The sequence below is a fragment of the Pseudomonas sp. S150 genome (assembly GCF_004526365.1).
Taxonomy (GTDB): Bacteria; Pseudomonadota; Gammaproteobacteria; order Pseudomonadales; family Pseudomonadaceae; genus Aquipseudomonas; species Aquipseudomonas putida_A.
Genome location: NZ_CP038207.1, coordinates 1,666,728 through 2,116,815, shown reverse-complemented (window position 1 = coordinate 2,116,815; position 450,088 = coordinate 1,666,728). Strand labels below are relative to the sequence as shown.

Below are 450,088 nucleotides of genomic sequence, written 5' to 3'. Positions count from 1 at the left end.
CAGCGCAGCCGCCGCCAGCAGCGCGCCCCAGGCGAGGCGGCGTTTCGGCGTAAAGGGGCGCAATGCCAGATATAACCCTGCCAGCAACAGAAAATGCCCAGCGAGGGACAGATGTACGCTCATGCGGACGATCATCGCCGGAATGAACAAAAACATTCCTGCACCAAGCAAACGCAACGCCACGTCGCGACTGAACAGGCCAATCAGCTTCCAGGCAAACCAGCTCTGCAGAATGAAACACGTCAGTAGCCACAGGCCGAAATACTGGAAGGGTTCAGGCAACAGGGCTGAGAACGGTTTGAAGATAAAGGCGAACAACGGATTGGAATCCGAGAAAATTATCCCGTTACCCAACTCCAGCCCATAGCTCGGGTTAAGCCCCAGTGGAAACGTCCAGGGCGAATGACGAAAAAAAACCCAACCCTGATAGTGCGTGGCGGGGTCGCCGTCGCCCAGCCATGCAATGTTCATCGGGTTCAAGGCACGTGGGCCGACCACAATGAAAAACGCCAGAATTCCCAAGAGCACGGGCAGCAGCGCAGTCGCCCGATGTGTTGCGGAGAGCTTCATCGATACGTCCAGAAGTTGTGCAAGACAAACGTGAATGCCGGAATCGTCAGCGCCACCGCGACAATGCCCAACAGATAATTCAACCCGGCCACCTGCGCGGCCCACGCGACAAACATCGCCAACAGAAAACCGCACGCCGATACCAATAGAAATCGCAGCAACGTTCTGCCGTGCAACCGAGCCGAGAAACTCCAAGTGGTATTGATCAAGTAGGACACCACCGTTGCCACGGCAAACGCCACTCCGTTGGCCAGCGGCGGTTGCGGCGCAACGAAATTGATGAACAGCACAGCCACCAGCGCATGCAGCGCGGTGACGAACAGACCGGTCATGGCAAAGCGCAGACCGCGCTGGATCAGCGTTTTCCTTTCAACTGAAGTCACGGTTTTTGCGCCAGCACGAACACGCTCAGCCCGGCCAGACGGTTGTGGCTCATCAGCGGCAGTTCGAGGCTGCACAACGTCTTGAGCACGCCGTTGACCAAGGGATGATGGCGTTTGAGCTGAGACTGCGGCGCTGCGGCCTGCGGCCCTTTGGGCAGCAAACGCAACGCCGCCGCGATCGGAAACACCGCGCCGAAATAGTAGGCACCGCGCTGCACGCTCAAACCGGCATCACGGGCCAGGGTTTCAAACTGCGGCAGGGTGTAGCGGCGCTTGTGTTCGAGGAAGTCGTCGTGACCGCTCCACAGGAACTGAAACGCCGGCACGGTCATCAGGAAACGGCTGCCGGACGGCACCTTGTCAACGTAAGCCTTGAGTAGACCGAGGTCATCGTCGACATGCTCCAGCACATCCATGAGCAGCACCAGATCAGCGTCGATGGCGTCGATATCGCGGCGGTAATGCACCGGTTTGCCGACGGTGGTCGTATCGGAATCGGCGGGGTAACTGATGTCGACGCACCACGCTTCGCGCGCATCGGTTTGAGTCAGCAGGTGATGGGAGAAGAAACCCGAGCCGGCGCCCACGTCGAGAATCCGCGTAATCGGTACATCACCGAGCAGACGACGAGTCGCCGCCGCTTTGGAGCAGTAATACCAATGCTCACCGATGCTGTCGCCGAGGATATCGGTTTCCTTGAGATCCATGTTTCAGTCCTTGGGGTCGTAGACGCGACGCACCAGAAAAACCGGCCGGCGTTTGGATTCGATATAAGTGCGGCCGAGGTACTCGCCGAGTACGCCGATGCCAATCAATTGCAGGCCACCGAGGAACGTCACGGCCACCATCAGCGAGGCATAACCGGGCATGTCGACGCCGTGGATCAGCGTGCGCAACACGATAAAAATGGCAAAGGCGAAGGACACCAGCGACACCGCGGCGCCGATGTAAGTCCAGATCCGTAACGGTTCGGTACTGAAACTGGTGATGCCTTCCAGGGCAAAATTCCACAGCCGCCAGCCGTTGAATTTGCTCTGCCCCGCCACGCGCTCGGGCCGCTCGTAATCAACGTGGGTAGTCCGAAAACCGACCCAGGCGAACAGGCCCTTCATGAAGCGCCGGGACTCGGGCAAAGTCAGCAAGGCATCGACTACACAACGGTCCATCAGGCGGAAATCGCCGACGTTTTCCGGCAGCGGTTGCTCGGCGATCTTGTTGTGCAGGCGGTAAAACCAATGCGCCGACGTCTGCTTGGCCCAGGTGTCGCTGCGGCGGCTAACGCGATGACCGAGCACCACTTCATAGCCCTCGCGCCATCGCTCGATCATTTGCAGAATGACTTCGGGTGGGTCCTGCAGATCGGCATCGATAGGCACCACAATCTGCCCATTGGCGATTTGCAATCCCGCAGACAACGCCGCCTCTTTGCCGAAGTTACGGCTCAGATCGACGATGCGCAGCCGCGAGTCGTGCCGCTGACGATCCAGCAGCCGCTCAAGTGTGGCATCAGTGCTGCCGTCATTGATGAACACCAGCTCCAAAGCAATTGAGGCTTGGTGCTGGAAGACTTCATCGATGCGCAGAATGAACGCGTCGAGACTGTCCTCCTCGTTAAAAACCGGGACAACCAGCGATAACGTGACCCGTGTGGCCTGTGCCGTTCCATGCTCAGTCAATGGAGTGCTCTTTTTATAGTGTTTGTCGGTCGTCGAAGCATTTTCAACGCCATGAGCCGTCCCGTATTAAGCAGTAGCGTCGATAGCCTTGCAAGGTGCAAAGGGCGACATTCTGGCCAATCCAGACGCCGATGCGTGCGCTCTAGCCCGCACTCTTCAGAAACATCTGCCAACGATTGGAAACAAATACCCGATAGCGAAAAAAACTCGCTCCGCTAGGCTTGCGACGATGCGCCACACAGGTTGTCGCAAACACCATCGCAAGGAGCGAACCGAATGTATTTCGAGATCTACAGGCAATCCCGAGGCACCCCGAGCACCGGCAAAGGCCAATGGCGCTGGAGACTGCGGGCGGGGAACCACGAGACGATTGCCAGTGGCGAGTCGTATGTGAACAAGGCCGATTGTTTACACGTGATCGAGTTGATCAAGGGTGTGCAGGGGGAGACGCCGGTGAAGGAAATCTGATGGCGCCGCGTCCTACAGCCTCTTCCTTTTTCGTCTGAAGCACTGGCAAAGCACTTTTGCGCCCCTACGCTGTTCAGCGTACGGGGCCATCCAGCCCTGTTTTGCCAAATGACGTTCAAACTCAAAAGGAGCCGCACCATGGCTAGAGACAAAGCGAAAGACGACAAGCACTTCAACTGCACCCAAACACACGAAGCCGACTACGTCGCCAGCCTCTATCCGCACGCCAAGGACGAAGTGAAAACCTTCCTGGCCTCGGCTTGCAAGGACAACACCCTGCGCAACTCGACGCACAAGGAAGTGTATGACCTGATCAAACAGAAGCTCGGGCATCCGCAGCCGTGAGTGGCTGAGGCGGGTGTTTGGTAAAACTCGCAGATACAAAAAAGCCCCGTAGCTTCTCAGCTACGGGGCTATTTGCTCTGTTCGGGAACGACGTACAACCTCCAGACCAGAATCAAGCTAGGCATGGGCCTCTCGGTCAAGAACATCCGCAACCCACTGATTAATGCTTTTTTGAGCCAATTGCGCTTTTACGGCAACAGTCGCATGAAGAGCTGGCGCCAAACGCAGACTGAGATTGCCCGAATAAGGCTTTTGAGGAGCACGGCCCAGTTTTGCGCAAGTCTCCAGATAGTCAGTAACAGCCTCTTCGAACGCTGACCGAAGCTCTTTTACAGATTCGCCATGAAAACCTACAACGTCCTTGATCCCAGCGATATGACCAACAAAAAGACCGTCTTCATCACTGTATTCAATTCGGGCCGCATACCCGTTGTAATTCATCACGTTCATGGAGTGACTCCTGCTTGTTCAAGAAAAGCCCGAGCATCACGAACCTGATAGGGCTTTGCTTCTTTATCCGGGTGAGGTCGGTGGAACGTAGCAACCACACCTCTTAATTCAAACCGAACTCGCGAACCATTGCCTTCCACGGTTCTGGCCCCGACCGCATTGAACAGAGACTCGATGCGCGCCCATTCCAACGTGGCGGGTGTGGGTCGTGAAAATATAGCTGCGAGCGTACCGAGTTGTTTGTTGTTCATAGTATTACACCATGATACCGCGCAGGAAAAATTGACAATCGCGATTCATATCGCTGATCCATGAAGCGCCCCCTTGAACAAGCGGACAACGCCACCCTCCAAGCTTGAAAACGGCGTCTTTTTATCCGAATCCGGTCAATATTGGGCACATAGGTCAGGATAAGGAGTGATTGGAAATAGAGCTGTAGGTAGACTCCGAGAGTTACGTACGAACCGGCATCAATCGAGTCACATCCGATTATCGAGTTTTCAACCTCGGGTTCCGGCGACAGGATTTGCTGATTACTCAAGCGAGCAGAAACAAAAAAGCCCCGTAGCTTCTCAGCTACGGGGCTTTTTCTATATATGGCGGAGAGATAGGGATTCGAACCCCTTCCCGTCTCCTTGTGGACCGCTTGAGGCCAGCGGCAGCAATGCTTTTACACTTTTGCGATGGCATCTGGAGGCCTATACCGGCCCTGAGCCTGCCCTAATTTTGCCCTAAACCGCGTACACAACGTCGCTTCAATGCTCTGGGAAAAAATGGGGCTGATAGCGTGAGTGGACCGGCGATGTTCGCCGAGGGCTTTATTTGAGGAGGGCACGTACCACGATCGTTTTCCTTGCCCAAAGTACTGTATGCATATACAGTTTGAAAACGAAATGGCATCAGGAATTTTTCGATCTGCGCCGTCGCCTGCAAACAGGCAGCACTTTGATACTCCCGGTACCTTATGCCGATTTCGACATGGTAAACGGAGCCTACCAGGCAAAGATTCACTCTACGAGGAGCTATGGATTCGCCCTCCTTGATCCCTTACGGATTCGGGCAATCCCGTGCAAAAACTCCCCTGTGAGTCTATAGTCGCCGGTGAATGTATCCGTTTCTACTATTCAGCCCCCCTGTAGCGGTTAATAGTTGAAAGCTACGGGAGCATACTCTCTTTTAGGAAGCGCTTGATTCTTCATGAAAATTGCCTCGACCGACCGAGTTATCTACGGGAAAAACCCTCTGGCAGAGGTTGTGTGCCAGATTCGGTTTCAGCCTTTGGAAATCTCCGATGCCTCGCTTGAGCAGCTTCAGCACTGCTTCAGTGAGAGTGGTTACAGCCAACGGAACGACGAAGTTTCATTCAACGTCGTACTGGAAGCAGCTGAGGACGGTTCTCCACCTGTTCCCCGGACAAGCACTGGCTCTACGATTCGTCACTATTCCAAAACTGACGGGACCTCGAAGGTTTCCATCGGTCCAGAATTTATCGCATACACTTCTACGACTTATCAGAGCTGGGATTCATATGCTCCTGAGTTGTTGAGGGCAGTTTCCTATTTAAATCAAGAAGTTGAAAAGCTGCGTGTAACGCGTATAGGTCTTCGGTACAAAGATGTCATTGAACGCTCAGTGTTAGGCCTTGATGGAACGCCTTGGAATGAGCTTATCAAGCCGTTTCTCTTGGGCCCCCTTGCCCGAAACGCTTTGTTGGACGAAGATGACTTTGACGAAGATTCGATTGAAAGTCAGGTGTCCCAGTCGCTTATACGCCTCGATGAGTGCAAGCTGCTTCTGCAGACTTCACTACTAACCTCTATGGCTGATGGCGCTAGGGCATTCTTGATAGACGCTGATTTTTTTCATGAGGCTGATGGAACAGATGAATCCAGCAATATTATGGAGTCTTCTGAGGAGTTAGAAGCTCTGCTGGAAACTCTGCATAGCAATGCAGGGGCCCTGTTCCGACGCGCAATTACGGAGAAGCTGCATGATGCACTCATCCCTCAGTAATACCTGGTTTCCGGAGATTTCTAGCCGGGAAACTCAGCAGCGCTATCGGACCAAAGTGGATCTCAGCCATGCTTTCGGCATGCCGGAACTGAGCCAAACCCTACGCCAGTTTCGAGAAGTAGCCTTTATGGTAGGTAGCTTCTATTCCGGAGCTGACACGACCCTCAAGGGATACGTCAGGTCCGCGCAGGAGGTATCGACTTACAATAAGCTGCGGACTCTGGTGTCCTCCGAGAACAACCTTTCGGACATCGACAGTTTAACTGTGACCGCAGAGGCTGCGCTCGAGGCAGTTGCTGAATTCGGCCCTGAGATTATTCCTACTAAGGATCTCATCGGCTTACAGATTCATGGAGAACATCTGGCAACACTACTGCGCGCGACTTATGCATGGCGTGACGAAATCTCTGGCTGGAACGAGGCTCTCGACGTCGCCCGTCACGCTTTGTCAGATCAAGGCGTTGATCCTGACGATGCACTCTATGGAATGGTTAAGAGCCTATAAATGGTATTCGGCAGCGTAAACGATGTTGTCTTACCCGAGCACGGGATCGCGCTTGCCCTTTTCCATAGTGACTTGGGCGGGGGGCATCTTGGAATTTTGTTCAACGAGAAAGGTAACAAGCCCAAGCTGATGGAACTCGGGTGGCATCACAAGCTATTCGTATCGGATCTCCCCCACCCTAAGTGCGGGGTAGCCATTCCTCTGGCCCTACCCCCAGCCGCAAGCAAGGGAGTGGTAGCAGTTGTCCGAGCAATTTCTCGAAAGCTGCCAAAGATTTCCTATGGAATCGATTTCATTGCTTCGAAAGGCTCGTTCAACGGCTCTGTCTATACGCCTCCAAAGGGAAGCAATGGCCTCACTTGCGCTTCTTTCGTGCTAGAAGTAATGAGATCAGCTGCAGTTTTGCTCATTCATGAGGATTCTTGGGAACCTTCCCCCTCCAATGCAGAGTGGGCGGCAGAGGTGGTAAAACTTCTGAGAGAGCATGGCGCAGAAGAAAAGCATATTGAAGCGGTTGAGAAAGGCATGAGTAACTTACGGCTGATACCGTTTGAATTAGCAGCTGCTGCTACCCTGCCAATTGAACAGCGACCAGCTACGTACACCGCCGTGCAACAAATCGCTGGTGAACTGAGAAATCATCTCAATCGACTTTGTCCATTGCTGCCGCAACCAATAATGCTGGGTATGTTGCGGGCAGGGTGACGACCTTTGACTTTCGATCGGCCAATGACCACGCCCGCAAAAACTACATCACTTTAGCACTGAGAAACTTGGTCATCTTGGCTTCGGTCAACAAGGGGAAGCGGCTTCCCGATGCTTCGGCTTAATGTGCTAATTGCAAGAGACCTTCCATAATTGATCAAGCTTGGTTGTATAGCTCTGACTCATCATCTCGCGCCGCATTGCCCAATCGGGATTGATCGGCACACCCGCAGACCGCAGTGTTCCCCTACCCCACCTCTCGTTGATCTTATCCAGCACCGTCATCAGCTTCGTCGCCTCGGCCGATTGCGTGGTGGCAAATAGATCCTCGGTGAATTCACCAAGCTGGCACAGGTTGACGAGCATCACCTCTGCCTTGCTGTATTTGAATCCCGGCCGGAATACGCGCTCGACAGCGTTAACGGCGGCGTTTGTCAGCAGGCGCACATCATCCGTGGGATATGGCAGTTCGATCAGGACGCCGTTTGCGTACGTGGCCTCGTCCGGATTAAACATGCCGGTGCGAATGCTGACGCGGATCTTCTTACACAGCGAGTTCTGGGCCCGCAGTTTTTCCGAGGCGCGCATCACATAAGTGGCGACGGCCTCCTTGATCGGGGCCAACTCCGTAAGGCGCTTTCCGAACATCCGGCTGCAGCAGATCTCCTGCTTGGGCGGATCCGGCTCGTCCAATTCAAGACACGCAATGCCAGCCAGCTCTCGGGCGGTTTTCTCGATCACCACGCTGAAGTTTTTCCGTAGCATCCAGGCATCCGCCTTGACCAGATCCATCGCAGTCTTGATGCCCATTCCATCCAGATGCAGCTTCATGCGCCGCCCTACTCCCCAGACCTCAGCCACGTCCGTGTTGCGTAGCACCCAGTCGCGTTTGACCGGGTCGCAGATGTTCACGACGCCACCGGTTTGCGCCTGTAGGCGTTTGGCAGTGTGATTGGCCAGCTTGGCCAGGGTCTTGGTGTGCGCGATGCCGACGCCGACAGGGATGCCTGTGCAGCGCAGCACCTGTCTTCGGATCTTTCGGCCGAGGCCGTCCACGTCGTTGATTCCGGTGAGGTCGACGAAGGCTTCGTCGATGCTGTAGACCTCGACGGCCGGCACCATTGACTCGATCAATGTCATGACGCGTTCGCTCATGTCACCGTACAGCGCGTAGTTCGAGGAGAACGGGACAATGCCGTGTTGCTTGAGTCTGTGTTTGATCTGGAAGTACGGCTCACCCATTTTCACGTAGGGCTTGGCGTCGTAGCTGCGGGCGATGACGCAGCCGTCGTTGTTCGACAGCACCACGATGGGCACTTTGGCCAGGTCTGGTCGGAACACACGTTCACAGCTGGCGTAGAAGCTGTTGCAATCGATCAGGCCGAATACCGGCAGCGGCTTAGACATGGCTGCGCACGCTGCTGGTTATCACACCCCAGATCGCCAGCTCGTCACCTTCAAGGACGTATCGCGGCGGATACTTAGGGTTTTCTGACATCAGGATAACTTCTCTACCGCGAATGCACAGGCGTTTGCACACGGGCTCATTGTTCAACAATGCAATAACGATGTGTCCGTGTGCTGGCTCGATTGATCGATCGACAATGGCCAGGTCTCCCTCAAAGATCCCGACACCTTGCATGCTTTCACCAGTGAGCGACACCAGGTAGACGTGTGGCGCACGAATGTTCAGCACTACGTCCAACGAGATTTGCGCTTCGATGTGATCCGCTGCCGGCGACGGAAATCCGGCAGGCACGCGGAAGAGACACAGCGGCACCTGCGAGCCGCCCTCACTGATAGGACCTAGAATTGAGTAACTCATGACGCACGACTTCCAATACTGTACGAATATACAGTTAACTTTCTGAAAGCCTTGCGGTCAATTTTTGTAGGAAATATCAGATAGGCGGGCAGGCAATGTGCGGACGACTCTCGCAGTACGGCGGCATTCACGACTTCGTTGCCGCCTTGAGCATGCCCAATGCTCTCGTCAACCACATCGGGGATCTAACGCTCGAACGCTACAACGCAGCTCCCACTACACAGCTTGCGCTCTTTCACCAGGAGGAAGGATTTCTGCATGCAGATATGGTCCGCTGGGGATGGCGGCCGCATTGGGCGAAAGATCGTGCAGCCCCCATCAATGCTCGAGTAGAGAAAGTCGCGCATGGCCCGTTTTTCCGTGCCGTCTGGCCGCATCGAGCGATTGTCGCGATCAACAACTGGTTCGAATGGTTGGATGAGGGCGGACCCAAAAAGCAGCCCTACCTGATTCGTCGTAAGGACCGGGCGCCGATCCTTTGCGCTACCATCGGCCAGTACCCCAACTCCAAACATCCGCCAAGTGACCACGACGGGTTCGTTATCATCACCGCCGATAGTGCCGGTGGCATGGTGGATATCCACGACAGACGCCCAGTCGCGCTCTCGCCTGAACTGGCTCGGGAATGGCTGGACCCAGTCACACAAAAAGAACGCGCCGAACAACTGGCGATGTTCGAAGGTGAACCAACGAAAGCATTCGAATGGTTCAAAATTGACCGGCGCATCGGTAATGTGCGCAATCAAGGAGCCGAGCTGGTCAATCTACGATCCTGTTCCGAAGGCGATCATTTTTGCTAGGTGGGGTAACCGGAGCCGTTAATCGGAGAAACCCCAAAAGATTATAGCCCTCATACACTCCCCCGATTCCATTCCGATGATCGACTGTCGTAGATATCCATTGAATGAATAACGCTTTGAAGAAACACCTGCTGACTTGGTCACCGACGAAAAATATTTGCTGGTAAACTAAAAATGAATAAAACGCTCAGCTTTTTTTTTGAAGCACTTAATAGACAAGAAAAAAAATTCCTCCCCAAACTTGAGGCGGACAACCTAGGCCTGTATATACGATCCGCGATCAATGAGCTGGATTGGTACCACTACAATATAAGTAGAAAGGAAAGCCCGTCTTACGATGAGACGGAACAATATTACATCATGAAACTGGGAGTTGGCCGTCTTATACAACTATCATTGGATGCACGACCAACGTTTGACGTGCCAACAATCATGTTTACACGAAAAAAAGAGATAACAATTCCTGTACTAGAGCTTGCTGCCGGCTTGGGCTTTATAGAACACGGCCGTCGCGTTGCACAAACTGTCTCGACTGGCCTTTGCAACATTGAAAGCCCAGATGGAAAAGAATTCATCATCACCTTACCTCCAAAGCTACCAGATGACGAATACTACGAGCGAGAACTTGCAGAGCACTATAGACGAGAGTCCATCAGGCATTTCAATGACACTCGACATTCCATATTTGAAGAAGATCTCGAATCAGATATAGAAAAAATCCTAGAAGAATTGGTCTTCCCCTTCTGCACTCACTTTATAGGGTACGGCGGCGACTCACTACTAGATCATTACTTTTACAGCGTTGCATTTGGCAAACTCCGAACTCTTGAAGGATATGACACCTTTAACCACGCGACACGCTTCGGGGGTATCCAGCTCCAAAATTATGTCATAGCGTTAAACTTCACAAACTCCATATCAATACGACATGAGCGCTTTGCTGAAGCACTTGTAAAAAAAGACCCTAGTATAAAATTAGAAAACATACTCACTATATCAGCTGAAACAGAAAGCTTTATTAAAGTCTTGAGAGATGCAATCAATATTTTTGGCGCTGACAACTTGGACTTCGAAGGAGTTAGCATAGAGGACACTCAACGCATATTTGAAGTCCTTTCATGCAGTCGGAAAAATACTGCTTTACTCGCAAAACCCGGATCCCCTTTCCCCCATCTGATTCAAAGCACGGATCAAGGCTTTATAAGGTCTCTTACTGGTGCAGGCAGCAACACGATGTTACTTCTGCTTGAATCGTTGCGATATCATTACCCAAAAGACTACGACAAAAACCAACAATCTCGTGAAAAATCGATGCAAACCGCTATAAAACGAGTTCTAAATGATGGATTTGAGGGGCTCGAGTACCTCGAAAATATTAAAATAAAGATGGATGGAAAGGTAGTAACAGACATCGACCTAGTAGTCTTGGAAAAGACTTCAGGAACAGTATTTCTTTGTCAGTTGAAATTCCAAGAGCTTTATGGCGACGACCTACACTCAAAACAAATCCGAGGAAAGCGTTTAAAAGAAGAAGCCACTCGTTGGCTTGCCAGCTTAAATGAATGGATTGAACATGTAGGGGAGGCCGGCGTCAGAACCTCTCTTCGGTTACCTAAAGGGTTTCCGAAACTTAACTTATTCAGACTCATCATAGCAAAACATTACAGCTATCCTTTAAAGGATTTAACCCGTCAAAAAAACACGGCACATGCAAACTGGTATCATTTCTTTAACTCCGTAGAACTGACAAAACTAGAAAAACACGCCAGCACAAAGTCATTATCAGATCTAATATCGACAATAAAGAAAACAGAACAACCACATGGTCCTAAAGCGCACAATGACGAACCACTGAGCAACGAGTACATACTAGACGATGATTTGAAATTCAAAATAATCCATAAAACAGATAGTTGTTAACATCTGTCTAAGCTTCACTCCTATCCCTCGTTAGCCTTAGGGGCAAGTGTCAATTATTATTCATAGATGAAACCGCATTGGCGTAGGCCTGACAAGCCGCAAGGGCAATCAGCCCCCGGTCGCCGTCGTCGGTGATGTCGATAATTCGTTGAGCATGCGCCGGGTCAAGTTCGGCTCTTGTGGGGCCATGAACCACGCCGCCGGTAGCGGGGGTGGCTGACAACGATCCGTTGCCGGCGCCGGGGGTGGCGTCGAGTAGGACTGACAAGCGCAGATCAGCAGTGGCAAGGCGGTCGCGCAGGCGACCTTGATCACGTTGGACATCGCTCAAAGCTCGGTAATGGGTTTGTTCACTGGTTGCCAGGCGCTGCTCGAGCGCGAGACGTTTGTCTTGTTCGGCACGCTGCTGCTCGGCCGACGCGAGGGTGATCTGATTGAGAACTTCGGTGTGCAGGCGGCCCTGTTCGGCGAGCTGTTCGCCATAACGCCAGTCTTGGACTTGCCAGGTGATGGCAGCGGATCCGCCGGCCAGAGTGGCCAGCAGCGCCGCGTTGAACAACAACCGATACGGCGCCGGGATTATTTCGCCGAGGCGCATAGTACCGCCCTCGCCCGCTCCCACAACTGCAAGCGATCCTGCAGACCATTCAGCCCGCCGTTGATCTTTCGCGTGATGGCTTCGAATTCGTGTCGATCCGCCAGAGCATTCAGCTCCCGAACCCACCAGAACCACGCGGCCGACTCGGCGGCCCACTGCGGTAGCTCCAGCAACTCAGGCGTACGCAACAAACGCTCGTCGCCGAACAGCGCCAAGCTGCAGCGCAGGTAGTTGTTGTGGCCGGTGATCTGTATCAGCCCCCGGCCACGGTAGCGCTGGCCATCGCCGTCGGCCTCGGGCGTGTTGCCCAGCCGTGCGGCCAGAGTCCCGGTGTCATACTTGCTCAGGTACTGGTCGCCGCCCAGTTCGCGCACGTAATTCAGCTCGCCGGATTCGTGCCCGACCTGGGCGAGAAACGCAGCCTGCCGCTGCGGTGTATTGATCTGCCGGCGGACCATCGCAGCATTGAGCGCAGAAACAAAAACGCCCGCTTGGCGGCGGGCGTTGGGCATGATGCGTTGGAGCTGTTGCTCTGTCAGTGACATGGGGTTCTCCTCGGTTGTGGGACTTCGGCGCTACTGCTTGATCTGAACAACCTTCAGATCCTTCGCCGGCTTTTTCTTCTTGCCTTTGGCTTTCGCCTTGCCCTTCTTGCCGCCGTTGCACTCGACCGTCGTGCTCCAACCAGCCTGGGTGAACACCTGCTCCACGGAGTCGACCAGGTACTCGCCATCAAGTCCGACCTTGAAGCCTTGGGCGTTGATCGATCGCTCAGCAAACAGGTCGGTACGACCTTCCATCTCCAGTCGGACACCGGCCGTGGATCGATTGAATGCAGTGAGGCGGGCTTGGGCAGCAGCTTCGGCGGCTGATTTGTTCGGGTAGATGTGCCGGTCGGTGTGCACCGGCGGCAAGCCGTCTGGTGATTCGTCGTTGTCGAGAGTGACCACGGCGAGCTTGCCGGTCTTCTTGTCCTGGTGCTTGGCCGACACGGCTTTGTGGGTGTTGCGGTCACCAAGCCTGAACTGAAAGCGGCTGACGTCCCGACGATGGATAGTCACTGTTCCCAGCACTTTGCCCGATGCGCTCTCCCCGCCCTGACGTGGCATCACCAACAGCTTGCCATCGGCCACCTTGGCCGTGCAGTCGTACTGCTTGGCCAGACGCGTGATGAAATTGAAGTCCGATTCGTTGAGCTGATCGGCGCGGGGCACCTTGGTCTGCACTGGGCAGACCGCCTGCCATCCGTTGCGAGCGGCGACGTCGGCGACGATCCGCGACAACGGCACGTTTTCCCAACTGCCGCTGCGAGTGGTCTTGCCGCTGCCACGCATGTCGCTGGCCTTGCCGGTGATCACCAATGTGTCCGGCGGGCCGGACAGCTCGATCTCATCAACGACGTAGCGGCCGATGCGGGTCAGTCTGGTTTCTGCGTAGCCCAGGTAGATCTCGATGCTGGCCCCACGCGAGGGCAGAACCACCGCACCGTCGCGGTCATCGATACGCAGCTCGAACTCGTCGGACTCCATGCCGGGTTTATCTGTGGTTTTCAGCTGCAGGAGGCGGTCATTGATCCGCTGGGTGATGTCGGCGCCGTCGGCCACGACACGAAAGATTGGGGTCATTGTTTCGTCCAATAAAAAGCCCGCACAAGGCGGGCTCAGTGGTTTCTACTTTCTGCTGGTCAGTCGATCTTGACGATGGTCAGGCTGTCCTCTCCCACAGCAATAACGCTGTTGCAGACGGGACAGGCAAACACATCGTTCTTAGGATCAACCGGTAGCGATTTGGTGCATGCCGGGCAGTTGCCGACAAGCTGGGTCTCTCGAAAACCAAAAGTCTTGAATAGCACTGCTCCCATCACCCCAATAGCGAGGAGCCATCCGAGTACAGGAATAAAGGCCAGGAGGATCGCACCGATGGTGCCGAAGATGATCCAGTTCAGCCTGTAGTTGAGCTCCCCCCAAATGCTGCGTTTTACTTTCCTTAACTCTGTTGATCTTTCCATGAGGAGCGCCTTAGTCATTCGCAAAAATGACAAGCTTATCGGCGCCCGACGGGCAGGGCAAACCCTGCTAAATCGTGCTCGACATTGCACTCAACCCCACAACATCACCTCACTCTCGTCGGGCGCCGGCAGATCCGGCAGCTCGATCACGATGCCGGCGCGATACGGTTGCGGCTCGTCGGCCAGGCCCTGATTAGCATCCAGCACCGCCTCGACCGTTCCGTTTAGATGCCCATAAGCGTGGTAACACAGGGTATCGAGCAGATCTCCGTCAGATGTTCTGCAGGTCATCGCCATAACGCACAAACTCCAATGTGAACGCCTGCTTGCGCGGGATACCGCCCTGCAGCAGCGCGCTCTGTTCTTCATCGACGCTCTTCAGACACCAGGTGCCGAGCACGTCGCCATAGCCGGTGGTCAGCGTCAGCGGCAGTTGCTGAGCGCCGAGGCTGCGCAGGGTATCTAGTTGCTTGATGCCGCCCTTGAACCCCGGAAAGATCGCGCCTTTAAGGGTGATCTTTTCCTCACCGATGCCCACCGCTTGCTGCGCCGGTCGCCGGGTCAGGCGTTCCTGCGAAGCCCAGCGGTATTCAGTCGAGCGCCGCAGCTCGTCGAAGGCGGCGGTATCCAGGTTGAAGTAATACGGCACCGCTTTGGGGTCCAGGGGCTGCACGATCAGCAGATGCGGGAATGGCTTCACCGCTTCCGGTACCGGCGTCGTGTCACCGGCAAGCGATCCGGTCGGCAGGATGTTCCCCAGCGACGGGCTAACCTTGCCGGCGATCTTGTTGATCGCGGTCGACGCCCGGGCAGCCTGTTCCTTCAGTTGGCCCATGCGCTCATCGATCTCTGACACAGCTCGCGTAGCTTTGTTGTAAGTGGCCACCACCTGCCCGACCTTAGCCTGGGCGGCGTTCACCCCACGCATCACGCGCTGCAGCTTTTCCCCGATTGCCGGACCGACAATCGGGATGCCTTCCAGCTCCGCGGCCGCACCGCTGATTTCGCTGATCGCGCCGTTGACCGGTCCCATCATGCCGTCCAGGCTACGCCGACCGGTCTCCCCTGCTGCTGCCAGTTGCTTGAGCCCTGACTGCAGTTGTTCCATGTAGGCCATCAGCCCTCCTTACACATCCGGTTGGTCGTACAGTTGGCGGTTCTGCAGCTGCTGCGTGGCCTGCTGCATTTGCTGCGCGATGAAGGGCTGCAGCTCCCGCGCCATCTGCGCCGGATCCTTGGCATCGCCCTGCACGGTAATATGCAGCGGCGCCGAGATCTCGACCCGTTGTTCCATCTTCGGCACCTCAGATCTGGCGACAGGCGTTGGTGCGGCCAGCAGCGCAGGCGGGACCGGGGCACTGGCGGGCGCTGCCAACGACCGGGCCACATCGCCCATCGCTGCAGGAGCCAATGGACCAGAGCCTGGCTTGGGATCGAAGGACTTGGCAATGTCGCCCATCACCGGCGGCAGGCTTTTTCCGGCGTTGGCCATCATCAATGGCCCGGCGTCCGGTACGCGCTTGAGCGACTCGTCGGTGCCGAACAGTTTTTTGCCCAGAAAACCTCCCGCCGCATCGCCGCCCATGTAACCGAGGTATCCGCCAATCAAGCCGCCGACGATGTTGCCAATAATCGGGACCGCCGTACCGATGGCAGCACCGGCGGCCGCGCCGGCCAAAGTACCTGCCAGTCCACCCGCTGCCTCGCCGTAGCCTTCGGCCTTTTCGTCCTGAGTCTCGGCATTCTGGTAGGTGTCATAGGCTTTGAAACCGGCGTCGACGACCGCGAGCATCGCCGGCCCCTTGACGCCGTCGGCGATCTTGCCGCCGCGCCCACCGCCTCCGCTGCCGCCGCCCTTACCACCGTTGCTCTTCTTGCCATCGCCGCCATCCAAGTCGCCGGCATCCAGCCCACCCCCAGCCCCTGGCAGGTTGGTGACGATCACCTTTTGCGGAATATTCGGGTTGCCCATCAAGGTGCCACGCCCAAGGTTCATCAGGCCCTTGCCGACCTTGAACGCGCTGACGGCGCCCTTCAGCGCCACCAGTCCAGCGACGGCCGTACCAATGCCCAGCGTGACCCGTGGAAACTCATCGGCAAAAACCGACAGCTTGCGGCTGACGTTGTTGATGCCGTCGGCCACGGCGTCGGTGACCGGTCGGATCGCATCGCCGATACTGCGCATGGCTTCGTCCATGGACTGGGCCATCTCGGACCATTTTTGTGCAGACGTCTGCCGGCGTTCAGCCAAGTTCTTGTCGAGGATCCCGGTGGCTCCGGCCGAGTCCTTTTTCAGCTGGTTGTACAGATCCTTGTTCTGCATGTACGCGGTCAGGGCTGCTTTCACCTGCATGTCAGCGAACAGGTCACCGGTGCGCAAAGCCTCTTCCAGCGACTTCATCATGGCCTTGGCCTTCTCGGGATCGGCCTCTTTACTGATCGCCGCTGTGGCCTTGGCCATCTCGGCAGCCCGCTTCGGATCGGTAGCCTGGATGTATTTCTGGGCCAGGGCAAAGCTGGATTCCAGTGTCGACATGCCGTTTTGCAAACCGGTCTGCATCGAGCCCTTGTAGTCGATACCGGCCTTTTTATAGGCGTCGACCGTCTCGCCGGAACCGATTTTTTCCATCCAATTCTTGAGGTTGTTCGCGGCCTCGTCCGAACCGCCGGCCGTCTTCATCTGCACCTGAAGCATGGCGCCCAACTGCGTCACCGAGTCCATGCCGGTGATGCCCAGCTTGCCCATGCCGGCCAGCAGCTCAGGAAACCACCTGGCCATGTCGAGCGCTTCGAAGCTGCCTGCCTGGCCCTGATAGGCGATGGCTTCCAATGCCTTCTCCATCACTTTGGGGTCAGTGATCTTGGCGTTCTGCCCCAGGGCATTGATCATCTTGGCCGTTTCGGAGCCTTCCGATCCTTGGCCTATGGCAAACTTCGCCGCCGTCGGGGCGTAGGCCAGCGCCTTGTCCAGCTCCATGCCGGCACCGACCAGGGCGTTGACCACTTCGGCCACCTGATTGCGAGCCATGCCGGTATCGCGTGACGTGTCGATCACGGTCTTGGACAGCTGGGCCTCTTCCGGTGAGTTGGCAATGTTGGCCTTGATCGCAATGTCGCGAATGATCGCACCGTAGTCCGCACTGACCTTGGTCGGTATGGCGGCTGCAGCGGTCAGTGCACCGGCCTGACCGAGGGTGCTTTTCAGGCCGGACCGGCCCTCCTCGATCTGCCGATGCCCCAGCGCTTTCAATTCAGCGCCGGCGGCCACGCGCCCCATCGTGGCGTAAGCCTTGCTCAACCGCCCCACCTCAACGCCCTGTTTCTTTAGCAGCGCGAGGTTCTTTTCGTACTTGGCCAGTAGCTTGTCGGCGCCTTCGGCGCCGGTCGTATGCGCCTTGCGCCACTCATCGCGCAGACGCATCGTGTCGCCGATGGTGTTCTGCAGGACTCGGGCCTTGCTGCCAACCGAATCCAGATGTTTGATCTTGCTTTCGACGTCCTTGAACGCTTTGCCTACCGTCGGATCGACGGCGCCGCCAATGACAAAGCCAAGCGCGAGGTTCTTCGCCATGAGCGTGCCTTATGCGTCGGAAAGTGTTGAGCGGTGGCTCAGTCAGAGAGCCACCACACCAGTTCGTTGAAGGGCATGGCCGTGATCTCAGCCGCCGAGAAACCGGTCTCTTTGGCCATGCGTTTGGCCAGAAGCTTCAACGTCGAGCCGTCGCATTTACTCGTCCGTGACCAGGCGAAAATAGCCCGCCTGCAGGCGCAGGTAGTCGACCATTTTCAGTCCCATCAGATCTGCTTCGGGGGTCTGGGTCAGCGAAGCGAACAGCGACATTTCACGTTGCTCCGCGTCACCGTTGGACGACGCTTGTGCCGCCCGAACATCCCGCACGCAGGGCGCGCGCATCATCAGCGTGTCGACGGTCACACCTGACAATTCGGTTGGGTACTTGAGGCTAATCCGAAAGCCATCGTCGGACAGTTGAAGCCATTTAGGCAGGGGCGTTTCAGTGGTCGATTGCATGTCTTGCTTCATGGTTGGATTTCCTTAAAGGCCCAGGGCCGAACGTTCGTCTGCGAGCTGGTCGACACCGTCGATCACCAGCACCATGCCGACCATGTCGATCTCGTAAATCAATCGACCGCCGACTTCGAGCTTGTAGTAGGTCAGCGCCATGTTGTGTTTGGTCTCGGCTTTCTCACCGGCCTTCCAGTCGCCCATGTCGACCTCTTTCAGGCCACCGCGCATGGTGACGATGACCGGGGTGACCTTGCCCTGGAGGCCCTTGAACGTGCCGCGAAATACGGCATTGCAGGCGGTGCGGTCGGACAGTCCGAACCACTTCAGCGCCTCACGGCGCACGCCGTTGGTGGTGAATCCGGATTCAAGCTTTTCCACTCCGACCGGGATCTCGATCTCGCCGGCCATCCCGCCGCCCCGGTAGGTTTCGGTTTTCAGCACGACCTTGGGCAGGGTCACGCTCGGCACATCGCCGGCAAAACTCACGCCGTCGATAAACGCCGCGCAGTTGGACAAAACTTCAGGTTTCATCAGGTGGCCTCCTTAGGCGGCTTCAAGCACTTCGGTCATCCATTGGTTGGTGACTTCGAAGAGAAAATTTGGGTTCTCGGCCGGCGGTACGTCGGTGAAGCGGATTCGCCAGTACACCTTGCCCTGCTCGATCTGGCTGGCTGTGTTCAGTTCTTCATCGGCGAACACTTCGAAGTTGATCACCGCGCCCTGATTTTTCAGGTCGCGCATGAAGGCTTCCAGGCCGTCGGTAACGTCCTTGACGTAGGTCTTGGTGATCGAGCGGTCGACCGCCCATTTGTGGCCGGCCTGCACCGCGTCCATGAGAATGAACAATGTGCGTACACGGGTGACGAACGCCCATTTCGGATCGCTCGACAGGGTGCGGTTGCCCCACAGCCGGTAGCCGTCATCGCGAATGATCGTGGTGATATTGGCGTTGTTGAGCAGGTTGGCCCGGCAGGTTTCGTCGCCGTCCAGGTACTCGACCGCGCGAGTGGTACCGGTGATGCCAGTGAGCTCCTTGTTCGAAGGCGAGGCCCAGAAACCGTAGGTCGCGTCAGTCCAGGCAAACAAGCCGGCGGTCCATGCCGATCCCGGCGCATCAACCGTCTTGCTGGTATCGGTGTCCCAGAACTGCACGCCAGGGTCGACCATGAACAGGTTGCGGCTGCCGAAGTTATCGGCGTAGGCCATGGCGGCCTCATCGGTGGTGCACGGTCCATCGATGATGGCGATGGCTCGCAGCTTCTGCGCGAGACCGTCCATCGCCGTCGCTATCGCCTGAGTGGCCGAATGACCGGGTGCGATCAGCAATCGCGGCTGGGCGTTGAACAAGCTCTTGCCATCGAGCAGCGCCTGCAGGCCAGTACGCTGACCTGACACCAAGACGCCACCGATGATCGCCGAGGTCTGCAGCGCCGGGTCGTCCATCTTCGGCACACCGATAGCGACGATTACCGCCTTGGCCTTGGTGTAGATCGCCTGGCAAGCCTTGGTGATCGCAGCCCCCGCGCCGAAGGCGGCAATGGCCTCGCGCTCGGTGGTGATCAATTTGAGCTCGCCGGCCTTGGCGGTACCGCCGCCAACTAGCCCAGGGGTGAAGGTGTCGCACAGGCCGATGATCGACGAGGACGGCAGGGAGATGGTACGTGCGCCGGTATCGACCGAGGTGGTCGTGACGCCGTGAAAGAAACTCATAGAGGTCAGTCTCCAGAATGACAAAGCCCCGCATGAGCGGGGCAGTGAAGGTGTTCGTTTTACACATGGCAGAAACAAAACGCCCCGTCAGTGCGGGGCGTTTATTGGACTTGCTCGATCAGCCAAGGCGGCGCGAGTGGGCGGTGATCGACCAGGGGGAATTGCTCGCCTTGCGGCCAGTCGCGCAGCAGGCGGCGGTAGCCTTGCAGCTCGGCATATTGCTTCGGCGTGATCGAGGTCGACCCGCCTTCCTCGACCTCGTCGCGATGGCGTGCAACCAGAAGGTCAGTAGCCGCCAATTGTCGATCCCGCCAAACACGCTCAGCGGCAGCCAGCACCTCAGCGCTAGGCGGTGGCCGATCAACTAGGATAGGGTCGCCGAACTCGTCAGCAGCGACGACCATCCCAGCAGATTGGCCAGCCAGAATTGCGCGACGGCGCTCATCGGAAACCTCAACGCCATCATCTGGAATCACCTCATTGATGGTGCTGTCATAAAAGCCAAGCTCAACCGCACTGAAGAAGATCACGATCAATATCCCCATACACGCCAAAATACGGACTGAGTTATCGCAACGTTCGGCCCCGTGTTCGCGTTGACTAAAAGAGTGCTGAGACTGCTGCCGTTCCTTCTCACGCCTGCGGTGGAAAACTCAGCAGCGCCTGCTGCTGCCGCGACGGGTACAGAGACCAAGGCCCCGAGAATCGCGTTAGGGAATGCGACGGGAAGAACAACGGTCTGCTCGTTGTTGTCCGCAACGGCCACGGCTCCCCACTGCTCGATCAGACCCGAGGGGAACTTTTGGTACCCGTTACCAGCAAGCAACGAAGCGCCTGAGCCACCAACCGCCGAGTAGACTCCGTTGCCAAATACAATGAACTCCATCATCACCCCAGCAGCGAGGACGATGGTAGGCCCTGACGGGGTGTTGTTCGCACCGGCGATGGTTCCGCCACCGGCGACCACCACCGCGACCGCGCCGGTTGTTGACGCAGCGATAGTGAATTTAGATCCGAACGGCAGCGTTGTTGTAGCCGGTAGAGTTACCGTTGCGGCGCCGGTTATCGTGATGTACTTACCCACATCACTCAGGGGTAGCACGGTCGAACCTGAATAAACCGAGACACCCGCGAGGCTACCCATCGAGCGCTGCACAAATTCGGTTGTGGCAAGTTTCGATGAGTTATCAAATTGCGGCTGTGTGTTGGCAGTCGGGTTAACCAATGCCGGAGCGTTGATTGGCGCAAAGCCTTGCGTCACGTTCTGAAACGTCAGCGCCGTGGTGCCCAGAACGATTGCCCCGTCCGTGATCAACTGCCAACGAGTATCAGCCTGGGTTGCGCCTTGCTCGACCGACACCAGCAGTGCCGAAGTCACTTCGGCATTGTTGTCAGCGTCCGTCGCCCTGGCCCACGCACCCGTCGCCGGCACAACGTATATGCCATTGTCTTTAGCCAAGGTTTGGTTTTTCGCCAATACCCGATCACCGGCCGCCAGCATGACACCGTCGACGATCTGCAACCCCGTTAACGCGATATTACCCGTGGTGGCGACGCGCACGGACTGCTTGCTGTCGAGCTTGTACAGTTCTTCCAGAATCTTCGCGTCGACGTACTCGCGAGTCGCCAGCACCACCGCCGGGTCAATCTTGAGCGTGATGTTACCGGTACTGGTGACAACGAAGTTCATCCGCACGATCTGCGTGCGGCCCGAGCCCTGCGACAGCAGAGGCTTGAAGCTGGGCGCACAGTTGGCCACCGCTACCAGGTCACCGTCCGAGTCGTACAGTCCGATCTCACGGATCCACTTACCGCCCTCATCGGCCGGGATAACCTGTTCGGCGATGATGATCGCCGGATTGTTCGGGTCGACCTTCAGCTGATTCAATGGCCGGCGCCGCCATTCGTTGATCAGTTTGGTTTGCAGTCGATCAGGGATGGGATCGGTGCCGTTAGCATCGCCAACGCCCATTTGGCTGATCAGCCAGGGAACACCGAGTGCATCGGCATTCGCTTGCTTCGCCTCTCCGACCTTGGTCAGGATGGCGAAAAATTGCGAGTTCGCATCAATCATTGGTAAACGTCCAGAGTGTCTACGGAGTGTTCGCGCCCTACCACGCCAAAGCTGCCGGTGACTTCGATGTCACGCATCACGGGTGGGTACACGTCGATTACGTCGCCTTCGTACAGGGCGACACTGATGTTCAGGTTGCCTTGGGTTTCGAGGCTGATGGCGAGTCCGGTGAGTTGCCGGCTGACCGGTTTGGCGTCGTCGATCAAGCGTTCGAGTTCGAGGTACATTTCCTCGGTGATGCCGGTGTCGAGGACGCCGACCTTCAAGGCGAAGGTACCCGGCACCCCTTCCGGCACGGTCTGCCACCACTCCAGCACCTCGATCAGATAGCCCAGCGGCTCGACCACCCGACGTAGCGCACCGATGGTGCCTTTGTGCTTGTGGATGTAGAACGAGGCCTTGATCGCGGCGCGCTTGACCGGTTCCGGCCACTCAGGATCCCAGCGGTCGACCGACCAGGCCCAGGCCAGATGTGGTAGCAGATGCACCGGACAGGTGTCAGGGTTGTACAGCGTGCGCAGCGGGATCAATGTGGTTTCGGCGAAGGCTGCCTCGATACCCCGTTCCAAGGGCGTGCTATTGAGCGGTAGGAGACTGCGCATTCAACCTCCCAGCACGACGGTGTAACCCGTGCAGTAAGCGGCCTGCGCCTTTGTGGGTTTTAAATCCTGCCAATCCTTGAGCTCGACCCGGCCGACGCCGGCGACATGCAGCTGCGCATCGACACCGGACCGGGCCACCTCGACGCCCAGCCGGCGCCGGGGATTGATCCAGGCTTCCAGTCGGCGGATCGCCTCCGTAAGCGCCGCGTCATTCTCCGGGCCGGCACCTTTCATGTGCAGCACGGCGTCGACGCGATACCGCAGGATCTCGGCGCCGCGCACGGTGACGCGGTCGCCCACCGGCCGCACGTCATCGTCATTCACAGCCGCAGCGACAAGGGCCAGCAACTCCAGCCCAGCCGTGCCGTCGCCTTCCAGTCCCAGCACCGTGACGTCGACGCAGGCCGGCGCCGGGCTTTCCGCCGTGGCGTCAGCAACCAGCGCCGAGGCGTTGCGGGCATGCAGGATGTAGCTGTTGCGCGGGCCGGCCGTGGTCAACCCTTCATAGGCCAGTTGCACCCGTTCACGCAATGCATCGTGGGACTCCATCACCGCCTCAACCGGCGGCACGGCCAACGGATCCGCTGCCTGGATTACCAGACGCTTGAGATTGACGTTGGCGGCCAGGTGATCCAGATCAGTGCCGGTGGCATAGGCCAACAACTGGGCCTTGGCCGCGTCGTTGACTCGCGCCCGATTGCCGAGCTTGATGTAGCTGCCGACCTCCAACAGCTTGGTCACCGGGTCGCTCTCCAGCGAAGCTGTCCAGTTCTGCCCCATGTGCCCACGGAACATGCCCAGCGCTTCGCTGTAGGTATCCTCAAAGTCCAGCGGCTCCAGCACGTCCGGCGCCGGCAGCTCAGACAGATCTACCAGGGTACTCATACCCACACCTCCAACGTGCCGCGTTCACCGAGGTATTCGCCGCTGATCTTGAAATTGATTTTGCCGCCAAGGACGGAGACAACCACGATGCGCTCAAGCTTGAGTCGCGGCTCCCATTGGTTGAGCGCCCGCACGGCCTCAGCCTGCGCCGCGCTTTTCCAACCTTCGTTGATAGGCAGGTCGACCATGCGCCGCAGCTTGCTGCCGTACTCCGGCCGTTCGCGACGGCTTAGCAGCGGTGTGCCGAGGATGTCCGCAACCGACTGACGTAAATGCTCGATACCGGAGATGGGCTGCCCGGTGTGGCGATCCATTCCGATCATCGGTTCTACTCCTTGAAATGCTCGTATTCAGGGTGGGCCTTCAGGTATTTCAGCGCGACGTCATCGCCCGCCTCGACCGAGACCAGGCTCTTGATCACGGGAAGCGTGCGACCATCCGGAAGGATCACCGTGCGCGAGGTGTACAGGGTGTCGCGAAAGGTGAGCGACGAGGCGGCCGAGATCGGCTGGATAACAGCGGCAGAATCCTGCGTCGTTGAATCGTCTTGAGGTTTGGTCATGATTGCTCCGGGCATTAAAAAGCCCGCGCTGGGCGGGCCGGATTGAAAGATTCGCTAGTGCTTGTGGTGGTTGCTGTTGCCGGTGGTGTCCAGAATCGCGCCGTCGCTGGTGATGTCCCCGGTGACGTGCAGCAGTCCCTCAATATTGACCGGCCCCTTGATGTTCACCGTGGCTTGGAGATCGATCGTTCCCGACTTCACCGTGACAGCGTTATCGGTGACCTCGGCCTGGGTCGCCCCGACCTTGATGGCGACCGTGCCGGTCGGCAGGGTGATGCTGTAAATGCTGTCCTGCCAGTCGTACACCAAGCGCCCGCCATCCTCGAAATGCCAGACTTCGACATGGTCGCGGTTGTCCGGTGGTGGGCCGCCGTTACCGTACAGGCCAGGAATGAAGGTGCCCTGCGCCACGTCGCCGCTGGCACTGATCAGGGTGCCCTGCTCGTTCAGGCTGGGCGCTCGCCAATGCCGCGCCTTACCAGCCGCGATGCTGTGCCAGCGCACCCAGCCGCTGACCCATTCGCCGTCCGAGACACGGCAGGCTGGTGGTGAAGCGGTAAGGTCGACTGCAACCACGTAGCAGTCTTTGACCAAGCCGGCGAGCATGCGGTCGTGCTGCGCGGCGACGTAACTGGCACTCATGGCACGTCCTCCGGACGGAATGGGCCATCGCCTGGTTCGATGTTCAGCAACAAGGTGCCCGGTGGCTGATCCGGCCATGGCCATTCGGCGTCACCGAGGTAGATCTGCTGCGTCCACACCACGACCCAGACGGTGTAGCCGTCCAGCTCGGGTTTGGTCCAGTCGGGCATGGCCTGCACGAACTCGGCCGGTTCGACCGCCACACCCCAGCTCTGCATGCGCAGTAGCGCGCCAAGATGACCGGCCAGAAACACCGCCTGCTGATGGTGATCCGGCTGGATAGGATCGGTGATCACCCGCGCCTCGAACTTACAGGCCAAACCGGTCTCGCCCGTTCCCGGGTCAAGGCCTGGTTCCATCTCGGCCAGTTCGATCAGCACCGCCGGCAACGGTAGGCGATCCAGGTCATTCGGCCACATGGCCACGGCCTGCAGACCCGGGAAGTGATCCTGAATGCGCCGCTCAATGGCTTGATACAACTGCTCAAGACTGAACGGCTCGCCGACTTGATTCGTCACGTCATTTCCCCCTCAGGTGCTTCTGCAGCTCAAAGTTGAGTTCCTGCTGCAGGACGTGCAGCAACTGTTCGTCGGCCTTGCGGATCCAGCTTTCGAAGTGTGGCCGCGCCTGCTCCAGCGACACCTTGGCTTTTGCCAGAGGAAAGCGGCTGCCGTGTTCGGCGATCCAGCCCGAACTGGCCCCGCCCGCCCCGCTGACATCACTGTCGGGGTAGTCACTGGCGTCGAAATGCTTGCTGGCCGTGCGGATCCAGACATCCGCACTGTTGCCGTAGACCTTCTTGAAGAACGCCCCCTGAAAGCGCCGACCTGCCACCGACACACCGGACCGACTCTGCCGAGGACGACCGATGCGGCTGGCTTCCATGGCGTTGAGGCCGAACCACAGCTTGCCGCTGTTCGCACCACCGCTGACCGGGTAAGCTCGCAGCCGCTGCCGCACAGCAGCAACCGCAATACGCTCCTGTCGGCCAACGGCGCGAGCGATTTGCGTGGCGAGCCAGCGCAGGGTTTTGTTGATGGCTCGCCGCTGTGCCGCAGCAGCGGCCTTGGGCACCAGAGCGGCGAAATCCTGAAAGGCTTTCAGATCTGCCGCCGAGGTCTGCAAGGAGATCATCCCGCCGCCGGCCGAGGGTTTGAAGTAGCTACCGACACTCATGGTCGTTTCCTCAAGATCAAGGCGACCAATCCGTCACCGCCCGGCTCCAGCTGCATCAGGTCGTAGTCACCGCCCCCATCCAACGCCGGCAAATCAACGGTGACCAGCAGCCCTTTTTTCAGGCCGTGCGAATCACGGACACGGATCTCGAACTTCGGCTCGCGCAACGCCGTTTTGAGGCTGCCCATCTTGGGTTGCATCCACGGTGCCGCGAACATGCCGAGCACCGGTTCGTCGTAGCCCTCGATCCGGGCCGTGTCGCCGAGGGTTTCGAACACCGTGTCGTCGATGTCTTCCAGCAACTCCCGGAATGCCATGGTTAAAGCTCCAGGAGAATCTGCGCCCGTGGTCGTGTGCACAGGTGCAGCGGATTGGACTGGGCTTCACCGGCCATGCCTTTCTTGAACGGCAACGGTTCGATCATGCTGTAATACGGAATGCCTTGGGTATTGACCGTTTCCATGTAATCAGCCGGCGCGAACACCGAGATGTACAGATCCGGGACGCCTTCTGGGATCAGCAGCGCCTTGTCGTCGTGCACGAACGACACACCGGCCACCTTGCCACGGTAACGTTCCCAGATGATGCCGCCGAATTCGAAACTTTCGCGAGCATCGCCGCGCAGGGCTGCTGCCTGCTGGCTGTTGAGGTAGGTCTCCTTGACCGACTTGTGAACGATCAACTTGTTCCAGAAGTTCTTACCGCAGAAGGCGCGAGCCCCAGTACTGGTCACGCTACCGAGCGCATCTTCCTGCATATCCAGGGCTTCACCGCATTTAACCCGCAGCTCAGTGCTCGGATCTGCCAACCCCATCGGCAGCTTCTGACGTTGCACCCCGAAGCGGTCATAGAGGTCCAACAGGACCGTCGAGCCATCGGCGTCGAGGATCTGACCATTCAATGCGCCCATACGCTGGAACTCGTGCGTGGCGTCCAACTGGCGCCGCGCCTTGGCCAGGCGTGCATTAACTACGTCCTGCACAGCCTGCAGCTCAGTGCGGGTACCGAAGGCGCGGATACCTTGAATCTCGTCAGCCTTGATGGTGAAGCGCTCCGGCAGGTGCACGGTGTTGAACGGGATCAGATTGCGCTTGCTGCCTGCGACCACCAGGCCGGACGTGCCACGCTCACCCGCCGGCACCAGGGCCAGAGTGTCGCCGTCCTTTTCAATCTGCACGGTCAGAGTGGTGATGCCTTCCTCGCGAAACAGACCCAGCGCGCTGATGCGCCCCGGCAAGTAAGGCTGATCGTTGAGTGCAGCGGTCAGCGAATCGACGCTGAAAGCTTCGTCGTCAAAAATGGCGATATCGGCCATGGGTACTCTCCAGAAACGAAAAATCCCGCACACGGCGGGATGCGTACAAAAGAAGGATCGACTTAGCGGACGATCACGAAATGAGTGGCGAGGGCTTTCTCGGCGGCCGGATCCAGGCCGGTCAGGTGTGCTTCGCTGACCTCGGCCAACCGCACCACGGCGCGACCGCGACGAACGACGTCCGATTCGCCGAGTGGGCCGTAGAGAATGGCGACGGCGTTTTCCGTGCCGTCTTCGGCGGTCGGGTTGTATGGGGCGAACTCACTGGTCGTAGCCACCAGGCCGAGGATTTGACCCGGCTCTAGCGCCGGACCAGCCGCAACATTGATGGCTTCTCGCGAGATGGTCCCGGCGCCCTCGGACAGCAGGAACTCGCCTGCATGCATCGGTTCGCGTTTGATGGTCATGGTCTTGCTCCTTTAGAGGCTTGAGATTGAGCGGCCTGACGTGCCGCCCAGATCGACGGCGGATCGGGTTGTTTGGCTTGAATTTTGGGAGCCGGGTCTTCGTTCTGTGGCAGGCTGTTGTCGATCTCGAAGCCTCCGCCCTTCCCGACGACTTTGTCGAAGAGCCGCGCGCGTACGGCGCTGGTATCCAGTCCGGCCTGCACAAACTCCACCGCAAACTCGGGCAGCCGGGCGGCTACGCACAGATCGCGAATCGATTTGGCCTGAGTGATGGCGACCTTCACGGTCGCCTCATCGACCAACTTGGTGGTGGCCAGCAGTGGCTCGATGAGGTTGCTCATTCCGCCTTGGTTACAAGACTTGCTGATCATCAGAGCCAGCGCCGCCGCATCCGCACCAGGCTCTGGTGGATCAGGATCGTCGATTGCCGGCTCGGTCGGTTTCTCGGGCTCGTTGAGCAGATCCAGCAGCGCCTGGGGCGTGTGCTGGTATTTCTGCATCACCGTGCCCTGCCCCAGGCATGCCTTGATCTGCACACCGTCGCCAACTTCGTCAGCCAACCCGAGGGCCACCGCTTCACGGGCGGTGAGCCAGGTTTCGGCATTGACCAGGCGCCGCAATTCGACCTCGTCGATGTTTGGCGCCTTGGCCTTGTAGGCCGTGATGATGAGCTCCAGCGCTTGATCCAGCGCGGTCGCCACCTTGCGCATATCCTCGGCATCACCCGAGGCATATGTCCATGGGTTGTGAATCATCAGCGCGGCGTTTTCTGCCACCACCACCCGATGAGCGCCGCAGACTGCAACGCTCGCGGCACTGGCCGCGAGAGCATCGACCCGGCCGGTGCAGCGCTCGCCCAAACGCTTCAGGGCGTTGTGAATAGCCAGGCCGTCGAACAGATCGCCGCCGATGCTGTTGAATGCCACGACAATCGATGAAGTCCCGTCATCCAGGGCGGCCAGATCGCGCACGAACTGATTGGCGGTAATGCCCCAGGTGCCGATCTCGCCATAGACGTACACCTCGATAGTGCGTTGTTCGGCTTCCCCGCTAGCCCGGAGGCTGTACCAGTGTTTGTCTTGCACGGGCAGTTGCCCGTCGAGTTTGTTGAAGATCCGTAGTGGGAGCGGCGGTTTCATGGTTTCTCCTGGTCGTCAGGGTGTGCATCGACCTCGACGAGCGTTCGGTAATTGAGGCCCAGGGTGCGGGCACGTTGGGCGTCAGCCGCGTTCTCCGCGTCGACGGCTTCGGCGTCGTAGCCTGTGCGCAGGCACATCTCACTGCGCGAGGCGAATCCGGCGTTGACCTCCAGCATTCGCGCTTGCACGTCCTGTACTGGTTGGATGTAGGCCCAGCCTTGCGGCACCCAGCGAGTGCGCAGAAATTCGCGGCGGCGACTGGCGTAGTCCGGTAGGTCAATCACCCCAGCCAGCACGGCCATGTCTAACCACGCGGCGCGTACCGGCCGGCAGAGCTGGTGGATGTAGACGTTGAATTGCAGCTGTTCGAGTCGGCGTCGGAACTCGTTCAGCACCACTCGCAGCGCCCGGTCGTTGATGCCTTTCATGTCACCGGTGAGGATCTCGTAAGGTGTGTCGGTGCCGGCTGCTGCGGCCATCAGTTGCTGACGCATGAAGTCCGGGTAGTTGTTGCCGGCGTCCGGTGGTTTGGAGAACTCGACCTCCTCACCGGCGCCCAGCTCCTGCATGGTGCCGGGCTCCAGCGCGACCATCGGCGTAAAGCCGTCGCGGTCGGTGGCGATCAACTGGCCGGTGACCGGGTCACGAGGTACCTGCCCCATCTCCGGCGACGGACGCTTGATGAAGCCGGCGAACAGATTGGAGACCTCCTGCCGGAACAGCACCGCGTCGTCGTAGTTGTCCAGGCTGCGCAGCCGCTTGAGGACTGGCGACATACGCGGCACGCCGCGTAGCTGGCCCGGCTCCAGTGGTTCGAAGATGTGCAGCACCTGGGTAGCCGGCACGCGTACCAGTTGGTTGTAGCCGCTGTTGAGCGATGACGCATCACGCGGATGCGAGCGGTACATCCAATAGGCCACACGCTTGCCGGCTGGGTTGAACTCGATCCCGGCGCGGATGATGTTGCCGTCGCGGGTGGTTTCAAATTTATCGTGCGGTACAAACTCGGGTGCAAGGGTCTGCAACTGCAGCGGCACGACCAAGCCCTCGTCGAGACCACGCGGACGAAGCCGGACAAAGCACTCGCCCGCCGTTTCGACGGTGCGAGCCACGAGCGCCTGTTGACCGTAGAAGTCACATAGGCCGTCAGCGTCGGACTCGTCGGCCCAGTCCTCCCACAACTCCTGCAACAGGTTGCGCAGTTCTTCGTCCTTCACCTCCGGGCGCGGCGTGATGCCGGTGCCGATCAGGTTGCTGACGCGTTTGTTGATCGCGTTGGCCGCATACGGGTCATTGCGCACCGCTGCGCGCGATCGGGCTCGCAGGTTGCGTAGCGCCGGGGTGTTGATGCTGTTGATGCCGTTATCGGAAGCATCCCAACTGGCCGAACGACGGCCCTCTCCGGCGCCTTCGTAGCTGGCCTTGATGTTCGATGGCAGCAAAAATCCGCTACGCGTCAGGGCCGGAAATTGTCGAGACATCAGATTCCCTTGCCTCCGTGACTGAGCCGCACGACACGCGAGCGCGGAGCGGCAGCGCTGATTAGCGAACTGCGGATTTCTTCACGTGCGCGGAGCAGTTCGTCGACGTCGCGGTATTCCACCGTTCGGTCGCTGTAGCGCACGGTCTTTTCGCCACGCGCAATCGCACGCTCGATAGCTTCGAGGTGTTTCTGGGTAAAGGACATATCAGCGTCTCTTCAGATAACCGCTCGTAGAACTGCGGCGTTGAGGGGGTGTGGCTGGGCGTGTCTGCACGACCGGCGCAGCAGGTGGTGGCGATGCCGCGACTTGAGCCTGTCGCACAGCAGCAGGTTCAGGTGTTTGGCTTCCATCAACGCGCTCACCCTGAACCGATTTGACGCCAAGCGCGTCGTCGAACAGACCGGACTGGGCAAGTGCCTGACGCACCCGATCCCAGTCGTGTTCCTGGTAGCGGTTGATGCCGAGGTAATGAGCCATCGCGAGGCAGTACACCATCAAGTCGAGCGCTTCGTTGCGCTCGGCCTTGCCCTTGATCCATTCGATGCGTTTGTGGCCGCGTATGTAGCGCACGACCTTACGCTCGGCGACGCACTGGGCGAAGAACTCGTCCGGCAGGTCATTGGCAAAGTGCAGCGAACCCGGTCCGTCCGGGAACGGGTAGCGGTTGTAGATCCAGTCTTTGGCGGTGTCAGTACCAACGAACCACAGCTCGGCGCCGTTGCGTTCGGTTTGACCCTTCCAAGTCACGTCGACCAGGGACGGGCGCTGAGCAATGACCGGTCGGCCCGGCTTGCTCGCGCCCTTGATGGCAAAGATATTGCGCCAGCGGCGAACGCGGCAGAACTGATAAACCTCGTCGGTGTGGTGACCGCCGGAGTCGACGCCAACAGCGAGAATCGCCAAACCGACACCGCAAGGATGCAGATAACGAGCCTTGAGTTTCTCGTCCAGCACTGCCCAGGTGCGCTCGTCGGCCGGATCGCCCCAGATGACCTGGTGATCGACCACCCAGCGCTCCATGCCGACGCCAAAACCCATCACCATCATTTCCAGGCGATTAGCCTGAACGTCGACGGCGCCGGTCAGCATCAGCACACCGGCCGGCATCGTGCCGAGGGTGTAGACCTCCAGCCGCGCCCGGGCGATCAGCACCTCAGCCTTGGTCTGTTCCTGCGCACTGTCCCATACCTTGGCCAATCGGGTGTTGTAAAACACCTGCATGGGTTCAAGATCACCTTTGCTTTGAGCGGTTTTGGCCTTCTCGAACTGCATGGCCAAGGTGCGCCAGTCCATCCAGCCGGGTGGTGAATAGAGAGCGTTGAGGTGGAATCCAACTGTCTCCCCATCGCCTTCAGCATGCGCACGCCATTCGCCTTGAGCAAGCATTTCGCCCTTGTGGTGCTCCTCGATCAGCACATCACATTCGGCTCCAGCACATTCGTAATGCACGGTGCTGAAATCGTCGCTGTAATGCAGACGCTCCCACTCAAGTACCTGCATATGACCGCAGTCCGGGCATGGCACGTAGTAGTGACGTTGGTCGCTACCTTCAAACAGATCCGCTATCCGTGAAGCACCTTTGATCGTTGGCGAACTGGAGAAATAAAACTTGGCGTTACGACCAAAGGTACTCGCTCGGGTCTCCGCCAATTCGATGGGATCCCCCTCTTCTCCGATGTCGACTTCCCAGCGGTCAATTTCATCACCGTAGATGTAGCGCGCCGACAGCTCCGACAGGTTGGCCGCAGAACCAGCAGTGGTGACGTACAGCGAGCCACCCTCGAACTCCTTGGTGTCCATCGTGTTGACTGCATCACGCCCGGTCGCGATTCGCTCGCGTAGAACAGGTGTGGCTTTGATGGTCTTTCCGATCCGTGACGACACCCGCTTAGCCAGGCCCAAGCTCGGCAGCAAGGTCAGGATATTTGATGGCGCCATGTGGATCAGCCCACCTATCCAGTTCAGCGCAATCTGGGTTTTCATCAACTGCGAAGCCACCATCGTGACTACACGTTTACTGCGATGTGCCGGTGACAGGCAACGCATAGGCTCGCGAGCATATGGCGTCCGGGAAGTGCGGTACCGACCTGGCTCGGCAGCACCTGTGTCGCGCGGTATGCGCATGTACTCGTCAGCCCATTGATCGACCCACAGCTCAGGCTCAGGGCGCAGACCACGGAAGTACGCCGCCCGGTAAACCTCGGCACCGTCTGCAAGTTTGGCTTCCATAGGATCAGTTTCCGAGGGTTAGGGCGTGGTTGAAGTCTTCAGTAGAGAGGCGCTCAGCTTCTTCAAGCGCTTGGCGGATCTCAGTTAGGAGGTGCTTTTCAATGTCCCAAGTGCTGGTCATGGCTGACAGCACGGGGGCAAGTTTGGGTGGCAAGCTCAGTAGCAAATCGCGAGTTATGCGCCCGCTCGCAAAAGCAGCTTCGTCGACGACTTCCCGATCAACCAATTCACCGGCGATCTTTTGAAGGTCAGCCTCGGCCCTCTCAGCCTGCGCTAACGCCAAGCGTGTTTTAGCTTGGTGGTAATCCGGCGCAGCTTGCGGGGCGGAAGTGGGAAGCGCGGAAGCGATCCACGGCTGCTGGCCCGACGTAGTGGTCACCGGTGCGATTCGGGTACCTGAATTGCTGCGTGCTGGATCCCCCGTCATTTCCAAATACTGATCGGTGGCTTCGACATCGATCTTGCCATCCGAGGCGTAAATCAATCGGCCTTGCTTGGCCAGTTTGCCGACGTACTGGCGAGACCAACCTTTGCTGGCCGCGTATTCCGTTCGGCTCAAAACGGTCATGTAAACCTCCTGTCAACCTAGGGCCGTCAACCTATGTCAACCTCTGTCAACCAACGTGAAAAAATCGGCCAGTCGCAAGATCCCGCGGGTTTCCGACCCCGTACCCTTCGAATAACCCCAGGGTCCCCGGCGGTTTCAGGCTGGTCCGCCGCCATTCGGCGGGACATCGCACACGCCAAGCCGCTTGGCAGCCCAGCGTTCGTACAAGCCGATGGCAACATCTGCACCAGCCATTGCCGTGAGACACCCCAAGGCGCCCGCCGTCCAAAGCGACATGCCCGCCGCGATCATCAGCATCATTGCCGAGACTCCGCAGACAATGCAGGCACCGGATCGCAGCGCGAGCCGACGTATCAACGCCCAGCCCCGGGCACCATCCTTGTCTGCTCGCCACATCTCACCGGATACGCCGCCGATCAGAGCCAGGACGATCACCAACCAGATCGGCATTTCTGCCAGCGCTTGCTGCTCATTTGTCATGTTGTGCCTCAAGTGAAGGAGCATGCCGAACACAAAAAAGAAAACCCCGCCGGAGGGCAGGGTTTTCAAAGTCGCGGCATACGCCAGGACGAAGTGCACAGCACGTGCTCGGGGTAGCGCCAAGGCGCAAAATCCATATCGTGGAGACTTTTTACCCCCTGAGTACGGAACCGAAAAGGGGGCATTTTCGGTTATCCAACTTGACGCAACTTTGACGCAACTTTGAGGAGACTTTGAGGTAAAGCACCCCGACCAACGGTCAGCCACTTACGTGCATCTTTACGCTCGGTCAGCACCTCAAAGAGTCGCACATGAAGACGGTGCACAAGATCGTAGTAGGTTTGCTTCGCCTTTGAGACGTAGCCCAATTCATGCATCTGCGCTGCCCATGTCGGTGCAGGGTCAAAGCCGTAACGCATAACTGCCAGCTGTTGCAGCCTTTCGCCCCGACCATCTTGCCGGGCGATCTCGGAAAGGGCGGCACCAATTTCCTGCGCAATTGCATCTGGACCCGCACCACCGCCGAGAAGGATCCGAGAACCGGGTGTGCCTCGCGGCGCGCAACCGCCCCATTCCATGATCGTCGCCATCGGGCTACCCATGCCTCCGGCTTCACCGCCGTGTCGGCATTGCTCGCCCCAATGTTTCAGCAATAACTCCATCGCCTCAATCATTGCCCTGCCCCCCGTAAAACCCAACCCGACACAGAAATACCCCAACCCGACACAAACCCAACACACATAAATCCCTTTAAACTCAATGCTTCAATCAAACTTGAGTTGAGTGTGTTGGGTTTGTTGGGTTTATCAGTCTTCGCATAAGAAAAAATTCCTTCCGTTGAATTCGTTGCAAAGAACGTCATGCATGCGCGTGCGCGACACAAAACCCAACACACCCCACACAACACCCGCGAAGGCATGTAATTCGGGCACTCAAATTGTGTGAGGTATTCAAAATCAACCCGACACACACTCAACACACCCAACACACTTTTAAAAATAGTCATGCTGCAAGCGCCTTGATGTGATCCCAGCTGTCTACGTGCCAGCCCGCCAGCTTGGCCTTCGCCCGCCAGTTCTCCACCTGCTTGCCCAGCTCTGCCGCCTTGAGTGATGGGGGCGGGGAAGCATCCAGATCCACAGGAAAGAAAAACGCGCCGAAGCGACGGTTATTGCCGTCAGTCCAAGGTATCGCCCGCGTTTTATCCACCTCAGAACTGATGAATAGAGAGAACTTAGTCTGACTCATCACGTGCTCTTTGTTGCGCTGACACCATTCGAGAAATAACGAATAGAGGTCGGTCGATAGACACGGTCCCCAAAGCCCATGCCCCAGCTCGCTGTACTTCCACAGATGCAAGAATGTTTGCCAGCCGGCCCGACTCAAGGCCACCAAACGCTCACGCGCCTCGGTCGATGGTGGCCGCGTGCGCTGGTTGAAGTCCCCTAGATCGACCGACAGTAACCAACCGTAGAGCGCCGCCACCCCACCCTGCTCCAGTTCACGACCAATCGCCTTTTGCCTTGCGACTGGCAGGGTCTCCATAGGCCACATCACCAGCATTCGTCGATCACTGTCGCTGATTGGCCACGGAAGAATCTCGTTGCTGAGAAATACCGCATTCATATGGTTGGCTTCTTCCCAGCCATTAATGAACTTCGACTCCATCCGCACCGTTTTACCAGTGATCAAGTGCTTGATCTTGCCCACCTGGTTGTAACGCTGATCGCGACTGACCACCTCTTCGAATACGGACCACAATTTGCGGCTTTGCCACGCGTTGAAACTGCTTTCCAATTGCGTCTGACCAACAGTCGCCGCGTATTGGCCGTAAAGCATGCCGAGTGCGTCAGCGAACAAAAGGCTCTTGCCCGAACCTTCCATTATCGAATGCATCAACACAGCGGTATCCATCTTGGCGCCCAGGTGCTGCAGCGGATACGCCAGCCAGCGAGTTAGCCAGTCGGTTGCAGCTTCATCGTGGTTACATAGAAATGAAATCAGCCAACGCAGGTTGGCACACGCTGCATCATCCCTGACTGGCTCAAGCGGCAACCCGTCAAAGGTATTGATGTACACCGCAGGATCCTTCGTCATGGTCGGATCAAACACGATGTGTTCAACATCGACGGTGCGGCGTTCGCTGCTGTTCAGCCACAAGGGGTAAGTGTCACCCAGCGCCATCTTCACCGCGCCCTCGGCTATACGCCGCTTCTTTTCGCGATCCCAAACGTCTTTGGTGCCATCGATGTAAACGTAACGATCGGTTGGAGACATCCCGAATGCACCGCCCTTCTTCCCAGCCATGCGGCGCGCCTGCTCGATCTCGCGAACATGGTCGTCAGAAATCAGTCTCTTTCCGGTGTCGTCCAACCAGGCTTTGGCCAGTGGCTTGCCCACACGAGCTTCGAAGGCGGACTTCTTCATTACCTTCGATTGGTCGCAATCCCACACGTGCGTGGTGCCTTCTACCAGCGCAAAACGACGCAGAATGTGGTCCAGCGTTATGACCTCCCCCGCCCCCCCATCAGGAGCAGGAGCGGCCTCGCTGGACGGGCGTGTTTCGTCGGAGGTCGGCCCGCTCAATTCACCGGATGGGGTGGGGGGAAGATCATTAGGATCTGGACGGGCGGCGTGTTGCATGCCCAACATTCGCGCAGCATCCTTCACAGCCTTCGACTGGTCGCCGCCGTGCTCGAGTAAGCAGAACACTTCAAAGGCGTCGTTCTGATGTCCGTTCGCGAGAGGATCAGCACCGTGGTGCGAATAAACCTTGCCCTCACTGATAGTCACCCCTGGCAGACCGGTGCTGCTTTGAGGGTACAGCCACTTATTGCCTCGCTTGATGTACCCATGGGAGCGAAGAAGTTCCGCAACATCGTGACAACGGTTGAATTCATCAATTACCGAGGGCCGTTTGCCGCCACCGAGCGCAGGACGCTTTGGGGCTTTGACCGGTGGCTTCGGTGACGCAATCGCCCATGGACACGCAGCTTCAGCATCTCGCTTAAAAAACTCCCAATTCTGCCAAATGGTAAGCAACTCTTTGGTCAGCGTGGGCAGCCCGTCAGTAGCACTTGGAGCGGTTTTCCAGATGTAAGGTTTGCCGGTACCGGGATGAATTGATGGTGGAAATACGTCTTGCACCAGTCCCGCACGTAGCTCAAAGACCGTGAAGCGTTTGAACGGCTCGGCTTCGGTTCGTGCAGCAGCTTCTGCGGCAAGATCACCCTGCTCTTTCGCAGCCTTGGCCTTGTCCATCAATCCTTTGAAAATCAAACCATCCGGGTCTTTTTCATTCGGCCATGAAAGCGAGTGACGCGTGAGTTCGATGCCTTCCGGGACCTTGAACACCACCCGGAATCGCAGCGGATTCCCGACAATAGTCGGGAACACAACTGCCATCGCATCAAGGTCCAGGCCCAACAGTTCGTACAGAACATGTCGCGTCCACTGAACGTCATCAACATCCAATGAACAAACGCGGCTCGGCCCCAGCACGACGCCAAGGTTGTGATTTGGGTTTCGTTGCCAGAACGCCTCGGCCGTGTCGGCGTCGGTGATATAGCCTCCGGGCTTATTCCACCCTAGGCCTTTCGGAGCCTTTTCACCTGGATCAATCGATACAAGTGCCAAGTCAAAAGTACTGATGTAACGCTTTGCCCATGTAGCGATGGCTGTTCCTTTGCCCGATTCACTCATCGCCGGGCCTCCCGCAGCTCCTGACAAGAGACGCAGGTCTCGCAACCTTCAACCTTCTGCTGTCGTAGCAACGGGATTGGTTCATCGCAGTCGTCACAGAACTGCGCGCTTACGCGGCTCGATGGCACGCGGCGATTACGATGAATAGCAACATCAAGCAGGTATTGCGCCTGCTCGTTTGCGCGGTCGATATCATCAGCCATTGATGCGATCCTCCATCGCCTGACGAGCACCCGCCATGATGCCGAGGACTTCGCGAATCACATCCATTCCGTACTTTTCGAGATCCACGACTTCATGAAGCTCCCAGACGTTGTCCGCCGCGCCGTCATGCATCTTGGCCACGAATTCACCGGTTTCCCCGAGTAGCTTACCGACCGCTTTCAAGGCGTCACGGGTTGCCGGTACGGGCACGGGCCGGTACCAAACCGCACCTGCTGGTCGCATCAATGCGTCCAGCAGGCGTGGATCAGCGGTCAGCCTGATCACTTCCTCAAGCTCATCTGGATTCAGCCAGCGGCGTTCTTCATCGAGCTTGAGTTTCTTCTGGAGGGTGTCGTTGTCCAACACCATTTCAAAGGCAAGGGCGGTAATTCCGCCCTTATAGTCACGACCAGCGCGATAGATCGCTTGGCGTAGAGGCAGGACCGGACCAGCGTCCGGCAAAAGATCTGTGCGACTCATAACCGTAAATCCCCTATTTACGGTGTAGCCATAGCCCAGGGTAAACCCTATCCTACGACCACGACCGATGTGCATGTGCTGTGTATCGTCGTAGCTGGGCTGGGGGATTCTTTGGTGAGAGGCCCCAGCTCAGCACCTTTTAAGCTGCCGACTTAAGATCGGCCGCTTCTTTCTCTTGGGTGTATAGGCATTCGATTGCCTTACCCGTTACGTACCGAACATCTGCACCTTTCGCGGCGCGATTGATAGTCGGCTGGGTTGTTCCTACGCGATCTGCAATAACTCTCTGGGACAAGCCAGACCGAAGCAGCTCCGCAAGCATTTCTTGGATAGTCATATCGTTCACCGATGCGCTTTCGCATTGGACGCCACAATACACAAACGTATTGAATGATTCAATACACTCGGCGATACGTTTTTGAATCAAGGCAGAGAAAAAGTGATCGGAGACCGCATCGCCCAACGCATGCAGGAATTGGGGCTGTCAGAAGGCGAACTCGGCCGACGCTCCGGCGTTCCGCAACCGACGATTCATAGAATTGTGACGAACGCAGTAACCAGCCCACGCCATGAAAATATCGAGAAGATCAGCAAAGCCTTGAAGGTCAGCAGCAACTGGCTTTGGAAGGGAGGCGAACACAAAGACCCGATGATTGATCAGGGCGCGCCATCTGCGAATGAGACCAACGTTGAACCTGGGCCAGCTATTAAAGGCTACGTCCCTCTCATCTCTTGGGTTCAAGCCGGCGCATGGTGTGAGATTGAAGACGTTAGGACCCTTGATGATGCGGAGATATGGCTACCATGCGCCGCATCCCATAGCAGCCAAAGCTATGCCTTGCGAGTACGTGGACTATCCATGTTCAATCAACATGAACGTAGATCCTTTCGAGACGGAGACATCATCTTTGTTGATCCCGCGAAAGATGCGGAGAATGGTTCTCTTGTAATTGCCAAGCTCATAGATAGCCAAGAAGCAACTTTCAAGCAATTGGTGATGGAGGGCAGTCGCCGGTTTCTGAAACCGCTGAATCCAGCATGGCCAGAGCCGATCATTGAGTTAGGGGCCGACGCGATCATTTGTGGCGTAGTGTTTTCGAAGCTTGAAATTTTCTAATACGTAACCCAAAACAGGCCCGCAGCGATGCGGGTTTTTTTTGCATCGTGAAAAAATCAATTCAAATTCGTATTGACTGAATCAATACGTATTTGTATCGTTTGCATCGTAAATCTCTCACCAAAGAGTACGGACATGCAAACAACACAGCACAACAACACTCGTTGCCCGGTGTACCTACACCCATCAGCGTGCACTAACCCAGAAGCCGTAAAAGAGATTCAAAAACGCACCGGCCTACTGGTAATCGTCGCGCCTGGCACTCGCTTAGCACCGGCAAAAGTCAATGTCATCACTCACGGATGCGGACCGTTCGGGGGTGATGCAGCATGAAGCCTCTTTTAATTGGCATCGCTGGCGTTGCCCGCTCAGGTAAAGACACCGCCGCGCAGCATCTGGTAAGCCACCATGGATTCCAGGCTTACGCGTTCGCTGACCCACTGCGTGACGGTCTGATGCACATCCTCAACTTGAGCCCTTGCGACTTCGACGGTGCCCAGAAGGAACTGCCGCTGCCATGGCTCGGCCGATCCCCTCGCCAGTTAATGCAATCACTTGGCACCGAGTGGGGCCGCAACAACGTGCATCCCGAACTCTGGCTGCTGCTTGCGGAACAGAATCTCGACCTACTCGCTCGCACCCACGACGAAACAAGCGGCTTTGTCGTCAGCGATGTGCGGTTCGAAAACGAAGCGGACTTCATCCGTAAACGTGGCGGCGTGGTGATTCACATGGAGCGGATAGCAGCTCTCACCGTCAACCAGCACAGCAGTGAAAACGGTGTCGTGCGCAACCCGGGAGATATCTGGCTACCGAATGATGGGCCGTTCGAAGAGTTGTTCACCAACCTAAACCATATTGTGGACACCCTGCACACCCGTGCTGCGGCGGCCTGAGGCAGCGTTATGACAAACCGCACCCTGGACGAATCCGCCGCATTGCTCGGACTCAAGCCCCGCGCCTTCCGCACCAGGTTGCGCGAGCTGGGCATTCTCAACAGCAGTGGCGATCTAGCCAGCCAGCACCGTGATCGCGGCTATCTGTATTCGGATCCGCGCAGCACGGTGATTCCGTCCCTCAACAAGTGCCGTCATTACTCCGTGGTGATGGTGAAGGAAGAAGGGATCGAATGGCTGGCCAAGAAGCTAGGAATCATCATTACCAAAAAGGACGCCGCTGCATGAAAACCAACAACCTCAATGCCTACACGCAAGCCCTCGGCGCCCTGAAGCTGATCCCGATCTACTTGAACTGCCCGGGGGTAGTCAGCCGCGCAACGCTCGTTGGCGCCTCGACGGAAGCCATTCAACTACTGGAAAGCATGCCCGTACTAAGCACCGAGCTGGCCGAGGTATTCCGCTGCGTCAACAACGTGATCCTTGACGGGCAAGTTGCCTACGTTACGCCGACCAACTCACCTGAGTTCCCATTCGGCGCCGTGGTGGCTGACGCCAAGGGCAACATCTGCGCGGCTGCCATGGGCAAAAGTAAAGAAGGCCTCGCCGAGCTGATTCGCCTCAAGTTGCTGCCCCCATCGGAGGGGTACGGGGAGAACGCAGCGTGAGCAACACACTAGAACAATTGCGACGTCAGTTCGCGACTCCATGCCCGACCTTGGCAGCAGTTCGGGAACAGTACTTCGCACACATTCGCACCGACCGCTACCTACTGGCCGAGATCAAGGCAGGTCGTATCGCGCTGGTCGTGAAGCGTTTGCACGGGTCGGCTCGCGCACAACGAGTGGTGTACCTGCACGACTTGGCCGAGTTCCTCGATGCCCAAGCGGCAAAGCAAGCGGCTTGATTTCAACGGTCGCCTCTGCCGTCCAGAGGCAAACAAATCGCACATCAATAGGCACAGCACATGAAACCTACGGACACGGCCGAATTCATCGGCGAACTCAACGCAGGCGTCTTCGCCAATCAGATCGGTCACGCCCTTTCTGAAGTGGCATCGGGAGTTGTTGATAACGGCAAGGTCGGCTCGGTCACCCTGACCTTCACCTTGAAGCAAATCGCCAACAGTCATCAAGTCACCGTGAATCACAAACTCGCCTACAAGGTGCCTACCAAACGCGGGAGCCGTACCGAGGACACTACCCTCGATACCCCGATGCACGTTAATGAGGGAGGTCGCCTGACTTTGTTCGCCGAAGCCCCCCGCGCCGGTCAGCTATTCAACCGCGACGACGCACCGATTCACGCGAAGTCCTAAACCGTTCGATTCCAAACCTCTCACCAAAGGAAGTCGATTCAATGGAAGCCAAAGCAATTCAGTTGATTCAGGACACCGCCGTTCTGGCCTATGCCAAGCCGCTGGATACTTTCACCCCAGCGTTGGTTTTGCCGTCTGAGCAGAAGATCCACAGCATCGAGAAATTTCAAGCCGCTCGTAGCCGGTTCCGCGGCGCGCTGACCACTCACTCGCTGCTGGACTTCGGCAAGTACGTAATGACGCAAAGTGCCGAGGCTGTAGCGTCTGGTTTTGTGGACGCCGAAGCAATGTCGTGCACAGTCATTTTCAACCTCGGCGACACCAAGTCACCAGGGCACGGCGACTTCACCGCCACCCTGAACTTGAGAAAAACTGCTGCGTTCCGGGCGCTGGAGCGTGCAGCCTCCATTCAGTTCGCGCAGAAAGAACTCAGCGACTGGATCGAGGATTGGGCATCGAATCTCCAAGCCCTCGCGGCCGATGACAGCCCCATCGATTTGCGTAAAGCCGCAAGCGCCATCCGCTCCATCAGCATCGAGCAAGCACGCAAGAGCGAACATATCGTAGGTGACCTAAGCGCCTCTCGTTCAGCGATGGACCAGATTGAGGCCAAGTCCTCAGAAGGGTTGCCTGCTGAATTCCTGTTCACCGTCGAGCCATATGAAGGGCTGAATGTCCAGATCATCCGCCTGCGTGTAGCAGTTCTCACCGGCGGGGACAAACCCCTGCTCCGCCTGCGCTGGATTGGAGAAGAACAGCTTCGCGAAGACTTGGCACAAGAATTCAAGGAAGTCGTGCAGCACGAAGTTGGTGGCGGCGCGAAGTTAACTATCGGCAGTTTCAACCTGGGCTAACCAACACGCAATCCCCCTCCGCCGGCCTCTCACCAAGCATCCCGACGGAGGGATCTACTGAGGTTCACAGCACATGACCACAATTCAAATTACCGCACTGATTGTCCTAGTCGCCTTAGCCGGGCTGCTCGTCTGGGGTGGCTACATCATGGGCCGAAGCGACGGTTTGAAAACAGGCCTTCTCGAGGGCGAAGACATCCAGCGAGCTACGAGCGCCAAAAACATCCGCGAACTACAGGCCTCACTGCAGTTCATCCAGGACGATCACACGCGTCTGGCGCAAACCTGCAAACGACTTGAAGCGTGTCAGGTCTTCGGAGTGGTCGAGCACCAGACGCTGGTCGCAATCGGCGAGATGCTGCGGATCGCCGCCGAGACCTTCAGCGCCTTTCGTACAGGCAAGAAGCTTGAGCGTGATGCCCGGTCCCTGCGCGATCAGGTGCTTGCGATGGCTGCGCAGTTGCAACCAGGAATTGAGGGCAACAAAGTCGGACAACCACTCTCCAGCGCCGCGCAAGTCACTGTGGAGGCTGCGTGAATGAGCTGGCTCTTTTCGCAGGCGCTGGTGGCGGAATACTCGGCGGACACCTCCTCGGCTGGCGCACCGTCTGCGCCGTTGAGCGTGATGCCTACGCCGCACAGATTCTGGCGCAACGACAAACCGATGGACTGCTCCCGCCTTTCCCGATTTGGTCTGACGTGTGCAGTTTTGACGGACGCCCCTGGCGAGGCCTTGTTGACGTGGTTTCGGGAGGATTTCCTTGTCAGGACATCTCGGTTGCAGGCGCCGGCCTGGGTATCGCCGGCGCCCGCTCCGGACTGTGGCGGCAAATGGCACGAATTACCGATGAGGTACGACCGCGCTACGTCGAACTGGAAAACTCACCATTGCTTGTGGGAAGAGGACTTGCCGTGGTGCTCGGTGACCTTGCCGAAATGGGGTATGACGCGCGATGGGGTGTTATCGGAGCAGCTGACCTCGGTGCCCCTCATCAGCGCGACCGGATCTGGCTCATCGCAGAAGACACCCGCCAGACGATGGCCAACACCGGTGGCGAGCATGGCAAAGGGATCCTCCCCCGCCGCACTGACTCGCCGATCCGGGGCCGACCGTTCGAACGATCGCCTGGATCATGCCGTGATGGCACTGGATGGTGGTCATCTGAACCCGGAATGGGCCGAGTGGCTGATGGGGTGGCCCATCGGGTGGACCGACTTAAAGCCATTGGCAATGGACAAGTTCCACGAGTGGCAGCAACAGCATTTTATGAGCTTACCAAGGGTAAGCACTGAGGTGGCCGCATGAGCGCAGCAGAGAAAATCGATTTTCAGATCACACCCGGTGCTTGGTTTCGGCAAGACCTGCTTTATCCGGTGTTCGGACTCAGCACTGAAGCTGTTCGAAAGTATCGTTCACGCGGGCTGTGGCTGGAGGGCAAGCACTACCGTACAGACCCAGCCAATGTGCTGGTTTACAACAAGGAAGCAATTGAAAAGTGGATGGCAGGTCAACCATGAGTGACAAGATGCCAACAGGTGTCGAGATGAACGGCAAACAGCTGCGCATTTGGTTCATCTTCAATGGCCAGCGATGCCGGGAACCGCTAGATGGGATCTCGAAGGTAAACAAAGCTGCAATTGCCTATGCAGACAACAAACGCCGCACAATCCTTGCAGAGATTAAAGAGGGCCGCTTCGACTATGCGGCTCACTTTCCCAACTCTCCCAGGGCAGCAATGTTCACAGGAACAGGCGGGCCATCTTTGAAGCGCACCGTGAAGGAAGGTATCGATCGATGGCTGGAGGTCCAGCGCGCACTCAAAGCATCAAGCACCGTCGTTAACTATGTCAGCAAGGCCAAGCACGTCGAAAACAAATTTGGCAAACGCCGAATCGTGGACATCAGCAAGAGCGATATCGAACTGTTTCAAGCACAACTGCTGAAGCAAGGCTTGTCCCCAAAGACAGTAAACGACATCTTCACTGTCGTCCGAGGTGTCTGGGCTGACGCCTTCGGCGACGGTATCTTGAAAGCCAACCCACTGGATCGAATCAGCAACGTCGGCTCAGACGTCGACCTTGAGCATGCCGATCCCTTCAGCCGCACCGAGATTGATTTGATCGGCAAAGCGGATCCGGAACGACGACCTGATACCAGGATGATTGAGTTCAACTGCTGGGCCGGGCTATCGCTATCCGAGCTCATCGCACTCGCTGTGGAGGATATCGACCTTGATGCTGGCTTGGTGCAGGTCCGACGCGCGCTAGTCGTGGGCGAGTTTAAAGTCCCGAAAGAACGCTCCCGGGTGAGAGTCGTCGAGCTGATAGACCCTGCACTGGAACTGATGCGAGAGATCGTTGCTGCGGCCAGGGAAGCCCCCGTCGAAGAGATCACCGTTATCCAGCGCGACAACATCACATCGAAGAAGATGAAAGTCAGATTTCTTTTCCGCAGCTCTTCCAGCGGCTTGATGTGGAGCGGTAAGACACTGAGCAATTGGTTTACCACGCATCTGAAAAAAGCCGATGTGCGTCACCGAGGTGCCAATCAGTGCCGGCATACGTTCGCCAGCCAAATGCTTTCAAGCTATGTGCCTGTCGAATGGGTGGCCAGACAGCTCGGACATGCCGACACTACAATGGTGCGAAAGCATTACGGTAGATGGATACCAAAAGACACAAAGAGTATGGCGGGAATAGTTTCAAAAATGCTTGGATTTAGAGTTGATGAGTAAGGTTGTGAAAAACCACAACTTACATAAATTTTTCAGCAACCCGCCTCGAAATTTTGATACTCCATCCAATCCAATGCCGCCTCGAAAAACTCAGTGACCCTCAATAAGAGTGCAGCCATATACAGGTCCATTTCTTTTTCATATGCAAAATACGCAGTCACATCTTGGATGTTTGATGTGATTTGAGTCGCGTAGTCTGCATTCGGATTGACAGGCTGCACACCATACTCATCGGCAAGCAGCCTGATCTTATCCGTGAGCACAAGCCAATTAAGGGCGTGCTGTGGGGATAAGCCTACAGCCAGACTGAGAGCATGCTGGAAATCTTGGTACCGAGAGTGTCCAGTCTGCATTGCAAATTTGAGTTGAAGAAACGCAGCACCATCATCAAGAGTATCGAGAGTAGATTTAAGCTTCGAACGCTTGAGGACAATTAAATCGAGTGAGCTGAGAGACCTCTCATGACCAAATATGCTTGCCTTATCGTATGCATCGACTACAGACGCAACCAGCAAATTCAAAACCCGCAAGGTTTCAACCTTCTTGCGGTGACTCGGCAACAGCTCAATAATCACATAGAACACATATGCAGATATGAGTCCGACAAGCAGATCGCTGGTGACACTGATCGTTGCGTCTGCACATAGAAATGCGGCAATAGCTCCGCCTTCCAGAAACTGCAACAAGGGCAACCTAAGGTTTACCAAGCAAAGTAGTGCGAACACCACCACTACAGCCACCAACAGCCACCGCTCTCGTGCTTCCTGCCAAACCCACATACATAACTCCCTGATACGCCGAAATGTCGCGCGCGCCCTCGCCATTAGCGTAAGCCCAATATCACTCCTTCGGATTACCTGGAGCTTACACGGGCTTAGAGCGTCCTCTCGATGCCATTTTCTGCCCTAAAAATGCCCTAAACGAAAGCCCAGAAACGAAAAAGCCCCCGTAATCATCAATGATTACGGGGGCTTCGTCTTGTTCAATAATGGCGGAGAGATAGGGATTCGAACCCTAGGTACCGGTGAAGGTACAACGGATTTCGAATCCGTCCCATTCGGCCACTCTGGCATCTCTCCAACGGCGCGCATCATAACAACACTTCTGCCGAAAGCAAACCCTCTTTCGAAAATTTTCTTCGTGCTATCAGATGCTTGCGTCGATTAAAGCGGTACACCCAGACGATTGGCGACTTCTTCGTAGGCTTCGATGACGTCACCGAGGCCCTGGCGGAAGCGGTCTTTGTCCATCTTCTTCTTGGTGTCCTTGTCCCACAGGCGGCAGCCGTCCGGGCTGAACTCGTCGCCGAGGACGATCGAGCCGTCGCTGAACACGCCGAATTCAAGCTTGAAGTCCACCAGCAGCAGGCCTGCGTCGTCGAACAGTTTGCTCAGGACTTCGTTGACCTTGAGCGACAGTTCTTTCATGCGTGCCAGTTGCTCGGCGGTGCCCCAACCGAATGCCACGACGTGGGATTCGTTGATGAACGGGTCGCCCTTGGCGTCGTCCTTGAGGAACAGTTCGAAGGTGTACGGGTTGAGCTTCATGCCCTCTTCGACGCCCAGACGTTTTACCAGGCTGCCGGCGGCGTAGTTACGCACGACGCACTCGACCGGGATCATGTCCAGCTTCTTCACCAGGCACTCGTTGTCGCCCAGCAGCTTGTCGAATTGGGTCGGAATGCCGGCCGCTTCGAGTTTCTGCATGATGAAGGCGTTGAACTTGTTGTTCACCATGCCTTTGCGGTCGAGCTGCTCGATGCGCTTGCCGTCGAACGCCGAGGTGTCGTTGCGAAACAGCAGGATCAAACGGTCAGCGTCGTCGGTCTTGTAAACCGATTTGGCTTTGCCGCGGTAGAGTTCTTCACGTTTTTCCATGATGGGCTCCGCTTGCTAAGTAGATGGGCTAGGCGATATGGCGCCAGTCGAGCCCTGAATCTTGATCGGCCAGTTGCAGCCAGTCCGGGTCGCACCCGAGGGTGTCGACGAAACATTGCCGGGCCAGCTGCGGCAGGTTGTTCTTGCTGCTCAGGTGGGCCAGAACCAGATGCTGCAAGCCCTGCCACCCCAACTCGGCCACCAGGAATGCCGCCTGATGGTTGTTCAAATGTCCCAGCTCGCCGCCCACCCGTTGCTTGAGAAAGTACGGATAGTGACCACGGGCCAGCATGTCGCGGCAGTGGTTGGACTCGATCATCAACGCATCGAGATCCCGATAGCCGTCCAGCACCCGCTCGCAATAGGAACCCAGGTCGGTCAGCAGGCCGAAGCGCCGCTGCTCGTTATCACTGAATACGTACTGGGTCGGCTCCTGCGCATCATGGGCCACGGCAATGACCCCGATGTTCAGTGCGCCGATCTGCAGCTGCTCGCCGCCGGCCAGAAAGCCTGCGGGTTCGATCGGTTTGCGCATCCCGCGCAGTGTGCCGCGACTGAGGTAGACCGGCAGATTGTAGCGCCGAGACAGCAAACCCACGCCATGCACGTGGTCGGCATGTTCGTGGGTTACGAGTATCGCGCTCAGTTGCGCCGGGTGAACCCCCAGACGCAACAGGCGTTTTTCGGTTTCCCGCAGGGAAAAACCACAATCCACCAGCACATAGGTATCAGCGCTGGCGATCAGCGTGCCGTTCCCTTGGCTACCGCTGCCGAGAACGGCAAAGCGCATGTGATCAGCCCAGGTTGTCCTGAATCACGCTCAACACTTTGCGCGCCACATCGGCCGGCGCAACGGTATTGATGTTCTTCTCTACGGTCACCTGAACGTTCTCACCGACCTTGCTCAGGCGAACCTGATAACGCTCGGCGCGGGCTTCAACTTCTTCCTTGGTCGGCGCACTGCCGAACAGGCTGCTGAAGAAACCAGGCTTGTCGTCTTTCTTCTCGGCTTTCTCGGCCAGGTTGATGTAGTACAGGCCCAGGCTGCGGTTGATGTCTTCAACGCGCCACTGACCTTGCTCCAGCGCACGACCGACGCTCGACCAGGCACGATCCAGGTCCGGACCGACGTTCAGTACCGGGTTGCCACTGCCGTCTTCGCTGAGGCTGACACGGCTCGGGGTATCGAAGTCACGCGAAGCCAGCATCGACACCGAACCACCCTTCTCGGAGATCCGGCTCATGCTCGCGAGCATGTCGTCGACCAGCGCTGCGTCCAGGCCAGTGTTGACCGAACGGTTGGTGAAATCGACGTCGGCGGTGCTGCCGGCAGGACGCTCGGCGCTGACCACGTAGATTTCACTGGTGTTGCGCTGCACGCCTGGCTCGATACGCACCCGCACGCGGGTTTCGCTGTCGGCACCGACACCGGCGGCGCTCAGGCGCTTGGCCATGGCGGCGGACAGTTCGTCGGAATGCTGCCAGGTGGTGGTGAATTCGCCGGTTTGCGGACGCTGTTCATCCAGCCGAAAACCATTGTCCTGGAAGAACTGTACCGCCACTGGCCAGACTTCGGCCGGCGGGTGCTGGGCCACGACCCAACGCGAGTCACCGCTCTTCTGCAGCGAGTAGTCGGTCGCCTCGGCAACCGCCGTCAGCGGTTGCGGGCGCGGTACCACGTATTCGCCCTTCGCCGTGTCATCAGCCACGTTGCGCGGGATCGGCAACAGCGGATCCAGACGCTTGGAGGTGCTGACATTCGGTGGCAGTTGCATCGGTGCAGTCTGTTGCGCTTCCAGGTAATCGCTACCACGGTCACGGAAATAACCTTCCGGGCCCCAGACCCATCCGCAGCCACTGGTGCTGGAGACAATCAAGGCAAGTGCGGAAAGTCCGGCCATTCGCTTCATGCGTTGTACTTCCTCAATTAAACCAGGACGCTGCACTGGCGCAGGGCCGTGCGAAGCGTTTCATGACAAGGAGCGCTCAGCCAGGTCAACGGCAGGCGGATGCCTTCGTGCATCAGGCCCATTTCAACCAAAGCCCACTTCACCGGAATCGGGTTGGCTTCGATGAACAGGTCCTTGTGCAGCGGCATCAATTTTTCGTTGATCGCCCGTGCGGTCTCGGCGTCGCCTTTCAGCGCGGCCTCGCACAGGTCAGCCATTTCGCGCGGGGCGACGTTGGCCGTTACGGAGATGTTGCCTTTGCCACCCAGCAGGATCAGCTCGACCGCGGTCGGATCATCGCCTGACAGCACGATGAAGTCCTTGCTCACGCCGTCGATGATGGCTTTGGCGCGTTTCAGGTCGCCGGTGGCTTCCTTGATGCCGATGATGTTCGGCACGGTGGACAGGCGAATTACGGTCTCGGCCTGCATGTCGCAGGAGGTGCGGCCGGGAACGTTGTAGAGAATCTGTGGAATGTCGACGGCTTCGGCAATGTGCTTGAAGTGCTGGTACAGGCCTTCCTGGGTCGGCTTGTTGTAGTACGGAACTACCAGCAGGCAGGCGTCGGCGCCGGCTTCCTTGGCGTTGCGGGTCAGCTCGACGGCTTCGCGGGTCGAGTTGGCGCCGGTACCGGCGATCACCGGAATGCGCCCGGCTACCTGTTTGACCACGGCTTTGATGACGGCGATGTGTTCTTCTACATCAAGGGTCGCCGACTCGCCGGTAGTACCGACCGCGACAATGGCATGGGTGCCGTTCTTGAGATGGAAGTCCACGAGTTTGCTGAGGCTGTCCCAGTCAAGACGCCCTTGTGCATCCATGGGAGTGACCAGTGCCACCATACTGCCCGCAATCATGAAACCGCTCCTGCCGGAAAAAGAGAGCGGTAATGGTACTGGCGCCAAGATGCTTGCACAAGCGAAGTACTGCGCCGCCATTCCCCTTGGCGTCGGTTTTCGCTACCCTTCAGACTTTGATCGGTACAGATCAGCTTGTACGCCGGGTTCCAGCCTCCCCTTTCGGCCTCCCAGGCCCCGTTCCAGTGTCGCTGCTGCACGCTCCGCCTTTATTGGAGCGAATTGCGAGCCACGGCCCGGGGCTTTCTGAACGGGCACGCGCAGACGCTTCCCGACGGCCAACGCCCATCGACCTACCGACCGCTCATCGCTTTAGGAATGCTGCATGTCCACCCCCACAGTTCGCGAACAATTCCTTGTCATCAGTGCCCTTGGCGCCAACCCCATGGAGCTGACTAACGTCCTGTGCCGCGCCAGCCATGAAAATCGCTGCGCCGTCGTCACCTCCCGCCTGACTCGCCATGGCGAATGCAGCGCCCTGGTGCTGGAAATCTCCGGCAGCTGGGACGCGCTGGCCCGCCTCGAAGGCAGCCTGCCGACCCTGGCCAAGCGCCACGCATTCACCGTCAACGTGGTACGCAGCGCGGCCCTGGAAAATCGTCCACAGGCCCTGCCGTACGTGGCTTATGTCAGCTCGGCGTATCGCCCGGACATCATCAACGAGCTGTGCCAGTTCTTCATGGATCACAACGTCGAGCTGGAAAACCTGACCTGCGATACCTATCAGGCCCCGCAGACTGGCGGCACCATGCTCAACGCCACGTTCACCGTAACGCTGCCGGCCGGCACCCAGATCAGCTGGCTGCGCGACCAGTTCCTGGACTTCGCCGACGCGATGAACCTGGATGCGCTGATCGAACCTTGGCGCCCACAAAACCCAATGTAAGGAAGCTTTCATGGCCGTTGTCATCGACCAACCGGTTGCGGATTTCGAAGCACCTGCCACCAGCGGGCAGACCGTCAGCTTGTCCGCCCTGAAGGGCAAGCAAGTGGTGATCTACTTCTATCCGAAGGACAGCACCCCCGGCTGTACCACCGAAGGCCAGGGTTTTCGTGACCAGTACGCGGCGTTCCAGGCCGCTAATACCGAGATTTTCGGTATCTCCCGCGACAGCCTGAAGTCTCACGAGAACTTCAAGTGCAAGCAGGAATTTCCGTTCGAGCTGATCAGCGACAAGGACGAAGCCGTCTGCCAGCTGTTCGACGTGATCAAGCTGAAGAAACTGTATGGCAAGGAATATCTGGGCGTTGATCGCAGCACATTCCTGATCGACAAGAATGGTGTACTGCGTCAGGAATGGCGCGGCGTGAAAGTGCCGGGGCATGTGGATGCTGTGCTGACTGCGGCTCAGGCGCTGAACAAGGCCTGATATTTCTGCGTCGTTTTCACTGACGCCTTCGCGAGCAAGCTCGCTCCCACATTTGGAATGCATTTCAAATGTGGGAGCGAGCTTGCTCGCGAAGGGGCAATAAGCCTCAGCGAATAGCTCGGCTCTAAAGCAATGGAGCCACAACCGGCTCCTTGCGCGGCCACGCATCCAGCACGGCCTTGAACAGCGTCGCCAGCGGAATTGCGAAGAACACGCCCCAGAACCCCCACAACCCGCCAAACAACAGCACCGCACAAATGATTGCCACCGGGTGCAGGTTAACCGCCTCGGAAAACAGCAACGGCACCAGCACGTTGCCATCCAGGGTCTGAATGATCCCGTAGACCGCCATCAGATAGATGAACTGATCGCTCCAGCCCCACTGGAACAACGCAATCAGCAACACCGGCACGGTCACCACCACCGCGCCGACGTACGGCACCACCACCGACACCCCGACCAGCAACGCCAGCAGCGCCGCATAGTTGAGGCCGAGCGCGACGAACGCGATGTAGGTCACGCCGCCACAGATCACGATCTCGATGACCTTGCCACGAATGTAGTTGGCGATCTGCCGGTTCATTTCCTGCGCCACGCGGGTGATCAGCGCTCGCTCACGGGGCAGATAGCCGCGCACCCACTCGCCGATCATGGCCCGATCCTTGAGGAAGAAAAACACCAGAATCGGCACCAGCACCAGATAGATCATGATGTTGACCAGCAGCGGCAGGCTCGACAGCGAGAAGGTCAGCGCCCATTGGCCGAACTTGCCGATTTCGCCACGCGCCGCTTCGATGGCCTGCAGCACCTGCTCGTCAGAGACCAGATGCGGATAGCGCTCCGGCAGCAACAGCAGCAGCGACTGCCATTTGGCGAGCATGCCCGGAAGTTCGTTGAACAGCGTGATCAACTGATGCCACAGCAACGGCAAGACCACCACGATGAACACCAGCAACACGCCCATGAACAGCGCAAACACCAGCCCCACCGCCGCCGCACCAGGCAAGCGCATGCGTTCAAGAGCGAGCACCAGCCCCTGCATCAGATACGCCAACACCATCCCGGCCAATACCGGGGCGAGCATGCCACCGAGCGTGAGCACCGCGGTGAAGGCGAGAAACAGCAGCACCGCCAGCACCACCGCTTCTTCGTCGGAAAAGTAGCGCTGAATCCAGTCGCGTAACACTTTGAACATCAATAATCCTTAGGTCTTTTACGCTGTCGGCTTCAGGCTTTTTTCAACCAGTAACGGTAGACGCCTGCTTCGTTTTCTTCGCGCAGCAGCGTATGACCGGCCAGACGGGCAAAGGTGCGGAAGTCGCGCTGCGAACCCGCGTCCGTGGCGATCACCTTGAGCACCGCGCCGCTGGGCAGCTTGTTGAGTTCCATCTTGGCCTTGAGCAACGGCAACGGGCAATTCAGGCCACTGGCGTCCAATTCACAGTCATGGGCTACAGCGTCAGTCATTGCGTCACTCCGGTTCAGGTGGTTGAGGCGCCTAGAATATCTGGTCGCAAGCCCGGTGTCCGGCTACAGTAAGGTCTTTGTCTTCTAAGGCTTTGTGCATGACATTTCTGCGCCCTACCCTGCTGACGCTCGCTTGCCTGCTCGCCTCACCGGGCTTTGCCGACGATCTGCCGTCACTTGGCGACGCCAGTTCTGCCATTGTCTCTCCGCAACAGGAATACCAGTTGGGCCGCGCCTGGCTGGCCATGTTGCGCAGTCAGGTTGCACAGCTCAACGATCCGCAGCTCAAAGACTACGTCGAATCCAGCGTCTACAAGCTGGTGGAAACCAGCCAGGTGACCGATCGTCGCCTGGAATTCATTCTGATCAACAGCCCGCAACTCAACGCTTTCGCGGCGCCGGGTGGCGTGGTCGGGGTCAACGGTGGCCTGTTCCTCAACGCGCAGACTGAAGGCGAATACGCCTCGGTACTGGCCCACGAACTGGCTCACTTGTCACAGCGCCACTTCGCGCGCGGCGTCGAAGCTTCGCAGCGCATGCAGGTGCCGATGATGGCGGCGCTGCTCGCCGGGATCGTGATTGCCGCCGCCGGTGGCGGTGATGCCGGGATCGCGACCATCGCCGGTACTCAGGCCGCAGCCATTCAGTCGCAGCGTACCTTCTCGCGCCAGAACGAGCAGGAAGCCGACCGTATCGGCATCCTCAATCTGGAAAAGGCCGGATACGACCCGCGCTCGATGCCGACCATGTTCGAACGTCTGATGCGCCAATACCGCTTCGACGCCAAGCCGCCAGAATTTCTGCTGACTCACCCGGTGACCGAATCGCGTATCGCCGACACCCGTAACCGCGCAGAACAAGCGCCAGCGGGCGGCATTGAAGACAGCATGCGCTATCAGTTGATCCGCGCCCGCGTACAGCTGATCTACGAAGAAACCCCGGGACTGGGCGCCAAGCGCTTTCGTGCACAACTGGACGAGAACCCGAAGAACGACGTGGCGCGCTATGGCCTGGCGATCGCCCAGATCAAGGGCGGCCAGCTCAATGAAGCCAGGGAGAATCTCAAACAGCTGCTGGCCAAGTCACCCAACGAGATCATCTACAACCTCGCGCAGATCGACCTGGACATTACCAACAACCGCCTGCCGGATGCGCAAACGCGGGTTGACCGCATGCTCACGCAATATCCGGGCAATTACCCGCTGAATCAGGTTCGGGTCGATCTGTTGCTGAAACAGAATCGCACCGCCGACGCCGAGAAAGCCCTCGACAGCTTGCTCAAATCCCGTCCGAACGATCCGGACGTGTGGTATCAGGTCGCCGAAACCCGTGGCCTCTCTGGCAACATCATTGGTCTGCATCAGGCCCGCGCCGAGTACTTCGCGCTGGTCGGCGATTATCGTCAGGCGATCCAGCAGCTTGATTTTGCCAAGCGCAAGGCGGGCAGCAACTTCCCGCTGTCCTCGCGGATCGATGCACGCCAGCGCGAGCTGATGGAGCAGGAGCGCATGATCAAGGACATGATGGGCTGAGTTTTCATCAGCGATATAAAAATTTCAGGCATAAAAAAACCGCCTCTTTCGAGGCGGTTTTTATTTCACCGCAACCGGGTTATTCAGCCAGTTTGAAGGTGATGAAGCTCGCGCGACCTTCACGCAGGACGCGCATCGACACCGAACGATTCTTCGGCAGCGCCTTGGCGATCTCGGCGAACTCTTTGGTGGAGCCAATGGCCTGGTTGTTGAGGTGAGTGATCACGTCACCCGGTTGCAGACCGATCAAAGCCGCAGGACCGTCCTGAACTTCCTTGATCACCACTCCGCCCTTGAGGTCGTAGGTTTTCTTCTGCTCAGCGGTCAGTTCCGCCACCGAAACACCGAGGCGGTTGCTGCTGCTTTCCGCACCCGACTTCGGCAGTGCAGCCAGCTCTTTGTCCTCATCCGGAATCGCACCGACAGTCAGCTCGACATTCTTGCGTTTGCCGTCACGGATCACTTCGAGGCTGGCCTTGGCGCCCGCTTTCAGCGCACCGACCAAGTGTGGCAGGTCGGCGGACATGACGATCGGCTGACCGTTCATGCTCAGGATCACGTCGCCCACTTGCAGGCCACCCTTGGCTGCCGGACCGTCATCCTGAATCTGCGCAACCAGCGCACCGGCCGGCTTATCAAGACCGAACGACTCGGCCAGATCCTTGTTCACTTCCTGGATGACCACGCCCAGCCAGCCGCGGCTGACTTTGCCACCGCTTTTCAGCTGATTGGAAACGTCCATCGCCACGTCGATCGGAATGGCGAACGACACACCCATGAAGCCACCGGAACGGGTGTAGATCTGCGAGTTGATCCCGACCACTTCACCGTTCAGGTTGAACAGCGGGCCACCGGAGTTACCCGGGTTGATCGGCACGTCGGTCTGGATGAACGGCACGTAGTTTTCGTTCGGCAGGCTACGGCCGACGGCGCTGACAATGCCTTGGGTCACAGTGTGGTCAAAGCCGAACGGAGAACCGATTGCCACGACCCACTGACCCGCCTTCAGGTCCTGGGACTTGCCGAGCTTGAGCACCGGCAGATCCTTGCCATCGATTTTCAGCAGGGCCACGTCGGAGCGAGGGTCGGTACCGATCAGCTTGGCTTTCATTTCACTGCGATCAGCCAGACGCACGAGGATTTCGTCGGCATCGGCAATCACATGGTTGTTGGTCAGGATGTAGCCATCGGAGGAAATGATGAAGCCCGAACCGAGCGATTGCGCTTCACGCTGACGATCGCCGCGCGGCGAACGCTGCTGAGGCGGCATGCCGCGCTCGAAGAACTCGCGCAACATCGGCGGCAAGCCTTCCAGGTCAGGCATCTGCTGGTTCACCTTGCGGTCCGGCAGCTTCTGCGTGGTACTGATGTTCACCACTGCAGGCGAGGCCTGTTCAACCAGTTGGGTGAAATCCGGCAGGTCGGCCGCCTGGGCAGCGGGGACAGCCTGACCCAGCACCAGCACGGTGGCGAAAATGGAGAGATAAGACTTCAAGCTAAGTATCGACATACAGCTCCCGTTACGACGAGCAGGGTTAAGCGATATGGAGCAAGGAACACCGGGAACCGCGGGCCGGTATTTTTGTTCCGGGAACAACAGACAAGGCCAGAGCCGTGAGGCTCTGACCTATAAAAAACTTTCGGGTGATTTGCAAATGAAAATGCTGAGCAAACATTTCATCTACGTCTCGAAGAAGAAGTGGAAATGACTGAAATCAGCTCACTGCTTGCTGGTTGCAGCGCCATCGTTGCGCATCGAAAGGGCAATCCTCTCGGCCGTGCCGATTGGAATTTCGCCGACCACCGTCACCATCATCTCACCCTCAGGCGTAGTGAGGCGGCGGGAAACTGCGACAGTCGGCCCCAACTGCGTGCGGGTATCGGTCACTGTTGCACCGTTCAACGGCTCAAGAAACACTGAAAACCGCGCCAGCCCGTCGTCATACATCAGGCTGCTGACTTGAGTTTTGGTTTCGGAATCTTTGTGTGAAGTACTGCTGGTCAGCACGAAACCCGGAGGCAGCCAGTCGGAATGCCAGACCTGAGCCGTTTTCACGGCAGACGCCTTGTCACTATCAATAGTGACGGCCTTGCACTCGGCGCCAGCTTGAAGGTCTTTGTCCGACGGGACATCAGCGGTATCGAGGCTGGTGAACTGGAAACGCTCGAGTAGCTGCCCTTTATCGTTGAGCAACAACGACTTCAGTGGCAATCCGGTCTGTTTATCCAGATGCAGTTCGAAACCATAACGATGCTGGTCGCGAGGCGTCAACGATACGATGACCGCATCACGCCCGGCCACGCGCGACTTGCCGATGACGGCAAGCTCATACCAGTTTTTCAGCTTTTGGGGATCAAGCGAACGAGCGGTCGAGTTGGGAGAGTCTCCCAACCCCGCAATCAGAGTGCCGCTGACGCATTGAGTATGCCCATCAACACGCACGACTTCCTGAGCCGAGCCGTCGAGCTGAAGTAAACGCTCGCGGACCTGACCACTCTGAACACGATGCCAGATATTGTGGGTAGAAAAACTACCGTTACGCTCGTATACGAAAGTGCCTTGAAAGCTTTGCTGCTGCTCGGCCTGACCCAGGCGGATCAACCAGTCCTGGGCCTCGTCGGCATGGGCTGGAACAATGAACCAGCCGCTAAGCAGAAGCGAAAGTAGAGGTATGGCGCGCATGATCCTCCTTAACGGTTTTCCATGCTTGCTGCACGCGCATAAGGCAGAGCGCTTTCAGTACCTTTCAATGCAGCTTGCTGGGCATGCTGACGCAGATAGCCTGGCAGACGCTGATCGTGCCAGCCTGGCTGACCTTGCAGGACGCCATTGGCCATCGGGCCTGTGGTTTCCGAGCTTTCTTTGTAGCCTGCCAGAACAGCCGGGCCTTTGACCTGAGGCGCAACCAGCGAAGGCTGATTGGACTGCTGGGCCAGTTCGACGCCAGCGATTTCGTCCTGGTTGTACAGGCGCACACCAGCCAGTACCGCAACGGTCACCGAAGCCGCAACGGCCAGACGACCCAGATTGCGCCAAGGGCCGCGGGATACTTTGGCTGGAGCCGTTTCGTCTTCCAGCGCAGCAGGAAACTGCCGCAGCAATGTCCAGACGCGGAAGCAGCAGATCCTTGTGCATGGCTGCCCGAGCGATCTGATAACGAGCCCAGGTCTCACGGGTTTCAACATCGTCCAGTGCATTGATCACTCGACGCAATTCCAGTTCGTCCGCTTCGTTATCCATCACTGCGGACAGCGATTCCTGCAGGGCTTCACGACTCATGGCGTCCTCTCTTGGCTGTCGCCGCTGTCTCAGTTTTCCTGCAACAACGGCTGCAGGGCTTTATCGATGGCCTCCCGGGCGCGGAAAATCCGGGAGCGCACGGTACCCACCGGACACTGCATGACGCTCGCAATGTCCTCGTAACTCAGACCATCGAATTCACGTAAAGTTAAAGCCGTACGTAAATCCTCTGGCAGTTGCTGAATGGTTCGATGGACGGTGCCTTCGATCTCATCCCGCAGCAAAGCGCGTTCCGGCGATTCGAGATCCTTCAGGCCGTGATCGCCGTCGTAGAACTCTGCGTCTTCAGAACTTACATCGCTATCCGGCGGCCGGCGGCCGCGTGAAACCAGATAGTTCTTTGCCGTGTTGATGGCAATGCGGTAAAGCCACGTATAGAACGCGCTGTCTCCGCGAAAGTTTCCTAGCGCTCGGTAGGCCTTGATAAAGGCTTCCTGAGCCACATCCTGGGCTTCATGGGTGTCGTGCACGAAACGCACGATCAACCCGAGAATTTTGTGCTGATATTTCAGCACCAGCAGATCGAAAGCTCGCTTGTCGCCACGCTGAACGCGCTCGACCAGCTGCTGATCCTCTTCCTGGGTTAGCATGAACACTCCTCGATAAGCATGGAGGAGGCTTGCATAACTAAACGACCAGACTTGCAAACATAGACTCGGGCTTTTCGCAAAAGTTCTCCCCCTCCAGGCAAGTTTCCTGCGGGCTCTGATTTGGCACGCACGAAAAACGCAGCGCGGGATAAACCGGCTGCGCGAATAATCTTGTCATCGGTTCGCCGGCAAAAACCCAATCGCAGGTTCTGCATTGAAGCCGACACTGTCCCGTGCTTCTGGCAACTGACTATTGATCTTGGGCCTCTGGCAAAAGTTCCAATTATTTATAGCCGTGCTGAAGCGACATTGAGCAACCGCGTGCTGAAAAAGCCTGTTTCATCCTCGATACAGTCGCCTTTTCCCAAAACGACAGAAAAAAACGTCCGACGAAACGTCAAGCTTTTGTCGTCACAGTAGTTTCACAATGCCATACGAGCTCGGCTATTGTGCCGCTCCACCCCTCTATATACTAGTGGGCTGTGTGGCTGTCTTGACTCGCCGATCCAGCTGTCCTGCGCCACCCCCGATCCGGGTCGCTTTGAGCGGAATCCTGAAATGAGCCAACAGTTTCAACACGATGTTCTGGTGATTGGCAGCGGCGCTGCCGGTTTGAGTCTCGCGCTGACCTTGCCGGGTCATTTGCGCATTGCCGTATTGAGCAAAGGTGATCTGGCCAACGGCTCGACTTATTGGGCCCAGGGCGGCGTCGCTGCCGTGCTGGACGATACCGATACTGTCGAATCCCACGTCGACGACACCCTGAACGCCGGCGGCGGTCTGTGCCATGAAGACGCGGTGCGTTTTACCGTCGAGCACAGCCGCGAAGCCATCCAGTGGCTGATCGACCAGGGCGTGCCGTTCACCCGCGACGAACAGTCCGGCACCGAAGACGGCGGTTTCGAATTCCACCTGACTCGCGAAGGCGGCCACAGCCATCGACGCATCATCCATGCCGCCGACGCAACCGGCGCAGCGATTTTCACCACCCTCCTCGCCCAAGCCAGAGAACGCAGCAACATCGAACTGCTGGAGCAGCGAGTTGCCGTTGATCTGATCACCGAACGCCGTCTGGGCATGAGTGGCGAGCGCTGCCTCGGCGCCTATGTGCTGAATCGCGCGACCGGCGAAGTCGACACCTACGGCGCACGCTTCGTGATCCTCGCGTCCGGCGGCGCCGCCAAGGTCTACCTCTATACCAGTAACCCCGACGGCGCTTGCGGTGACGGCATCGCCATGGCCTGGCGCTCGGGCTGCCGAGTGGCGAACCTGGAATTCAACCAGTTCCACCCTACGTGCCTGTATCACCCGCAGGCCAAGAGTTTCCTGATCACTGAAGCCTTGCGTGGCGAAGGCGCGCACCTGAAGCTGCCCAACGGCGAACGGTTCATGCCGCGCTTCGACAAACGTGCCGAACTGGCGCCACGCGACATCGTCGCCCGCGCCATCGACCATGAAATGAAGCGGCTGGGCGTCGACTGCGTCTATCTCGACATCAGCCACAAGCCTGAAGCCTTCATCAAAAACCACTTCCCGACCGTCTACGAACGTTGCCTGGGTTTCGGCATCGACATCACCAAGCAGCCGATTCCGGTCGTACCGGCAGCGCACTACACCTGTGGTGGCGTGATGGTTGACCAGCACGGTCGTACCGACGTGCCGGGGCTGTACGCCATCGGCGAAACCAGCTTCACCGGCCTGCACGGGGCCAACCGCATGGCCAGCAACTCGCTGCTCGAATGCTTCGTTTATGCCCGCTCGGCGGCTGCGGATATTCTTGCGCAACTGGATGACGTCACCGCGCCAACCGCCCTGCCCGAGTGGGACGCCAGCCAGGTCACCGATTCCGACGAGGACGTGATCATCGCCCACAACTGGGACGAGCTGCGCCGCTTCATGTGGGACTACGTGGGGATCGTGCGCACCAATAAGCGCCTGCAACGAGCGCAGCACCGCGTGCGTCTGTTGCTGGACGAGATCGACGAGTTCTACAGCAACTATAAAGTCAGCCGCGACCTGATCGAGCTGCGTAATCTGGCGCAAGTCGCCGAACTGATGATCTGCTCTGCCATGGAGCGCAAGGAAAGTCGCGGTCTGCATTACACCCTCGACTACCCGAACCTGCTGCCCGAGGCGCTCGACACTATTCTGGTGCCGCCCACCTACGCCGGCTGAACTTGAGCCGCACTCGCAGGCGTCGGTGCACATCCGCTGCCTGCGAGTCTCGCGGTACACAGATCGAGCGCACCCGCCGCTCCCCGCGCAAACGAAAGCGCAGCACCACGATCAACGGCAACGCCAGGCTGTCAGGGCGCAGCTGGACTGCTTGCCAGCCGCCCGCCTGATTCCACAATTGCCAGCCATCGGCATCGCGGCGCAATCGGCAAAAAGCCTGCGGATGCGTCAGCAGAATCTGCCGTGGCAACACCCACACGGCGTGCAGCAGACAGGCGAAGGCCCCGAGCAGACAGGCCCAGAGTGGAATCGACAGGAGAAACAACACACCCAGCGCGAACGCCTGGGTCAACAGATACGCCGCCAGCAACTGCCGAGAGGCATGCCAGCGGCATTCGAACGTATTACTTGGGCTGAACACGGTCCAGGATCATCCGGACCATGCGCTGCAGCTCAGGGTCTTCGGACTCACTGCGCTCCATGAACCAGCCGAACATGTCCTGATCCTCACAGGTCAGCAGACGGACATACAAGTCGCGATCGACCTGGTTGAGGTGCGGATAGACCTCTTTCACGAACGGCACCAGCAGTACGTCAAGTTCCAGCATGCCGCGGCGGCTGTGCCAGAAGAGGCGATTGAGTTCAACTTGTTCGACCATGGAGCCCTCCTCAAATAGGCGCGCAGTATACAGCCCCGGCGCGGGTCGCACAGTCGGCTTTGGTCGGGCACCACCGATCCTTTATCAACTACCCATTTCAACAACGCGCCCTTATGATGTGCCCCAGACTTTTTTACCCTGCGATGACCCATGGCCGATTCTGCTTTTTTCTGCACCCTGTCTCATGAAGGCGTACTCGCGGTTCGCGGCGTGGATGCCGGCAAATTCCTGCAAGGCCAATTGACCTGCAACATCAATTACCTCAGCGACAGCCAGGCCAGCCTGGGCGCGCGCTGCACGCAAAAAGGCCGGATGCAGTCGAGCTTCCGCATTCTGCTCGAAGGTGACGGCGTGCTGCTGGCAATGGCCAGTGAACTGCTGGAGCCGCAACTGGCGGATCTGAAAAAGTACGCGGTGTTCTCCAAGTCCAAACTGACCGACGAAAGCGCCGCCTGGGTGCGTTTTGGCCTGGAGCACGGCGACGCCGCGTTGGCCAGCCTGGGTCTGAGCCTGCCAAGCGAAACCGACAGCGTAGTGCGCAGCGCAGGCCTGATCGCTATTCGCGTCTCGCCGGATCGCGCCGAACTCTGGGTACCGGCCGATCAAGCCGACGCCATCAAAGCCAAGTTGGCCACCGCCCTGCCTGAAGGCGAATTGAACCAATGGCTGCTGGGGCAGATTCGCGCCGGTATCGGTCAGGTCATGCCGACCACCCGCGAGTTGTTCATCCCACAGATGCTCAACCTGCAGGCCGTCGGTGGCGTGAGTTTCAAGAAAGGTTGCTACACCGGCCAGGAAATCGTCGCGCGCATGCAGTACCTGGGCAAACTCAAGCGTCGCCTCTATCGCGTAGAACTTGACGCGACTGAACTGCCAGAGCCGGGCACCCCGCTGTTCGCCCCAAGCCACAGCAGCGCCATCGGCGAAGTGGTGATTGCCGCCCGCGCCGCAGAAAAGATTGAACTGCTGGCGGTGTTGCAGGCCGAAGCTGCCGAAGCGGGTGATCTGCACCTGGGCGACCTCGAAGGGCCAGCCCTGCATTTGCTCGACCTGCCCTACGAACTGGATCGCGACCGCGAAATCCAGCGCTGATCGCAGCTTTTGTTGCAACACCCTAGAGAATCTACATGAGCGAGCTGGCGGATAAGGTCCAACAGGATTTGGTTGAGGCCATCGATAACGATGACCTGGTTCTGCCAACATTACCGGAAGTGGCCCTGCAAATTCGCAAGGCTGCCGAAGACCCGGAGATCAGTGTCAGCGACCTGAGCAAAGTGATTGGCCGCGACACGGCGCTGTCGGCACGCCTGATCAAAGTGGTCAACAGCCCGTTGCTGCGCGCGACCCAGGAAGTCACCGACCTGCACACCGCGATCACCCGACTGGGAGTGAACTACAGCAGCAACCTGGCGATCGGTCTGGTGATGGAACAGATCTTCCACGCCCGCTCCGAGGTGGTCGAACAGAAGATGCGCGAAGTCTGGCGCAAGAGCCTGGAGATCGCCGGCGTCAGCTACGCCCTGTGCCGTCGGCACACCCAACTCAAACCTGATCAGGCGGCGTTGGGCGGGCTGGTGCATCAGATCGGCGTATTGCCGATCCTGACCTACGCCGAAGATCACTACGAACTGCTGTCAGACCCGGTCAGCCTCAACCATGTGATCGACCACATTCACCCGCTGCTGGGCGACAAGCTGTTGCGGGTCTGGGAATTTCCCGAGCAACTGGTGGCGTTGCCGGGGCTGTATCTGGATTTCAAACGCGACTCGGCGCACCTCGATTACGTCGATCTGGTGCAGGTGGCGAGTCTGTATTGTCACAAGGACAGCGATCATCCGATTGCGCGGATTGACCCACTCAGCGTGCCGGCGTTCAGGAAGCTTGGGATCGATCCGGAGAACAAGGAGTTGTGCGCGGATCTGGAAGAATCGCGGACGATGTTTTACTGATCCGGAACCGCGGCGCGGCCTTCGCGAGCAAGCCCGCTCCCACAGGGGATTTGTGTACGGCGTGGACCCCCTGTGGGAGCGGGCTTGCTCGCGAAGAGGCCCGCACCAACACCACATTTATCCAGCAATAAAACTCACCCGAACCTTCAAACCGGCCTGTTCTCCATCGTGCAAGGTGATCTGCGCCAGATGCGCCCGGCAGATCTCTCCGACAATCGCCAGACCCAACCCTGACCCCGCGACCTGCTGATTGCGCCGATAGAAGCGTTCAAACACCCGATCACGCTCCTCCAGCGGAATCCCCGGCCCGTCATCTTCAACTTCAAGCACCGCCGGCGCCGCGACCCGCAGAATCACGTTGCCGCCCGGTGGCGTATGCGCCAGCGCGTTGTCCACCAGATTGCTCAGCAGCTCATTGAGCAACGTCGGCTCACCGCGCAGCCACACCGGCTCATCCGCCTCCAGAGCCAGCGCGACTCCGCGCGCATGAGCCAACGGCGCCATGGCCATGCCCAGTTCGCGGGCCAACTGACTCAGATCGAGCAGTTGCGCGCCGCCCTCGGCAATCGCCCGGGCACCGTTTTCCACCCGCGCCAGCGACAGCAGTTGATTGGCCAGATGGGTCAGGCGATCAGTGCTTTGCGCAGAGGATTCCAGCGTGCTGCGCCAGGTTTCCGCTTCAGACGAACGCAGCCCCAGTTCCAGCCGCGCCTTCAACGCCGCCAGTGGCGTGCGCAGTTCGTGGGCGGCATCGGCGATGAACTGCGCCTGCCGCTCGAACTGCCCGCGCAAGCGTTCGGTGAAGTGATTGAGCGCGCGCACCAGCGGCCACAATTCATGTTGCACTTCCACCAGCGGCAGCGGCCGCAAATCATCCGGCTGACGCTCCTCCACCGCCGTGCGCAAACGCTCCAGCGGGCGCAGCGCGGCACTCACCGCGAACCACACCAGCAAGAGGGCGCCGATCGCGAGCATGCCCAGACGCAGCAGCGTATCGGCCGCCAGACTGCGGGCCATGCTGACCCGCGCCTCATCGGTTTCCGCGACACGGATTTCCGCCATGCCATTCATGTTCGGCTCGGTGACCGCTTTGAGCAGGCTGACCACGCGCACGTTCTGCCCGCGATAGGTCGCGTTATAGAAGCGCGCGAGCGCTGGATAATCGTCAGTTCTTGGCGTACCGGGTGGTGGTCCGGGCAGGTTTTCGTAGCCGGAAATCAGCTTCTGGTGAATGTCGTTGACCTGGTAGTAAATCCGCCCGGCGCTGTCGTAAGCGAAGGTGTCCAGCGCCACGTAGGGCACGTCGGCGCTGAGCGTGCCGTCGCGCTGCGACAGGCCGGCGGCAATGGTTCGCGCCGAGGCCAAAAGGGTTCGGTCGTAAGCCGTGTCGGCAGCTTCGCGCCCGTTCCAGTATGCGCTCAGACCACTGGCGAGCATCAACACCACCAGCAACAACGCGAGGTTCCACAGCAACCGCCAGCGCAGGCTGCTGGGCTTATGCATCGCGGCTTTCCAGCAAGTAACCAAGGCCACGGAAGGTCACGATCGCCACCGGTTGGCCGTCGAGTTTCTTGCGCAGACGATGCACGTAGATTTCGATGGCATCGGGGCTGGCTTCTTCGTCGAGACCGAACACCTGTGCGGCGAGTTGCTCCTTGCTCATCACCCGGCCCGGGCGGGCGATCAACGCTTCGAGCACGGCTTGTTCGCGGGAGGTCAGAGTCAGCAGTTCTTCGCCGAGACTGAAGCGCCGGGTGTCGAGATCGTAGGCCAGCACGCCGCAGCGCTGCTGACGCTCGCCACCGAGCACACTGCGCCGCAACAGGGCTTTGACCCGGGCTTCGAGCTCGGTCAGTTCGAACGGTTTGGCCAGGTAATCGTCAGCGCCGAGATTCAAGCCGTGTACGCGGTCCTTCACATCGCTGCGCGCTGTCAGCATCAACACCGGCAGGTTCTTGCCACGTGCGCGCAGGCGCGCCAGCACCTCGAAACCGTCCATGCGCGGCAGGCCGACATCGAGGATCGCCATCGCGTATTCCTCGCTGCCCAGCGCCAGGTCGGCGGCCACGCCATCGTGCAACACGTCCACGGTCAGACCGGTGCTCTTGAGCGCCTGGGCGACGCTTTCGGCCAGTTGCAAATGGTCTTCGACGAGCAGAACACGCATGGATCTCTACCTCATTCAGGGATGGCCGACGCCATTCTTTGCCGCGGAGTTTACAGCCGCAACCGCCGCTGTGAAGCCCGAAACCCGCGAAATCCAGCTGAAAGGTTAGTGAAAGGTTAGCCCGTTAGAGTCCGGTCACGGACAGTTTCGACTGCCGTCGCTGCTGCCACACAGCGATACGAAAAACGCCTCGAGCGTTTTCGACCAATAAGAACAATAACGGAGTACACCCGCATGCCGTCCTTGCAGACCAAGGCTTCTACGCCTGTTCGTCCTTCTCGTTTGCGCCACGCCACCCTCGCCAGCACCGCTGCCCTAGCCGGTTTCTCACCGTTGAGCTACGCCGACTTCATCAAAGACAGTTCCGCCACCTTCGAAACCCGCAACATGTACTTCAACCGCGACTTTCGCGACGGCACCAGTGCCCAGCAAAGCAAGCGTGATGAATGGGCGCAGGGTTTCATGCTCAACCTGCAATCGGGTTACACCGACGGCACCGTGGGCTTCGGTGTCGATGCGCTGGGCATGCTCGGGGTCAAACTTGATTCGAGCCCGGATCGTACCGGCACCGGCCTGTTGCCGACCCACGATGACGGGCGCGCGGCGAGCGAATACTCGAAAGTCGGCCTGACCGGCAAAGTGAAAATCTCCGCCACCGAACTGAAAATCGGCAGCCTGATTCCCGAACTGCCGATCCTCAAACCGAATGACGGGCGCATCCTGCCGCAGACGTTCGAAGGTGGTTTGCTGACCTCCAAAGAGATCAAGAACCTGACCTTCACCGGCGGGCGTCTGGAGAAAGCCAAGGATCGCGACAGCACCGATTTCGAGGACATCGCCCTCAACAACAAGAACAGCCGCTTCGCTGGCACCGTGGCCGGCAAGCATTTCGATTTTGCCGGCGTGGACTACAAGTTCACCGACAAGATCACCGGCAGTTACCACTTCGCCCAGCTCGACGAAGTCTATAACCAGCACTTCTTCGGTCTGGTCGCCTCGCGGCCGATGGGCCCGGGCACCTTCGCCACTGACCTGCGCTTTGCGGTCAGTGACGATCAGGGCGCGGCCCGTGGTGGCGAGATCGACAACCGCTCGCTCAACGGTCTGGTCAGCTACGCCCTGAGCGGCCACAAGTTCACCGCCGGTTATCAGCACATGTCCGGCGACAGCGCGTTCCCCTATGTCGATGGCAGCGACCCGTACCTGGTCAACTTCGTGCAGATCAACGACTTCGCCGGCGCCGAAGAACGCTCCTGGCAGGCGCGTTACGATTTCGACTTCGCCCGCCTCGGCATCCCTGGCTTGTCGTTCATGAGCCGTTACCTGAGCGGTGACAACATCAAGCTCAAGAATGGCGAAGAAGGCAAAGAGTGGGAGCGCAACACCGAGATCAAATATGTAGTACAAAGCGGCGCCCTGAAGGACGTTGCCGTACGCCTGCGTAATGCCACCTACCGTTCCAACTACTCCGCTCGCGATGCCGATGAAGTGCGTCTGCTGGTGAGCTATAGCGTTGCCCTTTGGTAATTCAGTACGTCCATAACAACAACTCCCAAGGAGACATAGATGAACTTATCACTGCGTAAAGTTGCTCTGGCCGCTGGCGTCATGCTGTTCGCCGGCCAATTGATGGCCGAACCGAAACGTCCGGAATGCATCGCCCCGGCCTCCCCCGGCGGCGGTTTCGACCTGACCTGCAAACTGGCGCAAAGCGCGCTGGTCAATGAAAAACTGCTGACCAAACCGATGCGCGTGACCTACATGCCCGGCGGTGTCGGTGCGGTGGCGTACAACGCGGTCGTCGCCCAGCGCCCGGCCGATGCCGGCACGCTGGTGGCGTGGTCCAGCGGTTCGTTGCTGAACCTGGCGCAAGGCAAGTTCGGTCGTTTCGACGAGACCAACGTGCGCTGGCTGGCCGCCGTCGGCACCAGTTACGGCGCCATCGCGGTGAAGAGCGATTCGCCCTACAAGACCCTCGACGATCTGGTCAAAGCCTTGAAGAAAGATCCGAGCTCCGTGGTGATCGGTTCCGGCGGCACCGTCGGCAGCCAGGACTGGATGCAGACCGCACTGATCGCCAAGGCTGCCGGGATCAACCCGCGTGACCTGCGTTACGTCGCCCTCGAAGGCGGCGGCGAAATCGCTACTGCACTGCTCGGCGGTCACATCCAGGTGGGTAGTACCGACATCTCCGACTCCATGCCGCATATCCAGAGCGGTGACATGCGGCTGCTCGCGGTGTTCGCCGATAAACGCATCGACGAACCGGAAATGAAAGACATCCCGACCGCGCGCGAGCAGGGCTACGACATCGTCTGGCCGGTGGTGCGCGGTTTCTACCTCGGGCCAAAAGTCAGCGACGAAGACTACGCCTGGTGGAAAGACGCCTTCGACAAACTGCTGGCCTCGGACGACTTCGCCAAGCTGCGCGATCAACGTGAACTGTTCCCGTTCGCCATGACCGGCCCGGAGCTGGACACCTACGTGAAGAAGCAGGTCGCGGACTACAAAGTGCTGGCCAAAGAGTTCGGCCTGATTCAGTGATCGTCTCTGTCTAGCGGCTGCGGCCTCGCGCATCGAGGCCTCGGCACAGGAGTTTCCCATGCTCTTACAACGCATTTTCGCCTCGGTGCTATTGCTGGCCTGCGTCGGCCTGGCGCTGATGGCGTGGCCGTATCAAGCGGCTTTCTCTTACGAACCGGTCGGCCCGCGCGCCTTTCCTCTGCTGATGCTCGGCCTGATGGGCCTGGCGCTGCTGTACATGGTGTTCCGCCCGGCACCGATCAAACACAGCGAAGACGAGCCGCCGCTGGATCGCCAAACCCTGACCAAGATCGGCATCTGCGTGCTGTTGCTGCTGGTGTTCGCCGGCCTGTTCGAACCGCTGGGCTTCATCCTCAGCAGCATCCTGATCGGCATCCCGATGGCGCGCCTGTATGGCGGTCGCTGGTTGCCAAGCATTGTGGTCACGACATTGATGGCCATCGGTCTGTACCTGCTGTTCGACCGTCTGATGGACGTTCCGCTGCCGCTGGGCCTGCTCGACGTTCTGGAGAACTGATATGGATACTCTCGGTTATTTGGGTCAGGGCTTCGGCGTCGCGCTGAGCCCGTACAACCTGGTCACGGCCTTGACCGGCACGCTGATCGGCACCGTGGTCGGGCTGTTGCCGGGCCTGGGTCCGATCAATGGTGTGGCCCTGCTGATCCCGATCGCCTTCGCCCTCGGCCTGCCACCGGAGTCGGCGCTGATTCTGCTGGCGGCGGTGTATCTGGGCTGCGAATACGGCGGGCGGATCAGCTCGATCCTGCTGAACATTCCGGGCGAAGCCTCCACCGTGATGACCACCCTCGACGGCTATCCGATGGCGCGTCAGGGTCTGGCCGGTGTCGCGCTGTCGCTGTCAGCATGGAGTTCGTTCATCGGTGCGTTCATCGCCACCTGCGGCATGGTGCTGTTCGCCCCGTTACTGGCGAAATGGGCGATTGCCTTCGGCCCGGCGGAATACTTCGTGTTGATGGTGTTCGCGATTGTCTGCCTTGGCGGCATGGCCGGTGATCGTCCGCTGAAGACTTTTATTGCGGCGCTGATCGGGCTGTTTCTGTCGACCGTTGGCATCGACGCCAACAGCGGCGTATACCGCTTCACCGGCGACAACATTCACCTGACCGACGGCATCCAGTTCGTGGTGCTGGTGCTGGGGCTGTTCTCGGTCAGTGAAATCCTCCTGCTGCTGGAAAAAACCCATCGCGGTCAGGAAGCGGTGAAAGCCACCGGGCGCATGATGTTCAACTTCAAGGAAGCGGCGTCGGTGTTCGTGGTGAACATACGTTGCGGCCTGCTGGGTTTCATCATGGGCGTGTTGCCGGGTGCCGGCGCGACGTTGGCCAGTGCCGTGGCCTACATGACCGAAAAACGCATCGCCGGTACCGGCGGCAAATTCGGTCAGGGTGACGCCCGTGGCCTCGCCGCTCCGGAAACCGCCATCGGCGCTTCGGCCTGCGGCGCACTGGTGCCGATGCTGACCCTCGGCGTACCCGGTTCGGGCACCACCGCCGTGATGATCGGCGCGCTGTCGCTGTACAACATCACCCCGGGGCCGCTGCTGTTCCAACAGCAACCGGACATCGTCTGGGGCCTGATCGCGTCGTTGTTCATCGCCAACATCATGCTGGTAATCCTGAATATCCCGATGATCCGCATCTTCACCCGCATCCTCGCCGTGCCGAACTGGGCACTGGTGCCGGTGATCGCGATCATCACCGGAATCGGTGTGTATGCGGTGCATGCGACCACCTTCGACCTGTTCCTGATGGTCGGCATCGGCATCTTCGGTTACATCCTGCGCAAACTGGATTTCCCGTTGTCGCCGGTGCTTCTGGGGTTCATTCTCGGCGGGCTGATGGAGCAGAACCTGCGTCGTGCGCTGTCGATTTCCAACGGTGCGCTGGAAATCCTCTGGTCGAGCCCGATCACTTTCGGCGTGTGGATCCTGACCGCGATCATGTTGCTGATGCCGCTGCTGCGCATCTGGCGCAAACGTGCGGCGGCGCAACGCGCCATCGCCGATGTCTGATCGCTCCTCCCTCAGAAGCTGGTGGGCCACCCCGCTGGTCGGTCTGCTTGGCGGTTTTATCGCCAGCCAGATCGGCTGGCCACTGCCGTGGATGGTCGGCTCGTTGCTGGCGATCATCCTCGTGCGCTGCCTGACCCCGTGGCAACTCACGGAAATCCCCGGAGGGCGTAAATGCGGCCAATGGATTGTCGGCATCGGCATCGGCCTGCATTTCACCCCGTTGGTGATGGAGCAGGTGCTGAGTCATTTCGGATTGATCTTCTTCGGTGCCCTGGTCACCAGCCTGTCGGCGGTGGTCGGCGTGTGGTTGATGCGCCGTACCGGCGAGGATCGTGCCACGGCATTTTTCTCGAGCATGCCCGGTGGCTCAGGTGAGATGGTTAACCTCGGCGCACGCAATGGCGCGCTGCTCAGTCATGTCGCGGCGGGGCAGAGTCTGCGGGTGCTGGTGGTGGTGCTGTGCGTGCCGGCCGCGTTCAAGTATCTGCTGGGCGACGGCACACCGATTTCCCACGCCGGCAACGTCGATTGGCGCTGGCTGGCGATTCTGTTTCCCACGGGCGCCCTGCTCGCCTGGCTCTGGCAGCGTTTGCGTCAGCCCAATCCGTGGCTGTTCGGGCCGCTGCTGGTCAGTGCCACGGTGAGCATTGCCTGGGATTTGCACATCGGCCTGCCGGACGGTGGAAGCCAGATCGGCCAGTGGCTGATCGGCAGCGGCCTGGGCTGTCACTTCAACCGACAGTTCTTCCGCCGCGCGCCGTCATTCATGGGGCGTACATTGATCGGCACGGCGCTGACCATGTTGATCGCGACCTTGGCGGCTTTAGGTTTGAGTGCACTGACCCATCTGGATCTGCGTTCGCTGACGTTGGGCATGATGCCCGGGGGGATTGCCGAGATGAGCCTGACGGCGGAGACCCTGCAACTGTCGGTGCCGCTGGTGACGGCGATGCAGGTGATGCGGCTGCTGTTTGTACTGTTTCTGGCGGAGCCGTTGTTCAAGTACTGGAACCGTAATCCCGAGTAACACTGATATACCGAGTTGCCTTCTTCGCGAGCAAGCCCGCTCCCACATTGGTTATGTGCATGCCGCAAAACCAATGTGGGAGCGGGCTTGCTCGCGAAGCGGCCGGTCCGGTCAGCCGATCAAATCGGCGGCAGCCGCCACTCGATCGGCGCTTCACCATTCTGCTCAAGAAACTTGTTGGTCCGGCTGAAATGCCCGCATCCGAGGAAGCCACGATAAGCCGACAACGGCGATGGATGCACCGACGTCAGCACCAGGTGCTTGGTCGCGTCGATCAGCTTCTGCTTGCTCTGCGCATGCGCGCCCCACAGCATGAACACCAGATGCGGCTGGCGTTCGCTGACCACCTCAATGATCCGGTCGGTGAAGAACTGCCAGCCCTTGTCCTTATGCGCGTTGGCATTGGCCCGCTCGACGGTCATGGTGGTGTTGAGCATCAACACGCCCTGATCGGCCCAGCTCTGCAGGTAGCCGTGGTTGGGGATATCGATGTTCAGGTCGCGTTTCAACTCTTTGTAGATGTTGACCAGCGACGGCGGCGCCGGCACGCCCGGTTGCACCGAGAAGCACAAGCCATGGGCCTGGCCCGGACCGTGGTACGGGTCCTGGCCGAGGATCACCACTTTGACTTTATCCAGCGGCGTCGAATTCAGCGCGTTGAAAATCAGCGGGCCCGGCGGGTAGATTTCCTTGCCGGCCGCCCGCTCCTGCTGCAGAAAATTGCGCAACTCTGCCATATAAGGCTGGTCGAATTCAGCACGCAGTGCCTCCTTCCAGCTCGGTTCGAGTTTGATACGGTCGTCAGCAGTCATGGTCATACCCGGCAAAAACAATGGGGCGAACCCTAGGAAAGCCGACCACGCTTGTCAATTGATCTGACACAGATCCGGCACTTTCCCACACAGCGATCATACTGATCGTTCAAATTCCCGATCGAGGTCACGATGAATCTGCACTTCGAAGAACTCACCGGCACCGACGGCGCCCGCCTCGGGATCGCCAGCCTGGATGCTGAAAAGTCGCTCAACGCGCTGTCCTTGCCGATGATCAACGCCCTGAGCGACAAACTGAACACCTGGGCCAAGGACCCACAAATCGTCTGCGTGCTGCTGCGCGGCAACGGCGCCAAGGCGTTCTGCGCCGGCGGCGAAGTGCGCAGCCTGGTGGAGGCCTGCCGGGCCCATCCCGGTGAAGTCCCGCCACTCGCTGCGCAGTTTTTCGCCGCCGAGTATCGCCTGGACTACAGCTTGCACACCTACCCCAAACCGCTGATTTGCTGGGGCCACGGTTACGTGCTCGGCGGCGGCATGGGCCTGTTGCAAGGCGCGAGCACGCGGATCGTCACGCCGAGCAGTCGCCTGGCGATGCCGGAGATCACCATCGGTCTGTATCCGGACGTCGGGGCCAGTTGGTTTTTGTCACGGTTGCCGGGCAAGCTCGGCTTGTTCCTCGGTCTGACTGGTGCACACATGAACGGCCGCGATGCGATCGATCTGGATCTGGCCGACCGTTTCCTGCTTGAAGAGCAGCAACCGCAGCTGATCGAAGGCCTGCTGCAACTCAACTGGCAGGAACAGACCGACATGCAGCTCAACAGTCTGTTCAAGGCCCTGCAACAGGAAGCCGTCGGGCAGATGCCCGAGGCGCAATGGCTTCCGCGGCGCCAGCAGATCGATGAACTGCTCGACGTCAGCGACGTCACCTGTGCCTGGAAAGCCATCAGCCTGCAACGCGACAGCAGCGACCCGCTGATCGCCCGCGCCGCGAAAACCCTGAGCGAAGGCTCACCGCTGACCGCGCATCTGGTCTGGGAACAAATCCTCCGCGCCCGGTATCTGTCGCTGGCCGAAGTGTTTCAGATGGAATACACACTGAGCCTCAATTGCTGTCGGCACCCGGAATTCAGCGAAGGGGTACGGGCGCGATTGATCGACAAGGATCAGAAACCGCACTGGCATTGGCCGGACATCAATAACGTCCCGGACGCGGTGGTCGAGGCGCATTTTCACAAGGTCTGGGAAGGTCGGCATCCGTTGGCGGATCTGACGCAATACTGAACGCCCGGTAAATCGCAGGCACAAAAAAAGCGGCGCTCAATGCGCCGCTTTTTTGTTTGTGGATGATTACCAGCGACCGCCTCGCCCGCCGTGATCACCGCGGTTACCGTGATGATCACGGCCACCCCGGTCACGATCCCAACCCCCACCACGGTGCCCGTCCCAGCGCCCGCGATCGTTGTCGTGCCAGCGGCGGCTCTCGTAGTAGCGTGGCGCTGGCTGGTAGTAACGCGGCGCCGAGTAGTAACGCGGAGCCGGTTGGTAGTAACGCGGGGCCGCCTGGTAGTAGCGCGGGGCCGAGTAATAGGTGCTGCCGCCGCTGTAATAGGTGCCGCCATTGTTGTAGTACGCCGGAGCGGGTGAGGTGTAGACCTCCGAGCTGTAATAACTGTCTGCGTAGGAGTAGGGAGCGCAACCGGCAACGGAAAACATCATCGCAGCAAGTAGAAGAATTCGTCGATACATGGCGGCCTCCTGGACCGCGGGTAGCCACACCAGCGACGCTGGCAGGCATCAGTCGGTTATTCGGTGACTGACGAAACATCTGACAGCGTTTTCCGAATCTGGTGCGCTTCCGTAACAAGTTGAAACATGTGATTGATGAAATCCTGTTCATTTGGAAACCACTGTCATTCAGCCGCTGATCAGTGGTGCCCACCGTGATAGCCGCCGCCGTGATAACCGCGTCCGTAACCGCCGCGATAGCCGTAGCCGCCGTAGTAATAATGAGCACCGCCGTAGTAACGCGGTCCGTAATATCCGCCGTAGTAATAAGGCGAGTAGTAGCCGGGATAATAAGACGTGGCGGGATAAGCATCGTAGGGACCGGCATAGTAATAACACCCGGACAGGCCTGAACCGAGCACCGCTCCCAGCAGCACTCGACGTAACAGTTTTGAAATACCCATGACGGCCTCCTGAAAGACCCACGGCCGCAGCAGGACAGCGCAGCCGACACAGTTTTGACTGTCAGGTCCGGGGCAAGTGCCGGGCGCGCAAAGGCTTCAGATCAGCGGTGTCAGTCACACTGAAAATCCTCTGTGGGAGCGGGCTTGCTCGCGAAAGCGGTGGGTCAGTGATGAATCACTGACTGACAGGACGCCTTCGCGAGCAAGCCCGCTCCCACTGTTGACCTGCGTAATGCCCAGGAATACATCGGTGCCACCACCGTACATGCTGATGACACCTTGCATACCCTGCTGTCTCGGGCCGATCATGCGATGTAGCAGGCCAGACAAACTGGCCGTAACCGCAATTGCGTGGAAATGCCTTACTCGTCCTATGCCTGATTCCGACATCAAACCCGACCTCTGCCCGGCCTGCGGCGCGCGCAACGACTGCAGCCTGGCTGACCCGCGCACCGCCGACCAGGCTTGCTGGTGCTATGCCGTGAGCATCGATCCGGCAGTGCTTGAAGCCTTGCCCGCAGCGCTGCGCAATCAATCCTGCCTATGCCCGCGCTGCGCTCAGGTCGAAGCGCAACTGCAAGCAGCGGTGCGGCCGATCCCGTAAGATACGCGCCCCTTTATCCGCCGATTCCTGACCATGCGCGTCGACCGTTTCCTCAGCAACCTGCCCCGCTACAACCGTCAGCAGGTTCGCCTGTTGCTGGTGGAAAAGCGCGTGCGGATCGACGGAAAAGTCGTCAGCGACCCGCACAGCGAAGTGTTGGAATTCAGCCGCGTCGAAGTCGACGAAGAAGTCTTGCAACTCGGCAAACCGGCACGCTACTTCATGCTGCACAAGCCGCCGGGGTGCGTCAGTGCCACTCGCGATCCGCAGCACCCGACCGTGCTTGATCTGATCGATGAACCGGACAAGGACGACCTGCACATCGCCGGTCGCCTCGACTTCAACACCACCGGGCTGATGCTGATCACCAACGATGGCGGCTGGTCGCGACGGCTGACCCAACCGCAGACCAAACTGCCGAAGGTCTATTACGTCGAGACCGAACAGGAGATCGGGCCGGAGTATGCAGTCACGTTTGCCGAGGGCATCTACTTCGCCTTCGAAAACCTGACCACGCAACCGGCGCAACTCGATGTACTCGGCCCGCGAGTGGCGCGCCTGAGCATCGTCGAGGGTCGCTACCATCAGGTGAAGCGCATGTTTGGTCACTTCAACAACAAAGTGTTGCGCCTTCACCGCGAATCCATGGGCCCGCTGTCGCTGGATAACGCGCTAAAACCGGGCGAGTACCGCGCTTTGCGCACCGAAGAGATCCATTTGTTCTAAGCCGGCGACCGCTCAGCAGAAGTTGTCGAACAATTTACCAAAGGCACTTGCGCGATCCCTTTCCCACTGCTTGAATCAGGACGTCGGCCAAATTGTGACCGATTAGTCACACCATACCTCTAAGAAACTTTTTGCCGGTCGTCAGCCCTCTGGGTTGCGCCTCAGCCGGCAGACTGCCCGCCAATAACAACACCCGTCGACCGCAGTCATGGATCGACATGGGCCAAGCAAATTCCAGGCGTATGCCTACCTGTCACAAAGCTCGTGCAATCTCTATTTGCGCGCATACCCGCTTGCTTGCCAGGAGTCTTATGACATGAGGCCAGAAATCGCTGTGCTGGATATACAGGGTCAGTATCGGGTTTACACGGAGTTCTATCGCGCAGACGCCGCAGAAAAGACCATCATTCTGGTCAACGGCTCGATGGCCACGACTGCGTCGTTTGCACAGACTGTGAAAAACCTGCACCCGCAATTCAACGTGGTTTGCTACGACCAGCCCTACGCGGGCCGGTCGAAAATCCACAATCGTCACGAGAAACATCTCACCAAGGAAGTCGAAGGGCAGATCCTGCTGGAGCTGATCGACCACTTCGGCGCCGAACATGTGCTGTCGTTTTCCTGGGGCGGCGCAGCCACCCTGGTTGCCCTGGCCCATCAGCCGCGGCGTATCGAGAAAGCCGTGATCAGCTCGTTCTCGCCGGTGATCAACGCACACATGCTTGATTACCTGGAGCGCGGTGTCGATTACCTCGGCCAGCGCGACGGCGACCGCGTCGGGCACCTGGTCAACAGCACTATCGGCAAACACCTGCCGTCACTGTTCAAGCGCTTCAACTATCGCCACGTCAGCAGCCTGGCCGAGCACGAATACGGGCAGATGCACTTCCACATCAGTGACGTGCTGCACAGCGATCGCCAGTGCTATTTGAATGCGGCGAAAAAGATCAACGTGCCGGTGCTGTTCCTCAACGGCGAATGGGATGAATACACCGCCGCCGAAGACGCCCGGATATTCGGCAACCATGTGGCGCACAGCACCTTCACCACGCTGCAGGCCACCGGCCACTTCCTCGACATGGAACACAAGGCTGCATGCCGCGATAGCCAGAACGCCTTGCTCGGTTTCCTGAAACCCTCACCGCAGTCGAGCCGAACGCGTTACGCGTTCGTTCAGGATCACCATGCATTGGCCATTTGAAAAAGCGTCGTCGCGAGCGAGTCTGTGGGGTTGAAAAACCAGCATTGATTGCCCTGCAGATTTGCCCGCGAATGACCGTTTTCAATGCTGTAACGCGCTGCGAGCAAAAGAAAAACTTCAAATCTGCGCCCGACTCTGGTACAAAGTCAGCCGCTCTGAGCGGGTATAGTTTAGTGGCAAAACGAAAGCTTCCCAAGCTTTAGTTGAGGGTTCGATTCCCTCTACCCGCTCCACTCAATCAGGTCCCACGTCGTGTTATGACGGGGGATGCAGGAACAGAAAAAACCGGCCTACAGGGCCGGTTTTTTTGTGTCCGGGATTTGATGTCGGCTACTTGGTCGGCACCGAACCATTATGCAACACACCGTTTATTGCAGATGCACCAGCCCTCTTTACGCTTTGATCGTTACTAACGACGAAGCGCTGCCTGCTCAAAGGGATGATCCCCATGCATGGGCTTCCCAATCGGTATTAGCAGAGCCGCTCTTGGGCTTTGACTGATTGGAAGGCGCGGCAGTTCGGTAAGTCCGAAGCACCGCCGGTAAATCACCTTTCACTCAAGAGGGTTTCCATCAGTGCAGGAAAACAAAAAATCTGGAATGACGGGGGAAGAGCAGGCTATCTGGAATGATGCGATCAGGTTTGCTCGATCAAACAAGAAGGCGATTGGCAAGCGGCTCACGGCGCAAACCAAGTATCCACCCGAAGAAGAACCTGTTTCGGTTTTCATGGCGGGGTCGCCGGGCGCTGGCAAAACGGAGGCGTCATTAGCTCTGCTGAACCTTTTCTCCGATACGCCCATCTTGCGAATTGATCCAGACGAACTCAGATATGAATTTGAAGCCTATCAAGGTGGCAATGCCTGGCTTTTCCAAGGCGCCGTTTCGATTCTGGTTGGAAAGCTGATTGATCTGGCTCTGGATCGAAAGCAATCCTTCCTGTTGGATGGAACACTTTCGAATATCGAAATCGCAAGGAAAAATGTGCAGCGGTGCCTCCACAAAGGGAGATTTGTGCAAATTCTCTACGTCTACCAAGACCCTAGCCTGGCCTGGTCCTTTGTCAGAGCCCGCGAGGAAGTTGAAGGACGCAGGATTCGACCGGAGCATTTCGTCGACCAATACTTTGCAGCGCGTGACGTGGTAAACACGCTTAAGCTAGAGTTTGGCAAAGACCTGCATGTCGATCTGCTTGTGAAGCATATTGATAATTCTGGACGCCTCTACAAGGCTGGTGTCGACAAGATTGACTACCATATCCCCGAGAAGCATACGAGACACGAACTGATGGCCATGCTTGGGATCAATTACGGAGCAACCGCATGAAACTCGGATCCACAAAGGAGTCCACGAGTCCATTCGCAGATTTCATTCGCAATGCGAAATCGGAAGAAAAAAAGCGCGTTTACAGCGAAGTGCTGAGCGAAGCCACCAAAAAACAGAATGATCTGATGTTGGCGGCGCGTGAAAAGCAGACCTGATCACATCACTGATATTCAAAAAGCCCGGCCCTTTGCCGGGCTTTTTTATTCTCACTGTTCCGACATTACAGATCCACAACACACCGACGATTCTCACCTTCCCCACGACCCGCTAGCATTTCCCCCATCACCCACCACCCTCCCCCTGCGCGGCCATCGACGAATACGCGTTTTGACTTTCGAGGGACTCCATGGCGCGGCCTCTGTGCCGCTGATGACCGAACTCAAAAGAGTATTTCCCCCATGACGCAAAATATTTACGACGACCCGGAGTTTTTCCAGGGTTACAGCCAGATGAACCGCTCCATCGGTGGCCTCGATGCCGCGCCGGAGTGGCCGGCACTCAAGGCCTTGCTGCCGTCGATGCACGACTTGAACGTGGTCGACCTCGGCTGCGGCTATGGCTGGTTCAGCCGCTGGGCAAGTGAGCACGGCGCCGCCAATGTGCTGGGGCTGGATGTCTCGGAAAAGATGCTGGAGCGCGCGCGCGAAACCACTGCGGCGGCGAACATTCGCTATGAACGTGCCGACCTTGAACATCTCGACTTGCCGGCCTGCAGTTTCGATCTGGCCTACAGTTCGCTGGCGCTGCACTACATCAAGGATCTGACCGGACTGTTCGCTCATCTGTACGCGGCGTTGAAACCGGGTTCGCATTTTGTGTTCTCCATCGAACACCCGATCTTCATGGCCCCGCGCAATCCAGGCTGGCTGGTCGACAGCGATGGCCACAAGCGCTGGCCGCTGGACAGCTATCAGATGGAGGGCGAGCGGGTGACCCACTGGCTGGCCGACGGGGTGATCAAGCAGCACCGCACGATGGGCACGCTGTTGAATTCGTTGATCGCGGCGGGTTTTGCCATTCGCCATGTCAATGAATGGGGGCCGAGCGATGCGGAGGTGGCGGCGCAACCAGCGCTGGCTGAAGAGCGGGAACGGCCGATGATGATGTTGGTGGCGGTGCAGCGCTAATCTGATCTGAGCAAACAATATGTGGTGAGGGGATTTATCCCCGATGGTTGCGTAGCAACCGCTTAAAGGGCCTGCTGCGCAGTCCATCGGGGATAAATCCCCTCACTACAGGTGGCTGAAGGCTGGCTTCAGCGAGTCGCGACGATGAACAGCCGCGGAAACGGCAACAGCACCGAACGATCAGGCAACGCCGGATACGCCTCGGCAACTGCAGCCAGATACTGCTGGAGATACTGCGCCTGCTCCTCTTCGCTCAGCGGGTTCAAAAACGGAATCAAGCCACTGCCCTTGAACCACTCCACCACCCCCGCCGCTCCACCTGACAACTGATGGTGATAGGTAGTACGCCACACATCGACCCGCGAGCAGTGCGGACGCAACATCGAGAAGTATTCGCTGGCACTCGCCATGTCGGTGCGCTGCCCGGCGGCGCCAGCCAGTTTGGCGGCCCATGGGCCATTGGCGGCGACTTCACGCATCAGTCGGTGGGAAGGCTCGTTGAGGTTATCCGGCATCTGGATCGCCAGACTGCCACCGTCCGAAAGTTTAGCCGCCAACGCCGGCAGCAATGTCGCGTGATCCGGCACCCATTGCAGCACTGCATTGGCGAAGATCACATCGAACGGCCCTTGATCCGCCCAACTATCGATTTCTGCGACCTCGAACTGCAACTGCGGCAGGCGCTTGCGCGCGGCGTTGACCATGTCTGGCGAACTGTCGAGCCCCCTGACCTGGGCCTGCTCAAAACGCTGCACCAGCAGCTCGGTGGAGTTACCCGGACCGCAACCGATATCGACCACCGATCGCGCCTGAACCGTGGGAATCGCCGCCAGCAGATCACGTGCCGGGCGGGTGCGTTCATCTTCGAAAGCGACGTATTGTCTGGCGGACCAACTCATTGCGTTCTCCTGTCGGGACATTCCTGCGGTTCGTCACAATACAGGCAGCGCTGCGCGCAGTTCCAGACAGGCTTATTGCAAGGGATGTCTTCACCCTCACAATTATTGGCAGACGTCATTTGTAAGTAGAATTTTCATCGCGCCCCGGATGTCTGAATTTCAAGCTCTCCCAATAAGGAACATCGCAATGAAATTCGCGAAAATCTCCCAGACCCTGGCCCTCTGGGCCGGTAGCCCGAAAACCTTCATGGGCGCATTGATCCTGATTTTTCTGTGGGGTTTGAGTGGGCCGATTTTTGATTTCAATGACACCTGGCAACTGATCATCAACACCTCGACCACGATCATCACTTTTCTGATGGTGTTCCTGATCCAGAATACGCAGAACCGTGATACCGACATCCTGCATCTGAAGCTTGATGAGTTATTGCGGGTGAACAAGGAAGCGCAGAACGCAATGCTCGGCCTGGAATCGCTGGATCTCAAACAACTCGAGGCGCTGCGCAAGCATTACCGCAGCTTGGGCGAGAGTGAGGTGTTCAACCTTGAAGGGCTGGGGGAGAAGAGCAAGCCGAAGCAGGATTTGAATGACTGCTAAGTAAAGTTGAACAAAGCAAAAGATCGCAGCCTGCGGCAGTTCCTACACCGTTCTATGTAGGAGCTGCCGCAGGCTGCGATCTTTTGATTGGCAGTTGGTGTCAGCGACTGGCTTGCAGCGCCCGCGCCATTTCCAGATGGCTTTGCAGTTTTGGCAGTGTCTCGTCGGCAAAGGCCTTGATTTCCGGCACGTCGGTAGACTGCGCTTCCTGCTGGATCTGCTGGATGGCCTCTTCGGTCGCCTTCACCTGGCTCGCGGCGTAGGCCTGGTCAAAGGTTTCACCGTCTTTGACCTGAGGAATCATGGTCTTGGCCTTGTCGGCGATTTCTTCACGGGGCGCGACCGGCAGATCGAGTTTCTTCGCGATCTTCGCCAGATGCTGGTTGGCCGTGGTGCGGTCATTGATCACGACAATGGTGTAATCCTTGACCTCTTTGGATTCGGATTTCTGGTGCGCCAGACGGCTGGCTTCGATGTCGGCCATGCCTTTGGCGGACGCATCGTTGATGAAGTCGGCAGGCGACTGGGCGAATGCTGTGCCCGCGAACAATCCCAACAGTGTGGCAAAACTGAAACGACGTATCTGGGTGGCCATCCGGCTCATGGTCGCGCCCTCCTATCTCTGCAAATTCAAGCGGGGGCTTGCGCCCCCGCCTCTCAATCAAAACTACCTCACCGACTACTTCGACTTCTGAGCTGGCTTGCGGCCCATTTCGGTTTTCGCAGGCTCTTTGTCGACCGTCGTGGTGGTGGTTTTCCCACCTTTGCGACCGGCTTCAGACGCCTTGGTTCGATCGTTGGCGAAGTTTCCCGAGTTCGAGTTTCTTGAATTAGGCATGATTCTCTTCCTCTTGGTGTTGATCGTTGGCGAGCAGATGCCCGCCTAGATTGAGAATTGCCGGACTGCCAAAGGTTTAGAAAAGTTGCCCGCGCCGCGACGAACGGCGCGCACTGTTTCAGCTATCCACCGCCCGATGATTGAGGCGTTTGGCGGCGTACATCGCTTGGTCGGCATGCCGGAACAATTGTTGCTCCTCACTGCCATGTTCGGGATAACGGGCCACGCCGATGCTCGGTTCGATGTACAGGTTGTGACCGTCCAGGCGCATCGGCTGCACCAGCACCTGGCGGATTTTTCCGGCCACGATGTCGGCGTCTTCAGCGGCGTGAACGCTGTGCAACAGCACCACGAATTCGTCGCCACCGATGCGCGCCACGGTATCGGTGTCGCGTACGCAGCCCTTGAGCCGACTCGCCACCGTTTGCAGCAGCATGTCGCCGACCGCATGGCCAAAGGTGTCGTTGACCTGTTTGAAACGATCCAGATCGACATACAGCAGCGCCATGTTTCCCGAGGTTTCACGGGCAGCGGCCAGCGCAGCCTTGAGGCGGTCTTTGAGCAACCCGCGATTGGGCAACTGGGTCAGTTGATCGTATTGCGCCATGCGCTTGAGCCGCGCGTGCAGCTGCTGGCGCTCGATGGCGGTGGCGACCTGGGCGCAGACGTATTGCAGCAGTTCCTTGTCCTGCTCGGTATAACGCTCACCGCCCGGCAGGCTTTTGACGATCAGCGCACCGATGGTGCCGTTCTTCGAATTCAGCGGCACACCGAGCCAGCACGGTGAGTCCTGCCCCGCCACCAGCGCGGCGAAGTCGGGCGAGGCGTCGGGGCTGTCCGGCGTCAGCAGAATCGGCTGACCGCTGCGGATGACCTCCGCACACAAACGCCCGGTAACGGTGCCCGGTTGCTCGGGCTGCAATTCGTGATCGTCGACGTGATAGGGAAAATTCAGCTGCGCACAGTGCTCGTCGTACAGCGCCACGGAGAAATTCAGCGCCGGCAGCCATTCGCCGATGATCAGGTGGATGCGTTTGAACAGCGCCAGCAAGTCTTCGGCGACATGCGCCGCCTCGGAAATCGCATACAGCGCAGCCTGACGCGATTCCGCCTGCTTGCGCTCGGTGATGTCGCGGGCCACGGCGATGCGTAGCTGATCGACCTCCGACCAGCGCGCCGACCAGAGGATGTTGACGATGCGGCCATCCTTGCGCACGTAACGGTTTTCAAAGTTGTGCTTGGGTTCGCCGCTCATGATGTCGTGGGCGGCGGCCAAGGTGCGCTGGCGGTCTGCGGGATGCACCAGTTCGATCATCGAACGGCCGATCAACTCGTCAGGCGTATAACCAAAAATACGCTCGCAGGCAGCACTGACAAAAACGAAACGGCCCTGCCTGTCCACCGCGCAGACGGCATCGAGCAACAGGTCCATATAACTCGCCAACGGCGCGGAATTTCGGCTTTCCATGGTTCAGCGTGGGTGTCCGGACAATGCAGCACTGTTCAACCATCCCTGACCCTTTGTTCACGCATCCCTGCACACAACTTCAAGCCTTGTTCGGCAGCAATCCCGGTAGTGCGTGCATCAGTGCGTTGATCGCAAAACCGATGAACATCACGCCACACAAACGCGTGATCATCAGCTCGTGGCGCTGATACAGCGTGCGCACCCGTCGGGCGCCGACAACGCCGATCAAGATAGCGTAAGCCAGCAATCCGCCGAGAAAGCTCAGGGCGATCAGCGCCGGCAACATCGACCAGTTGAGCAGTTCGGCGCGGCTCGACAGCAGCGCGGTAAACGTCGCCACCGCCACCGGGTACGCCTTGGGATTGGTCAGGCCGAACAGGATGCCGTGCCAGAACGGCTGACGCGCCGCGCCCTGCGGCTGATCAGCGCTGCGCCGCTGGGCTCGCACTGCGCGCCAGCCAAGCCAGAACAGGTACAAGCCGCTGAGCACACCCAGCACATCGAATGCGGTGCTGCCGATCTCGCGGGCACCGACGATGGCGATCAGCGCGGTGCTGCACCAGACCACATCGCCAAGCAAATGCCCACAGAGAAACCCGGCCCCGGCCCGTCGCCCATGCGCCGCGCCAATGCCGAACACTGCCAGAACGCCCGGCCCGGGCGTGATGCCGTAAATGAAACCCGAGGCCAGAACGGCCATTAGCAGCGATGGAGTCATGAAAAACCTGCTGGCGCCAGTACAAATGATGGCCAGTCTATATCAGCCCAATGTGTCTGATCACGACGCGTCGTAAAAACGCATGCCCGTGTACGGTTTCAACCGACAGGCTGCCAGTCGCGAAGCCAGATCACCGACGTGAACCTCAAGCTTGTGGCCATCAGGGTCAAGAAAGTAGAACGACGCACCTTCGCTGCGGTTGTCGCGCCATTCCTTCACATTCGCCGCTTTTAGCGTCTGCACAAACAACGGAAAATCTGCCTCGGCGAGGCTGAACGCGTAATGGGTGTAGTCGACAGACGGCTCGGTGGTGCGCTGCGCATCCAGCGACAGACACAACCACAGCCCCGGCAGCGACAGATAGGCACCGGCGTCCCACGAGGCTTCGACGCGCAGACCCAATACATCGCGATAGAACGCCAGGCTGCGGGGCAAATCACTGACGGCGAGGGTCAGGTGGTTGAGGCCGGTGAGCATGGTTCAGTAACCTCTGAGATCTTCAGGGACGTTGTACTGCTGGCCATCGTACGTCAGGGTGATCTGTTTTTTCTTCAGGTCGGTGTTTGTCGAAACGCACTGATTGCCGGACTTGGTGTTTTTCATTTTGCTGCCGGTGGTGGTGACGATCAGATCGGCGAAACCATTGTGGCTCGTTGGAGCGATCTCGAGGGTCCGGCGGATTTTTTTGCTGTAGCCCTCGCAGTCATTCACGAACTCACCGTTGTCCTTGAAGACCACCAGGCCTTCAAGCACCGGACGCAACTCGTCGCCCTCGCGAACATACAGCGCCAGATCGGTTTTCTCGTAGGGAATGGCATGGGAACTGTGGACGAACTTCGCGCGCAGACCAAAAGCGCGGATATCCGGCGTCAATCGGTAGCGCGCCGTATCGATGCGTACATCATCCAGGCGCACGGCATCAGAGTTGTAAGCGCCCGGTTTACGGTAGGTGGCGATCGGTTTGGCGTTGCTCGCATTGAGCAGCGCCAGATCCAGATCGAACGCCCCGGCATCGTCGCCGCCAGAATCGGCCAGATAGGTGGATTTGACCGAAATCGCCTGACTCGGGAACGCCGGCCAGACGTTGCAGCGTGACATGGATTTGCCGTCGAAACTCTTGGTGGTGCAGGCGGCGTGGACTTGGGTGGTGATGGCCAGCAAACCGAGGGCGATCAGGAGTCTGGTGGGGTTAAGCATGGTTCTTCCTTGATAAGTGTCGTATTTGGCTAGCGGGTTACAGGCCTTGGAAACCGTTTGGCAAAACGTAGGATTTTCCGTCGTAGTGCAATGTTGTCAAAACGGGTTTGTTGTCAGTGGTTTTAGTTTTACATGCGTCTCCCGTCCCCACACTTGTTGTGTCTTTCTCCAAGGTTTTGACAATCAGATCTGCATAGCCGTGAGAGCTCGTTTTAGCGATTTCTACCGTTCTTGAAATCTCATATCGCTCGCCTTCGCAGTCACCATCCCACTCGCCGCCATACCGATAAACCACTAATTTATCCAATACCGGGCGCAATTTTTCGCCCTCTTTCACGTAGAGCGAAAGCAGGTTTTCTTCCATCGGATTGATCCGGGATCCATTAGTGGATAACGCACGTACGCCAAAGGCACGAAGTTCGGCAGTCAGTGCGTAGCGAGCCGTATCGAGCGTTATTTCTCGCAAACTGACGCCATCCAATACAAATGCAGCCGCTTTGTAATAAGTCGCAATGGGCTTCGATTGAGCGGTGTCCAGAACGGACAAGTCGAAATCGTAGGTACTCAGCGCTTCTGGGTCATCAGATGGGGATCCGCGCTTAAACTGTGCAGTGGCGTTGATGGTTAATCCTGGATATGCAGGCCACTCCTTGCAGACAGAAAGATCCAGATCTCCTGCCATCGGTGTTGGTACGCAATCAGCCAATACCTGACCTGCCATCAACCACCCACTCAGGGCCACCCAGCCGATCCATCCAGACTTCACTGTCACATCCCACTCCTTGATAACGTTTTCAGCCGCGCACTATCCCCTCCTCAATCCGGCGATTCAACCAGTTCAACGCCTGATCCCCACCCCGGCGCTTATGCCACGCCAGCACAAACGTGAACGGCGCGATCTCGAACGGTGGCGGCAGCACGATCAGCTCCTGTTGATCAATCTCGCGCACGCTGCGTGACGACACCGTGAGAATCAGATCCGTACCGCTGATCAACTGCGGCGCGACGTTCCAGTGCGGCAGGCTGATGGCGACGCGGCGGCGTTCGCGCAATGAGGTCAGCGCCCGTTCGATTTCCGGGGTGCCGCTGCCGCGCATTTCCAGCAGAACATGCGGGCGCGACAGGTAGGTCGGCAAATCCAGTACGCCGTCGGCCGGCAAGCTGCGGCGATCCAGCAGGCAGACGTAGCGTTCTTCAAACAGCAAAGTGCTGCGCAATTCGTTGGGCATTTCCGGGAACACCCCGGCGGCCACGTCGATGTCACCGTTGAGCACACCCTCCAGCATGCCCTCGCGGCTGGCATGGCTGATTTGCAGGTCGATGCCCGGGGCCTCGCGGCGCAAGGTGCGGATCAGCCCGGGCAGGATGATGGCCGCGCCGTAGTCGGACATCGCCACACGAAAGGTTCGCCGCGCAGTGGCCGGATCGAACGTGTTCGGCGCCAGCAGCGACTGCACCTGGGCCAACGCTTCGGCCAGTGGCGCAACCAGTTCCAGCGCCCGCGCCGTGGGCACCAGCGTCGAACCGGCGCGCACCAGCAGCGGATCGCCGAGCAAGTCGCGCAGACGCGCCAGCGCATGGCTGACCGCCGGTTGACTCAGGTGCAGCCGCTCAGCAGCGCGGGTGACGTGTTGCTCGCTGAGCAAGGCATCGAGGACCACCAGCAGGTTCAAATCAATACGGCGTAGATCATTCATCTCGTGCATGTTCTGGATGATAAAACGGAATTTAAATCTGCGCGACGAATACTCTAGAGTCCAGAAAAACCTGTTGGAGAGTGATCATGAGTACGTTGCAGTGGGTCGGTTTATTGCTGCTGGCCGCGTTTGCCGGCGCGGTGGTGCCGTTTCAGAGTGCGATCAACAGCAACCTGGCGCGGGGCCTCGGCCATCCGCTATGGGCAACGTTGGCCTCATTGCTGGTGAGTGTTTTGGTGCTGTTGCCGGTGATTCTGGCGTTGCGCCTGCCGCTGCCGTCGCTGGGTTTTATCAGCAAGGCGCCGTTGTGGATGTGGGCTGGCGGTGCGTTCGGCGTGTGCTTTGTGGCGCTGGCGGTGATGTTGCTGCCGAAGCTCGGCGCGTCGGGGTTTGTTGCGCTGGCGTTGGCCGGGCAGGTGATTGCGTCGATGGTGCTGGATCACTTCGGGTTGTTTGGGCTGGTGGAGAAACAGCTGTCGATGTCGCGGGTGTTGGGCGCGTTGTTGCTGATTGGCGGGGTGGTGTTGATTCAGTTTGGTGGGGCGGCGAGCAGGAATCTGGCACCTGCCGGGTAGGATTCGGAGGCGCCCGACACCGGGAGTGTCATAAATTTTGTGTTCGGGCATAACATGTCGCAGAGGTGCATGTATGCCGACCAAAAAGAGACCGGCCCGAGAGGCCCAGCGTGACCTTCCTTCCATTCCCCAAGAGCTGATCGACCAGTTCGTCAGCGGCCCGATGAGTGCCGACGCTATTCAGGATGCCGCGATGGCGTTTAAGAAAGCGCTGATCGAGCGAGCCCTTGGCGCCGAGATGGGGCACCACCTTGGTTATCCTCAGGGCGCGGAGCGCCCTGAGGATTCGAGTAATCAGCGTAATGGCAGAAGCAGCAAGACCGTGCTGACCGAAGACGGCCCGTTGCGTCTGGATATTCCCAGAGACCGCGACGGCAGTTTCGCCCCGATCCTGATCCCCAAGCACGAGCGCCGTTTCACGGGTTTCGACGACAAAATCATCGCCATGTATGCCCGTGGCATGAGCGTTCGCGAGATTCGTGCTTTCCTCTCGGAACAGTACGGCACAGATGTCTCTCATGACTTCATCAGCTCCGTCACCGATGCGGTTCTGGAGGAAGTCAGTACCTGGCAGCAACGCCCGCTTGAGCCCATGTATCCGGTCATTTTCTTCGATGCTCTGCGGGTCAAGATCCGTGACGAAGGCGTGGTTCGCAATAAGGCCATCTACTTGGCTCTGGGCGTGCTGCCGGATGGGACCCGAGATATTTTGGGGATCTGGATCGAGAACACTGAAGGTGCCAAGTTCTGGATGAAGGTCTTCAATGACCTCAAAACCCGGGGCGTCGAAGACGTGCTGATCGCGGTAACTGACGGGCTCAAAGGTATGCCGGAGGCTTTGAGTGCGGTGTTTCCAGAGACAACGCTGCAGACATGCATCGTCCATTTGATCCGCAACAGCCTTGATTACGCGGCGTGGGACAAGCGCCGTGAACTGGCCAAGGCCCTTAAGCCGATTTATCAAGCTCTCAATGCCGATGTCGCCGAACAGGCTCTGGACGCCTTCGAAGCGGGGCCGTGGGGCAAGCAGTATCCGACGATAGCGGCGGCTTGGAGACGCGCCTGGGAGCGGGTTATCCCATTTTTCGTGTTCCCACCCGCGATACGCAAAGTGATCTACACCACCAACGCGATCGAAAGCATCAATTCGCAGTTACGCAAGATCATCAAGACAAGAGGCCACTTTCCAACCGATGAGGCGGCGACAAAACTGATCTGGCTGGCGCTGAAAAACATCACCGCCAACTGGGGCAGCGCCGCCCATGACTGGAAAAGCGCCATGAATCAGTTTGCGGTTTTATATGGAGACCGATTCATCAGGCCGAACTGGTGAAATGAAGGCCTGCCTGACGGCAGGCCATTACCGGCCCGCACACAAAAAATCTGACACTCTCCCGACACCGCATCAGAACATCGCCCTACAAGCAAATATCCAATTCCGCTCAGTATTGCAGGAAGTGTCTGATTCAGGCCCGAAGTCGTGTTCCGTAAAGTCTGGCAATACACACAAATTGCAACGACCCACGGATTGCCACGCTTAAGGGATGCCCTGATGAACCATATACAGCAAGCACCAAACCTTTATTCCAATTATCGAAAAGTCATCGCCCTGGCGAACCAGGACTGGGAAAACGCCGAGCTCGGCAAAGTCGCCGGGCTCAATGTCGAGGTCATGGGTTCCAACCACCTGCTCGATCAATACGGACGGGAGTTACAACACTTCTGTACCACGTCCTACCTTGGCCTTGATCACCACCCAGCCCTGCTCCAAGGTGCAATCGCCGCACTGCAGGAAACTGGCACCCTGCGCGTCGCCAACTCGAAAAATCGCTGCAAGCTGGGGATTCTCGAAAAATACGAAACCGAGCTTTCGCAGTTGTTCGATGCAGTGTGCCTGACGACCCTGTCCTGCAGCGCTGCAAGTGCGGGGATCTTGCCGCTGCTGGCCAGCGGTGTATTGACCGAGAATCGCCCGCCAGTGATGGTCTTTGACCGTCAGGCGCATTACTCGATGAATCACTTGAAAGCTGCATGCGCCGACGAAACCCGTGTGATGACCTGTCCGCACAACGATATGAATTTTCTAGAAAAGATCTGCCAGCAATATGGTCGTGTGGCCTATATTGGCGATGGCGCCTACAGCATGGGCGGTGTGTCCAACATGGAAGGCCTGCTGTACCTCAAGGATCGTTACGGGCTGTTTCTTTATCTGGATGATTCACACGCGTTGTCAGCCGTGGGCCATAACGGCGTCGGTCTGATACGCCCGAGAATCCAGACGCTGGAAGATGACTGCGTGATCGTCGCGTCGCTGGCCAAGTCATTTGGCGCCAGTGGTGGACTGGTGATGCTTGGCAACCAGCGCCAGAAAAAAATCATCCAGCGTTATGGCGGCCCGAGCAATTGGTCACAAAGTCTCAACTGTGCGGCAATCGGCGCCGGACGAGCGTCAATTCGTCTACATTACACCGCCGAATTCGCCGCTCTACAGGCCTGCCTCCAGGCTAATATCCGCCTCTTCGACAGTTTGATCAGTACAGAGCAATGCCACAGCGCGATGGCAATCCGCTTGATCGACTGCGGCCAGGCGGATCTGGCCAATCGCATCGCCAGCGAGCTGGCCGAGCAAGGCTTTTTCACCAGCGCAGTATTTTTCCCGGTAGTTGCCCAAGGTAAAGCGGCCATTCGGGTAACCTTGCGTGCTGATATGGAGCCGTCGCTGATCCGACGTTTCTGCGATGTAGTCAGCGAATTGTTGCGCACACACCGCGTCGATTTCGACATCTGAGCCAGGGACGATCGATGAACGCCAGCGCCACCCTTCTTATCACCTGCTGCACTGTGTTCCTCGCACAGTTGGGCATGAGTATTTACCTGCCAGCGCTGCCGGAGATTGCCGGCCATCTGCATGCAGGGCCTGCGCAAGTGGCGTGGGGTTTATCGATTTATCTGGTCGGCATGGCGCTGCCAATGCTGCTTTGGGGATCACTGGCCCAGCGTATCGGGCGCAAACCTGTGTTACTCGCAGCATTGGGGCTGTATGGCGCGGCGAACCTGGCGTTGCCGCTGGGTTCGACGCTGGAGTCGTTCCTGTTACTGCGCCTGATTCAGGGCGTCGGCGCCAGCGGGATTTCGGTGATGGCACGGGTGCTGATTCGCGACAGTTTTCGCGGCGACCTGCTGGCCAAAGCATTGTCATGGATTTCGATTTCGTTCGTGGTGGCTCTAGGCATCGGCCAGTACCTGGGTTCGATCATTCAGGTCACGCTGGGCTGGCAGGCAATCTTCTACTTGCTCGGCATCACGTGCCTGCTGATGGCCATGATCGTATTCCGGGTCAATTTTGCGACATTGGAGGAGGCGCAAACCAATGCTTCGGCATGGCTGATTTACCGGCGCATCCTGATCCATCGCGCGTTCCTGTTGCCGGCACTGGCCGGAGGCCTCGGCTACGGGGTGATCATCGCCTTCAACACGGCTGCGCCACTGATCCTGCAAGGACCGTTCAATTGGTCTACGGTGGATTACGGTCTGCTCGGCTGGCCGATCAGTGCGGCATACTTTCTCGGGGCACTGGTGGTCAATCGCTTCGTTCTGCGCACGGGTCAACACCGGTTGATGACGTTGGGCGTGGTGCTGGTGATGGCGGGGTGCGGAGTAATGCTGCTGGGCAGTCTGACAGCCAGTTCCATCGCGCTGATGCTGTGGCTGCCCTATTGCGTAGCGGTGTTCGGACAATCGCTGAACTACCCGATCAGCCTGTCCCGTGCCAACGATGGCGCACCGATTGCGGGTGCTTACGCAATGGCGTTGAGCGGATTTATTCATCAACTGATGGCGGCAATGATCGGCGCGATTGCCAGTCTTGTCGCTAGCCCTTCGGCGTGGCCGCTGGCACTGTTATGCAGTTTGCTTGCAGTCGGCGCGATGCTCTGTGTGACATTCACGCCGACGCGCGTCAGCCCTTAAAACGCATTACGGAAAATCTCCTCGATCTGCCGCTGATCCGCCGCCCGTGGGTTGGTCAGGCCGCATGCATCTTTCAACGCATTGGTGGCAAGCACTGGAATGTCGCTGAGCTTGGCGCCTAGTTCACGCAGGCCACCCGGGATCTCGACGTCCTTGGCCAGACAACGGATCGCGTTGATCGCCGCCTGAGCGCCCTCTTCCGGGCTGAAACCACGGATGTCCGCACCCATGGCGTGGGCGACGTCAGTCAGGCGTTCGGCACAGATCAACGCGTTGAAGGTCTGCACATGCGGCAGCAGCACGGCGTTGCACACGCCATGGGGCAAGTCGTAGAAACCGCCCAACTGGTGGGCCATCGCGTGCACGTAGCCAAGCGACGCGTTGTTGAACGCCATGCCGGCGAGGAACTGCGCGTAAGCCATGTTCTCGCGCGCCGCAAGGTCGCTGCCGTCACGCACCGCCAGGCGCAGGTTGTTGCTGATCAGGGTCATGGCCTTCAGCGCGCAAGCGTCGGTGATCGGGTTGGCCGCAGTCGAAACGTAGGCTTCGATGGCGTGGGTCAGTGCGTCCATGCCGGTGGCGGCCGTCAGGCTTTTCGGCATGGCGACCATCAGGGCCGGGTCGTTGACCGACAGCAGCGGCGTGACGTTGCGGTCGACGATGGCCATTTTCACGTGGCGCGATTCGTCGGTGATGATGCAGAAACGGGTCATCTCGCTGGCAGTGCCGGCGGTGGTGTTGATGGCGATCAGCGGCAACTGCGGCTTGCTCGATTGATCGACGCCTTCGTAGTCGCGGATCTGCCCGCCGTTGGTCGCACACAGAGCAATGCCCTTGGCGCAGTCATGGGGCGAACCGCCGCCCAGCGACACCACGAAATCGCAGCGACTGTCCTTGAGCAGCGCCAACCCGGCCTCGACATTGGCAATGCTCGGATTCGGTTTGGCGCCGTCGAAGATCACCGAATCGATGTCCTGCATCGCCAGTTTTTCGGCAAGCATGGTCGCCACGCCGGCCTTGGCCAGCCCCGCGTCGGTGACGATCAGCGCCTTGCGAAACCCATAGTTGCGGATCGCAACCATGGCCTCGTCGAGGCATCCGTTGCCCATGATGTTTACGGCCGGAATGAAAAAGGTGCTGCTCATGCGCGTCTCCTGACTGGAGCCGAATCGACTGCTCCGATACGGCGGATGTGCACAGGATTGACCGATCGGTCACCACCGATGTTGATCTGGCTCAATGCCCGCTCGTGATAAAGTCGCCGTCCATCCGCCCTTTGTTTTGAGACTGCCCACGCAATGACCGATTTTCTGGACGTCGATGCCACCCTCGAAGACTGGAGCGCCCTGCGCGCCACCGCCGACTTCAACGGTCTGCTGGTGGGCAATGGCGCCAGCCGCGCGGTGTGGGACGATTTTGGCTATGACTCGCTGTTCGAAAACGCGCGCACCGTGGAAGAGAAACCACTGAGTCCGTCGGAACTGAGCGTGTTCGACGCGATGCAGACGCGCAGCTTCGAGCAGGTGCTCGGTGCGCTGAAAACCACCAGCCGGGTCAACAAGGCCCTGGCCGTCAGTTCGGCGGCACCGCGCAATCGCTACTACGCGATCAAGGAAGCGCTGATCAACACCGTACACGCCGTGCACATTCCCTGGCGCCTGGTGCAGGCCCCGACTCTGGCCACGCTCAATGAAGAACTGGCGCGGTATCGCACGGTGTTCACCACCAATTACGACCTGCTCAGCTACTGGGCGATCCAGCACCGCAGCGAGGCGATCGACGACCTGTTCAACGGTCCCGATGCCAGTTTCGATCTGAGCGCAAGCAGCAGCGCCAAACCGCGTCTGCTGTACCTGCACGGCGGTCTGCACCTGGTGCGCAATCAGGACGGCACCGCGCGCAAACTGACCTCGACCGAGGGCACCCTGCTCGGCAGTTTTGCGATCAACAACACGATCAAGACGCTCGACGACGTGCCGCTGTTCGTCAACGAAGGGCCGAGCGCAGACAAGCTCAAGACCATTCGCAGCTCGGATTATCTGTCGTTCTGTTATGAGCAGTTATTGGGACACGCGGATAACCTGTGCATCTTCGGGCATGCGTTGGGCGAGCAGGATGCTCACATCGTCAGGGCGCTGCGCCTGGCGAAACCGGCGAGCGTGGCGATCTCGATTTATCCGCGCAGTGCGGCGTTCATTCAGCACCAGAAGCGGCATTACGCGAAGGTGTTCGAGGGCACCGGAGTTGTGTTGCGGTTTTTTGATGCGAAGACGCATGCGTTGGGGAGTCCGAAGCTTTCGGTTCCCGTCGAGATTTGATGTAAGCAGTACTGATGCCTTCGCGAGCAAACCCGCTCCCACCTTGGAATGCATTCCAAATGTGGGAGCGGGCTTGCTCGCGAAGCTTTTTCTGGCGGCTCATTCTTCCGAGCTGTGCACCACCACCAGCAACTGCGCCTGCACCTCGCCCACCGATCTGATCCGGTGCGGCTTCTGCGCATTGAAGTGCAGCGCATCGCCACGCTCCAGCAGCACCCGCTCGTTCATGAAATCCACTTCCACCTGCCCTTCGTGGACGAACAGAAACTCCTCGCCCAAGTGTTCTTTGAAGGTTTTGTCGGTGAATTCGCGCGGCGGGTAGATGATGAACGGCAGCAGGTTGCGCTCGCTGACCTGATGCGCCAGCACCGCATACCCCGGGCTCTGATCGTTGGCTGCCAGTGACTGGCGTTCGTGGCTGCGTACCAGGCTATAGCTGTCGAGGCTGACGTTGTCTTCGGAGAACAATTCCTCGACCTTCACGTTCAGTGCCTTCGCCAGTTTCAGCGCGGCCGCAATCGACGGGGTGTTCAGCCCGCGCTCGACCTTCGACAGATAACTCTTGGTCATGCCGGATTTTTCCGCCAGCGCCTCAAGTGTCACGCCAAGTTTTTTTCTCAACAATTTCAAACGGATAGACATGCGCAGCAGTTATTCCATCAAGGAAACGACGATTGATGCTTGCTTATGACACTTTGTGTCATATAGGCTCTTTAGTGTCATTTGCAATCACCCAAAGGACACAGACATGGCCAAGACATTAGCACTACCCAAAGCGCAACTGGTCAAGCAAGCGCTGACCCAGATGCAAAACACCCTGGCGGATAATACGTGGACTGACCGGCAAAAGCTGGCGCTAACCTGCCGGATCCTGTTCGCGAGCGGTCATGACTCCGGTCTGGCCGGACAGATCACCGCCCGTGGCCCGCAACCGGGGACCTATTACACTCAGCAACTGGGCCTGGGTTTCGACGAAATCACCGCGAGCAATCTGCTGCTGGTCAACGAAGACTTGGAAGTGCTTGAAGGCCACGGCATGGCCAACCCGGCCAACCGTTTCCACAGCTGGGTCTACCGCGCCCGGCCAGACGTGAACTGCATCATCCACACACACCCGACGCACATTGCCGCACTGTCGATGCTGGAAGTGCCGCTGCAGATTTCCCACATGGACCTGTGCCCGTTGTACGAGGACTGTGCGTTTCTCGAAGGCTGGCCGGGCGTGCCGGTGGGTAACGAAGAAGGCGAACTGATCGCCGGTGCACTGGGCGACAAGCGTGCGATTCTGCTGTCGCACCACGGCCAGCTGTCGACCGGCAATACGATCGAAGAAGCGTGTGTCATCGCCCAACTGATCGAGCGCGCCGCCAGACTTCAGTTGCTGGCGATGGCCGCCGGCACCATCAAACCGATCATTCCGGCGCTGGGTCGCGAGGCCCATGACTGGGTGTGTCGAAACCCAAGCGCCACGCCGCCGCTTTCAACTACTACGCCCGGCAGAACCTGCGCCAGCACGCCGATTGCCTGAACTGATTTCAGCTTTTTCCGGAGACTCATCATGTCCAATATTCACGGCATCATCGGCTACACCATCACCCCGTTCGGCACCCACGGCGAAGGCCTCGATCTGCCGGCGCTCGGCCAATCCATCGATCGTCTGATCGACAGCGGCGTCCATGCCATCGCCCCGCTCGGCAGCACCGGCGAAGGCGCTTACCTCAGCGCGACGCCGAGTGGGATCAGGTCGCCGAGTTCAGCATCAAGCACGTGGGCAAACGGGTGCCGACCATCGTCAGCGTCTCCGATCTGACCACCGCCAAAGCCGTGCGCCGCGCGCGCTTCGCTGAAGCCCACGGCGCTGACGTGGTGATGGTGTTGCCGGCGTCGTACTGGAAGCTCACTGAAGCGGAAATCCTCGCGCACTACCGCGCCATCGGCGACAGCATCGGCGTGCCGATCATGCTATACAACAACCCGGCCACCAGCGGCACCGACATGTCGGTCGAGCTGATTCTGCGCATCGTCAATGGCGTGGAAAACGTGACCATGGTCAAGGAGAGCACCGGCGACATTCAGCGCATGCACAAGCTGCAATTACTCGGTGAAGGTCAGGTGCCGTTCTACAACGGCTGCAATCCGCTGGCACTGGAAGCGTTTGCCGCCGGGGCGAAGGGTTGGTGCACCGCCGCGCCGAACCTGATCCCGCAACTGAATCTGGATCTGTATGCGGCTGCGCTGGCCGGTGATCTGGTTCGGGCACGTGAGTTGTTCTACCGCCAGTTGCCGCTGCTGGACTTCATCCTCAAGGGCGGTTTGCCGGCGACGATCAAGGCCGGATTGCGCGAGACGGGGCTGGAGGTTGGCGATCCGCGCTTGCCAGTGTTCCCGTTGAGTGACACCGGCAGACATCACCTCAAAGCGCTGCTCGACGTTTTGCGCTGATGAAAAAAATCCCGCCCGGAACACTCCGGGCGGGATTTTTCCTGCCTGTCGGTCAAAGACTGGCGGCGTGCTTCATCGCTTCGCGGTGGAAGGGCTGATCCTTCAGGACCTGCGCAATGAACGTGTCAGTGATCAAGCGCACATGTTCGAACTGCCCGCCCGAGGCGTTAAAGGCGCCCCGCCAGGATTCAGTGTGATTGTGCACGGCATAGACACCCAGTATCTCCTTGCCATGGCTGAGACTGAACACCACTGTGCTGTCGAAGCTCACCGGTACCGGCACCAGGAACAGCGTGAAGGCACTCAGGAACAACTGAGGCTGAAGCGCGCCGACATCGCTGTTGGCGACTACCAGAACGTTGTAGCCATCCTCGCTTCGACCGGCGCGAACTTCGTCGAAAGTGCCGCGCCGACGCAGTTCGTCTCGCAACATCCAGCTCGGCAGACCGAGCACATTGACGTTGATCGCCGGCAGTTGCTGGCTGTAGTCGACGTCGGGGGCCTTGAGGCTGTGGGTCGCCTGACAACCACCCAGCAACATGAGCAATCCCAGAAACAGAAGCTTGAGGCGCATTAGAGTTTTCCTGACAACATGGCTTTATAGACAGAGGCGCTGGGGCCGTTTTCTTCGCGAATGAACGGCGTGGCGGTGTCCAGATTCGGCATGTCCAGACGCTGCAATCCTGGTACTTGCGGGTATTTGGCACGAACCAGCGCCGCATCACGTTCAAGATGATCGCTGTGCAGGAACAGGCATGACAGCTGAAGACCGATCAGGCACCCGGCGCGAAAATCGCCGATGTAATAAGCCTTGCCCGCCTCGAGTTGCATGCCGATGGTGAAGTCTTCACGGCTCCACGTCACCGACTGCCCATGATCGAAACGCACGTTGTAGATCTCGTAACGACCGGGTTTGAGCGGCATCACAAACAACGTGCCGATGCCGTGATCGGTCTCGCGTACATCTCGCTCGGTTCGGGCGTAAAACTCGTTGTGCAGGCGTGCAGTGGCGAAATCATCGCTTCCACGCTTACGGATCATCAGCATTTGTTCCTTCGCTGAAAACCTCGTCTTGGGCCAGATGCCGACCACACCTACCACATAAGCCACGCCGGAATCGGCGGTTGGCTTGAGTTCATCGTCAATGTGGGTGGGTGACATGCTGTAGCAACCGCTCAGGCCGAGCAGCGCCGTCAGAACAGCGAAAAAGCGAATCATCAAAGGAAAAACTCTCGCGTAAACATTGAAAAACACACGAAAGAGTATTGAACGCCGCCCCTTCCATGGATTGGTCGCGAAGGATAAGCGATGTAGTGGCACATAGCCAGAATTCAGTCGCCATTGTTTTGGCGACTGAGTCGTGGAGTTATTTCAAAGCACCGGCAACGTCTTGTCCTTGATCACTTTGCTCGGCCCGTTGGCCTTGACGCTGGCGATGCCTTTGGCGCACGCGGCGTCCGTGGAGTACGACTCGCTGCTGCCGATGATCTGATGGTTGGCGGCCTTGAGGTTGAAGTATGGGTGGCCATCCTTCGTCGATTTCTTCTCGTAGCGTTCATCCAGCGGGCTATTGGTCTGCACCGAAGCAATGCCGCTGTCGGCAGCCGCGCGGGTGGTGTAGAGCTCGCTGGTGAGAATGGTTTCAGCGTTGGCGGCCTTCAGCACAAACCTGAACTGGCCGTTGCTGCTTTTGCTCACTTCGTACCATCCGGACATGCTCGTTTCTCCTTGGCGGTTGAAAGGTTTTGCGCCAGTGAGTAAAGACCAGCCCAAGATTTCTGTCGCCTGTAATGGCCTCTTCGCGAGCAAGCCCGCTCCCACAGGGTTCTTCAGCGGCCACAAAACTTGTGAGCACCTGAGAAACCTGTGGGAGCGGGCTTGCTCGCGAAGGGGTCAACTCGGTCGGGGCTATTTCACCCCCGCCCGCACCACCGACAATTGCGGCTCCGTCACCCGCCGCTGACTCAGATACCGCGTACAACTCACCCGCAGGAACGAGGCAAAATTCACCACCTCCCCGCGATAATCCATCACCTCTTCATACAGCTTGGCGATCAGTTGATTGGTGGTCATGCCATCGACTTCGGCGATTTCGCTGAGGATGTCCCAGAACTGGTTTTCCAGGCGCAGCGTCGTCACCACGCCGCAGATGCGCAACGAACGCGAGCGGGATTCGTAGAGAATCGGGTCGGCCTTGACGTAGAGCTCGCACATCGGCGGATCCTCGTTACAGGGTGATCTTGGTGCCGAGCAGGCCGAGGAAACCGGCCAGCCAGTTCGGATGCGCAGGCCACGCTGGCGCAGTCGCCAGATTGCCTTGAACGTGGCCGTCGGTCACCGGGATATCGATGAACGTGCCACCGGCCAGGCGTACTTCCGGCGCACAGGCCGGATAGGCGCTGCATTCGCGACCTTCCAGAACACCCGCCGCCGCGAGCAACTGCGCGCCGTGGCACACAGCGGCAATCGGTTTGCCAGCCTTGTCGAAGGCGCGCACCAGCTCCAGAACTTTTTCGTTCAGGCGCAGATATTCCGGCGCTCGTCCGCCGGGGATCAGCAGCGCGTCGTAATCGGCCTCGGCGACCTTGGCGAAATCAAAGTTGAGGGCAAACAGGTGACCCGGTTTCTCGCTGTAAGTCTGGTCGCCTTCGAAGTCATGGATCGCAGTGCGCACGGTCTTGCCCGCAGCCTTGTCCGGGCACACGGCGTGCACGGTGTGACCGACCATTTGCAAGGCCTGGAACGGCACCATCACTTCGTAGTCTTCGACGTAATCGCCGACCAGCATCAGGATTTTTTTCGCGGCCATGGGGAGGACTCCTCTGGGAATGGGCTTGCAGGAGTATTCAAAGTAGACCTTATCCGTTGGGGCGGGTAACAACCGGCTACTACGCCTCCCCGCCTTTGTGGCGAGGGAGCTTGCTCCCGCTCGACTGCGCAGCAGGCGCAAAACCTGTTTGCACAGTTTTCATGAAAAAAGCGGGGGCCGCTTCGCAGCCCAGCGGGAGCAAGCTCCCTCGCCACAGGGGATCCAACTGTATGGATAACTCTGTGCCTGGCTGTACCAGCCCGAGCGCCCCGGTTTATGGCTTGATTAAGGCAATCCCCTGCCACCTTCTATTCTGGTTCCCCATCATGTCCTCGCGCGAAAACACCGGCATGGCCCTCGGCCTGCTCGGGGTTGTGATTTTCAGCCTGACCCTGCCCTTCACCCGGATCGTGGTGCAGGAACTGCATCCGCTGCTCAACGGCCTCGGCCGCGCGCTGTTCGCGGCGATTCCCGCGGCAGCGTTGTTGTTATGGCGACGCGAGAAGTGGCCGAGCTGGCAGCAGATCAAAGGCCTGAGCCTGGTGATCGCCGGGGTGATTCTCGGCTTCCCGGTGCTGTCGGCGTGGGCCATGCAGACCTTGCCGGCGTCCCACGGCGCGCTGGTCAACGGTTTGCAGCCGCTGTGCGTGGCGCTGTATGCGGCGTGGCTGTCCCATGAACGCCCATCGAAAGCCTTCTGGGCCTGCGCCGCACTGGGCAGTGCGCTGGTGCTCGGCTACGCGTTGTACACCGGAGCCGGGAGCATTCAGGCCGGTGACTTGTTGATGCTCGGCGCGATTGCCGTCGGCGGTCTGGGCTATGCCGAAGGTGGCCGGTTGGCCAAGGAAATGGGCGGCTGGCAGGTAATCTGCTGGGCGCTGGTGCTGTCGACGCCGCTGCTGATCGGGCCAGTCTTGTATCTGGCGCTGCAGCATCACGGTGCAGTGTCAGCCAAGGCCTGGTGGGCCTTCGGCGCTACGTGGCACTGTTCTCACAGTTTCTCGGCTTCTTCGCCTGGTACGCCGGGCTGGCGATGGGGCGGGATCGCGCGGGTCAGTCAGATTCAGTTGCTGCAGATCTTTTTCACCATCGCGTTTTCGGCGCTGTTCTTTGGTGAACATGTCGAGCCGATCACTTGGGTGTTTGCCTGCGGGGTGATCGCAACGGTGATGCTCGGGCGCAAGACCGCAGTAAAATCAAATGCGGGAGCGAGCTTGCTCGCGAAGGGGCCGTAACAGTCGACATCATCGTTGACTGTCAGTCCGCTTTCGCGAGCAAGCCCGCTCCCACAGGATCAGAGGTAGCCATCCGAACGCAGCAGCGTTTCCAGACAGTGCTCGCTGATGTTGTAGAACGCCTTCAACTCGGCAATCTTCACCAGCAACTGAGCCGGGTCCACCGGCTCGGCGCGTTTCACCGCCAGAATCATCTTGTTCTTGTTGGTGTGTTCCAGCGAGATGAATTCGAACACTTTGGTCTCGTAACCGCAGGCTTCGAGGAACAGCGCGCGCAGGCTGTCGGTGACCATTTCCGCCTGTTGGCCCAGGTGCAGACCGTATTGCAGCATCGGCTTGAGCAGCGCCGGGCTCTGGATCTGCAGGCGGATCTGTTTGTGGCAGCACGGCGAGCACATGATGATCGACGCGCCCGAGCGGATGCCGGTGTGGATCGCGTAGTCGGTGGCGATGTCGCAGGCATGCAGGGCGATCATCACGTCCAGTTCGCTCGGTGCCACGCTGCGCACGTCACCGCACTTGAACACCAGGCCCGGGTGTTCCAACTTGGCCGCGGCGGCGTTGCACAGGTTAACCATCTCTTCGCGCAGCTCGACGCCGGTGACTTCGCCTTCGGCCTTGAGCGTGTTGCGCAGGTAATCGTGGATGGCGAACGTCAGGTAACCCTTGCCCGAGCCGAAGTCCGCCACCCGCACCGGTTTGTCCAGCGCCAGCGGTGACGAGGTCAGCGCGTGGCTGAAGACTTCGATGAACTTGTTGATCTGCTTCCACTTGCGCGACATCGCCGGGATCAGCTCATGCTGCGCGTTGGTCACGCCCAGATCCTTGAGGAACGGTCGGCTCAAGTCCAGAAAACGGTTTTTCTCACGGTTGTGCTCGGCGGACGGCGCTTCACGCAATTGCTGAGGTTTGCTCTTGAACAGTGAACTCTTGCCCTTTTTGCTGTATTCGAGCTGGGCTTCGTCGGTCACGGTCAGCAGATGCGCATTCTTGAACGCGGCCGGCAACAGCTCGGCAATCACCGCCACGCCTTCGCTCAGCGGCAGATTCTTGGTGATGTCGCGGGTCTTGTAGCGATAGACAAACGACAGGTGTGGCTGCGCCTTGACCGTCACCGCTTTGATGATGATCCGCTGCAGATCCGCCTCTTCACCCACGTACTTGGCCAGCACCAGTTTGATGAAGCCGTTGTGTTCGAGGCTGGTTTGCAGCAGCTCGATGAACTGGGCGTGATGATCGGGCGCGGGTTTGGCAGACGGCGCGGATGGGGCGGTAACGGACATGAACAAGCGGCCTCGGGCGGGGCGAAACGGGAATGGCGAGTATTTTAGGGGGGATGGGGGTTGGGGACACGTTCTTATTTACCCAACGGCTTTAAAAGCGCCCTCACCCTAACCCTCTCCCGGAGGGAGAGGGGACTGATTGGGGGATATTGAAGAGGTTCACCGACTTGAAAGAGTGCCTTTGAATCCATAATCGACTCGGTTTCTAAGGCCGATGTCGAGCGCAAGACATCTCGGTCGGCTCCCTCTCCCTCCGGGAGAGGGCTGGGGTGAGGGGCTTCTAGGCCAGCACCACCAACCGATTGGGTAATTCATTCCTCACCTGCGTCACCGGCACGTGCACCTTGAGCAGTTCCCCACAGGCCTCGATGCAGGTGACAAAGCCCTCGAGCGTGCGCCCCTGCCGCACCTGCTCGGTGAACGCGGCGACAATCGCGTCCCAGCTTTTGTTGTCCAGCCGCCGGGAAATCCCCTCGTCCACCAGAATCTCCACGTAGCGCTCGGCCTCGCAGACAAAGATCAGCATCCCGGTGCTGCCCACGGTGTGGTGCAGGTTCTGTTCGAGGAACTGCCGCCGCGCCAGGTTCGATGCCCGCCAGTGGCGCACGCGGCGCGGGATCAGATGGGTGGTGATCTTCGGCAGGCGAAACAGCAGGCACAGGACGATGAACAGCCCCCATTGCACCAGCAACAGGCTGTGCATGGTCAGCCAGCCAGTCAGGTAATGGACGATGCCCGGCACCAGCAGCGCCAGCAGGCTGGCCCACAGCAGCGGAATGTACGCGTAGTCATCGGCGCGGGCCGCCAGCACGGTGACCAGTTCGGCATCGGTATCGCGCTCGACCCGGGCGATCGCTTCGGCGACTTTGCGTTGTTCGTGTTCAGTCAGTAATGCCATGTCGAAAAGTGCCTGATCATTATTGTTGTGTGTTCACCAGCCGCCGGACGAACCGCCGCCGCCGAAACTGCCCCCGCCGCCGCTGAAGCCCCCGCCTCCACCGCCACCGCCAAATCCACCACCGCCGAAACCGCCCCCGCCTCCGGAGCCGCCACGGCCGGCGGGAAGGATACCGAGCATCTGGCAGACAAACACGGTCAGGATGAACAACACCACCAGAAAAACGAACAACAGCGGATGACGCGAGACAAAATCGCTCTGCGGATCGCCGCTCGACTCGTACACCGTCGATGGTTCGTCCAGAGGATTGCCGCCGAGCACCACCAGCATCGCCGCCACGCCGTCGCTGATGCCCTTGCTGAAATTGCCGGCCTTGAACGCCGGGGTGATCACTTGATGAATGATCACCGAACTCTGCGCATCGGTCAGCCGATCCTCCAGACCGTAACCGACTTCGATGCGCAGTTTGCGCTCGTCCCGGGCGACGATCAGCAGCGCGCCGTTGTTCTTGTCCTTCTGGCCGATGCCCCAGTGCCGGCCCAGTTGCACGCCGTAATCCTCGATGGTGGTGCCCTGCAGATCAGGCACCGTGACCACCACCAGTTGCTCGCCGGTGGCCTGCTCGTGAGCCTGCAATTGCTGGCTCAACTGGGCGCGCACCGACGGCTCGAGCATCTGCGCCTCGTCCACCACCCGCCCGCTCAGCGCCGGGAACGTCAACTCGGCCCGGGCGCTGACGGCGAACAGCCAGAGCATCAGCACCAGGCCTATCTTCAACACACGCATGGGCAACCTCGAATCAGAACTTCACTTCCGGGGCCTTTTCCGCACCGGGGGTGGTGGCTTCGAAGGTTTCGCGAATCGGCAGGTCGCTGTACATCACGCTGTGCCAGAGGCGCCCGGGAAACGTGCGGATCTCGGTGTTGTACTTCTGCACCGCCAGAATGAAATCGCGCCGCGCCACGGCAATCCGGTTTTCCGTGCCTTCGAGCTGCGATTGCAGGGCAAGGAAGTTCTGGTTGGCCTTCAGGTCCGGATAACGCTCGGAGACCACCATCAAACGGCTGAGCGCACCGCTCAACTGATCCTGAGCCTGCTGGAACTGCTTGAGTTTTTCCGGATTGTCGAGGGTGCTGGCATCGACCTGGATCGACGTCGCCTTGGCCCGCGCCTCGACCACGGCGGTCAGGGTCGCCTCCTCATGCTTGGCGTAGCCTCTGACGGTCTCCACCAGGTTGGGGATCAGGTCGGCACGGCGTTGGTACTGGTTCTGGACCTGGCCCCAGGCCGCCTTGGCCTGTTCATCGAGGGTCGGGATATTGTTGATGCCGCACGCGGTCAACAAAGTGGCAAGCACCAGTAACGTGGCGACCTGCAGACGCGAGCGGTAGGTTGGACTGACATTCATCAAAGTGATGCTCCCTGGCATATTTCATAAAAAACCGACCGTGAAACTTTCTGCATCAGCGGTTGGGGCATAATCGGCCGCGCCACTGGATTGCAACGGGCCGATGGGCTAAAAAGAGGCCCTGCGCAAACGCAGCCGAGTGTCGGCGGGCGTTTTTGGCTCGGTCATTTTGAGCCTGCACCCGAACAACAATAGTCGCTCCCTAACTTTTGGCTGGCCGGCATTGCATTGCCGCTTGGGCCCTTGAGAAAAATATTCATGAAGAAGCTGTGTTTGCTGGGCCTGTTCGTCAGCCTGGCCAGTCATCAAGTATTGGCCGCCACGACCCCGGTACCCCTGGAAAACAAGGACGCGTTCATCAGCAATCTGATGAAACAAATGACCCTCGATGAAAAGATCGGCCAGTTGCGCCTGATCAGCATCGGCCCGGAAATGCCCCGTGAGTTGATCCGCAAAGAGATCGCCGCCGGCAACATCGGCGGTACGTTCAACTCGATCACCCGCCCGGAAAACCGTCCGATGCAGGACGCGGCGATGCGCAGTCGCCTGAAGATTCCGATGTTTTTTGCGTACGATGTGATCCACGGTCACCGTACGATTTTCCCGATTCCGCTGGCCCTGGCATCGAGCTGGGACATGGACGCCATCGGTCAGTCCGGGCGCGTTGCCGCCAAGGAAGCCGCGGCCGACAGCCTCGACATCACCTTCGCGCCGATGGTCGACATCTCCCGCGATCCGCGCTGGGGCCGCAGCTCCGAAGGGTTCGGTGAAGACACCTACCTGACCTCGCGCATTGCCAAAGTGATGGTCAAGGCCTATCAGGGCGACACGCCGAGCGCGGCTGACAGCATCATGGCCAGCGTCAAGCACTTCGCCCTGTATGGCGCGGTCGAGGGCGGGCGCGACTACAACGTCGTCGACATGAGCCCGGTGAAGATGTACCAGGACTACCTGCCACCGTACCGCGCGGCGATCGACGCCGGTGCCGGCGGGGTGATGGTGGCGTTGAACTCGATCAACGGCATTCCGGCCACCGCCAACACCTGGCTGATGAACGACCTGCTGCGCAAGGACTGGGGCTTCAAGGGCCTGGCCGTCAGCGACCACGGGGCGATCTTCGAGCTGATCAAGCACGGCGTGGCCGCTGACGGTCGTGAAGCGGCGAAGCTGGCGATCAAGGCCGGCATCGACATGAGCATGAACGACACCCTGTACGGCAAAGAGCTGCCGGGGCTGCTCAAGTCCGGCGAGATCGAGCAGAAAGACATCGACAACGCCGTGCGCGAAGTGCTCGCCGCCAAGTACGACATGGGCCTGTTCAAGGACCCGTACCTGCGCATCGGCAAGGCCGAGGATGATCCGGCCGACACCTACGCCGAAAGCCGTCTGCACCGCGCCGAGGCCCGTGACGTGGCACGCCGCAGCCTGGTGCTGCTGAAGAACCAGAACGAAACCCTGCCGCTGAAGAAAGACGCGAAAGTCATGCTGGTCGGTCCATTGGCCAAGGCGCCGATCGACATGATGGGCAGTTGGGCGGCGGCCGGTAAGCCGGCGCAATCGGTGACGCTGTTCGACGGCATGAGCTCGGTGATTGGCGACAAGGCCAACCTGATCTACGCCCGTGGCGCGAATATCACCAGCGACAAGAAGGTGCTGGATTACCTGAACTTCCTCAACTTCGACGCCCCGGAAGTGGTCGATGATCCGCGCCCGGCCAACGTGTTGATCGACGAAGCGGTGAAAGCGGCCAAGGACGCCGACGTGATCGTCGCCGCTGTGGGCGAATCCCGTGGCATGTCCCACGAATCCTCCAGCCGCACCGACCTGAACATCCCGGAAAACCAGCGCGAGCTGATCCGTGCCCTGAAAGCCACCGGCAAACCGCTGGTACTGGTGCTGATGAACGGCCGTCCGCTGACCATCCTCGAAGAGAACCAGTCGGCTGATGCGATTCTGGAAACCTGGTTCAGCGGCACCGAGGGCGGTAACGCCATCGCTGATGTGCTGTTCGGCGACTACAACCCGTCGGGCAAACTGCCGGTGACCTTCCCGCGTTCCGTGGGCCAGATCCCGACCTACTACAACCACCTGAGCATTGGCCGGCCGTTCACGCCGGGCAAGCCGGGCAACTACACCTCGCAGTATTTCGATGACACCACCGGTCCCCTGTTCCCGTTCGGTTACGGCCTGAGCTACACCCAGTTCACGCTGAGCGACATGGCGCTGTCGTCAACCACGCTGAACAAGACCGGCAAGCTCGATGCCAGTGTCACCCTGAAAAACACCGGCAAACGTGACGGCGAAACCGTGGTGCAGCTGTACATCCAGGACGTCGCCGGTTCGATGATTCGCCCGGTGAAAGAACTGAAGAACTTCCAGAAAGTCATGCTCAAGGCCGGCGAACAGAAAGTCGTGCACTTCACCATCACCGAGGATGACCTGAAGTTCTACAACGCCCAGCTCAAGTACGCGGCCGAGCCTGGCAAGTTCAACGTGCAGATCGGCCTGGATTCGCAGGATGTGACGCAGCAGAGCTTTGAGTTGCTGTAATTATTCAGTAACCAATGCCCGTGTGAAAGGGGCCTTTGTGGGAGGGGGCTTGCTCCCGAATGCGGTGTATCAGCTAAATTAATGCTGAATGACATGCCGCCTTCGGGAGCAAGCCCCCTCCCACATTGGAATCCACTGGGTTCGGAATTGGCGTTAACCGCGTCTATCGAGAATGTTGACCACCAGCCGATCCACCCAACCCCAGATCCGCTGCTTCACTCGCCGCCACAACGGCCGGCGCTGCCACTCCTCCAGACTGACCTGCTGGCTCAGACCGAAATCCTTCTCGAAACTCTGCACCACCGCTGCCGTCAACGACGGGTCCAGTGCCTCCAGATTCGCCTCCAGATTGAAGCGCAGGTTCCAGTGATCGAAGTTGCACGATCCGATACTCACCCACTCGTCCACCAACACCATTTTCAGATGCAGGAAGCACGGCTGGTATTCGAAGATCTGCACCCCGGCCTTGAGCAGGCGCGGGTAGTAGCGATGGCCGGCGTAACGCACCGACGGGTGATCGGTGCGCGGCCCGGTCAGCAGTAACCGGACGTCGACACCGCGAGCAGCGGCCTTGCGCAGCGAGCGGCGGATTTTCCAGGTCGGCAGGAAATACGGGGTGGCCATCCAGATGCGCTTCTGCCCGCTGTTCAGTGCACGAAACAGCGACTGCAGAATGTCGCGATGCTGACGCGCATCGGCATAGGCCACACGGCCCATGCCCTCACCCATGTCCGGAACCTTGGGCAAGCGTGGCAGGCCGACATGCGCCGACGGTTTCCACGCCCGGCGATGGCGGTTGGCGATCCATTGGCGGTCGAACAGCACTTGCCAGTCGAGCACCAGCGGGCCGTTGATTTCCACCATCACTTCGTGCCACTCGCTGCTGTCCTGCCCCGGTGTCCAGAATTCATCGGTAACACCGGTGCCGCCGACCACCGCCAGACGCTGATCGACCAGCAGCAATTTGCGGTGATCGCGATAGAAGTTGCCGACCCAGCGCCGCCAGTTCAGGCGATTGTAGAAACGCAGTTCGACCCCGGCTTTGGTCAGGCGCTGACGCAGGTGCAGGGTAAACGCGAGGCTGCCGTAGTCATCGAACAGGCAGCGTACCCGCACGCCGCGCTCGGCGGCCTGCACCAGCGCCTGAACCACGGCCTCGGCACAAGCGCCCGCCTCCACCAGATACAACTCCAGTTCGACCTGCTCCTCGGCGCGGGCAATTTCCACCAGCATGCGCGGGAAGAATTGCGGGCCGTCAATCAACAGTTCGAACCGGTTGCCGTCACGCCAAGGGAACACCGCGCCGCGCATGTCAGCGCGCCGTGAAAATCAGCACCGCACCCACCGGTACCGACAGACTGATGGCCGACAGGCCGGCCAGGTTGCGCAGGGTTTCCAGCCCCGGCGCCAGATCGAAATCCTCGGCGTTGATCACCACCGGCTCCAGGGTCACCACTTGAAAACGCCGGTCGTCGAGACGGGTGGCCAGCAACTCTGCCGGGTATTCATGTTGCTTGCCGTGCAGGTTGACGGTCAGCGGCAGACGCAATTCCAGCTGCGCACCGGGGGCCAGATCGTTGATCGGGCGCAGGTCGATCCGGGTGCTGATGGTCGCCTCGGGGAATTGCTCGATCTGGAACAGCTCCTTGCGCATGCGCTCGTCGCGCAGCGGGATGCCGCTGTTGATCGAATCCAGCTCGACTTCGACTTCAGCGCGGCCATCCGGATCGACCTTGCCGTGCAGCACCAGAAAGCGCTGCACTTCAGAAATGTGGGCGTTTTTCGTGCTGACGAACGACAGCCGCGACGACTCGCCATCCAGATACCAGTTGGCCTGCGCCGGCAGCGCGGCGGCAGTCAGCAGCAGACTGGCGAAGGCTGTATAGAGGGAGCGGTTGAACATTGAATACTCGTGGGGGCGATAAACCTGCACGAACCTTAACCGCCCACGCCGTTATTGCAAACTGATCGCCGCAAATCTATCGATTGGTGAAACCTCCTGTGGGAGCGGGCTTGCTCGCGAAGGCGGTGAATCAGTCAACACAAATGCTGAATGGCACACCGCATTCGCGAGCAAGCCCGCTCCCACAGGGTTATCTATTGACTTGAGGATTGAGGCGGCAGCCCTGCCGTTCGCTCAGCCACTGCGCGCGGTTGCTGCGGCCCATGCCGCTGACGGTGATGGTTTTGCTCGCGCTGTCATCGCTGAATTCGCTGGTTGGCAGCCACTGTTTCACATAACCCCGGCAATATTCGGCATCGTTGTTCATCACGTAACGACACGAACAATATTCCTTGGCCGTGTAGGCGCTGATGATGTCGGGGAACGCCCAGAGGTTTGCCCGTTCGAGCCAGATCCAGCCGAGCAGCACGATCAGCGCCAACAGCAACACCCGCTTCAACAGTTTCATGGCTGCACCGCCTTGAGCACGCGTTTGAGCAGCTCGTTGTGGCGATAGCTGCCGTCGCGGTCATCGGCGTAACGCACGATCACCAGTTTCTCGCTGGGGATCACATACAGCGCCTGGCCCCAGTGGCCGAGGGCGGCGAAGGTGTCGGGCGGCGCGTCGGGCCACGGCGCGGCGGCGCCATCCGCCGGGCGATTGAGCCACCACTGACCACCGGGCACCGCTTCGTCCTGATGCGCCTTGTAGCCGGCAAAGGCAGTGCGGTTGAAAGCGACCCAATCCTTGGGCAGCAATTGCCGGTCGTGCCAACGTCCGTCGCGGGCCATCAGCAAACCGACCCGCGCCAGATCCCGCGCCGTGAGATAGGCATAAGAGGACGCGACAAACGTACCGCCGGCATCGGTTTCCCACACGGCGTGGCGGATGCCCAGCGGCTCGAACAACGCGGTCCATGGATAGTCAGGATAACGCTGTGGGCCAACCATGTTCTTGAGCGCCGCCGCCAGCAGATTGCTGTCGCCACTGGAGTAACGGAACGTCTGCCCCGGTGGCGCATAAGCATCGTGATCGGCAGTGAACGCTGGCATGTCGCGGTGCCCACGGGTGTAGAGCATCGCCACCACCGAGGATTTCAGCGGCGCGTATTCGTAGTCTTCCTGCCAGTCCAGCCCGGAAGCCCAGTGCAGCAGATCCGCCACGGTGATCGCCGGATGTTTTTCCAGCGCCGGATAAAACTTCGAAACCGGATCATCCAGTTTGAACAGGCCTTCGCCATACGCCACGCCGAGTACCGTGGCCATCAGGCTTTTGCTGATCGACCAGGTCAGGTGCGGGGTCTCGGCACGGGTCGGGCCGGCGTAGCGTTCGTAGATCAACTGGCCGTCGCGGATGATCAGCAGCGCGTCCGTGCGGATGCCCTGGCGGGTAGTGTCGTCGCGGGGTGGGAAGGCGTAGGTCTCTAATGCCTCGACCGCTGCGCCGCTGATTTTTGCGCCAGTCGGCCATTGCTCACCGGGCCATTGCTCGGCCTGGACCGTGAAGCTGATCAGCAGCAGAAACAGGGACAGGCTTTTGCACATGGTGAGGGCTCTTGGGGAGAACCTGCTGAGGGTAGTCTTGCCACATGACAGATGTGTGGTGTTTTTGCCACCGCCTTCGCGAGCAAGCCCGCTCCCACATTTGAAACGCTTTCCAAGGGTGGGAGCGGGCTTGCTCGCGAAGAGGCCAGTCAGCCCACCGCCAAAGCCTTGGCCAAGCGTTTGGCCCGCGCCCCCGCTGCCAACTGCATCACCCCCTGATCACGCTGCCACATCTGCGCCCACTCCGGATTACCCGCGCGCAACGCCTGATCGATCTCGCCCTTCAGCGCATCAAACTGCGCAAACAACCCGCCCAACAGCACATGCCCGGCCGGGTTGTTCGGTGGTTGGCGACTCGCTTCCGCGCACCCGGCCAACAGCGCCAGCAAGCGCAGTTGCAGCGGCTGCGACCAGCCGCTGTCCTGACCGACACCGTACAGCCACGCGGTCATCGCGCTCAGCACGTAGACATCTTCCAGGCTGCGAAACGGCTTCACATAAGCATCCCAGCCATCGCCCGCGAGCAATTCGCACAACGCGCCGTCCAGATGCAGCCGACCGTGACTGATGTCCGGCATCAGCGGCAGCGCCGGGAGTTTTTCCACGCGCACGCCGGGCTCGCCGGGATAGACCACCGCCAGACTCAGGCGCGGCGTTTCGCCGGGTTCTTCACTGCGCGCGGCGACGAGCAGCCAGTCCGCCGCGTCCCCGGCGGTGACGAAATCCTTTCGCCCGTTGAGGCGCAAATCCGTCAGGCGCGTCTGCATGTCCGCCGGGCGCAGGCTGCGCTGTTCGGTCGCACACAACGCGCCAAGACTCGGCGGCGCGCTCGGCCAGAGCATGCGCAACGCCGCCTGATACCCCACCAGAAATGCCAGCCCCGGCGTCGCCATCCGACGCCCTCCGGCCACCGCCAGTTCGAACGGTGTCACGTTGCCCACTTGCTGCAACAAGGTGGCGAAACCTTCCGCCAGATCAGCGACGGCGGGCAGACGTTCATGACTTTCGAGCAGGCTGGGCCAGGGCATAAGAGGCTCCTTGAGGGCTGTCATACAAGCATCACCAAACGTTCACGGTGATGACACCGGGGCTACATAGCCTGACTTTGCACAACATGGCTGCATAAAGAAAGTCGATCGGCTGCAACCCACGACGGGTTCAAGGCCCGTACGGAGATTCAAATGACTCAGATCGCCCGCATCAGCGACACCGGCAATGAACGCCGCCTGCAAGCCGAACGCCTGATCGGCGCCGAGGCCTTGCAGCAAGCCCAGGCCTTGCGCTTCAGCGTATTCAGCGGCGAGTTCAACGCCAAGCTGAAAGGCGCGGAACTGGGTCTGGACATGGATGACTATGATGTTCACTGCAGCCACATCGGCGTGCGTGACCTGAACACCGGGCGTCTGGTCGCCACCACCCGTTTGCTCGATCACACCGCCGCCAGCAGCCTGGGCAAGTTCTACAGCGAAGAAGAATTCAGCCTGCACGGCCTCGCCCATCTGCAAGGCCCGATCCTCGAAATCGGCCGCACCTGCGTCGACCCGGCCTACCGCAACGGCGGCACCATCGCCGTGCTCTGGGGTGAACTGGCCGAAGTGTTGAATCAGGGCGGCTACAGCTACCTGATGGGTTGCGCGAGCATCCCGATGCAGGACGGCGGCGTGCAGGCCCACGCGATCATGCAGCGTCTGCGCGAGCGTTATCTGTGCACCGAACACCTGCGCGCCGAGCCGAAGAATCCCCTGCCGTCGCTGGACATTCCATCGAACGTGATCGCCGAAATGCCACCGCTGCTCAAGGCCTACATGCGTCTGGGTGCGAAGATCTGCGGCGAGCCGTGCTGGGACGAAGACTTCCAGGTCGCCGACGTGTTTATCCTGCTCAAGCGCGACGAACTCTGCCCGCGCTACGCCAAGCACTTCAAGGCGGCCGTGTGATGAGCCGGTTGCGCGTGTACGCGCGGATCACGCGGGTGCTGCTGGTGGTGGCGCTGGGCTTGACCATGGCCAGCGTCTTCGGCGTGTTCGAACGTCTGGGCCTGGCGCACTCGATGCAACGTCGGCAGCGCTGGTCGCGGTTTTTCATGGCGCGTTTGAGCAATGCCCTGCCCTTTCGCGTGACCGTGCACGGCGAGCTGCCGCAGCAACCGATGCTGTGGGTCAGCAACCACGTGTCATGGACTGACATTCCGCTGCTGGGCATGCTCACGCCGCTGTCGTTTCTGTCCAAGGCCGAAGTACGCACCTGGCCGGTGGCCGGCTGGCTGGCGGCGAAGGCCGGCAGTCTGTTCATCCGTCGCGGTTCGGGTGACAGCCAGTTGATCCGCAAACAGATGACCCGTCACCTGCAAACGCAACATCCGTTGCTGATGTTCCCGGAAGGTACCACCACCGATGGCCGCTCGCTGCGCACCTTTCATGGTCGCCTGCTGTCGGCGGCAATCGATTCGGAGGTGATGCTGCAACCGGTGGCGATCCGTTATCTGCGCAATGGCGAAATCGACGCGTTGGCGCCGTTCATTGGTGACGATGACTTGCTGTCGCACCTGATGCGTCTGTTCAGCAACGACTGCGGCGATGTCGAGATTCACGTGCTCAAGCCGATTGCCTGCGTCGGTCGCGAGCGTGCAGCACTGGCGTTCGAAGCACAGCAGGCGGTGCAGAAGGCGTTGTTTGGTGAGGTGGCCAAACCTGCCGAACCGCGTCGCGCCGGCGAATTGATCGCCGCCTGAAACACAGATCCCCCCTGTGGGAGCGGGCTTGCTCGCGAAAGCGGTGGTTCAGCCAATGCACATGTTGAATGACCTACCGCATTCGCGAGCAAGCCCGCTCCCACAGGGGGTTACTGCGTTGTCGACGTTTGTGCAAATTCTTGAAGCTGCGGATAGAACAAACGGAAATCCTCACTCAGCGGCTCGTACAACCGCCGCAATTCCTGCATAGCCCCCGCCAGCTCCTCAGGCCGAGTCAGACGCCGCGAGATCCCGCGCAGCACCTGGTCCAGCACTTCGAATTCCTGATACGAACCCAGCCAATCATTGGCAACCATGTGCGGCGCGATTTTCGCCAGGCGTTCTGGCAATTGCCGTTCATTCGACAGCACCCGGTAAACATCGCGGGTGAAATGTTCCAGCGGCTGATCGGCGTACAGCGTCCAGTCGCGGGCCAGGCAATGGTCGAAAAACACATCGAGGACAATCCCCGCGTAACGCCGCCGGGTCTCGGTGAAACGCCCGAGGGCGATGTCCACCAACGGGTGGCGATCGGTGAATACATCAATGCGCCGATGCAACTGAATCGCCGCTTCAATCTGCGGTGCAAATTGCCCTTGCAGGCGTCCTTTGACGAAATCGCCATACAGACTGCCGAGTAATTGCTCGGGGTGCTGGCCTCCGAGGTGTAAATGTGCGAGATAGTTCATGGGCGCAGCTTAGCACTGCGCGCTTTCATCGTTACAGCACACGTATCGTTATAACCCGATATACCGATTTATGCGGTCGTCAGATCAAATTCATATTGGTATATCGCGAAATACCGATTTAAAGTTCGCCTCATCGCGATATAGCGCTACACATCACGAGCATAAAGCCATGAACCTCGACCTCGACGAAATAATAAAAGCCCTGGCACACCCAGTACGGCGAGACATTCTCATCTGGCTGAAAGACCCCAAAGCCCAGTTTCCTGAGCAGATACACAACCACGAGTACGGCATCTGCGCCGGGCAGATCGATCAACGCTGCGGCCTGTCGCAGTCGACCGTCTCCGCCCACCTGGCGACCCTGCAACGCGCAGGTCTGATCAGCAGCCAGAAAGCCGGCCAGTGGCACTTCTTCAAACGCAACGAGGACGTGATCCAGGCGTTCCTCGACGCCATCGTCAAAGAGCTCAGCGCTCCCACAAGGAATTGATTCAAATGCCCCTCTCGCTACTCATTCTGGCCTTGAGCGCCTTCGCCATCGGCACCACCGAGTTCGTCATCATGGGCCTGCTGCCCGATGTGGCGGCCGACCTCGGTGTGTCGATTCCCGGCGCTGGCTGGCTAGTGACCGGTTACGCCCTGGGCGTGGCCATCGGTGCGCCGTTCATGGCACTGGCCACCGCCAGACTGCCGCGCAAGGCCGCACTGGTAGCGCTGATGGGCATTTTTATCGTCGGTAACCTGCTGTGTGCCATCGCCAGTGACTACAACGTGCTGATGTTTGCCCGTGTCGTCACGGCGCTGTGCCACGGTGCGTTCTTCGGTATCGGTTCTGTGGTAGCTGCCGGGCTGGTGGCGCCGAACAAGCGCGCATCCGCCGTAGCGCTGATGTTCACCGGCCTGACCCTGGCCAACGTCCTCGGTGTACCGCTGGGCACGGCGCTGGGTCAGGAAGCCGGCTGGCGCTCGACCTTCTGGGCGGTGACCGTGATTGGTGTAGTGGCGCTGATCGGTCTGATCCGCTTCCTGCCGGCCAAGCGTGACGAGGAAAAACTCGACATGCGCGCCGAACTCGCCGCCCTCAAAGGCGCCGGCATCTGGCTGTCGCTGAGCATGACCGCGCTGTTCGCCGCGTCGATGTTCACCCTCTTCACCTATGTCGCGCCGCTGCTCGGTGATGTCACCGGTGTCTCGCCAAAAGGCGTGACCTGGACCCTGCTGCTGATCGGCCTCGGTCTGACGGTGGGCAACATCATCGGCGGCAAACTGGCGGACAAGCGTCTCGGCGCGACCCTGATCGGCGTGTTCGTGGCGATGGCGGTGGTTTCCACCGTGCTGAGCTGGACCAGCGTTGCGCTGATCCCGACGGAGATCACCCTGTTCCTCTGGGCCACCGCTTCGTTTGCCGCCGTCCCGGCGCTGCAAGTCAACGTGGTGACCTTCGGCAAGGCCGCACCGAACCTGGTGTCGACCCTGAACATCGGCGCTTTCAACATCGGCAACGCCCTGGGCGCCTGGGTCGGTGGCAGCGTCATCGCCCACGGTTTCGGCCTGACCAGCGTGCCCCTGGCCGCCGCCGCGCTGGCCGTGCTCGCGCTGCTGGTGACCCTGATCACTTTCCGTCAGAACGGCGACGCCGGTCTGGCCCCCGCTACCCACTGATTAACCACTTAACTGACGAGGGTTGTACACATGGCAACTATTTTCGATCCGATCAAACTGGGCGACCTCGAGCTGTCCAACCGCATCATCATGGCTCCGCTGACCCGCTGCCGCGCCGACGAAGGCCGCGTGCCGAACGCGCTGATGGCTGAATACTACGTACAGCGCGCGTCGGCTGGTCTGATCCTGTCCGAAGCCACTTCGGTGACGCCGATGGGCGTCGGCTACCCGGACACCCCGGGCATCTGGTCCAACGACCAGGTGCGCGGCTGGACCAACGTGACCAAAGCCGTGCACGCTGCCGGCGGCAAGATCGTCCTGCAACTGTGGCACGTCGGCCGCATCTCGCATCCGTCGTACCTCAACGGCGAAACCCCGGTCGCGCCGAGCGCCATCCAGCCTAAAGGTCACGTCAGCCTGGTGCGTCCATTGGCCGACTATCCGACCCCGCGAGCTCTGGAAACCGCTGAAATCGCCGAGATCGTCGAGGCCTACCGCACCGGTGCCGAAAACGCCAAAGCCGCCGGTTTCGACGGCGTGGAAATCCACGGCGCCAACGGCTACCTGCTCGACCAGTTCCTGCAAAGCAGCACCAACCAGCGCACCGATAACTACGGTGGCTCCCTGGAAAACCGTGCGCGTCTCCTGCTGGAAGTGACTGACGCAGCGATCGACGTCTGGGGCGCCGGCCGTGTCGGCGTGCACTTGGCACCCCGCGCCGATTCCCATGACATGGGCGACGACAATCTGGCCGAGACTTTCACTTATGTGGCTCGCGAGCTGGGCAAGCGCGGCATCGCCTTCATCTGCTCCCGCGAGAAAGAAGGCGCCGACAGCCTCGGCCCACAGCTGAAAGAAGCTTTCGGCGGCGCGTACATCGCCAACGAACGCTTCACCAAGGACAGCGCCAATGCGTGGCTGGCTGAAGGCAAGGCTGACGCGGTAGCGTTCGGCGTACCGTTCATTGCCAACCCGGATCTGCCGGCACGCCTGAAGGCCGACGCACCGCTGAACGACGCACGTCCCGAGTTGTTCTACGCGAAAGGCCCGGTCGGTTATATCGATTATCCAACGCTGTAAACAACAACAACTAACAAGTAAGCCCCGCCTCGAAAGAGGCGGGGCTTTTTTTATTTTCATACATTTAAAGATTCGCCATCAGAACAATATAAACCTAAGCTCCGCCCAGCAACTCATCAATTACAACCCACCAACTTAATCAAGCAAGGTTATATAGAAATGAATGATACAGATCCAAACAAACTTACATTCCTTCTGCAAATCACCAATGCCACGGACTCTACTTTCTGGCTTGACGATGCCTCTCCAAAGCACCCACCCTTGACGCGTATCGACAAGATCCTCCCTTACCAGACCGTCTTTATGCTGTTTGAAGGAGATCCTCATCTGAAACAGGACATCGTTATTGATTACGATATCAAAAAAGAGGTATTCAACACTTACATCTGCTACACCAACTACAAGCAGAAAGTACGGTTCGACACTACGCTCAGTTATTGCTACCGACAAATGGCGGGGCACAGGGCTCCAAAAGTCGAACTTTTCTGGGATACCAACGCGTTCTCTGTTGGCGCCGAACCCATCACCTGCGGCGCAGCATTGGAAAATGAAAACCCGGTTTACCCTTACAGCTATAAGATGATCGCATTCATGACGCCATCGGCCTGATAGAGAGTTACCTGCTCATGCAGTAACGGTACGGACTACGCTGACATTATAGAGGCGCGAGCAAACTAAAGGCCGTGGCTCGAGCCCATCGGAAGTAACGCAGCCTGGTGGTGAGGATCGGGCAAAGGGAACTCAAAAACGAAACGGATCGGTTGGTGCGTATCGGCTGCTCGGCGCCCTTTTAGCCCGAGTCGTTAACATTCATTCACACAGTCGACACAAAACCCCTACAAAATACGTAGCTCGCTACCTATCAACCTGGCCATCGTACGTATATAAAAGCACTCCATTACAAAAAGACTTGAAGCAGGGACATTTCCCCGCTTCAAGTCTTGACACGGACAGATTTAATTACGCATTTTGTTTCATTTGCGCAGGCTAGGGCTCAGGCGCAGCATATCAAGCCCTGTATCGACCCAGCGCTCGGCTTCGGCATGCAATTGAAAGCTGTCCGGCGCCAACAGCCATCCATACAGGAGGCCATCGATATACGCATGAATGCTGATGGCCGCCCGGGCAGTGTCGAGATCTTCCGGCAACTGGCCGCGATTGACCGCATTACGCAGGGTCAGACCGATGCGCAGGTTGCAATCGAGACTGGCCGTGCGGCGCTGCTGGCGCAGATCGCACATTTCATCGGTGAATTCGCACTTATGAAACAGAATCTCGTTGATGCGACGGGTCTTCGGATCCAGGGCTACCTGATGAAACAGATGGATCAACAGCTTGCGCATGCACCCCAACGGGTCGAGTTCGTCCTCGCTCTCGCTGGCCTTGGCCAATTCATCCAGCGGTTCATGCAGGCTGTCGAGCATCGCCTGCACCAGATCGGCCTTGTTGCTGAAATGCCAATAGATGGCACCGCGCGTCACGCCGGCCATCGTCGCGATATCCGCCAGGGTCGTGCGGGCCACACCCCTTTCATAAAACGCTTTCTCGGCCGCTTCGAGAATCTGGCTGCGCGTTTCCTGAGCTTCCTCTTTGGTACGACGGACCATGGCAGTAAAACCTCAAACAGGATGTTTCAGGGATGGCTGAATATCCGCTGAATAAAGAGGGGGCTGATCTCTCACGAATCGGCTCCCCGGCCTACAATTTCAAACCTTGCGACGCATTTTGTAACAGGGTGGGTACGACGCCAAGCTATTTACAAACAACCATGAACGTAAGTATATTCCTTAGCAAGCTACTTATCCACTCGACCCGATTTTTTTACCCTTTCACACTTCTTGTGCGCAATGTGCGCGCCTGACCCGAGGATCTTCATGCAATTCAAGCCAGCTGTTACCGCTCTGGTCACTGCCGTCGCCCTGGCATCGCTGCTCAGCGGATGTAAAAAGGAAGAAGCGGCCCCAGCCGCTCCGCCTCCTCAGGTCGGCGTCGTCACCCTGCAACCACAAGCGTTCACCCTCACGTCGGAACTGCCGGGGCGCACCAGTGCGTACCGCATCGCTGAAGTTCGACCACAGGTCAACGGCATCATTCTCAAACGTCTGTTCAAGGAAGGCGGCGACGTCAAAGCCGGCCAGCAGCTGTATCAGATCGATCCGGCAGTCTATGAAGCGACCCTGAAAAGCGCCGAAGCCAACCTGCGTTCGACCAAGTCGATCTCCGACCGCTACAAGCAACTGGTCGACGAGCAGGCCGTGAGCCGCCAGGAATACGACACCGCCGTCGCCAATCGCATGGAATCGGAAGCGTCGTTGCAGAGTGCGCAGATCAACGTGAAATACACCAAGGTCTACGCGCCGATCTCCGGCCGTATCGGCCGTTCTTCGGTGACCGAAGGCGCACTGGTCAGCAATGGTCAGGCCGACGCGATGGCGACGATCCAGCAACTGGACCCGATCTACGTCGACGTCACCCAGTCCTCGGTTGAGCTGCTGGAACTGCGCCGCGAGCTGGAAAGCGGTCGTCTGCAGAAAGCCGGCGACAACTCGGCAGCGGTCAAGCTGACCCTTGAGGACGGCAGCCAGTACAAGCTCGACGGTAAGCTGGAATTCTCCGAAGTATCGGTTGATCCGACTACCGGTTCCGTGACCCTGCGCGCCGTGTTCCCGAACCCGGATCACACCCTGTTGCCAGGCATGTTCGTCCGCGCCCAGTTGCAGGCCGGGGTCAACGCCGCGGCCATTCTGGCGCCGCAACAAGGCGTGACCCGTGACCTCAAGGGCACTCCGACCGCACTGGTCGTCGGCCCGGACAACAAGGTTGAACTGCGTCAGCTCAAGGCCAGCCGTACCGTTGGCAGCCAGTGGCTGATCGAAGATGGCCTGAAAGCCGGCGATCGTCTGATCACCGAAGGCCTGCAATATGTTCGCCCAGGTGCTCAGGTCAACCCGACCGAAGCGACCAACGTAGCCAAGAACCCGGCCCCCGCTCAAGCAGCTGACAAAGCCGCTGGCGGCAAAGGGGAGTAACTCATGTCGAAATTTTTTATCGACCGTCCGATTTTCGCCTGGGTAATTGCCCTGGTGATCATGTTGGTCGGGGCATTATCGATCCTGAAATTGCCAATCAACCAGTACCCGAGCATTGCACCGCCGGCCATCGCGATCTCCGTGACCTACCCGGGCGCTTCGGCGCAAACCGTGCAGGACACCGTGGTCCAGGTGATCGAGCAGCAGCTCAACGGTATCGACAACCTGCGTTATGTGTCCTCGGAAAGTAACTCCGACGGCAGCATGACCATCACCGCGACCTTCGAGCAAGGCACCAACTCCGACACCGCGCAGGTTCAGGTTCAGAACAAGCTGAACCTGGCCACCCCGCTGCTGCCGCAGGAAGTGCAGCAACAGGGTATCCGCGTCACCAAGGCAGTGAAGAACTTCCTGCTGGTGATCGGCGTGGTGTCGCGTGACGGCAGCATGACCAAGGACGACCTGTCCAACTACATCGTGTCGAACATGCAGGACCCGATCTCGCGGACCGCCGGTGTCGGTGACTTCCAGGTCTTCGGTGCCCAGTACGCGATGCGCATCTGGCTCGATCCGGCCAAGCTGAACAAGTACAACCTGACGCCAGCTGATGTCAGCGCCGCGATCTCGGCGCAGAACGTCCAGGTGTCTTCCGGTCAGCTCGGCGGTTTGCCGGCGCTGCCAGGTCAGCAACTGAACGCCACGATCATCGGCAAGACCCGTCTGCAGACTGCCGAGCAGTTCAAGGCGATCCTGCTGAAGGTCAATCAGGATGGCTCCCAGGTCCGTGTCGGCGACGTGGCCGACGTCGGTCTGGGCGGTGAAAACTCGAGTATTTCCGCCCAGTTCAACGGCAGCCCGGCGTCCGGTCTGGCGGTAAAACTGGCCAACGGCGCCAACGCCCTCGACACCGCCAAAGCGCTGCGCAAGACGATTGACGACCTCAAGCCGTTCTTCCCGCAAGGCATGGAAGTGGTGTTCCCGTATGACACCACTCCGGTCGTGACCGAGTCGATCAAGGGTGTGGTTGAAACCCTGGTCGAAGCGATCGTGCTGGTGTTCCTGGTGATGTTCCTGTTCCTGCAGAACTTCCGCGCCACCGTCATCACCACGATGACCGTACCGGTGGTATTGCTCGGTACGTTCGGCATCCTCGCCGCCGCCGGTTTCAGCATCAACACCCTGACCATGTTCGGTATGGTGCTGGCCATCGGCTTGCTGGTGGACGACGCCATCGTCGTGGTGGAAAACGTCGAGCGGGTGATGGCCGAAGAAGGCCTGTCACCGAAGGAAGCGACCAAGAAATCCATGGGCCAGATCCAGGGTGCCCTGGTCGGTATCGCCCTGGTGCTGTCGGCGGTACTGTTGCCGATGGCGTTCTTCAGCGGCTCCACCGGTGTGATCTACAAGCAGTTCTCGATCACCATCGTCTCGGCCATGGCCCTGTCGGTAATGGTTGCACTGATCTTCACCCCGGCGCTCTGCGCAACCATGCTCAAGCCGATCGCCAAGGGTGACCACGGCACGCCGAAAAAAGGTTTCTTCGGCTGGTTCAACCGCAATTTCGATCGCGGTGTCAGGAGTTACGAGCGCGGTGTCGGCAACATGCTGTCGCGCAAAGCCCCTTACCTGCTGGCGTACCTGCTGATCGTCGTCGGCATGATCTGGCTGTTCACCCGCATTCCAACCGCGTTCCTGCCGGAAGAAGACCAAGGCGTACTGTTCGCCCAGGTACAAACCCCGGCCGGTTCCAGTGCCGAACGTACTCAAGTCGTGATCGACGAGATGCGTACCTACCTGCTGGATAAAGAGGCGGGCGCGGTGTCCTCGGTGTTTACCGTTAACGGCTTCAACTTTGCCGGTCGTGGTCAGAGCTCGGGTCTGGCGTTCATCATGCTCAAGCCGTGGCACGAGCGTGATTCGAGCAACAGCGTGTTTGCCTTGGCACAGCGTGCGCAGCAACACTTCTTCAGTTTCCGCGATGCGATGGTGTTTGCGTTCGCCCCGCCTGCGGTACTGGAATTGGGTAACGCCACCGGTTTCGACGTGTTCCTGCAGGACCGCGCCGGTATCGGTCACGAAAAACTGATGGAAGCCCGCAACCAGTTCCTCGGCATGGCCGCGCAGAGCAAGGTGCTCTACCAGGTACGTCCGAACGGTCTGAACGACGAGCCGCAATACCATCTGGAAATCGACGATGAGAAAGCCCAGGCCCTGGGTCTGAGCCTCTCCGACATCAACAGCACCCTGTCGATCTCCTTCGGTAGTAGCTACGTCAACGACTTCATCGACCGTGGTCGGGTGAAGAAGGTTTACGTGCAAGGTCAGGCCGGTGCGCGCATGAGCCCGGAAGACCTGAAGAAGTGGTACGTGCGCAACAGCGCCGGGACCATGGTGCCGTTCTCCGCGTTCGCCAAGGGCGAGTGGATCTACGGTTCGCCGAAACTGGCCCGTTACAACGGCGTCGAAGCGATGGAAGTGCTCGGTTCTCCGGCGCCGGGTTACTCCACCGGTGAAGCGATGGCCGAAGTCGAAGCGATTGCCAAGAAGCTGCCGGCCGGTGTCGGTATCTCCTGGACCGGTCTGTCCTACGAGGAACGTCTGTCGGGCTCGCAAGCGCCAGCGCTGTACGCCCTGTCGCTGCTGATGGTGTTCCTGTGTCTGGCGGCGCTGTATGAAAGCTGGTCGATTCCGATCGCGGTCATGCTCGTGGTACCGCTGGGGATCATCGGTGCGCTGATGGCCACCAGCCTGCGCGGGCTGTCCAACGACGTGTACTTCCAGGTGGGCCTGTTGACGACCATCGGTCTTGCGGCTAAAAACGCCATTCTGATCGTCGAGTTCGCCAAGGAGCTGCATGAACAAGGGCGCAGTCTGCGCGATGCGGCGATCGAAGCGTGCCGCATGCGTCTGCGACCGATCATCATGACCTCGCTGGCGTTCGTCCTCGGTGTAGTACCGTTGGCGATCTCCACCGGTGCCGGTTCGGGTAGCCAGCACGCGATCGGTACTGGCGTGATTGGCGGTATGCTCACGGCCACGATCCTGGCGATCTTCTGGGTCCCACTGTTCTTCGTCACGGTTTCGTCCATCGGCCAGCGTAAAATCGCGGACCCGGACGAGACGACTGAAACTCCTAAAGAGGCTGGCCAATGAGCAAGTCGCTACTCTCCATCGCAGTCGCCGCCTTCGTGCTGAGCGGTTGCTCGCTGATCCCCGATTATCAGCAGCCTGAAGCACCGGTCGCGGGCCAGTACCCGCAGGGCCCGGCGTACTCGCCGGCCCAGGCTCCGGCGCAAGCCGCTGCCGAGCAGGGCTGGAAGCAGTTTTTCCATGACCCGGCCCTGCAACAGCTGATCCAGGTATCGCTGGAAAACAACCGCGACCTGCGCGTCGCGGCGCTGAACATCGACGCCTATGCGGCTCAATACCGCATCCAGCGTGCTGACCTGTTCCCGGCGGTTTCGGCCAATGCCAGCGGCAGCCGTCAGCGGGTTCCGGCCCGTGCCTCGCAGACCGGTGAAGCGAACATCAGCAGCTCCTACACCGCGACCGTCGGCATCAGCGCATACGAACTCGACCTGTTCGGTCGGGTGCGCAGCCTGAGCGAACAAGCGTTGCAACAATACTTCGCCACCGAAGAAGCGCGCCGCAGCACCCAGATCAGTCTGGTGGCCAGTGTCGCCAACGCGTACATGACCTGGCAGGCCGACAAGGAACTGCTCAAGCTGACGCAAGACACCCTCGGTGCCTTTGAAGAAAGCTACAAGCTGACCAGCCGCAGCAATGAAGTCGGTGTGGCCTCGGCGCTGGACCTGGCGCAGTCGCGCACCTCGGTGGAAAACGCCCGGGCGCAACTGGCCAAGTACACCCGTCAGGTGGCTCAGGACGAAAACAGCCTGACCCTGCTGCTCGGCACCGGCATCCCGGCCAATCTGCAAGCGGCCAAACCGCTGTCGGATGACCTGCTCAGCGATGTACCGGCCGGTCTGCCTTCGGACCTGCTGCAGCGTCGTCCGGACATCCTCCAGGCCGAGTACAACCTGAAAGCGGCCAACGCCAACATCGGCGCCGCCCGTGCAGCGTTCTTCCCGAGCATCAGCCTGACCGCCAACGCGGGCAGCCTGAGCCCGGACCTGTCCGGTCTGTTCAAGGGCGGCTCGGGTACCTGGCTGTTCCAGCCGCAGATCAACCTGCCGATCTTCAACGCCGGCAGCCTGCGCGCCAGCCTCGACTATGCCAAGATCCAGAAGGACATTGGCGTGGCGAACTACGAGAAGTCGATTCAAACCGCCTTCCAGGAAGTCGCCGACGGCCTGGCTGCCCGCCAGACCTACACCGAGCAGTTGCAGGCGCAGCGTGACTTCGTCGCGGCCAACCAGGATTACTACCGCCTGGCCGAGCGTCGTTACCGCATCGGTGTCGACAGCAACCTGACCTTCCTCGACGCCCAGCGTCAGTTGTTCAGTGCGCAACAGGCACTGATCACCGACCGCCTCGCGCAGCTGACCAGTGCGGTCAACCTGTACAAGGCCCTGGGTGGTGGCTGGAATGCGCAGACCGCGCAGAACGAACCGCTGAAAGAAGAAGCACCGAAGATGAAGCTGTTCTGATCCTCCGGTGAACACAAGGAGCCCGCCACTTGGCGGGCTTTTTGTTGCCTGTCAGAAATATTGTGGCGTCTGAGCCGGCCTCTTCGCGAGCAAGCCCGCTCCCACTTTTGGAATGCATTTTCCTGTGGGAGCGGGCTTGCTCGCGAAGAGGCCCTGATAGACGCGAGAAAAAACCCGGCTCAATCTTGCGTTCGATAATCGCCCAAAACCCGCTTTGCCCGATTGAATCCCGCCCATCGCCCCCCGCACCATTCGCTCCACAAAACCAATAACAACAGGTTCGACACCATGCTCCCGCGCCCTGTCCCGTCCGGCTGATCGCCGCCGCTTCATCCCTGATTCTGCAAGCTCGTGCCCGCCCCGAAAATGGCGGCAACGGCTCTGTTCGACCTAAAAAAAATAACAAGAGACCCTGCGATGACTCATCCAACTGCGCCGTACGCACTCCCCGGCCTGATCGCCCTGGCCCTGACCGGCGTCGCCCTCCCCGCCGCAGCCGAAGAAGCCGGTTTCGTCGAAGGTGCCAAGGTCAACCTCAACCTGCGCAACTTCTACATCAACCGCAACTTCACCAACCCGACCAAGGCTCAGGGCAAGGCTGAAGAGTGGACGCAGAACTTCATCCTCGACGCCAAATCCGGCTTCACCCAAGGCACCGTTGGCTTCGGCATGGACGTGCTCGGCCTGTACTCGGTGAAGCTCGATGGTGGCAAAGGCACCGGTGGCACGCAACTGCTGCCGCTGGATCACGACGGGCGACCGGCGGACAACTTCGGCCGCACCAACGTCGCGTTCAAGGCCAAACTGTCGCAGACCGAAATCAAGGTCGGCGAATGGATGCCGGTGCTGCCGATCCTGCGTTCGGACGACGGCCGTTCGCTGCCGCAAACCTTCCGTGGCGGGCAGATCACCTCAAAGGAAATCAACGGCCTGACCCTGTATGGCGGGCAGTTCCGCGCCAACAGTCCGCGCGATGACAGCAGCATGAGCGACATGTCGATGTTCGGCAAAGCGGCGTTCACCTCCGATCGCTTCAACTTTCAGGGCGGCGAGTACGTTTTCAACGAAAAACGCACGCAGATCGGCCTGTGGAACGCCGAACTCAAGGACATCTACAGCCAGCAATACCTCAACCTGACTCACAGCCAGCCACTCGGCGACTGGACGCTGGGCGCCAACCTCGGCTTCTTCTACGGCAAGGACGACGGCAGCGCCCGCGCCGGCGAACTCGACAACAAGACCTGGTCGGGGATGTTCTCGGCCCGCTACGGCGGCAACACCTTCTGCGTCGGCCTGCAAAAACTCACCGGCGACAGCGCCTGGATGCGGGTCAACGGCACCAGCGGCGGCACCCTGGCCAACGACAGCTACAACTCCAGCTACGACAACGCTCAGGAGCGATCCTGGCAGGTGCGTCACGACTACAACTTCGCCGCCCTGGGCATCCCCGGCCTGACCCTGATGAACCGCTACATCAGCGGCGACAACGTGCACACCGGAACCATCACCGATGGCAAGGAATGGGGCCGCGAATCGGAACTGGGCTACACCGTACAGAGCGGCGCCCTGCGCGACCTCAACGTGCGCTGGCGCAACTCGACCATGCGCCGCGATTTCAGCAACAACGAGTTCGACGAGAACCGCCTGATCATCAGCTATCCGATCAGCCTGCTCTGAACCCGCACGCCGGCGCTGCACGAGCGGCGCCGGCATCAACCACTGGTCAGCCGGACTGGCGATTTGTCGAGGCGCAGATACAGTCAACAGAGTGTGTAAATTCTCCAGCCTGCTGTAGGAGCCCTTAGTTTTCTTCCGTTATCTCCGGATGCTGTACGCGAAGCTGCCTTGGCCACGGAGGTCAGGTATGAGCAAGCGAATAGTTATCGTCGGTGGCGGTGTAGGTGGAACCATGCTGGCCAATCAACTGGTCGGCAAGCTGTATCCCGAAGTTCTACGCGGCGACGTCTCGATTACATTACTGTCCAGTTCCCCCGATCATTACTACAAACCTGCGTTCATGTACGTGGCGTTCAGTCAGTTCTTCGAAGAGGAACTCAAACGTCCGGAACGCTCTTTGTTGCGCCCGGAAATCAGTTTCCACGTTGAAGAAGTCACCCGTTTCGACTTTCCCGGGCAGCAATTGCGCACCCGTAACGGCAAGCGCTTCGACTATGATTTTCTGGTGATCGCCACCGGCTGCGTGCCGGCGCCGGAACGCATCGAGGGTCTGCAAGAAGCCGGCGACCACTTCTATCAATACCTTGCTGCCCGGCAGTTGGCGCAACGCCTGAACACCATCGAAAAAGGCCGGATTTTCATTACCGTGTCCTTCCCGCAGACACCGAACGTCCCGCACCAATGCGGAATCGCGCCCGTGGAAACGACATTGATGCTGGATGACTTGTTGCGTCGCCGGGGCGTTCGCGAGCAAGTGGAAATCATCTACACCTACCCGACGGTTGCCCAGCTATTGCGCAATTGTCTGTTCTTGCAGCGCCCCACGGGTGAAATTCTGCCGAGCATTTTTGCCCGGAAAAACATTCAATTTCAGCGCGGCTTCACCCTGAGCCATGTGGATCCTGATGCAAAAATCGTCTACTCAGCCGAGGGCGATGAGCAACCCTTCACTATTCTGATGGCTACTCCACCCATCCAGGCCGTCGAGGTGGTGCGTGAGTGCGGCATCTCACACGCCGCCAATGATGAAGGATGGCTGCCGACCAATCACGAAACGCTGCAGGTCTACGGTCTGGAGAATGTCTACGTGATCGGCGACACCGTCGACCTGCCGGTCAGCAAGGCCGGCGGCGCCTGTCATAACCAGGCGCCGGTGATCGCCAACAACATCACCGCCCAGATCCGTCTTGGCGCACCCAACTCGGTATACGACGGTCGGGTACAGGCGGTAGCCCAAATGGGCCTGAATGCCGGGATGCCACTGTGGTACGACTACGCCCACGATGTGTTGCCGACACCCCCGACCAAATTGGGCGGTCTGCTCAGAAACGGTTTCAATCGCGGTCTTTACTGGGCGGTGGCCCGGGGAATGCTTTGACCCTGCACAGGGAGGAGTGATTGCTCATGAACATGCCCAAGGAAATGTCAGGCACGCCCGGGTTCACTGCCTTGATGGCAAAACTGCAACCGTTAATCGATGGCGGACGCCTGGAGAATATTGTCGACCTGCTTTCCCTGGTTTCCGATATCGCCGATCTGCTCGACGCGGCCATGGTGGAAAAACTCGCGCAATTGTTCGAGAGCGGCACAGCCGCCACCTGGACAGTCAGTAATGCAGTGCGCGTGGCCAAAGCCGAAGTATCGGCACAGTCAGCGGCGCCGGGCACTCTGGCGTTGCTCAAACTGCTGAATGAAGAGGACACACGCAAAGGCGTGGCCGTTGTCCTGAAAACCCTCAACGTCATTGGACGACAACTGTAAATCCGCCAGAGAGGACCTCCTCATGAGCGCCAAACTCGAAACGGCAGGGAACGCCTGCACCCACTGGGACGCCAAGGCGTACCAGCAGTTTTCCCGTCTCAGGCAACGCCCGGTCAACGAATTGCTCGACCGTATCGATCTGCCCGACCCCAGAAGAATTTGTGACCTGGGCTGCGGCACCGGCATCGCCACTCAACTGCTGGCCGAGCGCTGGCCGCGTGCGCAGTTGCTGGGTGTCGACAGCTCGCGGCAGATGCTTGATCAGGCCCGGTGCCTGCCGATCAACGCTCAATGGCAAGAGTGCGACCTGCTCGACTGGCAACCCGAACAACCGGCCGATCTGCTGCTCGCGGCGGCGGTGCTGCATTTCATTGGCGATCATCAACACCTGCTGCCGCGCCTGCTGGGGTATCTGCGCCCCGGTGGCTGTCTGGCGGTGCACATGCCGGACTGGCGCGATGCCTTGTGGTATCGACTGATGCTCGACACCCTCAACCATGCCGGACCGGGACACACCCCCATCGGCACACCGCAACTGCGCCGATGCATGGCGGCGCGGCCGTTGTTGACACTGGAGGACTACTATCGCTTGCTCGCGCCGCTGACCACGTCGCTGGAGATCTGGGAAACCGAGCAATTGCAGGTGGTTGGCGGCAAATCGCCGGTGTACGACTGGGTGAAGGTCTCGGCGCTGCGGCCGGTGATGCAGACGCTGACGTCACAGGAACAGGCGCGGTTTATCTACCACTACCTGATGCGGGTGCATAAGCATTACCCGCCCGAGAAAAACGGGCAGACTCTGTTTCCGTTCAAGCGGATTTTCATTGTCGCCAAGGTCTGAGTGTCTGTGCTGATTGATGCATCACGGCGTCTGCCGCTTTCGCGAGCAAGCCCGCTCCCACAGGGAAATGCATTCTAAATGTGGGAGCGGGCTTGCTCGCGAAGGCGTCAGTTCAGGCACCATCACTCCCGGGATTCGACTCCCAGCTCATCCCACACCGACTCCGCCAGATGAAACGTGGCATTCGCCGCCGGGATCCCGCAATAAATCGCGCTCTGCATGATCACTTCCTTGATCTCGCTCCGGCTCACACCGTTGTTGGCCGCCGCACGCAGATGCAATTTCAGCTCAGCCTCGCGGTTCATCCCGATCAGCATGGCGATGGTGATCAGGCTGCGCGTGTGCCGTGGCAGGCCCGGGCGGGTCCAGATGTCGCCCCAGGCGTGACGCGTGATCATCTCCTGGAATTCCGAGTTGAACTCGGTCAGCGCATTCAGGCTGCGATCAACGTGGGCATCGCCCAATACCGCGCGGCGTACTTGCAGGCCTTCGTCGTAACGTTGTTTCTCGTCCACAAACTTCCCCTCACTGAGCGTTCAGAAACGCCAACACACGATCACTGAAAGCGGCACCGGCCTGCACGTTGGACAGGTGCGCAGCATAGAACTCGGCGTACTCGGCGCCGCGCACATGCTCCTGAATGAAATGCCCGCCGGACGGTGGCGTCACCGCATCTTCGGTACCCGCGATCACCAGAAGCGGCAGGTTGATCGAGGCCAGTTGCTCACGGAAATCGGCATCGCGCACCGCCGCGCAATTGGCCGCATAACCTTCAGGCGAAGTCGCCGCGAGCATGTCGGTAATTTTCTTCGCCGCGGCCGGATTGGCAGCGGAAAAATCAGGCGTGAACCAACGGGCAATCGACGCATCACGCAATGCGACCATCGCTGCCGGGCCATCACGCAACACGGTTTCGATGCGCGGATTCCACACCGACGGGTCGCCGATCTTCGCGGCGGTGTTGCACACGATCAATTTGTGCAGACGATGACCGGCATTGATCCCCAGCCACTGGCCGATCAACCCCGCCCATCGACAATCCGCAGAAATGCGCGCGTTCGATGTGCAGCGCATCCAGCAAGCCGAGCACGTCGCGGCCCAGTTGCTCGATGCTGTAAGGCCCCGGCGTCACCAGCGACTGGCCGTGACCACGGGTGTCGAAACGCAGCACCCGGAAATGCTCGGTGAATGCCGGCATCTGCGCGTCCCACATGTGCAGGTCGGTGCCCAGCGAGTTGGACAGCACCAGCACCGGTGCGTCGACCGGGCCTTCAATAACGTAATGCAGTTCGCCATCGGCGAGTTGAACGAAAGCCACAGCCCTCTCCTTTCAGACAGACAATGCGTTGTGTTCGGCCACTGCGCGCTCGACCCAGGCTTGCGCCTGGCCGAGGTAATGCGCGGGGTCGAGCAGATGATCGAGTTCGGTGCTGCTCAGTTCGGCGGTCACTTGCGGCTCGTCGCCGAGTACCGCACGCAGGTGGCGCTGTTCGGCCACCGCACGTTTGCAGCATTGTTCGAGCAGGTGATGCGCGGTGTCGCGACCGACCCGTTGCGCGAGGACGATGCTCACCGCTTCGGCCAGCACCAGCCCTTGGGTCAATTGCAGATTGCGCGCCATGCGTTCGGCATCGACCTCCAGACCATCGGCCAGCAGGCGCGCCTGTTGCAGCGCACCGGACACCAGGCAGCAGATCTCCGGCAGGGTTTCCCATTCGGCATGCCACAGCCCGAGGCTGCGTTCGTGCTCCTGCGGCATGGCGCTGAACAGCGTCGAGACCAGCCCCGGTACCCGGGTCGCCGCGCCGATCAACACCGCTGCGCCGACCGGATTGCGCTTGTGCGGCATGGTCGACGAACCGCCCTTGCCCGGCGCCGACGGCTCGAACACTTCCGCCGCTTCGGTCTGCATCAACAGACTGACGTCGCGCCCGAGCTTGCCGAGGCTGCCGGCGATCAAACCGAGTACCGCGCCGAACTCGACGATGCGATCACGCTGGGTGTGCCACGGTTGTTCCGGCAAGCTCAGTTGCAGCTCTTCGGCCAGCGCCTGGGCGATCGGCAATGCTTGCTCGCCGAGTGCCGCGAGGGTGCCGGAAGCGCCGCCGAATTGCAGCACCAGCAGCCGTGGTTTGAGTTCGCGCAGTCGCTGACGGCTGCGGGTTACCGCGCCGAGCCAACCGGCAATCTTCATCCCGAGGGTCACGGGCGTGGCGTGCTGCAGCCAGGTGCGCCCGGCCAGTGGCGTCGCCGCATGCCGTTGGGCTTGGGTGGCGAGCGAATCGGCCAGCGCTGCCAGATCGCTTTCAATCAGCTCCAGCGCCTGCCGCAATTGCAGGACCAGCCCGGAATCCATCACGTCCTGACTGGTAGCGCCCAAATGCACATAGCGCTCGGCCTCGGCACTGCTCGCGGCGATCTGCTTGCCCAATGCCTTGACCAGTGGAATCGCCGAGTTGCCGGCCGTGGCAATCGCCTCGCCCAGCGCCGCGAAGTCATACAGACCGGCATTGCAAGCGGCGGCAATCGGCGCCACGGCAGACGCCGGAATCACCCCGACCCGCGCCTCGGCACGGGCCAGCGCCGCTTCGAAATCGAGCATGGCCTGCACCCGGCCCTGATCGCAGAACACCTCGCGCATGTCGCGGGCAGTGAAGTAGGCATCGAACAATTGATTGCCCGGTCGCTGAGTCATAAACAGTCCTTGCCGGCGCGGGCCAATGCGGCCCGCGCACATCGGTTTACAGATCGTGGTGCAAGTACGCCGCCTGTTTCGGCAGGCGCAGGCTGAACAGGAACGCCACCGCCATCATCACCGTGACGTACCAGTAGAACGCGTTTTCCATGCCCCCGGCCTTCAGGCTCAGGGCCACGTATTCCGCCGAACCGCCGAAGATCGCGTTGGCCACCGCATAGGCCAGACCGACGCCGAGGGCGCGGACTTCCGGCGGGAACATTTCGGCTTTCACCAGGCCGCTGATCGAGGTGTAGAAACTGACGATTGCCAGCGCCACGGTGATCAGCGCAAAGGCCAGAATCGGGCTGCTGATGCTTTTCAGGCTCAACAGGATCGGCACAGTGAACAGCGTGCCGAGCGCGCCGAACCAGAGCATCGAATTACGTCGGCCGATCTTGTCGGCGAGCATGCCGAACAGCGGCTGCATGCACATGTACAGGAACAGCGCGCCGGTCATGATGTAGCTGGCGGTCTTGGCGTGCATGCCGGCGGTGTTCACCAGGTACTTCTGCATGTACGTGGTGAAGGTGTAGAAAATCAACGAGCCACCGGCGGTGTAACCGAGCACGGTGATGAACGCGGCTTTGTGATCACGGAACAGCGCGCGGATGCTGCCGGCGTCCTTGTTCTCGCGCATTTCCTTGCTGGTGGTTTCTTTCAGGGAGCGACGCAGGAACAGCGAAATCACCGCCGCCACCGCACCGACCACAAACGGAATGCGCCAGCCGTAAGCACGCAGTTCATCTTCACTGAGGAACTGTTGCAGGATCACCACCAGCGACACCGCCAGCAGTTGCCCGCCAATCAGCGTCACGTACTGGAACGAGGCAAAAAAGCCGCGCTGGCCCTTGAGCGCGACTTCACTCATGTAGGTCGCGGTGGTGCCGTACTCGCCACCCACCGACAGGCCTTGCAACAGCCGCGCGAACAGCAACAGCAGCGGTGCCCAGACGCCGATGCTGGCGTAAGTCGGCAGACAGGCGATGAGCAGGGAGCCGAAGCACATCATCAGCACCGAAATCATCATCGAGGTCTTGCGGCCCTTCTTGTCCGCCAGCCGCCCGAAAATCCAGCCGCCAATCGGGCGCATCAGAAACCCGGCAGCGAACACCCCGGCCGTGTTGACCAGTTGCACCGTGGGGTTGTCGGAGGGGAAAAACGCCGGGGCGAAATAGATCGCGCAGAAGGCGTAGACGTAGAAGTCGAACCATTCGACCAGGTTGCCGGACGAGGCACCGACAATGGCGAAGATGCGCTTGCTGCGCTCCTCGCCGGTGTAATGAGCGGTGGTAGTGGTCATTGTTTTTTACTCTGAAGGGACAGGTGAGAGTCTAGACACACTTCGCAACAGTCCCGTTCCACAGATACATCCACGAGGCATTACACAACCCCTCCTCTGAAAGAGGGCTTGTGGCGAGGGGATTCATCCCCGATCGAGTGCGCAGCACTCGCAAATCTGGCAGACGCGGTGTGTCAGTTTCACCGTGAACTCCGGTCTTGGGGCTGCTTCGCAGCCCATCGGGGATAAATCCCCTCACCACAAACTCACTCCAATGGAACGAGGTGCGATCAATAATCGAAGAACACCGTCTCAGCCTCAGTGCCCTGCAAAATCACATTCCACTGATACACACCCGCCGCATCCGGCTTCGCCAGCAACGTCCCGCGGCGCTCGGCCGGCACACATTCCAGCAGCGGATCATTGACGTTCGCCGGATCGCCTTCGAAGTAGATGCGTGTCAGCAAGTGCTTGACCAGACCACGGGCAAACACCAGCACCACCAGATGCGGGGCCTGGGTCGAGCCCTTCAGGCCTTCGACCGTGCCCGGTTTGATCGTGGTGAAACGGAAGCGCCCTTCGGCGTCCACCGGCACCCGGCCAAAACCTTCGAAGTGCGGATCCAGCGGTTTGTCCTGCTCGTCTTCCGGGTGCGCGTACTTGCCGGCGGCGTTGGCCTGCCAGACTTCGAGCATCGCGTCGTTGACCACATCGCCGTTGCCGTCAACGACTTGGCCGGTGATCGCCACGCGCTCGCCGAGGGTTTGTTCTACCGCGAGGTTTTCGCGATTCAGCCAGGTCAGGCCGATGTGGTAGTACGGCCCGACGGTGTGGGACGTGGTGGCAGTCAGCGTCATCTTATTTCTCCATCGGCGTGGCGTCGCGGCCGCGCAAGACGATGTCCCAGCGATAGCCGAGGGCGTAGGACGGAATGGTTTTTTCCAGATCGAAAGCGGCGATCAGACGTTCCTTGGCGGAGGTGTCCGGCACGCAGTTGTAGATCGGGTCGTAGGCCAGCAGCGGGTCGCCGGGGAAATACATCTGCGTCACCAGACGGGTGAGGATGCTCGGCCCGAACAGCGAGAAATGGATGTGCGCCGGGCGCCACGCGTTGTGGTGGTTGCCCCACGGATAGGCGCCGGGCTTGATGGTCTGGAACTGATACCAGCCATCGGCGTCGGTCACGGTGCGGCCGGTGCCGGTGAAGTTCGGGTCCAGCGGTGCGTCGTGCAGGTCGCGCTTGTGGTTGTAGCGACCGGCGGCGTTGGCCTGCCAGATCTCCACCAGAATCCCCGGCACCGGCAAACCGTTTTCGTCGAGCACACGGCCGTGAATGATGATGCGCTCGCCCAACGGCTCGCCGTCGTGCTGCGCGGTCAGGTCGTTGTCTTTCTCGGCGACGCGTTCGGCACCGATGGTCGGGCCGGTGATCTCCGACAACGAATGCGGCAGAAACACCAACGGCTTGGACGGCGAGCGCAGGTTGGTGGATTGATACGTCGGGTGCAGGTACTCAGGCTGGGTGCCTTCCTGCGGACGGCGGTAGCCAGGCTTGTCAGTCATTTCGCTTTCCTCAGTTCTTATCAGTCGACGCGCTGCGTCAGACGCGTTCGATGGCCAGAGCCAGACCCTGCCCGACGCCGACGCACATGGTCGCCAGACCTTTCTTGCCGCCGGTCTTTTCCAGCTGATGCAACGCAGTCAGCACCAGTCGCGCCCCGCTCATGCCCAGCGGATGGCCCAAGGCAATCGCGCCACCGTTCGGGTTGACCTGCGGCGCATCGTCGGCCAGACCCAATTCACGCAGCACTGCCAGGCCTTGGCTGGCGAAGGCTTCGTTGAGTTCGATCACATCGAAATCGCTGACCGCCACGCCGAGACGCTCGATCAGTTTGCGCACCGCCGGCACCGGGCCGATGCCCATCACCCTAGGTGCAACACCGGCGCTGGCCATGCCCAGCACTTTGGCCCGTGCTGTCAGGCCGTGTTTTTTCACCGCTTCCGCCGACGCGAGAATCAGCGCGGCGGCGCCGTCGTTGACCCCGGACGCGTTGCCGGCGGTGACAGTCTTGTCCGGGCCGTTGACCGGTTTGAGTTTGGTCAGCGCTTCAAGCGTGGTGTCGGCGCGTGGATGCTCGTCCTGGCTGACCACGGTTTCGCCCTTCTTGTGGGCGATCCGCACTTCGACGATTTCCTCGGCGAAGTAGCCCGCCGCTTGTGCAGCGGCCGTGCGTTGCTGACTGCGCAGGGCGAAAGCGTCCTGATCGGCACGCGAAACCTTATAGTCGTCAGCGACGTTGTCGGCGGTCTGCGGCATCGCGTCGACGCCGTACTGGGCTTTCATCAGCGGGTTGATGAAACGCCAGCCGATGGTGGTGTCTTCCAGTTTCATGTTGCGCGAGAACGCTGCGTCCGCCTTGCCCATCACGAACGGCGCGCGGGACATCGACTCGACGCCGCCGGCAATCGCCAGCTCCATCTCGCCGCTGGCAATCGCACGGAAAGCAGTGCCGATCGCGTCCATGCCCGAAGCGCAGAGACGGTTGAGGGTCACGCCCGGCACGCTGTCCGGCAAGCCCGCCAGCAGCAGCGCCATGCGCGCCACGTTGCGGTTGTCTTCACCAGCCTGGTTGGCGCAGCCGAGGAACACTTCGTCGATCGCGTTCCAGTCCACCGAGGGATTGCGTTCCATCAGCGCTTTGATCGGCACAGCGGCCAGGTCATCGGCACGCACGGCAGACAAACCGCCGCCAAAACGGCCGATGGGGGTACGAATCGCGTCGCAGATATATACGTCACGCATCATGCTTCTCCCGGTGCCTGGCCGTGGGCGGCGGCGGTGCGCGCTTCGAGATCGCGCAGGGCGGTCAGTTCGACTTCGGTCGGTGCCGCCGTGGTTTCAACGTTGTCGGCAAAACGAATGGCCCAACCGGTGGCGGCGACCACTTGCTCGCGGGTCACCCCTGGGTGCAGGGCGGTGACCACGAATTCGTGGGTGCCCTGCTCCGGTTCCATGATGCACAGGTCGGTAATGATCCCGACCGGGCCGGCACCCGGCAGGCCCAGACGCTTGCGCGAATCGCCGCCCTCGCCGTGACCGACCGAGGTAATGAAGTCGAGCTTGTCGACGAACGAACGCGCCGACTGCTTGAGGATAATCAACACGCTCTTCGCCGAACCGGCGATTTCCGGCGCGCCACCGGCACCCGGCAGGCGCACTTTCGGCGCGTGATAGTCGCCGACCACAGTGGTGTTGATGTTGCCGAAACGGTCGACCTGCGCCGCGCCGAGAAAACCGACGTCGATGCGCCCGCCTTGCAGCCAGTAGCGAAAAATCTCACCGGTCGGCACGACGGTGTCGGCGGTTTCCGCCAGTTCACCATCACCGATCGACAGCGGCAGCACGCTCGGCTTGGCGCCAATCGGACCCGATTCGTAGATCAGCACCACGTCCGGCGACGAAGTCAGGCGCGCAAGGTTGGCGGCTTTCGACGGCAGGCCGATGCCGACGAAGCACACCGAGCCGTTCTTCAGGCGACGGGCCGCAGCGACGGTCATCATTTCATTGGTGGTGTAAGTCATTACTTGGCCTCCGAAGCAGCGGCCAACTTGGCCTGAAACTCGCTGAAGTCAGCGCAGCCGTGGATGTATTCGTTGATCCACGCGGTAAACGTCTCACGGTCGCGGGCGATCGGATCCCACGCCTGATAGAAGCGATTGTCACGCTCGGTGTAACCGTGGGCGTAGGACGGATGCGCGCCGCCGGGTACGTGGCAAACCGCGCTCAAGGCCCAGGTCGGCAACACGCAAGCGTTCATCGGGGCGTTGAGGTTGTCGACGATTTCCTCGACGGTGACGATGCAGCGCTTGGCCGCCAGTGCCGCTTCTTTCTGCACCCCGAGAATGCCCCACAGCAGCACGTTGCCCTGACGGTCGGCTTTCTGCGCGTGGATCACGGTGACGTCCGGACGCACCGACGGCACGGCCGCCAGCACTTCACCGGTGAACGGGCAGGTCACGGACTTGATCAGCGGGTTGACCTTCGGCAGGTCGGAACCGGCGTAGGCCCGCAGCACGGCGAACGGTAGGCCGGAAGCGCCGGCGACGTAGGCATTGGCCAGGTCGGCGTGGCTGTGCTCTTCGATTTCCAGCGCATGCGGCCACTGCTTCTCGACCGCATCGCGCAGACGGTGCAGCGAACCCACACCCGGATTGCCGCCCCAGGAAAAGATCAGCTTGCGTGCACAACCGGCACCGATCAGTTGGTCGTAGATCAGGTCAGGCGTCATCCGCACCAGGGTCAGATCTTTCTTGCCCTGCCGAATGATTTCATGACCTGCCGCCGTAGGGATCAGGTGAGTGAAGCCTTCGAGCGCGACGGTGTCGCCGTCGTTGACAAATTGCTTCACCGCGTCGTGCAGCGAAAGGATCTCAGCCATGGAGCAGGCTCCCGTTTTTGTAGTGAATCGCCAGTGATAAAAAGGCGCGAGGTTCAGCGCCGGAGTCACTGAAGATTAAGCCGCTGAAAATCGCCAAACAATCCGATAATCGACTGAGTGTTCGTTTATCGAACGGATTGTTATCACCCTATCAATCACAAGCAAAAGCTTCGCGAGCAAGCCCGCTCCCACATTTGAAATGTGTTTTCCCTGTGGGAGCGGGCTTGCTCGCGAAGGCGTCGGAACATTCAACGCAAATCAAAATGACTCGACTCAGGTCGCATCCGCATGACTGACCATGCCTTTGATCACCACCGCCGTCGTCGCCAACGCCGCCGGAATCACCAGCGCCGTCAGCACCTGCTCGAAATTCCAGCCCAACCCCAGCAACGTCGCGCCCATCCACGCCCCGAGAATCGCGCCAAAGCGACCAATCCCGAGCATCCACGAGACCCCGGTCGCGCGCCCCTGGGTCGGATAAAACCGTGCCGCCAGAGACGGCATCGCCGATTGCGCGCCGTTGACGCACATACCCGCCACCAACACCAAGGTCGCGAGCAATGTGATATTGCCCAGGCTCTGCCCTACCGCGTAGGCAAACACCCCGGCCAGCAGGTAGAACGTGCCGATGACCTTGTGCGGATTGAAGCGGTCCATCGCCCAACCCACAGCGACCGCACTCAACACCCCGCCAAACTGGAACAACGCGCCAATGAACGCCGCCTGCTCCATGCTCGCGCCGCTGTCACGCATCAGGGTCGGCAGCCAACTGGTCAGCAGATAAACGATGACCAGGCCCATGAAGTAGGTCAGCCACAGCAGCAAGGTGCCGACGCTGTAGGTGCCGGAGAAAATCACCGCGAACACATTGCGCGCCTTGACGGTTTTCTGTTCCGGCACGCTGAAACTCGAGGCCTGCGCGACGGTGACCGGATCGATTGGCGACAAGGTCTTGCGTACTTTGTCGGTGCCGCGATTGCGCACCACCAGAAAACGCGCCGACTCCGGCAGCCAGAACAGCAGCACCACCGCGAGGATCAGCGGCAGGATCCCGCCGATCAGCAGCAGGCTGTGCCAGCCGAACGCAGGGATCAGCTTCGCCGAAATGAAACCGCCACCGGCCATGCCGAGGTTGAAGCCGCAGAACATGCTGGTCACCAGCAAGGATTTCTTGCGCTCCGGGGTGTATTCCGAGAGCAGCGTGGTGGCGTTGGGCATGCCGGCGCCCAGACCTAGGCCGGTGAGGAAGCGCAACACCAGCAGTTGCTCGACGTTGGTGCTGTAGGCCGAGGCCAGGCTGAAAGCGCCGAACAGCAGCACCGCGCCAACCAGCACCACTTTGCGTCCGAAGCGGTCAGCCAGCGGGCCGGAACCCAATGCACCGAAGACCATGCCGATCAACGCGGCGCTCATTACCGGGCCGAGGCTGGCGCGGTCGATGCCCCAGTCCTGGGACAGCGCCGGCGCGATAAAACCCATCGCCGCGGTGTCGAGGCCATCGAGAAATACAATCAGGAAACACAGGATCACCACTCGCCACTGATAGCGCGAGATCGGTTGGGCATTGATGAAGGTCTGCACGTCGAGGCAGTTACCTACAGCGGACTGAGGCTGGTTCATTATTTTTATTCCACGCAAAAAACGCAGTCGAACGGCGGCCGGCCGAAGAGCGGCACGGTCACAAGAATAGAAGATCGAAATCAGGCGTTGCGGTGAATCCGGCAACAGGGAATGGAGCTGAGACAGTCGGGGAGCATGCGCATGGTGAGTTGCCTCTTGTCATTATTATGGGAGTCGACAATCCGGCAGGCTCATTCAAATCTGCGCCGGATGACGCTGCCGCGACATTAATGATCCGGGGCTTTTAGCGTCAATTCGATAAACGCAACACTGTGCGTTTATCGAACAGCTTCATCAGGCGAACAACTGCGCGCTGAGGTCGCGGCTGGCACTGAGCAGGCCCGGCAGGAAGCGTTGTTCCAGTTCGGTACGGCTGACGCGGCCGGCGTGGGTGCTGACATTGAGCGCCGCCACCACCTGGCCCGACGCATCGTAAACCGGCACGGCAATCGAACGCAGGCCTTGTTCGAGTTCCTGATCGACGATGCACCATCCCTGCTGCCGTACTTCCTGCAGGCATTCGAGCAGACTTTCGGGGGTGTGCAGCGTGCGGCTGGTCTTGGCCACCAGTTCGGCATGGTCGAGGTATTCGCGCAGCGAGGTGTCGTCCAGCGCCGCCAGCAGGATGCGGCCCATCGATGTGCAATAGGCCGGCAGACGCCCGCCCACCGACAGGTCCACCGAGATCAGCCGTTGCGTGGTCGCCGAGCGGGCGATGTACAAAATGTCGTCACCTTCGAGCGTGGCCATGTTGCAGGCTTCGTGCAGTTGCTCGCTCATGCGGTCGAGGTACGGCTGGGCCGACACCGCCAGCGGCGTCGACGACAGATACGCGTGGCCGAGGGTCAGCACTTTGGGCAACAACGAGTACGTGCGGCCATCGGTGGTGGCGTAACCCAGTTTGATCAGAGTGTGCAGGCAACGGCGTACAGCAGCGCGGGGAATTTCCGTGCGATGGCTGATCTGGGCGATGGTCAGGTGCCGCTTGCGCTCCTGAAACGCCTGCACCACCGCCAGGCCACGGGCCAGCGAGGTCATGAAATCCGGATCGCCGGTCAGCGCCTGGATGCGTTTGGCCGGCGAAGCGACGATCGGCGGCGCCACGGAGCTGAAGGAGTTGCGCATTTGATCGTTCATTTCTTGTCCTTGTTTCCGGCACGGATCAATGGCTATACAAGCGGCTCGCCGACGGATGTACAAGAGTCGAGTCGCCAACATCGGGCGATTATCGAACCGCCGACCGATTATCGCAATCCATCAGCCTCTGTCCTTCTTGGCTTCTTCATTCATTCACCTGCCTGTTCATCCAACTTCGCATGCCTCATTAGTTGATCGACTTAATGGCGCCAGAAACTGAACGCGAGTCCTTAAAAGGTTTCGGCGAATTTCAACTAGCGATAAAACTTGTCAGTAACAAAACGATCACACATCCCGAACCGTTTTTAACTTGGCAAAGATAGTCATTCCCGAATCGACCGCTATAATGCACCTCAGTGGCGCCACGTTTTCACTGGCCGAGGGTGCCGCCCGCTGACCCGATGCCTATTGCCGTCAGCCCGGCCAGCGCCTGACGCTCATTATTCATGCACCGCCAGCGCGCTTGCTGAAACAGGAAACTGATGCTGCGTCAGTTTTAATCTGGTGCCGTAGCCGCCTGCAACATGGAAGTCTTGATCGCCCTGCCGATAACGCCAATGCCTGAACCGGCATGGCCCTTTGGTGGACGTGTTCAATCGACTCGTTGCCGTGCGTTTCACCAGATATTTATCTCAACTCAAACAGGTAGCACTGTGACGAAAGACGAACTGCGCGCGGAACTTGAGCGCCAGGAACAACGTTACAAGGAAGTTTACGGCGGGGAAGTCACCACCTACGCCGCGCAACCCGAACCGGAACGCAAGGCATGGCGCAAACGCCCCACCGTTCAGGATCAGGTTTTCCAGCAAGAACTGAAAAAGATGGAAGAAGAACTCAAAACCGAAGAGCCCTGAACGGGCGATCCTGAGATTTTCGAGGGTCTGCGTCGCCACCGGCTAAAAGCACGGTGACCCGACCATGCCTTGCGCGCCCGCTATCCGCGGGCAGCGGCCCACCTCCCCCGGCCTGCACGGGAAAGGAGCGTGTCTGACTCGTTTCAGAGATATTTCACACAAACGTTTGAGGCCCCTGCGCGCTCGACAAAACGCCTGCTGCCTGAAAGTTTTTCCAAGCCAATCAAGCACTTGAAAAACCCTGCAACACGCTCGGGCATTGCACCTTGCAACAATTTAATTCGACATTGATTGCTACCGATGAGCAGGTAGGGGATCGATTTCCAGTCTTTTCTGGCATAATCGCGCCCCCTTATGACCGGGTCAGAAAACCTTCATGATCGATTTATTCAGCGGACTGGATGCTTGGGTGCTTGTGAGCCTCTTGCTCGCCCTGACGTTTGTCCTCGCCTTCGAGTTCATCAATGGATTTCATGACACCGCTAACGCGGTAGCCACTGTTATCTACACCAAAGCCATGCCGCCTCACCTGGCGGTGTTCTTCTCCGGTGTGTTCAACTTCCTCGGCGTGTTGCTGGGCGGCGTTGGCGTGGCGTATGCCATTGTTCACCTGCTGCCGGTAGAACTGCTGATCAATGTGAACACCGGCCATGGCCTGGCGATGGTGTTCTCGTTGCTCGCCGCGGCGATCACCTGGAACCTAGGCACCTGGTACTTCGGTATCCCGGCCTCCAGTTCCCACACCCTGATCGGCTCGATCCTCGGCGTCGGCCTGGCCAATGCCCTGATCAACAACATCCCGTTGGCCGACGGCGTGAACTGGCAGAAAGCGATCGACATCGGCGCCTCGCTGGTGTTTTCGCCAATGGCTGGCTTCCTGATTGCCGCGCTGATCCTGATCGGCCTGAAGTGGTGGCGCCCGCTGTCGAAGATGCACAAGACCCCGGAACAGCGCCGCAAGATCGACGACAAAAAGCACCCGCCGTTCTGGAACCGTCTGGTTCTGGTGATTTCGGCCATGGCCGTGAGCTTCGTGCACGGTTCCAACGATGGCCAGAAAGGCATCGGCCTGATCATGCTGGTACTGATCGGTATCGTGCCTGCGCAGTTCGTCCTCGACCTGAGCAGCACCACCTACCAGATCGAGCGCACCCGCGACGCGACCCTGCACCTGAGCCAGTTCTACAAGCGCAATGCCGATTCTCTGGGCGAATTCCTGGCCCTGGGCAAAAGTGTTGAAGGCGATCTGCCGGAGAAATTCCGCTGCAACCCGCAGCAGACCGAACCGACCATCAACGCCCTGCTTGGCACCCTTAAAGGTGTAGCGGACTACCATTCGCTGTCCTCGGAAAGCCGCATCGAAGTGCGTCGTTACTTGCTGTGCCTGGACGACACCGCGAAGAAAGTCGGCAAGCTGCCAGGCCTGGAAGCGCGTGAGAAGGCTGACCTGGACAAACTGCGCAAAGACCTGACCACCACCACCGAATACGCCCCGTTCTGGGTGATTCTGGCGGTGGCCCTGGCCCTCGGCCTGGGTACCATGGTCGGCTGGAAACGCGTGGTACTGACCATCGGCGAGAAGATCGGCAAGCAGGGCATGACCTACTCTCAAGGCATGTCGGCGCAGATCACTACCGCCAGTTTGATCGGTATGGCCAACATCTTCAGCCTGCCAGTGTCCACCACTCACGTTCTGTCCTCGGGCGTGGCCGGTACCATGGTCGCCAACAAGAGCGGCCTGCAGGGTGGGACTGTTCGCACTATCCTGCTGGCGTGGGTGCTGACCTTGCCGGCGACTGTGGCGCTGTCGGCTGGGTTGTTCTGGCTGGCGTCCAAAGCGTTGGGTAGCTGATAGACCGCAGCACATGAGAAAGGCGCGATTCTTGAGGATCGCGCCTTTTTTTTTGGGTTTGGTTTTGTGAGCATATCCGTTGCTGCGGTAACGGCCTCCTATGGTTCCGCCCTTACGGCGGGTCACTTTTTCCAAACGCCGAAAAAGTAACCAAAAAGGCTTCCCCCGGCGTACGGCACTTCGCTTAGGCTCAGTGTTCCCTCGCTACGGTGTCCATCAGGGGGCATCGCCTCCGGTTTGCTTCGCTGCACCTCCTCTCGATGTATGCGGCTTCGCCGCATGGCGCTGCGCGCCTAACCCCCTGATGGACACCTTCGCTCGGCCTGCCGAAGGGGCTGAAGATCAAAAGCCACATCAAGAGCAAGAGCCAAAGCCAAAGCCAAAGCCAAAGCCAAAGCAGATCAAAAGATCGCAGCCTTCGGCAGCTCCTCTTGAGATTGGGTATTTTCAGTTGGAGATTGGTTGGCTGACAGGACGCCTTCGCGAGCAAGCCCGCTCCCACAGTTGGAGTGGGTGTATTCAGTTGGAGATCGGTCGGCTCGTAGGCCGCCATCGCCAGCAGGCTGGCTCCTACAAAAAAGCAAAAGCCGAGCGCACGCTTTTCCACCACTCAACACGATGAGCGTTAGCTCGAGTAAAGCTTTTGATCTGAGGGCCCGTCGGCAGGCTGAGTGGAGGGATTTGTCCGGGGGTGGGAGCGCAGCGACCGTTTGGCGCAGCCAAACACAGCGAGAGGAGGTGCAGCGAAGCAAACCGTAGGCGCTGCCCCCCGGATGAATCCCGCAGCGAAGGAACCCGAGCCTAAGCGAGGGCCGAACGTCAGGGTAAAGCCTTTTGGGTTACCTTTTCGGCGTTTGGAAAAGGTGACCCGCCGTAAGGGCGGAACCGTAATAAGCAACACCCGCAGCAACGGATATACACCCAAAACCCCAAGAACATGGTCGGCCCAGCGGCCGCCAAAAACACAAAAAAAAGGGCAACCGAAGTTGCCCAAAATGCCTTGCGTGCTCATCAAACCCGGAAAGACCTACTTCTTGCGCTTATTCGCATCCTTCCAGATAAAAAATCCAAACCCTGCAAAAAACAGAACCATGAGCCCCACGGTCAGAACCCCGGCAAACACCACGTTATCGAAAAACATGACTGTGGCCTCCTGGCCCCTGCTTTGCTGCGATGGAGCTAAGTTAACCAATCGCGCAGGCGCAGAAATTGACCAGGATCAAGTCCGGACAACACAGAAGGCAAAGGCGGGAAAATAACTGACCTGCATCAAAGGATGCAGGGGAAGATCAACGCTTTTTCGGTTTCTTTTTCGGCTTTTTCTGAGCTTTTCCCAACGGCATGGCTTGCTCGAAGGCCTTGCGCACTTCGTTCAGCCGCTTTTCGTTGAGATCATGCACACGCTTGGCGCGCTCGGTGCCGAGGTCGATCAGTTTTTCATCTTGGCTCATGACGTTCAGCGCATCACTTGAAGAAAACACAACTGCCGCATCAGAGGCAGGACTGCGCCAATCATGCAGCCTGACGCCAGCGCTCGACAACAATTGATGTAAATAAGCAGACTCAGATCTCGATATCAACCCACAAGCCCTGACGCGGCTGATCTTCCATCAGCGGCACCACGGGCACGGTGTTGTCGGCATTCAGCTCGGTGCCCGGCACGGCCAGATGCTCTTCCGGGTCTTCGTCGGCTTCGCGGCGGCGACGATCACGTTCCTGCTGACGGCGCTGTTCCTCGCGCGCCAGCAGTCGATCCTCTTCCGGGTCGCGCTTTTGCAGGTCGATCGTGCTTTCGTTGGAGCTTTCCTGCACCGGCACCACCGGAGGAATGTCCGGCCGCTGGCGAATCGGATCCTGCTGGGAAGTGATCGGCACAGCGCTCAGGGGGAGCATCGGTGGCAGCATATAAAGGGTCTCCTGTCAGCAGGCTATCGGCTGCGGCAAAGGCGCCTTGAGCCATCCGTCGCAAATCTGTGATCGGGTTGGCACTGCAGGAACTGCCGCAGGCTGCGATCTTTTAATCGGACATCACAAAACTCAAGTGTTTCCAAAGATCAGAAGATCGCTGTCTGCGGCAGCTTCTGCCCAGTAATCTTTGGCCCTGGAGCCTGCATTCCGTTAAGATAGCCCGCTTTTTCAAGGTGGGAGTCAGGCAGCATGGCGCAGCAGTATCAACCGGGGCAACGCTGGATCAGTGACAGCGAAGCAGAGCTTGGTTTAGGCACCGTTCTGGCACAGGACGGCCGCTTGTTGACCGTGCTTTACCCGGCCACTGGCGAAACCCGCCAGTACGCGCTACGGAATGCGCCCCTCACCCGCGTGCGGTTCTCGCCGGGTGACACCATTACTCACTTCGAAGGTTGGAAGATGACCGTGCGCGAAGTCGACGACGTCGACGGGCTGATGGTCTATCACGGTCTCAACGGGCAGAACGAAGCCGTCACCCTGCCGGAAACCCAGCTGTCGAACTTCATTCAGTTCCGTCTGGCCAGCGATCGTCTGTTCGCCGGGCAGATCGACCCGCTGTCGTGGTTCTCCCTGCGCTACAACACCCTGGAACACACCAGCCGCCAGTTGCAGTCCTCGCTCTGGGGCCTGGGCGGCGTGCGTGCGCAACCGATCGCGCACCAGCTGCACATTGCCCGTGAAGTCGCCGACCGTATCGCGCCGCGGGTTCTGCTGGCGGACGAAGTGGGTCTGGGGAAAACCATCGAAGCCGGTCTGGTGATCCATCGCCAACTGCTCTCGGGCCGCGCCAACCGAGTGCTGATCCTGGTGCCGGAAAACCTGCAGCACCAGTGGCTGGTGGAAATGCGCCGCCGCTTCAACCTGCAGGTCGCGCTGTTCGACGAAGAACGCTTCATCGAAAGCGATGCCACCAACCCGTTCGAAGACACCCAGCTGGCATTGGTTGCCCTGGAGTGGCTGGTCGAAGACGAGAAGGCGCAGGACGCCTTGTTCGCCGCCGGCTGGGATCTGATGGTGGTCGACGAAGCCCACCACCTGGTGTGGCACGAAGACAAGGCCAGCCCCGAGTATTCGCTGGTCGAACAATTGGCTGAAGTGATTCCCGGCGTGCTGCTGCTCACCGCGACCCCGGAACAGCTCGGTCAGGACAGCCACTTCGCCCGCCTGCGCTTGCTCGACCCGAACCGTTTCCATGACCTGGCCGCGTTCCGCGCCGAGAGCGAGAACTATCGCCCGGTGGCCGAAGCCGTTCAGGAACTGCTCGACAAAGGGCGCCTGTCGCCTGCAGCACACAAGACCATCCACGGTTTCCTCGGCAACGAAGGCGAAGCCCTGCTGACTGCGGTCAACGATGGCGATACCGAAGCCAGCGCCCGTCTGGTGCGCGAGTTGCTCGACCGCCACGGCACCGGCCGCGTGCTGTTCCGTAACACCCGCGCCGCGGTGCAGGGTTTCCCGGAGCGCAAACTGCACCCGTACCCGCTGCCATGCCCGGACGAATACCTCGAACTGCCGCTGGGCGATCACGCCGAGCTGTACCCGGAAGTCAGCTTCCAGGCCCAGCCGGACGCCAGCGAAGAAGAGCGCTGGTGGAAATTCGACCCGCGCGTCGAGTGGCTGATCGATCAGCTGAAAATGCTCAAGCGCACCAAAGTGCTGGTGATCTGCGCCCACGCCGAAACCGCGATGGACCTGGAAGACGCGCTGCGCGTGCGTTCCGGCATCCCGGCCACGGTGTTCCATGAAGGCATGAACATCCTTGAGCGTGACCGCGCCGCCGCCTACTTTGCCGATGAAGAGTTCGGCGCGCAGGTGCTGATCTGCTCGGAAATCGGCAGTGAAGGTCGCAACTTCCAATTCGCTCACCACCTGGTGCTGTTCGATCTGCCGTCGCACCCGGACCTGCTCGAGCAACGTATCGGGCGTCTCGACCGGATCGGCCAGAAGCACATCATCGAACTGCACGTGCCGTACCTGGAAACCAGCCCGCAAGAGCGTCTGTTCCAGTGGTACCACGAAGCGCTGAACGCGTTCCTCAACACCTGCCCGACCGGCAACGCCTTGCAGCATCAGTTCGGCCCGCGCCTGCTGCCGCTGCTTGAAGAAGCCGACGACGGTGAGTGGCAAGCGCTGATCGACGAAGCGCGCACCGAGCGTGAGCGTCTGGAAGCCGAGCTGCACACCGGCCGCGACCGTCTGCTGGAGCTGAACTCCGGCGGTTCGGGCGAAGGCGATCAGTTGGTCGAGGACATCCTTGAGCAAGACGATCAGTTCGCCCTGCCGATCTATATGGAAACCCTGTTCGACGCGTTCGGCATCGACAGCGAAGACCATTCGGAAAACGCCCTGATCCTCAAGCCGAGCGAGAAGATGCTCGACGCCAGCTTCCCGCTGGGCGATGACGAAGGCGTGACCATCACCTACGACCGCAACCAGGCGCTGTCGCGCGAAGACATGCAGTTCATCACCTGGGAACACCCGATGGTGCAGGGCGGCATGGACCTGGTGCTGTCCGGCTCGATGGGCAACACCGCCGTCGCCCTGATCAAGAACAAGGCACTGAAACCGGGCACGGTGTTGCTGGAACTGCTCTACGTCAGCGAAGTGGTTGCACCGCGTTCGCTGCAACTGGGCCGCTACCTGCCACCGGCCGCCCTGCGCTGCCTGCTCGACGCCAACGGCAACGATCTGTCGGCCCGCGTCTCGTTCGAAACCTTGAACGATCAACTGGAAAGCGTGCCCCGCGCCAGCGCCAACAAGTTCATCCAGGCCCAGCGCGATCAGCTGACGCCACGGATCAACGCCGGTGAAGACAAGATCACCCCGCGTCACGCCGAGCGCGTGGCCGAGGCCCGTCGTCGTCTGGCAGCCGACACCGACGAAGAACTGGCGCGCCTGACCGCGTTGCAAGCGGTCAACCCGACTGTACGCGACAGCGAACTGGATGCGTTGCGCAAGCAGCGTGAACTGGGTCTGGCGATGCTGGATAAAGCGGCATTGCGTCTGGAAGCGATCCGGGTGTTGGTGGCGGGTTAAGTCCCCTGCTCTACCGCTATAAATGAAGAGGCCCGCAGTGATGCGGGCCTTTTTGTTTATCTGGTATTTATCGGCTGATGCTGATGGCCCTTCGCGAGCAAGCCCGCTCCCACAATTTGGAATGCGTTCCCATGTGGGAGCGGGCTTGCTCGCGAAGGCGGTTATGCAGTCGCCACAGAAACATCAGGCTCAACCACAGCCACCAACCCCTCCCTCATCCGCTGCGCATCGCGCACAAAACACCGCGCCGCCAGAAACAGAAACACCATGGTGAAAAACAGCGCCACCGGTATCAGATACATCGCGTCATGCAGCCCGACAGCCTTGAACGCTTCAGTCATCTGCTCGGCCCCCGCCGAGAGCATCGCCGATTTGGCGAAATGATCGGACAAGGCCCCCACCACCACTGGCCCCAAACCGCCGCCGAGCAAGTACAGCCCGGCAAAGAACAGCGCCATCGCCGTGGCCCGCAGGCGTGGTTCGACCACGTCCTGAATCGCCGTGTACACGCAGGTGTAGAAGTTATAGGCAAACAGCCAGCCGACGCTGAACACCGCGACGAACACGCCGATCTCGACCCGTCCGGCGTGCAGCGCCCACGCGGTGCACAGGGTCGAGATGATCAGGCTGAAGCCGGCAAACAGCAGCCGACCGTTGGCGACTCGTTGATGAATCTTGTCAGCGATCCAGCCGCCGAGGGTCAGACCGATCAACCCGGTGACACCGACGATCACGCCGGTCGCCACCGCCGCCTCCTGCAACGGCATCAGGAAGTAGCGCTGCAGCATCGGCACCAGAAACGAGTTGCAGGCATAGGTGGCGAAGTTGAAGCACAAACCGGCCATCACCAGCCACAGGAATGTCGGCACCGCCAGCACCCGGCGGATAGGCTTGTCGACTCTCTCTTGGGACACCTGCACGGTTTCCGCCGCGCCGCGTTTGGGTTCCTTGATGAAGAACATGAACACCGCGAGGATCAGCCCCGGCACCGCCGCGATAAAGAACGGCGCGCGCCAGCTGTCGAATGCCTTGACCATCGCGCCGATGGTGAAGAATGCCAGCAACAGGCCCAACGGCAGGCCGAGCATGAAAATACCCATGGCCCGCGCCCGACGGTGCGCCGGGAACAGGTCACCGATCAACGAGTTGGCGGCCGGCGCGTAACTGGCCTCGCCAATGCCGATGCCCATGCGCACCAGCAGAAAACTCCAGAAACTGCCGACCAGCCCGTTGACCGCCGTCAGCGCGCTCCAGGTCGCCAGGCCCCAGCCCATCAGTTTGCTGCGCGAACCGGTATCGGCCATGCGCCCCAGCGGCAGGCCGGCGATCGCATAAACCAGGGTGAACGCGGTGCCGACGATTCCCAGTTGAAAATCGCTGAGGTGCCATTCCATGCGGATCGGCTCGATGATGATCGCCGGAATGGTGCGGTCGAAGAAATTGAACAGGTTGGCAAGGAATAACAGGAACAGAATGCGCCAGGCATTCGCCGCTTGGGTCGAGTTCTGCATGGGTCCGTCTCTTTATTGTTATGTGGGCTTCACTGCCGACGCATCCGAGCCCGGAACCTGCAATCTAGACAGGCCTGCCGGGGCTGTCTGTGATCATTCGTCAGCCTGATAACGGGCCATGGCACTGTAACGAAACGTAAGCCCTTGATAACACTGCAATCCCCCATAAACCGGGGGTTTCGCGGCAAAACCCGGCTACAAAAAAATACTTTCGCGCCCCCCTTCCCAAGTTCATGGCGAAGCCTAGAATAGCCGCCGGATCCGTCCGGATTCGCCGATCAACCCCTTTGATACCCTCCCCATGTCCGAAGTCAGTCCGTGTCTGAATTGCGGTGCCTGCTGTTCCCATTTTCGCGTGTCTTTTTTCTGGGGTGAATGCGCCTCCTCCGGCGGTACAGTGCCCGATGAACTGGTGACGCAGATCAGTCCCAGTCGGGTAGCGATGAACGGCACCGACTGCAAATCGCCGCGGTGTACGGCGTTGATCGGTGAAGTGGGCAGTAACGTGCAGTGCTCGATTTACGAGCAACGCTCCAGTCCCTGCCGCGAATTCGATGCTTCCTGGGAATACGGCGAACAGAATGTCGATTGCGACAAGGCGCGCGCCCGCTTCGGCTTGCCGCCGCTCGAACCGGAATGGAATCAGATCCCTTACGACCAAAGCGCCTGATGGTTTAGCGCCAATCGCTATAAGGCTCATGCCGAAATGGTTGGCGCCAATGTGCCACTACCGCTTGCATGGCAAAAACCGCCTCTATACTCCTCTCATTCGCCTGCGTTGCTGACGCAGCAGGGACGACTTCACAGACGGGGATGCTATGGAGTGGCTTGGTTTGCAGTTTGTTACCGAGCTGCCGCAGAGCGGGCAGGTCATTCTCGATTGCACACACAATCCCTTGCTGGTGCTGGTGGCCTATCTGGTCGCCTGCGCCGCGAGTTTTGCCACCCTCGACATGGCCGAGCGGGTTGGCCACGCCGAAGATCCGGGTTCGCAACGGGTCTGGCGCTGGATCGGCGCCACCTGCCTGGCTGGCGGCATTTGGGCCATGCACTTCATCGCCATGCTGGCATTCCAGGCGCCGCTGGAAATCCATTACGAACTGGCCACCACTCTGTTTTCCCTGGTGATCGCCCTGCTCGCCTCATGGCTGGCGATGCACACCCTGAGCGTGCCTCATCCCTCGCTGATGCAATACCTGAAAACCGCCATCGTTATTGGCCTGGGCATCGCCGGCATGCATTACGTCGGCATGGCGGCGATGCACTCGGTGGCCACTGCGTATTACCAGCCGCTGCTGTTCTGCCTGTCGATCGTGATTGCCATCGGCGCCAGCTTCGCCGCGCTGTGGGTCGCCGGTTATCTGCGTGAAGGCAGCGGCCGTTTTCATCAGTTGCTCAAATACACCGCCGCAGTGATCCTCGGCGCCGGCATCATCAGCATGCACTTCACCGGCATGGCCGCGTTGCATCTGGTGGTGCCCGAGGGCGCAGCGCCGACCCTGAGCGGCGAAACCAATTACCTGCAACTGGGCCTGACCGTCGCATTGATCATCCTGCTGATTCTCGGCAGCGCGATCAGCGCGGCACTCGCCGACAAGAAACTGCAGAACAAGGAGCAGGATCTGCGCCGGGTCAACGCCCTGCTCGGCCAGCTCGATCAGGCGCGGATGTCATTGCAACAAGTGGCCAATTACGACGCGCTGACCAACCTGATCAACCGCCGCGGTTTCAACCAGCTTTTCGCCGAGAAACTCAGCCAGAAAACCAGCGAAGGCGGCATGCTCGCGGTGATGTTTCTCGACATCGACCACTTCAAGCGAATCAACGACAGCCTCGGCCATGACGCCGGCGACGCCCTGCTCAAAGTCATCGCCAATCACATCAAAGGCTCGGTGCGCAGCCATGAAGACGTGGTCGCCCGCTTCGGCGGTGACGAGTTCTGCATCCTGATCAGCCTGCGTGAACGTGAGGAAGCGCGCAACATGGCGCAACGGATCATGCTGAAAATGAAGGAGCCGATCGAACTGGCCGGCCGCCGTATGGTGATGACCACCAGCATCGGCATCAGCCTGTTCCCCGACGACGGCACCACCTGCGAAGAACTGCTCAAGCACGCGGATCTGGCGCTGTATCAATCCAAGGGCGCCGGGCGTAACGGCCTGCATTTTTTCAGTGCCAACATGAAGACCCGCGCCAGCCTCGAACTGCAACTGGAAGAAGAACTGCGCCAGGCCCTGCGCGAAGAAAACGGGCTGACGCTGTATTACCAACCGATCTTCGAACTGAAAACCGGTCGAGTGACCAAACTCGAAGCGCTGATCCGCTGGCAGCATCCGGTGCATGGCTTGCTGGCCCCGGATCGCTTCATCGCGATTGCCGAAACCAATGGCCTGATCGCCGAACTGGATAACTGGGTGTTGCGCCGGGCCTGCACTGACCTCGGCGAACTGACGCGGCATGGCTGCAACGACCTGAAAATCGCCTGGAACTGCTCGCCGCTCAACCTTGCCCGGGAAGAGCTGGCCGATGAGATCGAAAGCGCACTGCGCAGCGCTGGCGTTGCGCCGGAACGGCTGGAACTGGAAGTCACCGAAAACGCGCTGATGGGCAACATCGCCAACACCCTGGTGCTGCTGCGGCAGATCCGCGCCCTCGGGGTGTCGCTGTCGATCGACGACTTCGGCACTGGCTATTCATCGCTGGCCTACCTCAAGCGCCTGCCGCTCAATACGCTGAAAATCGACCGCTCGTTCATCCTCGACATTCCCACGGCGACCGCCGACATGGAGATCGTCCAGGCGATCATCGTCATGGCCCACACCCTGCATTTGCAGGTGGTGACCGAAGGCGTGGAGAGTCTGGAACAGTACGAATTCCTCGAGCGCTCAGGCTGCGATTTCATTCAGGGCTACCTGCTCAGCCGCCCGGTGCCGCTGGACGAGTTACGCCCGGTGCTGGAAGAAATCAATCAGCGCAAACACTCGCACGCGGTCAATCCGTTGAGTCTGGCGCGCGGTACATTTGTACCAGTGTCGCTGGATCCTTCTGCAAAAATCCCTGCGCCCCATGCAGGCGCATCAATTGTGCGGCCAATCCGCTGATCGGTGTGGCCGAGCCTTGTTCGCGGGAGAATTTCACTGCGGTATCGAGGTCCTTGAGCAGCGTGCGCACGTGCCATTTCACCGGTTCAAAACGGCTCTCGGCCATTTGCGGGGCGAGGATCTGCAACGGTTTCGAATCGGCAAAACCACCGGCCAGCGCTTCGGCAATCAGGCTCGCATCGACCCCGGCCTGTTCGGCCAGCGCCACTACTTCGGCGATCACCAGCGCATTACAGGCGACGATCATCTGGTTGCAAGCCTTGGTGACCTGCCCGGCGCCGATGCCACCCATGTGCGTGACGCGCTGACCAAGGTTGAGCAGCACCGGGCGCACCCGCTCCAGATCCGCCACCGCGCCGCCGACCATGATCGCCAGACTGCCGGCCTCGGCACCCACCACGCCGCCGGACACCGGTGAGTCGAGCCAGCTCATCCCGGTCTTGTCGGCCAACTCGGTGGCCATTTCGCGGGTAGCGGTCGGTTCGAGGCTGGAAAAGTCCACGAGCAACTGGCCGCTTTTCGCACCTTCAGCGACACCCCCGGCGCCAAACACCACCTCGCGCACCACCGCCGTGTCGGCCAGACAGAGCATCACCACGTCCGCGTGTTCGCACAGTTCAGCGGGGCTTGCCACCTGCCGGGCGCCGGCTTCGACCAGTGGCGCGCACTTGGCCGGGTTGCGATTCCACACGGTCAACGGGTAGCCGGCAGCCAGCAAACGGCGGCACATCGGCAGGCCCATCAGGCCGATTCCGGCAAAACCCAACGAAGGGAGCGTTGACATCATTTCGCCTCTTTTTGATTAAAGATCACTGAATAATGGCCGATTCATGAGCGATCAGGAAAGGATTCCCCCGTGCGACGATCAGGCCAAGCCCCTGACGCCCGGGCCAAATTCGCGCAATAAAAGACGCGAGATCTTATTCCGTGAGGCTCGTTGACACTGGTCAGCGGACCAACCAGTCCAGGTATATGGCGCACAATGACTTCTAAAAACAATCCCGCCACTGCGGTATCCGATCTGACCCTGAGCCCTGCCGCAAACAGCCCATCACCATCGAAGCCATTGCCTCCCTCGCGCCCGCTGGGCACTCAGCAATATCTGTACTACACCGAAACCAACACCGACCGCATCCTCGACAACCTCGATGGCCTGCGTGATCTGGTGTTCCCGCGTCCACCGCACCTGGAAGGCGACAACGAACAGCACAACGATCAGGAGTTTCCGTCGGTGTGCCTGATCGGCCTCGGTCGCTGCGGCTCGAACATCGCACTCGACGTCGCGGAGCTGGTGTACAACGCGCGCAAGTTCTACCTCAACGAATTCAACAACGAAGACCGCGCTGCTGACCGCCGTCTGGCCGACAAGGGCTACAGCCCGGCGCAGTGGATCAAAAACAACCTGCGGATCGGCACCAACAAGTCGAGCAAACCGGTGTTCCTCGTCGAACCGCTGGTGATGCTCGGCGACCTCGACAAGGACATCGCCGGGCGCATCCGCTTCTCGCGCAAGGGCGAGAAAAGCGGCTTCCTGCGCGATTACAGCAAAATGAAGATCATGGACTTGTCCGAAGTCCACGCCGGTGGCGCCGGTAACGCGCCGATCCTCGGCCAGTATCTGGCGAAGATCATCCTCAACAAGGACACCCAGCGCTTCTCCAGCCCTGACTGGAAAATGATCCACTCGTACCTGATCGACAGCTGCGGCATCAAGGCCAACCAGTCGCGCCTGTACTTCTCGATCTTCAGTGCCGGCGGCGGTACCGGTTCGGGCATGGCCTCGGAGTTCGGCCTGGCCCAGCAGCACTCGTACATGAACAAGACGTTCGACACCAAGCCGATGGACGAGCACGACGGCAAGAGCGGGCATTCGTTCGTGTTCGAGCCGATCTTCACCAGCGGCATCTGCGTGCTGCCGAACATTTCCGACCACCGCAGTGAAATGTCCGAGGCGCTGCACATCAACGCCGGCCGCCTGCTGTGCAAATACCTGTCGGAGGAATGGGATTTCTCCTACAACTTCGCCAATGAAGACAGCAGCGAAGCCAGCGTCATGGGCCGTATCCGCCCATGGAACGCGATGATGCTGATCTCCAACGACATCATGCGTTACGCCGAAGAGAGCGATGACGGCAACATCCAGAACATTGATGTCAATGCGATGGAAAAGCACGCCAACCAGTACATCTCGCAGCAGATCTTCAACATACTGACGGCGCAGGCGGTGACCACCGACTACGACCAGAACTACTTCCGCCGCGCCGGCATCGACATCGGCGAAACCATTCGCCTGGATGCCAACGACCTGTTCATGAGTCTGGCCGGCCCGGTGGCGATTGCCTACGCCGAATCGGTGGTGCCGGAAACCCCGCCGCCGAGCAGCGACAAGTTCAAGGTCTTCGACAAAGAGCCACAGCGTCTGAACATCGACGACCTGTTCTTCCGCTCGATCGACCTGCCGCACTTCAACAAGGTCACCCAGGCCATCGAAGGCATCAGCCTGCTGCCGATCGAATCCAAGCGCTATCGCGCCTCGCTCGAGCAGTACAAGAATTCCGGCTACGACGCCGCGGCGCTGCACGACCTGCACTTCTTCAAGAACTGCTCGTCGGTGGTGTCGATCGTCTCGTTGCCGAAGGACTACAAACTGTCGTACATGGACCTGAACCGGTTGAAGACCCACCTCAACAGCCTGTTCCCCAACACCACGCTCAAGCGTTATGCGCTGGTGATCGGCGCTTCGGCCAACCTGTCGCTGACCACCCTGATCGCCAAGAGCCCGTGCCTGTCGGACGACTTCCTGACGTTGATCGTGGCGTTCATCAAGCGCTGCTTCGCCAAGACCCCGTACCGTTTTGACGAGACTCTGGACAACTCGATCCTCGACTTCATCATTAATGAAGAGTTCGACGAAGACCGCATCGACGATCTGCTCAACGAGTTCGAGAACCCGGCGAAGATCCTCGACACCAACTGGTACGCGATCAAGCCGATGTACGAGAAGAAGTACCGCGAGCTGATCAACGACAAGGACAAGTTCGTCTCGATCAACGACATTCGCCTGTCGCGCGATTGCGTGAAGAAGTCGATCAAGTACCTGCGCGAGATCTACCGTCACCGGATCGGCAAGACCAAGGTTATTTCCTTGAATAACCATACCGGGAAGACTTACTCGGTCTGATCCAGATCCGAGTTGCCCCTATCGCGAGCAGGCTCACTCCTACAGTTGAAATGCGTTCCCCTGTAGGAGTGAGCCTGCTCGCGATGGGGCCCTCAAATTCCCTGAAAATCTCAGCCCTTCCAATATCCAGAAACAATTAAGCAGCCCTCCGGCTGCTCAATAAACTGTTCCCGTTACGTTTACGTCACCGTGAGGCCACCCACGCTTGTGGCCTTTCTCTACGGCAACGTGCCATCACGCTACTCGGCTACACACTTTTCGCTGATGGTCTCACGCACTACAAAGGTGCGCGAGCTCAGGCGACCGCCCTTTCCTGGATCAGAATCCACGGACTCACCACCACCGCCCACAGCGCTGGATCACGTTCGAAAATATCCAGCGCCCGCGTTTCAGACAGCTTGGCGACCTTGTCTTCGGCCAGCCAGGCGGCGACTTTCTCGCCATCATCCGAGGCCACGGCCTCGGCGGCGGCGATCAAATCCAGAGCCGGGTCGACCCACAATAGGGCACCCTTGGCGAAGAACGGCTCCAGCTCTTTCCAGGTAATAGATGCGGTTTCACCAAGCAGCTTGGCATAGAGGGTGCTAGGTTCTTGATTCATGGGACTGTCCGGAAAAGAAATCGACGCGAATGATAACGTCGGTGGTCCGGCAGAAAAACCCGGTTGCAAATGGCTTCACCGAACGAAAAGAGCAGGAACGCCAAGGAATGCTGGTGTTTGGGATATATGCCCACGAAAGCCCCGCCGCAATTCTGTCTTTTTCATTCAAAAATGCGACACCCCTAAGTTTTGCCCCTCGGCGCCTGCTTCCCAGGCCAACAACCGGCGCTCTACACTGTACCGGTACAGTTGCCGGGGGCATTTCCGGAGGGTATCGCAAAGATATCTGACCCGGTTCTGCTGCTGCGGCGCCAGAACTCAAAAAAATTACAACAGTAAGAGTGGAGCACTATGACTAAGGCTACTAAGCAGATTTCCAAACTGTTTGCCGCTATGGTTCTGGCCGGGGTTGCCAGCCATTCGTTCGCCGCTGACACCATCAAGATCGGTATCGCCGGCCCTAAAACCGGTCCTGTAGCCCAATACGGCGACATGCAGTTCAGTGGCGCGAAAATGGCCATCGAGCAGATCAACGCCAAGGGCGGCGTCGACGGCAAGAAACTCGAAGCCGTTGAATACGATGACGCGTGCGATCCGAAACAAGCGGTAGCGGTCGCGAACAAGGTCGTCAACGACGGCGTCAAGTTCGTGGTCGGTCACCTGTGCTCCAGCTCCACTCAGCCTGCTTCGGACATCTACGAAGACGAAGGCGTCGTGATGATCACCCCGGCTGCCACCAGCCCGGACATCACCGCCCGTGGTTACAAAATGGTCTTCCGCACCATCGGTCTGGACAGCGCCCAGGGCCCTGCCGCCGGTAACTACATCGCCGACCACGTGAAGCCGAAAATCGTTGCCGTCCTGCACGACAAGCAGCAATACGGTGAAGGCATCGCTACCGCAGTCAAGGCGACTCTGGAGAAGAAAGGCGTGAAAGTCGCCGTGTTCGAAGGCGTCAACGCCGGCGACAAGGACTTCTCCTCGATGATCGCCAAGCTCAAGCAAGCCAACGTCGACTTCGTCTACTACGGCGGCTACCACCCGGAGCTGGGTCTGATCCTGCGTCAATCCCAGGAAAAAGGCCTGAAAGCCAAGTTCATGGGTCCGGAAGGCGTGGGTAACGACTCCATTTCGCAGATCGCCAAAGACGCCTCCGAAGGCCTGCTGGTGACCCTGCCGAAATCCTTCGACCAGGATCCGGCCAACGTTGCCCTGGCTGATGCATTCAAGGCGAAGAAAGAAGACCCGAGCGGCCCGTTCGTGTTCCCTTCCTACTCGGCGGTTGAAGTGATTGCCGGCGGTATCACCGCAGCCAAATCCGAAGACCCTGCCAAAGTGGCCGAAGCTATCCACGCCGGCACCTTCAAGACCCCTACCGGCGACCTGAGCTTCGACGCCAAGGGCGACCTGAAGGACTTCAAATTTGTGGTTTACGAGTGGCACTTCGGCAAACCAAAAACTGAAGTTTCGCCTCAGTAAGGCGCGCCCTGACTGACTGCCAATAAAGCCCACGGCGTGCCGTGGGCTTTGTTTTACGAATGTATGGGCCGCGCTGGCGTGATCCGCCAGTCTCCCCACCTGAAAATCTCAAAACCGTCATCAGCGGTTCGCTGGCAAAACCCGGATTCGAAGTGGATAAAGATCCACGGGGCCGGGCGGGAAAATGACTCCACCAGTGAAATGCGTATCAGGTTTTTAGGAGCGTTGTAATGCCTGACATCTATCACTTCTTCCAACAGCTGGTTAATGGCCTGACCATTGGCAGCACGTATGCCCTGATCGCCATCGGCTATACGATGGTTTACGGCATCATTGGAATGATCAACTTCGCCCACGGCGAGGTGTACATGATCGGTTCCTACGTGGCGTTCATCGCCATCGCCGGGCTGGCCATGATGGGAATCGACAACGTCCCGCTGTTGATGACCGCCGCGTTCATCGCGAGCATCGTCGTCACCAGTTCCTACGGTTACAGCATCGAACGGATCGCCTACCGCCCCCTGCGCGGCAGCAACCGTCTGATTCCGCTGATTTCCGCGATCGGTATGTCGATCTTCCTGCAGAACACGGTTCTGCTCGCGCAAGACTCCAAGGACAAATCCATCCCCAACCTGATCCCCGGCAACTTCTCCATCGGGCCAGGTGGCGCACATGAAGTGCTGATTTCCTACATGCAAATCGTGGTGTTCGTGGTGACTCTGGTCGCCATGCTCGGCCTCACGCTGTTCATCTCCCGCTCTCGCCTGGGTCGCGCCTGCCGCGCCTGCGCCGAAGACATCAAGATGGCCAACCTGCTGGGCATCAACACCAACAACATCATCGCCCTGACCTTCGTCATCGGTGCCGCGCTGGCAGCCGTTGCCGCTGTGCTGCTGAGCATGCAGTACGGCGTGATCAACCCGAACGCCGGTTTCCTCGTCGGCCTCAAGGCCTTCACCGCTGCGGTACTCGGCGGGATCGGCAGCATCCCCGGCGCCATGCTCGGCGGGCTGGTGCTTGGGGTGGCGGAAGCCTTCGGCGCCGATATCTTCGGCGACCAGTACAAGGACGTCGTGGCTTTCGGCTTGTTGGTTCTGGTGCTGTTGTTCCGTCCGACCGGCATTCTGGGCCGTCCGGAGGTTGAGAAAGTATGACTAGGAATCTTAAACAGGCACTGTTCAGTGCCTTGCTGGTGTGGGCCGTGGCCTACCCGGTACTCGGTCTGAAACTGACCATCGTCGGCATCAACCTCGAAGTGCACGGCACCAGCCCGGCCATTCTGGCGACCATCGCCGTGTGCTCGGTGCTGATGTTCCTGCGCGTGCTGTTCAACCAGCAGATCAGCAAGGCGTGGAAATCCTCGCCGGGCCTGCCGTTGATCCCGGCCAAGGCCAGCAACTTCCTGACCCTGCCGACCACGCAACGCTACATCATCATTGCGCTGATCCTCGGTGCACTGGTGTGGCCGTTCTTCGGCTCCCGTGGAGCGGTGGACATCGCCACGCTGATCCTGATCTACGTGATGCTCGGCCTTGGCCTGAACATCGTCGTCGGTCTGGCCGGTCTGCTTGACCTGGGTTACGTCGGCTTCTACGCCGTCGGCGCCTACAGCTACGCGCTGCTGTCGCACTACTACGGCCTGAGCTTCTGGATCTGCCTGCCGATTGCCGGCCTGATGGCGGCGACGTTCGGCTTCCTGCTGGGCTTCCCGGTGTTGCGTCTGCGCGGTGACTATCTGGCGATCGTGACCCTCGGTTTCGGCGAAATCATTCGTCTGTTCCTGCGTAACCTGACCGACATCACTGGTGGCCCGAACGGCATCAGCAACATCGAGAAACCGACGTTCTTCGGCCTGACCTTCGAACGTAAAGCGGCGGAAGGCATGCAAACCTTCCACGAATATTTCGGCCTCGAATACAACTCGATCAACAAGGTGATCTTCCTCTACCTGGTTGCCCTGTTGCTGGCGCTGGCAGCGCTGTTCATCATCAACCGCCTGCTGCGCATGCCGATCGGCCGTGCGTGGGAAGCGCTGCGTGAAGATGAAATCGCCTGCCGTGCACTGGGTCTGAATCCGACGATCATCAAGCTGTCGGCGTTCACCCTGGGGGCGAGCTTCGCCGGTTTCGCCGGTAGCTTCTTCGCTGCCCGTCAGGGTCTGGTGACGCCGGAATCGTTCACCTTCATCGAGTCGGCGATCATTCTCGCCATCGTCGTGCTGGGTGGCATGGGCTCGCAACTGGGCGTGATTCTCGCGGCCGTGGTGATGATCCTGTTGCCGGAAATGATGCGTGAGTTCAGCGAATACCGGATGTTGATGTTCGGTGCGCTGATGGTGTTGATGATGATCTGGCGTCCACAAGGTCTGCTGCCGATGCAACGCCCACACATGGAGTTGCGAAAATGAGCCGCGAGATCCTGAAGGTTGAAAATCTGAGCATGCGCTTCGGCGGCTTGCTGGCGGTCAATGGCGTGGCCCTGACCGTCAAGGAAAAACAAGTGGTGGCGCTGATCGGGCCGAACGGCGCGGGCAAGACCACCGTGTTCAACTGCCTGACCGGTTTCTACCAGCCCTCGGGCGGCAGCATCCTGCTGGACGGCGAGCCGATCCAGGGCCTGCCGGGGCACAAGATTGCCCTCAAGGGCGTGGTGCGCACCTTCCAGAACGTGCGGTTGTTCAAGGACATGACGGCGGTCGAGAACCTGTTGATCGCCCAGCACCGTCACCTGAACACCAACTTCCTGTCCGGCCTGTTCAAGACCCCGGCGTTCCGCAAGAGCGAACGCGAGGCCATGGAATATGCCGAGTACTGGCTGGAAAAGGTCAACCTGAAAGAGTTCGCCAACCGTACCGCCGGGACCCTGGCCTACGGTCAGCAACGGCGTCTGGAAATCGCCCGCTGCATGATGACCCGTCCGCGGATCCTCATGCTCGACGAACCGGCCGCCGGTCTGAACCCGAAGGAAACCGAAGACCTCAAGGCGCTGATCAGCGTGCTGCGTGAAGAGCACAACGTCACCGTGCTGCTGATCGAACACGACATGAAACTGGTCATGAGCATTTCCGACCACATCGTCGTGATCAACCAGGGCACACCTCTGGCTGACGGTACGCCGGAACAGATCCGCGACAATCCTGAAGTGATCAAAGCCTACCTGGGGGAAGCGTAAATGCTGCAGTTCGAAAACGTTTCCACCTTCTACGGCAAGATCCAGGCCCTGCACAGCGTCAACGTCGAAGTCCGCCAGGGCGAGATCGTGACCCTGATCGGTGCCAACGGTGCCGGCAAGTCCACGCTGCTGATGACGCTCTGCGGTTCGCCGCAGGCGCACAGCGGCAGCATCCGCTACATGGGTGAGGAACTGGTCGGCCAGGACTCGTCGCAGATCATGCGCAAGAGCATCGCCGTGGTGCCGGAAGGTCGTCGGGTGTTCGCCCGTCTGACCGTCGAAGAGAACCTGTCGATGGGCGGCTTCTTCACCGACAAGGGCGACTATCAGGAGCAGATGGACAAGGTCCTCGGCCTGTTCCCGCGCCTGAAAGAACGCTTCAACCAGCGCGGCGGCACCATGTCCGGCGGCGAACAGCAGATGCTCGCCATCGGCCGTGCGCTGATGAGCAAGCCGAAACTGTTGCTGCTCGACGAGCCGTCGCTGGGCCTGGCACCGATCATCATCCAGCAGATCTTCGACATCATCGAACAGCTGCGCAAGGACGGTGTAACGGTGTTCCTGGTCGAACAGAACGCCAACCAGGCGCTGAAAATCGCCGACCGTGCGTACGTTCTGGAGAACGGCCGCGTGGTGATGCAAGGCACCGGTGAAGCCCTGCTGACCGACCCGAAAGTGCGCGAGGCGTACCTCGGAGGTTGAGGCTTTTCACTGAACAGAAAAACGGCCTTCGGGCCGTTTTTTTGTGCCTGGCAGATAGATTGAATCCAACACAGATCCCCTGTGGGAGCGGGCTTGCTCGCGAAAGCGCTGTGTCATCCGACATCAATGGTGTCTGACACTACGCCTTCGCGAGCAAGCCCGCTCCCACAGTGGATTGCAGTGTTCGAAAATCTTTTCGAAAAAACTTTGCACTGCGCTGTAACGCATCGCCATGAGCGTTCTCTAGTGGGGTAAGCAAGCGAGCTTCGCTTGTAAAACCCAAGCTCAAATCTGGAGAAACATCATGACTGCTACCACTCGCTCCCTGTCCGCCGCTGCCCTGGTTCTGGCTCTTGGTTCCGCCCTGAGCATGACTGCCGTTTCCAGCGCCAATGCCGCCGACAACAGCAACATGGAAAAATGCTTCGGCGTGGCCATGAAGGGTCACAACGATTGCGCCGCGGGCGCGGGCACTACCTGTGCCGGCACAGCGAAGATGGACTACCAGGCCAACTCGTGGAAGTTCGTGCCGAAAGGCACCTGCACCACTACCGAGAGCAAGACCTCGCCGACCGGTTTCGGTCAGATGGAAGCCTTCAAAGCCAAGTCCTGATCCATTGCCTGCCCGAGTGACGCCCATGTTCACCACCAACGAAACTGTCCCACCGCGCACTCGGGCAGCCCTCTGCGGGCTCCCGCCCCGCGCGGGGCTGGGGCTCAAGACCGGGCACTTGCGTGAAGTGCTCGGCACCCTACCGGACATAGGTTTCTTCGAAGTCCACGCCGAAAACTACATGGTCGACGGCGGTCCGTTTCATCATTTTCTCGGGTTGATCCGCGAGCAGTATCCGCTGTCGCTGCACGGTGTCGGGCTGTCCATCGGGGCCGAAGGGCCATTGGACATTCAGCACCTGCAACGCCTGCAAACACTGATCGAGCGTTATCAACCGCAAGCCTTTTCCGAACACCTGGCCTGGTCGAGCCACGGCCCGGTGTTCCTCAATGACCTGCTGCCGCTGGCGTATGACACGCCGACGCTGAACCGCGTCTGCGAACACATCGATCAAGTGCAGAACAGCCTCAAGCGGCCGATGCTGCTGGAGAATCCAGCGACCTATCTCGGCTTCGAGCGCTCGACCATCGACGAGCCGGCGTTCATCACCGAGGTGATCCGCCGCAGCGGCTGCGGTCTGCTACTCGACGTCAACAACGTCTACGTCTCGTGCATCAATCATCAACGCGATCCACTGGCGTACCTTGACGCACTGCCCTTGCACGCGGTTGGCGAGATTCATCTGGCCGGGTTCGCCGAAGATGCCGACAGCCTCGGCGACCGTTTGCTGATCGACGATCACGGCGCGCCGATTGATGACGCGGTCTGGGCGTTGTACCGACAGGCGCTCGAACGAGTCGGCCCGGTGGCAACCTTGATCGAACGGGACAACCAGGTTCCGGCGTTCAATGTGCTGCTGGCCGAGGCGCAGCAGGCCGAAGCGTTGTTGCTGCACGCTGGGAGTCGGCCATGAGCACGCAAGCCGACTTCAGCGCCGCCCTGCTCGACACTCGCCTGCCCTGCCCCGCTGGCCTGTGCAGCGCCAACGGTGCTGATCCTGCCAGCCGATTCCTGGTGTATCGCAATAACGTGCAAGGTTCGTTGATCAACGCGCTGGCCGACAGTTATCCGGTGGTGCAGCAATTGGTCGGCGAGGAATTCTTCCGTGGCATGGCCGGCATATTCATCCAGCAGCAGCCGCCGCACAGTCCGTTGATGAGCCGTTACGGCGACGGTCTGGCGGACTTCATTGACGCATTCGAAGCGGCGGCCGAGGTGCCGTATCTGGCCGATGTCGCACGGCTCGAACGCTTGCGCACCCGCGCTTATCACGCCGCCGATGCCGCGACGGTCAGTGCGCAACAGATCAGCGCTGCACTGGCCGATCCGCAAACACTCGCCGAACTGGACATCACCCTGCATCCCTCGCTGCACCTGCTCGATTCGGCTTACGCGGTGGTTTCGATCTGGGCGGCGCATCAAGGAGAAGCGACGCTGGCAGGCATCGACATCCATCAAGGGCAACACGCACTGGTGCTGCGCAACGCTCTGGAGGTCGAGGTGTTTGCCCTCGATCACGGCGCCAGCGTATTCATCCGCCATCTGCTCCATCACCGACCGCTGCTGCAAGCCGCGCAAGACAGTCCACCTTTCGATCTGCCGCAGACGCTCGCCCTGCTGATCGGCCACAACGCCATCACCGACCTGAACACCAAGGTATCGCCATGAACAACCTCATCATTCGCGCCATCGGATTAATGGAAAAAATCCCCCACAACCTGATCGCCTTCATCGCGCGATTCTCGATTGCCGCGGTGTTCTGGAAGTCCGGGCAGACCAAGGTCGAGGGGCTGGCCATCGACTTGATCGACGGCACCGTTCAACTCGGCTGGCCACGCTTGGCGGACTCGACGATTCCGTTGTTCCAGAGCGAATACCACGTGCCGCTGCTGGCACCGGAAGTCGCTGCACACATGGCGGCGTTTGCCGAACACTTCTTTCCGGTGCTGATATTGATCGGCTTCGCCACGAGGTTTTCGGCGCTGGCGCTACTGGGCATGACGCTGGTCATCGAGGTGTTCGTCTATCCCGATGCCTACCCGACCCATGGCACCTGGGCGGCGGTGCTGCTGTACCTGATGGCGACCGGGCCGGGGAAATTGTCGATTGATCATCTGATCGCACGACGTTTTGTCAGTTGACCACAAACTGTAGGAGTGAGCCTGCTCGCGATAGCGGTAATCCAGCCAACATTTCTGTTGAATTTGCTTACGCAATCGCGAGCAGGCTCACTCCTACAGGAAATGAGTTAGCGCTGAAGGCGATCCAACGCCTCGCCGCTGCGTTTGAACCAGCCAATCAGATAATCCGCCAGCACTTGCGTGCGCTTGGGCAAACCGCCCTGGTACGGGTGCACCAGATACATCGGCATCCGCCGCGTCTGAAAATCGCGCAGCAGCCAGCGCAACCGGCCATCAGCCAACTCCGTTTGCAGCAGGTACGACGGCAATCGTGCGATACCGGCGCCGGCCAGTGCGGCTTTCTTCAGCAGGTTGTAATGGTTGCTGGCGAACGGCCCCGACACCCGCACCCGCAGCAATTCGTGCTGTTGGTGATACAGCCATTCCTCGCGACCACTGTAGTGGCTGTTGAGCAGGCAGCGGTGTTCGGCCAGCTCCTGCGGGGTCAGCGGTTCGCCGAACTGCTCTAGATACGCCGGGCTGGCGCAGGTCATTTCCTGCCACGCCAGCAATGGTTTGGCCACCAGCCGTTCGTCATTGGCCACCTCGGTGCGAATCGCCAGATCGAAGCCATCCCGGGACAGGTCGCGATAGTGGTTGTTCAGCTCCAGCTCGATCAGCACCTCGGGGTATTGCTGCGAGAACTCCAGCAGCAGGCCATCGAAAAACGTTTCCCCCAGCGACACCGGCACCGTCATCCGCACCGGGCCGGCCATGTCGTCTTTCAAACGCGCCAGCGCCTGCCGCGCGCGCTCCACCTGGACGACCAGCGCTTGCGCCTGCGGCAGCAAAGCGGCGCCGGCGGCAGTCAGGCTCAGACGGCGCGTCGTGCGTTGCAGCAACACCACGGAAAACTGTGCTTCCAGCTGACTGATGCGTTTGGACAACTGGCCCTTGCTGCACCCCAGTTGCTGCGCCGCCAGGGTAAAACTGCCAGCCTCGATCAACACCGCAAACGCCGCCAGATCATCCATTTCACTCATGGATTGTTTCCATTTGAAAACCAAAGGTTGCCTATTAGTGCGCTTATCCGCAGAAAAAACCACTCTAGACTGAAACCTCGTTCAACCCATTGAGGAACAGTCCCATGAAGATTCTGTTGATCGGTGCCGCCGGCACCATCGGTTCGGCCGTGGATAAAGAGCTGAGCCAGCGTCACGAAGTGATTCGCATCGGTCGCAGCAGCGGCGACTTCCAGGTCGACATCAGCGACAGCGCATCGATTCGCAAGCTGTTCGAGCAGACCGGCAAGTTCGACGCGCTGATCTGTGCCGCCGGTAACGTGACCTTCGCCCCACTCGGCGAGATGAACGCTGACAGCTTCGCCCTGGGCCTGAAAGACAAGCTGATGGGCCAGGTCAACCTGCTGCTGATCGGCCGCGAATACGCCAACGACGGTGCCTCGTTCACCTTCACCACCGGCGTGCTCAGCCACGACCCGATCCGTACCGGCGCCTCGGCGGCACTGGTCAACGGCGCTCTGGACAGCTTCGTCAAAGCCGCCGCCATCGAGTTGCCGCGAGGCCTGCGCGTCAACTCGATCAGCCCGACCGTGCTGCTGGAAGCGATGGGCAGCTACGCCCCGTACTTCCGTGGCTACAAGCCGGTTCCGGCAGCCGATGTGGCATTGGCCTACGCGAAAAGTGTCGAAGGCCTGCAAACCGGTCAGACCTTTCACGTGGGCTAAACCCTTGTGATCAACGGTCAGCCTGCGTAACGTGGCGGCACTTGTCTGGAGAGCCGAAGATGCGTGTTGCCCGTTCGTTGATCGTTGTTGCCCTGCTGCCGTTGTTCGCCGCCTGCCAATTGCTCGATGGCCCGCGTGAAAGCGCGTCCCACGTCGGGCAGACCCGGATGCAGGGGCAGTTGACCGCAGCCGAGGGCAAACTGGTGTTCCAGCCGTGTGGCGAACAGCGTCAGTACGTGGTCAACGACATCGGCGGCACCAGCGTGCTGCAAGAGGCTGCGACCCTCGCCGATCAGCAGGGCAAGCTGTTTGCCGATGTGCGCGGGAGGATCGCCGGCGACCGCCTCGACCTCGGCCAGTTGTATCGCGTCGAGCGCTCCGGCACCGCGTGCGATGACCCGAACTTCAAACTGTTGATCCTGCGTGCCGCCGGCCACGGGCCCGAGTGGAACGTCAAAGTCAGCGGCAAGGGCATGGTCATCGGCCGCGAAGGCCAGCCGGCGCTGGCGGTGCCTTATGTCGAGGAGCAACTGGGCGACGGCCGCTTCAACCTGAGCAGCGAAGCCAACAACCAGCGCATCGAGTTGTGGGTCGCGCCGCAGCGCTGCGTCGACAGCAGCACCGGCAGCGTGCAGCACATGAGCGCCGAGCTGCGCATCGACGGCAAGGTCGAACGTGGTTGCGGGTATTTCGGCGGATCGCGCAACGACTGAGCGTTTTAGCCTCACCGGATCCGGCCTTTGCGGCTTATAATCGCGGCCTTCAAACGCCCTGGCGCAGTTGTGCGCCCCGCGAATCCGGATCCTCGCCATGTTACGAATCACCGAACTCAAGCTGCCAATCGACCATCCCGAAGAAGACCTGCGTGCCGCCATCGTGCAGCGCCTGGGCATCGCCAGCGATGACTTGCTCGATTTCACCTTGTTCAAGCGCAGCTACGACGCGCGAAAAAAGTCCTCCGAACTGTGCTTCATCTACACCATCGACCTCACCGTACGCGACGAGGCCAAGGTGCTGGGCAAGTTCGCCGACGACCGTAACGTCAACGTGGCGCCGGATGTCAGCTACAAATTCGTCGGTCAGGCGCCGAGCGACCTGAGCCAGCGCCCGATCGTGGTCGGTTTCGGCCCGTGCGGGATTTTCGCCGGCCTGCTGCTGGCGCAGATGGGCTTCAAGCCGATCATCCTCGAGCGCGGCACCGAAGTTCGTCAGCGCACCAAGGACACCTGGGGCCTGTGGCGTAAAAGCGTGCTCAACCCCGAGTCCAACGTGCAGTTCGGCGAAGGCGGCGCGGGCACGTTCTCCGACGGCAAGCTGTACAGCCAGATCAAGGATCCGAAGTTCCTCGGTCGCAAAGTCCTGCACGAATTCGTCAAGGCCGGTGCGCCGGAAGAAATCCTCTACGTTAGCAAACCGCACATCGGTACGTTCCGGCTGACCGGCATGGTCGAGACCATGCGTGAAGAGATCCGCGCCCTGGGCGGCGAAGTACGCTTCCAGGAGCGCGTCACCGACGTGCTGATCGAAGAAGGCCAACTGGTCGGCGTCGAACTGGCGAGCGGCGAAACCCTGCATTCGAAACACGTGGTTCTGGCCCTCGGCCACAGTGCCCGCGACACCTTCCGCATGCTCCACAGCCGTGGCGTGTTCATGGAAGCCAAGCCGTTCTCGGTGGGTTTCCGCATCGAGCACCCGCAATCGCTGATCGACCGTGCGCGGCTGGGCAAGTACGCCGGCCACCCGAAGCTGGGCGCCGCCGACTACAAACTGGTGCACCACGCCAAGAACGGCCGTTCGGTCTACAGCTTCTGCATGTGCCCGGGCGGCACCGTGGTGGCGGCGACTTCCGAGCCGAATCGCGTGGTCACCAACGGCATGAGCCAGTACTCGCGTAACGAGCGCAACGCCAACTCCGGGATCGTCGTCGGCATCACCCCGGAAGTCGATTACCCGGGCGGCCCGCTGGCCGGTATCGAGTTGCAGGAGCGTCTGGAATCCCACGCGTTCATCCTCGGCGGCAGCGATTACAAAGCCCCGGCGCAACTGGTCGGCGACTTCATCAACGGCATCCCGTCGACCGAACTGGGCGAAGTCGAGCCATCGTACAAACCGGGCGTGGCCCTGGGCGACCTGGCCCTGGCGCTGCCGGACTTTGCCATCGAAGCGATTCGTGAAGCATTGCCGGCGTTCGAAAAGCAGATTCGCGGCTACTCGCTGCACGATGCGGTGTTGACCGGGATCGAAACCCGCACCTCGTCGCCGCTGCGCATCACGCGTAACGAGTCGCTGCAGAGCATGAACGTCAAAGGTCTGTTCCCGGCGGGTGAAGGTGCGGGTTATGCCGGTGGGATTCTGTCGGCGGGTGTGGACGGGATTCGGATTGCCGAGGCCGTGGCGCGCGACATTCTCGGTCTGGAAGCCTGATACATCTGTCTTGAAGTAACACCAACCTCCTGTGGGAGCGGGCTTGCTCGCGAAGGCGCTGTGTCAGTCGACGACAATGTTGACTGACACAGCGCCTTCGCGAGCAAGCCCGCTCCCACATTGGTTTCCGAGTCTGGCTTTAGATATTTGCGCGCAGCACTGTGGTTGGCAGCGCCTCACCCCGTTCGGCACTCGCCGCCACCGCCGCAATCAATCCCTCCAGCTCATAGCCCTGCGCCTTCAGCCAGGCCTGATCGTAATAGGTGTCGGCATAGCGCTCGCCGCCATCGCACAGAATCGCCACGATCGACCCCGACTCCCCCGCCGCTTTCATCTGCTGCGCCGCCATCAGCGCGCCGATCAGATTGGTGCCGCTCGACCCGCCGACATGCCGTCCCAGACGCTGCGCCAGATAATGCATGGCCGCCAGCGAGACAAGGCGTCCGGCACCTTGACCATCGCATCGATAACCTTGGGCAGGAACGACGCTTCCACCCGAGGCCGGCCAATGCCTTCGATCCGCGAACCGCAGTCCAGACGCAGGCTCGCGTCTCCGGTCTGGTAGTAATCGAAGAACACCGAGCGCTCGGCGTCGGCGCACAACACGCGGGTGCAATGCTGGCGATAACGCACGTAACGACCCAGGGTCGCGGTGGTGCCGCCAGTGCCGGGGCTGGAAATCAGCCAGCTCGGTTCCGGGTGCTTCTCGAAACGCATCTGCTGGAAAATCGACTCGGCGATGTTGTTGTTCGCCCCGCCAGTCGGTGGCCCGCTCGGCGTAGGTGAACTGGTCGATGAAGTGGCCGCCATGCTCGCGGGCCAGACGTTCGGATTCGGCGTAAATCTGCGTCGGATCTTTCACCAGATGGCTCTGGCCACCGTAGAAAGCGATCTGCGCGATCTTCTCTTTCGAGGTGGTTGCCGGCATCACCGCAATGAATGGCAACCCGAGCATGCGCGCGAAATACGCCTCGGAAATCGCCGTCGAACCGCTGGACGCCTCGATCACCGGCGCGCCGGGTTTGAGCCACCCGTTACACAACGCATACAGGAACAACGACCGCGCCAGACGATGTTTGAGGCTGCCGGTGGGATGGCTGGATTCGTCCTTGAAGTACAGCTCAATTCCCGCAAAACCTGCCAGCGGCAAGGGGATCAGATGGGTGTCGGCGCTGCGCTGGAAGTCCGCTTCGATGATGCGGATGGCTTCGCGGGCCCACTGGCGGTTGTCACTCATGGTCATGCTCTCGTTGAGTCGGGCAGGAGTAGCCTTGTCACAGGCTCAGTCCCCCAGCATAGGAAAAAACCGGCAAGGCTCACAGATACAGCTGAGGCTCAATTCATCCACCAACTGCCAGGTTCTGGGCAAATGGGTATCAGGCTTTTGCTGTAATTGCGCAGAACCTATCCCCCCGTTCTTTGAACTGAAGCGGCCTGCTCGCCCCCCTGCCTGACAAATAGCGAACAATCCGCACTTAATCAAAGATCCGTCCTACAGCCAGCATTTGTCCGCTTCGTTAACGTCGCACAGCCCTTTAGAAGGGTTGTCGATGGATGAACGAAAGGACGCTCAGTGGCTCGCAACAAGGACATTCCCCGGGTCCCCAACCCGCCGGCGGGCGACGGGCATCACGTCACCTGGCGCTACATGACGGCCACTGAACTGGCCGAGCGCGAAGCCCGACAAAACGCTTACGACGCCATGCTGGCGCGGCAGGAGGCTTTCGAGCGCAGTCGAGAGGTTGCGGCGAAAAAGCCTGATCCCGTACGCGCCGGGTGCGTGTTCGCCAAGTCCTGCAAGTTGCCGGACGCGATCATCGATTACTCGAATCCTTCGGGGATGGTGCCGACCGACAGCCTGAAAGATTACGGAGATCTGGTCCTGCTCGGCGGCCGTGAAGCCGATGACAGCGGCGGCGTTCCACTCAAGAAAATCAGCGGCACTGCCATCCCGGCAGGCCTGGGCACCTTCGCCCTTGCGGGTGAGGCGTTCAAGGCATTGCCCGCCATCGCTTCCGCCGCCGTTGTGACCCCTTTGGTCGGGCTGGTGGCGTTGCTCATGCCATCGAACCTGGGCGACAGCGCCCTCTACACCGAAGACCAGTTGCTCGCCCTCAGACAGGCTCGAACCCGCGTGCGCCTACATGTCGAACAACAGGCCGACGGCAGCCTCAAGGGTTATGGTTTCTACACCGGCAAGAATCGCGACTGGGAAATGGTCGATGTCGCGCAGTTCACCGCACGTGATAACCGCTTTGTCGCAGACCTCGGCGAAGGCATCGAACTGATCTGGACGCCCGCCGTGGACGGCTCCGACATCCTCGGCATCCCCGCGCTGGAGGCCGCTCCGCAGGCACCGCATATCTGGGTGTACCCACCAACGAAAGCGGCGGACGGGATTCTGGTGAATCCGGTTTATCCGCCGGAGTATCGGGATTTCATTCTGGTGTTTCCGGCGGATTCGGGGGTTCGGCCTCTATACATCGTGGTCAACACCTCGCGCAAAGGCTTACCACCAGCAGGACACAGCTATCATAAACCTCCGAAAGCAGAGGAAATTACCGCGTTTCCCGGCCTGAAAAAGGCACAGAAAATGAATCCCGTACAAGGAGGTGGCGGACTTCGGGAGCGATGGAAGGATGCAAAAGGCAGGAGAATTTATGAGTGGGACTCGATGCACGGCGAGTTGGAAGTTTACCGTGCAAGTGACGGAACTCACCTAGGCGCTTTTGACCCTTTTACAGGAGAGCGACGAGAAGACCCGAAAGATGAAAGAAGCATCAGAAAAAAATACTTGTGAGGGTGATGATGGGATTAAAACTAAGGCTGGAGTGGTACGACAAGCAAACCCATCTATGCGAGGGCGAAGAATATTCCGAGGATTTAGGCGACGATGAAACCGTTTTGAATGCCTTGGGTATACCGGTGGAAAACAACATTAATAATGGCGGCTTCAACGTACTCGAAAGTTGGAAACCTGTCCTTCAACCTTACTTTCAAAATAATATTTCCCTAACGACTTACGACTATCAAATTTCGTTCGACTACAGCGACGTCTGGTAAGCGGCACCTCAGATCATAAAAAACCCCGACCAGTCACCTGATCGGGGTTTTTCTTTACCGCTCGTTGTCGCTTAGTGCGAAACGCGGCTGGTGCCACCGACGGTGGAGATGCGTACGCGCTCACCAACACGGAACACTTCGTTTTCCTGAACCTGTTGCACGTAGGCGCGCATGCTGCCGTCGTCTTCGCGCACGGTGATTTCCACGCCCTGGGTGCGGGTCAGGCCTTCTTCAGTCGCGGAACCGATCAGACCACCGGCCACAGCACCGATGACCGCCGCGACGATGCTGCCTTTGCCGCCACCGATGGCGCTGCCGCCGACACCGCCGACCACTGCGCCTGCAGCGCCGCCGATCGGGGTCTTGGTGCCTTCGATTTTCACCGGACGCAGGGATTCGATGGTGCCCATGCGAATCGTCTGCACACGACGCGCTTCGTCACGGGAGTAGGAGTCACCGGTCAGGCTCGACTGGCAGCCGGTCAGCAACATCGCCATCGTGGAAAAGGAAGCAACCAGCAGAACAGACTTACGCATAGCATCAACTCCAAAAGAACATGTGTTCATTAAACCCCGCTGCTTGACGCCTGTCACGACGCAGCCCGGATAAACTTGATTTTATTCAGGCCCGGTACAGGCACCTGCAAACTCACCCAACAGTAGCGCCAAATCGCTCAATCCGCCCTGCCGACCCAAGGATTTTCATGGATTACCTGATCATTTTCGTCACCACCGTCGCCGGTCTGTACTTCCATTGGTGGCTGTACGTGCGGATCAAACGCTGGATGGATCGTGATCTGGCCCTGTCGCTGGCGGGCAAGGATGAAGACAAACGCGCCTTCATGCTGGAACGACTGGCCGATGCCAGCGTGCAGAAGATCAAGCGTCGGGACCTGCCGAAGTGGCTTGAGGCCGCTGCGGCAGGCTATCCCGCTCGGTAGACTGCTCAGGGCGCCAGACGTTCAAGAATCCAGTTGGCGCCCTGCTGACGGTAGTTCAGGCGATCGTGCAGACGACTTGGACGGCCCTGCCAGAACTCGATGCGCTCAGGCAGCAGGCGGTAACCGCCCCAATGTTCCGGGCAGTCGGGCTGAGTATCGCTGAAGCGCTGTTCGGTGGCCTTGAGCAGATCCTCCAGCTCGCCGCGCCCGTTGATCACCCGACTCTGCGGTGAGGCCCAGGCGCCGAGCCGGCTGCCCAGCGGTCGCACCTGATAATACGCGTCGGACTCTTGCGGCGTGACCTTGACCACCCGCCCTTCGATGCGCACCTGGCGTTCCAGGGTTGGCCAGAAAAACGTCATGGCCGCGAAAGGATTCGCCGCCAGATGCTGGCCCTTGGCGCTGTCGTAGTTGGTGAAAAAGGTAAAGCCCTGCGCGTCCAGGCCCTTGAGCAGCAGAATGCGGCAATGCGGTCGACCGTCCGCATCGACCGTGGCCAGGGTCATGGCGTTGGCCTCCACCGGTGCCTGTTCGGTTTTTACCGCGTCGGCAAACCATTGGTGGAACAGCGCAAACGGTTCGCCCGGGGCTTGCGCCTCGGTCAGTCCGTCCCGGGTGTAATCACGACGCATATCTGCCAGAGCCTGGGTCATGGCGCATTCCTTTTCGTTAGCGGATCACTGCTTGGAAGTATCGCTTGCAGCAACTTTCTTGTCAGTCGCTGCGGCTTTGGCCGGGGCGGTTTTCTTGGCAGGGGTTTTTGCCGGTGCCTTGGTCGCCGCTTTTTTCGCCGGCGCCTTGGCGGCGGCTTTCTTCGCTGGAGCCTTTTTGGTTGCAGGTACGGCGGCCTTCGAAGCAGCCGGCGCCGGAGTTACCGGTTTGGCTGCAGGCTTGACGTCCTGTGCGGCAAGCATCGTGGTCGGTGCCGGCGCCGGCATGTTGTACTTGCTCAGCAGCGCAACCATGGTGTTTTGCGGGGTCACCAGCAGTTCGACGCGACGGTTCAGGGCACGGCCTTCGGCGCTGTCGTTGGCCGCACGCGGGGCATCGCCACCCATGCCACGCAGCATCAGGCGATCGCGCTGCAAGCCGCTCAAGCGGAAGATCGCCGCTACGGACTGGGCGCGCTCCTGGCTGAGTTTGACGTTGGCCGGCGCGGCACCGGTGTTGTCGCTGTGACCAAGCACCAGGACTGCGGTTTTCGGGTCAGCTTCGAGGATTTTCGCGACATTGGTGAACGGGCTGAGGGTCACCGGCAGCAGCATCGCTGGACGCTTCGGGTTGAACGAGCCTTCAACCGGCGCGATCACCACCAGCACGTTGTCACGGCGCTCAAGTTGCAGATTGCTGTCCTTGATCGCTGCACGCAGACGTGGCTCGTAGTCATCCAGCCAGGCCTGGGTGACTTTCGGGTCAGGCATCGGCACCACTTTGGCAGTCGATTGATCCTTGCCGCCGAACGGCCACCACCACTTCGTGCCGGTGTCGGCATCGGACTTGGCCACTACCGCCGGTTTGGCTTCTGGTTTGACTTCGGGTTTCACCTCGGCTTTGGCCGCCGCATCATCGGAACCGCCGAACGGCCAGTACCAGTGGCTGCTGCTTTCAGTCTTGGCCACAGGTGCGGTCGCGGCAGGTTTGAGCGGCGCCGGGGCTACGGCAGGAGCCGGGGCTGGGGCCGGCTCTTTGGCCGCCACTTTGTCGGAGGATCCGAACGGCCACCAGCTACCGCCGTCCGCATCGTTTTTAGGAGTCTGTGCACAACCGGTGATCGCAACACACAGGGCCAGGGCGAGAGTTTTTTTGGATGACATTGAAAATCCACAAAGTGAAGTAATGAAAAATCAGAGCTCTTTTGCCCGGATAAACTGACGCTTTGAATCGAAAAACCGGATCTGGTTCCAACCCTGGAACCTCATGTAAAGCTTTACAGACAAGTGGCAAGTACCCGCGCCAGTTGCTGCGCGCGCGGATCCATCAAGACGTACGGCCCAAGGGTATTTGTCACAAAACCGAACGCGACATCGTGCTCAGGATCAGCAAAACCCACTGAACCGCCCGCCCCCGGATGACCAAACGCCCGCGGGCCGAGGCCGTAGGTGGCGTTCGCCATGTCGGGTTGATCGAGCATGCAGCCCAGACCGAAGCGGGTGCGGGTCAGCAGGGTCTTGTCCTCGCCGTAGCTGTGTTCGCGGGTCAGCTCTTCGAGCATTTCGCTTTCAAGCAGGCTGCCGTCGAGCAAACCGGCGTAGAAACCGGCCAGGCTGCGCGCGTTGCCATGACCATTGGCGGCCGGCTGCTGCATGCGGCGCCATTCCGGTTTGTTGGTGCTGGTGAGCACCGACGGCGGATTGGTGAAGGCGCGAGTGGTCATGGCGGTCGGTTCGCGCATGGTCACTTGCAACAGGCGCTGGGCCGCGGCATCGCCGACGTTGCCCTTGCCCCGAGCGATGTGCGCCACGCGGTAGAACTCTTCGTCAGCCAGACCGACGTGGAAATCCAGCCCCAGCGGCTTGGCGACGCGGGCGACGATCGACTCGCCCGGCCCGCGACCGTCAGCGCGACGCAGCAACTCCCCGACCAGCCAGCCATAGGTGATGGCGGCATAGCCGTGGCCGGTGCCCGGCGTCCACCACGGCGCTTCGGCCGCAAGGGCGTCGACCATGGTCTGCCATTCGTAGAGGGCGGCGGGCGCCAGCAACTCGCGCAGGGCCGGCAGACCGGCCTGATGGCAAAGCAATTGGCGCAGGGTGACGGATTCTTTACCGGCGGCAGCGAATTCCGGCCAGTAGCGGGCAACCGGTGCATCCAGTTGCAGTTTGCCTTCGGCCACCAATTGCAATGCGGTGACCGCGGTAAAGGTCTTGGTGCAGGAAAACAGGTTGGCGATGGTGTCGCTGTGCCAGGCCTCGGTTCCGTCCTTGTCGGCAGTACCGGACCAGAGGTCGAGGACGGTTTCTCCGCCGACCTTGATGCACAGGGCTGCGCCGCGTTCCTGGGGATCGTCGAACAGTGCCGCGAAAGCCTCGCGCACCGCTTCGAATTGAAGCTCGTAATGTCCCTGAATCTGCACCCGCAACTCCCCCGCGAAAACGCTCTACAAAGTGGCCCGCATTGTTCCAGCCCTTGACGGATTTGGGAACAGCTGCGGGCCGGACGGTTACTTCCAGATGTTTGCTGAGACGGCTGCCGCCTTCGCGAGCAAGCCCGCTCCCACATTTGATCTCTGCGGCACTGGAGATCAGTGTGGGAGCGGGCTTGCTCGCGAAGAACGATGACGCGGTCTAAACCTTAATGACCATTGCCCGAATGCCCACCGGCATGCCCGCCCCCCGGGCCTTTGCCAGCTTCACCCTTGCGCCCGCCCTCCGCTTCATGACCGGCAGCGGCGGCCTTCTCAGCCTCTTTGCCCAACTGATCAACTGCCTGCAGGTTGCTCTTGCGTACCGCCTCGACAAAGCCCTGATACGGCAGATCGGTAATCCCCACCAGGCCGAAGTGCCCGTTCTCGCCATCGAGCAGACGCCCGGTCACCGGTTGATCCAGATACTGGAACCAGTGCACGCCGACAATCGACGGCTCACTCAATGCCTGTTTGAGGAAGTTGGCATACGCCGGGCCGCGATCTTCTTCCCGCGCCAGTTGCGTCACGCCACCCCAGAACGGGCCACGATCACTGGAGCCGAAGTTGAATTCGGTGATCAGTACCGGTTTGTCGAGGGCACGCAGAGCGGCGAAGTCATAGCCGTCCTGTGGTTTCAGCGTGTACATGTTGAAACTCAACACGTCGCAATACTGCGCGCAGGACGCCACCGCTTCCGGAGTGCTGGTGGCGAAACGGCCGCCGAGCAGCAACTGATTCGGCGCGTGCCATTTCAGCGAATCGGAGATGGTTTTGAAGTAGGTGTCGGCGAACACTTTCTGGAAGTATTTGAAGTCGTTTTCGATTTCCGGGTGCTCCGGATTCGGCATTGGTGGCACGAAACCCGGGTCTTCCATCAATTCCCACGCCGGCAGATCAATGCCCCACGCTTTCGACAGGCCCGCCTGGTTGCGGTACTTGTCGCGCAGTTGCTTGAGGAATGCGCGCTTGGCCGGCACGTCGGTGGTCATTTTCAATGTGCCGTAGGCCAGGGCGTAGCGCGACTGCGGGTCGTCGCCGGGGCCGGCCCAGGCCAGTTCGTTGTCGGCGTAGTAGCCGATCAGCCACGGATCATCACGATGATCGCGGGCAGCAATGGCCACAGCACGCTCGGTGGCCATGGCGAAACGCGGGTCGAACGGGTCAGGCATGCCGCCCCACCAATCGCTGCCGGTGCTGATGCTGGTGTAGTCGCCGACGATCGACAGCGGCAAGGTGTACGGCACCCGTTCGGCGTCGGCAAGCGAGTCGGCACTCCAGTTGCCGACGGTGTTGAAACCCCAGGCCTGCAGGCGATCGAGGGTGTGCGTGGCCCACTTCTGCTGATCGACCGTGGCCTTGCACGGCGCAGCGACGGGTTGATCGGCAGCCTTTTCAGCAGTCGTCGCTACGGCGTCTGTTTTCGCCGCTGCGGCGACACCGGCCTTCGCCTCGTTTGACTTTGGCACAGGCTCGGCAGCTTTTACTGCGGTTTCTTCAACCGCACCAGCCTTGGCCGCTTCAGCAATTCCGGCCTTGGTATCGCTGTCCGGTTTGCAGGGCTCGCCGTAAACCCGCTGCAGGTTGGCGCCATAGAAGTCGTACCAGCGCCCGTTGCCATAGCCGCGGCCCTGATCGGCGCCGTTGCCGCCACGGTTATCGCCTTCGCCGAAATGGCTGGCGAGCGGCTCGTCGGCCTTGGGCAGGGATTCGAACATCCACTCACGCCCGGCCACGTAAGTCTGGTTGACCTGCGGGCTGACGGTGTTCACCCCCAGCGAATAGAACGGATGCCCTTCCGGCGTCACCAGATACCAGCGACCGTCACGCTTTTCGGTGCGGAAAAAACCGCTGGCCTTGAACGCCGGGCCTTTATTCCAGCCACCGAACTTGTCCAGCGAGGACTTTTCGCGCTCGGCCAGCCAGGTTTTCAGCTGTTGCTGTTCCTTGGCGGCGGCGGATTTCAGTTGTTCGTCGTTGCTGACTTTTTCCGGCCATTTGCTGCGGGTCGATTGACCGTAGGCGTCCACCAGATTGCCGTAGACAGCCTGGGTCACGGCATCGCCGTCCTGCACGCCGAATCGCTCGAGCAGCAGGCTCTGCGCGGCTTTCGGCTGATCCATCCACAGACTCACCGACACCACCTGGCTGCGATCGAGTTCACCGCTGCTGCTGGCCAGCAGAATTCGCTGGCCATCAACATTCATCGGCATCGGCGGCCCGGCCTTCATGCCCTGGCTCAGCGGCGAGGTCGCCACCAGCGGCACCAAAAGGGTTTGCGCCGGGCCGGCCGGCAGGTCGACGCGGCTGGTCAGGGTCTGGCCGTTGTTACTCTGGATTTGCACATAGACCGTCACGGCCCAGTTCATTGCGCTTTGCAGACGCAGGCTCATCATGCCCGACTGCGACCAGTCCCAGGCGCCGGTTTGCGGAGTCAGACGCAGGGTCGGGCGAGCCACCGGGTTGAACGTCACTCGGCGCAACACTTCACCTTCAGGGGTTTGCTCGGCGTTGGCTTGTGGCAGGTCAGTGTTTTCGGTGACGACTTTCACCACGTCGGCAGGACGGACGAAGTTGAACAGGGTCTGCTGACCCGCAGGCGCCGCCAGTAACGGGGCAGCGAAAATCAAGGCGAATACGGCAGGCAACGAACGACGAATCATAAGAACGGAGTTCTCCCTAACGACCAACTAAGGCCAATGGAAAAGCATGGCAGAGAGATAGACAACGCGGCGGGCAAAACTGCCCACCGTTGTCTCAGGATATTTCACGACGGAATGGCGGCAACGCATTGAGGATCGCCTTGCCGTAGCGCTGGGTGACCAGGCGCCGATCGAGCAAGGTGATGGTGCCGCGGTCTTCTTCGGTACGCAGCAGACGCCCGCAGGCCTGAACCAGTTTCAGCGAGGCATCGGGCACCGAGATTTCCATGAACGGATTGCCGCCCCGGGCCTCGATCCACTCCGACAGCGCCGCCTCGACCGGGTCGTCCGGCACCGAGAACGGGATCTTGGCGATCACCACGTGCTCGCAGTACGCCCCCGGCAAGTCCACCCCTTCGGCGAAACTGGCAAGACCGAACAGCACGCTGGAATCGCCGCCATCGACCCGCGCCTTGTGCTTGTTCAGGGTTTCCTGTTTCGACAGGTTGCCTTGAATGAACACTTGCTTGCGCCAGTCGCGGTCGAGGCCATCGAACACGTCCTGCATCTGTTTGCGCGAGGAGAACAGCACCAGCGTGCCGCGCGAGCCTTCGACCAGATCCGGCAACTCGCGGATGATCGCCGCGGTGTGAGCAGCGGCGTCGCGTGGGTCGGCCTTCAGATCCGGGACCCGCAGCACGCCGGCGTCGGCATGATGAAACGGGCTCGGCACAACGGCAGTGACCGCTTTTTTCGGCAGACCGGCGCGCATGCGGAAACGGTCGAAAGTGCCCAGTGCCGTCAAGGTTGCCGAGGTCACTAGGCAGCCGTAGGCCACGTTCCACAGGCTGCGGCGCAAGGTTTCTGCGGCGAGAATCGGGCTGGCGTTGACCTCGATGTCGAACAGCGAACCGCTCTCGGCCAGTGTCAGCCAGCGCGCCATCGGCGGGCTGTCTTCCGGGTCTTCGGCGGTAAATGCAGTCCACAATTCCCAGTTGCCCGACGCCCGCGACAACAGGCTGCCGAACAGCGGATACCACTCCTCGGCCTGATTGCTGGCGATGCCGATGTTGACCTCGCCGTCCATGCCTTCCTTGAGCAGGTCGGTCAGGCGGGTGAACAGATCGTTGAGCCGCGAATAGCCTTTTTTCAACTCGATGCCCATTTCGCGCATGTGCTCGGGAATCACCCCGCCGACGAAACGATGGCGTGGCCGCTCGCGACCTTCGACGTCTTCGCCGGGTTTGAAATCGGCAATCTGCTCGCACGCGGTGAACATGAACTGCTGCTGGGTCTTGATCTCGCGCGCCAGCTCGGGCACTTGCTCGATCAGCTTGCCGAGATCGCCCGGCAACGGATGCTGGGCCAACAATTTGGTGAGGTTCTTCGCGGTGGTTTCCAGCCAGTCGGCGGTGGAACGCAGGCGCGTGTAGTGGGCGAAGTGGCCGATGGCCTTGTCCGGCAGGTGATGGCCTTCGTCGAACACGTAAATGGTGTCACGCGGATCCGGTAGTACCGCGCCGCCGCCCAAAGCGAGGTCAGCCAGCACCATGTCGTGGTTGGTGACGATCACGTCGACCTTGCCCATGCCTTCGCGCGCCTTGTAGAAAGCGCATTGGCCGAAGTTCGGGCAGTGGCGATTGGTGCACTGGCTGTGATCGGTGGTCAGGCGCGCCCAGTCGGCGTCTTCCAGCGCGTTGGGCCAGCTGTCGCGGTCGCCGTCCCATTTATTGCCGGCGAGCTTCTCGATCATGCTGGTAAACAGCTTCTGACTCGCCTCGTCGACCTCGATCTTGAAGCCTTCTTCTTCGAACAGCTGGGCGGTGGCGGTTTGCGCGTGGCCTTCCTGCAGCAGCATGTCGAGCTTGGACAGGCACATGTAGCGACCACGGCCCTTGGCCAGCGCGAAGCTGAAGTTCAGCCCGCTGTTGCGCATCAGGTCGGGCAAGTCCTTGTAGACGATCTGCTCTTGCAGGGCCACGGTCGCGGTGGCGATCACCAGGCGCTTGCCGGCCAGCTTCGCCGTCGGGATCGCCGCCAGGCTGTAGGCCACGGTCTTGCCGGTACCGGTGCCGGCTTCCACCGCGACAATCGCGGGGTCGCCACTGCGCCGGCCTTCGTCGTCGGTGTCGATATCCCCGAGGACTTTGGCGATTTCAGCGATCATCAGGCGCTGGCCGTAACGCGGCTTGAGGCTCTTGGCTTCAAGAAAACGCGAATAGGCGCCCTGGATCGTGGTTTTGAGTTCAGTGCTGATCATTGATTGTCGGGCGCTAAAAACGCTGGATAAATTTTCAGTGGTTTCGGATGGCGGCTATCATACCCCGCTAATTAATCCCGCGCAGAACGGAGTGCCCCAATGACACCTTTTAGCCTCGTTTATCCGCTGCATGTCCTGTCCGCCCTGGTCTGGGTCGGCGGCATGTTTTTCGCCTGGATGGTCCTGCGCCCGGCGGCGGTCAAGGCTCTCGACGGCCCTGCTCGCCTGACCTTGTGGGTGGAAGTGTTTCAAGGTTTTTTCCGCTGGGTCTGGGTCGCGGTGATCCTGTTGCCGATCAGCGGCGTGGGCATGTTGCATTTACAGCAGGTCGGTTTCGAGACCGCGCCGAAGTACGTCCAGGTGATGATCGGGCTATACGTGGTGATGACGGCGCTGTTCATCCGGATTCAGGGTTTGATGCTGCCGGAATTGCGTAAAGCGGTGGAAGCCAAGGACTGGCCGGCGGGCGCGGCAGTGCTGGGGCGGATTCGCCGGGTGGTGGGGATCAACTTGATTGTCGGTTTGGTGCTGGTGGCGATTGCCGCGGCGCGGCCGATGTTCTGACCCACCCCATTTTTTTTGCGCTGTGAACACTGTTGTGGTGTGGGGATTTATCCCCGATGGCGCGCGAAGCGGCCCCAAATCAGCTGACGCGTTCAATCTGAAGAAACGCGGTATCTGGAGTGGGCTGCTTCGCAGCCCATCGGGGATAAATCCCCTCACCACAATTGTGAATAGCGCGGTTATTCAGAGGCGCTGTACGGTCACAGCCCCCGCCGCACCCACCGGCCCAGGCTGACCATCCGCACCGGCCTTGCCGTTCTTGCCGCCATCGGCGCGATACACCAGGCAGCCCTTGGACTGGCCGCCCTTGCCCGCCTTGCCGCCAACACCCGCTGGACCACCGGCGCCGCCCGCAACGTTGACCTTGATCAGCTCGGCCGGAAACTCGCGCGGCACTTCAAGACGCACCAACGCACCCGGTGCGCCCGGCTGACCGTCGCTGCCGTTGCTGCCATCAAAACCATGACCGGCCGCGCCCCAGGTACAGCCCGGATCTTCGCCGTTGCCGCCATCCAGGCCGACGAAACCCGGTGCGCCGGTGCCGCCACGGGCATCGACAAACAGTTTTGGCGCGTTCAGCGCCTTGAACTGCAAATTCAGATTGCGCCCGGCACGGGCAGCTTTTTCATAGGTGCCCGGCGCGCCACGTGCGGTGATCAGGCTGCCTTCGGACAGTTCGGCACGAATGACTTTCATGTCCAGCGCCTGTTCACTCGGGACGATCGCAATGCGCGCTTCATGGCCCAGGCGCAATTCGCCGACGGTCAGCTCGGTCACATTGGCAGGAATCAGCAAGGTGCCATAGTCCGCCACGTCCAGCCGTTCCAGCTGCAAGGTGCTGGCGGTGTTGGGCAAACGCATCAGGGAGTTGGTTTCGACGCTGACCACCTGGGCGCAGGCCAGAGGACTGATGAGTGCAGCGAGCAGGCAAAGTTTACGCATGGGAAGAAGCCTCCGGAGCGGCCGGGGCCGGGATGGTTTGCAGGTGAAAAACGCCGAACAGCAGGATGCGCAGACGGTCGCGCCACGGGTTGGCACGCCCTTTGAGGCGCGAGAAAAGCAACTCCAGCACATGCAGCGCCAGCAGCGAGGCACCGGCCAGATTGACCAGCGCATGCAGCGGATGCACAAACGGCAGCAGCAGATTGACCACCACCACGCACCAGAACAGCAGGGTCAGCAAACGCCCCAGCCCCCAGAAAACCTTCATACGCTCCCCCGTGTCGGAATTATTCTTTGGGCGCACAGTAACGGCTTACGCGGGGGATAAGCCAGAGGGGCAAAAGAAAAAACTTTTGTCAGTCGTCGGATCGCTGCCGGTTCGACGACGATCGTCGACCGGCAGCTCTAGCCTGCGGACTACAGACAAGTCCTAGCGATTGATATGCAACTCCACCCGACGGTTTTTCGCCCGTCCCTCGTCCGTTGCGTTATCGGCCACCGGCTCGCTCTCGCCGCGCCCTTCACTGGTCAGTTTGTCCGGCGCCAGGCCCTGACTCAGCAGGTACGCCGCCACGCTGCTGGCGCGTCGTTCCGACAGTGCCTGGTTATAGGCGTCCGAACCTTTACTGTCGGTATGACCGATGACCTTGATGCTGACCACGTCGGCGTTGCGCAATTTGTCCATCAGCGTATCGAGCTGGGCCTTGGCGGCCGGGGTCAGATCCGACTTGTCGAAATCGAACAACACATTACCGGCATCGCTGAGGGTGATGACTTCCGATTGCGGCGCAGGTTCGGGAGCTTTTGCAGTGACCGGATATTGCGGCAGCGGACAGCCGCGATGATCGACCGGGGTATTGGCCTGGGTGTCAGGGCAACGGTCGCGGCGGTCGAACACGCCATCGCCGTCTTCATCGCCATCCTGGGCATAACAGATCAGCCCGCCAGTCAGAATCCCCAACGCCGCACCGCCACCGGCCCAGCCGCCACTTTCAATGGCGCCAAGACCGCCACCGACCAGCCCGCCGATCAGGCTGCAGATCGGCCACGTACGTTGATTGAGGGGGGCATCGCCATCGCTATGAGTGGCGCAACCGGTGAGCAGGCTGCCCAGCAGCAGCACCGGCAAGACGGACCTTGAGAAAACAGTCATTGTGAAAGCTCCTGTGTCACCGGCCCATACCGGTTACACAGGAGTAAAGACCCGCATCCGCGACTGCACAAGCCGCGGATGCGAGAGGGGCTAGCGGACGATTTTGATTTCGGTACGACGGTTCTGTGCGCGACCGTCTGCGGTTTTGTTATCCGCCACTGGCTGGCTTTCACCCATGCCCGAGACCGAAACGAAGCTGGCACGCGGCACACCCTGCTGGATCAGGTATTCCACCACCGAGTGCGCACGGCGATCCGACAGTTTTTTGTTGTAGGCATCGCTGCCGACGCTGTCGGTGTGGCCGGTCACGGTCAGTTGCGCCGTGGACGACTCTTGTTTCAGGCGCGTGGCGACTTTATCCAGCACCTGTTTGTCGGAGCCGGTCAGGGTGGCTTTGTCGAACTGGAAGTGCACATCGCGAATGACGATAGTTTCTTCCTTGACCACAACCGCCTCTTCTACCACTGGCGCAGGGGCAGGTGGTGGGCAGCCGTCAGCATCGACCTGCACGCCTTTAGGCGTGTGCGGGCACTTGTCGCGACTGTCCGGCACACCATCGCCGTCTTCGTCGCCATCACCGTGCACCCAGCAATAGGCGGCTGCCGTACCACCGACCACCAGCGCGCCATAACCGGCCCACGCCGAACTTTCCGTCGCGCCGAGACCGGCACCGACTACACCACCGACCGCCGCACAGGTCGGCCAGTCGGTTTTCTGCAAACCTGCGCAACCAGTCAACACACTGGTTAGCAGAATCAAAGGTAATGCTGTCCGAACTATGCTCATCTGGTTTTCTCCTGAGGGATCGGCTTAGAACCGATTCACGGAGTAAAGACCGGAGTTTTAATCTCCGCCAGCAATAGGCCACTGGCATTTGGGACCGTGTTCACAAGGATTCGGCACTTTTGCCGCCCGCGGCAAATCGGGGTCTAGGCCGGATCCGTCTGGCGCGCTAGTCTTGGCGATCTGATTGAGGAGCTTCGATGAACGTCGCCATTTCTTCGCGCACGCCGCAACAGGCGCTGGCTGCTTTACTGGATCGCTATGCCCCGGCGCGTCTGCTGCTGATCGGCGCCAGCGAATTTCCGGCGCTCGCCGCTTTCAAGCAGGCACATCCAGACACCTGCGTGGCCCACGCCGCACCCGGTGCATTGCCCGCCGAACTCGCGGCGCGGCGCTTCGACCTGGCGCTGGTGGTCGATTGCCTTGAGCACCTGCCCAAGCGTGACGGCTTGAATCTGCTGGGCGGGATTCGCAACCTCAACGCCAGCCGCATTGCAGTGCTGGCGGATCTGCCGGCCAGCGGCTGGCAGGAAACCGATTTCTACTCGCTGGCGCTGCAGGCCAGTGAACGCTTCCAGCGTGACGATCAGGTACTGACCCTGTTCACCTATGATCTGCTTGACTACAAACAAGTCCCCGACTGGCTCAACTCGCGATTCTGGGCCAATCCGGAAAACTTCGGCAAATACTGGTGGTAATGCAATGAGTACAGCCATTTGCCCGTGCGGCAGCGGCAACCTGCTGGAGGCCTGCTGCGGCCACTATCACGAAGGCCACCCGGCGCCTTGCGCCGAAGCGCTGATGCGTTCGCGCTACAGCGCCTACGTGCTGGGGCTGATCGATTATCTGGTGGCCACCACCCTGCCCGCCCAGCAGGCCGGTCTGGATCGCCAGTCGATCAGCGCCTGGAGCGCGCAGAGCACCTGGCTCGGCCTTGAGGTCGAAAGCTCGGAAGTGTTCGGCGGCCAACCCGAGCATGCCTTCGTCACCTTTACCGCGCGCTGGCACGACAGCCAGGGCGAACACAGCCACCGCGAGCGCTCCTCGTTCGTGCAAAACGCCGGGCGCTGGTACTTCATCGACCCGACCGTGCAGTTGAAGCTGGGGCGCAATGACGCGTGCCCGTGTGCCAGCGGGCAGAAGTTCAAGAAGTGCTGTGCGGGGTATTTCGGCGCATAAAGGGAAGTGCCGACTAGACTGGGGCACAAAGGGAGTTTTTTCGATGCTCGGTCACTGTCGCACACTGCATGGCTTGTTATTGATGCTGATCCTGAACCTCGGCGGTTGCGCCTCATGGTTCAGCGACGACAGCGTCGACCCCGCCGTGCACCTGGTAAAAGTCGAGGTGGTGCGGGCCAAGCTGCTCGAACAGAAATTCATCCTGCACTTTCGCATCGACAACCCAAACGACAGCGACCTGACGGTGCGCGGCATGGAATATCGCATTCATCTGGCAGACCTGTTGCTTGCCGAAGGCGAGCATGAACACTGGATCACGGTAGGGCCGAAAAGCAGCGCGTTCTATCGGATACCGATCCGCACCAACCTGTGGCCGCGGGTCAAGGACGTGGTGAAAATGCTGAAAAGTCAGCACCAGCAGGTGCCCTATCGATTGCAGGGTGAGATGGAAACCGGTTTATTCATCGCCCACTACGTGCACCTGGAGCGCAATGGCGTGATAATCCCCGCCGATTTAATTCCGGAGCACAACCGATGACTCAGCAACCTCATGTCCATGGCCCTGATTGCAACCACGATCATGACCATCATCACGATCACGATCATGGCCATGTCCACGGCCCGAACTGCGGCCACGCCCACCAGGAACCGGTGCGCAACGCCCTGAAAGACGTCGGCCGCAACGACCCTTGCCCATGCGGCAACGGCAAGAAATTCAAGAAGTGCCACGGCGCTTGATGCTTCAGGTGAAGATATTTTTCGCCTGACACATTGCCTTCGCGAGCAAGCCCGCTCCCACAGTTGACCGCGTTCCCGCTGACTGAACGCAGTCGACTGTGGGAGCGGGCTTGCTCGCGAATGTGCCGGTACATTCACCCCAAAATGTTCAGACAGCCGCCAGAATCTGCGCAGCGCTGACCACCGTCGCATACTCCCCGTGCACATTCCCCAGCGACATCCCGTGCACTTCTTCGGCTGAACGCGGTGTGCCGAAATAATCGGCCTTGTCGAAGGTGAAACACGCATCCTCCGCCACCCACGCCTCAAACCCCAGATTGCCCGCCGTGCGCGCTGTGGATTCCACCGAGTTGTTGGTCGCTACACCAACAATGATCAATTGCCCGATCCCCGCCTCACGCAGCTGCGCTTCCAGCCCCGTGGCACAAAACGCATCCGGTACCTGTTTCTGGATCAGCCATTCACCGTCCTGCGGCATGAATCGCTGCTGAAATTCCACCCCTGACTGCCCGGGCCAGAACACCGAATCCGGTTCACGCGACAGATGCTGCACATGAATCACCGGCCGCCCGCTACTGCGCCACGCCCTCAGTAAATCGAGCATGCGTTCTTCGGCCTGTGGATTATTCCGCCTACCCAGTCGCGGCTGCAGAATGCCTTGTTGCTGGTCGATGATGATCAGTGCGGCGTTGGCCTTGAGCTCCATGGCGTTTTTTTCTCATGCGGGGTCAGTGAGCTCCGCAGTTCAGCATCACCGCCACTTATTAAGCAAGCTATCGAACACGGCAGATTGAAGCGCTTTGTGGTGAGGGGATTTATCCCCGATGGGCAGCGAAGCGGCCCTAATTCCTGCAACCGAGACAGAGCTGACCCACCGAGATGGCAGGTTTGGGGCTGCTGCGCTGCCCATCGGGGATAAATCCCCTCACCACAGGTTCTGTCACACCTCACAAATAAGTTTGTCCCCCGCTTGCGCGGCCATCTCCTGCTCACTAACGTAGCGGCTTTATTGCGCCCCCAGCCTCTACACCCCCGCAGGAGCTTTGCCATGGCCTCGCCAGCCCTCACACATTTTCTTCCCCGGTTCGGCGTTGCCGCAGCAGTGACCGGTGTCTTGAGCCTGTCCGGTTGCCAGACCTGGAACGCGCAGGACACCGTTCCTCCCACCTCCGGCGTGCAACCGCTCAAGGGTCTGGCACAGAACGTCTCGGTACGCCGCAATGCCATGGGCATGCCGTTGATCGAAAGCAACAGCTTCCACGACGCGCTGTTCACCCTCGGTTACGTGCATGCCAGCGACCGCATCAACCAAATGGTCACCCTGCGCCTGCTGGCCCAGGGGCGTCTGGCGGAAATGTCCGGGCCGTCGATGCTCGATGCCGACCGCTACATGCGCGCGGTCAACCTGAAGAAAAGCGCCGACGAGCTGTACAAGGCCTCGTCGCCACGCCTCAAGCGTTTCTTCGAAGTCTATGCGCGGGGCGTCAACGCCTACCTGTTCCGCTACGCCGACAAACTGCCGGGCGATCTCGCCGCCAGCGGCTACAAGCCGGAATACTGGAAACCGGAAGATTCGGCGCTGATGTTCGCGTTGCTGAACTTCAGCCAGTCGGCCAACCTGCCGGAAGAGATCTCATCCCTGGTGCTGGCGCAAACCGTGACCAGCGACAAACTCGCCTGGCTGACCCCGTCCGCACCCGATGAAAATCTGCCACTGGCCGAGGCCGACAAGCTGCAAGGCCTCAAGCTCAACGGGCAGATCCCTGGCCTGACGGAGCTGAGTAACGCCAGCCAACAATTGGCGGCGGTGAATCTGCTCGGCGCCAGCACCTCGAACAACTGGGCCATTGCCCCGCAACGCAGCCGCAGCGGCAAGAGCATTCTCGCCAGTGACAGCCACGGCCCACTGGCGGCACTGTCGCTGTGGACCTTCGTGCAGATCCGCGCGCCGAAATATCAGGCCGCCGGTGTCACCGTTGCCGGTTTGCCGATGATCCTCGGAGGCTTCAACGGCAAAGTCGCGTGGAGCGCCACCAGCGTGCTCGGCGACAATCAGGACCTGTTCCTGGAAAAAATCCGCCGTCAGGGCAACAGCCTGACCTATGAGGTCAATGGCAAATGGCAGCCGCTGGGCGTGCGCAACGAAACCTATTTCGTCAAAGGCCAGCGACCAATTCGCGAAGCGGTGTACGAAACCCGCCACGGCGCGCTGCTCAACAGTGCTCAGGCCGTACAGGGCAACGGTTTTGGTCTGGCCCTGCAAACCCCGAGCTTCACCGACGACAAATCGCTGGACGCATTTTTTGACCTGACCCGTGCGCAGAACGTTGAACGCGCGTCAGACGCCAGCCGCGAGATCCGCGCCATCGCCCTGAACATGGTATTCGCCGACGCCAGCAACATCGGCTGGCAGGTCACCGGGCGTTTCCCCAACCGGCGCGAAGGCGAAGGCCTGCTGCCATCGCCGGGCTGGGAAGGTCGTTATGACTGGGACGGTTACGCCGACCCGATGTTGCACCCGTACGATCAGGACCCGACCCAGGGCTGGCTCGGCACCGCCAACCAGCGGGTCATTCCTCACGGCTACGGCATGCAGTTGTCCAACTCGTGGGCGGCGCCGGAGCGCGGTGAGCGCTTGGCGGAACTGGCCAACAGCGGCAAACAGGACGGTCGCAGCGTGATCGCCATGCAGTACGACCAGACCACCACCTTCGCTGCCAAGCTGAAGAAAATGTTTGAAGCGCCGGGCATGAAGCAGCCGCTGAAACAGGCGATCGACGCCCTGCCGGAAGCCGATCGCAACAAGGCGCGCGAGGCGTTCACCCGATTGATGGCGTTTGACGGCAAGCTCAGCCCGACCTCGGCGGATGCGGCGATCTATGAACTGTTCCTGCAAGAAAGCATGAAGCAGATCTTCCTCGATGAGCTCGGCCCCGAGTCGAGTCCGGCGTGGAAAGCCTTTGTTGCCAATGGCGACTTGTCCTACGCGGCGCAGGCCGATCACCTGCTCGGGCGCGAAGACAGCCCGTTCTGGGATGACTTGCGTACCCCGCAGAAAGAAGACAAAGCCGTGATTCTGGCGCGCAGTCTGGCCGCCGCGATCAACGCTGGCGACAGTCAGTTGGGTGGCGATCACAAGGCCTGGCAGTGGGGCAAACTGCACAGCTACACGTGGAAAAACGCCAATGGCCAGACCGTTCGCGGCCCGCTGGCAGCCGGCGGCGATCACACCACGCTCAATACTGCGGCGTTTGCCTGGGGCAAGGACTTCAACACCACGCGTGCGCCGTCGATGCGTTTCATCGTTGATTTCAGCCAGGCTGAGCCGCTGATGGGCCAGAACGGCACCGGCCAGTCCGGCAACCCGGCCAGCCCGAACTACCTCAACGGCATCGATGCGTGGCTCAAGGGTCAGTACATCGGCTTGCCGATGCAGCCGCAGAACTTTGACCGGGTGTATGGCAAGACGCGTTTGACCCTCACACCGGGCAAGTAAGGCACAGATCAAAAGTCCCTCACCCTAACCCTCTCCCAAGGGAGAGGGGACCGACGGAGTTGTTCTTTCGCAATACACCGACCTGAACCGTCGCGCCGAATCCATAATCGACGCGGACTTTCAGGTCGATGTAGCTCGCCAGACACCTCGGTCGGCTCCCTCTCCCTCCGGGAGAGGGCTGGGGTGAGGGAGCTTTGAAAATCGATAGAACTTCCGGACTCGCGCCAACCTCATAGCTAACAAGCCCCCCATTCTGGTAACGACATGGACCTTGTTATCGCCCGCCCCGAAGGTTTGTATTGCCCTGCAGGGGATTTCTACATTGATCCGTGGCGCCCGGTCGAGCGCTCGGTGATCACCCATGCCCACGGCGATCACGCCCGTAACGGCAATCAGCACTACCTTGCCAGCAGCGCCAGCGAAGGGATCTTGCGTGCGCGTCTGGGTCAGGACATCAACCTGCAAACCCTCGCCTACGGCCAGCGGTTGACCCACCACGGCGTGACCTTGAGCTTCCATCCGGCCGGGCATGTGCTCGGTTCGGCCCAGGTGCGTCTGGAATACGGCGGCGAAGTCTGGGTCGCATCGGGAGATTACAAGATCGAACCCGACGGCACCTGCGCGCCGTTCGAACCGGTGCGCTGCCACACCTTCATCACCGAATCGACTTTCGGCCTGCCGATCTACCGCTGGCAACCGCAGGCGCAGGTGTTCAGCGAGATCAACCAGTGGTGGCAGGCGAACATCGCCGCCGGCAAGGCCAGCGTGTTGTTCTGCTACTCGTTCGGCAAAGCCCAGCGGATCCTGCACGGCATCGACGCCAGCCTCGGCCCGATCCTCAGTCACGGCGCGGTCGAGCCACTGAACCGGGTCTACCGCGAGGCCGGCGTGTACCTGCCGCCGACGATCTACGCCGGCGACATCAAAAAATCCGACCCGATCATGCGTCAGGCGCTGGTCATCGCCCCGCCCTCGGCCGGTGGCAGCACCTGGATGCGCCGTTTCGGTGATTTCAGTGATGCCTTCGCCAGCGGCTGGATGCGCCTGCGCGGTACTCGGCGGCGTCGTGGGGTGGATCGCGGCTTTGTGCTGTCGGATCACGCCGACTGGCCCGGCCTGCTCTGGGCCATCGAACAGACCGGCGCCGAACGGGTGATGGTCACCCACGGCTCGATCGGCGTGCTGGTCCGGCATCTGCGCGAACAAGGCCTGGACGCGCAGGGTTTCAACACCGAATACGGCGACGATGAAGAGGAGAACATTGGCGCCGAGCCGGTTATCGCCGAGGTGCAAGCATGAAAGCTTTCGCCGAGCTGTACGCCGAACTCGACGCCACCACGTCAAGCAATGCCAAACTGGCGGCGATGCAAACCTACTTCGCTCAAGCAGCACCGCAGGACGCGGCATGGGCGGTGTACTTTCTGTCTGGTGGACGCCCGCGGCAACTGGTGCCGGTGCGCATCCTGCGCGAACTGGCAGTGGAAGTCTCGGGACTGCAACCGTGGCTGTTCGAGGAAAGTTATCAATCCGTAGGCGATCTGGCGGAAACCATTTCCCTGGTGCTCCCGGAAAATTCGCACAGCTCCGAGGCCGGCCTTGCCGAATGGATTGAAGACAAGCTGCTGCCACTGCGCGGTGAAACCCCGGAATACCTCGCCCGCCACCTGCCCGCGCTGTGGGCGCAACTGGATCGGCCGAGCCTGATGCTGTGCATCAAGCTGATCACCGGCAGTTTCCGCGTCGGCGTGTCGAAACTGCTGGTCACCCGCGCTCTGGCGTCGATGGCCGGCCTCGACAGCAAACGCGTGGCGCAGCGCCTGGTGGGTTACACCGACCTGTCGAACCGGCCGAACGCGACCAGCTACCTGAAACTGATCGCGCCGGAATCCGCCGATGAACATGCGCAACGTGGCGGCCAACCCTACCCGTTCTTCCTCGCGCATGGCTTGTCACAACCGGTGGAGGAGTTTGAAGCGCTGCTGGGGCCGGCGAGCAACTGGCAAGTGGAATGGAAGTGGGATGGCATCCGGGCGCAGGTGGTCAAGCGCGAGGGTCGGCTGTGGGTCTGGTCGCGGGGTGAAGAACTGGTGACCGAGCGTTTCCCCGAGTTCGACACACTGGTCCACGCGTTACCCGACGGCACGGTAATCGACGGCGAAATCGTGGTCTGGAAAAGCACCCATCCGAGCACCGCAGACGCCTTCGATCCGCAATCGAGCGCACCGCCGGCGGTGCAACCGTTCGCCCTGCTGCAGCAGCGCATCGGGCGCAAAACCCTCGACAAGAAAATCCTCGAAGAAGTGCCGGTGGTGGTGCTCGCCTACGACTTGCTGGAGTGGCAGGGCGAAGACTGGCGCAACCGCCCACAGGCCGAACGACGCGCACAACTGGAGCAGGTCATCGCTCACGGTAACAACCCGGTGTTACTGGCCTCGCCGATTCTCACTGGCAGTGACTGGTTCGACCTCGCCCAGCAGCGCGAAGCCTCACGGCGCCTCGGTGTCGAGGGCATGATGCTCAAGGCCCGCGACGCCCTGTATGGCGTAGGCCGGACCAAGGACATGGGCGTGTGGTGGAAGTGGAAGGTCGATCCGTTCAGCGTCGATGCGGTGTTGATCTATGCCCAGCGCGGACATGGCCGGCGCGCCAGTCTGTACAGCGATTACACCTTCGCCGTGTGGGACGGCCCGCCCGAGTCCAGCCAACGAGCGCTGGTGCCGTTCGCCAAGGCCTATTCGGGGCTGACCGACGAGGAAATGCGCCAGGTCGACAGCATCGTGCGCAAGACCACCGTGGAAAAGTTCGGCCCGGTCAGCAGCGTCAAACCGAGTCTGGTGTTCGAACTGGGTTTCGAAGGCATCGCCCTGTCGCGACGGCACAAGAGCGGCATTGCCGTGCGTTTTCCAAGGATGCTGCGCTGGCGGCAGGACAAGACGGTGGATGAGGCCGATAGCCTGGCAACGTTGCAGGATTTGCTGGCCTGACCCGGTTTTCCGGGACAAACCTCCAATCGTCCTGAATGAACATCCTGTAGTGAGTGGATTTTCTGGTGAGGAGATCTTGTGGTGAGGGGATTTATCCCCGATGGGCCGCGAAGCGGCCCCCCATCATTCTTTCAGTAAACCGCGTGTACCGGATTTGCGACTGCTGCGCAGCCGTTCGGGGATAAATCCCCTCGCTACAAGTATTCTGAATCACTAAAAAATGCCTGCATCGACCCAACTTGGTGCAGCTCAATCCCCACGCCCATTCCCGTGCACCATTCCCTCTCCCTCCTCCCTCCCCCAACCTTTTAAAACACTTGTTCGGGACTCTGGTTCGGAAATTGCTACTTTCTATAGGTCGTACGCGTTCCAGTAACAATAATTCTGCGCCACAAGCGCTCATATTGGTTCTTAGGGATTGAATAATGAAAAAAGCATTGCTGACCCTTTCTGCACTGGCGTTGTGCATGGCTGCCGGCTCCGCGCTGGCCAAGGAATACAAAGAGCTGCGTTTTGGCGTTGATCCTTCCTACGCACCGTTCGAGTCGAAAGCGGCCGACGGCAGCCTGGTGGGCTTCGACATCGACTTGGGCAACGCAATCTGCGCCGAGCTGAAGGTCAAGTGCAAATGGGTTGAAAGTGACTTCGACGGCATGATTCCGGGCCTCAACGCCAACAAATTCGACGGTGTGATCTCGTCGATGACCGTGACCCCGGCCCGTGAAAAGGCGATCGACTTCTCCAGCGAGCTGTTCTCCGGCCCGACTTCCTATGTGTTCAAGAAGGGCTCCGGCCTTAGCGATGACGTCGCTTCCCTCAAGGGCAAGTCCGTCGGTTACGAGCAAGGCACCATCCAGGAAGCCTACGCCAAGGCCGTATTGGAGAAGGCCGGGGTAAAAATCCAGGCGTACGCCAACCAGGATCAGGTCTATGCCGACCTGAAAAACGGCCGCCTCGACGCCTCGATCCAGGACATGCTGCAAGCCGAATTGGGCTTTTTGAAGTCGCCTGATGGCGCCAACTACGAAGTCAGCAAGCCGGTCGACAGTGAATTGCTGCCAGCCAAAACCGCTGTCGGTATTAAGAAAGGTAACAAAGAGCTGAAGGCGCTTTTAGATAAAGGTATCAAAGCGTTACACGATGACGGCAAATACGCCGAGATTCAAAAGAAACACTTTGGCGATCTGAATCTGTACAGCGGTAAATAATGCCCTGGCGCCCATCGTTCGATGGGCGCCTTTTCCATCCGCTCAGGTTGCTGATTTATGTTCGAAAACCTCTTACAAAATCTGGGGCTCTCCGCCTTCAGCCTCAAGGGCTTCGGCCCGTTGCTGTTGGAAGGCACCTGGATGACCATCAAATTGTCGGCGTTGTCGCTGCTGGTGGCCGTGTTGCTCGGCCTCTTGGGTGCCAGTGCCAAACTGTCGAAATCCAAACTGTTGCGCCTGCCTGCCCAGCTCTACACCACGCTGATTCGCGGGGTGCCGGATCTGGTGCTGATGCTGTTGATTTTCTACAGCCTGCAAACCTGGCTGACAGCCCTGACCGACGTCATGGAGTGGGACTACATCGAAATCGACTCCTTTACCGCCGGGGTGATCACCCTGGGCTTCATCTATGGCGCGTATTTCACCGAAACCTTCCGTGGGGCGATCCTCGCCGTACCACGCGGTCAGGTCGAAGCGGCCGCCGCCTACGGCCTCAAACGTGGCCAGCGTTTTCGCTTCGTGGTGTTCCCGCAAATGATGCGCTTCGCCCTGCCGGGCATCGGCAACAACTGGATGGTAATGCTCAAGGCCACCGCGCTGGTGTCGATCATCGGCCTGGCCGATCTGGTCAAAGCCGCGCAGGACGCCGGTAAAAGCACCTATCAACTGTTCTACTTCCTGGTACTCGCCGCCTTGATCTATCTGCTGATCACCAGTGCATCCAACGTCATCCTGCGCTGGCTCGAGCGCCGTTACGCCGCCGGTGCCCGGGAGGCCGTACGATGATCGAACTCCTACAGGAATACTGGAAACCCTTCCTTTATACCGACGGTACCAACATCACCGGTCTGGCGATGACCATGTGGCTGCTCAGCGCCTCGATTTTCATCGGTTTTCTGGTGTCGATCCCGTTGTCGATCGCCCGGGTGTCCTCGCACTTCTATGTGCGCTGGCCAGTGCAGTTCTACACCTACCTGTTCCGTGGCACGCCGCTGTATATCCAGTTGCTGATTTGCTACACGGGTATTTACAGCCTGGCCGCCGTGCGTGCGCAGCCGGTGCTCGACAGTTTCTTTCGCGATGCGATGAACTGCACGATCCTCGCGTTTGCCTTGAACACCTGCGCCTACACCACGGAGATTTTCGCCGGGGCGATCCGCAGCATGAACCATGGCGAAGTCGAAGCGGCCAAGGCCTACGGACTGACCGGCTGGAAGCTGTACGCCTACGTGATCATGCCCTCGGCGCTGCGCCGGTCGTTGCCGTATTACAGCAACGAAGTGATCCTGATGCTGCACTCGACCACCGTGGCCTTCACCGCGACCATCCCCGACATCCTGAAAGTTGCGCGGGACGCCAACTCGGCGACCTACCTGACCTTCCAGTCGTTCGGCATCGCCGCGCTGATCTACCTGACCATCACCTTCGCGCTGGTCGGCCTGTTCCGCCTCGCCGAACGCCGATGGCTGGCATTCCTCGGGCCGACCCACTAGGAAAACCTGTAATGCGACACCAGATCCATGACCTGTTGGCCCCGGTGCCGGGGACCGCACGACAGATCCACAGCTTCCACTTCGGCCCGGAGCAGGCCCAAGGCAAGATCTACATCCAGTCCTCGCTGCATGCCGACGAACTGCCCGGCATGCTCGTGGCCTGGCACCTCAAGCAGCGACTGGCGGAGCTGGAAGCCGCCGGGCGCCTGCGCAGCCAGATTGTGCTGGTGCCGGTGGCCAACCCGGTCGGCCTCGAACAAGTGCTGATGGACGTGCCGCTGGGCCGGTACGAGATGGAGAGCGGGCAGAATTTCAATCGCTGGTTCGTCGACCTCAGCGAAGAAATCGGCAACGACATCGAGGGCAAGCTGGGCGACGACCCGCAGCGCAACCTTGAGCTGATCCGCACCAGCCTGCGCAACGCCCTCGCCCGCCAGACACCCGGCACGCAACTGCAATCCCAGCGCCTGACCCTGCAACGGCTGGCGTGCGATGCCGACATGGTGCTGGATCTGCACTGCGATTTCGAATCCGTGGTTCATCTCTACACCACGCCCGAAGCGTGGCCGCAGGTCGAGCCGCTGGCGCGTTACATCGAAGCTCAGGCCAGTCTGCTGGCCACCGATTCCGGCGGCCAGTCATTCGACGAATGCTTCACCCTGTTGTGGTGGCAACTGCAGGAGCGCTTTGGCGAACACTTCGAGATTCCGCTGGGCAGTTTTTCGGTGACCGTGGAGTTGCGCGGCCAGGGTGACGTCAATCACCCAATGGCCAGTCGTGACTGCCAGGCCTTGATCGATTACCTGATCCAGTTCGATGCGATCGTCGGCGAGACCAAACCGCAGCCGCCCCTGCCGTTCCCCGCCACGCCGTTGGCCGGCGTCGAACCGGTGACCACGCCGGTGGGCGGCTTGCTGGTGTACACCGCTACGGCCGGGCAATACCTGCAAGCCGGGCAACAGATTGCCGAAATCATCGACCCGATCCACGACCGGGTCACCCCCATTCATTGCACTGCCGCCGGCCTGCTGTACGCCCGCTCGCTGCGGCGCATGGCTACTGCCGGCATGGTGATCGCCCACGTGGCGGGCGCCGAAGCCTATCGCAGCGGCTACCTACTTTCGCCTTGAGGATGTCTGCCCCATGTACAAATTGACTGTTGAAGGTCTGCACAAAAGCTATGGCGACCATCAGGTACTCAAAGGCGTTTCGCTCAAGGCCAAGACCGGCGACGTGATCAGCCTGATCGGCGCCAGCGGCTCGGGTAAAAGCACCTTTTTGCGCTGCATCAACTTCCTCGAACAACCCAACGACGGCGCCATGAGCCTCGATGGCCAGGCGATCCGCATGGTCACCGACCGCCACGGCATGCACGTCGCCGACCCGAATGAACTGCAACGCCTGCGCACGCGACTGGCCATGGTGTTCCAGCACTTCAACCTGTGGAGCCACATGACCGTGCTGGAAAACATCACCATGGCCCCGCGCCGGGTGCTGGGTTGCAGCAAGCAGGAAGCCGAAGACCGCGCCCGCCGTTATCTGGATAAAGTGGGCCTGCCGGCGCGGGTTGCCGATCAGTACCCGGCGTTTCTCTCTGGCGGCCAGCAACAGCGGGTGGCGATTGCCCGGGCGCTGGCGATGGAGCCGGAAGTGATGCTGTTCGACGAACCGACCTCGGCGCTCGACCCGGAGCTGGTGGGTGAGGTGTTGCGGGTGATTCAGGGTCTGGCTGAAGAAGGTCGGACGATGATCATGGTGACCCATGAAATGAGCTTCGCCCGCAAGGTCTCCAGCCAGGTGTTGTTTCTGCATCAAGGGCTGGTGGAAGAAGAAGGCGCGCCGGAAGATGTGCTGGGCAATCCGCGCAGCGAACGGCTGAAGCAGTTCCTCAGCGGTAACCTCAAGTAACAGACGCAGATAAAAACCTGTGGGAGCGGGCTTGCTCGCGAAAGCGGTGGGTCAGTCAGCATTGTTTTGACTGACCCACCGCTTTCGCGAGCAAGCCCGCTCCCACAAGGGTGTATGTACTCGCACAAAATTAAACTTGTCCCTCAACGGCGCGGTCACTGAAGGAACACCTTCAGAGCGCAAGCCGCCGGTATGCCGACCTCCACCGACTTCGCAAAACTCTGGTTCAGCGCACGCGGCTGGAAGCCGTTCGCCTTTCAGAAAAACGTCTGGGCCGCCGTTAAAAAAGGTCAGTCTGGCCTGCTCCACGCCAGCACCGGCGCCGGTAAAACCTATGCGGTGTGGTTCGCCGCGCTCAACCGCTTCGCCCGCATCAAACCCAGCGTTGCAGACAGCAAAAAACGCAAAGCACCAGCCGAACCACTGACCGTGCTGTGGATCACGCCGATGCGTGCCCTCGCCGCCGACACCGCACGCGCCCTGCAAGCGCCAGTCAGCGATTTGCAGATTCCGTGGAGCATCGGTCTGCGCACCGGCGACACCAGCAGCGCCGAACGTGCGCGTCAGGGCCGGCGCCTGCCAACCACGCTGATCACCACCCCGGAAAGCCTGACCCTGCTGCTTGCCCGAGCCGACGCCAGGACTGCGTTGTCGAGCCTGCGGATGATCGTTGTCGATGAATGGCACGAACTGCTCGGCAACAAACGCGGCGTACAACTGCAACTGGCCCTCGCCCGCCTGCGCCATTGGCAACCCGAACTGATCGTCTGGGGCGTGTCCGCCACCCTCGGCAATCAAGCCCACGCCGAACAGGTGCTGATCCCACAGGGCGGCGGGATCAGCGTGCAGGGCCAGAGCGAAAAATCACTCAATGTCGACACCTTGGTCCCACCGGCCATCGAGCGGTTTCCGTGGGCCGGGCACATCGGTCTGAAGATGCTGCCGCAGGTGGTCGCCGAACTGGATGCCTGCGCCAGCAGCCTGGTCTTCACCAACACCCGGGCACAGTCGGAAATCTGGTATCAGGCATTGCTCGAAGCGCGGCCGGACTGGGCCGGGCTGATCGCGTTGCACCACAGCTCGCTGTCCCGCGAGACCCGCGACTGGGTCGAGCAAGCGTTGAAGGACGGCAAGCTGAAAGCCGTGGTCTGCACCTCGAGCCTGGATCTGGGCGTGGACTTTTTACCGGTGGAACGGGTCCTGCAAATCGGCTCGGCGAAAGGCGTGGCGCGGCTGATGCAACGGGCCGGGCGCTCCGGTCACGCGCCGGGGCGCACTTCGCGGGTGACGCTGGTGCCGACCCACAGCCTGGAGCTGATCGAGGCCGCCGCCGCAGGCGACGCCGTGGCGCAACGACTCATAGAACCGCGTCTGTCGCCGCACAAACCGCTGGATGTGCTGGTGCAGCATCTGGTCAGCATGGCGCTGGGCGGTGGTTTTACTCCCGAAGAGCTGTACGAAGAAGTGCGTGGTGCCTGGGCTTATCGTGATCTGACACTGGCAGATTGGGCCTGGGCGCTGGCTTTCGTACGTCATGGCGGGCTTTCTCTGACGGCCTATCCGGATTACCGCCGGGTCGAACCGGATGAACACGGCGTCTGGCGCGTGCCCGATGCGCGACTCGCCCGCCGTCATCGCATGAGCATCGGCACCATCGTCAGCGACGCGAGCATTAATCTGAAATTCTGGAGCAAGGGTGGCGGTGGCAAGCAGTTGGGCAGCGTCGAGGAAGGTTTTATCGCGCGGCTGAAACCGGGCGATGGCTTTCTGTTTGCCGGGCGTTTGCTGGAGTTAGTGCGGGTGGAAAACATGACCGCGTACGTCAAACGCAGCACCGCGAAAAAAGCCGCCGTGCCGCGCTGGAATGGCGGGCGGATGCCGCTTTCCAACGAACTGGCCGCCGCCGTGGTCAGCCGCTTCACGGCGGCAGCACGGGGCGAGTTCGTCGGCCCGGAAATGCAGGCGCTACAACCGTTGCTGCAAACCCAGGCGCACTGGTCGGGTCTGCCCACCTCCGACAGTCTGTTGGCCGAAGCGCTGAAATCCCGTGAAGGCTGGCACCTTTTCCTTTATCCGTTTGCCGGGCGCCAGGTGCATCTGGGGCTCGCCAGTCTGTTGGCGTGGCGCGTCAGTCAGCGCCAGCCACTGACGTTCTCGATTGCGGTGAATGATTACGGGCTGGAGTTGCTCAGCGCCACGCCGGTCGATTGGTTCGAGCAACTCGATGCGGCGCTGCTCAGCCCCGAGCATCTGCTGCGCGACGTGCTGGCCAGCCTCAATGCCGGGGAGCTGGCGTTGCGGCGCTTTCGCGAGATCGCGCGGATCGCCGGGCTGGTGTTCGCCGGCTATCCCGGCGCGCCGAAAAGTACCCGCCAGGTACAGGCTTCCAGCGGATTGTTCTTCGAAGTGTTCAAACAATACGACGCTGACAACCTGCTGCTGGCTCAAGCCGGGGAAGAAGTCTTACGGGAAGAACTGGATATTCGTCGTCTGGAACAGACATTGGAGCGGATCAACCGGATGAAACTGGACATGCACCTGATCAAACGTCCTACACCGCTAGGCTTTCCGTTGCTGGTGGAGCGCATGCGCGAAAGCATGAGTTCGGAAAAACTCGCTGACCGCATCCGGCGCATGGTCGGCGATCTGGAGAAGTCCGCCGACAAGGGTCAAGCCTCATGAGTGCAGCGTATCCAGTGCGCCTGGCCGGTGAAGAACTCTGGCTGCTGCCGGAAAAGGCCCTGTACTGGCCGGCGCAGCAAGCACTGCTGATCGCCGATGTGCATTTCGGCAAAGCCGCGGCCTATCGCAGCCTCGGCCAGCCGGTACCCCAGGGCACCACGACGGCGAATATCGAAGTGCTCGACCGCTTGCTGGCCAGACTGCCCTGTCGGCAGCTGATTTTCCTCGGTGACTTTCTGCACGGCCCCGGTTCGCATGCGACGGGTACGCTGAATGCCCTGGCCGAGTGGCGTGCACGGCACGCGGATCTGCCGATGACGCTGATTCGCGGCAACCACGACAAACGTGCCGGGGATCCCCCGGCGGCGCTGAATATCCGCGTGGTTCCGGAGCCCCTGCTGCTCGGGCCGTTTGCCCTGCAACACGAACCGGATCCACATCCCGAGCGGCATGTGCTGGCCGGGCATGTGCATCCGGTCTATCGGCTCAACGGCAAGGGGCGGCAGCGTTTGCGGCTGGCATGTTTTCGACTGGGTGAGCGATTGAGCCTGCTGCCGGCCTTTGGTGCCTTTACCGGTGGTTATCAGGTCGAGAAAGACGCTCAGTGCAGGATTTTCGTCATCGGCGACAACGAAATATGGCCCGTCAGTTGAGGTCTTGGGCAAACCTCAGCCGACTGGCCATTCATGGAGTAGCGACTCAGGCCACTGGCGCGGGTGGCGGCTCGTCCGGCAGCGTCGGCTCGCCGGGTTCGGTCGGTTGTTCGTTAGGGGTGTCGGGATCAGGCTGACCGGGAATGCCGCCTGCCATATGGAAAGCCGGGTGTGCCAACAATGACCAGGCCAAAACGCCAACCTGATTGGGCTCAAGCCTTGCCAGTTGGGCGGTGATATGCGGATCGATCTTCATGCAACCTCCTCGGCGAAGGCCCGCTTTGCCAGAAGCAAAAACGGGCAGTACACCCCATAGAGTGTCTGCCCGCCAAAGAATTCCCGCGAACTGCCGGATGGATCAGGTACGCGGCAGGGTCACGCCACGCTGGCCCTGATATTTGCCGCCGCGATCCTTGTACGAAACTTCGCATTGCTCGTCGGATTCGAGGAACAGCATCTGCGCCACGCCCTCGTTGGCGTAGATTTTCGCCGGCAGGTTGGTGGTGTTGGAGAATTCCAGGGTCACGTGGCCTTCCCACTCAGGCTCGAGCGGGGTGACGTTAACGATGATGCCGCAGCGCGCGTAGGTGCTTTTACCCAGGCAGATGGTCAATACGTTGCGCGGAATGCGGAAGTATTCGACGGTGCTGGCCAGGGCGAAGGAGTTCGGCGGGATGATGCAGACGTCGCTGTGGATGTCGACAAAGCTGCCGGCATCGAAGTTCTTCGGATCGACGATCGCCGAATTGATGTTGGTGAACACCTTGAAATGGTTGGTGCAGCGCACATCGTAGCCGTAGCTCGACACACCGTAGGAAATCACACGGCTGTCGTCGCTGCCGCGCACCTGGCGCTCGACGAAAGGCTCGATCATGCCGTGTTCCTGCGCCATGCGGCGAATCCACTTGTCCGATTTGATGCTCATGGCGGGTGTCCTGAATAGCGAGGTGGAAAAAATCTGTCCGGCATCTTACCGGGCGCGCCGCCGGGTTCAAAGTCCGCGCTGAAATTCTCGCCGAACACCCTGGAAATACAGGCTCTGGCGACGAACCGTCACACCGCCGATCCCTAAAACAGAGAAACCTTCGCAAGAAACATTGGCACGTTCCGGAAAAAGGGTTAAGGTGGCGCCACTGTGTTGCTTGTGTCACTGAGAATCTCTACACGATATGTTGAATTTCGATCCAACCATCTACAAGAATTTTTCCTGCTCTTTGCACTCAGTCTCGGCCAGGGTTCTTCCTGAGTCGCAGTTATCTTTGTTCAAGGAGTTACACCATGTCTAATCGCCAAACCGGTACCGTTAAGTGGTTCAACGATGAAAAAGGCTTCGGCTTCATCACTCCACAATCCGGTGACGACCTGTTCGTTCACTTCAAAGCTATCCAATCCGACGGCTTCAAAAGCCTGAAAGAAGGCCAACAGGTTTCTTTCATCGCTACCCGCGGTCAGAAAGGCATGCAAGCTGAAGAAGTACAAGTTATCTAACTTGTAGCTTCTTTAGAAAAGAGCCCCGCCCTCAAAGCGGGGCTTTTTTGTGGGCGTGTGTTTTTTAACGGCCACAAAAAAAGCAGCCCTCACGGCTGCTTTTTTTTCGACTTGCCTTACCAGGCCACGCCAAACCCTGCGGTGTAGCGGGTCTTGTTCAAATCTGCATCCTTGGTACCACTGATGATGTCGCGTTCGGCCTTGAGGTTGAGCGACGCCCAGTCGGTGACCTTGTAGCGCAGGCCCATCTCGGCATCCAGCGCGTAATTGGCTACGTCAGACAGCGGCTTGCCCAGCTCGCCGTTGGTGAAGAACTCGACTTTCTTGCCGATCAGGTAGCGGTTGTAATCCCACTTCATGGCGACCGAATAGAAGTTGTCCTTGCCGCCATCGCTGTACTCGTAATCGGTGCGGTTGAGCAGCGAACCGAGCGAGAACGCGCCCAGCTCGTCGTCCCAGAACTGGTAACCCGGACCGGTACCGACCACACGCTGACGCGACAGCTCTTCAACGTAGTCGCGCTTGTAGTTCAGGCGGCCCTGCCAGAACCATTTGTCAGTGAGGAAGCGGTCAAGTGCGTATTCGGCGCGCCAGTTATTGGTGGTGACCTGCTCGTCCTGCACTTCGCGGTTGTATTCGCCCTCGGCGGTGTGCCGCCAGCGGCCATGACGCGCGGTGGTCTTGAAGTCGATGTCGTAGTCGTCGGTGTCCTTTTCCGCCCGTTGATAATCCATCGCCAGGCCTACATTACCTTTCCACACCAGATCCTCGACCACCGGTTTCGGTTTGAGAATCTGCTGAATGCTCGCCAGCTCGACGGTCTTCGGCGCCTCGCCGTTGGCCAGGGTGACCTTGCCGTCATCGGCGGCGGTCAGCGACTTGGCTTTTTCACCGTTGTAGGCGTCCTGTTTGACCAGCAGCTCCTGATCGCTCTGCAGGGTCTTGACCTCTTTCCAGTCGATGCTGACCGCACCCGCATATTGGGTCTGGATCAGCAATTTGCCGCCATCGAAAACGGAGATCTTACCGCTCAGCTTGTCACCGTTCTTTAACCAGACGGTATCGGCAAGCAGCGGCGTGGAGGCACTGAAGACAGCAAGGCACAGCAGGGTTCTGGACAACATAAGCGGATCGAGGGCTCAAGTTTGCGAAAAAAGGTCGGCATTATCCGTAGGAATAAGACCCTGACAAGGACTGACCGAGCGATTTCCATTGAGTTCATTTCTCATCTGGCCAACGAGCGATTACGCTTGAGCCCATCGATACGACTATTGTTCAGGAACCGCGCTGGTGAAAGAGCCGAATCATCCCGAGGAAAGCGAAGCGCAAATCCGACGCACGGCGCTTTATTCCACCCTTGCCCAAGTGCCTGAGGGCAAGGTGGTCAGCTATGGTCAGTTAGCTGAACTCGCAGGGTTGGGGCGCGCCGCCCGCTGGGTCGGCCGGACCCTGAGCCAATTACCCGGCGATACCAAACTGCCGTGGCACCGGGTACTGGGTGCCGGCGGTCGGATCAGTCTGCCACTGGGCAGCCCCTCGGGGGACGAACAACGGGCACGATTGCGTTCTGAAGGCGTCACCGTCCTGAACAATCGTGTGGATATTCAGCGCCATGGCTGGCGTCCGATAGAGCACAGCGGTTAGAGTGCGCGCTTTGTTTTCGCAATCTTGAGGCAGACTTCAGCCCATGCCCCGTAAAACCTGGCGCGCCGCGCTCGCCGCCTATGCCAGTCCTTCGACGCTCGTGCTGTTGTTGCTCGGTTTTGCTGCCGGCCTGCCGTACATGCTGGTATTTTCGACGCTTTCCGTCTGGCTGCGTGAAGCCGGTGTTGCCCGTGAAACCATCGGCTACGCCAGCCTGATCGGCCTGGCCTACGCCTTCAAATGGGTGTGGTCACCGCTGCTCGACCAATGGCGCCTGCCTTTATTGGGCAAGCTTGGCCGCCGCCGTTCGTGGCTGGTGCTCTCGCAGACCCTGGTGATTCTGGGGCTGATCGGCATGGGCTTCTGTGATCCGCAGAAACACCTGTCCTGGCTGATCGCCATTGCCGTCATCGTCGCCTTCGCCTCCGCCACCCAAGACATCGCTGTCGACGCCTATCGCCTGGAAATCGCTGACGACAGCCGCCAGGCCGCGCTGGCTGCCAGTTACATGTCCGGCTACCGCGTCGCCGCCCTGCTCGCCACGGCGGGCGCGCTGTTCTTTGCCGAAGGCTTCGGCTCCACCGGTTTCAACTATCAACACTCGGCCTGGACCGGCACCTACGCCCTGTTCGGGGTATTGATGATCCCTGCCCTGCTGACCTCGCTGCTGATGCGCGAACCGCCAGTGCCACTGCGCACGCAGTTGCAGGCCGGCCGCTACAGTTTCGGGCATCAACTGGCCTCGGTATTCGTGCTGATCGTGTTGCTGGTGTCGGTTCCGGCGATGTTCACCCAGCTCTACAACACCGATTTCGCCGGCGTGCTGTTCGGCAATATGAGCCCGCTCGACCTGTTGCTCGAAGACCGCGCCTTCCTGCGCGCCATCCTCTACACCCTGCTCACCGGCCTGTGCCTGTCGACCATGGGCCGTCGCGGCCTGGCGCCGGTGCTGACCCCGGTCAACGACTTCATCCTGCGCTACCGCTGGCAGGCGTTGCTGTTGCTCGGGCTGATCGCCACTTACCGGATGTCCGATACGGTGATGGGCGTGATGGCCAACGTGTTCTATATCGACCAGGGCTTCACCAAGGATCAGATCGCCAGCGTCAGCAAGATCTTCGGCCTGATCATGACCCTCCTCGGCGCCGGGATGGGCGGCCTGCTGATCGTGCGCTTCGGCATCCTGCCGATCCTGTTCATTGGCGGCGCAGCTTCGGCGGCAACCAACCTGCTGTTCGTGATGCTGGCTGACATGGGCCCGAACCTGCAGATGCTGGTGGTGACCATCTCCCTCGACAACTTCAGTTCGGGCATGGCGACCTCAGCCTTCGTCGCCTACCTGTCGAGCCTGACCAACCTGAAGTTCTCGGCCACCCAGTACGCCCTGCTTAGCTCGATCATGCTGTTGCTGCCGCGCCTGATCGGCGGTTATTCCGGGGTAATGGTCGAGAAGTTCGGCTACCACAACTTCTTCATGATCACGGCGCTGCTCGGCGTGCCGACCCTGGTGCTGATCGCCCTGCACTGGTTTCAGGAAAACCGCCGCGAAGGCCCGACACCAACGCCCGAGCCTGTGCCGACCACCGTGGTCGAAGAGTCGTAGGACATTTCAGCAACGGCGGGAGGATTCCCGCCGTTGAGCCTCACCGCCGAGCGCAATCCTGTACGTCGGCAAATCTCGCCGGTACACTGCTCCGTCATTTCCAGTCATAGCAACCGACAACGGCCAACCATGCGCACCAGTCAATTTTTGCTCGCCACACAGAAAGAAACGCCTTCCGATGCGGTCGTCGTCAGCCATCAGCTGATGCTGCGCGCCGGCATGATCCGCAAACTCGCTTCGGGCCTGTACACCTGGCTGCCGATGGGCTTGCGGGTAATGCGAAAGGTTGAAGCCATCGTTCGCGAAGAAATGAACGCTGCCGGTTCTCTTGAAGTGTTGATGCCGAGCACCCAACCGGCCGAGCTGTGGCAGGAATCGGGGCGCTGGGAAGAATACGGCCCTGAGCTGCTGCGTATCAAAGACCGCCACGGTCGCGACTTCTGCGCGGGCCCGACCCACGAAGAAGTGATCACCGATCTGATGCGCAACGAGTTGAGCAGCTACAAGCAGCTGCCGATCAACCTGTACCAGATCCAGACCAAATTCCGTGACGAAATCCGCCCACGCTTCGGTTTGATGCGCGGCCGTGAATTCATCATGAAGGACGCCTACTCGTTCCACGCCGATCAGGCTTCGCTGCAGGTCACCTACGACCGCATGCATCAGGCGTACTGCAACGTGTTCACCCGTCTGGGTCTGAAATTCCGTCCGGTTGAAGCCGACAACGGTTCGATCGGTGGCGCTGGCTCCCATGAATTCCACGTACTGGCCGAGTCCGGCGAAGACGATATCGTCTTCAGCAACGGCTCCGACTACGCCGCGAACATCGAGAAAGCCGAGGCTGTGCCACGCGAAACCTCGCGTCCAGCACCGACCGAAGAGCTGCGCCTGGTCGACACCCCAGATACCAAGACCATTGCCGCCCTGGTGGAAAAATTCAATCTGCCGATTGAAAAGACCATCAAGACCCTGATCGTCCACGCCGAAGAGCCAGGCAAGCTGATTGCCCTGGTCATCCGTGGCGACCACGAGCTGAACGAAATCAAGGCCGCCCAGCAGCCGGGCGTTGCCAGCCCGCTGGTCATGGCTTCCGATGCCGAACTGCGTGACGCCATTGGCGCCGGCGCCGGTTCGCTCGGCCCGCTGAACCTGCCACTGCCAATCATCATCGACCGCTCGGTCGAACTGATGAGCGACTTCGGTATCGGCGCGAACATCGACGACAAGCACTACTTCGGCGTGAACTGGGAGCGCGATCTGCCGGTTCCGACCGTCGCCGACCTGCGTAACGTCGTCGCCGGCGACCCAAGCCCGGATGGCAAAGGCACCCTGGAAATCAAGCGCGGCATCGAAGTCGGGCACATCTTCCAGCTGGGCAACAAGTACAGCAAGGCGATGAAGTGCGAAGTGCTGGGCGAGAACGGCAAACCGGTTACCCTGGAAATGGGTTGCTACGGTATCGGCGTATCCCGCGTGGTCGCTGCCGCCATCGAGCAGAACAACGACGAGAAAGGCATCATCTGGAGCGACACCCTGGCGCCGTTCCAGATCGCTCTGGTGCCGCTGCGTTATGAAACCGAGCAGGTGCGCGAAGCCACTGACAAGCTGTACGCAGAACTGACGGCGGCCGGTTTCGAAGTGTTGCTGGACGATCGCGACAAGAAAACCAGCCCGGGCATCAAGTTCGCGGACATGGAACTGATCGGCATTCCTCACCGGATCGTGGTCAGTGACCGCGGCCTCGCCGAAGGCAACCTGGAATACAAGAGCCGCACCGAGGCCGAAGCGCAAGCGCTGCCGGTTGCCGATGTGCTGTCCTTCCTTCAGGCCCGTATCCGCCGCTGAATCCAGATAGAGACCTCATGTTCAAGCGAAACACCTTGGGCCTCGGTGGCGCCGCCTTGTGCGGCGCCCTGCTGGTCAGCGGCTGTGCCAATCAGATGTCACAGCGCAGCGAGCACGAAGAGCGGGTCGAGCGCAAACTGCTTGATCACAGCCTGCAGATCGATGTCGGTGAGCCTAAGGTGCTCGAACTGCCGCAGCGTCGCGTGAAAATCAACGAACAGAAGACCTTCGAAGTCACCGAGTTTGAGGTCACCCGTCGTTACGATCGCTACACGCCTTATCAGCCCTGGCGCGAAATCTACGAGATTCCGCTGGGTGCAGTGGCCGTGGTCGCCGGTATTGGCGCCAATGTGGTCAACGTATTCGCTCTGGGCAGCCTGCCGGACAGCGTGACCAAGGACTGGTTGAACTACGGCATTGCCGGGGTCAACCCGTTCATGAACGTGCAGTCCCACGGTCGTGCGCAACAGAACCTGGCCGGTATCGATGAAGTCCAGCGCGACAAACGCACGGAGTATTCGAGCCTGCCGTGGAGCGAGCGTCCGGTGCAGGTCAAGGCCGGCAAGCAGACCTTCGACATGACCACTGACCGCAACGGCGTGCTGCGCCTGAACCTGCTGGACAGTCCGTTCGCCGAAAATGACCTGAATCATATCGGCAAGCTGCAGATCAGCGTCGAAGACGGCAAGGATGACGTGCACAGCGACTCATCCCTGGCGATCAGCAGCCATTTGCGCAGCAAGTTGCTCGAAGCGCACGGGTTGATTTATGACGATCTGGAAGACGACGAAGTGAGCCAGTGGGTCCACCGGGTCAAGCGTCTGTCGGAACTGGGTCTGGAGGAAGAGGCCAGCGAGCTGGAACAAAGCCTCATTGAACTGACGCGCAACGATCCTGAGTTGCAGGCCGAGTTTCTCAAGTCGCTGACCAAGGATGCGGGGCGTCTGGTCGCTGATCCGGGACCGAATTAAGGCTGAAAAGCTTCGCGAGCAAGCCCGCTCCCACAGTTGATTGCATTCCACTGAAGGAACTCGATCAAATGTGGGAGCGGGCTTGCTCGCGAAAGCGGCATCAGCAACACCGCAGCAATTAGCGCTCAAACAACTCCATCTGCTCAAACCCACCGCGCAAATCCTCAAGTCTCACCCCCACACCCAACAACCGCACCGGCTTCCCGCCACGGTTGAACGCCTGGGTCAACATCAACTGATAACTGCCCAGATCGCGCCCTGCCCCGGCCTGCTCCAGTGTGGTCTGGGTAAAGTCATGGAACTTCACTTTGACGAACGGCTTGCCCGGTCGATAACTGCTGTCGATCCGCTCCATGCGGGTTTTCAGGGTTTCCAGCAACTCCGGCAGCTTGTCGAGGCAACTGCGCAGATCCGGCAGATCGACGTCGTAGGTGTTTTCCACGCTGATTGACTGTCGGCGGCTGTCGTTGTGCACCAACCGGTCATCGATCCCACGGGCCAGACTCCAGAGTCGCTCACCGAAACTGCCGAATTCACGCACCAGCGCCAACTTGTCCCACTCGCGCAGTTGCAGGCAATCGACGATACCGAGCTTGCCCAGCTTGTCGGCAGTGACTTTGCCGACGCCGTGCAACTTGCTCACCGGCAAGCCACTGACGAAATCCTCGACCTGGTCCGGAGTAATCACGAACAACCCGTTGGGCTTCTTCCAGTCGCTGGCGATTTTGGCCAGAAACTTGTTCGGGGCCACGCCCGCAGACACGGTGATGTGCAACTGATTGGAGACCCGCCGGCGGATATCCTGCGCGATGCGCGTGGCACTGCCGCCAAAATGCGCGCTGTCGGAGACGTCGAGGTAGGCCTCATCAAGCGACAGTGGCTCGATCAGATCGGTGTAATCGCGAAAGATCGTATGGATTTCCTTCGAGGCTTCGCGATAGGCCTCCATGCGCGGCTTGACGATGGTCAGGTCGGGACACAGCTTCAAGGCATGCCCGGACGACATTGCCGAACGTACGCCATACGCCCGCGCTTCATAGTTGCAGGTGGCAATGACCCCACGCCGATCCGCCGACCCGCCCACCGCCAGCGGTTTGCCGGCCAGGTTCGGGTCGTCGCGCATCTCGATGGCGGCGTAGAAACAGTCACAGTCGACGTGGATGATTTTTCGCTGGGTCATGACAGAAAAGGAAACATGGCGAGCCGGAAACGCAGTATCTCACTCGCACCTGTATATAGCACCAGTGGTCTGAAGGTTCTTTTCAGGTTGTAGGAAAACAACCATGAATTTATTTTCTCAATCGAGAATCATCGAACGATAGAGCTGAAAGCCTTGCCCCACCTGCCCTGCGCGCCCGTCTCCTGCACTGGAAAAAGCGCTAACCGATTGAACAGGAACAGATTTATCCAGATTCAAGGTTGACACCCCGGCGATCCTCTGTAGAATGCCGACACACAGACGCGGGATGGAGCAGTCTGGTAGCTCGTCGGGCTCATAACCCGAAGGTCGTCGGTTCAAATCCGGCTCCCGCAACCAAACATCAAAAAAGGCTACTCGAAAGAGTGGCCTTTTTTGTGTCTGTCTGTTTTTCAGACCAGCCTCTGCATCACGCACATCCGGGCGAACAGGAATTCGTTGCATTTCCGAAACTTACCGCGCCGCTGCGACCGTTTGACGCAAATTCACACTTATTTGACCCTTTACGGGATTAGCGGTTGACACCTCGCCGTTCGCCTGTAGAATGCCGCCACACAGACGCGGGATGGAGCAGTCTGGTAGCTCGTCGGGCTCATAACCCGAAGGTCGTCGGTTCAAATCCGGCTCCCGCAACCAAACATCAAAAAAGGCTGCTCGAAAGAGTGGCCTTTTTTGTATCTGTGGAAAAAGTCCTTTCGCAACAATGATCTGTCACGCTGCAGTGAAACGCTCAGGATCATCAGACCCGCCGAGTTGCGACTATGCTTGAGTCGCAGGCAAGACGTCTGCAATCCATGACCCGCCCTCGCCGATCCCGGATGAGAGGCGTAGTATTTTGTGATTATTTTTTTCTACAGGGATTGGTAACTTGGCTGGATACCTCCATCCTGTCGCGCACAATCCAAGAGGTGATTGATGCGCGCCAACTCGTCTGATTCACAAGACACCGTCACAGCAGAACATCCGATCAAACCCGAGCGCCTGCGCTTGCTGGATCGGTTGAGCAAATATCGCCAGCCGATCGGTCTGGCGGTCACGTTGCTGCTGTTTGCCATTGCGCTGATTGCCTGCCGCCATCTGCTGAGCGAACTCGATCTGTATGCCCTGCATGACTCGATCCTGGCGGTGCCGAAACCGGCCCTGCTCGGCGCAGTGGCTGCTACGGTGGTCGGCTTCATCATATTGCTGGGCTATGAATGGTCGGCCAGCCGCTATGCCGGCGTGACACTGCCGCCGCGCACTCTGGCGCTGGGCGGCTTTACCGCATTTGCGATTGGCAACGCCATCGGCCTGTCGCTGCTGTCCGGCGGCTCGGTGCGCTACCGTTTATATGCACGCCATGGGCTGGGCGCCTCCGAAGTCGCGCACATGACGCTGTTCGCCAGCCTGTCGCTGGGTTGCGCCCTGCCACCGCTGGCGGCTCTCGCGACCCTGAGTGACCTGCCCGCCGCCTCCGCCGCACTGGGCCTGTCGGAAGGCCTGCTCGGCACGATTGCCATGGTGGTGCTGGGTCTCGGCGCTATTCTGGCGATCGGCATCTATCGCCGCCGCCTGCCGGAGCAGCCGTACCGCGACAACCTGCTGGTCAGGGCCGGTCGCCGGACGCTGCGCCTGCCGGGCCGACGCCTGACCTTCCTGCAACTGATCATCACCGCCCTCGACGTCGCCGCAGCGGCCACCGTGCTTTATCTGCTGCTGCCGGAAGCCCCGCCGTTCGGCGCGTTCCTGCTGGTGTACCTGCTGGCCCTGGCCGCCGGCGTCCTCAGCCATGTGCCTGGCGGTGTCGGGGTTTTTGAAGCGATCCTGCTTGCCGCGTTTGCCGACACCCTCGGGGCCGCGCCACTCGCCGCCGCCCTGCTGCTCTACCGTCTGATCTACGTCGTGCTGCCGCTGCTGGTGGCCTGCCTGTTCTTGCTGATCAACGAAGGCCAGCGCCTGTTCCAGACCCAGACCATGCGCGCCGCATCCGGTCTGGCCGCGCCGATTCTGGCGGTGCTGGTGTTTCTGTCCGGCGTGGTGCTGCTGTTTTCCGGTGCCACCCCGGAAATCGACACCCGTCTTGAACACATCGGTTTTCTGATCCCGCATCGTCTGGTTGACGCCTCGCACTTCGGCGCCAGCCTGATCGGTGTGCTGTGCCTGATGCTGGCGCAGGGCCTGCGCCGTCGCCTGTCAGCCGCGTGGATGCTGACCACCATTCTGTTGCTGGTCGGCGCCCTGCTCTCGCTGCTCAAAGGCTTCGACTGGGAAGAAGCCACGCTGATGACACTCACCGCCGCGTTGCTAGGAGTGTTCCGTCGTTCGTTCTATCGCCCGAGCCGCCTGACCGAACTGCCGTTCTCGCCGCTGTATCTGGTGGCCAGCCTTTGCGTGTTGGGCGCCTCGACCTGGTTGCTGCTGTTCGCCTATCAGGACGTGCCGTACAGCCATCAACTGTGGTGGCAGTTCACCCTCGACGCAGACGCCCCGCGCGGCTTGCGTTCGTTGCTCGGCGCCGCCGTGCTGTTACTGGTGATCGCGCTGACCTGGCTGCTGCGCACCGCGCGCCCGGTGATCCACCTGCCGACCCCGGACGAACTGGATCGCGCCGCGAAAATCCTGATGGCTTCGTCGCAACCCGATGGCGGCCTCGCGCTGACCGGTGACAAAGCGTTGCTGTTTCACCAGAACGACGAAGCCTTCCTGATGTACGCCCGCCGTGGCCGCAGCCTGGTGGCGCTGTACGACCCGATCGGCCCCGGCCAGCAACGCGCCGAGATGATCTGGCAGTTCCGCGACCTGTGCGACATCCATCACGCCCGCCCTGTGTTCTACCAAGTGCGCGCGGAGAACCTGCCGTACTACATGGACATCGGCCTGACCGCGATCAAGCTTGGCGAAGAAGCCCGGGTCGATCTGCTGCGCTTTGACCTGGAAGCCAAGGGCAAAGAGATGAAGGACCTGCGCTACACCTGGAACCGTGGCACTCGCGATGGTCTGTCGCTGGAAATCCATGAGCCGGGCCAGGCGCCGATGGACGAGTTGAAAGTGATTTCCGATGCGTGGCTGACCGGCAAGAATGTGCGCGAGAAAGGTTTCTCCCTCGGTCGTTTCAGCGACGATTACCTGAAGCATTTCCGTATTGCGGTGATTCGCTTCGAAGGTCGCCCGGTGGCGTTCGCCAACCTGCTCGAGACTTTCAGCCATGACCTGGCCAGTCTCGACCTGATGCGCTCGCACCCGGACGCCCCCAAGCTGACCATGGAATTCCTGATGGTCGGTTTGATTCAACACTATAAGAGTCACGGATACGCGCGCTTCAGCCTGGGCATGGTGCCGTTGTCGGGGTTGCAACCCCGGCGTGGTGCACCGCTGACCCAGCGTCTGGGCTCGATGGTCTTCCGCCGTGGTGAGCAGCTGTACAACTTCCAAGGCTTGCGCCGCTTCAAAGACAAGTTCCAGCCTGACTGGGAACCCCGTTATATGGCAGTGCCCGCCGGACTCGATCCGCTGGTGGCGCTGGCCGATACTGCTGCCCTGATCGCGGGCGGCTTGACTGGATTGGTGAAACGCTGATGATTCAACGCTCCCTGAAGTACATCCTGGCCGCACTGATCGTGCTGGCCGTGATTGCCGGCGGTGGTTACTGGTACCTCAAACGCCCGGCACCGCAACCGACTCTGCAACCACTGACGGCCGCCGACGGCACGGTCATGACCCGCGTCATACCCGGCACTCAGCCCAAAGCGCAGGTGCTGGTCGCGGTCAATGACGACCAGAAGCTGACCGACAACCAACTGAGCACCTTGAGCCGCAGCGCCTCGGCGCAGATCGTTCAGGTGATTCTGCCCAAGGACTGCCTGCAACAGAGCCGCGCCCTGCAAACCGGCCTGCGCGAACTGAATGGCCCGGCCACGCTGGTCAGCGGTATCGGCCCTGGCGCGGTACTGGCCTGGCGCTGGTTGTCCGAGCAGAAGGACGACAAGGCCCAGGCGATCTCGGTTGACCTGGCGCTGGAAAAACCCGGTTGCACTCACCTGCTGCCGAAATCCGCGGCTCATGGCCACTGGCTGGTGGCGTGGAACGACAACCCGGACGACACCAGCGCCGGTTTCGTGCGCGATCAACCGAACGCCGAAACCAGCATCAGCGACTACGACATCAACCTGCCGCAGGTGCTGAACAACGAGCTGCGCAAGATCCTCGTCGGCGGCGACAAGGCCAACGGCGGTCTGGCAATCCCGGTGGTGGAAGTGCCGGCCGGTCAGGCCAAAGACACCGTCACGCTGTTCCTCTCCGGTGACGGCGGCTGGCGCGACCTCGACCGCGACGTAGCGGGCGAGATGGCCAAGATTGGCTACCCGGTGGTCGGCATCGACACCCTGCGCTACTACTGGCAGCACAAGAGCCCTGAGCAAAGCGCCCTGGACCTGACCGAACTGATGCAGCACTACCGGCAGAAATGGGGCACTAAACGCTTCATCCTGACCGGTTACTCGTTCGGTGCCGACGTCCTGCCAGCGATCTACAACCGCCTGCCGGACACCGAGCAGCAACGCGTCGACGCCATCATCCTGCTGGCTTTCGCCCGCACCGGCAGCTTCGAAATCGAAGTCGAAGGCTGGCTCGGCAACGCCGGCAAAGAAGCCGCCACCGGCCCGGAAATGGCCAAGTTGCCAGCGGCCAAAGTAGTGTGCATCTACGGCGCCGAAGAAACCGACGAAAGCGGCTGCACCGACAAGACGGCAGTCGGCGAAGCGGTGAAACTGCCTGGCGGCCACCACTTCGACGAGAACTACCCGGCGCTGGCCAAGCGTCTGGTGGACCTGATCGAGAAGCGTCAGAGCAAGGATCAGCCGACAGAGTGATCTGCGCCGGCAGAACAAAAAGCCCCCGCAACTTCGCAGTTGCGGGGGCTTTTTACATCTCGGACGACTAACCCATTCCCCTGTAGGAGTGAGCCTGCTCGCGATAGCGGAGTGTCAGCCACCTAGTTGCCAACTGACACACCGCTATCGCGAGCAGGCTCACTCCTACAAGGGAATTGCGCTGAATTCAAATAATCATCAATCCTTGCAAGCGTATCTTGCCCGCATATAGTCATGGCTGATCGCTTGTGCCGGATCGAAGTTGATCAATCGCTCCATAGCTTGCGCTTCAATCCGAAGGTTCTCGAGATCATCCTGCTTTTCTTGTTTCGATGATGCAGTCATACGCGTCTCGCTCATTTGCACACGCCAGTTCGTGTCAGACGTTTAGTATCGTTTACTTCCAGTTTCTCAATATCAGATGACGCCCACAGACCTTGTAGGCAAACTCCGAAACTCGTGTTCGGGCGCTTTGCGGCTCTATTGCGCTGTTTTTTGACGAGATACTCTCCGGACGTCGCTGACCCATTCAGCGATCGGGTGTGGTAACCCGGAGAACCCAGCGCAAGAGCCCGCTCATCGAGTAATGGCGGCTGTGCGTGGGACGCTTTCGAGCGTGCCGGTTTCCTTGGTTCCCGGTTTACCACCCTGCGTACAGTCGCCTCCCTTTCGTGTGGTAACGAAAGTCGCGGCACTTCGAACCAAGGAGTAACACGATGACCGAAACTGATCTGCACGGACCCGCAAACATTAAAACCATCGGCTTCACCCCCTTCCTCTACCACTCGGATCAAGCGTTCTTCAACGTCCGCGCCGGCATCCCGATCATCGATGCCCTGTCCCAATCCTCCGACCTGCTGTCCCTCGCCAAATCCTTCGCCGAGGACGCTGCCTTCATCAAATACACCGACCGCCATGCCTGGGCTGCGCATTACCTGACGGTGATGGGCAAAGCCTTGATTGATGACGTGATCCAAGCGCTGATGCCGCGACCTGCGCGGACGAAGACCGAATCTGAAGAAGAATTGCCTGAAAGCCACTGACACCACAGAATCCTTGTGGGAGCGAGCTTGCTCGCGAATGCGGTGAATCAGCCACCACATGTCTCGACTGACACTCGGCCTTCGCGAGCAAGCTCGCTCCCACAGGGGATTTGCAGTGGGTTAGAGGTTTATGTGCGGGCACAAAAAAGCCCCCGCCAGCCTTGAAGCTGACGGGGGCTTTTCAGTTGAGGCGGGGTTACATCTCGACCTGCGTCCCCAACTCAATCACCCGGTTCAGCGGCAGATTGAAGAAACGCAGGTTGCCGTTGGCATTCTTCAACATGAACGCAAACAGCGCCTCGCGCCAGCGGGCCATGCCTTCGAGTTTCGAGGCGATCACCGTTTCGCGGCTGAGGAAGTAGGTGGTGCGCATCGGGCTGAAGTCCAGATCATCCAGATGGCACAGCTTCAACGCCTGCGGCACATCCGGCTCGTCGGTGAAGCCGAAGTGCAGGATGACGCGGAAGAAGCCTTCGCCGTGGGCCTCGACCTCGAAGCGGCGCGATGGCGGCACACGCGGGATGTCTTCGTAGACCACGGTCAGCAGCACCACTTGCTCGTGCAGCACCTGGTTGTGCAGCAGGTTGTGCAACAGCGCATGCGGCACGGCGTCGGAACGCGCGGTGAGGAACACCGCGGTGCCCTGCACACGGTGCGGCGGTTGCACGCGGATGCTGCTGATGAAGATCGGCAGCGGCAGCGCGCCTTCGTCGAGGCGATCGACCAGCAGCTCCTTGCCGCGTTTCCAGGTGGTCATCAGGATGAACAACACGATCCCCGCCAGCACCGGGAAGGCACCGCCCTGAATGATCTTCGGCACGTTGGCCGCGAAGAACATGCCATCGACCAGCAGGAAACCAAGCAGAATCGGCACCGCCAGCAGCGGTGGCCATTTCCATAGCAGCAGGATCACCGCAGCCACCAGAATACTGGTGATCAGCATGGTGCCCGTCACTGCCACGCCGTAGGCAGACGCCAATGCGCCGGAGGACTCGAAACCGATCACCAGCAGAATTACGCCGACCATCAGCGCCCAGTTCACCGCACCAATATAGATCTGCCCCTGTTCGGCACTGGATGTGTGCTGAATGTGCATGCGCGGAATGTAGCCAAGCTGAATTGCTTGACGGGTCAGCGAAAACGCACCGGAAATCACCGCTTGCGAAGCGATCACCGTGGCCAGGGTTGCCAGCACCACCAAAGGCACCAGTGCCCAGTTCGGCGCCAGCAGGTAAAACGGGTTACGTGCCGCTTCCGGGTTTTCCAGGAGCAATGCGCCCTGACCGAAGTAGTTCAGCACCAACGCCGGCAGCACCAGCACCAGCCAGGCACGGGCAATCGGCTTGCGCCCGAAGTGGCCCATGTCGGCATACAGGGCTTCAGCACCGGTCAGCGCCAGCACCACCGCACCGAGAATCGCCACACCCATGCCCGGGTGAACCATGAAGAAACGCACGCCCCAGATCGGGTTCAGCGCATTCAAGACTTCAGGGTGCCTGACGATCCCGCTGACACCCAGCCCACCCAGCACCAGGAACCACACGACCATCACCGGGCCAAACAGCTTGCCGATGCGATCGGTGCCGTGTTTCTGGATCAGGAACAGTCCGACCAGGACCACCAGCGCCATCGGCACCACCCAGCGCTCCAGGCCATCGAATGCCAGCTCCAGACCTTCCACCGCCGACAATACGGAAATCGCCGGGGTGATCATGCTGTCGCCGTAAAACAGTGCGGCACCGATCAATCCCAGGATCACCAGCACCGTCTGCAATTTGGGATAGCGGCTGGATGCGCGTCGCGCCAGGGCGGTCAGCGCCATGATCCCCCCTTCGCCCTGGTTGTCGGCCCGCAAGACGAACAACACGTACTTGATCGTGACGACCCAGATCAGCGACCAGAATATCAATGCCAGAATCCCGAAGACGCCGTCGTGATTGACCGGCACCCCATAATGACCGGCGAATACTTCTTTGAGGGTGTACAACGGGCTCGTGCCGATGTCGCCGTAAACTACCCCGACTGCCGCGACCAGCATGCTCAGCGGTTTTGCAGCCGAATGCTCGGCGCCCGCCGCCTGACTACTTGCCTGACCCATCCAACACTCCTGATTCTCGAACCGGCTTCTTTGAATGAAGCACTATGCTTTGTGGTGCAGCATGCGCTGTTTTACCTGTTGTTACAGACGTTTTGTTGACTGTAAAAAATTGGTAAAGCTCAACGGCGCGAAGCATAGCGCAGCACTCGTCGTATTTCCCTGCATAAAGCTGGTCAAGTGCGTTGCTCATCGCTAGAATTGCGCACTTTTTGATCAGAGGCGCACCCTAAGCGCCCATCCGTCGACTTTCCCACACGGCAAGCGACGTCACAAAACACCGAGGTTAGACATGTCCACCACTCCTGCGCCGGCCAATCCAAAGGTTGGCTTCGTATCTCTGGGTTGCCCGAAAGCACTGGTCGACTCCGAGCGCATCCTGACCCAGCTGCGTATGGAAGGCTATGACGTGGTGTCCACCTATCAGGACGCCGACGTGGTGGTGGTCAACACCTGCGGCTTCATCGACTCGGCCAAGGCTGAGTCGCTGGAAGTGATCGGTGAAGCGATCAAGGAAAACGGCAAGGTGATCGTCACCGGTTGCATGGGCGTGGAAGAAGGCAACATCCGCGACGTACACCCGAGCGTGCTGGCCGTGACCGGTCCGCAGCAGTACGAGCAAGTGGTCAACGCGGTGCACGAAGTGGTGCCGCCGCGTCAGGATCACAACCCGCTGATCGACCTGGTGCCGCCGCAAGGCATCAAGCTGACTCCGCGTCACTACGCCTACCTGAAGATTTCCGAAGGCTGCAACCACAGCTGCAGCTTCTGCATCATCCCGTCGATGCGCGGCAAACTGGTCAGCCGTCCGGTGGGTGATGTACTCGACGAAGCCCAGCGTCTGGTCAAATCCGGCGTCAAAGAGCTGCTGGTGATTTCGCAAGACACCAGCGCCTACGGTGTCGACGTGAAATACCGCACCGGTTTCTGGAACGGCGCGCCGGTGAAAACCCGCATGACCGAACTCTGCGAAGCGCTGAGCACCTTGGGCGTGTGGGTCCGTCTGCACTACGTTTACCCGTACCCGCACGTCGACGAGTTGATCCCGCTGATGGCCGCCGGCAAGATCCTGCCGTACCTGGACATCCCGTTCCAGCACGCCAGCCCGAAAGTCCTGAAGGCGATGAAACGCCCGGCGTTCGAAGACAAGACTCTGGCGCGGATCAAGAACTGGCGCGAGATCTGCCCGGACCTGATCATCCGTTCGACCTTCATCGTCGGCTTCCCGGGCGAAACCGAAGAAGACTTCCAGTACCTGCTGAACTGGCTGACCGAAGCCCAGCTCGACCGCGTCGGCTGCTTCCAGTACTCGCCGGTAGACGGCGCCCCTGCCAATGATCTGGACCTGGAAGTGGTACCGGACGACGTCAAGCAGGACCGTTGGGAGCGCTTCATGGCGCACCAGCAGGCGATCAGCTCGGCACGCCTGCAAATGCGCATCGGCCGCGAGATCGAAGTGCTGGTGGACGAAGTCGACGAGCAAGGCGCCGTCGGCCGCTGCTTCTTCGATGCCCCGGAAATCGACGGTAACGTATTCATCGACAACGGCAGCAACCTCAAGCCGGGCGACAAGGTCTGGTGCAAGGTGACTGACGCTGACGAATACGACCTGTGGGCTGAGCAGATCTAAACACCACGAAGTACCTGTGGGAGCGGGCTTGCTCGCGAAGGCGGTGTATCAGACACTGGTATGTCGACGGATACACTGCTTTCGCGAGCAAGCCCGCTCCCACAGGGGATAGTCGTGTCATCAAAAGCCCCGCTCTTTTTTACGAGATGCGGGGCTTTTTTACGGCTATGGTTTACCGGGGGAAGGACTCCCTTGAAACGAACAAGAGGCCATCGGGCATGCGTCAGCATTCGGTCATTCACACGCCGAAACTCAGCGATTATCAGGAACTGACCCGGGTCTGGGAGGCCTCGGTTCGCGCGACCCATGATTTCCTGCCGGACAGCTACATCGAGTTGCTGCGTAATCTGGTGCTCACGCGTTACCTGGATGCAGTGATGCTGATCTGTACCAAGGACGCCAACCAGCGCATCACCGGATTCGCCGGGGTGGCGGCGGGCAAGATCGAAATGCTGTTCATCGATCCCGAGTATCGTGGCCAAGGCTTGGGCAAGAAACTGCTCAACTACGCCATGCAACATCTGAATGCCGATGAACTCGACGTCAACGAACAGAACCCGCAGGCACTGGGATTTTATTTCAAGCAGGGTTTTGAAGTGATCGGCCGCTCGGAGGTGGATGGCATGGGCCAGCCGTACCCGTTGCTGCATATGCGCCTGCGGCAGACCCAGCAGCGCTCAAGCCACGCCTGACACACCAAAGTACCCTTGTAGGAGTGAGCCTGCTCGCGATAGCGCCGGACCAGCCGACATCAATGCTGAATGTCAGACGGCAATCGCGAGCAGGCTCACTCCTACAAAAAACCACCTACCGAAATGGAACCGGGCTTAACCGGCGCCAGGCAGGTACAATGCCCACCCCTTTTTTGTTACGGCCCTGTCATGACTGACCCGATTCGCCTCTCCAAACGCCTCATCGAACTGGTCAGTTGCTCCCGCCGGGAGGCCGAACTGTTCATTGAGGGCGGCTGGGTCACCGTGGACGGCGAAGTGATCGACGAACCGCAATTCAAGGTCGGCGACCAGAAGGTCGAGCTCGACAAGGACGCCCAGGCCACCGCGCCGGAGCCGGTCACGATTCTGCTCAACGTGCCGGCCGGCATGGATGTCGACACCGCCATGCAGTCGCTCAGCGCCGACACCCTCAGCGACGAGCATCGCTACGGCAAACGCCCGCTGCGCGGGCACTTCCTGCGCCTGACGGCCAGCGCCGATCTGCAGCCCAAGGCCAGCGGCCTGCTGGTGTTCACTCAGGACTGGAAAGTGCTGCGCAAACTGACTGCCGACGCGGCCAAGATCGAGCAGGAATACGTGGTCGAGGTCGAAGGCGACATGGTTGCCCACGGCCTCAATCGCCTGCAGCACGGCCTCACCCACAAGGGCAAGGAGCTGCCGCCGGTCAAGGCCAGCTGGCAGAACGAAAACCGCCTGCGCTTCGCCATGAAGAACCCGCAGCCGGGGATCATCGCGCAGTTCTGCGAAGCGGTTGGCCTGAAGGTCGTCGGCATCCGCCGCATCCGCATCGGCGGCGTGTCGATTGGCAAGGTTCCGGTGGGCCAATGGCGCTACCTGTCCGGCAAAGAGAAGTTCTAAGGCTTCCACTGCCGCCACACATTCCGGCAGCGCGCCTGCGTGCTGCCCACAACGATTATCAGGATTACCCACATGATTCATAACGACGTATTGCGTAGCGTGCGCTACATGCTCGACATCAGCGACAAGAAAGTCATCGAGATCATCAAGCTCGGCGGCCTGGACGTGGAGCTGAAAGACGTCGTCGCGTACCTCGACAAGAAAGAAGAAGACGAAGAAGGCTTCGTGCGCTGCCCGGACGAAGTCATGGCGCACTTCCTCGACGGTCTGGTGGTGTTCAAGCGCGGCAAGGACGAAAGCCGTCCGCCGCAGCCGATCGAAGTGCCAGTGACCAACAACATCATCCTGAAGAAGCTGCGCGTGGCCTTCGAACTCAAGGAAGACGACATGCACGCGATCCTCAAGGCAGCCGAGTTCCCGGTGTCCAAGCCTGAGCTGAGCGCACTGTTCCGCAAGGTCGGCCACACCAATTACCGCGCGTGCGGCGACCAGTTGCTGCGCAACTTCCTCAAGGGCTTGACCCTGCGCGTTCGCGGCTGATCTGCGCCACAAGCTCTGAATCGGCGGCGCGGCCTTCGCGAGCAAGCCCGCTCCCACAGGTTTTGTGGCTGACACAAAACCGGACTCCACTCGAGATCCCTGTGGGAGCGGGCTTGCTCGCGAAGGCGTCCGCCCGGCCACCTCGGGTTATCATCCCCACCCCGCTCTCACCTCGACTCCAGACCATGACTTACAACGTCTCCCCCATCGGCTTCGTGCGTTCCTGTTTCAAGGAGAAGTTCGCCATCCCGCGCCAGCCGCAACTGGCCCCCGCCGCCCGTGGCGTGCTGGAGCTGGTGGCGCCGTTCGATCAGGGAGACGCCGTGCAAGGGCTGGAGCAGGTCAGCCATGTCTGGCTGTTGTTCCTGTTTCATCAGGCGCTGGAAGAAAAGCCGCGCCTGAAGGTGCGGCCACCGCGTCTGGGCGGTAACAAGTCCATGGGCGTGTTCGCCACCCGTGCGACCCACCGTCCCAATGGCATCGGGCAGTCGGTGGTGAAGCTGGACAAGGTCGAGGCCCATCGGCTGTTCATCTCGGGGATCGATTTGCTCGACGGCACGCCGATTCTCGACATCAAACCCTATGTACCTTACGCCGACATCATCGCTGACGCCTCCAACAGCATCGCCAGCGCCGCGCCACAGCTGATTGACGTGCGGTGGACGGACGCCGCACTGCAACAGGCGCACGGCCATGCTCAGCGCCTCGGCGAGCCTTTGGTCGAGTTGATCGAGCAGTGTCTGGCCCAGGATCCGCGTCCGGCGTATCAGACGCCGACACCAGAGCGCGAATACGGTGCGCAGTTCTGGGATCTGGACGTGCGCTGGCATTACCCGACGCCGGAGCAGATCCGGGTACTGGAAGTCATCCCCGCCAACACCTGAATCCCCGGAAACGCAAAAGCCCGCGCTGCCTTCTCACGCAACGCGGGCTTTTCTGTGTAGCACGAAACCAATGTGGGAGCGGGCTTGCTCGCGAAAGCGGTGCGCCATTCAACATTGACGTCGACTGACAGCCCCCTTCGCGAGCAAGCCCGCTCCCACAGGTATTGCGGGTTACTTCTCGACGAATGCACGCTCGATCAGGTAGTCACCCGGCTCGCGCATCCGCGCCGAGATCTTCAGGCCGAAGCTGTCGAGCACTTCGCTGGTCTCGTCGAGCATGCTCGGGCTGCCGCAGATCATCGCGCGGTCGTCCTGCGGATTGATCGGTGGCAGGCCGATGTCGCTGAACAGCTTGCCGCTGCGCATCAGGTCGGTCAGACGGCCCTGGTTCTCGAACGGCTCGCGGGTCACGGTCGGGTAGTAGATCAGCTTGTCACGCAGCGCTTCACCGAAGAACTCGTTCTGCGGCAGGTGCTCGGTGATGAATTCGCGGTAGGCGACTTCGTTGACGTAACGCACGCCGTGCACCAGGATCACTTTTTCAAAGCGCTCGTAGGTTTCCGGGTCCTGGATCACGCTCATGAACGGCGCCAGACCGGTGCCGGTGCTCAGCAGATACAGGTGCTTGCCCGGGTTCAGGTCGTCCAGCACCAGGGTGCCGGTAGGCTTCTTCGAGATGATGATCTCGTCGCCTTCCTTCAGGTGCTGCAGCTGCGAGGTCAGCGGACCATCCTGCACCTTGATGCTGAAGAACTCGAGATGCTCTTCCCAGTTCGGGCTGGCGATCGAGTAAGCGCGCATAAGCGGGCGGCCGTTGGGCTGTTGCAGGCCGATCATCACGAACTGACCGTTCTCGAAGCGCAGGCCCGGATCACGGGTGCACTTGAAGCTGAACAGAGTGTCGTTCCAGTGATGAACACTGAGGACACGCTCGTGGTTCATGTTGCTCATGTACGTGGGACTCCTGGATATTGGGTCTGCGCTCGCCTTTGCGGCCAACAGTGCGCAATTGCATCGCATTCTAATAGCGACGACAATATCTGTTAACTGGATTATTAAGATAAGGGTTATCGGTTATATCGATATGCGATTTACTCTTCGTCAACTGCAAGTCTTCGTCGCCGTCGCCCAGCAGGAGAGCGTATCCCGTGCTGCGGGTCTGCTCAACCTCTCGCAGTCGGCGGCAAGCACCTCGATCACCGAACTGGAGCGCCAGTCCAGCTGCCAGCTGTTCGATCGCGCCGGCAAACGCCTGAGCCTGAACGCCCTCGGTAAACAGCTGTTGCCGCAAGCGGTGGCCCTGCTCGACCAGTCCAAGGAAATCGAAGACCTGCTCAACGGCAAATCCGGTTTCGGCTCACTCTCGGTGGGCGCCACCCTGACCATCGGCAATTATCTGGCGACCCTGTTGATCGGCGGCTTCATGCAGCGCCACCCGGAAAGCCAGGTAAAACTGCACGTACAGAACACTGCCAATATCGTGCATCAAGTCGCCCACTACGAAATTGATCTGGGTCTAATCGAAGGCGACTGCAGCCATCCGGACATCGAAGTGCAGAGCTGGGTCGAAGATGAACTGGTGGTGTTTTGCGCGCCGCAGCATCCGCTGGCCAAACGCGGCAGCGCGACCATGGAAGAGTTGACGCACGAGGCGTGGATTCTGCGCGAACAGGGTTCCGGCACGCGCCTGACCTTCGATCAGGCGATGCGTCATCATCGCAGTGCGCTGAATATCCGTCTTGAGCTGGAACACACCGAAGCGATCAAGCGCGCGGTGGAATCAGGGCTGGGGATTGGCTGTATTTCGCGGCTGGCGCTGCGTGATGCGTTTCGACGCGGCAGCCTGGTGGCGGTGGAAACCCCGGATCTGGACCTGGCGCGGCAGTTTTACTTCATCTGGCACAAGCAAAAGTACCAGACCTCGGCCATGCGCGAGTTTCTCGATCTGTGCCGCGCCTTCACCGCCGGGGTGCAGCGCAGCGACGAGATCGTCTTGCCGAGTATCGCTTAAAGCAGAATCACCGCCCACACCAGGGCAATCATGCTCAGGGCCACGAATTGCGCGGCGCTGCCCATGTCCTTGGCGTTCTTCGACAGCGGGTGCAGTTCCAGGGAAATGCGGTCAATCGCCGCTTCTACCGCCGAGTTCAGCAACTCGACGATCAGCGCCAGCAGGCACACGGCGATCAGCAGTGCCTGTTCGACGCGACTGACATTCAGGAAGAACGTCAGCGGAATCAGCACCACATTGAGCAGGACCAGTTGGCGAAATGCGGCTTCGCCGGTGAAGGCTGCGCGCAGGCCGTCCAGCGAGTAACCGGAAGCGTTGAGGATGCGTTTCAGGCCGGTCTGGCCCTTGAAAGGTGACATAACGTAAAAACCAACCAGAAAGGAGTGGGAAAGCTAGAGCAACAAAAGTCAAAAAAGCGTGAAGACGCCAGCCTTTATTGGCTCGGAATTGACTCAAGTTGTTGCAGAAGTAATGCCGCCTGAGTCCGGGTGCGCACATTCAACTTGCGAAAGATCGCCGTGACGTGGGCCTTGATGGTCGCTTCGGACACGCTCAACTCGTAGGCAATCTGCTTGTTCAGCAGGCCTTCACAGACCATGGTCAGTACGCGGAACTGCTGCGGGGTGAGACTGGCCAGGCCGTCGCTGGCGGCTTTGGCTTCATCGGAGACACTGACGGCTTCGAATGCCTGCGGGGGCCAGAACACATCGCCATCGAGCACCTTGCGCACGGCTTGCTGAATCACATTCAGGTCGCTGGACTTGGGAATGAAGCCACTGGCGCCAAACTCGCGAGACTTGACCATGACCGAGGCTTCTTCCTGCGCCGAAACCATCACCACCGGAATCTGCGGGTACTGCCCGCGCAGCATGACCAGACCGGAAAACCCGAACGCGCCGGGCATGTTCAGGTCCAGCAGGACCAGATCCCAGTCGGATTTTTCGGTCAGGCGCGCTTCCAGCTCGGCGATGCTCGCCACCTCCACCAGTCGCACATCCGGGCCAAGGCCCAGTGTCACCGCTTGATGCAGCGCGCTACGAAACAGAGGGTGATCATCGGCAATCAGGATGTCGTATGTGGCCATTTTTCAAATGATCCTGTTTTTTGATGGCAGACCCGACGCATTCGGGCCTCGCCAAAGCAACTCGAGATACCGCCGCACAGCGCTATCCACAGGGGCACGTTCAACGCCAATCACGAGCAAACACGGCGTTTCAAACCTTGGCCGCACCCCAATCGGCGCCAAGCATGCCCAGCGTAGCCGGGGTGGTCAAGCAGCACGGCCGCCGCTGGGTGAAGTATGGGCCACTATGGGGCCAACACCGCTTGCGGCTTTCGTATATAAGGCAAGAGCTCGGCGTGGGCCGGAGTCGACTCGTTGAGCGGCAACTGTTGTTTGGCGCCCAGATAGTGCTGGCTGAACACATCGAAGTAAGCGTCCAGCGCCGACGCTGCATCGCTGTCCCCGGCCAGTTCCAGGCACAAAGCCGCGACTTCGGCGGTGCAAAGGTGCTCGCTGCGGGTCGAGCGGCGCAGGCGATAACGCGAGAGTCTGTCGGGCAGCAGGCTGAGAATCGGCAAGCGGTCGAAGTACGGACTCTTGCGGAAAATCTTGCGCGCCTCGGTCCAGGTCGCATCCAGCAGGATGAACAACGGACGCTTGCTGCTATCGGGCACGACGGTGTTGGTCACCCGCGACGGTTCTACATATTCGCCGGGAAATACAAGGTACGGCTGCCATTGCGGGTCGTTGAGCAGCGCCAGCATCCGCGGATCGGGTTCGGTGCGCGACCAGATGAACGCGTGGTTGTCGCGCACCACATCGGCGATCAGCCAGCCGGTGTTGCTCGGCTTGAACACTTCCTTGCCGGTCATGATCAGACACACACCGGAACGGGTTTCGACGGTCGGCCGCCAGGCGCACAGGCAGTGGCTGATGATCACCCGGCAGTCGCGGCAACGCTCGGAGCGAAAACCACGGGCCTGAATCGGCTTGATACCTTCGTCCTCGCGCTGGTCACGCAAGCGGGCTACGGCGTTGGGGGCATGATGGATCACGGGCAACGCCTTATGGCAGGAAAACTCGACACACACAGCACTCGGCAAGGCAATAAAGGCCGGCAGTTTACCAGAGCGACGAGCGCAAACCTGTACCGTCCCGACCGGCTCCCCTATAATCCGGCGCCACTGAACGCACAGCCACGGGGCTGGTCGAACCACCAGTCACTGAATCAGGAGAGTTTCATGCTGCGCCTTATCGTTCCTACCGCGGCCATCGCACTGGCGTTGTCCTTCAGCGCACAAGCGGCGTCCTTGAAAGAGCAGAATCTGAACAAAGAACTGCGCAACATCGCCGAGCAAAGCAGCGTCGGCACGCCGCGGGCGATCAATGAAGACATTCTCGATCAGGGCTACACCGTTGAAGGCGTTACCCTGATCAACCACCTGAGCGTGCAGGCCAGCCACGCCGAGAAGATGCGCGCCGATCCAAAAGCCGTGTATTTCCAGCTGGGTGCTTCGGTGTGCAATAACCCGTCGTACCGCAAGCTTATGGCCAAGGGTGCGATCATGCGTTACGACTTCAGTGAATATAAAACCAACAAGGCCATCGGCTCGGCCAGCTACCAGGATTCCGATTGCCCGAAAGCTGCCCCGGCGAAGAAGAAGTAATCATCGGGTATTGGCGCGCCGTTGTTCATCTTCGGCGCGCAATTCGGCCACCAGGGCCTGCAAGTAGCGAGAACGTCGTTCTCCACCTGCCAACCGACGGCAGCACTCCTCTTCGAGACTCACTTGATTGGTCTCGGCTGATGCTTTCAGCATCCGATACAACTGCGTATCGATTTCCAGAACCACTCTGGCCATCTCTCCCGCCTCCATGCCTGCTACCCGCGAATCCTTGAAAAGCGCGCACCCTGCGTACGGTTGCCGACTCAAAGCTGTCGTACAGTGCCTGTAGGTTAGTAAATCAGAGTGATTGCTCTACGGCGTACGTTCGGACGAGTGGTGAATATTCATTGCCAGCCAACCCGCGACGGTTGCCAGGAAAGCCTGCGCGGCGTAAAGATCAACTCAGCGCAATGGCTCGCAAGGGTCTAGATTCAAAGTATTCCCGATCACCTGTTCACGGCAGCAAAAGGAGCTGCCGAGTGTGTTTTTTTTGCAGCGCGGCACTGACGCCGCACGTCAGGGCCACCCGCTCTGTGCAGAAGGAGACGTTGAATGCCTTACCAACCGAATGACCTGCTCAGCCGACATTTTCAGGAAAGCGGCCCCGACCTCATCAGCAAGGTCGAAGAACAGCTCAAGCAGATTTCCCCCGACAGCCCGAACCTGCCGATTTATCGCGATATGATCCTGACCGTGCTGCGCATGGCCCAAGAGGATCACAACCGCTGGAACGCCAAGATCACCCTGCAGGCCCTGCGTGAACTGGAGCAGGCGTTCCGGGTGCTGGAACAATTCAAGGGACGACGCAAAGTCACGGTATTCGGCTCGGCGCGCACGCCGGTCGAGCACCCCCTGTATGCAATGGCGCGTGAACTCGGCGCGGCCCTGACGCGATCAGACATGATGGTCATCACCGGTGCGGGTGGCGGGATCATGGCCGCCGAGCACGAAGGCGCCGGGCGTGACCACAGCCTCGGGTTCAACATCACCCTGCCCTTCGAGCAGCATGCCAACCCGACTGTGGACGGCACCGGCAATCTGCTGCCGTTCCATTTTTTCTTCACCCGCAAACTGTTCTTCGTCAAGGAAGCCGATGCGCTGGTGCTGTGCCCTGGCGGGTTCGGCACCCTGGACGAGGCACTGGAAGTACTGACACTGATCCAGACCGGCAAAAGCCCGTTGGTGCCGGTGGTGTTGCTGGATGCGCCGGGCGGAACATTCTGGCAAGGCGCCCTGGACTTCATTCGCCAGCAACTCGAAGAAAACCACTACATCCTGCCCACCGACCTGAAACTGATGCGTCTGGTCTATAACGTCGATGAGGCGGTGGAGCAGATCAACCAGTTCTACAGCAACTTCCACTCCAGTCGCTGGCTCAAGCGTCAGTTCGTGATTCGTATGCATCACAAGCTCAGTGACGTGGCGATGGCGCATATGCAGGAGGCTTTCGCCGATCTGTGCCTGAGTGACCAGTTCCATCAACACGCTTACAGCGGCGAGGAACATGACGAAGCGCAGTACAGCCACCTGGTGCGGTTGGCTTTCGCGTTCAATGCCCGAAATCATGGCCGTCTCAGGGAACTGGTGGATTACATCAACCTCCCCGAAAACTGGGCTCACACCCAACCGCAGACCGCCCAACGTGCACGTGAGCCATCAAAGGTAATTTGAAGGCAAAAAAAAACGGCCCGCTATTTTCATAGCGGGCCGTTTCTATTAAACCGACTTAATCGTCCATGCTTCTGCCGCTGAACAAGCGGTTGATCATCTCCATCGAAAAACCCCGATAGGCGAGGAAGCGGCCTTGTTTGGCCCGCTCCTTGGCGTCAATCGGCAAGTGTCCGGAGAACTTGCGTTGCCACGTCTCGCGAAGCTGCTCCTGCCAGTCGATACCGCTTTCACGCAGGGCGAGTTCGATATCGGCGCGTTGCAAACCACGCTGACCCAGCTCTTCGCGAATGCGCAAGGGGCCATAGCCGGAGCGGGCACGGTAGGAAACAAAGCTTTCAAGGTAACGGGCTTCGGAAAGCAGTCCCTCTTCCGTCAACCGGTCGAGGGCTGTTTCGATCATTTCCGCCTCAGCGCCGCGCTGACGCAGTTTACGCGTCAGTTCGACTCGACCGTGCTCGCGTCGAGCGAGCAGGTCCATGGCGGTTCGCCGCACCGCGACGAGGGTATCGAGTACAGCGGTGGTCATCGCTGCGATCAGATATCAGCGTCAGCCAGGTCGTCTTCGGTCTCTTTGACCGCAGAAGCCTTGGAGTCGGCGATCACCGCTGGGGACAGCAGTTTGTCACGCAGCTGCTTCTCGAGCTTGGCAGCGACTTCCGGGTTGTCTGCCAGGAACTTGGCCGAGTTGGCCTTGCCCTGACCGATCTTGGTGCCTTCATAGGCATACCAGGCGCCGGATTTCTCGACGAAACCATGCAGCACGCCCAGGTCGATCATCTCGCCATTGAGGTAGATGCCTTTGCCGTAAAGGATCTGGAACTCGGCCTGACGGAACGGCGACGCCACCTTGTTCTTCACAACCTTGACGCGGGTTTCGCTGCCGACCACTTCGTCGCCTTCCTTCACCGCGCCGGTACGGCGGATGTCGAGACGGACCGAAGCGTAGAACTTCAGCGCGTTACCACCGGTGGTGGTTTCCGGGCTGCCGAACATCACGCCGATCTTCATGCGGATCTGGTTGATGAAGATCACCAGGCAGTTGGCGTTCTTGATGTTACCGGTGATTTTACGCAGCGCCTGGGACATCAGACGGGCTTGCAGGCCCACGTGCATGTCACCCATTTCGCCTTCGATTTCAGCCTTCGGTACCAGTGCAGCCACGGAGTCGACGATGATCACGTCTACTGCGTTGGAGCGCACCAGCATGTCAGTGATTTCCAGCGCCTGTTCACCGGTGTCCGGCTGGGAAACCAGCAGGTCGTCGACGTTGACGCCCAGCTTGCCGGCGTACTCAGGGTCGAGGGCGTGTTCGGCGTCGACGAAGGCGCAGGTCGCGCCGGCTTTTTGAGCCTGGGCGATCACGGACAGCGTCAGTGTGGTTTTACCGGAAGATTCAGGACCGTAGATTTCAACAATACGGCCTTTTGGCAGACCGCCGATGCCGAGTGCGATGTCCAGACCCAGAGAGCCGGTGGAGATAGCCGGGATCGCCTGACGGTCCTGATCGCCCATACGCATCACGGCACCCTTGCCGAATTGACGTTCGATCTGACCCAGGGCCGCAGCCAAGGCTTTCTTCTTGTTGTCGTCCATTAAAGTCCTCACGTAATCAATAAGGCCTGACGGCCAACACCTGTATAAGTAGCCAGTATTATTCCACAGCGTTCGCGGATCGCCTACCCCTGATTTTCGATTTCTCGTGCCGCTAGTCGCAACAGCCCCTCTAGCGCGGCCTTCACCGTTTGTCGGCGGACTTCATCGCGGTTGCCGGGGAAGTGCTGAACCTCACTGGAAACCGCATCGCCCACGCCCCAGGCCAGCCACACCGTGCCCACCGGTTTGTTCGGTGTACCGCCATCGGGCCCCGCCACGCCGCTGACCGCCACGGCAAACCGCGCCAGACTGTGCTTCTGCGCACCACGCACCATCGCCTCGACGACTTCGCGACTGACCGCACCCACCGTGCCGAACAATTCGGTGGGGACATTCAGTTGCCGGGTCTTCTGCCGGTTGGAGTAGGTCACGTAACCGGCCTCGAACCACGCCGAGCTCCCCGGAATCCGCGTGATCGCTTCAGCAATCCCGCCACCGGTACACGACTCGGCCGTGGTGACGTGGGCGTTGAGCAACTGCAAACGTCGGCCGAGCTCGGCAGCCAGTTGAGTGATCTCTTTCACGGTGCGCTCCGGATCGGATGGAATGACTACCACCGTACACGACCCGGTTGCGCTTTCAATACACAGACTCATTCAAAATGTTCGGGCGCCAGCGCTCTGACATAGGCCTGACAGGCCTGCAAGGCAATCAGTCCGCGGTCACCGGTGTCGGTGATGGCGATAATTCGTTGAGCATGCGCCGGGTCAAGTCGGGCGCGTACGGCTGCATGATCCACGCCGCCGGGGCCGGTGGCGGCTGGCACCCCGCAGCCTTGGGCAGCGTCGCCGGCGTCGATGAGGACTGACAGGCGCAGATCAGCAGTGGCAAGACGATCGCGCAGGCGATCCTGATCACGTTGGGCATCACTGAGTGCTCGATAGTGGGTTTGTTCACTGGCCGCGAGGCGTTGCTCAAGGGCCAGACGTTTATCCTGCTCGACCTGCTGCGCGCTGGCTGCGGCCACATTCAGCTGATTGAGAGTGTCGGCGTTTAACCGCGCCTGCTCCGCGAGTTGTCGCTCGTAACGCCAGTCCTGAAACTGCCAGGCCAACGCAGCGCCCCCCAAGGTCAGCAACAAAAAGCCGGTTAAACGCCAGGAGACGGACATAGCACCGCCCTCGCCCGCGCCCAGATGTCGAGCCGATCCTGCAGGCCATTCAACCCGCCGTTGATTCGGCGGGTGATGCTGTTGAACTGGTCGCGGTCGGCCAGATCGTTCAGGCCGTTCTGTTCCCAGAACCATGCCGCCGATTCCGCTGCCCATTGCGGTTGCTCAAGCAATTCCGGCAAGGACAGCAAGCGCTCATCGCCGAATAGGCCGAGGCTGCACTGCCGATAGTTGCTGCGCCCGGTGATCTGGATCAGCCCGCGACCGCGGTATTTCTGCCCATCGCCGTCGGCCTCGGGCGTGTTGCCCAGACGTAACGCCAGCGTGCCAGTGTCGTATTTGCTCAGGTACTGGTTGTTGCCCAGCTCGCGCACGTATTGCAACTGGCCCGACTCGTGACCGATCTGCGCAAGAAACGCGGCGATGCGTTTTGGCGAGTCGATATGGCGGCGATTCATTGCGTTATTCAGTGCAGAAACAAAAACGCCCGCTTGGGAGCGGGCGTTGGGCATGATGGTTTTAAGGTTGTCTTCTGTTATTTGCATGATGCGTAATCCTCCCTGGATGCTCCGATTGAATCATGGTTGACGGACAACGGCCCCCAGCCATTTTTTTGCCAGAGTTGTCAGGGTGTTGTTGGGTACAGATTCTTCGAGTGCGTCATTCAATGGCAGTACTTGCCCGCCGGTTAACAGCCATTGCTGATACTCAAGCCAGTCGCGATTGGTCGTGTCCTGCGGAATAAACGCGGCATCTTCAACGCGCAATACACCACAGGCGGTCAGTTGATATGTCATGAGCTACCCCTAGATTTCTGCGTCCGCTGTCCATTCAATCTGCAGCCCGTTACCGGGCTGACTGCTCACAGGCGTCACGGTACCGATAGCGAAACTTCGCTGTGTCACACTTTGCACAGTGGTCCCCGTGCAAGCCACTCCCTGCGAATAGTTCCAGACCTGACTGCTTTCATTTCCAGGGCAATACAGAACAACGGTGGGTTGCACTCTCTTCTGAGCCTGCATGTCTATGACCATGCCGTATTGACCGGTATTCCCGGCCGCAGCCTGAGTGAACGTAACGATGCAGGTTCCGACACCATTGTTTGCACGAATCTGTAAACGACTGGCAAAGGACTTCTCGAAGTAGCGCTGACACAACATCAGCTCTTCACCAACCGGGCGGTATTCGAATGGCGTGGAAACCGGTCCTTCCTCGAGTTGAACCCGCGCAAGATCCACAGTTTGCAAAACGTTAAGTGGCAGATCAAAAGCCAACCTCAAGTAATCATTGGCACCGAGCATTTTCCCAGCGATCACTGGCACCTGAAATGTTGCGCTGAATTTGGTCCATGCAGTGCTCAATGCAAAGACATCGACCACTTTGACGACGGCTTCCGAACCACCGTTGCCGAAGTACTGACCGATGGTTACCTTCAACGGGCGCGCGGCGTCGGAGCGCGCCCAAAATGTTACGGTGGCGGTTTTTCCAGCCAGAGTCCTGACGGATTCAACGCTTTGGGAAATCTTGTGCTCGGTAGCGCCAACGCCCGCCGTGGTTTGCTGCCAGCGCAAGAAATAGCTCGGCTCACCCGCCACGTCTGTCTGGCCAGGGGCAAAATCCTGGCGAGAGATGGCCACGGCAGCATTGCCATTCCAGTCGCAACGAAAACGATCGGCTACATACCCACCAATATTGGGGCCTTGGTTGGTCGTTCCGCGCTGCCAGATATCGAAGCCGCCATTGATCAGCACATTCCGGCGATACACCTGCGCCGGAAATTGCTGCAGTGGATCAGGCTTCGATAATTGGCGGATCGCCTGCGCCAACTGATCGGTTTGTGCTTCATCAGGTTTCAAACCGGCTGCGGTGATGGCGTTGAGTATTTCCTGAGTAACACTGTTGCCCCAGCTCGCCGGGATCAGCGATCCGGGCAGGCCGGCGATGGCGTCTTCATTGACGAACTTGCCGTTCACCAGCCCGACGCTGGGAACGCTTTTTGGATAATCCATGTATGTTTCCTCTACGGCTCAAACCGCATTTGCCAACCAACGCGGCGCTACAGGCCGATGCTCGCTGAAAGGAAAAAAAGAACCCTGCGGCCAGTCGCGCAATTCGCGGCGATAGGTTTGCAGCTCGGCATATTGCTCGCTGGTCAGCGTCGTGCCACCGCCGTCTTCAAGCTCATCACGATCACGTGCAACCAGACCATCGGTGGCAGCCAGTTGTGCTGTACGCCAGCGACGTTCAGCATCGGCCGCTTCTTCTGCCGAATAAGGTGGTGGATCAACCAGAGTCGGATAACCGCTATCCGCGTGCACGCCGACCACTTTTGCACTCACAGCCAGTTGCTGCAGCAGTGAGATCCAATAGGCCTGGGGAATTTCAATGACGTCATCCGGAATATCCGATGAGTTGATAGCGGGAACATAAACCCCACGGGTGCTGGCGCTGAACAAGACATTGAACGGATTCATTTAATAACCCTTTGCAAAGAAGTTGATACCCCAACCTGCAGACACTTCGCCGCTGTAGCTTCGAACTTTCAGACGGCACCCCTGCTTCGACGCAGAGTTCGCGTACATGACGACCATCGCTCCATCGCCTCCTACGTGCATGGCGATGATCGAAGAAAACGCGGTAGGGAAAGAGATCGGAAAGACGACGTTGACATCGCCATTGGCATCCGTCGTGCCAACACCCCATTGATCGATATTGCCGCTGGCATAACGCTGGTAGCCAATGTTGCCGTACACACCGGAGTGCGCCGACGCATATCGATCACTCACCGAGCCGCCATAGAGGCGCCACTGTCCCGTGAGTTTGATCAGGTAGGCAGTGTCACCAATACCCAACTTGAGCGGGCCGGATGTGCCATTACAGGTGAGAAGCCCATCGTTACCGGAAGGATTGACGGTCAACACGCCGGTACCTGCGTTGATTACGTGAATGGTGCTCGCATGGGCCACACCATTGGTAGACGGCAGCGTCGCAGTCAGCGCGCTGGCACTGGAGAAACTCGCGACACCGCCAATATTCGCAGCGTTCAATACCGTGCTGGCGGCGTAAGAAGCAAAACCGGAGAACTGTAATCCCGCCCGCGTAACAAACTCAGTGGTGGCCATCGACTGATCATTGGAGAACTGCGGTGAAGTCAAAAACAACTTGTTGCTGCGTAATGCGGTTAACACCTGATCATCTTTCGCTTCCGTCGGAGCGGTGCCGCCAGCATTGATGATATTCAACAACTCTTGGGTAACGCTGTTGCCCCATTTCGCCGGAATCAACGACCCCGGCTTGCCGGTCAGCGGGTCTTCATCGACAAACCGGCCGTTGACCAGACCGGCACTCGGGACACTGTTTGGGTAGTCCACGGTACTTCTCCTTGTGTGTGAGTCAGGTGTTTACTGCTGATTCGGGCGCAACCGGCCAGGTAATTTCGTCAGGAAAACCAGCCTGTTTTTCGATCCGGTTCAGCTCGACGCTGTAGAGCTTCCATTCGATCAGCAGCAGTTGTTCGTCGTGGCTGGCATCGCCAATATCCTCGGCGTATTGCAGCGGGGCGATGCGCAGGACGGCGTCGCGCAGCAGTGCGTCGCGCTGGCCGAGAGATTGCTGTCTGACGCTCGCTAAACGAGCCTGCTCATCCAGCACCCAGGCGTTGTCGCGCCAGATGTGGAACTCGCCTGGCCATGGTTGCGCGGTCAGGGTGTCAGGCAACTCACCCAGCTCGGTCCAGATCTGTTGCGCGCCGCCGTCCTTGCGATAAACCATGCCACGGCGGTCGATCACCTCACGCGGTACGCCGTTGATCAGTGCCCAGCTACGACCGGTTTCCGGCTCAGGCAACTCGTACGCCAGCTCAACAGCATTACCGGGTAACTGGATGCCAATGCCCGGCGTGACAATGAACTCGACAGGCCCGGACAGAGCGCCCGAGCCATCAAATAGATAATTGAACATGAAGTGCCTCAGATGAGTTTGATGCGGCCGGGATAGGCGATGTTGCGCGGGCGGGATTTGAAGGCGTAGAGCAAAACTCCTGCGGTATCCCTCTGGTAAGTGGTATTCACCGGAAAGATCGGGCCGCCATTGACCAGCCCTGTAACGTATTTGCGGTTCTTCCCGGGTATCCGCGCCAAAACTGGTCAGGCTATCTGACCAGTACGCGCCCACAGCGCCTGCGCCATTGGCACCTTGCGCATAGGAATGCGTCGATCCAGTCTGAAAAGTACCCATCGCCCGCCCGGCATCCACACCACGACCTTCATCCAGAACCCGCAGAAATTCCCCTCGCCCTTCGGGACCACGAAAGGTCGTCGCACCGTCACCCGTGGTCCATTTCCCCTCGGAGCCCACGCGTAAGGCTTCAGTCCCCAGCATTCCCGATTGCTGGGCGTGATCCCACAGCCACGGCCATTCCGCACGCTTCATCACGGTGCCATTCAATGCACCGTATCCACCGGGACTGAGCATCAGGGTCGTCTCGAAAAACGGCCGCCCCAATGGCGTATTGTCGAAACGACCGACCGGCCACCAACTCCCCGCCCCATCACTGCGCAAATGCCACCAGTCACCGCCGCCCATCAATACGAAGAACGGATAACCGCTGGCCGACAGATGGGTGTGAAAACGAATCCCGTCGGTACCTGAGGCCTGGATGACCATGCGATTACCGCTGTTGTCCACCCGCCGAACAATCACGTCGCGCACACCGAGTGCGGCGTTGGCCGGTGGCAGCAGCAAAGTCACAGGTCCCGGGCTGCCGTCTATCAGCACCAGGCCAAGCTCGGCCTCGGTCAGGGTTTTCGACGCGGCCAGTCGGGTGATGACCGAACGCATCGGGCTCGCTCTGCCGATGATCGACTGAATCGCCTTGTACAACTGCCCGGTATCGGCTTCAGCAGCCACCAACCCGCTGCCGTTAATCACACTCAGGATCTCCTGAGTCACGCTGTTGCCCCACACCGCCGGAATCAACGAACCCGGCGTGCCTGCCACAGGGTTTTCATCGACAAAGCGGCCATCGACCAGGCCGACGCTGGGGACGCTTTTTGGATAATCCATAGTTAACTTTCCTTTACCTGGAACATTGATGGGCGATGCCGACAATGCAGCATCCATTCACTCGGCAGTCATCCAGGCAGGCTTTTTCGGTCGAGAGCGTTTGGAGGGGAATTTCTTCGCCTGGGGCCACTTGCGTAGCGCCTGCAGGTAATTCAGCAGGGTCAGATATTCAGAGTCGGATAGCGTGGTGGCTTTCATCAATTCCACTTCGTCCCGATGGCGATCACGCAACCAGACCACGCGATCAAATTCCTTGTCGCGCCATGCCTTTGCTTCGATCAGCGCTTCCTCGCCTGAAAGGGGCGTCGACTCGATCAGTATCGGCAGACCTTGCTCGTCATGGGACCGCTCGGTTCCGGCTGCAGGGTTAGCAATAACCGACTCGTAACGCTCGTCGTCAATTTCAACGGCATCGCCCGGGAGGCTCGTGTGATAGCCCGACAAATAAGTGTTGCCAGTGGTGCGGCTATAGAAACGTTTCATTTCAGTTCCCCACTCCCAGCACAGTGACAAAACCGGTGCCACCGGAATTACTCAAAACCTGCACCTGGCTAGAATCAAAATAGGTCACCAAGGGTGGAGTGGTGATATCGAAATAGGGTGCGTTTCCGCCGTGCGAATAACTCGCCCAAGTAGCGGCACACTGGGTCTTGAAAGCCACCGGCCAAGGTTGGGCAGCATAGGTTTTATCTGCAGCAATGGTGATCAGGACCCACTGGATCATGAAGCCCCCCAACCAACTCGGAAAGGCGATATAGCCGTTCGCGCCAATGCTGTAGGAAACACCAAACCGGAGCTTTTTCGGTGTGACGATGGCGGTGTCGTCAGTCCCCGCATTGACTTGGCTTTGGGTCGCGATCCGCGCCCAGCCTAAAACCGTTTCAGTGGCTTGAACCACTTTCTTTTCGATCGCTTGGAAAACGCGCTGCGGCGTCATCAGACGGCTGCTGCTGGTACCTGCTTCGGCCTCATCCTTGCTCGCCAAAGAATCATTTTTGTTCTTCTCGACAATCGTCGAAATCGCCAATCTCAGTTGCGTGCTGTTACCCTCGTCAGGCACAAGTCCGGCGGCAGTGATCGCGTTGATGATTTCATCGGTAACGCTGTTGCCCCATCGCGCCGGAATCAGCGACCCCGGCGTCCCGGTCAGCGGGTTTTCATCGACAAATTTCCCATTCACCAGACCGGCACTGGGCACACTCTTCGGATAATCCATCCCGTCATTCCTCCCTAGTCATAATTGATGTGCACTTTGGTATGCGCCGGCGCACTGCGGTGGATCAGGCACTCCAGCGCCGAGCCCGGGTTGACGCCGAAGCGCTCGCCCCAGTAGCTCGCACCATAGCGCCGGCCGAGCAGCAGGCGGCCGCCGGTGTTGAGGGTCCACATGAATTGCGCTTCCCAGGTGCCCCAGTGCGCTGCGCCAAAACGCGAGCGGCCCATGCGCGGGGCTTCGTGCTCGGTGATGCTGGCGTTGGGGTAGCCCTGGCTTTTGGCGATGTCGAGGTAGTAACCGACGGCCTGGCTGCCGACCGCGAGCAAGCGCCGGCGCACGGCGAGGCGGCGGTCGTCGAACAGCGGTGTGGCGCCCAGGCACGGGTCGGGCAGCTCCATCACCCGCTCCCAGTCCGGCACCAGTTCGCTGACGCCCGCCGGGTCCATCTCGTTGAGCAGGTCGGCAGCGCGGGCGTCGAGGCGCGCCAGTTCGACGGCGACGCCTTGCAGCACTTCCTCAAGTTCCGGGACGCGTTCCGGGTCCCACGCCGGGCCGCTCGGCAGCAAGGCGCGCAGCTGCGCCTGATATTGCGCGGCGGTTCTTATGCCCCCCATACGCAACCTCCGAAGGTCAGCAGTTCGCTTTGCCCGGCAGGCACGTCAGCGGCCGGCGCGGTCAGCGTGTGATCGTACTCACCGCCGGCGCTGCTGATGGCTTCGCGGATATGGCTGATCAGCAGCGGCACACCCAGATCGGCCTCGCGGTTGTGCAGGTCGCGCAGTTGCGCTTCAACGGCGGCGCGCACAGCAGTGGTGTCCGGGTTGACGCTCTTGAAGCGATACACCACCGGCACCTGAATCGGCCGCTGCACGTGTACTTCCGCCGTCACCGGACGCAGCGGTTCGATGTACTCCTGAACCTCCGCCAATTGCTCATCGTTGGGCACCGGTTGCGGGTCTTCGTCACGCATGATGAACACCGTCACTGTGCCTGGCCCGAGCAGGCCGCCACGACACCAGGCGCGCGTCACACCTGGCACTTCCAACGCCCAGGTCTCGTAGTCGCTTGCCGAACCGCCGTGGGGGATCACGCGATAAGAACGGATCACCCGCGAGCGCAACGACTCCAGGCTTTCTCGCGCCACGCCACCACTGAGGCCGGGCGCGAGCACCACAAAACTGTTGCCGACCACGCCGGCGATCGGCTGCACCGGGTTCAGCGCCAGACCGGCGTCGGCATTGCCCAGGCTGCCAGCATCCAGCGCCGCGATGGTGGTGGTGTTGCTGCCATTGACGGTGGTGCGCGCGGTGGTGACTTTGTAGGTACGGCCATCGCTCGCTTGCAGCAGCGTGTCGACATCCAGCACCGCACCGGCGGTCGCGGTAAAACTGACGCTGCCGGTGGCGAATTGCGCCGGTTTGCGTGGCTGATTAAGGCGCAGCGCGGCGATGCGTTCCAGGGTCGATTCGTCGGCTTTGTCCGGCAAAATCTGCTCGGCAATCCAGTCGAGATAACCGTACAGGCCATACGCGGCGCCACCGAGGGTGCGGGCCAACACTTGCGCATCGGACTGGCGCAGCGAATCGCCGGCCAGGTCGCTTTGGGTGCGCTTGATCAGCACCGGCAGCGAAGGGGTTTCAAACGGCATAGATCACCTGCCAACTGTTATCGGGGTTGATGTCCAGACGTTCGCCGTCGGCCAGGGTCAGGACCGTGCGCAGGTTCAGGCGCTGGGCGTCGAGGCGTTCGCTGATGATGTCGATGGCGCTGCAGTGGCCGTCGTCGATCAGCCATTGCAAGGCTTCGCGGGCATAGAACTCGGCGTCCATCTGGGTCTGTCGAGTCAGCTTGACCCGACGCAAAAGCCACAGCCGCGAACCGATGCGATCGTCGGCGACGGTGGGAAAGCTGTCGCCCCACCAGCCGAAGCGCTCCTCGTCGTCGAGGGCGTCGTCATCGGCGGCGCGGCGCCAGGTGAACAGGCTGATGAGCACGGCGCGGGTCAGTGCGGCGTGGAGGTTCTGGCTGACAAGCATTATTTGCCTCCTGCCGGCGCACCGGTCTGGCCGCTACCGGCCTGCACGCCAACGTGCACGTGTTTGATCTGGCTGATGCCGCCGGCGAGTTGGTCGCCGGTGGAAACGATCTTGCCGGTCTGGTTGATCACCGGCGTGTCGAAGTTCACCGCGCTGCTGGCGCGGATGTTCAGGGTGGCGGTTTCGATGTCGATGATCCGCCCGCGCTTGAAGTGAATTTTGTCGCCCTCGTCGGTGTAGATCGCCACTTCGCCAGAGGCCAGCGACTGCAAGCGATAGCGGCGGTCGGCGACCACCAGGGCGATGGCGTGAGACCGGTCACCGCCGAGAAACGTGACGATGCCTTCGGCGCCGGCCAGCGGGTTGCTGGTGAAACCGTAGGGTTCGAAATGCTCCATGTCGTCGTTCACCTCGCCGGCGGTGAGGCGCATTTGCAGCGATTGCAGCTTGGATGCCGAATGGGCGAGCACGACAGTGCCGCGCGCCAGCAGGCGTGTCAGTAGGCTCATGAATTGTCCTCAGGGAGCAGACCCGACACGGACAACATGTGGGAGCGGGCTTGCTCGCGAAAGCGGTGGGTCAGTCAATGGGATGTTGGAGCTGCTGACGCTTTCGCGAGCAAGCCCGCTCCCACAGGGGTTCGGTGTCAGGCTCAGGTTTTTTTCGGAGGCGTGGGATCAGGATCGAAGGTATGCGGTGGCGCCACTTGCAGCGTGGTCACCGAGCCTTGCGCCGAGAGCGAATAGGTGACTTTGGAAATCAACATGTCGCCGTCGAAACCGAGCACCGGATCCGTGACCTTCACCAGCGTGTTGTGGCGCCACAGATCGCCATTGGACTGACGCCAGCCCTGCACCTGATAGGTGGTGGTCTGCGCCCGGCCCATGCGGGTGGCGCTTTCCCATTGGGCGCGTTGCTGGGCCAACTCGAACGTCAGCGCGGTGCCCTCGTTGATGATCGTGGTGCGGCGGCGCTTGAAGCTCAGATCAGCCGCGCTGGATTGAACCTCGCTGACGGCCGCCCCGCTCTTATTGTCCGAGCCTTTCTGCTGACCGATCACTCGGTATTCAGAAAACACCTGGCTCTGATCCATCGGCGCGTTCGCCGACAGAATGTTCTTGCCCAACTCCAGCGCGTCACTGGCCCGACCACCACTACCGGGCTTGGCCAGCACCAGCCGGCCTTGCTCGTCATCAGTGGAAAACACCCGGAACAGCGAGAGCAGACGATCGATCGACTGGAACACCGTTTCGCCCGGCACGATGGTGTGTTTGGCGAGCCGCGCGGTCTCGGGAATTTCGTTGACCACGTACAGCGAGTATTCCGCCGCCAGAGCCTGGACGATGCTCAGCAGCGGTTGCTCCTGCCATTGGTTCGGCCGGTTGGTGGCTGCGCAATCGACCAGATCCTGAGTCTTGGAGCTACCCTCGATGCTCAGGCTGATCTGGCGTCCGTCGTAACTGATCGGGGCCTTGAACACGTAGCCAGTGAGCACCAGGTCCTGGCCGATTTTCACTTCGCACGGGTCACCCGGTTTGATCCGTTGATCCACCGTCTGCCCAGGCCATTGCCAGGTGATGTCGAGTTTGAAGGTGCGGAACTGGCGCTCAAGATCGGCGGTGATTTCCACGCTTTTCCAGCCGCCGTATTCCATGTTGTTGACGGTCAGCGTGACATGGTTATCCATCTCGCTCATGGCTCACTCCCTGGACACTTTTACGTCGTTGGGAGAAAAGCCCGGATGGTTCATCGCGTTGCTCTGCGTCACTTGAGTCACCCGTGTGGCATCGGCAAATTGCTTGTAGGCCACCACCAGCGCCGGCAGGCTTTCCTGAAACGATTTGGTGACCTGGCGCACACCGGATGACGCCACTGCCTTGAGATGCGCAATCAGCGCTTCCTTTACATCGTTGATTGCCTGGTGATGTTTGGGATCGGCCTTGTCCAGCATCGGGTCAATTGCCACCCCGACCGCCTTCTGCAGCGCTTTCATTTCTTCGGTCACCGGCACTTCCTGACGAGTCACCGGTTGATCCGCCTGATGCGCCACCGAAGGTGTCGACGACAGCTTCACCGCCGGAGTCGCCACCGGCATCGACGCTACCCACTGCGCCACTTTCACCAGCATGGTGTCCTGCACCAGATCGGCCATGGCTTGCGCCGCCGCGTTGGTGTCCTTGCCGGTGGTGATCTTCGGCGCATCAGCCTTGCGGATGGCTTCGAGTTGTTGGGACACGTCGGCAATCACGCCACGGTAGCCCTCCTTCGCGAATGCCTTGAGTTCCTTGATATCGCCGAGCAAGCCTTTGAACTCCGCCGCGACTTCCTTGGGCAACTCCTTGACCGCTTTGACCAGTTCGGTGATCTGCCGATACTGCTCGATCAGCGGTTTGAGCTGCTCTTTGATCACCTCATAGACCCCGGTCAGGCTGTTGCGCAGATTGGCAATGCCGATCCGCGCAGCCTTGATCAACGTCATCGCCTGCTCGAAACGCGCCACCGCAGAACCCAGCAAAGTGTCAGCCTTGACCAACAGAACTTTTTGCGTACTGACGGTAGCGGTCGGAAACGGCAACGGCCGGTCCGGGTAAAACTTCAGACTGAACGTTACCAGCCCGCCGTCCTGGCGGGTGTGGGTCATGTCGCATTCGCCGACTTTGACTTGCAGGCGTCCGAGCCACGGATGCACCAATTCACCACTGCCCGCCTCCAAGGCCTTGAGCAGCTTGTCGCGCTGCTCCAGACAATCGGCGCCGATGATGAACGCCGTCAGGTCGTGGGTCTTGGCCTGCTGGCCGAGATCCTCGAAATACGGCAGGTCGCGTTGCGGGTATTCGTGCAACTGACCTTTGCGACCGACCGGGGTTTTCGCCTGATCGATCCAGAATCCGACACCGCGAAACGATGCCGGCAACAAGCGGTCACGCCAGTTCATTGGAACCTCCTGCCGACAGCGAGCGATAGCCGATGCGCGAAGACAGCGCCAGGCCCGGTTGATTGCTTTGTGGTTGATCGGTGCGCAGCCCCGCCGGTGCATTTTCGAAGCGCACGGTCAGGCCGCCTTCGAGTTGCGTACGGTTGTTGGCCGCGCTTTGCTGGATCAGGGCGCTGGAGGTTTGTGGCAGCGATCCGCCTTGCAGCGTTCCGTTTCCAGCAGGGGCGCTACTCGCGCCAAAGAATGCCGGCGCCAGCTCACCCTTGCCTTCGGCATTGGTCTGGCGCTGCGCTTGGGTCAGAGTTTCGACCTTGCCGGTGACCTTGGCGATCAACCCGGCGAAACCTCCGTCGAACAGCTCCTTGATCGGCGCGATGACGGTTTGCAGCTTTTGCCACAACTCGCCGAACCACCCGACAATCGGCCCCCAGCTCTCGATGATCTGATCCAGAGGTTTCCATTCGAACAGGGTGTGCAGAAAGTCCACGACCGGTGCAGACGCCGCCAGCACAACATCCCACAGCGCCGAAAAGACGTCGCCGACCGGCTGCCAGTACTGCGCAATCTGCTCCAGCGGCGACCACTCGAACAGGCTGCTGAAAAAGCCTTTGACCCGCTGCACTGAGGTTTGCAGTGCCGTCCAGATCGGTTCGAAGTACCCGACGACACCACCCCAGGCGCTGGTGATCATTTCCATCGGGAAATAATCGAACAGTGCCCGCAATGTATCCCGGGTGCTTTGCACCGCCGATTGCAGAGTCGTCCACAGCGGCTGGAAGTACGCAACAACTCCGCCCCAGGCGCTGGTGATCATCTGCATGGGCGAGAAATCGAACAACGACACCAGAAACTCTTTAGCCGGTTGCGCGACTTTTCGCAGGCCATCGAACATCGGCTCGAAGAACCTGACAACGCCACCCCACGCACTGTTGATCATTTGCATCGGCGAGAAGTCGAACAGGTTTCTGAGGAACGCCATCACCGGCACACTCAAGGCCTTGAGCAGTTCCCAGATCGCCGAAAACAGCCCCGTCAGCGGCGCCCAGTTTTCCAGGATCATGCCGGCGGGCGTCCACGAGAACACCGATTTGAAGAAGTCGATGACCGGCGCAGTGACGGCTTTGACCTCGTCCCACATGCCCGAGAAGAATCCCACGACCGGTGACCACAGCGCCGCCAGTGCATCCAGTGGTCGCCAGTCAAGAATCGAGCGCAACGTCGCCATCGCACTCGCACCGATGTTTTTCACGCCTTCCCACATGCCTTTGAAGAACGCACTGATCGGCGTCCAGTTGGCATAGATCAAACCGGCCGCCACCGCGATGCCCATGGCGATGAGCATGATCGGATTGGTCTTGAGCACCATGCTCATGACATCGAACACTTGCGTGGCGCCGGTGACCGCGGTCTGCATCGCCGAGAAGGCGATAGCCCCCGCAGCCAGGCCTTCCACCAGTTGCGGGTTCTCGGCAAGCAGGCTGGCGACCTGAGTCAGCATTGGCTCAAGCCCGACGACCAACGCACCGACTGCCGGCACCAGCGCCGCGTCAACAGCAGCGGAAACCTTTTCCATCGACGCACTGAACACGTTCATGTTTTGTGCAGCGACTTTCGGCGCCGCAGGCAGGTCGACGGTTTTCGCCGTCTCGCTGACTTCAGTCAATTTGCCCTGAAACGCTGCCGCCGATTTGATCCCGTCCACGAACGGCGTGATCACGCTGCCGCCCTTGAACAGACCGCTGATATCCAGTTTGCCGAGGCCGGTCTGTTCGAGATTTTTCTTGAAGCTCTCGACCTTTACTCGCAGGGCGCCGAGTTTGGGCGACAGTTCATCGATGCCCGTGATCAGCACCGGTGTTTGCACTTTCTTTTCTTCGTCTGCCATCACTGCACCTGCTGCATCGCATTGATCCGTTGCGCGTGCTCCAGCGATTCGCGGAGCACATCCAGTGGCCTGGCCATCATCTGTTCGGGGTCAACCTTCCAGAACCAGGCCAGGTCATAGGCGACTGCGATCAGGTCGGTGATGGCTCCGACGCCGCACTCATGAAAAAACTCGCAACGGCCCAGCTCAGCGCGTTGAGGTCAGCCAGATCGAGCTGGTTGACCGACGACGGTGGAATACCGGCGCACACGGCGATGTATTTGGCCGCCACGTCCATGTCGAGGCTGACCTCTTCGCTTTTGTCGATCTTGTACGGCAGCGCCTTGATCGCTCGCACTTCCTGCACCGTCGGACGGCGCAGGACGAGTTCGGTCAGGGGCTCGCCGTGAGCTTCGATCGCAACCTGAAGCTTCACGGCGCCGCTCATTGCCAGGTCCCCTTGATGCCTTCGAATTTCAGTTCGATGGTGGCGTCATCGCCCTTTGAAACCGGCTCTTCGACCAGATAGGCACCGGCCAGCACGTAGACTTTGCCGTTGCTGAATTCGCAGGTGACGGTGATGTCGGTGCCTTCGATCAGCTTCTTCAGCGGGAAGTCGGCGGTGTGCAGCGCGGTCACTTTGAACGACGGCGCGACGTCGGTTTCCTTGTAGAAACCCGGTACGACGGTTTCGCGTTTGACGGCCATCAGCGGGGCTTCGCAGCCGCCGTTGATAGTCAGTTGTGCACCGTCGACTTTGACGTAGCAGGTGCCTGCAATCACTTGACCCATGGTGTTACTCCCTTCAAATAAAAAAGCCCACCGGAGTGGGCTGAATGCTTACGGCCAAACGCGGCGATCAGGCCGCGTCGTCGTATTGCAGACGGAAATTGGTTGAGCAGTGCGAACACGCGCAGACCGTTGATGTAATCCGGCGGGAACAGCACGTTCACGCGGCTCGGATCCTGTACGTCGCGCTCGACGATCAGGTGCTCGGCGAACAGCTCGGCGTTCTCCACGTGGCCTTCCAGTTCCAGCTTGGCGTACTGCGCGATCAGCTCGCCGCGAATGGTCGCCGGAGTGACGATCGGCTGGCCGGCGCCGAAACGGGTGCCGTCGGAAGCCAGTTTGTGCCGGCCGTACTTGCTGGTGATCACGCTTTGCAGACGACGCACGATGAACGCCGACTGGTGCATGGTTTCGCTGTCCAGGTAGGAGTTGTCAGCCTGACCGTAAGCGTTCTTCTGGTAGGTGGTGTGATCGAACGCTGAATGCGCACGTAACCGCCTTCGTAGTACGCGGTGGCAATGCCGTAGTTGAGCAGCGATTGACGCTCGGTCAGGGTGAATCGCTCGCTGGCCGGCGCCGGATCAACACCCGGCAGGCTGCCGCTTTGGGTCGGACGGCTGGCATCGGCGGAGATGAACACCGCGGTGCGCGCAGCCAGTGCGGCAGCTTGTACCCAGAACGGTTGCGGTACGCCCGGCTCCAGCGCCTGGATGGTCATGTGCTGATCGTTACGTGCCTGGCCAGCAGCAACCAGGGTGCCGACGGTGCCGCGCTTGGCGCTGTAGACGTGACCGAACAGTTGCTTGGCCCAGGACCAGCGACCGGTGCTGTCATCCATCACTGCTTGCCAGGTATTGAGGGTCGACAGATCCGACCACGGCAGAGCGATGAACTCGAACGGCTCGTCGCCCAGTGCAGCCACGGCTGCGACCTGGTCCGGTACACCGGCGCCGCCGGTCATGGCGGTGATCGCAGTGGTCAGGCCGGCCGGGGTTTCTTCGCCGTTGCTCTTGCCCAGGCGATTGAACTGCAGGCTGATGTCGTTACCACTGTCGCCGGTCCATTTGGCGGTCAGAGTGACCACGCCTTCGGCAGCCGCAGCGCTCACCGGCAGATCGGCGGTGGCGTTGATTTTCTGTGCCAGTGCGGTAGCCGCTTGAGCAGCGGTGGCACCGTTGACCACGGTGGCCTGCACACGCACACCAGCGACGTACAGGTTGAGCACGCCAGCCTGAGTCGCAGTGCCAGTCAGGGTCAGCACGCCTTTGGCGATGGCGCCTTCAGTGTTGTGCAGCGGCAGGCACCAGATCTCGCCGATCGGGTCGGCCTTGCGGAAGGTCTCGTACATCGAGGCGAGCATCGAGCCCTGACCGCCGATGCTTTTTGCCAGCGCGACGCTGGAGACCAGCACCAGTTTGCCGACTTCGGTCGGGGCGATGTTGTCGTTGACCTGAGCGACGATCAAACGGCGCATGGCCGAAGTCGCGCTATTGGCGGCCGAGTTGTCCATTTCGGCATAGAACAGCGGTACACGAATGTCCGCGGGGATGTTGCTGAATCCGATCGCCATTATTTGGCTCCCTGTGCTTTGACTTTTACGGTTTTTAGAGTGATATCGCCGTCGGCCAGACGTCGGCGCCACCAGGCGCTGTCCAGCACTTCACGGCCTTCTTTGGGCAGCAGATCGCCCGCTTCCGGGTCAGGCACGGCACGGCCAGCGGCCGGCAGTACGGTGATGCGATTGCTCATGGGGTTACGTCTCCAGAGAAAGTCAGTTCCACGCGCCCGTCAGGGCCCGGGTGTTTCAGATTGGGGTCGGCCGGGTCGATCGCATCGACCCGCACGGTGACCCCGGTAAAGGACGACAAACCGTCCAGTTCACGTTCGTGCCAACTCTCCGCAGGCTGACTCGGCAGATTGCGGCCGAGCTGGAACTCGGTAAAAAAGCGCAGCCGATAGAAGGCCCGGCTGCTGTTGATCGAGACCATCTCGCCGCCGTCGTAGACGATGGCGCTGTAGTCGGTGCCCGGTTTGAATCCCACCAGCGCGCGCCACAGTTCGGCGCGCAGGTCGTGCAACAGATCCAGCGCTTTTGTGCTGTCGCTGGCGTCGAGCGCCAGGACGATTTCGAAGCGGTCGCGGATCGGTTGCGCGGTGAGGTTTTGTGCGGTGCTGGTGCTGGCGAGATCCGCCAGGGGCAGAACATGGGCCGAGGGTGTCGGTAGATCGGCATTGCCTTGCAGCAACGCCAGGTCGACACCCACCGCAATGCGGTTGGCAAGGTTTGGGCATTGCGCACGCAGCTGCGTGAGGATCGGGGTGATCTTCATGGTGGTGTTCCAGAGTTGAAATGAGTTGCAGAAAACACCGCGAATCCCCTGTAGGAGTGAGCCTGCTCGCGATGGCGGTGCCACATTCACAATCAATGTGCCTGACACACCGCTATCGCGAGCAGGCTCACTCCTACAGGGGACTCGTGGGTGTGAGATCAGTCTTTGGCTTCGGCTTTCGGGTCGAGGCACGCGGCATCGATCACGCAGCGATAGCTGTTCTCGCGATTGCCGCTGGCGGTGACTTTTTCGATCGACCAGCGCCCACGCATGAAGTCCGGCCAGGTCTCATCGAGCAGCACAAGGCCTTCGGCGGCCAGCAGTGGATTGCCGGGGCAGGTGATTTTCACCTTGTATTTTTGCCGGAGCATCTTGCGCACTTCGCCTTCGCCGACGGCGATCGCATCGGCTTCGCTGGGTTGTTTCTGGCGCAGGGTCTTGAACGGCGCAAGCCCCGTTTCAACCCAGCGCAACACACCTGCAGCGCCATCCCAAAAACAGGTCTTGCAACCCTTGGTCTGCTCGCGGGCAGACTCCTCCAGCGTGGCGCTGACGAACGCGTGATCGCCGGGACGGTTGTTGCTGGTCACCGACAAGGTCACGTCCGCCAGCACCTGGCCCGACAACGATTTGGTCTGGCCGGGACGGGCCAGCACGTACACGTCGTTGTAGGGTTTGGTCACCGCGTTGTACTTTTTCGCCAGGCGCGTCAGAAAGCTCATATCGGTTTCGTTGGACTGGTCGACGTGCTCGATTCTGATCATCGCCACCTCGGGCGCGGCGCGCGGTGAAAAGCCATGGCTCGACACCAGTTTGCGAAACAGCGCACCCAAGGTGGTCGGGCCATGACTGGCCGTGCGACGTTGCTTGAAGCCCGTCTCATCATCCTTGCTGAACGGCGCCGCCGTGGCCACCAGCGTCAGGCGGAACGGGAACAGCGTCGGCGTCAGGCGCGTCACTTTGAACTGGCCCTTGTCGACCATTCCCGACTCCAGATAACCGACCTCAAGGCCGATTTTCCCGCCCAGATCCGGCAGCCCTTCGAGGCCTTCAAGATCAATCGTCAACGTCAGTTGATCGGACTCGAAACCGGCAGCGTCGATGTGTTCCCAACTGATCAGGCGTTGATTGAGCAGGGCCGAATGGGCCCCGTAGAGTCTTACCGCCGGGGTGAAACCCAGTGTCATGCAACCTCCTTAATCCCAGGCCGTGAGCGGTTTGATCGTGGCCGGTTTCGAGTCGAGCTCCGGCAACGTGACCCAAACGCCAGCAGGCAGGATCGGGCCGTGTTCGGCCAGGGTCGGGTTGAGTGTCCACAGGGCCTCTTCGGCTGTGTCATCACTGCGCCCGGTTTCGCGGTAGAGCAGCAGATTCACTGAATCACCGGCCACGCTTCGTACCTTACGCATTGTTGAACTCCGTTAATCCGACCACCCACTTGATCACCATCGCGGTGCCGTCATCGATGACCTCGCTCTGGTTCTCGTCGATGCTGTTGATCCGCCACAGACCCCAGTTGCGCCCGATACCGTCAATCAACGGCAGCGGCACACGCTGTGCCTGAAGTGCGCGTAACTCATCGAGTCGATCCATGGCCACGGCATACATCGAGGTGCCGCTGATGGTCAGCGATTCCGCTTTCTGCCCGGTCTGACTGGACTTGGGTTTGCTGGTCAGGATCTGGATGTCGCTCCAGCCACCGTCGGACTTTCGCGCCAGCGTGCTGTAGGCGAAGTTGCGCGACAGGCCGAAGATGAAACTGCCCAGAGCCATTTGTTGTTTCATCAGTCGACTCCATCGGTGAGGGCTGCGTCACGGCGGGTGGCGAGGGGGTTGTTTGTCAGCAACGGCAGGAACTGCCCGTGGAATTGCCCGCTCAGTTGTTGGCCGATGATCGTACGAATCTGCTCGGCAGTATCTGGCGCCGGACAGGTGACCTGGATCAGTGGGGAGAAGGTGACTTGCTGGTTTTGCGTCTGCGCGCTCGGCAGTTCTTTGGCAACCTCTGCCGGCGGGGCGAGTTGGTTCGGTGCAGGCGTCGCGAGTTTTTCACCCAATGCGCTTCCCCACTGATTGCCATAGTAGGTGCCAGCTGCTCCGCCAACCCCTCCACCGACAAGTGCCCCGGCAGGACCGGCGAAAGCCCCCAGGAAGGCACCAACGCGCGCCCCCAGGTAATTTCCAGCAACCCCACCCACCAGGCCGCCCGCTCCTCTAGCTGTTTGTTTGCCATCGGCATCGAGCAAGCCGTTGACCACGTCCATACCGGAGTCGAGCATCATCAACGGCATACTCAGAGGGCCAGCTACACGACCGATACGGGCACCTTGACTGACCAGACTTCGGCCTGGACCGGATGTCAGGTATTTAGCTCGGTCAAGCGCAACGGATCCCAGAGTCTTGGCATTGTTAAGCCCAGCGGAACCCCAAGTCTTGGCATTGTTCAGCGCAACGCCCCCCCAAGCCTTCGCACCGTTAAGCGCTGCGGAACCCCAGGATATGGCAGTTGTGCCGACGAACTTGAGGTTGTCGATAGTGGATGTCGTTCCTCTAATGCCCTTGGCCAGCATCGACCCAGCGACCTGCACGCCCTTGATACCGGCAATACTCAAAATCAACGTCCGCGCGAGCTCCGGTGACTCTTCAGCCATGCTGCTCAAGCCATCGGTCGCCCACGCCATCACCCCCGTGAGCCTGTCAAAATCAGGCAGCACAGCAGCGCCAGCGGAGCTAAGGAGACGATCTTTCTGAGCGGTGAAAATGTTCCAGCCCGTTTGCGACGTATCCGACAGCTTCAGCGCAGCCTGATTGACTGCTCCGCCCTCCTCGCCTCGCGCCGAGGATGCGTACTGCTGTTTATCTTTGACGAGATCAAATGCACCTCGCACATCAGCGCTGCGCTCGAGCATTTTCACAACCGGCTGGTCGATCGAAAAAAGCGTCATCGCCAGGCTGGCTTGCTGCTCGGGGGATTTTGTCTTCAGCGCTTCAAGCACCTTGAGAATCGCGCCGGGGGCGTCCCCTTGCATCTGCGCAGCGAGGGCCTTTGGATCGAGGTCAAGTTGAGCGATCACCGCTTTCTGACTAACTGATGCGTTGTCGCCCAACGCCAGCGTCGTGGTGATCCTCTCCAGTGCCACTCCGGCGTCAGCCCTGTTGACGTTGACATTGAGCATTGCCGCAGCAAAAGCCGCAGTCTGTTCGGGACTCAGCCCCGCACCTTTTGCCGAAGCGCCGTAGTTGCTGAGGATCGAACCAATGTCAGCCACCGTGGCACTCAATCGGCTTCCCAGCACGCTGGTGGCATCGGCGAGGTCGAGGGTCTTGGCTCGGTCGAGCCCCATTGAGGTGCGCCAGCCGATCAGCAGATCCGCAACATCCGGCGCCTTCATCTCAAAGGCTGTGGCCGTGATGCCAGTGTCTCGGGTGAAATCACTGAGGTCTTTTTGCCGGGCGGCTTCAGTCTTCTGATCGCTACCAACCCCACCTTTGTTACCGGCATACATCACGCCTGCCAGATCCAGCACCGTGGTACCGCCGGCTGCCACTTTGCGCTCGGCGGCCATTTTCTCCAACGACACCCGCAACGCATCGCGTTGATCGCCCTCAACGCCTGCAACCCGTCCCAGTCGCGCCATCGTGCTATCAAGGTTGATCGCTGGCTGCAGGTATTTGAAAGGTTGCGTTGCGCCATTGACGCCTGACGGTTTCGACTCAGCTCCCACGGCCGCGCTGCCCGCTAGTGCTGGCCGGTCATTGAGAGACTGTTGCAGCGAGCGCTGTGAAAGCAGCACAGCGTGTATCGATCCCAACACATCCCTGAGCTGAACCTGCTCGGCGGTCAGATTTCGCAATTCGCTGGTGGCATCGGCCAGCGCCAGGCTTAGCCCGGCAACACTGCCGTCAAAGTTCGAAGCAGGTGTTGCGGCTCCTGCTGACATCGTCGGAGCCATCAAGGCGGCAGTCTTGCTGGCCGTGCTCAATGCCCGGGTTTCTTGATTGACCTCAGCGAACGTCAACGCATAGTTATCATCTGCCATGCCGCTCTACTCCTGTTTCACGCCAAGGCGAGTGATCGCTATGTCGTAGCGGCGCAACGCCTTTTCGGCGTCCCATTCCAGAATCTCCGCTTCACTTACCGGGTAAATGAGCGGGACGATATCGAGGATTACTTCGATGTCGCGTTCCGAAAGTAGGCCGCCGGCTGGTTTAAAAAATCGTCGATGCGCACCTGCAATTGGGTCCAGTCAGGGACGCTCAGTTGGGCCAGATCGGGGATCATCAGACCGGTGCAGTGGGCAGTGATGAACTCGGCGCGTTCTTTGGCCGTTTTCAGTTTCTTCATCACTTTGGTGGCGCGCAGTGCGGGCATTTCCAGCGACAGCGAGGTCACGGTGCGGCCGGTCACGGCGAGCGGTTGCAGCAGTTGCACTTCGTCAGGATCGTCGGACTTTTCCGCGTCCTCGACCTGCTCCAGAAAGTACGACGCCGGACGGGTCGACATCTCGTGCACGTACTGAGCGATGCTCACGTAGTCCGGGCGTTTCAGCTGGTCGAGTTCCTTGACCGACAGGCCGGTGGCGAGCAGCGCCAGTTCGAAGAACTGATCGTCTTCATCATCGCCGGCGCGTTCCAGCGCTTCTTTTTGCGCGGCGTAGAACAGCGGCTTTAGCTGGATCTGCTCGATCTGCGCGCCGTCGTCACCGGTGATCGGCGACAGCAGGTCATGCTTGGGTGGCATCCACGACATGTATGAATTCCTTGGTGATTCTTGAGGGGGTGTAGCAATCCCCTTGTAGGAGTGAGCCTGCTCGCGATGGCGGTCTTTCAGGCACATTGATGTTGAATGTGCTGGCCTCATCGCGAGCAGGCTCACTCCTACAGGGTTTGGGGTGTATCGAGGGTTACGGCATCAGCACCGCACGGCGCGCATCACCAAGGATGTCGACGCCGTTAAGCACGAACTTCTGGGTGCGTACGTCGATGTCGATCACCGGGATGCCGTTTTCCAGACGGTTGTAGGTGCGGCAGGAGAAGTCCAGCGTCGTCAGGGCTTTGCCGCCCATTTTGATTGCGTCTTCACCCATGGTTTTGAGCTTGCCGCCGATGGTGTGATAGGTAAACCAGGTGTTGCCGTCCTGATCCTGACCGGCTTCACGCACGTTCAGCAGAATGTCGTCGCCCAATTTCACACCCATGGCGAGCAACACTTCGGCGCCCGTGCCCTGCAGCTTGATCTGAGCATTCAGCGGCTTGGCACTCTTGGCCATTTCCTCAACGATGAAGCGCCCGCCCGTCATGTTTTCCATGTCGAAATCGATTTTCGGCGGGGTGAATTCCTCCACGGTCGCCGACAGCGGCAGGCCCTGCAGGGTGGCCGCGATGGCCTGTCTTACGCGGTTGGTAAACATTAGAGAACGTCCTCCAGGAACTGCTCGATGATTTCATCGCGGGCGTTGAGTTGATAAACCATGTGTTCGTTCGGCGCGTAGCGGCCGTAGTCGATGACCACGTACCAGGTGCCGTTCTTGTACTTCTCGACGCTGTTGAGTTCCGGGTGCAGGTACACGCTGCCGCCAGGAATGGTTTCGTCGGCGACCAAGGTCTGCAGCCAGTCGTTGATGCGCTTGACCTCCTGATCCATGAACGACTTGGTCAGGTTCTTGGCCATGGCTTTCTGACCGGCCTTGACCAGCTTGCGGCTGATCGCATCTTCGAGGCCGACGTAGCTGATGAACTTGCCGGTGATCGAGCGGTTACCCAGCAGCGAGAAGCCGCCGAGCACAGTGCGGGCGTAGTAGCTCACGCCGTAACGGTTGAGCAGATCGCCTTCTGTGGAGGTGTCGAGGATGTTGTATTCAACGACCCGGGACACGTCTTCGGCGTAGGTCACCTGGTTGCCCGGGCTCTCCCACTGCTTGACCTTGGCCAGCGCGGCAATCGCCAGGCTGGACGGCGCGAGGAACACGTTTTTCTTCGCGGCTTTCGAGTACACGGCGGGCATGTTGTGCACCACCAGGCAACGGTCAAAGCCTAGATCGGCGCCGCCCAGTTCCTGGCTGTAAGTCACTTGATCTGCGACCGAGGCATCCTTGCCGTCCAGCACCACACGGGCCTTGATGCGCTTGCCGAACGAGGCGAACTCGCTGGCCACCGCTTTGGTGCCGGTGAAGCCTGGCGCGCCGATGATGGTCAGGTCTTCTGGGACACTGCCCAGTGCCGCCAGACCGAGCTTGCGGCCGGTGGTTGGATCGACACCGCCGATCACTGCGTTGACGGTGTCGGCCGGGGTCGCGCCCGCTTCGACGATCACCACGTACACTGGTACCTTGACCACTTTGAGGATCTGGTAAACCGCGTGATACAGCGTGCCTTCTTCAGCGCCGGTCGGATCGAGCAGCGCGTGGGTGGTGAAGCTGTTGATGCGGAACGGTGCGTTGCGCGGAATCAGCGGATCGGCTTTCGGCGCGGTGCCGACCAGACCGATGACGTTGTCACCCAGGCCACCCATGGCCTCGGGGGATTCGGTGGCATTGACGGTAATGCCGTTGTGCTCGAAGTTCAAAACCTCAGCCATGGTTAGTCAGCCTTCTTGGCAGCGGCCTTTTTGGCCTGGGTGGAGGGTGTTTTCAGTTCCAGTCGACCGGCGCTGTGCAGGGCACTGGCCTCGACGTCGAGCAGATCCAGGTCTTGACCGACGCTCGACCAGTGCCCACCGCCGGTGGGGAATGGAACGAGCACGGTGTAGGTTTGGCGGGTTGCCATTTTTCGTTTCTCCATAAACGGGAAAGCCCCTCGTGGGGAGGGGCTTTGGCGGGTGTTGAATGTATTGGGCGGATAAGAAAACGCGCCGGAGTGCGGGGCGTTTATTCGGGCTGTTCGGCGATCCAGGCCGGTACTACCGGGCGTGAATCTTTGGATGGAAAATCGGGCGATTGTGGCCAATCACGCAGGCTACGAAGGAAAAACAGGAGTTCGCTGAACTGTTCTGGAGCTAGAGTAGGCCGCTGATTAATTTCGACTTGGTCACGATGTCTCTCACGTAACCATTTGACTCTTTCAAACTCCAAATCTCTCCACACACGCTCTTCGGCAGCTAATACTTCTACCGTGGGCTCTGGCGGATTAACCCAAATTGGGAGCCCCTCCGAGTCATGGCTGCGAACTTTGCCAGGACTGGATGTGCCCAAAACCTCGGCAAACCGTGATTCAGTAATCAATACTGCGTCTGCCGGCATCTCTTTGTGAATACCTTCAAGATAGGTACAACCTGTCGACTTGCTGTAGTAACGCATATTTTTTTCCTCTATCGGCCAACCGCAAACCAGTAAAACTGGGCCGTCGCCGATGTACCGCTATGCGACCAATTAAAATTTGTCTTAGTCCAGTTACCAAGCTGCCAAGGGCTGCCACGTCCAGCACCGACTTGTGTTGCACCATCGGCGTAATTGATCAGCACCGCGAAAGGGAACACAGGAAAGGCCAATGGAAACGCTTGAGTATTTAATGCACCCGAAGCAACGGCCGGAGAGAGCCCCCACTGCATAATGAGACTTCCCATCCACTTCGGGAAAACGATGTAGCCGTTTGAGGTAAAACTTGCTGAAAATCCAAAACGTAGCTTTTTTGGGGTGACGATTGTCGTGTCATCAACACCGTCTTCTGTTTGTGTTTGCGTGGCAACTTTCGCCGTACCTTGATGGAACTCAGTCGCTTGCTGCGCCAAAACGGCCAACCCGGCAATATCAATGCTTCCCTCGTTGACCGGGGCGTTCCACGCTTTGATGCACCACATGACAGCGATGTTGCGAGGGCGAGACACACCTAAAGCACTTGCATTTACCGGCGTCGAGCCCGTGGTGAAAACTGCGTTACTGACGGAATAGTCCAAAGCTGTATGCGGATCAAGGCCGTGTAACTTGCCTATATCCGCATCCGATGCGGTGTTGTGCCAGAGACCGGAAACTGCGGGGTTAACATTAGATGGGTCAAAGGACTGCAAAGTACCTTTTTGCCAACTCCCCAAAGTTCGGCCCGCATCCACCCCGCGCCCATGATCCCAACCACGCAAGAACTCACCGCGTGATTCCGGCAAGCGGAAGTTACCGGAACCCTCATCGCCCCTGTTGTAAGTGGTACTGAGAAACGCCGCCAAATCCGGATAGGTCGCAATGCTCTGCACACTGCCATCCAGCTCCAGATAACCGGGCGCAACGATCCCCGTCGGGAAGGCCAAAATAGCACCCACCGGAACCGCGGATTTGAGGCGTTCGACTTCCTTGGCCAGTGCGGCTACATCGATGGTTCCCTGATTGACCGGGGCGTTCCAGGCTTTGATGCACCACATGATAGCGATGTTGCGGGGGCGAGTTTCATTTCCCCCTGCATTGACGGTAGTTGTGGGCGACGTCAAATTGTTTGAATCAGGCCCTGAAGTTGCCAGATACCCACCCGTAGCGGGAGGTGTTACGACACCGTTAACAACTCCAGCGCTCGTACCCCCAAAAGGGTCAATGTTTGCAGCTACGCTGTCAAAGTACCGGTGACTGTGACTTTTATAATCATCAGCCTGAAAGCTACCGACTTGACGTCCCAAGTCGACTCCCCGCCCATGATCCCAACCGCGCAAAAACTCCCCACGCGCTTCCGGCAAACGGAAATTCCCGACACCCTCATCACCCTTATCAAACTTGCCGCCCAGATAAGCGCTCAAGTCCGGGTAAGTCGCACTGCTCTTGACGCTGTTATCCAGCTCCAGAAAACCCGGCGGCGGTGCATCCACCGGGAACGCAACAATCGAACCCACCGGCAACGCCGAAGCCTTGGCAATCAGCGCTTCAACTTCAGCCTTGGTGTAGGAATCCTTGATCCCAAACCCGGCCAGCGTTTCAGGATTGGCACCGGCAGTCGCCCGACCATATTCATCAACCGTCAGACTCTTGTAAGTCCCGGCCGCAATCCCGGTTCGCCCGGCCAACATCTTGAACGTCAGCGCAGTAGTGCCAAGGGTAATCGGCGCATTCGTGGTCAGGTGCCACAGCGAATCACCGTTGGCCGTACCCTCCTCCACCATGACCGTCAGGCCTGGCGTGACCTTGGCGCTGGTATTGGCATCAGTCGCCCGCACCCAGTCGCCATTGGCGACGATCCACAGGCCGTTGTCCTTGGCCAGCGTCTGGTTCGCCAGCAGCACACGGTCACCGGCAATCACGGCCACGCCGTCAATCTGCTGGGCACCGTTCAACACGATGTTGGAGGATGCCGCGACGCGCACCGATTGCTTGCCATCGAGTTTGCCGAGTTCTTCGGCCAGATAACTCATGACCCAGGCACGGGTGGCCTTGACCACGGTGTCGTCGATCAGCAGCGTCACCAGGGATGCATTGCTGGTCTCGAAAATCGAGCGAATGTAGAACTCTTTGCCCGAACCCGAAGTAGCCAGAACCGGTTTGAATGACTCCGGATATTTGACGATGGCGTAGAGAATGCCGGTGTCAGTCCACAGCCCGGCCTCTCGCACATACCAGCCGCCAACATCGGGCGGAATGGTCACTTCGGCGAGCAGCCAGCTCGGATTCTTCTCGTCCTGGAACAGCGCATTGAGCGGCCCGCGCCAGACTTCGCGTTTCAGCGCGGTGGCGGTTGCGGCCGGGTTGTAGACCGAGCCGCCGCCGTCGCCGACGGAAATCTGCGTCAACTTGATCGGCGTGCCCGCGGCCTTGCACGCCGTTTCGTAGGCAATCCCTGCGTTGGTAAGCAGGGTGTAATAGTCAGCCATTCAGGCCCCCTGAGGATAAATAGTGGATGTTTCGACGGTGTACATCGCGGCGGCCATGAACGCCTCGCCAGAGGTTTCGAGCCCTTCGATGAACACCGGATAAACCGTCGTCAGCTCACCGCAGAAAGTCGCGGCGGCGATGGAGTGGCTGCCGAACGCGCTCAAGCCAACCGTCACCGAAAGGATGTCCCGCTCGCTCTTGGCATCAGCCAGACGCCGGTCGAGACGGGCGTCGATTTCTGCGCTGTAGGGTTGATCGCTGAAAGCGCGCACCCTGAAGCTGTAAGGCACGCCGGGAGGCGTCTGTTCGTACCAGGCGCGGACTTCGGGGCGCAGTTGCAAACCCTTGGCCGCGTTCTCCAGCGCCTTGCGAGTGCCGGCCTGCCGCGCGGTGGGCCAGGCCAGTTCGACGGTCAGGCGCTTTTCCGCTTCCGGTGCGCTGGTGCTCCATTCGGCGACACCGCGATCCGCTGCCAGATACGGCAGAAATGCGACCGGCGTTTCGCTCGGGTTCATCAGTTCGGGGAACGGCGGCGCGATGCGATCAAGCAGTGCGCCAAAGCCCAGATCCAATCCACGTTCGAGTGCCGAGCTGTTGGCCGGCAGCAACGTCGGGCTATGCGTTGGCTCATTCATAGCGTCAGCACCTCGACCTCGACCGCCGTGCAGTACGGTGCCTGAAACGCAGTGGTGACGATCGGCGCCAGCGGTTCAAGAATCTGCAGTTGTACGGCGCCGGCGCTGTGCAACGTGTAGTCGATCCAGCTCGGATCGACCCGCCCTTCGAGGCGATGGCAACTGTCGGCGTAGGCCTGCAATTGCTGTTGCGCGGCGACTTTGGTCAGGCCCGAATCGGGACCGGAATTGATCTTGGCCACGACACGAATCTTGTAGCGCTGAATGTCGGCTGCCTTGACCGTGACCAGATCGGTTTCCGGTCGCACATCAGGGCGGGCGAAGTGCTGACGAACGCCATCCAGCAACGCTGCAGACGGAGTGCCATCGCCGTCTCGCGACAACACCGTGACCTGCACTTCGCCCGGCGCAGTACGCCGACCGTTGCCGTCCTTGACCTGTGCCGCAAGGCCATCAGGGTTGAAGGTGTAGGTGACACTCACCACGCCAGCATCGCTGGATTCGACCTTCACCGTTGGCCGTTCACCGAGGGTGAATACCTCGCGGCGATACTGCATTCGCGAGCCCGCTGCCGGGGCATGCGGCGCCAGGTAATAGCGCAGCCGGGCGTCGTCATCACTTTCATAAATCGGTGGTATTGGCGGGAAGGCTGCCGGGTCACCCGCATCGAGCAACTGTCGCTCCAGGCCCATGTCCGCCAGCCGTGCATCGAGGTTGCTGCCGGTCGCCCACCACGCCAGCATCTGCTTGATGCGGGCGTTGTATTTGCGTTCGTGGGTTTGCAGGCGCACGCAGAAAGCCTCAAGCGCCAGGGTCAGCAGTTCGCTCTCGTTGTCGAGGCTGGTCTTGAGTTTCGCCGCGCTTTCGGGCGCTCGGGCGCCGACGTACTCGACGACGAAGGTCTTGAACTCGGCGAGCAGGTCTTCGAAGGCGTCGACGGTGATCAGCGCCGGTTCGGCCAATTGGTTCTGGCCGGGGATCAACATGCTCATGTCACTACCTCGAAGGTCTGTTGACGGTTTTTCCAGGTGCCGGCGAAACGCAGCAGCAGACCGGCGCCCTGACGGCTGGCGACGATCACGCTCGGCTGAAAATCGCTGATCCCGTTCTGCGCGTTGTAGAACGCCTGAGCCGCGTGGCTCTGGGCCAGAAGCAGAACGTCGTCACCGAGGTTCTGCCCCAGCAGCGTGGGGATCAGCGAGCCATAAAGGGGCCTTTTTTGCCGGGTGCCCAGCGGCGTGGTCAGGGCCCGGGTCGCGCGCTGCACAAACTGCAGCCAGTCGTCGACCGTGGCCCCGGAGTCTCTATCGATTCCGATCATGGGAAGCTCTTGATTCAGGGGCTGATGACGCGGCCCTGGTGATCCACCAACGGGCCGCTGAAGTGCACGCCCGAGGCGTCAATGCTCAGGCCGACGGCGCCGAGTTGCAGGCTGATCAGCTGTGGCGTCATCGTCAGTTGCGCCGGGCCGATGCTCAGTGCAAGCGACTCGCGAGAGCCACTGAATGCGGCAGGGCCGTTTTGCCAATGCAGGGTATGCGTGGCGTCGTCGTAGCCGCTTTCGCTACCGTCCTGATGTACGCGGCGAGTCAACGTCGGCACATTGGAAACGGGTGGAAACCGGTCACTGTTCAAGCCGAACAACGCCACACTTTGCGCCCCGCTTTCACCGCTGCCGTAATTGAACAGCAGACACTGTTCGCCGACGCTCGGAATCCGCGATTCGCTCTGCGCCCCGGCGCTCGGGTTGAAGAACTTGATCGCCGGCGTCAGCAGTCCACCGTGACTGACCTGGCAGGTGTTGCTCGCCGCATCGACTGCCTGACAGACGCCGATGCGACAGAAACTCTCGGCGCGGCGGTGCAGGTCGTCGATCTCCGCTTCCATCTCCGCCAGCCGCTCGATGATCGGGCCCAATTGCATGCGCAGTAATGCGTCGAACATCGGTCAGGCCTCCAGCGCGGTGTATTGGTCCGGGTCGTCAATGTTGCTGACTTCCCAGGTACGGGCGAATTTCGGCGTGCCGAGCGGGTCGTCGAGCAAGGTCGGGCCGAGATAGAGGGTCTGGGTGAAGGTCAGCGTCCATGCCTTGTATTGCTGATCGGCGCGGACAAGCAGTGACGGCAAACCATCAATGTTCATCGGCAAATCGCATTGATCGCCGGGCAGGCTCCAACGGTTGTCGGTGATCAGGTTTTTCAGCACGGCGATCAGATCGCAGGCGGCAAATGCGCTCGCAGAAAGTGCCGGAATGACTTGCAGCGACACCGTCATGACGTGGGCGATACGCCCGTCAGCGGCACGTGCGCCCGGTGCATTACGGTCGAAGTCGATCAATGCCCAGGCCTGAGCGCCGGGTGCCGTGAAGTCGTCGTGATTGCCAACTTGCAAATTAAGGCCGGCGCTGTTGCGCAGGGTAGTCGCCATCGCCGTGAACAGCTGCGAAGGCTGCTGGATCGGTGCGGGCATGCATGACCTCCTTTTCAATTGTCCACGCGCAGCCCCGCCGCATGAGTTGTGCAGCGAGGCAAGAAAGTGTTGAGTTACTGTGGATCGCGCGGCGGGGGAACTTCGCAGACGCCAATACGCTTGGCGGCCCAGCGTTCGTAAAGACCGATGGCCACGTCGGCACCGGCCATGGCGGTCAGGCAACCGAAGGCACCAGCGGCCCAGATGGATAGTCCGGCGGCGTACAGCAGCATGATCGCCGAGACGCCGCAGATCATGCAGGCCCCGGAGCGCAGGGCCAGACGCCGCAGCAATGACCAGCCACGGGCGCCCTCCTTGTCGGCGCGCCACATTTCGCCGGACACCCCGCCCACCACGGCAAGGAGGATGACCAGCCAGATCGGCATGTCCGCCAACGCTTGTTGCTCGTTTGTCATGTCACGCCTCCTGGTTCTAGTTGATGAGTGTTGTGTGTTGGGTTCAAGCGATGTCTCTTCAGGTAGGCATTCCAAAAAGCCCGGCACTGAGGCCGGGCTTTTCAGTAATGCGCTCCCGCTGACGGGGTTAACGCTTATGCCTGAATCAGAACGGAGCCACTGGCCAGTCAATCGTGTAGGGATAGCCAGCCTGTTTTTTCACGTCGGAGACTGCAATGTAATATTGCTGATAAGCGAGCCATGCGGCTTCTTCCTCTGGCGTGGCAACACTGAGATTCACCTTGTAATTGACCGGGTTGATATCAAGCCAGCCAGCGGCTACGCCGAGCCGCTGTCGTACAAACAGCGTTACCTGATCAACATGGTCTTGATAAGTGGGCTCAGAAAACTCCCAGCCATTCGCGCCGTATGTAGCCTTCCAGCCCACTTGAACAACGGTTTCAATTGCAAATCCGTACCAACCGCCGGATATGCCCGGGGGATTGATGACAGGTTGGTCCTCAGAGACCTGAATCATTACCGCCTTGGAATACGCAGCAATATTGCTCATCTCAATGAAAACGTATTTCTTCATGAATATTTCCTTATAACAAAATGGGCCGAGACAAAGTTCTCGATGCGCCAAAGATTCAGTAAGGCGCAACAGGCCAAATGATTTTTTCGGATAGCCGGACTGTTTCAATGTCGCTGACAGCCATGGAATACTGCTTGTGAGCCAGTAGCAACGCATGTTCTTTTGGGGTAGCTACAGAAATCAGGCAGGCATTTCGAAAGCCCGTTGGTGAGACCGGGCTTTTCAGTAATGCGCTCTAAGAGGCAGGCGCGTTAACGCATTCGCATCAGAACGGGGCGACTGGCCAGTTGATTGTCGGGAAGGTGTTCTGGTTGATAACTTCGCTGACGGCAACGCAGTACTGCTTATAGGCAACCAATGCCGACTCATCTGCCGCAGTGGCGATGCCGAGATCCAGCTTGTATTGCAAAGGGTTGAACATCAACCAGCGCCCGGCTGCGTCAAAGCGTTGTTGCATGCGGCCATTGGTGGTCATCTGTTGCTCGAGGAGAGTTGTCTCAACATACTCATCGCCAAAAGGCCCCCAGCTGATTTTCATTCCCGGTTGCGCAATGTCGTTACCGGTGATGTTGCGCCATTGGGCAAAAGGTTCATTTGCCGGAACAGCGGGTGCCGCGCCCTCAGACTCGACGATCTGAAGAATCACGGTGTAACCCATTACTGTCGTTGTAAGTGCGTAACGATTCATTCCAACTTCCTTTTTATTGATTACCAGCGAACGCTGTTTGTCATGTCTGTCAGTACGGGGCGACTGGCCAGACGATAGTTGCCGGATAACCCGGCTGTTTATCGATGTCGCTGACGGCGATGCAATATTGCTTGTGCGTCAGCAGCAGGGCTTGTTCTGCCGGGGTGGCAACGTCGGTCTCAACTTTGTAATTCAGGGAGTTGAGCAGCAACCAGCCAGCGGCAACATTCAGCAATTGCCATTTCTGCTGCTGCGCTTCATCGCGCAGGTCTTGCTCGGAGGGCGGCGTGAATGTCCAGACGCCATCGAATGTTGCGCCCCAACCGACGCGAATCTGTGTATTACCTGTTACATCAACCCAAAACGAAGTTGGCGAAGCAGGTGCTTCCGGGCTGACTTCACTTTCCTTGAGCTGGGTAACTTTGCTGTATTCAACCAGTGCATAGAGATTCATTTAGTCTTCCTTTGTGCGGTGTTAGCGATGAATGTCGTGATGGATCTGGCAGGCATTCCAAAAAGCCCGGCACTTAGCCGGGCTTTTCAGTAATGCGCTCCTTCGCCTTCCTTCAAATCCTGTATCCGAGAAGGAAGCTGACTTTTCGGCGCTACTGGCGCGGTACGAGTCCATTCAAATTGTTTTTCCGACCGCGGTCCCTGCCCGCCGGATAACTGCTCTTGGTGCTTTACGCTGCACACCCGGGTCAGTTGCCAACCCTCTGAACCGTTGAGGCCGGTTCATCGCTGCCTGTTCTTGTGGAACTAAAGAGCTGTTGTTGCCAGCCGCTTCGTCGAGCGGCTTGGTGGCAAGAATATGCATGGATGCATATACAGTCAATGCATAAATGCATTTATTTATGCGCGAGAAATGCACGGACGCATGCAGACCGCATAAATCAAGGCGCCGAGGGTTTTGTTCAGGCGAAAAAAAACCCGCCATGAGGCGGGTTTTATGCGAAGGGGAGTACCTATCGAGCGTACATGCCCCACCAGAAGACGTGACCAAGGATGACGATCTGCTCGTCCTGCATATCCTGGAAGCTGTAGTCCTCGTCCGGATGTTCATCGCGGTTGAAGCTGCGCAGACGGATGCCGGTCGGCAGACGATAGAGCTGCTTCACGCGCAACTGACCGTTGTGGTTGATCGCGTACAGATCGCCATCGATGATATCGCCGATGCCGCACTTGCCGGCATTGACTCCGACCGTGGCGCCGTCACGCAACACCGGCATCATGCTGTTACCGCGCACCGTCACGCATTTGGCCTGGTCGAACTGCACACCGTTGTGGCGCAGGCTGCGCTTGCCGAAGCGCAGGCTAGAGCGTTCGCTCTCTTCGATGACGAATCTTCCTGATCCAGCAGCCAATTCAACCTCACGAAGAAAGGGCACCGACACCTCGTCGTCATCGACAGGGGTATCGTCTCGTCCCACAGGCTTATGTCCTTGAGTTCCGCATGCACGTCATCGCGCGCGCCACCGGTCGCGATCGCGACATCGGCGCGGCCACGCAATTGATCGGTGCTCACATTGAAGTATTCGGCGATCTTCGAGATATGTTTATCCGAAGGATCGACGATCTTCCCGCTGAGAATCCGCGAGAGCGTTGATTGAGGCACGCCGGTGCGACGGTGGAGCTCCGTGGGGGAGATCCCGTGCTGGTCGAGCAGTGCTCTTAAGACGGAGGATACGTTGCGTTTTTGCATAACGCGCATAGTGCTTGAAGTTTTTTCCGAAGACAAATGCTGATTTGCATAAATCGTGCATAAATCACAATTAAACGCAAAAAGTGTCAGCCGGCCGTCATGCCTGCGTCGAGCCCGACCGCCCATGGTAACCTTGCGCCCATCGCGGAAAAGCCCGGCGGTTGCCCTCGCTTTTGCCCTACATCATTTAACGAGTTACCTGACAATCCGATGAATAAAGCCGTCTCCGACCTGTCCTCCCACACCCCGATGATGCAGCAATACTGGCGCCTGAAGAATCAGCACCCGGATCAGCTGATGTTCTATCGCATGGGCGACTTCTACGAGATCTTCTATGAAGACGCGAAGAAGGCGGCCAAGTTGCTCGACATCACTCTGACCGCGCGCGGTCAGTCGGCGGGGCAAGCGATCCCGATGTGCGGGATTCCTTACCACGCGGCGGAAGGTTACCTGGCGAAACTGGTCAAGCTCGGTGAGTCGGTGGTGATCTGCGAGCAGGTCGGCGATCCGGCCACCAGCAAGGGCCCGGTAGAACGTCAGGTGGTACGGATCATTACCCCGGGCACGGTCAGCGACGAAGCGCTGCTCGATGAACGCCGCGACAACCTGATTGCCGCCGTACTAGGCGACGAGCGTCTGTTCGGTCTGGCGGTGCTGGACATTACCAGCGGCAACTTCACTGTGCTGGAGATCAAGGGCTGGGAAAAACTGCTGGCGGAGCTGGAGCGAGTCAACCCGGTGGAACTGCTGATCCCGGACGATTGGCCGAAAGACCTGCCGGCGGAAAAGCGCCGTGGTGTGCGTCGTCGTGCGCCGTGGGATTTCGAGCGTGATTCGGCGCTGAAAAGTCTCTGCCAGCAGTTTTCCACACAAGACCTGAAAGGCTTCGGTTGTGAAACCCTGACCCTGGCCATCGGCGCCGCCGGTTGCCTGCTGGCCTACGCCAAGGAAACCCAGCGCACCGCCCTGCCCCATCTGCGCAGCCTGCGCCATGAGCGTCTGGACGACACCGTGGTGCTCGACGGCGCGAGCCGCCGCAACCTCGAACTCGACACTAACCTGGCTGGTGGTCGCGACAACACCCTGCAATCGGTGGTTGATCGCTGCCAGACCGCCATGGGCAGCCGTTTGCTGACCCGTTGGCTGAACCGTCCGCTGCGCGATCTGACCGTGCTGCTGGCGCGCCAGACCTCGATCACTTGTTTGCTCGACGGCTATCGCTTCGAAAAGCTGCAGCCGCAGCTCAAGGAAATCGGCGACATCGAGCGGATTCTCGCGCGTATCGGCCTGCGCAATGCGCGTCCCCGTGACCTCGCTCGCCTGCGCGATGCCCTCGGTGCCCTGCCGCAATTGCAAGTGGCGATGACCGACCTCGAAGCACCGCACCTGCAACGCCTGGCGACTACCACCAGCACCTACCCGGAACTGGCGGCGCTGCTGGAAAAAGCCATCATCGACAACCCGCCAGCGGTGATCCGCGACGGCGGCGTGCTGAAAACCGGTTACGACAGCGAACTCGACGAGTTGCAATCGCTGAGCGAAAACGCCGGCCAGTTCCTTATCGATCTGGAAGCCCGGGAAAAGGCCCGCACCGGTCTGGCCAACCTGAAAGTTGGCTATAACCGTATTCACGGCTACTTCATCGAACTGCCGAGCAAGCAGGCGGAATCGGCTCCGGCAGACTACATCCGTCGCCAGACGCTCAAGGGCGCCGAGCGTTTCATCACGCCCGAGCTGAAAGAATTCGAAGACAAGGCGCTCTCGGCCAAGAGCCGTGCCCTCGCTCGCGAGAAAATGCTCTACGAGGCGCTGCTGGAAGACCTGATCAGCCAGTTGCCACCGCTGCAGGACACTGCCGGCGCATTGGCCGAGCTGGACGTGCTGAGCAACCTCGCCGAACGTGCGCTGAACCTTGACCTGAACTGCCCGCGTTTTGTCAGCGAGCCGTGCATGCGCATCACCCAAGGGCGTCACCCGGTGGTCGAGCAGGTGCTGACTACGCCGTTCGTGGCCAATGACCTGAGCCTGGATGACAACACCCGGATGCTGGTGATCACCGGCCCGAACATGGGTGGTAAATCCACCTACATGCGCCAAACCGCATTGATCGTGCTGCTGGCGCATATCGGCAGCTTCGTGCCGGCGGCCAGTTGCGAGTTGTCGCTGGTGGACCGGATCTTCACCCGGATCGGCTCCAGCGACGACCTGGCCGGCGGCCGTTCGACCTTCATGGTCGAGATGAGCGAAACCGCCAACATTCTGCACAACGCCACCGAGCGCAGCCTGGTGCTGATGGACGAAGTCGGTCGCGGCACCAGCACCTTCGACGGTCTGTCCCTGGCATGGGCCGCCGCCGTGGCGCATCTGCGTGCCTATACTCTATTCGCTACGCACTATTTCGAACTGACTGTGCTGCCGGAAGCCGAACCTTTGGTGGCTAACGTGCACCTCAACGCCACCGAGCACAACGAGCGCATCGTGTTCCTGCACCATGTGTTGCCGGGGCCTGCCAGCCAGAGCTACGGCCTGGCGGTGGCGCAACTGGCCGGCGTGCCGAGTGAAGTGATCGTGCGGGCCCGGGAGCACCTGAGCCGACTGGAAGACACCGCATTGCCGCATGAAGCGCCCAAGCCTGCCGTCAAAGGCAAACCGGCGGTCCCGCAGCAGAGCGACATGTTTGCCAGCCTGCCGCATCCAGTGCTCGATGAGTTGGCGAAAGTGGATCTCGATGACCTGACCCCGCGTCGAGCGCTCGAATTGTTATATGCACTTAAGAACCGGATCTAAGCAGCAAAGAACCGGATATAACGCAAACGGCTTCAAGCTGTTAGAATCTCGCGCGGTTTGGGATGCTGCTGGCTAATAGCCTGGCTGGCAGACATCGCTCCCGAACCTGGCGACCCCAACCGTGAAGGGGCTACGCTGCCGCCGCCTGAGGAGAAAATTAGAAATGACCTTCGTCGTCACCGACAACTGCATCAAGTGCAAGTACACCGACTGCGTAGAAGTCTGTCCGGTGGACTGCTTTTACGAAGGCCCGAACTTCCTGGTGATTCACCCGGACGAGTGCATCGACTGCGCCCTGTGCGAACCGGAATGCCCGGCCGTCGCGATTTTCTCTGAGGACGAAGTTCCAGAGGATATGCAGGAGTTCATTCAACTGAACGTTGAATTGGCTGAAATCTGGCCGAACATCACCGAGAAGAAAGAATCGCTGCCGGATGCCGAAGAGTGGGATGGCGTCAAAGGCAAGATCAAAGACCTCGAACGCTGATCTGTCGCGCGTTACCAAAAGGCCCCTTGCGGGCCTTTTTGCTTTTTCGGATTTTACTTTTCTACAGGCAAAAAAAGGGGCGGTATGACCCGCCCACATTTTTTCCCTATTCCCTGTATTCCTTTTCATCGTCCTGATGAATCGCGTCCTGCGATGTCCGTTCCCCTCTTCCCTGAAGGGCGTGTCTGTCCGTCGACACAGTGCTGATACTAGAGAGTTCCCTGCCGAGAGCAATCGGCCCGGCGGGATGAAAATCGCTGTAATAAGCACTTCATATTAAAAAATAAGCATATAAATCAATTGGTTAAATGCGACTCTCGGCAGTAGTCGACGTCTACCGTCCTGCAAAAATGGGGAACGCTTACGAAAGAGTAAGCCAAGGCTTACACCGCAAGACTACAAACGATGGAAATGCTGACCATTTGTCCGGCAATGAACTTTGTGGCGAGGGAGCTTGCTCCCGCTTGAGTGCGCAGCGCTCATGAACCTTTAGGGTTGCTGCGCAACCCGGCGGGAGCAAGCTCCCTCGCCACAGACAGTCATCAGCCAATATCCGAGCAATAAAAAAGCCCCGAACCAGTCGGGGCTTCTTGCGGCAGGCGTGTGAGGCGCTTACTGAAACAGCGACTCGCTCGACAGGCCATTCTTCTCGAGGATTTCGCGAAGGCGCTTGAGGCCTTCCACCTGGATCTGCCGCACCCGTTCCCGGGTCAGGCCGATCTCCAGGCCTACGTCTTCCAGCGTGCTGCTCTCATGGCCGCGCAGGCCGAAGCGGCGTACGACCACCTCGCGCTGCTTGTCGGTCAGTTCCGAGAGCCATTGATCGATGCTCTGCGACAGGTCGTCATCCTGCAGCAGTTCACATGGATCGGTCGGACGGTCATCCGTCAGGGTGTCCAGCAGGGTTTTATCCGAATCCGGACCCAGCGAGACGTCGACCGAAGAAACCCGCTCGTTCAGGCCGAGCATGCGCTTGACCTCGCCCACCGGTTTTTCCAGCAGGTTGGCGATTTCTTCGGGTGAGGGTTCGTGATCGAGCTTTTGCGTCAGCTCCCGTGCCGCCCGCAGGTACACGTTGAGCTCCTTGACCACATGGATCGGCAACCGGATGGTCCGGGTCTGATTCATGATCGCGCGCTCGATGGTCTGACGGATCCACCAGGTCGCGTAGGTCGAGAAGCGGAAGCCACGCTCGGGATCGAACTTTTCCACTGCGCGGATCAGGCCGAGATTACCCTCTTCGATCAGATCCAGCAGCGACAGCCCCCGATTGACGTAACGCCGGGCGATCTTCACGACCAGCCGCAGGTTACTTTCAATCATGCGCTTGCGCCCGGCAGGGTCGCCACTTTGCGACAGACGCGCAAAATGAACTTCTTCCTCCGGGGAGAGCAGTGGTGAAAAGCCGATTTCGTTGAGATACAGCTGCGTGGCATCGAGTGCCCGAGTGTAGTCGATGTACTTGTGTTGTTTAAGTGAAGCGGATTGTCTGGATTTGGAACGAACGGAAGGTGGAGCAGCCCCTTCATCATTCGACATCGAAGATTCCGAATCGATGCCGGCCTCCATAAGGAGAACCTCATCGTCGATGTCAAACTCCGGCACTTCTTTACTGAGAGCCATTGTTATAGTCCTTTGGTGAGTTCGACCCCAAGCTCAAGCGACGCCTTTATCCTTGGCAGCGCTGGAGCCTGTCCCCTCTACGCGACGGAACAGGCTGGCCTCAAATCAACGTTTGGGCAGGAACTGCAGCGGATCTACAGGTTTACCTTGGCGGCGAATCTCAAAATGCAGTTTCACCCGGTCTGTACCCGTGGACCCCATTTCGGCAATTGTCTGTCCGACCTTGACCTGCTGCCCCTCCCGAACCAACAGCCTGCGGTTATGTCCGTAGGCACTGACGTAGGTTTCGCTGTGTTTGATGATGACTAATTCGCCGTAGCCCCTTAAGCCACTCCCGGCGTAAACCACCGTCCCATCAGACGCAGCTAAAACAGGCTGTCCCAAATCTCCGGCGATATCAATTCCTTTATTCAAACTACCGTTTGAAGAGAATTTTCCAATCAGAATGCCATTAGATGGCCATCCCCAGCCGGTCGGGGCCGGGCCCGGTGGAGGCATCGGAGCCGGAGTCGATTTGTTCGCGACGGACGGTGCAGCCCCCGCAGCAGCGGCTCCGGAGCCGGTCACGGTGGTGGTCGTCGTGCCATTCGCCTGGCGCCGGATTACCGTGGTTTTGCTCGACGATGATGGCGCGGAACTGCCGTTGCTCACCACCGCTGTCGGTGTTGAACCGGTGCGGCCGTCAAAGCGAATTGTCTGACCCGGGTGGATCGTATACGGCGTAGGAATATTGTTGCGGGCCGCGAGGGCTTTGTAGTCCCAGCCATAGCGAAAAGCGATGGAAAACAGCGTATCGCCCGGACGGACTACATACTGTCCGGTCGTGACGGCCGGACGCTGGGCCGCCGCGCTGTTGCGATCGACCACCCGCACGTTGCTCGATTTAGTGCTGGAGCAACCGACCAGCAAGGTGCTCAATACAAGGCCAGTCACCAGGCGCTGAAAGCTCGTGTTACCCATACGCTGCGCAATGACTGTGAGACTCACCCGCCGCTCCCTTTGTGGTGGCTGAAATATGTGGAATGCCGAATCGCGGCAAGTAGTGTCGCAAGTATAACGGGCCGAACCGGCTTTACCGTTAAAGATGCGAAAACGCTTCACGCACACGTTTGCCCGTGGACAATTCGTAGCGTTTAAACCATCACTGCCGGTGTAAGACACAGGCCAGCGCAAGGAATTCAGCGCCCGCAAATAAATGCTCAGGCCAGCGGGCCATTGAGCAATGGCACGAAACGCACAGCTCCCAATACGTGACGGGAAAAGCCGTGTTCTTCACGCACGATCAACATCAGTTGCTGCACTTCCCCCGAGCCGACCGGAATCACCATCCGCCCACCCGGTGCCAGTTGATCGAGCAAGGCCTGCGGCACGTCGGTCGCGACCGCGGTGACGATAATGCCGTTGTACGGCGCCAGCGCCGGCCAGCCTTCCCAGCCATCGCCCCAGCGGAACACCACGTTGCGCAAGTTAAGCTCGACCAGGCGTTCCTTGGCCCGATCCTGCAGGACCTTGATGCGTTCGACCGAAAATACCCGCTCAACCAGTTGCGACAGCACGGCTGTCTGATATCCCGAACCGGTCCCGATCTCCAGCACCTTGTCCAGCGGCCCCGCCTCCAGCAGCAGCTCGCTCATGCGCGCCACCATATAAGGCTGGGAGATGGTCTGGTTGTGGCCGATCGGCAGTGCGGTGTCTTCGTACGCGCGGTGCGCCAGCGCTTCATCGACAAACAGATGACGCGGCGTACGGCGGATCACTTCCAGCACCTTGGCGTTGGACAGGCCTTCTTCATACAGCCGCTGGATCAGACGTTCACGGGTGCGCTGCGACGTCATGCCGATGCCGCTGCGCAGTCTGTCTTCGTGTTCACGAGCCATCAGCGCAGTTCCTCCAGCCAGCCGTCGAGACTTCTGAAGGCATCATTGAAAGTGCGATCGAGCTGCAACGGCGTGATCGACACATACCCCTGCATCACCGCATGAAAGTCAGTGCCCGGGCCGCCGTCTTCGGCATCACCGGCCGCAGCAATCCAGTAGCCGGCCTTGCCACGCGGGTCGACCACTTTCATCGGCGCCGCAGCACGGGCGCGATGGCCCAGACGGGTCAACTGAATGCCACGAATAAGATCGATCGGCAGATTGGGAATGTTCACGTTCAGCACCGTGCGCGGCGGCAGGTCCAGCCCGGCGTGGGCCTCGACCAGTTTGCGCGCGAAATGTGCCGCTGTCGCCAGGTTGTCCACCTGTCGTGAGCACAGCGAGAACGCAAACGAAGGGCGCTCGAGAAAGCGTCCTTCGAGGGCTGCCGCCACAGTGCCGGAATACAGCACGTCATCGCCCAGATTGGCACCGAGATTGATCCCGGAAACCACCATGTCCGGCTCGCGCTCCAGCAGGCCGTTGAGGCCCAGGTGCACGCAGTCGGTCGGCGTACCGTTGAGGCTGATGAAACCGTTGGCCAGGTATTGCGGGTGCAACGGACGGTCGAGCGTCAGCGAACTGCTGGCGCCGCTTTTGTCCTGCTCCGGGGCGATAACCACGCATTCGGTGTAATCCGCCAGCGCAGCATAAAGCGCGGCGAGACCGGGTGCGGTTACCCCATCGTCGTTAGAAATCAGAATACGCATGGGCTGTCCGTCTGCCCCACCGGCACCAGATCAACGAGTTCGCGCACCAATACGGTGGCGAAGCATCCGGCCGGGAGGACGAATTCCAGTTGCAGAATGTCAGGCTGGGGATAATGCCACGACAACCCGCCAATGGGCAGCCGCAGGATGCGACGTTCGTGGCTCATTCCGGCATTGATCAACCAATCGCGCAGATCCGCCTCACGCTCGGCAATCCCCTGCTCCAGATCATGGACAGCGCCGGCGGCCGGTGAGTCACCTTCGCCCCACTGCGGACCGGTCGGGTGCAGGTCGAGAATCGCCAGGCGCGGATCGCTGCATTCGGCCTCACCGGCCGGGAAAAAACTGCGGCTGTCGGTGAACGCCAGCAGATCGCCGACTTGCGCCTGCTGCCAGGTGCCATCGGCCACCCGGGCGGCCAGTACCTGATTGAACAGAAAACTGCGCGCCGTCGATAGCAGCCGCGAGCGCACATTGCGCTGCTCCGGTAGCGCCTTGCGCGCCGCCCAGGCACGCGCATCAACGACGTTACCGCCGTCATGGCCGAAACGCTGGGCGCCGAAATAATTGGGAATGCCTTGCCTGGCGATGAGTTGCAGACGCTGCTCGATCGCATCCTTGTCGCCGGCAAACTGGGTCAGGCGCAAGGTGAAGCCGTTCGCCGAATGCGCGCCGCGTTGCAGCTTGCGCTTGTGCCGCGTGGTTTTAAGGATCTTCAGCGTGTCGTTTTCCGCCGCCGACAGATCCGGATCAGCCTTGCCCGGCAGTTGCACGCTGAACCACTGACGGGTCAACGCCTGACGATCCTTGAGCCCGGCATAACTGACGGTGCGCAACGGCACGCCGGCGGCCTTGGCAATTCGGCGCGCTGCTTCTTCGGTATTCAGGCCACGTTTTTCGACCCAGATCCACAGGTGCTCACCATCGCCGCTGAACGGGATGTCGAGCACTTCATCGACCTGAAAATCTTCGGCGATGGCTTTCAGAACCGCAGTGCCGAGTGGTTCGCCATAGGCCCGCGGGCCAAGCAATTGCAGTTCGTTCATGCGCGCAGCAACAAGGCAACGGAATGCACGGCGATGCCTTCTTCGCGACCGACAAAGCCGAGCTTTTCGGTGGTGGTAGCTTTCACGTTCACTTGATCCAGTTCAACTTGCAGATCGGCGGCGATCAACGCGCGCATCGCTTCGATATGCGGGGCCATTTTCGGCGCCTGAGCGACGATGGTGTTGTCGACGTTGCCGACTTTCCAACCCTTGGCGTGGATCAGCGCGACCACATGCCGCAGCAGCACACGGCTGTCGGCGCCCTTGAATTGCGGGTCGGTGTCCGGAAAGTGCTTGCCGATATCGCCCAGCGCGGCCGCGCCGAGCAAGGCATCGCTCAAGGCATGCAGCAGGACGTCACCGTCGGAATGAGCGAGCAGCCCGAAGCCGTGTGCAATACGCACGCCGCCCAGAGTAATGAAATCGCCTTCAGCGAAACGGTGAACATCGTAGCCGTGGCCAATACGCATAAAAAAACGCCCCGATTTTTGTCAGGGCGTGATTCTACCTGCATTAACCGCGCAGGGCGCGTGCGTGATGCTGCAAGTGGTCGTCAATGAAGCTTGAGATGAAGAAATAGCTGTGGTCGTAGCCCGGTTGCAGGCGCAGCGTCAGCGGATGACCCGCTTGTTTTGCAGCTTGTTGCAGGGCTTCGGGTTTGAGCTGCGTGGCGAGGAAGTCATCGCGATCCCCCTGATCGACCAGCAACGGCAGTTTCTCGTCGGCGTCAGCAATCAGCGCGCAGGCATCCCATTCTTTCCACTTGGAACGGTCTTCGCCCAGATAGCGGGAGAATGCTTTCTGCCCCCACGGACAATCCATCGGGTTGTTGATCGGCGAAAACGCCGACACCGACTGGTAACGCCCCGGATTGCGCAGCGCGCAGACCAGCGCACCGTGACCGCCCATGGAGTGGCCGCTGATGCTGCGTTTGTCCGACGCCGGGAAATGCGCTTCAACCAGTGCAGGCAATTCCTGCACGACATAGTCATGCATCCGATAGTGCCGCGACCATGGTTCCTGCGTGGCATTCAGATAGAACCCGGCGCCAAGGCCGAAATCCCAGGCGCCATCCGGATCACCCGGCACATCCGGGCCGCGCGGACTGGTGTCCGGCGCGACGATGATCAGACCGAGTTCGGCGGCCATGCGCATCGCCCCGGCCTTCTGCATGAAGTTCTCGTCGGTGCAGGTCAGACCGGACAGCCAGTACAGCACCGGCAGCTTGCCACCCTGCTCCGCTTGCGGCGGCAGGTACACGGCAAACACCATGTCGCAGCCGAGCACGTCGGAACGGTGGCGATAGCGCTTGTGCCAGCCGCCGAAACTTTTCTGACAGGAGATGTTTTCCAGACTCATGTAAAGACTCCTACGCGGCCCCGGCTATAAACCTTCAAGGCCTGTAGCCGTGGCGTCGCGATTGATCAGAAATGAATGACGGTGCGGATGCTCTTGCCTTCGTGCATCAGGTCGAAGGCCTTGTTGATGTCTTCCAGACCCATGGTGTGGGTAATGAAAGTATCGAGCGGGATCTCGCCGCTCTGCGCCATGTCAACGTAGCTTGGCAACTCGGTACGACCACGCACGCCGCCAAATGCCGAACCACGCCAGACGCGACCGGTCACCAACTGGAACGGACGGGTCGAAATTTCCTGACCGGCGCCGGCAACACCGATGATCACCGATTCGCCCCAGCCCTTGTGGCAACATTCCAGCGCCGCGCGCATCAGTTGCACGTTGCCGATGCACTCGAAGGAAAAGTCGACGCCGCCGTCGGTCATGTCGACGATCACTTCCTGGATCGGACGATCGAAGTCTTTCGGGTTGACGCAATCGGTGGCGCCCAACTGCTTGGCGATCTCGAACTTGGCCGGGTTGATGTCGATGGCGATGATCCGCGCGGCCTTGGCCTTCACTGCACCGATGACGGCCGACAGACCGATGCCGCCCAGACCGAAGATCGCCACAGTGTCACCCGGCTTGACCTTGGCGGTGTTGATCACCGCACCGATACCGGTGGTTACGCCGCAACCGAGCAGGCAGACCTTTTCCAGCGGCGCATCCTTGGCGATTTTCGCCACGGAGATTTCCGGCAGTACCGTGTATTCCGAGAACGTCGAAGTACCCATGTAGTGGAAAATCGTTTGGCCCTTGTAGGAAAAGCGCGAAGTGCCGTCCGGCATCAGACCTTTGCCCTGAGTAGCGCGAATCGCCTGACACAGGTTGGTCTTGCCCGACTTGCAGAATTTGCACTGGCCGCATTCCGGGGTGTACAGCGGAATCACGTGGTCACCGACGGCGACCGAGGTGACGCCCTCGCCGATGGCTTCAACGATCGCGCCACCTTCGTGGCCAAGGATCGACGGGAAGATGCCTTCCGGATCCGCACCAGACAGGGTGTAGGCATCGGTGTGGCAAACCCCGGAAGCCACCACGCGCAGCAACACTTCACCGGCCTTGGGCATGGCCACATCGACTTCTACGATTTCCAGCGGCTTCTTGGCCTCGAAGGCAACGGCGGCGCGCGACTTGATCATGCTGACTCTCCAGTGAATCCAATGAATAAAAAACCAGACCGGCAGTGTAGTTCAGCGCCAACTGATTAATAATCCGGACAAATGCAAAATATTATTGCTGTACAGGGATAATCAAATGTCCGAAAACCGCTGGGAAGGTATCGACGAGTTCGTCGCCGTCGCCGAATGCAGCCAATTCACCGCTGCGGCCGAACGCCTTGGAGTTTCTTCCTCACACATCAGTCGACAAATCGTACGGCTGGAGGATCGATTACAGACGCGCCTGCTCTACCGCAGCACCCGTCGTGTGACCCTGACCGAAGCCGGTCAGACCTTTCTGCAGCATTGTCAGCGCCTGCAGGACGGTCGCGAAGAAGCTCTGCGCGCGGTCGGCGACCTGACCAGCGAACCGAAAGGCATGCTGCGCATGACCTGCGCCGTGGCCTATGGCGAGCGGTTTATCGTGCCGTTGGTGACGCGGTTCATGGGGCAATACCCGCAACTGCGCGTTGATATCGAGCTGAGTAACCGCCAACTCGACCTGGTGCATGAAGGGTTGGATCTGGCGATCCGCCTGGGTCGCCTGCAGGATTCTCGATTGGTCGCCACCCGCCTGGCGCCGCGTCGGATGTACCTGTGCGCGTCTCCGTCCTACGTGGAACGGTATGGCCGCCCACACAGCTTGTCGGAACTGAGCCGGCACAATTGCCTGATCGGCAGTTCGGACCTGTGGCAACTGGAACAGAACGGCCGGGAGTTTTCCCAGCGCGTACAGGGAAACTGGCGCTGCAACAGTGGGCAAGCGGTGCTGGATGCGGCGCTGCAAGGGGTCGGCTTGTGTCAGTTGCCGGACTATTACGTGCTGGAGCATTTGCACAGTGGTGCGCTGATTTCGCTGCTGGAGGCGCATCAGCCGCCGAATACGGCGGTGTGGGCGTTGTATCCACAGCAGCGGCATTTGTCGCCGAAGGTGCGCAAGCTGGTGGATTACTTGAAGGAAGGATTGGCCGAGCGGCCGGAGTATCGGGGCTGAGTTATGCGGTGCCTGAGCAGCCGGCTTCGCGAGCAAGCTCGCTCCCACAGGGGATCCGCAGTGGATGCAGATTGGGGGTCAGGCGCGAATCAAATGTGGGAGCGAGCTTGCTCGCGAAGGCGGCAGAACAGGCAACACAGCACTTAGCGGCGATTGGCCCAGCGCTGACGCAACCACTCCAGGTCTTCAGGCCGGGTGACCTTGAGGTTGTCCGCTCGCCCTTCGATCAGGCGCGGCGCCAGACCGGCCCACTCCATCGCCGAGGCTTCATCGGTAATCACCGCATCCGCCACCAGACTGTCGGCCAACGCCCGATGCAAGGCACCGAGACGGAACATCTGCGGCGTATAGGCTTGCCAGATCACGCTGCGATCCACGGTTTCAAGCACACGACCGTGCTTGTCGACCCGCTTCAGGGTATCGCGCGCCGGCACGGCCAGCAGACCGCCGACGGCATCATCCGCCAGTTCAACCAGCAACTTGTCGAGATCGTCGCGACTCAGGTTGGGCCGTGCCGCATCGTGCACCAGCACCCAGTCATCGTCATCGGCACCCTGCGCATGCAAATGCAGCAAAGCGTTCAGCACCGACCCGGAACGCTCCGTGCCGCCCTCGACCCGCTGAATCCGCGAGTCGCTGGCGCAAGCCAGGTTTGGCCAATAAGGATCATCAACAGCCAGACTGACCACCAGCCCCTTGAGGCTCGGGTGATCAAGGAAACAGCCGAGGCTGTGTTCGAGAATTGTGCGCCCGCCCAGTTGCAGGTATTGCTTGGGACGGTCTGCGGCCATTCGGGCACCGACGCCCGCGGCAGGAATCACGGCCCAGAAGGCCGGCAGGGAATCGATCATTGCGCGAGCTGGTAAAGGGTTTCACCGTCCTTGACCATGCCCAGCTCATGGCGAGCCCGCTCTTCAACGGTCTCCATGCCTTTCTTCAATTCGCTGACTTCGGCGTCCATCACCCGATTGCGCTCCAGCAGGCCTTCGTTCTCGGCGTGCTGATCAGCAATCTGCTGCTTCAGCTCGGCGACCTGCGCCAGACTGCCATTGCCCACCCACAGGCGGTACTGCAGACCGGCCAGCAGCAAGAGCAAAACGAGAAACAACCAGTAAGGACTGCGCATCGAATATCAGGTATCCAGTGAAAAAAGACAGCCACGCGAAAACTTTGAAACGTCTGATAGCACGAAGCCTGGAAGATCCAGGCTTGTGCATGTAAGGCATCAGATTAGTGGCAAATCCATCGCTGTCACGACTTTTCCGACACAATCCGGTGTCTTTTTACCATTTACCACTCAGCCGCGGAACTCGCTGCGACCGTTGTACTTGGCTTTGCCATTCAACTGCTCTTCGATACGCAGCAGTTGGTTGTACTTGGAAACGCGGTCGGAACGGCACAGCGAACCGGTCTTGATCTGGCCAGCCGAAGTGCCCACGGCCAGGTCGGCGATGGTCGAATCTTCGGTTTCGCCCGAACGGTGCGAGATCACCGCGGTGTAACCGGCAGCCTTGGCCATCTGGATGGCTTCCAGGGTTTCGGTCAGGGTACCGATCTGGTTGAACTTGATCAGGATCGAGTTGGCGATCTTTTTATCGATGCCTTCTTTCAGGATCTTGGTGTTGGTCACGAACAGGTCGTCGCCGACCAGTTGGGTCTTCTCGCCGATCTTGTCGGTGAGGATCTTCCAGCCAGCCCAGTCGGACTCGTCCAGACCGTCTTCGATCGAGATGATCGGATAACGTTCGGTCAGGCCTTTCAGATAATCGGCGAAACCTTCAGCGGTGAACACCTGGCCTTCACCGGACAGGTTGTACTTGCCGTCTTCGTAGAATTCGCTGGCCGCGCAGTCCAGCGCCAGGGTAACGTCGGTGCCCAACTTGTAACCGGCGTTGGCCACGGCTTCGGAGATCACTTTCAGCGCGTCTTCGTTGGACGCCAGGTTCGGTGCGAAACCGCCTTCGTCGCCAACGGCGGTGCTCAGGCCACGGGCCTTCAGCACAGCTTTGAGGTGATGGAAAATCTCGGTGCCCATACGCAGACCTTCCGAGAACGTCTTGGCGCCAACCGGCTGCACCATGAATTCCTGGATGTCGACGTTGTTATCGGCGTGCTCGCCACCGTTGATGATGTTCATCATCGGAACTGGCATCGAGTAAACACCCGGGGTACCGTTCAGGTTGGCGATGTGTGCGTACAGTGGCAGATCCTGGTCCTGTGCAGCCGCCTTGGCCGCAGCCAGGGAAACGGCGAGGATGGCGTTGGCGCCCAGGGTTGCCTTGTTTTCGGTACCGTCGAGCTTGATCATCGCGTGGTCCAGGGCTTTCTGGTCGCTTGGGTCGGTGCCCAGCAGCAGATCGCGGATCGGACCGTTGATGTTGGCTACCGCCTTGAGCACACCTTTGCCCAGGTAACGGCTCTTGTCGCCATCACGCAGCTCGAGCGCTTCACGCGAGCCAGTGGATGCACCGGAAGGCGCGCAGGCGCTGCCGATGATGCCGTTGTCGAGAAGCACGTCCGCTTCCACGGTGGGATTGCCACGGGAGTCGAGAACTTCACGACCTTTGATGTCGACGATTTTTGCCATTGTTGTAAACACTCCAAAGTTGACGAAAACGACGCAGCTAGAGGAAATCTTTTTACCGTCGGCAAGTGGTGTGCAGCGGGCAGCTTGCAGACGACAACGCACATGCCCGAGGGCATGTGCGACAAATCGTGCGGTACTTTACCGGAGAATTGAGCTTTACGCGGTTTCTACCGTCGGAAAACTCTTCACCAGTTCGTCCAAGGCTTTGAGCTGGGCCAGAAATGGCTCCAGTTTGTCCAGACGCAAGGCGCAAGGGCCGTCGCATTTGGCGTTGTCCGGATCCGGATGCGCTTCGAGGAACAGACCGGCCAGCGACTGGCTCATGCCCGCCTTGGCCAGATCGGTGACCTGGGCGCGGCGACCGCCGGCGGAGTCGGAACGACCGCCAGGCATTTGCAGCGAGTGGGTCACGTCGAAGAATACCGGGTACTCGAACTGCTTCATGATGCCGAAGCCGAGCATGTCGACCACGAGGTTGTTGTAGCCGAAGCTCGAACCACGCTCGCAGAGGATCAATTGATCGTTACCCGCTTCCACGCACTTGTTCAGGATGTGTTTCATTTCCTGAGGCGCGAGGAACTGGGCTTTCTTGATGTTGATCACAGCGTTGGTCTTGGCCATCGCGACGACCAGATCGGTCTGGCGCGACAGGAAGGCCGGCAGCTGGATGATGTCGCAGACTTCAGCGACGACCGCGGCCTGATCCGGCTCGTGGACGTCGGTGATGATCGGCACGCCGAAGGCTTGTTTGATGTCCTGGAAGATGCGCATGCCTTCTTCCAGGCCAGGACCACGATATGAAGTCACAGAAGACCGGTTGGCCTTGTCGAAGCTGGCCTTGAACACGTAAGGGATACCGAGTTTCTCGGTGACCTTCACGTACTCTTCGCAAACCTGCATGGCCATGTCACGGCTTTCCAGCACGTTCATGCCGCCGAACAGCACCATGGGTTTGTCGTTGGCGATTTCGATGTTGCCAACGCGAATGATCTTCTGTGCCATCGGGTTACGCCTTCTTCTGGTGTTGAGCCAACGCTGCTTTTACGAAACCGCTGAACAGCGGGTGACCGTCACGTGGCGTCGAGGTGAACTCCGGGTGGAACTGGCAAGCGACGAACCATGGATGATCCGGTGCTTCGACCACTTCAACCAGCGCGGCATCAGCGGAGCGACCGGAGATTTTCAGGCCGGCTTCGATGATTTGTGGCAGCAGGTTGTTGTTCACTTCGTAGCGGTGACGGTGACGTTCAACGATCACGTCCTTGCCGTAGCAATCGTGCACCTTGGAGCCGGCTTCGAGCAGGCATTCCTGAGCGCCGAGGCGCATGGTGCCGCCCAGATCGGACGCTTCGGTACGCACTTCAACCGCGCCGGTGGCATCTTCCCACTCGGTGATCAGCCCCACGACCGGATGGCCGCTGGCGCGATCGAATTCGGTGGAGTTGGCGTCTTTCCAGCCCAGCACGTTACGGGCGAACTCGATGACCGCCACTTGCATGCCCAGGCAGATGCCCAGGTACGGCACCTTGTTTTCACGAGCGTACTGAACGGCAGTGATCTTGCCTTCCACGCCACGCAGACCGAAGCCGCCCGGAACGAGGATCGCGTCGACACCTTCGAGCAACGCAGTGCCCTGGTTCTCGATGTCTTCGGAATCGATGTAACGCAGGTTGACCTTGGTACGGTTGGTGATGCCGGCGTGACTCATCGCTTCGATCAGCGACTTGTAGGCGTCCAGCAGTTCCATGTACTTGCCGACCATCGCGATGGTGACTTCGTGCTCTGGGTTGAGCTTGGCATCGACGACCTTTTCCCACTCGGACAGGTCGGCGCCATTGCATTGCAGGCCGAAACGCTCGACGACGAAATCGTCCAGACCCTGAGCGTGCAGCACGGCCGGGATCTTGTAGATGGTGTCGACGTCTTCCAGGGAGATCACCGCACGCTCTTCAACGTTGGTGAACAGCGCGATCTTGCGACGCGACGACACATCCACCGGATGGTCGGAGCGGCAGATCAGCACGTCTGGCTGCAGGCCGATCGAACGCAGCTCTTTGACCGAGTGCTGGGTTGGCTTGGTTTTGGTCTCGCCAGCGGTGGCGATGTACGGAACCAGCGTCAGGTGCATCAGCATCGCGCGCTTGGAACCGACTTCCACACGCAGTTGACGGATGGCTTCGAGGAACGGTTGCGATTCGATGTCGCCAACGGTACCGCCGATTTCCACCAGGGCCACGTCGGCATCGCCGGCACCCTTGATGATGCGACGCTTGATTTCGTCGGTGATGTGCGGAATCACCTGGATGGTTGCACCCAGGTAGTCACCACGGCGCTCTTTGCGCAGCACGTGTTCGTAGACACGGCCGGTGGTGAAGTTGTTGTTCTGGGTCATGGTCGTGCGGATGAACCGCTCGTAGTGGCCCAGGTCCAGGTCGGTCTCGGCGCCGTCGTGGGTGACGAACACTTCACCGTGCTGGAACGGGCTCATGGTGCCCGGGTCGACGTTGATGTACGGATCCAGCTTAAGCATGGTGACCTTAAGCCCCCGCGCCTCCAGGATGGCCGCCAATGAAGCCGAGGCAATGCCTTTCCCCAATGAAGAAACAACACCGCCCGTGACGAATATGTAGCGCGTCATGAAAAACCCTAGAAGTCTGCGTTAAAGCGGTACGAGCCGCCGGGGAAAGCGAAGGAAGGCCGAAGCCCCCGATCACCTGCATTAATCACAGTGCACCTTTCAAAAAAACCGCCGCGTTGGGACAGACCGGCAGATGAAACACCGGTACGTTGCTCGCTACACATTTTTTGGAATCGCCCAGCAAAGACTGCTTGGTAATCGGCAACTCCTGCAATTCAGGCGAATCCACAGAAGTTGTATCAAGAAGGGAGCGTAGTCTACCGGAATGCCCCTTTCATCTCAAACCTTGATCTTCGTCTGTTGGCTGCCAATGCAATTTCCAGCCGTCCGGCCCCTGCCCGTCAAGGCCCGGCAGGTTCGCCACGGCGAGCAATTCTGCGCCGCGAAACAGCAGCGGCAATCTGCCACGGACGAAGCCCGGCACCGCGCGCTCATTGAGCAGGCGCTTGAGATCGCGGCGGCCGCGCTCCGCCAGATGCATCAGCTCGCCGCCCTGCCGATAGCCAATGCGCAGCGGCCCGACGGGAGTCTGCCCGCTGAACATGACACGCCCGTTATTCGCCAAGCGTAGCGGCGTCGACGGGTCAGGCCACTCGACGCTGACCGCTGGCGCGCGCAGCCAGCCTCCGCTCAACCACCATACCCGGCCGGCGCTGCGATGCAGCTCACCGTCGGCCAGACGCCAGACCGGGGATGCATCGCTGGCAGCACCGCACAGGTTGTTCCAACCCGACCAATGGTCAGTGTCGGGCAACCGGGTCAGCGGTTCGAGCCAGTGGCTGAGTGCATTGCGCTGACGAGCGGCGGACAGACTCGTCAGCGGCGCCAGCTCCAGCGACGGCAGGCCCAGCCATGAAAACTCGCTCGGCGTGGCGGCTTGCGCGAGATCGAGCTGCGCCAGCTCATCGAGCAGGCCTTGCGCCTCACGCAGGTGCGCCGCGCTGCGGGCCATGCTCGCCTGCGCCTGCGGCCAGCGCGCCGTGAGCAACGGCAGCACCTGACGGCGCAGATAGTTGCGCGAGAACTGCCGATCTTCGTTAGACGGGTCGTCGACCCAGCGCAACTGGTGCGCGCGGGCGTAAGCCTCAAGCTCGGAGCGCGTCACGTCGAGCAATGGGCGCAGCAGCGTGCCCTGCCCCAACGGCCGCTGCGCCGGCATCGCTGAAAGTCCGCGCACGCCGGCACCGCGCATTAAACGAAACAATAGGGTTTCGGCCTGATCATCACGGTGCTGACCTGTCAGAAACAAATCCCCAGCCTCGGTCAGCGATGCGAACGCCGCATACCGCGCCTCCCGCGCCGCTCTTTCAAGGCTGGCGCCGGGTTGCACCGTCACCCGCATCACGTGCAACGGCACACCCAGCGCATCGCAGACCGACTGACAATGCGCCGGCCACGCATCAGCCGCAGCCTGGAGGCCATGGTGGATATGGATGGCGCTGAGCACCGGCAGGGAATGGTGTTTAGCGAGATGCGCAAGCAGATGCAGCAGGACGGTGGAATCGAGACCACCGGAGAAAGCCACGCGCCAGGTCCTGGCATTGCGCCAAGCTGCAAGATTGCGCAGAAGCCGGGAAGGCAGATCACTCACGGACTGACCCATATCTTTCTCTTGGCCCAAATCAAATGTGGGAGCGGGCTTGCTCGCGAAGGCGTTTCAACAATCAACACATCTGTCGAATGTTATACCGCTTTCGCGAGCAAGCCCGCTCCCACATTGGGTATTGCGAGATCTGTCAGAGACCGTAGCTCATCAGACGATCGTAACGACGCTTGAGCAGCGCTTCGTTGTCGAACTTCTTCAGCATCGCCAGTTGCGAGCTCAGCTCGGCACGGATCGACGCAGCAGCAGCGGCCGGATCACGGTGGGCGCCACCCAGTGGCTCGCCGATTACCTTGTCGACGATACCCAGGCCTTTCAGGCGCTCGGCAGTGATGCCCATCGCCTCTGCGGCGTCCGGCGCTTTTTCGGCGGTTTTCCACAGAATCGAAGCGCAACCTTCCGGCGAGATCACCGCGTAGGTCGAATATTGCAGCATGTTCAGCTGATCGCAGACACCGATCGCCAGTGCACCACCGGAACCACCCTCACCGATTACGGTGGCGATGATCGGGGTCTTCAGACGCGACATCACGCGCAGGTTCCAGGCGATAGCCTCGCTCTGGTTACGCTCTTCAGCGTCAATGCCCGGGTAAGCACCCGGGGTGTCGATGAAGGTCAGGATCGGCATCTTGAAGCGCTCGGCCATCTCCATCAGACGGCAGGCCTTGCGGTAGCCTTCCGGACGCGGCATGCCGAAGTTGCGGCGTACCTTTTCGCGCACTTCACGGCCCTTCTGGTGGCCGATGATCATCACCGGCTGGTCTTCCAGACGTGCCACGCCGCCCACAATGGCCGCGTCGTCGGAGAAGTGACGGTCACCGTGCAGTTCGTCGAACTCGGTGAAGATGTGCTCGATGTAGTCGAGGGTGTACGGGCGTTTCGGGTGACGCGCCAGGCGTGCGATCTGCCAGCTGGTCAGCTTGCCGAAGATGTCTTCGGTCAGCGTGCGGCTCTTGTCCTGCAGGCGGGAGATCTCATCGCCGATATTCAGCGAATTGTCATTACCGACCAAGCGCAACTCTTCGATCTTGGCTTGCAGGTCGGCGATCGGCTGTTCGAAATCTAGAAAATTCGGGTTCATAGGCGTCCGTCTTGGGTCGTGTCCCAAATGAGCTTGGGCCGGCCGGTTGTCTATTCGCGCCCTACCTTAAGGGAGAGGCGCGCTGAGGTCGAGATTAAAAATTCAGGTTGTGGGCGAGCGCAATGATGGCACTTGCCGGTCAACGGTATTGGAGGAAGACGTTGTCTCGCCCGAACTGGTCACGCAGGGCTTGAATCAACGCATCCGCCGGGTCGATTCGCCAGGTCTCGCCGAACTGCAGCAAGGTCTTCGCATCGGGACTGGTGTACTCCATGGTGATCGGGCACGCCCCGCGGTGACGCTTGAGCAGCTCACCCAACCAGCGTAGCTGATCGCCTTTCAAGTCCTGAGTGTGCAGCTTCAGGCGCAGGCTCTCGGCCAGATTGGTCCGTGCATCCTCCATGCTCATCACTCGCTTGACCCGTAGGCGCAGGCCGCCGGAGAAGTCGTCGTTGCTGACCTCGCCTTCAACCACCACCATCGCGTCGGTCTGCAACAACGACTGCGCGGAGTGGAACGCATCGGCGAACAGCGACGCCTCGATCCGCCCCGAGCGGTCGTCGAGGGTGATAAAGCCCATCTTGTCGCCCTTCTTGTTCTTCATCACCCGCAGAGCAATGATCATCCCGGCCACGGTTTGCGTGTCGCGGGCCGGTTTCAGGTCGATGATGCGCTGCCGGGCGAAACGGCGAATCTCGCCTTCGTACTCGTCGATCGGGTGACCGGTCAGGTACAGGCCCAGAGTGTCTTTCTCACCCTTGAGCCGCTCCTTGAGGGTCAGCTCCTTGGCCTTGCGGTGCGTCGCGTAGACGTCCGCATCTTCCTCGACAAACAGCCCGCCGAACAGGTCGGCATGGCCGCTGTCGCGGGTGCGCGCGGTCTGTTCGGCCGACTTGATCGCCTCCTCCATCGCCGCCAACAGCACCGCGCGGTTGCGGTCGATGTTGGCCTGATAAGCCTTCTGCTCGTCATGGAAGTACGGCCCGAGGCGATCCAGCGCGCCGCTGCGGATCAAACCGTCCAGCGTGCGCTTGTTGATGCGCTTGAGGTCGACCCTGGCGCAGAAGTCGAACAGATCCTTGAATGGACCGGCCTGACGAGCCTCGGTAATCGCTTCCACCGGACCTTCACCGACACCTTTGATCGCGCCCAGGCCGTACACGATGCGGCCTTCGTCGTTCACCGTGAACTTGAACTCCGAAGTGTTCACGTCTGGCGCGTCGAGGCGCAGCTTCATCGTGCGCACTTCCTCGATCAAGGTCACGACCTTGTCGGTGTTGTGCATATCCGCCGAAAGCACCGCCGCCATGAATGGCGCCGGGTAGTGGGCTTTCAGCCAGGCAGTCTGGTACGACACCAGGCCGTAAGCGGCGGAGTGGGACTTGTTGAAGCCGTAACCGGCGAATTTTTCCACCAGGTCGAAAATGTTACCGGCAAGATCCGCGTCGATATTGTTCGACGCACAACCCTCAATGAAGCCGCCGCGCTGTTTGGCCATTTCCTCGGGTTTTTTCTTACCCATCGCCCGACGCAGCATGTCCGCACCACCGAGGGTGTAACCGGCCATGACCTGGGCGATCTGCATCACCTGTTCCTGATACAGAATGATGCCGTAAGTCGGCGCCAGTACCGGCTGCAGGCCTTCATACTGGTAATCCGGATGCGGATAAGCCAATTCGGCGCGGCCGTGCTTACGGTTGATGAAGTCATCCACCATGCCCGATTGCAGCGGGCCCGGACGGAACAGGGCCACCAGTGCGATCAAGTCTTCGAGACAGTCAGGCTTGAGCTTTTTGATCAGCTCTTTCATGCCCCGGGATTCGAGCTGGAATACCGCAGTGGTTTCAGCTTTTTGCAGCAGCTGATAAGTCGGTTTGTCATCCAGCGGGATAAACGCGATATCCAGCGGCGGCTCGTTGACCTTGGCGCGGTCACGGTTGATGGTTTTAAGCGCCCAGTCGATGATCGTCAGGGTCCGCAGGCCGAGGAAGTCGAACTTCACCAGACCGGCCGCCTCGACGTCGTCCTTGTCGAATTGGGTCACCAGACCATCGCCAGCCTCGTCGCAATAGATCGGCGAGAAGTCGGTCAGCTTGGTCGGGGCGATTACCACACCACCGGCGTGCTTGCCGACGTTACGCACCACACCCTCGAGCTTGCGCGCCATCTCCCAGATTTCCGCCGCTTCCTCATCGACCTTGATGAAGTCGCGCAGGATCTCCTCCTGCTCGTAGGCTTTTTCCAGGGTCATGCCGACTTCGAACGGAATCATCTTCGACAGACGATCCGCCAGGCCGAATGACTTGCCCTGGGCCCGCGCCACGTCGCGCACCACTGCCTTGGCGGCCATGGAACCGAAGGTGATGATCTGGCTTACCGCGTTGCGACCGTATTTCTCGGCCACGTAGTCGATCACCCGGTCACGACCGTCCATGCAGAAGTCGACGTCGAAGTCGGGCATCGAGACCCGTTCCGGGTTGAGGAACCGTTCGAACAGCAGGTCGTATTCCAGCGGATCGAGGTCAGTGATCTTCTGCACATAGGCCACCAGCGAGCCGGCACCCGACCCACGGCCCGGGCCCACCGGCACACCGTTGTTCTTGGCCCACTGGATAAAGTCCATCACGATCAGGAAATAACCGGGGAAGCCCATCTGGATGATGATATCCAGCTCGAAATTCAGCCGGTCGACATAGACCTGACGCTTGGCGTCGTAATCTTCGGTAGTGTCCTTGGGCAGCAGTACGCTGAGGCGGTCTTCCAGACCGTCGAACGACACCTTGCGGAAATATTCGTCGATGGTCATGCCATCGGGAATCGGGTAGTCGGGCAGGAAGTGCTTGCCCAGCTTCACGTCGATGTTGCAGCGCTTGGCGATCTCGACGGTGTTTTCGATCGCGTCGGGAATGTCGCTGAACAGCTCGGCCATTTCCTCGGCGCTTTTGAGGTATTGCTGGTCGCTGTAATTCTAATTCTTCGAACGCCGCGGATCGTCGAGGGCACGGCCCTCACCGATGCACACGCGGGTTTCGTGAGCGGCGAAGTCTTCCTGCTTGATGAAACGCACATCGTTGGTCGCCACCAGCGGCGCGCCGAGCTTGTCGGCCAGGGCCACGGCACCGTGCAGTTGCTCTTCGTCGTTGGGACGATTGGTGCGCTGGATCTCCAGATAGAAACGATCCGGGAACACCGCCATCCATTCGCGCGCCAGCGTTTCGGCTTCGTCCGGGTTGCCACTGATCATGGCCATGCCGATCTCGCCTTCTTTGGCGGCGGACAGCATGATCAAGCCTTCGTTGGCCTCGGCGACCCATTCACGCTCGATGATGATCATGCCGTTGCGCTGGCCGTCGATGAAGCCGCGCGAGATCAGCTCGGTGAGATTGCGATAACCCTTGGCGTTCATCACCAACAGGCTGATCCGGCTCAATGGCCCGTCCGGATCCTTGTTCGACAGCCACAGGTCGGCACCGCAGATCGGCTTGATGCCGGCGCCCATGGCGTTTTTATAGAATTTGACCAGGGAACACATGTTGTTCTGATCGGTGACCGCCACGGCCGGCATGTTCATGCCGGTCAGCGCCTTGACCAGTGGCTTGATCCGCACCAGCCCGTCGACCAGGGAGTATTCAGTGTGCAGGCGTAGATGAACGAATGAAGCCGGCATAGTGATCCTGTCCAGTTACATAGAGACAACAAGGCCCGGATTGTACCGGGCCTCGAACAAAACATCAGCCTTGCGCCTAAACCTGCGTCAGACCTTCAAGCGCCTCGTAAGCCTGACGCACCGGGGCGAAGGAGCGCCGGTGAATCGGTGTCGGGCCAAGCCGCACCAACGCTTCCAGATGAACGGGCGTCGGATAGCCTTTATGGCCGCCGATGCCGTACCCCGGGTAGATCAATTCGAATGCAGCCATTTCACGGTCGCGACTGACCTTGGCCAGAATCGACGCGGCAGCGATGGCCGGCACCTTGCCGTCGCCCTGCACCACCGCTTCGGCGCGCATCGGCAGTTTCGGGCAGCGGTTGCCGTCGATCATCGCCAGTTTCGGCTGAATATGCAGCCCGGCCACCGCGCGCTGCATGGCGAGCATGGTCGCGTGCAAAATGTTCAGCTCGTCGATTTCCTCGACTTCGGCGCGAGCAATGCACCAGCTCAGGGATTTCTCGATGATCTCGTCGTAGAGTTTCTCGCGCTTGGCTTCAGTGAGTTTCTTCGAGTCGTTGAGGCCGAGGATCGGCCGGTTCGGATCGAGGATCACCGCCGCCGTCACCACTGCGCCGCACAACGGGCCGCGACCGACTTCGTCGACACCGGCCACCAGTTCTTCGACTTCGGCGACCAGGGTGAAATCCAGGCCCATCTGCATCGTCTTGCTCATTGTTTCTGACCGATCAGGTTGAGGACGGCATCCGCCGCCTGATTGGAAGCATCCAGCCGCAGGGTGCGGTGGATTTCGTCGAAGCCTCGGGTCTGCTCTTCGCCGCCTTCGATCAATGGCAACAGCGTCTGGGCCAGGGCCTCGACTGTCGCATCATCCTGCAACAATTCCGGCACCAACAGACGCTGGGCCAGCAGGTTCGGCAGCGACACGTACGGGCTCTTGACCATGCGCTTGAGAATCCAGAAGGTCAGCGGCGCCAGGCGATACGCAACGACCATTGGCCGCTTGTACAGCAACGCCTCAAGCGTCGCCGTGCCCGAAGCGATCAGCACCGCGTTGCACGCCGCCAGGGCCAGGTGCGATTTGCCATCGAGCAGGGTGACCGGCAAGTCGCGACCAACCAGCAACTCTTCGAGTTGAGCGCGACGCTCGGCATTGGCGCACGGGATGACGAAACGCAGCCCCGGGCGCATGGCCCGCAGACGCTCGGCCGTATCCAGGAACAGCGCACCGAGACGGCCGACTTCGCCACCGCGACTGCCGGGCATCAACGCGACCAGCGGCCCGTCGGGCAAACCGAGTTCGGCACGCGCTGCCGCGCGATCGGCCTGCAACGGAATGGTATCGGCCAGCGTATGACCGACGAACCGCACTGGCACGCCCTTCTCTTCGTAAAATTTTGCTTCGAACGGCAACAGGGTGAGCATCAGATCGCAGCCTTCGCGAATCTTCAGCACACGCTTCTGGCGCCACGCCCACACCGAAGGGCTGACGTAATGCACGGTCTTGATCCCGGCCTGACGCAGCTTGAGTTCGATGTTGAGGTTGAAATCGGGAGCGTCGATGCCGATGAACACATCCGGTTTCTCGGCGATCAGCGTGGCGATCAGGTCCTTGCGGCGCTTGAGCAGCTCGCGCAGCCGCCCAAGGACTTCCACCAGCCCCATGACCGACAGACGTTCCATGGGGAAATAGGACGTCAGGCCCTCGGCCTGCATCAACGGGCCACCAACACCGATGAACTCGACTGCCGGGTGTTGCGCCTTGAGGGCGCGCATGAGGCCGGCGCCCAGAATGTCACCGGAAGCTTCGCCCGCCACCAGCGCAATACTCAGACTGGCCATGATCAGCGGGTGATGCCGCGAGTCGACGACTGGATCGAGTCACGAAACAGCGCAACTTCCGGGAACTGCGCAGCAGGTTCGGCCAATTCGGCCAACGCTTGCTCCACGGTCAGGCCCTGGCGATACACGGTCTTATAAGCGCGGCGCAGCGCGTGAATCGCATCTTCGCTGAAACCACGACGGCGCATGCCTTCGAAGTTCATGCTGCGCGCTTCGGCCGGGTTGCCGAACACGGTGACGAACGCCGGAACGTCCTTGCCGATGGCAGTGCCCATGCCGGAAAAACTGTGGGCGCCGATGTGGCAGTACTGATGCACCAGGGTGAAACCGGAAAGGATCGCCCAATCGTCAACATGGACATGCCCGGCCAACGCGGTGTTGTTGACCAGGATGCAGTGGTTGCCGATGACGCTGTCATGCCCGATGTGGGCATAGGCCATGATCAGGTTGTGATCGCCCAGCGTGGTTTCCGAACGGTCCTGCACGGTGCCACGGTGAATCGTCACGCCTTCGCGAATGACGTTGTGATCACCGATCACCAGACGGGTTTCTTCGCCTTTGTACTTCAGATCCGGCGTGTCTTCGCCTACCGAGGAAAACTGGTAGATGCGGTTGTGCTTGCCGATGCGGGTCGGGCCTTTGAGGACCACATGCGGCCCGATCACGGTACCCTCGCCGATTTCCACACCTGCGCCGACGATCGACCACGGGCCGACCTCGACGCCGTCAGCCAGAACGGCCGACGGATCGATGATTGCGCGAGGGTCAATCAAACTCATAGCTTGCGTTCCGCACAGATGATTTCAGCCGAGCAGACTGGCTTGCCGTCGACCGAAGCCTGGCATTCGAATTTCCAGATCTGGCGCTTGCAGCTGATGAACTTGGCTTCCAGGATCAACTGGTCACCCGGCAGCACCGGCTGACGGAAACGCAGCTTGTCGGAACCGACGAAGTAGTAAAGGGTGCCATCGGCCGGTTTCACGTCGAGCATTTTGAAACCGAGGATCCCGGCAGCCTGGGCCATCGCTTCGATGATCAGTACGCCCGGCATGATCGGGTGCGCCGGGAAGTGGCCGTTGAAGAATGGCTCATTGATGCTGACATTCTTGTAGGCGCGAATGCGCTTGCCTTCAGTGTCCAGTTCCACCACCCGGTCCACCAGCAGGAACGGGTAACGGTGAGGCAGGTATTCGCGAATCTCGTTGATGTCCATCATTTCGGGGGGAAGCCTATGTAAAGATTGGGAGCGCGACTGACGCGCACTCCTCTAGCAAATCAAGGAGGCAGTCTAGAGGCTGTGCACACTTGATATGGAAATGGTATCAGCCATCAGATGAAGCATTGCTGCCGGGGGTCACTTCCCCGACGCGCTTTTCCAGCTGCTTCAAACGTCGCGCGAGGTCATCGAGCTGACGGATGCGGGCCGCGCTTTTGCGCCATTCGGCCGCCGGTTGCATGGCTGTGCCGGAAGAATAGGCGCCTGGCTCGGTAATCGAGTGGGTCACCATGGTCATCCCGGTCAGGAAAACGTTGTCGCAAATATCGATGTGCCCCACCAGGCCGACACCACCGGCGAGCATGCAGTGCTTGCCGATTTTGGTGCTGCCGGAGATACCGACACAGGCCGCCATGGCGGTGTGATCACCGACCTGGACGTTGTGCGCGATCTGGATCTGGTTGTCGAGTTTCACGCCGTTGCCGATCACGGTATCCGCCAGCGCGCCACGGTCGATTGCAGTGTTCACGCCGATCTCGACATCGTCGCCGATGGTCACGCCGCCGATCTGGGCGATCTTTTGCCAGATACCTTTCTCGTTGGCAAAACCGAAGCCTTCACCACCGAGAACGGCACCGGACTGGATCACTACACGCTTGCCGATGCGCACGTCGTGGTACAGCGTCACCCTCGGAGCGAGCCAGCCGCCCTCGCCGATTTCACTGCGGGCACCGATGACGCAATGGGCGCCCAGGGTGACCTGCGCACCGATGCGCGCACCGGCCTCAATCACCACAAACGGACCGATGCTGGCGCTTGGATCAACCACCGCATCCGGTGCAATCACCGCCGTGGGATGAACACCCGCAGTGGCTTTCGGTTTGGGATCGAACAGATGGGAGATACGGGCGTAAGCCAGATAAGGATCCGGCACCACCAGCGCGTTACCGGCAAAACCTTCGGCATCGGCTTCCTTGAGCAACAGCGCAGCCGCCTGGGAACTTGCCAGGTATTTGCGATATTGAGGATTTGCCAGAAAGCTCAACTGAGCTGGGCCAGCCTCCTGCAAGGTGGCTAGCCCAGTAATTTGCGTCTCGGGGTCGCCACGCAGGGTGGCGCCGAGGAACTCGGCCAACTGGCCGAGCTTGATAGTCACGGTCATGGGTTACTTCAGCTGATTCATGCGCTCGATAACCTGGCGCGTGATGTCGTACTGAGGTTTGACATCGATCACTGCGCCACGCTCGAACACCAGGTCAAAGCCACCTTTTTTGATGACTTCTTCCACTGCGCTATCCAGTTTCGGCTTCAGTTGCTTGAGCATTTCGCGGTCGGCAACTGCCTTGGCTTCGTTCAGCTCCTTGGACTGGAACTGGAAGTCACGGGCCTTTTGCTTGAATTCCAGCTCCAGACGCTCACGCTCGCCCTGCTGCATCTTGTCGCCACCGGCCATCAGACGGTCCTGAATGCCCTTGGCGCTGCTTTCCAGCGTCTTGAGTTTGGTCAGTTGCGGACCGAACTTCTTCTCGGCATCCACGGCGTATTTCTTGGCCGCGTCGGATTCCAGCAATGCCATCTGATAGTTCAGAACGGCGATTTTCATGTCGGCGAACGCCGGGCCTGCCACCAGTACGGAGGCCAGGAGAACCAATTGAGTCAACTTACGCACGATGCACTCCTACAAAATCCATTGTCGTTATCTTGGGTCAGACGCTTAGAACGTCTGGCCGAGGGAGAATTGGAACACTTGAGTTTCAGCGTTATCCGGTTTTTTGACCGGCATCGCCAGAGCAAAACTCAGAGGACCCAGTGCGGTGACCCAGGTCACACCCACACCAACGGAACTGGCCATGTTGCTCAGGCTGATGTCGTTACACTTGGTGTTGGACGTCGAGCCATTTGCGTTGGTGGTGTCCTTGCACTGCGAATCGAAAACGTTACCCACGTCCCAGAATACCGAGGTACGCAAGGAGCGTTGATCCTTGACGAACGGCAGCGGGAACAGAACCTCGGCACCGCCCTGGATCAGGACGTTACCACCGAACGGCAGCGGATCCTGATCCGGGTCAACCGAAGTACCCGGGTTGGTACCACGACTCGGAGTACTGCGCGGCCCCAGAGTACTGTCCTTGAAGCCACGTACCGAGTTGAAACCACCAGCATAGTAGTTTTCATAGAACGGCAAGCCGTCGGTCGAACCATAACCGTCGCCATAACCCAGCTCGGTGTGCAGACGCAGGGTGTAGTTTTCGGTGATCGGCTGGAACAACTGACCACGGTAGTCGAGTTTGTAGAACGACAGGTCGCTGCCCGGAATCGTGGTTTCCAGCGTCAGGCTCTGCGAACGACCACGGGTCGGCAGTACGCCCTTGTTCAGGGTCGATTCGGACCAGCCGGCAGACGCCTTGAAGTTCAGGTACTGATCGCCTTCCTTGTTAACGAAGTCGAAGATCTCGTCAACGGTGTACTGACCGGTCTTGATCTTGTCCTGCTGTGCGGACAGACCGAAGGTCAGACGCGAAGTCTCGCTGATCGGATAGCCAACGTTGACGCCGGCACCCAGGCTGTCTACCGCATAGCTGGCTACGTCGATGTTGAGATCTTTGTAGTCGGTGGTGCGATAGAACGCGTTGTAACCCAGACTCACGCCATCGGCGGTCCAGTAGGGGTCAACGTAGCCGAAGTTGTAACGGCTCTGGTATTCACTGCGGGTCAGGCCCACGCTCACACGGTTACCGGTACCCAGGAAGTTGTTCTGGGTGATCGAACCACCGAGGATCAGACCGGCGCTCTGGGCGAAACCGACGCTGGCGGTGATCGAACCGGAAGCTTGCTCTTCAACGGCGTAGTTCACGTCAACCTGGTCGTCGACACCCGGAACGGCCGGCGTCTCGACGTTCACTTCCTTGAAGAAGCCCAGACGCTCAAGACGGGTCTTGGACTGGTCGATCAGGTAGGTCGAAGCCCAGCCACCTTCCATCTGACGCATTTCACGACGCAGCACTTCGTCCTCGGACTTGGTGTTGCCGCGGAAGTTGATGCGATTGACGTAGGCACGCTTGCCCGGATCGACGGCGAACAGGATGTCCACAGTGTGATCGTCGTCATGCGGCTGAGGTACGCCGTTGACGTTGGCGAAGGTGTAACCCTCGTTACCCAGACGGCGAGTGATCAGTTCGGAAGTGGTGGTCATCAGCTTGCGCGAGAAAACCTGGCCTTTTTGCACCAGCAACAGCGACTTGACCTGGTCTTCAGGCACTTTCAGGTCACCGCTGAGCTTGACGTCACGAACGGTGTACTTCTCGCCTTCGGTGATGTTGACGGTGATGTAGACGTGCTTCTTGTCCGGGGTGATGGACACCTGGGTCGAAGCGATATCCATGTTGATGTAGCCACGGTCCAGGTAGTAGGAACGCAGGCGCTCCAGATCACCGGAGAGTTTTTCACGGGCGTACTTGTCGTCGTTCTTGAAGAACGACAGCCAGTTGGTGGTTTTCAGCTCGAACAGGTCGATCAGATCGTCATCAGGGAAGACCGTGTTACCCACCACGTTGATGTGCTGGATGGCAGCCACGGTGCCTTCGTTGATCTTCACTTTCAGCGCCACACGGTTACGCGGCTGCGAAACCACTTCGGTATCGACGGTCGCCGAGTAACGGCCCTGGGCAACGTACTGACGCTGCAGCTCGTTACGGACACCTTCGAGGGTGGCGCGCTGGAAGATTTCACCTTCGGACAGACCGGACTGCTTGAGGCCTTTCATCAGGTCTTCGGTGGAGATCGCCTTGTTGCCTTCGATCTCGATACTCGCGACCGACGGACGTTCGACGACCGTGATCACCAGAACGTTGCCTTCGCGGCCCAGCTGGATATCTTGAAAGAAACCGGTTTTGAACAACGCACGAGTGGATTCCACCAGGCGACGATCATCCGCCTGCTCGCCGACGTTCAACGGCAAGGCACCAAAGACGCTACCCGCGGAGACCCGCTGGAGGCCATTGACGCGAATATCAGAGATAGTGAAGGACTCGGCGTGAACTTCGGCGATCATCAATACGGTGAGAACCGCAGTTAGCAGCAGACGTTTCATGAAGTCCTTTCTTATTCCAACTGGCAATAAACAAACTGCCGCAAAATGCGGCAGATTCGCAATTCAGCGAAGCTTTACAGTCGACCCAGATCATTGACCAGAGCAAGCAACATCACTCCGACCACCAAACTGATACCGATCTGCACCCCCCAACCTTGCACCCGATCCGACAAGGGGCGACCACGCACCCACTCAATCAGATAAAACAACAAATGCCCCCCATCCAGTACAGGAATGGGCAGCAAATTCAGAACCCCCAGGCTAATACTCAGATAAGCAAGGAAATTCAGGAAATCAGCAACGCCCGACTGGGCAGAAGCGCCCGCCACTTTAGCAATGGTTATCGGCCCACTCAAGTTTTTTACCGAGAGCTCGCCAAACAGCATTTTCTTCAGTGAGTCCAGCGTCAGGATGCTCATGGTCCAGGTACGCCGGGCACCCTCGCCAATTGCGGCCAACGGACCATAACTGACCTCGCGGATCATTTCCGGCGGCCAGTCCACTGCTTTCACGCCAGCACCCAGATAACCGCTCGGTGCCTTGCTTTCGCCACGCGCAGCCAAGGTCACCGGGACGTCGATTTGAGCACCGTCGCGCTCGACGCGCAGCAAGATTTTGGTATCAGGACGCGTACGAACGGTATCGACCACTTGCTGCCAGTCACCCAGCGCCTGGCCATCGAGCGACAACAGGCGGTCGCCGGTTTTCAGACCGGCGGCCTGCGCCGGACCTTTTGGATCGAGCTCGGCCAGCACCGGCGGCAACGCCGGGCGCCATGGGCGAATACCCAGCGAGCGAATCGGATCGGGTTCATCGGCGCCTTTGAGCCAGTGATCTAGCGCCAGTTCGCGCGGCGTGTCAGCGGTAGAGCCCTGCTCGCGCACGAGCAATTGCAGGGAACCGCTTTCCCCAAGACGACGGACCAACTGCAAATTGACGGCCGCCCAGCCGGAAGTCGGCTCGCCATCGATGGCAACGATCTCCTGACCGGCATTCAAACCAGCCTTGGCCGCGATGCTGCCGGACTCGACGGCACCGATGACCGGACGGATCTGCTCACTGCCGAGCATCGCCAGCACCCAGAAAAACACCAGGGCCAGCAGGAAGTTGGCGATCGGTCCCGCCGCGACAATGGCGATGCGCTGGCGAACCGATTTGCGATTGAAGGATTGATGAAGCTGATCGGCCGGTACTTCGCCCTCACGCTCATCGAGCATTTTGACGTAGCCACCCAGCGGAATCGCGGCGACGACAAATTCGGTGCCCTGCTTGTCGTGCCAGCGCAACAACGGCATGCCGAAGCCAACGGAAAAACGCAGAACCTTGACGCCACAGCGACGCGCGACCCAGAAGTGGCCGAATTCGTGAAAGGTGACCAGCACACCCAAAGCGATCAGGGTGCCGGCAATCATATAGAGCGCGCTCATCTACTTTCTCCGCAATCCTGTTCAGTGCCGCGTGACGCCATGGTTCTGCAACGGCTATCGGCCGTGACGATTCAGCCACTGTTCGGCCAGAATCCGCGCTTTCGCGTCCGCGGTAAACACCGCGTCCAGATCCTCAAGCGCAACCACTGGCTCGAGGTTCAGCACGTCCTCGATGATACTCGCGATTTCCAGATAACCAACGCGTCCGTCGAGAAACGCCGCGACTGCCACTTCGTTGGCCGCATTGAGCATGGCCGGCGCACTGTTGCCGGCCTCCGCCGCCTGCCGCGCCAGGCGCAGGCAAGGAAAGCGCTGTTCGTCCGGCGCCTCGAAATCCAGGCGCGCAACGGCAAACAGATCCAGCGGTGCCACACCCGAGTCGATCCGCTCAGGCCAGGCCAATGCGTTGGCAATCGGCGTGCGCATGTCAGGGTTGCCCAACTGCGCCAATACCGAGCCATCCACATAGTCGACCAGCGAGTGAATCACACTCTGCGGATGGATCACCACCTCGACCTGCGACGGCTTGGCATCGAACAGCCAGCAGGCCTCGATCAACTCCAGGCCCTTGTTCATCATGCTGGCCGAGTCCACCGAAATCTTGCGACCCATCGACCAGTTCGGGTGCGCACACGCCTGATCAGGCGAAACATGCGCCAGCTCGCTCATCGGCGTCTGACGGAAAGGACCGCCCGAAGCCGTCAGCAAAATCCGCCGCACGCCGACCGCACCCAGCCCGCGGGCAAAATCCTGCGGCATGCACTGGAAGATCGCGTTGTGCTCGCTGTCGATCGGCAGCAACACCGAACCGCTCTTGTGCACGGCCTGCATGAACAGCGCGCCGGACATCACCAGCGCTTCTTTGTTGGCCAGAAGGATTTTCTTCCCGGCCTCTACTGCTGCCAGGGTCGGGCGCAGGCCCGCGGCACCGACGATGGCGGCCATCACAGCATCAACTTCAGGGGCGGAGGCGACCTGGCACAGCCCCTCCTCCCCGACCAATACGCGAGTGGACAGGCCAGCAGCCCGCAGGTCGTCCTGCAAGCCACGCGCCGCCGCCACTTCAGGCACCACCGCAAACTGCGGCACATGCCGAACGCACAAGGCCAGCAACTCGCTCAGGCGGGTAAAGCCGCTCAGGGCGAAAACCTGATAACGCTCGGGATGCCGAGCGATGACGTCCAGGGTGCTCAGGCCAATCGAACCGGTCGCCCCCAGAACAGTAATCTGTTGCGGGCGGCTCACGGTGCAGCCATCCACAGCAGTACGGCAAAAATCGGGATCGCAGCGGTCAGGCTGTCGATGCGATCAAGCACACCGCCATGACCGGGCAGCAGGTTGCTGCTGTCCTTGATGCCGGACTGGCGCTTGAACATGCTTTCGGTGAGGTCGCCCACCACAGAAATGAATACGATCAATGCAGCGCCGATCAGGCCCTTGAGCAGTTCGGCCACGGCCCAGTCACGCACCAGGCCGACGATCGCGGTGATCACCAGACTCAGCGCCAGACCACCATAAACGCCTTCCCAGCTCTTACCCGGGCTGACTTGCGGCGCCAGCTTGCGCTTGCCGAAAGCACGGCCGGAGAAATAGGCACCGATGTCGGCCCCCCAGACCAGCACCATCACCGCCATGATCAGCCAGTTACCCAGCGGGTACTGTTTGATCTGCACCAGCCCTTGCCAGGCCGGCAACAGGATCAGCAAGCCGATCACCAGTTTGGTGGCCGCCGTGGACCAGTGCTCGCTCGAACGCGGGTACGTCAGGACCAGGTACGTCGCCACCGCCCACCACAACACCGAAGCGCCCAACACCCAAGGGGCGAGGCCCGGCAGGACGTACATGACGAACAGCATCAGCGCGACGACAGCGGCAAAGCCGACACGGAACGACTGCGCGGTAAAGCCCGCCAGGCGTGCCCATTCCCAGGCGCCCAGGCTCACGACCAGACCGATGAACAGCGCAAAACCGGAGCCTTCGAGCAGGAAAAACCCGCACAAAGCGATCGGCAGCAGGATCAGCGCAGTGATGATTCGTTGTTTAAGCATTAAACCCGGGCTCCAGCTTCGACCTGTTCGCTCGTTTTACCGAAGCGACGCTGGCGCGAAGCGAAATCGGCCAGCGCGGTGCGCATGGCTTCGTGTTTGAAGTCCGGCCAGAACAGGTCGGAGAAGTACAACTCGGCATACGCCAGTTGCCACAGCAGGAAGTTGCTGATGCGATGCTCGCCACCGGTGCGGATGCACAGGTCCGGCAACGGCAGGTCGCCGGTGGCCAGACAGGTTTGCAGCAGATCCGGTGTGATGTCTTCCGGACGCAGATGCCCGGCCTGAACTTCACGCGCCAGACGCTGCGCCGCCTGGGCAATATCCCACTGACCGCCGTAGTTGGCGGCGATCTGCAGGATGAAGCGGTTGGCACCGGCGGTCATGGCTTCCGCTTCGCGCATCGCTGCCTGAAGCTCAGGATGGAAACGCGAGCGATCGCCAATGATGCGCAAGCTGATGTTGTTGTCGTTCAGACGCTTGGCCTCACGACGCAGCGCCTTGAAGAACAGATCCATCAAGGCGCTGACTTCATCGGCCGGGCGCTGCCAGTTTTCACTGGAGAAGGCGAACAGGGTGAGCACTTCGACCTTGGCCTCAGCGCACACCTCGATCACTGCCCGCACAGCATCCACGCCGGCCTTATGCCCGGCGACACCCGGCATAAAGCGTTTTTTCGCCCAGCGATTATTGCCATCCATGATGATCGCGACATGGCGCGGCACCGCGGACGGCGCAGACTGCTTGGTCTTGTCCATTAAAAGCTCGACCCTTATACGGCCATCAGGTCTTTTTCTTTCTCGTCCGTGGCCTTGGTGATCTGGGCCTCGGATTCCTTGGTCAGCTTATCGATATCAGCGATGGCACGACGCTCTTCGTCTTCACTGATTTCCTTGTCCTTGACCAGCTTTTTAAGCTCACCCAATGCGTCACGACGAATGTTGCGCACGGCAACGCGCGCATCTTCCGCTGCGCTACGAGCCTGCTTGGTGAAGCCCTTGCGCGTTTCCTCGGTGAGGGCAGGCATCGGGATCAAAAGCAACTCACCCAGGTTGGTCGGATTGAGGTTCAGACCGGCGCTCTGGATCGCCTTGTCGACGGCAGCGAGCATGTTGCGCTCGAAGGCCACGACTTGCAGGGTACGCGAATCTTTCACGGTGACGTTGGCCACGCTGCTCAGCGGGGTGTCAGTGCCGTAGTAAGGCACCATGACGCTGCCGAGGATGCTCGGGTGAGCCTTGCCGGTACGAATCTGGCCGAACGCGTGGTTCAGAGATTCCAGGGATTTCTGCATACGCGCTTGGGCGTCTTTCTTGATTTCGTTGATCATTGTTGGCCTTCCTCGATCAAAGTCCCTTCAGCGCCGCCGTGCACAATGTTCAGCAGGGCGCCGGGCTTGTTCATGTTGAATACGCGCAGCGGCATCTTGTGATCGCGGCACAGGCAGATAGCAGTCAGATCCATTACACCCAGCTTGCGATCCAGCACTTCATCATAAGTCAGATGATCGAACTTCTCGGCATGCGGGTCTTTGAACGGGTCTGCGGTGTAAACGCCATCAACCTTGGTCGCTTTCAGCACGACGTCGGCATCGATTTCGATGGCACGCAGGCAGGCTGCCGAATCCGTGGTAAAGAACGGATTACCGGTACCGGCGGCGAAGATCACCACGTCCTTGGAGTTCAGGTGGCGCATGGCTTTGCGGCGATCATAGTGATCGGTCACGCCAACCATGGAAATGGCCGACATCACGATGGCTGAGATATTGGCACGTTCCAGCGCATCGCGCATGGCCAGGGCGTTCATCACAGTGGCCAGCATGCCCATGTGGTCGCCTGTCACCCGATCCATGCCAGCCTTGCTCAAGGCCTCGCCACGGAACAGGTTGCCACCGCCGATCACCAGACCGACCTGTACGCCGATACCGACCAGTTGGCCGACTTCCAGCGCCATCCGATCCAGCACTTTTGGATCGATCCCGAACTCTTCCGAGCCCATCAGGGCCTCGCCGCTAAGCTTGAGTAGAATGCGTTTATAGCGAGCCTGATAACCACTGCCCTGCTGAGCCATTGCGAATCTCTCCTGCGGCGTATTTAAAAAATTCTGTGCAAGCTGTTTTACAGCTGCCGTTCACTCTAGCTTGGCGCTGCTTCAGCGCCATCGGAACCTGGCTTTGTAAGTCAGTTCCCAGTGGAAACCAATTAAAAAATGGTAACCCCATCTGAAAAGAGGCTGCGCGCGTGAGCGGGCAGCCTCTTTCGGGCGACAGTTGAAAAACCGTCTTATTGCTTGGCGGCAGCCAGCTGGGCAGCAACTTCTTCAGCGAAGTTGTCGACCGGCTTCTCGATGCCTTCGCCTACTTTGAAGTAGGTGAAGGAAACGATTTCTGCGCCGCCTTTCTTGGCCAGCTCGCCAACCTTGATTTCAGGGTTCTTGACGAACGCCTGCTCAACCAGGCTTGCTTCTGCCAGGAACTTGCTGATACGGCCTTTGACCATGTTCTCAACAATGTTTTCTGGCTTGCCTTTGATCTTCTCTTCGTTCAGCTGCAGGAACACAGCTTTTTCACGCTCGATCGCTTCAGCCGAAACTTGCGAAGGCAGCAGGAACTCAGGGTTGCTTGCAGCAACGTGCATCGCGATGTCTTTGGCCAGCTCGACGTCGCCGCCTTTCAGAGCCACAACGACACCGATCTTGTTGCCGTGCAGGTAAGAACCGACAACGTCACCTTCGATACGGGCCAGACGACGGATGTTGACGTTCTCGCCTACTTTGGCAACCAGTGCTTCGCGAGCAGCTTCTTGCGAAGCGATCAGCGGAGCAGCGTCGGTCAGCTTGTCAGCGAAAGCTTTTTCAACGCTGGCAGCGACGAAGTTTTTGAAGTCGTCTTGCAGAGCCAGGAAGTCGGTCTGCGAGTTCACTTCCAGGATAACGGCAGCTTTACCGTCGTCCTTGATTGCGATTGCGCCTTCAGCGGCAACGTTGCCAGCCTTTTTCGCAGCCTTGATCGCGCCCGAAGCACGCATGTCATCAATGGCTTTTTCGATGTCGCCGTCAGCCTTTTCCAGGGCTTTCTTGCAGTCCATCATGCCTTCGCCGGTACGCTCGCGCAGTTCTTTAACCAACGCTGCAGTAATTGCTGCCATTTTCAAATTCCTCTTGGATAGGTTTTCAACCATTCCACCCGATCGAACGGGCGTTCAATTCTTCCCGAAACACCTTATAGCTGCTGCACGTTACAAATGCAGGAGGTGCGCTGCCACAAGTGGGCGCCAACAAACGGTTTTCGAGGTGGCAAAAAGGGGGCCAAGCCCCCTTTTTGCTTACTGAGTCAACGCCAGGGCGTCGATTACTCAGCTGCAGCCTGAGTTTCTTCAGCTGCGAATTCAACAGTGCCGCCAGCAACATTGTTGCGACCACGGATCACTGCGTCAGCCATCGAACCCATGTACAGCTGGATAGCGCGGATTGCGTCATCGTTGCCTGGGATGATGTAGTCAACGCCTTCCGGGCTGCTGTTGGTATCGACAACGCCGATGACCGGGATGCCCAGCTTGTTGGCTTCGGTGATCGCGATGCGCTCGTGGTCAACGTCGATCACGAACAGTGCGTCTGGCAGACCGCCCATGTCCTTGATGCCGCCCAGCGAACGATCCAGCTTTTCCAGGTCACGGGAGCGCATCAGCGCTTCTTTCTTGGTCAGCTTGGCGAAAGTACCGTCTTCGGCTTGAACTTCAAGGTCACGCAGACGCTTGATGGAAGCACGAATGGTTTTGAAGTTGGTCAGCATGCCGCCCAACCAGCGGTGATCGACGTACGGCGAACCGCAACGTGCTGCTTCTTCAGCAACGATCTTGCCAGCGGAACGCTTGGTGCCGACGAACAGAATCTTGTTTTTGCCCTGGGCCAGACGCTCTACGAAAGTCAGAGCTTCGTTGAACATTGGCAGGGTTTTTTCAAGGTTAATGATGTGAATCTTGTTACGCGCGCCGAAAATGTACTTACCCATTTTCGGATTCCAGTAACGGGTTTGGTGACCGAAGTGCACACCGGCCTTCAGCATATCGCGCATGTTGACTTGGGACATGATAGTTCCTTAATAAGTCGGGTTTGGCCTCCACGTATCCCAATGACCAACCAGTGGCATAAAGCCAAAAGCACCCAGGTCATCGTGTCGACACGTGTGTGGATTTAAGCTTTTCGGGGTATCCCCGGAAAGCGGCGCATTTTATACCACAGGGTGCACAGAAACGGAACCCGGAATCTGCAATCGCACCAGGGACATGGGCGCAGCCCCCTTGGAATCGCCTTCAAGCGCACCATTGTATAGACAGACGCGATGCACGCAGGCGCGGATTTGCTCCTTTCGTCTGGTAGAATCGCGTTTTTCAGGGTCGCAAATCCCACACCTGCCACCCTATCCGTATCAGCAAGCGCCGCCGAGCGCAGAGAGAGCCTGTATGACCGTCAACCTCAAAACCCCCGAGGACATCGCTGGCATGCGTGTCGCCGGCAAACTGGCCGCCGATGTGCTGGAAATGATTGCCGAACACGTCAAACCGGGCGTGACCACCGATCAACTGAACCAGATCTGCCACGACTACATCGTCAACGTGCAGCAGGCCATCCCTGCCCCGCTCAACTACAAGGGCTACCCGAAGTCGATCTGCACCTCGATCAATCACGTCGTCTGCCACGGCATTCCGAATGACAAGCCGCTGAAGAATGGCGACACGCTGAACATCGACGTCACCGTGATCAAGGACGGCTACCACGGCGACACCAGCCGCATGTTCCACGTTGGCGAAGTGCCGGTCTGGGCCGAACGCCTGTCGCAGGTCACTCAGGAATGCATGTACAAGGCGATCGAAATCGTCAAACCTGGCTGCCGCCTCGGCGACATCGGTGAGATCATCCAGAAGCACGCGGAAAAGAACGGTTTCTCGGTGGTTCGCGAGTTCTGCGGCCACGGCATCGGCAAGGTGTTCCACGAAGAGCCGCAGATCCTGCATTACGGTCGCGCCGGCACCGGCATGGAACTGAAGGCCGGCATGACCTTCACCATCGAACCGATGATCAACCAGGGCAAGGCCGACACCAAGGTACTGGGCGACGGCTGGACCGCGATCACCAAGGACCGCAAACTCTCGGCGCAGTGGGAACACACCCTGCTGGTGACCGACACTGGCTACGAGATTTTCACCCTGCGCGCCGATGACACCATCCCGCGCGTCTCGGCCTGATCCCAAGAACGCTCCCAGCCTTATAGAAGGAAAGCCAATCGATGCCGCAGGTGGATCCCGAACTCTTCGACCGCGGCCAGTTCCAGGCTGAACTGGCCCTGAAAGCGAGTCCCATCGCGGCGTTCAAGAAGGCGATCCGCCAGGCGCGCGAGGTCCTCGACACGCGTTTTCGTAGCGGCCGCGACATCCGCCGATTGATCGAAGACCGTGCGTGGTTCGTCGACAACATCCTGCAAAAAGCCTGGGAGCAGTTCAACTGGAGCGAAGACGCCGATATCGCGCTGGTCGCGGTCGGCGGCTACGGCCGGGGGGAGTTGCACCCCTATTCCGACATCGACCTGCTGATCCTGCTGGACAGCGCCGATCACGAAGTCTTCCGCGATTCCATCGAGCGTTTTCTGACGCTGCTGTGGGACATCGGCCTGGAAGTCGGTCAGAGCGTACGCTCGGTCGACGAATGCGCCGAAGAGGCCCGCGCCGACCTGACCGTGGTCACCAACCTCATGGAAAGCCGCACCATCTGCGGCCCCGAGCGTCTGCGCCAGCGCATGCTCGATGTCACCAGCACCGCACACATGTGGCCGGCCAAGGAGTTCTTCCTGGCCAAGCGCGCCGAGCAGAAGGCCCGCCACCACAAGTACAACGACACCGAATACAACCTGGAACCCAACGTCAAAGGCTCGCCCGGCGGCCTGCGGGATATCCAGACGATTCTGTGGGTGGCACGGCGTCAGTACGGCACCCTGAACCTGCGAGCCCTCGCTGGCGAAGGTTTCCTGGTCGAGAGCGAAAACGCCCTGTTGGCGTCCTCCCAGGAATTCCTCTGGAAAGTGCGTTACGCCCTGCACATGCTCGCCGGGCGCTCGGAAGACCGCCTGCTGTTCGATCATCAACGGACCATCGCCGGCCTGCTCGGTTTTGAAGGCGACGACGCCAAACAGGCCGTCGAAAACTTCATGCAGCAGTACTTCCGCGTGGTGATGAGCATTGCCCAGCTCAGCGACCTGATCATCCAGCACTTCGAGGAAGTGATCCTCGCCCCGGAAGACGAAGCACCGCCGCAGCCGATCAACTCGCGCTTCCAGTTGCACGACGGCTACATCGAAGCACGCAACGACAACGTGTTCCGCCGCACGCCGTTCGCCATGCTCGAGATCTTCGTGCTGATGGCCCAGCAACCGGAAATCAAAGGCGTGCGCGCTGACACCATTCGTCTGCTGCGCGAGAACCGGCACCTGATCGACGACAACTTCCGCAACGATATCCGCAACACCAGCCTGTTCATCGAGCTGTTCAAGTGCAAGATCGGCGTGCACCGCAACCTGCGCCGGATGAACCGCTACGGCATCCTCGGGCGCTACCTGCCGGAATTCGGTTTCATCGTCGGGCAGATGCAGCACGACCTGTTCCACATCTATACGGTCGATGCGCACACGCTGAACCTGATCAAACACCTGCGTAAGTTGCAATACACCCAGGTGTCGGAAAAATTCCCGTTGGCCGCCAAGCTAATGGCCAAACTGCCCAAGCCTGAACTGATCTACATGGCCGGTCTGTACCACGACATCGGCAAGGGCCGGCATGGCGATCACTCGGACATCGGCGCAGTCGATGCCGAAGCGTTCTGCCAGCGCCATCAGTTGCCCCTGTGGGACAGCCGCCTGATCGTCTGGCTGGTGCAGAACCATCTGGTGATGTCGACCACCGCGCAGCGCAAGGATCTGTCCGACCCGCAGGTCATCCACGACTTCGCGCAGATCGTCAGCGACGAGACCCGTCTGGACTACTTGTATGTGCTGACCGTGGCCGACATCAACGCCACCAACCCGACCCTATGGAATTCGTGGCGCGCCAGCCTGCTGCGCCAGCTCTACACCGAGACCAAACGCGCTCTGCGCCGTGGCCTGGAAAATCCGGTGGATCGCGAAGAGCAGATCCGCCAGACCCAGAGTGCGGCGCTGGACATCCTCGTGCGCGGCGGCACCGATCCGGACGACGTCGAGCAGTTGTGGGCGCAGTTGGGCGATGACTATTTCCTGCGTCACACCGCCGGCGACGTGGCTTGGCACAGTGACGCGATCCTGCAGCAGCCGGCCGATGGCGGTCCGCTGGTGCTGATCAAGGAAACCACTCAGCGCGAGTTCGAAGGTGGCACGCAGATCTTCATCTACGCCCCGGACCAGCACGATTTCTTCGCCGTGACCGTGGCCGCGATGGACCAGCTCAACCTGAACATTCACGACGCCCGGGTCATCACTTCGAGCAGCCAGTTCACCCTCGACACCTACATCGTGCTCGACACCGACGGCGACTCGATCGGCGACAACCCGGCGCGGGTCAAACAGATTCGCGACGGCCTGACCGAAGCACTGCGCAATCCTGACGATTACCCGACGATCATCCAGCGCCGGGTGCCGCGCCAGCTCAAGCACTTCGCCTTCGCGCCGCAGGTGACGATCCATAACGACGCTCAGCGTCCGGTGACAGTGCTGGAACTGACGGCACCGGATCGCCCGGGCCTGCTGGCACGGATCGGCGGGATCTTCCTCGAGTTCGACCTGTCGCTGCAGAACGCCAAGATTGCGACCCTGGGCGAACGCGTAGAAGACGTGTTCTTCATCACCGACGCCCACAACCAGCCGCTCTCCGACCCGCTGCTGTGCAGTCGCCTGCAGGACGCAATCGTCAAGCAACTGAGCGTCAATCAGGAACCGGATATCAAGCTTTCGCGCATCAGTATTTGATCCAGCAACTTCCCCCCTGTGGGAGCGGGCTTGCTCGCGAAAGCGGTGTGTCAGGCAACACATCATTCAATGACACACCGCTTTCGCGAGCAAGCCCGCTCCCACATTGAACGAGGCCCCCATGAACAACGCTCTGAACCAGCTCCAGCCCTACCCGTTCGAAAAACTCCGCGCGCTGCTTGGCACGGTCACGCCGAACCCGGACAAACGCCCGATCGCCCTGTCGATCGGCGAGCCGAAACATCGCTCGCCAAGCTTTGTCGCCGAAGCGCTGGCGAACAATCTGGATCAGATGGCGGTGTATCCGACCACCCTCGGCATCCCGGCCCTGCGCGAAGCCAGCGCCGGCTGGTGCGAACGTCGTTTTGGCGTACCGAGCGGCTGGATCGATCCGGCGCGCAATGTGCTGCCGGTCAACGGTACCCGCGAAGCGCTGTTCGCTTTCACCCAGACCGTGGTCAACCGTGGCGACGATGCACTGGTGGTCAGCCCGAACCCGTTCTATCAGATCTACGAAGGCGCAGCGTTCCTCGCCGGGGCCAAGCCGCACTACCTGCCTTGCCTGGACGAAAACGGCTTCAACCCGGATTTCGACGCCGTGTCACCGGACATCTGGAAACGCTGCCAGATCCTGTTCCTGTGCTCGCCAGGCAACCCGACCGGCGCGCTGATCCCGGTTGATGTACTGAAAAAACTCATCGCCCTGGCCGACGAATACGACTTTGTGATCGCCGCCGACGAGTGCTACAGCGAACTGTACTTCGACGAACAGACCCCGCCGCCAGGCCTGCTCAGCGCCTGCGTCGAACTGGGCCGCAAGGACTTCAAGCGTTGCGTGGTGTTCCACAGCCTGTCCAAGCGCTCCAACCTGCCGGGCCTGCGCTCCGGTTTCGTCGCCGGTGACGCAGATATCCTCAAAGGTTTCCTGCTGTACCGCACCTACCACGGTTGCGCGATGCCGGTGCAAACCCAAATGGCCAGCGTTGCGGCGTGGAATGACGAAGTGCATGTACGCGCCAACCGTGCGCTGTACCGCGAGAAGTTCGACGCAGTGCTGGCAATTCTCAGCCCGGTGATGGACGTACAGCGTCCGGACGGCAGCTTCTACCTCTGGCCGAACGTGGCCGGTGACGATGCCGCATTCTGCCGCGACCTGTTCGAGCAGGAACATGTGACTGTCGTGCCAGGCTCGTATCTGTCGCGCGAGGTCGACGGCGTGAATCCGGGCGCCGGGCGCGTGCGCATGGCACTGGTTGCGCCTTTGGCTGAATGTGTTGAAGCTGCAGAACGGATCCGCGACTTCATCACCCGCCAACACTGAGTTTTTAATATCCGTGCCAGTCATCTGGCACGGACATACCCCTCAAGTTACATTTAAAACCACTTTACGACTACTCCAGACACTGCCCGAAGCTTAATCTCGCGCAGTGGTTTTTTGCATGCGCGAAATAACCCAAAAAACAAATCAAGGAGCAAGACAAAGCATGGACAACTTTCAATATTGCACGCTGCAAAAACCGGCTAAAGAACTCAAATCCAGCACCCTCAACAACAGCCGAAAAAAACGCTCATTGGTGCACTACGACAAACTTTGGCCAAGCCGACACACTCTGAAAATAGCTTTCATGGATAACCCAACTCCGGAACACAAAGATAAAATCATTGCCGCCGCCGAAAAATGGCTTCCTTATATCAGTTTGAAGTTTGAGTTCGTTGAAGGCGTAGAGGGTGAGATCCGAATCGCCACCGAGGGTGTGGTGAACAGTTCATTTCTGGGTACCGATGCACTGGATATGTTTCCTGACACGCCAACCATGAACCTTGGCATCGACCCCGAACACGAAGACTTCGAGACGGTCGTCATCCACGAGTTTGGCCACGCACTCGGCGCGATGCACGAACACCAGCACCCCAAGGCGCAAATCCCCTGGAATAAAGAAAATGTTTACAACTACTACCAGAACAGACCGATGAATCCACTGTCGCGAGGCGAAGTTGACGACAATATATTTACGCCTTTTGACGATGCCGACGCGCTTTACTTGCCATACGATCGAAAATCCATCATGCACCATCCTGTTCCCAACAATTTGACGCTTGGCAATTGGGCGAATCCGACCAATCGCGAAATCAGTGATAAAGACAAACAGCTCATGCAGTTGATTTACCCACGTTGAATCACATCTTTACCGTGCCAGTTCTGTTGGCACGGTAATCCGTCATAAAATCGTACACATATCCAATTTACCTGCTCAGGCGCAGCAACTAGCATCCTTCATTCAAAGCGACTTTCCGGGAACAACAAGCAACCCGAGAAGTTACATATGACGAACGAAAACATGGATATTCAGTTATGCACTCAACCCGGCTTCAGCCAAACAAAAAAACCGAAACCACACGCACCTCCCGCAACATCAAATGCACTTCGGAGGTTCAGTAAAATGTGGGCTAAAAACAATCCGGCAAAATTCTGGACTCCCGGCAGCACTCTCCGCATCGCCTTCCTCAACGGTACGCAGGAATTCAAGGACGCGACCATTGCCGCTGCCAGCAACTGGTTGCCGCACATCAACTTGAAATTCGATTTCGTTGAAGGTGAAGTGGGCGACATCCGCATACTCAGTCAGGAAGGAACGTTTTCCTCCCGGATAGGTACGGATGCTCTGCTACATCCCGATGAGCCGACCATGACACTCTGGCCGCATCCGAGTCTGCCACGTTACTTCGCAGCCAATGTCATGCATGAGTTCGGTCACATGCTGGGCGCGGAGCATGAACAGACCAATCCCACGGCAGATATTCCCTGGGACAAGCCAGCCATCTATGCACAATTTGGAATCACCGCCGACCCGGAAGAAGACGACTCCCAGGCCAGCGTGACGCGCAAACGCCTGCACGACTGGTACTTTGACCGCGGCAATCCCGACGAAAGCATTTATTCGGAATACGATCCAAAGTCGATCATGCACTATCGGATCAGCCAGTCCTGGACCATCGGAGACTTCCAGCTCTTCATTAATCTGGATCTCAGCGAAAAGGACAAAATCTTCATGGCGAACGCTTATCCCTGCCCCGCGAGTGAGTGAGCGCATCAGGTCCATGTCGGCTATTTGACCTGCCCCAGATTCGCTTCGCTTAAATCCAGGTCTGCCAAAACCTCGCGCAACACGTCATCACCGATCTGGTGCTGACGGCTGAGGCTATACAGCTCCAGGCGTTGCGCCCGCAACGCCTTCAAGCGCAAGCGGCGTTCCAGCAGATCCATCTGGAACGCCAGCGCCTGGGCTTCGGCGGAGTCGTTGAATACATCGAGCTGATGACGATACTCGGACATGATCCGAGCCTTGAGTTCCGCCGAGAGTGCGGCCTGCGCCGCATCCTGCGGGCCGACCTCTTCGGTTTCCAGCGCATGGATCGCCGCCTCGGCGGTCTTGCGCCAGGCATCGCGCACTTCCTGACGGCGTTTGTCGTCCGGGCTTTTTTCGATGCCACGCAGCAGCAACGGCAAGGCGATGCAGGCGCAAATCAGCGACAACAGAATCACCCCGGCGGCGATGAAAATCAGCAGATCACGCTCGGGGAACGCCTCGCTCCCCATCAACATCGGCACCGACATCACACCGGCCAGCGTCACCGCCCCGCGCACACCACCGACGGTCAGCAACCAGCAGGATCGCGCGGTCGGCACTTGCGTCAGGTCACCCTTGCCGCGCAGCCGTCGCAGCAGTACCGACAAACGCCAGATGCTCTGTACCCAGATAAAGCGCAACAGCACCAGTGCGAGGAAAATCGCCACCACATCGAGGCCACGGTACAGCAGCGTCGGCCACAACGTCGCTTCGTGACTGACCACCGCTTTGATGATGTCCGGCAATTGCAGGCCCAGCAGCAGAAAGATCAGGCCGTTGAAGGCAAATTCAAGCAGCGACCAGACGCTGCGATTGAGTAGCCGGGTGCTGGTCTGCCGCGGCAGCAGATCGAGCCAGCTCTGCATCATCCCCGCCGCGACAGCCGAAAGAATCCCCGAAGCGCCCAGTCGCTCGGCCAATACATAGGCGGCGAACGGCAGCAGCAACATGAACACCACGTGGGTGGCCGGATCGTCCCAGCCCCGGGCAATCATCCACGCGCGCAAGCGCCCGACCAGCCAGCTCAGCGCGACGCCGACGGCCAAGCCCCCGACCGCCACCAGTACGAACGTCAGGCTGGCATTGGCCAGCGAGAACACCCCGGTCACCGCCGCCACCAAGGCAAACTTGAACGTCACCAGACCCGAGGCATCATTCATCAGCGCCTCGCCTTGCAGGATGTGCATCAGCGGTGTCGGCAAGCGGTTCTGCGAGATCGCCGAGACCGCCACGGCGTCGGTCGGCGAGAGCACGGCGGCCAGCGCGAAGGCCACCGGCAGCGGAATGCTCGGCAACAGCCAGTGAATGAAGTACCCGGCGCCGACCACGGTGAACAGCACCAGGCCGACCGCCAGCGTCAGGATCGGCCCGCGCAGATGCCAGAACTCGCGTTTGGGCATGCGCCAACCGTCGGAAAACAGCAGCGGCGGCAGGAACAGAAACAGGAACAATTCGGGGTCCAGCGCGACGTGCAGGCCCAGTGTCGGCCAGGCCAGCAAGGCACCGGCGGCGATTTGCACGAGGGGCAGCGGCAGCGGGATGACCCGTCCGACCAGCCGGGAGACGCTGACCAGCATCAGCAGGATCAGGACGGTATAAGCGGTTTGCATAAAGCGGAAATCTCAGACAATCGACAGCGTTGAACTGCCATATTAGCCGCTTAGGATGCGTCTGACCGTTGCACCTATGTCGCACGCCCGCAACGCCATTCCAATGTGGGAGCGAGCTTGCTCGCGAATACGGTGTGTCATTAACAGAGATTTTGACTGACACGGCCCCTTCGCGAGCAAGCTCGCTCCCACAGGGTTTTGCATTGCCAAATGAAGCCGGGCGCCGCGAAACCGTTTGGTCATGGCATAATCCGACACCATTTTTTTCCAGCACCTGTAAAGGGGGCGATTCCTTGACCGTTTCAAGTAAAACGTTGCACCTTTTCGGCATCAAAGCCTGCGACACCATGAAGAAGGCGCGCACCTGGCTCGATGAACACGCTGTCAGCTACGACTTCCACGATTACAAAACCGCCGGTATCGACCGTGAGCACCTGACCCAATGGTGTGACGAGCACGGCTGGCAAACGGTGTTGAACCGTGCAGGCACGACCTTTCGCAAACTCGACGACGAACGTAAAGCCGATCTCGACCAGTCGAAAGCCATCGAACTGATGCTCGCTCAACCCTCGATGATCAAGCGCCCGGTGCTCGATCTCGGTGACCGAACCCTGATTGGCTTCAAGCCAGACATCTACGCGGCCGCACTCAAGTAAGCAGCCCGTCACTTATTGCTAGAGGTATTCACATGTCCAACTCTCTGTTCAGCATCGCCTTTGGTGTCGGCACGCAAAACCGTCAAGGCGCCTGGCTGGAAGTGTTCTACGCTCAGCCACTGCTCAACCCGTCGGCCGAACTGGTCGCCGCTGTTGCGCCGATCCTCGGTTACACCGAAGGCAACCAGGCCATCACCTTCACCACTGCACAGGCTGCGCAACTGGCTGAAGCGGTCAAAGGCATCGACGCCGTTCAAGGCAAGCTGCTGACCCGTCTGGCCGAGAGCCACAAGCCACTGGTCGCCACCCTGCTGGCCGAAGACACACAACTGACCTCGACGCCTGAGGCGTACCTCAAGCTGCACCTGCTGTCGCATCGTCTGGTCAAACCACACGGCGTAAGCCTGGCCGGGATCTTCCCGCTGCTGCCGAACGTGGCCTGGACCAGCCAGGGTGCAATCGACCTGAGCGAACTGGCCGAACTGCAACTGGAAGCGCGTCTGCGCGGCGAGCTGCTGGAAGTGTTCTCGGTGGACAAGTTCCCGAAAATGACCGACTACGTGGTTCCGGCCGGCGTGCGTATCGCTGACGCGGCACGTCTGCGTCTGGGCGCTTACGTGGGCGAAGGCACCACCGTGATGCACGAAGGCTTCATCAACTTCAACGCCGGCACCGAAGGCCCGGGCATGATCGAAGGCCGCGTGTCCGCTGGCGTGTTCGTCGGCAAGGGTTCGGACCTGGGCGGCGGCTGCTCGACCATGGGCACCCTGTCGGGCGGCGGCAACATCGTGATCAAGGTCGGCGAAGGCTGCCTGATCGGCGCCAACGCCGGTATCGGTATTCCGTTGGGTGACCGCAACACCGTCGAGTCGGGCCTGTACGTGACCGCCGGCACCAAGGTGGCGCTGCTGGACGAGCACAACAACCTGGTCAAGGTGGTGAAGGCGCGTGAACTGGCCGGTCAGACTGACCTGCTGTTCCGTCGCAATTCGGAAACCGGTGCCGTGGAATGCAAAACCCACAAATCGGCGATCGAGCTGAACGAAGCGCTGCACGCTCACAACTAAGCAGCCACATGATCCCCCCTGTGGGAGCGGGCTTGCTCGCGAAGGCGTAGTGTCATTCAGCAACTTATTGACTGACAGGACGCATTCGCGAGCAAGCCCGCTCCCACAAGGTTCGGCGTACATCCCGCCCCTCTTCACCAGGGCTGAAAACTGTGATGATTCCCTCCCCCTGGCGCGCCGACTTTCCGGCCATCGCCGCCCTGCAACGGCAAGACCAGACCTATCTGGACAACGCCGCCACCACGCAAAAACCCCAGGCCCTGCTCGACGCGCTAACGCACTACTACGCCAACGGCGCGGCCAATGTGCATCGTGCGCAGCATCTGCCCGGCGCCCACGCGACGCAGGCGTTCGAAGACAGTCGGCTCAAGGTTGCCCAGTGGCTGAATGCCGGTGACAGCGGGCAGATCATCTTCACCCATGGCGCCACCAGTGCGCTGAATCTCCTGGCCTACGGCCTGGAACATCTTTTCCACCCGGGCGATGAAATTGTCATCAGCGCCCTGGAGCATCACGCCAACCTGCTGCCGTGGCAGCAACTGGCACAGCGTCGCGAGCTGAAACTGGTGATCCTGCCGCTGGACGCCGACGGGGTGATCGACCTCGGCGCCGCTGTGCGTCTGATCACCCCGCGCACTCGCTTGCTGGCGGTCAGTCAGCTGTCCAACGTGCTCGGTGCCTGGCAACCGCTACCAGCGCTGCTGGCGATGGCCAAGGCGCACAAGGCGCTGACCGTGGTCGATGGCGCCCAGGGTGTGGTGCACGGTCGCCACGACGTGCAGGCGCTGGGTTGCGACTTTTATGTGTTTTCCAGCCACAAGCTGTACGGCCCCGATGGTCTCGGCGTGCTGTTCGGGCGCAACAAGGCGCTTGAGCAACTGCAGCCATGGCAGTTCGGCGGCGAAATGGTGCTGGAAGCCAACTATCACGATGCACGCTTCCGCCCTGCCCCGCTGGGCTTCGAAGCGGGCACGCCGCCGATTGCCAGCGTGATCGGCCTCGGCGCGACCCTCGATTATCTGGCTGGCCTGGATCAGGACGCGGTGTCGGCCCACGAAGCGGCGCTGCACGCCTATCTGCTGCAAGGCTTGGCCGCGCGCAACGGCATTCGTCTGCTGGGCAAGCCGCAATTGGCGTTGGCGAGTTTCGTCGTCGAGGGTGTGCACAACGCCGATCTGGCGCACTTGCTGACCGAGCAAGGTATCGCCGTGCGCGCCGGGCATCACTGCGCCATGCCGTTGCTGAAAAGCTTCGAACTGGCCGGGGCTATTCGCGTGTCACTGGCGCTGTACAACGACTCCGAGGATCTGGAGCGTTTCTTCGAGGCGCTGGATCAGGCCCTGGAGTTGCTGCGATGAGCCTGCCGCTCGCCGCCGCCGAAGCTTTGCAGACTTTTCAGAACGCCGCCGGTTGGGAACAACGGGCGCGGTTGCTGATGCAGTTTGGCGATCGTCTGCCGCCGCTGGATGACGCGGACAAATGCGAAACCAACCGCGTGCATGGCTGCGAGAGTCAGGTGTGGCTGGTAGGGGAATTGCAGGACGGTCACTGGCAGTTCAGCGCTGCCAGCGATGCGCGGATGATTCGTGGGTTGGTGGCGTTGCTGCTGTTGCGGGTCAACGGCTTGAGCGCTGCCGAGTTGCAGCAGGTGGATCTGCCCGATTGGTTCAATCAGCTGGGACTTTCGCGGCAGTTGTCGCCTTCGCGCAGTAATGGCTTGAATGCCGTGCTCCAGCGGATGAATGAGTTGGCTAAATAAAGCGGCTGCTTCGCAGCCATCGCGAGCAGGCTCACTCCTACAATTGGAATGCGTCCCCCTGTAGGAGTGAGCCTGCTCGCGAAGAGGCCCTCAGCCCCGGCATCAAACCTGAGGTTTTACTCGGTCAGCCGGTCGCCGCACACCCGCCACAATCTTGTCCACCGCCTTGGTCGCCGCGACCATGCCGAACGTCGCCGTGACCATCATCACCGCGCCAAACCCGCCGGCGCAGTCGAGCTTCACCCCGTCGCCGACAAAACTCTTCTGCAAACAGATGCTGCCGTCCGGTTTCGGATAGCGCAGTTGTTCGGTGGAGAACACACACGGCACGCTGTAATGGCGAGTCACGGTACGCGAGAAGCCATAGTCGCGACGCAACGTCGAACGCACTTTCGAGGCCAGCGGGTCGTTGAACGTGCGGTTGAGGTCGCAGACCTGAATCAGCGTCGGATCGATCTGCCCACCCGCACCGCCGGTGGTGATGATCTGGATCTTGCGGCGTTTGCACCAGGCGATCAGCGCAGCCTTGGCGTTGACCGCGTCGATGCAGTCGATCACGCAGTCGATGTTCGGCGTGATGTACTCGGCCATGGTGTCGCGGGTGACGAAATCCGCCACCGCGTGCACCGTGCAGTCCGGGTTGATCCCGCGCAGACGCTCGGCCATCACCTCGACCTTGGGCTTGCCGACGGTGCTGTCCAGCGCATGCAACTGGCGGTTGGCGTTACTGACGCAGACGTCGTCGAGGTCGAACAGCGAAATCTCGCCGACGCCACAGCGGGCCATGGCTTCCGCCGCCCAGGAACCGACGCCACCGACGCCGACAATCGCCACATGGGCCGCACGCAGGCGCTCGAGGCCCTCGATGCCATACAAACGGGCGATGCCTGCAAACCGCGGATCTTCTGTACTCATGACCATTACCCCAAAAACCGGCGCGCATTATAGGGCCGTCGGCGGACAAGAGCATCTTTGACGCTATGAACGGTGAACGCCGCCGTTTTGCGCAATCCTTGTGGCGAGGGAGCTTGCTCCCGCCGGGTCGCGAAGCGGCCCTTGAAAAGCGGACTGCTTCGCAGTCCGGCGGGAGCAAGCTCCCTCGCCACGGGGAATTGCTATAACTGAATAACAAAGTTTTCTCTTACAAGCTGTTACTAAAGAACTTAAATCAGGTTGGACTGCCCAATGTCGGGCATTTTCCTGCCCGGTGTACGAGCAGTGAACTGCCGGTGTAGGATTCGCGCCCTTTTGGCGTAAGCCGATCCGTTCCTTCGTTCCACAGCCTTTGGAACCCGAAATAGCTATGTCATCGCGTAAATTTGGTCTCAACCTGGTGGTGGTTCTGGCAATCGCCGCCCTGTTCACCGGTTTCTGGGCGCTGATCAATCGCCCGGTCTCCGCGCCCAACTGGCCGGAGCAGATCTCCGGTTTCTCTTATTCGCCATTCCAGCAGGGCCAATTCCCACAGAAGGATCAGTATCCGACTGACGACGAAATGCGCCGCGACCTGGAGATCATGAGCAAGCTGACGGACAACATCCGCATCTACTCGGTCGACGGTTCGCTGCAGGACATCCCGAAACTGGCGGAAGAATTCGGTCTGCGCGTGACCCTCGGGATCTGGATCAGCCCCGATCAGGAACGCAACGAGCGCGAGATCCAGCGCGCCATCGAACTGGCCAACACCTCACGCAGCGTGGTTCGTGTGGTGGTCGGTAACGAGGCGATCTTCCGCAAGGAAATCACTGCCGAGCAACTGAGCGTGCTGCTCGATCGCGTGCGCGCGGCGGTGAAAGTGCCGGTGACCACCTCCGAGCAGTGGCACGTCTGGGAAGAACACCCGGAACTGGCCAAGCACGTCGACTTGATCGCTGCGCACGTCCTGCCGTACTGGGAATTCATCCCGGTCGACAAGGCCGGGCAGTTCGTCTTCGACCGTGCCCGTGACCTGAAAAAGCTGTTCCCGAAAAAGCCGCTGCTGCTGTCCGAAGTCGGCTGGCCGAGCAACGGTCGCATGCGCGGTGGCGCCGACGCGTCGCCGGCGGATCAGGCTATCTATCTGCGTACGCTGGTCAACAAACTCAACCGTCAGGGCTTCAACTACTTCGTGATCGAAGCGTTCGACCAGCCGTGGAAGGCCAGTGACGAAGGTTCAGTGGGCGCCTACTGGGGCGTGTTCAACGCCGCCCGCCAGCAGAAATTCAACTTCGAAGGCCCGGTGGTCGCCATCCCGCAATGGCGCGTGCTGGCCATCGGTTCGGTGGTGCTGGCGCTGCTGTCGCTGACCCTGCTGATGATCGACGGCTCGGCCCTGCGCCAGCGTGGCCGCACCTTCCTGACCTTTATCGCGTTCCTTTGCGGTTCGGTGCTGGTGTGGATCGGTTACGACTACAGCCAGCAATACAGCACGTGGTTCAGCCTGACGGTGGGTTTCCTCCTGGCACTGGGTGCGCTCGGGGTGTTCATCGTGTTGCTCACCGAGGCCCATGAACTGGCCGAAGCGGTGTGGATTCACAAGCGTCGGCGCGAATTCCTGCCAGTGATCGGTGATTCGCACTACCGGCCGAAAGTCTCGATCCACGTGCCCTGCTACAACGAGCCGCCGGACATGGTCAAACAGACCCTCGACGCCCTCGCGGCCCTCGATTACCCGGACTATGAAGTCCTGATCATCGACAACAACACCAAGGACCCGGCCGTCTGGGAGCCGGTGCGCGACTACTGCGCCACCCTCGGCCCGCGTTTCAAGTTCTTCCACGTTTCGCCCCTGGCCGGGTTCAAGGGCGGTGCGCTGAACTACCTGATTCCGCACACCGCCAAGGACGCCGAAGTGATCGCGGTGATCGACTCCGACTACTGCGTGCATCCGAACTGGCTCAAGCACATGGTGCCGCACTTCGCCGATCCGAAAATCGCCGTGGTGCAGTCGCCGCAGGATTACCGCGACCAGAACGAAAGTACCTTCAAGAAGCTCTGCTACGCCGAATACAAAGGCTTCTTCCACATCGGCATGGTCACCCGTAACGACCGCGACGCGATCATTCAGCACGGCACCATGACCATGACCCGGCGTTCGGTTCTGGAAGAGCTGGGCTGGGCCGACTGGTGCATCTGTGAAGACGCCGAACTCGGCCTGCGCGTGTTCGAAAAAGGCCTGTCGGCGGCGTATTACCACGACAGCTACGGCAAGGGTCTGATGCCGGATACGTTTATCGACTTCAAGAAGCAGCGTTTCCGCTGGGCCTACGGCGCAATCCAGATCATCAAGCGCCACACCCGCAGCCTGCTGCGCGGCAAGGACACCGAGCTGACCCGTGGCCAGCGTTACCACTTCCTCGCGGGCTGGTTGCCATGGGTCGCGGACGGCATGAACATCTTCTTCACCGTCGGCGCCCTGCTGTGGTCGGCGGCGATGATCATCGTGCCGCAACGGGTCGATCCGCCGCTGCTGATCTTCGCAATCCCGCCACTGGCGCTGTTCGTGTTCAAGGTCGGCAAGATCATCTTCCTCTACCGTCGCGCCGTCGGCGTGAACCTCAAAGATGCGTTCTGCGCGGCATTGGCCGGGCTGGCGTTGTCGCACACCATCGCCAAAGCGGTGCTGTACGGCTTCTTCACCAGCAGCATTCCGTTCTTCCGCACACCGAAAAACGCCGACAACCATGGTTTCTGGGTGGCAATTTCCGAAGCGCGCGAAGAGCTGTTCATCATGCTGCTGTTGTGGGGCGCGGCGCTGGGGATCTACCTGGTGCAGGGCATTCCGAGCAACGACATGCGCTTCTGGGTCGCAATGCTGCTGGTGCAGTCGCTGCCATACCTGGCCGCGCTGATCATGGCGTTCCTCTCGTCGCTGCCAAAACCTGCGACAGCGCCTGAACCGGCGCCTGTCGTCTAATTCCTCTTTGATCCACTAAACGGCGGCCAATGGTCGCCGTTTTGCTTTAAGATAACCGCCATTTTGCAGGGCTTGGCGGGATACACGGTCTGACTGACCGGACACCATCCCCTGTAGGAGTGAGCCTGCTCGCGATTGCGTTGTAACAATCAATGTTTAAGTTGACTGACACACTGCAATCGCGAGCAGGCTCACTCCTACAGTCAGTCCGCGCCCACATTCATGACTCCGGAGTTTTCCATGACGGCCCACGCCGACCTTTCGCCGACCCTTCAACTCGCCATCGACCTGATCCGCCGTCCGTCCGTGACGCCGGTCGACGCCGATTGCCAGAAGCAGATGATGCAGCGCCTGGGCGATGCCGGTTTCACCCTCGAGCCGATGCGCATCGAGGACGTGGATAACTTCTGGGCCACCCACGGCAACGACGACGGCCCGGTGCTGTGCTTCGCCGGCCACACCGACGTGGTGCCGACCGGTCCGGTGACCGCCTGGCAGATCGACCCGTTCAACGCGGTGATCGATGAACACGGCATGCTCTGCGGTCGCGGCGCGGCGGACATGAAAGGCAGCCTGGCGTCGATGACCGTGGCCGCCGAGCGCTTTGTCGCCGACTACCCGAACCACAAGGGCAAGGTCGCGTTCCTGATCACCAGCGACGAAGAAGGCCCGGCGCACCACGGCACCAAGGCTGTGGTGGAACGTCTGGTGGCGCGCAAGGAGCGTCTGGACTGGTGCATCGTCGGCGAACCGTCGAGCACCACGCTGGTCGGTGACGTGGTGAAAAACGGTCGTCGCGGCTCGCTGGGCGCCAAGCTCACCGTGCGCGGTGTGCAGGGTCACGTGGCCTACCCGCATCTGGCGAAGAACCCGATCCACCTCGCCGCTCCGGCGCTGGCCGAACTGGCCGCCGAGCACTGGGACCACGGTAACGATTTCTTCCCGCCGACCAGTTTCCAGATTTCCAACCTCAACTCGGGCACCGGCGCGACCAACGTGATCCCGGGTGATCTGGTGGCGGTGTTCAACTTCCGCTTCTCCACCGAATCCACCGTCGAAGGCCTGCAGAAACGCGTGGCCGACATCCTCGACAAGCACGGTCTGGACTGGCACATCGACTGGGCGCTGTCCGGTCTTCCGTTCCTCACCGAGCCGGGCGCGCTGCTCGACGCGGTGTCGTCGAGCATCAAGGACATCACCGGCCGCGAGACCAAGGCGTCGACCAGCGGCGGTACCTCCGATGGCCGTTTCATCGCGACCATGGGCACGCAAGTGGTTGAGCTGGGCCCGGTCAACGCGACCATTCACCAGGTCAACGAGCGTGTGCTGGCGGCCGATCTCGACGTGCTGACCGAGATCTACTACCAGACCCTGATCAAGTTGCTCGCCTGATGCTCGCGTGCCCGATCTGCAGTGAACCGCTGAACAGCGTCGACAACGGCGTGGTCTGCCCCGCCGGCCACCGCTTCGACCGTGCGCGTCAGGGCTACCTGAACCTGTTGCCGGTACAGCACAAGAACAGCCGTGACCCTGGCGACAATCAGGCGATGGTCGAGGCGCGCCGCGACTTCCTGAATGCCGGGCATTACGCGCCGGTGGCCAAGCGTCTGGCCGAACTGGCGGCAAGTTATGCGCCGGCACGCTGGGTCGATATTGGTTGCGGTGAGGGTTACTACACCGCACAGATCGCCGATGCCCTGCCGAACGCCGATGGCTACGCGCTGGATATCTCCCGCGAGGCGGTCAAACGCGCCTGCAAACGTAATCCGGCAATCACCTGGTTGATCGCCAGCATGGCCCGCGTGCCATTGGCGTCGGGCAGTTGCCAGTTTCTCGCCAGCGTTTTCAGCCCTCTGGACTGGGCAGAAGCCAAGCGCCTGCTCAGCGTCGGCGGCGGCCTGATGAAGGTCGGCCCGACCAGCGGCCACCTGATGGAACTGCGCGAACGTCTGTACGACGAAGTGCGCGAATACACCGACGACAAGCATCTGGCCCTGGTGCCGGAAGGCATGGCGCTGGCGCACAGCGAAACTCTGGAATTCCAACTGACGCTGGACAAGCCCGAGGATCGCGCCAACCTGTTGGCGATGACGCCCCACGGCTGGCGCGCCAGTGCCGAACGCCGCGCCGCCGTGATCGAACAGGCCGAGTCGTTCGTGACCACCGTGTCGATGCGCTACGATTATTTCGTTCTTCAATAACTTTTGGTCTCGGGTAAGTGCCCGGGGCCGGCTAAATCCGCGAATGGATTTTTCAGACCCGCAGTGAGGACATCCATGCGCCAACCGGATATCGAGATTTACCTGAAAGACGCCGACGTCGACCACAAGGCGATTTCCGCCTGGCTCGGTGAGGCTCTGGGCCCGTGCAGCGACTGGGTACAGAAAGGCCAGACCTACAAGTGCAAGGCCGGCAACATCCCGGTGACCTGGTTGCCGAAAGCCGTGGGCAAGTGGAACAGCCTGTACCTGGAAAGCGATGCGACCCCATGGGACGACGACATCGCCTGCGCCCGTGCAGCCTTTGCCGCGCTGAACGTCGAAGTGCGTTGCGCACCGGGCACGTGGGTCGAGGAAGAGGGTGAGGAAACGGCTGATCGCTGGATTCGCATCAGCGAAGACGGTGAAGAAGAGATCACCTGGAAAACCGCGTAACAACAGTCAACGCAGATCCAAATGTGGGAGCGGGCTTGCTCGCGAATGCGGTGTATCAGCTACACATGTGCTGAATGACACGACGCATTCGCGAGCAAGCCCGCTCCCACAGTGGTTTTGGGATGTTTTGGAGGGTTGTGTTACAGACCTACCACATCCTCAGCCTGCAAGCCCTTCTCCCCCGTCACCACCGCATATTCAACCTGCTGACCTTCAGTCAGCGAGCGATGCCCTTCGCCACGGATCGCGCGGTAGTGCACGAACACGTCCACCCCGTCGTCGCGCTGAATGAAGCCGTAGCCCTTGGCGTCGTTGAACCACTTCACATTGCCGGTTTCACGTGTTGCCATCTGTTCATACTCCTTTTTTATTATTGAACAGGCTTTTCGCAGGAAAGCCTTTGCGGAACGTCAGCCTGCGCCCGACGTCCATAAAGGGCCCCGGCGACAGATTGCCGAGTATATGACAGGCGCAAAAAGTCTCAACAGGAGATTACTTCGCCGCTTTTTTGCCGATTTTCGACTAATACGGCAAACTGTCGACCGCCCGAGCAAACGCTCGGTTTTATCCACTCACGCAGAAGCCGTATGACCCGTTCCCCGTTCCGCCGTCTTGTGTTTGGCACCTTGCGCCGACTGTTGTACCTCTGGGTTCGCTCGGAGACGATCAACCAGTCGTCGTTCACCCTCAACCTCGACCGCAGTCGTCCGGTGTTCTACGTCCTGCAAAATCCCTCGCTCACCGATCTGGCAGTAGTCGACACCGAGTGCACCAAGGCCGGCCTGCCGCGTCCGGTGCTGCCGGTGTCGGTCGGGCCGTTGATCGAACCGGCGGCGTTTTTCTATCTGACGCCGGACCCGGACTGGCTCGGCCGTCAGGACAAGCGCGGCGCACCGCCGACCCTGACCCGTCTGGTCAGCGCCCTGACCCAGAACGCCGCCGAAGATGCGCAAATCATTCCGGTCAGCGTGTTCTGGGGCCAGTCGCCGGACAGCGAAAACAGCCCGTGGAAGCTGCTGTTCGCCGACAGTTGGGCGGTCACCGGGCGCCTGCGTCGGCTGCTGAGCATCATCGTCCTCGGGCGCAAGACCCGCGTGCAGTTCTCCGCGCCGATCCACCTGCGCGAACTGATCGACCACAACAAGGGCCACGAACGCACCGTACGCATGGCCCAGCGCATCCTGCGCGTGCACTTCCGCAATCTGAAAGCCGCCGTCATCGGCCCGGACATCTCGCACCGTCGTAATCTGGTCAAAGGCCTGCTCAACCAGCCGCTGGTCAAGCAAGCGATCCTCGACGAAGCCGAGCGCGAAAACATCTCCCCCGAAAAAGCCAAGGCCCAGGCGTTGCGCTACGGCAACGAAATCGCCTCGGACTACACCTACACCGCGATCCGTTTTCTCGAAGTGGTGCTGAGCTGGTTCTGGAACAAGATCTACGACGGCATCAAGGTCAACCACATCGAAGGCGTGCAGAAGGTCGCCCAGGGTCACGAAGTGATCTACGTGCCGTGCCACCGCAGCCACATCGACTACCTGCTGCTTTCGTATCTGCTGTTCCGCAACGGCCTGACACCGCCGCACATCGCCGCCGGAATCAACCTGAACATGCCGGTGATCGGCAGCCTGCTGCGCCGTGGCGGCGCGTTCTTCATGCGCCGCACGTTCAAGGGCAATCCGCTGTACACCTCGGTGTTCAATGAATACCTGCACACCTTGTTCACCAAAGGTTTCCCGGTTGAATACTTCGTAGAGGGCGGCCGCTCGCGCACCGGACGCATGCTGCAACCGAAGACCGGCATGCTCGCGATCACGATGCGCAGCTTCCTGCGCTCGTCGCGCATGCCAATTGTCTTCGTGCCGGTGTACATCGGTTACGAGCGCGTGCTGGAAGGCCGGACCTACCTCGGCGAACTGCGTGGCGCGAGCAAGAAGAAAGAGTCGATCTTCGACATCTTCAAAGTCATCGGCGCGCTCAAGCAGCGCTTCGGTCAAGTCGCGGTGAACTTCGGCGAGCCGATCAAACTCGCGGAATTCCTCGACAGCGAACAGCCAGACTGGCGCCAGCAGGAACTCGGCCCGCAGTACAAACCGGCATGGCTCAACGAGACCACCAACCGCCTCGGCGAGAAAGTCGCGCAGCACTTGAACGAAGCAGCGGCGATCAACCCGGTCAACCTGGTGGCGCTGGCGCTGCTCTCGACTACGCGTCTGGCGCTGGACGATCGGGCCATGGCACGAGTGCTGGATCTGTATCTGGCGCTGCTGCGCAAAGTCCCTTACTCGCCGCACACGACCCTGCCGGAAGGCGATGGCCGCGCGCTGATCGAGCATGTGAAGGACATGGATCTGCTGTCCGAACAGAACGATGCGCTGGGCAAGATTCTCTATCTGGACGAGCAGAACGCCGTCCTGATGACCTACTACCGCAACAACGTGCTGCACATCTTCGCCTTGCCGGCGCTGCTGGCGAGCTTCTTCCAGAGCACCTCGCGCATGAGCCGCGAGCAGATCCTGCGCTACACCCGCGCGCTGTATCCGTACTTGCAATCGGAGCTGTTCATTCGCTGGAGCCTGGAGGAACTGGACGCCGTGGTCGATCAATGGCTGGAAGCCTTCGTCGAGCAAGGCCTGCTGCGTTTCGAGAAGGACGTGTACATGCGTCCGGCGCCAAGTTCGCGGCACTTTGTGCTGCTGACCCTGCTGTCGAAAAGCATCGCGCAGACCTTGCAGCGCTTCTACATGACCGTGTCCCTGCTGCTCAACAGCGGCCAGAACAGCATCAGCGCCGAAGAGCTGGAGGATCTGTGCACGGTCATGGCCCAGCGCCTGTCGATCCTCCACGGTCTGAATGCCCCGGAGTTCTTCGACAAGAGCCTGTTCCGCCACTTCATCCAGACCCTGCTCGACCTCGACGTGCTGCGCCGCGACGAAGCGGGTAAGCTGAGCTACCACGAACTGCTCGGAGAACTGGCCGAAGGCGCGGCCAAACGCGTGTTGCCGGCGGAGATTCGCCTGTCGATTCGTCAAGTGGCCTTGCATCGCAGTGAAGATGCCGCCGAAACAGCGGATACACCACAAGTCTGAAACTTGCTGACAACTAACGGGCGCGCACTTCAATGGCCCCGTTAGTTGATTCATGGATTAATAGGCGCAACCCACCAATCACGATACGGATATCGAGATGAGCCTGTTAACCGAAGAAACTTGCGCAGTAATCCTGGACTTCCGCCTACCGCCCGAATTCCATGCGCCTGCCGATGGTGTCAATGAAACCATTGTCAGCGTCAAAGTTTTCAATTCCCAATCGCCTATTAACATCAAGGACTGGCACCGTGCTGCGATCTTCGACGCCGGCTGGAAATTTGACTTCCCTCATCACTACGGCGATGTAGGCGTCAGGTACCAAGTCAATGTGCAGATCCTTCATGACCAAATACCGTTGCTGATCGAGCAGGACTACTTCGTCACTGTCAACAACACTCCCCATCGCCAAACCCTGCACCTGAGCCCGATCGGGTTTCTATATGTCGAGGCTCAAGAAGCCGAGATTGTTGCGCCAGAAGAAGCGGTCACCATCAGTCTGCATGAAGCAGAGTCTCCCGAAGTTGAGCTGGTGCATGTCAAACAGGACGAACAGTCAGTCTCCGGGTTTTATCTGAAATATGATCCTGACAGCGTTATACCCGGTAAACGCTATGCACTGACGGGTATTGAAAACCGCTACCATCAACGTCTTGTGATTTCGCCTGAACAAGTCGAACTGGCTCCCGCGATGCCCAACACAAGCGCGCTGTCGTTTCAGAAATTAATGCAGTGGCTGGAAAAACCCTTACGTTTGTTCACTGACGCTGGCACCAAAATCCGCTAGATTTCCTTCGGCGCCGGGATTCTTCCGGCGCAACCGTCTCAGAGGTCCCGATGAAAAAACTCACCCTTCTCGCCGCAGCTACCCTGTTGAGCGCCTGCCAGTCGACCACCCCCGCCGGCAAAGTCGGCCTCGACGGCGAAGTGTTCTACCTGCAACGCATCGCCCTGCCACCAAGCGCGACCCTGAGCGTGAGCCTGCAGGACGTGTCGCTGGCCGACGCACCGGCGGTGGTCATCGACGAACAGAAAGGCCCGGTCAAAGGCCAGGTGCCGCTGCCGTTCCACTTGAGTTACGATCCGGCCCAGGTCAAACCCGGCCACCGCTACTCGGTCAGCGCGCGCATCGAAGTCAACGGCGAGCTGATGTTCATCACCACCGAGAACCACGCCGTGCAACTGGACGGCAACGATCCGCAGCCGCTGAAAATCCGCGTCGACGCCATTCGCTAATTGTCTTTCAAGGAAGCTGCCATGCTCCGCCCTACCCTTCGCTTCGCCGGCCTGTGCGCGGGCTTGATGATCTCTGCCAGCGCCCTGGCACTGTCGCTCAGCGACCTCTCGCAACAAGACGCCACCGGCGGCCTCAAGGACGCCCTGACCCAAGGCGCGCAAATCGCCGTCAAACAACTCGGCACCCCGGGCGGCTTCAGCAACAACCCGGAAGTGAAAATCGAACTGCCGGGCAAACTCGGCAAAGTCGCCGGCAAGATGAAAGCCTTCGGCATGGGCGCCCAGGTCGACGAACTCGAAACCGCCATGAACAAGGCCGCAGAAAGCGCCGTAACCCAGGCCCAGCCGATCCTCGTCGACGCCGTGAAGAAAATGACCGTGGCCGACGCCAAGGGCATCCTCAGCGGCGGCACTGACTCGGCCACCCAATACCTGGACAAAACCAGCCGCGAACAGATCCGCGCCAAGTTCCTGCCCATCGTCAAACAAGCCACCGACAAAGTCGGCGTCGCACAAAAGTACAACGCCTTCGCCGGCCAGGCCGCGACCCTGGGGGTGGTGGATGCGAAGAGCGCCAACGTCGAAAACTACGTCACTGAACAAGCGCTCAATGGCCTGTTCGAAATGATCGGCAAACAGGAAGAAACCATTCGCAAGAATCCGGCTGCTGCAGCGACGGGTCTGGCGAAGAAAGTGTTCGGCACCTTGTAATTTTTGCCGCGGCACGAAAAAGCCCGCTGAACCTGTGAAGGTCAGCGGGCTTTTTGTTGCGTGTCAGCCTTGCGGATCGACTTGATCGAGGACGCGGTTAACCGACAGCTCCGCGAGCGAAATCATCTGCTGGATACCGAGAAGCTGACTGCACGTCGGACCGCTCAGGGTAAACGCCAACTCACTGGCCATGACATTGGCCGAGGCCAGCGTTTCACAGGCATGGGCGAGCAAGGTTTCGGAATCGACTTCGGGGAGGACAGTGAAGATTGTGCTGGGCTGAGTGACGGGTTTGGGCTGTTTTTCAGGCTCGGGCAGAAGGTAGTGATCGAGCGCACGCAGGGCTGCGTCGTGGAGCTTGCGCGAGTCGAGGAAGGCGTAGGGGGAGACGGGGTCGGTTGGCCGTTCGGGGGTGGATTCTGGTGCGGATTCGGGGGGATTCGGGGTGTGTTTGAACATGGTGGAACTCCTGAAGTAGTGGAGCCGCCACCGTTCGCTGCGAAACGAATGTAAGGTGGCAGCTGTACGCAGGTTCGCAGACCGGGACTTCAGGCACCCGGCATACCCGAAGGTATCCCGCGCACAACCGCCATGACACAGGCATAAAAAAGCGCCCGCTTTCGGATGGTGGACGCTGTGCGTCTGAAGTTTAACCGGGCTGCGAAACCCGGTCGCTGATTTTTGCAGCGACACACTCAGGCTAGAGATCGCGCTTCCGACGGGCAACCTGAAAACCTTGTGGGAAGGTTCTGGTTATCTGGAACATTTTTAAACAGAGCAAAGAGGTTGGGTGGCTGGGCGGGCCTCTTCGCGAGCAAGCTCGCTCCCACAGTGGGATTGGGTGCAGGCAGTTGGAGATTGGTCGGCTGTCAGGCCGCCTTCGCGAGCAAGCCCGCTCCCACATTTGGATTGGGTGTGGGCAGTTGGAGATTGGTCGGCTACTAGACCGCCATCGCGAGCAGGCTCACTCCTACAGAGGGATTGGGTGCAGGCAGTTGGAGATTGGTCGACTGTCAGGCCGCCTTCGCGAGCAAGCCCGCTCCCACATTTGGATTGGGTGTGGGCAGTTGGAGATTGGTCGGCTACTAGACCGCCATCGCGAGCAGGCTCACTCCTACAGAGGGATTGGGTGAGTCAGTTGGAGATTGGTCGGCTGTCAGGCCGCCATCGCTGGCAAGCCAGCTCCCACAGAAAAGCAAAGCAGTCCAGACAGACCACATGCTTTTCACCACTCAACAGGATGAGCGCAAGCTCGGCTGCAGCTTTTGATCTTGCCGTGCCGGCCCCTTCGGCAGGCTGAGTGGAGGGGTTTATCCGGGGGTAGGCGCGCAGCGCCATGCGGCGAAGCCGCATACATCGAGAGGAGGTGCAGCGAAGCAAACCGGAGGCGATGCCCCCGGATGAACCCCGCAACGAAGGAACCCGAGCCTAAGCGAGGGCCGTACGCCGGGGCCCAGCCTTTTGGTTACTTTTCGGCGTCTGGAAAAGTGACTCGCCGTAAGGGCGAAACCGCCAGCGGCAGCACCCTAAGCAACGGATATACACCCAAAACCCCAGGAACCTGGTCGGCCCAAAGGCCGCCAAGTCCAAAACCATCAAGCGTCGCGACGCACTCGGAACCAGGCCGCATACAAAGCAGGCAAAAACAAAAGCGTTAAAGCCGTAGCCACAATCAACCCCCCCATGATCGCCACCGCCATCGGCCCGAAAAACACACTGCGCGACAAAGGAATCATCGCCAGCACCGCCGCCAACGCCGTCAACACAATCGGCCGAAACCGCCGCACCGTCGCCTCGATAATCGCCTGCCAAGGCTTGAGACCAGAGGCAATATCCTGCTCGATCTGATCCACCAGAATCACCGAGTTACGCATGATCATCCCCGACAGCGCGATCGTCCCCAGCATCGCCACAAACCCGAACGGCTGGCGGAACACCATCAGAAACAACACCACCCCGATCAACCCCAGCGGCGCCGTCAGAAACACCATCGCCGTGCGTGAGAAACTGCGCAATTGCACCATCAACAGCGTCAGCACCACCACAATGAACATCGGCACCCCGGCATTCACCGACTTCTGCCCACGCTCCGAATCCTCCACCGTGCCGCCAACATCCAGCAGATACCCGTCAGGCAATTCGGCACGGATCGGATCCAGCGTCGGCTCGATCTGCTTCACCAGCGTCGCCGGCTGCTCCTTGCCATAAATGTCGGCACGCACAGTCACGGTCGGCAGACGATTACGGTGCCAGATGATCCCTTCCTCAAACCCGTATTCCAGCGTGGCAATCTGCGACAGCGCCACACTGCGACCGTTATCGGTCGGCACCGCCAGACTCGGCAGCAACGTCAACTCGGTGCGCTCATGCACCGTGCCGCGCAGCAGAATCTCGATCAACTCGTTGTCCTCGCGGTACTGGCTGACACTCGAGCCAGTCAGCGAACTCTGGAGGAATTTCGCCAGATTGGCCGTGCTCACACCGAGCGCCCGCGCACGATCCTGATCGATGTTCAGGTAAACCACTTTGCTCGGCTCTTCCCAATCCAGGTGCACGTTGACCACATGCGGGTTCTCGCGCACCTTGGCCGCCACTTTGCGCGCCAGCGCACGGACTTCCTCGATGTGTTCACCGGTGACGCGGAACTGCACCGGATAGCCAACAGGCGGGCCGTTTTCCAGACGCGTGACCCGCGAACGCAGGGTCGGGAATTGCTCGTTAAGGGTCTCGATCAACCAGGTGCGCAGGGTCTCGCGCTCTTCGATGTTTTTCGCCAATACCACAAACTGAGCGAAGCTCGCCGCCGGCAGTTGTTGATCCAGCGGCAGGTAGAAGCGCGGCGAACCGGTGCCGACATACGCCACATAGTTATCGATGCCGGCGTGATCCTTGAGCATCGCTTCCAAGCGTTTGACCTCGGCCGTGGTGTTGGCCAGCGACGCCCCTTCAGCGAGTTTCAGATCGACCATCAACTCCAATCGATTGGAGGCCGGGAAGAACTGCTGCGGGACGAAACGGAACAGCATCACCGACGCAATAAACAGCCCCACTGTCAGCACAATCACCGTTTTGCGGTGCGCCACGCACCACTCCACCAGACGTCGAACCCGTTGATAAAACGGCGTGCCATACGGGTCGGCTTGCCCGTCAGTCGTGCCATGTTTGGCCGCATGAATCTTCGCCAGATCCGGCAGGAGTTTTTCCCCCAGATACGGCACAAACATCACCGCTGCCACCCATGAGGCGAGCAACGCGATGGTCACCACCTGAAAGATCGAACGGGTGTATTCGCCAGTGCCGGACTGCGCGGTGGCGATCGGTAGAAAACCCGCGGCGGTGATCAGCGTACCGGTAAGCATCGGGAACGCAGTGCTGGTCCAAGCGTAGCTCGCAGCCTTGATCCGGTCGAAGCCCTGCTCCATTTTGATCGCCATCATTTCCACGGCGATGATCGCGTCGTCCACCAGCAAACCCAGCGCCAGCACCAGCGCGCCGAGCGAGATCTTGTGCAGGCCGATGCCCAGGTAATACATGCAGGCGAAGGTCATCGCCAGCACCAGCGGAATGGTCAACGCGACCACCATCCCGGTGCGCACGCCGAGGGAGAAGAAGCTCACCAGCAACACGATCGCCAGCGCCTCGACCAGCACCTGGACGAACTCGCCGACCCCGGTTTTCACCGCCGCCGGTTGGTCGGACACCTTGCGCAATTGCATGCCGGCCGGAAGGTTTTTCTGCAGGCGCGAGAACTCGCCTTCCAGCGCTTTGCCCAGCACCAGAATGTCGCCGCCGTCCTTCATCGCTACTGCGAGGCCAATGGCATCTTCACCCATGAAGCGCATGCGCGGCGCCGGTGGATCGTTGAAACCGCGATGCACATCGGCGACATCGGAGATGCGGAACGTCCGGTCACCGACGCGGATCGGGAAGTTCTTGATCTCCTCGACCGTCTGAAAATTCCCCGAAACCCGCAGTTGTACACGCTCGCTGCCGGTTTCAAAGAAGCCGGCGGTGGACACCGCGTTCTGCTCTTGCAGCGCTTGCTGCACGGCCGCCAGTGGCAAGCCAAGGGTGGCGAGTTTGACGTTGGACAACTCGACCCAAATCTTCTCGTCCTGCAAACCGAGCAGATCGACCTTGCCGACATCTTTGACTCGTTGCAGCTGAATCTGGATACGGTCGGCGTAATCCTTGAGCACCGCGTAATCGAAACCGTCGCCGGTCAGCGCATAGATGTTGCCGAACGTGGTGCCGAATTCATCGTTGAAGAACGGCCCCTGAATATCCGGCGGCAAGGTCTGACGAATGTCACTGACCTTCTTGCGCACCTGGTACCAGAGGTCGGGGATTTCCTTGGAATGCATCGAATCGCGGGCAATGAACGTGACCTGCGACTCACCCGGGCGGGAGAACGACACGATGCGTTCGTACTCGCCGGTTTCCATCAATTTCTTTTCGATGCGTTCAGTGACCTGACGCGAGACTTCCTGCGCGGTCGCCCCCGGCCAGCGGGTCTGAATGACCATGGCCTTGAAGGTGAACGGCGGGTCTTCGCTCTGGCCGAGCTTGGTGTAGGACAAGGCGCCGACGATGGCCAGCAAAAGCATCAGGAACAGGACGATCTGGCGATTACGCAGCGCCCATTCAGAAAGGTTGAAGCGCATCGGGACTTACTCCTTGTCCGCCAGATTGACCACTCGGTTGGAGCGATCCACAGGCCGCACCTGCTGACCTTCGAGCAATACGTGAACACCGGCGGCCACCACCCAGTCGCTGGCGTTGAGGCCTTCGAGCACTGGCACGCTTTTCTCGCCGAACGGGCCGATACGCACTGGAGTCTTTTTCAGGGTGTTGTTGGCGCTGACGACCCAGACGTAGGTCGCGCCATTTTCCGCGGTGAGCGCCGAGAGCGGCACCGACAGCGGCACGCTTTCTGCCGATTGCACGAACACCCGGGCGCTCTGCCCGAGCTCAGCCGGGACTTTGCCACTGGTGAACGAGATGCGCGCGGCGAAGGTGCGGGATTTCGGGTCGGCTGCCGGCGACAGTTCACGAATCTGCCCGGCGAAGCGCTGGTTCTGCTGGGTCCACAGTTCAACGGTGACTGGCTGGCCGACCTTGAACCGCCCGAAGCTCTGCTCCGGCAGGCTGATCGACACTTCACGCTCGCCATCGGTGGCGAGGGTGAACACGGTTTGCCCGGCGGCAACCACTTGCCCGACTTCCACCGAACGCTTGGCCACCACGCCGTCCTGCGGCGCGCGCAACACGGCGTAACTGGCCTGGTTGGTCGAGACGTTGAATTCGGCCTTGATCTGCTTGAGGCGGGCCTCGCCGGAACGGTAGAGATTTTCCGCGTTGTCGTAGGCCGAACGACTGACCATCTGCCGCTCCATCAAGGTTTTGTAGCGGTCACGCTCGGCGCGTACCAGATTCAGATTGGCTTCGGCGGCGGCGACCTGTGCGCGGGTGGCTTCCAGTTGCAGGCGCACATCCTGCGGATCGAGCTCGGCCAATGGCTGATCGGCCTTCACTCGCTGACCTTCTTCGACCAGTCGTCGGCTGACTTTGCCGCCAATGCGGAATGCTAGATCCGGTTCGTAACGGGCGCGCACCTCGCCCGGATAACTTTCCATCGCCTGCGCTGAAGGCTCTGGCTGCACCACCATGGCCGGTCGAATGCTGACTTGCGTCGCCTCTTCCTGACCGCATGCGGACAATAAAACAGCCAGGCTGACTGGCACGGCAAACGACAACGCATGGCGGAACATGGTGACGGACCTTTCGCTAATGGTGCTTGGAATATTTATACTGGCCGGTATGGTATTAATAGCAAACTCACCAGTCCAGTATTAAAAGCGAAGAATGTCGAACAATCTTGCAGCTCCAAACGGCCCGGGCCGTCCGAAAGATCCGGCCAAGCGCCGGGCGATCCTCGACGCGGCGAAAACCCTGTTTCTGAGTCACGGCTACGCCAACACCAGCATGGACGCGGTCGCCGCCGAGGCCGGCGTGTCGAAATTGACGGTTTACAGCCACTTCAACGACAAGGAGACGCTGTTCTCCTCCGCGGTAATGGCCAAATGCGAGGAGCAGTTACCGCCGCTGTTCTTCGAATTGCCCGCCGGAATCCCCGTGGAAAATGTGTTGCTGAACATTGCCCGAGGCTTTCATCAACTGATCAACAGCGACGAGTCGGTGAATCTGCATCGCTTGATGATGGCGCTGGGCACGCAGGATCCGAAGCTGTCACAGATTTTCTTCGACGCCGGCCCCGAGCGCATGGTGCAAGGCATGGAGCGGCTGCTGAAACGCATCGACGAGACCGGCGCGCTGCGCATCGACCTGCCGCGTAATGCGGCCGAGCATTTCTTCTGCCTGATCAAGGGCGCGGGGAATTTTCGTTTGCTGTATTGCTGCGGTGAGCCGCTGAGCGAAGAGGCGGCAGAGAGTCATGTGCAGGAAGTGGTGGGGTTGTTCATGCGGGCGTATCGGCGCTGATTTTGCGGAGTTTTTGCGGACGCCTTCGCGAGCAAGCTCGCTCCCACATTTGAAATGCATTCCAAATGTGGGAGCGAGCTTGCTCGCGAATGGGCGCAACTCGGTCTTAAGGTTTTAACGCTTTCTTCGGGTAGATGTCATACCGGCTCGACTTGCCATCCAGCGCATGGCTCGGCTTCGGCCCCTCGATGCACGGTGCCTTGCGCGGGCGCTTGACCACCACCCGGTGTGTCGCCAGGGCCAGCGCCGCTTCGAGCAATGCCGGCGCATCCGGATCATCCCCGACCAGTGGCCGGAACAGGCGCATCTCTTTTTTCACCAGCGCGGTTTTCTCGCGGTGCGGGAACATCGGGTCGAGGTAGATCACCTGCGGCGGCTCGCCTTCCCAGTTGCGCATGACCTCGATCGAGTTGCCCTTGAGCAGCTTCATCCGCGCGACAATCGGCGCCACATCGAAATCTTCCGCCGCCCGCGCCAGACCATCCTCCAGCAACGCGCCGATCAACGGCTGACGCTCGATCAGGCTCATCTCGCAACCCAGACTGGCCAGCACGAACGCATCCTTGCCCAGCCCCGCCGTGGCATCCAGCACCCGTGGGCGCACGCCTTGAGCAATGCCGACCGCCTTGGCGATCATCTGCCCGCTGCCGCCGCCGTACAGACGCCGATGCGCCGCGCCACCTTCGACGAAATCCACCCGCACCGGCCCTGGTGCGTCCGGGCCGAGCTGCTGCAGCTGCAAACCCTGCTCGCCGACCTGCAAGGCGAACTCGCCGCCGTCCACCTGCAGCGGCAGGCCCAGACGCTCGGCCCACTGCTCGGCTTGCGCTTCAAACGTCGGGCCGAGGGCCTGGACATGGATGCGGCAGGCCGCGGGTTGCTCAATCATGAAAACACGCTCAAAAAAGTTAAGGATCGGCAAAAAGTGGCCGATAAACCAATCAACGCGCATTTTGCCAGAGCTGAGCGTCAACCGAAAAAAATGTCAGGCATTCTTCCCACATCGATTGGCTACATTTCGCCCAAGGGCGACTTCAGCCGTCATAACACTCAAGCATTGGGCGGCGTCAGTCACCTGTGGCAGGATTTCTTTGCCCAGGCGATGGCCGAACAAACGAGTGATGTGGTGCCGGCCTGTGGCACCTTTCCACCGGTTGACCTGAACAGCCCGGAAGAACCGACCCTGGGCAGCGAGCTGCACGCGCACATCGTCGAGCAGCGTCAGTGCGATGTGGTCGAGACCGAAGTGCGTCCGCCGGAGCCGCTGTTCCTGCCGATCGCCGAGTTCGAAACCGATCTGCTGGACAAGCCGTTCCCACCGTTCCCGCCAGAAGAACTCAAGGCTCAGCAAGAGCAGCAGGACTTCGACAGCAGTTGGGTCCGTCCAATCGTGATCAACAATGGTCAGCCGCTTCCCGAGCCTGGCCCGGCGCCACAGAAGAAGCCGCTGTACCTGCCGATTGCCGAATTCGACCTCGACCTGCTGCAAAAACCTTATCCGCCGTTCCCGCCGGAAGACATCGTCGAGCAGCAGAAGGCTTTGGACTTCGATAACGGTTGGGCGCGCCCGATCGTCCTGCAGAACCTGCGCCTCGCCGCCTGATCCCTCAGCGACACACGCTCCAGCGCCCGACATCGACATGAAAGTGATTGCGGTGGGCGGCGTTGTAATCCGGACTCAACACCACACTGAACGCCTCACAGGCGCCATCGCGCACCTGCCGCAGAAACTGCGCATCCTGATTCTGCTTCGGCCAGTCCTTGAGCACGCTGATGCTGCGCCCGTCCGCCAGCCGAAAACCGCTGATGTCCAGCGCATCGGCACTGGCATGCCGGCTGAGCGCCCCGCTCTCGCGGTTATAGACATTGCGACAGGCAAAGCTGCCGAGGTGATCAAGGCGCGCCACCCTCTGCCCGTAAACAGATTGCGCGGCGGGTTGCAGGGTATGCCGTTCAAACATCGCGTAAGCCACCGCCAGCGGGCAACTGGCGAGGAAGCTGCTGCTCAGCGCCACCTCGCCGCCCTGCACGCGCACGGTGCCGATCAGCGGGCACTTGGCATCGGGACTGTCGGCTTGCGCGGTGACGCGCAGACCCGAGTTGCTCAGGACTTGTGCGCATAATTCGGGATTGCCGCGCAGGCGCATCAGCTTGAAACCGGTCAACCCGTTCGGCGCTGCCTTCACGTCCAGCGGCGCCCACGGGTTCCACTCGGCCGGCACATCGAGCCAGCCGCGCCAGACGCTGAGCACGGCACCCGCGATGATCAGCAGTAACGACAGCGCGATCCAGCGACCCATGCTCAGCCTTTGAAAAACTGATTGGCCTTGGCGTACGGCATCGACTGCGACGTAAAGCCGAACGTCCCGCGCTGCTGGATCTCTTCAGCCGCGCGGAAGAACTCGCCGAACGCTGCCAAGGCCAGCGCCGAGCCGGTGCTGATCCTGCGCACACCCATTTCTTCCAACTCCTGTACGGTCAGTTTCAAACCGCCGGACATGAGCACGTTGACCGGTTTTGGCGCCACCGCGCGCACCACCGCCAACACCTCTTCGGCGCTGCGCAGACCCGGCGCATACAGCACGTCGGCACCCGCCTCGGCAAAGGCTTGCAGGCGGCGAATGGTGTCGTTGAGATCGGGATTACCGTGCAGGTAGTTTTCCGCGCGGGCGGTCAAGATGAAGGGAAATGGCAGCGTGCGCACCGCAGCGACGGCGGCTTCGATGCGTGCCACGGCGTGTTCGAAGCAGTAGATCGGCGCATCGGCACGGCCCGTGGCGTCCTCGATCGAACCACCCACCGCGCCGGCCTCGGCGGCACGCAACAGGCTTTTCGCGCATTCGGCGGGGTCATCGGCGAAACCGTTTTCCAGATCCACCGCTACCGGCAAATCCGTGGCCGCGACAATCGCCCGGACGTTGGCCAAGGTGTCATCGAGACTCAGGGCGCCGTCGGCCTTGCCCTGGGAAAACGCGTAACCGGCACTGGTGGTTGCCAGTGCCTGATAGCCCAGACTGGCGAGCATCTTCGCCGAGCCGGCATCCCAAGGGTTGGGAATCACGAAAATCCCCGCACCTTCATGCAGGGCCTTGAAGGCCTGAGCTTTGCGGGTTTGTTCTTGAAGGGCGTGGGCGTCCATCGGCAGGCTCCTGGGCAGGGGAAAAACCCGCCTTCAGAGCAAGCCGAGTTGCTCGGCGGCGGGTTCTCTGTATAGCTCAGGCAGGGATGGCAGGCCAGGCAAACGTTGCATCAATTGTGCGTGAAAACGTTGCGCCAGCTTCGCCGCCATGACGTTGTCGGCGGTGTGCAGGAAGATGTACGGCGTGCGGCCCTCTTCGATCCACTCGGCGATTTTCGCCACCCACGGCACCAGGAACGGATCATTGGCTTCCAGCTCGGGGTGGCCGATGAAGCGCACCTGCGGGAACTGGGTGAACGCCGCCGGCCGCGTCGGCACCCGGGGCTTTTTCGATTGCGCGTGGATCACCGAAGACTCGGTCGACAGGCAACTGAACAGCGCCCGTGGATCGAGGCAGATGCGTTCTACGCCACGGTCGAGCAGCAAGCGATTGAGCAGGCGTTCGCTCTCACCCTTGGCGAAGAACTGTTCGTGACGCACTTCCACCGCCAGTGGCCGGTCCAGCGCGTCGATGAACGCGGTCAGCTCCGGCAGTCGATGCGGGGTGAAGCTTTTCGACAGTTGCAGCCACAGCGGCGAAACGCGTTCGCCGAGCGGGCTGAGGAGGTTTACGAAGGTTTCGGCGGCGGTCAGTTGATCGCGCAGATCACCGCTGTGGCTGATGTCGCCGGGAAACTTGGCGGTGAAGCGAAAGTGTTCGGGCATGGTCTCGGCCCAGCGCTGCACGGTGGCCGGCGACGGACTGGCGTAGAAGGTCGTGTTGCCTTCGACGGCGTTGAACACTTGGGAGTAGAGAGCGAGGAAGTCGGAGGTCTTGGCGTCTTCGGGGTACAGATACTCGCGCCAGGCGTTTTCACTCCAGGACGGACAACCGAGGTAGTAAGGCAGATCCATCAGATGTACAGGTCGAGGCCCAGCACATCCGCATCCCAATCGACAAAACCGGCGGTGCTCAGGTAGCTGGCGAGGGCCATCGCTACGCTTTTGCTCATGGCGCGGTGATAAATCATGTCTTGCTGACGGGCAGGCAGATTGGCCAGGCGTTGTGCGGAGGCTTTGGCAGCGCGGGCGGCCAGTTGCTCTTCAGTCGGGAATTCCAGCTCGCCGTCGATATCGTCGACGGATTCATCCAGCGCCACATTGCCTTTGCGAGGCTTGCGCTTGATGGGGTAGGACTGAGAGGAGAGGCCGTCTATACGCATAAATTCATGCTCGGTATCGATGATGGCAATTTAGCGGCACTTGGCCGACTTAGCAAATTGCCGAGTGATAACTAGAACACATAAAGCGCAAAAGGTTTAAAGCCCGGGGTTGGAAACTGACGATTGGCAGAATTTGGAATAAGACACGGAGTTTGTGGAGGGCTTTTGTGGTGAGGGGATTTATCCCCGATCGGCTGCGAAGCAGTCGCCGATTTTGGGGCCGCTTCGCGACCCATCGGGGATAAATCCCCTCACCACAGAAGCTTCCCCGCCAGAAGTCAGGCCTCAGCGAGCCTTGGGGGTGGCGACTTTGTCGCGCAGGTAAACCGGTTGCGCGTCATCGGCAGGGATCGACTCGCCGCGTTCCCAGGCAAACCGCGCCAGGGTCAGCAGGTCTTCGGCGTGAGGCAACATGCCGGCATCGGAGCCGGTGAGGTTGACCGCGATCCGCTCGCCATAGCCCCAACCGGTACCTGCACCGAACCACTCACCGCTGGCATCGGCCGGCAGCGCCGCGACTTCCGGCGGCAGTACCGCCTCGACGCCGACCAGACGCATCTCGCCCGCCGATTCGCGGTAGCAGCCCCAATACACTTCATCCATCCGCGCATCGATAGCCGCCGCGACCTGGCTGACGCCGTGTTCGCGATATGCACGTTGCGCCAGGACGGCGAGGTTGGACACCGGCAGCACCGGACGATCCAGCGCGAACGCCAGCCCCTGCACCACGCCGATGGCAATCCGCACACCGGTAAACGCACCCGGCCCGCGACCGAACGCGATCGCGTCCACCGCTTGCAACGTGGTGCCAGCGTCCGCCAGCAGTTGCTGGATCATCGGCAGCAGCTTCTGCGCGTGCAGACGCGGGATCACCTCGTAATGGCTCGTGACCTTGCCGTCATGCAGCAAGGCAACGGAGCAAGCTTCGGTCGCGGTGTCCAGGGCCAGCAAGGTGCTCATCGATGTATCCAAAACAGGTGGGGGAAAAAGTGCGTCAGTATAAACAACTACGGCCCGCAAGCGGGCCGTGGATGATGCAGCCGATCAGCTTTTTCAGCTCAGCGCTTCGAGCACCTTGGCGGTGATCGCTTCAACCGAACCTACGCCCGGAATGTGGCTGTACTTCGGCTTGCCGTTGGCAGCGGAAAGCTTCTGGTAGAAGTCCACCAGCGGCTTGGTCTGCGAATGGTAGACCGACAGGCGATGACGTACGGTTTCTTCGGTGTCGTCCTTGCGCTGCACCAGATCGTCGCCGGTAACGTCGTCTTTGCCAGCCACTTTCGGCGGGTTGTAGACGATGTGGTAGACGCGGCCACTGGCCTCGTGAACGCGACGACCGGCGATACGCTGAACGATTTCTTCGTCTTCAACAGCGATTTCAACCACGGCGTCCAGCTCGACACCGGCAGTTACCAGCGCTTCGGCCTGTGGAATGGTGCGCGGGAAACCGTCGAACAGAAAGCCGTTGGCGCAGTCTGGTTGAGCGATGCGATCCTGCACCAGCGCGATGATCAGGTCATCCGACACCAGGCCGCCGGCATCCATGATGCTCTTGGCTTGAACGCCCAGCGGAGTGCCAGCCTTGACCGCTGCACGCAGCATGTCGCCGGTGGAGATTTGCGGAATGCCGAATTTCTCGGTGATGAACTTAGCCTGAGTACCTTTACCGGCCCCGGGAGCTCCCAGCAGAATGACGCGCATCGATGTGCTCCTCAATTTTTTATATAGAAAACAACGGGATTCGCCTCTTTGGGCCAATCTCAAAAAAACGGGTCGTGGCCGCACAAACGGCCAAAGGCTGATCAAGATACACAGCAGGCTGCGCCCACACAAGACGCCAAAAGTCGGAGAAACCGGCGCCCGCCGCGACCTTGCGACGCGGTAACCCAAGTCGCAACCCCATCACTAACTGTCGCCTGACCGCACTTTCTCCCTGTGTACAGAGCGGCACCCGGCCTGTGCACCGGGTGCCTGATGCCACCGCAAAAACCTTAGCCGGTATTGCGCAACCCGGCGGCAATCCCCGCCACAGACACCAGCAGCGCCTGCTCCACCGGGCTGCCCTGCTCGACATTCTGCTGCCGTGAACGGGCCAACAGCTCGGCCTGCAATAGATGTAGCGGATCAAGATAAGTGTTGCGCAGACGGATGAATTCCAGGGTGTCTGGGCTATGTGCCAGCAGTTGCGACTGCCCGGTCAAGCCGAGCACCACCGCACACGCCTGCGACAATAGGTCGCGTAACTGCGCGCCCAACGGCAGCAAGTCCGGCTCGACCAGACGCTGGTCGTACGAAAGCGCGATGTCGGCGTCGGCCTTGGCCAGGACCATTTCCAGCATGTCGATACGGGTGCGGAAGAACGGCCACTGTTCGCGCATCTGCCCGAGCAGTTCGCCCTCGCCACGCGCCAGCGCCTTGCTCAGCGCAGTTTCCCAGCCGAGCCACGCCGGCAGCATCAGCCGCGTTTGCGTCCAGCCGAAGATCCACGGAATCGCCCGCAGACTCTCGATCCCACCGGCACGGCGCTTGGCCGGACGGCTGCCAAGGGGCAAGCGCCCCAGTTCCTGCTCCGGCGTCGATTGGCGGAAATACTCGACGAACTGCGGATTTTCACGCACCACGGCGCGGTACGCGGCGACGCCATCGGCGGCCAGTTCATCCATCAGGTGTCGCCATTCGGGCGTCGGTGGCGGTGGTGGCAACAACGTCGCTTCCAGCACGGCAGCCAGATACAGATTGAGGTTCTGCTCGGCGATGTCCGGCAGGCCGAATTTGAATCGAATCATTTCGCCCTGCTCGGTGGTGCGGAAGCGCCCCGCCACCGAGCCCGGCGGCTGCGACAGAATCGCCGCGTGCGCCGGACCGCCGCCACGGCCCACGGTGCCACCGCGACCGTGGAACAACAGCAGTTCGACTTGCTGCTCGCGGCAGATCTCCACCAGCCGCTCCTGCGCGCGATATTGCGCCCACGCCGCCGCGGTGGTACCGGCGTCCTTGGCCGAGTCGGAATAACCGATCATCACTTCCTGCGGGCCTTGCAGCCTCGCGCGGTAGCCCGGCAGCAGCAACAGACGCTCCATCACCGGCCCGGCGTTGTCGAGGTCGGCGAGGGTTTCGAACAGCGGCACCACACGCATCGGCCGCAGCACGCCGGACTCTTTCAGCAGCAGTTGCACTGCCAGCACGTCGGAGGCGGCGCCCGCCATCGAGATCACGTAGGAACCCAGCGAGGCGCCCGGTGCGGCAGCGATTTCCTTGCAGGTGGCGAGTACTTCAGCGGTGTCGGCGGACGGTTTGAAATGCGCCGGCAGCAGTGGGCGACGATTGCTCAATTCGCGGGTGAGGAAGCTGATGCGCTGTTCTTCATCCCAGTCTTCGTAGCGACCGAGGCCGAGGTAGTCGGTGATTTCGGTCATCGCCGAGCTATGCCGCGTCGAGTCCTGACGCACATCGAGGCGCACCAGGAACAGGCCGAAGGTTACCGCCCGGCGCAGACAATCGAGCAACGGCCCGTCGGCGATCACGCCCATGCCACATTCGTGCAGCGAGTTGAAACACAGTTCCAGCGGATCAAGCAGGTCGCGATTGTTGTGCAACACATCGGCCGGTGCCGGCGTGGGCGCAGTCAGCGACGCATGGGCCCAGTTGCGCGTGGCGCGCAGGCGTTCGCGCAATTGCTTGAGCACCGCCCGATAAGGTTCGGCGCTGTCGCCGGCCTTGGCCTTGAGCGCGTCGCTGGCCTGCTGCATCGACAGCTCGGCGGCCAGGTGATCGACATCGCGCAGGTACAGGTCGGCAGCCATCCAGCGCGCCAGCAACAGCACTTCGCGGGTCACTGCGGCCGTGACATTCGGGTTGCCGTCGCGATCGCCACCCATCCACGAGGCAAAGCGAATCGGCGCCGCCTCCAGTGGCAAGCGCAGGCCCGTCGCTTCATACAGCGCCTTGTCGGCCTTGCGCATATGGTTGGGGATCGCCTGCCACAGCGAATGCTCGATCACCGCAAAACCCCATTTCGCTTCGTCGACCGGGGTCGGCCGGGTGCGGCGGATTTCTTCGGTGTGCCAGGCTTCGGCAATCAGCCGTTGCAGGGTGTTCTGGATCTGTTCGCGTTCGGCGCTGGTCAGATCGCGATGATCCTGCGCGGCCAGCTGCGCAGCGATCGCGTCGTACTTCTGAATCAACGTGCGCCGCGCCACCTCGGTCGGGTGGGCGGTCAGCACCAGTTCGATTTCCAGGCGCGCCAGTTGTCGCGCCAGCGATTCGGCGCTGTGACCTTCATTGCGCAGGCGGGCGAGCAGTTCCGGCAGCACGCGGGACTCGAACGGCGCGGGCTGCGACTCTTCGCGGCGATGAATCAGCTGATACTGCTCGGCGATGTTCGCCAGGTTGAGAAACTGGTTGAACGCCCGCGCCACCGGCAGCAGTTCGTCTTCGCTCAACTGATTGAGGCTGGCGCTGAGTTCGGCGTCCATCGAGCCACGGCGGTCGGCCTTGGCGCCCTTGCGGATCTGCTCGATCTTGTCGAGAAATTCCTCGCCGTACTGGTCACGGATGGTATTGCCCAACAGCTCACCGAGCAGGTGAACGTCCTCGCGCAAGCGTGCATCAATATCGGTCATCAGCAGTTCTCCAGCGTTAATCGGGACGGCGCAGAAACGAATGCTTTGCCCAGAGAGTGCCGCTCTACGGCGCTTCTTACAAGCAGACGACGAAGGGACTTTAAACCTTGTGGCTTGAAGCTAGTCTCAACAGTAAGCCGTACAACGGCTTGCCGCCGGCCCCGCCGGACACTCACCCAGGCCTGCCACGAGCAGGCGCGAAATGAGGTCATCATGAAAATTCGTGAACTCGCCCAGCATTGGGAAGAAAACGCCAAGGGTCGCCTGACCGACACCGGCTACACGATTCATCTGGACGTCGAGGCCGCTGCGCGGCTGGCGGCGATCGCCGAGATGTACCCCAAACGCCACCCGGAAGAACTGCTCGGCGAACTGATCGGCGCCGCGCTCGAAGAGTTCGAGGCGAGCCTGCCGTATGTGAAAGGCTCGACGGTGGTGGCGACTGATGAGGAAGGTGATCCGCTGTATGAAGATGTCGGGCCGACACCGCGGTTTCTGGCGCTTTCTCGCCGGCATCTGCAGGATTTATCCGCCGCTGCCGGCAAGCAAAAACACTGACACAACAAAGATCAAACTGTAGGAGTGAGCCTGCTCGCGATAGCGGTGTATCTGTGGCTTTTGATGCTGACTGACACACTGCTATCGCGAGCAGGCTCACTCCTACAGGGTCGTGTTTCCTTTTGAAAAGTTTTCTGACTTTCCCCCGCGCGTACCTCTCCCCGCCTCCAAAGTTCCCGGTTTAGAGCCTTGTCCGTTTGGTCAAAAAAAAATTTGGCGATAGGCCATCTTTTCTGAACTTTTGAAAAACGCCTCCGGTCGGAAGCTGTAACCACGCCTGGAACGAGCGTTTCAAAAACGCGCTTTTACACGACGCTTGCGGCTCCTCGACCAGGATGGATTTTCGGTTTTATCAGGAGTTAAACAATGGAGTTGAAGACCATGAAGACCCAAACCTCGTTCTCCCACCTGCGCGGTCTGAAACTGGCTGCTCTGGCTATCGGTACCAGCTTCGTTCTGGCCGGTTGCGCCGGTAACCCGCCGACCGAGCAGTACGCCGTGACTCAATCGGCCGTCAACAGCGCCGTCAGCGCCGGTGGTACCGAGTTCGCTGCAGTGGAAATGAAGCAGGCTCAGGACAAGCTCAAGCAAGCCGAAATTGCCATGCACGACAAGAAGTATGAACAGGCTCGCACCCTCGCCGAACAAGCTGAATGGGACGCTCGCGTAGCAGAACGCAAGGCTCAGGCTGCCAAGGCCGAACAGGCTGTGAAGGATTCCCAGAAAGGTGTTCAGGAACTGCGTCAGGAAAGTCAGCGCACCGTGCAGTAAGCGCGCATCCCGAATCGCAAAGCTGAAACTTTTATCGATAGAAAGGACGACAAATTATGCGTAAGCAACTGATGATCCCCCCTCTTCTGGCCGCAAGCGTTGCCCTGGCTGCCTGCTCCACTCCGCCTAACCCGAACCTGGAACAGGCGCGCACCAACTACGCCGGCCTGCAGGCCAACCCACAGGCAAGCAAAGTCGCTGCCCTGGAAACCAAGGACGCCAGCGATTACCTGGACAAGGCCGACAAGGCTTATCTGGACAAGCAAGACGCAGCCAAGGTTGACCAACTGGCCTACCTGACCAACCAGCGCGTGGAAGTGGCCAAGCAGACCATCGCCCTGCGCACCGCTGAAAACAACCTGAAAAACGCTGCCGCGCAACGTGCTCAGGCGCGTCTGGACGCTCGTGATCAGCAGATCAAACAACTGCAGCAGAGCCTGAACGCCAAGCAGACCGATCGCGGTACCTTGGTGACTTTCGGTGACGTGCTGTTCGCCACCAACAAGGCTGACCTGAAATCCAGCGGTCTGGTGAACATCAACAAACTGGCGCAATTCCTTCAGGAAAACCCTGATCGCAAAGTGATCGTCGAGGGTTACACCGACAGCACCGGCGCGGCTTCGTACAACCAGTCGCTGTCCGAGCGTCGCGCGACCTCGGTACAAGTCGCTCTGATCAAGATGGGCGTAGATCCTTCGCGCATCGTGGTTCAGGGTTATGGCAAGGAATACCCGGTTGCTGATAACAGCAGCGTCTCGGGTCGTGCGATGAACCGTCGTGTGGAAGTGACCATTTCCAACGACAACCAGCCAGTGATGCCACGTTCGGCGGTCAGCTCGAACTAAGCAACACGCGCTAACGCAAAAGCCCCGTCTGAGTGATCAGGCGGGGCTTTTTTGGTGGGAGCTGAAATTGCGGCCCCTCACCCCAGCCCTCTCCCGAGGGAGAGGGAGCCAAATGGGGGATTCTCAAGAAATACATCGACCTGAAAGTGCTTGGCCGAATCAATAATCGACACAATCTTTCAGGTCGGCGTAACTCGAAGGCCCCCTCGGTCAATCCCCTCTCCCACTGGGAGAGGGTTAGGGTGAGGGCTGAACCTGCAGAATCACTCCTCCAGCTTCTGCGGAGTCTCTTCACCCATGCAGCGCACGGCTTTTTTCTGCGCATTGATCAGCACCCCGGTCAGGCCTTTCTGCTCGGTGTCGAACAGCACCAGCACGCCATCGATGCACTGCGCCACTTGCGGCGCCGGGTCGAGCGAGACTTTGTAGTCTTCGCCCGGCACGGTCTTGAGCATGGTGAATTCGTTGAGCAGCAGCGCATCCTCGGGTTTGGCGAAGTGCAGGTAACCGTAGTACCACAGCGCCCCGACGGTGCCGAGGATGCTGCAGATACCGGTGATGATCAGCGGGATGGCGTTACGTTCTTCAGTCATTGCGGACTCTCATCTTCAGAATTCGGGGCTTGCGGGTAGTTCGGGATCTCGCCGAGGCGGCGCAGGCCGTTGAAATGTTCGGGATCTTCCAGATAGCGCAGCATCACCTGGCGCCAGACAGGGTCGCCGAAGGTCTGCACGTGGCCGCCGCGGGTCAGTTGCAGCACGCGCGGTGGCGGCGCAGCCTGATACAGGCGGATGGCGTTGGCCATTGGCACCAGCGGGTCATCGATGCTGTGAAAGATCAGTTTCGGCACGCCCGTGAGCTGCGGCATCGAGTTGATCGCGCTGTCGCCGTCCGGCACCAGCCACGACAGCGGCACCTGCAACGGCCAGGTCAGCCATGAGGTGCTGAGGGCGTACTGGCCGACGCTGCGGTAACTGGCGGGCACACCGTCGAGCACGAAGGCCTTGAGTTGCTTCTGCCGCTCCGGGTGCTGCACCAGCCAATGCACGGCCATCGAGCCGCCGAGGCTCTGGCCGAGGAGGATCAGCGGTTTGCCTTTGACTTCTGGCGCCTTGTCGAGCCAGGCGAACGCGGCGTCGATGTCCTGATAGATCGCCGGCAGGCTCGGCTTGCCCTCGGACAAGCCATACCCGCGATAGTCCACCAGCAGCACCTGATAGCCGTTTTTCGGCAACCACCAACTGCCGCCGAGGTGCATCGGCAGGTTGCCGCCGTTGCCGTGCAGGTGCAGGACTGTGCCTTTGACTTCGACGCCAGATTTGGCCGGTAGCCACCAGGCGTTCAGCTTCAAGCCATCCGTCGTGACCAATGTGACGGTGCGGTATTCGAGCTTGGCTTTTTCCGGGGTGAAGATCTGGCCCGGTTCGGGGTAGAACAACAACGAACTGCAACCACTGAGGGTCAGGAGCAGGCAAAGGATGCCGAGGATTCTCATCCGGTGAAACCTCGCAGAATTCGAATTGGAATACAGTCAAAAACTGTAGGAGTGAGCCTGCTCGCGATAGCGGTGTGCCAGTCGATATTTATGTTGATTGACACACTGCTATCGCGAGCAGGCTCACTCCTACAAGGGGTTTGTGTGTGGTTCAGAGGATATTGGAGTAATCCGCCTCGATCCGGTCCAGGCTCAAGTGATTAAGGAAGTTGGAGAAGCACATCCACGCCGACAGCGCGTTCATGTCACGGAACTGTTCCGGCAAATATTTCGGCGGCACCACCAGACCTTCATCGACCAACTGACGCAGGGTACGCATGTCTTCCAGGGTGGTCTTGCCGCAGAACAGCAGCGGCACTTGCTCAAGCTTGCCCTTACGCACGGCCAACTGAATGTAGTTGTAAACCATGATAAAGCCCTTGAGATAGGACAAGTCTTTGGTGAATGGCAGACCGGTCGGGGTCGAACCACGGAACACCCGGCTGGCGTTGCCGTAGCTTTCGGCCATTTCAAAGCCCTGCTCGCGGAAGAACTCGAACACCTGCAAAAAGTCCGCGCCCTCCTCGACCATGTGAATCGCGCGGGTGCGGTTGGTCAGTTTGCGCAGACGGCTTGGGTAGGAGGCGAAGGTGATGATTTCCATCAGGATCGCCAGGCCTTCCTGGGTCACCGTCGACGACGGTGGGCCTTTGGACAGGAAGGTGCAGATCGGCTGGTTCAAGCCATTGAGCGTGGTGCCGACGTGCACCAGACCTTCGTGGACCTCCAGTGCACGCACGTCGCGGTTGTTGAACAGCGCGTCGGTGCGGATCTTGATGTAGTCGGCGCCTGCCGCCGCGTCGGCGACGATGCCGTCGGACTCGAACACGCGGATGGTTTCCTCGGCCTCGCCAAATACCTTGTTCAACCGGGTTTGCAGCAGGTGCACGGCATCCTTGGCGGTGAGGATCTTCGGTTCGTCCTTCAGGTCGCCACGGCCATCAATGTTGTTCAGGTAGTCGGACATCATCAGGCCGAGGTCGGCCAGGGTCGGGTCGCCGGCGTGGAACGCATCGGAGGCGGCGCCGTAGAGTTCCTGGGAGATCAGGCCGAAATCCTCGGTGCCGCGCGCTTCGAGCATGCGCACCACCATGCGGTATTCCTTGCACATGCGCCGCATGATCTGCCCGACCGGGTTGAACTGGCCGAGCTGGCGGGTGATGTCGCGCTCGATGTTCTGGAATTCCAGTTTGACCTTGCTCGAATCGAAGGACAGCGGCCGATTGAGGTAGTAGTCGCGATCCACCGCCGGCATTTCCTTGCCCTTGGCCTTGAGAAAGCCCTTGCGGATGTTCTCGTCCCACTTCACCGCATCGAGCACGCGGATCGGCGTCTGCGCCAGCACAATGCGATCGGACAGCGTGCGTATCGTCTGCTGGTAATCGTCCACCCGAAACTCCTGTAGAAAACTGAATTATTTGGCGCGGGCCTGGCGCTGATAGCGCGCGGCCTCGACGAATACATCGGAATTGGCCGGATCGTCGAGGTAAGCAAAGACCTTGTCGAGGCTACTGTCGACTTGCACGCCGTCGCCATCGTCCTCGGTCTGGAAAGCCTTGCCGTCGAGGGCTTGCTGCTTGATCGCCTGATTGATCTGTTCGAGGTCGAGGTTGTACACCACCAGCTCGTGTTTGTCGGTGAGTTCGAAACCGGCGATGGTGTATTGGCCACCGTAACGCGCCGGGACTTTCGCCGACAGGTACCAGCGACTGCCATGGCGCGACACGGTGAACGGGTACGCCTCGCGCTCGTGAGGCCGGGCCTTGAACCAGGTGATGGCCTGATAGCGATCGTTGCCGACGCGGGTCAGCTCAAGGTTCATCGGCTCGCCCCAGGCATTGGTGCTCGACCACGTGCCCAGCAGGCCCTTGGGCGCCGGGTCACTGGCAGGCAGCGGATCCTTGAAGGTCACCAGACAGCCGCTGAGCAGCAGGAACGACAAGGCGATCAGCACGCCACGCCAGGCTTTCATTCAATACTCCCTATGAACATATCCCGCCCTGATGATCCGGCTCAGTCCCCTTGTGGGAGCGGGCTTGCTCGCGAAGGCGGTGGGTCAGTCAACTGAAGCGTTGAATGTGATACCGCCTTCGCGAGCAAGCCCGCTCCCACAGGGGATTTCCATCAGCTGTCAGACCGAGGCCAGGACCAGATGCATGTACCGCGTCAGAATCCCGAGCATGTCCTGTTCGGCCAAAGGCTCGGCTTCGTTGAGCAGGCCCTGATATTCCATCCGTCCGATAATCGCCGTCAACACCTTGGCATCCTGCTGCGGTTCACGCGAGCCCAGCACCTGGAACAACTGGCAGGTGCCTTGCAGCAGAATTTGCTGATGGGAGCGCACCAGATCCGCCAGCCGCGGGTTGAGCAGCGCTTCCTGGCGGAACGCCTGCTCGGCCATCAGGTGCTCGCGGCGGTTGACCAGTTGCCGGTGCACGTAGTCAGCCATCAGCCGCGCGATGTCATCCGCCAGTTTCGAGCGCGACTCGGGGCTGCCGTCGCCACTGACGACCATCTCGCGCAGCAGGCCTTCGTTGTTGATCCACAGCTTGGCCATGTAGGCCGCGCTGCGTTCAACGTACTGGGCGAAGGTATCGGTGAGCAGGTCATCGATATCCTTGAAGTAATAAGTAGTGGCCGACAGTGGCACACCGGCCTCGGCCGCCACCGCACGGTGGCGCACGGCGCGCACGCCGTCACGCACGACAATGCGCATCGCCGCGTCGAGAATGTCCTGTCGACGCTGCTCACTGCCCTGTCGGCTGGCCTTGCGGCCTTGGTACTGAACACTTTCAGCGACCGCAGTGGCGATACCCGCTGCACCTTCTTGAGCGATTGCAACCATCACGACTGGACTTCCTCTGCTATTGCAAAATTAACCAATTGATACATTTGTACCAGACAGGCAATAAAAAGCCGCCTGTTTTAGGCGGCTTTTTAACTGAAACGTTTACGCTTGCGGTCGCATGTGCGGGAACAGGATCACATCGCGGATCGATGGCGAGTTGGTCAGCAACATCACCAGACGGTCGATGCCGATACCTTCACCGGCCGTTGGCGGCATGCCGTACTCCAGCGCGCGCACGAAATCGGCGTCGTAGTGCATGGCTTCGTCGTCGCCGGCGTCCTTGTCGGCCACCTGCGCCATGAAGCGCTCGGCCTGGTCTTCCGCGTCGTTCAACTCGGAGTAGGCGTTGGCGATTTCACGGCCGCCGATGAACAGCTCGAAACGGTCGGTGACGTTCGGGTTCTCGTCATTACGACGGGCCAGCGGCGACACTTCGAACGGGTACTGAGTGATGAAGTGCGGCTGCTCCAGCTTGTGCTCGACCAGCTCTTCGAAAATCATCACCTGCAGCTTGCCCAGACCTTCGAAGCCCAGCACCTTGGCGCCGGCCTTCTTGGCGATGGCGCGCGCCTTGTCGATGTCGTTCAGGTCATCGGCGGTCAGCTCAGGGTTGTACTTGAGGATCGAGTCGAACACCGACAGACGGGCAAACGGCTCGCCGAAGTGGAACACCTTGTCGCCGTACGGCACGTCGGTGCTGCCCAGCACCAGCTGTGCCAGTTCACGGAACAGTTCTTCGGTCAGGTCCATGTTGTCTTCGTAGTCGGCGTAAGCCTGGTAGAACTCCAGCATGGTGAATTCAGGGTTGTGACGCGTCGAAACGCCTTCGTTACGGAAGTTGCGGTTGATCTCGAACACTTTCTCGAAACCGCCAACCACCAGACGCTTCAGATACAGCTCAGGCGCGATACGCAGGAACATTTCCATGTCCAGCGCATTGTGGTGGGTTTCGAACGGCTTGGCTGCGGCGCCGCCTGGAATGGTCTGCAGCATCGGCGTCTCGACTTCGAGGAAGTCGCGCTTCATCAGGAAGCTGCGGATGTGCGCGATCACTTGCGAACGCACGCGGAAGGTCTGGCGCACGTCTTCGTTGACGATCAGGTCGACGTAACGCTGACGGTAGCGCTGTTCGGTGTCGGTCAGGCCGTGATGCTTGTCCGGCAGCGGGCGCAGCGACTTGGTCAGCAGGCGCACGTTGGTCATTTCGACGTACAGGTCGCCCTTGCCGGAACGCGCCAGGGTGCCTTCGGCGGCAATGATGTCGCCCATGTCCCAGGTCTTGACGGCGGCCAGGGTGTCTTCGGACAGGGTTTTACGGTTGACGTAGACCTGGATGCGACCGGTCATGTCCTGGATCACCATGAACGAGCCACGGTTGAGCATGATGCGACCGGCAACCTTGACCGGGATTGCAGCCTCGGCCAGCTCTTCCTTGGTCTTGTCCGCGTATTTCTTCTGCAGATCTTCGCAGTAGTTTTCGCGGCGGAAGTCGTTCGGGAAGGCGTTGCCCTTGGCGCGCTCGGCAGCCAGCTTTTCCTTGCGCAGGGCGATCAGGGAGTTTTCTTCCTGTTGCAGGGCTTGCGGGTCGAGTTGTTGGTCGCTCATGTCTTCAGATATTCCATCAGGTTCGTTGCCCCCGGACCTGGCGGCCCGGGAATCGCCAGCAGGGCTGGCTCCTACAGGGATCGCGTTGCATCAGCGACCCTGCGTGCGTCTTTTACAGCCCCGACTTCAGGCTGGCTTCCAGGTATTCGTCGATGTCGCCGTCGAGCACCTTGTCGCAGTCGCTGCGTTCAATGTTGGTGCGCAAGTCCTTGATCCGCGACGCGTCGAGCACGTACGAACGGATCTGATGACCCCAGCCGATGTCCGACTTGGTGTCTTCCAGCGCCTGGGAAGCGGCGTTGCGCTTCTGCATTTCCTGCTCGTACAACTTGGCCCGCAGCATTTTCATGGCGGTGTCCTTGTTGGCGTGCTGGGAACGCTCGTTCTGGCAGCTGACCACGGTGTTGGTCGGTACGTGAGTAATACGTACGGCCGAGTCGGTGGTGTTTACGTGCTGACCACCGGCACCGGAGGAACGATAGGTGTCGATCCGCAGGTCTGCCGGGTTGATTTCGATTTCGACCTTGTCGTCGATCTCTGGCGAGACGAAAACCGCAGAGAACGAGGTGTGGCGACGGTTGCCGGAGTCGAACGGGCTCTTGCGCACCAAGCGATGCACGCCGATCTCGGTACGCAGCCAGCCAAAGGCGTATTCGCCCTTGATGTGCACGGTCGCGCCTTTGATACCGGCGACTTCACCGGCCGACAATTCCATGATGGTCGCGTCGAAACCGCGTTTGTCCGCCCAGCGCAGGTACATGCGCAGCAGGATGTTGGCCCAGTCCTGGGCCTCGGTGCCGCCGGAGCCGGCCTGGATGTCCAGGTAGGCGTTGTTCGGGTCCATCTCGTGGCTGAACATGCGGCGGAATTCAAGCTTGGCGAGGTTTTCCTCGAGACGGGCCAGCTCGGCGACGACATCGCCCACTGCGCCTTCGTCGTTTTCTTCGACGGCCATATCCAGCAGGTCGCGGCAATCGGCCAGACCGGCGTTCAGCTCGTCGAGGGTGTCGACGATCTGCGCCAGCGCCGAGCGCTCGCGGCCCAGTTCCTGGGCATATTCAGGTTTGTTCCAGACACTCGGATCTTCAAGCTCGCGATTGACCTCGGTCAGACGCTCATGCTTTTGATCGTAGTCAAAGATACCCCCGAATAGTTTCGGAGCGCTCGGACAGGTCCTTGATGGTGTTCAGGATCGGGTTGATTTCCATGACGGGCAGCACTCGTTGGCGAACTTTTGAAAGCCGGCGAGTATAACGTAATCAGGCTGTCACGGCAGCCCGTCTGGCGGCTGTTGAGGCGATTCACTTGACATGGCCTGACGCAGATCCCTTGTGGGAGCGGGCTTGCTCGCGAAGGCGGTGTGTCATTAAGCATCGATGTCGACTGATACTCCGCATTCGCGAGCAAGCCCGCTCCCACAGGGGGATTGCGAACCTATTCGATACCCACCTGATTACGCCCGTTGTTCTTCGCCAGGTACAACCCGCGATCCGCCGCCGAAATCAGCAGCCGGCAATCGCTGCCCGCCTGCGGCACCATGGTCGCCAGACCGATGCTGATGGTCAGGCTCGCCCCGTCGCCCGGGGTGTTGTGCGGAATCTTCAGCGCCGCCACGGTCTGGCGCAGTTTCTCTGCCACCAGTCGTGCGCCGCCCGGCGAGGTGTTCGGCAGCACCAGGGCGAACTCTTCACCGCCGTAGCGGGCCGGCAGGTCCGACGGTCGGGCGCTGGCGTCGCGGATCGCCGTGGCGACCTTGCGCAGCGCCTCATCGCCTTCAACGTGGCCGAAGCTGTCGTTGTAGGACTTGAAGTAATCGACGTCGATCATCAGCAACGACAACTGGCTCTGGTCGCGCAGCGAGCGGCGCCATTCCAGCTCCAGGTACTCGTCGAAGTGCCGGCGGTTCGACAGCCCGGTCAGCCCATCGGAATTCATCAGCCGTTGCAGCACCAGGTTGGTGTCGAGCAACTGCTGCTGGCTGACGCGCAACGCACGGTACGCCGCATCGCGCTGCAGCAGGGTCATGTAGGAGCGCGAGTGATAGCGGATGCGCGCCACCAGTTCGATGGTGTCCGGCAGTTTCACCAGATAGTCGTTGGCCCCGGCGGAAAACGCCGCGCTCTTGATCAGCGGGTCTTCCTTGGTCGACAGCACGATGATCGGGATGTCCTTGGTCGCCGGATGATTGCGGTATTCGCGCACCAGGCTCAGGCCGTCGAGGCCGGGCATCACCAGGTCCTGCAGAATCACCGTCGGCTTGATCCGTACCGCCTGGGCGATGGCCTGGTGCGGATCGGAGCAGAAGTGGAAGTCGATGTTCTCTTCATTCGACAGCCCACGGCGCACGGCTTCGCCGATCATCGCCTGATCGTCCACCAACAACACCATGGCGGCGTTTTCGTCGGTTTTAATGTCGTCGATCTGTAAATCATTCATGGGCGGTCACCTGAGTACTGCGGGGGCCAGGATTGCGGAATAGCCTGTTCATTTGGGGAAAACCTCCAGCAATCGTGGCGCTATCTTTTCCAGTGGACGGATTTCGACGGCCGCATCGATCGCCGCTGCTGCCTTGGGCATGCCGTACACCGCACTGCTTTGCTGGTCCTGCGCGATGGTCAGATAACCCTGCTGGCGCATGAGCTTAAGCCCTTGCGCCCCGTCGCGTCCCATCCCGGTCAATAAAACCCCGACGGCATCGCCGTTCCAATAGCTGGCGACACTTTCGAAAAACACGTCGATCGAAGGCCGGTAGATCTCGTTGACCGGCTCGGCGGTGTAGGCCAGCGTGCCGTTTTTCAATAAGCGAATATGGTGGTTGGTGCCGGCCAGCAGCACCGCGCCGGCCTGCGGTGGCTCGCCCTCGCGGGCCAGGCGTACATCGAGGCCACTGGCGCTGGCCAGCCATTCGGCCATGCCCGCGGCAAACACCTGATCCACGTGCTGCACCAGCACGATGGCGGCCGAGAAATGGCGTGGCAGGCCCTTGAGCAGGACTTCCAGCGCGGCCGGTCCGCCGGCAGACGAGCCGATCGCCACCAGCCGCTTGCACGACCCCGAACTGCGGTGAGGCGTCGGCACCGGACGCGAGCGCGGGGTTTTCTCGCCGATCAGCCAGCCGATGTTGAGGATCTTGCGCAGCAACGGCGCCGCCGCTTCCTGCGCGTTCCCCGCACCAATGGCCGGGGTATCGACCACATCCAGCGCGCCGTGGCCCATGGCTTCAAAAACCCGGTGCACGTTTTGCTGACGGTCGACCGTGACGATAACGATCGCGCACGGGGTTTCGGCCATGATCCGTCGCGTGGCCTCTACGCCATCCATGACCGGCATGATCAGGTCCATCAGGATCAGATCCGGGGTGTTTTCGGCGCACAACCGCACCGCCTCGGCGCCGTTGTTGGCGACCCAGACCACCTGATGCGCCGGCTCGAAGGCCAGCGCGCGGCGCAAAGCCTCCACCGCCAGGGGCATGTCGTTGACGATTGCGATTTTCATGCCCGCGCTCCTCCAATGAGCTCAACCACTGCATCAAGCAGGGCGTCGTCATGAAAACTGGCCTTGGCTAAATAATAGTCGGCGCCAGCGTCCAGTCCACGACGCCGGTCCTCTTCACGATCCTTGTACGAGACCACCATCACCGGCAGCGATTGCAGGCGGTTGTCGCGGCGCAACAGGGTGACCAGTTCGATGCCATCCATGCGCGGCATGTCGATGTCGGTGATCAGCAAATCGAAGTCCTCCGAACGCAGCGCGTTCCAGCCGTCCATGCCGTCTACCGCGACCGCCACGTCGTAGCCGCGATTGAGCAGCAACTTGCGTTGCAACTCGCGCACGGTCAGCGAGTCGTCGACCACCAGAATCCGTTTGCGCGCCACTTCGGCGGCCTGATTGCCATGGCGAGCAATACGCTCCAGACGCCCGGTGTTGAGCAGTTTGTCCACCGAGCGCAGCATGTCTTCGACATCGACGATCAGCACCACCGAACCGTCGTCGAGCAGCGCCCCGGCGGAAATATCCTGAACCTTGCCCAGCCGCTCATCCAGCGGCAGCACCACCAGCGTGCGCTCGCCGATAAACCGCTCGACCGCCACCCCGTAGATCGCGTCACGCTCGCGGATCACCACGACCTTGAGGGTTTCGCCGCTGCTCTGACTGGCCGGACGATTCAGCAACTGGCTGGCCGCGACCAGCCCGATATGCCGACCTTCGTGCCAGAAATGCTGACGGCCCTCGATCTGCACGATGTCCTGTGGCTCCAGATCGCACATGCGTTCGATATGCGCCAGCGGAAACGCATAAGCCTCCTCGCCGACTTCGACCACCAGACTGCGCACCACCGACAGGGTCAGCGGCACTTCCAGATGAAAGCGGCTGCCCTCGCCCGCCGTCTGCTCCAGCACCACCGCGCCGCGCAGTTGCCGCACCATGTGCTGCACCGCGTCGAGGCCGACGCCACGCCCGGACACTTCGGTCACAGTGTCGCGCAGGCTGAAACCCGGCAAGAACAGGAAGGTCAGCAGTTCTTCTTCGCTCAACTGCGCGGCAGTTTCTGCCGGTGACAATTGGCGTTCAACGATGCTGCGACGGACCTTTTCCAGATCGACGCCATTGCCATCATCGCTCAATTCCAGCACCAGCAAACCAGCCTGATGCGAAGCACGCAGGCGGATCAGGCCCTCTTCGGACTTACCCTTGAGCAAGCGTTGTTCCGGGGTTTCGATGCCGTGATCGACGGCGTTACGCAGCAGATGAGTCAGCGGCGCTTCGAGCTTTTCCAGCACGTCGCGATCAACCTGAGTCTTCTCGCCCTCGATCTCCAGCCTTACCTGTTTGCCGAGGCTGCGCCCCAGGTCTCGAACCATGCGCACCTGACCGGTGAGCACGTCGGCGAACGGGCGCATGCGGCAGGCCAGCGCAGTGTCGTAGAGCACCTGGGCGCGCTGGCTGGCTTGCCAGGCGAACTCGTCGAGCTCGGCGTTCTTTTCCGCGAGTAATTGCTGAGACTCGGCCAGCAAGCGCCGCGCATCTTCAAGGGCTTCCTGGGCCTCAAGGCTCAGCGCATGTTCCTTGAGATGCACGTTGAGGCTTTCCAGTGCCCGCAGGCCATTATTCTGCATGCGTTTGAGACGCTGCATGGTCGCCAGATGCGGCTTGAGGCGCTGGGTTTCGACCAGCGATTTACTCGACAGGTCGAGCAGGCTGTTCAGGCGTTCGGCGGTGACCCGCAGCACGCGCTCGCCGCCCTCGGTGGTGCGCTTGTTCTTGCGCGGTGCCGGGTCGGAGGTTTCCAGCGGTGTCTCGATCACTGGCGCCGGGGTTTCAATCGGTGCAGGCGCAGGCGGCGGCGCCTGCATCTGCAACTCGGCCATCGGCGGTGGCGCCACTGTGGGCGCTGCCGAAGGGTCGAGCAGGAGTCCCATCAACGCCACATACGCTTCGATGTCCGGCGCTTGCGGAGCATTGGCCGGCGTGGCGATGCAAATCAACAGATCGGTGCCCTGCAACAACGCATCGATGTGCTCGGGACGCAGCAACAGCCGCCCTTCCTGCGCACTGACCAGGCAATCTTCCATCACATGGGCGACGCTGACACCGCTGTCGATGCCGACGATACGCGCCGCGCCCTTGAGCGAGTGCGCCGCACGCATGCACGATTCCAGATAGTCGGCTTGAGTCGGGTTGCGCTCCAGCGCCAGCAGCCCGCTGCTGAGCACCTGGGTCTGGGCTTCGGCTTCCAGGCTGAACAGCTCCAGCAGCGAGGCGTCGCGCATTTGCTCGGGGGTCATGTGAGGCTCCGGGTCACGGCGGACAGCAGCTGGTCTTCATCCAGCCAGCGCAGGCTGCGCCCCCGGAATTGCAGGACACCACGGGTGTATTTGGCGCTGGCCGTGCTGTTGTGCTCAGCGCCGGCACGCGACGCGGCGTCGAGAATTTTTTCATCGATGGCGTGGATGCCGTCGACCTCGTCCACCGGCACCACCACCGGTCCGCCGTGGGCGGCGATGATCAGCATGCGCGGCATGATCCGCGCGCCGGTGGCTGGTGCGGCGTTGCCATCAAGGTCGAGCAACTCGACCAGCGACAGGCACGCGACCAGCGCGCCGCGCACGTTCGCCACGCCGAGCAAGGCCCGCGAACGCTGGTGCGGCAACGAGTGAATCGCCTGCAGCGGCGCTACCTCCACCAGGCTGCGGGTGGCCAGTCCCAGCCATTCTTCGCCGAGGCGAAACATCAGCAACGAACGGGTTTTGACGTCGGTTTCAACCGCGATGGCAACCGGGTCGCGCTCGTCCTGCTGCAACGCATAGCGGTCAAGCAGGCGCGTGGCGGCGGCGGAATACACCGCGCAGTTACGGCAATGAATATGCTCGGCCAGCAACGGGCACGACTTGTCGCCATGAATACCGATACGGTTCCAGCAATCATCGATGGCCCGGGCGTCTTCGTGGGTGACGTTCAAGGTGTCGGACGGGATCATCGTTTACGCTCACTGTCGGCGGTGCGGACGCTGCGGGCGGCGCGTTCCTGCAATCGTCTGGCACCGGCGCTGTCACCCTGGGCCTGCAGCAACGCGGCCAGATGCATCAACGCTTCGGGGTGTTGCGGTTCAAGGTACAAAGCCTTGCGGTAATGACTCTGGGCTTCGAGCGCGGCACCGGCAACATCGCTGAGCAGACCGAGCCAGTAAAACACCTGCGCCACCGGTTCGTGACTGCGCAGATACTGCTCGCATGCCGCGCGGGCCTCGGCGCTTTTGCCTTCGTTGGCCAGCGCGGCGATGTTGGCGAGCAAGGTCGCCGCGTCCGGGTTGGCGCTTTTGCTGTTGACAGGCAACGGTGCAACGCTGGCAAAGGGACGTGGGCGCACCGGCGGCGATACTGGCGGCGGACTGCGCAGCGGTTGGCGCACCGGCAAAGGAGTCGGGGTCGGCAATGCCACAGGTTCGGGCATGGGTTCAGCGTGTCGACTGAAGGCAAACGACTGCGGGATGCCGATCGAGCGCATGCCCAGGCGCCCGAGCAGACTGCCTTCGGCCGGGCCGATGAACAACACGCCATCAACGTGCGTCAGACGCTTGAGCACTTCGAAAACTTGCTTCTGGGTCGGCTGGTCGAAATAGATCAGCAGGTTGCGGCAGAACACAAAATCGAACGGCGGCTCACCCGCCAGCAGCGTCGGATCCAGCACATTGCCGGCCTGCAGGCGCACCTGCTCACGCACCGCTTCGCTGACCCGGTGCCCCTCCGGCTCGGCGGTGAAATGACGCTCGCGAAAATCCAGATCCTGCCCCCGAAACGAGTTCTTGCCGTACAACGCCCGTCGCGCCTTGTCCACCGACAGCGGGCTGACGTCCATGCCGTCGACCTTGAACTGATGCGGCTTGAGCCCGGCATCGAGCAAGGCCATGGCAATCGAATAGGGTTCCTCGCCGGTCGAGCACGGCAGGCTGAGGATGCGCAGCGCGCGCATGTTGTTCAATTCGTCCAGACGCTTGCGCGCCAGCTTGCCGAGGGTGGCGAAGGATTCCGGATAACGGAAAAACCAGGTTTCGGGGACGATCACCGCTTCGATCAACGCCTGCTGTTCGTCCCGCGAACCTTGCAGCAGTTGCCAGTATTCATCGCTGTGCGCCGCTTGCGAGAGCGTGGTGCGTTGGCGCACCGCGCGCTCGATGATCGCCGGCCCCACCGAGGTGACATCCAGGCCGATGCGTTCCTTGAGGAAATCGAAAAAACGCTGGTCGCTGCTCATGACTGCGCCCCAAGCGGCGCCGGAAACAGCAGGCTGCGCACCGCGTCATCCAGCAAGTCGTTGACCCGCACCCACTGCACCAGCCCCTGGGCATCTTCGCGCACCGGGCCGAGGTACGGCGCCTGACGATTGTCCAGGCCATACGACTGAAAATCCTCGGGGTTGCAGCGCAGGGTGTCGGTCGCCTGTTCAAGGATCAGCCCGAGCCAGCGCGACGGCTGCTGTTCATCCGGACGGTAATGCACCAGCACCAGCCGCGTACTGGTGCGCGCCTCGGCGGGATGGCCGAAAGTCAGCGCGCTGAGGTCGATGGCCGGTACCACCGCACCGCGGTAGGCGAATACCCCGGCGACCCAGTTCGGCGCTTGGGCAATCGGCTTCAACGGCAGGCGCGGCAACACTTCCGCCACCTCCGTGGCGCGCAAGGCGTAACGCTCGCTGCCGATGCGAAACAGCAGGAACAACGCCTGCTTCGCCACCGGCGCAGCGCTGCGTTTGGCGGTGACTTCGCTCATCAGACTTTGAATCGCGAAACGCCGCTGCGCAGCCCGACGGCCACCTGGCTCAGTTCGTCGATGGCGAAACTGGCCTGACGCAGCGACTCGACGGTCTGGCTGCTGGCGTCGCCCAACTGCACCAGCGCATGGTTGATCTGTTCGGCACCGGTGGCCTGGGCCTGCATGCCTTCGTTGACCATCAACACCCGTGGCGCCAGCGCCTGCACCTGATGGATGATCTGCGACAGTTGCTCGCCGACCTGCTGCACTTCGGCCATGCCCCGGCGCACTTCTTCGGAGAACTTGTCCATGCCCATCACGCCGGCAGACACCGCCGACTGGATCTCGCGGACCATCTGTTCGATGTCGTAAGTGGCGACGGCGGTCTGATCCGCCAGACGCCGTACTTCGGTGGCGACCACGGCAAAACCACGCCCGTACTCGCCGGCCTTCTCTGCCTCGATGGCAGCGTTGAGCGACAGCAGGTTGGTCTGATCGGCGACCTTGACGATGGTCACCACCACCTGATTGATGTTGCCGGCCTTCTCGTTGAGGATCGCCAGTTTGGCGTTGACCAGATCGGCCGCGCCCATCACCGAGTGCATGGTGTCTTCCATGCGCGCCAGGCCTTGCTGGCCGGAACCGGCGAGTACCGAGGCCTGATCGGCGGCGGTGGACACTTCGGTCATGGTGCGCACCAGATCCCGTGAGGTGGCGGCGATTTCACGTGAGGTCGCGCCGATTTCGGTGGTGGTGGCCGCGGTTTCGGTGGCGGTGGCCTGTTGCTGCTTGGAGGTGGCGGCAATTTCGGTCACCGAAGTGGTCACCTGCACCGAGGAGCGTTGGGCCTGGGACACCAGCGAAGTCAGCTCGGTCATCATGTCGTTGAAGCCGGTTTCCACCGCGCCGAACTCGTCCTTGCGATCCAGATTCAGCCGGCTGCTCAGGTCGCCGGTACGCATGATTTCGAGGATTTTCACGATGCGGTTCATCGGCGCCATGATCGCGCGCATCAGCAGCAGACCGCAGGCCCCGGCTGCGAGCACGGCCACCAGCAGCGAGACGAACATGCTGACCTTGGCCGCCGCCACGGCTTCGTCGATGTTGGCCATGGCCTGATCAGCGACCCGTTTGTTTTCGCCGATGATGTCGTTGAGTTTCATGCGGCCGGTGTACCAGGCCGGGGTCAGCTTCTCGGTGAACAGCTTGACCGCGTCGGCTTCCAGATTGCGCTTGTGCAAGTCGAGCACCTGATCCTGGATCTGCATGTAGTTGTCGTGATCCTTCTCGAACGCAGCGAACTCGACCCGGTCCTCGTCGGTGGTGACGGTGTTGCGGTAGTTGGCCATCTGCTCCTGCAGGCGCGTCTCGAACGCCTTGTAGTCCGCCGCGTCTTCGCTGCTGATGCCCTGCCCTTCCTTGAGGCCGAGCAGTTCCTGGGTCTGCAGATAACTGTCGACCCACGCGCCGCGGATCATCGAGCTGTAATAGACGCCGGGAACGGCGTCATCACGCACGCTGCTTTCACTGGCTTCGATCTTCAGCAAGCGTGAATACGAGACAACGACCATCAGCAACATGATGGCGATAATCACCGCAAAGCTCGCCAAAATGCGTTGGCGCAACGTCCAGTTCTTCACAGTGATTCCTCGTGCCTAAGTCGAAATGCGGGGAGTATAGCCGAGGGCGGTGTTTCATTTATAAGACGCTTTTTAACCCTCGGGCCGGCCCGACTTGGTTCGCGGGAAGGCTCTGGGGTGGGACTGTCCGACAATCCGGGGCTGGCGTGCCAGTGATGGAATGGCAAAAAGGGGCGCTGGATCGGTCATTTGCGCCCTCGACATCTCGCCAAATAATGGCAATGCGCCTTTATGCGCAACTTCTTGCGCACTTGATCGCGTTTTTTCGCTACTCGAATTGCTACAGAGCCCGTGTGCCGGAGCCTGTAGCCGAGTGCGCAACTTCTTGCACACCACTGCGCAAGAAGTTGCGCACTTTTCGCCTTTTTTTGGCATGAAACATCTTAAAACATGACCTTTAGAGCAGTTTAACCCCCGGATCACGGAGTCTTTGGCAAACCTGGCACGCTCCTTGATAACAGTCAGGCACCCACCGGGCGATTTCGCCTCCCGGGCACCCTAAATTTATCCGCAAGGAGAGCACCCCATGGCAACACCAGCGTACATGTCGGTTACCGGCGAAAAACAAGGCCTGATCACTGCCGGCGCCTTCACCGCCGACTCCGTTGGCAACACCTACCAGGAAGGCCACGAAGACCAGGTCATGGTTCAGGCTTTCAGCCACGACGTGATCATCCCGCGTGACCCACAATCCGGTCAGCCAACCGGTCAGCGCGTGCACAAGCCAGTGATCATCACCAAGGTCTACGACAAGGCTTCGCCTCTGCTGCAAGCTGCTCTGACCTCCGGCGAGCGCATGAGCGAAATCGTTATCCAGTGGTACCGTACTTCGGCTCAAGGTACTCAAGAGCACTACTACACCACCAAACTGGAAGACGCGATCATCGTCGCCATCAACAACAAAATGCACAACTGCCAGGATCCAGACAACTCGCACTTCACCCACCTGGAAGAAGTGCAGTTCACCTACCGCAAAATCACCTGGACCCACGAAGTATCCGGTACTTCGGGTTCCGATGACTGGCGTGCTCCAGTCGTTTAATTACGGCTGATCGTTACAAGCATCGACCAGCCCTGCTGGTCGATGTTGTTTACGCCCCTCCAGAATTTCGCGTGCGTTGAACCGCCTTGCGGTTGTCGACGAACGCCGCTGTACAGCACGAGGAACAAGGGATGTTCGCGCCGGCCAATGAAACCCACTTTGCCCTGACCATCGAAGGGCTCTCCGCCGATTTTCAGGTATTCACCCTGACCGGCCGGGAAGCCATCAGCCAGCCTTTTGTGTTCGAGGTGGAGCTGGTCAGTGAGCAGCCGTCGCTGGACCTCGAAACCCTGCTGCACAAACCGGCCTTTCTGCAGCTGTCGCCCGATGGCAGCGGCATCCACGGCCAGATCTACCGCGCCGCGCAAGGCGATTCCGGCAAGCGCCTGACCCGTTATTCGGTAACCCTGCGCCCGCAACTGTCGTACCTGGCGCATCGCGTCAACCAGCGGATCTTCCAGAACCTCACAGTGCCGAAAATCATCGGCATGGTTCTTGAAGAGCACGGCATTCAAAGCAACGCCTACGAATTCAAGACCGGTTCGATCTATCCCGAGCGCATCTACTGCGTGCAATACGATGAATCGGACCTGCATTTCATCCAGCGCCTGTGCGAGGAAGAAGGTATCCACTACCACTTCCAGCACAGCGCCACGGCGCACAAGCTGGTGTTCGGCGATGACCAGACGGTGTTCCCGAAACTCCAGCCTGTGGCCTATCAGCAAGACTCCGGCATGGTCGCCAGTAACCCGGTGATCAAGCGTTTCGACCTGCGCCTGGAAACCCGTACCAGCCGCACCACGCGCCGCGATTACGACTTCGAAAAACCGCGCCTGACCCTGGAAAGCGAAAACCGCGGCGACGCCCTTCCCGACCTCGAAGACTACGATTACCCGGGCCGGTTCATCGACCGCGAGCGCGGCAAACACCTGGCCAAACGCGCCCTCGAACGCCACCGCAGCGACTTCCAGCTCGCCGAAGGCAAGAGCGATCAGCCGCTGCTGGTCAGCGGCCACTTCCTCGCCCTGACCGAGCACCCGAAGGCCAAGTGGAACGACCTGTGGCTGCTCACCGAAGTCCTCCACGAAGGCAAGCAGCCGCAAGTGCTGGAAGAGTCGGTGACCAGCGACACCACCGCCCTCAAAGATGATTTCCATCAGGGCTATCGCAACCGCTTCCAGGCAACGCCGTGGGACGTACCCAACCGACCACCGTTGCGCCACCCGAAACCGCGCATCCTCGGCAGCCAGAGCGCCGTGGTCACCGGCCCCAAAGGTGAAGAGATTCACTGCGACCAGTACGGTCGGGTCAAAGTGCAATTCCACTGGGACCGCGAAGGCCAGGCCGACGACAAAACCAGTTGCTGGCTGCGCGTCTCCAGCGCCTGGGCCGGCGCCCAGTACGGCGGCATCGCCATCCCGCGCATCGGCATGGAAGTGCTGGTCACCTTCCTTGAGGGCGACCCCGATCAACCGCTGATCAGCGGCTGCCTGTACCACAAGGAAAACACCGTCCCGTATGAGCTGCCGGCAAACAAGACCCGTAGCACCTTCAAGACCCTGAGCTCGATGGGGGGCGGCGGTTACAACGAACTGCGCATCGAAGACAAGAAAGGTCAGGAGCAGATCTTCCTCCACGCCCAGCGCGACTGGGACGAGAACATCGAGCACGATCAGAAGATCCGCGTCGGCAACGAACGCCACGACACCGTCGAGCAGAACAGCTACACGGAATTCAAAGCCGAAGAACATCACACCGTCTACGAAGACCGCAAAGTCGAAGCCCGCGCCAACGACCACCTGACCGTGGGCGTGAACCAGCACATCAAGATCGGCACCGGCCAGTTCATCGACGCTGGCCAAGAGATTCATCTTGATAGTGGCACCAAAATCGTAATGGAAGCCGGTAGCGAACTGACCCTGATTGGCGGCGGCAGCTTCATCAAGATCGACGCCAGTGGCGTTACACTGAGCGGCCCGGTGATAGACATGAACTCCGGCGGCAGTCCAGTTAGCGGGACGGGAGCTGCAGCGGCACTGCCAGTGCCACCCAAGCCAGCAGATACCGCGCCGGTCGGACAACTCCTGGGCAACGCACCGCTAAATAAACCCGCCGCGAGAAATACCAGCGAAAAAGGTAAAGAGGCCCTCATCGTCGATGTGTGGGGCGATCCCGAATCAGGCAGCCAATTGCAATTGCTGGGGCCAGAGGACAAGGCATGAGTGAGTTCAAGGACAAGTCCATTAACGAAGGAACGCGTAAGAAGGTCGACTACGAGAATGATCAAAAATACCGGCTGGTGCTTAACGTAGAACGTATCGACGGCGGGCACCTGCAGATTCCCGTCATGGTGGACGCGAAAACCACTGAAGAACTGGACAGGTTCCAGAAAAATATTGTGCTTGCAGTCACACCTCTGGCCCGCCTGCCCGGCCACGACAAGCTCAATGAAACGCTGCAGGGCGGCGTGCCGCGGGTGGGTCGCGTCTATGTGTTCCAAAACAACAAGGTTTGGCGTGAACTCGTTACTGATGGTAAAGGGCAGCTGGCCGAAGTCGACCTGGTCCACTGGCGAAAAGTGGCGGATCAAAAAGGCAACGCCGATAAACGTGAGCCAGTAGGCGTCAATCAGCAGTTGATCCTGGTACCGATGATGCTCGACGGCCGCTTTTTGGGTCGACAATTCAGCATGGCTTTTAGTGAAGTTTCCTGGACGTGGGAATACATCACCTGGCTGGAAGAAGACCCGAGCCGAATAAGGGCCCGCAGCCAAAATATGGCCTCCGCCTGGGCAGCAACAGCGGGTGAGACGACGATCTGGAAACCCACATCAATTCACCCCGCGACACCGATCGCAAAACTGACCAAAGGTCTACGTTCACGCGACTTCAGCATTGAAGCGGCTATGGAAGATCCTGCACAGTTCACGCCGGACTTCGCAGCCTTCAAACCCGATGCGCTAATCGTGAAGCTGCAAAAGCGCAAAGAAGAGCTCGCTCAAAAAATAAAACACGCGCCACCGCCGGCTCTACCGACCCTGGAGGCTGGAGAGGATTTGCTGACCCAAAACGGACTGCGTGGTTACCCGCATCTGATTGGGATGATTCTCGACGATCCGCTATACGAAGTGCGCCACGCGACGACGCAAATTCGCGAATGTGTTGATTATCTGCAGACTCTGAATGCTCTTGTTCCCCATCAGCAACATGGACAATATGCTCAGGTTTTGTACAGCACGCTCGAAGGGCCATTGGCCGACTTAAAAGACAAGGTCGATTTGCCCAAATTGCAGAGTGTCGTATTTGAAGAGGAGCGAAAAAAATGTCGAGAGCAATTGGCCGCAAGACTGGCTCGCCTTATTGAAATAACTGACAGAAAAGTGCATACAGTCCTTCTTGACTGGTGCTATAGAAATGATGAGGGCCTCTTAGAGCCTTACAGTTTAATGACCGAAATACTTGAGGCGCTCAATCAGTTACCTGATCGTTGCGATGCAATGTATACCGGTGAAGGATACAAAGAGATTACTACGTCCGCAAATCGCATTTGCGAGGCCATATTGAAAGGTGAGCACCCGCTTGGCTCACTGTTATTAGCAAAAAACCAGGAACAGCTTCCAGAGACGATAAAACGAATTATCAAACTTCGAAAAACAGCCCAAGCGCCCGACCCAGCATTGACCGGGCTGAGTACTTTGATCCTGACATCCACGTTGACCGGAGCAGTGGATCAGCCAAGTGCGGGGAAGGGTTTCGTTTATTTTCTCGCTGACTTATTCGATAACTTTGGCGCAAGTGTAGTCGCGCAAATTGGCCGACTATCTCAAAACGCCTCAAAAATTCAGCTTGATCGTATATTCACGCCCGCATTTTCTACACTCTCAGTGCTACTGCCAAAAGTAGCAACTATAAAACTGATGCAACAAGGCCAAGCGCTCGCACAGGATTATGTTGTTATTGGTGTACAAGGCGCTGGTTTGCGCGGTGGAATCACTGAAGTCGAACGTCAGGCACTAACCAGAAAAAGTTATCGCTATGCGACGTTGCATAATCAATCAGGTGGAATTTTAGGTAGCACAAGTCCACGAATCGGCGCCTCCTCACGACCAAGCCTGCGTAACTTAACCGTAATTGCAATACCCAAGGACCACCCGGACCTGGCAAGTTACAGCGCCTTTCGCGTACAAATGAGTTCAGCTACGCAAGCTTTAGAGAAAAACAAAACAATACCAACACTCATGGTTGCGTTTGCAACATATAATATTTGGGCACAGATAAAAGCCTATAAAGACCTCAACAGTAGTGATGAGACCCTTCGAGGAAGCGCAGGGATAGCCAGCGCAACACTGGATTTATCTGCAGCGCTGGGAAGCCACAGCAAGCTACTACTCGGTTCAACGATGGAGCAAAAGTTAACCAAGCCGCGATTTGACATAGCGAAAATCTCCACAAACTGGGCAAAGAATCTAAAAAACCAGACGGGCAGTTCAAAACTACCATTACTTCGTTCGGTAGGCGGTATCGCAACCCTTGGAGGTGCGGTACTGGGCGGATGGGACAGTTACCGATCCTTCAGTCAGGGCGATACTGATGCCGCCGCAGCGTATGGAGTTGTTGCAGTTGGCAGCGGCTTGTGGGGCGCTTATGGATTAGGTCTGGTTGTAAATCCATACATCTTGCTCGCTGGCGTGTTAATGACTATCGGCGGCACAATTGCTGCGAATATATTCACTGACAGCGATACTGAAATAATCGTAAAAAAAGGCCCTTTTGGGATTCAATTTGCCGAGGCAGGAATGTTGGACAGCCTCATTGGCAAGAGTGATATTTTTACCCATTTAAAAGACCAGAAAATAGCTTATCAGCAACTTCTGGGCATCATCGGGAGACCCCAGATATTTGTTGAGCGCTTATCGCAATGGCGCAAAAAGGCGCCAGCGGCTCATCGAATCGCATTACAAAACGCAGATAACAATCGGTCAAAAAAGCCTGACTCGGCACTGGAATGCGTGCTTCCTGAAAAGCAACTGCTGAATGACAATGACTGGGCTGTAGTTTTGAGCTCGCCTCTACTCGCAATATTTGAAAATGATAAAAAGTTCCGATTGATCGTACAAGAATTCCAAAGCAAATTAGAGAAGTCTGGATTATTAGCGGTCAAACGGTATCACCGTGTACCGGCGACGAATCCAAAGATCTCTGCCTTACCACTCGATGCGACCAGTGTACTGTACATTCTGTCACCTAGCCTTCCCGTCGTGCACCTTAATCCACTGCAACGCTATAGCTTCGACATGACGGAGGGGCTTAAAATCAGCGCGCAATTTGAACTCAGCGTTAACGAAACAGAAGATATTTTAGTGCTGCCTCAACCTAGCCCAAAAAAATGGAAAGCATTTACTTCTAAAGATCGCCAAACACCTTCGGATAAAATTCCAGCCGAGGACGCACCAGCTTATTGGCAGATTGAGATAATCGAGTCTAAAGTATGATTACAGAAAGAGATACGACTTATACGATTGGAGCATATCGAAGCGATAGCAAAAAACCTTTGCCACCACCTCGCTGGCGGGAAGATGCAAACCGGACCGGAATGTTTAACACTCATCTCGCATTTGGCAATTACGCCAATTTAGAACCGGAGGTGGAAGTCAGCTCTCAACTTGAAGCGATCAGACTCTCTGACTCGGATAAAAAAATCGATAACGTTATAGAATCCTATTGCAGTCATGAACGCTGGAAGTTTCAGAACGCCAGCAAAGCCACCCATTTTTTCTTCGTACTTAAGCTCATCAGCTATTCGTTCATCTGGGCGCCTTGGGTTTTGGGGGTCTTTGGTTCTATAGGCACAGAGTTAGGATATGGCAACCCTGGCACCGCAGGAGGAGCGATCATTGGTATTTCAACTGCCATTTTGATGCTCTCCTCTCTCGTGTTATTCATGACGGGAAATAAATTTCTTCACCACATGCAAATATTGGGATTTGTAGCCGGTGCAATTGCTACCTATTGGATAAAAGACTCATTATTCAGTGCAAACTCTATGTGTATCGCCCTATGGGCGGGCGCCTTTCTGTATTTCGTAGCGTCCCTTGGTACCGACGCACTGCTGTGGATTCATAGCAAAATCAGCACACACGATGGCAGCGAATTCAATCGAACTGACGGCATGCTCAGGTTCAAAAGGCGTTTCCGAAAGTTATTCGTTGCCCCGTTTGAAGAGTTCGACCCAGTGCTTCAGCTGCTTCCTAATGGCTTCGGCTCCCATGACTATGCGCTGTGGTTAAATCACCGCTATACGGATAATAAAATTTGCTTGGCCACCAAGGTTCACTCGCTCGGGCTGGATCAGGCCAACGCACTCGCTTTCTGGGACTGCCTGCAGCGCTACATGGATGTAACGCAGCCATTGCCCGACTTGCCTGTGCTTGAGCAAAGCCGCCATCTTGATCCCGTAACTGCAGCCTACGATGTGAAAACAGGCCGCAACCCAAGACGATGGAGGGATCAGTCGGAAAAGGGATGGATCACAGGTGGTCTGAAGACTCTGTCCAAGCAGTTACATGAGTATCCATGGCAAAAGGAAGCTTGCATTGTCAAAGCGCGTATCGATCCATTGTTGACGATTGAGGCGTATTACCGCGCTCAAGAAGCGAAAGGTATCGTTGCTACTCCGAAGGCCGATGATTTTGATGATGTTCATCGGCCTGGATGAGGTATCAATTCACAACTGTCGCACCTGCTTCTCCAGCTCCACCTTCAACCCCGGCTCCAGCTTCAACTGCTTCGCCAGTTCATCCAGGTAGCTCTTCTCCATAAAGCTCTCCTCGTCCACCAGCATCACACTGGCGATGTACATCTCCGCCGCCATTTCTGGCGTACTCGCAGCACGGGCGACGTCGGTGGGGTCGAGGGGTTTGTTAAGTTCGGCGTGCAGCCAGTGTTGCAGTTCCTGATCGTTGTCGAGTCGGGTGAATTCGCCCTCGATCAACTGGCGTTCGCGGTCATCGATGTGACCGTCAGCCTTGGCGGCGGCGACCAGTGCTTTGAGAATCGCCTGGCTGTGCTGCTCGGCTTGCGCCGGTGGCAGACGATCCAGGGTTTGCGGTTCGGTTTGTGGGGCGGTGCCTTTCTGGGCGTTCCAGTTGCCGTAAGCCTTATAGGCCAGCACACCAAGGGCAGCGAGGCCACCGTAGACCGCAACTTTGCCGCCGACCTTTCGCGCCTTTTTGCTGCCGAGCAGCAGGCCCATGGCCCCGGCCGCCAGAGCACCACCGCCTGCCCCCGAGAGCAGGCCGCCCAGCGCACCGGAGCCTGAAGACCCACCCAGCAAACCGCCCAGCCCGCCAGCCGCGGGTTTGTTCTGCGCGCCACCGGCCTTGTTCTGCAAAAGATCCTGGCCAGACTTGAGTAGTTGATCGAGCAATCCACGGGTGTTCATATTCCGCCTCCAAAACTGGGGTTATCCGGATCTATCAGGCCCTCAGCCTAGTTCGAAAGTGCCCCGGCCCTGCCCGCAAGTGTGCTTCCAGATGTTGCTCAGCAGGCGCAGGCCCTTCGCGAAAATAGATATACACTCAGGCCAATCTATAAAAACCGCCCACCGGGTACCCCCCCTCATGATGACCCTGCGTCAGATCCGTCACTTCATCGCGGTGGCCGAGACCGGCTCGATTTCCGCCGCAGCGCAAACCGCGTTCATTTCCCAATCGACCCTGACCCTGGCGATTCAGCAACTGGAAGAGGAAATCGGCGTCAGCCTGTTCAGCCGCCACGCCAAGGGCATGACCCTGACTCACCAGGGCCACCAGTTCCTGCGGCAGGCGCACCTGATTCTGGCCACGGTGGATAACGCCAAGCGCAGCCTGCAACAGAGCACCGATCAGGTCGCCGGACAGTTGATCGTCGGCGTAACCAGCCTGGTCGCCGGTTATTACCTCGCCGATTTGCTGACCCGGTTCCAGCGTGCCTATCCCAACGTCGAGATTCGCGTGATGGAGGACGAGCGGCCGTACATCGAGCATTTGCTGGTCAGCGGCGAGATCGATGTCGGCGTGCTGATTCTCTCCAACCTCGAAGACCGCCACGCCCTGCAGACCGAAGTGCTGACTCACTCGCCGCATCGTCTGTGGCTGCCGGCCCAGCATCCGCTGCTGGAACACGACAGCATCAACCTCGCCGACGTCGCTCGCGAACCGCTGATTCAACTGAATGTTGATGAAATGGATCGCAACGCCCAAAGGCTTTGGCGCGGCGCCGGGCTGCAACCGAAGATTACTCTGCGCACCGCCTCTACCGAAGCCGTGCGAAGTCTGGTGGCGGCGGGTTTGGGTGTGTCGATCCAGCCGGACATGACTTACCGCCCATGGTCACTTGAAGGCGACATCATTGAAGCGCGGCCGATCGCCGACCTCAACCAGACCCTCGACGTCGGACTGGCCTGGCGCCGCGGTACTGCACGTCCCGCTCTGGTCGACCCGTTTTTGACCGTGGCCCGCGAACAACCGCACGGCGGACGCAAGCCATCTATTTAATCGAATGCCACCTTCAGTATTTAGAATTTGTCGGCCTCGGAGCCGCGCACTAGTCTTGCTGCATCTATAAGACGGTCGGCTCCCGGGCACGGGAGCCACAATGACCACACAAGAAAAGAGATCGCGGAAAATGGCTGGCGTGCAGACCCCGATGTGTACCGCGTTGTTGATCGACGGCGAACTGGTCGCCGGGCAGGGTTTTGTCGAACCGATCCTCAACCCGGCCAGCGGTGAAATCCTCACCCACATCGCCGAGGCCAGCACCGAGCAGGTCGAAACCGCGATCCTCGCCGCCCATCGCGCTTTTGGCGAATGGTCGCGCACCACGCCGCAACAACGTTCCAACCTGCTGCTGGACATCGCCAACGCCGTTGAAAAACACGCCGATTACCTCGCTCGCCTCGAAGCGCTGAACTGCGGCAAGCCGCTGCACCTGGCGCGGCAGGACGATCTGACCGCCACCGTCGACGTGTTCCGCTTCTTCGCTGGTGCCGTGCGCTGCCAGACCGGTCAGCTCAGTGGCGAGTACCTGCCGGGTTACACCAGCATGGTGCGTCGCGATCCGATTGGCGTGGTGGCGTCGATTGCGCCGTGGAACTACCCGATCATGATGGCCGCGTGGAAAATCGCCCCGGCCCTCGCCGCCGGCAATACGCTGGTGTTCAAGCCATCCGAACACACACCGCTGTCGATCCTCGCACTGGCGCCAGCACTCGCCGAGATCCTGCCGCGCGGGGTGATCAACATCATCTGCGGCGGCGGTGAAGGCGTCGGCAGCCATCTGGTCGGGCACGCCAAGGTGCGCATGGTCTCGCTGACCGGCGATATCGTCACCGGGCAGAAGATTCTCCAGGCTGCAGCGAAAACCCTCAAACGCACACACCTGGAACTCGGCGGCAAGGCCCCGGTGATCGTCTGCAACGACGCGGATATTCAAGCGGTGGTCGACGGCGTGCGCACCTACGGTTACTACAACGCCGGGCAGGACTGCACCGCCGCGTGCCGGATCTACGCGCAAACAGGCATTCACGACAAACTGGTCGCCGAACTCGGCGCAGCGGTCAGCAGCCTGCGCTTCGCCGGCAAGCGCGATGCCGACAACGAGATCGGCCCGCTGATCAGCACCCGCCAGCGCGACCGCGTGGCCAGTTTCGTGGAGCGTGCGCTCGGCCAGCCGCACATCGAGCGCGTGACCGGCGCGGCGGTGCATTCCGGCGCCGGGTTCTTCTACCAGCCGACGTTGCTGGCCGGTTGCAAGCAGACTGATGAAATCGTCCAGCGCGAAGTGTTCGGCCCGGTGGTCACCGTGACCCGCTTCGACGAACTCGCGCAAGCCGTGGACTGGGCCAACGACTCCGAATACGGCCTCGCCTCGTCGGTGTGGACGCAGAATCTGGACAAGGCAATGCAGGTAGCCGCCCGTTTGCAGTACGGCTGCACCTGGATCAACAGCCACTTCATGCTGGTCAGCGAAATGCCCCACGGCGGGCTGAAACGCTCCGGATACGGCAAAGACTTATCCAGTGATTCGCTGCAGGACTACAGCGTGGTGCGGCACATCATGGCCCGCCACGGCCAGCATCTCTGACTACGCTAATAACAAGCCGCAAAACGGCATGGCTTCACCGCGTTCACAACTGCCCCGACCATAATTTAAAGAAGAGGGTTCAACCATGTTCGTGCACAAGACCGCACTGCTCAGTGCAATCACTACAGCCTTGCTGGCCAGCGCCAGCCTGCAAGCTGCCGAGCCGCTGAAGGCGGTCGGCGCCGGCGAGGGTCAGCTGGATATCGTGGCCTGGCCGGGCTACATCGAACGTGGCGAGAGCGACAAGGCTTACGACTGGGTGAGCGGTTTCGAGAAAGAAACCGGCTGCAAGGTCAACGTCAAGACCGCCGCGACCTCCGACGAGATGGTCAGCCTGATGGCCAAGGGTGGTTACGATCTGGTCACCGCTTCGGGCGATGCCTCGTTGCGCCTGATCGTCGGCAAGCGTGTGCAACCGATCAACACCGCGTTGATCCCGAACTGGAAAACCCTCGACCCACGGCTGAAAGATGCGCCGTGGTACGTGGTCAACAACCAGACCTACGGCACCCCGTATCAGTGGGGTCCGAACGTGCTGATGTACAACACCAACGTGTTCAAGACGCCGCCGACCAGCTGGAACGTACTGTTCGACGCGCAGAATTTCCCCGACGGCAAACCGAACAAGGGCCGCGTGCAGGCCTATGACGGCCCGATCTACATCGCCGACGCGGCGCTGTACCTGAAGACCGCCAAACCTGAGCTGGGGATCAAGGATCCGTATCAACTCACCGAAGCGCAGTACAAAGCCGTGCTCGATCTGCTGCGCGCGCAGCAGCCGTTGATTCACCGTTACTGGCACGACACCACTGTACAGATGAGCGACTTCAAGAACGAAGGCGTGGTGGCGTCGAGCGCGTGGCCGTATCAGGTCAACGGCCTGATCAACGAGAAACAGCCGATCGCTTCGACCATTCCGAAAGAAGGCGCCACCGGTTGGGCCGACACCACCATGCTGCACGCCGAGGCCAAGCACCCGAACTGCGCCTACAAGTGGATGGACTGGTCACTGCAGCCGAAAGTCCAGGGTGACGTGGCGGCGTGGTTCGGTTCGCTGCCAGCCGTGCCCGCGGCGTGCAAGGAGAGCGAACTGCTCGGCGCCGAGGGTTGCAAGACCAATGGCTTCGACCAGTTCGACAAGATCGCCTTCTGGAAAACCCCGCAGGCCGAGGGCGGCAAGTTTGTGCCTTATAGCCGCTGGACTCAGGACTACATCGCGATCATGGGCGGCAGGTAAGCCCGAGAGCAACTTGGTCTAACTCCCTTTCCGCCTCTCCCCCTGGGGGAGAGGGCTGGGGTGAGGGGGTGGCTTTTGACTTTGCTCTTGATTGAAGGGCGACGGCCAATGAGGCCACCCTCACCCCCCGCCCTCTCCCGGAGGGAGAGGGAGCTAAAAGCGGATCGCATTCACCGTTAGATGTTTCAGTTTTTTCAGAAGTCCAGGCGAGGACCGCTGCGACAGCCCACGCCTTTTTGGAGCACCGCACCATGACGCTTGCAGTCCAGTTCACCAACGTTTCCCGGCAGTTCGGCGAGGTGAAGGCCGTTGACCGGGTTTCCATCGACATCCAGGACGGCGAGTTCTTTTCCATGCTCGGCCCTTCCGGCTCGGGCAAGACCACCTGCCTGCGCCTGATCGCCGGTTTCGAACAACCGAGCGCCGGCTCGATCCGCATTCACGGCGCCGAAGCGGCCGGTCTGCCGCCGTATCAACGTGATGTAAACACGGTATTCCAGGATTACGCACTGTTCCCGCACATGAACGTGCTGGACAACGTCGCCTACGGTTTGAAGGTCAAAGGCGTGAGCAAAACCGAACGCCACAAGCGCGCCGAAGAGGCGTTGGACATGGTCGCCCTCGGTGGCTACGGCGCACGCAAACCGGTGCAGTTGTCCGGCGGTCAGCGCCAGCGTGTCGCCCTCGCCCGCGCCTTGGTCAATCGCCCGCGCGTGCTGTTGCTTGATGAGCCATTGGGCGCCCTCGACCTGAAATTGCGCGAGCAGATGCAGAGTGAACTGAAGAAGCTGCAACGCCAGCTCGGCATCACTTTCATCTTCGTCACTCACGATCAGACCGAAGCACTGTCGATGTCCGACCGCGTGGCGGTGTTCAATAAGGGCCGCATCGAACAGGTCGACACCCCGCGCAATCTGTACATGAAACCGACCACCACCTTCGTCGCCGAATTCGTCGGCACCTCGAACGTGATTCGCGGCGATCTGGCGCGCCAGCTCAGCGGCCATCCGCAGCCGTTTTCAATTCGCCCCGAGCACGTGCGTTTTGCCGAAGGGCCGCTCGCCAGCCATGAAATCGAAGTCAGCGGTCTGCTCCACGACATCCAGTATCAGGGCAGCGCCACGCGCTATGAACTGACGCTGGAAAACGGCCAGACCCTGAGCATCAGCCACGCCAACAATCAGTGGATCGACAGCAGCGCGCAGCACCAGACCGGCCAACGCCTGAGCGCACGCTGGGCGCGGGAAGCGATGATCCCGCTGCATGACACCGTCGCGAGCGGGGTCTGAAATGAGCACGCTCGCAATGACCCAGGCACCGCCGTTGCGGCGGTTTTCCAACCTGCTCTATCGCAAGCCGAATCTTTATCTGTCGCTGCTGCTGGTGCCGCCGTTGCTGTGGTTCGGCGCGATCTACCTCGGCTCGTTGCTGGTGCTGTTGTGGCAGGGGTTCTACACCTTTGACGACTTCACCATGGCGGTCACCCCTGACCTCACGCTGGCGAATTTTGCCGCGCTGTTCCAGCCGTCCAACTTCGACATCATCCTGCGCACGCTGAGCATGGCCATCGTCGTGTCGATCGCCAGCGCCATCGTCGCGTTCCCGATTGCCTATTACATGGCGCGCTACACCACGGGCAAGACCAAGGCGTTTTTCTACATCGCGGTGATGCTGCCGATGTGGGCCAGTTACATCGTCAAGGCCTACGCCTGGACGTTGCTGCTGGCCAAGGGTGGTGTCGCGCAGTGGTTCGTCCAGCACCTGGGGCTGGAGCCGGTGTTGCAGTTCATTCTGGGGATTCCCGGCGTCGGCGGCAGCACCCTGTCGACCTCGCATCTGGGGCGGTTCATGGTGTTCGTCTACATCTGGCTACCGTTCATGATCCTGCCGATTCAAGCGTCGCTGGAACGTCTGCCGCCATCGCTGTTGCAGGCTTCCGCCGACCTTGGCGCCAAGCCGCGTCAGACCTTCATGCAGGTGATTCTGCCGCTGTCGATTCCCGGAATTGCTGCCGGCTCGATCTTCACCTTTTCGCTGACCCTGGGCGATTTCATCGTGCCGCAATTGGTCGGACCGCCGGGCTATTTCGTCGGCAGCATGGTCTACGCGCAGCAAGGTGCGATCGGCAACATGCCGATGGCCGCAGCGTTCACGTTGGTGCCGATTGTGCTGATCGCGGTTTACCTGTCCATCGTCAAACGTCTGGGGGCCTTCGATGCACTCTGAGCGCGCTTCACTGGGCCTGCGCATTGCCGCCTGGGGCGGGTTGGTGTTTCTGCACTTCCCGATCCTGATCATCTTTCTTTACGCCTTCAACACCGAGGAAGCGGCGTTCAGCTTTCCGCCGAAGGGCTTCACCCTGCACTGGTTCAGCGTGGCGTTTTCGCGACCGGATGTGCTGGAGGCGATCAAGCTCTCGCTGCAGATTGCCGCCATCGCCACGTTGATCGCGATGGTGCTCGGTACGCTGGCTTCGGCAGCGTTGTACCGCCGCGATTTCTTCGGCAAGCAGGGCATTTCACTGATGCTGATTTTGCCGATCGCGCTGCCGGGGATCATCACCGGGATCGCGCTGCTGGCAACGTTCAAGACACTGGGGATCGAGCCGGGGATGTTCACCATCATCGTCGGCCACGCGACCTTCTGTGTGGTGATTGTCTACAACAACGTCATCGCCCGCCTGCGCCGCACTTCGCACAGTTTGATCGAGGCGTCGATGGACCTCGGTGCCGACGGCTGGCAGACCTTCCGCTACATCATCCTGCCGAACCTCGGCTCGGCGCTGTTGGCCGGCGGCATGCTCGCCTTTGCGCTGTCGTTCGACGAAATCATCGTCACCACGTTCACCGCCGGGCATGAGCGCACGTTGCCGTTGTGGCTGCTCAACCAGCTCAGCCGCCCACGGGATGTGCCGGTGACCAACGTCGTCGCCATGCTGGTGATGATGGTGACCATGCTGCCGATTCTCGGCGCGTATTACCTGACCCGGGGTGGCGAGAGTGTCGCGGGCAGTGGCGAGAAATAACCGAATAACTGAAGAAACTGGATCGAAATGTGGGAGCGGGCTTGCTCGCGAAGAGGCAATCAAATTCAGCATTGATGTCGGCTGACCCACCGCTTTCGCGAGCAAGCCCGCTCCCACAATGGATCCCGGTTTCTTCAGAAAAATAACAATTGCTTCGAAGAGGACAACAGACATGCAAACCAGACTCTTGATCAACGGCCACCTGGTCAACGGCGAAGGCCCGGCCCAACCGGTGCTCAACCCGGCGCTCGGCAGCATACTGGTGGAGATCAACGAAGCCTCCGAGGCCCAGGTCGATGCCGCCGTGCGCGCCGCCGATAACGCGTTCGCCGAATGGTCGCAAACCACACCGAAAGACCGTTCACTGCTGCTGCTCAAACTCGCCGACGCCATCGAAGCCCACGGCGAGGAACTGGCGAAACTCGAATCCGACAACTGCGGCAAACCCTACAGCGCTGCACTGAACGACGAGATCCCGGCGATTGCCGACGTGTTCCGTTTCTTCGCTGGCGCCAGTCGTTGCATGAGCGGTTCGGCCGGTGGCGAATACCTGCCCGGCCACACCTCGATGATCCGCCGCGACCCGGTGGGAGTGATCGCGTCCATCGCGCCGTGGAACTACCCGTTGATGATGGTCGCCTGGAAAATCGCCCCGGCCCTCGCTGCCGGTAATACCGTGGTGCTCAAGCCGTCGGAACAAACCCCGCTGACCGCGTTGCGTCTGGCCGAACTGGCGTCGGAAATCTTCCCGGCCGGTGTACTCAATTTGGTATTCGGTCGCGGTCCTAGCGTCGGCAGCCCGTTGGTCACGCATCCTAAAGTGCGCATGGTCTCGCTGACCGGCTCGATCGCTACTGGCTCGAACATCATTTCCAGCACCGCCGACAGCGTCAAACGCATGCACATGGAACTGGGTGGCAAGGCGCCGGTGATCATCTTCGACGACGCCGACATCGATGCCGCCGTCGAAGGCATCCGCACCTTCGGTTTCTACAACGCCGGACAGGACTGCACTGCCGCGTGCCGGATCTATGCGCAGCAAGGCATTTACGACAAGTTTGTCGAGAAGCTCGGCGCGGCGGTGAGCAGCATCAAGTACGGCTTGCAGGATGATCCATCGACCGAACTGGGGCCGCTGATCACCGCGCAGCATCGCGACCGCGTCGCTGCGTTCGTCGAGCGCGCCGTAGCACAGTCGCACATTCGCTTGATCACCGGTGGCAAGGCTGTGGAAGGCGACGGTTTCTTCTTCGAGCCGACGGTGCTGGCCGACGCGCAACAGGATGACGAGATCGTCCGCCGCGAAGTGTTCGGGCCGGTGGTGTCAGTAACCAAGTTCACCGATGAAGCGCAGGCGCTGGAGTGGGCCAACGACTCCGACTACGGCCTCGCCTCCTCGGTGTGGACGGCGGACGTCGGACGCGCGCATCGCTTGTCGGCGCGGTTGCAGTACGGCTGCACCTGGGTCAACACGCACTTCATGCTCGTCAGCGAAATGCCCCATGGCGGTCAGAAATTGTCCGGCTACGGCAAGGACATGTCCATGTATGGGCTGGAGGACTACACCACGGTTCGGCATGTGATGTTCAAGCACTAAGCCTTTAAAAGCTTCGCGAGCAAGCCCGCTCCAACAGGGGGACGCATTCCAAGGTGGGAGCGGGCTTGCTCGCGAAGGCGTCACCTCGGTTTCAGGAAGAAAACCGGCATTACGCACCACCAGGATTCCAAAACAATAACTACCGACCCGGGCGGCGCCCACAAAGCCCCGCCACGGCTTCGGCCATCCGAAATCTGCCGATTTCCCGGAGCAAAACACATGAGTGCCTCACCCGAACTCTCGGCCGCCGTTGCCGACAGCGATGCCGAACAACTGCGCAAACTCGGCTACACCTCGAACTTCAACCGCAGCATGAGCCTGTGGGAAAACTTCGCTTTAGGGTTCACCTATCTGTCACCGGTCGTGGGGGTTTATACCCTGTTCGGCCTGTGCCTCGCGGCCGGTGGGCCACCGATGTTCTGGGCCTATCTACTGGTCGGTTGCGGCCAGTTGCTGGTGTGCCTGATCTTCGGCGAAGTGGTTTCGCAGTTCCCGATTTCCGGTGGCGTTTATCCATGGGCGCGGCGTCTGGTCGGCAAGAAATGGGCGTGGATGGTCGGCTGGATCTACTCCATCGCCCTGTGCGTGACCATCGCGGCGGTGGCCGTCGGTGCCGGCCCGTATCTGGCGGCGATGCTCGGGTTTGAGCCGAGCAACAACACCAACATCGTCATCGCGCTGGTGCTGACCTTGTTCGCCACGCTGGTCAATCTGAGCGGCACCAAAGTGCTGGCGCGTATCGCCATGTTCGGCTTCCTCTGCGAACTGGTCGGCGCGGTAATCGTCGGCGTGTACCTGCTGATCTTCGAGCGTCACCAGCCTCTGAGCGTGCTGTTCAACACCTTCGACATCCGCGTCGACGGCTCGTACCTGCCGGCGTTCCTCACCGCTTCGCTGGCCGGGATGTTCCTCTACTACGGCTTCGAGGCCTGCGGCGACGTTGCCGAAGAAACTCCGAACCCCAGCGCAAAAATCCCGGTGGCCATGCGCATGACCATCTACATCGGCGGCGTCGCGGCGATGTTCGCCTGCCTGGCGCTGATCCTCGCCGTGCCGGACATGCAAGCGGTGATCAACGGCACCGACAAGGACCCGGTCACCACCATTCCTCAACAACGCCTTCGGCCCGATCGGCTCGAAAGTAGTGATGGGCGTGGTAATGATTTCCTTCATCTCCTGCGTCATCAGCCTGCAGGCTGCGGCGAGTCGTCTGCTGTACTCCTACGCTCGCGATGAAATGGTCATCGGCAGCCGACTGTTGAAAAAGATTTCTCCTAAAACTCAGGTGCCCGTTGCCGCGCTGTTCGTGTCCGGCGTCCTGCGCCCTGATCATCGCCCTCGGCTTCTTCCTGCAAGACGCCGTGGCCACCATCGTCAGCTTCGCCGCCATCGGCATCTACCTCGCATTCCAGATGATCGTACTGGCCGCTTTGTACGCGCGTATGAAAGGCTGGAAACCCAGCGGCAAATTCACCCTCGGCGCGTGGGGCTGGCCAGTGAACATCGGCGCGCTGGTGTATGGCGTCGGCGCAATCATCAACATGGCCTGGCCACGCACGCCGGATGCGGCGTGGTACGTGAACTATGCGATGGTGTTGAGCACGGTGATCGTGATTGGGCTGGGGCTGGTTTACATGTGGATTGGCAAGCCGTATGACCATGGGAAGGCGCCGGCTGGGGATGCTTGGAAGGTGAGTCGCTAAGCGCTTCTGACCCCGGCACCGACAAAGTGTCGGGGTTCAGCAAAGACGAGAAAAGTCATCAAAAAGAAAGCTCTGCCTGATCGTGCTTCAGTAACGAAATACGATCGAACAACCTGATTTTTTCATTGGCTTTTTGCTTGGCGTGATCGGACATGAATGCAATCAACTCTTCGAGCTGACTGACGTCTCCGACCACTTTGAATTCCTTTTCCTTGTTGACGAAGACAAGCGACTTCTTCTTTCTCGACAACAGTTCAATGACGTTGCTGAGCGTGCCGGTGCTCTTTGCGTCCCAGATCATCAAACCGTAGTCAGCTGCTTCGGCCATGACGACGTCTTTCTCGGTGAAGAAGGCTCTCGACCCCTTGGAATGCTTGGAGTCGACTGTTCTGGCGGGCCACTGTCCAAGATTATTCCTAGGAGCAGAACCGCTGCAGAACACCGTGGTTTTGGATCGTTCGAGACTCAGCAGGTACTCCTGAATGGAGGTATCGGCGCCACCTGCATCCCCAACCACCACCTCAAAATCTGACGCGACGATATTATTGATGCGCTCTTTAACCTTCGGATCAAGGTTCTTGATGTTGATAGAGCCAGCAATAAATACAGTGGTCATTGAATTCACTTCCAAGTTAGCGCTGCGACATAAATTTTCCCTACTTTCGGATATTTACGCAGAACAGCGCAGGCCGCGTCCATCGACGCTCCGCTATCAAACAAATCATCTACAACCAAAACATTCCAGCATCCATCGGTGGTGATTTCATCATTGACAGTGAAACTGTCTCCAATCGCGGCAACCTTGTCGGCTTTGGAATGTAAATCCTTGAGCGACTTTCCCGTGGTCGCTTTTCGAAGCAAATCCGTGAAAACCGGCCGACCGATAATTCGTCCCAACGCCAGGGCAACTTCAGTCACCGGTTGTCGCTGACGAATATTTGAAGCGGGCATAGGCACTACAAACCCGACCTGGTTCAGTTTTGGGAACACATTTGTCGCTACTGCCTGGGCAAGTGGACTGACCTGAGTCCAATCCTTCTGGTATTTGAGCTGGTAGGTCGCCTCACCAATCTCAGTACGCTGATTATCGAAGCATGGGTGTCCGCGATCATCGTTGCCAAGAAAGGTACTACTTACCATGTGTTTGTCCAGCACCCAGCCCTGATCCCAAGGGCCGTTGATCTGCTTGAGAGATACCTTCATTGAATTCTCCTTTATTCGTCACAATCCTTTGAGCCCTGAAACGACGGGCCGGCATCTGCAACGATGCGCAATATTCAAACAAATAACGGAAAAAACACTGGTGAGGGGCGGTCTCGCTGGCGCCAATGCAAAAACAGGCATTTCCTACAGATACGACCCTCAGCTATAAATCCTCTTTCCTACAGAAGGTATCGATAGAACCGACTTGGCGTCGTAGGTTGCTAGCCGATAGGCTTTCTCTCGGCGGCGAAATCAGCGGCCCGGTGTCGGAGCCGGAATAAATATCAAAACGGCGTGACCGCACTCATTTGAGTGGCGGCTCTATTCTCAATATTGGAGTCGAAAAATGCCTAACCATGTACAAATTCCTTCTGAAAGCTCCGCTTTCTTCACCCCCACCGCCTTCACCCGCCACAACCGCTTCCTCCACGCCTTCATGCAAGACCACGAAGCCTGGTTCTGCGTGCAAGATCTCGGTCGCTTGATGGGTTACCCCCTGAACGAACGCCTCACCCTGAAACTCGATCCCGACCAGCGTCGCCATGTCCTCCTGCGTCGGGACGGCGAAATCATCGATTGCGCGATGGTCAGCGAGTCCGGCCTGTTCGCCCTGCTCGTCCATCACTTCGTCCCGGAAAACCGACACCTGCGCCAATGGCTGAGCCATGAAGTCATCCCGATGCTGCGCGAAACTCAATCAAGCCCTGTGGAAAACCACCCGAGCTTGAGCTCAATGCATTGGGCAGGCGTTACCGTACCGCTGCTGCACTGGCAACAGCAGGCGTGGGTCAAATGGCGGGATGTGCCGGAGTTGATGCGCGGCCAGCGGCCGTATCCAGTCCTGGGAACGTGTAGCTGATCCAAATAAAAAAGGGCGGACCTTTCAGTCCGCCCCTTTTTATTTCCACTCAAAACCGCGAAACACTCCGCATCGCATCCACCAGATACCGCATCGCTATCCGGTCACTCTCCGACAACTCGCGATAACGCTCCACCAGCTTCAGCTCTTCAGAACTCAAACGACGCCTTCTACGGCCGCTGCCGAGGCAGGGGAAGATGCCGAGCATTTCGGCGATACCTTGTATTTTTGCCATGGACGATGTCCTTCAATACTTCAAAGAATTGCTAAACCACCACATCGCCCTGCCCCTTACAGCAGCGCCGTGTGCCCTACCGGTCAACACCGGTCATGCCCATAGAATAGAAATTAAATCGGCGCTGAAAAGCGGTTTTTAGAGTAATTAGTCGAAAAAAGCAGATATGCCGCATAAATCAGAACGCCCTGTCAGATTTTTAACCGACATGTCTTGTTTCATTGACACTCTGTCACTGTGAATCAACGAATTTTGCTCGGCGAGCGAACCGTTTAAGCTAGCCGGCATCTGTTTATAGTCCGTTGCGTTTGGCCGAAGGCTTGTCCGAACCGTAATTTCTGATCCAGCACGTGCCAGGAACGGCGCGGGATTGCTCACGACAGGTTGTATTTATGCACCGCAGGAATTTGCTCAAAGCGTCGATGGCCATTGCGGCTTACACCGGTCTCTCGGCTTCCGGCCTGCTGGCCGCCCGTGCCTGGGCAGCCAATGGTGGCGCCGCCGATGGCGAGGCCCAGGCTTTCGACTTCGAAGCGCTCAAGCGTCAGGCCAAGCAACTGGCCGGCTCGGCCTATCAGGACACTAAACAGGTGCTGCCGCCGACCCTGGCGACCATGACCCCGCAGAATTTCAACGCGATCCGCTACGACGGCGATCATTCGCTGTGGAAAGAGAACAAGGGTCAGCTGGACGTGCAGTTCTTCCACGTCGGTATGGGTTTCCGTCAACCGGTGCGCATGTACAGCGTCGATCCGAAGACCCGCACCGCCCGCGAAGTGCATTTCCGCCCGACGCTGTTCAATTACGAGAACACCTCAGTCGACACCCAGCAGCTCAAGGGCGACTTGGGGTTTGCCGGCTTCAAGCTGTTCAAGGCGCCGGAGCTGGATCGCCATGACGTGGTGTCGTTCCTCGGCGCCAGTTATTTCCGCGCGGTGGATGCGACTGGCCAATATGGCCTCTCCGCTCGCGGCCTGGCCGTCGACACCTACGCGAAAAAGCGCGAAGAATTCCCGGACTTCACTAAATTCTGGTTCGAGACCCCGGATCAGAACGCCACGCGTTTTGTGGTCTATGCGCTGCTCGACTCGCCGAGCGCCACCGGTGCCTACCGCTTCGACATCGATTGCCAGGCCGAGCGCGTGGTGATGGAGATCGACGCCCACATCAACGCGCGTACCGCCATCGAACAACTGGGCATCGCACCGATGACCAGCATGTTCAGCTGCGGCACCCACGAACGCCGCATGTGCGACACCATCCACCCGCAGATTCACGACTCCGATCGCCTGGCGATGTGGCGTGGCAATGGCGAGTGGATCTGCCGCCCGCTGAACAACCCGGCGACCCTGCAGTTCAACGCGTTCGCCGACACCGATCCGAAGGGCTTCGGTCTGGTGCAGACCGACCACGAGTTCGCCAACTATCAGGACACCGTTGACTGGTACAGCAAACGCCCGAGCCTGTGGGTCGAGCCTACAACCGCGTGGGGCGAAGGCTCCATCGATCTGCTGGAAATTCCTACCACCGGCGAAACGCTCGATAACATCGTCGCGTTCTGGACGCCGAAGAAGCCAGTGGCCGCCGGCGACTCGCTGAACTATGGCTACAAGCTCTACTGGAGCGCCCTGCCACCGGTCGGCACGCCGCTGGCGCGGGTGCATGCGACCCGGTCGGGTATGGGTGGATTCGTCGAAGGCTGGGCACCGGGCGAGCATTACCCGCCGGTCTGGGCCCGTCGTTTTGCCGTGGACTTCACCGGTGGCGGTCTCGATCGCCTGCCGCAGGGCACCGGGATCGAACCGGTGGTCACCTGCTCCAACGGCAAGGTACAGGACTTCAGCGTGCTGGTGCTCGATGACATCAAGGGTTACCGGATCCTGTTCGACTGGTACCCGACCAGCGACAGCGTCGACCCGGTGGAACTGCGCCTGTTCATCCGCACCAATGACCGCACATTGAGCGAGACCTGGTTGTACCAGTACTTCCCGCCGGCGCCGGACAAGCGTAAATACCCTTGAGGGTTATGTAGCGCCTGACCTGGCCTCTTCGCGAGCTGGCTCACTCCTACAGGGGGATCTATCGTTCACAAAATGAGTGTTCGACGCAGATCAACTGTAGGAGTGAGCCTGCTCGCGATAGCGTTCGACCAGGCAGCGCAACGACAACCAGACAAAACAAAGCCCCGGCCATCACTGACCGGGGCTTTTTGCTTTACCGCAACCGACTCAATCGCGCAAGTCAGACTCGTGAATCGGCTGATCACGATGGGTCGCGCGCTGATACTGCGCAGGCCATACCGCTTTGCGCCCACCCAGATCATCGTCGGCATGCAGCGGCCAGTACGGGTCCCGCAGCAGTTCACGGGCGAGGAAGATGATGTCGGCCTGACAGGTGCGCAGAATGTGCTCGGCCTGCGCCGGCTCGGTAATCATGCCGACGGTGCCGGTGGCGATGCCTGACTCCTTGCGTACCCGTTCGGCGAAACGCGTCTGATAACCCGGCCCCACGGGAATCTCGGCGTTGGCGGCGGTACCACCGGAAGAGACGTCGATCAGATCCGCTCCCAGTGCCTTGAGGCGGCGCGCCAGCTCCACGGTTTCATCCGGGTTCCAGCCGTCTTCGACCCAGTCGGTGGCCGAAACCCGGACAAACACCGGCAACTCTTGCGGCCAGACCTCGCGCACGGCCTCGGTGACTTGCAACACCAGCCGAATACGGTTTTCGAACGAACCACCGTATTGATCGCGGCGCTGATTGCTCAGCGGCGACAGAAACTGATGCAGCAGATAACCATGGGCGGCATGCACTTCGACCACGCTGAAACCTGCGGTCAACGCACGTTTGGCCGCAGCGACGAAGGCCTGGATGACTTCGGCGATTTGCCCTTCATCCAGCTGTTTCGGTTGCGTGTGCTGCGGGTCGAAGGCAATCGGCGACGGCCCGACCGGGGTCCAGCCGCCATCCTCCGGCTTGACGCTACCGTGTTTGCCGATCCATGGCCGATGGGTGCTGGCCTTGCGCCCGGCATGGGCCAGTTGAATGCCAGCAACCGCACCCTGAGCCGTGATGAAACGGGTGATGCGTTGCAGCGGTTCGATCTGTTCGTCGTTCCACAAACCGAGGTCTTCAGCGGTGATTCGCCCGTCGGCGGTGACCGCCGTGGCCTCGGTAAAAATCAGGCCGGCACCGCCCACCGCGCGGCTGCCCAGATGCACCAGATGCCAGTCGTTGGCCAGACCGTCGACGCTGGAATACTGGCACATCGGCGACACGGCGATGCGGTTGGGCAGGGTCAGTTGGCGAAGGGTAAAGGGTTCGAGCAGCAGACTCATGGGGCACCTCTCAAATCAGTGGGCAGGCTCCAGGGTTCTGTTTGAAAAGTCGACGAGTGACAGGAAAAAGGTGCAGCACCCGCCCCCGCGGGCAAAACATTCGACAAGACGTCACAAGGCCAATCAAGCAGTGCTTAGAGCCTAGTCGACAACCGGGGATGAGGGAGGGTTCAGAGTAATTCTGTGTGTGAAAGAGCGCCTTCGCGAGCAAGCCCGCTCCCACAAGGGCAACACTGTACCTGTGGGAGCGGGCTTGCTCGCGAATGGCGTCAGCGCGGTTCGATGTGGGCAATCATCAGTTGCACCGTCTCGTTGCCCCGAAATTCGTTGACGTCGAGTTTGTAGGCCAGCTCGACCCACTGAATGGTCGGGTTCGGCCAGACATCACGGTCAATGCCGAAAGCGATGCCATCCAGCTTCACCGACCCGCACTCGCTTTTCAGCACCACTTTCAGGTGCCGCTCGCCGACCACCCGTTGCTCGACCAACTGGAACACGCCATGGAACAGCGGCTCCGGGAAGTGCTGGCCCCAAGGCCCGGCATGGCGCAGGGCGCGGGCCAGTTCCAGATGGAATTCCTCGACCGCCAGCGTGCCATCCGAAAGCATGCGCCCGGTCAGGTCCTCCTCACGAAGTTGCCGACGCACTTCGGCATCGAAAGCTTCGGCGAACAGCGGAAAATTCTCTTGCGGCAAAGTCAGACCGGCCGCCATCGCGTGGCCACCGTACTTGGCAATCAGGTTCGGATGCTGCGCCGCCACCACGCTCAAAGCATCGCGAATGTGGAAACCCTGCACCGAACGCCCCGAGCCCTTGAGCAGCCCGTCGCCAGCATCGGCGAAGGCAATGGTCGGGCGGAAATAACGCTCTTTCATCCGCGAGGCGAGAATGCCGATCACGCCCTGATGCCACTCTGGATCGAACAGGCACAGGCCGAACGGCATCGATTCCACCGGCAAGTCCTTGAGCTGGGCCAGCGCCTCGCGCTGCATGCCCTGCTCGATGGATTTGCGATCCTGATTCATGCCATCCAGTTGCGCGGCCATTTCCCGCGCCAGATTGGCGTCGGCGGTGAGCAGGCATTCGATCCCGAGGCTCATGTCGTCCAGGCGCCCCGCCGCGTTCAGGCGCGGGCCGACGATAAATCCAAGGTCGGTGGAAGTGATTCGCGCCGCGTCACGCTTGGCCACTTCAAGAATTGCCTTGATCCCCGGTCGTGCACGCCCGGCGCGAATCCGCTCAAGGCCCTGATGCACCAGAATCCGGTTGTTGGCGTCCAGCGGCACCACGTCGGCAACGCTGCCCAGCGCCACCAGATCCAGCAGTTCGCCGATGTTCGGCTGCGGCTTGCTCTCGTACCAGCCGAGGCTGCGCAGGCGTGCACGCAAGGCCATCAACACGTAGAAAATTACCCCGACCCCGGCCAGCGCCTTGCTCGGAAACTCGCAGCCGGGCTGGTTCGGGTTGACCAACGCATCGGCCAGCGGCAGTTCATCGCCGGGCAAGTGGTGGTCGGTGATCAACACCTTGAGCCCAGCCCTTTTCGCCGCGGCCACGCCTTCGACGCTGGAGATGCCGTTGTCGACGGTGATCAGCAACTGCGGTTCGCGGGTCAGGGCAACCTCGACGATTTCCGGGGTCAGGCCATAGCCGTATTCGAAGCGGTTCGGCACCAGATAATCGACATGCGCCGCGCCCAGCAGACGCAAGCCAAGCACGCCGACCGTACTGGCCGTCGCGCCATCGGCGTCGAAGTCACCGACGATCAGAATCCGCTGACGCTGCTCCAGCGCCGTCACCAGCAGATCCACCGCTGCCTCGATGCTCTTGAGCTGCTGGAACGGAATCAGCCGCGCCAGACTTTTATCCAGCTCCGCCTCGGATTGCACGCCCCGCGCCGCGTACAAACGGGTCAGCAAAGGTGGCAGGTCACCGAGAAACGGCAGCGTGGCAGGCAACGGTCGAGGATCAATACGCATGGGCTAACGGAAACTTCTCTTGAATACGTGGGATTAATCAGTAAGCGGCGCAGGATCAGCCGCGTTCACCGGCCAGCCATTCCAGCTGGACTTCGTGCTGACCACGGTCGTCAGTGACGAAGATCGTGCCTTCGCTGATCATCACGTCCCACTTGATGACGCGCGGCATGTCCTTGGCCAGGGTTTCCAGTACTTCCTGCGGCACCGCAGCGATGTTGACGTTTTTCAGGTTCTTCGCCACCGGCACCACTTTGCCTTCCCACACGCGCAGGCTGCCGTAGGCCAGCAGGCTGGTGCGTTCGGTGCGACGCGAGCACCAGGTCAGACGATCGGCGTCCGGCTGGCCAACTTCGATCCAGTGCAGAACGCGGTCATCCAGGCTTTTTTCCCACAGCGCAGGTTCATCCACGTCCGACAGACCACGGCCAAACGACAGCAGTTCGTTGTACCAGAGGGCGTAGGCCAGCAGCCGCACGGTCATGCGCTCTTCGGTTTCCGAAGGGTGACGGGCGATGGTCTGCTTGACGCTCTCGTAGACGCTGCGGTCGAGGTCAGTGAGGTTCAGTTCGAATTTGTACGTGGTAGACGGCTGGGCCATGAACGGGCTTCTTGATACGAGGAAAGTCGGCAAGTCTAACCGATGCCGTAGGCAATCATCGAATTGATGGCGATCAACCTGCGGCGTCTGACAGCCGGCTATGTTAAAACGCTGTATCCGCTCAGCCTTGTCCTACAGGATTCAGTATGCCGTTCGCCAACAAACCGCTCAGCGGTGTGAAAGTCATTGAATTGGGTACGTTGATTGCCGGGCCGTTTGCCTCGCGCATTTGCGGCGAGTTCGGCGCCGAAGTGATCAAGATCGAATCGCCCGACGGCGGTGATCCGCTGCGCAAGTGGCGCAAATTGTATGAAGGCACCTCGCTGTGGTGGTTCGTCCAGGCGCGTAACAAGAAGTCGCTGACCCTGAACCTCAAGCACCCCGAGGGCCTGGCGATCCTGAAAAAACTGCTGGGCGAAGCCGACATCCTGATCGAAAACTTTCGCCCCGGCGTGCTGGAAAAACTCGGGCTGAGCTGGGAAACCCTGCACGCGCTGAATCCGAAACTGGTGATGGTGCGCCTCTCCGGTTTCGGCCAGACCGGGCCGATGAAGGATCAACCGGGCTTCGGCGCGGTCGGCGAGTCCATGGGCGGTTTGCGCTACATCACCGGCTTCGAAGACCGGCCACCGGTGCGCACCGGAATCTCCATCGGCGATTCGATTGCCGCGTTGTGGGGCGTGATCGGCGCGCTGATGGCGCTGCGTCATCGTGAGGTCAACGGCGGTCTCGGCCAGGTAGTCGATGTCGCGTTGTACGAGGCGATTTTCGCCATGATGGAAAGCATGGTGCCGGAGTTCGACGTGTTCGGCTTCATCCGCGAGCGCACCGGCAACATCATGCCGGGCATCACGCCGTCATCGATCCATACCAGCGCCGACGGCAAGCATGTGCAGATCGGTGCCAATGGCGACGCAATCTTCAAGCGCTTCATGCTGATCATCGGCCGCGAGGATCTGGCCAACGACCCGACACTGGCGAGCAACGACGGTCGCGACAGTCGCCGCGACGAGTTGTATGGCGTGATCGACCGCTGGGTCAATTCGCTGCCGCTGCAAAGCGTGCTCGACCTGCTCAATCAGGCGGAAGTGCCGGCTAGCCGGATCTTCAGTGCCGAGGACATGTTCAGCGATCCGCAGTACCTCGCCCGGGAAATGTTCCTGCAGGCGAAGCTGCCGGACGGCAAGCCTTTCAAGATGCCGGGCATCGTGCCGAAACTCTCTGAGACACCGGGCACTTCCGAATGGGTCGGGCCGCAGCTCGGTGAACACAATGCGCAGGTACTGCACGATCTTGGCTACGACGAACAGCAGATCGCCCGGTTGCGCGCAGACGGAGCTATCTAAGCTGAAACATCGGCAGACATCGGACGCCAACCGCGCCCACCACTGGTGGACGTGGCGGCTGTTCGGCCTGTTGTTTCTGCTCGCCCTGCCCGCCTGGGCGCAAGCGAAACCCACGCTGGTCTGGTTGCTGCGCGACCTGCCGCCCCTGACCATCTTCGAAGGCCCGAAAAAGGGCCAGGGCGTCATCGATCAACTGATGCCGATGCTGATCGCCGGCATGCCGCAATACGAACACACGCTGATGCGGGTCAATCGCGCCCGCGGCATGCAGATGCTGCACGAGCCGTCCTTCACCTGCGATCCGTCGCTGATCTGGAGCAAGGAGCGCACGCAATGGATCACTTTCTCTATCCCGGCGTTTCGCGCTGTCAGTAATGGTCTGGTGGTGCGTCAGAAAGATCGCGACGTACTGGCGCCGTACCTGATCGACGGTGAAGTCGATCTGCCGGCATTTCTGGCCAATGGCGAGATCAAGGTCGGAGTCGTCGCGGAACGCAGTTACGGCGAGTATCTCGACAGTCTGCTCAAGCAGGCTCCCGGCGGTGCGTTGACGCCGCATTATGGCAACGACGCCCTGAGCAGCCTGCTGTCGATGCAGCGCCTGGGGCGTCTGCAAGTGGTGCTGGGTTACTGGCCGGAGATCCGCTATCAGGCGCAGCAGGCGCAAATTGCCGAAGACGAACTGGTGTTCTTTCCGATTCGCGGCACCGGCAAGTATCTGTCTGGCTTTGTCGGGTGTTCCGATACTCCTCAGGGCCGTCAGGCGATCAGTGAGATCAACCAACTGCTGCGTACCCTGCCCCACGAGCAACTGAACCAGTCGTATGCCGACTGGCTGGACCCCGAAATGCGCACGGATTATCTGCAACAGGCGCGGATTTTTTTCGAGCAACAGGCCACGCAGTAAAACCTGCGGGCAAAAAGAAACCCCGAGCAGTGGGGAGACAACTCGGGGTTAAACGCGGTCTGCTTAAAGACCCGTAGCAGCAAGCGACAAGCACCGGAGCACAATGCTTGATCCTGCTGTTATGGGGTCTGACTGACGGGGATGCAGGAAGGTTCCCACAAAAAATATTTCATCTTTACAGGGCCGCACGCTTATCCAGCGCCGCATTGCGCAAGGCCGCGATCACACAGGGCTCCAGCCGCCCTTCGGCGATCAGGACGTCACGGTGCAAACCGTCAACCACATCTGTCAGAAGGCGTTTGTCGGTCAACTGCGCCTGATTGAATTCGCGCTCCACCACGAGGGCGCCGTTGCTGTTCTTCAGCGTCACCAGGCATTCGCCATGGGCGCCACACGGAGTCAACGTCACCTGATACGGGCTCAGAGCCTCACCGAGCAATAGACTGATACTTTCCATCTCGATCTCCACTCAATAGTCCGAAAACATTGTGCCTGGGGCGTGTTCACAATAAATGACCACCGGCCCGAGAAGAAAGTTCTGAATACCGCGCTGCTCCCGGAGCAGTTAGCGGTCTGTCAGAGCATGCACGGTGAAGATGACAGAAACATAACCATCGGCTCAAGCCCCCGCCGGATGGGCTGCCGCTTGCAGGTAGCTGTCCAGCAGCCCGCGCATCAGCACCGCCGAGACCGGCGTTTGCAAACGCCCCAGGAGTTTCAGCTCCTGCTGGTGCAGCAGGCTTTCGAGATCACTCAGCAGGCCGGGTGCCACACGCCCCAGCAGGATAAGCGCCCGCGCTTCCCGCCCGGCCACCAGATGACGGATCAGCGCCAGGCCCTCTCCGCCGCGCAGTTGCGGATCGCAAATCGCTATGTCGACCCGGGTGCGGCGCTCCAGCGAGCACTTTGCGGACGCCAGCGACGGCGCTGTCAGCACGTCGTAGATACCGACCGCATTGAGCATCTGGTGCAACGCCATCATTCGATAAGGATCGGGTTCGAGAATCAGTACTTTGAGCGAGCGCATGGACGACCTCTGAAACGGCAATCGCGGACTCGTCCGCAGTTGCTGCCCACTTTAGGGCAGCCTCCTTCAGTCCCCCATCGGAAAAGGAAGCGCGTGATATAGGAAATTTCCCTATATCAATGCGGATGTCCCGTCGTTGCCGCATCACGCCGGGTGATGTCCGTCCACCCGCCGAGCAAGCCTCGCAACTCCCCACTGGCGCAGTAAAACGGCACCGTCCATTGATAGATGTCGCGATTACCCTGCTTGAATTGCAGGCGACGTCTGCTGAAGCGGGTTCGGCGGGTTCTCAGCTGAATCATGAACTCCTCATGCAGCATGCCGGCGGTGGCACGCGGCAGGGCATCGACGTCGATCAAGCGACACCCCTGCACCTGCTCAAAGCGGATCGACAACGCCTCTTCGTAGCTTTTGTTACAGAGGATCAGACGCCCTTCCAGGTCGCGAACGAACACCGGGTCAGGCATGGCGTCTATCAGCGCGCGCTGGAAGACCAATTGATCACCGAGTTGGCTTTGCACGTCTCGATGCTGTTTGATCAGCGCCGCCATTCGCCGATGCCATAACAGCGACAACCCACAAAAAGCCCCCACCACACACACACCCCAGTAGCCCAAACGCGACCAGTGTTGCCAGCCCGCAGCAGCTGGTTTCGGCCCGATGCCGCCCAGCCAGTTCAGGCGAATGGCCCGCAGTTCGGAAGCCGGGAACGCTTCAAGCGCCTTGTTCAGGATGCTCAGCAATTGCGGCTGACCCTTGCGCACGGCCAGAAGATCTGCCTCCCATTTTCCCTCCAGCAATTCGCCAACCTTCAGCAATCCCGAGGGATAGAGCTGCGCACCGATTTCGTTTTCGATGGTGGCATAGGCCTCACCGCTTTCGACCAGCGCCCGCGCCTCGGCATAGGTTTTCACCGAACGTAATTCGATGGACGGATAATCGCGTCGGATCACCCCCTCCAGCGCATGCCGACCCGGCAACACCAGCACCCGTTTGGCCAACTGCTCCAGCGATTGCACTCCAGGCTCGCTGGCGCGGCCGACAAATACCCAGCCGGCACCGCCAAAGGCATGACTGAAATCCAGGCTCAACCGGCGCTCATCATTCATCGCCAGGGTCGTGCTCATGTCTGCGGCACCGGTTTCCAGGCGTTCGAGCATCTGCGCGGTGGAAAACGACTCCCGGTAAACGAATTGCAACCCGGTCATGGCGCTGATGCGTTTGAGCACATCATTGTTCAAGCCGCTCCAATGACCATGCTCATCCAGAAACAGGTACAACGGGTACTGCTCCGCCGCCACGATCACCGTCGGGTTATCGCGAACCCATTGCCGCTCGGCTTCACTCAGCACAACGGTGCCGATGTTCAACTGCTCTTCATCATGCGCCAGATGCGCCGCAACGCCCACGCGCCAGCCAACCAACAGGCACAACAGAAAAACCCGCTTCAGGGCGTGTTTCCATCCTCTTTCAAACAGCATTGCCACTTCCTTCGTGATCGACTCACCCGTCCTTCATGGGCGAAAACCCGAGCAGTGTGGCAGCAGAAACAAAAAAGCCCGTCAGGAGACGGGCTTCAAAATGTGACAGCTTTTTCGGCTTACAGCGGCTTGCCGCGGTTGCCGTGCTGGCTGACAAAGGCCTGTACGGCTTTCAGCTCGTTTGGCAGAACGGTGCAGCGCTCGTTTCGCTCAAACAAATCAGAAAGATGTGCAGGCAGTTCGAGAGCTTTTCCTACACCCGCTTTCTCCACGGCATCCGGGAATTTCACCGGATGTGCGGTACCCAGGATCACCATCGGGATGTCCAGACTGCGGCGGCATTCGCGCGCGGCCTTGACGCCGATGGCGGTGTGCGGGTCCAGCACTTCGCCGCATTGCGCGTAGACTTCGGCGATGGTTTCGCAGGTTTGCGCGTCATCCACGGCCAGCGAGTCGAACAGCTTGCGGGCTTCGGTCCAGCGCTCTTGCTCGACGCTGAAACCACCGCCCTGCTTGAACGAATCCATCAGCCCGGCAATCGCCGCTCCGTTACGACCGTGCAGGTCGAACAGCAGCCGTTCGAAGTTCGACGAAACCATGATGTCCATCGACGGCGACAGCGTGGCGTGCAGGGTTTCCTTGACGTACTGGTTGCCGCTCATGAAGCGGTGCAGGATGTCGTTGCGGTTGGTCGCGACGATCAACTGGTTGATCGGCAGGCCCATGTTGCGCGCCAGGTAACCGGCGAAGATGTCGCCGAAGTTGCCGGTCGGCACCGAGAACGCCACCGAACGCGCCGGGCCGCCCAGCTGCAGGGCTGCGTGGAAGTAGTAGACGATCTGGGCCATGATCCGCGCCCAGTTGATCGAGTTCACCGCCACCAGACGCGTGCCCTTGAGGAAGCTCTGGTCGGCGAAGCTGTTCTTGACCATTTCCTGGCAGTCATCGAAGTTGCCTTCGATGGCGATGTTGTGGATGTTCTCGCCGACAATCGTCGTCATCTGCCGACGCTGCACTTCGGACACACGGTTGTGCGGGTGCAGGATGAAGATGTCGACGTTTTCGCAGTGCTTGCAGCCTTCGATGGCGGCCGAACCGGTGTCACCCGAGGTGGCACCGACGATGACCACGCGCTCGCCGCGCTTTTCCAGCACGTAATCGAGCAGACGACCGAGCAGTTGCAGGGCGAAGTCCTTGAACGCCAGGGTCGGGCCGTGGAACAGCTCGAGCACCCACTCGTTGCCGTTGAGCTGACGCAGCGGCGCAACGGCGCTGTGCGAGAACACACCGTAGGTTTCTTCGAGGATCTTTTTGAAATCGGCGTCAGGAATGCTGCCGGTGACAAACGGGCGCATCACGCGGAAGGCCAGCTCGTGATACGGCAGGCCGGCCCAGGAAGCGATTTCTTCCTGGGTGAAACGTGGCAGGTTTTCCGGGACGTACAGACCGCCGTCAGTGGCCAGACCGGCCAGCAGGACGTCTTCGAAATTCAGGGCCGGTGCCTGGCCGCGGGTACTGATGTAACGCATGACTGACTCCAATGGAGAGTGTGCACAACAGTGGCCCCTTTCACGGGGCCATTGCAGGACAACGACTTAGTTCAGGTGCTCGACGCGGATCCGTACAACCGGACCATTCACGCCGGCCAGGGCTTCGAGGGCAGCGATCGCATCGTTGATACGCTGCTCGACCACGCGGTGGGTCAGCAGGATCATCGGTACCAGACCGTCGTGTTCCTCGACTTCCTTCTGCATGATCGACTCGATGTTGATGCCGCGCTCCGAGAGAATGCTCGCCACCTGAGCCAGTACGCCCGGATGGTCCTTGGCCTGGATGCGCAGGTAGTAGGCGCTTTCGCAGGCTTCGATCGGCAGGATCGGATGCGCCGACAGCGAGTCCGGCTGGAAGGCCAGGTGCGGCACGCGGTTTTCCGGATCGGACGTCATGGCGCGAACCACGTCCACCAGGTCGGCGATCACCGACGAAGCGGTCGGCTCCATGCCGGCACCGGCGCCGTAGAACAGGGTCGAACCGGCGGCGTCACCGTTGACCATCACGGCGTTCATCACGCCGTTGACGTTGGCGATCAGACGATCGGCCGGGATCAGCGTCGGGTGTACGCGCAGCTCGATGCCGGCAGCGGTGCTGCGCGCCACACCGAGGTGCTTGATGCGGTAGCCCAGCGCTTCGGCGTAATTCACGTCGGCGGTGGTCAGCTTGGTGATGCCTTCGGTGTAGGCCTTGTCGAATTGCAGCGGAATGCCGAACGCGATGGAGGCCAGAATCGTCAGTTTGTGCGCGGCGTCGATGCCTTCGACGTCGAAGGTCGGATCGGCTTCGGCGTAGCCCAGCGCTTGCGCTTCGGCCAGCACGTCTTCGAAGGTGCGACCCTTCTCGCGCATTTCGGTGAGGATGAAGTTACCGGTGCCGTTGATGATCCCGGCGACCCAGTTGATGCGGTTGGCGGACAGGCCTTCACGGATCGCCTTGATCACCGGAATGCCACCGGCCACGGCCGCTTCGAATGCCACGATCACGCCTTTCTCGCGTGCCTTGGCGAAAATCTCATTACCGTGAACGGCGATCAGTGCCTTGTTCGCGGTGACCACATGCTTGCCATTCTCGATGGCCTTGAGTACCAGCTCGCGGGCAACGGTGTAGCCGCCCATCAGCTCTATGACGATGTCGATCTCAGGGTTCGTGGCCACTTCGAAGACATCGTTGGTAATCGCAATACCGGTCGTCTGGAACTGAGGCTTTGGCGTGCGCATGGCAATTTGTGCCACTTCGATCCCACGCCCGGCACGACGAGCAATTTCCTCGGCGTTGCGCTGAAGTACGTTGAAGGTACCGCCACCGACGGTCCCTAACCCACAGATGCCTACTTTGACCGGATTCACTGTGAACTCCCCATGAAACGGCCGACGCAAGGTCGGCCGGAAAACAACCGCGTGTTCGCGGCTCTCTATTAATGGCCCGGCGATGTTGCTGCCGGACCATGATCGTCAACGGCGGACCGTGACGATGCGAATTACTTGGCGCCCAGCGCCAGTTTGGCGACTTGTGGCGCCGGCTGGTAGCCCGGAATGACCTGTCCGTCGGCCAAAACGATAGCCGGTGTGCCGTTCACGCCAATCGACTGACCCAAAGCGAACTGTTTGGAAACCGGGTTCGCGCACTTGGCGGCCTTGATTTCCTTACCATCGACCATTTTGTCCATGGCGGCTTTCTTGTCGGTCGAGCACCACACGGCTTGCAACTGCTCGTCACCCGGCGAGCCGAGGCCCTGACGCGGGAACGCCACGTAGCGCACTTCGATGCCGCGCTTGTTCAGCTCAGGCACTTCGGCGTGCAGCTTGTGGCAGTACGGGCAGGTGGTGTCGGTGAACACGGTGATGTGCGATTTGGTCTCGCCCACGGCTGGGTAAACCACGGTTTCGGCCACTGGAATGGCATTGATCAGTTTGGAGATGCCCAGGCGTTCGGTCTTCTCGGTCAGGTTGACCGGTTTGCCGTCCTTGAGCTGGAACAGGTAGCCCTGAACGATGTATTGGCCGTCGGCGCTGGCGTACAGCACGCGGCTGCCCTTGAGCTTGACTTCATACATGCCCGGCAACGGGCTGGCGCTGATGCTTTCTACCGGAACCTCGAGTTCGAGTTTTTCCAGGCTTTGACGAATGGCTTTGTCGGCCGCGTCATCGGCGACGGCAAAGGTGCTGACCAACGCAATGGCTGCGGCGGCGAAAATCTGGGTCAGACGCATGAGAACTCCTGAAGGCGGACAAATGAAACGGTCAGAACGCCCGTGCCGGAACACCGGGTCATAACCGTCCATCGTGCAAACCGGCAAAGCCTACCACATAAGGCTCGCATGGCCGAATGCGCCTGACACAAGACACTCAAGGCTGACTGGCACACATTATTGTGGTGAGGGGATTTATCCCCGATGCAGGCGCTGCGGTCGTAAATGGATACTTTGGAATTTTATTGAACGCAAAGTTTTTGGGGCTGCTGCGCAGCCCGTCGGGGATGAATCCCCTCGCCACAGGTAATGACTCCAACATTGAAGGTTGCATCAGCCTCTTGGGTGGTGTTTGGCATGGAGGTCCTGCAAGCGCGCGCGGGCCACATGGGTGTAGATCTGCGTGGTCGACAGATCACTGTGCCCGAGCAACATCTGCACCACCCGCAGATCGGCGCCGTGGTTGAGCAGGTGCGTGGCGAAGGCGTGACGCAAGGTGTGCGGCGACAGCGATTTGCCGATCCCGGCGACCTTGGCCCAATGCTTGATCCGGTGCCAGAAGGTCTGACGGGTCATTTGCTCGCCGCGCTGGCTGGGGAACAGTACATCGCTGGGGCGCCCGCCGAGCAGCTCGCTGCGACCATCGCGCATATAGCGCTCGACCCAGACAATCGCCTCCTCGCCCATCGGCACCAGGCGCTCCTTGCTGCCCTTGCCCATCACCCGCAGCACGCCCTGACGCAGGTTGACCTGCTCCAGCGTCAGGCTGACCAGTTCGGTCACGCGCAGACCACAGGCGTACAGCACCTCAAGCATGGCGCGGTCACGCTGGCCGATGGCTTCGCTCAGATCCGGCGCCTTGAGCAGCGCTTCGACGTCGGCTTCCGACAATGATTTGGGTAAAGGCCGACCGAGTTGCGGCATGTCGACGCGCAAGGTCGGATCGACCGTAATCAGCTTTTCTCGCAGCAGATAGCGATAAAAACCACGCACACCGGAAAGAAATCTGGCGGTGGAACGCGGCTTGTAGTTCTGCTCCAGGCGCCAGGACAGGTGATCGAGGATCAACTCACGACCGGCATTGATCAGCTCGAGGTTTTTCTCTTGCAGCCAGCCGTTGAACAGCGCCAGATCGCTGCGGTAGGCGCCACGGGTGTTGTCGGACAGGCCTTTTTCCAGCCACAGGGCGTCGAGGAATTGGTCAATCAGTGGATGGTCGATGGCAGGCATGGGCGCTCAAGGCACACAACCTCCGGGGCTGTGCGCAAATGTAGAGTGAACTGTAGGAATGGCCGCTAGTCTTTCATAGCCCGCAATTTCAAGGAACAGGGAGCTTCAATGAACGAGCAGCAAATTCTCTTGGCATTTGGCGGGATCGGCGTCGCTGCGTTGGGTTGCCAGTGGCTGGCGTGGCGCCTGAAGCTGCCGGCGATTCTGTTTCTGTTGCTGACCGGGATTCTCGCCGGGCCGGTGCTGGGCTGGCTCGACCCGCAGGAAATGTTCGGCCCGTTGCTGATGCCGCTGGTGTCGCTGGCGGTAGCGTTGATCCTGTTTGAGGGCAGTCTGACCCTGCACCTGTCGGAATGGCGCGAGATCGGCAGCGTCGTGCATCGGCTGGTGACAATCGGCGCGTTCACGACCTGGGTGGTGATTGCCGTCGCCACCCATTTTTTGCTCGGCTTCGACTGGCTGCTGGCGATCCTGTTCGGCAGCCTGACGCTGGTGACCGGCCCGACGGTGATCGTGCCGATGCTGCGGGTGGTGCGGCCGAAAGCCTCGATCGCCAACATCCTGCGCTGGGAAGGCATCGTCATCGACCCGATCGGCGCCCTGCTCGCGGTGGTGGTCTACAGCTTCATCATCGCCCGCTCCGAGGGCAACGGCCTCGAACAGAGCCTGTTGACCTTCGGCGGCGTGATTGTCTGCGGCAGCGTATTCGGGGTGGTCGGCGGCTGGGTGCTGGGCACCATCATCCGGCGCCAGTGGTTGCCGGAATACCTGCATAACCTCGCCTCGCTGGCGGCGGTGTTGGGGATCTTCATTGCATCCAACCAGGTGATGCACGAGTCCGGCCTGCTCGCGGTGACGCTGATGGGCATGTGGCTGGCGAACATGAAGGGCGTGGATGTGCGGCACATCCTGCACTTCAAGGAAAACCTCAGCGTGCTGCTGATTTCCGGGTTGTTCATTCTGCTGGCGGCGCGGCTGGACCTGCATGCTTTGATCGGCCTCGGGCCGTTGGTGCTGATTCTGCTGCTGGTGATTCAACTGATCGCGCGCCCGCTGAACGTGCTGTTGAGCACTGCCGGCTCCAGCCTGAGCTGGCGTGAACGCGCCCTGCTGTGCTGGATCGCCCCGCGCGGGATCGTGGCGGCGGCGGTGTCGGCGATTTTCGCGATTCGTCTGGATCAAGCCGGGCACGAAGGTGCGCTGCTGCTGGTGCCGCTGACTTTCGCGGTGATCATCGGCACCGTGGTGCTGCAAAGCGCAACCGCTCGGCCACTTGCACGCTTGCTGAACGTCGCTGAACCGGCGCCGAGCGGCTTCCTGATCGTCGGCGCCAACGGCCCGGCGCGGTTGCTGGGCAAGTCATTGCAGCAACTGGGCAGCCGCGTACTGTTGACCGATTCGAGCTGGGAGAATATTCGTGCGGCGCGCATGGAGGGTTTGCCGACGTACTTTGGTAACCCGGCTTCGCAGCATGCCGATGCGCATCTGGATCTGGTCGGGCTGGGGCATCTGCTGGCGCTATCGCCGTCGGGCGAACTGAACACCCTGGCGGCGATGCGTTTTCGACACGACTTTGGTCATCAACGCCTGTTTGGTCTGGCCAGTGGTCAGGAAAGTCGTCGCAGTGACAAGCATCGGGCAAGCCTGGAACATCGCGGCAATCAGCTGGGGAGCGAGGCGCTGACCTACGCCAAGCTGGCCAGCCTGATCAGCAACGGCGCCGAGGTGTACAGCACGACGCTGACGGACGGTTTCGGTTGGGAGGATTACCAGGCATTGCATGGCAATCGGGCGACGCTGCTGTTCATGCGCGATGACAGTGGCTGGGTGCATGTGGTGACGCCGGAGACTGCTTTGAAACCGGGATCCGGGTGGACGTTGCTGGCGTTGATCCAGCCTGAGAGCAGCGGCGCCTGATCTGACGAATTCGCGAGCAAGCCCGCTCCCACAGTGTCCGTGTCGTACATAAACGTTGTAGACGACACAAAACCTGTGGGAGCGGGCTTGCTCGCGAAGGCCGCGACTCGGTTCCGGATCAGGCAGGAAATCCGGGCAGCACCGGCACCGGCCGCTTGTCATCGTCGATGGCCACAAAGCTGAATTGCCCATGGATCGCCTTCTCGCGGCCATCGCAACTCATGCTCTCAACAAATACTTCCACCTCGACCTTGAGGCTGGTGTTACCCACTTTGATCACCCTGCCCACCAGTTCGACGATGGAGCCGGCCGGGATCGCGTGATTGAAGTCGATGCGGTCGGTGGACACGGTCACCAGCGGCAAACGGCAGAAACGCGTAGCGGTGATGAACGACACTTCATCCATCCACGCCAGCGCGGTGCCGCCGAACAGGGTGTGTGTGGTGGTTGGTGGTCGGCGGGAAGACGGCTTTGGTCACGCGGGTCACCGAGAGTTCGGTGCGGCGTTCGATTTCCTGGTCACGGGTGGTCATGGTTCTGGCCTGAAACAAAAATGCTGTGGATAAATTGCAGGCAACAAAAAAGCAGCCCGTAGGCTGCTTTTTTCTGCATCGGAAGCTGGACTTAAGCCAGTTTTTCCTTGATGCGAGCTGCTTTACCCGACAGGTCGCGCAGGTAGTACAGCTTGGCTTTACGTACGTCACCGCGACGTTTAACAGCCATGCTGTCGATCTGCGGGGAGTAGGTCTGGAAAGTACGTTCTACGCCAACACCGTTGGAGATTTTACGAACGGTGAACGCACTGTTCACGCCGCGGTTACGCTTGGCGATGACAACGCCTTCGAACGCTTGCAGACGGGAACGATCGCCTTCCTTCACTTTCACCTGAACGACAATGGTGTCGCCTGGGGCAAAGGTAGGGATTTCTTTGGTCATCTGCTCTGCTTCGAGTGCAAGGATGATTTTGTTGGTCATGCTGTGCTCCTAAGGTAAATCAACTGATCTACCATCGATACGTTGTTAACTATCGTCCCGCTCGCGGATGTATTCCTCGAGCAGCTTCTTCTCTTCTCCAGAAAGCGAGCGGCTTTCCAGAAGATCGGCGCGTCGTTCATAGGTCCTACCAAGGGACTGCTGTAAACGCCAACGCCGGATATGCGCGTGATTGCCACTTAGCAACACGTCGGGAACACGCTGATCCGCATACACCTCAGGTCGGGTGTAGTGCGGGCAATCCAGCAGACCATCCGTAAAGGAATCTTCCTCAGCGGAATCCGCATGCCCTAAAGCTCCGGGCAGCAGTCGTGTAACCGCATCGATCATGACCATGGCCGGCAGCTCGCCGCCAGACAGTACATAGTCACCAATCGACCACTCTTCATCGACATGAGCCTCAATAAAGCGCTCGTCAATGCCTTCATAGCGGCCGGCAATCAGGATCAATGCATCCGATTTTGCCAACTCGCGTACCGCCGACTGAGTCAGTTGACGGCCTTGGGGGGACAGGTAAATCACCTTCGCCGCCTCCCCGGCTGCTGCCTTGGCCTGAACCAGAGCATCTTCCAGGGGCTTGATCTTCATCACCATGCCCGGACCACCGCCAAACGGGCGATCGTCCACAGTGTGATGCCGATCCGTCGTGTAATCCCGCGGATTCCAACAGGTCAGCTGCAACAGCCCCTGTTTGACCGCACGACTGGTAATGCCGTACTCACTGATGGCCGAGAACATCTCGGGGAACAGCGTAATGACGTCTACGCGCAGGCTGGCCATTGCTTAGAAGTCCGCGTCCCATTCCACCCGCATCACGCCTGCATCCAGGTCGATTGCCAGCACGCATTGCTCCGTATAGGGCAACAACCGCTCGCGATCATCCAGGCTGCCCGCGCAGGGCTTGACCACCAATACATCGTTCGCGCCGGTCTCCAACAGGTGATCAACCTTGCCGAACAATTGCTCGTCCTGGTTGATGACGCTCAGACCCTGCAACTGGTACCAGTAGTACTCGTCGCCTGTCAGGTTGGGCAAAAGGCTTCGCGAGATGCAAATCTCATAACCGCTCAGAAGACGGGCTTCATCGCGATCGTCGAGGCCTTTGAGCTTGGCAACCAGATCCTTTTGAGTGGATCGGCCGCTGACCAGCTCGACCTGTTTCACCACGCCTTCGCGCCGAAGCGTCCAGTTGCGGTAGTCCAACAGGTTTTCAATCGGATCGGTAAAGGAAAAGACCTTCACCTCGCCGCGAACGCCGTGAACCGAAAAAATCTTGCCGACAACGATCAGGTCATCAGCTTTTTCTGGCGTCGCGCTCATACTGCTCAGGCTGCAGCCTTGGCAGATTCCTTCAGCAACTGAGCAACACGCTCAGATGGCTGTGCACCAACGCTCAGCCAGTAGGCTACGCGCTCTTGGTTCACGGACAGACGGATTTCCTGACCACGGGCAACAGGGTTGAAGAAGCCAACCTGTTCTTTGTGGGAGCCGTCACGCGGGTTACGCGAGTCGGTTACGGTCAGGTGGTAAAACGGGCGCTTTTTGGAGCCGCCAAGGGCAAGACGGATTGTTAGCATGTGAACATCGTTCCTGTAGTCGGTGCTGCAAATCTAAATGCACAGCGGGCATGGGTGCCCGAAAGGCCGCATATTCTAAGGAATATCCGGACTTTTGCAAATGACTTTTTCCGGCGCCTATGGCATGCCGTGCGGATTTGCATATAGAGCCGTCGATGAAAACGGCCAGTCAGCTCCCGCCGAGTGCGGGTTTGCTGTTGATCCTGCGTCCTTGCAGGGTCTGCGCCGGTGCGACGACCGGCGAAGTCTTGGTGTCCTGAATCACATTTTCGGCATGCCGCCGCCGGGCAACATACCGCCCATGCCGCGCATCATTTTCGCCATGCCGCCTTTGGCGGTGAATTTCTTCATCATCTTCTGCATCTGCTTGTGCTGCTTGATCAAGCGACCGATGTCCTGCACCTGAGTGCCGGAACCCATGGCGATCCGGCGCTTGCGCGAACCGCTGATCAGCTCAGGGTCGCGGCGCTCGGCCGGCGTCATGGAGTTGATGATGGCTTCCATCTGTTTGAACTGCTTCTCTGCAGCATTCTGGGCATTGCCCATTTGCGACAGGTTGACACCGCCGATGCTCGGCAGCTTGTCCATTAGTCCGCCGAGGCCGCCCATGTTCTTCATTTGTTGCAGCTGATCGCGGAAGTCTTCGAGGTCGAAGCCCTTGCCCTTCTTCAGCTTCTTGGCCAGTTTATCGGCCTTGTCCTTGTCGAGGGTCGCTTCGGCCTGTTCGATCAGGCTGAGCACGTCGCCCATGCCGAGGATCCGCGAAGCAATACGCTCAGGGTGGAACGGATCGAGCGTTTCGCTCTTCTCGCCCATACCGATGAACTTGATCGGCTTGCCAGTGATTGCGCGAACCGACAACGCGGCACCGCCACGGGCATCACCGTCGACCTTGGTCAGGATCACACCGGTCAGCGGCAGCGCATCACCGAAGGCCTTGGCCGTGTTGGCGGCGTCCTGACCGGTCATGGCGTCGACCACGAACAGCGTTTCGACCGGGTTGATCGCGGCGTGCAGCGCCTTGATCTCGCCCATCATCTCTTCGTCGATGTGCAGACGACCGGCGGTGTCGACGATGACCACGTCGATGAATTTCAGTTTGGCTTCTTTAATAGCTGCGGTGGCGATGTCCACCGGCTTCTGGCTCAGGTCGGACGGGAAGAACGTCACGCCGATGTCGTTGGCCAGGGTTTCCAGCTGTTTAATAGCCGCAGGACGGTAAACGTCCGCCGACACGACCATCACCGACTTCTTCTTGCGCTCTTTAAGGAAGCGCGCCAGTTTGCCGGCCGTGGTGGTTTTACCGGCACCCTGCAGACCAGCCATCAGAATGACCGCTGGCGGCACGGCGCTCAGGTTCAGGTCTTCGTTGGCCGCGCCCATCAGGCTTTCGAGTTCGGCCTGGACGATCTTCACGAACGCCTGGCCCGGCGTCAGGCTGCGCGACACCTCGGTGCCGACAGCGCGCTCCTTGACCGAATTGACGAAGTCCTTGACCACCGGCAGGGCGACGTCGGCTTCGAGCAACGCCATGCGCACTTCGCGCAGGGTGTCTTTGATATTGTCTTCAGTCAGCTTCGCCTTGCCGGTGACATGGCGCAGCGTCTGCGAGAGACGGTCGGTTAAGTTTTCAAACATTGCGCGATCCTTTCAGGCCCTGTGTAGACCGGGATAATGGCGGCCCAGACCGGATTCAACATGTGCTCGGCGAGCCTGCGGCGTGGGCAGGTCGCGGATTATAGCGAAGACTGCGTCGGGCGGACACCTCGCACTTTCGTGGTGTGGCGGTTCTATGCCAAACTCAGCGCCTTTCGGGCCTGCCTAACAGGATTTATGCTCCCCTTGTCACCCAGTTTGCTGACTACCATCGCCGCCGCGCTTCTTTATGCCGCTGCGACCCTTTATCAGGGCACCCGCCTGGCCTCCGGCGCCAAGGCGAACAAGCGCCTGCTGGTTACGCTCGGCATCCTCGCCGTGCTCGCCCACAGCGCCAGCCTGCTCACTCACCTGCTGACGCCGATCGGCCTGGGCCTGGACTTCTTCAGCGCCGCCAGCCTGATCGCCGCGGCTGTCATCGCCCTGACGCTACTGGCCTGCTCGCGGATCCCGGTTGAAAACCTGCTGGTGCTGCTGTTCCCGCTCGGCGCGGCCACGGTGTTGCTGGCGCAGTTCGCCCCGGCCGGCACGGTGCAGATCATCGACGAAGAGCCGGGCATCCTCGCCCACATCCTGCTGTCGATCCTCGCCTACGGCATGTTCACCATCGCGGTGTTCCAGGCCTTGTTGCTGCTGGTGCAGGATCACCAGCTCAAGCACAAGCACCCGTCGGGCCTGATCAAGAACTTCCCGCCGCTGCAAACCATGGAAAGCCTGTTGTTCGGCTTCCTCTGGGCCGGCTGGACGCTGCTGTCGCTGTCGCTGATCTCCGGCTGGCTGTTCGTCGAGAACCTGTTCGCCCAGCATCTGGTGCACAAGACCTTGCTGGCGTGCCTGGCCTGGATCGTGTTCAGCGTGCTGCTGTGGGGCCGCAATCGCCTCGGCTGGCGTGGCCACAAGGCGATTCGCTGGACCCTCGCCGGTTTCTGCCTGCTGATGTTGGCGTATTTCGGCAGCAAACTGGTTCGTGAATACATCCTGCACATCTGACGGGCGGCATAAATGGACGGTTTGCCCATAGGGCCGATGCTCGCGGTATTTGTCCTGCTGATTTTATGGTCGGGGCTGTTTACCGCCGTCGAAATCGCGCAGCAGCACTTGCTCGCGCAACGCACCGCCTCGCGCGCCAGCGATAAACCGCTGGCGAAGCTGAGCTTCCCGCTCGACAGTCTGATCCTGTGCAACACCCTGTGCCGCGCCCTCGCGGTAATCATTGCCACGCTGCTGGCGATCTTCCTCTGCGAAGAGAACGGCCCGTGGGCCGCCTGCCTCGGTGCGGGTGCCGTATTGCTGGTGTTTGCCGACTACTTTCCGCGCAGCGTGGCCCAGCGCTATCCGGATGCAGTGCTGTCGTTCGGCAATACCCTGCTGGCCGTTCCGCTGAAGATTCTTTACCCGCTGGCCTGGCTGCTGAGCCGCATCAGCGGTCTGCTGCTGCGTCCCTTCGCGCGCAAACCCCAGGTGGTGCAGCAAAGTGAAGACGAAGAACCTGCCGACCCTGATAACGATCCGGAACACCCGTCTCGCACCCACCCGGTCTCAGGCATCCATGCGCTGGACAACATCACGGTCAACGACATTCTGGTGCCACGCAGCGATGTCGACGGCATCAACCTCGACGACTCGATCGAAGAGATCATCGAACAACTGCGCCACAACAAGCGCACGCGCCTGCCGGTGTTCCACAGCGACATCAACCAGGTCGAAGCGGTGCTCAACACCCGGCAGATCCGCCATCTGCTCAACGATGGCCAGCTGACCCGCGAAGCGCTGCTGGCCGCCAGCTACGAGCCGTACTTCGTTCCGGAAAGCACCCCGCTGCAACTGCAACTGCTGAACTTCCACAAGCAGCAGCGCCGCTTGGGCATGGTGGTGGACGAGTACGGCGAAGTGCTGGGCATCGTCACTCTGGAAGACATTCTCGAAGAAATCGTCGGCGAATTCGAAAGCGAGCACAGCCTCGACAACCCGCACATCCATCCGCAGCCCGACGGGCGCATGGTGATCGACGGCACTGCGTCGATCCGCGAGTTGAACAAATGCCTGGGCTGGCATTTGCCGAGCGACGGCCCGAAAACCCTCAACGGTCTGGTGACCGAAGCGCTGGAGACCATTCCGGACAGCGCGGTGTGTCTGAAGATCGGGCGTTATCGGCTGGAGATTCTCGAGACCGAGGACAACCGGGTGAGCAAGGTGCTGATCTGGCATACGAGCGCGGTGCCCGCCAAGGTTTAGGCGCTTTTGTGGCGAGGGAGCTTGCTCCCGCTCGGGCGCGCAACGGCCGTAAATGTGTTGGGGTCGCTTCGCAACCCAGCGGGAGCAAGCTCCCTCGCCACAGGAAGATCAATCGACGTCAATCCGCTGCGATCTTTTGCTCTTGTTTGATTGTTAGCCCCCTTCCTATAATCGAGCCGCTTACCCAAGCGCCGCCGAGCCCTGTGCTTACCCCGCACGCCAACGGTTTCGGTAATTTTCCGCACCACCCCGACGACTGTTCCTACTCGAAACAGCGCTCGCGTCTCATCCCACATCCCTGGGTGTTCAACCATAATAATTCGCTCCAACGGAGCTCATGACTGTCAGGGATCACCGCATGACGACCAGTACCGCTTACAGCGCCACCGCGCCTGCCCAGCCGACCAACTCCGCCACCCGCGTGGCGACAGCGAGTTTCATCGGCACCGCCATCGAGTTCTACGACTTCTACGTTTACGCTACCGCCGCTGCACTGGTGATCGGGCCGGTGTTCTTTCCGCAGACGTCCGGCACCGCGCAGATGCTTTCGGCGTTTCTCACCTTCGGCATCGCCTTCCTCGCCCGACCGCTGGGTTCGGCCTTGTTCGGCCACTTCGGTGACCGTATCGGGCGCAAGTCGACACTGGTCGCCTCGCTCTTGCTGATGGGCGTGTGCACCACGCTGATCGGCGTGCTGCCGGGTTACGCCAGCATTGGCGCCTGGGCACCGATTTTGTTGTGTGTGCTGCGTTTCGGTCAGGGTTTGGGATTGGGTGGCGAATGGGGTGGCGCGGCATTGCTGGCCACGGAGAATGCGCCCAAGGGCAAACGGGCGTGGTTCGGCATGTTCCCGCAGCTTGGCCCGTCAATCGGCTTTCTTGCAGCCAATGGCCTGTTCCTGACCCTGGCCATGACCCTCGACGACGAGCAGTTCCGCAGTTGGGGCTGGCGGATTCCGTTTCTGCTCAGCGCGGCACTGGTGATGGTCGGCCTGTACGTGCGCCTCAAGCTCCATGAAACGCCAGTATTCGCCAACGCCATTGCTCGTCAGGAACGGGTGAAAGTGCCGCTGGTCGAGCTGTTCAGCCAATACTGGGCGCCAACCCTGCTTGGCGCAGCGGCCATGGTGGTGTGCTATGCGCTGTTTTATATCTCGACGGTGTTTTCCCTGAGCTACGGCGTGTCCACCCTCGGCTATAGCCGTGAAACGTTTCTTGGACTGCTGTGTTTTGCCGTGCTGTTCATGGCCGCCGCAACGCCGTTGTCCGCTTGGGCCAGCGACCGTTACGGGCGCAAACCGGTGCTGATCGTCGGCGGTGTACTGGCGATTCTGTCCGGATTCCTGATGGAGCCGCTGCTGACGCAAGGTTCGACCTGGGGCGTGGCGCTGTTCCTGTGCATCGAGCTGTTCCTGATGGGCGTGACGTTTGCCCCGATGGGCGCGCTGCTGCCGGAACTGTTTCCGACCCACGTGCGCTATACCGGCGCATCGGCCGCTTACAACCTCGGCGGGATCGTCGGCGCCTCGGCGGCTCCGTTCTTCGCGCAGAAACTGGTGGCAATGGGTGGTTTGAGTTATGTCGGCGGCTATGTGTCGGCGGCAGCGGTGCTCAGCCTGATTGCTGTGCTGTGCCTGAAGGAAACGCGCAATAACGATCTGAATCAGGTTGCCTGACAGAAGATCAAAAGCTTCGCGAGCAAGCCCGCTCCCACAATTGGTTTTGTGTACGCCACAGATCCAATGTGGGAGCGGGCTTGCTCGCGAATGCCGCGCCTCGGTTTACAGCTCTACAACAACAGCCTGAGCAGCCCGGGTCGCCTTGGCACGCGCTGCCTCAATCGACTCATCCCGCGCCAACGCCACGCCCATCCGGCGCTGACCATTGACTTCAGGCTTGCCGAACAGACGCAACGCCGTATCCGGCTCGCTCAGCGCTGCGCCCAGGTTGGCGAACGCGGTCTGGGTCGACTGCCCTTCCACCAGAATCACTGCCGAAGCCGAAGGGCCGAACTGACGGATCAGCGGCACCGGCAGACCGAGAATGGCGCGCGCGTGCAGGGCGAACTGCGACAGATCCTGAGAAATCAGGGTCACCAGACCGGTGTCATGCGGGCGCGGCGAAACTTCGCTGAACCACACCTGATCGCCCTTGATGAACAGTTCGACGCCGAACAGCCCGCGACCACCCAAGGCCTCGGTCACGGCTTTGGCCACGCGCTCGGACTCAGCCAGAGCAATCGGGCTCATGGCCTGCGGCTGCCAGGATTCCTGATAGTCGCCCTTCTCCTGACGGTGACCGACCGGTGCGCAGAACGTGGTGCCGCCGATGTGGCGCACGGTCAGCAGGGTGATTTCGTAGTCGAAATCGATGAAGCCTTCGATGATCACCCGACCTTTGCCGGCGCGACCGCCCTCTTGCGCGTAATCCCAGGCCTTCTGCACATCCTCGGCGCTGCGCAGCAGGCTCTGGCCTTTACCCGACGAGCTCATGACTGGCTTGACCACGCACGGGAAGCCCAGATCCTGAACGGCTTTGCTGTAGTCCTCGAAGGTGTCGGCAAAGTGGTACGGCGAGGTTGGCAGGTCCAGCTCTTCAGCGGCCAGACGGCGGATGCCTTCGCGGTTCATGGTCAGTTGCGCGGCGCGGGCGGTCGGGATCACGGTGAAGCCTTCGGCTTCCAACTCGACCAGCGTGGCGGTGGCGATGGCTTCGATTTCCGGCACGATGAAGTGCGGTTTCTCGGCTTCGATGACTGCACGCAGCGCGGCGCCGTCGAGCATGTTGATCACGTGGCTGCGGTGCGCCACCTGCATGGCCGGCGCGTTGGCGTAACGGTCGACGGCAATCACTTCAACGCCCAGGCGTTGCAGCTCGATCACCACTTCCTTGCCCAACTCACCACAGCCACACAGCAATACGCGGGTCGCGGTCGGCGACAATGGAGTTCCGATACGGGTCATCTCAGGTCCTCAAAGAAGCGGATCATCGAGGAAAGCAACGCCAGACGCGCTTTCCATGGGGAGAAAGCGCGGCATTTTACATGAACCGCAGGGTTTGGCTCAGCTGGCGACAGCCTGTTTGCGCTCGCGCCAGGCCATGATCAGCCAGACGGCAGTGACGCCGGCAAACTTCGAGACCAGTGCGGTGATGATCACCGGTGGCGTCATCAGGTCGATCATGCCGAAAAAGATGAAGGTATCGAGGGGAATGCTCAGCGCCGAGCTGATCCACAGGCGGTCGCGCAACGGCCGTTTGGTGACGCTGAACACCAGCCAATCGATGATTTCCGACACCGCGAACGCCGTGGCGCTGGCCAACGCGATGGATGGATCGGAAGTGACGTAGGACAACACCAGCGCCGCCAGCATCGCCACGAGCGCACCGTGGCCGAAACGGGTTTGCACCATGTCGCGCAACACGAACACCAACCCGCCCCAGGCCGACCAGATGATGTCCAGGTGCGGCGCGGTGGAGAAAGCGAAGTTGATCAGCACGACGCTGCTGATGTAGGCGATGAGGAAAATCATGGGGGCGACCTGTCAAATTGGCGCACAGGTTACTTCAGGCTTTGAGTTGGGCCAATAAGAAGTAGCGGCTGTTCTGGCCTCTTCGCGAGCAAGCCCGCTCCCACAGTTGATCGAAGGTGAACACAAATCCAATGTGGGAGCGGGCTTGCTCGCGAAGGCGGCCTGTCAGGCGCCTGATTTTCCGGGAACCATCCACACCAACCCACTCGCCTTCGCCCGCTCATGACACAACCCCAGCACCACCCGCCGCTCGTCATTGGTCATGCGTCCCCAGCGGGTGATCTCAGCGACCGTGCGCTGGCAGCCGGTGCAAATATCGTCCTCATCCAGGGCGCAGATATTCACGCACGGCGAGGCAACGGGTCTTTCAGGCGTGTTCATTCTTCCTGCTCTACCAGGTCACGCGCATAGCGCTGCGAGTTGTGCACATAGTGCGCGGCGCTGGCTTCGAGCATTTTTTTCTGCGGCTCGGTGAGTTCACGCACGACCTTGCCCGGCGAGCCCATCACCAGCGAACCATCCGGAATTTCCTTGCCCTCGCCGATCAGCGAATTGGCGCCAATGATGCAGTTCTTGCCGATCTTTGCGCCGTTGAGTATCACCGCGTTAATGCCGATCAGACTGTAATCGCCGACGGTGCAGCCATGCAGCATGGCGTTATGACCGATGGTCACGCCGGTGCCGATGGTCAGCGGATAGCCCATGTCGGTGTGCATCACCGTGCCGTCCTGGACGTTGCTGTTCTTGCCGATCAGGATCAGTTCGTTGTCGCCGCGCAATACGGCGTTGAACCACACGTTGGCGCCCTCCTCCAATCTGACCTTGCCCACCAGCACGGCATTGGGCGCGACCCAGCTCTGTGGATGGGTTTCGACGCGGGCGTCGCCCAGGCGGTATTTCATCTTGTTTTCCTCAGGGCTCACGATGACGGGCCATTCGAGCGATGGCTTCAGGTGTTGATATAGCTTTTGGGCGGATGATGCAGGCTGATCTGTTCGTCATAGAGCAGATTGATCAGTTCGACGATCATGATAGCGGTCAAACCCCAGATTTTGAATTCGCCGTAGCGATAACTCGGCACATACCAACTGCGGCCCTGGTAATCGATACGGTGCGTGTGTTCGCGCGGGTCTTTGCGGAAGAACTCCAGCGGCACATTGAATACTGCGGCGATCTCGGCATCGTTGGCCTGGTATTCGACGAAGTCCGGGATCACCCCGACATACGGCGTGACCTTGATGCCGTGCAGGGAGATCAGCGGGCTGAGCGGACCGATCACCTCGACCAGCCCCGGTGGCAGGCCGATTTCTTCCTCGGCTTCGCGCAGAGCGGTGAAGATCAGATCGGGGTCTTCCGGGTCGCGGCGCCCGCCGGGAAAGGCCACCTCGCCGCCATGGGTCGAGAGGCCGCTGGCGCGCAGGGTCAGCACCAGCTCGGGTTCGTCACTGCGGGTGATCGGCACCAGAACAGCGGCCTCGGGGAAACGTTTATCGGTCTCCAGCGTGCGCGGTGTGTGGTTGCTTACCCTATGCAGTAGCTCGTCCAGCATGAGTGTTCTCGATCTGTACCTTACCCTGCATCATGCACCAATCATGGCAGCCGCCCAAGCCCCTCGCCGGGCCATGTCGCGAAACGACAACTTGCCGACCGGCACCGCTGCACGCCAAGATAGGCGCAGCATTCAGGAACCCCAGCATGAAATTTTGCAGCCAGTGCGGCAACCCGGTGACCCAGCGCATTCCCGAAGGCGATTCGCGGCTGCGATTTGTCTGTGACAGCTGTCAGACCATTCACTATCAAAACCCCAATATCGTCGCCGGTTGCGTCGCGACCTGGGGCAGTAAAGTGCTGCTCTGCCGCCGCGCCATCGAGCCACGCCTCGGTTACTGGACGCTGCCCGCCGGTTTCATGGAAAACGGCGAAACCATCGAGCAAGCCGCGATCCGCGAAACCGCCGAGGAAGCCTGCGCCCGAGTGCGTAATCTGAGCATCTACACGCTGATCGACGTGCCACACATCAGTCAGGTGCACGTGTTCTTCCGTGCCGAACTGGCCGATCTGGACTTTGCTGCCGGGCCCGAAAGCCTCGAAGTACAACTATTCGACGAAGCCGACATCCCGTGGGACGAGCTGGCTTTCCGCACCGTGGGGCGTACCTTAGAATGCTTCTTCGCTGATCGCCGCGCCGAAAGCTACCCGGTTCGCTCCGAATCGATTCCGCCGTTGACGCAGCCTGCCATCACCTAAAAGCTTCTATAAATAAAATATCTGCGTCACTCCCTGGGGAATCGTTTCAATGCGCTGGTTGCTTGCCCTGTTTTGCCTGTCGTTCGTCACCGTATCCCAAGCGTCATTCGTGACCACCGTGACGCCATCGAATACCCCGATGATCGAAAAAATCCTGGTGCTCAAATCGGCTCATCAACTGCAATTGATCGCCGACGGCAAGCCGATCAAGACCTATCGCATTTCCCTGGGCAAGGGCGCGAAAAAAGGACCGAAACTGATTGAAGGCGACAAACGCACGCCCGAAGGTTTCTACTGGATCGACTGGCGCAAGGTCAGTGAAAAATTCAACCTGGCGATGCACATCTCCTACCCGAACATCAGCGATTCGGCCCGCGCCCGCCGCGAAGGCGTCGAGCCTGGCGGGATGATCATGATCCACGGCACCCCGGATTCGGAAGAAACCCCCGAAGACCTGTTCCACACCCTGGACTGGACCGACGGCTGCATCGCCATGCGCAACATGGACATGCGTGAAGTCTGGGGTCTGGTGCCGGACGGCACGATGATCGAGATCCGTCCTTAACCAGCGACCACTGGTCACCTGAAAAAAATAAATCAAAAGATCGCAGCCTGCGGCAGCGCCTACAGGGTTGATACCACTTCCCACTGTAGGAGCTGTCGCAGGCTGCGATCTTCTGCTTTCTAAAGCCCACCCCTAATACCACTTCAAACCACAACCCTCGAAAACCGCCATTTCATTGGGCTACACGCCAATTCCCTGCGTTGACATGGTATTCAAGTGGTATTAATTTCCGCCCCACAAGCGAGCAACAACAATCCTATACTCGCGTCGGAAATGACCTACATGAACGACCTCCAGGCCCTACGCCCAGATGACTCCCAGCCGACGCCGCTGTACCTGCAGCTGGCGCGCAATCTGGAATCGGCGATCCATTCCGGGCAGTGGAAGGCCGAGCAGGCGATGCCGTCCGAGCGCAACCTCAGCGAGCAACTGGGTATCTCCCGGGTCACCGCCCGCAAGGCGCTGGAAGTGCTGCTCGATCAAGGTCTGATCCGCCGCCTGCAAGGTTCCGGCACGTTCATCACACCCCGTCTGGAACAACCGCTGTCACGCCTCTCGGGCTTCAGCGAAATGCTCCGCCTCAAGGGTTTCGTCCCCAGCTCGCAGTGGCTGGAACGCGAAATCACCCTGCCGACTCACGAAGAACTGATCCGCCTGAGCCTGTCGCCGAACGACAAGGTCGCGCGCATGAAACGCCTGCGCAAGGCCGACGACACGGTGATGGCCATCGAGATGAGCACCCTGCCCGCCTCGATCATGCCCAAGCCGCACCTGGTCGGCGATTCACTCTACGAATACCTCGACGGCATCGGCAAACCGATCGTCCGCGCCCTGCAGCACATCCAGGCGATCAACGCCTCGGACGAGTTCGCCACGCTGGTCGGCATCGCCCCCGGTACCGCCATGCTGCTGATGACCCGGGTCGGCTACCTGGAAGACAACACGCCGATCGAAGTCACCGACACCTATTGCCGCAACGACTACTACGACTTTGTTGCAGAGCTTCGCCGCTGATCAGCAGCCAGGCCAAACGAGAGAACCGAAATGTCCGAAGACAACATCCTCACCGCCAGCGGCTGGGTTCGCGGCCGGCTGATCCACGAACACGGCAAAGTCGTGTCGATCGAAGGCGTGCCCTGCGATCCGGCCGACAATGATCTGCCCTACCTGCTGCCGGGTTTCATCGACCTGCACGTCCACGGCGGTGGCGGCAAAGACATCATGGAAGGTGCCAGTGCCTTCGAGACCATCACCCGCACCCACGTGCGCTTCGGCACCACTTCGCTGCTGGCCACCACCATGACCGCACCGAGTGCCGAGATCTCCAGCGTGCTGAAAGAGGTCGGCGAGTTCTGCGAACAGCGTCCGCAAGGTGCCGCCCGGGTACTCGGTGTGCATCTCGAAGGCCCGTACATCAACCCCGGCAAACTCGGCGCGCAACCGAATTTCGCCCACACCGCGTTGATGGCCGAGGTCGAGGAATATCTGGCGCTGGCGCCGATCCGGGTGATCACCATCGCCCCGGAAATCGCCGGTCACGACGGGTTGATTCGTGAACTGAGCAGCCGGGGCATCCGCATGCAGATCGGCCATACCCTCGGCAGCTACGAGGAAGGCGTCGCCGCTCTGGAGGCTGGCGCGACCAGTTTCACCCATTTGTACAACGCCATGAGCCCGCTGCATCACCGCGAACCGGGGATCGTCGGCGCCGCGCTGGCCCACGCCAAATTCGCCGAACTGATCCCGGACTTGCTGCACGTGCATCCCGGTGCGATCCGCGTGGCCCTGCGTTCGATCCCATGCCTGTATTGCGTCACCGATTCGACCGCGGCCGCCGGCATGCCCGACGGTGAATATAAGCTCGGCAGCCACACCGTGACCAAATGCCTGGGCGGCGTGCGCCTGCCCGACGGCACGCTGGCCGGCAGCACCCTGACCATGGATCAGGCCCTGCGCAATCTGGTGAAGATCGGATTGCCGATCGCCGAGGCCTCGCAACGTCTTTCGCAATTCCCCGCCGACTACCTCGGCATCAACGAACGCGGGCGCCTCGAACCGGGTGCCTGGGCCGACTGCGTGCGGCTGGATCGCTCACTCACACTGACCGCCGTCATGGTCGAAGGAGAAGACATTGACTTCAAAAATGCTTGAAGAGGCGCTGTCCTCGTTCGAGGCCGTGCAAGCCCAACTGCAACAGCTCGACCCGCAGATGATCGAAATCGCCGGGCGCCTGCGCCGTCAGCCGCCACAAGTGGCGATGACCGTCGCGCGTGGCAGTTCCGACCATGCAGCGAGCTACTTCGCCTACCTGACCATGCAGCAACTGGGCGTACCGGTGGCGTCGTTGCCGATGTCGGTGGTGACCATGCAGCAGGCGCCGCTGAAGGTCAGCGGTCAGGTGGCGTTCGCGTTCTCCCAATCAGGTCAGAGCCCGGATCTGGTCAACAGTCTGCGTCTGCTACGCAAGCGCGGCGCACTGAGCGTATCGATGGTCAATGCCGCCGATTCGCCACTGGAAGCGGCGTGTGAATTCAGCCTGCCGTTGCTCGCCGGCACCGAAAGCAGCGTCGCCGCGACCAAGAGCTTCATCGCCACCCTGAGCGCCAGCGCCCGCCTGATCGCGCACTGGAAAGAAGACAGCGAACTGCTGGAAGCGCACAACGCCCTACCCGAAGGCCTGCGCGACGCGGCGCAACAGGACTGGAGCACCGCGATCGACGCCTTGCGCGACTGTGAACGCCTGATGGTCATTGGCCGTGGTGCCGGTTTCGCCATCGCTCAGGAAGCCGCGCTGAAATTCAAGGAAACCTCGGCGATCCAGGCCGAAGCCTTCAGCAGCGCCGAAGTCCGTCACGGCCCGATGGCGCTGATCGACGAGCATTACCCGTTGCTGGTGTTCGCCCCGCGCGGTGCCGAACAGGCCGGTCTGATCAGCCTTGCGGCAGAGATGCGTCAACGCGGCGCCCGTGTGCTGCTGGCGGCGCCGGACGACATCCTCGAGCGCGACCTGACCCTGAGCCGCGCCGAACACCCGGCCCTCGATCCGATCCTGGCGATCCAGAGTTTCTACGTGATGGCCGCAGGTTTAGCCGTGGCCCGCGGCATGGACCCGGATCAGCCGCGCCACCTGAGCAAAGTGACCCGTACGCACTAAGCCCGAATGACTGCACACCTGATGAGACCGAGCCATGCACAACAACAATAAAGAGCTGACCCTCAGCGCCCCGCTCAGCGGCCCGGTGCTCACGCTCGCCAAAGTCCCGGACGCGGTGTTCGCCAGTGGCGCGATGGGCGACGGTATCGCCATCGATCCGCTGAACGACACCCTGTATTCGCCCTGCGCCGGGGTGATCATCCACGTCGCCCGCACCGGCCACGCACTGACCGTGCGTGCCGACAACGGCGCAGAAATCCTCCTGCACCTGGGCCTCGACACCGTTGAACTGAACGGCGAAGGCTTCTCGATGCTGGTCAAGGAAGGCGCGCGGGTCAGCAACGGCCAACCGTTGTTGCGCTATGACCTGGACAAGGTCGGCCAGCAGTGCAAAAGCCTGGTCAGCCTGTTGATCCTGACCAACAGCCAGGATTTCCAGGTGCGCCCGATCACGCTCAGAGCGGTGAAGGTCGGCGAGCCGTTGCTGCACATCATTGCACGCAACAGCTCTGCGGCGAGCGTCGAAGCGGTTGGCGGGCCAGAGGTTCAGGGTCAGGTGCTGGTGGCGCATCGCGGCGGCTTGCATGCGCGCCCCGCCGCGCTGATTCGCCAGACCGCACAAGGTTTCAAGAGCCAGTCGCAGCTGCACTTCGCCGGCAAATCGGCGCCGTGCAACAGCCTGATCGGCCTGATGGGACTGGCCATCGGCGAGCAGGATGAGGTGCAGGTCAGCTGTCAGGGACCGGACGCCGAAACCGCGCTGCAGGCCTTGCTCAATGCGTTGGCGACTGCCCTGCCCGACGATCATCACGCCGCTGCACCGGTCAGCGCCGCACCGCGCAAGCGCCCGGCCGAAGCTGGCGTGCTGCAGGGTGTGTGCGCCGCGCCGGGACTGGTCGGCGGGCCGCTGTTTCGCCTGAACGCGATCAGCCTGCCGGCAGATGCGGGCAATCATGCTCCGCTTGAGCAACTGCAGAAACTTGAAGCCGCGCTGAATCAGGTTCGCGGCGAAATCAACGCCACCCTCGCCCAAGCGAAAAAGCACAAGAGCACCGACGAAGAAGCGATCTTCGCCGCGCATCTGGCACTGCTCGAAGACCCGGCCCTGCTCGACGCCGCGCAGCATTCCATCGACCAAGGCACAGCGGCGACCCACGCCTGGAGCCAGTCGATCGACGTGCAGTGCGAAGTGCTGCAACACACCGGCAGTGCGCTGCTGGCCGAACGCGCCAACGATCTGCGCGACCTCAAGCAACGAGTGCTGCGCGCGCTGCTCGGCGAAGCCTGGCATTACGACGTGCCGGCCGGCGCCATCGTCGCTGCGCATGAACTGACGCCGTCGGATCTGCTGCAACTCAGCGCGCAAGGTGTCGCCGGGTTGTGCATGGCCGAGGGCGGCGCGACTTCGCACGTGGCGATTCTGGCACGGGGCAAAGGCCTGCCGTGCCTGGTTGCACTGGGCGCCGCTTTACTCGATCAAGCACAGGGTCAGTCGGTGGTGCTGGATGCCGATGGCGGTCGCCTCGAACTGACGCCGAACGCCGAACGCCTGGCCGAAGTACAACAGGCGCAAATCGAGCGTCAGCAACGCCGCGATGCGCAACAGGCCAAGGCGCATCTGCCCGCTGAAACCCGCAATGGCGTGGCGATCGAAGTGGTCGCCAATGTCGCCTCCAGCCATGAAGCGGCAGACGCCTTTGCCAATGGCGCCGATGGCGTTGGCCTGCTGCGCACCGAGTTTCTGTTCGTCGACCGGCAGACTGCGCCGGACGTCGAAGAGCAGCGCGCCGCCTATCAAGCCGTGCTCGATGCCATGGGTGAGCACTCGGTGATCATCCGCACCATCGATGTCGGCGGCGACAAGCAACTCGACTACCTGCCGCTGCCCGCCGAAGCCAACCCGGTCTTGGGCTTGCGTGGCATTCGTCTGGCCCAGGCCCGTCCGGAAATCCTCGATCAGCAATTGCGCGCACTGCTGCAAGTCAGCCCGCTGCGCCGTTGCCGGATCCTGTTGCCGATGGTCACCGAAGTCGACGAACTGCTGCACATCCGCCAACGGGTCGATGCGCTGTGCCTGGAGTTGGGCATCAATCAGCGCCCGGAAATCGGCGTGATGATCGAAGTCCCCGCCGCCGCGCTGCAAGCTGAACAACTGGCCGAGCACGCCGACTTCCTGTCGATCGGCACCAACGACCTGTCGCAATACACCTTGGCCATGGACCGCGACCACGCCGGCCTCGCCGCCCGGGTTGATGCCTTGCACCCGGCGCTGCTGCGGCTGATCGCCATGACCTGCGCAGGTGCGGCGGTGCACAAACGCTGGGTCGGCGTCTGCGGCGCCCTCGCCTCCGACCCACTGGCGACGCCGGTGTTGATCGGCCTCGGCGTAACCGAGCTTTCGGTGAGCCCGGTGCAGATCGGTGAAATCAAGGATCGCGTGCGCCAGTTGCACGAGGCCGAATGCCAACGCCTCAGCCTCGACCTGTTGAAACTCAACAGCGCCGTTGCGGTACGTCACGCCTGCCACCAGCATTGGCCTCTGCACTAACAACAAGCTCTCTATAAAGAGCAGGGAGAACCACCATGTACCAACTCTTCATCGAAGGCCTGCAACGCCTCGGCCGTGCGCTGATGCTGCCAATCGCGATCCTGCCGATTGCCGGCCTGCTGCTGCGTCTGGGTGACACCGACCTGCTGAACATCGCGATCATCCACGACGCCGGGCAAGTGATCTTCGCCAACCTGGCAATGATCTTCGCCATCGGCATCGCTGTCGGGTTTGCCAAGGACAACAACGGCACCGCAGGCCTGGCCGGGGTGATCGGTTACCTGGTGATGATCTCCACGCTCAAGGTGCTCGACCCGAGCATCAACATGGGCATGCTCGCCGGGATTGTCAGCGGCCTGATGGCCGGCGCGCTGTACAACCGCTTCAAGGACATCAAGCTGCCGGAGTACCTGGCATTCTTCGGCGGCCGGCGCTTCGTGCCGATCGTCACCGGTTTCGCCGCCGTCGCGCTGGGCGTGGTGTTCGGCTACATCTGGCCGCCGATCCAGCACGGCATCAACAGCTTCGGCACATTGATGATGGAAAGCGGCAGCTTCGGCGCCTTCGTCTTCGGCGTGTTCAACCGCCTGCTGATCGTCACTGGCCTGCACCACATCCTCAACAACATGGCGTGGTTCGTATTCGGCAACTTCACCGACCCGACCACCGGCGCACTGGTCACCGGCGACCTGTCACGCTACTTCGCCGGCGATCCAAAGGGCGGCCAGTTCATGACCGGCATGTTCCCGATGATGATCTTCGGCCTGCCTGCTGCGTGCCTGGCGATGTACCGCAACGCGTTGCCGGAGCGCCGTAAGGTCATGGGCGGGATTTTCCTGTCGATGGCGCTGACGTCGTTTTTGACCGGGGTGACTGAACCGATTGAATTCGCCTTCATGTTTTTGGCGCCGTTGTTGTATCTGCTGCATGCGCTGCTGACCGGGTTGTCGATGGCGATCACCAATACGCTGAACATCCACCTCGGTTTTACCTTCTCCGGCGGCTTCATCGACATGGTGCTGGGTTGGGGGCGCTCGACCAATGGCTGGCTGGTGATCCCGGTCGGACTGGCGTACGCCGTGGTGTATTACGCGGTGTTTGATTTCTGTATTCGTCGTTTCAACCTGAAGACGCCGGGACGCGAGGACGTGGCTGCCACCGAGAAGTCGGTGCTTACGGAAAACGAACGTGCCGCTGCGTACATCAAGGCCTTGGGCGGTGCCGAGAACCTGCTCACCGTTGGCGCCTGCACGACTCGTCTGCGCCTGGAAATGGTCGATCGCAACAAGGCATCCGATGCTGACTTGAAGGCACTGGGTGCGATGGCCGTGGTACGCCCGGGCAAGGGCGGCAGCTTGCAGGTGGTGGTCGGGCCATTGGCCGACAGCATCGCCGACGAAATCCGCCTCGCCATGCCGACGCTGGGGCGTGCGTTGGTGGCTGCGCCTGCGGTAGTGGTCGAGGAATCGAAAGCTGCAATGGTCGCTGCACCGGAAGCCCAGCAATGGCTGACGGCGTTGGGCGGTAGCGAGAATGTGCTGCAGCTGGACTGCATCGCCCTGACCCGTATTCGCCTGCAATTGGTCGATGGTAAAGCGTTGTCCGAGGCTCAGTTGAAAGAGCTGGGTTGCCAGGGTGTCAGCCCGTTGGAAGGTGGGGTCTGGCATTTGTTGATTGGCGAGAAAGCGGCGAGTTTGAGTGGGGCGATTGAGGCGTTGGTTAATCGGAGTGAGGTCAGCGTCAAGGTTTAATCAACACAAAAAAACCGGCTCAGGCCGGTTTTTTTTATCGCTGACACGTTCAGCTCAGGGTAAATGCTGTTCTGCCTGGTAATGGCGAGTCTGGAATGGCATCAGCGTTTGAACCTTCAATCCAAGGCTTTCTGCTAACCCCCAAGAGACGGCTAATTGATCCTTGCGATTGCGTAACGAAACCATCTTTGGAGGTGCAACATCCTGCTTCGGCGTCGAGTGCGCGAAAAGCTGCAACGCATGCAGCGTTTCCAGCACGCGACTATCAGACACACAAGAGAAGCGCGTAAACCGCTCCAACAGGTAAGCCGCGCGACGGCGTTCTATATCGTCACTGTGATTTTTCAGAAACGCCTTAACCTCGCTTTCAACACTAGAATTCGAGTACCACACTTCTTTCGCAGCGTTCACCAGCGCGACGTCATCGGCCTGATTGAGAGGGCTCCTGACGAGAGTATCCAACGCGGATGAGAGGACGTGCGCGTCATTCACCTTCGTCATCTCCCTTCTCCAGATAGTCTTGCAATATGTTAGTCAGAACCGAAGTTGGTGGCTCTTTGTTGCCAACATATACATCACTGGCCTGCAATGCCAGACGCCGGAGCTCGCTGGTCAGTATGAATCCAAACCTGAGAAGGGCATTGATGTCGGCGATATCGTGATCGGTAGCCCTGCCCAGTTTTGTAATGGCTATGTCGACGGGTGCAGCAATATGTACACGGAGAGGGGACACCCGCGAAAACTCTGGCATGGGAATACTTCGAGACCAATAATCTTCGTGAATCGGGCCAAAGCTAGTGTTGTATTGCAAGTCGTAGTTCAACTCCATCTTTCGCGCAGAACGCTCATCGACAAACGGCTCCGGCACCTCGGCAAGCAGCGTACGCAGGTCGAATCCTGCCGGAATACAAGCCTCATAGATTTCCGCGTCGACGTCCAACGATATGCGGTGATTGGTGTAGAGGTGAACCGCGCATCCTCCAAACACGATGATCTTGACCGCCCCCGGCGCAGCGTTCTCTTGAATCAGTTCCGCCTCGACTGACTTGAACATCGATACCAGCGCCCGCCCCAACGCGGTGTTCGTGTTGATACGGGGCGTAACGACGGGAAGCAATTCCATTTTAAACCTCAGAGTCATAGCGACGGCTCAGTGAAAAGAGCAACATCCCGTTTTCGGTCTATTGCCAAGTTCGCTGTTTGCCAGAGACAACCCAAGGTAGAGAGGCTGCTTCCGAGGGACAACCTGAAAACCCGGTAGGAAAAATCTACTAATTGATGAGGTACAGGAAGTATTCCGACAGCTAGGAAAATGCTTTCGCGAGCAAGCTCACTTCCACAGTGAAGCATTTCAAATGTGGGAACCAGCCTGCTGGCGATGAACGATGGGCGCTCGTCAGGTTTGTGGATCGACTCGATCCAGCGCGCGGTTTACCGCCAGTTCGGCGAGCATGACGATTTGCTGGATCGCCAGTGCGGTGCTGCGTTGCAGGCCGCTGAGTTCGCTGGCGAAGTTGCTGGCCATGGCACTGGCGCAGCCCAACGATTCGTAGGCGTGGGCCAGCAGGGTTTCGGTGTCGATGCTTGGGTTGACCAGGAACATCGTGCTGGGCTGATGCGCCTGAGCGGGTTGTGGGGTGAAGTAGAAATCGACAGCGCGCTTGATGGCTTCACGGTCTTTCGTCAGGTCTTCGACGCGGATGGCTTCTACGGGTGGTGATGTGGTTTTGTGGGGTGGATCGGAGATCAGTTTGTCCAAAATTCAACTCCTGCTATGGCGTGTGAAGATGCCATCGTTCGCCGGATCTCACGCGGCAAAGAGGTGGCAGCTATGTGCAGGGTGAGATCCACCGGAGCAGGCAACCGGCCAGACCGAAGTCTGCCCGCACACAGCCGCCATAAAGCAGGCAGCAGATTGAGCTGGCGCCAATTATCGTGGTGTTGGCGCTAGTTGCAAGCATTCCGGGGATCTCACGCCCGGTCGCTGAATTGGCAGCGACAGACAAAGCCTAGAGACCGAGCGTCCGAGGGACAACCTGAAAACCTTGTGGGAAGGTTCTGGTTATTTGACACAGATTTAAACAGCCAAAAGCCAACCCTCACCCTAACCCTCTCCCAGAGGGAGAGGGGACTGACCGAGGTGTTTGGGAGAACTACGCCGACATGCGATACCGAGTCGAACTCAGACTTTCAAAAGCCCAAAAATCGGCTCCCTCTCCCTCGGGAGAGGGCTGGGCGGGCGGCGTTCCGATGAGGGGCGAGAGCACCGCAAACCCAAAGCCGAATACCCGTGCTCCTCACCACTCAACAGGATGAGCGCAAGCTCGGCTGCAGCTCTTGATCTTGATCCACGGGCGACGTCGGAAGGCTGAGTGGAGGGATTGATCCGGGGGTGGGAGCGCAGCGACCGTTTGGCGCAGCCAAACACAGCGAGAGGAGGTGCAGCGAAGCAAACCGGAGGCGCTGCGCCCGGATCAATCCCGGAGCGAAGGGACCCCGAGCCTCAGCGAGCGGGCCGAACGCAGGAGCAAGACTTTTTGGTTACTTTTGAGGCGTTTGTCAAAAGTGACTCGCTGTAAGAGCGAAACCGCCAGCCGCAGCACCCGCAGAAACGGATATTCACTCAATCAGACAGAGCATGGTCGCCTGTCAGGGCGCCATCGCGAGCAGGCTCACTCCTACAGAAAAGCAAATCGCAGCCAACAAAAAACCCGCAGACAATCACTCATCTGCGGGTTTCCCGTTCCAGCGGCAAAAAGATCAGAAATCCTCCAGCCGCCACACCTCATAAGCCGGCGTCTCGTAAGGGTGACTCAACTTCAAAGCCGCCACCACATCACGAATCAACTCGTCACAAACGACAAGCTCAACCTTCCATTCCTCGACCCGCTCAACCTGCCCCGCCTCACCAATGAACGGCTGACTGCCGTCCAAAGGCCGAAACTGACCAGACCCAAGCACCTGCCAAGCACAGTGGTCATAGTCCCCGATCCGCCCACCACCGGCAGCGAATACAGCGTCCTTGACCACCTCGACATGACTGTCAGGAACAAAAAACCCGAGCTTGTACACAGGCCTCAGTTCACCCAGACGCGCGCGTTACGGAACATGCGCATCCAAGGAGCATCCTCGGTCCAGTCCTCCGAACGCCACGAGTTCTGCACCGCGCGGAACACCCGCTCCGGGTGCGGCATCATGATCGTCACACGACCGTCGCGGCTGGTGAGACCGGTAATCCCGCGCGGCGAGCCGTTCGGGTTGGCCGGGTAGGCTTCGGTGACCTTGCCATGGTTGTCGACGAAACGCATCGCCACGCAACCGGACAGATCGGCTTCCAGCAGCGCTTCTTCGCTGGAGAACTCGGCATGGCCTTCACCGTGAGCGATGGCGATCGGCATACGCGAACCGGCCATGCCCTGCAGGAAGATCGAGTTCGACTCCTGGATCTGCACCATCGCCACGCGCGCTTCGAACTGCTCGGAGCGGTTGCGCACGAAGTGCGGCCAGAACTCGCTACCCGGGATCAGCTCGTGCAGGTTGGACATCATCTGGCAACCGTTGCACACGCCGAGGGTGAAGCTGTCGTTACGTTCGAAGAAGCCCTGGAACGCATCGCGGGCACGGCTGTTGAACAGCGCCGACTTGGCCCAGCCTTCACCGGCGCCGAGTACGTCGCCGTAGGAGAAGCCACCGCAGGCCACCAGACCTTTGAACTCGTTCAGGTCGACGCGGCCAGCGAGAATGTCGCTCATGTGCACGTCGATCGCGTTGAAACCGGCGCGGTCGAACGCTGCCGCCATTTCCACCTGACCGTTGACGCCCTGCTCACGCAGCACGGCAACCTGTGGGCGGATACCCTTCTTGATGTAAGGCGCGGCGATGTCCTGGTTGACGTCGTAGCTCAGCTTGACGCTCAGGCCCGGGTTGTCTTCTTCCAGCAGCGCGTCGAACTCTTGCTCGGCGCAGTCGGCGTTGTCGCGCAGACGCTGGATCTGGTAGCTGGTCTCGGCCCACTGACGTTGCAGCAGACGACGCTGGCCTTCGAACACGGTGTCACCGTTGAAGGTGATGTTGATCTGGCCATTGTTGATCGGCTGACCGATCACCGACACGCAGTCACCCAGACCGGCCGCGCTGAACTGCGCGAGGATGTCCGGGGTGGCGTCCTGACGAACCTGGATCACTGCACCCAGTTCTTCGTTGAACAGGATCGCAGCGATTTCGGCCGAGTTTTCGGCAACGCTGTCCAGGTTCAGGCTCAGACCGCAGTGGCCGGCGAACGCCATTTCCACCACGGAGGTCAGCAGACCACCGTCGGAACGGTCGTGGTAAGCCAGCAGGTGACCGTCGGCGTTGAGGCCCTGGATCACCGCGAAAAAGGCTTTCAGGTCTTCGGCGTCATCGACGTCCGGAGCCTGCTTGCCGAGCTTGCCGTGAACCTGAGCAAGGATCGAAGCACCCATACGGTTCTGACCACGACCGAGGTCGATCAGGATCAGGTCGGTGGTCCCCTTGTCCATGCGCAGTTCCGGGGTCAGGGTCTGACGGATGTCAGCCACTGGCGCGAAACCGGTCACGATCAGCGACATCGGCGAGGTCACGGTTTTTTCTTCACCGTTGTCGTTCCAGCGGGTGGCCATGGACATCGAGTCCTTGCCGACCGGAATGGTGATGCCCAGCTCAGGGCACAGTTCCATGCCGACCGCTTTCACGGTGTCGTACAGACGCGCGTCTTCGCCCGGATGGCCGGCGGCGGACATCCAGTTCGCCGACAGTTTGATGTCGGAGATCTTGTTGATGCGCGAGGCGGCAATGTTGGTCAGGGTTTCGCCGATGGCCATGCGGCCCGACGCCGGAGCGTCCAGCAACGCCAGCGGAGTCCGCTCGCCCATCGCCATCGCTTCACCGGTGTAGACGTCGAAACTGGTGGCGGTAACTGCGACGTCGGCCACCGGAACCTGCCATGGGCCAACCATCTGGTCACGGGCCACGAGGCCGGTGATGGTGCGGTCGCCGATGGTGATCAGGAAGCTTTTGCTCGCCACGGCCGGGTGATGCAGGACGCGCTCGATGGACTCGCTGATGTCGAGGTTCGACGGATCGAAATCATCGCCCAGCTCGGCTTCGCGAACCACCGAACGGTGCATGCGCGGGGCCTTGCCCAGCAACACTTCCAGGGGCATGTCCACCGGGTTGTTGCCGAAGTGGCTGTCGGTCACGGTCAGTTTTGGCTCGGCAGTGGCTTCGCCGACCACGGCGAACGGGCAACGCTCGCGTTCGCAGATCGCCTTGAAGCGCTCGAAATCGGCCGGACCGACCGCCAGAACGTAACGTTCCTGCGATTCGTTGGACCAGATTTCGTGCGGGGCCATGCCCGGCTCGTCGTTGGGAATGTTGCGCAGTTCGAAACGGCCGCCGCGGTCGCCGTCGTTGACCAGTTCCGGGAAGGCGTTGGACAGACCGCCCGCGCCCACGTCGTGGATGAAGCTGATCGGGTTCTTGTCGCCCAGTTGCCAGCAACGGTCGATGACTTCCTGGCAGCGACGCTCCATCTCAGGGTTTTCACGCTGTACGGAAGCGAAGTCGAGATCCGCCGAGCTGGTACCGGTGGCCATCGAGGAAGCGGCACCGCCGCCCAAACCGATGAGCATGGCCGGGCCGCCAAGCACGATCAGCTTGGAGCCGACCAGAATCTCGCCTTTCTTGACGTGTTCTTCACGGATGTTGCCCATGCCGCCGGCGAGCATGATCGGCTTGTGGTAGCCACGAACTTCGTCACCGTGCGGGGTGGTGATCGACTGTTCGAAGGTACGGAAGTAGCCAGTCAGGGCCGGACGCCCGAATTCGTTGTTGAACGCGGCGCCGCCCAGCGGGCCTTCGATCATGATGTCCAGCGCGGTAACGATGCGCTCAGGCTTGCCGTACGGCACTTCCCACGGCTGTTCGAAGCCCGGGATCTGCAGGTTGGATACGGTGAAACCGGTCAGACCAGCCTTCGGTTTGGCGCCACGACCGGTTGCACCTTCGTCGCGAATCTCGCCACCGGAACCGGTGGATGCGCCCGGGAACGGGGCGATCGCGGTCGGGTGGTTGTGGGTCTCGACCTTCATCAGAATGTGCACCGGCTCCTGCACCGCGCCGTACTGGCGGGTTTCCGGATCCGGGAAGAAGCGGCCGGCGACGTTGCCGACGATCACCGAGGCGTTGTCCTTATAAGCGGACAGCACGCCTTCGTTGTGCATCTGATAGGTGTTCTTGATCATGCCGAACAGGCTTTTTTCCTGGCTCTCGCCGTCAATATCCCAACTGGCGTTGAAGATCTTGTGGCGGCAGTGCTCGGAGTTGGCCTGGGCGAACATCATCAGTTCGATGTCGTGCGGGTTGCGCTTGAGACCGTTGAAGGCGTTGACCAGATAGTCGATCTCGTCTTCGGCCAAGGCCAGACCGAGTTCGGTGTTGGCTTTTTCCAGTGCGGCGCGACCGCCGCCAAGGATGTCGATCGCGGTCAGCGGCTTCGGCTCGGCGTGGCTGAACAGACCGGCGGCCTGTTCCAGGTTGCCCAGAACGATCTGGGTCATGCGGTCATGCAGCACGTCGGCGATTTGCTGGGCTTCGGTGTCGCTGAACTGGCCGGCCACGTAGAACGCGATGCCGCGCTCCAGGCGCTGGATCTTGCTCAGGCCGCAGTTGCGGGCGATGTCGCTGGCCTTGCTCGACCATGGCGAGATGGTGCCGAAACGCGGCAACACCAGAAACAGACGACCGGTCGGCTCTTGTACCGGAACGCTTGGGCCGTACTTCAGAAGGCGCGCAAGCACCTGCTGTTCGTCGCCGGTCAGGACGCCGGTGACTTCGGCGAAGTGAGCGAATTCAGCATACAGGCCACTGACAGCTGGAACCTTCTGGCTCAGTTGCTCAAGGAGTTTGCTGTGGCGAAAGGCAGAAAGGGCAGGAGCGCCGCGCAGGATCAACATCTTCGGGACAGCCTCGGGAAGGGGTGTGCTTTGAGGCCGTGCATTCTAGCCTAAACCGCCCTCAACATCACCCGAAACGCTACGCACGGTTGCACTCGGATATCAATCTGTGTTTCTGCCTTTGAAGTCAAATTCCGGGGGTGCACGAGCCGCGCTTATTTTTCCTGTCACAAAATGCCGTTCAGCCCCATTCCTGCGGGGTTTCGTGCGGTTTTGTGATCTCTAGCAGACAAGCCGCTCACTGTCGAGATATGGCGCCCGCAGCCGTTTGCGTATACTGCGCAGATGTTTTTCCCAACGGCTTTGCGTCCGCGGTACGCCAAATGGCTGATCGCAACCGGACTCTTCCTGATGCTCGGTGGCTGTGTTGATAAACCCAACACACTCGAGCGCGTAAAGGAGGATGGTGTGCTGCGGGTGATTACCCGTAACAGCCCCGCCACCTACTTTCAGGATCGCAGCGGTGAAACCGGCTTCGAATACGAGCTGGTGAAGCGCTTCGCCGACGATTTGGGGGTTGAACTGAAGATCGAGACCGCCGACAACCTTGATGACCTGTTCAACCAGATCGGCAAGCCGAACGGCCCGGTGCTGGCGGCGGCAGGTCTGGTCAGCAGCGAGGATCGCAAGAAGCAGGTGCGGTTCTCCCACTCCTACCTCGAAGTCACTCCGCAGATCATCTATCGCAACGGCCAGTCGCGCCCTACCGACCCGGGTGATCTGGTCGGCAAGAAAATCATGGTGCTCAAGGGCAGCACCCACGCCGAACAACTGGCGGAGCTGAAAAAGAAATTTCCGGGCATCGAATACGAAGAATCCGACGCCGTTGAAGTGGTCGACCTGTTGCGCATGGTCGATGAAGGCCAGATCGACCTGACGCTGGTCGACTCCAACGAAGTGGCGATGAACCAGGTGTACTTCACCAACATCCGCGTGGCCTTCGACCTCGGCGATGCGCGCAGCCAGAGTTGGGCGGTGGCTGCTGGCGAAGACAACAGCCTGCTCAACGAGATCAACGCCTACCTCGACAAGGTGCAGAAGAACGGCACCCTGCAGCGCCTGAAAGACCGTTATTACGGCCATGTCGATGTCCTCGGCTACATGGGCGCCACCACCTTCGCCCAGCACTTGCAGCAGCGCCTGCCCAAATACGAACAGCACTTCAAAACCTACGCCAAGAAAGAGAAAGTCGACTGGCGCCTGCTGGCGGCCATCGGTTATCAGGAATCGCTGTGGCAACCGGCAGTCACTTCGAAAACCGGCGTGCGCGGTTTGATGATGCTGACCCAGAACACCGCTCAGGCGATGGGCGTGTCGAACCGTCTCGATCCCAAGCAAAGCATCATGGGCGGCGCCAAGTACCTGGCCTACATGAAGGATCAGCTCGACGAATCGATTCAGGAGCCGGATCGCACCTGGTTTGCCCTGGCGGCGTACAACGTCGGCAGCGGTCACCTCGATGACGCACGCAAACTGGCGTCCCGCGAAGGCCTGAACCCGGACAAGTGGCTGGACGTGAAGAAGATGCTGCCGCGCCTGTCGCAGAAACAGTGGTACAGCAAGACCCGCTACGGCTACGCCCGGGGCGGCGAGCCGGTGCATTTCGTGGCGAACATCCGTCGCTACTACGACATCCTGACCTGGGTGACCCAGCCGCAGCTTGAAGGCGATCAGGTGGCCGAGGGCAATCTGCATGTGCCCGGTATCGACAAGTCAAAACCGGCTCAAGAGCCTGCCCCGCTCTAACCAACAGCATAAATCCAATGTGGGAGCGGGCTTGCTCGCGAAGGCGGTGTGTCAGTCGACATATTCTTTGACTGATACACCGCCTTCGCGAGCAAGCCCGCTCCCACATTGGGTTCTGGGGTGTTGCTTAGGGCTTGGCGGCAGCCAGAATCAGCGCTTTCATCTCGGACACTGCCGACTTGAAGCCCACGAACAACGCATGCGCCACCAGCGCATGGCCGATGTTCAATTCGTTGATGCCCTTGATCGCCGCCACGGCTTCGACGTTGTGATAATGCAGGCCATGCCCGGCGTTGACGATCAGGCCCTGCGCCAGACCAAACGCCACGCCGTCGGCCACACGCTTCAGCTCTTCAGCGACTTCGCTCGGAGTTTCGGCATCAGCGTAACGCCCGGTATGCAGTTCGATGGCCGGCGCACCAACGCGCTTCGACGCAGCGATCTGACGTTCGTCAGCATCGATGAACAGCGACACCTCGCTGCCGATCTTCGACAGGCGCTCGACCGCTGCCCTGATGCGTTCTTCCTGCCCCGCTACATCCAGACCGCCTTCAGTGGTCAGTTCCTGACGGGTTTCCGGGACGAGGCAGATGTGCGCCGGACGGATGCGTTCGGCGAACGCCATCATTTCTTCGGTGACGCCCATTTCGAAATTCATGCGGGTCTGCAGCACATCCTTGAGCAGCAGCACGTCGCGCTCCTGAATGTGCCGGCGGTCTTCACGCAGGTGCACGGTGATGCCGTCGGCGCCCGCCTCTTCCGCGTCCAGCGCTGCCTTGACCGGATCCGGGTAGCGTGTGCCACGGGCCTGACGCAGGGTGGCGACGTGGTCGATGTTCACGCCAAGAAGAATGCGATTGCTGGTGGTCACGGATGCGCTCCTGAAGGGAAAGATTCGGCGCACAGCATATCAGGGCTTGCGAAATAGCTCGCGGCTGACGAGGGGGCGACCGCCCAAGTGCACGGCCAGTGCCTGACGCATCAGACGCTTGGCCGCCGACAGTGCGCCGGGCGCTGTCCAGTCGGCTTCGGCCATGGCCAGCAGTTCGGTGCCGTTGAACAGGCCCGGCTGCAACAGAAACACCCGTTCAAGTCCGGCATCCACTTGCAGACGATAGAGACCGTCCGGCGCGACCGGTTCGCTGTGGATATCGGTATTCAGGGAGAAGCCGTAACCGAGATCGTCCAACAGGCGCCATTCGAACGAGCGCAACAACGGCTCCAGCGGGCGACCTTCGGCCAGGGCCAGCAGTGTTGCAGCGTAATGGTCGAACACCGCCGGGTGCGGGTCTTCGGCAGGCAGCAGGCGGATCAGCAGCTCATTGAGATAGAGGCCACTGAACAGCGCCTCACCGACCATCCAGGTCGCGTTGCCGGCACTTTCCATGCGCCCGACATTCTTCAGTTCACCCTTGCCACGAAACTCGACTTCCAGCGGCACGAACGGCCGCGCCAGTGTCCCGGCCTTGCCCCGCGCACTGCGCAAAACCGCCCGCAGCCGCCCTTGCGGCGTGAGGAAGTCGACCAGCGCGCTGGTTTCGCGGTAGGCGCGCGAATGCAGGACGTAGGCGAGCTGGGCGGGAGGTGGGGTTTGCGACATGGAGTTCTCGATGAAGAAACGCGGTTTTACTCACAACCCAAAACTACTGTGGGAGCGGGCTTGCTCGCGAAAGCGCTGAATCAGTCAAAGCATAGGTCGACTGACACTGCGCATTCGCGAGCAAGCCCGCTCCCACAGGGGGTTCTCCGGTGTCTCGGAAAACCGCTGCTTACAGGTCGCCGTAACCCAGCGAACGCAGAGCACGCTCGTCGTCGGACCAGCCGCCCTTCACCTTGACCCACAGGTTGAGCATGATCTTGGAGTCGAACAGCAGCTCCATGTCCTTGCGCGCCTCGGTGCCGATGCGCTTGATGCGCTCGCCCTTGTCGCCAATGATGATCTTCTTCTGCCCGTCACGTTCGACGAGGATCAGCGCGTGGATGTGCAGGGTCTTGCCCTGCTGCTTGAACTCTTCGATCTCGACGGTGATCTGGTACGGCAGCTCGGCGCCCATCTGGCGCATGATTTTCTCGCGCACCAGTTCAGCGGCGAGGAAACGGCTGCTACGGTCGGTGATCTGGTCTTCCGGGAAGAAGTGATCGTTCTCCGGCAAATGATCGGCGATGACCTTTTCCAGCGCGTCGAGGTTGTGCCCGTGTTGCGCGGAAATCGGGATGATCTGTGCGTTCGGCAGCTGTTCCTGCAACCACGACAGGTGCGGCATCAGCTCGGCCTTGTCTTCGATGCGGTCGGTCTTGTTCAGTGCGACGATCAGCGGGCCGGTCACGTACTGCACGCGCTCCAGCACCATCTGGTCCTCTTCGGTCCACTTGGTGCGATCAACCACGAAGATCACCACGTCGACGTCTTTCAATGCTGCCGAAGCGGTTTTGTTCATGTAGCGGTTCAGGGCCTTTTCGCCACCCTTGTGCATGCCGGGGGTGTCGACGTAGATCGCCTGCACGTCACCCTCGGTCTTGATCCCGAGCATGTTGTGACGGGTGGTCTGCGGCTTGCGCGAGGTGATCGCGAGCTTCTGGCCGAGGATGTGGTTCAGCAACGTCGATTTGCCGACGTTGGGACGGCCGACGATGGCAACGTAGCCACAGCGAGTTGCGTTTGTATCAGTCATTGCCATTCTCCACGCCCAGGGCAATCAGTGCTGCGGCGGCCGCTACCTGTTCGGCAATACGACGGCTCACACCCTGACCTCGGCTTTTTTCATTCAATAAGACCACTTCGCACTCGACGAAGAAGGTACGGCAGTGCGGCTCACCCTGGATATCCACCACTTCGTAGCGTGGCAGTTCGCAACCGCGCGATTGCAGATGTTCCTGCAGACGGGTCTTGGGATCCTTGTTGGTGTCGACCAGCGTCAGGCCTTCGAACTCACCGGCCAGCCAGGCCAGTACGCGCTCGCGAGCGACGTCCATGCCGGCATCGAGGTAGATCGCACCGATCAGCGCTTCGAGGGCATCGGCCAGAATCGATTCGCGACGGAAGCCACCGCTTTTCAGTTCGCCCGAGCCCAGACGCAGGTAGTCGCCCAAGTCGAAACCACGGGCCAGCACCGCCAGTGTCTCACCCTTCACCAAACGTGCGCGCAAACGCGACAACTGGCCTTCGCGGGCCAGCGGGAAGCGATCGAACAGCGCCTCGCCAGCGACGAAGTTGAGGATGGCATCGCCGAGGAATTCCAGGCGTTCGTTGTTACGCCCGGCAAAGCTGCGGTGCGTGAGGGCCAGCAGCATCAGCTCCTGATCCTTGAAGGTGTAACCGAGCTGGCGCTCGAGACGGCTTAGAGAAACGCTCACGGTTTACCCACGCTGAGTTCGTGGCTGGATTCCACTGCCATCGCCGGGGTACGGCGCAGGCCTGGGACAATTAACGCTGTGTTCAAAAATGACGTCCTGAATATCGTGGCTTCATGCCCTGGTGCCGATTTGTGTCGACTCCAGAAATGCATTCGGCGCTGTGGTCAACAGCGCCGTGATTGATTACTTGATCAGGCCAACCCGCGAGAAATTCGGCAGGTGGCTGAGTTTCGGTTCCGGCCAGCTCATCCAGACAGCGAAGGCTTTGCCGACGATATTCTGGTCGGGAACCATGCCCAGCAGATCCTTGGGAATGTTCGGGTCATCCCAGTAGCGACTGTCGTTGGAGTTGTCGCGGTTGTCGCCCATCATGAAGTAGTGCCCGGCCGGCACGGTCCAGGTATGGTCCGGCGTAGCGCGGTAGCGGCTCATTTCCTTGCGGATCAGGTGCTCGGCAGCGCCGAGTTTTTCCTTGTAGAGTTCCGCGCTGCCCAGCGTGCCCGGCTCGGAGCCGACCAGTTGCTCGGCAATCGACTCGCCATTGACCAACAGACGCTTGTCGGCGGTGTAACGCACCGTATCGCCCGGCAGACCGACTACACGCTTGATGTAGTTGACGTTCGGGTCGCTCGGGTAGCGGAACACCATCACATCGCCACGCTGCGGATCACCGACTTCGATGATTTTCTTGTCGATCACCGGCAGGCGGATCCCGTAAGAAAACTTGTTCACCAGAATGAAGTCGCCCACGTCCAGAGTCGGTTTCATCGAGCCGGACGGGATCTGGAACGGTTCCACCAGGAACGAACGCAGCACCAGCACGATGAACAGCACCGGAAAGAACGACTTGCCGTATTCAACCAGCAACGGCTCTTTGTTCAGCTTCTCGACCACAACGGGCTCGGGCTGGCTGACACTGCCTTGATAAGAGGCAATGGCAGCACGCCGACGCGGCGCCAGGAACAGCAGATCGAGCAACGCCAACAGGCCGCAGACCAACACGGCGATGACCAGCAACAGCGGGAAATTTAGTGACATAGGACCTGACTATTCCAACCTGAGCACGGCAAGGAAGGCTTCTTGTGGAATTTCCACGTTGCCGACCTGCTTCATGCGTTTCTTACCGGCCTTTTGCTTTTCAAGCAGCTTTTTCTTACGGCTTACGTCACCGCCGTAGCATTTGGCCAATACGTTCTTTCTGAGTGCCTTGACGGTGGTCCGGGCGACGATCTGACCGCCAATGGCAGCCTGGATGGCCACGTCGAACATCTGACGAGGAATCAGTTCTTTCATCTTCTCGGTCAACTGGCGACCTTTGAAGTGCGAATTGTCACGGTGCACGATCAACGCCAGGGCGTCGACCTTGTCACCGTTGATCAGCACGTCCAGTTTCACCAGATTAGCCGATTGGTAACGATCGAAATGGTAATCCAGCGAAGCATAGCCGCGGCTGGTGGATTTGAGACGGTCGAAGAAGTCCAGGACCACTTCGTTCATCGGCAGGTCGTAAGTGACCTGCACCTGATTGCCGAGGAACAGCATGTCAACCTGTACGCCGCGCTTCTCGATGCACAGGGTGATGACGTTGCCCAGGTGTTCCTGCGGAACCAGGATGTTGGCGCGCACGATTGGCTCGCGCATGTCTTCGATGGCCGACACATCCGGAAGTTTGGACGGGTTGTCGACGTAAATCGTTTCACCGGTTTTCAGCACCAGCTCGAAAATTACCGTTGGCGCGGTGGTGATCAGATCCAGGTCGTATTCGCGCTCGAGGCGCTCCTGGATGATCTCCATGTGCAGCATGCCGAGGAACCCGCAACGGAAGCCGAAGCCCAGTGCGTCGGAGCTTTCCGGGGTGTACTGCAGCGACGAGTCGTTCAGGGTCAGTTTCTGCAGCGCTTCGCGGAAGTCCTCGAAGTCGTCGGAGCTGACCGGGAACAGACCGGCGTAAACCTGTGGCTGGATGCGTTTGAAGCCGGGCAGTACCGGTACATCTGGAGTCGAGCTCAGGGTCAGGGTGTCACCGACCGGTGCACCGTGAATGTCCTTGATGCTGGCGATGATGAAGCCCACTTCGCCAGCCTTGAGGTCAGCGGTAGCAGTGTGCTTCGGATTGAATACACCAACGCTGTCGACCAGGTGGATCTTGCCGGTGGATTTCACCAGGATCTTGTCGCCCTTCTTCACGCGGCCATGACGCACGCGCACCAGGGAGACAACGCCCAGGTAGTTGTCGAACCAGGAGTCGATGATCAGCGCTTGCAGCGGATCTTCGATGTTGCCGGTCGGCGCAGGAATGGTCGCGACCAGACGCTCGAGCACTTCGTCGACACCCAGGCCGGTCTTGGCGCTGCAGGTGACGGCGTCGGTGGCGTCGATGCCGATGATCTTCTCGATCTCGTCCTTGACGCGGTCCGGCTCGGCCTGTGGCAGGTCGATCTTGTTCAGCACCGGCATGACCTCGAGGCCTTGCTCGATGGCGGTGTAGCAGTTGGCCACGGACTGGGCTTCAACACCCTGACCGGCATCGACCACCAGCAACGCCCCTTCACACGCGGCCAGGGAACGGCTGACTTCGTAGGTGAAGTCGACGTGACCCGGGGTGTCAATGAAGTTCAGCTGGTAGGTGACGCCATCTTTGGCTTTGTAATAGAGGGTAACGCTGTGGGCCTTGATGGTGATCCCGCGTTCGCGCTCCAGATCCATGGAATCCAGTACCTGGGCTTCCATTTCACGCTCGGCCAGGCCACCGCACATCTGGATGAAACGGTCAGCCAGCGTCGACTTGCCATGGTCAATGTGGGCGATGATGGAGAAATTGCGGATATGACTCAAATCACTCACGGATCAACACTCAAAAAGGCTGCAGGCTTGGCCCGCCGAAAAATAGCCGGGAATTGTACCTGATACACGGCGCAAGCGTCACGTTCGCCTGTCACCCCGATTGCATACGAAAACGCCCCGATCTGTCGACCGAGGCGTTTTCGCGGTTAAAGCGTTGGCAACAACGCGGCCATCAGCCGGCCCGTCGCAGCAACCACACACCCGCCAGCGCACAGACCGTGGCCGGCACCAGCACCGCGAACAGCGGCGAGAAACCGAACACCAGGCTCGACGGGCCAAGCAGATCCTGGACGATGCGGAAGGTGAAGCCCACCAGCACACCGGTGAACACTCGCTGACCGAGGGTGACCGAGCGCAACGGACCGAAGATGAAGGAGATCGCCATCAGCACCAGCGCGGCGGTGACCAGCGGCTGCAACACCTTGACCCAAAATGCCAGCCAATAGCGGCCATTGCTCAGGCCTTGATCCGCCAGATAGTGGATATAGCCCCACAGACCGGAAATCGACAGCGCCTCGGGCGCCATCACCACCGTGTTGAGCAATTGCGGGCTCAGCGATACGTCCCACTCCTCGCTCGGCGCATTCACCACTTCGGTGCTGCGCTCGTGGAAGACCGTGGTGGTCACGTCGCTGAGCAGCCAGCGCTTGCCGTCGAACTCCGCACGCTTGGCGAAGCTGGAGCTGAGCAGGTGGCGCTCTTTGTCGAAGTGATAGCGGGTCACGCCATACAACAGGCCGTCGGGTTGCACGGCGTTGATATGGATGAACTCCTCACCCTGACGGTGCCACATGCCGTGCTTGGCGCTCTGCGCGTCGCCGCTGCCTTGCGCCAACGAGCGATTGGCCTGGGCCATGCTTTCGGTGGCCGGGGCCACGTATTCGCCGATCAGCACGCCAGCCAGCATCAGCACCAGCATCGGCTTCATGACGGCCCAGACGATGCGCCCGATGGACACACCCGCGGCACGCATGACCGTCAGTTCGCTGCTGCTGGCCAGACTGCCGAGGCCGATCAGACAGCCAATCAGCGCGGCCATCGGCAGCATTTCGTACAGGCGACGCGGCGCGGTGAGCAGGACGAAGCTCAGCACATCGGTCAGCGTGTAGGTATCGCTGACGTCGCTCATCTCGTCGATGAAGGCAAACAGGGTCGCCAGACCCAGAATGATCGCCAGCACGGCGATGATCGCCACGAATACGCTGCTGCCGATGTAGCGGTCGAGTTTAACCACGGGCCACCTCCAGCGCAGCGCTGCGACGGCTGGCCAGCTTCAGACGCATCGGCTCCCAGTACAGCAGGCCGAGACCGATGACCAGGAATATCCCGTGCACCCACCACAGTCCCAGCGCCGCTGGAATCTTGCCTTTTTCGAGGGCGCCGCGGGCGGCAATCAGGATGGTCAGGTAAGCCATATAAAGAAGAATCGCCGGCAGCAGCTTCAGGAAACGGCCCTGACGCGGATTGACCCGCGACAGCGGCACCGCCATCAGGGTCACGATGAACACCAGCAATGGCAGGGAAATCCGCCATTGCAGTTCGGCCTTGGAACGCTCGTCGTTGGCGCCCAGCAGGGTCGAAGTCGGGATCGCGTCACGGTCGGTGACTTCGTCACTGGCATCCGGTTTTGGCAGCAATACGCCGTAGGTGTCGTATTTGATCGCGCGGTAATCGGCCTGACCCGGGCTGCCGTCATAGCGATAGCCGTTGTGCAGGATCAGATAGCGGTTGCCGTCCGAGTGAACTTCCTGGCGGCCTTTTTCGGCCACCAGCACGGAAATCCCGCGGTCCTTCTGATCGGAGCCGAGGTTTTTCTGCGAGATGAACACGCCACCGAGGTTGACGCGATCGTCGGTCAGGCTTTCGGTGTAGGTCACCCGAGTGCCGTCACGCAACGCCTGGAAACGGCCAGGTTCGAGGGTATCGAATTCGGTCAGGGCGTCCTGCTTGTTCAGCAGCAGCTGGAACTGGTTGGCGCCCTGCGGGGCCAGACTCAGGCTCAGCCACGCCACCACCAGTGCCACCAGCGTCGCCGGGAACAGAGTCATGCGCAGCAGACGCTGCTGACTCATGCCGGTGGCCGAGAGCACGGTCATTTCGCTTTCGAGGTACAGCCGGCCGTAAGCCAGCAGGATCCCGAGAAACAGACCCAACGGCAGGATCAGTTGCATGAAACCCGGCAGACGGTAACCCATGATCAGGAACAGCGATCCCGGATCGAGTTGGCCCGCAGCGGCCTGGGCAAGGTATTTGATGAAGCGACCGCTCATGATGATGACCAGCAGCACGGCGCTGACGGCGCTCAGGGTCAACATCACTTCACGGGACAGATAACGGAAGACGATCAAACCAGACACTCCAGGGTTGTCAGGCTAAGGCGGCCAAACAAGCAAACGTTTCGAGCGACCCGCAAGGCAGAGCCGTCGAAAAAAGATGCGGCATTATCCTGTGATTGAGGGCGCCTGTCACTGCGCACACTCACCCAAGCGTAGATTCCGTTGAAGATCGCACAACCGAGGGTTGTCAGGCGCGGTGAGCGAGGTTCAAACTGCCGCCTTCGTCGCAGGCACAGACCTGCGCCTCTTCTATCTATAAGCAGGCGACTGCGGACACCGTCGAACGCCTGTGTGTTGACCATTCATTCAGGGATCCGGACATGGAACTGGTTGTAAAAAGCGTTAGCCCAGAAACGTTGAAAACCGCCACCCTGGTGGTTGCCGTCGGCGAAGGCCGCAAACTCGGCGTCGCCGCCAGACAGGTCGACGAGCTGAGCGGTGGCGCGATCAGCGCCGTGCTCAAGCGTGGCGATCTGGCCGGCAAGGTCGGTCAGAGCCTGCTGCTGCACAGCCTGCCGAACCTGAAAGCCGAGCGCGTGCTGCTGGTCGGCGTGGGCAAGGATGAAGAACTGGGCGACCGTCCGTTCCGTAAAATCGTGGCTGGCATCCTCAATACCCTGAAAGGTCTGGGCGGCAGCGACGCCGTGCTGGCCCTGGATGAAATCATCGTCAAGAACCGCGACAGCTACGGCAAGACCCGTCTGCTGGCGGAAACCCTGGTGGACGGCGAATACACGTTCGACCAGTTCAAGAGCCAGAAAGCCGAACCGCGCGCCCTGAAAAAAATTACCCTGCTGACCATCAAGGCTGCGCAGGCTGAAGTGCAGCGCGCCGTGAACCACGCTACGGCAATCGCCAACGGCATGGCCTTCACCCGCACCCTGGGCAACCTGCCGCCGAACATCTGCCACCCGACCTTCCTCGGCGAGCAAGCGAAGAACCTCGGCAAAGAGTTCAAGGATCTGAAAGTCGAAGTCCTCGACGAGAAGAAGATCAAATCCCTGGGCATGGGCTCGTTCTACGCCGTCGGCCAGGGCAGCGCCCAGCCGCCGCGCCTGATCGTCATGCAATACAACGGTGGCAAGAAATCCGAGAAACCTTACGCGCTGGTCGGTAAAGGCATCACCTTCGACACCGGCGGCATCAGCCTCAAGCCGGGCGCCGGCATGGACGAAATGAAGTACGACATGGGTGGCGCGGCCTCCGTGTTCGGTACCCTGCGTGCGGTGCTCGAGCTGAAGCTGCCGATCAACCTGGTGTGCATCCTCGCCTGCGCCGAAAACATGCCGAGCGGCAACGCCTCGCGTCCGGGCGACATCGTCACCACCATGAGCGGCCAGACCGTGGAAATCCTCAACACCGACGCCGAAGGCCGTCTGGTGCTGTGCGACGCCCTGACCTACTCCGAGCGCTTCAAGCCACAAGCGGTGATCGACATCGCCACCCTGACCGGTGCCTGCGTGGTTGCACTCGGCGCCCACACTTCCGGCCTGCTGGGCAATAACGACGAACTGATCGAGCAACTGCTCAGCGCCGGCAAAGCTGCTGACGACCGCGCCTGGCAACTGCCGCTGTTCGACGAATACCAGGAGCAACTGGACAGCCCGTTCGCCGACATCGCCAACATTGGCGGGCCGAAGGCCGGCACCATCACCGCCGCGTGCTTCCTGTCGCGCTTCACCAAGAACCTCAACTGGGCGCACCTGGACATCGCGGGCACCGCGTGGACCAGCGGCGGCAAGGACAAGGGCGCCACCGGCCGTCCGGTTCCGCTGCTGACCCAATACCTGCTGGACCGCGCCAAAGCCTGAAACCGATGAACCTGGGCGGCGTCACTTTGCGGTGACGCCGCTCAAGGCTCAGGGAACCGCAATGACCAAAGTCGACTTCTATATCCTGCCCAGCGCCGATCCTTCGGCTCGCCTGGACTTTGCCTGCAAGCTCACTGAGAAAGCCTGGCGCATGGGCCACCGCATCTACCTGCATTGCAGCGATGCTGCTCAGCGTGACGATCTCGATGCGCGCCTGTGGGCGTTCAAGGGCGAAACGTTCGTGCCGCACGGCCCTGCCGAGAGCGAGCCGGATGGTTTGATCGTGCTGGGACTGGGCGCTGACTGCGGCGAGCATCAGGATCTGCTGGTCAACCTCGACCTGAAAGTCCCGGCTTTCGCCAGTAAATTCGCCCGCGTGGCGGAAGTGGTGGTGGAAGATCCGACGATTCGCGCGGCGGCACGGGAGAGTTTCCGTTTCTACCGCGAACAGGGCTATCCTCTGCAAGATCACCGTTTACAGCGACTCTGAGTACGCCGATGGACACTCCAAAACCGCTGCAAAAGCCTGCACACCTGCTGGACGATCTCGAATCGATCCGCCAGTTGCTCGGCGATGACAACCTGCAACCGCCACTGCTGACCGACACGGTCGATGACGGTGAACAGGAACAGATTCCGATGTTGTTCGAGGCCGTCGACGCCACGCCGCCCGCCATCGAACCACCACCCGCTCCGGCCCCGGCACCTGCTGTTGCACCTGTGGATAAAGGCCCGGACGCCTTGCTGCACCTGGACAGCGAACTGCGCGCCGCCGCGCAATTGATCATGCAGGACGTGATCGACGACTTCGCGCCGCACATCGAAACCGAAATCAAACGCCGCCTCGAGGCGCGGATGGAGCGGCTCCTCAGCCAGTACGAATAACCCGGATGGATCTCCTTGTGGCGAGGGGATTTATCCCCGATCGGCTGCGCAGCAGTCGTGAACCCTGCAAATACGCAGCGTGAATGAAATATTGGAGCTGCTGCGCGGCCCATCGGGGATAAATCCCCTCACCACAAAGGTTTCCTTCCAACATTAGTGTCCGCCCAGACGCCCCCCCGCTCGCCCTCGGCCCCATGCCCCGCTATACTTCCCGGCTTTTCCTGAATAAATGCCAATAGGGTCCCGCCGCGCATGGATAAGACCTACCAGCCGCACGCCATTGAAACTTCCTGGTACAACACCTGGGAGTCCGAGAACTATTTCGCACCGCAAGGCGCGGGCGATTCCTACACCATCATGATCCCGCCGCCGAACGTCACCGGCAGCCTGCACATGGGTCACGGTTTCAACAACGCGATCATGGACGCCCTGATCCGTTTCCGCCGCATGCAGGGTCGCAACACCCTGTGGCAGCCGGGCACCGACCACGCCGGTATCGCCACGCAGATGCTGGTGGAGCGTCAACTGGAAGCCACCGGCCAGAACCGCCATGACCTGGGCCGCGAGAAATTCCTCGAGAAAGTCTGGGAGTGGAAGGATCAGTCCGGCGGCAACATCAGCCGCCAGATCCGTCGCCTCGGTTCGTCCGTGGACTGGAGCCGCGAGCGCTTCACCATGGACGACGGTCTCTCGGAAGCGGTTAAAGAAGCCTTCGTACGCCTGCACGAAGACGGCCTGATCTACCGCGGCAAGCGTCTGGTAAACTGGGACACCAAGTTGCACACGGCGATTTCCGACCTCGAAGTGGAAAACCACGACGAGAAAGGTTTCCTGTGGAACCTCAAGTACCCGCTGGCCGACGGCGCGAAAACCGCTGAAGGCAACGATTTCCTGATCGTCGCGACCACCCGTCCGGAAACCATGCTCGGCGACTCCGCCGTCGCGGTTAACCCGAACGACGAACGCTACAAAGCCCTGATCGGCAAATTTGTCGAGCTGCCACTGGTTGGCCGCCGCATCCCGATCATCGCCGACGATTACTGCGATCCTGAATTCGGCACCGGTTGCGTGAAAATCACCCCGGCCCACGACTTCAACGACTACGAAGTCGGTAAGCGCCACAACCTGCCGCTGCTGAACATCTTCGACAAGAACGCCAACGTGCTGCCCGCCGCCCAGGTGTTCAACCTCGACGGCACGTTGAATGACAGCATCGACGGCAAGATCCCGGCCGAGTACGCCGGTCTCGAGCGTTTCGAAGCGCGCAAGCAGATCGTCGCGGCGTTCGACGCCGCCGGCCTGCTGGTCAGCGTCGACGATCACAACCTGAAAGTGCCGAAAGGCGACCGCTCCGGCACCGTGATCGAGCCGTGGCTGACCGACCAGTGGTACGTGTCGACCAAGCCTCTGGCCGAGCCGGCGATTGCTGCCGTTGAAGACGGCCGCATCCAGTTCGTGCCAAAACAGTACGAAAACATGTACTTCTCGTGGATGCGCGACATCCAGGACTGGTGCATCAGCCGTCAGCTGTGGTGGGGCCACCGGATTCCGGCCTGGTACGACGAGTCGGGCAAGGTCTACGTCGGTCGCGACGAAGCCGAAGTGCGGGCCAAGCACAACCTCGGCCCGGACGTTGCACTGCAACAGGACAACGACGTGCTCGACACCTGGTTCAGCTCGGGTCTGTGGACGTTCTCCACCCTCGGCTGGCCGGAAAAGACCGAGTTCCTGAAGAAATTCCACTCCACCGACGTGCTGGTCACCGGTTTCGACATCATTTTCTTCTGGGTTGCCCGGATGATCATGCTGACGATGCACCTGATCAAGAACGAGGACGGCACCCCGCAAGTACCGTTCAAGACCGTTTATGTGCACGGCCTGGTGCGTGATGGCCAGGGCCAGAAGATGTCCAAGTCCAAGGGCAACGTCCTGGACCCGCTGGACATCATCGACGGTATCGAGCTGGAAGCCCTGGTGCAGAAACGCACCTCCGGCATGATGCAGCCGAAACTGGCGAAGAAGATCGAGAAGCAGACCCGCGACGAGTTCGCCGACGGCATCGCCAGCTACGGCACCGACGCCCTGCGCTTCACCTTCTGCTCGCTGGCGTCCACCGGTCGCGACATCAAGTTCGACATGGGCCGCGTCGAAGGCTATCGCAACTTCTGCAACAAGATCTGGAACGCCGCGCGTTATGTTCTGGACAAGGGCGAAGACTGCGGCCAGAACGGCGAAGCCTATGAGCTGTCGCTGGCGGATCGCTGGATCATCTCGCAACTGCAACGCACCGAAGCCGAAGTGACCCGTCAACTGGATCAGTTCCGTTTCGACCTCGCCGCGCAAGCGCTGTACGAGTTCATCTGGAACCAGTACTGCGACTGGTACCTGGAACTGTCCAAGCCAGTGCTGTGGGACGAAAACGCTCCGGTCGAGCGTCAGCGCGGCACCCGTCGCACCCTGGTGCGCGTATTGGAAGTGGCGCTGCGTCTGGCGCACCCGTTCATGCCGTTCATCACTGAAGAAATCTGGCAGCGCATCGCGCCGCTGGCCGGCATTCAGGGCAAGACGATCATGCTGCAACCTTGGCCGGTGGCCAACGAGGAGCGCATCGATCCGGCCGCCGAAGACGACATCGAATGGCTCAAGGGTCTGATGCTCGGCACGCGCAACATCCGTGGCGAAATGAACATCGGCCCGGGCAAACCGCTGCCGATCTACCTGAAGAACGTCAGCGCTGAAGATCAGCGTCGCCTGACCGAAAACGAAGCGCTGCTGAAGAAACTGGCGCGTCTGGAATCGATCACCGTACTCGCCGCCGGCGAAGAGGCGCCGCTGTCCGCCACCGCGCTGGTTGGCGAGATGGAAGTGCTGGTGCCGATGGCCGGTCTGATCGACAAGGGCGCCGAGCTGGCACGTCTGGATAAGGAAATCCTGCGTCTGGAGGGCGAAGTCCAGCGGGTTGGCGGCAAGCTGTCGAACGCCGGTTTCGTTGACAAGGCCCCGGCCGAAGTCATCGAGAAGGAACGCGCCAAACTGGCCGAGGCTGAACAGGCCCTGGGCAAACTGGCCGAGCAGCACGCGCGGATTTCCAGCCTGTAAGGGCAAGCCGCAATGAAAAAGGGAGGCCCGCAAAGGCCTCCCTTTTTTATTCAAGAATCGCTACAAATCCCCTGTGGGAGCGGGCTTGCTCGCGAATGCGGTGTGTCAGTCGACAAATCTGCCGGATGTGTAACCGCCTTCGCGAGCAAGCCCGCTCCCACAGTTTGAACGGTGTTGCCTTTAGATGTGGGACAATACCCGCCACTTTCAGCCATACCCGAATCGATCACACCCATGAACGCCCCCCGCACACCCAAACCTGCGCGCAAGAAGCCTGATGCCGCGACCCCGGCCAAAGCCGTCGAGCCGCGTGAAAAGGCCAGCCTGCACCCGCGCAATCGCCACCAGGGTCGCTATGACTTCCCGGCGCTGATCAAGACCACGCCGGAACTGGCGAAGTTCGTGATCACCAACCCGTACGGCAAGGAAAGCATCGACTTCGCCAGCCCCGATGCGGTGCGTGTGTTCAACCGGGCGCTGCTCAAGTCGTTCTACGGCATCGAGCATTGGGACATTCCGGCGGATTATCTGTGCCCACCGGTCCCGGGCCGTGCCGATTACGTGCATTTCCTCGCCGACCTGCTGGCCAGCATGAACGACGGCAAAGTGCCGCGCGGTGCGATCGTCAACGTGCTGGACATCGGCATGGGCGCCAACTGCGTTTATCCGCTGATCGGTAACAGCGAATACCGCTGGCACTTCCTCGGTTCGGAAATCGATCCGACCGCAGTGGCTGCCGCGAAGGCCATCGTCCAGTCCAACGGGCTGAACAAGGTGATCCAGCTGCGCCAGCAGGAAAACCGCAAGCACATCCTGATCGGCTTGCTGGAGCCGGGCGAGCGCTTTGACCTGACCATGTGCAACCCGCCGTTCCACGCTTCGATGGAGGAAGCGACCAAGGGCAGCGAGCGCAAATGGCGCGCACTGGGAAAGGCCGATCCAAAACGCAAACTGCCGGTACTGAACTTCGGTGGCCAGTCCGCCGAGCTGTGGTGTGAAGGCGGCGAAGCACGTTTCGTGACCCAACTGATCGCCGAAAGCGCGAACTTCCAGCACAAGGTGCTGTGGTTCAGCACCCTGGTGTCGAAAGCCTCGAACCTGCCTGCCATCGAAACCGCGCTGAAAAAGGCCGGCGTACTGGAAAGCCAGGTGGTGGAGATGTCGCAAGGGCAGAAACAGAGCCGCTTCGTGGCCTGGACCTTCCAGACCAAGTCCGAGCAGCAGATCTGGCGTCGCGAGCGCTGGGTTCGCTGACACTGAGCTACTTGTGGGAGCGGGCTTGCTCGCGAAAGCGGTGTATCAGCCGACATCAAGGTGACTGACACACCGCTATCGCGAGCAGGCTCACTCCTACAAAGGTTCGAGGTGCATCGCCAAATCGCAGACACAAAAAAACCGTGCCCGGATCACTCCGGTGCACGGTTTTTTTATCGCTGCGTCTTACTTGTTCACAGCGTCGGTCAGGCCTTTGGCCACAACCAGCTTGATCACTTTCTTGGCAGGGATTTCGATGGCAGCGCCAGTCGAAGGGTTACGGCCAGTGCGGGCAGGACGCTCGGTCACTTTCAGCTTGCCGATACCTGGCAAGGTGATTTCGCCGCCGTTTTCCAGCTGATCGGCAACGATTTGGCCCAGTTGGTCCAGAGCGTTACGCGCGGTGGTTTTCGGCGCGTCGATAGCTTCAGCGATGTCGGCGATCAGTTGGTCTTTAGTAAGAGCCATGTAGTGTTCCTTCCCTATCAAATTCATATGGATTGCAGAGTGCAGTGTCAGCCATCGAGCCCGATCTTCTGGATCTGGCACCCTCGGCGATAACCACGACGAGTCGGGTTATAGATGCCGAAATCAGGGTTTGGTTCGACCTGACAAATGCTGATTGCACGCTTAACGCAGTGACTTCGCGTAAGACCGGGCAAAACTAGCACAGAGACGGGGAAATATCCGCCTCTAGCTACCCATTTGGTCAGGTTTATTGCTCTAAATCGGTAAAAAACTGCATAAGGGCACCCACCCGCCCTGGATTTGCCCTTCACCCCGCGCCAAAACCAGTGGTTGCGGTACACTGGGCGCTTTTTCGGGGGAGCCTGCCCTCCTCCCTTCCACCAGCCGAGAAGCCCATGCCGATCCGTCATTGCATCGTCCACCTGATCGACAAAAAACCCGACGGCACGCCCGCAGTTCTGCACGCCCGTGACTCCGAACTGGCTGAGTCCGCGGCCATCGAGAACATGCTCGCCGACCTCAACGAGAGCTACAACGCCAAACAGGGCAAAGCCTGGGGCCTGTTCCATCCGGAATCCGGTGCGTTCCCGTTCAGCGGCTGGCTGAAGGAATACATGGACGGTGGCAAGGACTTCGCCGCGTTCAGCAAAGTCGCGGTCGAGCACCTGCAAAAGCTGATGGAAGAATCGAACCTGTCGGTCGGTGGCCACGTGCTGTTCGCCCACTATCAGCAAGGCATGACTGACTACCTGGCGATTGCCCTGCTGCACCACAGCGAAGGCGTGGCGGTGACCGATGAACTGGACGTGACGCCGTCGCGTCACCTCGACCTCGGCCAATTGCACCTGGCGGCGCGGATCAACGTCTCCGAGTGGCAGAACAACAAGCAGTCCAAGCAGTACATCTCGTTCATCAAGGGCAAGAACGGCAAGAAGGTTTCGGAATACTTCCGCGACTTCATCGGCTGCCAGGAAGGCGTCGATGGCCCGGGCGAGACCCGCACCCTGCTCAAGGCCTTCAGCGACTTCGTCGAGAGCGAAGACTTGCCGGAAGACTCCGCCCGCGAGAAAACCAAGACCCTGGTCGATTACGCCAGCAGCCAGGCCAAGCTCGGCGAGCCGATGGGCCTGGAAGAGCTGTCGGAGCTGATCGACGAAGAACGGCCGAAAGCCTTCTACGATCACATCCGCAACAAGGACTATGGCCTGTCGCCGGAGATTCCGGCAGACAAACGCACCCTTAACCAGTTCCGCCGCTTCACCGGCCGCGCCGAGGGTCTATCGATCAGCTTTGAAGCGCACCTGCTGGGCTCGAAGATCGAGTACGACGAAGAGGCTGGCACCCTGATCATCAAGGGCCTGCCGACCTCGCTCACTGATCAGCTCAAGCGCCGCAACTGATGCTGGGCAATGTGCTGAAGAAGGTCGCGCTGGTTCTGCTGGTGGTGGTGGTCTATCAGAACTGGGGCAAGATCGAGCGGGTGTTCAACCCGTCGCAGATGGTCTCTGAGCAGACGCGAGCGCAGGCCCGTGTCGTGCTGTATTCCACCGACTGGTGCGGCTACTGCAAGCAGACCAGGCGCTTTCTCGACAGCAAGGGGATTTCTTTCAAGGAATTCGACATCGAGAAGGACGCCGAGGCGCGCAAGGCGTATGAGGCGCTGGGTGGACGCGGGATTCCGCTGATCGACGTGAATGGCACGTTGATTCGCGGATTCGACCCGGACGAAATCCTCGCTGCCCTGAAATAACACAGCTCCTCTGTGGTGAGGGGATTTATCCCCGATCGGCGGCGAAGCCGTCGCAAAATCTGCATGGTAAAGCGTGCAGTTTTTTGGGGGCGCTTCGCGCCCCATCGGGGATAAATCCCCTCACCACAATTGCGCCCCTCCCCTCAAGCAGAGGCTACTTGCTGATCAGCGAGCTTCGATGCGGAATCCAAAGCGCGGGAAGTGCACGTGCACCACGCCGCCACGCGGGTCTTCGCGGCGCAGGATCAGCTCTTCGCGGCCAGCAAACAGCAACTCACCCACCACCGGATCAACCCCGTAGTCTGTTGCGGCAATCGCCACCTGCTGCCCGGCCTTGAAACCGTTCGGATCGACAAACTGCTCATCCGGCAACGCCGCCGGCGTCGAACTGCGCGCGACTTCCAGCGCCTCCTCGGCAGTCATCTCACTCGCGTCACCATGACCAAAGCCCAGCACACGCCCCAGCCAGGCAGTCACGGCTGGATATTCATCGACCAACGGCGCAGTGACGTGCGTCGCCTTGAGGAACCACAGTGGATGCGCCAGGGCGAAGTCGGCAATCGACGGTTCACCGAACAGGAAGTCGCCCTGCTCGCGCTGCAACTGCTGCTGCTCCAGCCGCGCCATGATCGTTGGCCATTGATGCTTGGCCTGCTCGGCCGACAGCCGCGTGGCGCTGCCGCCACTGAACAGCCCGGCACGGTCAGCGATAAACGCCTTGATCGCTTCCGGCGGCAACTTGCCGAAACGCACGGCCACCGACTCCGGCTGGAACACCAGGCTGACCGCGTGCTGGAACACCACCGAATCGGCCCAAGCGGCGAAGCTGGCGCTGGTCATTTCCTGCCCTTCCGGGAAAAACGCCGGCAGGGCTTTTTCCTGCTCCAGACGACGGGCAATCAACGATGTGTCGCAATAGATGTCGGCGCCGATCTGCAACACCGGGGTCTTGCGGTAGCCGCCAGTCAACGCGGTCAGATCCGGCTTGGGCATCACCGGCGAAATGTGCACCGAGCGCCAGGATAAGCCTTTGAAGCCCAACAGCAGACGAGCCTTTTCAGCAAATGGAGAGGTCGGGTAATGATGCAGAATCAACTCGGACATGCTCGGCTCCGCCGCACAGAAAGTGAGTCCGCAGCTTAGCGTGCATTTGATTAGCAGCCTACAGATCTGCCTGATGGGAACCGATCAGTCAGATTGATAAGACGCGACCAGACATTCCTTGGCGCTCTTGCGCAGCTTTTTGATCAGCCGTTCCTGGCGCAGCGCGTCGCTTTTGTCGCGGCAACGCTCGGTGTAGACCAGCGCCATCGCCGGGCTGGACAGGAAGAAGCGCGCGCCCTTGCCGCTCTGATGCTTGGCGAAGCGGCGCACCGGGTCGTCGCTGATCCCGCAATACAGCGAACCGTTGGCCGCGCGCACGAGGTAGACGAACCAGGACTTGCTCACTGGCTCGACGACTTCAACCGGTTTTTCGCTGAGGCTGGTCACTTCGGGATCTGGACGTGTAGGAAACAGGCCGCGATCTTATCAGCGAGCGGCCTGAAATGCCTTCAGACCTTTCAGCGCCTGCGCCCGGACCGCGTTGCGCACCAGCGGTGTCCAGCCCAGCAGCAGGCCTTTGAAACCCAACGCCTGCCGCGACCAGCGCCACAGGTCGAAGTGGTCGTGGTGCTCGCAGATCTTGCCGTCGCGAAAGACGAAGCGCGCCTGGATATCGTTGATTACCACGTTGCCGGTCTGGCTGAACAGGTAAGTCGCCACCCAGTGCGCGCCGCCGCTGCGCTCGTCGGCGCGGACATTGTCGAAGGTCAGGGAGAAGTCCTTGGCTCGAGTGGTGAGCATGCGCCACATGTCGCCGGCATCGCGCCCGCGCAGCTCACCGAAGGCCGGATCGCTGAACACCACATCGTCGGTACAGCAGGCGGCCATGGCCTCGGCGTCGAGGCGCTGGAAGGCCTGGTAGAAGCGAGTGATCAGGGCGGCGTGGGCTTCGCTCATGGGCAAACTCCGGAAATGGACAGATTGCCAGCACGATAAGCTGCAAATCGCAGAAACACTATCGGCATTCGCAAAGCGAATATCAGCCGCACACAGAACCACTGTAGGAGTGAGCCTGCTCGCGATAGCGGTGTATCAGTCAGCGCAATGTTGACCGACACACCGTTATCGCGAGCAGGCTCACTCCTACAAGTTGAACCGTGTCAGAGCTTTTCGCTTTGCACTTGCACGTACAGCGCCCGGCCGGCACCAAGGCCGGCAATGATCGCACCGGTGCCAATGATGCCGAAGATCCAGCCCACGGCATTCCAGCCGCCGGTCCAGTCATGCACCACGCCGACCGCGAACGGCCCCATCGACGCCAGGGTGTAGCCGAAGCCCTGGGACATGCTCGACAGGTTCGCCGCCACATGCGAATCCCGCGAGCGCAGCACGATCAGGGTCAGCGCCAGACTGAACGTACCGCCCTGCCCCAGCCCCAGCAGAATCGCCCAGCCCCACAACCCTTCAATCGGCGCATACAGGCAACCGAACAGACCACCGAGGGTCAGCGCCATCACCACCACGATCGCCAGGCGCTGGTCCTTGCCCCGGGTCGCCAGCCACGGCGCCGCCAGGGAGCTGGCGAGCTGGATGATCACCGAACCGGACAGCACCAGACCGGCCTGAGTCGGGGTCAGGCCACGACCGATCAGGATCGACGGCAACCAGCCGAACACGATGTACGCCAGCGACGATTGCAGGCCCATGTACAAAGTCACTTGCCACGCCAGTGGATCGCGCAGCAGACCTTTCACCCGATAGGCGACGTTGTGCGCGCCGTGTTTCTGCCCGACCTGCGGCAGCCAGAACAACGCCGCCACCAGCGCCGGGATTACCCAGAAGCCCAGGCCCAGTGCCCAGCTGTGGTCGAAGTGTTCGCTCAACGGCACGGTGGAACCCGCGGCCATTGCCGCGCCCAGGCACAGGGCCATGGTGTATACGCCGGTCATGGTCCCGGCGTGTCTGGCGAAGTCGCGTTTGACGATGCCCGGCAGCAGCACGCCGATAATGCCGATGCTCGCACCGCCAAGCACGCTACCTGCAAACAGCCCGATCTCACCGAAGTTGCTGCGCACAATAATCCCGGCGGCCAGGGTCAGCAGAATCCCCAGCACCACCCGCTCAGCGCCGAAACGCCGCGCCAGAATCGGCGCCAGCGGCGCGAACAAGCCCAGGCACAACACCGGCAACGTGGTCAGCAGACCGGCCTGAGCCGCAGACAGGCCAAGGCTTTTCGACACTTCGCTGAGCAGCGGCGCCATGCTCGACAGCGCCGGGCGCAGGTTCAGCGCCACCAGAATCAGCCCCAGCAACAACAGCCACGGCCTGCGCACCAGCGGATGGCTTTGCTGCACTTGCTCGTCATCGGCCTCGGCGTCGATCAGCAGCTCTTCGAGCTCCGCCGTGCGCTTGGGGGTTGAAAAGTTTTTCTCGCTTTCAAGGTTCATTGATCAACTGCCTCGATATGGCTTTGGCCCGTTCCGGGTCGCGTTGTTCGACGGCATCGAGCAACTCGATGTGCAGGTCGAACACTTCCTGACGGCGCGGGACGATGTTCAGCGTCTGGCGCAATTGCGCGCCGACGATACTGGAGAAATAGCGATACAACTCGCTGAGGGTGGGGTTGTGCGCGGCGTCCACCAGACGGCGGTGGAACACCAGATCGCAGGCAATGTAAGTGTCGAGATCACCGTGGTAGTGGCTGCCGCTGGTGCCGAGCGCTGCGCGCAATGCGGCGAGATCTTCATCGGTGCGGCGCAACGCGGCCAGGCCAATCGCCTCGACTTCGAGAATGTGCCGGGTCTCGCGCGCCTGCTCCAGCGAGCAGCGGGACAACGCCTTGAGCGTGTCCATCGGATCGACCACTGCGCGCAAATAACTGCCGTCGCCCTGCCGGATTTCGATCAACCCGGAAAACGCCAGCACGCGCATGGCTTCGCGCACGGTGTTGCGGCTGATGCCCAGTTCGGCGCACAACTCAGGCTCGGTCGGCAGCCGTTCGCCGACCTGCCACACGCCATCGGTGATGCGCTGGCGCAGTTGATCCAAGGCCTGATCGACCAGGGATCGCTTGATCAAAGGTGAGATGTCTGTCATGAAATTCGCCCTTTCATCCAATCATAGGATGAATTTTCTGACATCTTAGTCAGCTGCGGCGCCCCACACAACCCCACGCAGGAAGTAACAACCGGGACACCAATCCTACATGTCGAGTTGTAAAAACCGCTGACAGGCGAAGTGCTTTCCCACATTCCGCAGGAATACTGCCGACATCACTTGCGGACGCTGGACTGCAGACTTTGGACATTGATCCAGGGGCATTTTGCCCCGTCATTATCCAAAGGAAGAAGCACGCTCATGGTAGAAGTCAATTTCGGCAAGCAGCACGACCGCCCTTTTGTTCTGCAGAAAAATCGCCAATTGCTGGCAGTCCGCAGCCACGCGGGAACGCAGTTGGCCCAAACGCTTTGCTGCGAATCTGCTCACGCAGCGCTGGAAGGTTGCGAGCTGTTGCTGCATGTCGAGGACGCTGATGTGCAGATTTTCAAACTGCCTGGACACTCGGACGCATCGCAACGCAAGGCGCTGCTACGCGAATTGCCCGACGTGCGCTTCGCGGGCAGCGTGCTGGTGGATCCCATCAATCAGGAGCCGGTGCTCTATACCGAAAATATCTTTTTGAAGTTCATCGACTCACTGAAAGCCACTGAGTGCATGGTCATACTTCAAGCGCTGGGCCTGATGATCAAGCAACAGGTGCCGTATGCAAAAAATGCCTTTTTTGTGCATCACCCCGCCACCCATGGCATCGATATCTGCACCCTCACGAGTGAATGGCTGGAACGCGACGAGATCGAGTACTGCCACCCGGAGCTGCTGCGCCAGGGTCAACGCCGAGCGATCCATGCCAATCAGTGGCACCTGAAGAAAACCACCGTGACCTATCAGGTTGAAATCGATGCCAGCGCCAACGTCGAAGCCGCACATGAGCTCGCGCAGGGCGAAGGGATCGTCATCGCAGTCATCGATGACGCATTTGATATTGACCATCCCGAATTTTCCGGAGAAGGCAAAGTGGTCGGTGCAAAGAACTTTGACCGACGTAACGCCAAAGGCGGGCCGCGCCCACTGAACGCCCTGGAACGCCACGGTACGGCCGCTGCCGGGGTGGCTTGCGCCAATGGCGAGGACGGCGCCAGCGGTGTCGCCCCCAAAGCCAGCCTGATGCCATTGAAACTCACCAAACCCTTGGGAGCCCGCGCGGAGGCCGACGCCTTTTTCTGGGCGGCCGATCAGGGAGCCGACGTCATTTCCTGCAGCTGGGGGCCGGCTGAAGGGCATTGGGCCGACCCGGCGGACCCGCGTCACACGCAAGTGTTTCCCCTAGCCGCCAGCACGCGGCTGGCAATCGAATACGCCGCCACCAAGGGCCACAATGGCAAAGGCTGTGTGATCTTTTTTGGCGCGGGAAACGGTAACGAGTGCGCCGATAACGATGGCTATTCCAGCCACCCCCACGTCATTGCGGTAGGTGCCTGCAACGATCAGAACCGGCGCAGTGCCTACAGTGACTATGGCAAGTCACTCTGGTGCTGCTTTCCCAGCGGAGATCAGAAACACCCCGATCCGAAGTTCAAGCCTGCGACTTCGATCCCGCAGACCCGGGGTATCCGTACCACTGATTTGAGCGCAAAGTTTGCCGCCGCCACATTGCCGGCCTACACCGACACCTTCAGCGGTACCTCCAGCGCCTGCCCCGGCGCCGCGGGCATCGCTGCGCTGGTGCTCGGCGTCAATCCCGAGCTTGATCGCTTTGCGGTACGCCAGATACTTGCCGATTGCTGCGACAAGATCGGCCACCCCGATGACGGGCCGCGCGGCCAGTACGACGAAAACGGCCACAGTCACTACTACGGGCACGGCCGACTCAACGCGCTGCGTGCCGTGCACCTGGCACTTGAACGCAAAACAAATGCGGGCTGATTCGCCCCCATGAAAAAAGCCCTGTCGGCATACCGGCAGGGCTTTTTGTCAGGCGAGCTTCTCAGGCAATCAATGCAGGATCTGGCTCAGGAACAGTTTGGTACGGTCATTCTGCGGGTTGTCGAAGAAGTCGTTCGGCGCCGCCTGTTCGACGATTTCGCCCTTGTCCATGAAGATCACACGGTTGGCCACGGTGCGGGCGAAGCCCATTTCGTGGGTCACGCAGAGCATGGTCATGCCGTCTTCGGCGAGGCCGATCATGGTGTCCAGCACCTCTTTGACCATCTCCGGGTCGAGGGCCGAGGTCGGTTCGTCGAACAGCATGATTTTCGGTTTCATGCACAGCGCGCGGGCAATCGCCACACGCTGTTGCTGACCGCCGGACAGTTGCCCCGGGAATTTATGCGCCTGCTCCGGAATGCGTACGCGCTCCAGATAATGCATGGCGATTTCCTCGGCCTTGCGCTTGGGCATCTTGCGCACCCACATCGGCGCCAACGTGCAGTTCTGCAGGATGGTCAGGTGCGGGAACAGGTTGAAGTGCTGGAACACCATGCCGACTTCGCGGCGGATCGCTTCGATCTGCTTGAGGTCGTTGGTCAGCTCCACGCCGTCGACCACGATGCGGCCCTGCTGGTGCTCTTCCAGACGGTTGAGGCAGCGGATGGTGGTCGATTTGCCGGAACCCGACGGGCCGCACAGGACGATACGCTCGCCCTGTTTGACGTTGAGGTTGATGTCTTTCAGCACGTGGAACTGGCCGTACCACTTGTTCACGCCCTGCATCTGGATAATGCCTTCAGGGCCGACAGGCTTTTTGATTGCTTCGCTCATTTACAGAGAACTCCTAACGCTTGTGGCCAGTGTCGAGCTTGCGTTCCAGATGCATGGAATAGCGCGACATACCAAAACAGAAAATCCAGAACACCAGGGCGGCGAACACGTAGCCTTCGGTGGCCATGCCCAACCATTTCGGGTCGGCAGCGGCTTGCTTGACGCTGTTGAGCAGGTCGAACAGGCCGATGATGATCACCAGGCTGGTGTCCTTGAACAGCGCAATGAAGGTGTTGACGATGCCCGGAATCACCAGCTTCAGGGCTTGCGGCAGAATCACCAGGCCCATGGCGCGCCAGTAACCGAGGCCCATCGCCGCTGCCGCTTCGTACTGACCTTTGGGGATCGCTTGCAGACCGCCGCGCACCACTTCGGCAACGTAGGCCGACTGGAACAGGATCACCCCGATCAGCGCCCGCAGCAGCTTGTCGAAGTTCATGCCTTCGGGCAGGAACAGCGGCAGCATCACCGAGGACATGAACAGCACCGTGATCAACGGCACGCCGCGCCAGAACTCGATGAAGGTCACGCAGACCACACGAATCGCCGGCATGTTCGAGCGCCGGCCCAGCGCCAGAATGATCCCCAGCGGCAAGGCGCCGGCGATACCCACGGTGGCGATGACCAGGGTCAGCATCAGACCGCCCCACTGGCTGGTCGCCACGGCGTCGAGGCCGAACACGCCACCGTGCAGCAGGCACCAGGCGACGATCGGGTAGATCACCAGGAAGCTCAGGCCGTACACCGCTTTACGCGGGAAGCGCGAGATGAACAGTGGCGCCACGCCGATCACCGCCAGCCACACGGTCAGGTCGACGCGCCAGCGCAGGCCGGTCGGATAATAGCCGTACATGAACTGGCCGAAACGCTGCTGAATGAACACCCAGCAGGCGCCGTCCTTGGTGCAGTCGGCGCGGGTGGTGCCGACCCAGTTGGCATCGAGAATCGCCCAACTGAGGATCGGTGGTACCACCAGATAGATCAGGTAAAACGCAAACAGGGTCAGCAGGGTGTTGAGCCAGCTGGAAAACATGTTCGCGCGTATCCATGCCATCGGGCCGAAGACCTTGGCCGGCGGTGGCATGTCGGGTTT

Annotated in this window: 437 protein-coding genes, 4 tRNA genes and 12 pseudogenes (2 of these 453 only partly in view); 175 read left to right on the top strand and 278 right to left on the bottom strand. The window is 60.0% G+C overall.

Translation table 11 applies throughout. The features are described from left to right. The 4 genes in view from E3Z29_RS09875 to E3Z29_RS09860 are tightly spaced (at most 3 nt apart) and all read right to left on the bottom strand, a layout consistent with a single transcriptional unit that may run on beyond the window. A protein-coding gene (locus tag E3Z29_RS09875; RefSeq protein ID WP_134785672.1) for a DUF6311 domain-containing protein crosses the window boundary here: on the bottom strand, positions 1-570 show its 5' end (the start). It extends 1,536 nt beyond the left edge of the window; the window shows 570 of its 2,106 coding nt (coding positions 1-570); its start codon is at positions 568-570; its stop codon lies beyond the left edge, outside the window. Continuing rightward, entirely contained in the window at positions 567-953 is a 387-nt protein-coding gene (locus E3Z29_RS09870; protein ID WP_134785671.1) for a GtrA family protein, read from the bottom strand. Before E3Z29_RS09870 ends, E3Z29_RS09875 begins: the two co-directional genes overlap by 4 nt. Beyond that, positions 950-1,660: a bifunctional 2-polyprenyl-6-hydroxyphenol methylase/3-demethylubiquinol 3-O-methyltransferase UbiG gene (locus E3Z29_RS09865; RefSeq protein ID WP_134785670.1), complete on the bottom strand. Its 711-nt coding sequence runs from the start codon at positions 1,658-1,660 to the stop codon at positions 950-952. Before E3Z29_RS09865 ends, E3Z29_RS09870 begins: the two co-directional genes overlap by 4 nt. Before the next feature lie 3 nt (positions 1,661-1,663). Continuing rightward, a complete protein-coding gene (locus E3Z29_RS09860) occupies positions 1,664-2,629 on the bottom strand; it encodes a glycosyltransferase family 2 protein (protein ID WP_027614506.1) in 966 nt (321 codons plus the stop codon). A gap of 276 nt (positions 2,630-2,905) precedes the next feature. Here E3Z29_RS09860 and E3Z29_RS09855 point away from each other — a divergent pair, with 276 nt between their 5' ends. Beyond that, positions 2,906-3,097, top strand: a complete 192-nt coding sequence (locus tag E3Z29_RS09855) for a DUF1508 domain-containing protein (protein WP_007963291.1) — start codon at positions 2,906-2,908, stop codon at positions 3,095-3,097. A gap of 138 nt (positions 3,098-3,235) precedes the next feature. Next, on the top strand, positions 3,236-3,442 hold the full coding sequence (locus E3Z29_RS09850) for a hypothetical protein (RefSeq protein WP_027614505.1): 207 nt from the start codon (positions 3,236-3,238) through the stop codon (positions 3,440-3,442). Between the two features lie 117 nt (positions 3,443-3,559). Here E3Z29_RS09850 and E3Z29_RS09845 read toward each other — a convergent pair whose 3' ends face one another. After that, on the bottom strand, positions 3,560-3,892 hold the full coding sequence (locus tag E3Z29_RS09845; protein ID WP_047598089.1) for a type II toxin-antitoxin system HicB family antitoxin: 333 nt from the start codon (positions 3,890-3,892) through the stop codon (positions 3,560-3,562). Further along, complete coding sequence (locus tag E3Z29_RS09840; RefSeq protein ID WP_081730304.1) at positions 3,889-4,143, bottom strand: type II toxin-antitoxin system HicA family toxin; 255 nt, start codon at positions 4,141-4,143, stop codon at positions 3,889-3,891. The genes E3Z29_RS09845 and E3Z29_RS09840 overlap by 4 nt, the downstream gene beginning before the upstream one ends. 946 nt (positions 4,144-5,089) lie before the next feature. Between E3Z29_RS09840 and E3Z29_RS09835 the strand changes: the two genes are divergently transcribed. Genes E3Z29_RS09835 through E3Z29_RS09825 form a run of 3 tightly spaced genes read left to right on the top strand, consistent with a single transcriptional unit; the run spans position 5,090 to position 7,115 of the window. Beyond that, on the top strand, positions 5,090-5,905 hold the full coding sequence (locus E3Z29_RS09835) for a TIGR04255 family protein (RefSeq protein ID WP_134785669.1): 816 nt from the start codon (positions 5,090-5,092) through the stop codon (positions 5,903-5,905). Further along, a complete protein-coding gene (locus tag E3Z29_RS09830) occupies positions 5,883-6,410 on the top strand; it encodes a hypothetical protein (protein WP_134785668.1) in 528 nt (175 codons plus the stop codon). Before E3Z29_RS09835 ends, E3Z29_RS09830 begins: the two co-directional genes overlap by 23 nt. After that, entirely contained in the window at positions 6,411-7,115 is a 705-nt protein-coding gene (locus tag E3Z29_RS09825) for a hypothetical protein (RefSeq protein WP_134785667.1), read from the top strand. A gap of 129 nt (positions 7,116-7,244) precedes the next feature. Here E3Z29_RS09825 and umuC read toward each other — a convergent pair whose 3' ends face one another. Then, positions 7,245-8,522: a translesion error-prone DNA polymerase V subunit UmuC gene (gene umuC, locus E3Z29_RS09820; RefSeq protein ID WP_134785666.1), complete on the bottom strand. Its 1,278-nt coding sequence runs from the start codon at positions 8,520-8,522 to the stop codon at positions 7,245-7,247. Continuing rightward, positions 8,515-8,940, bottom strand: a complete 426-nt coding sequence (locus tag E3Z29_RS09815) for a LexA family transcriptional regulator (RefSeq protein ID WP_134785665.1) — start codon at positions 8,938-8,940, stop codon at positions 8,515-8,517. Before E3Z29_RS09815 ends, umuC begins: the two co-directional genes overlap by 8 nt. 95 nt (positions 8,941-9,035) lie before the next feature. Between E3Z29_RS09815 and E3Z29_RS09810 the strand changes: the two genes are divergently transcribed. Both E3Z29_RS09810 and E3Z29_RS09805 read left to right on the top strand, forming a co-directional pair. Continuing rightward, on the top strand, positions 9,036-9,740 hold the full coding sequence (locus E3Z29_RS09810) for an SOS response-associated peptidase family protein (RefSeq protein ID WP_134785664.1): 705 nt from the start codon (positions 9,036-9,038) through the stop codon (positions 9,738-9,740). Positions 9,741-9,914: 174 nt separating this feature from the next. Further along, positions 9,915-11,660, top strand: a complete 1,746-nt coding sequence (locus E3Z29_RS09805) for a hypothetical protein (protein ID WP_134785663.1) — start codon at positions 9,915-9,917, stop codon at positions 11,658-11,660. A 49-nt stretch (positions 11,661-11,709) separates the two neighbouring features. On the opposite strand, the gene E3Z29_RS09800 is transcribed toward E3Z29_RS09805, so the two are convergent. The 33 genes from E3Z29_RS09800 to E3Z29_RS09640 all read right to left on the bottom strand — a co-directional run bounded on the left by E3Z29_RS09800 (position 11,710) and on the right by E3Z29_RS09640 (position 37,952). After that, positions 11,710-12,258, bottom strand: a complete 549-nt coding sequence (locus tag E3Z29_RS09800) for a lysis protein (RefSeq protein WP_134785662.1) — start codon at positions 12,256-12,258, stop codon at positions 11,710-11,712. Further along, the gene (locus tag E3Z29_RS09795; RefSeq protein ID WP_134785661.1) at positions 12,240-12,803 is read right to left on the bottom strand and encodes a glycoside hydrolase family 19 protein; all 564 of its coding nucleotides are present in this window, start codon (positions 12,801-12,803) and stop codon (positions 12,240-12,242) included. The genes E3Z29_RS09800 and E3Z29_RS09795 overlap by 19 nt, the downstream gene beginning before the upstream one ends. A 30-nt stretch (positions 12,804-12,833) precedes the next feature. Continuing rightward, entirely contained in the window at positions 12,834-13,883 is a 1,050-nt protein-coding gene (locus E3Z29_RS09790) for a phage late control D family protein (protein WP_134785660.1), read from the bottom strand. A gap of 59 nt (positions 13,884-13,942) precedes the next feature. Next, entirely contained in the window at positions 13,943-14,266 is a 324-nt protein-coding gene (locus E3Z29_RS09785; RefSeq protein WP_134785659.1) for a hypothetical protein, read from the bottom strand. 90 nt (positions 14,267-14,356) lie between these two features. After that, positions 14,357-14,563: a tail protein X gene (locus E3Z29_RS09780; RefSeq protein WP_134785658.1), complete on the bottom strand. Its 207-nt coding sequence runs from the start codon at positions 14,561-14,563 to the stop codon at positions 14,357-14,359. After that, on the bottom strand, positions 14,538-15,383 hold the full coding sequence (locus E3Z29_RS09775) for a phage tail protein (RefSeq protein ID WP_134785657.1): 846 nt from the start codon (positions 15,381-15,383) through the stop codon (positions 14,538-14,540). The genes E3Z29_RS09780 and E3Z29_RS09775 overlap by 26 nt, the downstream gene beginning before the upstream one ends. Before the next feature lie 9 nt (positions 15,384-15,392). Further along, positions 15,393-17,837, bottom strand: coding sequence for a phage tail tape measure protein (locus E3Z29_RS09770; RefSeq protein WP_134785656.1), 2,445 nt, complete (start codon positions 17,835-17,837; stop codon positions 15,393-15,395). Between the two features lie 156 nt (positions 17,838-17,993). Next, entirely contained in the window at positions 17,994-18,308 is a 315-nt protein-coding gene (locus E3Z29_RS09765; RefSeq protein ID WP_134785655.1) for a phage tail assembly protein, read from the bottom strand. A 12-nt stretch (positions 18,309-18,320) separates the two neighbouring features. Further along, positions 18,321-18,824, bottom strand: coding sequence for a phage major tail tube protein (locus tag E3Z29_RS09760; RefSeq protein ID WP_134785654.1), 504 nt, complete (start codon positions 18,822-18,824; stop codon positions 18,321-18,323). Positions 18,825-18,836: 12 nt separating this feature from the next. Then, complete coding sequence (locus E3Z29_RS09755) at positions 18,837-20,003, bottom strand: phage tail sheath family protein (RefSeq protein WP_134785653.1); 1,167 nt, start codon at positions 20,001-20,003, stop codon at positions 18,837-18,839. 101 nt (positions 20,004-20,104) lie between these two features. After that, complete coding sequence (locus tag E3Z29_RS09750) at positions 20,105-20,533, bottom strand: phage tail assembly chaperone (protein ID WP_305955836.1); 429 nt, start codon at positions 20,531-20,533, stop codon at positions 20,105-20,107. A 2-nt stretch (positions 20,534-20,535) separates the two neighbouring features. Then, positions 20,536-22,077: a phage tail protein gene (locus E3Z29_RS09745; protein WP_134785651.1), complete on the bottom strand. Its 1,542-nt coding sequence runs from the start codon at positions 22,075-22,077 to the stop codon at positions 20,536-20,538. Continuing rightward, positions 22,074-22,679 carry a phage tail protein I gene (locus E3Z29_RS09740; RefSeq protein WP_134785650.1) on the bottom strand — a complete coding sequence of 202 codons (606 nt, stop codon included), beginning with the start codon at positions 22,677-22,679 and terminating at the stop codon, positions 22,074-22,076. The genes E3Z29_RS09745 and E3Z29_RS09740 overlap by 4 nt, the downstream gene beginning before the upstream one ends. Further along, positions 22,680-23,564, bottom strand: coding sequence for a baseplate J/gp47 family protein (locus E3Z29_RS09735; RefSeq protein ID WP_134785649.1), 885 nt, complete (start codon positions 23,562-23,564; stop codon positions 22,680-22,682). Beyond that, positions 23,561-23,887, bottom strand: a complete 327-nt coding sequence (locus E3Z29_RS09730; RefSeq protein WP_085683149.1) for a GPW/gp25 family protein — start codon at positions 23,885-23,887, stop codon at positions 23,561-23,563. Before E3Z29_RS09730 ends, E3Z29_RS09735 begins: the two co-directional genes overlap by 4 nt. A gap of 5 nt (positions 23,888-23,892) precedes the next feature. Beyond that, positions 23,893-24,126, bottom strand: coding sequence for a hypothetical protein (locus tag E3Z29_RS09725; protein WP_134785648.1), 234 nt, complete (start codon positions 24,124-24,126; stop codon positions 23,893-23,895). Positions 24,127-24,180: 54 nt separating this feature from the next. Then, on the bottom strand, positions 24,181-24,768 hold the full coding sequence (locus E3Z29_RS09720) for a phage baseplate assembly protein V (protein WP_134785647.1): 588 nt from the start codon (positions 24,766-24,768) through the stop codon (positions 24,181-24,183). After that, positions 24,765-25,286, bottom strand: coding sequence for a hypothetical protein (locus E3Z29_RS09715; protein ID WP_134785646.1), 522 nt, complete (start codon positions 25,284-25,286; stop codon positions 24,765-24,767). Before E3Z29_RS09715 ends, E3Z29_RS09720 begins: the two co-directional genes overlap by 4 nt. 1 nt (position 25,287) lies before the next feature. Beyond that, the gene (locus E3Z29_RS09710; RefSeq protein ID WP_134785645.1) at positions 25,288-25,944 is read right to left on the bottom strand and encodes a hypothetical protein; all 657 of its coding nucleotides are present in this window, start codon (positions 25,942-25,944) and stop codon (positions 25,288-25,290) included. Continuing rightward, the gene (locus tag E3Z29_RS09705; protein WP_134785644.1) at positions 25,941-26,261 is read right to left on the bottom strand and encodes a hypothetical protein; all 321 of its coding nucleotides are present in this window, start codon (positions 26,259-26,261) and stop codon (positions 25,941-25,943) included. Before E3Z29_RS09705 ends, E3Z29_RS09710 begins: the two co-directional genes overlap by 4 nt. A 2-nt stretch (positions 26,262-26,263) precedes the next feature. Further along, positions 26,264-27,259: a major capsid protein gene (locus E3Z29_RS09700; RefSeq protein ID WP_134785643.1), complete on the bottom strand. Its 996-nt coding sequence runs from the start codon at positions 27,257-27,259 to the stop codon at positions 26,264-26,266. 62 nt (positions 27,260-27,321) lie between these two features. Then, on the bottom strand, positions 27,322-27,666 hold the full coding sequence (locus tag E3Z29_RS09695; RefSeq protein WP_134785642.1) for a head decoration protein: 345 nt from the start codon (positions 27,664-27,666) through the stop codon (positions 27,322-27,324). Then, on the bottom strand, positions 27,663-28,805 hold the full coding sequence (locus tag E3Z29_RS09690; RefSeq protein WP_134785641.1) for a head maturation protease, ClpP-related: 1,143 nt from the start codon (positions 28,803-28,805) through the stop codon (positions 27,663-27,665). Before E3Z29_RS09690 ends, E3Z29_RS09695 begins: the two co-directional genes overlap by 4 nt. Continuing rightward, positions 28,802-30,286, bottom strand: a complete 1,485-nt coding sequence (locus tag E3Z29_RS09685) for a phage portal protein (RefSeq protein ID WP_134785640.1) — start codon at positions 30,284-30,286, stop codon at positions 28,802-28,804. The genes E3Z29_RS09690 and E3Z29_RS09685 overlap by 4 nt, the downstream gene beginning before the upstream one ends. Then, positions 30,286-30,492: a phage head-tail joining protein gene (locus tag E3Z29_RS09680; RefSeq protein WP_134785639.1), complete on the bottom strand. Its 207-nt coding sequence runs from the start codon at positions 30,490-30,492 to the stop codon at positions 30,286-30,288. The genes E3Z29_RS09685 and E3Z29_RS09680 overlap by 1 nt, the downstream gene beginning before the upstream one ends. Before the next feature lies 1 nt (position 30,493). Further along, complete coding sequence (locus tag E3Z29_RS09675) at positions 30,494-32,518, bottom strand: phage terminase large subunit family protein (protein ID WP_134785638.1); 2,025 nt, start codon at positions 32,516-32,518, stop codon at positions 30,494-30,496. Positions 32,519-32,522: 4 nt separating this feature from the next. Further along, positions 32,523-33,086, bottom strand: a complete 564-nt coding sequence (locus tag E3Z29_RS09670) for a hypothetical protein (protein WP_134785637.1) — start codon at positions 33,084-33,086, stop codon at positions 32,523-32,525. 135 nt (positions 33,087-33,221) lie between these two features. Next, positions 33,222-33,566 carry a phage holin family protein gene (locus E3Z29_RS09665; protein WP_134787557.1) on the bottom strand — a complete coding sequence of 115 codons (345 nt, stop codon included), beginning with the start codon at positions 33,564-33,566 and terminating at the stop codon, positions 33,222-33,224. 191 nt (positions 33,567-33,757) lie between these two features. Continuing rightward, positions 33,758-34,240 carry a hypothetical protein gene (locus E3Z29_RS09660; RefSeq protein WP_134785636.1) on the bottom strand — a complete coding sequence of 161 codons (483 nt, stop codon included), beginning with the start codon at positions 34,238-34,240 and terminating at the stop codon, positions 33,758-33,760. Further along, positions 34,237-34,572 (bottom strand): hypothetical protein, encoded by a 336-nt coding sequence (locus tag E3Z29_RS09655; protein WP_134785635.1) that lies wholly within the window; start codon positions 34,570-34,572, stop codon positions 34,237-34,239. Before E3Z29_RS09655 ends, E3Z29_RS09660 begins: the two co-directional genes overlap by 4 nt. After that, on the bottom strand, positions 34,569-37,268 hold the full coding sequence (locus E3Z29_RS09650; RefSeq protein ID WP_134785634.1) for a DUF5906 domain-containing protein: 2,700 nt from the start codon (positions 37,266-37,268) through the stop codon (positions 34,569-34,571). Before E3Z29_RS09650 ends, E3Z29_RS09655 begins: the two co-directional genes overlap by 4 nt. Next, positions 37,265-37,471: a TraR/DksA C4-type zinc finger protein gene (locus E3Z29_RS09645; protein WP_134785633.1), complete on the bottom strand. Its 207-nt coding sequence runs from the start codon at positions 37,469-37,471 to the stop codon at positions 37,265-37,267. Before E3Z29_RS09645 ends, E3Z29_RS09650 begins: the two co-directional genes overlap by 4 nt. Next, positions 37,464-37,952: a phage regulatory CII family protein gene (locus tag E3Z29_RS09640; protein WP_119427029.1), complete on the bottom strand. Its 489-nt coding sequence runs from the start codon at positions 37,950-37,952 to the stop codon at positions 37,464-37,466. The genes E3Z29_RS09645 and E3Z29_RS09640 overlap by 8 nt, the downstream gene beginning before the upstream one ends. Before the next feature lie 418 nt (positions 37,953-38,370). Between E3Z29_RS09640 and E3Z29_RS09630 the strand changes: the two genes are divergently transcribed. The 11 genes from E3Z29_RS09630 (at position 38,371) to E3Z29_RS09575 (ending at position 44,872) form a co-directional block, all read left to right on the top strand. Next, positions 38,371-39,069 (top strand): LexA family transcriptional regulator, encoded by a 699-nt coding sequence (locus E3Z29_RS09630; protein ID WP_240783206.1) that lies wholly within the window; start codon positions 38,371-38,373, stop codon positions 39,067-39,069. A 329-nt stretch (positions 39,070-39,398) separates the two neighbouring features. Then, positions 39,399-39,965, top strand: coding sequence for a deoxynucleotide monophosphate kinase (locus tag E3Z29_RS09620; protein WP_134785631.1), 567 nt, complete (start codon positions 39,399-39,401; stop codon positions 39,963-39,965). 9 nt (positions 39,966-39,974) lie between these two features. Beyond that, positions 39,975-40,253, top strand: coding sequence for a hypothetical protein (locus tag E3Z29_RS09615; RefSeq protein WP_095667284.1), 279 nt, complete (start codon positions 39,975-39,977; stop codon positions 40,251-40,253). Continuing rightward, complete coding sequence (locus E3Z29_RS09610) at positions 40,250-40,633, top strand: hypothetical protein (RefSeq protein WP_034156306.1); 384 nt, start codon at positions 40,250-40,252, stop codon at positions 40,631-40,633. The genes E3Z29_RS09615 and E3Z29_RS09610 overlap by 4 nt, the downstream gene beginning before the upstream one ends. Then, positions 40,630-40,872 (top strand): pyocin activator PrtN family protein, encoded by a 243-nt coding sequence (locus E3Z29_RS09605; protein WP_073473050.1) that lies wholly within the window; start codon positions 40,630-40,632, stop codon positions 40,870-40,872. The genes E3Z29_RS09610 and E3Z29_RS09605 overlap by 4 nt, the downstream gene beginning before the upstream one ends. Positions 40,873-40,932: 60 nt before the next feature. Next, on the top strand, positions 40,933-41,283 hold the full coding sequence (locus E3Z29_RS09600) for a hypothetical protein (protein ID WP_073473053.1): 351 nt from the start codon (positions 40,933-40,935) through the stop codon (positions 41,281-41,283). Positions 41,284-41,324: 41 nt separating this feature from the next. Beyond that, positions 41,325-42,137, top strand: a complete 813-nt coding sequence (locus tag E3Z29_RS09595; protein WP_134785630.1) for a DUF2303 family protein — start codon at positions 41,325-41,327, stop codon at positions 42,135-42,137. Positions 42,138-42,210: 73 nt separating this feature from the next. Then, on the top strand, positions 42,211-42,675 hold the full coding sequence (locus tag E3Z29_RS09590) for a hypothetical protein (RefSeq protein ID WP_134785629.1): 465 nt from the start codon (positions 42,211-42,213) through the stop codon (positions 42,673-42,675). Then, the gene (locus tag E3Z29_RS09585; protein WP_134785628.1) at positions 42,672-43,430 is read left to right on the top strand and encodes a DNA cytosine methyltransferase; all 759 of its coding nucleotides are present in this window, start codon (positions 42,672-42,674) and stop codon (positions 43,428-43,430) included. Before E3Z29_RS09590 ends, E3Z29_RS09585 begins: the two co-directional genes overlap by 4 nt. 9 nt (positions 43,431-43,439) lie before the next feature. After that, positions 43,440-43,655 (top strand): excisionase family protein, encoded by a 216-nt coding sequence (gene xisR, locus E3Z29_RS09580; protein ID WP_085683173.1) that lies wholly within the window; start codon positions 43,440-43,442, stop codon positions 43,653-43,655. Further along, positions 43,652-44,872 carry an Arm DNA-binding domain-containing protein gene (locus E3Z29_RS09575; protein WP_134785627.1) on the top strand — a complete coding sequence of 407 codons (1,221 nt, stop codon included), beginning with the start codon at positions 43,652-43,654 and terminating at the stop codon, positions 44,870-44,872. The genes xisR and E3Z29_RS09575 overlap by 4 nt, the downstream gene beginning before the upstream one ends. A 32-nt stretch (positions 44,873-44,904) precedes the next feature. Here E3Z29_RS09575 and E3Z29_RS09570 read toward each other — a convergent pair whose 3' ends face one another. From E3Z29_RS09570 to dapA, 6 genes are all read right to left on the bottom strand, one after another. Next, positions 44,905-45,651 carry a hypothetical protein gene (locus tag E3Z29_RS09570; RefSeq protein WP_134785626.1) on the bottom strand — a complete coding sequence of 249 codons (747 nt, stop codon included), beginning with the start codon at positions 45,649-45,651 and terminating at the stop codon, positions 44,905-44,907. A 210-nt stretch (positions 45,652-45,861) separates the two neighbouring features. Then, a tRNA-Ser gene (locus tag E3Z29_RS09565) sits at positions 45,862-45,951 on the bottom strand. 84 nt (positions 45,952-46,035) lie between these two features. Next, a complete protein-coding gene (gene purC, locus E3Z29_RS09560) occupies positions 46,036-46,749 on the bottom strand; it encodes a phosphoribosylaminoimidazolesuccinocarboxamide synthase (protein ID WP_007963288.1) in 714 nt (237 codons plus the stop codon). 28 nt (positions 46,750-46,777) lie between these two features. Continuing rightward, the gene (locus tag E3Z29_RS09555) at positions 46,778-47,539 is read right to left on the bottom strand and encodes an MBL fold metallo-hydrolase (protein WP_047598088.1); all 762 of its coding nucleotides are present in this window, start codon (positions 47,537-47,539) and stop codon (positions 46,778-46,780) included. A 4-nt stretch (positions 47,540-47,543) separates the two neighbouring features. Further along, complete coding sequence (gene bamC, locus E3Z29_RS09550; RefSeq protein ID WP_134785625.1) at positions 47,544-48,659, bottom strand: outer membrane protein assembly factor BamC; 1,116 nt, start codon at positions 48,657-48,659, stop codon at positions 47,544-47,546. 17 nt (positions 48,660-48,676) lie between these two features. Next, positions 48,677-49,555, bottom strand: coding sequence for a 4-hydroxy-tetrahydrodipicolinate synthase (gene dapA, locus E3Z29_RS09545; protein WP_041070368.1), 879 nt, complete (start codon positions 49,553-49,555; stop codon positions 48,677-48,679). Between the two features lie 325 nt (positions 49,556-49,880). On the opposite strand from dapA, the gene E3Z29_RS09535 reads away from it, so the two are divergent. Both E3Z29_RS09535 and E3Z29_RS09530 read left to right on the top strand, forming a co-directional pair. Continuing rightward, positions 49,881-50,441 (top strand): glycine cleavage system protein R, encoded by a 561-nt coding sequence (locus tag E3Z29_RS09535; RefSeq protein WP_007963284.1) that lies wholly within the window; start codon positions 49,881-49,883, stop codon positions 50,439-50,441. Between the two features lie 10 nt (positions 50,442-50,451). Next, positions 50,452-50,925, top strand: coding sequence for a peroxiredoxin (locus E3Z29_RS09530; protein ID WP_134785624.1), 474 nt, complete (start codon positions 50,452-50,454; stop codon positions 50,923-50,925). Between the two features lie 124 nt (positions 50,926-51,049). Here E3Z29_RS09530 and E3Z29_RS09525 read toward each other — a convergent pair whose 3' ends face one another. Together E3Z29_RS09525 and E3Z29_RS09520 are read right to left on the bottom strand one after the other, a co-directional pair. Further along, complete coding sequence (locus E3Z29_RS09525; RefSeq protein ID WP_003222568.1) at positions 51,050-52,120, bottom strand: AI-2E family transporter; 1,071 nt, start codon at positions 52,118-52,120, stop codon at positions 51,050-51,052. Between the two features lie 32 nt (positions 52,121-52,152). Next, a complete protein-coding gene (locus tag E3Z29_RS09520) occupies positions 52,153-52,392 on the bottom strand; it encodes a sulfurtransferase TusA family protein (protein ID WP_098967669.1) in 240 nt (79 codons plus the stop codon). A gap of 98 nt (positions 52,393-52,490) precedes the next feature. Here E3Z29_RS09520 and E3Z29_RS09515 point away from each other — a divergent pair, with 98 nt between their 5' ends. Then, positions 52,491-53,924, top strand: coding sequence for a M48 family metalloprotease (locus E3Z29_RS09515; protein ID WP_007963277.1), 1,434 nt, complete (start codon positions 52,491-52,493; stop codon positions 53,922-53,924). 79 nt (positions 53,925-54,003) lie between these two features. On the opposite strand, the gene E3Z29_RS09510 is transcribed toward E3Z29_RS09515, so the two are convergent. From E3Z29_RS09510 to rpoE, 4 genes and pseudogenes are all read right to left on the bottom strand, one after another. Further along, positions 54,004-55,434 carry a DegQ family serine endoprotease gene (locus E3Z29_RS09510; protein WP_098967667.1) on the bottom strand — a complete coding sequence of 477 codons (1,431 nt, stop codon included), beginning with the start codon at positions 55,432-55,434 and terminating at the stop codon, positions 54,004-54,006. Positions 55,435-55,644: 210 nt separating this feature from the next. Continuing rightward, positions 55,645-56,607, bottom strand: coding sequence for a MucB/RseB C-terminal domain-containing protein (locus E3Z29_RS09505; RefSeq protein WP_098967666.1), 963 nt, complete (start codon positions 56,605-56,607; stop codon positions 55,645-55,647). Positions 56,608-56,615: 8 nt separating this feature from the next. Then, a pseudogene (locus tag E3Z29_RS09500) lies at positions 56,616-57,204 on the bottom strand (sigma-E factor negative regulatory protein). A gap of 29 nt (positions 57,205-57,233) precedes the next feature. Continuing rightward, complete coding sequence (gene rpoE / locus E3Z29_RS09495) at positions 57,234-57,815, bottom strand: RNA polymerase sigma factor RpoE (RefSeq protein ID WP_003172477.1); 582 nt, start codon at positions 57,813-57,815, stop codon at positions 57,234-57,236. Between the two features lie 558 nt (positions 57,816-58,373). On the opposite strand from rpoE, the gene nadB reads away from it, so the two are divergent. Then, a complete protein-coding gene (gene nadB, locus E3Z29_RS09490) occupies positions 58,374-59,990 on the top strand; it encodes an L-aspartate oxidase (protein ID WP_098967664.1) in 1,617 nt (538 codons plus the stop codon). Here the strand turns inward: nadB and E3Z29_RS09485 are convergent. Next, the gene (locus E3Z29_RS09485; RefSeq protein ID WP_097086670.1) at positions 59,959-60,411 is read right to left on the bottom strand and encodes a protein YgfX; all 453 of its coding nucleotides are present in this window, start codon (positions 60,409-60,411) and stop codon (positions 59,959-59,961) included. The genes nadB and E3Z29_RS09485 overlap by 32 nt on opposite strands. Continuing rightward, on the bottom strand, positions 60,395-60,649 hold the full coding sequence (locus E3Z29_RS09480; protein ID WP_003222550.1) for a succinate dehydrogenase assembly factor 2: 255 nt from the start codon (positions 60,647-60,649) through the stop codon (positions 60,395-60,397). Before E3Z29_RS09480 ends, E3Z29_RS09485 begins: the two co-directional genes overlap by 17 nt. Before the next feature lie 150 nt (positions 60,650-60,799). Between E3Z29_RS09480 and E3Z29_RS09475 the strand changes: the two genes are divergently transcribed. Together E3Z29_RS09475 and E3Z29_RS09470 are read left to right on the top strand one after the other, a co-directional pair. After that, a complete protein-coding gene (locus E3Z29_RS09475; protein ID WP_134785623.1) occupies positions 60,800-61,741 on the top strand; it encodes a folate-binding protein YgfZ in 942 nt (313 codons plus the stop codon). 35 nt (positions 61,742-61,776) lie between these two features. Beyond that, positions 61,777-62,598, top strand: coding sequence for an HDOD domain-containing protein (locus tag E3Z29_RS09470; protein WP_027614457.1), 822 nt, complete (start codon positions 61,777-61,779; stop codon positions 62,596-62,598). Positions 62,599-62,715: 117 nt separating this feature from the next. Here the strand turns inward: E3Z29_RS09470 and E3Z29_RS09465 are convergent, their stop codons facing one another. Both E3Z29_RS09465 and E3Z29_RS09460 read right to left on the bottom strand, forming a co-directional pair. Continuing rightward, positions 62,716-64,101 carry a sensor histidine kinase gene (locus E3Z29_RS09465; protein ID WP_096796597.1) on the bottom strand — a complete coding sequence of 462 codons (1,386 nt, stop codon included), beginning with the start codon at positions 64,099-64,101 and terminating at the stop codon, positions 62,716-62,718. Next, a complete protein-coding gene (locus tag E3Z29_RS09460) occupies positions 64,094-64,765 on the bottom strand; it encodes a response regulator (protein ID WP_003222545.1) in 672 nt (223 codons plus the stop codon). The genes E3Z29_RS09465 and E3Z29_RS09460 overlap by 8 nt, the downstream gene beginning before the upstream one ends. Positions 64,766-64,999: 234 nt before the next feature. Here E3Z29_RS09460 and E3Z29_RS09455 point away from each other — a divergent pair, with 234 nt between their 5' ends. The 5 genes from E3Z29_RS09455 to E3Z29_RS09435 are packed head-to-tail and all read left to right on the top strand — an operon-like array spanning position 65,000 to position 70,369. Next, positions 65,000-66,292 carry an OprD family porin gene (locus tag E3Z29_RS09455; RefSeq protein WP_134785622.1) on the top strand — a complete coding sequence of 431 codons (1,293 nt, stop codon included), beginning with the start codon at positions 65,000-65,002 and terminating at the stop codon, positions 66,290-66,292. 39 nt (positions 66,293-66,331) lie between these two features. Then, entirely contained in the window at positions 66,332-67,309 is a 978-nt protein-coding gene (locus E3Z29_RS09450) for a tripartite tricarboxylate transporter substrate binding protein (RefSeq protein WP_007963261.1), read from the top strand. Positions 67,310-67,367: 58 nt separating this feature from the next. Further along, a complete protein-coding gene (locus tag E3Z29_RS09445; protein ID WP_134785621.1) occupies positions 67,368-67,826 on the top strand; it encodes a tripartite tricarboxylate transporter TctB family protein in 459 nt (152 codons plus the stop codon). A 1-nt stretch (position 67,827) separates the two neighbouring features. Then, positions 67,828-69,342, top strand: coding sequence for a tripartite tricarboxylate transporter permease (locus tag E3Z29_RS09440; protein WP_098967659.1), 1,515 nt, complete (start codon positions 67,828-67,830; stop codon positions 69,340-69,342). Further along, positions 69,335-70,369: an AbrB family transcriptional regulator gene (locus E3Z29_RS09435; RefSeq protein WP_027614451.1), complete on the top strand. Its 1,035-nt coding sequence runs from the start codon at positions 69,335-69,337 to the stop codon at positions 70,367-70,369. Before E3Z29_RS09440 ends, E3Z29_RS09435 begins: the two co-directional genes overlap by 8 nt. A 119-nt stretch (positions 70,370-70,488) precedes the next feature. On the opposite strand, the gene ung is transcribed toward E3Z29_RS09435, so the two are convergent. Then, complete coding sequence (gene ung, locus E3Z29_RS09430) at positions 70,489-71,181, bottom strand: uracil-DNA glycosylase (RefSeq protein WP_097086750.1); 693 nt, start codon at positions 71,179-71,181, stop codon at positions 70,489-70,491. Between the two features lie 132 nt (positions 71,182-71,313). On the opposite strand from ung, the gene E3Z29_RS09425 reads away from it, so the two are divergent. Beyond that, on the top strand, positions 71,314-72,426 hold the full coding sequence (locus tag E3Z29_RS09425) for an enoyl-CoA hydratase/isomerase family protein (protein ID WP_134785620.1): 1,113 nt from the start codon (positions 71,314-71,316) through the stop codon (positions 72,424-72,426). Between the two features lie 66 nt (positions 72,427-72,492). Here E3Z29_RS09425 and E3Z29_RS09420 read toward each other — a convergent pair whose 3' ends face one another. Both E3Z29_RS09420 and E3Z29_RS09415 read right to left on the bottom strand, forming a co-directional pair. Next, positions 72,493-72,891 carry a hypothetical protein gene (locus E3Z29_RS09420; RefSeq protein ID WP_134785619.1) on the bottom strand — a complete coding sequence of 133 codons (399 nt, stop codon included), beginning with the start codon at positions 72,889-72,891 and terminating at the stop codon, positions 72,493-72,495. A gap of 179 nt (positions 72,892-73,070) precedes the next feature. Further along, entirely contained in the window at positions 73,071-73,334 is a 264-nt protein-coding gene (locus E3Z29_RS09415) for a hypothetical protein (protein WP_134785618.1), read from the bottom strand. A gap of 373 nt (positions 73,335-73,707) precedes the next feature. Here E3Z29_RS09415 and E3Z29_RS09410 point away from each other — a divergent pair, with 373 nt between their 5' ends. The 7 genes from E3Z29_RS09410 (at position 73,708) to E3Z29_RS09385 (ending at position 78,317) form a co-directional block, all read left to right on the top strand. After that, a complete protein-coding gene (locus tag E3Z29_RS09410; protein ID WP_134785617.1) occupies positions 73,708-73,938 on the top strand; it encodes a cysteine-rich CWC family protein in 231 nt (76 codons plus the stop codon). Positions 73,939-73,971: 33 nt separating this feature from the next. Next, a complete protein-coding gene (locus E3Z29_RS09405) occupies positions 73,972-74,664 on the top strand; it encodes a pseudouridine synthase (protein WP_098967653.1) in 693 nt (230 codons plus the stop codon). 316 nt (positions 74,665-74,980) lie between these two features. Beyond that, positions 74,981-75,865, top strand: a complete 885-nt coding sequence (locus tag E3Z29_RS09400; RefSeq protein ID WP_098967651.1) for an alpha/beta fold hydrolase — start codon at positions 74,981-74,983, stop codon at positions 75,863-75,865. Positions 75,866-76,024: 159 nt separating this feature from the next. After that, positions 76,025-76,098, top strand: a tRNA-Gly gene (locus tag E3Z29_RS09395). A 366-nt stretch (positions 76,099-76,464) separates the two neighbouring features. Further along, positions 76,465-77,190, top strand: coding sequence for a zeta toxin family protein (locus tag E3Z29_RS09390; RefSeq protein WP_098967650.1), 726 nt, complete (start codon positions 76,465-76,467; stop codon positions 77,188-77,190). After that, a complete protein-coding gene (locus tag E3Z29_RS29360) occupies positions 77,187-77,345 on the top strand; it encodes a hypothetical protein (RefSeq protein WP_167734096.1) in 159 nt (52 codons plus the stop codon). Before E3Z29_RS09390 ends, E3Z29_RS29360 begins: the two co-directional genes overlap by 4 nt. A gap of 243 nt (positions 77,346-77,588) precedes the next feature. Next, positions 77,589-78,317 (top strand): class I SAM-dependent methyltransferase, encoded by a 729-nt coding sequence (locus tag E3Z29_RS09385; RefSeq protein ID WP_134785616.1) that lies wholly within the window; start codon positions 77,589-77,591, stop codon positions 78,315-78,317. 128 nt (positions 78,318-78,445) lie between these two features. Here the strand turns inward: E3Z29_RS09385 and tam are convergent, their stop codons facing one another. Beyond that, the gene (gene tam, locus E3Z29_RS09380; protein WP_134785615.1) at positions 78,446-79,216 is read right to left on the bottom strand and encodes a trans-aconitate 2-methyltransferase; all 771 of its coding nucleotides are present in this window, start codon (positions 79,214-79,216) and stop codon (positions 78,446-78,448) included. A gap of 187 nt (positions 79,217-79,403) precedes the next feature. On the opposite strand from tam, the gene E3Z29_RS09375 reads away from it, so the two are divergent. Beyond that, a complete protein-coding gene (locus E3Z29_RS09375; RefSeq protein ID WP_047598058.1) occupies positions 79,404-79,814 on the top strand; it encodes a low affinity iron permease family protein in 411 nt (136 codons plus the stop codon). Positions 79,815-79,914: 100 nt separating this feature from the next. On the opposite strand, the gene E3Z29_RS09370 is transcribed toward E3Z29_RS09375, so the two are convergent. The 8 genes from E3Z29_RS09370 to E3Z29_RS09335 all read right to left on the bottom strand — a co-directional run bounded on the left by E3Z29_RS09370 (position 79,915) and on the right by E3Z29_RS09335 (position 85,741). After that, entirely contained in the window at positions 79,915-80,418 is a 504-nt protein-coding gene (locus E3Z29_RS09370; RefSeq protein WP_027614439.1) for a DUF4142 domain-containing protein, read from the bottom strand. A 75-nt stretch (positions 80,419-80,493) separates the two neighbouring features. Beyond that, positions 80,494-80,652, bottom strand: a complete 159-nt coding sequence (locus E3Z29_RS09365) for a KGG domain-containing protein (RefSeq protein WP_003222499.1) — start codon at positions 80,650-80,652, stop codon at positions 80,494-80,496. Between the two features lie 118 nt (positions 80,653-80,770). Then, complete coding sequence (locus tag E3Z29_RS09360; RefSeq protein ID WP_134785614.1) at positions 80,771-82,120, bottom strand: bifunctional diguanylate cyclase/phosphodiesterase; 1,350 nt, start codon at positions 82,118-82,120, stop codon at positions 80,771-80,773. A 79-nt stretch (positions 82,121-82,199) separates the two neighbouring features. Beyond that, positions 82,200-82,838 (bottom strand): LysE family translocator, encoded by a 639-nt coding sequence (locus tag E3Z29_RS09355; protein ID WP_027614436.1) that lies wholly within the window; start codon positions 82,836-82,838, stop codon positions 82,200-82,202. 60 nt (positions 82,839-82,898) lie between these two features. Further along, positions 82,899-83,315, bottom strand: coding sequence for a fosfomycin resistance glutathione transferase (gene fos, locus E3Z29_RS09350; protein ID WP_027614435.1), 417 nt, complete (start codon positions 83,313-83,315; stop codon positions 82,899-82,901). Between the two features lie 3 nt (positions 83,316-83,318). Then, positions 83,319-84,035 (bottom strand): hypothetical protein, encoded by a 717-nt coding sequence (locus E3Z29_RS09345; protein ID WP_134785613.1) that lies wholly within the window; start codon positions 84,033-84,035, stop codon positions 83,319-83,321. A gap of 37 nt (positions 84,036-84,072) precedes the next feature. Continuing rightward, positions 84,073-84,807: a hypothetical protein gene (locus E3Z29_RS09340; protein ID WP_134785612.1), complete on the bottom strand. Its 735-nt coding sequence runs from the start codon at positions 84,805-84,807 to the stop codon at positions 84,073-84,075. Between the two features lie 22 nt (positions 84,808-84,829). Continuing rightward, positions 84,830-85,741: a LysR family transcriptional regulator gene (locus E3Z29_RS09335; RefSeq protein WP_171061893.1), complete on the bottom strand. Its 912-nt coding sequence runs from the start codon at positions 85,739-85,741 to the stop codon at positions 84,830-84,832. Between the two features lie 77 nt (positions 85,742-85,818). Here E3Z29_RS09335 and E3Z29_RS09330 point away from each other — a divergent pair, with 77 nt between their 5' ends. The 4 genes from E3Z29_RS09330 to E3Z29_RS09315 all read left to right on the top strand — a co-directional run bounded on the left by E3Z29_RS09330 (position 85,819) and on the right by E3Z29_RS09315 (position 90,276). Beyond that, positions 85,819-86,307, top strand: a complete 489-nt coding sequence (locus E3Z29_RS09330) for a DMT family transporter (protein WP_134785610.1) — start codon at positions 85,819-85,821, stop codon at positions 86,305-86,307. 73 nt (positions 86,308-86,380) lie between these two features. Continuing rightward, the gene (locus E3Z29_RS09325; protein WP_134785609.1) at positions 86,381-87,640 is read left to right on the top strand and encodes an IS256 family transposase; all 1,260 of its coding nucleotides are present in this window, start codon (positions 86,381-86,383) and stop codon (positions 87,638-87,640) included. A 219-nt stretch (positions 87,641-87,859) separates the two neighbouring features. Further along, entirely contained in the window at positions 87,860-89,095 is a 1,236-nt protein-coding gene (locus E3Z29_RS09320) for an aminotransferase class I/II-fold pyridoxal phosphate-dependent enzyme (protein ID WP_098967635.1), read from the top strand. A gap of 14 nt (positions 89,096-89,109) precedes the next feature. Continuing rightward, positions 89,110-90,276 carry an MFS transporter gene (locus E3Z29_RS09315; protein WP_098967633.1) on the top strand — a complete coding sequence of 389 codons (1,167 nt, stop codon included), beginning with the start codon at positions 89,110-89,112 and terminating at the stop codon, positions 90,274-90,276. On the opposite strand, the gene yiaY is transcribed toward E3Z29_RS09315, so the two are convergent. Then, positions 90,273-91,421, bottom strand: coding sequence for an L-threonine dehydrogenase (gene yiaY, locus E3Z29_RS09310; RefSeq protein ID WP_096797067.1), 1,149 nt, complete (start codon positions 91,419-91,421; stop codon positions 90,273-90,275). The genes E3Z29_RS09315 and yiaY overlap by 4 nt on opposite strands. Positions 91,422-91,574: 153 nt before the next feature. Here yiaY and E3Z29_RS09305 point away from each other — a divergent pair, with 153 nt between their 5' ends. Then, the gene (locus E3Z29_RS09305) at positions 91,575-92,594 is read left to right on the top strand and encodes a DUF4917 family protein (RefSeq protein WP_134785608.1); all 1,020 of its coding nucleotides are present in this window, start codon (positions 91,575-91,577) and stop codon (positions 92,592-92,594) included. A gap of 99 nt (positions 92,595-92,693) precedes the next feature. Here the strand turns inward: E3Z29_RS09305 and E3Z29_RS09300 are convergent, their stop codons facing one another. Beyond that, positions 92,694-93,236: a helix-turn-helix domain-containing protein gene (locus E3Z29_RS09300; protein ID WP_027614428.1), complete on the bottom strand. Its 543-nt coding sequence runs from the start codon at positions 93,234-93,236 to the stop codon at positions 92,694-92,696. Positions 93,237-93,342: 106 nt separating this feature from the next. Between E3Z29_RS09300 and E3Z29_RS09295 the strand changes: the two are divergent. Continuing rightward, positions 93,343-94,127, top strand: a pseudogene (locus tag E3Z29_RS09295) (aldolase). A 22-nt stretch (positions 94,128-94,149) separates the two neighbouring features. After that, a pseudogene (locus E3Z29_RS09290) lies at positions 94,150-95,036 on the top strand (dihydrodipicolinate synthase family protein). A 52-nt stretch (positions 95,037-95,088) separates the two neighbouring features. On the opposite strand, the gene E3Z29_RS09285 reads toward E3Z29_RS09290, so the two are convergent. From E3Z29_RS09285 to E3Z29_RS09265, 5 genes are all read right to left on the bottom strand, one after another. Beyond that, positions 95,089-95,610: a hypothetical protein gene (locus E3Z29_RS09285; RefSeq protein ID WP_098967625.1), complete on the bottom strand. Its 522-nt coding sequence runs from the start codon at positions 95,608-95,610 to the stop codon at positions 95,089-95,091. Then, the gene (locus E3Z29_RS09280; RefSeq protein ID WP_098967624.1) at positions 95,610-96,254 is read right to left on the bottom strand and encodes a hypothetical protein; all 645 of its coding nucleotides are present in this window, start codon (positions 96,252-96,254) and stop codon (positions 95,610-95,612) included. Before E3Z29_RS09280 ends, E3Z29_RS09285 begins: the two co-directional genes overlap by 1 nt. A gap of 153 nt (positions 96,255-96,407) precedes the next feature. After that, positions 96,408-96,752 carry a YegP family protein gene (locus E3Z29_RS09275; protein ID WP_098967622.1) on the bottom strand — a complete coding sequence of 115 codons (345 nt, stop codon included), beginning with the start codon at positions 96,750-96,752 and terminating at the stop codon, positions 96,408-96,410. Positions 96,753-96,944: 192 nt separating this feature from the next. Further along, entirely contained in the window at positions 96,945-97,250 is a 306-nt protein-coding gene (locus E3Z29_RS09270) for a ribbon-helix-helix domain-containing protein (protein WP_098967621.1), read from the bottom strand. Between the two features lie 13 nt (positions 97,251-97,263). Further along, the gene (locus E3Z29_RS09265; RefSeq protein WP_095138502.1) at positions 97,264-97,845 is read right to left on the bottom strand and encodes a DJ-1/PfpI family protein; all 582 of its coding nucleotides are present in this window, start codon (positions 97,843-97,845) and stop codon (positions 97,264-97,266) included. A 326-nt stretch (positions 97,846-98,171) separates the two neighbouring features. Here E3Z29_RS09265 and E3Z29_RS09260 point away from each other — a divergent pair. Next, positions 98,172-99,080: pseudogene (locus tag E3Z29_RS09260) on the top strand (DMT family transporter). Positions 99,081-99,139: 59 nt separating this feature from the next. Here the strand turns inward: E3Z29_RS09260 and E3Z29_RS09250 are convergent. From E3Z29_RS09250 to E3Z29_RS09235, 4 genes are all read right to left on the bottom strand, one after another. Next, complete coding sequence (locus E3Z29_RS09250) at positions 99,140-100,363, bottom strand: SAM-dependent methyltransferase (protein ID WP_098967616.1); 1,224 nt, start codon at positions 100,361-100,363, stop codon at positions 99,140-99,142. Between the two features lie 280 nt (positions 100,364-100,643). After that, entirely contained in the window at positions 100,644-101,261 is a 618-nt protein-coding gene (locus E3Z29_RS09245; RefSeq protein WP_095138499.1) for a TPM domain-containing protein, read from the bottom strand. 33 nt (positions 101,262-101,294) lie between these two features. Continuing rightward, a complete protein-coding gene (locus E3Z29_RS09240; RefSeq protein WP_097086621.1) occupies positions 101,295-102,047 on the bottom strand; it encodes a YgcG family protein in 753 nt (250 codons plus the stop codon). A gap of 13 nt (positions 102,048-102,060) precedes the next feature. Beyond that, positions 102,061-102,669, bottom strand: coding sequence for a LemA family protein (locus E3Z29_RS09235; RefSeq protein WP_007963199.1), 609 nt, complete (start codon positions 102,667-102,669; stop codon positions 102,061-102,063). Between the two features lie 258 nt (positions 102,670-102,927). On the opposite strand from E3Z29_RS09235, the gene bglX reads away from it, so the two are divergent. Further along, the gene (gene bglX / locus E3Z29_RS09230) at positions 102,928-105,219 is read left to right on the top strand and encodes a beta-glucosidase BglX (RefSeq protein ID WP_098967613.1); all 2,292 of its coding nucleotides are present in this window, start codon (positions 102,928-102,930) and stop codon (positions 105,217-105,219) included. Between the two features lie 153 nt (positions 105,220-105,372). Here the strand turns inward: bglX and E3Z29_RS09225 are convergent, their stop codons facing one another. The 5 genes from E3Z29_RS09225 to E3Z29_RS09205 all read right to left on the bottom strand — a co-directional run bounded on the left by E3Z29_RS09225 (position 105,373) and on the right by E3Z29_RS09205 (position 109,734). Further along, positions 105,373-106,530, bottom strand: coding sequence for a phosphatidylserine/phosphatidylglycerophosphate/cardiolipin synthase family protein (locus E3Z29_RS09225; protein ID WP_098967611.1), 1,158 nt, complete (start codon positions 106,528-106,530; stop codon positions 105,373-105,375). Position 106,531: 1 nt separating this feature from the next. Next, on the bottom strand, positions 106,532-107,122 hold the full coding sequence (locus E3Z29_RS09220; RefSeq protein WP_134785607.1) for a YceI family protein: 591 nt from the start codon (positions 107,120-107,122) through the stop codon (positions 106,532-106,534). 190 nt (positions 107,123-107,312) lie between these two features. Further along, on the bottom strand, positions 107,313-107,630 hold the full coding sequence (locus E3Z29_RS09215; protein WP_098967607.1) for an amidase: 318 nt from the start codon (positions 107,628-107,630) through the stop codon (positions 107,313-107,315). Next, on the bottom strand, positions 107,627-108,706 hold the full coding sequence (locus E3Z29_RS09210) for a serine hydrolase (protein WP_098967606.1): 1,080 nt from the start codon (positions 108,704-108,706) through the stop codon (positions 107,627-107,629). Before E3Z29_RS09210 ends, E3Z29_RS09215 begins: the two co-directional genes overlap by 4 nt. 149 nt (positions 108,707-108,855) lie before the next feature. Then, positions 108,856-109,734, bottom strand: a complete 879-nt coding sequence (locus E3Z29_RS09205; protein WP_098967604.1) for an acyl-CoA dehydrogenase family protein — start codon at positions 109,732-109,734, stop codon at positions 108,856-108,858. A gap of 153 nt (positions 109,735-109,887) precedes the next feature. On the opposite strand from E3Z29_RS09205, the gene olsB reads away from it, so the two are divergent. Both olsB and E3Z29_RS09195 read left to right on the top strand, forming a co-directional pair. Next, entirely contained in the window at positions 109,888-110,643 is a 756-nt protein-coding gene (gene olsB / locus E3Z29_RS09200; protein ID WP_007963187.1) for an L-ornithine N(alpha)-acyltransferase, read from the top strand. Then, complete coding sequence (locus E3Z29_RS09195) at positions 110,643-111,437, top strand: 1-acyl-sn-glycerol-3-phosphate acyltransferase (RefSeq protein WP_134785606.1); 795 nt, start codon at positions 110,643-110,645, stop codon at positions 111,435-111,437. The genes olsB and E3Z29_RS09195 overlap by 1 nt, the downstream gene beginning before the upstream one ends. Positions 111,438-111,547: 110 nt before the next feature. Here the strand turns inward: E3Z29_RS09195 and E3Z29_RS09185 are convergent, their stop codons facing one another. Continuing rightward, the gene (locus E3Z29_RS09185; RefSeq protein ID WP_134785605.1) at positions 111,548-112,126 is read right to left on the bottom strand and encodes an ACP phosphodiesterase; all 579 of its coding nucleotides are present in this window, start codon (positions 112,124-112,126) and stop codon (positions 111,548-111,550) included. A gap of 169 nt (positions 112,127-112,295) precedes the next feature. Here E3Z29_RS09185 and E3Z29_RS09180 point away from each other — a divergent pair, with 169 nt between their 5' ends. The 4 genes from E3Z29_RS09180 to E3Z29_RS09165 all read left to right on the top strand — a co-directional run bounded on the left by E3Z29_RS09180 (position 112,296) and on the right by E3Z29_RS09165 (position 115,477). Then, positions 112,296-112,616 carry a helix-turn-helix transcriptional regulator gene (locus E3Z29_RS09180; RefSeq protein WP_003222436.1) on the top strand — a complete coding sequence of 107 codons (321 nt, stop codon included), beginning with the start codon at positions 112,296-112,298 and terminating at the stop codon, positions 112,614-112,616. Between the two features lie 5 nt (positions 112,617-112,621). Then, complete coding sequence (locus E3Z29_RS09175; protein WP_003222434.1) at positions 112,622-113,788, top strand: MFS transporter; 1,167 nt, start codon at positions 112,622-112,624, stop codon at positions 113,786-113,788. Between the two features lie 30 nt (positions 113,789-113,818). Next, positions 113,819-114,868 (top strand): alkene reductase, encoded by a 1,050-nt coding sequence (locus E3Z29_RS09170; RefSeq protein WP_096797051.1) that lies wholly within the window; start codon positions 113,819-113,821, stop codon positions 114,866-114,868. Between the two features lie 159 nt (positions 114,869-115,027). Beyond that, entirely contained in the window at positions 115,028-115,477 is a 450-nt protein-coding gene (locus E3Z29_RS09165; RefSeq protein WP_134785604.1) for a hypothetical protein, read from the top strand. Positions 115,478-115,842: 365 nt separating this feature from the next. Here the strand turns inward: E3Z29_RS09165 and emhR are convergent, their stop codons facing one another. Then, the gene (emhR, locus tag E3Z29_RS09160) at positions 115,843-116,475 is read right to left on the bottom strand and encodes an efflux system transcriptional repressor EmhR (RefSeq protein ID WP_027614407.1); all 633 of its coding nucleotides are present in this window, start codon (positions 116,473-116,475) and stop codon (positions 115,843-115,845) included. 267 nt (positions 116,476-116,742) lie between these two features. Between emhR and emhA the strand changes: the two genes are divergently transcribed. The 7 genes from emhA (at position 116,743) to E3Z29_RS09125 (ending at position 126,786) form a co-directional block, all read left to right on the top strand. After that, positions 116,743-117,897 carry an efflux RND transporter periplasmic adaptor subunit EmhA gene (gene emhA, locus E3Z29_RS09155; RefSeq protein WP_027614406.1) on the top strand — a complete coding sequence of 385 codons (1,155 nt, stop codon included), beginning with the start codon at positions 116,743-116,745 and terminating at the stop codon, positions 117,895-117,897. A 3-nt stretch (positions 117,898-117,900) separates the two neighbouring features. After that, positions 117,901-121,050, top strand: coding sequence for an efflux RND transporter permease subunit EmhB (gene emhB, locus E3Z29_RS09150; protein ID WP_098967599.1), 3,150 nt, complete (start codon positions 117,901-117,903; stop codon positions 121,048-121,050). Next, positions 121,047-122,507, top strand: a complete 1,461-nt coding sequence (gene emhC / locus E3Z29_RS09145; RefSeq protein WP_027614404.1) for an efflux RND transporter outer membrane subunit EmhC — start codon at positions 121,047-121,049, stop codon at positions 122,505-122,507. Before emhB ends, emhC begins: the two co-directional genes overlap by 4 nt. A gap of 417 nt (positions 122,508-122,924) precedes the next feature. Continuing rightward, positions 122,925-124,184 (top strand): OprD family porin, encoded by a 1,260-nt coding sequence (locus E3Z29_RS09140; RefSeq protein ID WP_134785603.1) that lies wholly within the window; start codon positions 122,925-122,927, stop codon positions 124,182-124,184. 187 nt (positions 124,185-124,371) lie between these two features. Further along, a complete protein-coding gene (locus E3Z29_RS09135) occupies positions 124,372-125,562 on the top strand; it encodes an FAD/NAD(P)-binding oxidoreductase (RefSeq protein ID WP_134785602.1) in 1,191 nt (396 codons plus the stop codon). Positions 125,563-125,588: 26 nt separating this feature from the next. Continuing rightward, entirely contained in the window at positions 125,589-125,945 is a 357-nt protein-coding gene (locus tag E3Z29_RS09130; protein ID WP_098967591.1) for a DUF1641 domain-containing protein, read from the top strand. A gap of 22 nt (positions 125,946-125,967) precedes the next feature. Next, on the top strand, positions 125,968-126,786 hold the full coding sequence (locus E3Z29_RS09125; RefSeq protein ID WP_134785601.1) for a methyltransferase domain-containing protein: 819 nt from the start codon (positions 125,968-125,970) through the stop codon (positions 126,784-126,786). 122 nt (positions 126,787-126,908) lie between these two features. Here E3Z29_RS09125 and pcaC read toward each other — a convergent pair whose 3' ends face one another. The 11 genes and pseudogenes from pcaC to pcaR all read right to left on the bottom strand — a co-directional run bounded on the left by pcaC (position 126,909) and on the right by pcaR (position 137,998). Further along, positions 126,909-127,301 carry a 4-carboxymuconolactone decarboxylase gene (pcaC, locus tag E3Z29_RS09120; RefSeq protein ID WP_027614399.1) on the bottom strand — a complete coding sequence of 131 codons (393 nt, stop codon included), beginning with the start codon at positions 127,299-127,301 and terminating at the stop codon, positions 126,909-126,911. Positions 127,302-127,311: 10 nt separating this feature from the next. Next, positions 127,312-128,104 (bottom strand): annotated as a pseudogene (gene pcaD / locus E3Z29_RS09115) (3-oxoadipate enol-lactonase). 12 nt (positions 128,105-128,116) lie between these two features. Beyond that, positions 128,117-129,481, bottom strand: a complete 1,365-nt coding sequence (locus E3Z29_RS09110) for a 3-carboxy-cis,cis-muconate cycloisomerase (RefSeq protein WP_134785600.1) — start codon at positions 129,479-129,481, stop codon at positions 128,117-128,119. Positions 129,482-129,527: 46 nt separating this feature from the next. Then, positions 129,528-130,823, bottom strand: coding sequence for an MFS family transporter (locus tag E3Z29_RS09105; protein WP_134785599.1), 1,296 nt, complete (start codon positions 130,821-130,823; stop codon positions 129,528-129,530). 269 nt (positions 130,824-131,092) lie between these two features. Next, positions 131,093-131,659: a protocatechuate 3,4-dioxygenase subunit alpha gene (pcaG, locus tag E3Z29_RS09100; protein ID WP_003222412.1), complete on the bottom strand. Its 567-nt coding sequence runs from the start codon at positions 131,657-131,659 to the stop codon at positions 131,093-131,095. A gap of 1 nt (position 131,660) precedes the next feature. Further along, positions 131,661-132,365 carry a protocatechuate 3,4-dioxygenase subunit beta gene (gene pcaH, locus E3Z29_RS09095; protein WP_027614394.1) on the bottom strand — a complete coding sequence of 235 codons (705 nt, stop codon included), beginning with the start codon at positions 132,363-132,365 and terminating at the stop codon, positions 131,661-131,663. A gap of 37 nt (positions 132,366-132,402) precedes the next feature. Next, complete coding sequence (pcaF, locus tag E3Z29_RS09090; RefSeq protein WP_177408942.1) at positions 132,403-133,608, bottom strand: 3-oxoadipyl-CoA thiolase; 1,206 nt, start codon at positions 133,606-133,608, stop codon at positions 132,403-132,405. Then, positions 133,605-134,384, bottom strand: coding sequence for a CoA-transferase subunit beta (locus tag E3Z29_RS09085; RefSeq protein WP_027614392.1), 780 nt, complete (start codon positions 134,382-134,384; stop codon positions 133,605-133,607). The genes pcaF and E3Z29_RS09085 overlap by 4 nt, the downstream gene beginning before the upstream one ends. Further along, entirely contained in the window at positions 134,384-135,241 is an 858-nt protein-coding gene (locus E3Z29_RS09080) for a CoA transferase subunit A (protein WP_003222404.1), read from the bottom strand. Before E3Z29_RS09080 ends, E3Z29_RS09085 begins: the two co-directional genes overlap by 1 nt. A gap of 273 nt (positions 135,242-135,514) precedes the next feature. Beyond that, positions 135,515-136,861, bottom strand: coding sequence for an MFS transporter (locus E3Z29_RS09075; protein WP_027614391.1), 1,347 nt, complete (start codon positions 136,859-136,861; stop codon positions 135,515-135,517). A gap of 294 nt (positions 136,862-137,155) precedes the next feature. Continuing rightward, positions 137,156-137,998 carry a pca regulon transcriptional regulator PcaR gene (gene pcaR, locus E3Z29_RS09070; RefSeq protein WP_098967581.1) on the bottom strand — a complete coding sequence of 281 codons (843 nt, stop codon included), beginning with the start codon at positions 137,996-137,998 and terminating at the stop codon, positions 137,156-137,158. A 653-nt stretch (positions 137,999-138,651) separates the two neighbouring features. On the opposite strand from pcaR, the gene E3Z29_RS09065 reads away from it, so the two are divergent. Both E3Z29_RS09065 and E3Z29_RS09060 read left to right on the top strand, forming a co-directional pair. Beyond that, positions 138,652-138,852 (top strand): hypothetical protein, encoded by a 201-nt coding sequence (locus tag E3Z29_RS09065; protein WP_003222398.1) that lies wholly within the window; start codon positions 138,652-138,654, stop codon positions 138,850-138,852. A gap of 376 nt (positions 138,853-139,228) precedes the next feature. Further along, a complete protein-coding gene (locus tag E3Z29_RS09060) occupies positions 139,229-140,704 on the top strand; it encodes an inorganic phosphate transporter (RefSeq protein ID WP_003222397.1) in 1,476 nt (491 codons plus the stop codon). A gap of 1,027 nt (positions 140,705-141,731) precedes the next feature. On the opposite strand, the gene ccoM is transcribed toward E3Z29_RS09060, so the two are convergent. The 3 genes from ccoM to E3Z29_RS09055 all read right to left on the bottom strand — a co-directional run bounded on the left by ccoM (position 141,732) and on the right by E3Z29_RS09055 (position 142,609). After that, positions 141,732-141,845: a cytochrome c oxidase subunit CcoM gene (gene ccoM, locus E3Z29_RS29785; RefSeq protein ID WP_003222396.1), complete on the bottom strand. Its 114-nt coding sequence runs from the start codon at positions 141,843-141,845 to the stop codon at positions 141,732-141,734. Positions 141,846-141,993: 148 nt separating this feature from the next. Further along, the gene (locus E3Z29_RS29355) at positions 141,994-142,155 is read right to left on the bottom strand and encodes a hypothetical protein (RefSeq protein ID WP_096797040.1); all 162 of its coding nucleotides are present in this window, start codon (positions 142,153-142,155) and stop codon (positions 141,994-141,996) included. A 112-nt stretch (positions 142,156-142,267) separates the two neighbouring features. Further along, positions 142,268-142,609 (bottom strand): hypothetical protein, encoded by a 342-nt coding sequence (locus E3Z29_RS09055; protein ID WP_003222394.1) that lies wholly within the window; start codon positions 142,607-142,609, stop codon positions 142,268-142,270. 252 nt (positions 142,610-142,861) lie between these two features. On the opposite strand from E3Z29_RS09055, the gene rapA reads away from it, so the two are divergent. Continuing rightward, positions 142,862-145,708 carry an RNA polymerase-associated protein RapA gene (gene rapA / locus E3Z29_RS09050; RefSeq protein ID WP_134785598.1) on the top strand — a complete coding sequence of 949 codons (2,847 nt, stop codon included), beginning with the start codon at positions 142,862-142,864 and terminating at the stop codon, positions 145,706-145,708. A 161-nt stretch (positions 145,709-145,869) separates the two neighbouring features. Here rapA and E3Z29_RS09045 read toward each other — a convergent pair whose 3' ends face one another. Next, positions 145,870-147,219: an MFS transporter gene (locus E3Z29_RS09045; RefSeq protein WP_134785597.1), complete on the bottom strand. Its 1,350-nt coding sequence runs from the start codon at positions 147,217-147,219 to the stop codon at positions 145,870-145,872. A gap of 301 nt (positions 147,220-147,520) precedes the next feature. Between E3Z29_RS09045 and E3Z29_RS09040 the strand changes: the two genes are divergently transcribed. Both E3Z29_RS09040 and E3Z29_RS09035 read left to right on the top strand, forming a co-directional pair. Continuing rightward, on the top strand, positions 147,521-147,889 hold the full coding sequence (locus E3Z29_RS09040; protein WP_098967577.1) for a YkgJ family cysteine cluster protein: 369 nt from the start codon (positions 147,521-147,523) through the stop codon (positions 147,887-147,889). A 148-nt stretch (positions 147,890-148,037) separates the two neighbouring features. Beyond that, entirely contained in the window at positions 148,038-150,320 is a 2,283-nt protein-coding gene (locus tag E3Z29_RS09035) for a bifunctional diguanylate cyclase/phosphodiesterase (protein WP_134785596.1), read from the top strand. Here E3Z29_RS09035 and E3Z29_RS09030 read toward each other — a convergent pair. Further along, a complete protein-coding gene (locus tag E3Z29_RS09030) occupies positions 150,211-151,107 on the bottom strand; it encodes an NAD(P)-dependent oxidoreductase (RefSeq protein WP_167734094.1) in 897 nt (298 codons plus the stop codon). The two genes, E3Z29_RS09035 and E3Z29_RS09030, sit on opposite strands and share 110 nt — an antisense overlap. Before the next feature lie 195 nt (positions 151,108-151,302). Here E3Z29_RS09030 and E3Z29_RS09025 point away from each other — a divergent pair, with 195 nt between their 5' ends. Continuing rightward, on the top strand, positions 151,303-153,501 hold the full coding sequence (locus E3Z29_RS09025; protein WP_134785595.1) for a hypothetical protein: 2,199 nt from the start codon (positions 151,303-151,305) through the stop codon (positions 153,499-153,501). Positions 153,502-153,796: 295 nt separating this feature from the next. On the opposite strand, the gene E3Z29_RS09020 is transcribed toward E3Z29_RS09025, so the two are convergent. Next, positions 153,797-154,102, bottom strand: coding sequence for a DUF2288 domain-containing protein (locus tag E3Z29_RS09020; protein WP_047292130.1), 306 nt, complete (start codon positions 154,100-154,102; stop codon positions 153,797-153,799). Positions 154,103-154,453: 351 nt separating this feature from the next. Between E3Z29_RS09020 and E3Z29_RS09015 the strand changes: the two genes are divergently transcribed. From E3Z29_RS09015 to E3Z29_RS08975, 9 genes are all read left to right on the top strand, one after another. Continuing rightward, entirely contained in the window at positions 154,454-155,581 is a 1,128-nt protein-coding gene (locus E3Z29_RS09015; RefSeq protein WP_098967574.1) for a branched-chain amino acid ABC transporter substrate-binding protein, read from the top strand. Positions 155,582-155,811: 230 nt separating this feature from the next. Then, a complete protein-coding gene (gene livH / locus E3Z29_RS09010; protein WP_027614381.1) occupies positions 155,812-156,735 on the top strand; it encodes a high-affinity branched-chain amino acid ABC transporter permease LivH in 924 nt (307 codons plus the stop codon). Continuing rightward, positions 156,732-157,988: a high-affinity branched-chain amino acid ABC transporter permease LivM gene (locus E3Z29_RS09005; RefSeq protein ID WP_007969481.1), complete on the top strand. Its 1,257-nt coding sequence runs from the start codon at positions 156,732-156,734 to the stop codon at positions 157,986-157,988. The genes livH and E3Z29_RS09005 overlap by 4 nt, the downstream gene beginning before the upstream one ends. Next, positions 157,985-158,752 carry a high-affinity branched-chain amino acid ABC transporter ATP-binding protein LivG gene (livG, locus tag E3Z29_RS09000; protein WP_007969480.1) on the top strand — a complete coding sequence of 256 codons (768 nt, stop codon included), beginning with the start codon at positions 157,985-157,987 and terminating at the stop codon, positions 158,750-158,752. Before E3Z29_RS09005 ends, livG begins: the two co-directional genes overlap by 4 nt. Next, positions 158,753-159,454: an ABC transporter ATP-binding protein gene (locus E3Z29_RS08995; protein ID WP_003222380.1), complete on the top strand. Its 702-nt coding sequence runs from the start codon at positions 158,753-158,755 to the stop codon at positions 159,452-159,454. 304 nt (positions 159,455-159,758) lie between these two features. Further along, a complete protein-coding gene (locus E3Z29_RS08990; RefSeq protein ID WP_103485735.1) occupies positions 159,759-160,067 on the top strand; it encodes a DUF2282 domain-containing protein in 309 nt (102 codons plus the stop codon). A 25-nt stretch (positions 160,068-160,092) separates the two neighbouring features. Continuing rightward, complete coding sequence (locus E3Z29_RS08985) at positions 160,093-160,980, top strand: DUF692 domain-containing protein (protein WP_134785594.1); 888 nt, start codon at positions 160,093-160,095, stop codon at positions 160,978-160,980. Next, positions 160,977-161,735, top strand: coding sequence for a DNA-binding domain-containing protein (locus E3Z29_RS08980; protein WP_134785593.1), 759 nt, complete (start codon positions 160,977-160,979; stop codon positions 161,733-161,735). Before E3Z29_RS08985 ends, E3Z29_RS08980 begins: the two co-directional genes overlap by 4 nt. Then, entirely contained in the window at positions 161,732-162,208 is a 477-nt protein-coding gene (locus tag E3Z29_RS08975; RefSeq protein ID WP_098967568.1) for a DoxX family protein, read from the top strand. The genes E3Z29_RS08980 and E3Z29_RS08975 overlap by 4 nt, the downstream gene beginning before the upstream one ends. 107 nt (positions 162,209-162,315) lie before the next feature. Here E3Z29_RS08975 and E3Z29_RS08970 read toward each other — a convergent pair whose 3' ends face one another. Next, positions 162,316-163,230: a LysR family transcriptional regulator gene (locus tag E3Z29_RS08970; protein ID WP_098967566.1), complete on the bottom strand. Its 915-nt coding sequence runs from the start codon at positions 163,228-163,230 to the stop codon at positions 162,316-162,318. 104 nt (positions 163,231-163,334) lie between these two features. On the opposite strand from E3Z29_RS08970, the gene E3Z29_RS08965 reads away from it, so the two are divergent. From E3Z29_RS08965 to E3Z29_RS08955, 3 genes are all read left to right on the top strand, one after another. After that, complete coding sequence (locus E3Z29_RS08965; protein ID WP_098967565.1) at positions 163,335-163,934, top strand: short chain dehydrogenase; 600 nt, start codon at positions 163,335-163,337, stop codon at positions 163,932-163,934. Positions 163,935-163,993: 59 nt separating this feature from the next. Continuing rightward, positions 163,994-164,647, top strand: coding sequence for a COG3650 family protein (locus E3Z29_RS08960; protein ID WP_134785592.1), 654 nt, complete (start codon positions 163,994-163,996; stop codon positions 164,645-164,647). Between the two features lie 97 nt (positions 164,648-164,744). Further along, entirely contained in the window at positions 164,745-166,358 is a 1,614-nt protein-coding gene (locus E3Z29_RS08955) for an NAD(P)/FAD-dependent oxidoreductase (RefSeq protein WP_134785591.1), read from the top strand. 139 nt (positions 166,359-166,497) lie between these two features. Here the strand turns inward: E3Z29_RS08955 and E3Z29_RS08950 are convergent. Further along, a pseudogene (locus tag E3Z29_RS08950) lies at positions 166,498-167,595 on the bottom strand (PLP-dependent cysteine synthase family protein). 336 nt (positions 167,596-167,931) lie between these two features. Here E3Z29_RS08950 and E3Z29_RS08945 point away from each other — a divergent pair. Beyond that, complete coding sequence (locus E3Z29_RS08945) at positions 167,932-169,158, top strand: S-type pyocin domain-containing protein (protein WP_134785590.1); 1,227 nt, start codon at positions 167,932-167,934, stop codon at positions 169,156-169,158. 5 nt (positions 169,159-169,163) lie between these two features. Beyond that, entirely contained in the window at positions 169,164-169,421 is a 258-nt protein-coding gene (locus E3Z29_RS08940) for a colicin E3-like toxin immunity protein (protein ID WP_371917799.1), read from the top strand. Positions 169,422-169,492: 71 nt separating this feature from the next. On the opposite strand, the gene E3Z29_RS08935 is transcribed toward E3Z29_RS08940, so the two are convergent. Next, positions 169,493-169,957 carry a glycine zipper 2TM domain-containing protein gene (locus E3Z29_RS08935; RefSeq protein ID WP_007969461.1) on the bottom strand — a complete coding sequence of 155 codons (465 nt, stop codon included), beginning with the start codon at positions 169,955-169,957 and terminating at the stop codon, positions 169,493-169,495. 167 nt (positions 169,958-170,124) lie between these two features. Between E3Z29_RS08935 and E3Z29_RS08930 the strand changes: the two genes are divergently transcribed. Further along, positions 170,125-170,361 (top strand): hypothetical protein, encoded by a 237-nt coding sequence (locus E3Z29_RS08930; protein ID WP_134785589.1) that lies wholly within the window; start codon positions 170,125-170,127, stop codon positions 170,359-170,361. 5 nt (positions 170,362-170,366) lie between these two features. Here the strand turns inward: E3Z29_RS08930 and pdxH are convergent, their stop codons facing one another. From pdxH to dinG, 5 genes are all read right to left on the bottom strand, one after another. Beyond that, positions 170,367-171,014 carry a pyridoxamine 5'-phosphate oxidase gene (gene pdxH, locus E3Z29_RS08925; protein ID WP_098967557.1) on the bottom strand — a complete coding sequence of 216 codons (648 nt, stop codon included), beginning with the start codon at positions 171,012-171,014 and terminating at the stop codon, positions 170,367-170,369. 24 nt (positions 171,015-171,038) lie between these two features. Further along, entirely contained in the window at positions 171,039-172,175 is a 1,137-nt protein-coding gene (locus E3Z29_RS08920; protein WP_134785588.1) for an OmpA family protein, read from the bottom strand. Between the two features lie 113 nt (positions 172,176-172,288). Beyond that, the gene (locus E3Z29_RS08915) at positions 172,289-173,434 is read right to left on the bottom strand and encodes a serine hydrolase domain-containing protein (RefSeq protein ID WP_134785587.1); all 1,146 of its coding nucleotides are present in this window, start codon (positions 173,432-173,434) and stop codon (positions 172,289-172,291) included. A gap of 218 nt (positions 173,435-173,652) precedes the next feature. Further along, positions 173,653-176,145, bottom strand: a complete 2,493-nt coding sequence (locus E3Z29_RS08910; protein ID WP_134785586.1) for a beta-galactosidase — start codon at positions 176,143-176,145, stop codon at positions 173,653-173,655. Between the two features lie 94 nt (positions 176,146-176,239). Further along, positions 176,240-178,384, bottom strand: a complete 2,145-nt coding sequence (gene dinG, locus E3Z29_RS08905) for an ATP-dependent DNA helicase DinG (RefSeq protein WP_003222341.1) — start codon at positions 178,382-178,384, stop codon at positions 176,240-176,242. Between the two features lie 99 nt (positions 178,385-178,483). Between dinG and E3Z29_RS08900 the strand changes: the two genes are divergently transcribed. Next, positions 178,484-178,948 (top strand): DUF2269 family protein, encoded by a 465-nt coding sequence (locus E3Z29_RS08900; RefSeq protein WP_095138445.1) that lies wholly within the window; start codon positions 178,484-178,486, stop codon positions 178,946-178,948. Between the two features lie 183 nt (positions 178,949-179,131). Here E3Z29_RS08900 and E3Z29_RS08895 read toward each other — a convergent pair whose 3' ends face one another. The 4 genes from E3Z29_RS08895 to E3Z29_RS08880 form a co-directional block, all read right to left on the bottom strand. Then, positions 179,132-179,890: a hypothetical protein gene (locus E3Z29_RS08895; RefSeq protein ID WP_098967549.1), complete on the bottom strand. Its 759-nt coding sequence runs from the start codon at positions 179,888-179,890 to the stop codon at positions 179,132-179,134. After that, complete coding sequence (locus E3Z29_RS08890; RefSeq protein ID WP_134785585.1) at positions 179,883-180,158, bottom strand: DUF1145 domain-containing protein; 276 nt, start codon at positions 180,156-180,158, stop codon at positions 179,883-179,885. Before E3Z29_RS08890 ends, E3Z29_RS08895 begins: the two co-directional genes overlap by 8 nt. A 162-nt stretch (positions 180,159-180,320) precedes the next feature. After that, the gene (locus E3Z29_RS08885) at positions 180,321-181,043 is read right to left on the bottom strand and encodes an OmpA family protein (protein ID WP_134785584.1); all 723 of its coding nucleotides are present in this window, start codon (positions 181,041-181,043) and stop codon (positions 180,321-180,323) included. A 90-nt stretch (positions 181,044-181,133) separates the two neighbouring features. Continuing rightward, positions 181,134-181,829 (bottom strand): OmpA family protein, encoded by a 696-nt coding sequence (locus tag E3Z29_RS08880; protein ID WP_098967546.1) that lies wholly within the window; start codon positions 181,827-181,829, stop codon positions 181,134-181,136. A gap of 197 nt (positions 181,830-182,026) precedes the next feature. Between E3Z29_RS08880 and E3Z29_RS08875 the strand changes: the two genes are divergently transcribed. The 4 genes from E3Z29_RS08875 to E3Z29_RS08860 are packed head-to-tail and all read left to right on the top strand — an operon-like array spanning position 182,027 to position 183,743. Next, a complete protein-coding gene (locus tag E3Z29_RS08875; protein WP_027614357.1) occupies positions 182,027-182,524 on the top strand; it encodes a DUF6231 family protein in 498 nt (165 codons plus the stop codon). Between the two features lie 4 nt (positions 182,525-182,528). Next, positions 182,529-183,005 carry a YchJ family protein gene (locus E3Z29_RS08870; RefSeq protein WP_027614356.1) on the top strand — a complete coding sequence of 159 codons (477 nt, stop codon included), beginning with the start codon at positions 182,529-182,531 and terminating at the stop codon, positions 183,003-183,005. Positions 183,006-183,048: 43 nt separating this feature from the next. Continuing rightward, positions 183,049-183,543: an LEA type 2 family protein gene (locus tag E3Z29_RS08865; protein WP_027614355.1), complete on the top strand. Its 495-nt coding sequence runs from the start codon at positions 183,049-183,051 to the stop codon at positions 183,541-183,543. Beyond that, the gene (locus E3Z29_RS08860) at positions 183,540-183,743 is read left to right on the top strand and encodes an SEC-C metal-binding domain-containing protein (protein WP_003198420.1); all 204 of its coding nucleotides are present in this window, start codon (positions 183,540-183,542) and stop codon (positions 183,741-183,743) included. The genes E3Z29_RS08865 and E3Z29_RS08860 overlap by 4 nt, the downstream gene beginning before the upstream one ends. Before the next feature lie 148 nt (positions 183,744-183,891). On the opposite strand, the gene E3Z29_RS08855 is transcribed toward E3Z29_RS08860, so the two are convergent. Beyond that, positions 183,892-184,449 (bottom strand): cysteine hydrolase family protein, encoded by a 558-nt coding sequence (locus E3Z29_RS08855; protein ID WP_134785583.1) that lies wholly within the window; start codon positions 184,447-184,449, stop codon positions 183,892-183,894. Between the two features lie 342 nt (positions 184,450-184,791). Here E3Z29_RS08855 and E3Z29_RS08850 point away from each other — a divergent pair, with 342 nt between their 5' ends. The 10 genes from E3Z29_RS08850 to pdeM all read left to right on the top strand — a co-directional run bounded on the left by E3Z29_RS08850 (position 184,792) and on the right by pdeM (position 198,167). Beyond that, positions 184,792-187,239, top strand: coding sequence for a penicillin acylase family protein (locus E3Z29_RS08850; RefSeq protein WP_134785582.1), 2,448 nt, complete (start codon positions 184,792-184,794; stop codon positions 187,237-187,239). A gap of 264 nt (positions 187,240-187,503) precedes the next feature. Next, entirely contained in the window at positions 187,504-188,538 is a 1,035-nt protein-coding gene (locus E3Z29_RS08845; protein WP_098967542.1) for a ligase-associated DNA damage response exonuclease, read from the top strand. Continuing rightward, on the top strand, positions 188,535-190,223 hold the full coding sequence (locus tag E3Z29_RS08840) for an ATP-dependent DNA ligase (protein WP_134785581.1): 1,689 nt from the start codon (positions 188,535-188,537) through the stop codon (positions 190,221-190,223). The genes E3Z29_RS08845 and E3Z29_RS08840 overlap by 4 nt, the downstream gene beginning before the upstream one ends. Before the next feature lie 425 nt (positions 190,224-190,648). Further along, positions 190,649-191,431 (top strand): transporter substrate-binding domain-containing protein, encoded by a 783-nt coding sequence (locus E3Z29_RS08835; RefSeq protein WP_003222321.1) that lies wholly within the window; start codon positions 190,649-190,651, stop codon positions 191,429-191,431. Between the two features lie 57 nt (positions 191,432-191,488). After that, entirely contained in the window at positions 191,489-192,217 is a 729-nt protein-coding gene (locus E3Z29_RS08830; protein ID WP_134785580.1) for an ABC transporter permease, read from the top strand. Continuing rightward, positions 192,214-192,924, top strand: coding sequence for an ABC transporter permease (locus tag E3Z29_RS08825; RefSeq protein ID WP_134785579.1), 711 nt, complete (start codon positions 192,214-192,216; stop codon positions 192,922-192,924). Before E3Z29_RS08830 ends, E3Z29_RS08825 begins: the two co-directional genes overlap by 4 nt. A gap of 11 nt (positions 192,925-192,935) precedes the next feature. Beyond that, the gene (locus E3Z29_RS08820; protein WP_134785578.1) at positions 192,936-194,054 is read left to right on the top strand and encodes a succinylglutamate desuccinylase/aspartoacylase family protein; all 1,119 of its coding nucleotides are present in this window, start codon (positions 192,936-192,938) and stop codon (positions 194,052-194,054) included. Between the two features lie 13 nt (positions 194,055-194,067). Further along, positions 194,068-194,832 carry an ABC transporter ATP-binding protein gene (locus E3Z29_RS08815; RefSeq protein WP_123586990.1) on the top strand — a complete coding sequence of 255 codons (765 nt, stop codon included), beginning with the start codon at positions 194,068-194,070 and terminating at the stop codon, positions 194,830-194,832. Positions 194,833-195,024: 192 nt separating this feature from the next. Beyond that, entirely contained in the window at positions 195,025-197,514 is a 2,490-nt protein-coding gene (locus tag E3Z29_RS08810) for a ligase-associated DNA damage response DEXH box helicase (RefSeq protein WP_134785577.1), read from the top strand. Continuing rightward, positions 197,511-198,167: a ligase-associated DNA damage response endonuclease PdeM gene (gene pdeM, locus E3Z29_RS08805; protein WP_098967537.1), complete on the top strand. Its 657-nt coding sequence runs from the start codon at positions 197,511-197,513 to the stop codon at positions 198,165-198,167. Before E3Z29_RS08810 ends, pdeM begins: the two co-directional genes overlap by 4 nt. A gap of 46 nt (positions 198,168-198,213) precedes the next feature. Here pdeM and E3Z29_RS08800 read toward each other — a convergent pair whose 3' ends face one another. Next, positions 198,214-198,423, bottom strand: coding sequence for a hypothetical protein (locus E3Z29_RS08800; RefSeq protein WP_027614346.1), 210 nt, complete (start codon positions 198,421-198,423; stop codon positions 198,214-198,216). Between the two features lie 102 nt (positions 198,424-198,525). Then, complete coding sequence (gene dcd, locus E3Z29_RS08795) at positions 198,526-199,092, bottom strand: dCTP deaminase (RefSeq protein WP_003222308.1); 567 nt, start codon at positions 199,090-199,092, stop codon at positions 198,526-198,528. A gap of 353 nt (positions 199,093-199,445) precedes the next feature. Between dcd and E3Z29_RS08790 the strand changes: the two genes are divergently transcribed. Further along, the gene (locus E3Z29_RS08790) at positions 199,446-199,655 is read left to right on the top strand and encodes a cold-shock protein (RefSeq protein ID WP_002554837.1); all 210 of its coding nucleotides are present in this window, start codon (positions 199,446-199,448) and stop codon (positions 199,653-199,655) included. Between the two features lie 116 nt (positions 199,656-199,771). Here E3Z29_RS08790 and E3Z29_RS08785 read toward each other — a convergent pair whose 3' ends face one another. After that, positions 199,772-200,779 (bottom strand): DUF481 domain-containing protein, encoded by a 1,008-nt coding sequence (locus E3Z29_RS08785; RefSeq protein WP_134785576.1) that lies wholly within the window; start codon positions 200,777-200,779, stop codon positions 199,772-199,774. A 166-nt stretch (positions 200,780-200,945) separates the two neighbouring features. On the opposite strand from E3Z29_RS08785, the gene E3Z29_RS08780 reads away from it, so the two are divergent. From E3Z29_RS08780 to E3Z29_RS08765, 4 genes are all read left to right on the top strand, one after another. Next, positions 200,946-201,299 (top strand): MGMT family protein, encoded by a 354-nt coding sequence (locus E3Z29_RS08780; protein WP_098967536.1) that lies wholly within the window; start codon positions 200,946-200,948, stop codon positions 201,297-201,299. Positions 201,300-201,342: 43 nt separating this feature from the next. After that, on the top strand, positions 201,343-202,902 hold the full coding sequence (locus E3Z29_RS08775) for an AmpG family muropeptide MFS transporter (protein ID WP_134785575.1): 1,560 nt from the start codon (positions 201,343-201,345) through the stop codon (positions 202,900-202,902). Positions 202,903-203,031: 129 nt separating this feature from the next. Next, entirely contained in the window at positions 203,032-204,747 is a 1,716-nt protein-coding gene (locus E3Z29_RS08770) for a proline--tRNA ligase (protein ID WP_134785574.1), read from the top strand. Between the two features lie 17 nt (positions 204,748-204,764). Beyond that, positions 204,765-205,718, top strand: coding sequence for a hypothetical protein (locus tag E3Z29_RS08765; protein ID WP_134785573.1), 954 nt, complete (start codon positions 204,765-204,767; stop codon positions 205,716-205,718). Positions 205,719-205,836: 118 nt separating this feature from the next. On the opposite strand, the gene dinB is transcribed toward E3Z29_RS08765, so the two are convergent. Then, positions 205,837-206,898, bottom strand: coding sequence for a DNA polymerase IV (gene dinB / locus E3Z29_RS08760; protein ID WP_098967529.1), 1,062 nt, complete (start codon positions 206,896-206,898; stop codon positions 205,837-205,839). Between the two features lie 280 nt (positions 206,899-207,178). Between dinB and E3Z29_RS08755 the strand changes: the two genes are divergently transcribed. The 4 genes from E3Z29_RS08755 (at position 207,179) to E3Z29_RS08740 (ending at position 211,763) form a co-directional block, all read left to right on the top strand. Then, a tRNA-Met gene (locus tag E3Z29_RS08755) sits at positions 207,179-207,255 on the top strand. A 220-nt stretch (positions 207,256-207,475) separates the two neighbouring features. Continuing rightward, positions 207,476-207,552, top strand: a tRNA-Met gene (locus E3Z29_RS08750). Positions 207,553-207,831: 279 nt separating this feature from the next. Next, positions 207,832-210,471, top strand: coding sequence for a bifunctional lysylphosphatidylglycerol flippase/synthetase MprF (gene mprF, locus E3Z29_RS08745; protein ID WP_134785572.1), 2,640 nt, complete (start codon positions 207,832-207,834; stop codon positions 210,469-210,471). Continuing rightward, the gene (locus E3Z29_RS08740; RefSeq protein WP_027611097.1) at positions 210,471-211,763 is read left to right on the top strand and encodes a virulence factor family protein; all 1,293 of its coding nucleotides are present in this window, start codon (positions 210,471-210,473) and stop codon (positions 211,761-211,763) included. The genes mprF and E3Z29_RS08740 overlap by 1 nt, the downstream gene beginning before the upstream one ends. A gap of 198 nt (positions 211,764-211,961) precedes the next feature. Here the strand turns inward: E3Z29_RS08740 and E3Z29_RS29350 are convergent, their stop codons facing one another. Then, entirely contained in the window at positions 211,962-212,108 is a 147-nt protein-coding gene (locus E3Z29_RS29350) for a hypothetical protein (protein ID WP_167734055.1), read from the bottom strand. Between the two features lie 371 nt (positions 212,109-212,479). On the opposite strand from E3Z29_RS29350, the gene E3Z29_RS08730 reads away from it, so the two are divergent. Beyond that, positions 212,480-212,806 (top strand): DUF3077 domain-containing protein, encoded by a 327-nt coding sequence (locus E3Z29_RS08730; protein ID WP_134785571.1) that lies wholly within the window; start codon positions 212,480-212,482, stop codon positions 212,804-212,806. A 196-nt stretch (positions 212,807-213,002) separates the two neighbouring features. Here the strand turns inward: E3Z29_RS08730 and E3Z29_RS08725 are convergent, their stop codons facing one another. Continuing rightward, the gene (locus E3Z29_RS08725) at positions 213,003-214,844 is read right to left on the bottom strand and encodes a potassium transporter Kup (RefSeq protein WP_372241221.1); all 1,842 of its coding nucleotides are present in this window, start codon (positions 214,842-214,844) and stop codon (positions 213,003-213,005) included. Positions 214,845-215,193: 349 nt separating this feature from the next. Here E3Z29_RS08725 and rimO point away from each other — a divergent pair, with 349 nt between their 5' ends. The 5 genes from rimO to tsaA all read left to right on the top strand — a co-directional run bounded on the left by rimO (position 215,194) and on the right by tsaA (position 219,547). Further along, positions 215,194-216,531: a 30S ribosomal protein S12 methylthiotransferase RimO gene (gene rimO, locus E3Z29_RS08720; protein WP_003222282.1), complete on the top strand. Its 1,338-nt coding sequence runs from the start codon at positions 215,194-215,196 to the stop codon at positions 216,529-216,531. Positions 216,532-216,749: 218 nt separating this feature from the next. Then, on the top strand, positions 216,750-217,223 hold the full coding sequence (locus tag E3Z29_RS08715) for a GNAT family N-acetyltransferase (protein ID WP_134785569.1): 474 nt from the start codon (positions 216,750-216,752) through the stop codon (positions 217,221-217,223). Positions 217,224-217,412: 189 nt separating this feature from the next. Continuing rightward, entirely contained in the window at positions 217,413-218,123 is a 711-nt protein-coding gene (locus E3Z29_RS08710; RefSeq protein ID WP_134785568.1) for an rRNA pseudouridine synthase, read from the top strand. A 72-nt stretch (positions 218,124-218,195) separates the two neighbouring features. Then, entirely contained in the window at positions 218,196-218,663 is a 468-nt protein-coding gene (locus E3Z29_RS08705; RefSeq protein ID WP_027611093.1) for a DUF1456 family protein, read from the top strand. 185 nt (positions 218,664-218,848) lie between these two features. Beyond that, on the top strand, positions 218,849-219,547 hold the full coding sequence (gene tsaA / locus E3Z29_RS08700) for a tRNA (N6-threonylcarbamoyladenosine(37)-N6)-methyltransferase TrmO (protein ID WP_103367818.1): 699 nt from the start codon (positions 218,849-218,851) through the stop codon (positions 219,545-219,547). 171 nt (positions 219,548-219,718) lie between these two features. On the opposite strand, the gene fpr is transcribed toward tsaA, so the two are convergent. Next, positions 219,719-220,498, bottom strand: a complete 780-nt coding sequence (gene fpr / locus E3Z29_RS08695) for a ferredoxin-NADP reductase (protein WP_007908723.1) — start codon at positions 220,496-220,498, stop codon at positions 219,719-219,721. 133 nt (positions 220,499-220,631) lie between these two features. Between fpr and E3Z29_RS08690 the strand changes: the two genes are divergently transcribed. Then, entirely contained in the window at positions 220,632-221,558 is a 927-nt protein-coding gene (locus tag E3Z29_RS08690; protein ID WP_007964377.1) for a LysR family transcriptional regulator, read from the top strand. On the opposite strand, the gene E3Z29_RS08685 is transcribed toward E3Z29_RS08690, so the two are convergent. The 3 genes from E3Z29_RS08685 to E3Z29_RS08675 form a co-directional block, all read right to left on the bottom strand. Continuing rightward, on the bottom strand, positions 221,555-221,917 hold the full coding sequence (locus E3Z29_RS08685; RefSeq protein WP_003222276.1) for a diacylglycerol kinase: 363 nt from the start codon (positions 221,915-221,917) through the stop codon (positions 221,555-221,557). The two genes, E3Z29_RS08690 and E3Z29_RS08685, sit on opposite strands and share 4 nt — an antisense overlap. A gap of 74 nt (positions 221,918-221,991) precedes the next feature. Then, a complete protein-coding gene (erdR, locus tag E3Z29_RS08680) occupies positions 221,992-222,642 on the bottom strand; it encodes a response regulator transcription factor ErdR (protein WP_027611090.1) in 651 nt (216 codons plus the stop codon). 224 nt (positions 222,643-222,866) lie between these two features. Next, entirely contained in the window at positions 222,867-223,613 is a 747-nt protein-coding gene (locus E3Z29_RS08675; protein ID WP_177408950.1) for a tRNA-uridine aminocarboxypropyltransferase, read from the bottom strand. Positions 223,614-223,802: 189 nt separating this feature from the next. On the opposite strand from E3Z29_RS08675, the gene E3Z29_RS08670 reads away from it, so the two are divergent. Further along, on the top strand, positions 223,803-224,228 hold the full coding sequence (locus tag E3Z29_RS08670) for a PA3611 family quorum-sensing-regulated virulence factor (protein ID WP_027611088.1): 426 nt from the start codon (positions 223,803-223,805) through the stop codon (positions 224,226-224,228). Here the strand turns inward: E3Z29_RS08670 and E3Z29_RS08665 are convergent, their stop codons facing one another. Further along, positions 224,229-224,423, bottom strand: a complete 195-nt coding sequence (locus tag E3Z29_RS08665; protein WP_027611087.1) for a hypothetical protein — start codon at positions 224,421-224,423, stop codon at positions 224,229-224,231. Positions 224,424-224,780: 357 nt separating this feature from the next. On the opposite strand from E3Z29_RS08665, the gene E3Z29_RS08660 reads away from it, so the two are divergent. After that, complete coding sequence (locus E3Z29_RS08660) at positions 224,781-225,899, top strand: TIGR00730 family Rossman fold protein (RefSeq protein WP_134785567.1); 1,119 nt, start codon at positions 224,781-224,783, stop codon at positions 225,897-225,899. A 55-nt stretch (positions 225,900-225,954) separates the two neighbouring features. On the opposite strand, the gene recX is transcribed toward E3Z29_RS08660, so the two are convergent. The 45 genes and pseudogenes from recX to E3Z29_RS08430 all read right to left on the bottom strand — a co-directional run bounded on the left by recX (position 225,955) and on the right by E3Z29_RS08430 (position 261,160). Next, on the bottom strand, positions 225,955-226,425 hold the full coding sequence (recX, locus tag E3Z29_RS08655) for a recombination regulator RecX (protein ID WP_027611085.1): 471 nt from the start codon (positions 226,423-226,425) through the stop codon (positions 225,955-225,957). Between the two features lie 8 nt (positions 226,426-226,433). Continuing rightward, positions 226,434-227,492, bottom strand: a complete 1,059-nt coding sequence (gene recA / locus E3Z29_RS08650) for a recombinase RecA (protein WP_003222269.1) — start codon at positions 227,490-227,492, stop codon at positions 226,434-226,436. Between the two features lie 83 nt (positions 227,493-227,575). Next, positions 227,576-228,076, bottom strand: coding sequence for a CinA family protein (locus tag E3Z29_RS08645; RefSeq protein ID WP_096795871.1), 501 nt, complete (start codon positions 228,074-228,076; stop codon positions 227,576-227,578). A gap of 68 nt (positions 228,077-228,144) precedes the next feature. Then, positions 228,145-228,663 carry a lysis system i-spanin subunit Rz gene (locus tag E3Z29_RS08640; protein WP_098967519.1) on the bottom strand — a complete coding sequence of 173 codons (519 nt, stop codon included), beginning with the start codon at positions 228,661-228,663 and terminating at the stop codon, positions 228,145-228,147. After that, complete coding sequence (locus tag E3Z29_RS08635; protein ID WP_134785566.1) at positions 228,642-229,208, bottom strand: glycoside hydrolase family 19 protein; 567 nt, start codon at positions 229,206-229,208, stop codon at positions 228,642-228,644. Before E3Z29_RS08635 ends, E3Z29_RS08640 begins: the two co-directional genes overlap by 22 nt. Positions 229,209-229,241: 33 nt before the next feature. Continuing rightward, positions 229,242-229,460, bottom strand: coding sequence for a hypothetical protein (locus E3Z29_RS08630; protein ID WP_098967518.1), 219 nt, complete (start codon positions 229,458-229,460; stop codon positions 229,242-229,244). Between the two features lie 9 nt (positions 229,461-229,469). Then, the gene (locus tag E3Z29_RS08625) at positions 229,470-230,672 is read right to left on the bottom strand and encodes a carbohydrate binding domain-containing protein (protein ID WP_134785565.1); all 1,203 of its coding nucleotides are present in this window, start codon (positions 230,670-230,672) and stop codon (positions 229,470-229,472) included. 18 nt (positions 230,673-230,690) lie between these two features. Then, positions 230,691-231,137: a phage tail assembly chaperone gene (locus tag E3Z29_RS08620; RefSeq protein ID WP_134785564.1), complete on the bottom strand. Its 447-nt coding sequence runs from the start codon at positions 231,135-231,137 to the stop codon at positions 230,691-230,693. Further along, positions 231,138-232,034, bottom strand: a complete 897-nt coding sequence (locus E3Z29_RS08615) for a phage tail protein (RefSeq protein ID WP_097086502.1) — start codon at positions 232,032-232,034, stop codon at positions 231,138-231,140. A 22-nt stretch (positions 232,035-232,056) separates the two neighbouring features. Then, a complete protein-coding gene (locus tag E3Z29_RS08610) occupies positions 232,057-232,623 on the bottom strand; it encodes a tail fiber assembly protein (protein WP_134785563.1) in 567 nt (188 codons plus the stop codon). 8 nt (positions 232,624-232,631) lie between these two features. Further along, a pseudogene (locus E3Z29_RS29780) lies at positions 232,632-233,727 on the bottom strand (phage tail protein). Positions 233,728-233,784: 57 nt separating this feature from the next. After that, the gene (locus E3Z29_RS08600) at positions 233,785-234,210 is read right to left on the bottom strand and encodes a phage tail assembly chaperone (RefSeq protein ID WP_134785562.1); all 426 of its coding nucleotides are present in this window, start codon (positions 234,208-234,210) and stop codon (positions 233,785-233,787) included. 1 nt (position 234,211) lies between these two features. Next, a complete protein-coding gene (locus tag E3Z29_RS08595) occupies positions 234,212-234,943 on the bottom strand; it encodes a hypothetical protein (RefSeq protein ID WP_041072249.1) in 732 nt (243 codons plus the stop codon). A 14-nt stretch (positions 234,944-234,957) separates the two neighbouring features. After that, a complete protein-coding gene (locus E3Z29_RS08590) occupies positions 234,958-235,557 on the bottom strand; it encodes a YmfQ family protein (protein ID WP_007964344.1) in 600 nt (199 codons plus the stop codon). Continuing rightward, positions 235,545-236,591 carry a baseplate J/gp47 family protein gene (locus E3Z29_RS08585; RefSeq protein ID WP_134785561.1) on the bottom strand — a complete coding sequence of 349 codons (1,047 nt, stop codon included), beginning with the start codon at positions 236,589-236,591 and terminating at the stop codon, positions 235,545-235,547. Before E3Z29_RS08585 ends, E3Z29_RS08590 begins: the two co-directional genes overlap by 13 nt. Further along, positions 236,581-236,979: a phage GP46 family protein gene (locus E3Z29_RS08580; protein WP_007964342.1), complete on the bottom strand. Its 399-nt coding sequence runs from the start codon at positions 236,977-236,979 to the stop codon at positions 236,581-236,583. The genes E3Z29_RS08585 and E3Z29_RS08580 overlap by 11 nt, the downstream gene beginning before the upstream one ends. Continuing rightward, complete coding sequence (locus E3Z29_RS08575; RefSeq protein WP_027611071.1) at positions 236,979-237,488, bottom strand: phage baseplate assembly protein V; 510 nt, start codon at positions 237,486-237,488, stop codon at positions 236,979-236,981. Before E3Z29_RS08575 ends, E3Z29_RS08580 begins: the two co-directional genes overlap by 1 nt. A 143-nt stretch (positions 237,489-237,631) precedes the next feature. After that, positions 237,632-238,675, bottom strand: coding sequence for a phage baseplate assembly protein (locus tag E3Z29_RS08570; RefSeq protein ID WP_134785560.1), 1,044 nt, complete (start codon positions 238,673-238,675; stop codon positions 237,632-237,634). 3 nt (positions 238,676-238,678) lie between these two features. Beyond that, positions 238,679-239,914, bottom strand: a complete 1,236-nt coding sequence (locus E3Z29_RS08565; protein WP_134785559.1) for a DNA circularization protein — start codon at positions 239,912-239,914, stop codon at positions 238,679-238,681. Continuing rightward, positions 239,901-241,799, bottom strand: coding sequence for a phage tail protein (locus E3Z29_RS08560; RefSeq protein WP_134785558.1), 1,899 nt, complete (start codon positions 241,797-241,799; stop codon positions 239,901-239,903). The genes E3Z29_RS08565 and E3Z29_RS08560 overlap by 14 nt, the downstream gene beginning before the upstream one ends. A 130-nt stretch (positions 241,800-241,929) precedes the next feature. Further along, complete coding sequence (locus E3Z29_RS08555; protein WP_003222226.1) at positions 241,930-242,226, bottom strand: phage tail assembly protein; 297 nt, start codon at positions 242,224-242,226, stop codon at positions 241,930-241,932. Next, on the bottom strand, positions 242,223-242,570 hold the full coding sequence (locus tag E3Z29_RS08550) for a phage tail tube protein (RefSeq protein ID WP_007964335.1): 348 nt from the start codon (positions 242,568-242,570) through the stop codon (positions 242,223-242,225). Before E3Z29_RS08550 ends, E3Z29_RS08555 begins: the two co-directional genes overlap by 4 nt. A 67-nt stretch (positions 242,571-242,637) precedes the next feature. After that, positions 242,638-244,137: pseudogene (locus E3Z29_RS08545) on the bottom strand (phage tail sheath subtilisin-like domain-containing protein). Beyond that, a complete protein-coding gene (locus E3Z29_RS08540; RefSeq protein ID WP_027611066.1) occupies positions 244,137-244,316 on the bottom strand; it encodes a DUF2635 domain-containing protein in 180 nt (59 codons plus the stop codon). Before E3Z29_RS08540 ends, E3Z29_RS08545 begins: the two are co-directional and overlap by 1 nt. Continuing rightward, the gene (locus E3Z29_RS08535) at positions 244,313-244,897 is read right to left on the bottom strand and encodes a hypothetical protein (RefSeq protein WP_134785557.1); all 585 of its coding nucleotides are present in this window, start codon (positions 244,895-244,897) and stop codon (positions 244,313-244,315) included. The genes E3Z29_RS08540 and E3Z29_RS08535 overlap by 4 nt, the downstream gene beginning before the upstream one ends. A 158-nt stretch (positions 244,898-245,055) precedes the next feature. Further along, entirely contained in the window at positions 245,056-246,084 is a 1,029-nt protein-coding gene (locus E3Z29_RS08525; protein ID WP_134785556.1) for a phage late control D family protein, read from the bottom strand. A 9-nt stretch (positions 246,085-246,093) separates the two neighbouring features. After that, positions 246,094-246,306 carry a tail protein X gene (locus E3Z29_RS08520; RefSeq protein WP_095667376.1) on the bottom strand — a complete coding sequence of 71 codons (213 nt, stop codon included), beginning with the start codon at positions 246,304-246,306 and terminating at the stop codon, positions 246,094-246,096. Next, the gene (locus E3Z29_RS08515) at positions 246,299-246,682 is read right to left on the bottom strand and encodes a phage tail protein (RefSeq protein ID WP_047601251.1); all 384 of its coding nucleotides are present in this window, start codon (positions 246,680-246,682) and stop codon (positions 246,299-246,301) included. The genes E3Z29_RS08520 and E3Z29_RS08515 overlap by 8 nt, the downstream gene beginning before the upstream one ends. Beyond that, entirely contained in the window at positions 246,682-248,937 is a 2,256-nt protein-coding gene (locus E3Z29_RS08510) for a phage tail tape measure protein (protein ID WP_134785555.1), read from the bottom strand. Before E3Z29_RS08510 ends, E3Z29_RS08515 begins: the two co-directional genes overlap by 1 nt. Before the next feature lie 128 nt (positions 248,938-249,065). After that, positions 249,066-249,647: a phage tail assembly protein gene (locus E3Z29_RS08505; protein WP_027611060.1), complete on the bottom strand. Its 582-nt coding sequence runs from the start codon at positions 249,645-249,647 to the stop codon at positions 249,066-249,068. A gap of 154 nt (positions 249,648-249,801) precedes the next feature. Further along, the gene (locus E3Z29_RS08500) at positions 249,802-250,308 is read right to left on the bottom strand and encodes a phage major tail tube protein (RefSeq protein WP_007908799.1); all 507 of its coding nucleotides are present in this window, start codon (positions 250,306-250,308) and stop codon (positions 249,802-249,804) included. Beyond that, complete coding sequence (locus tag E3Z29_RS08495; protein ID WP_047291938.1) at positions 250,308-251,474, bottom strand: tail protein; 1,167 nt, start codon at positions 251,472-251,474, stop codon at positions 250,308-250,310. Before E3Z29_RS08495 ends, E3Z29_RS08500 begins: the two co-directional genes overlap by 1 nt. Before the next feature lie 2 nt (positions 251,475-251,476). Next, positions 251,477-251,662, bottom strand: coding sequence for a hypothetical protein (locus E3Z29_RS08490; RefSeq protein ID WP_007964321.1), 186 nt, complete (start codon positions 251,660-251,662; stop codon positions 251,477-251,479). Positions 251,663-251,763: 101 nt separating this feature from the next. Continuing rightward, the gene (locus E3Z29_RS08485) at positions 251,764-252,192 is read right to left on the bottom strand and encodes a phage tail protein (protein WP_102355679.1); all 429 of its coding nucleotides are present in this window, start codon (positions 252,190-252,192) and stop codon (positions 251,764-251,766) included. An 11-nt stretch (positions 252,193-252,203) separates the two neighbouring features. Further along, complete coding sequence (locus E3Z29_RS08480) at positions 252,204-254,675, bottom strand: phage tail protein (RefSeq protein ID WP_256662075.1); 2,472 nt, start codon at positions 254,673-254,675, stop codon at positions 252,204-252,206. Continuing rightward, positions 254,676-255,311, bottom strand: coding sequence for a phage tail protein I (locus E3Z29_RS08475; RefSeq protein WP_134785554.1), 636 nt, complete (start codon positions 255,309-255,311; stop codon positions 254,676-254,678). Further along, positions 255,308-256,303, bottom strand: coding sequence for a baseplate J/gp47 family protein (locus E3Z29_RS08470; protein WP_134785553.1), 996 nt, complete (start codon positions 256,301-256,303; stop codon positions 255,308-255,310). The genes E3Z29_RS08475 and E3Z29_RS08470 overlap by 4 nt, the downstream gene beginning before the upstream one ends. After that, positions 256,300-256,632: a phage baseplate protein gene (locus E3Z29_RS08465; protein WP_003222189.1), complete on the bottom strand. Its 333-nt coding sequence runs from the start codon at positions 256,630-256,632 to the stop codon at positions 256,300-256,302. Before E3Z29_RS08465 ends, E3Z29_RS08470 begins: the two co-directional genes overlap by 4 nt. A 14-nt stretch (positions 256,633-256,646) precedes the next feature. Further along, positions 256,647-257,255, bottom strand: coding sequence for a phage baseplate assembly protein V (locus E3Z29_RS08460; protein WP_103520485.1), 609 nt, complete (start codon positions 257,253-257,255; stop codon positions 256,647-256,649). A 3-nt stretch (positions 257,256-257,258) separates the two neighbouring features. Beyond that, positions 257,259-257,780 (bottom strand): hypothetical protein, encoded by a 522-nt coding sequence (locus E3Z29_RS08455; protein ID WP_134785552.1) that lies wholly within the window; start codon positions 257,778-257,780, stop codon positions 257,259-257,261. A gap of 74 nt (positions 257,781-257,854) precedes the next feature. Continuing rightward, the gene (locus E3Z29_RS08450) at positions 257,855-258,196 is read right to left on the bottom strand and encodes a phage holin family protein (protein ID WP_003222183.1); all 342 of its coding nucleotides are present in this window, start codon (positions 258,194-258,196) and stop codon (positions 257,855-257,857) included. Between the two features lie 145 nt (positions 258,197-258,341). Then, positions 258,342-258,770, bottom strand: a complete 429-nt coding sequence (locus E3Z29_RS08445) for a phage tail assembly chaperone (protein WP_256662074.1) — start codon at positions 258,768-258,770, stop codon at positions 258,342-258,344. A 265-nt stretch (positions 258,771-259,035) separates the two neighbouring features. Beyond that, complete coding sequence (locus tag E3Z29_RS08440; RefSeq protein ID WP_103367843.1) at positions 259,036-259,458, bottom strand: tail fiber assembly protein; 423 nt, start codon at positions 259,456-259,458, stop codon at positions 259,036-259,038. A 49-nt stretch (positions 259,459-259,507) separates the two neighbouring features. Then, a complete protein-coding gene (locus E3Z29_RS08435) occupies positions 259,508-259,912 on the bottom strand; it encodes a tail fiber assembly protein (protein WP_134785551.1) in 405 nt (134 codons plus the stop codon). A gap of 511 nt (positions 259,913-260,423) precedes the next feature. Continuing rightward, a pseudogene (locus E3Z29_RS08430) lies at positions 260,424-261,160 on the bottom strand (helix-turn-helix transcriptional regulator). A gap of 210 nt (positions 261,161-261,370) precedes the next feature. Here E3Z29_RS08430 and mutS point away from each other — a divergent pair. Together mutS and fdxA are read left to right on the top strand one after the other, a co-directional pair. Next, positions 261,371-263,947 (top strand): DNA mismatch repair protein MutS, encoded by a 2,577-nt coding sequence (mutS, locus tag E3Z29_RS08425; RefSeq protein WP_134785550.1) that lies wholly within the window; start codon positions 261,371-261,373, stop codon positions 263,945-263,947. Between the two features lie 163 nt (positions 263,948-264,110). After that, positions 264,111-264,434, top strand: a complete 324-nt coding sequence (gene fdxA, locus E3Z29_RS08420) for a ferredoxin FdxA (RefSeq protein ID WP_003222178.1) — start codon at positions 264,111-264,113, stop codon at positions 264,432-264,434. Between the two features lie 612 nt (positions 264,435-265,046). Here fdxA and rpoS read toward each other — a convergent pair. From rpoS to E3Z29_RS08380, 8 genes are all read right to left on the bottom strand, one after another. After that, a complete protein-coding gene (rpoS, locus tag E3Z29_RS08415) occupies positions 265,047-266,057 on the bottom strand; it encodes an RNA polymerase sigma factor RpoS (protein WP_007964304.1) in 1,011 nt (336 codons plus the stop codon). 105 nt (positions 266,058-266,162) lie between these two features. Beyond that, complete coding sequence (locus E3Z29_RS08410; RefSeq protein ID WP_098967475.1) at positions 266,163-267,044, bottom strand: peptidoglycan DD-metalloendopeptidase family protein; 882 nt, start codon at positions 267,042-267,044, stop codon at positions 266,163-266,165. Between the two features lie 212 nt (positions 267,045-267,256). Further along, entirely contained in the window at positions 267,257-267,892 is a 636-nt protein-coding gene (locus E3Z29_RS08405; protein WP_169841266.1) for a protein-L-isoaspartate(D-aspartate) O-methyltransferase, read from the bottom strand. Between the two features lie 41 nt (positions 267,893-267,933). After that, positions 267,934-268,683 carry a 5'/3'-nucleotidase SurE gene (gene surE / locus E3Z29_RS08400; protein WP_134785549.1) on the bottom strand — a complete coding sequence of 250 codons (750 nt, stop codon included), beginning with the start codon at positions 268,681-268,683 and terminating at the stop codon, positions 267,934-267,936. Beyond that, complete coding sequence (truD, locus tag E3Z29_RS08395) at positions 268,671-269,729, bottom strand: tRNA pseudouridine(13) synthase TruD (RefSeq protein ID WP_098967473.1); 1,059 nt, start codon at positions 269,727-269,729, stop codon at positions 268,671-268,673. The genes surE and truD overlap by 13 nt, the downstream gene beginning before the upstream one ends. Continuing rightward, positions 269,726-270,199, bottom strand: coding sequence for a 2-C-methyl-D-erythritol 2,4-cyclodiphosphate synthase (gene ispF, locus E3Z29_RS08390; RefSeq protein ID WP_027611044.1), 474 nt, complete (start codon positions 270,197-270,199; stop codon positions 269,726-269,728). The genes truD and ispF overlap by 4 nt, the downstream gene beginning before the upstream one ends. A 43-nt stretch (positions 270,200-270,242) precedes the next feature. Continuing rightward, complete coding sequence (gene fghA / locus E3Z29_RS08385; protein WP_134785548.1) at positions 270,243-271,088, bottom strand: S-formylglutathione hydrolase; 846 nt, start codon at positions 271,086-271,088, stop codon at positions 270,243-270,245. A gap of 65 nt (positions 271,089-271,153) precedes the next feature. Next, entirely contained in the window at positions 271,154-272,266 is a 1,113-nt protein-coding gene (locus tag E3Z29_RS08380) for an S-(hydroxymethyl)glutathione dehydrogenase/class III alcohol dehydrogenase (RefSeq protein ID WP_027611042.1), read from the bottom strand. A 115-nt stretch (positions 272,267-272,381) separates the two neighbouring features. Here E3Z29_RS08380 and E3Z29_RS08375 point away from each other — a divergent pair, with 115 nt between their 5' ends. Beyond that, a complete protein-coding gene (locus tag E3Z29_RS08375; RefSeq protein WP_134785547.1) occupies positions 272,382-273,278 on the top strand; it encodes a LysR substrate-binding domain-containing protein in 897 nt (298 codons plus the stop codon). A gap of 143 nt (positions 273,279-273,421) precedes the next feature. On the opposite strand, the gene ispD is transcribed toward E3Z29_RS08375, so the two are convergent. The 23 genes and pseudogenes from ispD to rpsB form a co-directional block, all read right to left on the bottom strand. Continuing rightward, positions 273,422-274,129 (bottom strand): 2-C-methyl-D-erythritol 4-phosphate cytidylyltransferase, encoded by a 708-nt coding sequence (gene ispD, locus E3Z29_RS08370; RefSeq protein WP_027611041.1) that lies wholly within the window; start codon positions 274,127-274,129, stop codon positions 273,422-273,424. Then, complete coding sequence (gene ftsB / locus E3Z29_RS08365; protein ID WP_007964293.1) at positions 274,126-274,404, bottom strand: cell division protein FtsB; 279 nt, start codon at positions 274,402-274,404, stop codon at positions 274,126-274,128. Before ftsB ends, ispD begins: the two co-directional genes overlap by 4 nt. 171 nt (positions 274,405-274,575) lie before the next feature. Continuing rightward, the gene (gene eno, locus E3Z29_RS08360; RefSeq protein ID WP_003222156.1) at positions 274,576-275,865 is read right to left on the bottom strand and encodes a phosphopyruvate hydratase; all 1,290 of its coding nucleotides are present in this window, start codon (positions 275,863-275,865) and stop codon (positions 274,576-274,578) included. 156 nt (positions 275,866-276,021) lie between these two features. After that, positions 276,022-276,867, bottom strand: coding sequence for a 3-deoxy-8-phosphooctulonate synthase (kdsA, locus tag E3Z29_RS08355; RefSeq protein WP_098967470.1), 846 nt, complete (start codon positions 276,865-276,867; stop codon positions 276,022-276,024). Positions 276,868-276,871: 4 nt separating this feature from the next. Beyond that, a complete protein-coding gene (locus E3Z29_RS08350; RefSeq protein ID WP_003222153.1) occupies positions 276,872-278,503 on the bottom strand; it encodes a CTP synthase in 1,632 nt (543 codons plus the stop codon). 274 nt (positions 278,504-278,777) lie between these two features. Further along, on the bottom strand, positions 278,778-280,106 hold the full coding sequence (tilS, locus tag E3Z29_RS08345; RefSeq protein ID WP_134785546.1) for a tRNA lysidine(34) synthetase TilS: 1,329 nt from the start codon (positions 280,104-280,106) through the stop codon (positions 278,778-278,780). Between the two features lie 133 nt (positions 280,107-280,239). Then, positions 280,240-281,187 (bottom strand): acetyl-CoA carboxylase carboxyltransferase subunit alpha, encoded by a 948-nt coding sequence (locus E3Z29_RS08335; RefSeq protein ID WP_064586192.1) that lies wholly within the window; start codon positions 281,185-281,187, stop codon positions 280,240-280,242. Positions 281,188-281,326: 139 nt separating this feature from the next. Next, positions 281,327-284,854 (bottom strand): annotated as a pseudogene (gene dnaE / locus E3Z29_RS08330) (DNA polymerase III subunit alpha). Between the two features lie 76 nt (positions 284,855-284,930). After that, positions 284,931-285,557 (bottom strand): ribonuclease HII, encoded by a 627-nt coding sequence (rnhB, locus tag E3Z29_RS08325; protein WP_027611036.1) that lies wholly within the window; start codon positions 285,555-285,557, stop codon positions 284,931-284,933. 8 nt (positions 285,558-285,565) lie between these two features. Further along, entirely contained in the window at positions 285,566-286,696 is a 1,131-nt protein-coding gene (gene lpxB / locus E3Z29_RS08320; RefSeq protein WP_134785545.1) for a lipid-A-disaccharide synthase, read from the bottom strand. Between the two features lie 2 nt (positions 286,697-286,698). Beyond that, on the bottom strand, positions 286,699-287,475 hold the full coding sequence (lpxA, locus tag E3Z29_RS08315; RefSeq protein ID WP_007964278.1) for an acyl-ACP--UDP-N-acetylglucosamine O-acyltransferase: 777 nt from the start codon (positions 287,473-287,475) through the stop codon (positions 286,699-286,701). After that, entirely contained in the window at positions 287,472-287,912 is a 441-nt protein-coding gene (gene fabZ / locus E3Z29_RS08310) for a 3-hydroxyacyl-ACP dehydratase FabZ (protein WP_003222142.1), read from the bottom strand. The genes lpxA and fabZ overlap by 4 nt, the downstream gene beginning before the upstream one ends. A 106-nt stretch (positions 287,913-288,018) precedes the next feature. Continuing rightward, positions 288,019-289,074 (bottom strand): UDP-3-O-(3-hydroxymyristoyl)glucosamine N-acyltransferase, encoded by a 1,056-nt coding sequence (lpxD, locus tag E3Z29_RS08305; protein ID WP_096795835.1) that lies wholly within the window; start codon positions 289,072-289,074, stop codon positions 288,019-288,021. Between the two features lie 3 nt (positions 289,075-289,077). After that, positions 289,078-289,581, bottom strand: a complete 504-nt coding sequence (locus E3Z29_RS08300; protein WP_003222140.1) for an OmpH family outer membrane protein — start codon at positions 289,579-289,581, stop codon at positions 289,078-289,080. 45 nt (positions 289,582-289,626) lie between these two features. Continuing rightward, positions 289,627-292,002, bottom strand: a complete 2,376-nt coding sequence (bamA, locus tag E3Z29_RS08295) for an outer membrane protein assembly factor BamA (RefSeq protein WP_098967465.1) — start codon at positions 292,000-292,002, stop codon at positions 289,627-289,629. A 74-nt stretch (positions 292,003-292,076) separates the two neighbouring features. Further along, positions 292,077-293,429, bottom strand: a complete 1,353-nt coding sequence (gene rseP / locus E3Z29_RS08290) for a sigma E protease regulator RseP (RefSeq protein WP_047601293.1) — start codon at positions 293,427-293,429, stop codon at positions 292,077-292,079. Positions 293,430-293,483: 54 nt separating this feature from the next. Next, positions 293,484-294,674 (bottom strand): 1-deoxy-D-xylulose-5-phosphate reductoisomerase, encoded by a 1,191-nt coding sequence (gene ispC, locus E3Z29_RS08285; protein ID WP_098967464.1) that lies wholly within the window; start codon positions 294,672-294,674, stop codon positions 293,484-293,486. Further along, positions 294,671-295,477, bottom strand: a complete 807-nt coding sequence (locus E3Z29_RS08280; RefSeq protein WP_134785544.1) for a phosphatidate cytidylyltransferase — start codon at positions 295,475-295,477, stop codon at positions 294,671-294,673. Before E3Z29_RS08280 ends, ispC begins: the two co-directional genes overlap by 4 nt. Next, on the bottom strand, positions 295,477-296,232 hold the full coding sequence (uppS, locus tag E3Z29_RS08275; RefSeq protein ID WP_003222128.1) for a polyprenyl diphosphate synthase: 756 nt from the start codon (positions 296,230-296,232) through the stop codon (positions 295,477-295,479). The genes E3Z29_RS08280 and uppS overlap by 1 nt, the downstream gene beginning before the upstream one ends. Before the next feature lie 14 nt (positions 296,233-296,246). Next, the gene (frr, locus tag E3Z29_RS08270; RefSeq protein ID WP_047291868.1) at positions 296,247-296,804 is read right to left on the bottom strand and encodes a ribosome recycling factor; all 558 of its coding nucleotides are present in this window, start codon (positions 296,802-296,804) and stop codon (positions 296,247-296,249) included. Then, positions 296,801-297,544: a UMP kinase gene (gene pyrH / locus E3Z29_RS08265; protein ID WP_003222124.1), complete on the bottom strand. Its 744-nt coding sequence runs from the start codon at positions 297,542-297,544 to the stop codon at positions 296,801-296,803. Before pyrH ends, frr begins: the two co-directional genes overlap by 4 nt. 212 nt (positions 297,545-297,756) lie before the next feature. Beyond that, entirely contained in the window at positions 297,757-298,620 is an 864-nt protein-coding gene (gene tsf / locus E3Z29_RS08260; protein WP_027611027.1) for a translation elongation factor Ts, read from the bottom strand. A gap of 203 nt (positions 298,621-298,823) precedes the next feature. Further along, complete coding sequence (gene rpsB, locus E3Z29_RS08255; RefSeq protein WP_003222119.1) at positions 298,824-299,561, bottom strand: 30S ribosomal protein S2; 738 nt, start codon at positions 299,559-299,561, stop codon at positions 298,824-298,826. A gap of 373 nt (positions 299,562-299,934) precedes the next feature. Here rpsB and map point away from each other — a divergent pair, with 373 nt between their 5' ends. The 5 genes from map to E3Z29_RS08230 all read left to right on the top strand — a co-directional run bounded on the left by map (position 299,935) and on the right by E3Z29_RS08230 (position 306,547). Continuing rightward, on the top strand, positions 299,935-300,717 hold the full coding sequence (gene map, locus E3Z29_RS08250; protein WP_007964271.1) for a type I methionyl aminopeptidase: 783 nt from the start codon (positions 299,935-299,937) through the stop codon (positions 300,715-300,717). A 41-nt stretch (positions 300,718-300,758) separates the two neighbouring features. Next, positions 300,759-303,461, top strand: a complete 2,703-nt coding sequence (locus tag E3Z29_RS08245; protein WP_134785543.1) for a [protein-PII] uridylyltransferase — start codon at positions 300,759-300,761, stop codon at positions 303,459-303,461. A 121-nt stretch (positions 303,462-303,582) separates the two neighbouring features. Further along, positions 303,583-304,782, top strand: a complete 1,200-nt coding sequence (dapC, locus tag E3Z29_RS08240; protein ID WP_134785542.1) for a succinyldiaminopimelate transaminase — start codon at positions 303,583-303,585, stop codon at positions 304,780-304,782. Positions 304,783-304,945: 163 nt separating this feature from the next. After that, positions 304,946-305,638 carry a M12 family metallopeptidase gene (locus E3Z29_RS08235; protein ID WP_134785541.1) on the top strand — a complete coding sequence of 231 codons (693 nt, stop codon included), beginning with the start codon at positions 304,946-304,948 and terminating at the stop codon, positions 305,636-305,638. 147 nt (positions 305,639-305,785) lie between these two features. Continuing rightward, complete coding sequence (locus tag E3Z29_RS08230; RefSeq protein ID WP_256662073.1) at positions 305,786-306,547, top strand: hypothetical protein; 762 nt, start codon at positions 305,786-305,788, stop codon at positions 306,545-306,547. 20 nt (positions 306,548-306,567) lie between these two features. Here E3Z29_RS08230 and E3Z29_RS08225 read toward each other — a convergent pair whose 3' ends face one another. Then, positions 306,568-308,199, bottom strand: a complete 1,632-nt coding sequence (locus E3Z29_RS08225) for a Na+/H+ antiporter (protein WP_134785540.1) — start codon at positions 308,197-308,199, stop codon at positions 306,568-306,570. 347 nt (positions 308,200-308,546) lie between these two features. Here E3Z29_RS08225 and E3Z29_RS08220 point away from each other — a divergent pair, with 347 nt between their 5' ends. The 4 genes from E3Z29_RS08220 (at position 308,547) to E3Z29_RS08205 (ending at position 311,681) form a co-directional block, all read left to right on the top strand. Further along, positions 308,547-308,855, top strand: coding sequence for an arsenate reductase (locus E3Z29_RS08220; protein WP_042607053.1), 309 nt, complete (start codon positions 308,547-308,549; stop codon positions 308,853-308,855). Between the two features lie 32 nt (positions 308,856-308,887). Further along, on the top strand, positions 308,888-309,922 hold the full coding sequence (gene dapD / locus E3Z29_RS08215) for a 2,3,4,5-tetrahydropyridine-2,6-dicarboxylate N-succinyltransferase (RefSeq protein ID WP_085697324.1): 1,035 nt from the start codon (positions 308,888-308,890) through the stop codon (positions 309,920-309,922). A gap of 152 nt (positions 309,923-310,074) precedes the next feature. Next, on the top strand, positions 310,075-311,280 hold the full coding sequence (locus E3Z29_RS08210; RefSeq protein WP_027611020.1) for an aminotransferase class V-fold PLP-dependent enzyme: 1,206 nt from the start codon (positions 310,075-310,077) through the stop codon (positions 311,278-311,280). Next, positions 311,277-311,681, top strand: a complete 405-nt coding sequence (locus tag E3Z29_RS08205) for a SufE family protein (RefSeq protein ID WP_134785539.1) — start codon at positions 311,277-311,279, stop codon at positions 311,679-311,681. Before E3Z29_RS08210 ends, E3Z29_RS08205 begins: the two co-directional genes overlap by 4 nt. A gap of 102 nt (positions 311,682-311,783) precedes the next feature. On the opposite strand, the gene tcdA is transcribed toward E3Z29_RS08205, so the two are convergent. Next, entirely contained in the window at positions 311,784-312,602 is an 819-nt protein-coding gene (tcdA, locus tag E3Z29_RS08200; RefSeq protein ID WP_003222099.1) for a tRNA cyclic N6-threonylcarbamoyladenosine(37) synthase TcdA, read from the bottom strand. Between the two features lie 382 nt (positions 312,603-312,984). On the opposite strand from tcdA, the gene E3Z29_RS08195 reads away from it, so the two are divergent. The 4 genes from E3Z29_RS08195 (at position 312,985) to E3Z29_RS08180 (ending at position 318,230) form a co-directional block, all read left to right on the top strand. Then, a complete protein-coding gene (locus E3Z29_RS08195) occupies positions 312,985-315,576 on the top strand; it encodes a glycosyltransferase (RefSeq protein WP_134785538.1) in 2,592 nt (863 codons plus the stop codon). Positions 315,577-315,816: 240 nt separating this feature from the next. Further along, positions 315,817-316,968, top strand: coding sequence for a succinyl-diaminopimelate desuccinylase (gene dapE, locus E3Z29_RS08190; RefSeq protein WP_095138342.1), 1,152 nt, complete (start codon positions 315,817-315,819; stop codon positions 316,966-316,968). After that, on the top strand, positions 316,968-317,777 hold the full coding sequence (locus tag E3Z29_RS08185; RefSeq protein WP_134785537.1) for a putative RNA methyltransferase: 810 nt from the start codon (positions 316,968-316,970) through the stop codon (positions 317,775-317,777). Before dapE ends, E3Z29_RS08185 begins: the two co-directional genes overlap by 1 nt. A gap of 75 nt (positions 317,778-317,852) precedes the next feature. Beyond that, complete coding sequence (locus E3Z29_RS08180; RefSeq protein ID WP_134785536.1) at positions 317,853-318,230, top strand: hypothetical protein; 378 nt, start codon at positions 317,853-317,855, stop codon at positions 318,228-318,230. A 140-nt stretch (positions 318,231-318,370) separates the two neighbouring features. On the opposite strand, the gene E3Z29_RS08175 is transcribed toward E3Z29_RS08180, so the two are convergent. Next, on the bottom strand, positions 318,371-318,580 hold the full coding sequence (locus E3Z29_RS08175; protein ID WP_003222087.1) for a cold-shock protein: 210 nt from the start codon (positions 318,578-318,580) through the stop codon (positions 318,371-318,373). 237 nt (positions 318,581-318,817) lie between these two features. Between E3Z29_RS08175 and plsB the strand changes: the two genes are divergently transcribed. The 4 genes from plsB (at position 318,818) to E3Z29_RS08155 (ending at position 323,260) form a co-directional block, all read left to right on the top strand. After that, entirely contained in the window at positions 318,818-321,316 is a 2,499-nt protein-coding gene (gene plsB / locus E3Z29_RS08170; protein ID WP_134785535.1) for a glycerol-3-phosphate 1-O-acyltransferase PlsB, read from the top strand. Positions 321,317-321,413: 97 nt separating this feature from the next. Next, the gene (locus E3Z29_RS08165; protein ID WP_134785534.1) at positions 321,414-322,100 is read left to right on the top strand and encodes a hypothetical protein; all 687 of its coding nucleotides are present in this window, start codon (positions 321,414-321,416) and stop codon (positions 322,098-322,100) included. Between the two features lie 50 nt (positions 322,101-322,150). Continuing rightward, positions 322,151-322,549: a YbaY family lipoprotein gene (locus E3Z29_RS08160; protein ID WP_098967439.1), complete on the top strand. Its 399-nt coding sequence runs from the start codon at positions 322,151-322,153 to the stop codon at positions 322,547-322,549. Positions 322,550-322,570: 21 nt separating this feature from the next. Next, positions 322,571-323,260, top strand: a complete 690-nt coding sequence (locus tag E3Z29_RS08155; RefSeq protein WP_086792179.1) for a DUF4197 domain-containing protein — start codon at positions 322,571-322,573, stop codon at positions 323,258-323,260. 63 nt (positions 323,261-323,323) lie between these two features. Here the strand turns inward: E3Z29_RS08155 and E3Z29_RS08150 are convergent, their stop codons facing one another. The 3 genes from E3Z29_RS08150 to E3Z29_RS08140 all read right to left on the bottom strand — a co-directional run bounded on the left by E3Z29_RS08150 (position 323,324) and on the right by E3Z29_RS08140 (position 329,031). Next, positions 323,324-323,719 (bottom strand): DUF6124 family protein, encoded by a 396-nt coding sequence (locus tag E3Z29_RS08150; protein WP_134785533.1) that lies wholly within the window; start codon positions 323,717-323,719, stop codon positions 323,324-323,326. A gap of 1,136 nt (positions 323,720-324,855) precedes the next feature. Then, entirely contained in the window at positions 324,856-327,924 is a 3,069-nt protein-coding gene (locus tag E3Z29_RS08145) for an efflux RND transporter permease subunit (RefSeq protein WP_096795818.1), read from the bottom strand. A gap of 6 nt (positions 327,925-327,930) precedes the next feature. Then, entirely contained in the window at positions 327,931-329,031 is a 1,101-nt protein-coding gene (locus E3Z29_RS08140; protein ID WP_134785532.1) for an efflux RND transporter periplasmic adaptor subunit, read from the bottom strand. A gap of 94 nt (positions 329,032-329,125) precedes the next feature. On the opposite strand from E3Z29_RS08140, the gene E3Z29_RS08135 reads away from it, so the two are divergent. Next, complete coding sequence (locus E3Z29_RS08135; protein WP_134785531.1) at positions 329,126-329,761, top strand: TetR/AcrR family transcriptional regulator; 636 nt, start codon at positions 329,126-329,128, stop codon at positions 329,759-329,761. A gap of 106 nt (positions 329,762-329,867) precedes the next feature. Here E3Z29_RS08135 and E3Z29_RS08130 read toward each other — a convergent pair whose 3' ends face one another. Next, the gene (locus E3Z29_RS08130; protein ID WP_103368429.1) at positions 329,868-330,650 is read right to left on the bottom strand and encodes a class I SAM-dependent methyltransferase; all 783 of its coding nucleotides are present in this window, start codon (positions 330,648-330,650) and stop codon (positions 329,868-329,870) included. 93 nt (positions 330,651-330,743) lie between these two features. On the opposite strand from E3Z29_RS08130, the gene E3Z29_RS08125 reads away from it, so the two are divergent. Next, positions 330,744-331,364 carry an energy transducer TonB gene (locus E3Z29_RS08125; protein WP_134787555.1) on the top strand — a complete coding sequence of 207 codons (621 nt, stop codon included), beginning with the start codon at positions 330,744-330,746 and terminating at the stop codon, positions 331,362-331,364. Positions 331,365-331,368: 4 nt separating this feature from the next. On the opposite strand, the gene E3Z29_RS08120 is transcribed toward E3Z29_RS08125, so the two are convergent. From E3Z29_RS08120 to ppc, 7 genes are all read right to left on the bottom strand, one after another. Beyond that, positions 331,369-332,061 (bottom strand): extensin family protein, encoded by a 693-nt coding sequence (locus tag E3Z29_RS08120; RefSeq protein WP_098967431.1) that lies wholly within the window; start codon positions 332,059-332,061, stop codon positions 331,369-331,371. A 2-nt stretch (positions 332,062-332,063) separates the two neighbouring features. Continuing rightward, positions 332,064-332,900 (bottom strand): oxaloacetate decarboxylase, encoded by an 837-nt coding sequence (locus E3Z29_RS08115; protein WP_134785530.1) that lies wholly within the window; start codon positions 332,898-332,900, stop codon positions 332,064-332,066. Between the two features lie 33 nt (positions 332,901-332,933). Then, the gene (locus E3Z29_RS08110) at positions 332,934-333,794 is read right to left on the bottom strand and encodes a DUF72 domain-containing protein (protein ID WP_103368432.1); all 861 of its coding nucleotides are present in this window, start codon (positions 333,792-333,794) and stop codon (positions 332,934-332,936) included. Continuing rightward, positions 333,794-334,102 carry a hypothetical protein gene (locus E3Z29_RS08105; protein WP_003222071.1) on the bottom strand — a complete coding sequence of 103 codons (309 nt, stop codon included), beginning with the start codon at positions 334,100-334,102 and terminating at the stop codon, positions 333,794-333,796. Before E3Z29_RS08105 ends, E3Z29_RS08110 begins: the two co-directional genes overlap by 1 nt. A 285-nt stretch (positions 334,103-334,387) precedes the next feature. Continuing rightward, the gene (gene tsaB, locus E3Z29_RS08100; protein ID WP_134785529.1) at positions 334,388-335,062 is read right to left on the bottom strand and encodes a tRNA (adenosine(37)-N6)-threonylcarbamoyltransferase complex dimerization subunit type 1 TsaB; all 675 of its coding nucleotides are present in this window, start codon (positions 335,060-335,062) and stop codon (positions 334,388-334,390) included. 93 nt (positions 335,063-335,155) lie between these two features. Continuing rightward, positions 335,156-335,803: an adenylate kinase gene (gene adk / locus E3Z29_RS08095; RefSeq protein ID WP_003222067.1), complete on the bottom strand. Its 648-nt coding sequence runs from the start codon at positions 335,801-335,803 to the stop codon at positions 335,156-335,158. 290 nt (positions 335,804-336,093) lie between these two features. Next, positions 336,094-338,724, bottom strand: a complete 2,631-nt coding sequence (ppc, locus tag E3Z29_RS08090) for a phosphoenolpyruvate carboxylase (RefSeq protein ID WP_134785528.1) — start codon at positions 338,722-338,724, stop codon at positions 336,094-336,096. A gap of 213 nt (positions 338,725-338,937) precedes the next feature. On the opposite strand from ppc, the gene E3Z29_RS08085 reads away from it, so the two are divergent. The 3 genes from E3Z29_RS08085 (at position 338,938) to E3Z29_RS08075 (ending at position 340,898) form a co-directional block, all read left to right on the top strand. Beyond that, positions 338,938-339,282, top strand: a complete 345-nt coding sequence (locus E3Z29_RS08085; RefSeq protein ID WP_003222064.1) for a hypothetical protein — start codon at positions 338,938-338,940, stop codon at positions 339,280-339,282. 366 nt (positions 339,283-339,648) lie between these two features. Beyond that, on the top strand, positions 339,649-340,053 hold the full coding sequence (locus E3Z29_RS08080; RefSeq protein WP_007964219.1) for a DUF4398 domain-containing protein: 405 nt from the start codon (positions 339,649-339,651) through the stop codon (positions 340,051-340,053). 56 nt (positions 340,054-340,109) lie between these two features. Continuing rightward, complete coding sequence (locus tag E3Z29_RS08075; protein WP_134785527.1) at positions 340,110-340,898, top strand: OmpA family protein; 789 nt, start codon at positions 340,110-340,112, stop codon at positions 340,896-340,898. Positions 340,899-341,161: 263 nt separating this feature from the next. Here the strand turns inward: E3Z29_RS08075 and E3Z29_RS08070 are convergent, their stop codons facing one another. The 14 genes from E3Z29_RS08070 to E3Z29_RS08000 all read right to left on the bottom strand — a co-directional run bounded on the left by E3Z29_RS08070 (position 341,162) and on the right by E3Z29_RS08000 (position 356,774). Continuing rightward, positions 341,162-341,491 (bottom strand): hypothetical protein, encoded by a 330-nt coding sequence (locus tag E3Z29_RS08070; RefSeq protein ID WP_128615722.1) that lies wholly within the window; start codon positions 341,489-341,491, stop codon positions 341,162-341,164. Then, positions 341,488-342,393, bottom strand: coding sequence for an alpha/beta hydrolase (locus E3Z29_RS08065; protein WP_134785526.1), 906 nt, complete (start codon positions 342,391-342,393; stop codon positions 341,488-341,490). Before E3Z29_RS08065 ends, E3Z29_RS08070 begins: the two co-directional genes overlap by 4 nt. A 151-nt stretch (positions 342,394-342,544) precedes the next feature. Further along, entirely contained in the window at positions 342,545-343,822 is a 1,278-nt protein-coding gene (locus E3Z29_RS08060) for a flavohemoglobin expression-modulating QEGLA motif protein (protein ID WP_134785525.1), read from the bottom strand. Between the two features lie 24 nt (positions 343,823-343,846). Then, positions 343,847-344,404 (bottom strand): hypothetical protein, encoded by a 558-nt coding sequence (locus E3Z29_RS08055; protein ID WP_103368437.1) that lies wholly within the window; start codon positions 344,402-344,404, stop codon positions 343,847-343,849. Positions 344,405-344,563: 159 nt separating this feature from the next. Then, on the bottom strand, positions 344,564-345,277 hold the full coding sequence (locus tag E3Z29_RS08045; protein ID WP_134787554.1) for a TetR/AcrR family transcriptional regulator: 714 nt from the start codon (positions 345,275-345,277) through the stop codon (positions 344,564-344,566). A gap of 105 nt (positions 345,278-345,382) precedes the next feature. Then, the gene (gene lysS / locus E3Z29_RS08040) at positions 345,383-346,885 is read right to left on the bottom strand and encodes a lysine--tRNA ligase (protein ID WP_003222049.1); all 1,503 of its coding nucleotides are present in this window, start codon (positions 346,883-346,885) and stop codon (positions 345,383-345,385) included. A 112-nt stretch (positions 346,886-346,997) separates the two neighbouring features. Further along, a protein-coding gene (prfB, locus tag E3Z29_RS08035) for a peptide chain release factor 2 (RefSeq protein ID WP_098967418.1) occupies positions 346,998-348,093 on the bottom strand; the annotation gives its coding sequence in 2 pieces (ribosomal slippage) (positions 346,998-348,020 and positions 348,022-348,093; 1,095 coding nt in all). A 226-nt stretch (positions 348,094-348,319) separates the two neighbouring features. Beyond that, entirely contained in the window at positions 348,320-349,321 is a 1,002-nt protein-coding gene (locus tag E3Z29_RS08030) for a diguanylate cyclase domain-containing protein (RefSeq protein WP_025112221.1), read from the bottom strand. Positions 349,322-349,369: 48 nt separating this feature from the next. Then, positions 349,370-350,380 (bottom strand): chemotaxis response regulator protein-glutamate methylesterase, encoded by a 1,011-nt coding sequence (locus E3Z29_RS08025; RefSeq protein WP_134785524.1) that lies wholly within the window; start codon positions 350,378-350,380, stop codon positions 349,370-349,372. Beyond that, positions 350,377-352,671 carry a hybrid sensor histidine kinase/response regulator gene (locus E3Z29_RS08020; protein ID WP_134785523.1) on the bottom strand — a complete coding sequence of 765 codons (2,295 nt, stop codon included), beginning with the start codon at positions 352,669-352,671 and terminating at the stop codon, positions 350,377-350,379. The genes E3Z29_RS08025 and E3Z29_RS08020 overlap by 4 nt, the downstream gene beginning before the upstream one ends. Further along, positions 352,668-353,363 (bottom strand): chemotaxis protein CheW, encoded by a 696-nt coding sequence (locus tag E3Z29_RS08015; protein WP_134785522.1) that lies wholly within the window; start codon positions 353,361-353,363, stop codon positions 352,668-352,670. The genes E3Z29_RS08020 and E3Z29_RS08015 overlap by 4 nt, the downstream gene beginning before the upstream one ends. Next, positions 353,360-354,637 carry a protein-glutamate O-methyltransferase CheR gene (locus tag E3Z29_RS08010; RefSeq protein WP_134785521.1) on the bottom strand — a complete coding sequence of 426 codons (1,278 nt, stop codon included), beginning with the start codon at positions 354,635-354,637 and terminating at the stop codon, positions 353,360-353,362. Before E3Z29_RS08010 ends, E3Z29_RS08015 begins: the two co-directional genes overlap by 4 nt. Next, positions 354,634-355,152: a chemotaxis protein CheW gene (locus E3Z29_RS08005; protein ID WP_134785520.1), complete on the bottom strand. Its 519-nt coding sequence runs from the start codon at positions 355,150-355,152 to the stop codon at positions 354,634-354,636. The genes E3Z29_RS08010 and E3Z29_RS08005 overlap by 4 nt, the downstream gene beginning before the upstream one ends. Further along, positions 355,152-356,774: a methyl-accepting chemotaxis protein gene (locus E3Z29_RS08000; RefSeq protein WP_134785519.1), complete on the bottom strand. Its 1,623-nt coding sequence runs from the start codon at positions 356,772-356,774 to the stop codon at positions 355,152-355,154. Before E3Z29_RS08000 ends, E3Z29_RS08005 begins: the two co-directional genes overlap by 1 nt. Before the next feature lie 526 nt (positions 356,775-357,300). On the opposite strand from E3Z29_RS08000, the gene E3Z29_RS07995 reads away from it, so the two are divergent. From E3Z29_RS07995 to E3Z29_RS07980, 4 genes are all read left to right on the top strand, one after another. Then, the gene (locus E3Z29_RS07995; RefSeq protein ID WP_134785518.1) at positions 357,301-357,816 is read left to right on the top strand and encodes an Hcp family type VI secretion system effector; all 516 of its coding nucleotides are present in this window, start codon (positions 357,301-357,303) and stop codon (positions 357,814-357,816) included. A 131-nt stretch (positions 357,817-357,947) separates the two neighbouring features. Then, positions 357,948-360,038, top strand: a complete 2,091-nt coding sequence (tssI, locus tag E3Z29_RS07990) for a type VI secretion system tip protein VgrG (protein ID WP_134785517.1) — start codon at positions 357,948-357,950, stop codon at positions 360,036-360,038. Continuing rightward, the gene (locus E3Z29_RS07985) at positions 360,035-363,307 is read left to right on the top strand and encodes a hypothetical protein (RefSeq protein WP_134785516.1); all 3,273 of its coding nucleotides are present in this window, start codon (positions 360,035-360,037) and stop codon (positions 363,305-363,307) included. The genes tssI and E3Z29_RS07985 overlap by 4 nt, the downstream gene beginning before the upstream one ends. A 551-nt stretch (positions 363,308-363,858) precedes the next feature. Beyond that, positions 363,859-364,530, top strand: coding sequence for a hypothetical protein (locus E3Z29_RS07980; protein ID WP_134787553.1), 672 nt, complete (start codon positions 363,859-363,861; stop codon positions 364,528-364,530). Positions 364,531-364,539: 9 nt separating this feature from the next. Here E3Z29_RS07980 and E3Z29_RS07975 read toward each other — a convergent pair whose 3' ends face one another. Continuing rightward, positions 364,540-365,256: a tellurite resistance TerB family protein gene (locus E3Z29_RS07975; protein ID WP_134785515.1), complete on the bottom strand. Its 717-nt coding sequence runs from the start codon at positions 365,254-365,256 to the stop codon at positions 364,540-364,542. 178 nt (positions 365,257-365,434) lie between these two features. Here E3Z29_RS07975 and E3Z29_RS07970 point away from each other — a divergent pair, with 178 nt between their 5' ends. The 8 genes and pseudogenes from E3Z29_RS07970 to E3Z29_RS07935 all read left to right on the top strand — a co-directional run bounded on the left by E3Z29_RS07970 (position 365,435) and on the right by E3Z29_RS07935 (position 375,499). Continuing rightward, a complete protein-coding gene (locus tag E3Z29_RS07970; protein WP_007967749.1) occupies positions 365,435-366,349 on the top strand; it encodes a LysR family transcriptional regulator in 915 nt (304 codons plus the stop codon). 130 nt (positions 366,350-366,479) lie between these two features. Further along, positions 366,480-367,937, top strand: coding sequence for a gamma-aminobutyraldehyde dehydrogenase (locus E3Z29_RS07965; protein ID WP_134787552.1), 1,458 nt, complete (start codon positions 366,480-366,482; stop codon positions 367,935-367,937). An 85-nt stretch (positions 367,938-368,022) separates the two neighbouring features. Continuing rightward, a complete protein-coding gene (gene ydcS, locus E3Z29_RS07960) occupies positions 368,023-369,174 on the top strand; it encodes a putative ABC transporter substrate-binding protein YdcS (RefSeq protein ID WP_096795797.1) in 1,152 nt (383 codons plus the stop codon). A 251-nt stretch (positions 369,175-369,425) separates the two neighbouring features. Then, on the top strand, positions 369,426-370,463 hold the full coding sequence (locus tag E3Z29_RS07955; RefSeq protein WP_134785514.1) for an ABC transporter ATP-binding protein: 1,038 nt from the start codon (positions 369,426-369,428) through the stop codon (positions 370,461-370,463). A 1-nt stretch (position 370,464) separates the two neighbouring features. Beyond that, positions 370,465-371,400, top strand: coding sequence for an ABC transporter permease (locus tag E3Z29_RS07950; protein ID WP_097086391.1), 936 nt, complete (start codon positions 370,465-370,467; stop codon positions 371,398-371,400). Beyond that, positions 371,390-372,199 (top strand): ABC transporter permease, encoded by an 810-nt coding sequence (locus E3Z29_RS07945; RefSeq protein WP_098967399.1) that lies wholly within the window; start codon positions 371,390-371,392, stop codon positions 372,197-372,199. Before E3Z29_RS07950 ends, E3Z29_RS07945 begins: the two co-directional genes overlap by 11 nt. Positions 372,200-372,371: 172 nt before the next feature. Then, a complete protein-coding gene (locus E3Z29_RS07940; protein ID WP_097086388.1) occupies positions 372,372-373,796 on the top strand; it encodes a gamma-aminobutyraldehyde dehydrogenase in 1,425 nt (474 codons plus the stop codon). Between the two features lie 219 nt (positions 373,797-374,015). Further along, positions 374,016-375,499: pseudogene (locus E3Z29_RS07935) on the top strand (APC family permease). A gap of 58 nt (positions 375,500-375,557) precedes the next feature. On the opposite strand, the gene E3Z29_RS07930 reads toward E3Z29_RS07935, so the two are convergent. Beyond that, positions 375,558-376,115 (bottom strand): hypothetical protein, encoded by a 558-nt coding sequence (locus tag E3Z29_RS07930; RefSeq protein WP_123587135.1) that lies wholly within the window; start codon positions 376,113-376,115, stop codon positions 375,558-375,560. A gap of 5 nt (positions 376,116-376,120) precedes the next feature. Continuing rightward, positions 376,121-376,702: a ComF family protein gene (locus E3Z29_RS07925; RefSeq protein ID WP_064120575.1), complete on the bottom strand. Its 582-nt coding sequence runs from the start codon at positions 376,700-376,702 to the stop codon at positions 376,121-376,123. A 346-nt stretch (positions 376,703-377,048) separates the two neighbouring features. Between E3Z29_RS07925 and E3Z29_RS07920 the strand changes: the two genes are divergently transcribed. Continuing rightward, on the top strand, positions 377,049-377,561 hold the full coding sequence (locus E3Z29_RS07920) for a Bro-N domain-containing protein (protein WP_134785513.1): 513 nt from the start codon (positions 377,049-377,051) through the stop codon (positions 377,559-377,561). A gap of 49 nt (positions 377,562-377,610) precedes the next feature. On the opposite strand, the gene E3Z29_RS07915 is transcribed toward E3Z29_RS07920, so the two are convergent. Further along, positions 377,611-377,796: a hypothetical protein gene (locus E3Z29_RS07915; RefSeq protein WP_003222012.1), complete on the bottom strand. Its 186-nt coding sequence runs from the start codon at positions 377,794-377,796 to the stop codon at positions 377,611-377,613. A 392-nt stretch (positions 377,797-378,188) separates the two neighbouring features. Here E3Z29_RS07915 and E3Z29_RS07910 point away from each other — a divergent pair, with 392 nt between their 5' ends. Beyond that, entirely contained in the window at positions 378,189-379,817 is a 1,629-nt protein-coding gene (locus E3Z29_RS07910) for a glucan biosynthesis protein D (protein ID WP_115988137.1), read from the top strand. A gap of 207 nt (positions 379,818-380,024) precedes the next feature. Here E3Z29_RS07910 and E3Z29_RS07905 read toward each other — a convergent pair whose 3' ends face one another. The 3 genes from E3Z29_RS07905 to E3Z29_RS07895 all read right to left on the bottom strand — a co-directional run bounded on the left by E3Z29_RS07905 (position 380,025) and on the right by E3Z29_RS07895 (position 383,708). After that, positions 380,025-381,131: an NADH:flavin oxidoreductase/NADH oxidase gene (locus E3Z29_RS07905; protein WP_134785512.1), complete on the bottom strand. Its 1,107-nt coding sequence runs from the start codon at positions 381,129-381,131 to the stop codon at positions 380,025-380,027. Positions 381,132-381,400: 269 nt separating this feature from the next. Beyond that, positions 381,401-383,110, bottom strand: a complete 1,710-nt coding sequence (gene recJ / locus E3Z29_RS07900) for a single-stranded-DNA-specific exonuclease RecJ (protein WP_134785511.1) — start codon at positions 383,108-383,110, stop codon at positions 381,401-381,403. Positions 383,111-383,165: 55 nt separating this feature from the next. Further along, positions 383,166-383,708, bottom strand: a complete 543-nt coding sequence (locus E3Z29_RS07895; protein WP_003222001.1) for a YaeQ family protein — start codon at positions 383,706-383,708, stop codon at positions 383,166-383,168. 146 nt (positions 383,709-383,854) lie between these two features. Here E3Z29_RS07895 and E3Z29_RS07890 point away from each other — a divergent pair, with 146 nt between their 5' ends. Both E3Z29_RS07890 and E3Z29_RS07885 read left to right on the top strand, forming a co-directional pair. Then, positions 383,855-385,054 (top strand): CaiB/BaiF CoA-transferase family protein, encoded by a 1,200-nt coding sequence (locus E3Z29_RS07890; RefSeq protein WP_095138297.1) that lies wholly within the window; start codon positions 383,855-383,857, stop codon positions 385,052-385,054. Continuing rightward, the gene (locus E3Z29_RS07885) at positions 385,002-385,961 is read left to right on the top strand and encodes a TIGR02285 family protein (RefSeq protein ID WP_225137657.1); all 960 of its coding nucleotides are present in this window, start codon (positions 385,002-385,004) and stop codon (positions 385,959-385,961) included. Before E3Z29_RS07890 ends, E3Z29_RS07885 begins: the two co-directional genes overlap by 53 nt. Positions 385,962-386,136: 175 nt before the next feature. Here E3Z29_RS07885 and E3Z29_RS07880 read toward each other — a convergent pair whose 3' ends face one another. From E3Z29_RS07880 to xerD, 7 genes are all read right to left on the bottom strand, one after another. Next, positions 386,137-386,418: a DUF3509 domain-containing protein gene (locus E3Z29_RS07880; RefSeq protein ID WP_041063178.1), complete on the bottom strand. Its 282-nt coding sequence runs from the start codon at positions 386,416-386,418 to the stop codon at positions 386,137-386,139. Positions 386,419-386,580: 162 nt separating this feature from the next. Next, positions 386,581-386,988, bottom strand: coding sequence for a response regulator transcription factor (locus tag E3Z29_RS07875; RefSeq protein ID WP_027610973.1), 408 nt, complete (start codon positions 386,986-386,988; stop codon positions 386,581-386,583). 116 nt (positions 386,989-387,104) lie between these two features. Next, a complete protein-coding gene (locus tag E3Z29_RS07870; RefSeq protein ID WP_134785510.1) occupies positions 387,105-388,469 on the bottom strand; it encodes a transporter substrate-binding domain-containing protein in 1,365 nt (454 codons plus the stop codon). 119 nt (positions 388,470-388,588) lie between these two features. Next, entirely contained in the window at positions 388,589-389,998 is a 1,410-nt protein-coding gene (gene thrC, locus E3Z29_RS07865) for a threonine synthase (RefSeq protein ID WP_027610971.1), read from the bottom strand. A 66-nt stretch (positions 389,999-390,064) separates the two neighbouring features. Then, positions 390,065-391,369 carry a homoserine dehydrogenase gene (locus E3Z29_RS07860; RefSeq protein WP_007908972.1) on the bottom strand — a complete coding sequence of 435 codons (1,305 nt, stop codon included), beginning with the start codon at positions 391,367-391,369 and terminating at the stop codon, positions 390,065-390,067. A gap of 131 nt (positions 391,370-391,500) precedes the next feature. Beyond that, a complete protein-coding gene (gene dsbC / locus E3Z29_RS07855) occupies positions 391,501-392,232 on the bottom strand; it encodes a bifunctional protein-disulfide isomerase/oxidoreductase DsbC (protein ID WP_007967782.1) in 732 nt (243 codons plus the stop codon). 312 nt (positions 392,233-392,544) lie between these two features. After that, positions 392,545-393,441, bottom strand: a complete 897-nt coding sequence (gene xerD, locus E3Z29_RS07850) for a site-specific tyrosine recombinase XerD (protein WP_007967784.1) — start codon at positions 393,439-393,441, stop codon at positions 392,545-392,547. Positions 393,442-393,549: 108 nt separating this feature from the next. On the opposite strand from xerD, the gene E3Z29_RS07845 reads away from it, so the two are divergent. Continuing rightward, positions 393,550-395,358: a sodium:proton antiporter gene (locus E3Z29_RS07845; protein WP_098967382.1), complete on the top strand. Its 1,809-nt coding sequence runs from the start codon at positions 393,550-393,552 to the stop codon at positions 395,356-395,358. 118 nt (positions 395,359-395,476) lie between these two features. Here E3Z29_RS07845 and E3Z29_RS07840 read toward each other — a convergent pair. From E3Z29_RS07840 to ffh, 6 genes and pseudogenes are all read right to left on the bottom strand, one after another. Further along, positions 395,477-395,891: pseudogene (locus tag E3Z29_RS07840) on the bottom strand (acyl-CoA thioesterase). 91 nt (positions 395,892-395,982) lie between these two features. Further along, positions 395,983-396,333, bottom strand: coding sequence for a 50S ribosomal protein L19 (gene rplS, locus E3Z29_RS07835; RefSeq protein ID WP_003175895.1), 351 nt, complete (start codon positions 396,331-396,333; stop codon positions 395,983-395,985). Between the two features lie 45 nt (positions 396,334-396,378). Beyond that, on the bottom strand, positions 396,379-397,131 hold the full coding sequence (gene trmD, locus E3Z29_RS07830; RefSeq protein WP_003221981.1) for a tRNA (guanosine(37)-N1)-methyltransferase TrmD: 753 nt from the start codon (positions 397,129-397,131) through the stop codon (positions 396,379-396,381). A 3-nt stretch (positions 397,132-397,134) separates the two neighbouring features. Continuing rightward, complete coding sequence (rimM, locus tag E3Z29_RS07825; RefSeq protein ID WP_003221979.1) at positions 397,135-397,671, bottom strand: ribosome maturation factor RimM; 537 nt, start codon at positions 397,669-397,671, stop codon at positions 397,135-397,137. A gap of 5 nt (positions 397,672-397,676) precedes the next feature. After that, positions 397,677-397,928: a 30S ribosomal protein S16 gene (gene rpsP / locus E3Z29_RS07820; RefSeq protein WP_003185073.1), complete on the bottom strand. Its 252-nt coding sequence runs from the start codon at positions 397,926-397,928 to the stop codon at positions 397,677-397,679. A 261-nt stretch (positions 397,929-398,189) separates the two neighbouring features. Further along, positions 398,190-399,566 (bottom strand): signal recognition particle protein, encoded by a 1,377-nt coding sequence (ffh, locus tag E3Z29_RS07815; protein ID WP_134785509.1) that lies wholly within the window; start codon positions 399,564-399,566, stop codon positions 398,190-398,192. A gap of 195 nt (positions 399,567-399,761) precedes the next feature. Between ffh and E3Z29_RS07810 the strand changes: the two genes are divergently transcribed. The 3 genes from E3Z29_RS07810 (at position 399,762) to E3Z29_RS07800 (ending at position 403,494) form a co-directional block, all read left to right on the top strand. Next, a complete protein-coding gene (locus tag E3Z29_RS07810) occupies positions 399,762-400,574 on the top strand; it encodes an inner membrane protein YpjD (RefSeq protein WP_027610969.1) in 813 nt (270 codons plus the stop codon). 12 nt (positions 400,575-400,586) lie between these two features. Beyond that, positions 400,587-401,819, top strand: coding sequence for a transporter associated domain-containing protein (locus E3Z29_RS07805; protein ID WP_134785508.1), 1,233 nt, complete (start codon positions 400,587-400,589; stop codon positions 401,817-401,819). A 358-nt stretch (positions 401,820-402,177) separates the two neighbouring features. Further along, on the top strand, positions 402,178-403,494 hold the full coding sequence (locus tag E3Z29_RS07800; protein WP_098967376.1) for an MFS transporter: 1,317 nt from the start codon (positions 402,178-402,180) through the stop codon (positions 403,492-403,494). A gap of 105 nt (positions 403,495-403,599) precedes the next feature. On the opposite strand, the gene purT is transcribed toward E3Z29_RS07800, so the two are convergent. The 5 genes from purT to E3Z29_RS07775 form a co-directional block, all read right to left on the bottom strand. Beyond that, a complete protein-coding gene (gene purT / locus E3Z29_RS07795) occupies positions 403,600-404,781 on the bottom strand; it encodes a formate-dependent phosphoribosylglycinamide formyltransferase (protein WP_115986555.1) in 1,182 nt (393 codons plus the stop codon). Positions 404,782-404,880: 99 nt separating this feature from the next. Next, a complete protein-coding gene (locus E3Z29_RS07790; RefSeq protein ID WP_007967799.1) occupies positions 404,881-405,348 on the bottom strand; it encodes a VUT family protein in 468 nt (155 codons plus the stop codon). 165 nt (positions 405,349-405,513) lie between these two features. After that, a complete protein-coding gene (locus E3Z29_RS07785; protein ID WP_098967375.1) occupies positions 405,514-405,729 on the bottom strand; it encodes a DUF1289 domain-containing protein in 216 nt (71 codons plus the stop codon). Then, a complete protein-coding gene (locus E3Z29_RS07780; RefSeq protein WP_042606912.1) occupies positions 405,726-406,250 on the bottom strand; it encodes a gamma carbonic anhydrase family protein in 525 nt (174 codons plus the stop codon). Before E3Z29_RS07780 ends, E3Z29_RS07785 begins: the two co-directional genes overlap by 4 nt. Positions 406,251-406,297: 47 nt before the next feature. Continuing rightward, positions 406,298-406,897, bottom strand: coding sequence for a CoA pyrophosphatase (locus E3Z29_RS07775; protein ID WP_007967803.1), 600 nt, complete (start codon positions 406,895-406,897; stop codon positions 406,298-406,300). A gap of 146 nt (positions 406,898-407,043) precedes the next feature. Between E3Z29_RS07775 and E3Z29_RS07770 the strand changes: the two genes are divergently transcribed. From E3Z29_RS07770 to nagE, 7 genes are all read left to right on the top strand, one after another. Next, positions 407,044-407,595, top strand: a complete 552-nt coding sequence (locus E3Z29_RS07770; RefSeq protein ID WP_027610966.1) for an NUDIX hydrolase — start codon at positions 407,044-407,046, stop codon at positions 407,593-407,595. Between the two features lie 49 nt (positions 407,596-407,644). Then, a complete protein-coding gene (locus E3Z29_RS07765; RefSeq protein ID WP_027610965.1) occupies positions 407,645-408,160 on the top strand; it encodes a murein L,D-transpeptidase family protein in 516 nt (171 codons plus the stop codon). Positions 408,161-408,442: 282 nt separating this feature from the next. Further along, the gene (locus E3Z29_RS07760) at positions 408,443-409,174 is read left to right on the top strand and encodes a GntR family transcriptional regulator (protein WP_134785507.1); all 732 of its coding nucleotides are present in this window, start codon (positions 408,443-408,445) and stop codon (positions 409,172-409,174) included. 30 nt (positions 409,175-409,204) lie between these two features. Next, positions 409,205-410,311 carry an N-acetylglucosamine-6-phosphate deacetylase gene (gene nagA / locus E3Z29_RS07755; protein WP_134785506.1) on the top strand — a complete coding sequence of 369 codons (1,107 nt, stop codon included), beginning with the start codon at positions 409,205-409,207 and terminating at the stop codon, positions 410,309-410,311. Continuing rightward, the gene (locus E3Z29_RS07750) at positions 410,292-411,314 is read left to right on the top strand and encodes an SIS domain-containing protein (RefSeq protein ID WP_098967372.1); all 1,023 of its coding nucleotides are present in this window, start codon (positions 410,292-410,294) and stop codon (positions 411,312-411,314) included. Before nagA ends, E3Z29_RS07750 begins: the two co-directional genes overlap by 20 nt. 34 nt (positions 411,315-411,348) lie before the next feature. Next, a complete protein-coding gene (ptsP, locus tag E3Z29_RS07745) occupies positions 411,349-413,862 on the top strand; it encodes a phosphoenolpyruvate--protein phosphotransferase (protein ID WP_134785505.1) in 2,514 nt (837 codons plus the stop codon). A gap of 35 nt (positions 413,863-413,897) precedes the next feature. Next, complete coding sequence (gene nagE, locus E3Z29_RS07740) at positions 413,898-415,613, top strand: N-acetylglucosamine-specific PTS transporter subunit IIBC (RefSeq protein WP_134785504.1); 1,716 nt, start codon at positions 413,898-413,900, stop codon at positions 415,611-415,613. A gap of 54 nt (positions 415,614-415,667) precedes the next feature. On the opposite strand, the gene E3Z29_RS07735 is transcribed toward nagE, so the two are convergent. The 5 genes from E3Z29_RS07735 to purL form a co-directional block, all read right to left on the bottom strand. Further along, positions 415,668-416,114, bottom strand: a complete 447-nt coding sequence (locus E3Z29_RS07735) for a hypothetical protein (protein WP_007967820.1) — start codon at positions 416,112-416,114, stop codon at positions 415,668-415,670. Then, positions 416,098-416,736, bottom strand: a complete 639-nt coding sequence (locus E3Z29_RS07730; protein WP_177416190.1) for a DUF6036 family nucleotidyltransferase — start codon at positions 416,734-416,736, stop codon at positions 416,098-416,100. The genes E3Z29_RS07735 and E3Z29_RS07730 overlap by 17 nt, the downstream gene beginning before the upstream one ends. 273 nt (positions 416,737-417,009) lie before the next feature. After that, positions 417,010-417,372 (bottom strand): DUF6124 family protein, encoded by a 363-nt coding sequence (locus E3Z29_RS07725; protein ID WP_134785503.1) that lies wholly within the window; start codon positions 417,370-417,372, stop codon positions 417,010-417,012. Positions 417,373-418,373: 1,001 nt separating this feature from the next. Then, entirely contained in the window at positions 418,374-418,685 is a 312-nt protein-coding gene (locus E3Z29_RS07720; protein WP_098967364.1) for a YqfO family protein, read from the bottom strand. A gap of 5 nt (positions 418,686-418,690) precedes the next feature. Then, entirely contained in the window at positions 418,691-422,587 is a 3,897-nt protein-coding gene (purL, locus tag E3Z29_RS07715) for a phosphoribosylformylglycinamidine synthase (protein ID WP_134785502.1), read from the bottom strand. 285 nt (positions 422,588-422,872) lie between these two features. On the opposite strand from purL, the gene mltF reads away from it, so the two are divergent. After that, positions 422,873-424,333: a membrane-bound lytic murein transglycosylase MltF gene (gene mltF / locus E3Z29_RS07710; protein WP_097086355.1), complete on the top strand. Its 1,461-nt coding sequence runs from the start codon at positions 422,873-422,875 to the stop codon at positions 424,331-424,333. A gap of 127 nt (positions 424,334-424,460) precedes the next feature. Here mltF and pdxJ read toward each other — a convergent pair whose 3' ends face one another. From pdxJ to lptF, 8 genes are all read right to left on the bottom strand, one after another. Further along, complete coding sequence (gene pdxJ / locus E3Z29_RS07705) at positions 424,461-425,204, bottom strand: pyridoxine 5'-phosphate synthase (RefSeq protein ID WP_134785501.1); 744 nt, start codon at positions 425,202-425,204, stop codon at positions 424,461-424,463. Positions 425,205-425,243: 39 nt separating this feature from the next. Continuing rightward, entirely contained in the window at positions 425,244-425,933 is a 690-nt protein-coding gene (gene recO, locus E3Z29_RS07700; protein WP_007965159.1) for a DNA repair protein RecO, read from the bottom strand. Positions 425,934-426,102: 169 nt separating this feature from the next. Continuing rightward, a complete protein-coding gene (gene era, locus E3Z29_RS07690) occupies positions 426,103-427,005 on the bottom strand; it encodes a GTPase Era (protein WP_003221935.1) in 903 nt (300 codons plus the stop codon). Next, positions 426,998-427,687, bottom strand: a complete 690-nt coding sequence (gene rnc, locus E3Z29_RS07685; RefSeq protein WP_024011703.1) for a ribonuclease III — start codon at positions 427,685-427,687, stop codon at positions 426,998-427,000. The genes era and rnc overlap by 8 nt, the downstream gene beginning before the upstream one ends. 183 nt (positions 427,688-427,870) lie before the next feature. Continuing rightward, positions 427,871-428,725, bottom strand: a complete 855-nt coding sequence (lepB, locus tag E3Z29_RS07680; RefSeq protein WP_096795193.1) for a signal peptidase I — start codon at positions 428,723-428,725, stop codon at positions 427,871-427,873. Positions 428,726-428,734: 9 nt separating this feature from the next. Next, the gene (gene lepA, locus E3Z29_RS07675) at positions 428,735-430,531 is read right to left on the bottom strand and encodes a translation elongation factor 4 (protein ID WP_003221926.1); all 1,797 of its coding nucleotides are present in this window, start codon (positions 430,529-430,531) and stop codon (positions 428,735-428,737) included. A 172-nt stretch (positions 430,532-430,703) separates the two neighbouring features. Then, positions 430,704-431,765: an LPS export ABC transporter permease LptG gene (lptG, locus tag E3Z29_RS07670; protein ID WP_098967343.1), complete on the bottom strand. Its 1,062-nt coding sequence runs from the start codon at positions 431,763-431,765 to the stop codon at positions 430,704-430,706. After that, entirely contained in the window at positions 431,758-432,879 is a 1,122-nt protein-coding gene (lptF, locus tag E3Z29_RS07665) for an LPS export ABC transporter permease LptF (protein ID WP_134785500.1), read from the bottom strand. Before lptF ends, lptG begins: the two co-directional genes overlap by 8 nt. A 308-nt stretch (positions 432,880-433,187) precedes the next feature. Here lptF and E3Z29_RS07660 point away from each other — a divergent pair, with 308 nt between their 5' ends. The 5 genes from E3Z29_RS07660 to rlmF all read left to right on the top strand — a co-directional run bounded on the left by E3Z29_RS07660 (position 433,188) and on the right by rlmF (position 439,916). Continuing rightward, positions 433,188-434,678, top strand: coding sequence for a leucyl aminopeptidase (locus tag E3Z29_RS07660; protein WP_098967340.1), 1,491 nt, complete (start codon positions 433,188-433,190; stop codon positions 434,676-434,678). 61 nt (positions 434,679-434,739) lie between these two features. Next, complete coding sequence (locus E3Z29_RS07655; RefSeq protein WP_095138269.1) at positions 434,740-435,168, top strand: DNA polymerase III subunit chi; 429 nt, start codon at positions 434,740-434,742, stop codon at positions 435,166-435,168. Positions 435,169-435,176: 8 nt separating this feature from the next. After that, positions 435,177-435,563, top strand: coding sequence for a DNA polymerase III subunit chi (locus tag E3Z29_RS07650; RefSeq protein ID WP_134785499.1), 387 nt, complete (start codon positions 435,177-435,179; stop codon positions 435,561-435,563). Positions 435,564-435,815: 252 nt separating this feature from the next. Continuing rightward, on the top strand, positions 435,816-438,662 hold the full coding sequence (locus E3Z29_RS07645) for a valine--tRNA ligase (RefSeq protein WP_134785498.1): 2,847 nt from the start codon (positions 435,816-435,818) through the stop codon (positions 438,660-438,662). Between the two features lie 234 nt (positions 438,663-438,896). Further along, entirely contained in the window at positions 438,897-439,916 is a 1,020-nt protein-coding gene (gene rlmF / locus E3Z29_RS07640; protein WP_098967331.1) for a 23S rRNA (adenine(1618)-N(6))-methyltransferase RlmF, read from the top strand. Positions 439,917-440,102: 186 nt separating this feature from the next. Here the strand turns inward: rlmF and E3Z29_RS07635 are convergent, their stop codons facing one another. Then, complete coding sequence (locus E3Z29_RS07635) at positions 440,103-440,384, bottom strand: HU family DNA-binding protein (RefSeq protein WP_003221909.1); 282 nt, start codon at positions 440,382-440,384, stop codon at positions 440,103-440,105. A gap of 395 nt (positions 440,385-440,779) precedes the next feature. Between E3Z29_RS07635 and yejK the strand changes: the two genes are divergently transcribed. Further along, the gene (gene yejK / locus E3Z29_RS07630) at positions 440,780-441,784 is read left to right on the top strand and encodes a nucleoid-associated protein YejK (RefSeq protein WP_003221908.1); all 1,005 of its coding nucleotides are present in this window, start codon (positions 440,780-440,782) and stop codon (positions 441,782-441,784) included. After that, positions 441,784-442,134, top strand: a complete 351-nt coding sequence (locus tag E3Z29_RS07625) for a glutaredoxin family protein (RefSeq protein ID WP_134785497.1) — start codon at positions 441,784-441,786, stop codon at positions 442,132-442,134. Before yejK ends, E3Z29_RS07625 begins: the two co-directional genes overlap by 1 nt. Before the next feature lie 165 nt (positions 442,135-442,299). Here the strand turns inward: E3Z29_RS07625 and E3Z29_RS07620 are convergent, their stop codons facing one another. From E3Z29_RS07620 to E3Z29_RS07600, 5 genes are all read right to left on the bottom strand, one after another. Then, complete coding sequence (locus tag E3Z29_RS07620; protein WP_134785496.1) at positions 442,300-443,238, bottom strand: glutathione S-transferase family protein; 939 nt, start codon at positions 443,236-443,238, stop codon at positions 442,300-442,302. Positions 443,239-443,322: 84 nt separating this feature from the next. Then, positions 443,323-443,625, bottom strand: coding sequence for a GIY-YIG nuclease family protein (locus E3Z29_RS07615; protein ID WP_115986582.1), 303 nt, complete (start codon positions 443,623-443,625; stop codon positions 443,323-443,325). A gap of 39 nt (positions 443,626-443,664) precedes the next feature. Beyond that, positions 443,665-444,135 carry a nuclear transport factor 2 family protein gene (locus tag E3Z29_RS07610; RefSeq protein ID WP_134785495.1) on the bottom strand — a complete coding sequence of 157 codons (471 nt, stop codon included), beginning with the start codon at positions 444,133-444,135 and terminating at the stop codon, positions 443,665-443,667. A 203-nt stretch (positions 444,136-444,338) separates the two neighbouring features. Beyond that, the gene (locus E3Z29_RS07605; RefSeq protein WP_134785494.1) at positions 444,339-445,625 is read right to left on the bottom strand and encodes a CynX/NimT family MFS transporter; all 1,287 of its coding nucleotides are present in this window, start codon (positions 445,623-445,625) and stop codon (positions 444,339-444,341) included. Next, the gene (locus E3Z29_RS07600; RefSeq protein ID WP_134785493.1) at positions 445,615-446,274 is read right to left on the bottom strand and encodes a FadR/GntR family transcriptional regulator; all 660 of its coding nucleotides are present in this window, start codon (positions 446,272-446,274) and stop codon (positions 445,615-445,617) included. Before E3Z29_RS07600 ends, E3Z29_RS07605 begins: the two co-directional genes overlap by 11 nt. A 261-nt stretch (positions 446,275-446,535) precedes the next feature. On the opposite strand from E3Z29_RS07600, the gene E3Z29_RS07595 reads away from it, so the two are divergent. After that, positions 446,536-448,161 carry a S8 family serine peptidase gene (locus E3Z29_RS07595; RefSeq protein WP_134785492.1) on the top strand — a complete coding sequence of 542 codons (1,626 nt, stop codon included), beginning with the start codon at positions 446,536-446,538 and terminating at the stop codon, positions 448,159-448,161. A 69-nt stretch (positions 448,162-448,230) separates the two neighbouring features. Here E3Z29_RS07595 and E3Z29_RS07590 read toward each other — a convergent pair whose 3' ends face one another. Further along, on the bottom strand, positions 448,231-448,995 hold the full coding sequence (locus E3Z29_RS07590) for an amino acid ABC transporter ATP-binding protein (protein WP_003221897.1): 765 nt from the start codon (positions 448,993-448,995) through the stop codon (positions 448,231-448,233). Between the two features lie 13 nt (positions 448,996-449,008). Then, positions 449,009-450,088: the 3' portion of an amino acid ABC transporter permease gene (locus E3Z29_RS07585; protein WP_007965184.1), read on the bottom strand. The gene runs 18 nt beyond the window's last position; the window shows 1,080 of its 1,098 coding nt (coding positions 19-1,098); its start codon lies off the right edge, out of view; its stop codon occupies positions 449,009-449,011.

What these genes read in the sequence shown, in the direction of transcription:
- E3Z29_RS09865 (WP_134785670.1), bottom strand. Translation starts at nt 1,660, where the DNA reads ATGGATCTCAAGGAAACCGATATCCTCGGCGACAGCATCGGTGAGCAT.
- E3Z29_RS09855 (WP_007963291.1), top strand. Translation starts at nt 2,906, where the DNA reads ATGTATTTCGAGATCTACAGGCAATCCCGAGGCACCCCGAGCACCGGC.
- E3Z29_RS09850 (WP_027614505.1), top strand. Translation starts at nt 3,236, where the DNA reads ATGGCTAGAGACAAAGCGAAAGACGACAAGCACTTCAACTGCACCCAA.
- E3Z29_RS09845 (WP_047598089.1), bottom strand. Translation starts at nt 3,892, where the DNA reads ATGAACGTGATGAATTACAACGGGTATGCGGCCCGAATTGAATACAGT.
- E3Z29_RS09840 (WP_081730304.1), bottom strand. Translation starts at nt 4,143, where the DNA reads ATGAACAACAAACAACTCGGTACGCTCGCAGCTATATTTTCACGACCC.
- E3Z29_RS09835 (WP_134785669.1), top strand. Translation starts at nt 5,090, where the DNA reads ATGAAAATTGCCTCGACCGACCGAGTTATCTACGGGAAAAACCCTCTG.
- E3Z29_RS09830 (WP_134785668.1), top strand. Translation starts at nt 5,883, where the DNA reads ATGATGCACTCATCCCTCAGTAATACCTGGTTTCCGGAGATTTCTAGC.
- E3Z29_RS09825 (WP_134785667.1), top strand. Translation starts at nt 6,411, where the DNA reads ATGGTATTCGGCAGCGTAAACGATGTTGTCTTACCCGAGCACGGGATC.
- umuC (WP_134785666.1), bottom strand. Translation starts at nt 8,522, where the DNA reads ATGTCTAAGCCGCTGCCGGTATTCGGCCTGATCGATTGCAACAGCTTC.
- E3Z29_RS09815 (WP_134785665.1), bottom strand. Translation starts at nt 8,940, where the DNA reads ATGAGTTACTCAATTCTAGGTCCTATCAGTGAGGGCGGCTCGCAGGTG.
- E3Z29_RS09810 (WP_134785664.1), top strand. Translation starts at nt 9,036, where the DNA reads ATGTGCGGACGACTCTCGCAGTACGGCGGCATTCACGACTTCGTTGCC.
- E3Z29_RS09805 (WP_134785663.1), top strand. Translation starts at nt 9,915, where the DNA reads ATGAATAAAACGCTCAGCTTTTTTTTTGAAGCACTTAATAGACAAGAA.
- E3Z29_RS09800 (WP_134785662.1), bottom strand. Translation starts at nt 12,258, where the DNA reads ATGCGCCTCGGCGAAATAATCCCGGCGCCGTATCGGTTGTTGTTCAAC.
- E3Z29_RS09795 (WP_134785661.1), bottom strand. Translation starts at nt 12,803, where the DNA reads ATGTCACTGACAGAGCAACAGCTCCAACGCATCATGCCCAACGCCCGC.
- E3Z29_RS09790 (WP_134785660.1), bottom strand. Translation starts at nt 13,883, where the DNA reads ATGACCCCAATCTTTCGTGTCGTGGCCGACGGCGCCGACATCACCCAG.
- E3Z29_RS09785 (WP_134785659.1), bottom strand. Translation starts at nt 14,266, where the DNA reads ATGGAAAGATCAACAGAGTTAAGGAAAGTAAAACGCAGCATTTGGGGG.
- E3Z29_RS09780 (WP_134785658.1), bottom strand. Translation starts at nt 14,563, where the DNA reads ATGGCGATGACCTGCAGAACATCTGACGGAGATCTGCTCGATACCCTG.
- E3Z29_RS09775 (WP_134785657.1), bottom strand. Translation starts at nt 15,383, where the DNA reads ATGGCCTACATGGAACAACTGCAGTCAGGGCTCAAGCAACTGGCAGCA.
- E3Z29_RS09770 (WP_134785656.1), bottom strand. Translation starts at nt 17,837, where the DNA reads ATGGCGAAGAACCTCGCGCTTGGCTTTGTCATTGGCGGCGCCGTCGAT.
- E3Z29_RS09765 (WP_134785655.1), bottom strand. Translation starts at nt 18,308, where the DNA reads ATGAAGCAAGACATGCAATCGACCACTGAAACGCCCCTGCCTAAATGG.
- E3Z29_RS09760 (WP_134785654.1), bottom strand. Translation starts at nt 18,824, where the DNA reads ATGAAACCTGAAGTTTTGTCCAACTGCGCGGCGTTTATCGACGGCGTG.
- E3Z29_RS09755 (WP_134785653.1), bottom strand. Translation starts at nt 20,003, where the DNA reads ATGAGTTTCTTTCACGGCGTCACGACCACCTCGGTCGATACCGGCGCA.
- E3Z29_RS09745 (WP_134785651.1), bottom strand. Translation starts at nt 22,077, where the DNA reads ATGATTGATGCGAACTCGCAATTTTTCGCCATCCTGACCAAGGTCGGA.
- E3Z29_RS09740 (WP_134785650.1), bottom strand. Translation starts at nt 22,679, where the DNA reads ATGCGCAGTCTCCTACCGCTCAATAGCACGCCCTTGGAACGGGGTATC.
- E3Z29_RS09735 (WP_134785649.1), bottom strand. Translation starts at nt 23,564, where the DNA reads ATGAGTACCCTGGTAGATCTGTCTGAGCTGCCGGCGCCGGACGTGCTG.
- E3Z29_RS09730 (WP_085683149.1), bottom strand. Translation starts at nt 23,887, where the DNA reads ATGATCGGAATGGATCGCCACACCGGGCAGCCCATCTCCGGTATCGAG.
- E3Z29_RS09725 (WP_134785648.1), bottom strand. Translation starts at nt 24,126, where the DNA reads ATGACCAAACCTCAAGACGATTCAACGACGCAGGATTCTGCCGCTGTT.
- E3Z29_RS09720 (WP_134785647.1), bottom strand. Translation starts at nt 24,768, where the DNA reads ATGAGTGCCAGTTACGTCGCCGCGCAGCACGACCGCATGCTCGCCGGC.
- E3Z29_RS09710 (WP_134785645.1), bottom strand. Translation starts at nt 25,944, where the DNA reads ATGAGTGTCGGTAGCTACTTCAAACCCTCGGCCGGCGGCGGGATGATC.
- E3Z29_RS09705 (WP_134785644.1), bottom strand. Translation starts at nt 26,261, where the DNA reads ATGGCATTCCGGGAGTTGCTGGAAGACATCGACGACACGGTGTTCGAA.
- E3Z29_RS09700 (WP_134785643.1), bottom strand. Translation starts at nt 27,259, where the DNA reads ATGGCCGATATCGCCATTTTTGACGACGAAGCTTTCAGCGTCGATTCG.
- E3Z29_RS09695 (WP_134785642.1), bottom strand. Translation starts at nt 27,666, where the DNA reads ATGACCATCAAACGCGAACCGATGCATGCAGGCGAGTTCCTGCTGTCC.
- E3Z29_RS09690 (WP_134785641.1), bottom strand. Translation starts at nt 28,805, where the DNA reads ATGAAACCGCCGCTCCCACTACGGATCTTCAACAAACTCGACGGGCAA.
- E3Z29_RS09685 (WP_134785640.1), bottom strand. Translation starts at nt 30,286, where the DNA reads ATGTCTCGACAATTTCCGGCCCTGACGCGTAGCGGATTTTTGCTGCCA.
- E3Z29_RS09680 (WP_134785639.1), bottom strand. Translation starts at nt 30,492, where the DNA reads ATGTCCTTTACCCAGAAACACCTCGAAGCTATCGAGCGTGCGATTGCG.
- E3Z29_RS09675 (WP_134785638.1), bottom strand. Translation starts at nt 32,518, where the DNA reads ATGGAAGCCAAACTTGCAGACGGTGCCGAGGTTTACCGGGCGGCGTAC.
- E3Z29_RS09670 (WP_134785637.1), bottom strand. Translation starts at nt 33,086, where the DNA reads ATGACCGTTTTGAGCCGAACGGAATACGCGGCCAGCAAAGGTTGGTCT.
- E3Z29_RS09665 (WP_134787557.1), bottom strand. Translation starts at nt 33,566, where the DNA reads ATGACAAATGAGCAGCAAGCGCTGGCAGAAATGCCGATCTGGTTGGTG.
- E3Z29_RS09660 (WP_134785636.1), bottom strand. Translation starts at nt 34,240, where the DNA reads ATGATTGAGGCGATGGAGTTATTGCTGAAACATTGGGGCGAGCAATGC.
- E3Z29_RS09655 (WP_134785635.1), bottom strand. Translation starts at nt 34,572, where the DNA reads ATGACTATTTTTAAAAGTGTGTTGGGTGTGTTGAGTGTGTGTCGGGTT.
- E3Z29_RS09650 (WP_134785634.1), bottom strand. Translation starts at nt 37,268, where the DNA reads ATGAGTGAATCGGGCAAAGGAACAGCCATCGCTACATGGGCAAAGCGT.
- E3Z29_RS09645 (WP_134785633.1), bottom strand. Translation starts at nt 37,471, where the DNA reads ATGGCTGATGATATCGACCGCGCAAACGAGCAGGCGCAATACCTGCTT.
- E3Z29_RS09640 (WP_119427029.1), bottom strand. Translation starts at nt 37,952, where the DNA reads ATGAGTCGCACAGATCTTTTGCCGGACGCTGGTCCGGTCCTGCCTCTA.
- E3Z29_RS09620 (WP_134785631.1), top strand. Translation starts at nt 39,399, where the DNA reads ATGAAGCCTCTTTTAATTGGCATCGCTGGCGTTGCCCGCTCAGGTAAA.
- E3Z29_RS09615 (WP_095667284.1), top strand. Translation starts at nt 39,975, where the DNA reads ATGACAAACCGCACCCTGGACGAATCCGCCGCATTGCTCGGACTCAAG.
- E3Z29_RS09610 (WP_034156306.1), top strand. Translation starts at nt 40,250, where the DNA reads ATGAAAACCAACAACCTCAATGCCTACACGCAAGCCCTCGGCGCCCTG.
- E3Z29_RS09600 (WP_073473053.1), top strand. Translation starts at nt 40,933, where the DNA reads ATGAAACCTACGGACACGGCCGAATTCATCGGCGAACTCAACGCAGGC.
- E3Z29_RS09595 (WP_134785630.1), top strand. Translation starts at nt 41,325, where the DNA reads ATGGAAGCCAAAGCAATTCAGTTGATTCAGGACACCGCCGTTCTGGCC.
- E3Z29_RS09590 (WP_134785629.1), top strand. Translation starts at nt 42,211, where the DNA reads ATGACCACAATTCAAATTACCGCACTGATTGTCCTAGTCGCCTTAGCC.
- xisR (WP_085683173.1), top strand. Translation starts at nt 43,440, where the DNA reads ATGAGCGCAGCAGAGAAAATCGATTTTCAGATCACACCCGGTGCTTGG.
- E3Z29_RS09575 (WP_134785627.1), top strand. Translation starts at nt 43,652, where the DNA reads ATGAGTGACAAGATGCCAACAGGTGTCGAGATGAACGGCAAACAGCTG.
- E3Z29_RS09570 (WP_134785626.1), bottom strand. Translation starts at nt 45,651, where the DNA reads ATGTGGGTTTGGCAGGAAGCACGAGAGCGGTGGCTGTTGGTGGCTGTA.
- purC (WP_007963288.1), bottom strand. Translation starts at nt 46,749, where the DNA reads ATGGAAAAACGTGAAGAACTCTACCGCGGCAAAGCCAAATCGGTTTAC.
- E3Z29_RS09555 (WP_047598088.1), bottom strand. Translation starts at nt 47,539, where the DNA reads ATGCGCTTTGCCGTTCTCGGCAGCGGTAGCCAAGGGAACGGCACGCTG.
- bamC (WP_134785625.1), bottom strand. Translation starts at nt 48,659, where the DNA reads ATGAAGCGAATGGCCGGACTTTCCGCACTTGCCTTGATTGTCTCCAGC.
- dapA (WP_041070368.1), bottom strand. Translation starts at nt 49,555, where the DNA reads ATGATTGCGGGCAGTATGGTGGCACTGGTCACTCCCATGGATGCACAA.
- E3Z29_RS09535 (WP_007963284.1), top strand. Translation starts at nt 49,881, where the DNA reads ATGTCCACCCCCACAGTTCGCGAACAATTCCTTGTCATCAGTGCCCTT.
- E3Z29_RS09530 (WP_134785624.1), top strand. Translation starts at nt 50,452, where the DNA reads ATGGCCGTTGTCATCGACCAACCGGTTGCGGATTTCGAAGCACCTGCC.
- E3Z29_RS09525 (WP_003222568.1), bottom strand. Translation starts at nt 52,120, where the DNA reads ATGTTCAAAGTGTTACGCGACTGGATTCAGCGCTACTTTTCCGACGAA.
- E3Z29_RS09520 (WP_098967669.1), bottom strand. Translation starts at nt 52,392, where the DNA reads ATGACTGACGCTGTAGCCCATGACTGTGAATTGGACGCCAGTGGCCTG.
- E3Z29_RS09515 (WP_007963277.1), top strand. Translation starts at nt 52,491, where the DNA reads ATGACATTTCTGCGCCCTACCCTGCTGACGCTCGCTTGCCTGCTCGCC.
- E3Z29_RS09510 (WP_098967667.1), bottom strand. Translation starts at nt 55,434, where the DNA reads ATGTCGATACTTAGCTTGAAGTCTTATCTCTCCATTTTCGCCACCGTG.
- E3Z29_RS09505 (WP_098967666.1), bottom strand. Translation starts at nt 56,607, where the DNA reads ATGCGCGCCATACCTCTACTTTCGCTTCTGCTTAGCGGCTGGTTCATT.
- rpoE (WP_003172477.1), bottom strand. Translation starts at nt 57,815, where the DNA reads ATGCTAACCCAGGAAGAGGATCAGCAGCTGGTCGAGCGCGTTCAGCGT.
- nadB (WP_098967664.1), top strand. Translation starts at nt 58,374, where the DNA reads ATGAGCCAACAGTTTCAACACGATGTTCTGGTGATTGGCAGCGGCGCT.
- E3Z29_RS09480 (WP_003222550.1), bottom strand. Translation starts at nt 60,649, where the DNA reads ATGGTCGAACAAGTTGAACTCAATCGCCTCTTCTGGCACAGCCGCCGC.
- E3Z29_RS09475 (WP_134785623.1), top strand. Translation starts at nt 60,800, where the DNA reads ATGGCCGATTCTGCTTTTTTCTGCACCCTGTCTCATGAAGGCGTACTC.
- E3Z29_RS09470 (WP_027614457.1), top strand. Translation starts at nt 61,777, where the DNA reads ATGAGCGAGCTGGCGGATAAGGTCCAACAGGATTTGGTTGAGGCCATC.
- E3Z29_RS09465 (WP_096796597.1), bottom strand. Translation starts at nt 64,101, where the DNA reads ATGCATAAGCCCAGCAGCCTGCGCTGGCGGTTGCTGTGGAACCTCGCG.
- E3Z29_RS09460 (WP_003222545.1), bottom strand. Translation starts at nt 64,765, where the DNA reads ATGCGTGTTCTGCTCGTCGAAGACCATTTGCAACTGGCCGAAAGCGTC.
- E3Z29_RS09455 (WP_134785622.1), top strand. Translation starts at nt 65,000, where the DNA reads ATGCCGTCCTTGCAGACCAAGGCTTCTACGCCTGTTCGTCCTTCTCGT.
- E3Z29_RS09450 (WP_007963261.1), top strand. Translation starts at nt 66,332, where the DNA reads ATGAACTTATCACTGCGTAAAGTTGCTCTGGCCGCTGGCGTCATGCTG.
- E3Z29_RS09445 (WP_134785621.1), top strand. Translation starts at nt 67,368, where the DNA reads ATGCTCTTACAACGCATTTTCGCCTCGGTGCTATTGCTGGCCTGCGTC.
- E3Z29_RS09440 (WP_098967659.1), top strand. Translation starts at nt 67,828, where the DNA reads ATGGATACTCTCGGTTATTTGGGTCAGGGCTTCGGCGTCGCGCTGAGC.
- E3Z29_RS09435 (WP_027614451.1), top strand. Translation starts at nt 69,335, where the DNA reads ATGTCTGATCGCTCCTCCCTCAGAAGCTGGTGGGCCACCCCGCTGGTC.
- ung (WP_097086750.1), bottom strand. Translation starts at nt 71,181, where the DNA reads ATGACTGCTGACGACCGTATCAAACTCGAACCGAGCTGGAAGGAGGCA.
- E3Z29_RS09425 (WP_134785620.1), top strand. Translation starts at nt 71,314, where the DNA reads ATGAATCTGCACTTCGAAGAACTCACCGGCACCGACGGCGCCCGCCTC.
- E3Z29_RS09420 (WP_134785619.1), bottom strand. Translation starts at nt 72,891, where the DNA reads ATGTATCGACGAATTCTTCTACTTGCTGCGATGATGTTTTCCGTTGCC.
- E3Z29_RS09415 (WP_134785618.1), bottom strand. Translation starts at nt 73,334, where the DNA reads ATGGGTATTTCAAAACTGTTACGTCGAGTGCTGCTGGGAGCGGTGCTC.
- E3Z29_RS09410 (WP_134785617.1), top strand. Translation starts at nt 73,708, where the DNA reads ATGCCTGATTCCGACATCAAACCCGACCTCTGCCCGGCCTGCGGCGCG.
- E3Z29_RS09405 (WP_098967653.1), top strand. Translation starts at nt 73,972, where the DNA reads ATGCGCGTCGACCGTTTCCTCAGCAACCTGCCCCGCTACAACCGTCAG.
- E3Z29_RS09400 (WP_098967651.1), top strand. Translation starts at nt 74,981, where the DNA reads ATGAGGCCAGAAATCGCTGTGCTGGATATACAGGGTCAGTATCGGGTT.
- E3Z29_RS09390 (WP_098967650.1), top strand. Translation starts at nt 76,465, where the DNA reads ATGACGGGGGAAGAGCAGGCTATCTGGAATGATGCGATCAGGTTTGCT.
- E3Z29_RS29360 (WP_167734096.1), top strand. Translation starts at nt 77,187, where the DNA reads ATGAAACTCGGATCCACAAAGGAGTCCACGAGTCCATTCGCAGATTTC.
- E3Z29_RS09385 (WP_134785616.1), top strand. Translation starts at nt 77,589, where the DNA reads ATGACGCAAAATATTTACGACGACCCGGAGTTTTTCCAGGGTTACAGC.
- tam (WP_134785615.1), bottom strand. Translation starts at nt 79,216, where the DNA reads ATGAGTTGGTCCGCCAGACAATACGTCGCTTTCGAAGATGAACGCACC.
- E3Z29_RS09375 (WP_047598058.1), top strand. Translation starts at nt 79,404, where the DNA reads ATGAAATTCGCGAAAATCTCCCAGACCCTGGCCCTCTGGGCCGGTAGC.
- E3Z29_RS09370 (WP_027614439.1), bottom strand. Translation starts at nt 80,418, where the DNA reads ATGAGCCGGATGGCCACCCAGATACGTCGTTTCAGTTTTGCCACACTG.
- E3Z29_RS09365 (WP_003222499.1), bottom strand. Translation starts at nt 80,652, where the DNA reads ATGCCTAATTCAAGAAACTCGAACTCGGGAAACTTCGCCAACGATCGA.
- E3Z29_RS09360 (WP_134785614.1), bottom strand. Translation starts at nt 82,120, where the DNA reads ATGGAAAGCCGAAATTCCGCGCCGTTGGCGAGTTATATGGACCTGTTG.
- E3Z29_RS09355 (WP_027614436.1), bottom strand. Translation starts at nt 82,838, where the DNA reads ATGACTCCATCGCTGCTAATGGCCGTTCTGGCCTCGGGTTTCATTTAC.
- fos (WP_027614435.1), bottom strand. Translation starts at nt 83,315, where the DNA reads ATGCTCACCGGCCTCAACCACCTGACCCTCGCCGTCAGTGATTTGCCC.
- E3Z29_RS09345 (WP_134785613.1), bottom strand. Translation starts at nt 84,035, where the DNA reads ATGCTTAACCCCACCAGACTCCTGATCGCCCTCGGTTTGCTGGCCATC.
- E3Z29_RS09335 (WP_171061893.1), bottom strand. Translation starts at nt 85,741, where the DNA reads ATGCACGAGATGAATGATCTACGCCGTATTGATTTGAACCTGCTGGTG.
- E3Z29_RS09330 (WP_134785610.1), top strand. Translation starts at nt 85,819, where the DNA reads ATGAGTACGTTGCAGTGGGTCGGTTTATTGCTGCTGGCCGCGTTTGCC.
- E3Z29_RS09325 (WP_134785609.1), top strand. Translation starts at nt 86,381, where the DNA reads ATGCCGACCAAAAAGAGACCGGCCCGAGAGGCCCAGCGTGACCTTCCT.
- E3Z29_RS09320 (WP_098967635.1), top strand. Translation starts at nt 87,860, where the DNA reads ATGAACCATATACAGCAAGCACCAAACCTTTATTCCAATTATCGAAAA.
- E3Z29_RS09315 (WP_098967633.1), top strand. Translation starts at nt 89,110, where the DNA reads ATGAACGCCAGCGCCACCCTTCTTATCACCTGCTGCACTGTGTTCCTC.
- yiaY (WP_096797067.1), bottom strand. Translation starts at nt 91,421, where the DNA reads ATGAGCAGCACCTTTTTCATTCCGGCCGTAAACATCATGGGCAACGGA.
- E3Z29_RS09305 (WP_134785608.1), top strand. Translation starts at nt 91,575, where the DNA reads ATGACCGATTTTCTGGACGTCGATGCCACCCTCGAAGACTGGAGCGCC.
- E3Z29_RS09300 (WP_027614428.1), bottom strand. Translation starts at nt 93,236, where the DNA reads ATGTCTATCCGTTTGAAATTGTTGAGAAAAAAACTTGGCGTGACACTT.
- E3Z29_RS09285 (WP_098967625.1), bottom strand. Translation starts at nt 95,610, where the DNA reads ATGCGCCTCAAGCTTCTGTTTCTGGGATTGCTCATGTTGCTGGGTGGT.
- E3Z29_RS09280 (WP_098967624.1), bottom strand. Translation starts at nt 96,254, where the DNA reads ATGATTCGCTTTTTCGCTGTTCTGACGGCGCTGCTCGGCCTGAGCGGT.
- E3Z29_RS09275 (WP_098967622.1), bottom strand. Translation starts at nt 96,752, where the DNA reads ATGTCCGGATGGTACGAAGTGAGCAAAAGCAGCAACGGCCAGTTCAGG.
- E3Z29_RS09270 (WP_098967621.1), bottom strand. Translation starts at nt 97,250, where the DNA reads ATGTGCGAGCTCTACGTCAAGGCCGACCCGATTCTCTACGAATCCCGC.
- E3Z29_RS09265 (WP_095138502.1), bottom strand. Translation starts at nt 97,845, where the DNA reads ATGGCCGCGAAAAAAATCCTGATGCTGGTCGGCGATTACGTCGAAGAC.
- E3Z29_RS09250 (WP_098967616.1), bottom strand. Translation starts at nt 100,363, where the DNA reads ATGTCCGTTACCGCCCCATCCGCGCCGTCTGCCAAACCCGCGCCCGAT.
- E3Z29_RS09245 (WP_095138499.1), bottom strand. Translation starts at nt 101,261, where the DNA reads ATGGCATTACTGACTGAACACGAACAACGCAAAGTCGCCGAAGCGATC.
- E3Z29_RS09240 (WP_097086621.1), bottom strand. Translation starts at nt 102,047, where the DNA reads ATGCGTGTGTTGAAGATAGGCCTGGTGCTGATGCTCTGGCTGTTCGCC.
- E3Z29_RS09235 (WP_007963199.1), bottom strand. Translation starts at nt 102,669, where the DNA reads ATGAATGTCAGTCCAACCTACCGCTCGCGTCTGCAGGTCGCCACGTTA.
- bglX (WP_098967613.1), top strand. Translation starts at nt 102,928, where the DNA reads ATGAAGAAGCTGTGTTTGCTGGGCCTGTTCGTCAGCCTGGCCAGTCAT.
- E3Z29_RS09225 (WP_098967611.1), bottom strand. Translation starts at nt 106,530, where the DNA reads ATGCGCGGCGCGGTGTTCCCTTGGCGTGACGGCAACCGGTTCGAACTG.
- E3Z29_RS09220 (WP_134785607.1), bottom strand. Translation starts at nt 107,122, where the DNA reads ATGTTCAACCGCTCCCTCTATACAGCCTTCGCCAGTCTGCTGCTGACT.
- E3Z29_RS09215 (WP_098967607.1), bottom strand. Translation starts at nt 107,630, where the DNA reads ATGAAACTGTTGAAGCGGGTGTTGCTGTTGGCGCTGATCGTGCTGCTC.
- E3Z29_RS09210 (WP_098967606.1), bottom strand. Translation starts at nt 108,706, where the DNA reads ATGTGCAAAAGCCTGTCCCTGTTTCTGCTGCTGATCAGCTTCACGGTC.
- E3Z29_RS09205 (WP_098967604.1), bottom strand. Translation starts at nt 109,734, where the DNA reads ATGCCCTGGCCCAGCCTGCTCGAAAGTCATGAACGTCTGCCCGCCGTC.
- olsB (WP_007963187.1), top strand. Translation starts at nt 109,888, where the DNA reads ATGACTCAGATCGCCCGCATCAGCGACACCGGCAATGAACGCCGCCTG.
- E3Z29_RS09195 (WP_134785606.1), top strand. Translation starts at nt 110,643, where the DNA reads ATGAGCCGGTTGCGCGTGTACGCGCGGATCACGCGGGTGCTGCTGGTG.
- E3Z29_RS09185 (WP_134785605.1), bottom strand. Translation starts at nt 112,126, where the DNA reads ATGAACTATCTCGCACATTTACACCTCGGAGGCCAGCACCCCGAGCAA.
- E3Z29_RS09180 (WP_003222436.1), top strand. Translation starts at nt 112,296, where the DNA reads ATGAACCTCGACCTCGACGAAATAATAAAAGCCCTGGCACACCCAGTA.
- E3Z29_RS09175 (WP_003222434.1), top strand. Translation starts at nt 112,622, where the DNA reads ATGCCCCTCTCGCTACTCATTCTGGCCTTGAGCGCCTTCGCCATCGGC.
- E3Z29_RS09170 (WP_096797051.1), top strand. Translation starts at nt 113,819, where the DNA reads ATGGCAACTATTTTCGATCCGATCAAACTGGGCGACCTCGAGCTGTCC.
- E3Z29_RS09165 (WP_134785604.1), top strand. Translation starts at nt 115,028, where the DNA reads ATGAATGATACAGATCCAAACAAACTTACATTCCTTCTGCAAATCACC.
- emhR (WP_027614407.1), bottom strand. Translation starts at nt 116,475, where the DNA reads ATGGTCCGTCGTACCAAAGAGGAAGCTCAGGAAACGCGCAGCCAGATT.
- emhA (WP_027614406.1), top strand. Translation starts at nt 116,743, where the DNA reads ATGCAATTCAAGCCAGCTGTTACCGCTCTGGTCACTGCCGTCGCCCTG.
- emhB (WP_098967599.1), top strand. Translation starts at nt 117,901, where the DNA reads ATGTCGAAATTTTTTATCGACCGTCCGATTTTCGCCTGGGTAATTGCC.
- emhC (WP_027614404.1), top strand. Translation starts at nt 121,047, where the DNA reads ATGAGCAAGTCGCTACTCTCCATCGCAGTCGCCGCCTTCGTGCTGAGC.
- E3Z29_RS09140 (WP_134785603.1), top strand. Translation starts at nt 122,925, where the DNA reads ATGACTCATCCAACTGCGCCGTACGCACTCCCCGGCCTGATCGCCCTG.
- E3Z29_RS09135 (WP_134785602.1), top strand. Translation starts at nt 124,372, where the DNA reads ATGAGCAAGCGAATAGTTATCGTCGGTGGCGGTGTAGGTGGAACCATG.
- E3Z29_RS09130 (WP_098967591.1), top strand. Translation starts at nt 125,589, where the DNA reads ATGAACATGCCCAAGGAAATGTCAGGCACGCCCGGGTTCACTGCCTTG.
- E3Z29_RS09125 (WP_134785601.1), top strand. Translation starts at nt 125,968, where the DNA reads ATGAGCGCCAAACTCGAAACGGCAGGGAACGCCTGCACCCACTGGGAC.
- E3Z29_RS09110 (WP_134785600.1), bottom strand. Translation starts at nt 129,481, where the DNA reads ATGACTCAGCGACCGGGCAATCAATTGTTCGATGCCTACTTCACTGCC.
- E3Z29_RS09105 (WP_134785599.1), bottom strand. Translation starts at nt 130,823, where the DNA reads ATGACCACTACCACCGCTCATTACACCGGCGAGGAGCGCAGCAAGCGC.
- pcaG (WP_003222412.1), bottom strand. Translation starts at nt 131,659, where the DNA reads ATGACGCTGACTGCCACCACGTCCCACACCGTCGGGCCGTACTACCAC.
- pcaH (WP_027614394.1), bottom strand. Translation starts at nt 132,365, where the DNA reads ATGACTGACAAGCCTGGCTACCGCCGTCCGCAGGAAGGCACCCAGCCT.
- pcaF (WP_177408942.1), bottom strand. Translation starts at nt 133,608, where the DNA reads ATGATGCGTGACGTATATATCTGCGACGCGATTCGTACCCCCATCGGC.
- E3Z29_RS09085 (WP_027614392.1), bottom strand. Translation starts at nt 134,384, where the DNA reads ATGACTTACACCACCAATGAAATGATGACCGTCGCTGCGGCCCGTCGC.
- E3Z29_RS09080 (WP_003222404.1), bottom strand. Translation starts at nt 135,241, where the DNA reads ATGGCTGAGATCCTTTCGCTGCACGACGCGGTGAAGCAATTTGTCAAC.
- E3Z29_RS09075 (WP_027614391.1), bottom strand. Translation starts at nt 136,861, where the DNA reads ATGAACCAGCCTCAGTCCGCTGTAGGTAACTGCCTCGACGTGCAGACC.
- pcaR (WP_098967581.1), bottom strand. Translation starts at nt 137,998, where the DNA reads ATGAACGATCAAATGCGCAACTCCTTCAGCTCCGTGGCGCCGCCGATC.
- E3Z29_RS09060 (WP_003222397.1), top strand. Translation starts at nt 139,229, where the DNA reads ATGATCGATTTATTCAGCGGACTGGATGCTTGGGTGCTTGTGAGCCTC.
- ccoM (WP_003222396.1), bottom strand. Translation starts at nt 141,845, where the DNA reads ATGTTTTTCGATAACGTGGTGTTTGCCGGGGTTCTGACCGTGGGGCTC.
- E3Z29_RS29355 (WP_096797040.1), bottom strand. Translation starts at nt 142,155, where the DNA reads ATGAGCCAAGATGAAAAACTGATCGACCTCGGCACCGAGCGCGCCAAG.
- E3Z29_RS09055 (WP_003222394.1), bottom strand. Translation starts at nt 142,609, where the DNA reads ATGCTGCCACCGATGCTCCCCCTGAGCGCTGTGCCGATCACTTCCCAG.
- rapA (WP_134785598.1), top strand. Translation starts at nt 142,862, where the DNA reads ATGGCGCAGCAGTATCAACCGGGGCAACGCTGGATCAGTGACAGCGAA.
- E3Z29_RS09045 (WP_134785597.1), bottom strand. Translation starts at nt 147,219, where the DNA reads ATGCAGAACTCGACCCAAGCGGCGAATGCCTGGCGCATTCTGTTCCTG.
- E3Z29_RS09040 (WP_098967577.1), top strand. Translation starts at nt 147,521, where the DNA reads ATGTCCGAAGTCAGTCCGTGTCTGAATTGCGGTGCCTGCTGTTCCCAT.
- E3Z29_RS09035 (WP_134785596.1), top strand. Translation starts at nt 148,038, where the DNA reads ATGGAGTGGCTTGGTTTGCAGTTTGTTACCGAGCTGCCGCAGAGCGGG.
- E3Z29_RS09030 (WP_167734094.1), bottom strand. Translation starts at nt 151,107, where the DNA reads ATGATGTCAACGCTCCCTTCGTTGGGTTTTGCCGGAATCGGCCTGATG.
- E3Z29_RS09025 (WP_134785595.1), top strand. Translation starts at nt 151,303, where the DNA reads ATGACTTCTAAAAACAATCCCGCCACTGCGGTATCCGATCTGACCCTG.
- E3Z29_RS09020 (WP_047292130.1), bottom strand. Translation starts at nt 154,102, where the DNA reads ATGAATCAAGAACCTAGCACCCTCTATGCCAAGCTGCTTGGTGAAACC.
- E3Z29_RS09015 (WP_098967574.1), top strand. Translation starts at nt 154,454, where the DNA reads ATGACTAAGGCTACTAAGCAGATTTCCAAACTGTTTGCCGCTATGGTT.
- livH (WP_027614381.1), top strand. Translation starts at nt 155,812, where the DNA reads ATGCCTGACATCTATCACTTCTTCCAACAGCTGGTTAATGGCCTGACC.
- E3Z29_RS09005 (WP_007969481.1), top strand. Translation starts at nt 156,732, where the DNA reads ATGACTAGGAATCTTAAACAGGCACTGTTCAGTGCCTTGCTGGTGTGG.
- livG (WP_007969480.1), top strand. Translation starts at nt 157,985, where the DNA reads ATGAGCCGCGAGATCCTGAAGGTTGAAAATCTGAGCATGCGCTTCGGC.
- E3Z29_RS08995 (WP_003222380.1), top strand. Translation starts at nt 158,753, where the DNA reads ATGCTGCAGTTCGAAAACGTTTCCACCTTCTACGGCAAGATCCAGGCC.
- E3Z29_RS08990 (WP_103485735.1), top strand. Translation starts at nt 159,759, where the DNA reads ATGACTGCTACCACTCGCTCCCTGTCCGCCGCTGCCCTGGTTCTGGCT.
- E3Z29_RS08985 (WP_134785594.1), top strand. Translation starts at nt 160,093, where the DNA reads ATGTTCACCACCAACGAAACTGTCCCACCGCGCACTCGGGCAGCCCTC.
- E3Z29_RS08980 (WP_134785593.1), top strand. Translation starts at nt 160,977, where the DNA reads ATGAGCACGCAAGCCGACTTCAGCGCCGCCCTGCTCGACACTCGCCTG.
- E3Z29_RS08975 (WP_098967568.1), top strand. Translation starts at nt 161,732, where the DNA reads ATGAACAACCTCATCATTCGCGCCATCGGATTAATGGAAAAAATCCCC.
- E3Z29_RS08970 (WP_098967566.1), bottom strand. Translation starts at nt 163,230, where the DNA reads ATGAGTGAAATGGATGATCTGGCGGCGTTTGCGGTGTTGATCGAGGCT.
- E3Z29_RS08965 (WP_098967565.1), top strand. Translation starts at nt 163,335, where the DNA reads ATGAAGATTCTGTTGATCGGTGCCGCCGGCACCATCGGTTCGGCCGTG.
- E3Z29_RS08960 (WP_134785592.1), top strand. Translation starts at nt 163,994, where the DNA reads ATGCGTGTTGCCCGTTCGTTGATCGTTGTTGCCCTGCTGCCGTTGTTC.
- E3Z29_RS08955 (WP_134785591.1), top strand. Translation starts at nt 164,745, where the DNA reads ATGTTACGAATCACCGAACTCAAGCTGCCAATCGACCATCCCGAAGAA.
- E3Z29_RS08940 (WP_371917799.1), top strand. Translation starts at nt 169,164, where the DNA reads ATGATGGGATTAAAACTAAGGCTGGAGTGGTACGACAAGCAAACCCAT.
- E3Z29_RS08935 (WP_007969461.1), bottom strand. Translation starts at nt 169,957, where the DNA reads ATGCGTAAGTCTGTTCTGCTGGTTGCTTCCTTTTCCACGATGGCGATG.
- E3Z29_RS08930 (WP_134785589.1), top strand. Translation starts at nt 170,125, where the DNA reads ATGGATTACCTGATCATTTTCGTCACCACCGTCGCCGGTCTGTACTTC.
- pdxH (WP_098967557.1), bottom strand. Translation starts at nt 171,014, where the DNA reads ATGACCCAGGCTCTGGCAGATATGCGTCGTGATTACACCCGGGACGGA.
- E3Z29_RS08920 (WP_134785588.1), bottom strand. Translation starts at nt 172,175, where the DNA reads ATGTCATCCAAAAAAACTCTCGCCCTGGCCCTGTGTGTTGCGATCACC.
- E3Z29_RS08910 (WP_134785586.1), bottom strand. Translation starts at nt 176,145, where the DNA reads ATGATTCGTCGTTCGTTGCCTGCCGTATTCGCCTTGATTTTCGCTGCC.
- dinG (WP_003222341.1), bottom strand. Translation starts at nt 178,384, where the DNA reads ATGATCAGCACTGAACTCAAAACCACGATCCAGGGCGCCTATTCGCGT.
- E3Z29_RS08900 (WP_095138445.1), top strand. Translation starts at nt 178,484, where the DNA reads ATGACACCTTTTAGCCTCGTTTATCCGCTGCATGTCCTGTCCGCCCTG.
- E3Z29_RS08895 (WP_098967549.1), bottom strand. Translation starts at nt 179,890, where the DNA reads ATGCGTAAACTTTGCCTGCTCGCTGCACTCATCAGTCCTCTGGCCTGC.
- E3Z29_RS08890 (WP_134785585.1), bottom strand. Translation starts at nt 180,158, where the DNA reads ATGAAGGTTTTCTGGGGGCTGGGGCGTTTGCTGACCCTGCTGTTCTGG.
- E3Z29_RS08885 (WP_134785584.1), bottom strand. Translation starts at nt 181,043, where the DNA reads ATGACTGTTTTCTCAAGGTCCGTCTTGCCGGTGCTGCTGCTGGGCAGC.
- E3Z29_RS08880 (WP_098967546.1), bottom strand. Translation starts at nt 181,829, where the DNA reads ATGAGCATAGTTCGGACAGCATTACCTTTGATTCTGCTAACCAGTGTG.
- E3Z29_RS08875 (WP_027614357.1), top strand. Translation starts at nt 182,027, where the DNA reads ATGAACGTCGCCATTTCTTCGCGCACGCCGCAACAGGCGCTGGCTGCT.
- E3Z29_RS08870 (WP_027614356.1), top strand. Translation starts at nt 182,529, where the DNA reads ATGAGTACAGCCATTTGCCCGTGCGGCAGCGGCAACCTGCTGGAGGCC.
- E3Z29_RS08865 (WP_027614355.1), top strand. Translation starts at nt 183,049, where the DNA reads ATGCTCGGTCACTGTCGCACACTGCATGGCTTGTTATTGATGCTGATC.
- E3Z29_RS08860 (WP_003198420.1), top strand. Translation starts at nt 183,540, where the DNA reads ATGACTCAGCAACCTCATGTCCATGGCCCTGATTGCAACCACGATCAT.
- E3Z29_RS08855 (WP_134785583.1), bottom strand. Translation starts at nt 184,449, where the DNA reads ATGGAGCTCAAGGCCAACGCCGCACTGATCATCATCGACCAGCAACAA.
- E3Z29_RS08850 (WP_134785582.1), top strand. Translation starts at nt 184,792, where the DNA reads ATGGCCTCGCCAGCCCTCACACATTTTCTTCCCCGGTTCGGCGTTGCC.
- E3Z29_RS08845 (WP_098967542.1), top strand. Translation starts at nt 187,504, where the DNA reads ATGGACCTTGTTATCGCCCGCCCCGAAGGTTTGTATTGCCCTGCAGGG.
- E3Z29_RS08840 (WP_134785581.1), top strand. Translation starts at nt 188,535, where the DNA reads ATGAAAGCTTTCGCCGAGCTGTACGCCGAACTCGACGCCACCACGTCA.
- E3Z29_RS08835 (WP_003222321.1), top strand. Translation starts at nt 190,649, where the DNA reads ATGAAAAAAGCATTGCTGACCCTTTCTGCACTGGCGTTGTGCATGGCT.
- E3Z29_RS08830 (WP_134785580.1), top strand. Translation starts at nt 191,489, where the DNA reads ATGTTCGAAAACCTCTTACAAAATCTGGGGCTCTCCGCCTTCAGCCTC.
- E3Z29_RS08825 (WP_134785579.1), top strand. Translation starts at nt 192,214, where the DNA reads ATGATCGAACTCCTACAGGAATACTGGAAACCCTTCCTTTATACCGAC.
- E3Z29_RS08820 (WP_134785578.1), top strand. Translation starts at nt 192,936, where the DNA reads ATGCGACACCAGATCCATGACCTGTTGGCCCCGGTGCCGGGGACCGCA.
- E3Z29_RS08815 (WP_123586990.1), top strand. Translation starts at nt 194,068, where the DNA reads ATGTACAAATTGACTGTTGAAGGTCTGCACAAAAGCTATGGCGACCAT.
- E3Z29_RS08810 (WP_134785577.1), top strand. Translation starts at nt 195,025, where the DNA reads ATGCCGACCTCCACCGACTTCGCAAAACTCTGGTTCAGCGCACGCGGC.
- pdeM (WP_098967537.1), top strand. Translation starts at nt 197,511, where the DNA reads ATGAGTGCAGCGTATCCAGTGCGCCTGGCCGGTGAAGAACTCTGGCTG.
- E3Z29_RS08800 (WP_027614346.1), bottom strand. Translation starts at nt 198,423, where the DNA reads ATGAAGATCGATCCGCATATCACCGCCCAACTGGCAAGGCTTGAGCCC.
- dcd (WP_003222308.1), bottom strand. Translation starts at nt 199,092, where the DNA reads ATGAGCATCAAATCGGACAAGTGGATTCGCCGCATGGCGCAGGAACAC.
- E3Z29_RS08790 (WP_002554837.1), top strand. Translation starts at nt 199,446, where the DNA reads ATGTCTAATCGCCAAACCGGTACCGTTAAGTGGTTCAACGATGAAAAA.
- E3Z29_RS08785 (WP_134785576.1), bottom strand. Translation starts at nt 200,779, where the DNA reads ATGTTGTCCAGAACCCTGCTGTGCCTTGCTGTCTTCAGTGCCTCCACG.
- E3Z29_RS08775 (WP_134785575.1), top strand. Translation starts at nt 201,343, where the DNA reads ATGCCCCGTAAAACCTGGCGCGCCGCGCTCGCCGCCTATGCCAGTCCT.
- E3Z29_RS08770 (WP_134785574.1), top strand. Translation starts at nt 203,032, where the DNA reads ATGCGCACCAGTCAATTTTTGCTCGCCACACAGAAAGAAACGCCTTCC.
- E3Z29_RS08765 (WP_134785573.1), top strand. Translation starts at nt 204,765, where the DNA reads ATGTTCAAGCGAAACACCTTGGGCCTCGGTGGCGCCGCCTTGTGCGGC.
- dinB (WP_098967529.1), bottom strand. Translation starts at nt 206,898, where the DNA reads ATGACCCAGCGAAAAATCATCCACGTCGACTGTGACTGTTTCTACGCC.
- mprF (WP_134785572.1), top strand. Translation starts at nt 207,832, where the DNA reads ATGCGCGCCAACTCGTCTGATTCACAAGACACCGTCACAGCAGAACAT.
- E3Z29_RS08740 (WP_027611097.1), top strand. Translation starts at nt 210,471, where the DNA reads ATGATTCAACGCTCCCTGAAGTACATCCTGGCCGCACTGATCGTGCTG.
- E3Z29_RS29350 (WP_167734055.1), bottom strand. Translation starts at nt 212,108, where the DNA reads ATGACTGCATCATCGAAACAAGAAAAGCAGGATGATCTCGAGAACCTT.
- E3Z29_RS08730 (WP_134785571.1), top strand. Translation starts at nt 212,480, where the DNA reads ATGACCGAAACTGATCTGCACGGACCCGCAAACATTAAAACCATCGGC.
- E3Z29_RS08725 (WP_372241221.1), bottom strand. Translation starts at nt 214,844, where the DNA reads ATGCTGGTCGCGGCAGTCGGGGTAGTTTACGGCGACATCGGCACGAGC.
- rimO (WP_003222282.1), top strand. Translation starts at nt 215,194, where the DNA reads ATGTCCACCACTCCTGCGCCGGCCAATCCAAAGGTTGGCTTCGTATCT.
- E3Z29_RS08715 (WP_134785569.1), top strand. Translation starts at nt 216,750, where the DNA reads ATGCGTCAGCATTCGGTCATTCACACGCCGAAACTCAGCGATTATCAG.
- E3Z29_RS08710 (WP_134785568.1), top strand. Translation starts at nt 217,413, where the DNA reads ATGACTGACCCGATTCGCCTCTCCAAACGCCTCATCGAACTGGTCAGT.
- E3Z29_RS08705 (WP_027611093.1), top strand. Translation starts at nt 218,196, where the DNA reads ATGATTCATAACGACGTATTGCGTAGCGTGCGCTACATGCTCGACATC.
- tsaA (WP_103367818.1), top strand. Translation starts at nt 218,849, where the DNA reads ATGACTTACAACGTCTCCCCCATCGGCTTCGTGCGTTCCTGTTTCAAG.
- fpr (WP_007908723.1), bottom strand. Translation starts at nt 220,498, where the DNA reads ATGAGCAACATGAACCACGAGCGTGTCCTCAGTGTTCATCACTGGAAC.
- E3Z29_RS08690 (WP_007964377.1), top strand. Translation starts at nt 220,632, where the DNA reads ATGCGATTTACTCTTCGTCAACTGCAAGTCTTCGTCGCCGTCGCCCAG.
- E3Z29_RS08685 (WP_003222276.1), bottom strand. Translation starts at nt 221,917, where the DNA reads ATGTCACCTTTCAAGGGCCAGACCGGCCTGAAACGCATCCTCAACGCT.
- erdR (WP_027611090.1), bottom strand. Translation starts at nt 222,642, where the DNA reads ATGGCCACATACGACATCCTGATTGCCGATGATCACCCTCTGTTTCGT.
- E3Z29_RS08670 (WP_027611088.1), top strand. Translation starts at nt 223,803, where the DNA reads ATGCTGCGCCTTATCGTTCCTACCGCGGCCATCGCACTGGCGTTGTCC.
- E3Z29_RS08665 (WP_027611087.1), bottom strand. Translation starts at nt 224,423, where the DNA reads ATGGCCAGAGTGGTTCTGGAAATCGATACGCAGTTGTATCGGATGCTG.
- E3Z29_RS08660 (WP_134785567.1), top strand. Translation starts at nt 224,781, where the DNA reads ATGCCTTACCAACCGAATGACCTGCTCAGCCGACATTTTCAGGAAAGC.
- recX (WP_027611085.1), bottom strand. Translation starts at nt 226,425, where the DNA reads ATGACCACCGCTGTACTCGATACCCTCGTCGCGGTGCGGCGAACCGCC.
- recA (WP_003222269.1), bottom strand. Translation starts at nt 227,492, where the DNA reads ATGGACGACAACAAGAAGAAAGCCTTGGCTGCGGCCCTGGGTCAGATC.
- E3Z29_RS08640 (WP_098967519.1), bottom strand. Translation starts at nt 228,663, where the DNA reads ATGTCCGTCTCCTGGCGTTTAACCGGCTTTTTGTTGCTGACCTTGGGG.
- E3Z29_RS08635 (WP_134785566.1), bottom strand. Translation starts at nt 229,208, where the DNA reads ATGCAAATAACAGAAGACAACCTTAAAACCATCATGCCCAACGCCCGC.
- E3Z29_RS08630 (WP_098967518.1), bottom strand. Translation starts at nt 229,460, where the DNA reads ATGACATATCAACTGACCGCCTGTGGTGTATTGCGCGTTGAAGATGCC.
- E3Z29_RS08625 (WP_134785565.1), bottom strand. Translation starts at nt 230,672, where the DNA reads ATGGATTATCCAAAAAGCGTTCCCAGCGTCGGGCTGGTGAACGGCAAG.
- E3Z29_RS08620 (WP_134785564.1), bottom strand. Translation starts at nt 231,137, where the DNA reads ATGAATCCGTTCAATGTCTTGTTCAGCGCCAGCACCCGTGGGGTTTAT.
- E3Z29_RS08610 (WP_134785563.1), bottom strand. Translation starts at nt 232,623, where the DNA reads ATGTTCAATTATCTATTTGATGGCTCGGGCGCTCTGTCCGGGCCTGTC.
- E3Z29_RS08600 (WP_134785562.1), bottom strand. Translation starts at nt 234,210, where the DNA reads ATGAAACGTTTCTATAGCCGCACCACTGGCAACACTTATTTGTCGGGC.
- E3Z29_RS08595 (WP_041072249.1), bottom strand. Translation starts at nt 234,943, where the DNA reads ATGGATTATCCGAAGAGTGTGCCCAGTGCCGGTCTGGTGAATGGGAAA.
- E3Z29_RS08590 (WP_007964344.1), bottom strand. Translation starts at nt 235,557, where the DNA reads ATGGGGGGCATAAGAACCGCCGCGCAATATCAGGCGCAGCTGCGCGCC.
- E3Z29_RS08585 (WP_134785561.1), bottom strand. Translation starts at nt 236,591, where the DNA reads ATGCCGTTTGAAACCCCTTCGCTGCCGGTGCTGATCAAGCGCACCCAA.
- E3Z29_RS08580 (WP_007964342.1), bottom strand. Translation starts at nt 236,979, where the DNA reads ATGCTTGTCAGCCAGAACCTCCACGCCGCACTGACCCGCGCCGTGCTC.
- E3Z29_RS08575 (WP_027611071.1), bottom strand. Translation starts at nt 237,488, where the DNA reads ATGAGCCTACTGACACGCCTGCTGGCGCGCGGCACTGTCGTGCTCGCC.
- E3Z29_RS08570 (WP_134785560.1), bottom strand. Translation starts at nt 238,675, where the DNA reads ATGAGCGAGATGGATAACCATGTCACGCTGACCGTCAACAACATGGAA.
- E3Z29_RS08565 (WP_134785559.1), bottom strand. Translation starts at nt 239,914, where the DNA reads ATGAACTGGCGTGACCGCTTGTTGCCGGCATCGTTTCGCGGTGTCGGA.
- E3Z29_RS08560 (WP_134785558.1), bottom strand. Translation starts at nt 241,799, where the DNA reads ATGGCAGACGAAGAAAAGAAAGTGCAAACACCGGTGCTGATCACGGGC.
- E3Z29_RS08555 (WP_003222226.1), bottom strand. Translation starts at nt 242,226, where the DNA reads ATGAGCGGCGCCGTGAAGCTTCAGGTTGCGATCGAAGCTCACGGCGAG.
- E3Z29_RS08550 (WP_007964335.1), bottom strand. Translation starts at nt 242,570, where the DNA reads ATGGGTCAAGTGATTGCAGGCACCTGCTACGTCAAAGTCGACGGTGCA.
- E3Z29_RS08540 (WP_027611066.1), bottom strand. Translation starts at nt 244,316, where the DNA reads ATGAGCAATCGCATCACCGTACTGCCGGCCGCTGGCCGTGCCGTGCCT.
- E3Z29_RS08535 (WP_134785557.1), bottom strand. Translation starts at nt 244,897, where the DNA reads ATGAAGATCACCCCGATCCTCACGCAGCTGCGTGCGCAATGCCCAAAC.
- E3Z29_RS08525 (WP_134785556.1), bottom strand. Translation starts at nt 246,084, where the DNA reads ATGACACTGGGTTTCACCCCGGCGGTAAGACTCTACGGGGCCCATTCG.
- E3Z29_RS08520 (WP_095667376.1), bottom strand. Translation starts at nt 246,306, where the DNA reads ATGCGTAAGGTACGAAGCGTGGCCGGTGATTCAGTGAATCTGCTGCTC.
- E3Z29_RS08515 (WP_047601251.1), bottom strand. Translation starts at nt 246,682, where the DNA reads ATGAAACAACAAATGGCTCTGGGCAGTTTCATCTTCGGCCTGTCGCGC.
- E3Z29_RS08510 (WP_134785555.1), bottom strand. Translation starts at nt 248,937, where the DNA reads ATGGCAGATGATAACTATGCGTTGACGTTCGCTGAGGTCAATCAAGAA.
- E3Z29_RS08505 (WP_027611060.1), bottom strand. Translation starts at nt 249,647, where the DNA reads ATGTCGTGGATGCCACCCAAGCATGACCTGCTGTCGCCGATCACCGGT.
- E3Z29_RS08500 (WP_007908799.1), bottom strand. Translation starts at nt 250,308, where the DNA reads ATGTTTACCAACCGCGTAAGACAGGCCATCGCGGCCACCCTGCAGGGC.
- E3Z29_RS08495 (WP_047291938.1), bottom strand. Translation starts at nt 251,474, where the DNA reads ATGGCTGAGGTTTTGAACTTCGAGCACAACGGCATTACCGTCAATGCC.
- E3Z29_RS08490 (WP_007964321.1), bottom strand. Translation starts at nt 251,662, where the DNA reads ATGGCAACCCGCCAAACCTACACCGTGCTCGTTCCATTCCCCACCGGC.
- E3Z29_RS08485 (WP_102355679.1), bottom strand. Translation starts at nt 252,192, where the DNA reads ATGCGTTACTACAGCAAGTCGACAGGTTGTACCTATCTTGAAGGTATT.
- E3Z29_RS08480 (WP_256662075.1), bottom strand. Translation starts at nt 254,675, where the DNA reads ATGGCTGACTATTACACCCTGCTTACCAACGCAGGGATTGCCTACGAA.
- E3Z29_RS08475 (WP_134785554.1), bottom strand. Translation starts at nt 255,311, where the DNA reads ATGAATGAGCCAACGCATAGCCCGACGTTGCTGCCGGCCAACAGCTCG.
- E3Z29_RS08470 (WP_134785553.1), bottom strand. Translation starts at nt 256,303, where the DNA reads ATGAGCATGTTGATCCCCGGCCAGAACCAATTGGCCGAACCGGCGCTG.
- E3Z29_RS08465 (WP_003222189.1), bottom strand. Translation starts at nt 256,632, where the DNA reads ATGATCGGAATCGATAGAGACTCCGGGGCCACGGTCGACGACTGGCTG.
- E3Z29_RS08460 (WP_103520485.1), bottom strand. Translation starts at nt 257,255, where the DNA reads ATGTTCGACGCATTACTGCGCATGCAATTGGGCCCGATCATCGAGCGG.
- E3Z29_RS08455 (WP_134785552.1), bottom strand. Translation starts at nt 257,780, where the DNA reads ATGCCCGCACCGATCCAGCAGCCTTCGCAGCTGTTCACGGCGATGGCG.
- E3Z29_RS08450 (WP_003222183.1), bottom strand. Translation starts at nt 258,196, where the DNA reads ATGACAAACGAGCAACAAGCGTTGGCGGACATGCCGATCTGGCTGGTC.
- E3Z29_RS08445 (WP_256662074.1), bottom strand. Translation starts at nt 258,770, where the DNA reads ATGAAGAAATACGTTTTCATTGAGATGAGCAATATTGCTGCGTATTCC.
- E3Z29_RS08440 (WP_103367843.1), bottom strand. Translation starts at nt 259,458, where the DNA reads ATGAATCGTTACGCACTTACAACGACAGTAATGGGTTACACCGTGATT.
- E3Z29_RS08435 (WP_134785551.1), bottom strand. Translation starts at nt 259,912, where the DNA reads ATGAATCTCTATGCACTGGTTGAATACAGCAAAGTTACCCAGCTCAAG.
- mutS (WP_134785550.1), top strand. Translation starts at nt 261,371, where the DNA reads ATGAATAAAGCCGTCTCCGACCTGTCCTCCCACACCCCGATGATGCAG.
- fdxA (WP_003222178.1), top strand. Translation starts at nt 264,111, where the DNA reads ATGACCTTCGTCGTCACCGACAACTGCATCAAGTGCAAGTACACCGAC.
- rpoS (WP_007964304.1), bottom strand. Translation starts at nt 266,057, where the DNA reads ATGGCTCTCAGTAAAGAAGTGCCGGAGTTTGACATCGACGATGAGGTT.
- E3Z29_RS08405 (WP_169841266.1), bottom strand. Translation starts at nt 267,892, where the DNA reads ATGACGTCGCAGCGCACCCGTGAACGTCTGATCCAGCGGCTGTATGAA.
- surE (WP_134785549.1), bottom strand. Translation starts at nt 268,683, where the DNA reads ATGCGTATTCTGATTTCTAACGACGATGGGGTAACCGCACCCGGTCTC.
- truD (WP_098967473.1), bottom strand. Translation starts at nt 269,729, where the DNA reads ATGAACGAACTGCAATTGCTTGGCCCGCGGGCCTATGGCGAACCACTC.
- ispF (WP_027611044.1), bottom strand. Translation starts at nt 270,199, where the DNA reads ATGCGTATTGGCCACGGCTACGATGTTCACCGTTTCGCTGAAGGCGAT.
- fghA (WP_134785548.1), bottom strand. Translation starts at nt 271,088, where the DNA reads ATGAGTCTGGAAAACATCTCCTGTCAGAAAAGTTTCGGCGGCTGGCAC.
- E3Z29_RS08380 (WP_027611042.1), bottom strand. Translation starts at nt 272,266, where the DNA reads ATGATCAAGTCGCGCGCCGCCGTTGCCTTCGAGGCCAAGAAGCCGCTG.
- E3Z29_RS08375 (WP_134785547.1), top strand. Translation starts at nt 272,382, where the DNA reads ATGTCCGAAAACCGCTGGGAAGGTATCGACGAGTTCGTCGCCGTCGCC.
- ispD (WP_027611041.1), bottom strand. Translation starts at nt 274,129, where the DNA reads ATGATCGATTCCCTGCCGGCCTTCTGGGCCGTGATTCCTGCCGCGGGC.
- ftsB (WP_007964293.1), bottom strand. Translation starts at nt 274,404, where the DNA reads ATGCGCAGTCCTTACTGGTTGTTTCTCGTTTTGCTCTTGCTGCTGGCC.
- eno (WP_003222156.1), bottom strand. Translation starts at nt 275,865, where the DNA reads ATGGCAAAAATCGTCGACATCAAAGGTCGTGAAGTTCTCGACTCCCGT.
- kdsA (WP_098967470.1), bottom strand. Translation starts at nt 276,867, where the DNA reads ATGGCACAGAAGATCATTCGCGTTGGCAACATCGAAATCGCCAACGAC.
- E3Z29_RS08350 (WP_003222153.1), bottom strand. Translation starts at nt 278,503, where the DNA reads ATGACGCGCTACATATTCGTCACGGGCGGTGTTGTTTCTTCATTGGGG.
- tilS (WP_134785546.1), bottom strand. Translation starts at nt 280,106, where the DNA reads ATGGGTCAGTCCGTGAGTGATCTGCCTTCCCGGCTTCTGCGCAATCTT.
- E3Z29_RS08335 (WP_064586192.1), bottom strand. Translation starts at nt 281,187, where the DNA reads ATGAACCCGAATTTTCTAGATTTCGAACAGCCGATCGCCGACCTGCAA.
- rnhB (WP_027611036.1), bottom strand. Translation starts at nt 285,557, where the DNA reads ATGCAGATGGGCCTGGATTTCACCCTGGTCGCCGAAGTCGAAGAACTG.
- lpxB (WP_134785545.1), bottom strand. Translation starts at nt 286,696, where the DNA reads ATGGCCAGTCTGAGTATTGCGCTGGTGGCGGGCGAAGCTTCCGGTGAC.
- lpxA (WP_007964278.1), bottom strand. Translation starts at nt 287,475, where the DNA reads ATGAGTTTGATTGACCCTCGCGCAATCATCGATCCGTCGGCCGTTCTG.
- fabZ (WP_003222142.1), bottom strand. Translation starts at nt 287,912, where the DNA reads ATGATGGACATCAACGAGATTCGCGAATACCTGCCTCACCGTTACCCG.
- lpxD (WP_096795835.1), bottom strand. Translation starts at nt 289,074, where the DNA reads ATGACCGTGACTATCAAGCTCGGCCAGTTGGCCGAGTTCCTCGGCGCC.
- bamA (WP_098967465.1), bottom strand. Translation starts at nt 292,002, where the DNA reads ATGAAACGTCTGCTGCTAACTGCGGTTCTCACCGTATTGATGATCGCC.
- rseP (WP_047601293.1), bottom strand. Translation starts at nt 293,429, where the DNA reads ATGAGCGCGCTCTATATGATTGCCGGCACCCTGATCGCTTTGGGTGTG.
- E3Z29_RS08280 (WP_134785544.1), bottom strand. Translation starts at nt 295,477, where the DNA reads ATGCTTAAACAACGAATCATCACTGCGCTGATCCTGCTGCCGATCGCT.
- uppS (WP_003222128.1), bottom strand. Translation starts at nt 296,232, where the DNA reads ATGGACAAGACCAAGCAGTCTGCGCCGTCCGCGGTGCCGCGCCATGTC.
- frr (WP_047291868.1), bottom strand. Translation starts at nt 296,804, where the DNA reads ATGATCAACGAAATCAAGAAAGACGCCCAAGCGCGTATGCAGAAATCC.
- pyrH (WP_003222124.1), bottom strand. Translation starts at nt 297,544, where the DNA reads ATGGCTCAGCAGGGCAGTGGTTATCAGGCTCGCTATAAACGCATTCTA.
- tsf (WP_027611027.1), bottom strand. Translation starts at nt 298,620, where the DNA reads ATGGCAGCAATTACTGCAGCGTTGGTTAAAGAACTGCGCGAGCGTACC.
- rpsB (WP_003222119.1), bottom strand. Translation starts at nt 299,561, where the DNA reads ATGTCCCAAGTCAACATGCGCGATATGCTGAAGGCCGGTGTGCACTTC.
- map (WP_007964271.1), top strand. Translation starts at nt 299,935, where the DNA reads ATGACCGTCAACCTCAAAACCCCCGAGGACATCGCTGGCATGCGTGTC.
- E3Z29_RS08245 (WP_134785543.1), top strand. Translation starts at nt 300,759, where the DNA reads ATGCCGCAGGTGGATCCCGAACTCTTCGACCGCGGCCAGTTCCAGGCT.
- dapC (WP_134785542.1), top strand. Translation starts at nt 303,583, where the DNA reads ATGAACAACGCTCTGAACCAGCTCCAGCCCTACCCGTTCGAAAAACTC.
- E3Z29_RS08235 (WP_134785541.1), top strand. Translation starts at nt 304,946, where the DNA reads ATGGACAACTTTCAATATTGCACGCTGCAAAAACCGGCTAAAGAACTC.
- E3Z29_RS08230 (WP_256662073.1), top strand. Translation starts at nt 305,786, where the DNA reads ATGACGAACGAAAACATGGATATTCAGTTATGCACTCAACCCGGCTTC.
- E3Z29_RS08225 (WP_134785540.1), bottom strand. Translation starts at nt 308,199, where the DNA reads ATGCAAACCGCTTATACCGTCCTGATCCTGCTGATGCTGGTCAGCGTC.
- E3Z29_RS08220 (WP_042607053.1), top strand. Translation starts at nt 308,547, where the DNA reads ATGAAGAAGGCGCGCACCTGGCTCGATGAACACGCTGTCAGCTACGAC.
- dapD (WP_085697324.1), top strand. Translation starts at nt 308,888, where the DNA reads ATGTCCAACTCTCTGTTCAGCATCGCCTTTGGTGTCGGCACGCAAAAC.
- E3Z29_RS08205 (WP_134785539.1), top strand. Translation starts at nt 311,277, where the DNA reads ATGAGCCTGCCGCTCGCCGCCGCCGAAGCTTTGCAGACTTTTCAGAAC.
- tcdA (WP_003222099.1), bottom strand. Translation starts at nt 312,602, where the DNA reads ATGGTCATGAGTACAGAAGATCCGCGGTTTGCAGGCATCGCCCGTTTG.
- E3Z29_RS08195 (WP_134785538.1), top strand. Translation starts at nt 312,985, where the DNA reads ATGTCATCGCGTAAATTTGGTCTCAACCTGGTGGTGGTTCTGGCAATC.
- dapE (WP_095138342.1), top strand. Translation starts at nt 315,817, where the DNA reads ATGACGGCCCACGCCGACCTTTCGCCGACCCTTCAACTCGCCATCGAC.
- E3Z29_RS08185 (WP_134785537.1), top strand. Translation starts at nt 316,968, where the DNA reads ATGCTCGCGTGCCCGATCTGCAGTGAACCGCTGAACAGCGTCGACAAC.
- E3Z29_RS08180 (WP_134785536.1), top strand. Translation starts at nt 317,853, where the DNA reads ATGCGCCAACCGGATATCGAGATTTACCTGAAAGACGCCGACGTCGAC.
- E3Z29_RS08175 (WP_003222087.1), bottom strand. Translation starts at nt 318,580, where the DNA reads ATGGCAACACGTGAAACCGGCAATGTGAAGTGGTTCAACGACGCCAAG.
- plsB (WP_134785535.1), top strand. Translation starts at nt 318,818, where the DNA reads ATGACCCGTTCCCCGTTCCGCCGTCTTGTGTTTGGCACCTTGCGCCGA.
- E3Z29_RS08165 (WP_134785534.1), top strand. Translation starts at nt 321,414, where the DNA reads ATGAGCCTGTTAACCGAAGAAACTTGCGCAGTAATCCTGGACTTCCGC.
- E3Z29_RS08160 (WP_098967439.1), top strand. Translation starts at nt 322,151, where the DNA reads ATGAAAAAACTCACCCTTCTCGCCGCAGCTACCCTGTTGAGCGCCTGC.
- E3Z29_RS08155 (WP_086792179.1), top strand. Translation starts at nt 322,571, where the DNA reads ATGCTCCGCCCTACCCTTCGCTTCGCCGGCCTGTGCGCGGGCTTGATG.
- E3Z29_RS08150 (WP_134785533.1), bottom strand. Translation starts at nt 323,719, where the DNA reads ATGTTCAAACACACCCCGAATCCCCCCGAATCCGCACCAGAATCCACC.
- E3Z29_RS08145 (WP_096795818.1), bottom strand. Translation starts at nt 327,924, where the DNA reads ATGCGCTTCAACCTTTCTGAATGGGCGCTGCGTAATCGCCAGATCGTC.
- E3Z29_RS08140 (WP_134785532.1), bottom strand. Translation starts at nt 329,031, where the DNA reads ATGTTCCGCCATGCGTTGTCGTTTGCCGTGCCAGTCAGCCTGGCTGTT.
- E3Z29_RS08135 (WP_134785531.1), top strand. Translation starts at nt 329,126, where the DNA reads ATGTCGAACAATCTTGCAGCTCCAAACGGCCCGGGCCGTCCGAAAGAT.
- E3Z29_RS08130 (WP_103368429.1), bottom strand. Translation starts at nt 330,650, where the DNA reads ATGATTGAGCAACCCGCGGCCTGCCGCATCCATGTCCAGGCCCTCGGC.
- E3Z29_RS08125 (WP_134787555.1), top strand. Translation starts at nt 330,744, where the DNA reads ATGTCAGGCATTCTTCCCACATCGATTGGCTACATTTCGCCCAAGGGC.
- E3Z29_RS08120 (WP_098967431.1), bottom strand. Translation starts at nt 332,061, where the DNA reads ATGGGTCGCTGGATCGCGCTGTCGTTACTGCTGATCATCGCGGGTGCC.
- E3Z29_RS08115 (WP_134785530.1), bottom strand. Translation starts at nt 332,900, where the DNA reads ATGGACGCCCACGCCCTTCAAGAACAAACCCGCAAAGCTCAGGCCTTC.
- E3Z29_RS08110 (WP_103368432.1), bottom strand. Translation starts at nt 333,794, where the DNA reads ATGGATCTGCCTTACTACCTCGGTTGTCCGTCCTGGAGTGAAAACGCC.
- E3Z29_RS08105 (WP_003222071.1), bottom strand. Translation starts at nt 334,102, where the DNA reads ATGCGTATAGACGGCCTCTCCTCTCAGTCCTACCCCATCAAGCGCAAG.
- tsaB (WP_134785529.1), bottom strand. Translation starts at nt 335,062, where the DNA reads ATGAGCACCTTGCTGGCCCTGGACACCGCGACCGAAGCTTGCTCCGTT.
- adk (WP_003222067.1), bottom strand. Translation starts at nt 335,803, where the DNA reads ATGCGCGTCATTCTGCTGGGAGCTCCCGGGGCCGGTAAAGGTACTCAG.
- ppc (WP_134785528.1), bottom strand. Translation starts at nt 338,724, where the DNA reads ATGACCGATATTGATGCACGCTTGCGCGAGGACGTTCACCTGCTCGGT.
- E3Z29_RS08085 (WP_003222064.1), top strand. Translation starts at nt 338,938, where the DNA reads ATGAAAATTCGTGAACTCGCCCAGCATTGGGAAGAAAACGCCAAGGGT.
- E3Z29_RS08080 (WP_007964219.1), top strand. Translation starts at nt 339,649, where the DNA reads ATGGAGTTGAAGACCATGAAGACCCAAACCTCGTTCTCCCACCTGCGC.
- E3Z29_RS08075 (WP_134785527.1), top strand. Translation starts at nt 340,110, where the DNA reads ATGCGTAAGCAACTGATGATCCCCCCTCTTCTGGCCGCAAGCGTTGCC.
- E3Z29_RS08070 (WP_128615722.1), bottom strand. Translation starts at nt 341,491, where the DNA reads ATGACTGAAGAACGTAACGCCATCCCGCTGATCATCACCGGTATCTGC.
- E3Z29_RS08065 (WP_134785526.1), bottom strand. Translation starts at nt 342,393, where the DNA reads ATGAGAATCCTCGGCATCCTTTGCCTGCTCCTGACCCTCAGTGGTTGC.
- E3Z29_RS08055 (WP_103368437.1), bottom strand. Translation starts at nt 344,404, where the DNA reads ATGAAAGCCTGGCGTGGCGTGCTGATCGCCTTGTCGTTCCTGCTGCTC.
- E3Z29_RS08045 (WP_134787554.1), bottom strand. Translation starts at nt 345,277, where the DNA reads ATGGTTGCAATCGCTCAAGAAGGTGCAGCGGGTATCGCCACTGCGGTC.
- lysS (WP_003222049.1), bottom strand. Translation starts at nt 346,885, where the DNA reads ATGAGCGACCAACAACTCGACCCGCAAGCCCTGCAACAGGAAGAAAAC.
- E3Z29_RS08030 (WP_025112221.1), bottom strand. Translation starts at nt 349,321, where the DNA reads ATGAATGATTTACAGATCGACGACATTAAAACCGACGAAAACGCCGCC.
- E3Z29_RS08025 (WP_134785524.1), bottom strand. Translation starts at nt 350,380, where the DNA reads ATGAAAATCGCAATCGTCAACGACATGCCCCTGGCGGTGGAGGCTTTG.
- E3Z29_RS08020 (WP_134785523.1), bottom strand. Translation starts at nt 352,671, where the DNA reads ATGACCCCCGAGCAAATGCGCGACGCCTCGCTGCTGGAGCTGTTCAGC.
- E3Z29_RS08015 (WP_134785522.1), bottom strand. Translation starts at nt 353,363, where the DNA reads ATGATCCCGTCCGACACCTTGAACGTCACCCACGAAGACGCCCGGGCC.
- E3Z29_RS08010 (WP_134785521.1), bottom strand. Translation starts at nt 354,637, where the DNA reads ATGAGCAGCGACCAGCGTTTTTTCGATTTCCTCAAGGAACGCATCGGC.
- E3Z29_RS08005 (WP_134785520.1), bottom strand. Translation starts at nt 355,152, where the DNA reads ATGAGCGAAGTCACCGCCAAACGCAGCGCTGCGCCGGTGGCGAAGCAG.
- E3Z29_RS07995 (WP_134785518.1), top strand. Translation starts at nt 357,301, where the DNA reads ATGGCAACACCAGCGTACATGTCGGTTACCGGCGAAAAACAAGGCCTG.
- tssI (WP_134785517.1), top strand. Translation starts at nt 357,948, where the DNA reads ATGTTCGCGCCGGCCAATGAAACCCACTTTGCCCTGACCATCGAAGGG.
- E3Z29_RS07985 (WP_134785516.1), top strand. Translation starts at nt 360,035, where the DNA reads ATGAGTGAGTTCAAGGACAAGTCCATTAACGAAGGAACGCGTAAGAAG.
- E3Z29_RS07980 (WP_134787553.1), top strand. Translation starts at nt 363,859, where the DNA reads ATGTGTATCGCCCTATGGGCGGGCGCCTTTCTGTATTTCGTAGCGTCC.
- E3Z29_RS07975 (WP_134785515.1), bottom strand. Translation starts at nt 365,256, where the DNA reads ATGAACACCCGTGGATTGCTCGATCAACTACTCAAGTCTGGCCAGGAT.
- E3Z29_RS07970 (WP_007967749.1), top strand. Translation starts at nt 365,435, where the DNA reads ATGATGACCCTGCGTCAGATCCGTCACTTCATCGCGGTGGCCGAGACC.
- E3Z29_RS07965 (WP_134787552.1), top strand. Translation starts at nt 366,480, where the DNA reads ATGGCTGGCGTGCAGACCCCGATGTGTACCGCGTTGTTGATCGACGGC.
- ydcS (WP_096795797.1), top strand. Translation starts at nt 368,023, where the DNA reads ATGTTCGTGCACAAGACCGCACTGCTCAGTGCAATCACTACAGCCTTG.
- E3Z29_RS07955 (WP_134785514.1), top strand. Translation starts at nt 369,426, where the DNA reads ATGACGCTTGCAGTCCAGTTCACCAACGTTTCCCGGCAGTTCGGCGAG.
- E3Z29_RS07950 (WP_097086391.1), top strand. Translation starts at nt 370,465, where the DNA reads ATGAGCACGCTCGCAATGACCCAGGCACCGCCGTTGCGGCGGTTTTCC.
- E3Z29_RS07945 (WP_098967399.1), top strand. Translation starts at nt 371,390, where the DNA reads ATGCACTCTGAGCGCGCTTCACTGGGCCTGCGCATTGCCGCCTGGGGC.
- E3Z29_RS07940 (WP_097086388.1), top strand. Translation starts at nt 372,372, where the DNA reads ATGCAAACCAGACTCTTGATCAACGGCCACCTGGTCAACGGCGAAGGC.
- E3Z29_RS07930 (WP_123587135.1), bottom strand. Translation starts at nt 376,115, where the DNA reads ATGACCACTGTATTTATTGCTGGCTCTATCAACATCAAGAACCTTGAT.
- E3Z29_RS07925 (WP_064120575.1), bottom strand. Translation starts at nt 376,702, where the DNA reads ATGAAGGTATCTCTCAAGCAGATCAACGGCCCTTGGGATCAGGGCTGG.
- E3Z29_RS07920 (WP_134785513.1), top strand. Translation starts at nt 377,049, where the DNA reads ATGCCTAACCATGTACAAATTCCTTCTGAAAGCTCCGCTTTCTTCACC.
- E3Z29_RS07915 (WP_003222012.1), bottom strand. Translation starts at nt 377,796, where the DNA reads ATGGCAAAAATACAAGGTATCGCCGAAATGCTCGGCATCTTCCCCTGC.
- E3Z29_RS07910 (WP_115988137.1), top strand. Translation starts at nt 378,189, where the DNA reads ATGCACCGCAGGAATTTGCTCAAAGCGTCGATGGCCATTGCGGCTTAC.
- E3Z29_RS07905 (WP_134785512.1), bottom strand. Translation starts at nt 381,131, where the DNA reads ATGAGTCTGCTGCTCGAACCCTTTACCCTTCGCCAACTGACCCTGCCC.
- recJ (WP_134785511.1), bottom strand. Translation starts at nt 383,110, where the DNA reads ATGCGTATTGATCCTCGACCGTTGCCTGCCACGCTGCCGTTTCTCGGT.
- E3Z29_RS07895 (WP_003222001.1), bottom strand. Translation starts at nt 383,708, where the DNA reads ATGGCCCAGCCGTCTACCACGTACAAATTCGAACTGAACCTCACTGAC.
- E3Z29_RS07890 (WP_095138297.1), top strand. Translation starts at nt 383,855, where the DNA reads ATGCCGTTCGCCAACAAACCGCTCAGCGGTGTGAAAGTCATTGAATTG.
- E3Z29_RS07880 (WP_041063178.1), bottom strand. Translation starts at nt 386,418, where the DNA reads ATGGAAAGTATCAGTCTATTGCTCGGTGAGGCTCTGAGCCCGTATCAG.
- E3Z29_RS07875 (WP_027610973.1), bottom strand. Translation starts at nt 386,988, where the DNA reads ATGCGCTCGCTCAAAGTACTGATTCTCGAACCCGATCCTTATCGAATG.
- E3Z29_RS07870 (WP_134785510.1), bottom strand. Translation starts at nt 388,469, where the DNA reads ATGCTGTTTGAAAGAGGATGGAAACACGCCCTGAAGCGGGTTTTTCTG.
- thrC (WP_027610971.1), bottom strand. Translation starts at nt 389,998, where the DNA reads ATGCGTTACATCAGTACCCGCGGCCAGGCACCGGCCCTGAATTTCGAA.
- dsbC (WP_007967782.1), bottom strand. Translation starts at nt 392,232, where the DNA reads ATGCGTCTGACCCAGATTTTCGCCGCCGCAGCCATTGCGTTGGTCAGC.
- xerD (WP_007967784.1), bottom strand. Translation starts at nt 393,441, where the DNA reads ATGCCTGCCATCGACCATCCACTGATTGACCAATTCCTCGACGCCCTG.
- E3Z29_RS07845 (WP_098967382.1), top strand. Translation starts at nt 393,550, where the DNA reads ATGAACGAGCAGCAAATTCTCTTGGCATTTGGCGGGATCGGCGTCGCT.
- rplS (WP_003175895.1), bottom strand. Translation starts at nt 396,333, where the DNA reads ATGACCAACAAAATCATCCTTGCACTCGAAGCAGAGCAGATGACCAAA.
- trmD (WP_003221981.1), bottom strand. Translation starts at nt 397,131, where the DNA reads ATGGCCAGCCTGCGCGTAGACGTCATTACGCTGTTCCCCGAGATGTTC.
- rimM (WP_003221979.1), bottom strand. Translation starts at nt 397,671, where the DNA reads ATGAGCGCGACGCCAGAAAAAGCTGATGACCTGATCGTTGTCGGCAAG.
- rpsP (WP_003185073.1), bottom strand. Translation starts at nt 397,928, where the DNA reads ATGCTAACAATCCGTCTTGCCCTTGGCGGCTCCAAAAAGCGCCCGTTT.
- ffh (WP_134785509.1), bottom strand. Translation starts at nt 399,566, where the DNA reads ATGTTTGAAAACTTAACCGACCGTCTCTCGCAGACGCTGCGCCATGTC.
- E3Z29_RS07810 (WP_027610969.1), top strand. Translation starts at nt 399,762, where the DNA reads ATGCTCCCCTTGTCACCCAGTTTGCTGACTACCATCGCCGCCGCGCTT.
- E3Z29_RS07805 (WP_134785508.1), top strand. Translation starts at nt 400,587, where the DNA reads ATGGACGGTTTGCCCATAGGGCCGATGCTCGCGGTATTTGTCCTGCTG.
- E3Z29_RS07800 (WP_098967376.1), top strand. Translation starts at nt 402,178, where the DNA reads ATGACGACCAGTACCGCTTACAGCGCCACCGCGCCTGCCCAGCCGACC.
- purT (WP_115986555.1), bottom strand. Translation starts at nt 404,781, where the DNA reads ATGACCCGTATCGGAACTCCATTGTCGCCGACCGCGACCCGCGTATTG.
- E3Z29_RS07790 (WP_007967799.1), bottom strand. Translation starts at nt 405,348, where the DNA reads ATGATTTTCCTCATCGCCTACATCAGCAGCGTCGTGCTGATCAACTTC.
- E3Z29_RS07785 (WP_098967375.1), bottom strand. Translation starts at nt 405,729, where the DNA reads ATGAACACGCCTGAAAGACCCGTTGCCTCGCCGTGCGTGAATATCTGC.
- E3Z29_RS07780 (WP_042606912.1), bottom strand. Translation starts at nt 406,250, where the DNA reads ATGAAATACCGCCTGGGCGACGCCCGCGTCGAAACCCATCCACAGAGC.
- E3Z29_RS07775 (WP_007967803.1), bottom strand. Translation starts at nt 406,897, where the DNA reads ATGCTGGACGAGCTACTGCATAGGGTAAGCAACCACACACCGCGCACG.
- E3Z29_RS07770 (WP_027610966.1), top strand. Translation starts at nt 407,044, where the DNA reads ATGAAATTTTGCAGCCAGTGCGGCAACCCGGTGACCCAGCGCATTCCC.
- E3Z29_RS07765 (WP_027610965.1), top strand. Translation starts at nt 407,645, where the DNA reads ATGCGCTGGTTGCTTGCCCTGTTTTGCCTGTCGTTCGTCACCGTATCC.
- E3Z29_RS07760 (WP_134785507.1), top strand. Translation starts at nt 408,443, where the DNA reads ATGAACGACCTCCAGGCCCTACGCCCAGATGACTCCCAGCCGACGCCG.
- nagA (WP_134785506.1), top strand. Translation starts at nt 409,205, where the DNA reads ATGTCCGAAGACAACATCCTCACCGCCAGCGGCTGGGTTCGCGGCCGG.
- ptsP (WP_134785505.1), top strand. Translation starts at nt 411,349, where the DNA reads ATGCACAACAACAATAAAGAGCTGACCCTCAGCGCCCCGCTCAGCGGC.
- nagE (WP_134785504.1), top strand. Translation starts at nt 413,898, where the DNA reads ATGTACCAACTCTTCATCGAAGGCCTGCAACGCCTCGGCCGTGCGCTG.
- E3Z29_RS07735 (WP_007967820.1), bottom strand. Translation starts at nt 416,114, where the DNA reads ATGACGAAGGTGAATGACGCGCACGTCCTCTCATCCGCGTTGGATACT.
- E3Z29_RS07730 (WP_177416190.1), bottom strand. Translation starts at nt 416,736, where the DNA reads ATGGAATTGCTTCCCGTCGTTACGCCCCGTATCAACACGAACACCGCG.
- purL (WP_134785502.1), bottom strand. Translation starts at nt 422,587, where the DNA reads ATGTTGATCCTGCGCGGCGCTCCTGCCCTTTCTGCCTTTCGCCACAGC.
- mltF (WP_097086355.1), top strand. Translation starts at nt 422,873, where the DNA reads ATGTTTTTCCCAACGGCTTTGCGTCCGCGGTACGCCAAATGGCTGATC.
- recO (WP_007965159.1), bottom strand. Translation starts at nt 425,933, where the DNA reads ATGTCGCAAACCCCACCTCCCGCCCAGCTCGCCTACGTCCTGCATTCG.
- era (WP_003221935.1), bottom strand. Translation starts at nt 427,005, where the DNA reads ATGACTGATACAAACGCAACTCGCTGTGGCTACGTTGCCATCGTCGGC.
- lepB (WP_096795193.1), bottom strand. Translation starts at nt 428,725, where the DNA reads ATGTCACTAAATTTCCCGCTGTTGCTGGTCATCGCCGTGTTGGTCTGC.
- E3Z29_RS07660 (WP_098967340.1), top strand. Translation starts at nt 433,188, where the DNA reads ATGGAACTGGTTGTAAAAAGCGTTAGCCCAGAAACGTTGAAAACCGCC.
- E3Z29_RS07655 (WP_095138269.1), top strand. Translation starts at nt 434,740, where the DNA reads ATGACCAAAGTCGACTTCTATATCCTGCCCAGCGCCGATCCTTCGGCT.
- E3Z29_RS07650 (WP_134785499.1), top strand. Translation starts at nt 435,177, where the DNA reads ATGGACACTCCAAAACCGCTGCAAAAGCCTGCACACCTGCTGGACGAT.
- E3Z29_RS07645 (WP_134785498.1), top strand. Translation starts at nt 435,816, where the DNA reads ATGGATAAGACCTACCAGCCGCACGCCATTGAAACTTCCTGGTACAAC.
- rlmF (WP_098967331.1), top strand. Translation starts at nt 438,897, where the DNA reads ATGAACGCCCCCCGCACACCCAAACCTGCGCGCAAGAAGCCTGATGCC.
- E3Z29_RS07635 (WP_003221909.1), bottom strand. Translation starts at nt 440,384, where the DNA reads ATGGCTCTTACTAAAGACCAACTGATCGCCGACATCGCTGAAGCTATC.
- yejK (WP_003221908.1), top strand. Translation starts at nt 440,780, where the DNA reads ATGCCGATCCGTCATTGCATCGTCCACCTGATCGACAAAAAACCCGAC.
- E3Z29_RS07625 (WP_134785497.1), top strand. Translation starts at nt 441,784, where the DNA reads ATGCTGGGCAATGTGCTGAAGAAGGTCGCGCTGGTTCTGCTGGTGGTG.
- E3Z29_RS07620 (WP_134785496.1), bottom strand. Translation starts at nt 443,238, where the DNA reads ATGTCCGAGTTGATTCTGCATCATTACCCGACCTCTCCATTTGCTGAA.
- E3Z29_RS07610 (WP_134785495.1), bottom strand. Translation starts at nt 444,135, where the DNA reads ATGAGCGAAGCCCACGCCGCCCTGATCACTCGCTTCTACCAGGCCTTC.
- E3Z29_RS07605 (WP_134785494.1), bottom strand. Translation starts at nt 445,625, where the DNA reads ATGAACCTTGAAAGCGAGAAAAACTTTTCAACCCCCAAGCGCACGGCG.
- E3Z29_RS07600 (WP_134785493.1), bottom strand. Translation starts at nt 446,274, where the DNA reads ATGACAGACATCTCACCTTTGATCAAGCGATCCCTGGTCGATCAGGCC.
- E3Z29_RS07595 (WP_134785492.1), top strand. Translation starts at nt 446,536, where the DNA reads ATGGTAGAAGTCAATTTCGGCAAGCAGCACGACCGCCCTTTTGTTCTG.
- E3Z29_RS07590 (WP_003221897.1), bottom strand. Translation starts at nt 448,995, where the DNA reads ATGAGCGAAGCAATCAAAAAGCCTGTCGGCCCTGAAGGCATTATCCAG.